General features: G+C 52.4%; 322 protein-coding genes, 2 tRNA genes, 2 other RNA genes and 1 pseudogene (1 of these 327 only partly in view). 228 read left to right on the plus strand and 99 right to left on the minus strand.

What is annotated here, in order from left to right:
* On the plus strand, positions 1-171 hold the 3' end of the coding sequence (folA, locus tag AVO41_RS07635) for a type 3 dihydrofolate reductase (RefSeq protein ID WP_201022866.1). Its footprint begins 399 nt before the window's first position; 171 of the gene's 570 nt are visible here — the last part of the coding sequence; its start codon lies beyond the left edge, outside the window; its stop codon occupies positions 169-171.
* A gap of 261 nt (positions 172-432) precedes the next feature.
* Positions 433-2,895: a methyl-accepting chemotaxis protein gene (locus AVO41_RS07640; protein WP_068585143.1), complete on the plus strand. Its 2,463-nt coding sequence runs from the start codon at positions 433-435 to the stop codon at positions 2,893-2,895.
* Positions 2,896-3,430: 535 nt separating this feature from the next.
* Here AVO41_RS07640 and AVO41_RS07645 read toward each other — a convergent pair.
* Together AVO41_RS07645 and AVO41_RS07650 are read right to left on the minus strand one after the other, a co-directional pair.
* Complete coding sequence (locus AVO41_RS07645; protein ID WP_068585145.1) at positions 3,431-4,237, minus strand: metal ABC transporter permease; 807 nt, start codon at positions 4,235-4,237, stop codon at positions 3,431-3,433.
* Positions 4,234-5,001, minus strand: coding sequence for an ATP-binding cassette domain-containing protein (locus AVO41_RS07650; protein WP_068585147.1), 768 nt, complete (start codon positions 4,999-5,001; stop codon positions 4,234-4,236). The genes AVO41_RS07645 and AVO41_RS07650 overlap by 4 nt, the downstream gene beginning before the upstream one ends.
* Positions 5,002-5,049: 48 nt before the next feature.
* Here AVO41_RS07650 and AVO41_RS07655 point away from each other — a divergent pair, with 48 nt between their 5' ends.
* The 14 genes from AVO41_RS07655 to argJ all read left to right on the plus strand — a co-directional run bounded on the left by AVO41_RS07655 (position 5,050) and on the right by argJ (position 21,971).
* Positions 5,050-5,991 (plus strand): metal ABC transporter solute-binding protein, Zn/Mn family, encoded by a 942-nt coding sequence (locus tag AVO41_RS07655; protein ID WP_082676645.1) that lies wholly within the window; start codon positions 5,050-5,052, stop codon positions 5,989-5,991.
* The gene (locus AVO41_RS07660; protein WP_068585152.1) at positions 5,988-6,737 is read left to right on the plus strand and encodes a hypothetical protein; all 750 of its coding nucleotides are present in this window, start codon (positions 5,988-5,990) and stop codon (positions 6,735-6,737) included. Before AVO41_RS07655 ends, AVO41_RS07660 begins: the two co-directional genes overlap by 4 nt.
* A 77-nt stretch (positions 6,738-6,814) precedes the next feature.
* Positions 6,815-8,284: a Fe-S cluster assembly protein SufB gene (gene sufB, locus AVO41_RS07665; protein WP_068585154.1), complete on the plus strand. Its 1,470-nt coding sequence runs from the start codon at positions 6,815-6,817 to the stop codon at positions 8,282-8,284.
* Positions 8,285-8,366: 82 nt separating this feature from the next.
* Positions 8,367-9,134, plus strand: a complete 768-nt coding sequence (sufC, locus tag AVO41_RS07670) for a Fe-S cluster assembly ATPase SufC (RefSeq protein ID WP_068585157.1) — start codon at positions 8,367-8,369, stop codon at positions 9,132-9,134.
* Between the two features lie 12 nt (positions 9,135-9,146).
* Positions 9,147-10,613: a SufD family Fe-S cluster assembly protein gene (locus AVO41_RS07675; protein ID WP_068585161.1), complete on the plus strand. Its 1,467-nt coding sequence runs from the start codon at positions 9,147-9,149 to the stop codon at positions 10,611-10,613.
* Entirely contained in the window at positions 10,610-11,836 is a 1,227-nt protein-coding gene (locus tag AVO41_RS07680) for an aminotransferase class V-fold PLP-dependent enzyme (RefSeq protein WP_068585164.1), read from the plus strand. Before AVO41_RS07675 ends, AVO41_RS07680 begins: the two co-directional genes overlap by 4 nt.
* A gap of 39 nt (positions 11,837-11,875) precedes the next feature.
* On the plus strand, positions 11,876-12,301 hold the full coding sequence (locus AVO41_RS07685; protein ID WP_068585167.1) for a hypothetical protein: 426 nt from the start codon (positions 11,876-11,878) through the stop codon (positions 12,299-12,301).
* A gap of 46 nt (positions 12,302-12,347) precedes the next feature.
* Entirely contained in the window at positions 12,348-13,769 is a 1,422-nt protein-coding gene (gene murC, locus AVO41_RS07690; protein ID WP_068585171.1) for a UDP-N-acetylmuramate--L-alanine ligase, read from the plus strand.
* Positions 13,766-14,728 carry a D-alanine--D-alanine ligase gene (locus AVO41_RS07695; protein ID WP_068585174.1) on the plus strand — a complete coding sequence of 321 codons (963 nt, stop codon included), beginning with the start codon at positions 13,766-13,768 and terminating at the stop codon, positions 14,726-14,728. Before murC ends, AVO41_RS07695 begins: the two co-directional genes overlap by 4 nt.
* The gene (locus AVO41_RS07700; protein WP_068585177.1) at positions 14,725-15,447 is read left to right on the plus strand and encodes a cell division protein FtsQ/DivIB; all 723 of its coding nucleotides are present in this window, start codon (positions 14,725-14,727) and stop codon (positions 15,445-15,447) included. Before AVO41_RS07695 ends, AVO41_RS07700 begins: the two co-directional genes overlap by 4 nt.
* Positions 15,448-15,527: 80 nt before the next feature.
* Positions 15,528-16,781 (plus strand): cell division protein FtsA, encoded by a 1,254-nt coding sequence (gene ftsA / locus AVO41_RS07705; RefSeq protein WP_068585180.1) that lies wholly within the window; start codon positions 15,528-15,530, stop codon positions 16,779-16,781.
* Positions 16,782-16,922: 141 nt separating this feature from the next.
* Positions 16,923-17,843 (plus strand): UDP-3-O-acyl-N-acetylglucosamine deacetylase, encoded by a 921-nt coding sequence (gene lpxC, locus AVO41_RS07710; RefSeq protein ID WP_068585183.1) that lies wholly within the window; start codon positions 16,923-16,925, stop codon positions 17,841-17,843.
* Positions 17,844-17,912: 69 nt separating this feature from the next.
* Entirely contained in the window at positions 17,913-20,651 is a 2,739-nt protein-coding gene (secA, locus tag AVO41_RS07715; protein WP_068585186.1) for a preprotein translocase subunit SecA, read from the plus strand.
* A gap of 66 nt (positions 20,652-20,717) precedes the next feature.
* Positions 20,718-21,971: a bifunctional glutamate N-acetyltransferase/amino-acid acetyltransferase ArgJ gene (gene argJ / locus AVO41_RS07720; RefSeq protein WP_068585188.1), complete on the plus strand. Its 1,254-nt coding sequence runs from the start codon at positions 20,718-20,720 to the stop codon at positions 21,969-21,971.
* Positions 21,972-22,469: 498 nt separating this feature from the next.
* Here the strand turns inward: argJ and hisC are convergent, their stop codons facing one another.
* The 3 genes from hisC to AVO41_RS07735 form a co-directional block, all read right to left on the minus strand.
* Positions 22,470-23,531, minus strand: coding sequence for a histidinol-phosphate transaminase (hisC, locus tag AVO41_RS07725; protein ID WP_068586030.1), 1,062 nt, complete (start codon positions 23,529-23,531; stop codon positions 22,470-22,472).
* A gap of 172 nt (positions 23,532-23,703) precedes the next feature.
* A complete protein-coding gene (locus AVO41_RS07730) occupies positions 23,704-26,310 on the minus strand; it encodes a methyl-accepting chemotaxis protein (protein ID WP_068585193.1) in 2,607 nt (868 codons plus the stop codon).
* 202 nt (positions 26,311-26,512) lie between these two features.
* Positions 26,513-28,777 carry a methyl-accepting chemotaxis protein gene (locus AVO41_RS07735; protein WP_068585195.1) on the minus strand — a complete coding sequence of 755 codons (2,265 nt, stop codon included), beginning with the start codon at positions 28,775-28,777 and terminating at the stop codon, positions 26,513-26,515.
* A gap of 201 nt (positions 28,778-28,978) precedes the next feature.
* Between AVO41_RS07735 and AVO41_RS07745 the strand changes: the two genes are divergently transcribed.
* Positions 28,979-29,926: a Nudix family hydrolase gene (locus tag AVO41_RS07745; protein ID WP_068585203.1), complete on the plus strand. Its 948-nt coding sequence runs from the start codon at positions 28,979-28,981 to the stop codon at positions 29,924-29,926.
* A 13-nt stretch (positions 29,927-29,939) separates the two neighbouring features.
* Here the strand turns inward: AVO41_RS07745 and coaE are convergent, their stop codons facing one another.
* On the minus strand, positions 29,940-30,587 hold the full coding sequence (coaE, locus tag AVO41_RS07750; RefSeq protein WP_068585206.1) for a dephospho-CoA kinase: 648 nt from the start codon (positions 30,585-30,587) through the stop codon (positions 29,940-29,942).
* Between the two features lie 153 nt (positions 30,588-30,740).
* Here coaE and AVO41_RS07755 point away from each other — a divergent pair, with 153 nt between their 5' ends.
* Together AVO41_RS07755 and grxD are read left to right on the plus strand one after the other, a co-directional pair.
* Positions 30,741-32,600 carry an N-acetylglutaminylglutamine amidotransferase gene (locus AVO41_RS07755; protein ID WP_068585208.1) on the plus strand — a complete coding sequence of 620 codons (1,860 nt, stop codon included), beginning with the start codon at positions 30,741-30,743 and terminating at the stop codon, positions 32,598-32,600.
* A gap of 152 nt (positions 32,601-32,752) precedes the next feature.
* Positions 32,753-33,100: a Grx4 family monothiol glutaredoxin gene (gene grxD, locus AVO41_RS07760; protein ID WP_153003511.1), complete on the plus strand. Its 348-nt coding sequence runs from the start codon at positions 32,753-32,755 to the stop codon at positions 33,098-33,100.
* A gap of 37 nt (positions 33,101-33,137) precedes the next feature.
* Here the strand turns inward: grxD and rnt are convergent, their stop codons facing one another.
* Positions 33,138-33,803, minus strand: coding sequence for a ribonuclease T (rnt, locus tag AVO41_RS07765; protein WP_153003529.1), 666 nt, complete (start codon positions 33,801-33,803; stop codon positions 33,138-33,140).
* An 11-nt stretch (positions 33,804-33,814) separates the two neighbouring features.
* Positions 33,815-35,095, minus strand: coding sequence for an amino-acid N-acetyltransferase (argA, locus tag AVO41_RS07770; protein ID WP_235584701.1), 1,281 nt, complete (start codon positions 35,093-35,095; stop codon positions 33,815-33,817).
* 139 nt (positions 35,096-35,234) lie between these two features.
* Between argA and ilvD the strand changes: the two genes are divergently transcribed.
* Together ilvD and AVO41_RS07780 are read left to right on the plus strand one after the other, a co-directional pair.
* Entirely contained in the window at positions 35,235-37,088 is a 1,854-nt protein-coding gene (ilvD, locus tag AVO41_RS07775; protein WP_068585220.1) for a dihydroxy-acid dehydratase, read from the plus strand.
* A gap of 21 nt (positions 37,089-37,109) precedes the next feature.
* Positions 37,110-37,508, plus strand: a complete 399-nt coding sequence (locus tag AVO41_RS07780; protein ID WP_068585223.1) for a TerB family tellurite resistance protein — start codon at positions 37,110-37,112, stop codon at positions 37,506-37,508.
* A 275-nt stretch (positions 37,509-37,783) separates the two neighbouring features.
* Here the strand turns inward: AVO41_RS07780 and soxA are convergent, their stop codons facing one another.
* The 5 genes from soxA to AVO41_RS07805 all read right to left on the minus strand — a co-directional run bounded on the left by soxA (position 37,784) and on the right by AVO41_RS07805 (position 41,585).
* A complete protein-coding gene (gene soxA / locus AVO41_RS07785; RefSeq protein ID WP_068585226.1) occupies positions 37,784-38,617 on the minus strand; it encodes a sulfur oxidation c-type cytochrome SoxA in 834 nt (277 codons plus the stop codon).
* Between the two features lie 86 nt (positions 38,618-38,703).
* Entirely contained in the window at positions 38,704-39,012 is a 309-nt protein-coding gene (gene soxZ, locus AVO41_RS07790; protein ID WP_068585229.1) for a thiosulfate oxidation carrier complex protein SoxZ, read from the minus strand.
* A 51-nt stretch (positions 39,013-39,063) separates the two neighbouring features.
* On the minus strand, positions 39,064-39,531 hold the full coding sequence (gene soxY, locus AVO41_RS07795; protein ID WP_068585232.1) for a thiosulfate oxidation carrier protein SoxY: 468 nt from the start codon (positions 39,529-39,531) through the stop codon (positions 39,064-39,066).
* A gap of 43 nt (positions 39,532-39,574) precedes the next feature.
* A complete protein-coding gene (gene soxX, locus AVO41_RS07800; protein WP_068585235.1) occupies positions 39,575-39,949 on the minus strand; it encodes a sulfur oxidation c-type cytochrome SoxX in 375 nt (124 codons plus the stop codon).
* A 199-nt stretch (positions 39,950-40,148) separates the two neighbouring features.
* Positions 40,149-41,585 carry a M48 family metalloprotease gene (locus AVO41_RS07805; protein ID WP_068585237.1) on the minus strand — a complete coding sequence of 479 codons (1,437 nt, stop codon included), beginning with the start codon at positions 41,583-41,585 and terminating at the stop codon, positions 40,149-40,151.
* Positions 41,586-41,690: 105 nt separating this feature from the next.
* Between AVO41_RS07805 and AVO41_RS07810 the strand changes: the two genes are divergently transcribed.
* The 8 genes from AVO41_RS07810 to rimI all read left to right on the plus strand — a co-directional run bounded on the left by AVO41_RS07810 (position 41,691) and on the right by rimI (position 49,339).
* Positions 41,691-41,915 carry a sulfurtransferase TusA family protein gene (locus AVO41_RS07810; RefSeq protein WP_068585240.1) on the plus strand — a complete coding sequence of 75 codons (225 nt, stop codon included), beginning with the start codon at positions 41,691-41,693 and terminating at the stop codon, positions 41,913-41,915.
* A 166-nt stretch (positions 41,916-42,081) separates the two neighbouring features.
* The gene (gene galU, locus AVO41_RS07815; protein ID WP_068585243.1) at positions 42,082-42,957 is read left to right on the plus strand and encodes a UTP--glucose-1-phosphate uridylyltransferase GalU; all 876 of its coding nucleotides are present in this window, start codon (positions 42,082-42,084) and stop codon (positions 42,955-42,957) included.
* A gap of 45 nt (positions 42,958-43,002) precedes the next feature.
* Positions 43,003-44,634, plus strand: coding sequence for a glucose-6-phosphate isomerase (gene pgi, locus AVO41_RS07820; RefSeq protein ID WP_068585249.1), 1,632 nt, complete (start codon positions 43,003-43,005; stop codon positions 44,632-44,634).
* Positions 44,631-45,944, plus strand: coding sequence for a UDP-glucose/GDP-mannose dehydrogenase family protein (locus AVO41_RS07825; RefSeq protein WP_068585251.1), 1,314 nt, complete (start codon positions 44,631-44,633; stop codon positions 45,942-45,944). The genes pgi and AVO41_RS07825 overlap by 4 nt, the downstream gene beginning before the upstream one ends.
* A gap of 26 nt (positions 45,945-45,970) precedes the next feature.
* Entirely contained in the window at positions 45,971-46,795 is an 825-nt protein-coding gene (gene pssA / locus AVO41_RS07830) for a CDP-diacylglycerol--serine O-phosphatidyltransferase (protein WP_068585255.1), read from the plus strand.
* Positions 46,788-48,341 (plus strand): 2-isopropylmalate synthase, encoded by a 1,554-nt coding sequence (locus AVO41_RS07835; protein ID WP_068585258.1) that lies wholly within the window; start codon positions 46,788-46,790, stop codon positions 48,339-48,341. The genes pssA and AVO41_RS07835 overlap by 8 nt, the downstream gene beginning before the upstream one ends.
* Positions 48,342-48,348: 7 nt before the next feature.
* Positions 48,349-48,873 carry a hypothetical protein gene (locus tag AVO41_RS07840; RefSeq protein WP_068585262.1) on the plus strand — a complete coding sequence of 175 codons (525 nt, stop codon included), beginning with the start codon at positions 48,349-48,351 and terminating at the stop codon, positions 48,871-48,873.
* Positions 48,866-49,339 carry a ribosomal protein S18-alanine N-acetyltransferase gene (gene rimI, locus AVO41_RS07845; RefSeq protein ID WP_068585266.1) on the plus strand — a complete coding sequence of 158 codons (474 nt, stop codon included), beginning with the start codon at positions 48,866-48,868 and terminating at the stop codon, positions 49,337-49,339. The genes AVO41_RS07840 and rimI overlap by 8 nt, the downstream gene beginning before the upstream one ends.
* Before the next feature lie 57 nt (positions 49,340-49,396).
* Here rimI and AVO41_RS07850 read toward each other — a convergent pair whose 3' ends face one another.
* On the minus strand, positions 49,397-50,227 hold the full coding sequence (locus AVO41_RS07850) for an inositol monophosphatase family protein (RefSeq protein ID WP_068585270.1): 831 nt from the start codon (positions 50,225-50,227) through the stop codon (positions 49,397-49,399).
* Positions 50,228-50,290: 63 nt separating this feature from the next.
* Here AVO41_RS07850 and AVO41_RS07855 point away from each other — a divergent pair, with 63 nt between their 5' ends.
* From AVO41_RS07855 to der, 11 genes are all read left to right on the plus strand, one after another.
* Complete coding sequence (locus tag AVO41_RS07855; RefSeq protein ID WP_068585274.1) at positions 50,291-51,112, plus strand: RNA methyltransferase; 822 nt, start codon at positions 50,291-50,293, stop codon at positions 51,110-51,112.
* Positions 51,105-51,911: a serine O-acetyltransferase gene (gene cysE, locus AVO41_RS07860; RefSeq protein ID WP_068585276.1), complete on the plus strand. Its 807-nt coding sequence runs from the start codon at positions 51,105-51,107 to the stop codon at positions 51,909-51,911. The genes AVO41_RS07855 and cysE overlap by 8 nt, the downstream gene beginning before the upstream one ends.
* Before the next feature lie 59 nt (positions 51,912-51,970).
* Positions 51,971-52,417 (plus strand): Rrf2 family transcriptional regulator, encoded by a 447-nt coding sequence (locus AVO41_RS07865; RefSeq protein ID WP_068585280.1) that lies wholly within the window; start codon positions 51,971-51,973, stop codon positions 52,415-52,417.
* 43 nt (positions 52,418-52,460) lie between these two features.
* A complete protein-coding gene (locus AVO41_RS07870; RefSeq protein WP_068585283.1) occupies positions 52,461-52,787 on the plus strand; it encodes an iron-sulfur cluster assembly accessory protein in 327 nt (108 codons plus the stop codon).
* Positions 52,788-52,991: 204 nt separating this feature from the next.
* Positions 52,992-53,426 carry a nucleoside-diphosphate kinase gene (gene ndk, locus AVO41_RS07875; protein WP_068586033.1) on the plus strand — a complete coding sequence of 145 codons (435 nt, stop codon included), beginning with the start codon at positions 52,992-52,994 and terminating at the stop codon, positions 53,424-53,426.
* A gap of 4 nt (positions 53,427-53,430) precedes the next feature.
* On the plus strand, positions 53,431-54,540 hold the full coding sequence (rlmN, locus tag AVO41_RS07880; RefSeq protein ID WP_068585285.1) for a 23S rRNA (adenine(2503)-C(2))-methyltransferase RlmN: 1,110 nt from the start codon (positions 53,431-53,433) through the stop codon (positions 54,538-54,540).
* A complete protein-coding gene (locus tag AVO41_RS07885; protein ID WP_068585289.1) occupies positions 54,533-54,967 on the plus strand; it encodes a helix-turn-helix transcriptional regulator in 435 nt (144 codons plus the stop codon). The genes rlmN and AVO41_RS07885 overlap by 8 nt, the downstream gene beginning before the upstream one ends.
* 82 nt (positions 54,968-55,049) lie before the next feature.
* Positions 55,050-56,357, plus strand: coding sequence for a histidine--tRNA ligase (gene hisS, locus AVO41_RS07890; RefSeq protein WP_068585292.1), 1,308 nt, complete (start codon positions 55,050-55,052; stop codon positions 56,355-56,357).
* Positions 56,344-56,988 carry a tetratricopeptide repeat protein gene (locus AVO41_RS07895; protein WP_068585293.1) on the plus strand — a complete coding sequence of 215 codons (645 nt, stop codon included), beginning with the start codon at positions 56,344-56,346 and terminating at the stop codon, positions 56,986-56,988. Before hisS ends, AVO41_RS07895 begins: the two co-directional genes overlap by 14 nt.
* Positions 56,989-58,263, plus strand: coding sequence for an outer membrane protein assembly factor BamB (gene bamB / locus AVO41_RS07900; RefSeq protein ID WP_235584702.1), 1,275 nt, complete (start codon positions 56,989-56,991; stop codon positions 58,261-58,263).
* Positions 58,260-59,726 (plus strand): ribosome biogenesis GTPase Der, encoded by a 1,467-nt coding sequence (gene der, locus AVO41_RS07905; protein WP_068585296.1) that lies wholly within the window; start codon positions 58,260-58,262, stop codon positions 59,724-59,726. Before bamB ends, der begins: the two co-directional genes overlap by 4 nt.
* A 40-nt stretch (positions 59,727-59,766) precedes the next feature.
* Here the strand turns inward: der and ppx are convergent, their stop codons facing one another.
* The 4 genes from ppx to AVO41_RS07925 all read right to left on the minus strand — a co-directional run bounded on the left by ppx (position 59,767) and on the right by AVO41_RS07925 (position 66,294).
* Positions 59,767-61,326, minus strand: coding sequence for an exopolyphosphatase (ppx, locus tag AVO41_RS07910; RefSeq protein WP_068585298.1), 1,560 nt, complete (start codon positions 61,324-61,326; stop codon positions 59,767-59,769).
* Entirely contained in the window at positions 61,323-63,443 is a 2,121-nt protein-coding gene (gene ppk1, locus AVO41_RS07915) for a polyphosphate kinase 1 (RefSeq protein ID WP_068585300.1), read from the minus strand. The genes ppx and ppk1 overlap by 4 nt, the downstream gene beginning before the upstream one ends.
* Positions 63,444-63,592: 149 nt before the next feature.
* On the minus strand, positions 63,593-63,868 hold the full coding sequence (gene yidD / locus AVO41_RS07920; protein WP_068585303.1) for a membrane protein insertion efficiency factor YidD: 276 nt from the start codon (positions 63,866-63,868) through the stop codon (positions 63,593-63,595).
* Complete coding sequence (locus AVO41_RS07925; RefSeq protein ID WP_068585306.1) at positions 63,865-66,294, minus strand: bifunctional diguanylate cyclase/phosphodiesterase; 2,430 nt, start codon at positions 66,292-66,294, stop codon at positions 63,865-63,867. Before AVO41_RS07925 ends, yidD begins: the two co-directional genes overlap by 4 nt.
* Before the next feature lie 244 nt (positions 66,295-66,538).
* Between AVO41_RS07925 and AVO41_RS07930 the strand changes: the two genes are divergently transcribed.
* The 4 genes from AVO41_RS07930 to AVO41_RS07945 all read left to right on the plus strand — a co-directional run bounded on the left by AVO41_RS07930 (position 66,539) and on the right by AVO41_RS07945 (position 71,409).
* Positions 66,539-67,873, plus strand: coding sequence for a dihydroorotase (locus AVO41_RS07930; protein WP_068585309.1), 1,335 nt, complete (start codon positions 66,539-66,541; stop codon positions 67,871-67,873).
* Positions 67,874-67,886: 13 nt separating this feature from the next.
* On the plus strand, positions 67,887-69,113 hold the full coding sequence (locus AVO41_RS07935; RefSeq protein ID WP_068585312.1) for an EAL and HDOD domain-containing protein: 1,227 nt from the start codon (positions 67,887-67,889) through the stop codon (positions 69,111-69,113).
* Between the two features lie 61 nt (positions 69,114-69,174).
* A complete protein-coding gene (locus AVO41_RS07940; RefSeq protein ID WP_068585315.1) occupies positions 69,175-70,545 on the plus strand; it encodes an NAD-dependent succinate-semialdehyde dehydrogenase in 1,371 nt (456 codons plus the stop codon).
* Positions 70,546-70,602: 57 nt separating this feature from the next.
* Positions 70,603-71,409, plus strand: a complete 807-nt coding sequence (locus AVO41_RS07945) for an EI24 domain-containing protein (RefSeq protein WP_068585319.1) — start codon at positions 70,603-70,605, stop codon at positions 71,407-71,409.
* Between the two features lie 12 nt (positions 71,410-71,421).
* Here AVO41_RS07945 and AVO41_RS07950 read toward each other — a convergent pair whose 3' ends face one another.
* Both AVO41_RS07950 and ppnN read right to left on the minus strand, forming a co-directional pair.
* Positions 71,422-72,711 (minus strand): DEAD/DEAH box helicase, encoded by a 1,290-nt coding sequence (locus AVO41_RS07950; RefSeq protein WP_068585321.1) that lies wholly within the window; start codon positions 72,709-72,711, stop codon positions 71,422-71,424.
* Positions 72,704-74,110, minus strand: a complete 1,407-nt coding sequence (ppnN, locus tag AVO41_RS07955; RefSeq protein WP_068585324.1) for a nucleotide 5'-monophosphate nucleosidase PpnN — start codon at positions 74,108-74,110, stop codon at positions 72,704-72,706. Before ppnN ends, AVO41_RS07950 begins: the two co-directional genes overlap by 8 nt.
* 74 nt (positions 74,111-74,184) lie before the next feature.
* Between ppnN and AVO41_RS07960 the strand changes: the two genes are divergently transcribed.
* Positions 74,185-75,288: an AI-2E family transporter gene (locus AVO41_RS07960; protein WP_068585327.1), complete on the plus strand. Its 1,104-nt coding sequence runs from the start codon at positions 74,185-74,187 to the stop codon at positions 75,286-75,288.
* A 132-nt stretch (positions 75,289-75,420) separates the two neighbouring features.
* The gene (locus AVO41_RS07965; protein WP_068585330.1) at positions 75,421-76,524 is read left to right on the plus strand and encodes an MBL fold metallo-hydrolase; all 1,104 of its coding nucleotides are present in this window, start codon (positions 75,421-75,423) and stop codon (positions 76,522-76,524) included.
* A gap of 82 nt (positions 76,525-76,606) precedes the next feature.
* On the opposite strand, the gene AVO41_RS07970 is transcribed toward AVO41_RS07965, so the two are convergent.
* A complete protein-coding gene (locus AVO41_RS07970; protein ID WP_082676651.1) occupies positions 76,607-78,265 on the minus strand; it encodes a 2-isopropylmalate synthase in 1,659 nt (552 codons plus the stop codon).
* Positions 78,266-78,460: 195 nt separating this feature from the next.
* Between AVO41_RS07970 and AVO41_RS07975 the strand changes: the two genes are divergently transcribed.
* The gene (locus tag AVO41_RS07975; RefSeq protein WP_068586042.1) at positions 78,461-78,931 is read left to right on the plus strand and encodes an Lrp/AsnC family transcriptional regulator; all 471 of its coding nucleotides are present in this window, start codon (positions 78,461-78,463) and stop codon (positions 78,929-78,931) included.
* Between the two features lie 22 nt (positions 78,932-78,953).
* Here AVO41_RS07975 and AVO41_RS07980 read toward each other — a convergent pair whose 3' ends face one another.
* Entirely contained in the window at positions 78,954-79,817 is an 864-nt protein-coding gene (locus AVO41_RS07980) for a PhnD/SsuA/transferrin family substrate-binding protein (protein ID WP_160326790.1), read from the minus strand.
* A 275-nt stretch (positions 79,818-80,092) separates the two neighbouring features.
* On the opposite strand from AVO41_RS07980, the gene AVO41_RS07985 reads away from it, so the two are divergent.
* The 3 genes from AVO41_RS07985 (at position 80,093) to AVO41_RS07995 (ending at position 84,247) form a co-directional block, all read left to right on the plus strand.
* Complete coding sequence (locus AVO41_RS07985; RefSeq protein ID WP_068585335.1) at positions 80,093-81,208, plus strand: porin; 1,116 nt, start codon at positions 80,093-80,095, stop codon at positions 81,206-81,208.
* Between the two features lie 203 nt (positions 81,209-81,411).
* Complete coding sequence (locus AVO41_RS07990) at positions 81,412-82,908, plus strand: sensor histidine kinase (protein ID WP_068585338.1); 1,497 nt, start codon at positions 81,412-81,414, stop codon at positions 82,906-82,908.
* Positions 82,880-84,247 (plus strand): sigma-54 dependent transcriptional regulator, encoded by a 1,368-nt coding sequence (locus tag AVO41_RS07995; protein ID WP_068585341.1) that lies wholly within the window; start codon positions 82,880-82,882, stop codon positions 84,245-84,247. The genes AVO41_RS07990 and AVO41_RS07995 overlap by 29 nt, the downstream gene beginning before the upstream one ends.
* Positions 84,248-84,375: 128 nt before the next feature.
* Here the strand turns inward: AVO41_RS07995 and AVO41_RS08000 are convergent, their stop codons facing one another.
* The 5 genes from AVO41_RS08000 to AVO41_RS08020 form a co-directional block, all read right to left on the minus strand.
* A complete protein-coding gene (locus tag AVO41_RS08000) occupies positions 84,376-85,311 on the minus strand; it encodes an MBL fold metallo-hydrolase (RefSeq protein WP_235584703.1) in 936 nt (311 codons plus the stop codon).
* A 134-nt stretch (positions 85,312-85,445) separates the two neighbouring features.
* Positions 85,446-86,360: a sulfurtransferase gene (locus AVO41_RS08005; RefSeq protein WP_068585342.1), complete on the minus strand. Its 915-nt coding sequence runs from the start codon at positions 86,358-86,360 to the stop codon at positions 85,446-85,448.
* A 219-nt stretch (positions 86,361-86,579) separates the two neighbouring features.
* The gene (folE2, locus tag AVO41_RS08010; RefSeq protein WP_068585345.1) at positions 86,580-87,530 is read right to left on the minus strand and encodes a GTP cyclohydrolase FolE2; all 951 of its coding nucleotides are present in this window, start codon (positions 87,528-87,530) and stop codon (positions 86,580-86,582) included.
* Positions 87,531-87,703: 173 nt separating this feature from the next.
* Positions 87,704-89,047 (minus strand): FAD-dependent oxidoreductase, encoded by a 1,344-nt coding sequence (locus AVO41_RS08015; protein WP_068585348.1) that lies wholly within the window; start codon positions 89,045-89,047, stop codon positions 87,704-87,706.
* Positions 89,048-89,120: 73 nt separating this feature from the next.
* Positions 89,121-89,480: a helix-turn-helix transcriptional regulator gene (locus AVO41_RS08020; protein ID WP_068585352.1), complete on the minus strand. Its 360-nt coding sequence runs from the start codon at positions 89,478-89,480 to the stop codon at positions 89,121-89,123.
* Between the two features lie 152 nt (positions 89,481-89,632).
* Between AVO41_RS08020 and AVO41_RS08025 the strand changes: the two genes are divergently transcribed.
* From AVO41_RS08025 to arsJ, 5 genes are read left to right on the plus strand one after another with little or no spacing between them, the layout of a single operon-like run.
* Positions 89,633-90,604 carry a permease gene (locus AVO41_RS08025; RefSeq protein WP_201022867.1) on the plus strand — a complete coding sequence of 324 codons (972 nt, stop codon included), beginning with the start codon at positions 89,633-89,635 and terminating at the stop codon, positions 90,602-90,604.
* Positions 90,605-90,614: 10 nt separating this feature from the next.
* On the plus strand, positions 90,615-90,920 hold the full coding sequence (locus tag AVO41_RS08030; protein ID WP_068585354.1) for a DUF2892 domain-containing protein: 306 nt from the start codon (positions 90,615-90,617) through the stop codon (positions 90,918-90,920).
* Positions 90,917-91,588 carry an MTH895/ArsE family thioredoxin-like protein gene (locus AVO41_RS10625; RefSeq protein ID WP_082676656.1) on the plus strand — a complete coding sequence of 224 codons (672 nt, stop codon included), beginning with the start codon at positions 90,917-90,919 and terminating at the stop codon, positions 91,586-91,588. The genes AVO41_RS08030 and AVO41_RS10625 overlap by 4 nt, the downstream gene beginning before the upstream one ends.
* A 1-nt stretch (position 91,589) precedes the next feature.
* Positions 91,590-92,600 (plus strand): ArsJ-associated glyceraldehyde-3-phosphate dehydrogenase, encoded by a 1,011-nt coding sequence (locus tag AVO41_RS08040; RefSeq protein ID WP_068585357.1) that lies wholly within the window; start codon positions 91,590-91,592, stop codon positions 92,598-92,600.
* 30 nt (positions 92,601-92,630) lie between these two features.
* Complete coding sequence (arsJ, locus tag AVO41_RS08045) at positions 92,631-93,830, plus strand: organoarsenical effux MFS transporter ArsJ (protein ID WP_068585360.1); 1,200 nt, start codon at positions 92,631-92,633, stop codon at positions 93,828-93,830.
* 18 nt (positions 93,831-93,848) lie between these two features.
* On the opposite strand, the gene AVO41_RS08050 is transcribed toward arsJ, so the two are convergent.
* Positions 93,849-94,886 (minus strand): GTP-binding protein, encoded by a 1,038-nt coding sequence (locus tag AVO41_RS08050; protein WP_068585363.1) that lies wholly within the window; start codon positions 94,884-94,886, stop codon positions 93,849-93,851.
* On the minus strand, positions 94,883-95,917 hold the full coding sequence (locus AVO41_RS08055) for a GGDEF domain-containing protein (RefSeq protein ID WP_068585364.1): 1,035 nt from the start codon (positions 95,915-95,917) through the stop codon (positions 94,883-94,885). The genes AVO41_RS08050 and AVO41_RS08055 overlap by 4 nt, the downstream gene beginning before the upstream one ends.
* Before the next feature lie 165 nt (positions 95,918-96,082).
* Here AVO41_RS08055 and AVO41_RS08060 point away from each other — a divergent pair, with 165 nt between their 5' ends.
* Positions 96,083-96,646: a hypothetical protein gene (locus AVO41_RS08060; RefSeq protein WP_068585367.1), complete on the plus strand. Its 564-nt coding sequence runs from the start codon at positions 96,083-96,085 to the stop codon at positions 96,644-96,646.
* 114 nt (positions 96,647-96,760) lie between these two features.
* On the opposite strand, the gene AVO41_RS08065 is transcribed toward AVO41_RS08060, so the two are convergent.
* A complete protein-coding gene (locus AVO41_RS08065) occupies positions 96,761-96,961 on the minus strand; it encodes a DUF2892 domain-containing protein (protein WP_068585370.1) in 201 nt (66 codons plus the stop codon).
* A gap of 149 nt (positions 96,962-97,110) precedes the next feature.
* On the opposite strand from AVO41_RS08065, the gene AVO41_RS08070 reads away from it, so the two are divergent.
* From AVO41_RS08070 to rpsI, 3 genes are all read left to right on the plus strand, one after another.
* Entirely contained in the window at positions 97,111-97,548 is a 438-nt protein-coding gene (locus tag AVO41_RS08070) for a winged helix-turn-helix domain-containing protein (RefSeq protein ID WP_068586056.1), read from the plus strand.
* A 184-nt stretch (positions 97,549-97,732) separates the two neighbouring features.
* The gene (gene rplM / locus AVO41_RS08075; protein WP_068585373.1) at positions 97,733-98,161 is read left to right on the plus strand and encodes a 50S ribosomal protein L13; all 429 of its coding nucleotides are present in this window, start codon (positions 97,733-97,735) and stop codon (positions 98,159-98,161) included.
* A 12-nt stretch (positions 98,162-98,173) separates the two neighbouring features.
* Positions 98,174-98,566, plus strand: coding sequence for a 30S ribosomal protein S9 (gene rpsI, locus AVO41_RS08080; protein WP_068585376.1), 393 nt, complete (start codon positions 98,174-98,176; stop codon positions 98,564-98,566).
* Positions 98,567-98,742: 176 nt separating this feature from the next.
* Here the strand turns inward: rpsI and AVO41_RS08085 are convergent, their stop codons facing one another.
* Positions 98,743-99,129, minus strand: a complete 387-nt coding sequence (locus AVO41_RS08085; RefSeq protein ID WP_235584704.1) for a zinc ribbon-containing protein — start codon at positions 99,127-99,129, stop codon at positions 98,743-98,745.
* 65 nt (positions 99,130-99,194) lie between these two features.
* Between AVO41_RS08085 and leuS the strand changes: the two genes are divergently transcribed.
* Both leuS and folM read left to right on the plus strand, forming a co-directional pair.
* Complete coding sequence (gene leuS, locus AVO41_RS08090) at positions 99,195-101,834, plus strand: leucine--tRNA ligase (protein ID WP_082676658.1); 2,640 nt, start codon at positions 99,195-99,197, stop codon at positions 101,832-101,834.
* Between the two features lie 2 nt (positions 101,835-101,836).
* On the plus strand, positions 101,837-102,568 hold the full coding sequence (gene folM / locus AVO41_RS08095; RefSeq protein ID WP_068585381.1) for a dihydromonapterin reductase: 732 nt from the start codon (positions 101,837-101,839) through the stop codon (positions 102,566-102,568).
* 52 nt (positions 102,569-102,620) lie between these two features.
* Here folM and hemH read toward each other — a convergent pair whose 3' ends face one another.
* Positions 102,621-103,793 carry a ferrochelatase gene (gene hemH, locus AVO41_RS08100; protein WP_068585384.1) on the minus strand — a complete coding sequence of 391 codons (1,173 nt, stop codon included), beginning with the start codon at positions 103,791-103,793 and terminating at the stop codon, positions 102,621-102,623.
* Between the two features lie 128 nt (positions 103,794-103,921).
* Here hemH and AVO41_RS08105 point away from each other — a divergent pair, with 128 nt between their 5' ends.
* On the plus strand, positions 103,922-104,908 hold the full coding sequence (locus tag AVO41_RS08105) for a DUF523 and DUF1722 domain-containing protein (protein WP_068585387.1): 987 nt from the start codon (positions 103,922-103,924) through the stop codon (positions 104,906-104,908).
* Between the two features lie 190 nt (positions 104,909-105,098).
* Entirely contained in the window at positions 105,099-105,308 is a 210-nt protein-coding gene (locus AVO41_RS08110; RefSeq protein ID WP_068585390.1) for a cold-shock protein, read from the plus strand.
* A 95-nt stretch (positions 105,309-105,403) separates the two neighbouring features.
* Here the strand turns inward: AVO41_RS08110 and AVO41_RS10865 are convergent, their stop codons facing one another.
* Together AVO41_RS10865 and AVO41_RS10870 are read right to left on the minus strand one after the other, a co-directional pair.
* Entirely contained in the window at positions 105,404-105,571 is a 168-nt protein-coding gene (locus AVO41_RS10865; protein ID WP_235584705.1) for a hypothetical protein, read from the minus strand.
* A gap of 41 nt (positions 105,572-105,612) precedes the next feature.
* Positions 105,613-105,906 carry a hypothetical protein gene (locus tag AVO41_RS10870; protein ID WP_235584706.1) on the minus strand — a complete coding sequence of 98 codons (294 nt, stop codon included), beginning with the start codon at positions 105,904-105,906 and terminating at the stop codon, positions 105,613-105,615.
* Between the two features lie 222 nt (positions 105,907-106,128).
* Here AVO41_RS10870 and AVO41_RS08120 point away from each other — a divergent pair, with 222 nt between their 5' ends.
* From AVO41_RS08120 to AVO41_RS08185, 15 genes are all read left to right on the plus strand, one after another.
* A complete protein-coding gene (locus tag AVO41_RS08120; protein WP_068585393.1) occupies positions 106,129-107,541 on the plus strand; it encodes a form I ribulose bisphosphate carboxylase large subunit in 1,413 nt (470 codons plus the stop codon).
* 45 nt (positions 107,542-107,586) lie between these two features.
* Positions 107,587-107,931, plus strand: a complete 345-nt coding sequence (locus tag AVO41_RS08125) for a ribulose bisphosphate carboxylase small subunit (protein ID WP_068585396.1) — start codon at positions 107,587-107,589, stop codon at positions 107,929-107,931.
* Between the two features lie 40 nt (positions 107,932-107,971).
* Entirely contained in the window at positions 107,972-110,098 is a 2,127-nt protein-coding gene (locus AVO41_RS08130) for a CsoS2 family carboxysome shell protein (protein ID WP_068585398.1), read from the plus strand.
* Between the two features lie 61 nt (positions 110,099-110,159).
* The gene (locus AVO41_RS08135; protein WP_068586062.1) at positions 110,160-111,674 is read left to right on the plus strand and encodes a carboxysome shell carbonic anhydrase; all 1,515 of its coding nucleotides are present in this window, start codon (positions 110,160-110,162) and stop codon (positions 111,672-111,674) included.
* 1 nt (position 111,675) lies between these two features.
* The gene (locus AVO41_RS08140) at positions 111,676-111,930 is read left to right on the plus strand and encodes a carboxysome peptide A (RefSeq protein ID WP_068585400.1); all 255 of its coding nucleotides are present in this window, start codon (positions 111,676-111,678) and stop codon (positions 111,928-111,930) included.
* Positions 111,927-112,187 (plus strand): carboxysome peptide B, encoded by a 261-nt coding sequence (locus tag AVO41_RS08145; protein ID WP_068585402.1) that lies wholly within the window; start codon positions 111,927-111,929, stop codon positions 112,185-112,187. The genes AVO41_RS08140 and AVO41_RS08145 overlap by 4 nt, the downstream gene beginning before the upstream one ends.
* A 41-nt stretch (positions 112,188-112,228) precedes the next feature.
* Positions 112,229-112,525, plus strand: coding sequence for a BMC domain-containing protein (locus AVO41_RS08150; RefSeq protein ID WP_068585404.1), 297 nt, complete (start codon positions 112,229-112,231; stop codon positions 112,523-112,525).
* Between the two features lie 47 nt (positions 112,526-112,572).
* Positions 112,573-112,866, plus strand: coding sequence for a BMC domain-containing protein (locus tag AVO41_RS08155; RefSeq protein WP_028485192.1), 294 nt, complete (start codon positions 112,573-112,575; stop codon positions 112,864-112,866).
* Positions 112,867-112,916: 50 nt separating this feature from the next.
* A complete protein-coding gene (locus tag AVO41_RS08160) occupies positions 112,917-113,204 on the plus strand; it encodes a BMC domain-containing protein (protein ID WP_068585407.1) in 288 nt (95 codons plus the stop codon).
* Positions 113,205-113,343: 139 nt separating this feature from the next.
* Positions 113,344-113,820, plus strand: coding sequence for a bacterioferritin (locus AVO41_RS08165; RefSeq protein ID WP_153003512.1), 477 nt, complete (start codon positions 113,344-113,346; stop codon positions 113,818-113,820).
* Entirely contained in the window at positions 113,817-114,086 is a 270-nt protein-coding gene (locus AVO41_RS08170) for a 4a-hydroxytetrahydrobiopterin dehydratase (RefSeq protein WP_068585413.1), read from the plus strand. The genes AVO41_RS08165 and AVO41_RS08170 overlap by 4 nt, the downstream gene beginning before the upstream one ends.
* 11 nt (positions 114,087-114,097) lie before the next feature.
* On the plus strand, positions 114,098-114,358 hold the full coding sequence (locus AVO41_RS10715) for a hypothetical protein (protein ID WP_153003513.1): 261 nt from the start codon (positions 114,098-114,100) through the stop codon (positions 114,356-114,358).
* 205 nt (positions 114,359-114,563) lie between these two features.
* Positions 114,564-115,580, plus strand: a complete 1,017-nt coding sequence (locus AVO41_RS08175) for a sodium-dependent bicarbonate transport family permease (RefSeq protein WP_068585416.1) — start codon at positions 114,564-114,566, stop codon at positions 115,578-115,580.
* Between the two features lie 9 nt (positions 115,581-115,589).
* A complete protein-coding gene (locus AVO41_RS08180) occupies positions 115,590-115,901 on the plus strand; it encodes a hypothetical protein (protein WP_068585419.1) in 312 nt (103 codons plus the stop codon).
* Between the two features lie 38 nt (positions 115,902-115,939).
* On the plus strand, positions 115,940-116,896 hold the full coding sequence (locus tag AVO41_RS08185; RefSeq protein WP_068585422.1) for a LysR family transcriptional regulator: 957 nt from the start codon (positions 115,940-115,942) through the stop codon (positions 116,894-116,896).
* A gap of 80 nt (positions 116,897-116,976) precedes the next feature.
* Here AVO41_RS08185 and AVO41_RS08190 read toward each other — a convergent pair whose 3' ends face one another.
* Positions 116,977-117,609, minus strand: a complete 633-nt coding sequence (locus AVO41_RS08190) for a BMC domain-containing protein (protein ID WP_068585426.1) — start codon at positions 117,607-117,609, stop codon at positions 116,977-116,979.
* A 17-nt stretch (positions 117,610-117,626) separates the two neighbouring features.
* Positions 117,627-118,229, minus strand: coding sequence for an RdgB/HAM1 family non-canonical purine NTP pyrophosphatase (gene rdgB, locus AVO41_RS08195; RefSeq protein WP_068585430.1), 603 nt, complete (start codon positions 118,227-118,229; stop codon positions 117,627-117,629).
* A gap of 629 nt (positions 118,230-118,858) precedes the next feature.
* Between rdgB and AVO41_RS08200 the strand changes: the two genes are divergently transcribed.
* Complete coding sequence (locus tag AVO41_RS08200; protein ID WP_068585433.1) at positions 118,859-119,728, plus strand: alpha/beta hydrolase; 870 nt, start codon at positions 118,859-118,861, stop codon at positions 119,726-119,728.
* Positions 119,729-119,750: 22 nt separating this feature from the next.
* Here AVO41_RS08200 and AVO41_RS08205 read toward each other — a convergent pair whose 3' ends face one another.
* The 7 genes from AVO41_RS08205 to AVO41_RS08235 all read right to left on the minus strand — a co-directional run bounded on the left by AVO41_RS08205 (position 119,751) and on the right by AVO41_RS08235 (position 123,931).
* The gene (locus AVO41_RS08205) at positions 119,751-120,554 is read right to left on the minus strand and encodes a DUF6279 family lipoprotein (RefSeq protein ID WP_235584724.1); all 804 of its coding nucleotides are present in this window, start codon (positions 120,552-120,554) and stop codon (positions 119,751-119,753) included.
* Between the two features lie 109 nt (positions 120,555-120,663).
* Positions 120,664-121,050, minus strand: coding sequence for a tetratricopeptide repeat protein (locus AVO41_RS08210; protein ID WP_068585439.1), 387 nt, complete (start codon positions 121,048-121,050; stop codon positions 120,664-120,666).
* A 105-nt stretch (positions 121,051-121,155) separates the two neighbouring features.
* Positions 121,156-121,530 (minus strand): DUF2237 family protein, encoded by a 375-nt coding sequence (locus AVO41_RS08215; RefSeq protein WP_068585444.1) that lies wholly within the window; start codon positions 121,528-121,530, stop codon positions 121,156-121,158.
* Between the two features lie 18 nt (positions 121,531-121,548).
* Positions 121,549-121,935, minus strand: a complete 387-nt coding sequence (locus AVO41_RS08220) for a thiol-disulfide oxidoreductase DCC family protein (protein ID WP_068585446.1) — start codon at positions 121,933-121,935, stop codon at positions 121,549-121,551.
* Positions 121,936-121,980: 45 nt separating this feature from the next.
* Positions 121,981-122,424, minus strand: a complete 444-nt coding sequence (locus AVO41_RS08225; protein ID WP_068585450.1) for a hypothetical protein — start codon at positions 122,422-122,424, stop codon at positions 121,981-121,983.
* Positions 122,421-123,218, minus strand: coding sequence for an FAD-binding domain-containing protein (locus AVO41_RS08230; protein WP_068585452.1), 798 nt, complete (start codon positions 123,216-123,218; stop codon positions 122,421-122,423). The genes AVO41_RS08225 and AVO41_RS08230 overlap by 4 nt, the downstream gene beginning before the upstream one ends.
* A gap of 215 nt (positions 123,219-123,433) precedes the next feature.
* Positions 123,434-123,931, minus strand: coding sequence for a ZIP family metal transporter (locus AVO41_RS08235; RefSeq protein WP_068585455.1), 498 nt, complete (start codon positions 123,929-123,931; stop codon positions 123,434-123,436).
* A gap of 244 nt (positions 123,932-124,175) precedes the next feature.
* Between AVO41_RS08235 and AVO41_RS08240 the strand changes: the two genes are divergently transcribed.
* The 6 genes from AVO41_RS08240 to recR all read left to right on the plus strand — a co-directional run bounded on the left by AVO41_RS08240 (position 124,176) and on the right by recR (position 130,305).
* Positions 124,176-126,452 (plus strand): EAL domain-containing protein, encoded by a 2,277-nt coding sequence (locus AVO41_RS08240; RefSeq protein WP_068585459.1) that lies wholly within the window; start codon positions 124,176-124,178, stop codon positions 126,450-126,452.
* Positions 126,453-126,712: 260 nt separating this feature from the next.
* Positions 126,713-126,788: transfer RNA gene (locus AVO41_RS08245), tRNA-Asn, on the plus strand.
* A gap of 70 nt (positions 126,789-126,858) precedes the next feature.
* Positions 126,859-126,954: signal recognition particle sRNA small type (ffs, locus tag AVO41_RS08250), an RNA gene on the plus strand.
* 152 nt (positions 126,955-127,106) lie between these two features.
* Positions 127,107-129,248, plus strand: coding sequence for a DNA polymerase III subunit gamma/tau (gene dnaX, locus AVO41_RS08255; protein WP_068585462.1), 2,142 nt, complete (start codon positions 127,107-127,109; stop codon positions 129,246-129,248).
* A gap of 41 nt (positions 129,249-129,289) precedes the next feature.
* On the plus strand, positions 129,290-129,619 hold the full coding sequence (locus AVO41_RS08260) for a YbaB/EbfC family nucleoid-associated protein (RefSeq protein ID WP_068585465.1): 330 nt from the start codon (positions 129,290-129,292) through the stop codon (positions 129,617-129,619).
* An 89-nt stretch (positions 129,620-129,708) separates the two neighbouring features.
* A complete protein-coding gene (gene recR / locus AVO41_RS08265; protein WP_068585469.1) occupies positions 129,709-130,305 on the plus strand; it encodes a recombination mediator RecR in 597 nt (198 codons plus the stop codon).
* A 10-nt stretch (positions 130,306-130,315) separates the two neighbouring features.
* On the opposite strand, the gene argF is transcribed toward recR, so the two are convergent.
* Positions 130,316-131,221 (minus strand): ornithine carbamoyltransferase, encoded by a 906-nt coding sequence (gene argF, locus AVO41_RS08270; RefSeq protein ID WP_068585473.1) that lies wholly within the window; start codon positions 131,219-131,221, stop codon positions 130,316-130,318.
* Positions 131,222-131,233: 12 nt separating this feature from the next.
* On the minus strand, positions 131,234-132,424 hold the full coding sequence (locus AVO41_RS08275; RefSeq protein ID WP_068585476.1) for an aspartate aminotransferase family protein: 1,191 nt from the start codon (positions 132,422-132,424) through the stop codon (positions 131,234-131,236).
* 235 nt (positions 132,425-132,659) lie between these two features.
* Here AVO41_RS08275 and AVO41_RS08280 point away from each other — a divergent pair, with 235 nt between their 5' ends.
* Positions 132,660-133,583 carry a branched-chain amino acid transaminase gene (locus AVO41_RS08280; protein WP_068585479.1) on the plus strand — a complete coding sequence of 308 codons (924 nt, stop codon included), beginning with the start codon at positions 132,660-132,662 and terminating at the stop codon, positions 133,581-133,583.
* A 27-nt stretch (positions 133,584-133,610) separates the two neighbouring features.
* The gene (locus tag AVO41_RS08285; RefSeq protein WP_068585482.1) at positions 133,611-133,802 is read left to right on the plus strand and encodes a zinc-finger domain-containing protein; all 192 of its coding nucleotides are present in this window, start codon (positions 133,611-133,613) and stop codon (positions 133,800-133,802) included.
* Between the two features lie 123 nt (positions 133,803-133,925).
* Here the strand turns inward: AVO41_RS08285 and glnA are convergent, their stop codons facing one another.
* On the minus strand, positions 133,926-135,332 hold the full coding sequence (glnA, locus tag AVO41_RS08290; protein ID WP_068585486.1) for a type I glutamate--ammonia ligase: 1,407 nt from the start codon (positions 135,330-135,332) through the stop codon (positions 133,926-133,928).
* A 361-nt stretch (positions 135,333-135,693) separates the two neighbouring features.
* Here glnA and AVO41_RS08295 point away from each other — a divergent pair, with 361 nt between their 5' ends.
* The 6 genes from AVO41_RS08295 to phoR are packed head-to-tail and all read left to right on the plus strand — an operon-like array spanning position 135,694 to position 143,332.
* Positions 135,694-137,961, plus strand: a complete 2,268-nt coding sequence (locus tag AVO41_RS08295) for an ABC transporter permease subunit (protein ID WP_068585489.1) — start codon at positions 135,694-135,696, stop codon at positions 137,959-137,961.
* A 12-nt stretch (positions 137,962-137,973) separates the two neighbouring features.
* Complete coding sequence (pstA, locus tag AVO41_RS08300) at positions 137,974-139,623, plus strand: phosphate ABC transporter permease PstA (RefSeq protein ID WP_068585492.1); 1,650 nt, start codon at positions 137,974-137,976, stop codon at positions 139,621-139,623.
* 43 nt (positions 139,624-139,666) lie between these two features.
* Positions 139,667-140,485, plus strand: coding sequence for a phosphate ABC transporter ATP-binding protein PstB (gene pstB / locus AVO41_RS08305; RefSeq protein ID WP_068585496.1), 819 nt, complete (start codon positions 139,667-139,669; stop codon positions 140,483-140,485).
* A gap of 41 nt (positions 140,486-140,526) precedes the next feature.
* Positions 140,527-141,273, plus strand: a complete 747-nt coding sequence (gene phoU, locus AVO41_RS08310) for a phosphate signaling complex protein PhoU (RefSeq protein WP_068585500.1) — start codon at positions 140,527-140,529, stop codon at positions 141,271-141,273.
* Positions 141,274-141,315: 42 nt separating this feature from the next.
* Complete coding sequence (gene phoB, locus AVO41_RS08315; protein ID WP_068585502.1) at positions 141,316-142,011, plus strand: phosphate regulon transcriptional regulator PhoB; 696 nt, start codon at positions 141,316-141,318, stop codon at positions 142,009-142,011.
* Positions 142,012-142,027: 16 nt separating this feature from the next.
* On the plus strand, positions 142,028-143,332 hold the full coding sequence (phoR, locus tag AVO41_RS08320; protein WP_068585504.1) for a phosphate regulon sensor histidine kinase PhoR: 1,305 nt from the start codon (positions 142,028-142,030) through the stop codon (positions 143,330-143,332).
* Positions 143,333-143,373: 41 nt separating this feature from the next.
* Here the strand turns inward: phoR and AVO41_RS08325 are convergent, their stop codons facing one another.
* The gene (locus AVO41_RS08325) at positions 143,374-144,945 is read right to left on the minus strand and encodes an inorganic phosphate transporter (RefSeq protein ID WP_068585507.1); all 1,572 of its coding nucleotides are present in this window, start codon (positions 144,943-144,945) and stop codon (positions 143,374-143,376) included.
* 262 nt (positions 144,946-145,207) lie between these two features.
* On the opposite strand from AVO41_RS08325, the gene AVO41_RS08330 reads away from it, so the two are divergent.
* Positions 145,208-146,176 (plus strand): PstS family phosphate ABC transporter substrate-binding protein, encoded by a 969-nt coding sequence (locus AVO41_RS08330; RefSeq protein WP_068585510.1) that lies wholly within the window; start codon positions 145,208-145,210, stop codon positions 146,174-146,176.
* 91 nt (positions 146,177-146,267) lie between these two features.
* Here AVO41_RS08330 and AVO41_RS08335 read toward each other — a convergent pair whose 3' ends face one another.
* Entirely contained in the window at positions 146,268-146,519 is a 252-nt protein-coding gene (locus AVO41_RS08335) for a 2Fe-2S iron-sulfur cluster-binding protein (protein WP_068585514.1), read from the minus strand.
* A 110-nt stretch (positions 146,520-146,629) separates the two neighbouring features.
* Here AVO41_RS08335 and AVO41_RS08340 point away from each other — a divergent pair, with 110 nt between their 5' ends.
* Positions 146,630-147,460, plus strand: coding sequence for an ion transporter (locus tag AVO41_RS08340; RefSeq protein ID WP_068585516.1), 831 nt, complete (start codon positions 146,630-146,632; stop codon positions 147,458-147,460).
* A gap of 30 nt (positions 147,461-147,490) precedes the next feature.
* Here AVO41_RS08340 and AVO41_RS08345 read toward each other — a convergent pair whose 3' ends face one another.
* Positions 147,491-148,036, minus strand: a complete 546-nt coding sequence (locus tag AVO41_RS08345) for a DsrE family protein (protein ID WP_235584708.1) — start codon at positions 148,034-148,036, stop codon at positions 147,491-147,493.
* Positions 148,037-148,089: 53 nt separating this feature from the next.
* Between AVO41_RS08345 and AVO41_RS08350 the strand changes: the two genes are divergently transcribed.
* On the plus strand, positions 148,090-148,389 hold the full coding sequence (locus AVO41_RS08350) for a BolA family transcriptional regulator (RefSeq protein WP_068585521.1): 300 nt from the start codon (positions 148,090-148,092) through the stop codon (positions 148,387-148,389).
* A gap of 52 nt (positions 148,390-148,441) precedes the next feature.
* On the opposite strand, the gene AVO41_RS08355 is transcribed toward AVO41_RS08350, so the two are convergent.
* Positions 148,442-149,167 carry an arylesterase gene (locus AVO41_RS08355; RefSeq protein WP_082676664.1) on the minus strand — a complete coding sequence of 242 codons (726 nt, stop codon included), beginning with the start codon at positions 149,165-149,167 and terminating at the stop codon, positions 148,442-148,444.
* On the opposite strand from AVO41_RS08355, the gene AVO41_RS08360 reads away from it, so the two are divergent.
* The 3 genes from AVO41_RS08360 to AVO41_RS08370 all read left to right on the plus strand — a co-directional run bounded on the left by AVO41_RS08360 (position 149,166) and on the right by AVO41_RS08370 (position 152,549).
* Positions 149,166-149,921, plus strand: a complete 756-nt coding sequence (locus tag AVO41_RS08360) for an ABC transporter ATP-binding protein (protein ID WP_082676666.1) — start codon at positions 149,166-149,168, stop codon at positions 149,919-149,921. The genes AVO41_RS08355 and AVO41_RS08360 overlap by 2 nt on opposite strands.
* The gene (locus AVO41_RS08365; RefSeq protein ID WP_068585523.1) at positions 149,905-152,385 is read left to right on the plus strand and encodes an ABC transporter permease; all 2,481 of its coding nucleotides are present in this window, start codon (positions 149,905-149,907) and stop codon (positions 152,383-152,385) included. The genes AVO41_RS08360 and AVO41_RS08365 overlap by 17 nt, the downstream gene beginning before the upstream one ends.
* A gap of 87 nt (positions 152,386-152,472) precedes the next feature.
* Positions 152,473-152,549 (plus strand) — tRNA-Pro (locus AVO41_RS08370).
* Between the two features lie 278 nt (positions 152,550-152,827).
* Here AVO41_RS08370 and AVO41_RS08375 read toward each other — a convergent pair.
* Positions 152,828-153,679: a transglycosylase SLT domain-containing protein gene (locus tag AVO41_RS08375; RefSeq protein ID WP_153003517.1), complete on the minus strand. Its 852-nt coding sequence runs from the start codon at positions 153,677-153,679 to the stop codon at positions 152,828-152,830.
* 219 nt (positions 153,680-153,898) lie between these two features.
* Between AVO41_RS08375 and prfB the strand changes: the two genes are divergently transcribed.
* Positions 153,899-154,994 (plus strand): peptide chain release factor 2 gene (gene prfB, locus AVO41_RS08380; RefSeq protein ID WP_153003518.1). Its coding sequence is split into 2 segments (ribosomal slippage): positions 153,899-153,970 and positions 153,972-154,994, totalling 1,095 coding nucleotides; the frame shifts between segments, so codons are not numbered across the junction.
* A gap of 82 nt (positions 154,995-155,076) precedes the next feature.
* Complete coding sequence (gene lysS / locus AVO41_RS08385; protein ID WP_068585529.1) at positions 155,077-156,591, plus strand: lysine--tRNA ligase; 1,515 nt, start codon at positions 155,077-155,079, stop codon at positions 156,589-156,591.
* An 86-nt stretch (positions 156,592-156,677) separates the two neighbouring features.
* Here lysS and AVO41_RS08390 read toward each other — a convergent pair whose 3' ends face one another.
* On the minus strand, positions 156,678-157,742 hold the full coding sequence (locus AVO41_RS08390; RefSeq protein WP_068585531.1) for a folate-binding protein YgfZ: 1,065 nt from the start codon (positions 157,740-157,742) through the stop codon (positions 156,678-156,680).
* Between the two features lie 123 nt (positions 157,743-157,865).
* Here AVO41_RS08390 and fliO point away from each other — a divergent pair, with 123 nt between their 5' ends.
* The 13 genes from fliO (at position 157,866) to AVO41_RS08455 (ending at position 170,439) form a co-directional block, all read left to right on the plus strand.
* Entirely contained in the window at positions 157,866-158,393 is a 528-nt protein-coding gene (gene fliO, locus AVO41_RS08395; protein WP_068586073.1) for a flagellar biosynthetic protein FliO, read from the plus strand.
* 80 nt (positions 158,394-158,473) lie between these two features.
* Complete coding sequence (gene fliP / locus AVO41_RS08400) at positions 158,474-159,193, plus strand: flagellar type III secretion system pore protein FliP (protein WP_304437704.1); 720 nt, start codon at positions 158,474-158,476, stop codon at positions 159,191-159,193.
* Positions 159,194-159,207: 14 nt separating this feature from the next.
* Positions 159,208-159,477 (plus strand): flagellar biosynthesis protein FliQ, encoded by a 270-nt coding sequence (gene fliQ, locus AVO41_RS08405; protein ID WP_068585533.1) that lies wholly within the window; start codon positions 159,208-159,210, stop codon positions 159,475-159,477.
* Between the two features lie 78 nt (positions 159,478-159,555).
* A complete protein-coding gene (fliR, locus tag AVO41_RS08410) occupies positions 159,556-160,335 on the plus strand; it encodes a flagellar biosynthetic protein FliR (RefSeq protein WP_068585536.1) in 780 nt (259 codons plus the stop codon).
* Between the two features lie 13 nt (positions 160,336-160,348).
* Positions 160,349-161,506, plus strand: a complete 1,158-nt coding sequence (flhB, locus tag AVO41_RS08415) for a flagellar biosynthesis protein FlhB (protein WP_068585539.1) — start codon at positions 160,349-160,351, stop codon at positions 161,504-161,506.
* Positions 161,507-161,518: 12 nt separating this feature from the next.
* Positions 161,519-163,618 (plus strand): flagellar biosynthesis protein FlhA, encoded by a 2,100-nt coding sequence (gene flhA / locus AVO41_RS08420; protein ID WP_068585541.1) that lies wholly within the window; start codon positions 161,519-161,521, stop codon positions 163,616-163,618.
* Positions 163,619-164,791 (plus strand): flagellar biosynthesis protein FlhF, encoded by a 1,173-nt coding sequence (gene flhF, locus AVO41_RS08425; RefSeq protein ID WP_068585544.1) that lies wholly within the window; start codon positions 163,619-163,621, stop codon positions 164,789-164,791.
* Positions 164,745-165,704, plus strand: coding sequence for a MinD/ParA family protein (locus AVO41_RS08430; RefSeq protein ID WP_082676670.1), 960 nt, complete (start codon positions 164,745-164,747; stop codon positions 165,702-165,704). Before flhF ends, AVO41_RS08430 begins: the two co-directional genes overlap by 47 nt.
* 38 nt (positions 165,705-165,742) lie before the next feature.
* A complete protein-coding gene (locus tag AVO41_RS08435) occupies positions 165,743-166,474 on the plus strand; it encodes an RNA polymerase sigma factor FliA (RefSeq protein WP_082676672.1) in 732 nt (243 codons plus the stop codon).
* Between the two features lie 63 nt (positions 166,475-166,537).
* Positions 166,538-166,945: a chemotaxis response regulator CheY gene (locus AVO41_RS08440; RefSeq protein WP_201022873.1), complete on the plus strand. Its 408-nt coding sequence runs from the start codon at positions 166,538-166,540 to the stop codon at positions 166,943-166,945.
* A gap of 92 nt (positions 166,946-167,037) precedes the next feature.
* Complete coding sequence (locus AVO41_RS08445) at positions 167,038-167,691, plus strand: protein phosphatase CheZ (RefSeq protein ID WP_235584710.1); 654 nt, start codon at positions 167,038-167,040, stop codon at positions 167,689-167,691.
* 201 nt (positions 167,692-167,892) lie between these two features.
* Positions 167,893-169,905 carry a chemotaxis protein CheA gene (locus AVO41_RS08450; protein ID WP_068585556.1) on the plus strand — a complete coding sequence of 671 codons (2,013 nt, stop codon included), beginning with the start codon at positions 167,893-167,895 and terminating at the stop codon, positions 169,903-169,905.
* A 12-nt stretch (positions 169,906-169,917) separates the two neighbouring features.
* A complete protein-coding gene (locus tag AVO41_RS08455) occupies positions 169,918-170,439 on the plus strand; it encodes a chemotaxis protein CheW (RefSeq protein ID WP_068585559.1) in 522 nt (173 codons plus the stop codon).
* 42 nt (positions 170,440-170,481) lie between these two features.
* Here the strand turns inward: AVO41_RS08455 and AVO41_RS08460 are convergent, their stop codons facing one another.
* Positions 170,482-171,348, minus strand: coding sequence for an Hsp33 family molecular chaperone HslO (locus AVO41_RS08460; protein WP_068585562.1), 867 nt, complete (start codon positions 171,346-171,348; stop codon positions 170,482-170,484).
* A 252-nt stretch (positions 171,349-171,600) separates the two neighbouring features.
* On the opposite strand from AVO41_RS08460, the gene AVO41_RS08465 reads away from it, so the two are divergent.
* From AVO41_RS08465 to AVO41_RS08485, 5 genes are read left to right on the plus strand one after another with little or no spacing between them, the layout of a single operon-like run.
* Complete coding sequence (locus AVO41_RS08465) at positions 171,601-172,176, plus strand: heteromeric transposase endonuclease subunit TnsA (protein WP_235584711.1); 576 nt, start codon at positions 171,601-171,603, stop codon at positions 172,174-172,176.
* Between the two features lie 8 nt (positions 172,177-172,184).
* Positions 172,185-174,062 (plus strand): Mu transposase C-terminal domain-containing protein, encoded by a 1,878-nt coding sequence (locus AVO41_RS08470; RefSeq protein ID WP_068585570.1) that lies wholly within the window; start codon positions 172,185-172,187, stop codon positions 174,060-174,062.
* Positions 174,059-174,961 (plus strand): TniB family NTP-binding protein, encoded by a 903-nt coding sequence (locus AVO41_RS08475; protein WP_068585572.1) that lies wholly within the window; start codon positions 174,059-174,061, stop codon positions 174,959-174,961. The genes AVO41_RS08470 and AVO41_RS08475 overlap by 4 nt, the downstream gene beginning before the upstream one ends.
* 2 nt (positions 174,962-174,963) lie before the next feature.
* The gene (locus AVO41_RS08480) at positions 174,964-176,025 is read left to right on the plus strand and encodes a TniQ family protein (protein ID WP_068585575.1); all 1,062 of its coding nucleotides are present in this window, start codon (positions 174,964-174,966) and stop codon (positions 176,023-176,025) included.
* Positions 176,026-176,081: 56 nt separating this feature from the next.
* Positions 176,082-177,371 carry a hypothetical protein gene (locus AVO41_RS08485; RefSeq protein ID WP_153003519.1) on the plus strand — a complete coding sequence of 430 codons (1,290 nt, stop codon included), beginning with the start codon at positions 176,082-176,084 and terminating at the stop codon, positions 177,369-177,371.
* A gap of 1 nt (position 177,372) precedes the next feature.
* Here AVO41_RS08485 and AVO41_RS08490 read toward each other — a convergent pair whose 3' ends face one another.
* From AVO41_RS08490 to AVO41_RS08555, 14 genes are all read right to left on the minus strand, one after another.
* The gene (locus tag AVO41_RS08490; protein WP_153003520.1) at positions 177,373-178,398 is read right to left on the minus strand and encodes a hypothetical protein; all 1,026 of its coding nucleotides are present in this window, start codon (positions 178,396-178,398) and stop codon (positions 177,373-177,375) included.
* A 17-nt stretch (positions 178,399-178,415) separates the two neighbouring features.
* Positions 178,416-179,024 (minus strand): hypothetical protein, encoded by a 609-nt coding sequence (locus tag AVO41_RS08495; RefSeq protein ID WP_068585584.1) that lies wholly within the window; start codon positions 179,022-179,024, stop codon positions 178,416-178,418.
* A 2-nt stretch (positions 179,025-179,026) separates the two neighbouring features.
* Positions 179,027-180,961 carry a hypothetical protein gene (locus AVO41_RS08500; protein ID WP_068585587.1) on the minus strand — a complete coding sequence of 645 codons (1,935 nt, stop codon included), beginning with the start codon at positions 180,959-180,961 and terminating at the stop codon, positions 179,027-179,029.
* A gap of 87 nt (positions 180,962-181,048) precedes the next feature.
* The gene (locus AVO41_RS08505; RefSeq protein WP_153003521.1) at positions 181,049-182,713 is read right to left on the minus strand and encodes a hypothetical protein; all 1,665 of its coding nucleotides are present in this window, start codon (positions 182,711-182,713) and stop codon (positions 181,049-181,051) included.
* Positions 182,714-182,771: 58 nt separating this feature from the next.
* Positions 182,772-183,785: a lipoyl synthase gene (lipA, locus tag AVO41_RS08510; protein WP_068585593.1), complete on the minus strand. Its 1,014-nt coding sequence runs from the start codon at positions 183,783-183,785 to the stop codon at positions 182,772-182,774.
* Between the two features lie 78 nt (positions 183,786-183,863).
* Positions 183,864-184,496 carry a lipoyl(octanoyl) transferase LipB gene (gene lipB, locus AVO41_RS08515; RefSeq protein WP_068585596.1) on the minus strand — a complete coding sequence of 211 codons (633 nt, stop codon included), beginning with the start codon at positions 184,494-184,496 and terminating at the stop codon, positions 183,864-183,866.
* Between the two features lie 3 nt (positions 184,497-184,499).
* On the minus strand, positions 184,500-184,775 hold the full coding sequence (locus AVO41_RS08520; RefSeq protein WP_068585600.1) for a YbeD family protein: 276 nt from the start codon (positions 184,773-184,775) through the stop codon (positions 184,500-184,502).
* Positions 184,776-184,781: 6 nt separating this feature from the next.
* Entirely contained in the window at positions 184,782-185,663 is an 882-nt protein-coding gene (locus tag AVO41_RS08525) for a D-amino acid aminotransferase (protein ID WP_068585603.1), read from the minus strand.
* Positions 185,663-186,868, minus strand: a complete 1,206-nt coding sequence (locus AVO41_RS08530; RefSeq protein ID WP_068585606.1) for a D-alanyl-D-alanine carboxypeptidase family protein — start codon at positions 186,866-186,868, stop codon at positions 185,663-185,665. Before AVO41_RS08530 ends, AVO41_RS08525 begins: the two co-directional genes overlap by 1 nt.
* Before the next feature lie 206 nt (positions 186,869-187,074).
* A complete protein-coding gene (gene rodA / locus AVO41_RS08535) occupies positions 187,075-188,211 on the minus strand; it encodes a rod shape-determining protein RodA (protein WP_068585609.1) in 1,137 nt (378 codons plus the stop codon).
* Positions 188,201-190,024, minus strand: a complete 1,824-nt coding sequence (gene mrdA / locus AVO41_RS08540) for a penicillin-binding protein 2 (RefSeq protein ID WP_068585612.1) — start codon at positions 190,022-190,024, stop codon at positions 188,201-188,203. Before mrdA ends, rodA begins: the two co-directional genes overlap by 11 nt.
* Before the next feature lie 3 nt (positions 190,025-190,027).
* Positions 190,028-190,531: a rod shape-determining protein MreD gene (gene mreD / locus AVO41_RS08545; protein WP_068585615.1), complete on the minus strand. Its 504-nt coding sequence runs from the start codon at positions 190,529-190,531 to the stop codon at positions 190,028-190,030.
* Positions 190,521-191,396 (minus strand): rod shape-determining protein MreC, encoded by an 876-nt coding sequence (gene mreC, locus AVO41_RS08550; protein WP_235584712.1) that lies wholly within the window; start codon positions 191,394-191,396, stop codon positions 190,521-190,523. Before mreC ends, mreD begins: the two co-directional genes overlap by 11 nt.
* A gap of 51 nt (positions 191,397-191,447) precedes the next feature.
* Entirely contained in the window at positions 191,448-192,494 is a 1,047-nt protein-coding gene (locus tag AVO41_RS08555) for a rod shape-determining protein (RefSeq protein ID WP_068585618.1), read from the minus strand.
* Between the two features lie 525 nt (positions 192,495-193,019).
* On the opposite strand from AVO41_RS08555, the gene gatC reads away from it, so the two are divergent.
* The 4 genes from gatC to htpX all read left to right on the plus strand — a co-directional run bounded on the left by gatC (position 193,020) and on the right by htpX (position 197,339).
* Positions 193,020-193,313, plus strand: a complete 294-nt coding sequence (gene gatC, locus AVO41_RS08560) for an Asp-tRNA(Asn)/Glu-tRNA(Gln) amidotransferase subunit GatC (RefSeq protein WP_068585622.1) — start codon at positions 193,020-193,022, stop codon at positions 193,311-193,313.
* 46 nt (positions 193,314-193,359) lie between these two features.
* Complete coding sequence (gene gatA / locus AVO41_RS08565; RefSeq protein ID WP_068585625.1) at positions 193,360-194,814, plus strand: Asp-tRNA(Asn)/Glu-tRNA(Gln) amidotransferase subunit GatA; 1,455 nt, start codon at positions 193,360-193,362, stop codon at positions 194,812-194,814.
* Between the two features lie 13 nt (positions 194,815-194,827).
* A complete protein-coding gene (gatB, locus tag AVO41_RS08570) occupies positions 194,828-196,264 on the plus strand; it encodes an Asp-tRNA(Asn)/Glu-tRNA(Gln) amidotransferase subunit GatB (RefSeq protein WP_068585628.1) in 1,437 nt (478 codons plus the stop codon).
* Positions 196,265-196,442: 178 nt separating this feature from the next.
* Positions 196,443-197,339: a protease HtpX gene (gene htpX, locus AVO41_RS08575; protein WP_068585630.1), complete on the plus strand. Its 897-nt coding sequence runs from the start codon at positions 196,443-196,445 to the stop codon at positions 197,337-197,339.
* Positions 197,340-197,420: 81 nt separating this feature from the next.
* Here htpX and AVO41_RS08580 read toward each other — a convergent pair whose 3' ends face one another.
* Positions 197,421-197,861 (minus strand): SufE family protein, encoded by a 441-nt coding sequence (locus AVO41_RS08580; RefSeq protein ID WP_068585633.1) that lies wholly within the window; start codon positions 197,859-197,861, stop codon positions 197,421-197,423.
* Between the two features lie 157 nt (positions 197,862-198,018).
* Here AVO41_RS08580 and AVO41_RS08585 point away from each other — a divergent pair, with 157 nt between their 5' ends.
* On the plus strand, positions 198,019-199,023 hold the full coding sequence (locus AVO41_RS08585) for an MBL fold metallo-hydrolase (RefSeq protein WP_068585635.1): 1,005 nt from the start codon (positions 198,019-198,021) through the stop codon (positions 199,021-199,023).
* Between the two features lie 118 nt (positions 199,024-199,141).
* Here AVO41_RS08585 and serB read toward each other — a convergent pair whose 3' ends face one another.
* On the minus strand, positions 199,142-199,981 hold the full coding sequence (gene serB, locus AVO41_RS08590; protein WP_068585638.1) for a phosphoserine phosphatase SerB: 840 nt from the start codon (positions 199,979-199,981) through the stop codon (positions 199,142-199,144).
* A 3-nt stretch (positions 199,982-199,984) separates the two neighbouring features.
* Positions 199,985-200,398 (minus strand): RDD family protein, encoded by a 414-nt coding sequence (locus AVO41_RS08595; RefSeq protein WP_068585640.1) that lies wholly within the window; start codon positions 200,396-200,398, stop codon positions 199,985-199,987.
* Positions 200,399-200,513: 115 nt separating this feature from the next.
* Here AVO41_RS08595 and AVO41_RS08600 point away from each other — a divergent pair, with 115 nt between their 5' ends.
* Entirely contained in the window at positions 200,514-201,179 is a 666-nt protein-coding gene (locus AVO41_RS08600) for an energy-coupling factor ABC transporter permease (RefSeq protein ID WP_068585643.1), read from the plus strand.
* A gap of 115 nt (positions 201,180-201,294) precedes the next feature.
* Here AVO41_RS08600 and AVO41_RS08605 read toward each other — a convergent pair whose 3' ends face one another.
* Positions 201,295-201,627 carry a hypothetical protein gene (locus AVO41_RS08605; RefSeq protein ID WP_068585645.1) on the minus strand — a complete coding sequence of 111 codons (333 nt, stop codon included), beginning with the start codon at positions 201,625-201,627 and terminating at the stop codon, positions 201,295-201,297.
* 342 nt (positions 201,628-201,969) lie between these two features.
* Between AVO41_RS08605 and guaB the strand changes: the two genes are divergently transcribed.
* The 7 genes from guaB (at position 201,970) to AVO41_RS08640 (ending at position 210,060) form a co-directional block, all read left to right on the plus strand.
* Entirely contained in the window at positions 201,970-203,430 is a 1,461-nt protein-coding gene (gene guaB, locus AVO41_RS08610; protein WP_068585648.1) for an IMP dehydrogenase, read from the plus strand.
* A gap of 130 nt (positions 203,431-203,560) precedes the next feature.
* A complete protein-coding gene (gene guaA, locus AVO41_RS08615; protein ID WP_068585651.1) occupies positions 203,561-205,141 on the plus strand; it encodes a glutamine-hydrolyzing GMP synthase in 1,581 nt (526 codons plus the stop codon).
* Between the two features lie 6 nt (positions 205,142-205,147).
* Entirely contained in the window at positions 205,148-205,630 is a 483-nt protein-coding gene (tadA, locus tag AVO41_RS08620) for a tRNA adenosine(34) deaminase TadA (protein ID WP_068585654.1), read from the plus strand.
* Between the two features lie 192 nt (positions 205,631-205,822).
* Positions 205,823-206,401 (plus strand): chemoreceptor glutamine deamidase CheD, encoded by a 579-nt coding sequence (gene cheD / locus AVO41_RS08625; protein ID WP_068585657.1) that lies wholly within the window; start codon positions 205,823-205,825, stop codon positions 206,399-206,401.
* A 20-nt stretch (positions 206,402-206,421) separates the two neighbouring features.
* Complete coding sequence (locus AVO41_RS08630) at positions 206,422-208,560, plus strand: chemotaxis protein CheA (RefSeq protein WP_068585660.1); 2,139 nt, start codon at positions 206,422-206,424, stop codon at positions 208,558-208,560.
* A gap of 12 nt (positions 208,561-208,572) precedes the next feature.
* Positions 208,573-209,142, plus strand: coding sequence for a hypothetical protein (locus AVO41_RS08635; RefSeq protein WP_068585662.1), 570 nt, complete (start codon positions 208,573-208,575; stop codon positions 209,140-209,142).
* A gap of 39 nt (positions 209,143-209,181) precedes the next feature.
* Positions 209,182-210,060, plus strand: coding sequence for a DNA ligase (locus tag AVO41_RS08640; protein WP_235584713.1), 879 nt, complete (start codon positions 209,182-209,184; stop codon positions 210,058-210,060).
* Positions 210,061-210,066: 6 nt separating this feature from the next.
* Here the strand turns inward: AVO41_RS08640 and AVO41_RS08645 are convergent, their stop codons facing one another.
* A complete protein-coding gene (locus tag AVO41_RS08645) occupies positions 210,067-210,714 on the minus strand; it encodes a protein-L-isoaspartate O-methyltransferase (protein ID WP_068585665.1) in 648 nt (215 codons plus the stop codon).
* A 257-nt stretch (positions 210,715-210,971) separates the two neighbouring features.
* Between AVO41_RS08645 and AVO41_RS08650 the strand changes: the two genes are divergently transcribed.
* Complete coding sequence (locus tag AVO41_RS08650) at positions 210,972-211,226, plus strand: ComEA family DNA-binding protein (RefSeq protein WP_201022868.1); 255 nt, start codon at positions 210,972-210,974, stop codon at positions 211,224-211,226.
* Positions 211,227-211,258: 32 nt separating this feature from the next.
* Here AVO41_RS08650 and AVO41_RS08655 read toward each other — a convergent pair whose 3' ends face one another.
* Entirely contained in the window at positions 211,259-211,882 is a 624-nt protein-coding gene (locus AVO41_RS08655) for a LexA family transcriptional regulator (RefSeq protein WP_068585668.1), read from the minus strand.
* Positions 211,883-211,974: 92 nt separating this feature from the next.
* Between AVO41_RS08655 and AVO41_RS08660 the strand changes: the two genes are divergently transcribed.
* Positions 211,975-213,324: a Y-family DNA polymerase gene (locus AVO41_RS08660; RefSeq protein ID WP_068585672.1), complete on the plus strand. Its 1,350-nt coding sequence runs from the start codon at positions 211,975-211,977 to the stop codon at positions 213,322-213,324.
* A gap of 22 nt (positions 213,325-213,346) precedes the next feature.
* Here the strand turns inward: AVO41_RS08660 and AVO41_RS10630 are convergent, their stop codons facing one another.
* From AVO41_RS10630 to AVO41_RS08685, 5 genes are all read right to left on the minus strand, one after another.
* Positions 213,347-213,805, minus strand: coding sequence for a GNAT family N-acetyltransferase (locus AVO41_RS10630; protein ID WP_082676679.1), 459 nt, complete (start codon positions 213,803-213,805; stop codon positions 213,347-213,349).
* A complete protein-coding gene (locus tag AVO41_RS08670) occupies positions 213,795-214,088 on the minus strand; it encodes an EscU/YscU/HrcU family type III secretion system export apparatus switch protein (RefSeq protein WP_068585678.1) in 294 nt (97 codons plus the stop codon). Before AVO41_RS08670 ends, AVO41_RS10630 begins: the two co-directional genes overlap by 11 nt.
* A 42-nt stretch (positions 214,089-214,130) precedes the next feature.
* Entirely contained in the window at positions 214,131-214,412 is a 282-nt protein-coding gene (locus AVO41_RS08675) for an STAS domain-containing protein (protein WP_068585680.1), read from the minus strand.
* A gap of 27 nt (positions 214,413-214,439) precedes the next feature.
* Positions 214,440-214,799: a response regulator gene (locus tag AVO41_RS08680; RefSeq protein WP_068585683.1), complete on the minus strand. Its 360-nt coding sequence runs from the start codon at positions 214,797-214,799 to the stop codon at positions 214,440-214,442.
* A 311-nt stretch (positions 214,800-215,110) separates the two neighbouring features.
* Entirely contained in the window at positions 215,111-216,154 is a 1,044-nt protein-coding gene (locus tag AVO41_RS08685) for a flagellar hook-length control protein FliK (RefSeq protein WP_068585686.1), read from the minus strand.
* Positions 216,155-216,282: 128 nt separating this feature from the next.
* Between AVO41_RS08685 and AVO41_RS08690 the strand changes: the two genes are divergently transcribed.
* The 3 genes from AVO41_RS08690 to AVO41_RS08700 all read left to right on the plus strand — a co-directional run bounded on the left by AVO41_RS08690 (position 216,283) and on the right by AVO41_RS08700 (position 219,646).
* On the plus strand, positions 216,283-217,110 hold the full coding sequence (locus AVO41_RS08690; RefSeq protein ID WP_068585689.1) for a protein-glutamate O-methyltransferase CheR: 828 nt from the start codon (positions 216,283-216,285) through the stop codon (positions 217,108-217,110).
* Positions 217,111-217,163: 53 nt separating this feature from the next.
* Entirely contained in the window at positions 217,164-218,288 is a 1,125-nt protein-coding gene (locus AVO41_RS08695; protein ID WP_068585692.1) for a chemotaxis response regulator protein-glutamate methylesterase, read from the plus strand.
* Positions 218,289-218,380: 92 nt separating this feature from the next.
* The gene (locus AVO41_RS08700; RefSeq protein ID WP_068585695.1) at positions 218,381-219,646 is read left to right on the plus strand and encodes a methyl-accepting chemotaxis protein; all 1,266 of its coding nucleotides are present in this window, start codon (positions 218,381-218,383) and stop codon (positions 219,644-219,646) included.
* A gap of 127 nt (positions 219,647-219,773) precedes the next feature.
* Here AVO41_RS08700 and ppa read toward each other — a convergent pair whose 3' ends face one another.
* Together ppa and AVO41_RS08710 are read right to left on the minus strand one after the other, a co-directional pair.
* The gene (gene ppa, locus AVO41_RS08705; protein WP_068585699.1) at positions 219,774-220,304 is read right to left on the minus strand and encodes an inorganic diphosphatase; all 531 of its coding nucleotides are present in this window, start codon (positions 220,302-220,304) and stop codon (positions 219,774-219,776) included.
* Between the two features lie 99 nt (positions 220,305-220,403).
* On the minus strand, positions 220,404-221,378 hold the full coding sequence (locus AVO41_RS08710; RefSeq protein ID WP_068585703.1) for a class 1 fructose-bisphosphatase: 975 nt from the start codon (positions 221,376-221,378) through the stop codon (positions 220,404-220,406).
* A 174-nt stretch (positions 221,379-221,552) separates the two neighbouring features.
* On the opposite strand from AVO41_RS08710, the gene thiI reads away from it, so the two are divergent.
* Positions 221,553-223,007 carry a tRNA uracil 4-sulfurtransferase ThiI gene (gene thiI / locus AVO41_RS08715; RefSeq protein WP_255357710.1) on the plus strand — a complete coding sequence of 485 codons (1,455 nt, stop codon included), beginning with the start codon at positions 221,553-221,555 and terminating at the stop codon, positions 223,005-223,007.
* 6 nt (positions 223,008-223,013) lie between these two features.
* On the opposite strand, the gene AVO41_RS08720 is transcribed toward thiI, so the two are convergent.
* Entirely contained in the window at positions 223,014-224,549 is a 1,536-nt protein-coding gene (locus AVO41_RS08720; protein WP_235584715.1) for a transporter substrate-binding domain-containing protein, read from the minus strand.
* A gap of 233 nt (positions 224,550-224,782) precedes the next feature.
* On the opposite strand from AVO41_RS08720, the gene AVO41_RS08725 reads away from it, so the two are divergent.
* The 3 genes from AVO41_RS08725 (at position 224,783) to rlmB (ending at position 229,658) form a co-directional block, all read left to right on the plus strand.
* Positions 224,783-226,183, plus strand: a complete 1,401-nt coding sequence (locus AVO41_RS08725) for a dihydrolipoyl dehydrogenase (protein WP_068585705.1) — start codon at positions 224,783-224,785, stop codon at positions 226,181-226,183.
* A gap of 218 nt (positions 226,184-226,401) precedes the next feature.
* Positions 226,402-228,789 (plus strand): ribonuclease R, encoded by a 2,388-nt coding sequence (rnr, locus tag AVO41_RS08730; protein WP_068585707.1) that lies wholly within the window; start codon positions 226,402-226,404, stop codon positions 228,787-228,789.
* Positions 228,790-228,890: 101 nt separating this feature from the next.
* Positions 228,891-229,658, plus strand: coding sequence for a 23S rRNA (guanosine(2251)-2'-O)-methyltransferase RlmB (gene rlmB, locus AVO41_RS08735; RefSeq protein WP_068585710.1), 768 nt, complete (start codon positions 228,891-228,893; stop codon positions 229,656-229,658).
* A gap of 38 nt (positions 229,659-229,696) precedes the next feature.
* On the opposite strand, the gene AVO41_RS08740 is transcribed toward rlmB, so the two are convergent.
* Positions 229,697-230,905 (minus strand): PfkB family carbohydrate kinase, encoded by a 1,209-nt coding sequence (locus AVO41_RS08740; protein WP_068585713.1) that lies wholly within the window; start codon positions 230,903-230,905, stop codon positions 229,697-229,699.
* Positions 230,906-231,448: 543 nt separating this feature from the next.
* Here AVO41_RS08740 and AVO41_RS08745 point away from each other — a divergent pair.
* The 8 genes from AVO41_RS08745 (at position 231,449) to AVO41_RS08780 (ending at position 239,665) form a co-directional block, all read left to right on the plus strand.
* Positions 231,449-232,171, plus strand: coding sequence for a helix-turn-helix domain-containing protein (locus AVO41_RS08745; protein ID WP_068585718.1), 723 nt, complete (start codon positions 231,449-231,451; stop codon positions 232,169-232,171).
* Positions 232,172-232,361: 190 nt separating this feature from the next.
* Positions 232,362-232,886, plus strand: a complete 525-nt coding sequence (gene pal / locus AVO41_RS08750; RefSeq protein ID WP_068585721.1) for a peptidoglycan-associated lipoprotein Pal — start codon at positions 232,362-232,364, stop codon at positions 232,884-232,886.
* Positions 232,887-233,039: 153 nt separating this feature from the next.
* Positions 233,040-235,658 carry an aminopeptidase N gene (pepN, locus tag AVO41_RS08755; protein ID WP_068585725.1) on the plus strand — a complete coding sequence of 873 codons (2,619 nt, stop codon included), beginning with the start codon at positions 233,040-233,042 and terminating at the stop codon, positions 235,656-235,658.
* Positions 235,621-237,051, plus strand: coding sequence for a penicillin-binding protein activator (locus AVO41_RS08760; protein WP_160326791.1), 1,431 nt, complete (start codon positions 235,621-235,623; stop codon positions 237,049-237,051). Before pepN ends, AVO41_RS08760 begins: the two co-directional genes overlap by 38 nt.
* Positions 237,052-237,098: 47 nt before the next feature.
* The gene (locus AVO41_RS10795) at positions 237,099-238,286 is read left to right on the plus strand and encodes a hypothetical protein (RefSeq protein WP_068585731.1); all 1,188 of its coding nucleotides are present in this window, start codon (positions 237,099-237,101) and stop codon (positions 238,284-238,286) included.
* Positions 238,287-238,304: 18 nt separating this feature from the next.
* Positions 238,305-238,658, plus strand: a complete 354-nt coding sequence (locus AVO41_RS08770) for a hypothetical protein (protein ID WP_068585734.1) — start codon at positions 238,305-238,307, stop codon at positions 238,656-238,658.
* A gap of 24 nt (positions 238,659-238,682) precedes the next feature.
* The gene (locus AVO41_RS08775) at positions 238,683-239,327 is read left to right on the plus strand and encodes an LPP20 family lipoprotein (protein WP_235584716.1); all 645 of its coding nucleotides are present in this window, start codon (positions 238,683-238,685) and stop codon (positions 239,325-239,327) included.
* A gap of 41 nt (positions 239,328-239,368) precedes the next feature.
* Positions 239,369-239,665: a DUF1328 family protein gene (locus AVO41_RS08780; protein ID WP_068585739.1), complete on the plus strand. Its 297-nt coding sequence runs from the start codon at positions 239,369-239,371 to the stop codon at positions 239,663-239,665.
* A gap of 117 nt (positions 239,666-239,782) precedes the next feature.
* Here the strand turns inward: AVO41_RS08780 and AVO41_RS08785 are convergent, their stop codons facing one another.
* From AVO41_RS08785 to flgA, 4 genes are all read right to left on the minus strand, one after another.
* Complete coding sequence (locus AVO41_RS08785) at positions 239,783-240,379, minus strand: PilZ domain-containing protein (protein WP_068585742.1); 597 nt, start codon at positions 240,377-240,379, stop codon at positions 239,783-239,785.
* A 120-nt stretch (positions 240,380-240,499) separates the two neighbouring features.
* Positions 240,500-241,000 carry a flagella synthesis protein FlgN gene (locus AVO41_RS08790; protein ID WP_068585745.1) on the minus strand — a complete coding sequence of 167 codons (501 nt, stop codon included), beginning with the start codon at positions 240,998-241,000 and terminating at the stop codon, positions 240,500-240,502.
* Between the two features lie 38 nt (positions 241,001-241,038).
* On the minus strand, positions 241,039-241,347 hold the full coding sequence (gene flgM, locus AVO41_RS08795) for a flagellar biosynthesis anti-sigma factor FlgM (protein WP_068585749.1): 309 nt from the start codon (positions 241,345-241,347) through the stop codon (positions 241,039-241,041).
* A gap of 130 nt (positions 241,348-241,477) precedes the next feature.
* Positions 241,478-242,236: a flagellar basal body P-ring formation chaperone FlgA gene (gene flgA / locus AVO41_RS08800; RefSeq protein WP_082676681.1), complete on the minus strand. Its 759-nt coding sequence runs from the start codon at positions 242,234-242,236 to the stop codon at positions 241,478-241,480.
* A gap of 129 nt (positions 242,237-242,365) precedes the next feature.
* Between flgA and AVO41_RS08805 the strand changes: the two genes are divergently transcribed.
* From AVO41_RS08805 to AVO41_RS10720, 56 genes are all read left to right on the plus strand, one after another.
* Positions 242,366-243,343, plus strand: a complete 978-nt coding sequence (locus AVO41_RS08805) for a chemotaxis protein (protein WP_068585752.1) — start codon at positions 242,366-242,368, stop codon at positions 243,341-243,343.
* Positions 243,343-244,602, plus strand: a complete 1,260-nt coding sequence (locus AVO41_RS08810; RefSeq protein WP_068585753.1) for a flagellar assembly protein T N-terminal domain-containing protein — start codon at positions 243,343-243,345, stop codon at positions 244,600-244,602. The genes AVO41_RS08805 and AVO41_RS08810 overlap by 1 nt, the downstream gene beginning before the upstream one ends.
* Positions 244,603-244,947: 345 nt before the next feature.
* Positions 244,948-245,352, plus strand: coding sequence for a flagellar basal body rod protein FlgB (gene flgB, locus AVO41_RS08815; protein ID WP_068585756.1), 405 nt, complete (start codon positions 244,948-244,950; stop codon positions 245,350-245,352).
* Between the two features lie 11 nt (positions 245,353-245,363).
* Positions 245,364-245,774, plus strand: coding sequence for a flagellar basal body rod protein FlgC (flgC, locus tag AVO41_RS08820; protein ID WP_068585759.1), 411 nt, complete (start codon positions 245,364-245,366; stop codon positions 245,772-245,774).
* A 10-nt stretch (positions 245,775-245,784) separates the two neighbouring features.
* Complete coding sequence (locus AVO41_RS08825; protein WP_068585762.1) at positions 245,785-246,471, plus strand: flagellar hook assembly protein FlgD; 687 nt, start codon at positions 245,785-245,787, stop codon at positions 246,469-246,471.
* 72 nt (positions 246,472-246,543) lie between these two features.
* Entirely contained in the window at positions 246,544-248,439 is a 1,896-nt protein-coding gene (locus AVO41_RS10875) for a flagellar hook protein FlgE (RefSeq protein WP_068585766.1), read from the plus strand.
* A 319-nt stretch (positions 248,440-248,758) separates the two neighbouring features.
* Complete coding sequence (locus AVO41_RS08835; RefSeq protein ID WP_068585769.1) at positions 248,759-249,499, plus strand: flagellar basal body rod protein FlgF; 741 nt, start codon at positions 248,759-248,761, stop codon at positions 249,497-249,499.
* Positions 249,500-249,525: 26 nt separating this feature from the next.
* Positions 249,526-250,317, plus strand: a complete 792-nt coding sequence (gene flgG, locus AVO41_RS08840) for a flagellar basal-body rod protein FlgG (RefSeq protein WP_068585774.1) — start codon at positions 249,526-249,528, stop codon at positions 250,315-250,317.
* 43 nt (positions 250,318-250,360) lie between these two features.
* Positions 250,361-251,086, plus strand: coding sequence for a flagellar basal body L-ring protein FlgH (locus AVO41_RS08845; RefSeq protein WP_068585777.1), 726 nt, complete (start codon positions 250,361-250,363; stop codon positions 251,084-251,086).
* A 308-nt stretch (positions 251,087-251,394) separates the two neighbouring features.
* Positions 251,395-252,489 carry a flagellar basal body P-ring protein FlgI gene (locus AVO41_RS08850; protein WP_068585780.1) on the plus strand — a complete coding sequence of 365 codons (1,095 nt, stop codon included), beginning with the start codon at positions 251,395-251,397 and terminating at the stop codon, positions 252,487-252,489.
* Between the two features lie 12 nt (positions 252,490-252,501).
* Positions 252,502-252,978, plus strand: coding sequence for a rod-binding protein (locus tag AVO41_RS08855; protein ID WP_068585783.1), 477 nt, complete (start codon positions 252,502-252,504; stop codon positions 252,976-252,978).
* Positions 252,979-253,052: 74 nt separating this feature from the next.
* The gene (flgK, locus tag AVO41_RS10880; RefSeq protein WP_068585786.1) at positions 253,053-255,059 is read left to right on the plus strand and encodes a flagellar hook-associated protein FlgK; all 2,007 of its coding nucleotides are present in this window, start codon (positions 253,053-253,055) and stop codon (positions 255,057-255,059) included.
* Positions 255,060-255,074: 15 nt separating this feature from the next.
* Positions 255,075-256,127, plus strand: a complete 1,053-nt coding sequence (gene flgL, locus AVO41_RS08865) for a flagellar hook-associated protein FlgL (RefSeq protein WP_068585789.1) — start codon at positions 255,075-255,077, stop codon at positions 256,125-256,127.
* An 85-nt stretch (positions 256,128-256,212) separates the two neighbouring features.
* Positions 256,213-257,499, plus strand: coding sequence for a murein transglycosylase domain-containing protein (locus tag AVO41_RS08870; protein WP_068585790.1), 1,287 nt, complete (start codon positions 256,213-256,215; stop codon positions 257,497-257,499).
* A 29-nt stretch (positions 257,500-257,528) separates the two neighbouring features.
* Complete coding sequence (locus AVO41_RS08875; protein WP_068585793.1) at positions 257,529-258,545, plus strand: NAD-dependent 4,6-dehydratase LegB; 1,017 nt, start codon at positions 257,529-257,531, stop codon at positions 258,543-258,545.
* Positions 258,538-259,701: a LegC family aminotransferase gene (locus AVO41_RS08880; RefSeq protein ID WP_068585796.1), complete on the plus strand. Its 1,164-nt coding sequence runs from the start codon at positions 258,538-258,540 to the stop codon at positions 259,699-259,701. Before AVO41_RS08875 ends, AVO41_RS08880 begins: the two co-directional genes overlap by 8 nt.
* Positions 259,694-260,347: an acetyltransferase gene (locus AVO41_RS08885; protein WP_068585799.1), complete on the plus strand. Its 654-nt coding sequence runs from the start codon at positions 259,694-259,696 to the stop codon at positions 260,345-260,347. The genes AVO41_RS08880 and AVO41_RS08885 overlap by 8 nt, the downstream gene beginning before the upstream one ends.
* Positions 260,340-261,359, plus strand: coding sequence for an N-acetylneuraminate synthase (gene neuB, locus AVO41_RS08890; protein ID WP_068585802.1), 1,020 nt, complete (start codon positions 260,340-260,342; stop codon positions 261,357-261,359). The genes AVO41_RS08885 and neuB overlap by 8 nt, the downstream gene beginning before the upstream one ends.
* Complete coding sequence (gene neuC, locus AVO41_RS08895) at positions 261,359-262,567, plus strand: UDP-N-acetylglucosamine 2-epimerase (RefSeq protein ID WP_068585804.1); 1,209 nt, start codon at positions 261,359-261,361, stop codon at positions 262,565-262,567. The genes neuB and neuC overlap by 1 nt, the downstream gene beginning before the upstream one ends.
* Before the next feature lie 40 nt (positions 262,568-262,607).
* Positions 262,608-263,930, plus strand: coding sequence for an N-acetyl sugar amidotransferase (locus AVO41_RS08900; protein ID WP_068585808.1), 1,323 nt, complete (start codon positions 262,608-262,610; stop codon positions 263,928-263,930).
* Positions 263,931-263,933: 3 nt separating this feature from the next.
* Positions 263,934-264,710, plus strand: coding sequence for an imidazole glycerol phosphate synthase subunit HisF (gene hisF, locus AVO41_RS08905; RefSeq protein WP_068585811.1), 777 nt, complete (start codon positions 263,934-263,936; stop codon positions 264,708-264,710).
* The gene (gene hisH / locus AVO41_RS08910; protein WP_068585814.1) at positions 264,707-265,339 is read left to right on the plus strand and encodes an imidazole glycerol phosphate synthase subunit HisH; all 633 of its coding nucleotides are present in this window, start codon (positions 264,707-264,709) and stop codon (positions 265,337-265,339) included. The genes hisF and hisH overlap by 4 nt, the downstream gene beginning before the upstream one ends.
* A gap of 8 nt (positions 265,340-265,347) precedes the next feature.
* Complete coding sequence (locus tag AVO41_RS08915; protein WP_068585815.1) at positions 265,348-266,412, plus strand: N-acetylneuraminate synthase family protein; 1,065 nt, start codon at positions 265,348-265,350, stop codon at positions 266,410-266,412.
* 56 nt (positions 266,413-266,468) lie between these two features.
* Positions 266,469-267,485 (plus strand): phosphotransferase family protein, encoded by a 1,017-nt coding sequence (locus AVO41_RS08920; protein ID WP_160326792.1) that lies wholly within the window; start codon positions 266,469-266,471, stop codon positions 267,483-267,485.
* A 10-nt stretch (positions 267,486-267,495) separates the two neighbouring features.
* Positions 267,496-268,620: a hypothetical protein gene (locus AVO41_RS08925; RefSeq protein ID WP_068585821.1), complete on the plus strand. Its 1,125-nt coding sequence runs from the start codon at positions 267,496-267,498 to the stop codon at positions 268,618-268,620.
* 23 nt (positions 268,621-268,643) lie between these two features.
* Positions 268,644-269,342, plus strand: coding sequence for a cytidylyltransferase domain-containing protein (locus AVO41_RS08930; protein ID WP_160326793.1), 699 nt, complete (start codon positions 268,644-268,646; stop codon positions 269,340-269,342).
* Positions 269,343-269,355: 13 nt separating this feature from the next.
* The gene (locus tag AVO41_RS08935; RefSeq protein WP_235584717.1) at positions 269,356-270,417 is read left to right on the plus strand and encodes a nucleotidyltransferase family protein; all 1,062 of its coding nucleotides are present in this window, start codon (positions 269,356-269,358) and stop codon (positions 270,415-270,417) included.
* A 25-nt stretch (positions 270,418-270,442) separates the two neighbouring features.
* Positions 270,443-272,914 carry a 6-hydroxymethylpterin diphosphokinase MptE-like protein gene (locus tag AVO41_RS08940; RefSeq protein WP_068585827.1) on the plus strand — a complete coding sequence of 824 codons (2,472 nt, stop codon included), beginning with the start codon at positions 270,443-270,445 and terminating at the stop codon, positions 272,912-272,914.
* Between the two features lie 184 nt (positions 272,915-273,098).
* A complete protein-coding gene (locus tag AVO41_RS08945; protein WP_068585830.1) occupies positions 273,099-273,929 on the plus strand; it encodes a flagellin in 831 nt (276 codons plus the stop codon).
* 314 nt (positions 273,930-274,243) lie between these two features.
* The gene (locus AVO41_RS08950) at positions 274,244-275,071 is read left to right on the plus strand and encodes a flagellin (RefSeq protein WP_068585834.1); all 828 of its coding nucleotides are present in this window, start codon (positions 274,244-274,246) and stop codon (positions 275,069-275,071) included.
* A gap of 45 nt (positions 275,072-275,116) precedes the next feature.
* Positions 275,117-275,941 carry a flagellin gene (locus AVO41_RS08955; RefSeq protein WP_068585839.1) on the plus strand — a complete coding sequence of 275 codons (825 nt, stop codon included), beginning with the start codon at positions 275,117-275,119 and terminating at the stop codon, positions 275,939-275,941.
* Positions 275,942-276,128: 187 nt separating this feature from the next.
* Positions 276,129-276,959, plus strand: coding sequence for a flagellin (locus AVO41_RS08960; RefSeq protein ID WP_068585842.1), 831 nt, complete (start codon positions 276,129-276,131; stop codon positions 276,957-276,959).
* Between the two features lie 327 nt (positions 276,960-277,286).
* On the plus strand, positions 277,287-278,111 hold the full coding sequence (locus AVO41_RS08965) for a flagellin (protein ID WP_068585844.1): 825 nt from the start codon (positions 277,287-277,289) through the stop codon (positions 278,109-278,111).
* Positions 278,112-278,150: 39 nt separating this feature from the next.
* Positions 278,151-278,978 (plus strand): flagellin, encoded by an 828-nt coding sequence (locus AVO41_RS08970; RefSeq protein ID WP_068585847.1) that lies wholly within the window; start codon positions 278,151-278,153, stop codon positions 278,976-278,978.
* 26 nt (positions 278,979-279,004) lie between these two features.
* A complete protein-coding gene (locus AVO41_RS10650) occupies positions 279,005-279,412 on the plus strand; it encodes a flagellar protein FlaG (protein ID WP_082676683.1) in 408 nt (135 codons plus the stop codon).
* Between the two features lie 28 nt (positions 279,413-279,440).
* Positions 279,441-279,911 (plus strand): flagellar protein FlaG, encoded by a 471-nt coding sequence (locus AVO41_RS08980; protein ID WP_068585852.1) that lies wholly within the window; start codon positions 279,441-279,443, stop codon positions 279,909-279,911.
* A gap of 174 nt (positions 279,912-280,085) precedes the next feature.
* Positions 280,086-282,107: a flagellar filament capping protein FliD gene (fliD, locus tag AVO41_RS08985; RefSeq protein WP_068585855.1), complete on the plus strand. Its 2,022-nt coding sequence runs from the start codon at positions 280,086-280,088 to the stop codon at positions 282,105-282,107.
* Between the two features lie 17 nt (positions 282,108-282,124).
* Positions 282,125-282,559: a flagellar export chaperone FliS gene (gene fliS, locus AVO41_RS08990; protein ID WP_068585858.1), complete on the plus strand. Its 435-nt coding sequence runs from the start codon at positions 282,125-282,127 to the stop codon at positions 282,557-282,559.
* Entirely contained in the window at positions 282,559-282,852 is a 294-nt protein-coding gene (locus AVO41_RS08995) for a hypothetical protein (RefSeq protein WP_068585860.1), read from the plus strand. The genes fliS and AVO41_RS08995 overlap by 1 nt, the downstream gene beginning before the upstream one ends.
* 118 nt (positions 282,853-282,970) lie before the next feature.
* Positions 282,971-284,083: a sigma-54-dependent Fis family transcriptional regulator gene (locus tag AVO41_RS09000; protein WP_068585862.1), complete on the plus strand. Its 1,113-nt coding sequence runs from the start codon at positions 282,971-282,973 to the stop codon at positions 284,081-284,083.
* 44 nt (positions 284,084-284,127) lie between these two features.
* Entirely contained in the window at positions 284,128-285,309 is a 1,182-nt protein-coding gene (locus AVO41_RS09005) for a PAS domain-containing sensor histidine kinase (protein ID WP_068585865.1), read from the plus strand.
* Complete coding sequence (locus AVO41_RS09010) at positions 285,306-286,685, plus strand: sigma-54 dependent transcriptional regulator (protein WP_068585868.1); 1,380 nt, start codon at positions 285,306-285,308, stop codon at positions 286,683-286,685. Before AVO41_RS09005 ends, AVO41_RS09010 begins: the two co-directional genes overlap by 4 nt.
* Positions 286,686-286,890: 205 nt before the next feature.
* Positions 286,891-287,232 carry a flagellar hook-basal body complex protein FliE gene (gene fliE / locus AVO41_RS09015; RefSeq protein ID WP_068585872.1) on the plus strand — a complete coding sequence of 114 codons (342 nt, stop codon included), beginning with the start codon at positions 286,891-286,893 and terminating at the stop codon, positions 287,230-287,232.
* A 120-nt stretch (positions 287,233-287,352) separates the two neighbouring features.
* Positions 287,353-289,041, plus strand: a complete 1,689-nt coding sequence (fliF, locus tag AVO41_RS09020) for a flagellar basal-body MS-ring/collar protein FliF (RefSeq protein WP_068585875.1) — start codon at positions 287,353-287,355, stop codon at positions 289,039-289,041.
* 3 nt (positions 289,042-289,044) lie between these two features.
* Positions 289,045-290,061, plus strand: a complete 1,017-nt coding sequence (gene fliG, locus AVO41_RS09025; protein ID WP_068585877.1) for a flagellar motor switch protein FliG — start codon at positions 289,045-289,047, stop codon at positions 290,059-290,061.
* 18 nt (positions 290,062-290,079) lie between these two features.
* The gene (locus tag AVO41_RS09030) at positions 290,080-290,901 is read left to right on the plus strand and encodes a FliH/SctL family protein (RefSeq protein ID WP_068585881.1); all 822 of its coding nucleotides are present in this window, start codon (positions 290,080-290,082) and stop codon (positions 290,899-290,901) included.
* Positions 290,898-292,238, plus strand: a complete 1,341-nt coding sequence (gene fliI, locus AVO41_RS09035) for a flagellar protein export ATPase FliI (RefSeq protein ID WP_068585882.1) — start codon at positions 290,898-290,900, stop codon at positions 292,236-292,238. Before AVO41_RS09030 ends, fliI begins: the two co-directional genes overlap by 4 nt.
* A 20-nt stretch (positions 292,239-292,258) precedes the next feature.
* Positions 292,259-292,702, plus strand: coding sequence for a flagellar export protein FliJ (gene fliJ, locus AVO41_RS09040; protein WP_068585885.1), 444 nt, complete (start codon positions 292,259-292,261; stop codon positions 292,700-292,702).
* Positions 292,703-292,868: 166 nt separating this feature from the next.
* Positions 292,869-294,731, plus strand: coding sequence for a flagellar hook-length control protein FliK (locus AVO41_RS09045; RefSeq protein ID WP_068585887.1), 1,863 nt, complete (start codon positions 292,869-292,871; stop codon positions 294,729-294,731).
* A gap of 18 nt (positions 294,732-294,749) precedes the next feature.
* The gene (locus tag AVO41_RS10925; protein ID WP_068585890.1) at positions 294,750-295,754 is read left to right on the plus strand and encodes a methyl-accepting chemotaxis protein; all 1,005 of its coding nucleotides are present in this window, start codon (positions 294,750-294,752) and stop codon (positions 295,752-295,754) included.
* A gap of 67 nt (positions 295,755-295,821) precedes the next feature.
* Positions 295,822-296,673 carry a flagellar motor stator protein MotA gene (gene motA, locus AVO41_RS09055; protein WP_068585893.1) on the plus strand — a complete coding sequence of 284 codons (852 nt, stop codon included), beginning with the start codon at positions 295,822-295,824 and terminating at the stop codon, positions 296,671-296,673.
* A gap of 32 nt (positions 296,674-296,705) precedes the next feature.
* Entirely contained in the window at positions 296,706-297,575 is an 870-nt protein-coding gene (gene motB / locus AVO41_RS09060; protein ID WP_068585896.1) for a flagellar motor protein MotB, read from the plus strand.
* Between the two features lie 31 nt (positions 297,576-297,606).
* Positions 297,607-298,170: a flagellar basal body-associated protein FliL gene (fliL, locus tag AVO41_RS09065; protein WP_068585898.1), complete on the plus strand. Its 564-nt coding sequence runs from the start codon at positions 297,607-297,609 to the stop codon at positions 298,168-298,170.
* A gap of 14 nt (positions 298,171-298,184) precedes the next feature.
* A complete protein-coding gene (gene fliM, locus AVO41_RS09070; RefSeq protein WP_068585901.1) occupies positions 298,185-299,204 on the plus strand; it encodes a flagellar motor switch protein FliM in 1,020 nt (339 codons plus the stop codon).
* The gene (gene fliN / locus AVO41_RS09075) at positions 299,197-299,658 is read left to right on the plus strand and encodes a flagellar motor switch protein FliN (protein WP_068585904.1); all 462 of its coding nucleotides are present in this window, start codon (positions 299,197-299,199) and stop codon (positions 299,656-299,658) included. Before fliM ends, fliN begins: the two co-directional genes overlap by 8 nt.
* A 22-nt stretch (positions 299,659-299,680) precedes the next feature.
* Positions 299,681-299,929: a hypothetical protein gene (locus tag AVO41_RS10720; protein WP_153003524.1), complete on the plus strand. Its 249-nt coding sequence runs from the start codon at positions 299,681-299,683 to the stop codon at positions 299,927-299,929.
* A 228-nt stretch (positions 299,930-300,157) separates the two neighbouring features.
* On the opposite strand, the gene AVO41_RS09080 is transcribed toward AVO41_RS10720, so the two are convergent.
* From AVO41_RS09080 to AVO41_RS09085, 3 genes are all read right to left on the minus strand, one after another.
* The gene (locus tag AVO41_RS09080; RefSeq protein WP_068585907.1) at positions 300,158-301,156 is read right to left on the minus strand and encodes a GGDEF domain-containing protein; all 999 of its coding nucleotides are present in this window, start codon (positions 301,154-301,156) and stop codon (positions 300,158-300,160) included.
* A 564-nt stretch (positions 301,157-301,720) separates the two neighbouring features.
* Positions 301,721-301,894 carry a helix-turn-helix transcriptional regulator gene (locus AVO41_RS10655; RefSeq protein ID WP_369793276.1) on the minus strand — a complete coding sequence of 58 codons (174 nt, stop codon included), beginning with the start codon at positions 301,892-301,894 and terminating at the stop codon, positions 301,721-301,723.
* A gap of 334 nt (positions 301,895-302,228) precedes the next feature.
* A complete protein-coding gene (locus AVO41_RS09085) occupies positions 302,229-303,275 on the minus strand; it encodes a hypothetical protein (protein WP_068585910.1) in 1,047 nt (348 codons plus the stop codon).
* Positions 303,276-303,782: 507 nt separating this feature from the next.
* Here AVO41_RS09085 and AVO41_RS09090 point away from each other — a divergent pair.
* The 6 genes from AVO41_RS09090 (at position 303,783) to AVO41_RS09115 (ending at position 314,100) form a co-directional block, all read left to right on the plus strand.
* The gene (locus AVO41_RS09090; RefSeq protein WP_235584720.1) at positions 303,783-304,790 is read left to right on the plus strand and encodes an AAA family ATPase; all 1,008 of its coding nucleotides are present in this window, start codon (positions 303,783-303,785) and stop codon (positions 304,788-304,790) included.
* A 344-nt stretch (positions 304,791-305,134) separates the two neighbouring features.
* Positions 305,135-305,527: a hypothetical protein gene (locus AVO41_RS09095; RefSeq protein WP_068585916.1), complete on the plus strand. Its 393-nt coding sequence runs from the start codon at positions 305,135-305,137 to the stop codon at positions 305,525-305,527.
* A gap of 1,111 nt (positions 305,528-306,638) precedes the next feature.
* Positions 306,639-307,604: a DNA-binding protein gene (locus AVO41_RS09100; RefSeq protein ID WP_068585919.1), complete on the plus strand. Its 966-nt coding sequence runs from the start codon at positions 306,639-306,641 to the stop codon at positions 307,602-307,604.
* Positions 307,605-307,749: 145 nt separating this feature from the next.
* A complete protein-coding gene (locus AVO41_RS09105) occupies positions 307,750-309,708 on the plus strand; it encodes a class I SAM-dependent DNA methyltransferase (protein ID WP_068585922.1) in 1,959 nt (652 codons plus the stop codon).
* Positions 309,708-310,970 carry a restriction endonuclease subunit S gene (locus AVO41_RS09110; RefSeq protein ID WP_068585925.1) on the plus strand — a complete coding sequence of 421 codons (1,263 nt, stop codon included), beginning with the start codon at positions 309,708-309,710 and terminating at the stop codon, positions 310,968-310,970. Before AVO41_RS09105 ends, AVO41_RS09110 begins: the two co-directional genes overlap by 1 nt.
* 19 nt (positions 310,971-310,989) lie before the next feature.
* A complete protein-coding gene (locus tag AVO41_RS09115) occupies positions 310,990-314,100 on the plus strand; it encodes a type I restriction endonuclease subunit R (protein ID WP_068585928.1) in 3,111 nt (1,036 codons plus the stop codon).
* Here AVO41_RS09115 and AVO41_RS09120 read toward each other — a convergent pair whose 3' ends face one another.
* The gene (locus AVO41_RS09120; protein WP_068585931.1) at positions 314,101-314,670 is read right to left on the minus strand and encodes a recombinase family protein; all 570 of its coding nucleotides are present in this window, start codon (positions 314,668-314,670) and stop codon (positions 314,101-314,103) included.
* A gap of 378 nt (positions 314,671-315,048) precedes the next feature.
* Between AVO41_RS09120 and AVO41_RS09125 the strand changes: the two genes are divergently transcribed.
* The 4 genes from AVO41_RS09125 to AVO41_RS09140 all read left to right on the plus strand — a co-directional run bounded on the left by AVO41_RS09125 (position 315,049) and on the right by AVO41_RS09140 (position 318,292).
* Positions 315,049-316,305, plus strand: a complete 1,257-nt coding sequence (locus tag AVO41_RS09125; RefSeq protein WP_068585934.1) for a DUF6161 domain-containing protein — start codon at positions 315,049-315,051, stop codon at positions 316,303-316,305.
* A gap of 98 nt (positions 316,306-316,403) precedes the next feature.
* Positions 316,404-317,051, plus strand: coding sequence for a TIR domain-containing protein (locus AVO41_RS09130; protein ID WP_201022869.1), 648 nt, complete (start codon positions 316,404-316,406; stop codon positions 317,049-317,051).
* A gap of 3 nt (positions 317,052-317,054) precedes the next feature.
* Entirely contained in the window at positions 317,055-317,501 is a 447-nt protein-coding gene (locus tag AVO41_RS09135) for a hypothetical protein (RefSeq protein ID WP_068585936.1), read from the plus strand.
* Positions 317,502-317,845: 344 nt separating this feature from the next.
* Positions 317,846-318,292, plus strand: coding sequence for a hypothetical protein (locus AVO41_RS09140; RefSeq protein WP_068585939.1), 447 nt, complete (start codon positions 317,846-317,848; stop codon positions 318,290-318,292).
* Positions 318,293-318,465: 173 nt separating this feature from the next.
* Here the strand turns inward: AVO41_RS09140 and AVO41_RS09145 are convergent.
* Both AVO41_RS09145 and AVO41_RS09155 read right to left on the minus strand, forming a co-directional pair.
* Positions 318,466-318,786, minus strand: a pseudogene (locus AVO41_RS09145) (endonuclease); the annotation flags it as partial.
* 710 nt (positions 318,787-319,496) lie between these two features.
* The gene (locus AVO41_RS09155) at positions 319,497-319,874 is read right to left on the minus strand and encodes a hypothetical protein (RefSeq protein ID WP_068585948.1); all 378 of its coding nucleotides are present in this window, start codon (positions 319,872-319,874) and stop codon (positions 319,497-319,499) included.
* Between the two features lie 170 nt (positions 319,875-320,044).
* Between AVO41_RS09155 and AVO41_RS09160 the strand changes: the two genes are divergently transcribed.
* Positions 320,045-320,395, plus strand: a complete 351-nt coding sequence (locus AVO41_RS09160; protein WP_068585951.1) for a hypothetical protein — start codon at positions 320,045-320,047, stop codon at positions 320,393-320,395.
* A gap of 376 nt (positions 320,396-320,771) precedes the next feature.
* On the opposite strand, the gene AVO41_RS09165 is transcribed toward AVO41_RS09160, so the two are convergent.
* The 3 genes from AVO41_RS09165 to smpB form a co-directional block, all read right to left on the minus strand.
* Positions 320,772-321,980, minus strand: a complete 1,209-nt coding sequence (locus AVO41_RS09165) for a site-specific integrase (protein WP_068585954.1) — start codon at positions 321,978-321,980, stop codon at positions 320,772-320,774.
* A gap of 301 nt (positions 321,981-322,281) precedes the next feature.
* Positions 322,282-322,639: a transfer-messenger RNA gene (gene ssrA / locus AVO41_RS09170) on the minus strand.
* A gap of 119 nt (positions 322,640-322,758) precedes the next feature.
* Positions 322,759-323,235: an SsrA-binding protein SmpB gene (gene smpB / locus AVO41_RS09175; RefSeq protein ID WP_068585957.1), complete on the minus strand. Its 477-nt coding sequence runs from the start codon at positions 323,233-323,235 to the stop codon at positions 322,759-322,761.
* Between the two features lie 33 nt (positions 323,236-323,268).
* Here smpB and AVO41_RS09180 point away from each other — a divergent pair, with 33 nt between their 5' ends.
* Positions 323,269-323,700 (plus strand): type II toxin-antitoxin system RatA family toxin, encoded by a 432-nt coding sequence (locus AVO41_RS09180; RefSeq protein WP_068585960.1) that lies wholly within the window; start codon positions 323,269-323,271, stop codon positions 323,698-323,700.
* Positions 323,693-324,004, plus strand: coding sequence for an RnfH family protein (locus tag AVO41_RS09185; protein ID WP_068585963.1), 312 nt, complete (start codon positions 323,693-323,695; stop codon positions 324,002-324,004). The genes AVO41_RS09180 and AVO41_RS09185 overlap by 8 nt, the downstream gene beginning before the upstream one ends.
* Before the next feature lie 12 nt (positions 324,005-324,016).
* On the opposite strand, the gene AVO41_RS09190 is transcribed toward AVO41_RS09185, so the two are convergent.
* Positions 324,017-324,289 (minus strand): outer membrane protein assembly factor BamE, encoded by a 273-nt coding sequence (locus AVO41_RS09190; RefSeq protein ID WP_235584721.1) that lies wholly within the window; start codon positions 324,287-324,289, stop codon positions 324,017-324,019.
* A 210-nt stretch (positions 324,290-324,499) separates the two neighbouring features.
* On the opposite strand from AVO41_RS09190, the gene fur reads away from it, so the two are divergent.
* Positions 324,500-324,910: a ferric iron uptake transcriptional regulator gene (gene fur, locus AVO41_RS09195; RefSeq protein ID WP_068585969.1), complete on the plus strand. Its 411-nt coding sequence runs from the start codon at positions 324,500-324,502 to the stop codon at positions 324,908-324,910.
* 161 nt (positions 324,911-325,071) lie between these two features.
* Here fur and AVO41_RS09200 read toward each other — a convergent pair whose 3' ends face one another.
* Both AVO41_RS09200 and ettA read right to left on the minus strand, forming a co-directional pair.
* Positions 325,072-325,989, minus strand: a complete 918-nt coding sequence (locus AVO41_RS09200; protein ID WP_068585972.1) for a GGDEF domain-containing protein — start codon at positions 325,987-325,989, stop codon at positions 325,072-325,074.
* 12 nt (positions 325,990-326,001) lie between these two features.
* Positions 326,002-327,675, minus strand: a complete 1,674-nt coding sequence (gene ettA / locus AVO41_RS09205) for an energy-dependent translational throttle protein EttA (protein ID WP_068585974.1) — start codon at positions 327,673-327,675, stop codon at positions 326,002-326,004.
* Between the two features lie 245 nt (positions 327,676-327,920).
* Between ettA and glyA the strand changes: the two genes are divergently transcribed.
* From glyA to thiL, 8 genes are read left to right on the plus strand one after another with little or no spacing between them, the layout of a single operon-like run.
* Positions 327,921-329,198, plus strand: coding sequence for a serine hydroxymethyltransferase (gene glyA / locus AVO41_RS09210; RefSeq protein WP_068585977.1), 1,278 nt, complete (start codon positions 327,921-327,923; stop codon positions 329,196-329,198).
* 35 nt (positions 329,199-329,233) lie between these two features.
* Positions 329,234-329,698 carry a transcriptional regulator NrdR gene (nrdR, locus tag AVO41_RS09215; RefSeq protein WP_068585980.1) on the plus strand — a complete coding sequence of 155 codons (465 nt, stop codon included), beginning with the start codon at positions 329,234-329,236 and terminating at the stop codon, positions 329,696-329,698.
* Between the two features lie 20 nt (positions 329,699-329,718).
* Positions 329,719-330,888, plus strand: a complete 1,170-nt coding sequence (gene ribD / locus AVO41_RS09220) for a bifunctional diaminohydroxyphosphoribosylaminopyrimidine deaminase/5-amino-6-(5-phosphoribosylamino)uracil reductase RibD (protein WP_068585983.1) — start codon at positions 329,719-329,721, stop codon at positions 330,886-330,888.
* 2 nt (positions 330,889-330,890) lie between these two features.
* Positions 330,891-331,556, plus strand: a complete 666-nt coding sequence (locus AVO41_RS09225) for a riboflavin synthase (RefSeq protein WP_068585986.1) — start codon at positions 330,891-330,893, stop codon at positions 331,554-331,556.
* 27 nt (positions 331,557-331,583) lie between these two features.
* Positions 331,584-332,711: a bifunctional 3,4-dihydroxy-2-butanone-4-phosphate synthase/GTP cyclohydrolase II gene (ribBA, locus tag AVO41_RS09230; RefSeq protein WP_068585989.1), complete on the plus strand. Its 1,128-nt coding sequence runs from the start codon at positions 331,584-331,586 to the stop codon at positions 332,709-332,711.
* The gene (gene ribE, locus AVO41_RS09235) at positions 332,708-333,178 is read left to right on the plus strand and encodes a 6,7-dimethyl-8-ribityllumazine synthase (protein ID WP_068585992.1); all 471 of its coding nucleotides are present in this window, start codon (positions 332,708-332,710) and stop codon (positions 333,176-333,178) included. The genes ribBA and ribE overlap by 4 nt, the downstream gene beginning before the upstream one ends.
* The gene (gene nusB, locus AVO41_RS09240; protein WP_068585995.1) at positions 333,175-333,675 is read left to right on the plus strand and encodes a transcription antitermination factor NusB; all 501 of its coding nucleotides are present in this window, start codon (positions 333,175-333,177) and stop codon (positions 333,673-333,675) included. The genes ribE and nusB overlap by 4 nt, the downstream gene beginning before the upstream one ends.
* Before the next feature lie 9 nt (positions 333,676-333,684).
* Positions 333,685-334,677, plus strand: a complete 993-nt coding sequence (thiL, locus tag AVO41_RS09245) for a thiamine-phosphate kinase (RefSeq protein WP_068585998.1) — start codon at positions 333,685-333,687, stop codon at positions 334,675-334,677.
* Here the strand turns inward: thiL and aroG are convergent, their stop codons facing one another.
* Positions 334,678-335,748, minus strand: coding sequence for a 3-deoxy-7-phosphoheptulonate synthase AroG (aroG, locus tag AVO41_RS09250; protein ID WP_068586002.1), 1,071 nt, complete (start codon positions 335,746-335,748; stop codon positions 334,678-334,680).
* A gap of 207 nt (positions 335,749-335,955) precedes the next feature.
* On the opposite strand from aroG, the gene AVO41_RS09255 reads away from it, so the two are divergent.
* A complete protein-coding gene (locus AVO41_RS09255) occupies positions 335,956-336,252 on the plus strand; it encodes a DUF3579 domain-containing protein (RefSeq protein ID WP_235584722.1) in 297 nt (98 codons plus the stop codon).
* Positions 336,253-336,557: the final 305 nt, after the last annotated feature.

Raw genomic sequence — 336,557 nt, forward strand, 5'->3', positions numbered from 1 at the left:
CCGGTGGCGCAGCGACTTTATGTCACCTGGGTGGACACGGAAATCGACGGTGACGCGGCCTTTCCTGAGTGGAACCCAGCCGACTGGGAAGAAACTTATCGGGCGCACCATGCCGCCGATGCGCGCCACGCCTTTGCGTTCGATTATGTGACCTACGAGCGCCGCCACTGAAGGCGTCTAGTCACTTTTACGAAATATTAACCGGCCTCACACCGGGATAAAAAACTTCAATCCGTTGACAAGACTATTTTCTATAGAATGCCCATCGTAGAAGCAAGCTTTACCAATGGCTAGACAGCCTTTCGGTACGGTTTTTGCTGCCACTGTCACAAAAATATCAATACCCATTTCAACGCTATGATGACTTCGAATAAGATGACGAAGCGCAAGGCGGTGAAAATGAGTGGCCAAATCGAGAGGAAGGATCGTCTCATGGGAATCAAAACCCGCATGTTCATCGGTGTCTTCGGGGCACTGTTTTTTCTGTTGACCTCAAATCTGATTGCGCAGTATGTGTTTGACCAAAGCAGTCAGACCATCAACCGCATTGTTAATGAGACCCAGGTGAAAGTGGCTCTGCTCAATGAGCTGAAAAACCTGACCGACGAGCGGGCCGTTCTTTCGCGGGATTTGGTGATTACCGAGGATGAGGCTTTCCTGGAACGGGCCGATGCACGCCTCAAGGAAACCGCCAAAGAAATCGGAGCGGTATTCGAGCAGTTGGAAGCCATGCCCTTGGACAAAAAAGAGCAGGCATACTTTGATGCCATTCGGGAAAACGTGGTGTCGGCCAACCGGGCGTTTGGCAGTTTTAAAATGATGGCGGACGAACAGTTTTATGAAGACGCCGTGGACATTTTGATTGGTGAATTCGGTCAGAAGTATCAGGCGTTTACCGACATCGTGCAAAACTTTCAGGCTTATGAGCAGGCTCAGAATGCCAAAGCGGCTCAGGAGCTGAGAGAACAGGAAAAATTTGCCGTGACCACCATGTGGTCGGTGCTGCTGGTGAGTGTGGTTTTGTTCTCCGTGGCCGGGTTCTTTGTGGCACGCAGCTTTATGAAGCCGATTGAAGCCATGCGTGAAACCATGCTCAAAATCCGCGAGACGGGTGAGCTTAATCATCGTGTCGCGGTGCTGTCCAAAGATGAATTGGGTGAAACTTCCAAGGCCATCAACGGTCTTCTGTCCACCATTCACGATGCCATCGATGACGTCAATGGCGTCATGAAAGACGTGTCAAACGGGGAGTTTGGCAACACCATCGAAAAAGAATACCAGGGTGATTTCTCCACGTTGAAGCAAGGGGTCAATGAATCGGTGGAGCAGGTGCACTCCATGATTCAGATCCTGACCGAAACCGCCTACAACCTGCGAAACGGCCAGTTCAAGATGGAAAACAACGACGCTGTGAATTTCAGTGGGGAATACGAGCGCGTGATGACCGATCTGTCGGTGGCAATGGAGCGGCTTGATAACAGTGTTCAGGACATTGCCAAAACCTTGAAAGCCCTGTCACGTGGGGACTTCTCACGCCGCGTGACTGCTGAGGCGCGAGGCGAGTTGGTTACCTTGAAGGAAGCCATCAATGAAACGCTGGAAGGGTTGGAGTCATTCGTAGAAGACGTGGCCACGGTACAGACGCAGATCAGTGAAGGCGATCTGACCCACCGGGTACAAGGCAACTACCACGGCAAAATGGCGGTGTTGAAAGACTCTCTGAATTCGTCAACTCTGAATATGTCTGACATGATCGGTAAAGTCGGGGCCGTGACGCGTACGGTGGCGGATGAGGCGCGTAGCATTGCCGATGGCAGTGAGTCCATCTCCGAGCGCATTCAGCAACAGACGCACGCGTTGGAAGAAACCGCCCAACAAATGGCGTCGATGACGGACACGGTGAAAAAGAACGCTGAAAGTGCCAATCACGCCAATGAGGTGACGCAAACCGCGCAAAACAAACTGGCCGAAGGTGGTCAAGTCATGCAAAAAGCACTGGCGTCCATGGATCGCATGAGCGAAGCCAGTCAGAAGATCAATGACATCATCACCTTGATTGACGGCATTGCGTTCCAGACGAACCTGCTGGCGCTGAATGCGGCGGTGGAAGCGGCACGCGCCGGTGAACACGGCCGTGGATTTGCGGTGGTCGCCGGGGAGGTCCGCAGTCTGGCCGGTAAATCTTCCGATGCGGCGGCCGACATCAAAAAACTGATTGAAAACTCCGTGGCGATCAGCGACGAGTCGGGGCGTTATGTGCGCGAAACCAGCGACGTGCTTCAGGAAATTCATGCATCAATGGACGAAATTTCCGAGCGGGTGTCAACCATTGCCACCGCCACCAATGAGCAGTCAGTGGGCATTGACTCGGTGAGTCAGTCGGTCTCGGAAATGGAAAATTCCACCCAGCAGAACGCCGGTCTGGTGGAAGAAGCGGCCGCGGGCAGTCAGGATCTGTTGCATCAGGCCTCCGACCTGTTGGAGCTGGTCAGCGAGTTTCAGATTGATCAGGCCACACAGACGCGTACGCTCAAAGCCAAATCCTCTCAGCAGGCGCAGGAATTCGACAAAATGGTCCAGGCCCACCTGGCGTGGAAAGCCAAAATCCGGGCATTCGTGGACGGCATGGACATTGGGGTGACGTATGAAGCCGCGACCGATCCGACCGCCTGTGTGCTGGGCAAATGGTATTACGGCGAAGGTCAGAAATACGCGGACATGCCCACCATGCAAAAGCTGGGCGAAGAACATGCTCAGATGCATGCGGCGATTAAAAAAGTCATGGATGCCAAGGCCATTGACGACACGGAAACCGTGGATGACGGTCTGGCCCAAGTTGATCGCCAGTCGGATGAAGTGGTGGCGCTCTTGTATCAGCTGATGGACGAGGTCTAAGGGTCGACCGCCCATTATGAAGCCGAAACGCCTGTTTTTTGACCAGGCCTGGTCAAAAACATTGTCCCCCTGAGCGCAGCCGAAGGGTCTTTAAAGACGGAGCTGGACGCCAAAGCACCCTCCGGCTGCGGTCGGGATGACAGGCGTTTCGTGTTTTCGCCAGGGTTTTTGACTGGCTTCAACTGAATGCTTCAGCAAGCCCCGACGTGTTCATTTTTTACTTGTGTAAAAAACGAACCAAAAAAGCACACCCGGCACACGCTTTCTGTGCATTCTAAGCCCTGCCACAGGGCCCTTGCGAACTCGCTTCGCTCAAACAGGCGCAAGGGACATTTCCTGTGGCAGGTCTAAGAAGCACGACGAAATCTTTGTGATGGGAACTTGCCCAGGCATTGCTTGTGGCACGATTGGTTATGAACCGTTTTGTTTGTTCTGGTTGAAAAACAACCAGGCCTGGTCAAAAAGGGGTTTCAGTTTGATCTGTTGGACGGGTTCTTATTAACCTGAAGAACAACAGATCAATATTCGAGCCGGATCAATGGGCGCGTTTGAGCAGGCTTGTCAGGAACAAAACTGTGGCCGCGGCCACAATGGCCGGGCCGGTGGGTAAATCCCATAAAAAAGAGGCCAGCAGGCCGCCCAGCACACTAATCACACCCAGGAGCATGGCGCCAGTCAGCATGGTTTCCGGCGAGCGGGCAAAACGCCGGGCACTGGCGGCCGGCATAATCAGTAATGAAGTGATGAGCAGAACCCCGACCACTTTGATGGCGAGGCCGATCAGAATGGCCAGTAATAGCAGATAGTGGCGTTGCAAAGCGCGCGTATCAATCCCTTCAATCTGGGCCAAATCGCTGTTGAGTGTCAGGTTCAGCATGTCAGACCAGTGACGCCAGACAAACCGCCCGATCCACAGCCCCAGAATTAGAATCCCGACCAGCTCGCCCGTTTGCAGACTGAGAATGTCGCCAAACAGGTAGGCCATGAGGTCGATTTGAGTCGGTTGCTGCAGACTGATCAAAATCAGCGCCAGCGCCAGTGAAGCGTGAGCGAAAATCCCCAGAAGTGTGTCACTGGGTAATCGGGTATGTCGGCTGAGCCAATCAATGCTCAGGGCGGCCAGAATCGACACGGCAATCACTGCCAGTGTCAGGTCCAGCTGCCACCACAACCCCAGGCTGACACCGAGCAGCGCGGAATGAGCCAGTGCGGCACCAAAGTAGGATTGTTTTTGCCAGACCACAAACACGCCCAGTGGTGCCGCGATCACAGCCAGCAAAAGACCGCCCGCGAAGGCATACAACAAAAAGTCAGGTAAGGTTAAAAGACTGTCCAGGCTCATGATGACGTTGATTCCTGTGTCGGATGCACGTGTTCGCAGGCCTCGGAATGATGGTGTTCGTAGAGAGCCAGTTGCTCAAACCCGTCACCGAACAGCGTTTTGAAGGCATCGGTGCCGGAGATGGTTTGTGGGTGGCCCTGACAGCAGATGTGCTGGTTCAGACAGAGCACGCGGTGAGTGTCCTTCATCACGATATGCAGGTCATGACTGACCATTAGAATGCCGCAATGATGGCGCAGGCGAACGGCATTGATGTATTCGTACAATTCGGTCTGACCCTGCAGATCAACGCCCTGAACGGGCTCGTCCAGCACCAATAAATCCGGCGACTTCAGTAAAGCTCTCGCCAGCAATACCCGTTGCATTTCTCCGCCGGAAATTTTCTGCACCGGCCGTTTCATCAAACCGCCCAGCGTCAGCTCCTCGGCGACCGCTTCCAGTTTTGTGATAAACTCTGACCGCTTTTCATGGCGCGGTCGAGCTAAGCTCAGAAAGCGCGTCACGCTTAAGGGCAGGCTGTCGTCGATTTGAATTTTCTGGGGCATGAAACCCACGCGCAGGCCAGGCTTGCGTTGAATCCGGCCTTGCGTTGGCTGCATCAAGCCCAGCAATAATTTAAGCAGCGTGGATTTGCCAGCGCCATTGGGGCCGATCAACGTCAGGATTTCATCCGGATACAAACTCAATGACACATTGGACAGTACGTCCTGATCGTCAAAGCGGTGGCTGATATTGTGAGCTTCGATAAGTGGCGTGGTATTCATTGATTGGATTTTAGTGGATATGAGTGCGCTTTGGTAGAGGAGAAAAGTATGAAACGCAGAAGCCTTTGGTGGATCGGCGTGTTAATGTGGTGGGTGAGTCAGCCACTCTGGGCCAAAACCGTGGTGGTGACGTTGCCCCCGCTGGGTGCGCTGATCGCTCCGTTTTTGGATGATAATGACCGGTTGGTGGTGCTCTTAAACCAAGGGGCTTCGCCCCATGGCTTTGAGTTTCGGCCCTCGCAGCGTATGGCTGTGTCTGAGGCCGATGTGCTGGTGTCGGTGGGCACCCCGGTGGATGTCTGGGCCAATGACGCGTTTGCGCAGGCACACGACCAGGGCGCTCAATGGGTGCGAATGACGGACTCAGCCTCGGTTTTTTATCCGAAGCGAGGCTTGCTGGAAACCTCGCCGCAGGCCGCACACGACCATCATGATCACCACCATCATGAAGGCGAGGACGATGGCCATATCTGGCTGTCTCCCACCAATGCATCGGCGTTTTTAAACGCCTTTGCCAAGCATTGGTCGGTCAACACGCCCCAAGCCACCGCGCAGAGACTTGAAACCAGCCTGGCCGCGTTGTCGAGCCAGGTCGACGCATTAGCGCGGCAGTTGTCTCCGGTCTCGGAGCGCCCCTACCTGGTGTTACACGACGCCTACCAGTATTTTGAAAAGCATTTTAACCTGAATTATCAGGGCGCGATTCAACTGTCTCCCATGATTCGTCCCGGGGTTCGGCATGTGCTCGAGTTGCGTGAAAAAATTGCATCGAACGGCATTCAGTGTGTATTCAAAGACCCGCAGTTTCCGCAACGTCAGGTGGCTTACGTGGTGAAGGATCTGTCGGTTCGCATCGGCACGCTCGACCCTTTAGGCCATACGCTTTGGCCGGATGCCGAAGCGATTCGCGCTGATGAGGCCACGTTGCCTTATGCCCGGTTTTTACAAGCGCTGGCCGATGGTTATACGCAGTGTCTGGCACCGACATGACCCCTATTTGGCTGAACGGGCTGCCCGGAGCAGGCAAAACGCGCTGGCGTCAGGCGGCAGTGGCTGACGGCCTAAAGTGGATTGAGCTGAGTCAGCCGGCTGTGCCGTCCACGCTGAGACCGGATGAACTTATTTTTTGCGTGGTGGATGCAAGGGCCGAGCCCCCAGCGCCTCATTCACTGGCGGATCAGTGGCTGAGGGCGGATCTGTCGGTGGCGCGAGGCGTGATTATGAGTTTTGCCGAGCAGGCAGACCTGATGCAGCAGCAACGCTGGCAGGCCTGGTTAAAAACCACAAGCGCTGACTCCTTGCCGCGTCATTGGTGGCTGTCTCAGACGCCTCCTTCATCCCGATGGCTTCTGCAGTGGTTGGAGGCGGCTGATAAGGCGGCCACCCCCGAGGACCATTCGCTCTGGCAGGCGCAGCGTGAGCGTTGGCAATCGACCTGGCGAGTCGAGGCGTGGTCGCTTTCCTCAATCAATGCTCAGCCCAATGCTCAATGGACGCTGGAAGGGCTTCTGGCTGGGCTGGATGCAGCGCGGCACAATCTGTGCATGTGCCTGCTGAGAGTGGAAGGGGAGATCAACACGGTTGAATACGATAACCGGGTGGCGATTGAAGGTGATTATCAGCGCGTTGTCCCTTATGCCGCCGATTCCGAGTCGCCGGAAAGCTGGTTGCGTGTGTCGGGCATGGATCTGGATCATGCCTGGCTGGCGGAGTTGATCCGCGGCTGTGTGGTTTGATAAGCAGGATTCATCATAGACAGTTTGGCAATTTCTGACTAAAATAGTCAGAAATTAATGACAACCAGAGACTTCGCATGACAGAAGCGACCCAATATCAGGAAATCAATGACCTGCTGAGTAAGAATCAGCACTACAAAGAAGGTTTCTATACTCAAACCGCGGTGGAAACGTTTGAAAAGGGCCTGAATGAAACGGTGATCCGTGCGATTTCGGCCAAGAAGAACGAACCCCAGTGGATGTTGGATTTTCGTCTGAAAGCGTTTGAGCATTGGAAGAAAATGCCCGAGCCGCACTGGGCCAAAGCCGAGTATGAGCCGCTGGATTACCAGGATTACAGCTACTACTCCGCACCTGAGTGCAATCAATGCGCGGTGGACGAGGACGAGCCAGTGGAAGAGGGCATTGACCCGGAAGTGGCCAAAGCGTTCGCAGCCCTGGGTGTGCCGCTGGATGGCAGCGGTGAGAGTGATGTGGCCGTCGATGCCATTTTTGACTCGGTGTCGGTGTCCACAACCAAGCGCGAAGAATTGTCCAAATTGGGCATTATTTTCTGCTCCTTTTCAGAAGCGGTGCAGGAATACCCGGAGTTGGTGCAGCAATATTTGGGCACCGTGGTGCCACATCACGACAATTATTTTGCGGCATTGAATTCGGCGGTGGCATCAGACGGCACCTTTGTCTACGTGCCCGAAGGGGTGCGCTGCCCGGTGGATCTTTCCACCTATTTCCGCATCAATGAAGCCAAAACCGGTCAGTTCGAGCGGACGATTTTGATTGCCGAGAAAGGCAGTTATGTGAGCTATCTGGAAGGCTGTTCGGCGCCGGTACGCGATACGTATCAGCTGCATGCGGCCGTGGTGGAAGTCATCGTGCACGAACGGGCCGAGGTGAAGTATTCCACCGTGCAGAACTGGTACCCCGGCGATGAAGACTGCGAGGGAGGCATTCTTAATTTTGTCACCAAGCGCGGTGTGTGCGAGGGCGATCATGCCAAACTGTCCTGGACCCAGGCCGAAACCGGCTCGGCCATCACCTGGAAATACCCCAGCTGCGTTCTGAAAGGGGATCACTCCATCGGTGAATTTTATTCAGTGGCCTTGACCAACCGCCGACAGCAGGCCGATACCGGCACCAAAATGATTCACCTGGGCAAAAACACCCGCAGCACGATTATTTCCAAAGGGTTGTCAGCGGGGCACTCCGACAACACCTATCGTGGGTTGGTGCGCATTCTGCCCGGTGCCGACAATGCGCGTAATTTTACACAGTGTGATTCCATGCTGATCGGCAACCAGTGCGGCGCGCACACCTTCCCGTACATCGAGGTGGAAAACCCATCGGCGCAAATGGAACATGAGGCGACGACCTCCCGCATCGGAGAAGATCAGCTGTTTTATTGTCAGCAACGCGGCATCAGTGAGCAGGACGCGATTTCCATGATCGTGAATGGTTTCTGTAAAGACGTGTTCAGCGAGTTGCCGCTTGAGTTCGCCCAGGAAGCCGAAGAACTTTTGGCCGTGAGTCTGGAAGGGTCTGTCGGCTAAACCGTATCCGGTCCGATTCAGAGGTAAACGTTTAGGCCAAACCCATTTTTAACCAGGCCTGGTTAATTCAGAGAGAGACGTTATGTTATTGAATGTTGAAAATCTTCACGCAGAGGTGGCCGAGGGCGGCCAGCCGATTCTTAAGGGCTTGAACCTGCAGGTAGAGCCGGGCGAAGTCCACGCGATCATGGGGCCGAACGGGGCCGGAAAAAGCACGCTTTCCAGTGTGCTGGCCGGGCGCGATGACTATGAAGTCACGGACGGGTCGGCTCAGTTTGACGGCGAGGACCTGTTGGAGATGGACCCGGAGGAACGGGCACGCAAAGGGGTGTTTCTGGCGTTTCAGTACCCGGTTGAAATCCCGGGGGTCAGTAACAAACTGTTTATGCAGACCGCGGTCAATGCGGTGCGCGAAGAGCGCGGGCAGGCCCCGCTGGATATGTTTGATTTTGATGAATACGCCCAGTCGAAGATGTCGACCTTGAATATGCGCCCGGATCTGCTGGAACGTTCCGTCAATGTCGGCTTCTCCGGCGGCGAGAAAAAACGCAATGATATGTACCAGATGGCGTTGTTGGAACCCAAGCTTTGCATTATGGATGAGACCGATTCCGGCCTCGACATCGATGCGTTGAAGGTGGTGGCCAAAGGGGTCAATGCGTTGCGTTCGCCTGAGCGCAGTTTTCTGGTGGTGACGCACTATCAGCGTCTGCTTGATTATATCAAACCGGATGTGGTGCATGTGCTGTATGACGGAAAGATTGTGAAGTCCGGCGGGTTTGAGCTGGTGGAAAAACTCGAAAACGAAGGCTACGATCAAATTATTCAGTCTCATGAAACCGGTCAATAATCAGGCATTGCTATGACAGAACGTAATCAGGTAACGACGCTTCCGAAAATGCCGCCCAATGCGCGTGCACTCCTGGAAGCACTGGAGCAAGAAAGCCAGGCGTTAAATCAGCGCGACCAGGCGGATCCGGCCCGCGAAAAATTGGTGGCGCGCCGTATCGCCGCTGCGGAGCAGCTGCGTCAAACCGGCTGGCCCACTCGAAAACACGAAAACTGGCATTACACCGGCTTGACTCCGCTGTTTGAATCCTCTTTTTCTTTGGCCGCGACCCCGAACAATGATCAGGACCCGGCAGACGTGGCCGGTTTGAGCGACGCCGCCCTGACCCCTTACCTGCCGCCGTTTGAAACCATTCGGCTGGTGTTTGTGGATGGGGTGTTTTCCGAATCGCTGTCCGGCGGTCTGGATGCGATTGATGACGACCTGTCGATTGAGATGGCCGACGCCGATGCCATTCAGTCCATGACACTGGCTGATTTACGACGCTATCAGGGCGTGCAGGACGGCACACGCAATGCCGCACGTCCGGTGGCACCGTCGGATGCGCCCAGTGTGGACGATGTGTTTGTGCACATTAATGAAATGTGTCTGGATCAGGGGCTGACCATCCGCCTGGCGCCGAATAAAGTGCTCGCCCGTCCGTTGCAGATTTTACAACTGGTGACCCAAAACGATGCCCTGGTCAATCTGCGCGTTCGGTTTGAGTTGGGCCATCACGCCCAGATGAGCTGGTTGAATCAGTGCGCGTGTCTGGATGATGCGGCACGCAGCTGGGTGAACCGTCTGCAACAGGTGTCTCTGGCAGATGGCGCGGTGGCGCGCCAGGTCGACTGGCAGGGATTGAATGACCAAAGCTTTCTTTCAAGCATGACGTATGTGGATCAGGCGCCGCATTCCCAATGGCAGAATCATGCTTTGGCACTGGGCGCGCGCTGGTCTCGGCAGCAGTCTTATGTCTGTCTCAACGGCGAAGGCGCGGATGCCGAGCAGAATACGCTGGCCTGGGTGCGCGGCCAGCAATTGACCGATGCGCGAACCGAGACCCAGCACGGTGCGGCTCATTGCACCAGCCGTCAATTGCATAAGTTCGTGGTTCAGGATCAGGGCCGCGGGGTGTTTAACGGTATGATCGGGGTCGCCAAGGCCGCGCAAAAAACCGACGGGCAGATGGACAATAAAAATCTGTTGCTGTCGCCCAAAGCCAAAATGGATACCAAGCCTCAGTTGGAAATTTACGCCGACGATGTGGCCTGTTCGCATGGCTGTGCCTCGGGAGAAATCGATGCCAACCAGATTTTCTATGCGCAAGCACGGGGGATTAAGCACGATGAGGCGGTTCGAATGATCACGCAGGCGTTCTTGCTGGAACCTTTGGAATCGATTGCGCACGACAGCTTGCGTCAATGGCTGCACGATGATCTGTCAAAGCGTCTGGTCGCTTTGCCCAGCCTGCAACATCAGCGGGATGAAAATGCATGAGTGAGTCCTTTGACATCCAACGCATTCGGTCCCAGTTTCCGATTCTGGCTCAGACCGAAAATGGTCACCCGCTGATTTACCTGGACAGTGGGGCCACCACGCAAAAGCCGCAAAGCGTGATTGATGCGGTGGCGCAATATTATCGCCACGACAACGCCAACGTTCACCGTGGGGTCTATGCGTTAAGCGAGCGGGCGACCGAGGCGTATGAGGGTGTGCGAGACCGAGTGGTCGACTTTGTTCATGCGTCGTCGCGCAAGGAGGTGGTGTTTGTGCGCGGCGCCACCGAGGCGATTAATCTGGTCGCCCAAAGTTACGGACGGGCGTTTTTGCAGGCCGGGGATGAAGTGCTGATCACCGAGCTGGAGCACCATTCCAATATTGTTCCCTGGCAGTTTCTGCGGGACCAGATCGGCATTAAGCTGGTGGTGGTACCAATCAATGAACGCGGTGAAGTGCCGCTGGCGGATTATGAAGCCGCTTTGTCAGAGCGAACGAAACTGGTGGCGATTTCACATATGTCCAATGCGCTGGGCACCATTAATGATGTGGCCGCCATGACGCGTCTGGCCAAACAGAAAGGCGCGCAGGTGCTGGTGGATGGTGCCCAGGCGATTGCTCATTTGCCTGTCGATGTGCAAGCGATTGGTTGCGATTTTTATGTGTTTTCCGGGCATAAAATGTATGGCCCCACCGGCGTAGGCGTGCTCTGGGCCAGAGAAGCGCTATTGGATCGCATGCCGCCCTATCAGGGCGGGGGGGACATGATCCACACTGTGACGTTTGAGAAGACCGAATACAATGAACTGCCCTATAAGTTTGAAGCCGGGACGCCAAATATCGCCGGTGTGGTCGGGTTGGGCGCCGCCATTGCGTTTGTCGAGTCTTTGGAGCGCGAAGCGATTGAGGCTTACGAACAGCGTCTGCTGAGCTATGCCACCCAACAGTTGCAAAGGTTACCAGGCCTGGTGATTATCGGGCAGGCCCAGCATAAAGCGGCCGTGATTTCGTTTGTGATAGAGGGGGCGCACCCGCATGATTTGGCAACCTTGATGGATCAGGATGGGGTCGCCGTGCGTGCCAGTCACCATTGCGCACAGCCGGTGATGCAGAAGTTTCAGGTGCCGGCCACTGTCCGTGCTTCCTTTGGGGTGTATAACTCGTTCGAGGACGTGGACCGATTGGTGGCCTCTGTGCAGGAAGCGGTGGATATGTTACTCTGAAGGCGTCTTTTTCATGCGTAACCGAAGGCGGACCCCAACGTGAGCAACTCTTCCAAATCGGCATTTTCCAGCCCAGATGACATCATCGAAACCCAGGCAGACCAGTCGGCGCCGGATCAGTTCAGTCCGGTCGACGCGACCCCGTCAGGCAAGCCTCCGCTGGAATGGATTCGCCTGGAATTGCACCCTTTGCCGGGCACGGACCATGAACAGAAAGTGGTCTTCTGGAACCCCGATACGCAGGAGCTGGTCGGCAATGGGGCTGACACCGTGGCCGATCTGGCCGCCCAGGCCAAAACGGATGGCCACATCCAGAGCCCCAGCCTGAATCATATGGAAATGACCGATCCTTTGAGCAAACCGTCGGAACTGGCGGCGGTGCTGGCCCAGCATTATTGGGTGATTCCTGAGCCGGTTGCCCAGCCGGGTGAGGCGGCCAGCGCTGAATCGGGTACCTTGCACTGACGGGTTTTGTTTCGCTACCGCTCCAAAACGCGGTATCATACGCCGCATGAAAGACCAAGTTCAACACATTCATTTTGTCGGAATCGGTGGTGTCGGTATGGCCGGCATTGCCGAGGTCTGTCTGAACCTCGGGTTTAGCATTACCGGTTCCGATCTGCGCCGCAATGCCACGGTCCAGCGACTGCAATCGCTGGGCGCCGAGATTCATATTGGCCACAGTGCCCGTCATGTCAAAGCCACCGATGTGGTGGTGGTCTCCACCGCGGTGTCGGACGACAACCCTGAAGTGGTGTTTGCGCGTGAAAGCCGTATCCCCGTGATTCCACGCGCTGCGATGCTGGCCGAGCTGATGCGCATGCGTTTTGGCATCGCCATTGCCGGTACCCATGGCAAAACCACCACCACCAGTCTGGCGGCGGCCATTCTCACGCATGGCGGTCTGGACCCAACCTTTGTGATTGGCGGCAAGCTCAATCAGGTGGACTCCAATGCGCGCCTGGGCAGCAGTCAGTATCTGGTCGCCGAAGCGGATGAGTCCGACGCCTCTTTTTTGCATCTGTCACCCATGATGTCGGTGGTCACCAACATCGATCAGGATCACATGGATACCTATCAAGGCGATTATAAGTTCCTTGAAAACAGCTTTATTGAATTTGTGCATCGCCTGCCTTTTTACGGTTTGGCGATCGTCTGTCTGGAAGACCCGAATGTGCGGGACATGCTGCCGAAACTGTCGCGCAAGGTGCGCACTTATGGGTTTGAATCGATCGCTGACATTCAGGCATTGAATCTGAAAGCCGACGGTCTGCGCATGCATTTCGAGGTCAAGGCGCTGGATTACCCACCGTTTGCCGTGACCTTGAAGCAGCCCGGCACCCATAATGTTCTCAATGCGCTGGCGGCCATCGGCATTGCGTTGGAGCTGAATGTGTCGATCGAAGCCATTCAGGCGGCCCTTGCTGAGTTCGGCGGGGTGGGGCGACGGTTTGAAGTGTATGATCAGCGTGGCATTGGCGGCCATCGTCTGACGCTGGTGGACGATTACGGTCATCATCCGACCGAACTGCAGGCCACGTTGCAGACCGCGCGCGATGCCTTTCCCAATCAGCGGTTGGTTCTGGTGTTTCAGCCCCATCGCTATACCCGGACCCGTGACCTGTTCGATGATTTTGTTCAGGCGTTGATCAAAGCCGATCTGGTGATCTTGCTGGATGTCTATGCCGCGGGTGAAACCCCGCTTCCGGCGTTTGACGCCAAATCATTGTTGCGCGCCATGCGCCTGCGGGGCCATACCGAAAACCTGCATGCACAGGACGAGACACAGCTGAATGAGTTGGCGCCCAGCGTTCTGGCCGATGAGGATGTGGTGTTGATGATGGGGGCGGGTGACATCGGGCAAATGGCTCGTCACTGGGCCGAAAGCGCCTGGAGTGAGGGCACCGGTCAGCAGGAGCGTTTGCCCGTATGAAGCCTGACATAACGTTTGAACGACCGTCTGTGCAGTCACTGGGGCGGGTTGCGGTCTTAATGGGAGGCGTCTCGGCCGAAAGAGCGGTGTCCCTTCGCAGTGGTCAAGCGGTGGCGGCCGCATTAAAGTCCATTGGGGTCAATGCCGAAGCCGTGGATGTGCAGACGGTGGAAGAGGTGTTGGCGGTCACACGCGATTTTGATCGTGCGTTTGTGGCCCTGCACGGTCGTTGGGGCGAAGACGGCGGTGTGCAGGCCATTCTGGATGCACAGGGGTTTCCCTACACCGGCAGTGGCATGGCCGCCAGTGCGCTGGCCATGGACAAAGTCCGTACCAAACGTGTCTGGCAGGGCATGGGTCTGCCAACCCCGGCGTTTCAATCTCTTGGCCCCTCTCAGTCGCTTTCGACCGTGACCTTGCCCCAAACCTTCCCGCTTATCATCAAGCCAAGTCATGAAGGCTCAAGCATTGGCATGCAAAAAGTGGACACCGCCGACACCCTGGACCAGGCCGTGGCCGATGCCCAGGCACTGGACTCGGAAATCCTGATTGAGCAGTGGGTGACCGGGCGGGAATTTACAGCCGCGGTGGTGGGCACCACAGTGCTGCCGTTGATTGAACTGAAAACCGATCATGCTTTTTATGATTATGACGCCAAATATGCCTCCAACACCACACAATACATTTGTCCGGTCGATTTATCACCAGGCCTGGTAAAAACCTTGAGTGAATTGGTGTATCAGGCGTTTGAGGCCGTGGGCGCCCGTCACTGGGGACGGGTTGATTTCATGCTGGATGAAAGGCTTAATCCCTGGTTGATCGAAGTCAACACCGCGCCGGGTATGACGGACCATTCTCTGGTGCCGATGGCTGCTAAAGAAGCGGGGCTGACGTTCCCCGATCTGGTGTGTCATTTGTTGGGCATGACTTTGCCGACCGCGTCAGAGGCGCCGGCATGACAAGGCGTTCGCTGCTGCTCTCGATTCTCAGTTTGTTGGGCACGGTCTTGCTGGTGATTTGGTTTTTTTCCGGCAAGACCTTATCCAAAGTGTCTTATCAGGCTGCGTTTGAACGTGTGAATCAGGAAACCGTGGCTGACCGAGTTGCCCCGTTTCTGGGTCAGCCGTTCTGGGAGGCCGATCTCGAATCGCTGCATGCACGTCTGCTGCAATTAGAGTGGGTGCACCGGGCCAGAGTGACTCGGCGCTGGCCCAACCAACTGCGCATTCGGCTGGAAGAGCAAACTCCGGTGGCGCGTTGGGGCGAGCAGGCGCTGCTGAATCAGTTCGGTGATATTTTCTACCCCACCGATATTCAACCGTTTGATGCGTATGTGCGTCTGGACGGCCCTGCCGTACGCGCCAAACTGGTATTGAAGCGCCTTGGGCAGTTACAATCGCGGTTGCAGGCACTTGACTGGCGAATTTCAGGGTTGACGATGCTGCCTGACGGGGTGTTTCAGGTGGACTTGGAGCAGAAACGGCGTCTGCTCTTGCCCGAAGACAATCAGGCGGCGGTTTTGGAACGCTTTATACGAAGTTATCCACGGATCCAGTCCGACCTTAGAAAGTTCGCACAGGTGTTTGATTTGCGCTATAGTAACGGTTTTGTAATCCGCAAAAACACAGAGCCTGACGCATCGAACCAGGCGCCCCCAATGAATGAAAACAACCCGTAAACCGGATCTTTTGCGCGGAAAAGGATTCAAACCGTGCCTGTGAGTGTTAACACAGGTACCTGATCAGGAAGAAGAGGCACATGGCGAGAAAGCAAGCAATGTCAGAAACCAATATTGTCATCGGTTTGGACATCGGTACCTCCAAAATTGCGGCCATCATCGGCAAAGTGAAATCGGATGGTGACATCGAAGTCGTGGGCATGGGCACGCACCCCTCGCGCGGTTTGAAAAAAGGGGTCGTGGTCAACATTGATGCCACGGTGGATTCGATTCAGCGCGCCATTGACGAGGCGGAGCGGATGTCTGGCGTGAAAGCGCATTCGGTGTCCGTCGGGATTGCCGGCAGTCACATCGGCAGCTTTAACTCCAATGGGATGGTCGCCATTCGTAACCAGGAAGTACAGACCGAGGATGTGAGCCGTGTGCTGGAAGCGGCCCAGACCATTGCCATCCCGGGCGATCAGGAAGTGCTGCACATTCTGGCACAGGAGTTTATGATCGACAATCAGGGCGGCATTCGTGAGCCGGTGGGCATGTCGGGGGTGCGTCTGGAAGCCCGCGTTCACATGGTGACCGGCTCGGTGAGTGCGGCACAAAACATCACCAAATGCGTTGAGCGCTGTTCGCTGAAGGTCGATAACCTGATTCTAGAGCAGCTGGCTTCGTCCGAAGCGGTGCTGTCGGAAGATGAAAAAGAACTGGGCGTCTGTCTGGTGGACATCGGTGGCGGCACCACAGACATTGCCGTGTTCCAGAATGGTGCCATTCGTCATACCGCTGTGATTCCGGTTGCGGGCGATCAGGTCACCAACGACATTGCCATGGCCTTGAGAACCCCGAAACAGGCGGCCGAGGACATTAAAAAGAACCACGCCTGTGCGTTGGCGCAACTCATTGCCAAGGACGAAGAAATTGAAGTCCCCAGTGTGGGCGACCGTCCGGCACGTTGTTTGTCCCGCCATACGCTGGTGGAAGTGATTGAGCCGCGTTATGAAGAATTGTTTCAACTGGTTCAGGCAGAATTGCGCCGCACTGATTTTGAAAACAAGATTGCCGCGGGCATTGTTCTGACCGGGGGCAGCAGCCTGATCGAAGGTGCGGTCGAACTGGCGGAAGAAGTCTTCCACATGCCCGTGCGGCTGGGCACGCCTCAGCACGTCAGCGGCCTCAAGGAAGAAGTGGCCAGTCCAGCGTTTGCAACCACGGTCGGTTTGCTGATGTATGCGCGTGAGCACCCCAGCCAGGTCAGTGAGGTGAGCGCCCCCAGTGAAGCCGGGGAAACGCGTGGGTCTGTTCTGGCACGCATGAAACAGTGGTTCAGTCAGAATTTTTAAAAAACGGCCCGTGTGGCATGGCGTCGGTTGGGCGCATGTTTATTCAGGGCTGTGCTAGAATACAGCTTTTTGACAGCCTTGGGTGTGCGCATCCGTGTTGCCACCGCGTCAGGCTCGCCCCAATTTATTGAAAGACATTCTGTGAAACAACGTACCCTAGCCAATACCATCAAAGCCAAAGGCGTCGGCCTGCACACGGGTCACCAGTCGGTGATGACGCTCTCTCCCGCCCCGGTGGATACCGGCATCGTATTTCGTCGTGTGGATGTCTCCCCGGCGGTCGTTTTTCCTGTTTCGCCGGATCTGGTGCGTGAAACCACCCTGTGCACCACCATTGTCAAGGACACCGATACCGGGCCGTTGAAAATTGCGACCATTGAACATTTGATGTCAGCGCTGGCTGGGGTCGGGATTGACAACCTCTATATTGACATCAGTGCTGACGAAGTGCCGATCATGGATGGCAGTGCGTCGCATTTTATTTTTCTGCTGCAATCAGCAGGCGTGCGCCTGCAATCCGCGCCCAAACGTTTTATTCGCATTAAGCGCAAGATTCACGTTGAAAACGACAAAGGCTCCTGGGCCGAGTTTCGCCCCTTTGAAGGGTTTCGCCTGACATTTTCCATTGATTTTGACCACCCGGCGTTTGAACAGACCGCCGAATCCATGACGCTGGATTTTTCATCCACTGCTTATTTCAAAGAAGTCAGTCGAGCCCGCACCTTTGGATTCATGAAAGACATGGAGTTGTTGCGGGCCAACAACCTCGGCCTGGGGGCTGGATTGCACAATGCAATCGGCCTGGACGATGATGGGGTGGTCAATCAGGAAGGCCTGCGTGACAAGGATGAATTTGTGCGGCACAAAATTCTGGATGCGGTGGGCGACCTTTACATGGCCGGTCACCCGATACTGGGCGAGTTTGTGGCGCATAAATCCGGCCATGCTCTGAACAATGACCTGTTGCGTCAACTGGTGCACGACCCGACGGCCTTTGAGGTGGTCACCTTTGATGACGATCAGCCGCCCATTCATTATGGCAGTAGCAAAATTTTGATGTGAACCGCTTTTTTGAACCCCCTACGAGTCCCCGTTAAGGGGAAACGCTCAAGATAACTGGATTGGATGTCTATGCCACTGAAACTGATTAAAAAGCTGTTTGGCAGCCGCAACGACCGTCTGCTGAAGAAATACGACAAGAAACTGGCTCAGATCAATCAATTCGAACCAACGCTGGAGGCCTTGTCGGACGAGGCGCTTCAGGCAAAAACCGAAACGTTCAAGCAAGCGTATCAATCCGGCACCTCCCTGGATCATCTGCTACCGGAAGCGTTTGCGGTGGTCCGCGAGGCATCTCGGCGTGTCACAGGTCTGCGCCACTATGATACGCAGCTGATCGGCGGTATGGTGTTGCACGATGGCAACATCGCCGAGATGCGTACCGGTGAAGGCAAGACCCTGGTGGCGACCCTGCCCGCTTACCTCAATGCGCTGTCAGGCAAGGGCGTGCATGTGATCACCGTCAACGATTATCTGGCCAGTCGTGATGCGGAATGGATGGGTCAGATTTATGGCTTTCTGGGGCTGACAACCGGCACCATTTTATCGGGTCAGTCTCCCGAGGAGAAAAAAGCGGCCTACAACGCCGACATTACCTACGGTACCAACAACGAATTTGGGTTCGACTACCTGCGTGACAACATGGCGATCTTCGCTGAAGAGCGTGTCATGCGCGGTCAGAATTTTGCCATTGTGGACGAAGTGGACTCGATCCTGATTGATGAGGCGCGTACGCCGCTGATTATTTCCGGTCCGGCTGAAGATCAGTCCGAGCTGTATCAGACCATTACGCCGTTGGTGGCCGATCTGGAACAAGGCGAAGAGGACCCGGAAACCAAGACGTCCTCGGGTGATTACACCATCGATGAAAAGAGCCGTCAGATTCATTTGACCGATGAAGGCCACAGCAAAATCGAAGCGAAGATGACCGAGGTTGGGTTGCTGCAAGAAGGCGATTCGCTTTATGACGCCGAGCACATCACTCTGATGAAATACGTCAACGCGGCCATGCGTGCGACCTTGATCTTTGAGAAAAACACCGATTACATCGTTGAAAACGGTCAGGTCGTGATCATTGATGAATTCACCGGCCGTAAAATGCATGGACGCCGCTGGGGCGATGGGCTGCACCAGGCGGTGGAAGCCAAAGAAGGCGTGGCCATTCAGGCGGAAAGCCAGACCTATGCGTCCATTACCTTCCAAAATTATTTCCGCCAATATGAAACCCTGTCGGGCATGACCGGCACGGCCGACACCGAAGCCGGTGAGTTTTTGTCGACTTACCAACTGGAAGTGGTGGTCGTGCCGACCAATAAAACACCGCAGCGCCTGGATTTACCTGATCTGGTGTTTCTGGACGTGGAAGGCAAAATGACCGCTCTGGTGCGCGATGTCAAGGAAATCAACGAAACCGGCCAGCCGATTCTCGTCGGGACCGCTTCGATTGAGATGTCGGAAGTCCTTTCAGCGCATTTTGACAAGGCGGGCATTGCACACAAAGTCCTCAATGCCAAGCAACACGAAAAAGAAGCGCACATCATTGCCCAGGCCGGGCGGCCGGGGGCGGTGACCATCGCCACCAATATGGCCGGGCGAGGCACCGACATTGTGCTGGGCGGGAATCTGGACATGGAGCTGGAACTGCTGGAAAACCCCGATGACGAGAAAGTGGCCCAGCTCAAGGCCGACTGGGAGAAACGCCACCAGAGTGTGCTGGAAAAAGGCGGTCTGATGGTGATTGGCTCGGAACGCCATGAATCACGCCGGATCGACAACCAGTTGCGCGGGCGTTCCGGGCGTCAGGGTGACCCGGGGGTGACTCGTTTCTACTTGTCGCTGGACGACGACCTGATGCGCCGTTTTGCTTCCGATAAAGTCAAGAGCATGATGCGCCGTCTGGGCATGAAGTCCGACGAAGCGATTGAGCATAACATGGTGACCCGCTCGATTGAACGGGCTCAAAAGCAGGTGGAGCGCATGCATCAGGACGAGCGTGCCAACCTGCTTAAGTTTGACAACATTGCCAACGAACAGCGTAAAGTGGTGTACACCCAGCGCAATGAATTAATGGAAGTCGAGGACGTCTCCGACATCATTGATTCGCTGCGAAGCACGGTCGTAGAAAACGTCATGGCCGGTTTTGTGCCGCCGGGCAGTCTGGATGAACAATGGGACATCCCGGGACTGACGCGTCAGCTGCATGAGGATTTCGGCGTGGATCTGCCCATCCAGACCTGGTTGGACGAAGACAAGTCGCTGTATGAGGAAACCCTGCGCCAGAAAATTGTGGAAGCCATCAAGACCGCCTACGATCAGAAAATGCAGGTGGTGGACCCGCAAACCCGCCATCATTTTGAAAAAGAAGTCCTGTTGCGTACGATTGACAAGCAATGGCGCGGTCATTTGAATGAAATGGATTATCTGCGCCGCTGGATTCACCTCAAAGGCTTTGCCCAGAAAGATCCGTTCCAGGAATATCGTGCCACCGCCGCGAGCATGTTTGAAGCGTTTTTGGATGAGGTGATGTTTGAAACCGTCCAGACTCTGTCGCTGGTGCAGATCCAGGGGCGCGATGACGTGGACGCTTACGAACAGCAGCAACTGGAAGAGCGCCCGGATCAGCTCGAAGCCACGCATCCGGCGGCCCAATCCATTGCCCAGGCCATGCAACCGCAGCAAGCGGCGCAACCCGGTGACGATGAGCCGAAACCCGCCACTTACCGCCGGGATATGCCCAAAGTCGGGCGCAATGATCCCTGTCCGTGCGGATCGGGTAAAAAGTACAAGCAGTGTTGTGGGCGGCTGCAATAAACGCGCTGACGGATCAGTACCAGGTTTGAGTGCTGATTGAACCTTTGCCGGGAGAAGGAGAGTCGCATGGCTGAACCCAAAGAGCAAACAGACACAGGTATCCTGACACGGCCGCACCCGATTGCCGGTGTGTATTTAGGCGCCACCGCCTCTGGGCTGAAAAAAACGGGGGCGCTGGATCTGGCAGTGATGCAGGTGTGTGAGCAGGCACGCACCGCCGCCGTGTTTACCCGCAATGCCTTCTCTGCCGCCCCGGTTGTGGTGGCCAAAAAGCATCTGAGCCAGCGCGCTCCCTTGTTTTTGCTGATCAACAGCGGCAATGCCAATGCCGGTAATGGGCAGCAAGGTTTGGCCGATGCCGAGCAAACCTGTCAGTGGCTGGGGCAGGAAATGGGCATGCCTGCGGATTCGGTGTTGCCATTTTCCACCGGCGTGATTGGTGAACCACTCAAGATGGATCGCATTCAGGCCGGTTTGCCGGATGCGCTGGCGGACTTGTCGATTGATGGCTGGGAACGTGCGGCTGAGGCGATACGCACCACCGATACCTATGCCAAAGTGGCGAGTCTGGCCGTGGACGTCGATGGCCACCGGGTTTTGCTCACCGGGATGGCCAAAGGCTCCGGCATGATTCATCCCAATATGGCGACCATGCTCGGATTTGTGGCCACGGATGCCAAAATTGACCAGGCCTGCCTGGATCTGGCCTTGAAGCACGCCGCGGACCGCTCTTTCAACCGCATCACCATCGATGGTGACACCTCCACCAATGATGCCTGCACCCTGACAGCGACCGCGCAGGCGGACATGCCCTGGGTCGATGACCCGGCCTCCGACGCCTATCGGGCGTTTGAAGATGGGTTGGTCCGACTGATGCAGCATTTGGCGCATGAAATTGTGCGTGACGGCGAAGGCGCGACCAAATTTGTCGCCGTTCAGGTGGAAAGGGGTGTGGACGCCGAGGAATGCCTGCAGGTGGCGCACGCGGTGGCTTTGTCGCCTTTGGTCAAAACCGCTCTGTTTGCCTGCGACCCCAACTGGGGTCGTATTCTGGCGGCAGTGGGTCGGGCAGGTGTGGGCGAGGCCGCGACCAGTCCCGACTTTGACATTGACGCGGTGGAAATCTATCTGGGCAATGTCTTGTTGGTGGCCAATGGAGGCCGGGCGCCGAGCTATACAGAAGCCGCCGGTCAGGCGGTGATGGATCAGACCGACATTACGATTCGCATTGTGTTGCATCGTGGGGCGGTGTCCGAAACCGTCTGGACGTCGGACTTTTCTTACGATTACGTCAAGATCAACGCGGAATATCGTACCTGAACGGGTGTATGCGTTTCAAAACTGACCAGGCCTGGTGGTTTGTTGCCTTGATCAGGTTTGCTGAGATGCAGACGCTTTAGGGTTATTGCGATCCTGGATGCGTTCATTTTTTACCTGTGTAAAAAACGAACCAAAAAAGCACACCCAGCACACGCTTTCTGTGCCTTCTAAGCTCTGTCACAGGGCCTTTGCGAACTCGCTTTGCTCGGACAGCGCAAGGGACATTTCCTGTGACATAGCTAAGAAGCACGACGAAATCTTTGTGATGAGGATTTCTCCAAGCCTCGGTTTTGATGCGATGGGCATAAACCGTTTGACAAGGCATTTAAGATCTCTAAGAATTCGGCGGCCGCAGAGGCAAGGCAAGAAAAAATAAACACACCCAAGATCGCACAACCATCCAGTGTCTAAAACCCATAAAACCTCATCAAAGCAACCATTCACCAGGCCTGGTGGTTTTGACTTTTGTCATATCTGACATCTCTGTTTTCTCAACGCTTATCCCAATATCTCGCTGAGCGCTTGGCAGAGCCGTTGATTCTCTTCCTCCGAGCCAATGCTGATGCGCAGATATTGATCGATGCGGGGCTTGTCAAAGTAACGCACGATAATGGCTCGATCGCGTAACGCCTGCGCCAACTCGTTGGCCTGATGTTCAGGGTGACGACAGAAGACAAAATTGGCGTAAGAGGGCAACACCTCAAAGCCCTGATTCTCAAGAAAATCGGTCAGTGTCTGTCGCGTGGCCATGACCTTGCGGCAGCTTTCGACAAAGTAGTCGTCTTCGTGCAGTGAGGCAATGCCTGCTGCCATGGCAAGCCGGTCCACCGGATAGGAATTAAAACTGTTTTTGACCCGCTCCAACGCCTCAATCAGGTGGGCCTGACCAAACGCCATGCCCAGGCGCAACCCCGCCAGCGCCCGTGATTTGGAAAACGTCTGGGTGACCAGCAGGTTGGGGTATCGGTCAATCAGTTTCGTGGCCGATGCGCCACCAAAGTCAATGTAGGCTTCGTCCACAATCACAACATAGGACGGGTTGAGTTCAAGCAGTTTTGTGATCTCAGCCAGACTGAGCAGACGTCCGGTCGGGGCATTGGGGTTGGGTAAAATGATTGGCCCGCTGTCGCCCTGATAATCGGCCGGATCAATCGCCAGTGCGTCGTTCAAGGGCACGGTGCTTGGGGTGATGCCATACAGACCGCAATAAACCGGGTAAAAGCTGTAAGAGATGTCGGGAAAGCGCAACGCCACACCAGGGTGTTTGAGTAATCCCTGAAAGGCATGGGCCAGGACTTCATCCGAGCCATTGCCCACAAATACCTGAGCGGCGTCCAGCTGATAGTAATCGGCCAGAGCTTGCTTTAACTGTGTGGCATTGGGGTCCGGGTACAGACGAAGGCCCTCATCGGTGGTGTCTTTGATCGCCTGCAACACGCCGGGCGCCGGAGGGTAGGGGCTTTCATTGGTGTTGAGCTTGACCAGATTGGCGACCTTGGGCTGTTCGCCGGGCGTGTAAGGCGAAAGTTGGCGGATTTCAGGGTTCCAGAAGTGCTGCATGACCATCCTTTAACTGATTCGGTAACCGGGACTCGGTGAATGCGTCCCGTTTGCACAGGGCACTTATTGTAACCAACCCAAGCGCAGAGGGCATCTTTTCAACGTACGAGGGCATCAAAAAACCGGCCAGAGGCCGGTTTGGATGGGATAGGGCACATTTCACCAGGCCTGGTTAAAACTCGGCCCATTCATCGTCGGAACCACTCTGCTCAGGCGCGGGCTTTGGCTTTTCGGCCTTGTCTTCACCTTTTGCCGACGCCGTGTCTTTGGCACTGGCCTGAGGCAGTGCGGCCGGCTTGGCCGGTTTTTCTGGCGTCTGTTTTTGCGGTGTTTTGGCCACTTTTGGTGCCGAGTGGCCCTGCGTCGACGCTTTGGGCTGGCCGGTGTTAAAGAACGACATGTCCTTGTCCAGGATTTCCGCCTGTTCGCTCATGCTCTCGGCGGCGGCCGAGGTTTCTTCCACCAGCGCGGCGTTCTGCTGCGTGACTTCATCGATCTGGCTGATCGCCTTGTGCACCTGTTCAATCCCGGTCATCTGCTCATTTGAGGCAGCGGAAATCTGCTCAATCATATTGGCCACATCGTCCACTGACTTATCGATGGTGTCCAGCATTTCACCCGACTCGGACGCCAGTTTGGTGCCTTCATCAATCCGGGCCACGCTTTCATTGATCAGCCCGGTGATTTCCTTGGCCGCATCGGCCGACTTCTGTGCCAGTGCTCGCACCTCGCCCGCGACCACGGCAAACCCACGGCCGTGTTCCCCGGCCCGGGCCGCTTCCACCGCCGCGTTGAGCGCCAGCAGATTGGTCTGGAAGGCAATCGAATCAATCAGGGTCACAATGTCGGAAATCTTGTGACTGGATTCCTGAATTGCCGACATGGCATCCACGGTTTTCTGCATTACGCGGGTGCCTTCTGTGGTTTTTTCCTGCACCTCATGCGCCACGCGGGTGGCGTCTTTGGCGTGGTTGGCATTGTTCTGCACCGCCGAATTCATCTGCTCCATGGTGGCCGAGGTTTCTTCCACGGAAGCGGCCTGTTCCTGTACCCGCTGGCTCAGGTCCTGAGAGCCCTGGGACACTTCGGACGAAGCGCCATTGACGATCTCGGTGGCATTGAGGGCTTTTTTGACCACATCCAGCAGGCGGTCGGTGGTTTTGTTGACCGAGTCTTTCAGGGTTTTCAGGTCGCCCTGATAATTGCCTTGGATTGACTGAGTCAGATCACCGTGGGACTGGGCGACCACCACGTCGGTGACTTCCTTGATGGCGGCTTCGATCGACTCCATGGAGTTGTTGACGCCGTCTTTGAGTTTGAGCAGGTCGCCTTTGGCCTGGGTATGAATGCGCTGATCGAACTGACCTTCTTCCATGGACTGCATCACACCAATGATGCCATCAATGGTTTGATCCAGGCCTTCCATGGTGGTGGTGGCAAAATTGACCAGTTCCAGATACTCGCCTTTGACGTCGGCATTGATGCGGGTGTCGAATTTGCCGTCGCTCATGGCATTGAGCAGTTTGCGCAATTCGCCCATGGTCTCGGCCACCGAATCGGCGGATTCGTTGATGCCGTCTTTCAGCGCTTTGAGGTCGCCGCTGAGTTGCGCGTTGACGCGCTGGTCAAACTGACCGGCGGCCATGGCACAGACCACATCATTGGCTTCCTTGATCGCGGTCTGCATGTCGGACAGCAGCTTGTTGACCGCTTTGCCCATGTCGCCGATTTCATCGGCGCGACGATCGTCGGCGCGGATGCTGAAATCACCGCTTTCGCTGAGCTTGGCCAGCTGGGTTTGAATCGAGGCAATGCCGCGAGCAATCAGACGCGGAATAAAGATCGCCGTCAGGATGGCAAAGAGCGCGATCGCAATGGCCACAGCGATCAACACTGAGATGATGCTTTCATTGAGTTCCTGAACTTCGGGTCCGATGCGATCCTGATCGGCTTTCACGGACTGTTTGACTTTGTCAGCCAGCTCAGCGATTTCTGGCCCAAGTTGGTCAAGTGTATTATTGATCAATTTATTGCGGTCATTAATGATACCGTTCATGACGCGTACGTTTTCGGAATAGCGTGCCTGCAAGCTCTGAATTTCGTTTAATTTTTCGAGACGGGTGGGATTTTGAATCTCTGTTTCGAGTTCCGCCATGTTGTCGCCGAGGGTGGTGAACTCATCCAGAGCCCGATCCATGAAAGCCTTTTGATTGTCTTCCATGAACTTGACCGTGTACAAGCGTCCAATCAGTAACGTACGCATGCCTTTGGATGCGGCAAGTGATGCCGGGATGTCACCGTCTTCGTAAGCGGTGGTTTGAATGTAGGTCAGCAATTCTTCCATTTTGGGGCCATCGACATTCAAGACATTGAACACAATGTCATTACGCTGGTTCATGAAGTCCTGAACTTGCGTAAACGCCTGATGGTATTCGTCGAGGGCATTGTCCATGCGATCCACCCATTCCGCGCGCTGAGGGTTCTGGATCTGTTTTTGCGCCTGGGTCAGGAGTTCATTGGTGCGGTTGAAATAGTCGGTGTATTCGTCCACTTCTTTTTGCACCGGGTTATTCAGATAGTCTTTGACGTTCATCCGCACCATCAGCATGTTGCTTTGCACCTCGCTGACCAGCAGTGAATCTTTGGCAATTTCGCGGTAATCGGAAAAGCCGCCAGCCGATTGATTAATTTGAGTGATACTGAACACTGCCATCCCGATGACCAGAATGGTCAGCAGGCTGAAGCTTGCGATGAGTTTGGCGCGGATTGTCTTGAACATAACAATAACCCCGTTTTTAGGTCAAGAATTGGTATCTTTGCTCATGCTATAGCAAACGGCCAAGCAGGACAAGTTAAGCAATTAAAAATTACTAATATGTTTGTCCAAGCAAAGAGCAAGCCAATGAAAGAGGGGGGGGCAGAAACAAAAAACCGGCCAGAGGCCGGTTTGGATGGGATAGGGCACATTTCACCAGGCCTGGTTAAAACTCGGCCCATTCATCGTCAGCGCTACTCTGCTCAGGCGCGGGCTTTGGCTTTTCGGCCTTGTCTCCATCTTTTGCCGACGCCGTGTCTTTGGCACTGGCCTGAGGCAGTGCGGCCGGCTTGGCCGGTTTCGCTGGTGTCTGTTTCTGGGGTGCTTTGGCCACTTTGGGTGCCGACTGGCTCTGCGCAGACGCTTTGGGCTGGCCGGTGTTAAAGAACGACATGTCCTTGTCCAGGATTTCCGCCTGTTCGCTCATGCTCTCGGCCGCGGCCGAGGTTTCTTCCACCAGCGCGGCGTTCTGCTGCGTGACTTCATCGATCTGGCTGATCGCCTTGTGCACCTGTTCAATCCCGGTCATCTGCTCATTTGAGGCAGCGGAAATCTGCTCAATCATATTGGCCACATCGTCCACCGACTTATCGATGGTGTCCAGCATTTCACCCGACTCGGATGCCAGCTTGGTGCCTTCATCAATCCGGGCCACGCTTTCATTGATCAGTCCGGTGATTTCCTTGGCGGCATCGGCCGACTTCTGTGCCAGTGCTCGCACCTCGCCCGCGACCACGGCAAAGCCACGGCCGTGTTCCCCGGCCCGGGCCGCTTCCACCGCCGCGTTGAGCGCCAGCAGATTGGTCTGGAAGGCGATCGAATCAATCAGGGTCACAATGTCGGAAATCTTGTGACTGGATTCCTGAATTGCCGACATGGCATCCACGGTTTTTTGCATCACACGCGTGCCTTCGGTGGTTTTTTCCTGCACCTCATGCGCCACGCGTGTGGCGTCTTTGGCGTGGTTGGCATTGTTTTGCACCGCCGAATTCATCTGCTCCATGGTGGCCGAGGTTTCTTCCACGGAAGCGGCCTGTTCCTGAACCCGCTGGCTCAGGTCCTGAGAGCCTTGAGAGACTTCCGCTGAGGCGCCTGAAACGACCTGAGTGGCATTGATGGCTTTCTGGATGACGTCGACCAGTTTTTCAGAGGTATGGTTGACCGACGTTTTCAGTGTGTTCAGGTCACCTTTGTACTGCCCCTGGATGCGGGAGGTCAGGTTACCATTGGATTGGTCCACGACCACGCTCGTGACTTCTTTAATGGCTTCGTTCAAGTCGTCCATCGAGGAATTGATCGCGCGTTTCAGAGAGGCCAGCTGCCCTTTGGCGTCGGCGGTCACCCGTTCGGAAAACTGACCGTCGTCAATTTTGTCCATGACGGCAATAATGTCTTCCACCACGTCATTGGTAATGGCCAGGGCGCCTTCCACCTTGTTGCGGAAATTGGCGGGAACCTGTTCGTCCATTTTGGCGTCGAGTTTCCCGTTGGCCAGCGCCGTCATAATGCGTTCCAGCTCCGACATCATGAAGCTGACGCTTTCGGCCGAGTTATTGATGCCGAGTTTGAGGCGGTTGAGGTCGCCTTGGTATTCGCGGGTGATGCGTTGATCAAAGTCGCTTTGCGCGATGGCGTCCACCACATGATTGGCGTCCTGAATGGCATCGGCGGTTTTTTCCAGCAGATGGTTGAAGGCTTGGGCGGCCTGGCCGACTTCGTCTTCGCGCGAGATCTGAACACGCTTGGAGAAATCGCCTTCTTGAACCACGGCTTTGGACACACCGACCAGTTCATTCAGGGGGCGAGTGATCGCCAACAGGGTCTGACGCGCCAGCCAGAGTACCGCCAGAAAAACCAGCAAGGCGACAACGATGGCCATGGTCAAGGTGTTGTCATAGGTGGTCATTTGAGCCTGCTGCATTTTTTCCGCTTCGCGCAGTTGCAGCGCTACGAGCTCACTGATGGTGTCGGAAATCGGATCAATCGCGGGGTAAAGCTGTTCGATGCTGAATTCAGTGATGGCGTTCATGTCGCGCTGTTGCACCAGAGTCAGCAGTTGTGCCACATTGTCATCGGCTGTCTTCATCAGGGCTTGTGCTTTTTCGGCCAGGGCCGCTTCTTTGGGGGTCAGTTTGGTTTGCATATAGCCATCCCAAAGCGCGTGAATCTGCTTGCTGGCGGATTCGATGTTCTGTTCAGCCTGTGCCCAGTCGATGTTGCCATTGCGCAGTTTGTGGTTGGTGTCGACGATGTTGACGGCATAGGCGTCAGCGATGTTTTTCAGGTCCTCCAGCGGCACGATCCGGTCGTTGTAGAGCGCATTGAACGTCTGGTTGTTGTTTTTCATGTTGATCAAGCCCGCTGCAATCGCGAGCACAGAAAATGCCAGCAAAATGACAGTCAGGGTTAGAATTCGTTGTTTGACGCTCATTGAAGCAGTCCTCTTTCAGGTCGATGTCGTGATGACCAGAGATTTGAATTGGTCATAAAGTTCATTTTAGTCTGAAAAAAATCAAATTGTTTCGTTTTGATGACAATTTTGTACAAAACAAGCAGGTTTTTTGCCAGGTGCCCGCATTTTGGCAGGTACACATGGTAAAAGGACAACCAGCAGATGTAAAAGGAGGAATTGATGGAAGAAACCTTGATTGCGGTGGGCGTGCTTCGACAAGGGAATCAGGTCTTGATTGCCCAGCGACAGACGGGCCAGCATCTGGCGCATTTCTGGGAGTTTCCCGGCGGGAAGGTCAAGTCGGGGGAAACCCCGGATACGGCGTTGACGCGCGAGTTTGAGGAGGAAGTCGGGGTCAGTCCCCTTGACTGGCAACCCTTGATAGAAATCCCCTGGCAGTACGAGCGCCGCCGGCTGCGATTGATCGTTCGAATGAGTGAACGGTTTGACGGCACGCCCTTCGGTCGGGAAGGGCAGGCGATCAAATGGTGTGCCTTGGACGAATTGATGCATTATGAGTTTCCTGCCGCAAACCAAGGCGTGCTGAATGCCTTGGCGCTGCCCGATCAGATGATGATTACCGGGGCGTTTGAGGATAGGGAAGATGGCCTGACGCGCCTGGCTGCGGCTCTGGAAGACGGGATTCGATTGGTGCAGTTGCGCAGCAAGAAACTGGATGAAGCCGGTTTTTTGGCCTGGGCGCGCGAAGCCCTGGCGCTGTGCCACGAGTATGAGGCTCAGGCGGTGCTCAATGGCCCGGCCGGGTGGTTGAGGGCGCTGCCCGAGGCAGACGGTTTGCAATTGTCGTCTCATGCACTGATGTCGCTGGTGCAGCGCCCGGCGGAAACCCAAGGCAAATGGCTGGGGGCGTCGGTGCACAGTCAGGCGGAGCTGGCCAAAGCAATGGAAGTGGGCGTGGACTATGTGTTGTTGTCTCCGGTCAAGCCAACCGCGTCTCACCCCGATATGTCTCCACTGGGCTGGGAGACGTTTGCCGAATGGGTTCGGGATTGCCCGGTGCCGGTGTTTGCCCTGGGCGGCGTGGGGGCGAACGATGTGGAGAAAGCAAAAGAGCATGGCGGTCAGGGTATTGCCGCCATTTCCGGGTTATGGCCGCAGCCGATGTAGTTTGATGCCCGTTTTAACCGTCTGTCAACGCCGGCTTGGCGGACTTGGGCAGATGAATGCCATTCTGGGCAAGAATGGTGCGGAGCTGGTGACGCACCTCTTGATGCGACTGGGTTGTGTCCACGACCCAGTCCGCCTGAGCCAGTCGCTGAGATCGACTGGCTTGCGCGGCCATGATGGCATCCACTTGTGCTTCCGTTATGGATGCGTGCTGGGCCTCGGCCCGAGCCAATGCGCGTGCTTTTTGCGTGGCAGGTGGCAAGTCGCAGACGATGACCTGGTCGATGAAATCAGGGCGACCGGTTTCTGTGAGCAGAGGAATCTCCACCACCACCGCCTGAGTGGTCGATTTTCTGTGACGGTCCACCCAGTCTGATAGGTGTTGGCGGATCAAGGGATGGGTGATGGCTTCAAGCGTCTGGCGGGCATCCGGGTCGACAAAAATACGCTGGCGCATTCGAGCCCGGTCGAGCTCACCGTCAGGCGTGCAGATGTCGTGACCAAACGCGGCGATGATTTTTGCCAGGCCTGGGGTGCCTGGGGCCACGACCTGACGTGCGGCCTGGTCCGCATCACAGCCGGGCACGCCCATCTCCTCGAAGTCCGCCCGCACGGTGCTTTTGCCACTGGCCAGCCCGCCGGTTAATCCAAATACGATCATGCAGACAGTTTACGCGCAAACGGGCCTTAATGCATCTTTGTGCGGTTCCACTGATGCTTTGTCATGGGGGCAGGCCGTGAGTTGGGTCACGGCAGCGTCTGTTTTTGGTTAAAATAGCGCCTCCATCCATTGAGAAAAAGACAGGACAGAATCATGTGCGGGATTTGCGGCGAAATATACTGGGACGGACAACGCGCCAGTGAGGCCAGCTTGACACCCATGTTGGAGAAGCTGGTTCGACGCGGCCCGGATGATGGTGGCATGTGGTTGCAGAACCAGGTAGGGCTGGGCCATCGCCGGTTGTCGATCATTGATTTGTCGGACGCCGGTCATCAACCGATGGTGGATGAAGAGCTCACGCTGGTCTTTAATGGCTGCATCTACAACTATGTGGCGTTGCGGGATCAGTTGAGCGAGCTGGGCCATGTGTTCCGATCGCATTCCGACACCGAAGTGATTCTTAAAGCGTATCGTCAGTGGGGGATGGAGTGTGTGACCCGGTTTGAGGGCATGTTTGCCTTTGCGATCTGGGATGATCATCAGCACCAGCTGATGCTGGCACGCGACCGGTTCGGGATCAAGCCGCTTTACTATGCGCCCATTGAGGGCGGGGTGCGCTTTGCCTCCAATACCCAGGCACTTTTGGCTGCCGGTGGCGTGGATGTGGCGCTTGATCCGGTGGGGTTGCATCATCAGTTTACTTTGCACGGGGTGGTGCCTGCGCCGCATACGGTTCTCAAAGGCGTGCGCAAGCTGGCCCCGGGGCACTGGATGACGGTGAACCCGGACGGGCAGATTTATCAGAAAAGCTGGTGGCATTTAAGGGCCGAGCGCCCGGGACCGAATCATGAAAACCCCAGGCTGAAAGCGTTGAGTGGGGTCGAGGATCATCAGGCCTGGATTGAGGCGGTGCATGACAGTCTCAAAGAAGCGGTGCACAAGCGCTTGACCGCGTCCGATGTGCCGGTTGGCGTGTTGTTGTCCGGCGGTCTGGACTCAAGTTTGATTGTGGCCCTGCTGGATGAAGCCGGTGTGGACGACATCCGCACTTTTTCCATCGGATTTGAAGATGTGCCGGAAGAAAAGGGCAGTGAGTTTGAGTATTCCGATCAGGTGGTCGAGCGCTTTCAGACGCGGCATAAGAAATTTCTGATCCCTAATGCGGAGGTTCTGCCTCGGCTGCAGGAAGCCGTGGATGCCATGGCCGAGCCGATGTTTGCCCAGGATGCGGTGGCGTTTTACCTGCTGTCGGAACAGGTCTCGAAAGAGGTGAAAGTGGTCATGTCCGGGCAGGGCGCCGATGAGGTCTTTGGCGGCTATTTCTGGTACCCGCAAATGGTTGAGGCGGCGAAAAAGCTGGCGCCCGATGCCGACCGGGTTGAGGCCTTTGCACCGTTTTATTTTGATCGCGACCACGCGGAATGGTGTGAGTTGATTCACCCGGATTACCATGTGCACGATGTGACCACCGACTGGGTGCAGGATCGTCTCAATGAAGAAGACGCCGATGCCTTTATCGATCAGGTTTTGCGCCTGGATGCTAGTCACTTGATTGTGGATGACCCGGTCAAACGCGTGGACAACATGACCATGGCGTGGGGTCTGGAAGCACGGGTGCCGTTTCTGGATCACTCGCTGGTTGAGGTGGCCATGGCGGCACCGCCGGAAACCAAATTGCAGGATTTTAAATATCTGCTCAAGGCGGTGGCCCGAGGGCGCGTGCCCGATGCGGTGATTGATCGCCCCAAAGGGTATTTTCCCATGCCAGCGCTGAAATACGTGCGCGGCCCTTTTTATGAAATGATGCGATCTGTGCTGACCAGTGAGGCGGCCAAAACACGCGGTCTGTTTCAGGCCGATTATATTGAGCGTCTGTTGGCCGAGCCGGAAGCCGAGACCAGTTTTACCCGTATTCAGGGGAGCAAGCTCTGGCACGCGGCCTTGCTGGAACTCTGGCTGCAGACCCATGTGGACCCGTATCGTGCCCGCAATGTCTGTAGCGATGCCGCCTGAACGCAGCGTTTTTTCTATTTTGGCTGGGATTTGATCTGTGCGTCTGATAAAATAACCAACCTAGCAACTCAGGAATTAAAACGAGGTTGCCGTCCTTTGCTCACCTAAACGCACAGCAACGGGGCAAACTCAGGCAGAAGGAAGGAATGCATATGTCAGATCAGGAACAGGAAATTCTTGCGCGCATTGATGAGCAAGTTAAAAACAACCCCGTCGTACTTTATATGAAAGGCACGCCGCAGATGCCGACGTGTGGTTTTTCCAGCCGCACGGCGGAAGCGCTGGTCAACACGGGTGAAAAGTTCGCATTTGTTAATATTCTGGCTGATCCGCTGATTATGGAGCATTTGCCCAAATATCAGGAATGGCCGACCTTTCCCCAGCTCTACATCGACGGTGAATTGCAGGGCGGATGCGACATCACACTGGAAATGGCTGAGTCAGGTGAGCTGAAAAAAATGATGGCCGAGGCCAACGCCAAGCAGCAGGAAACCGCCTGATTTTTCTCGTTTGAGTGGCAGCGGGCCGAATGGTTTTTTAACCAGGCCTGGTTGAATCGGGTGTTTTTTGCCCGGCTGGTTCGGCGGTTTGGCCCAGAGTGGGCATGTCGTTGACAATGCGGCAAAAAAGCTCTGCGGTCTTGTCGGTGTCGTAAGCGGCTGAATGCGCCTGGGCATCGTCCCAGTCGAGACCGGCCGCCTGGGTGGCTTTGGCCAGTACTGTCTGACCGTAAGCCAGGCCCGCGAGTGAGACGGTGTCAAAGGTGCTGAACTTGTGAAACGGTGACTTCACTTTCTGCCGTTCGGCGGCGGCGCGGATAAATCCCAAGTCGAAAAACGCATTATGCCCGACCAGTATGGCACGTGTGCAACCAGTCAGTTTGAGCTCTCGATAAATCGGATCAAAGCATTTTTTCAGAGCGTTCCGCTCGGAAAGCGCAAACCGAAACGGGTGCGTCGGGTCTTCCACCCCGATGAACTTCAAAGCGCTTTTGTCCAGCTGGGCGCCATCAAACGGCAGAACGTTGGATTGCACCGCAATACTCGGGTACACCTTGCCGGCGGCGTTCATGCCAATGGTGACGGCGGCAATTTCAATCAGTGCGTTTTTTTCGGCATCAAACCCAGCTGTTTCGACATCCACCACAACCGGCAGAAAACCACGAAAACGTTCTCGAATGTAATTTTTGTCATCCGGTTGGATCACATGGCACCTCAGGTCCGCGTTTGAATGGGTTTGACCAACACCTTGGAATTGCGTTGCGCATTGTACAGGTTTTTGCGTGGCGCGGGCAGGGCTTCCGGGTCGCTGGCATCAAAACCGTTTTCTTCGAACCAGTGATGCGTATGGGTGGTGAGTAGCCACAAATGCTGATATCCCTTTTTATGGGCTTGCTGTTCAATTTCATTAAGCAGTTCCTGCCCCAGGCCCTGGTCTTGATATCCCGGTTCAACGGCCAAGCAGGACAGTTCGGCATTGTGGGCATCAATGGAGTGAAGGGCGGCACAACCGATGAGGTGCTGGTCGATTTCCATCACCCAGAAGTCTGACAGATTTTGTTCGAGTTGTTCCGGGCTGCGGCTCACCAGAATGCCAGCGGCTTCCAGAGGTTGGATCAGACGCATCAAGCCGGGGATGTCTTCCGCCTGAGCGGGCCGCAACTGGTGATAGCGGTCGGTATAGATCAAGGTGCCGGCGCCATCCCGGCTGAATAATTCGGTCAGCAGCGCATCCGGCTGGTTGTCTGCGATCAGATGCACGCGCTTTAGACCTTTGCCATGGCGTTGAATCAGGGTTTGAAGCCGCTCCGAGATCGGCTGCGCTGTCAGTTCCGAACGTTTGATCGCTTTTGGCAGGTGTTTGAGTTCCTGGCTGGCTTGGAACAGCATGAGCTTGTCAGCTTCCAGCAATTCGCTGATGGCAAACGCCTGCTCCATGGTGTTCAGGTTAAACGCTTCCCCGCTCAACGAATAGGCCAGAGGCGTGATCAGCACCATTTGCCCGGCCTGAAGCGTTTGAGACAGGGCGGCACGGTTGATTTTTCTTACACTGCCCGTATGCTGAAAGTCAATGCCATCGATGATGCCTTTGGGCTTGGCAACCACCCAGTTGCCAGAGACCAATGCCCCGGGTAAGTGGTGTTCAGCACTGGCTTGGGTGATCGCTGATTCGACCCGAGCACGCACCCGCCCAACGGTGCTTTCCAGCAAGGGTAGGTGCTCTGGACCGGTGATGCGGGTGTTCTGGTGACACTGCCACGTTACTCCGGCATCACGATACGCCTGATTCAGCCAAGCCCCGGCCCCGAGCGTAATGACCAGCTTGAGTCCCAGGCTATTGAGCAATACACAGTCTCGGGCCAAAGATTGCAGTTTTGCCGGGTCGGCGATCATGTCAGACGGCCAGTAGAGCACCAGCGTCTTGTCACGGTGGTCTGCCAGGTAAGGCGAGGCCTGACGCAAAGATTCAGTGAAAGAGGGAATGGTTGGCTCCATGAGATCAACTTTTTTAAACGACCGCGGAGAGTTCATGCACAGACGCGGGCGGATATGCGAAAATATTCGTTAAGTTTTAAGTATAACAGTCTGATCAGGGAAACGGAAAACGTCAATCCCCTGTGAGAAGGAGGTAAGTATGCCGGATTATCGTTCCAAAACCAGTACTCATGGCCGCAACATGGCAGGCGCTCGAGCGCTTTGGCGCGCGACCGGCATGGGCACCGAAGATTTTGGTAAACCCATCATTGCGATTGCCAATTCGTTTACGCAGTTTGTCCCGGGGCATGTGCACCTCAAGGACATGGGGCAATTGGTCGCACGTGTCATCGAAGAAGCCGGCGGTGTGGCCAAAGAGTTCAACACCATTGCCGTGGATGACGGGATTGCCATGGGGCATGACGGCATGCTTTATTCACTGCCGTCACGCGATTTGATCGCGGACTCGGTTGAATACATGTGTAATGCGCACTGTGCCGACGCACTGGTCTGTATTTCGAACTGTGACAAGATCACCCCGGGCATGATGATGGCGACCATGCGTCTGAATATCCCCACCATCTTCGTCACCGGTGGGCCGATGGAGTCTGGCAAAACCGTGCTGGGAGGTGAAGGCATCAAGCTGGATCTGGTCGACGCCATGGTCAAGGCAGCGGATGATAGCTGCTCCGATGAAGACGTGACCACGATTGAAGAGTCGGCCTGTCCAACCTGTGGGTCCTGTTCGGGGATGTTTACCGCCAATTCCATGAACTGTCTGGCCGAAGCGCTGGGCATTGCGTTGCCGGGGAACGGCACCACGCTGGCCACGCATGCGGATCGTCGTCATCTGTTTGAAGAAGCGGGACGTCGTATTGTTGAAATTTCAAAAGCGTACTATCAAGACAACGATGAACGGGTACTTCCGCGCTCCATTGCCACCTATGAAGCGTTTCAGAACGCCATGGCGTTGGATGTGGCCATGGGCGGCTCAACCAACACCGTGCTGCATTTGTTGGCCATTGCGCGTGAAGCCGAAGTGAAATTCAATATGGCTGACATGGATCATATTTCCCGAAAAGTGCCTTGTCTGTCCAAAGTGGCGCCCAACTCGAAAGACTATTATATGGAGGATGTGCACCGTGCCGGTGGCATCATGCGTATCCTCGGTGAGTTGGACCGAGCTGGTTTGATTGATCCGGATGTGTACACCGTCCATGCGTCGACCATGGGGGCCGCGCTGGAACTGTGGGACATTACCCGCACGGAGGATGAATCGGTCAAGACATTCTACAAAGCGGCCCCGGGCAATGTCCGTACCACGCAAGCGTTTAGTCAGAGCAAGCGCTGGAAAACCTTGGACGTGGATGACAAAAACGGTTGTATTCGCAGCGTTGAGCACGCCTATACCAAGGAAGGCGGTCTGGCTGTTCTGTATGGCAACATTGCCATGGACGGCTGCATTGTCAAAACCGCCGGCGTGGATGAATCCATCTTTAAATTCAGTGGCCCGGCACGAATTTTTGAAAGCCAGGATGCGGCGGTGGAAGCCATTCTGGGCGATCAAATCAAATCCGGTGACGTAGTACTGATTCGTTACGAAGGACCAAAAGGCGGCCCGGGCATGCAGGAAATGCTTTATCCGACCAGTTACCTCAAATCCAAAGGGTTGGGCAAGCAGTGTGCCTTGCTCACGGACGGTCGCTTTTCCGGCGGAACGTCAGGATTGTCCATTGGTCATTGTTCGCCCGAGGCAGCGGAAGGGGGCAATATCGGCCTGGTAGAAGACGGTGACATGATTGAAATCGATATCCCCAACCGGACGATTGAAGTGAAGCTTAGTGATGAAGAGCTTGCGGAGCGTCGTCAAGCCATGCATGAGCGTGGGCGCGATGCATGGAAACCAGCCTTGCCCAGAAAGCGTAAGATTACGGCAGCCTTGCGCGCTTACGCGGCCATGACAACCAGTGCAGCCTATGGTGCAATAAGAGACGTGGATCAGGTCGAGCACTGACTTTAGAGACAAGGAATCAATATGTTTGCAGATCGATTAAACAATCAACAACGTCAGGCCGTTTTTGATCTGGCCGTGATCATGGCTTATGCCGATCGAGAATTGGCCAGTGAAGAAGAGCAGTATCTGCGCAGTTTCAGTGAAGCTTTCGGGATCGAATACAGCTTGGATAAAAGTCATCTCAATCTCGATGACCTTCTTCAGGTGTTTAAAAGTAAGCATGATCGGATTATTCTGCTTCAGGAATTGATCAAGCTGTCCTATAAAGATGGCCACTTTGGTCAGGAAGAGCAGGAAAATGTGTTTGCCATTGCTCAGAAACTGGGCTTGAACGACCCTGAGTTGTTTATGCGCATTGAAAAATGGGTGCGTGAAGGCTTTAACTGGGTCTATGAGGGTGAGGACATGCTGGAGGCCTGAAAAGGACGCAGAGACGACCCTTTGATTCATAAAACCCGCTTCGGCGGGTTTTTTGTGTCTGACTTCACACAGAGCAATGATCAAGCGATTGATCTAAATGCCCACATCAATTTTAGCCCTGTCTAATTACTCCGAAGGAAGCAGGCCTGGTAAAAAATTAGTTTGCACACACTGGACTGAGGTGCCACATGAATGTACGTGTGCCTCACTTTACGGGATGACAGACATAAAAAAACCCGCCGAAGCGGGTTTTTTTAGACAATCAACCGATTGGATTATTCACGATAACCAGGACCGTTGATTTCCAAACCGTTTGACATATAAGCCTGGAAGAATTCCAGATTGCGGTACTCTTCACTCTGAGCTTTCATAGGCTTGGCACGCATGTTTTTGTTACAGCCGCCATAACGACGGTGCAGGGTACCCAGTTCCTGCCACTTGGCACGGAATACTGGGAAGTGCGTGGTGTGTCCCAGGTTGGCTGACAGGGTGTTGGAACGCGCTTTACGACCGGCATTGTAAGTGTGACATTTCGCACACGACAGACCTAGCTGGCCGCGTTCCTGTACATAGAAAGCCTGACCTTTGTTAAAGGCTTCTTTCGCACCAGGAGAACTGGCATCAACATTGATTTTCTGGCCACGTGCTTCATAGGCAAAATAAGCTGACAATTTAGCGATGTCACCTTTTTTCCATTTGAAAGGCTTCAGACCATTGTCTGCGCGGCACTGGTTGATTTGACCTTCCAGGGTCTCAACCTGTTGGGTTGATTCGTTGAAGCGTGGGTATTTTGCACGAATCTGAGTGACATCAGAACCGAAGCACTTGTCATAGACGGCTTTGTCCTGCTCGTACAAGGCTTCACCAGCATCAACGGAATCCAAATAGGGAGGAAATTCCTCGGCAGCTCGCCACTGCATCATTTTGTCTTCGCTGTAAATGTAAGCACCATTAATATATTCTTCAGGTGCAATGTTCGGGTTCTTCGCTTTGAAGTACTCGACTAGTTGAATCCGGCTTTTTTCCGGATCGACTCCACCGGCCATTACGTTGGTGGCAGCGGTTGCGGTTGCGCCCAGTGTTAAGGCGACTAGCAATGTTTTCTTCATCCCATTCCTCCGTCCGAAAACGATGATAATATTTTATTTTTGATATCAGCACTCCGCAGAGCGGAGCGCTGTCAGCTTAATCGGGATTAAACTTTGATGGTGTGCTCACCAGTCTGACCGTTCAGGTCTTCCAACTTCAGAGTGACTTCGTCGCCCTTGTTGGCTTTAACCTTAACGCCCATGTATGGGTTGGCAGAGATCGCACCAGACCACTGAGAATCAATGGCTTTGGTTCCGTTTACCAGAACTTCAACCACGTTGATGTAGTCAGCAGGATATGGCTTACCGGTTTTTTTGTTCATGCGAGCACCGGATTCCATTTTGTGCTTGATCAGTGCTTTAACTTCTGCAACGCCGCCTTTTGCACGGCCACGCATACGAATTTTGATAGACATAGTCGTTCCTTTTTAATTCAGTATAAAAATCTATGAAGTGTGGGCTGGGGATTAACCGCCACAACCACCGATGGTGACTTTCACTTCTTGTTCTTTCTTATACAGTTTTCCGCCAGCTTTAACGACGGCAACAACGTTCATGGTTTCACCCATACGGATACGTGTGGAAACGTAACCAACGGCTGGACCAGAGAAGTCATAACGGCAAACCATAGGGCTTGGGTTTTTCGTTGCCATGATCGCGATGGACTCAACACCGTCCATTTTGGTCGCGTCGATTTTGATCGGGGTAACCGCACCGTTTTCAGCGATGGCTGGCGCAGACAGATCAATGTCGCCTGACTCAGACATGGATGTGGTGCCGAACATAGCGCTCAGACCGTCATCAACGGTTTTTGCTTTGAATGCTTTTTCATTCCATTCCGCCAGAACGGTGGATGGCGTCAACAAGCCGGCATTCGCTGCAACCGCAGCGGCACCAGTTGCAAGGGTACCTTTAAGGAAAGATCTACGTTTCATAAGGTTTTAACTCCCGGTTAAGGTTTACTAAGTGGATTAACGATTACAGTGTGTAGATGTAATCGGTAATTTTCTGAATCTCTTCGTCAGACAAGATTCCGTTTGCCCCAAAATGCGGCATCATGCTGTCTTCTACAACGGTCTCGGGCGTGCCCCAGATTTTGTTGTAAAGTTTTTGCTTGTCAGGATAACGCATTTTCATGGCGATCAAAGCTGGACCGATGTTACCGGGCATAGCCCCATCGTCGACCATGTGGCAAGCCAAGCAGTTGCCCTTGGAGCGAGCAAAAGCCAATTCCTTCCCTTCTTCAATGGCGCTGGCCCCTTTGTCGGCGGCGAACGCAACGGATGGCGCGGCAACACATGCTGATGAAACAGCGACCGCAGTCAGGAATTGCTTCATTTTCATTTTCAACATTCTATATCCTCCTAAAAAAGCCATGGGACTTTTCGATTATGCTCCCCTTACAGGGTCTTATTTTTGAGCGAGTGAAAGCTCTTAAGGGCATAGGTTACTGATCTGATCGGGTTTCGCAAGTTTTTTACCGGCAATCGTACATAGCAATATTTAATGCTGAATATATTTTTCTTTATGAACCAGGGTAGAGCGTTGTTTTTTAGCGATATTGTTCTAGGCGCGATTTTAGGCGTTCTAGTTTTGCATTTTTTTTGCGCATTTCCGCGGTCAAAAACGTTTCGGCCTGGCGGGCGAGATAGTGCGCCTTTTCGATGTTCCCCAGATGTTCTTCTTGGAGCGCCAAATAATAATGCGTGCCAAAGTCGTCGTTCTGTTGGCTGTAATAGCGAGCCAGTCGTTCATAAAACGCACCCTGGTGCTCAAATTCAACCAGGCGTTCTGTGAGTAAGTTGATCGCCGCCTGCTTGCTGTCAAACTCAGCCAGCGCATTGGCCTGAGTGAGCGCGATTGCGGCGTTGCCGGGATAGAGTTCACTCAGATATCGCAAGGTTTGCAGTGCTTGGGGTTGAGCAAGGCGGATCTGGATTTGGGCGGCCAGCAGTTTGAAATAGGGCGATTGGGGCGATGCTTTATCGGCCTGATCAAGGCATTTCAGTGAATAGGCCACCTGTGTGGCCGCTTGTTCTAACCAGGCCTGGTGATTTTTCTGGTAGCAACGTTGAGCTGGGGTGTATGTTTTTTGGGTGACCTGGCTTGCGGGTTGATTTTTGAGGTTGCGCAGTCGCAACTTCATCAGCGTTAAGGTGTCTTTTTTGAAAGCACGTTGTTGCGTTGTTTTTGGCATTTGTTGAGCACGGTCGTCGGCCCTGGCTAAGCGGTCGGCAGACACCGGGTGGGTGCGAAGAATTTCAGGCAGGGTGAATTCATCGTACTGAGATTCGCGAGCGAGTCGGCCAAAGAAATCTCCCATGGCATACGGGTTGTAGCCAGCTTCGCTCAGATAGCGAATGCCAAAGTGGTCGGCTTCGTTTTCATGCAGGCGAGAGTTTTTGAGTTGCTGTTGAATGTTGAGACCCGCGGACCCCATGATGGTGGCCATGCCCGCACTGGGGTTTTGAGAACCAACTAAAATGGCTGCGATGAGTGAGGCGATGGTGGCGGCGGTGTTGCTATTTTGATAGTCAAAACGACGGGAAAGATGATGTTGAGTGACATGGGCGATCTCGTGCGCAATGACCGAGGCCAATTCGTCCTCTGAACGAGCGGCCAGAATCAGGCCGGCATGCAGGCCGATGATGCCGTTTGGGCCAGCGAAGGCATTGATTTCCGGCCGGTCTATCACGTAAAACCGATAGCTGCGGTGGGACGCGGTCTTGCTGGTGATGCGAGCCCCAATCTGTCGAATGTAATCAAGCAGCGTGGGGTCCTGGATCATGGCAAACTGGGTATGCAGTGTGGTCGAAAAAGCGCGACCCAGCGCTTTTTCCTTTTCGGGGGTGTAGGTCACCAAATCAGGCGCACCAAGATCCGGCAAATCGCTATGAATCGCTGCTTGAGAAAAATGGCTTAAGCTGAGAAACAGCCATGCCACCACGAGTCGTGTGGTCAGTTTTGGGCTGAGTGAGAACTGGGGCATAGGTCATGCATCCTAATGCGTCTATGGTGGCGCTGCAATCAATCATCGGGTGGCTTCATGCTATTGTAAGATAGTTGGGGTAATGTGTGAGAGGATTCAGTTTTTATGGAACATGTGGATGTGTCAGGACTGCCTTGTCCCATGCCTTTGCTTAAGCTAAAGCAGGCCATGGCACGGTCGCCTGAAGAGGCGCAATTTGAACTTTGGTCAACGGACCCTGGGTCATGCCGGGATATTCCGGCGTTTTGTGCGCAACAGGGGATGACCTGTGAAGAACTGGTGACCGAGCAAGAAGAGCTATATGCGTTTCGGGTCTGCCGTCAAGGGTGAGCACGGTGTGAGGGGTGTGTCAAAGAGTGTTCAGTTTGCCCGGACTTCGTTATACTAGATTCTAAGTAGTATTGATGCTGGCAACGTGGCTGGTAGGAAATCGATCAAAGCTCGTTTGCGGTTGTGTTTCGACAACGGGGCCGACGCTTGTGAGAAAGGATGAAGTATGTCATTAAAAAAACTGACCAAAGCCGTTATTCCTGTCGCCGGTCTGGGGACACGGTTTTTGCCGGCCACCAAGGCCATTCCCAAAGAGATGTTGACGGTCGTTGATAAACCGTTGATTCAGTATATTGTGCACGAAGCTGCGGAAGCAGGCATTACCGATATTATTCTGGTAACGCATTCCAGTAAATCAGCGATAGAGAACCATTTTGATAAGCACTATGAGCTGGAGTCCGAACTCAACCTTCGCGGCAAAAGTGATCGTATGGCCAGCCTGGAAGACATCACGCCAGAGGGGGTGCGCATTGTCAGTGTGCGTCAGCCGGAGGCGCTGGGACTGGGACATGCGATTCTCTGTGCGGAACCGGTGATTGCCGACAATGAGCCGTTTGCGGTGCTGTTGCCCGATGTGTTGATGCACCACCCCAAGAAAGGCTGTTTGGCCCAGATGACCCAGCAGTATCAGAAGATGCACACCAGTGTGGTGGCGTTGGAAGCGGTGGCGGAAGATCAGGTCGAAAAATACGGTATTGCCGGTGTCAAAGGACCGGACATGCGTATTGTGGAGCTGGTGGAGAAACCAAAACCTCAGGAGGCGCCTTCGAACTTGTCGGTGGTCGGGCGTTATATCTTTACGCCCCGCCTGATGGAGTTGCTTAAGGACACCAAGCCCGGAGCAGGCGGAGAGATCCAGTTGACCGATGCCATGGATCGTTTGCTCGAAGAAGAGGTAATGTTTGGGTTTGAGTTCAAAAATGGCCAGACCTATGACTGTGGCGACAAACAGGGGTATCTTCAGGCCAACGTAGAATATGCGCTGCGTGATCCCAAGCTTGGCAAACAGTTCAAACAATACCTCAAAGGAATGAAGCTCTAAGCGGCAGGCGGACGAGACCTGAGTACAGAAAAAAGAGAGAGGATTATGGGGGTAGAGCAATCACCGGCCTGGCAGGCATTGCAGTTGCACTGTGATGCGGGCGTGGGCAGCCAGCATTTGGCCAGCTTGTTTCAGCAGCCTAACCGGGTGGATGAGTTTTCATTGGCCTTTGATCAGTTGTATGTGGATTTTTCCAAAAACCGAATCACCCGTGAGACCTTGGCACTGCTCATGACACTGGCGCGTCAGCAGGGGCTGCCGCAAGCCATTGAGCAATTGACCCGGGGGGAAAAGGTCAATGAAACCGAGGATCGTCCGGCCTTGCATACGGCCCTGCGTGCGCAGGGCAAAGACGTCCAGGGGTTTGCTGCCGACGTGCAGCCTCAGGTGGCTGAGGTGCTAGAGAAAATGGCAGGCCTGGTCAATAAAATTCGTTGCGGCCATTGGCGCGGATACACTGGCAAGCCGATTACCGATGTGGTCAATATCGGGGTCGGCGGTTCCGATCTGGGGCCACTGATGATCACTCACAGCCTGCAGACGATTGAATCGCCGGTCCGATTGCATTTTATTTCGTCCATTGACGGCACTCAGACGTCCAATCTGCTTCGCGACCTCAACCAGGAAACGACGCTGTTTATTCTGGCGTCCAAATCTTTTACCACGATTGATACGCTTTCCAATGCTGAAACCGCCAAAGATTGGCTGCAGGAATGCATCCCCGATGATGACGCGATTATGTCGCAACACTTTATCGGCGTGTCCGCCAATCAACAGAAGATGGCGGAATGGGGCATTCCCCCCGAAAATCAGTTGGCTTTCTGGGACTGGGTCGGTGGACGCTATTCGCTCTGGTCCGCCATTGGGTTGCCGATTGCGCTGAAAATCGGCATGCAAGGGTTCCGCGAATTATTGAGCGGCGCGCATGCCATGGATCAGCATTTCATGACCACGGAAATGGAACACAATATTCCGGTGGTTCTGGGGTTGATCGACATCTGGAACATTAATTTTCTGGATATTCACGACAAAGCCATTCTGCCCTATGACGCCCGGTTGCGCTATCTCCCGTCTTACCTGGAGCAGCTGGTGATGGAAAGCAACGGAAAATCGGTGACCAAGTCGGGTCAACGTGTGGCGTACAAAACCTGTCCGGTTCTGTGGGGCGAAGTGGGGCCCAATGCGCAGCACGCGTTTTACCAGCTTTTGCATCAGGGAACTCAGGCGGTGATGAGCGATTTTATTGCCCCAACCACGCGGGATGATTTTGACCCCAATCTGCATTCGGAGAAAAACGAAAGCCTGCGCTTGCAACATGAGCTGGCGCTGGCCAACTGTTTTGCGCAGTCGCGGGTCCTGATGTTGGGCGATGAGGCGATCCCTGAAAGTTTAAAAGCCGCTTTCGATTCGCCGTTCAAACACTATCCCGGCAACCAGCCCTCCAACACGATTTTGTTGGATACGCTTTCGGCACATACGCTGGGGATGTTGATTGCCATGTATGAGCACAAAACCTATGTCGAAGGGGTGATCTGGGAGATCAATTCCTTTGATCAGTGGGGCGTTGAGCTGGGCAAGCAGATTGCCAAGGAAACGCATCAGGCGATCAAGGATCCAAGTCGACTGGATGGATTTGATGAGTCCACAAAAACATTGATTCAGCGGGTGGTGTCATGAAAATATCGGTTTTTGGGTGTGAGTTGAGTGGTTTGGTGACGGCCGGCTCTCTGGCGCATACCGGCAACGAGGTTCTGGCCATGCCGGTGGGAAACTTATTGAAAACCAGTGATCTGGAGCAAGGTATTCTGCCGCGCGATGAACCGGGACTGAGTTCTCTGGTCAAAAACCAGGTGGCCGAAGGTCGGTTGCGTTTTTCCGATGATTGGCAGGCGGGCATTGCGCATGCCGGGATTTTTATGTTGAGCATGCCGTCCTGGCGGTCCGACAAGGCCGAGGAAGTGGTTGAAGCGATTGGCCAGACGGCCGATAAGGATGTGTTGGTGATCAATCAGAGTACCTTTCCCATTGGCACCGCAGATCGATTCGAAGCCTCGATCAAACTGGCATTTGCCCAGCGCGGGTTGGTGGCGAAAGTCTCGGTGGTGTCGATGCCCGAATTCATCAGTGAGGGCTCGGCCATCAGTGACTTTTCCAAGCCGGATCGGGTGGTGCTGGGCAGCCATGACCAGCAATCGACCGCCATTATTCGCGATTTGATGCGCCCCTTTAATCACGTGACGGATCAGGTCAAAGTGATGTCCACGCGCGCCGCGGAATACACCAAGTACGCGGTGAATGCTTTGCTGGCCACGCGCATCAGTCTGGTGAATGAACTGGCCAACAACGCTGAGCACTTTAATATTGATATGGAAGAGGTGCGTCAGGGATTGGGGTCGGACAACCGCATTGGCTTTAATTACCTCTTTCCCGGTTGCGGCTTTGGGGGGCCAAGTTTTGCCGCCGATGTTCAGGCACTGGTTGGGACACTGCAATCCAAAGGGTATGACGCGGACCTACTCAAAGCGGTGCTGCAAAACAATGAAACCCAGAAAGAGGTGCTGTTTCGTAAAGCCTGGCGCTTCTTTAAGAACGACCTCAAGGGACGTAAGTTTGCGGTTTGGGGGCTGTCGTTCAAACCCAACACCGCCACGGTGGACAATGCGCCCAGTGTGAAAACCATCGAAGCCCTGGTGGCGCAGGGTGCCCAAGTGGTGGCGTATGACCCCAAAGCGGCGGCGGCGTTTCGTCGATATTGGGGGGAGCGCCCCGGCGTGACGCTGGTGGATGACATGTATCAGGCCCTGGATGAAGCCGACGCGTTGATGGTCATGACCGAGTGGCGCCGTTTTTGGAGCCCGGATTACGAAGGCATGCTGGCTCGTATGCATCGGCCTGTGATTTTCGATGGGCGCAATATTTATGAGCAGTCGGTGTTAAAATCTTTCGGGTTCCGCTACTTCGCCGTGGGGCGGGGTGAGACCATTTAACACCAGGCCTGGTAAAAAAGGATCTTATGAAATCGTTTGAAAAAGGCATTTATCTGCTGCCAAATCTGATGACCATGATCGCGCTGTTCTCTGGCTTTTATGCCGTGATCGCGGGAATGAATGGCGAGTATGAACTGGGCGCGATCGCCATTTTTGTGGCGATGGTGTTCGACGGGCTGGATGGTCGCATCGCCCGTATGACTCAGACCTCGAGCGCGTTCGGGGCCGAGTTCGACAGCCTGGCGGACATGGTGTCCTTTGGTCTGGCGCCGGCGCTGCTGATGTATCAGTGGGCTCTGAGCGATTACGGTAAAATCGGCTGGGTGGTGGCGTTTGTGTTTACTGCGGCGGCGGCTTTGCGTTTGGCTCGGTTCAACACTCAGGTCGGCGTCGCGGACAAGCGTTATTTCCAGGGTTTGCCCAGCCCGGCCGCGGCGGCATTGCTGGCGGGCTTTATCTGGATGTTTGAGACCAATCCACTCAACCCGGAACTGGCCGGACCCGTTGCCATGGTGCTGACGGCGGTGGCAGGCTTGATGATGGTCAGCAACATCCGTTTCAGCTCGTTCAAGGAACTGAACCTGAAAGACAAGGTGCCGTTTGTCACCTTGTTACTGGCGGTGTTGATTTTTGTCGTGATCACGCTTAAGCCATCCATGATTTTGTTTTTGCTTTTTTTGCTCTATGCCATTTCCGGGCCGATCTGGACTCTGAAAGCGATTCAGCAGCGGCGATCAGAGCGACGACGGGCTTCCAAGACGAGCGAGCCCGATGCTTTGGATGCCGGGTCGCACGATGCGGCCGATACCACCTCAACTCAGGATCAAGAAGGGGCACAACGCCATGACTGATGCCACCGATCGTTTAATTATTTTTGATACCACCTTGCGAGACGGCGAGCAAAGCCCAGGCGCCAGCATGACGCGGGAAGAGAAAATTCGCATTGCCCGTCAGCTGGAAAAACTGCGGGTGGATGTGATCGAAGCCGGGTTTCCTGCAGCCAGTCAGGGCGACTTTGATGCGGTCCGAGCGGTTGCGGAAGCAGTGCGGGACAGTCGCATCTGTGGCTTGGCTCGCGCACTGGAGAATGACATCGTTCGCGCCGGCGAGGCGATTGCGCCAGCCGAAGCCGGGCGCATTCACACGTTTATTGCGACCTCACCCATTCACATGGAAAAAAAGCTGAAAATGACGCCGGATCAGGTGGTGGAAAAGGCGGTGTGGGCGGTCAAAAGAGCGCGTGACTTTACCGATGATGTGGAGTTTTCGCCGGAAGACGCGGGGCGTTCGGATCTGGACTTTCTGTGTCGAGTGATCGAAGCGGCGATTGACGCCGGCGCGCGGACCATTAACATCCCCGATACCGTGGGTTACAACATTCCCGAACAGTTCGGCGAGCGCATGCATCAACTGCTGACTCGGATTCCCAATTCGGACAAAGCGGTGTTTTCAGCGCATTGTCACAACGATTTGGGATTGGCCGTGGCCAACTCACTGGCCGCCGTTCAGGCCGGCGCTCGCCAGGTGGAATGCACCATCAATGGTCTGGGCGAGCGTGCGGGCAATACCGCGCTGGAAGAAGTGGTCATGGCCGTGCGCACTCGCCAGGATGTGTTCCCCGTGGACACGCGCATTCATACGCCGGAAATTCTGGCTGCGTCCCGACTGGTGGCGGGCATCACCGGGTTTACCGTTCAGCCCAACAAGGCGATCGTCGGGGCCAATGCCTTTGCGCATGAGTCCGGGATTCATCAGGATGGGGTGCTGAAACACCGTGAAACCTATGAAATAATGCGCGCCGAAGACGTCGGCTGGACCATGAATCGCATGGTGCTGGGCAAGCACTCGGGGCGTAATGCGTTCCGTGATCGTTGTCTTGCACTGGGCATTGCGTTTGAGACCGAAGCAGAATTGTCTGAAGCGTTTATGAGCTTTAAAGCCCTGGCTGATCGCAAGCATGAAATTTATGACGAAGACATTCAGGCGTTGGTCACGGATAACGACACGCGCCGGACCGAGAATGAGCAAGTCAAGCTGGTCTCACTCAAGGTTCAAACCGAAACCGGCGAGGCACCGACGGCGCAGATCACTTTGTGGGTCAATGGTGAGGAAAAGCACGCCAGTGCCGAAGGCGGCGGGGCCGTGGATGCGACGTTCAAGGCGATTGAGCGCATTGTGGATTCCGGCGCCAGTCTGGAATTGTATTCGGTTAATAATGTGACCAACGGCACCGATTCGCTGGGGGAAACCTCTGTACGGATGGAAAAAGGCGGGCGCATTGCTAACGGCCAGGGCGCGGACACGGACATTGTGACCGCCTCGGCCAAAGCTTACATTAACGCCTTGAACAAACTGATGGATGAGGGACTGAAAGCTCATCCGCAGGCACCGGTCTGAGGTGGCAATGGGATTGTCGGCATCGTTTCTGACTCAACTCGGGGTGCAGCCCTGGCAATTGAAGCCTTCGTTTCAAGCGGCGCCAGAGCAGGCACCGGTTGAGACAATGTCGTCTGACGTTCCGTCCCCCCAAGCTGATGCGTCTGAGGGACAAGGTGCCATGGCTTCGGCCCAACCGGCCTCCGGCTTGCAACGATTTGTCTGGGTTGAGCCCGGTCTGGCCAGTGCTGGCGCGCCGGCGCAGGCCTTACTGAGCAATTTGTTTCATGCCCTGGGCGTGAGCGCGCAAAACTGGCAGTGGGTGGACCCTTTGACCTTAGCGGATGAAACCGCGCGTTTTGACCGGCTTGAAGCCTTGATTGAGTTCGGCCCGGACCTGGCGTTGTGTACCGATCTGGCGCCCGAGTTTGTTCAGGAACTGGCTGAAGGCATGATGGTAGAAACGGTTGTCTCTACCCAGGCCATGATGCAAGATCCCTGGCAGAAAAAGGCGTTTTACCGTCAGTGGCTGGCGTTGGCCGCCCGTGACTGATCCGCTCACGCTTAAACCGATGGACGAAGCCGATCTGGACTGGGTGATGTCGGTGGAGCGTCGCGTCTATGTTCGTCCCTGGGGACGACGGGGATTTGAGCTGGCACTGGATGAAGGCTTGAATTATGTGATTGTGCGTGGCAGCGGAACGCATGAACAGCCCGTCGGCTATGTCATCTGTCGGCCAGTTGTGGATGAGGTGGAGTTGTTGAATTTCTGTATTGCGCCACCGTTCCAACGTCAGGGGCTTGGGCGTCGGGCGCTTAAAATCTTGCTTGAGCGATGGGTTGAGCAGGGTTGGCAGCGTGCGCTGCTGGAGGTGCGGGTGTCCAATCCGGCTCGAACCCTGTATCGATCCTTGGGGTTTGACGAAGACGGTGTGCGTCCCAATTATTACCCGGGTGATCGCCCAGGCAGTGAGCGGGAAGACGCTTGTCTGATGTCGTGCGACCTGAGCGTGCATTGAACCAAAATAAAACGGGGAAGCGGGTTTTCACCAGGCCTGGTGAAAACCGGCTCTTTGTCAATGTTTGGGATTGGCCTGGGCAGGGCGATTGCGACGGAATTCTTTCGGAATGGTGCGCCCGATCACGCTCGCCATTTCCTTGAGCATTTTGGGGTTGGCGGCAATGATGTTGCCGGAGGTCAGGTAGCCGTCGCCGCCGACAAAGTCAGTGACCATGCCGCCGGCCTCCTGCACGATCAGGGCACCGGCGGCAATGTCCCAGGGTTTCAGGTTCAGTTCCCAGTAGCCATCCACCCGGCCACTGGCGACGTAGGCCAGGTCCAGCGCGGCCGAGCCGGGGCGGCGAATGCCCGCTGTGTTGAGCATGAATTCCTTGAAGCTTTCCAGATACGCATCCACATAATCAAAGTTGTAGTAGGGAATGCCGGTCGCCATCAGGGCATTGGCCAGGGTTTTCTGTTCGCTGACCCGAATACGGTAGTTGTTGATGCGTGCGCCCTGGCCCTTGCTGGCGCTGAACAACTCGTCGCGCAAAGGGTCATAGACCACACCGTGCATCAGTCGACCTTTTTCGGTGACGGCTATGGACACCGCAAACTGCGGAAATTGGTGCAGAAAGTTGGTGGTGCCGTCGAGTGGGTCAATGATCCACTCAAAGTCCGAATCTTTGTGATGATGCCCGCTTTCTTCGGCCATGATGCTGTGGCCGGGGTAGTATTTTTGAATGGTGTCGATGATGATGCGCTCAGCCTGTTTGTCGACTTCGCTCACATAATCGTTGCGGCCCTTGTGTTCAATGTTCAGGCGGTCGATGTTCTGCAGCTGATTGGCGATGAATTCCCCAGCGTCTTTGGCGGCCTGGGAGGCGATATTGAGAATCGGGTGCATAACAATCCGTCCGGTTTTGTTAGAATGGTCATTCGAAATTTGGGCCCATTATAACGGAAAAGCATGAACGAATCGGAAACAAACCCGTCTGCCTTTGCACAAATCAAGGTGGTCTTGATCGAAACCTCGCATCCCGGCAACATCGGGGCGGCGGCCAGGGCCATGAAAAACATGGGGTTGTCGCGTTTGACACTGGTTAGCCCGCGCGAGTTTCCCAGTCAGGTGGCGTCTGCCAGAGCATCGGGGGCGGCCGACGTGCTGGATCAGGCCGAAGTGGTGGATACCCTGGAAACGGCTCTGGCCGGTTGTGCCACCGTGTTTGGTGCCAGCGCCCGGTTGCGCAAGGTGGCCTGGCCGCAGGTGGATGTGCGTCAAACCGCGACCATGGCCTGGCAACAGGCCACGGCGGGGGAGACTGTGGCACTGGTTTTCGGACGGGAAGATTCCGGCCTGACCAATGCGGAGATGGATTTGTGCCATTATCTGGCGCACATTCCCTCGAATCCGGATTACAGTTCTTTGAATCTGGCTCAGGCGGTGCAGGTGTTCAGCTATGAGTGTCGCATGGCGTCGGATTTGCGCGATGTGCCGCAAGGGCAGGGCTACCGCGATCGCCGAGCCAGCTCGGAGCAACTGGAAGGCTTTTACGAGCATTTATATCAGGCTTTGCAGGACATTGAATTTCTCGACCCGGCCAAAAATGCCCGATTTATGCGTCGGATGCGACGTTTGTTTAATCGGAGCGGCCTCGATATCAAAGAAATTGATATTTTGCGCGGCATTTTGCGTGCGGCCCAGAGGCAGGCCTGGTCAAAAGCAGACCTGGAGGCCCAGCTCCGATCGGCCGGGCTGATTCAACCCAATGCGGAGAAACCGGATGTTTGATCGAATTCGCGAAGATGTACGCTGTGTGTTTGACCGCGACCCCGCTGCCCGAAATACGTTGGAGGTGTTGACCACTTACCCCGGGTTGCATGCGATTTTGTTTTATCGGTTGACGCATTGGCTTTGGCACAAGCGGTTGAAATGGTTGTCTCGCTTTGTGTCCGGGTTGGCGCGCTGGCTGACGGGCATTGAAATTCATCCGGCGGCAAAGATCGGTCGTCGCTTTTTCATCGACCACGGCATGGGGGTGGTGATCGGCGAAACCGCCGAGATCGGCGACGATTGCACGCTCTACCACGGCGTCACCCTGGGCGGTACCAGCTGGCAGGAAGGCAAGCGTCACCCCACGCTGGGTGACCGGGTCGTGGTCGGTGCGGGCGCCAAAGTGTTGGGGCCGATTGAGATCGGAGACGATGCGCGAATCGGTTCCAACGCCGTGGTGGTCAAGCCAGTGCCGGCCTTGAGAACCGTGGTGGGCATCCCCGGACGAGTGGTGGAGCGTCCGACCGACGAGACGCATCGCAAGCGCAAAGCCATGGCCGAAAAGATTGGGTTCGATGCTTATGGCGTCGGGCGCAATGTGGAAGACCCGGTTGAAAAAGCCATTTACAGCTTGCTGGATCACATTCAGGGGCAAGACGAACAGTTGGAGCGTTTGAACCATGAGGTGCAACGACTGGGCGGTCAAGATTCGCATGTGGAACTGCCTGGTCTGGATGACGCGGTGCTGGAGCCGGATGATCCGGCGCAGCGCGCGCACATTCGCGAAGAAAAAACCACCGGCGACGACAAATCTTGAGTTATTTAGTGGGTTTTTGTATGATGGCGATTCATCAACCAAGATTTGAAGAGTGATGTATGAAATTGACATCCAAAGGCCGCTATGCGGTCACCGCCATGCTCGATATTGCACTGAACCAGTCTTCCGGGCCGATTACGCTGGCCATGATTTCTGAGCGTCAGTCGATTTCACTGTCGTACCTTGAACAGATTTTTTCGCGGCTGAAAAAAGCTGACCTGGTTCTGAGTGCCCGAGGTCCGGGTGGGGGGTACCGATTGAGTCGACCCGCTTCGGAGATCAAGGTGAATCAGGTGATTCAGGCGGTGAATGAAGATCTGGAGCCCCGTCGCTGCCGAGGCGAATCCAACTGTCAAAATGGCGATGAATGTCTGTCTCATGCCTTGTGGGCCGATCTGAGTGATATGATCAACCAGTTTTTGAGCGATGTCAGTCTTCAGGCCATCATCGACAAGCGTTGCGGACCCAAGTCGGTCCAGTTTGATGGCCACAGTGCATCGGCCTGATCGGTTACAATGGACTTACAATTTCAAGCGGAGGTAATTTCCTATGGCAGTCACTCTGACGCAAGCGGCCGCGGATCGTGTGGAAACCATGCTTGGCAAGCGCGGCCACGGCATTGGACTGAGAGTGGGCACCAAGGTCAGCGGGTGCGCCGGTTTTTCTTATGAGGTAGATTATGCCGATGAGATCACCGATGCGGACACCGTCTTTGAAAGCCATGGTGTGAAAGTGGTAGTGCCCAGTGAGGCATTGGACAAGCTGGACGGTCTGGAGCTTGACTATGTGAAAGAAAGTCTCCTGAATGAAGGGTTTGAGTTTCATAACCCCAACGTCAAAGACAGTTGCGGGTGCGGTGAATCCTTCAGTGTTTGACCTCGATCCATAGAACCACGCGAGTAAAAACCCCGGCTTGACCGGGGTTTTTTGTTTGCAGGCGTCGGTGAGGCTTTTTCTGACATTCTGTGCCCAGATTGTTAAAATATTGAAAATTCGAAAGCTTTGCGCCTTTTACCGGCCGATGTCGGCGATGAAAAAGGGCGCGGGGTGTTGCGCAAGCCAAACCAGTGTGAGGAAACGGTGCTAGAACAAACATTTGCAATTATTAAACCGGATGCGGTCAAACGGAATCTGATCGGTGAAATCATTCAGCGCATGGAAGAAAACAATCTGGCCGTGATTGCTGCCAAAATGCTGCAACTGACCGAGGCGCAAGCGCAGGGGTTTTATGCGGAGCACCAGGGCAAACCGTTTTTTGAAACCCTGGTCACCAACATGACCGCCGGACCGATTGTGGTGATGGTGCTGGAAGGGGATCATGCCATTGAGCAATACCGTCGGCTGATGGGTACCACCGATCCAGAGCAGGCCGAACCAGGAACCTTGCGCAAGCTGTATGCGGTGTCGATGCAACAAAATTCGGTGCATGGGTCCGATTCGCCCGAAAGTGCCGCGCGTGAGATCGGTTACTTTTTCTCCCAGCTGGAACTGCATGGAGCCAATTGTGCAAGCTAAACCGATGGCCGTAGATTCCGATAAAACCGACCTGCTGGGCATGGACTTGCCCGCGCTGAAACAGTTTTTTGCCGACATCGGTGAGAAACCGTTTCGGGCAGCTCAGGTGATGAAGTGGATTCATCAGCATGGGGTGAGTGAGTTTGCCGACATGACCAATCTGAGCAAGGCGCTGCGAGAAAAGTTATCGCAGGTCGCGCGCATCCGAACGCCCAAAATTGTCTCGGAACAGGTGTCTGGCGACGGAACGCGTAAATGGTTGCTGGAAGTGGATCATCACAATTCGGTCGAGGTGGTCTTTATCCCGGAAAAATCACGCGGCACTTTGTGCATCTCTTCTCAGGTGGGGTGCGCACTGGATTGCAGTTTCTGTGCCACCGCCCGGCAGGGGTTTAACCGTAATCTGGAGAATTGGGAGATCGTGGCGCAGATGTGGGTGGCAAACAAAGCCCTCGGTTGTCTGCCCAAAGAAGAGCGGGTGATTTCCAACGTGGTGTTTATGGGCATGGGGGAGCCATTGCTGAATGTCACCCACACCTTTCCCGCTGCTCGCATCTTGATGGATGACAATGCCTATGGCCTGTCCAAACGCCGGGTTACCATCAGTACCGCAGGCGTGGTGCCCGCCATTGATAAAATCAAAGCGGCGCTGGATGTGTCACTGGCCATTTCCCTGCATGCACCCAACAATGCCCTGCGCGATGAGTTGGTGCCGATCAACCAGAAATACCCACTGGAAGTGCTGATGCCGGCCCTGCACCGTTTTGTTGAAGGCGGACACAGCAAAAAGCATGTGACGGTTGAATACGTGATGCTGGATCATGTGAACGACCGGCCGGCGCATGCACAGCAACTGGTTGACCTGCTTGGGGATTTGCCCTGCAAGGTCAATCTGATTCCATTTAATCCATTTGATGGGGCGGCCTACAAGCGCTCTTCCAATAATGCGGTGCATAAATTTCAGCAACAATTAATGGCCGCTGGTGTAAACTGTACCGTCAGACGCACCCGGGGCGACGACATTGATGCCGCCTGCGGCCAGTTGGCCGGAAAAGTCAAAGACCGGACCAAGCGAACCTTAAACACTGTGAACCTGGAAAGACTCCATGGCTGAAACCGAATCCGATCCTGTGCCAACGCCTGCTTCGGCCGGTGCCGAATCCGAGCCGTCTCTGATTCAGGCACTGAGTCATGAGCTCAGACAGGCGCGTGAGCGCAAACAGATGAGCGTGGCTCATGCCGCCGAATCCTTGCGAATCAGTGCTGACCATTTGACGCTGTTTGAAAGCGGTGCCTTTGAGTTTGCCGAATTGGATCCGTTTCAGCGGGGGTATATTCGCAATTACGCCGAAATGCTGGAAGTGGATTTGACGCCCTATGAGACGTTCTTCCCCAAGGTGACAGAGGTGGGGGCCACTCTTCAGGCGGTTGATCTGGAAGAAGAGCATGCGCGACCTCTGATTTCAGTGGGGCTGCTCAAGGCGGTGATCACGTTAATGATTCTGGCACTGGCCGGCTTGCTGGTCTGGATGAATCTGTAAACTCCGAGTCCGATGACTTTGTTGATGCCATGCATGAGCAAAAGCTTCACATTTTTCAATTGACTAATCTCTGAAAGAAACTATGTCGAATTCAATTTCTGCGGTTCGAGGCATGAACGATGTCTACGGCGATGCGGCCTGGAGCATGGATTACCTGCTCAATACGGCCCGAGTGATTCTACGCCAGTATGGGTATGAAAGCATCAGCCTGCCAGCGGTGGAAAAAACCGCTTTGTTTGCGCGCAGTATCGGTGAAGTGACCGATATTGTGGAAAAAGAAATGTACACCTTTGAAGATCGCAATGGCGATTCGTTGAGTCTGAGACCGGAAGGCACCGCCGGGTGCGTCCGGGCGGTGATTCAAAATGGCCTGGTACACAATCAGATCCAGAAGTTGTTTTATACCGGTCCGATGTTTCGCCATGAGCGCCCGCAGAAAGGGCGCTATCGTCAGTTTCATCAACTGGGGGTTGAGGTGTTTGGGCTGGAAACGCCCGATGCCGATGCCGAACTGATTGCAATGACCGCCCGTCTCTGGGAAAAACTTGGGCTCAATGGCTTGACCCTTCAGCTTAACTCTCTGGGGTCACAAGCGGCGCGCGCCGCTTACCGAGATTTGCTGGTCGATTATTTTCAGTCGCATGCCGAGCAGTTGGATGAAGACAGTCAACGGCGACTGCACAGCAATCCGATGCGGATCCTGGACTCCAAAAATCCGGAGATGATGGATTTGATTGCCGGCGCCCCCAAGCTCAGCGATCATTTGGATGACGCGTCACGTGAGCATTTTGAGGCCTTACTCGCTTATCTGGATGACCTGGGCATCGACTATGAACTCAATCCCAATCTGGTCCGAGGTCTGGATTATTACAATCGCACCGTGTTCGAGTGGGTGACGCAGGATCTTGGTGCTCAGGGGACCGTCTGCGCCGGGGGGCGCTATGACGGTCTGGTGGAACAGATCGGAGGTCGTGCCACACCGGCAGTGGGCTTTGCCCTGGGGGTGGAACGACTGATGGTGTTGCTCCAGGAAAAAGCCTGCGTGCCCCCTAAAATCAATGCCGACCTTTACCTGATTCTGGCCGGTGACCTGGCAAAACGACCAGGCCTGGTGATGGCGGAGCGAATCCGTGAGGCGCTGCCTCAGCTCAAAGTGCAGATGCATTGTGGTGGGGGCAGCTTCAAAAGCCAGTTCAAAAAAGCCGATAAATCCGGCGCGAAAATGGCTTTGATCCTGGGTGAAGAAGAAATTGCACAGGAACAAGTGGCGATTAAGTTCCTGCGTGAGGCGCGTGAGCAGGAAACCATCAGCTGGGAGCGCTTGATCCCTTACCTGACCCAAATGACGACCGATTCAGAAAAAGCGAGGAAAACCTATGAGTCGCTATAATGACGATGATGAACAGCTTCAGGCGCTGAAAGCCTGGTGGCAAAAAAACGGAACCTGGCTACTCAGTGGGGTATTGGTGGTTGTGGTTGCCTGGTCGGGTTGGACTTATTGGCAGAACCATCAGCTTTCCAAAGCCATGCAGGGATCGGCCATGTTTGAACTGGTTCAGGCTCAGGCGCAACAGGATCAGATTGGTGAAATCTTGCGTGACGCCAAACAGTTTTTGGCAGAACAGCCTGAAAGTCCGTATGCGACGGGCATTGCTTTGATTCTGGGGAAACATTATTTTGATCAGGCCGCGTATGACGATGCCCTGGCCCAATACGACTGGGTGATTCGTCACAGTCCGGATGCGTCTTTGTCTCTGGTGGCATCGCTTCGCTCAGCCAAGGTTGCGTTGCAGCAGGGCAACCCGGCAAGTGCGCAGGCCTACCTGGATGCGGTTTCGCTCAAGGCCCTGGCGCCTGAGGAAAAAGCGAATTATCACTTTATGGCCGGAGAAGTGGCCATGGCACAACAGGCACCGGATCAGGCACGTACCCATTATGAATCTGTCCTCTCAGTGACAGGACTTCCCGATGGGTTGAAGAATCTGACCCGTTTGAAACTATCGGATCTGGCAGGCAATTAAATGATGGCGTTGGAAGTGTCGTTCTGGAAAAACAATTTCAAAGCGCTGGTCTTGGCAGGGGCGGCGGCTTTGCTGACTGGGTGCTCCACCCCCACTGAACTCAAGCCACCTGCTCCGTTAGACCCGTTATCGTCGCCTTACGCGCTGGAAAAACAGTGGCAATTGCAGCTGTCGGCGTTTATTCCTGCGCAGGCGGAAGGGCTTTATTTTGAATCATCGGAGCAAGCGGTTTATATCGGTGTTCCTGGCGGGTACCTGACCAAAGCAACCAAACAGCCACAGGGAAGTTGGTCGGATCAGGTGGTCTGGCAGAAAAAACTGGCCACCACCCTGACGGCAGGGCCGACACGCTTGGATCGCCAGTTGTTTGTGGGAACGGGAAAAGGCCAACTGATCAGCCTGTCTGAAGAATCGGGGCAGGTACGCTGGCAGGTCGCCCTGTCGAGCGAGGTTATCAGTCGTCCGGTGCTTGGTGACAGTCAGCTGTTTGTGCGCACGGTCGATGGCAAGCTGTATGCCTTGAACCCGCAAAATGGGCAGGTGAATTGGGTGATTGAACGCTCGTTGCCGAACTTGTCATTACGCGGGGTGGCGCCGGTTACGTTTGCAGAAGGCACACTTTACATTGGCTGGGAAAATGGCCAGATTGAAGCTCTGGATGCGCGTACCGGGCAAAGCCAATGGGCCACACGCTTTTTGGTGCCGTCCGGTCGGACCGATCTGGAACGACTGGTCGACATTCAGGCGGCTCTGTTATATCAGGATGGGCGCCTGTTTGCATTGGGTTACCAGGGCAAGGTTGCCGCCCTGAATCCAGCCACGGGGAATTTCTACTGGACGCGAGATGTTTCTGGGTACCGCGATATGAGCGTGGACGCCCAGGCGCTTTATCTGGTCAGTGATGAGAGTGAAGTTCTGGCGCTGGATAAAATGAACGGCACGGTCTTATGGCAGCAGGAGGCGTTGCAGGGGCGTTATTTGATCGATGTGCTGACTTATGATGCCAATCAGTTGCTGACAGCCGATCGTTTTGGCAAGGTACATTGGCTGGACCGTGTTGATGGCGCCTTGACCGGACGGGTGCAGATCAGCAATGATCTGGGTACCGGCAATGCCATTTCCCGTCTCTGGCTGGATGGAAACACCCTGTATACGCTGGATGGTGATGGTTATGTCAAGGCTTACCGGATCAAGCCGTCTGACTGGTATCAATTCAACCATCCGGGCGATCCACGCGGTTTGTTTTCAACCCGAGACGATGACGGAGCAAAATGAAAAAGCCAATCATCGCATTGGTGGGGCGCCCGAATGTGGGCAAATCCACACTGTTCAATCGCTTGACGCGTACTCGTGATGCGATTGTGGCCGATTTTCCGGGGCTGACCCGGGATCGCCAATACGGCCGAGGGCGCTATGGCGATCAGCCTTTTATTGTTGTTGACACGGGCGGGCTGAGTGGCGAGCAGGCCGGTGTGGACCCGTTAATGGCTTCCCAGGTCATCCAGGCGGTCAATGAAGCGGATGCGGTTCTGTTTCTGGTGGACGCACGTACGGGATTGATTCCGGCGGACGAAACCATTGCTCAGCAACTGCGCGCTTTCGGAAAGCCGGTCACACTGGTGGTCAACAAGGCCGAAGGTCATAACCCGGAGCTGGTGGGCAGTGAGTTTTATGAACTGGGCCTGGGCACACCGATTCCCATTTCTTCTGCCCACGGCGACCATGTGAATGGTTTGATTGAGCAGGTATTAAGCGAGTGCGAAACGACGGCCAATGTGCCAGTGGACGATACCGATACGGCTGATTCTGTGTTGTCACTCGAGGAACAGCCCGGCACCCGCGTGGCGATCATTGGACGTCCCAATGTGGGGAAATCCACTTTGATCAACCGTATGATCGGTGAAGAACGGGTTGTGGCCTACGACATGCCCGGCACGACGCGCGACAGTATCTTTGTGCCGTTTGAGCGCGATGGCAAGGCCTACACACTGATTGATACCGCCGGCATTCGCCGCCGCAAGAACATCAAAGAAAAAATTGAAAAATTCAGCATCGTCAAAGCGATCGAAGCCATGGAATCCAGTCATGTGGTGATCCTGGTCATGGATGGGTCCGAAGGGGTGACGGATCAGGATTTGACCCTGCTTGGTCTGGCGATTGAGTCGGGGCGGGGCCTGATTCTGGCCATCAATAAATGGGATCACCTGAGCCGGGACCAGAGAGACAAGGTCAAGCACGAGTTGAGTCATCGCTTTGCTTTTGTGGATTACGCTGAGCGCCATCTGATCTCGGCCCTGCACGGCACTGGGGTGGGGACGCTGTTTAAAACCGTGGACACCGTGTACCAGGCGGCCATCCAGTCGGTATCGACGGCGGATCTCAACCGTGTGCTGACCCAGGCCGTGGCCGACCATCAACCGCCTCTGGCAGGCGGACGGCGCATCAAATGTCGTTATGCCCACCTGGGTGGGGTTAACCCGCCAACCATTGTGATTCATGGTAATCAGGTCGATAAATTGCCCGCGGCTTATACCAAATACCTGATGAATGTGTTTCGCAAAGCGTTTCAGTGGGTGGGAACGCCGGTTCGGATTGAATACCGTGTGAGCAAGAATCCATACGAAAACCGAACTTCTGGTTTCGTGCACCGCCGTGGAAAGTCGCAGTCTCAAGCGGAGAACACGGAACTCAAGCGGCGCAAAAAACAACGCCGCCGAACGCAAAAGCCCCGGCGTTGACCGAGGTGCAGCTCGGGTTCGGCGGCCTCCGCCTGAGTCTTCACTCAAACGTCAAGTCAAATCCGGCGCCTTGCAGACGCTGCGCTTCAATTTCCAGATCCAGACGCGTCAACGGATGTTGGGCCAGCCAATCGGCTTCGAAGTGGATGGCCAGTCCGGTTTCGTTGTAGACCGATACCTGCATGTTCGGTCGATCGGTTTCCCGGCCCCGGTGCAGACGAACCGCCAGACGAAGCAAGACCGTCAGACGTTGTAATTTGGTGTCATGCGGTGCATCCAGTCGAGCATAAGGCTCGATCAGAAATTTTCCTCGATGGTTGAGCAGCAGGGCACCAAGCATCTGTTTTTCCTGCTGGGTAAACCCCGCCATGTCAAAGTTCTCAATCAAATAAGCACTGTGATAACGATAGCGTTTATAACTGAGCGCAATGCCGGCTTCGTGCAGCTGGGCGGCCCATTTCAAGAGTTTGTCATACTCATACTCCGAGTCATGCAACGCCCAGGCCTGTTCAACCTGTTCATACAGCTCAAGACTGGTGTGTGCCACGGCTTGCGCCTGCTGGCGGTCCACTTTTAACCAGGCCTGGGCAGCGGTGACACTGGTTTCACGCACGTCCGCATCGTAGAGGCGTCCCAGTGTGTCATAAATCAACCCTTCGCGCAGAGCATTGCTGGACACTTGCATTTGTTGGATGCCGACTTCTTCGAAGGTGGCGATCAGGATGGCCAGCCCCCCGGCCAATACGGGGATGCGTTCCTCTTTCAGGCCTTTGAGCTCGGCTTTGGCCACACTTCCGGCTTTCAAAATGCTGTCCCGAATCTGGTAGAGGCCTTTGAGGGTGATGCTGCCGGGTTGCGAGCCTTGCTCTGCGCCATCCCAGCCATTTTCGACCAGGATGCCGCCGAGGGCTTTGATGGTGCCTGACGCGCCATAGGCATTGTCCCATCCCATTTGAGTCAGTTTTCGGTAATGCGGGCGCAGGATCTGGCGGCATCGGCTGATGGCCTTATTCATGCGTTTTTCACTGATTTCCGGTTTGTGAAAAAAACGCTGGGTAATGCTGACGCATCCCATTTCGGTGCTGGTCAGATGCTTGTGTTCAAATGCTTTGCCGATGATGTATTCGGTACTGCCGCCGCCGATGTCCATCACCAGGCGTTGTTCGTCCGTCTGAGGCAGACCGTGGGCGACGCCCAGATAGATCAGACGCGCTTCTTCCTGGCCACCAATGATTTGGATGTCATGGCCCAATGCCTGTTTGGCACGAGTCAGAAACGCCTGGCTGTTGCGCGCATTGCGCAGGGTATTGGTGCCGACGGCTCGGATGTGATTGGCCGGAAGGTTTTTGATTAACTGGCCAAACCGTTCCAAACAGGCAATGCCGTTTTCGAACGCGGTTTCGGTCAGATAGCCTTTTTTATCGAGCCCGGAGCGCAAGCGGATCATTTCCTTGTGTTTGTCCACGATTTGCACCTGACCGTGCAGCTCTCTGGCAATCACCAGATGAAAGCTGTTGGACCCGAGGTCAATGGCGGCATACATGCCCTGAGCCCCTTCTTCGTCTTGAGAGAAGGGTAAGAGGTGATTCAGAAAGCTCATGACTGACCTTCGTCGGTTTCGGCGTATTTATTGATCAGCCATTCCTGAGCACTGAACCGGGGTTCGGATTCAGTTGGGGTGCGTTGGATATATTGCCCATCCGGTTGCAATACCCAGGCACCCACGGTGTCTTGCAGATAAATGGCCAGGCCTTCGGTGAACACTTGCTGAAAGTGCGCGGGGTCTTCAATCGGGAAGCAGGTTTCCACGCGCGAAAACAGGTTGCGACGCATCCAGTCGGCGCTGGAACAGTAGAGCTCCGGCTTGGCTCCGGCGTTTTCGAAATAATACACTCGGTGGTGTTCCAGGAAGCGCCCGATGATGCTGATCACACGGATGTTTTCCGACAGGCCTTCGATGCCCGGGCGCAGACTGCAGATGCCGCGTACAATCAGATCTATTTTCACCCCGGCCTGAGAGGCGTGATAAAGCGCATCAATGATGCCCTGTTCCTGCAACCCGTTCATCTTGGCAATGATCCGGGCCGGTCGGCCATTGCGCGCATTTTCTGCTTCGCGCTGAATGCGTTCGATCATCCCTTTTTGCAGCGTAAACGGCGATTGCAGCAACACGCCCAGGTTCTTGGTGTCCCCCAGACTGGTCAACTGCTGGAAGATTTTGGCCACATCCTGTCCCATTCGCGGGTTGGCGGTGAGCAAACCGAAATCAGTGTAGAAACGGGTGGTGATGTGGTGGTAGTTCCCAGTACCCAAATGCACGTATTGCCGCAACTGTTGTTTTTCACGGCGCACCACCAGAATCATCTTGGCGTGGGTTTTGTAACCCACCACGCCATAGACCACGTTGACGCCTGCGTCCTGAAGGCGATTGGCCTGAAGGATGTTGTTGTCTTCATCAAAACGTGCACGCAGCTCGACCACGGCGGTGACTTCCTTGCCGTTGTTGGCGGCCTTTTCCAGGGCATCGATGATGGCTGATTTTTCCCCGGTCCGATACAGGGTCATGCGGATAGCCAGAACATTGGGGTCGTTGGCGGCCTGCTGCAGAAATTCGATCACTGGGCTGAAGGAGTCGTAAGGGTGGTGCAGCAGAATGTCCTGGCGCTGAATCTGTTCAAACAGACTTTCGGGTTCCTGTTTTCGGTTGAATAACTTGAAGGAACTTTGCTTGGCTTTGGGCGCGGTAAGTTTGCGCGCTGAAAACGGCGGGAACAGCAGATCCGGGCGTTTGGCCAGATCCGGCACCGCGCTGAGGCGGTGCAGGTTCACCGGACCATTGACCTGATAAAGCTGGGATTCCTCCAGGTCAAACTGGTTCAGCAGATAGCGGTACATGTCTGGCGGACAGCGATCCGAGACTTCGAGGCGAATGGCCCCCCCATAATCCCGGCTGGACAATTCGCCTTGGATCGCGCGCATGATGTCATCGACTTCTTCCTCGTCAATAAAGAGGTTGGTGTTGCGCGTCAGGCGGAACTGGTGACATCCGGTTACCGTCATGCCCGGAAACAAATTGGAGACATTGGAGTGCAGCACCGAAGACAGAAACACAAAATCATTGTCGCCGTCGGTGGCTTCGGGGGGCAATTTGATCACGCGCGGCAGTGAGCGCGGCACTTGCACGATGGCCAGCCCATTGGTGCGCCCAAATGCGTCCTTGCCTTCGAGCGACACGATAAAATTCAAACTCTTATTAAGCAGACGGGGGAAGGGGTGCGACGGGTCAAGGCCCATGGGGCTCATCACCGGCTGGAGGGAGTCAATGAAATACTGACGGATCCATTCCTTTTGCTGGTCGGTCCAGCGATTGCGCCGCAGGAATCGAATGTTTTCTTTTTCCAGTTCCGGGATCAGCGTGTGGTTCAGGGTGTCGTATTGATCATCAACCAGCTCCCGGGCCACGTCATGCAGCATGTCCACGGCCTGTTCCGGGACCATGTTGTCGGGTTTGGTGCGCGCGCCGGGGTCATTCTGCAATTCATAGAGACTGGCCAGACGCACTTCAAAAAATTCATCCATGTTGCTGCTGGAAATGCACAGAAACTTCAGCCGCTCCAGAAGCGGGATCGCCGGGTTTTTGGCCTGAGCCAGAACGCGTCGGTTGAATTCAAGCAAACTGCGCTCTCGGTTGATGTAGGGATTGTGTTGGTCGTTCATGGATGGGGCACTCCCTGTGCGTCAGAGCCAATTTCGTGGCATTAGGCAATCGAATACAGCATTTTAGCGCCTTTTCATGGGCTTTTAAAGGCGCTTTCACAGGCAGACTCTAACAGGCGCAAATGACGTTGCCATGACAAAAAACGAGGTCAGGTTTCAGAGCCATCGTGCGGTTTGTTTTTAGGGGGAGGGCGCTTGCAGCCGCATTCGGGCACCGGGTCCACGCCGCCTGGGTTGGCCGGGTGACAGCGTAGGACGCGTTTGAGTGCCAGCCAGCTTCCGCAGAGTACGCCGTGCGTTTGAATGGCTTCAATGGCGTAATGCGAGCAGGTGGGGTAAAACCGACAGCGAGGGCCCAGCAGTGGGCTGATAAACCACTGATAAAAACGAATGGGCAGGATCAACAGCCATTTGAGTGGATTCATGAGGGGGTTGAAGGCTTGGTTTGCGGATCGGGCAAAAGCGGTTCGGCCACAGCATGAACCGGATCGTAGTGGTGCATCCAGGCTTCCAGGGTGTGAATCGGCAAGGGTTTGCAGTAGTGGTACCCCTGCACCATGTCGCAGCCGGCCTGATGCAGAAAGTCAAATTGAGCCTGGTTTTCAACGCCTTCGGCGATGACTTTCATGTTGAGACTTTGCGCCAGTTTGATGATGGCCAGTGAAATGGCCGCATCGTCTTCATCATTGGGTAAGCCGTCAACAAAGGATTTGTCCACTTTCAGAATATTCAGCGGAAACCGTTTGAGGTAGCTTAAAGAGGAATAGCCAGTCCCGAAATCGTCCACCGATATGGTTAAGCCGTGTGCCCTAATCTGATAAAGCATGTCGACATTGTCCTGAGCATTAGACATGATGGAGCGTTCGGTCAGCTCGATTTCAAGTTTTTCAAAGGGGACGTTTTCTTCAGACATCATGGCATGAACCTGTTCCAGGAACGTCGGGTCTTCCAGTTGGTGGCTGCTGACGTTGATGGCAATGTTCAGGTATTCAAATTCCGTGCCCTGCCAGGCTTTGAGCTGTTGTACAGCGGTGTTGAGCACCCAGTGTCCGATTTCCAGAATCAGGCTGCTTTGCTCGGCGATGGCAATGAAACGGTCGGGTGACACGGGGCCGATTTCCGGGTGCTCCCAGCGAAGCAGCGCTTCCACCGCCGTGACTTGCTGGGTTTTGGCGCTGATCTGTGGCTGATAGTAGAGCTCCAGTTCGTCGTCATCCAGCGCCCGGCGCAGGCCGCGTTCGATTTTTAGGCGCTCGGACAGGCGTGCTTCAATGGTGTTGTCATAAATGGCCAGCGTGTTTTTGCCTTTGGCTTTGGCTTCGTACATGGCGCTGTCCGCATGGCGCAGCAATTCGCTCAGGGTGCGACCGTGCTCGGGGTAGAACGCCATGCCCAGGCTGGCGGTGATATGCACCTCCTCCTGGTCGATCTTGAGAGGTTTGTATAGGGTCGCCAGCAGGCGTCTCGCGGTTTCGATGGCTTCTTCGGCGTCGATGTTGCTCAGCAATACCAGAAATTCATCCCCACCGAAACGGCAGAGGCGAGGCGGGGGGAAAGCACTGCGAATGGAATGATTCAGGCGGCTGCCGATGATTTTGAGCAGTTCGTCGCCGAACTCATGCCCCAGGGTGTCATTGATCTGCTTGAATCCATCCAGATCGATCAGAAAGACCACGCTCGGGTCCAGGGGAGACTGCGCCAGATAACTGTCCACGTTCTGACTGAAGAACTGTCGGTTTTCCAGCCCTGTCAGCGGGTCGTAAAGCGCCAGTTGTTCGATTTCGGCTTCCCGGCGTCGGTGTTGTGTGACGTCATTGATGAACAGAGCATATTCGAATGCCTGACCATGATGGAAGCGCGTGGCGGTGACATCGCAGCGAATGGTTTCAAAATCCTTGCGGATAAAGGCCATTTCATAGTGTTTTTCATTCTGGTCGGCCAAAAGCCGGAACACATTATGCGGGCGACGGTTTCCATCCATGAGCAGATTTTGAATGGGTTTGTTCAGAACGTCGCTTTCGGCATACCCGAACAGGGCTTCGGCGGCCGGGTTCCAGTGATGAATTAATCCATTTGGGTCGCACAGAATGATGGCTTCGTGCGCTTTTTTGACGTATTCCACAAAACGCTGCTGGTTCAAGGCGGATTGTTGCTGTTGGTAGCGGACGCGGTGAAGCTGTGTCCAACCGAACAGGTACAGCGCGGTTAACAGTCCTGTCAGTGCGATCAACCAGGGCAGCGTCTCAGTCGGCCAGTGCGCGGGCATTGAAATAGCAAGCTGTGCATGGCTCAATTCCAGAGAAGGGTCGGTCGTTGGTGCGTTCAGTGGCAGGCGTAAGTCATAGGTTCGCCACGCTGCATTGGGTTCGGTCGCTTCGATGACCGGTTGGCTGACGTCGCGATTGGGTCGGGTCAGTAAAAGCGTGGTGTCTTCTTCGATAGGAAGGTGTGACTGAATCTGACGTAGCCAGTCAGGCAGGTTCAATGACAGTGCGGCCGAAGAGTCTGATCTTGAAGCCGGCAGAGGCCAGATGAGCTCAAACGGTTTTTGTGTCAGGGCGGAACGGTCAAAGGTCAACTCAAACGCATGGCGTTCGGTGATTGACGTGATCAATGCCTCGCGCTGTTGGGGAGCGAGCGTCTGCATGGAGGACACTAGGTGATTGGTCCGTGCAAGATCGTCGCTCAGGATGTTAATTTGCTGTTGTATGTGGCTTTGCCAGGTGGCAGACAGACGCTGTTTTTCCTGGATGTCGGCCCACCCGATCAGTCCCAGAAGAACGATGCTCGCAACAAAAAGGCCATGGCGCCAGGCCTGACCAGAGGCAATGTGAGGTTTCAGCGCTTTCAATTTATATTCAATGTATAAAGGGTGTCGGTTGAGTGCTCATGGTTGAAGCGATTGAGTGGGTCAATCCTAATGTCTTCGCTATTTTGGCAGAAAGTGCACGATAAAACAAAGCGTATGTCCGACCCGGTAAGAGAACCGGCGAGGATTTTGCCTGCAGAGGGGCTTGTGTGCGTTTTGGGTTTTTTTGTTATTGCACGAATGGACAGGTTAGAATGCTTTTAGCAGAAAAAAGAGGACAAGCACGATGACAACCACAGTGATTACTCAGGCGACGGTGATTAATGAAGGACAACGTCACCAGCAGGATGTATTGATTCGAGACGGATTGATTGCCGAAATCGGTCCCGATCTGACCGGCAAGGCGGATGAAGTGATCGATGGCAGCGGCCAGTGGTTGCTGCCGGGCATGATCGACGACCAGGTGCATTTTCGCGATCCCGGTCTGACGCACAAAGGCTCCATTGCGACCGAATCCAAAGCGGCCGTCGCTGGCGGCACAACCACCTTTATGGACATGCCTAATGTCAATCCGACCACCACGACCCTGGAAGCGCTGGAAGCCAAACATGCCCATGCCTCGAAAGTGGCTTGGGCAAATTATTCGTTTTATCTTGGGGCGACCAATGACAACATTGAAGAGGTCAAAGCGCTGGATCCTAATGCGGCCTGCGGCGTCAAGATTTTTATGGGCGCCTCGACCGGCAACATGCTGGTGGATCGGGAAGCCGCACTGGAGCAGGTCTTTACCCACAGTCCCACGCTGATTACCACCCATTGTGAGGACACGCCCATGATCAAGGCTCAAGAAGCGCTTTATCGTGAGCGTTACGGCGAGGATGTGCCGATGTCCGCGCACCCGGATATTCGTTGTCGCGAAGCCTGTTACAAATCGTCGTCGTTTGCCGTGGATTTGGCCAAAAAGACCGGAGCTAATCTGCATGTGCTGCACTTGACCACGGCCGAGGAAATGGCCTTGTTTGAGCCGGGCCCCGTCGCCGGCAAACAGATTACCGCTGAAGCCTGTACCCATCACCTCTGGTTTTGCGATGAGGACTACAAGCAACTGGGCACCTTGATCAAATGCAATCCGGCGATCAAATCCCGCGCAGATCGCGACGCGATCCGTCAGGCGGTGAGGGATGGGCGCATCGACATCATTGCCACGGACCATGCCCCACATACCTGGGAAGAAAAGCAAAACACCTATTTCAAAGCACCGGCCGGACTGCCACAGGTGCAGAAATCACTGGTGTCGTTGTTGGAATTGGTGCATCAGGGGGTGTTTGATCTGGAAACGGTGGTTCAGAAAACCGCGCATAATGTGGCCATTCGCTACCAGATCGCCAACCGCGGTTACATCCGTGAAGGCTACGCCGCCGATCTGGTGCTGGTGAACCCGAACCAGCCGCACACAGATGATCCCGATTCTGTCCTTTATCACTGTGGTTGGTCGCCCTGGTCGGGTCAACGTTTCCAAAGTTCGGTGACCGCCACCTTTGTGAACGGGGTAAAAATGTTCGATCGGGGCCAGTTTGCCGCGTTTCAGCCCGGGCAACGTCTGACCTTTGAGCGTCGCTAACCAGGAGTCGGGCATGACTGAGATCTTTTTTGACCGTCAGGCCATTTTGGATGGGGCGTTAAAAACTCAGGCGGTGCGACTGGCGCTGCATTGGCCGGATGAGCCCTCTGAAGCGGATTGTGACGCGGCCATCCATCAGATCGAAACCATTGAAAAAAATACCGGGTTTGCGCGCATTGTGGGCGAGCAGCCGCTCTGGCTGGCTTTGCCGCATGCCTTGCTGGCAAAGGCACCGCTGCCCGAGATGCCTTCGCCCGAGCGGTTGATTCTGGAGCTGCCTTTGTCCATGGTAAAAGACGTGGCGGTGCTCAAGCGTTTGAAAACGCTTCGAGCTCAGGGCACACGCCTGGCGCTGTCCGATTACGATGGGTCTGAGGTGGCGGATAAGCTCTTACCCATTGTTCATTGGGCGCGCATCGACGCTGACACGCCCGCAGAGGCGCTGAAAAACCGGGTGGCGCGTATTCATCAGAATGACGCTGTGGCCGTGGCCTGTCCGGTTGACGGCTATACGCAGTTTGAAACCCTTACCGATCTAGGCGTGGAAGCGTTTCAGGGAAATTTCTGGCAGCATCTGCCCGCCGGGCCTGACTATGAACCCGGCGTGCATCATCAGGCGCTGGCCGCGCTGAAAGCAGAAATGCAGCGTCCTGGCACCAGCTTTGAGCCTTTGGGTGTGTTGCTTTCGCAAGTGCCATCGCTGGCATTTAAACTGGTACACAGCCTGAATGACCTGGCGCAAGCCCACCATCTCAAACTCGATGATCTGCATCAGGCGCTGCACTACACCGGTATGGGGCATCTGGAAACGCTGATCGATGAGGTGGAGCAATTGCCGGAGGATCAGACCCCGGCCGAACTGACCATTACGGCGCTGACCCGGGCTCGCTTTTGTGAGCAGGCGGCCTTTGTGATGCACATGCCCGACCAGAAAGATGAGTTTTTTCTGGGCGGGCTTTTCTCCATGCTGGAAGCGTTTTTTCGCCAGCCGGAATCCGGCCTGCTGGAGCAGATGGTGCTGTCGGATGCGATCACTCAGGCCATTCTTGAAGGTGAAGGCTTAATGGGGCAGGTGCTGGGCTGGTGCTTCAGCTTTGAACAAGGCCGGGTACCCGATGTCAGCGTGACGTTTTTTGAAAACGACATTGCGTCGTTAAACCGAATTTATTTGGCGGCCTGTGCCTGGGCGCATAAAATAGAACAGGATCCGGCTCAGGGCGTGATTTCTGTCGAAACCTGACAGCACGGCGGGCAAACCAGCTATTATTTTAACCAGGCCTGGTCAAAAAGAGGGGTGAATCATGGCAATGGAATCAATTAATCCAGCGAACGGTGAAGTCAATGCACGGTTTGACCTGTGGGACGATGCCACCGTCGAGCAGACATTGACCGATGCCGGTCTGCTCTGGCCCCAGTGGGCGAAAGAGGTCTCGATGGACGATCGCTGTCAGCTGTTAAAGCGGTTGGGGGATGTGTTGCTGGACGATCGGGAACCACTGGCCGAACTGATCACCCTGGAAATGGGCAAGCTCTACAAGGAAGCGCTGGCAGAAGTGGATAAATGCGCCAAGCTTTGTGATTTTTACGCGGAAAAAGCGCCTGAATTTCTGGCGGATGAGCCGCTTGAATCCGACGGTCAGCAAAGCTTCCTGACGTATAAGCCTCTGGGCGTGGTACTGGGCGTGATGCCGTGGAATTTTCCGTTGTGGCAGGTGTTCCGTTTTGCGGTGCCGACGCTGACGGCGGGCAATGTGGTGTTGGTCAAGCATGCTTCCAATGTCCCGCAATGTGCTTTGGCCATTGAAGAAGTGTTTCGAAAAGCCGGTTACCCGGAAGGTGTCTACCAGCACATGCTGATCAGTGCGTCTCAAGTCGAGCCGGTGATTCGGAACAAGGTGGTACGGGCCGTGTCACTGACCGGCAGCGAACCCGCCGGACGAAAGGTGGCGGCCATTGCCGGCAGCGAATTGAAAAAATGCGTGTTGGAGCTGGGTGGTTCGGATGCGTTCATCGTGCTGGACGATGTGGACATGGAGGCGGCGGTGGCCGGAGCGGTCAAAGGCCGTTTCCAGAACTGCGGTCAGAGTTGCATTGCCGCCAAACGTTTCATCGTGGACGCATATCGGCATGATGAGTTTGTGGCGGCCTTCAAACAGGCGGTGGAAAGTCAGTTACACGCGGGGGACCCCATGGCTTCCGATGCCACACTGGCGCCTATGGCACGCCAGGATTTGCTCGAAGAGCTGGACGCTCAGGTACAGAAGTCGGTACAAATGGGTGCGACGCTGGTGACCGGGGGGTATCAGCTGGATCGTCCCGGCAGCTATTATGCGCCCACGATTCTGACCGATGTGACCTCTTCCATGCCCGCCTACTCTGAGGAAATGTTCGGCCCGGTCGCCACAGTAATGAAAGCGTCTGAGCCGGCGCACGCCGTTGGCTTGGCCAATGCCACCGACTTTGGATTGGGGGGCAGTGTCTGGGGCAACGATGCTGACACCTGCGAAACCATTGCCCGCAATATGGAGTCGGGCGCGACCTATGTGAATAGCATCACGTTTTCCGATCCGCGCCTGCCGTTTGGTGGCATTCGCAACTCTGGTTACGGGCGTGAACTGTCGCGTGAGGGCATTCGTGAGTTCACCAACATCAAAACGATTTATATCAAGTGACTGTCTTGCGGTCACCTTTGACCGCAAGCGAATGAGACAAGGAACCGAACCGTGGGCATGACGTATCTGTGGAAAACCCTGGTGGACCTCAAAGAACCGGCGATTCTGACTCGTCTGTTTGTGCCATTTGGGGTGGGCCTGATCGCGGTGTCGGTTTTGGGCTACGCGGTGTTTGGTCTGGCGCTGAGCTCGGATTGGTTCTGGAGCAACCCCTGGGTCACGATGATGCAGGACTGGGAAAGTTCAGCCGAAGAGGCATTGGCATCGATTCCGTTGATTGGCGGGATTCTGATCTGGCTGGCCGGGTTTCTGGTGACGGTCATCGCCGGGGTGCTGGGAATCATTCTGGGCAGTTATCTGGTGCTGCTGTTTGCCATGATTGTGACCGCCTTCATGACCGATTCGCTGGTCAAGGCGGTGCATGACAAACATTACCCCTATACGGACTATGAAGGCCATGGTGATTTCTGGGGGCTGACCTGGAAAATCACCCGGTATGCGCTGGGGATGTTGCTGCTGTTGCTGGTGACCTTGCCCTTGCTGTTTATCCCGCTGATCAATGTGCTGTGGTTCTGGCTGATTGGTTTTTTGTTTTTCCGTTATGCGCTGGTGCTGGATGTGGGGCAGGTGATTTTGCCGAAATCCCTGTTTGATGCGGTCAAACCGGTAACGCATTGGCCGGGCACGATGCCTTTGGCCGTTTGGTATCTACTCAGTGTCCTGCCGGTTTTAAGCTTTTTTGCACCGGTATTGGCGGTGGTGACATTGGCACATTACTATTTTGATCGGCTGTCATTATTGCCAGCCGACCGCTCCGCGGATCGTGCTGACGAGACGGGTAACCGGGCCGACCCCTCGGTCTGAGGGCGGTGAGGCTCACTGTTTGTTCGAGCGCTTGGGCTTCTTTGTCGTCTTTTTCTTGCCTGATCGGGCGCTCTGTTTCTTCTTTTTGGTTTTTTTGGGTCGGCGATCAATGTCTTTGCGGCTAAAACGCGCCTCTAGGCCCTCGATGGTGGCCGTGGGCAGGGTTTGCTGCAGATGGTATTCGATACGCTGAAGGTTTGGGATGTCGTGGCGCTCGATCAGGCTGAAAGCCACCCCGGCTTGATGGCCGCGACCGGTGCGCCCGATCCGGTGGATGTACTGATCGCCACGAAACGGCATGTCGGCGTTGACCACATGCGTGATGTTGTCAACATCCAGACCGCGGGCCGCCACGTCCGTTGCGACTAATACCGGCGGTTGCCCCTGACGGAAGCGCTTGAGAATCTGCAGGCGCTTGGCCTGAATCATATCGCCGTGCAGGATCAGGCTGTCAATGCCTTGTGAGGTCAACCAGGCCTGCTCTTCCATGGCGCGGTCTTTTTTGTTGTAAAAAACCAATGCTCGCTGGCAGGTGGGGTCCTGCAAAATCGCAAGTAGGAGCTGACGTTTGTGTTCCCGGCTGTCGGCCAGATACAGCGTCTGTTGCACCTGTTGTGATTGTTGGTTGGGGGCATCCAGTTGCAGCACTTCGGGGGCATCCAGAACCTGTCGGGCAAAGTCCTTTAACCCTTTACCGCCTAAGGTGGCCGAAAAACAACCGGCCTGAAAATCACGGGGAATGGCTTCGAGCAGCGCCAGCACATCCGGTCCCTGTCCCATGTCCAGCATGCGATCGGCTTCGTCAATGATCACCAGTTCCAGATCCGATAGGTCAATGAAGGCATCGGCCATCAGTTTGAGCAGGCGACCGGGCGTGGCCACCAGAATGTCCAGCGGCTGCTTGAGCTGGGCCAGTTGCCGGTCAGCGGCCAGGCCACCTGTGATGACCATGGATGGGCATTCCATAAAATGCCCGAGTTGCTTGACCACTTTATGGGTTTGAAATGCCAGTTCGCGGGTGGGGGCAAGGATCAGCACCCTCGGATGTCGGGACGGACGAGGGACGTCAAGCAATCGCTGCAGCGCCGGTAACACAAACGCGGCGGTTTTGCCGGTCCCGGTGGCAGCCCCGGCGAGCAGGTCACGTTCTTCGAGCAGGAGGGGGATGGCCGCTGCCTGAATCGGCGTCGGTCGGTGAAAATGCTGTGCGTTCAAGGCGGAGAGCAGGCAGGGGTCCAGTCCGAGGTCCTCGAAGTGTTCGTTATCCTTCGGGTCAGCACTCTGTGTTGTCAGGTCAGTCATGATGGGTGTCCGTCGATGAGTCGGAGGGATCGGTCACAATATGATAGCAAGGCACGTAATTTTCTGCCCCCAGCTTCATGCGGCGCTGAGCTACAAACGAGCGCAAGAGTTTGTCCATGCGTTGCATGATCTCCGGGTCGCCCTGGATGCGAAAGGGACCATGGGCTTCAATCTGGGCCATGCCTTCGCGTTTGACGTTGCCAGCAACGATGGCGGAAAAGACCTTGCGCAGTTGTGCGGCCAGTTCATGCTCGGGTTGGTTCTTATCGATGCACAGCTTTTCGATGTTTTCATGCGTGGGTTCGAACGGTTTTTGCCGGTCATAAGGAATGTGCAGATTCCAGTTGTAGTAGTAGGCATCCGATGTGGCTTCCCGGTAAGCTTTGACATGCGCCACGCCTTTTTTCAGAAACAGTGCGGTTTCAACCGGTTCGTCGATGAGGACCGTTAAGCGTTCCCGCGCACGCGGACCGAGCGTGAATTCGATGAATTCCAGAACGGCATCAAAATAATCCCGGCTCGACTCGGGTGCAGTCAGCACCACTGGAAAGGGAATGTTGTTGTTCTGCGGATGCAACAGCACGCTGAGCAGATAGAGAATTTCTTCCATGGTGCCAGCCCCACCGGGGAAAATAATGATGCCGTGTCCCAAGCGCAGGAAGGCTTCCAGGCGTTTTTCAATGTCGGGCAAGATGGCCAGCTGATTGACAATGGCATTGGGCGCTTCGGCTGCAATAATGCCGGGTTCGGTCAGGCCGATAAAACGCCCATCCTGATAACGCTGTTTGCCGTGACCGACCACCGCGCCTTTCATCGGGCCTTTCATCGCTCCCGGCCCACAGCCAGTGCAGATGTCAAGCTGGCGCAGTCCCAAGTGGTAGCCCACTTGTTTGGTGTATTTGTATTCGGTGCGGCTGATACTGTGCCCGCCCCAGCAGATCACCACGTTTGGCTCGCGGTTGGGTTGCATCAGCTCGGCATTGCGTGCCAGATGAAACACAGCATTGGTGATGCCGAATGAATCGTTGAGGTCAAACTCATCGTTATCAACGATTTCGTTTTTGGCATAGATCAGGTCGCGGATCACCGCGGTCAGATGCTCCTGCAGACCGACGATCATGTCGTCTTCGAGAAAGGCGTTTTCGGGCGCATTTTCGATCTCAATTTGCAGGCCTCGGCCCTTGACCTGTACTCGGATCTGAAAGTCCGGGTGGGCTTCGATCAGGGCCAGCCCATTGTCATCGACCATGCCGGTATTCAGTACGGCCAGGGCACACTGGCGAAACAGGTCGTTGAGCCCTTCCTGTGTCTGGTCGCAAAGTTGTTTGGCTTCTTTGTAGGAGAGCACTTGCAGCGATCCGGCCGGACGGAAAGAGGTGCGATGCGAAGGAGATGTCATAATGGTCGGTCAATGCCTTGATGGTTGATTGAGATGTATAATGGGGCGTATTTTACACAATCAGAGTTAGCCTTATGCGATCGAATGCCCCTTATGAAGATGGTTTTTTAATGCTGCTGCTGCTGGTGGCCGTTGTCGGTTTATTCTGGCTGTTTGGTCCGTTTCTCGAAGCGCTGTTCTTTGCAGTGATTCTGGCCACGGCGACCTATGTTTATTATCACAAACTCTTGGGGCGTGTGAAGGGGCGCAAGGACGTGGCCGCCGGGTTGATGAGCGCGTTAGTGTTTGGTGTGGTCATTGCACCGGTGACGTATCTCCTGTTCGAAGTCGGGTTGCAGGTTGGTCAGATTTTCGGTCAGGCACAGACCTGGTTGGCTGAGCAAAATGCGGAAAGCTTTGCCCGAATGTCTAAAAACCTGATTGAAGCACTGCCATTTCCTGAAAGCACGCAAATGCAAGTGGCGCAACAGTTGGAACAAAATGCCGACAGCATCATTGCGTTTGCCAAGAATACCGCGGTGTTTCTGGTACAGGGGGTGTTTGGCAGTACCACCTCGTTTTTGACGTTTTTGCTGTTGGCGGTGTTTGCGCTGTATTTTTTCTATCGGGATGGCGACAAGATTGCGCATCACTTGAAAGTGCTCTCGCCCCTGGAAAATTATTATGATCACATGATCATGAACCGCTTTTCCAACTTATCGACCATTCTGTTGCTGTCGGTGCTGGGCATTGCGTTGATGCAGGGGGTGGTGTTCGCGATTTTGGCCTGGTCTTTAGGCTTGCCGGGACTGTTTATCGGGACGGCCATTGCCATCACCTCGTTTATCCCTATTGTGGGCGCAGCCCTGGTCTGGATTCCGCTGACGATCATCCTGGCGGCACAGGGAGCGTATGTCAGCGCCGGGCTGGTGGTGTTTGTGGGGGCGTTCGTCAACGGCTTTTTAATTGATAATCTGGCCCGTCCTTTGTTGATTCAAAAAATTGCCCGATCGATCGGCGGGGATGCGGATGACCTGGCGGTGGCCAATCATACCTTGATTACGGTGCTGTCTACCTTTGCCGGGCTAATCCATTTTGGGATGATCGGGTTGTTTTTCGGGCCAGTGATCGCGGCGATGGCGATCACGGTGTTTGACGTGTACGAGCACAAAAGTGGCGACTGGCTGGATCGAACCTGAACGCGGGCATTGATTCATTTGATGAATTGTATAAAAAAGTTTGAGTGATGCACAAAAACAACCTGCCTTAATCCGCGGTTGTTCCATGTTAGGATTGGTTTGTAAAAACTCGTATCAAACACGGAGGCATCGATGAAACAGACAATGCGAATGGGAGCGCTGGTGGCGGCCATGATGGCCAGTTCCATGCAAGTGTCCGCCGCTGAAGATCCTTATGTGCAGGGCTTTAAAGCCTACGCCAATGAGTTGAAATCGCACGGTAGCTCCCACCTTGCGCCAGCGACTCAGGGGTATGCTCAGGATGTCAAAACCACGCTCAAAAAGGCGGGGTACATCGGGCCGGAACTGCCGTTGCCTCAGGCGGTTCAGGTCACCGATGGCGTCTATACCATCGTCGGTTCCCAAATCTGGCACAACCCTTCCAATTTCGGTTTGAACAACAACATTTCATTCATTGTGTTTGACGATGGCGTGTTTGTATTCAATGCCGGTGCCAACACCGCGATTGCCTACAGTGTGCACCGACAGATTCAGCGCATCACGTCGAAGCCGGTCAAATGGGTGGCGGTGGAAAACAACCAGGGGCATGCGTACTTAGGGGCCAGCTACTGGGTGGATGTGGGTGTGAAAAATCTCTATTCCAGTGACATGGCCAATTTTCAGTTTGACCAGGCCTTTAATGCGATCAAAGCCGAGTGGGCGATGCGGGTTGGCACCGCGATCACCGAACCGTCGCGTAATGTCAGTGGTCAATTTACGACGTTTGAAAGCCGTTTGAGCATTGATGTGGGCGGGGGCGAAACGGTTGAGCTGATTGACTTCGGTCCCGGTCATACACCGGCTTCCACCAGCGCTTACGTGCCTTCGCGCAAGGTGTTGCTGACCGGGGATCTGGGCTTTAACGAGCGTATGCCGGTGATGTTCCCCTATACCAACAGTGCTGATTGGGTCACGTCCTTTAAGCGGATGCTGGATGAAATTCCGGGCGATGCGCATGTGATTCCGGGGCATGGTACGCCGACAGATATGGAAACCGTGACCACACAGACACTGGATTATTTTGTCTACCTGCGCAATCAGGTCAAAAAAGTGATTGATCAGGGAGGCAACGAGGACGATGCCGAGCAGATCGATCAGTCCATGTACGAAGATCGGCCTGTGTTTGATCAGGCGGCCAAAAACAACGCCCGTCGAATCTATCGTGAGATGACCGGTGGTGATTTCGACAGCTTTTAGTGTCGCGGCTTCTTACTAGGCCAAGCGTTCATAAGCGCCGTGCCGGGTTTCCGGCGCGGCGTTTTTTTTGCGGATGGGCGGGTTAATCGGTGCTGGCGTCGACCGCTTTTAATGTGGCGGCGATCATGGCACTGACCGTGTCTTCGGCAGTGGCAATGCCGATGCGGTTCTCCTGGTTGACCTGAACATAAACATAGGCGATGGCCTGCGCCCGTTTGCCGGCCAGCGGGGAATCCGTGCTGTGAAGCGCATGTTCGTGGTAGTCGATGATGTCGATCGCCTGGCCCGTGGTGGCTTGCCAGGCCTCACACAGAGCACTGAGCGTTCCCTCTCCCTGCCCTTTGAAATCACGGCCTTTCCAGCGCACTCGCAACGAGTCGCTGGTGGCTTCGCGTTCAATCTGGTAATCCAGGCGCTCATTGATGGGCTCGGACGGGACAAGTTGGTAATGGCGTTCAAACGCCTGATGCAGTTGCGCGTGTGAAACCACGCCGCCTCCGGACTCGGCCAGCTGTTGTGCCACGGGCGCAAAATCCTGCTGCACCCATTTGGGCAGATTGAGACCATAGTGCTGCGTTAACAGAAATGCGGCGCCGGCTTTTCCCGATTGGCTGTTGACGCGAATGATGGCTTCGTAGTCACGTCCCAGGTCCTGAGGGTCGATTGGCAGATACGCCACCTGCCAGGGTTCATCCAGCTGCTGGTGTAGCAGGCATTTGCGAATCGCATCCTGATGGCTGCCGGAGTAGGCCGTATACACCGCCTCACCCACCCAGGGATGGCGCAGATGGGTGGGGATTTTGGTGACGTCTTCGAGCACCGGGACCCAATCGTCCGGACGCGACAGATCCAGCTCGGGGTCAATGCCCTCGCTGTAGAGGTTCATGGCCAGGGTGACGATGTCCATATTGCCGGTGCGTTCACCATTGCCGAGCAAGGTGCCTTCGACCCGGTCGGCCCCGGCCAGTATCGCCAGTTCGGCCGCTGCCACGGCGCAGCCGCGATCATTGTGAGTGTGCACGGAAATAATCGCGCTCTCACGGTTGGGCAGATGACGGATAAAATATTCGATCTGATCGGCAAAACGGTTGGGCGAGGTGCTCTCCACCGTGGCCGGCAAATTGAGAATGCAGCGTTGCTCGGGCGTGGGTTGCCACACGGCCATCACGGCGGTGCAGACCTCAAGCGCATAATCGGTTTCGGTCTGTGAAAAGCTTTCGGGTGAATACTGGAACGTCCAGTCGGTATCGGGGTACAGTGCACCATAGTGCTTGACCCATTCCGCGCCCTGAACCGCCATGTCCAGAATTTCCTGTTGAGATTTTTCAAACACCCGTTCACGCTGCACCGTGGACGTGGTGTTGTACACATGCACCACGGCTCGTTTGACCCCTCGCAACGCTTCGAAGGTTTTTTGGATGAGGTGTTCGCGTGCCTGCACCAGCACTTGTACGTTCACATCATCAGGAATCAGGCCGTCATCAATCAGACGACGGGTGAATTCAAACTCGGGCTGACTGGCCGAGGGAAATCCGATTTCAATGGTTTTAAAGCCCATGTCGACCAGCACTTGCCATAACTGCAGTTTCTGGTCCACACTCATCGGGGTGGCCAAGGCCTGATTGCCATCGCGCAAATCAACACTGGCCCAGATCGGCGCTCGGGTTAAGCGCTGATTCGGCCACTGGCGATCGGGTAAATCGGGCGTGGCCGTGGGACGGTATTTGCTCGGGTTCATCATGGCTTACCTCAAAGGCTGTTCAGCTCGGTTTGAATTAGGCACAGTGTAGCGGTTTGTGGGCGCAATCCGATTGCAAAAACCACCAGGCCTGGTGGTTTTTGTGGTTGAATATTGCTTTTATTAGCTATTTATTAAAATAACCTGCTTAAAAATAAAGGAAGAGGTGTTGTGTCTGCAAAAAAAGAAGCTGATCCCATTCAGTTGGACCGCTATGACCGTGCTCTGTTGAGTGCGTTGCAAATCAATGCACGCCTGAGCAATCAGGAGCTGGCCGATCAGATTGGTTTGTCGCCGTCAGCGTGCCTGCGGCGTTTCAAGGCGCTGGAAACCTCCGGTCTGATTTTGGGGTATCGCACCTTGCTGGATGCCAAGCGGCTGGGGTTGGATTTAATGGCCCTGATTCACATTGCCATGGATCGGCACACACCGGAACGCTTCGATGGGTTTGAGCAGGCCGTCAAAGCCTTACCGCAGGTGGTGGAGTGTTTGCTGGTCACCGGCCAGAACGCCGATTATCAGCTGAAAGTGGTTGTCGCGGACCTGGAAGCCTATCAAACGCTGCTACTGGAACACATTACCCAGATTCCCGGGGTCAGCGGGGTGCACACCAGTTTTGTCCTGCGCAAGGTCGTGGAAAAAACGGCGTTGCCGATGGAGGGCGTTTAAAAGAAAGTGTTTAAGCGAAGTCTCAGCGTTCAAAGTGAGTCATAGTGCGCTCGACTTCACGGTAATGTTGCCCTTGATAGGGTCGGTAGCCTTGGGGGCTGAATAAAGACAGCGTTAATTCCTGTTCAAAGGTCGGGTTGAGCAGGGCAATTTGTAGCCTTTCCGTCAATGCATCCGGCAAATGGTGGTTGGCTGCTAACACAATGGGCGCAAGGGGTTTTGTGCTGTGAATGATTCTTAACGGATGCCCCTGTGAAATCATGCGCCGGGCGATGCCTTCTGTGGTCGCCGCCGCATCAAAATGGCGATAGACCACCGACATGACCGCACGATGATGGCGTTGTAGAAAACTATACAGAGATAAATCCGCTAATTGCATGCCAGCTTGGTTTAATGCTTCTCGAGCAGCAAAATGCCCAGCGTAGGAAAAGTAGGCTCCCAAGGCCAGACGTTTGTGCCGCAATTGTGACATCGTTTGAATGTCCGACTGTTCATGCACCACCACCACCCCGCGATAGGGCGGTTCGGTGACAATCGGCTTGAGTGGTCGCTGGGCCCGTTTTTGAATTTTTTGGGTTTTGACGTAAATGGTCGGTCCCATATAGACCAGATCGGCTTTGTTGCTGAGCACTTTTTGAATCTGGTCTTCATAGCTGGTCGCGATATAGAGCTTGACCGGGCGTTTAAGGACGTCGGAAAGATAGTCTTGCAGAGGGGCAAAATGCTGCTGCACACTGGAGGGCAGATCATACGGTTGGACCGCCAGTATCAGCGGATCAACTTGATTTGATTCGACCACCTTGTCCGGCTGGTCGGGACGCTCGCAGCCGCTGAGCACTATCCAGCCAAACAGACCGGCCAGTAGCATTCGCTTGATTGGGCGCACACCTTCTCTCCTGCCATAAAAGAGGATCATTTTAGTGCTTTCTGGCCAAGCGTGGATAAAATCCAGTACTAAAATGGTTAAAAACACTTATATCATAAAGTTCTGAAATGCATTGCAGATTGCAAGGCGTTCGCAGTCTGCAAGAGCAGGTTTTTTCTAAATACCTTTTAAAACAATATCTTAGGGTTTGGCACGTTTATTCCTCTCTGTGGTTGGTCTTGTGGTGCGCTCAGCGTGACCGCGAAACGAAAACAAAGAGGATAAGAGGAAACCTTATGAAACACACCTTTGCAAAACTGACCCCCGTAGCACTTGCTTGTGGCCTGGCAATGAACCCTGTGATGGCCGAAGACAAACTGTCTGTTCACGGTCAAATCAATGTGTCTGCCGATATGGTCGATATCACCCCTCTGGCAGGAAAGAATAATGTTTTGGGGCGTATGCAGGGCACAGAACTCAGCAGTAATGCCTCGCGTTTTGGGTTTTCCGGCTCGCTTGACACCACGCTTGAAAACACAAAGCTGATTTATAAGGCGGATGTTCAGTACACGGCTGTTGGCAATAACTCGGATGGCGCTGGTGAAGGCGATACTGGCGATGGTGCATTGTACATGCGTGATGCCTATGCAGGCCTAAAACACAAAGATCTGGGGCGAGTGCGAATGGGGCGTTTTACCGTGGGGTATAAGTCCAGCTATACCAAGATCGATCCCTGGACGGATCACATTCTACAAGCGCGTGACAAAGGCCAGCAGGGCGCATCCAACCTGAACTCCAACTACTTTAACTATGCCGTGGATTACACCTCGCCTAAGATGAATGGCTTTCAGGTGAATGCGCACTACTCGGTTTTGGCTGATGAAAACATGGACAGTCTGCATAATTCCGGCAAATTGAAGGATATGGCAGGTGGTAGCGCGCATGGTTTTGGTGTGAAGTATTTTAATGGCGGGCTTCGTCTCACAGCAGATACGCTTACCATAGACAGTGAAAATGACCTGGGTGTGACAGGCGGAGCGGGTGTCAATAATGGCAAGGCTAAAAACGGCACTGCAAACAAAGTGTCTGCACGTTATAAATTCAAGTCAACCGGTACCTCTATTGCGGGGATGTATGAAGATGTCACTGACCTCAATCTGGGGGAGAACATGTTTGCTGTGGTTACGCAGAAAGTCGGTAAATATGGTTTGTTGACTGCCAGTATTGGCACGAACAAGGCGAGTGATGACAATGCCTACAGTCAGGATGATGACTCTCTACATTATGCGCTAGGTGCCAAGTATAAGTTGACGGATAAGTCAGCATTGATTGCAGGCTGGAATCAATATGAACGAGGTGATGCTGAAGCCATGGCGTTCACCGTGGGGATTGACGCCAAATTTGGTTATTAATCCGAAAGTTTGACTCAAAGCGCCGTTGTTGTGAGCGGCGCTGACATGTATTCGTTCTCTATATCGTTGTAAACTTTGAAAGCCAGTCTTGCACTGGCTTTTTTTTTTTGACCGAATCCCTGTTGAGGTCTATTCTAAAGTTCGCTTGCTTTTGAGTGCGCTTTGGAATACGCCGACTGACTGACGGATAAGGGGAAGACAACATGGCAGTGGCCACTGAAAAAACCGGGTTCCCAAACTTTTTACGCCATGGAAGAGAGGGGGTTGAGCGCTTTCGTCCCAGAACGCTGGCCGGGCGGTTGAATCTGTATCTGGCTTCGGCGCTGGTGGGGATGATGCTGGCACTGAGCCTGGCCGGGTATGCGTTTATCTCCCACACGCTGGAACAGGCGATGGAGCAGAAAGCCAAAGCGCTTGCCTCGCAGGTTGCGACCGTGGCCAAGGATGCGGTGATGTTGCAGGAGTACAGTGTGATTGACCGAATTACCAGTGATCTGCTGGCACAGACCCCGGATTTGCGTCATATTCAGGTCGTCAACGCAAAGGGTGAAATCTTGAGTGAGGCGCAATCGTCACATCAGCCAGGGTATGACGCTTTTAAAACTCATTTGCAATACACCGCGCCAATGGCGTTTTTCGGGCAGTCTTTGGGTCAGGTCACCCTGGGGTTTTCCCGCCAATCGATTCGGACCACGTTTTTGCAGTTATTCGTGATCGGAATGATCCTGTTCGCCTTGTTGCTGATGCTGGTGTTTCTGATTGTGCGTCGGTTGCTGGATCGGCATCTGCTGGCACCTGTGCGGGAGCTGTCTGAACGACTGAATGACATGCCCGCGCTGTTTCAACAGCCCGTACCCGTTCGGCAGAATTTGCCTCAGGAGCTGCAGGTGCTTAACTACGCTATTTTTGATTTGCAGGTGGCATTGCAGAACCACATTGATTCGTTGCAGGAGGCGCACCAATTCAGGCAGAAAGCGACGCAGAATCTGTGTCAGAACCAGCGCATGGTTGCGATCGGGCAATTGGCGGCCGGTCTAGCGCATAATCTGAATACCCCGCTGGCCAACATCATCGGCTATGCCCAGATGGCGACTCAGCAAACCCAGGACGATGCGATGCAAAAGCGTTTGCAGACCATCGAAAAGCAGGCCAAACAATGCGCCGCTTCGGTCAAGGATTTGCTTTCGGCGGCGCGGGAACCCAGGGTGGTGGCGCAGGCTGTGAATCTGAATCAATTGATCGACGGCATTCTGGCGATGATTCGACCGGTGCTCAAACGCGATGCGCCGGTGGAGATTGTGTTTGACGCCGAGGCAACCGCCTGGGTCAAGGGCGATCCTTCCGCGCTGGAGCAGGTACTGTATAATCTGATCAGCAACAGTGCCGAGGCCGGTGCCAGCCGGGTGACACTCTCTCTGTCGCCAGCAAAAAATCACCAGGCCTGGTATTTGTGGGTCTGTGATAACGGCAAAGGCATCGAGGCCGAAAAGCGTGAGCAGGTGTTTGAACCCTTTTTCACCACCAAAGAAGCCGGCAGCTTTCGCAACGACAATGCCGGGACCGGTCTGGGGTTGTATCTGACCCGCACTTTACTGGAAAAAATGCAGGCCCGGATCACGCTGGGTGAGAGCGTGACCGAAGGCACCCAATTTCGGATTGAACTGAACGCTTATGAAAACACTGAATCTGCTGATCATTGAAGACGATGAGGATATGGCGGAGCTGCTGGGTGAACTGGCCAGAGCCGCCGGGTTTGATACCCGGGTGAGCTTGACTGCCCAAGACGGCTTCAAAGAGTGTCAGTGCTTTATGCCCGAGGTTTTGCTGACCGATCTGCGACTGCCGGATGGATCAGGTCTGACGCTTCTGGATCAGGTCAAAACCCTGAACGAAGACGTGCTGGTGGTCATGATTACCGGCTACGCGTCCATGGAAGACGCGATTGAAGGGTTTAAACTCGGGCTCTATGATCTCATCACCAAGCCCTTTGAAACCCGTCAGGTAGCCAATTTACTTGAACGGGTGCAGGAGCAATTGTCACAGAGATTTAAGCTTCAACAAATGGAAACCCGTCTGACCCAATTAGAAGCTGAATCTGTACCGGTGGAATCCCAGTCCAAAACCATGCAGGCGGTGTTGGCGGAAGTGGTACAGGCCGCGCCGTTGGACGTGCCGGTGTTGATCAACGGAGAAACCGGGGTAGGTAAGGGGGTGCTGGCCCGTCAGATTCATCAGATCAGTCACCGTGCACAGGGCCCGTTCTTTTCGCTCAACTGTGCGGCGGTGCCTGAAAACCTGATCGAATCGGAATTGTTTGGCTATGAAAAGGGGGCCTTTACCGGTGCAACCCAGCGTAAAGCCGGACTGCTTGAACTGGCCCATGGCGGCACCCTGTTATTGGATGAAATCAACTCGACTCAACCGGATGTTCAGGCCAAGCTGTTGCATTTTCTACAGGATCAGACGTTGGTACGGGTCGGCGGCCAAAGTGCGATTCAGGTGGATGTCCGCTTATTGTTCGCGAGCAACCAGTCGCTGAAGGCGCTGGTGGAAAAAGGTCAATTCCGTTCGGATCTGTATTATCGTATTCATGTGTTTCCGGTGGAATTGCCCGCCTTGCGCCACCGTGAGGCCGACATTGAAGCGCTGGCGCGTGCGTTTGTGCATCAGTATGCCCAAAAATTCGGCAAATCGGTGCGGGAGTTGTCACCTCGGGTGGTTGAAGCGCTCAAACGTTATCACTGGCCAGGTAATATCCGGGAGTTGGAAAACATCGTTCAGCGCGCGGTGGTGCTGGCCAAGGGCTCGGAAATTGAAATGCACCATCTGCCCAAGGAGCTGTTGAGCATTCAGGTGCCACAGTTGTTGACCGAATCCGGTGAACAGGCTTTGCCAGAAGACGCCACGCTGGCGGACATGGAGCGTTTCTGGATTGAGCATGTACTGGGCGTTTGCGAAGGTAATAAGCGTCTGGCAGCGGACAAACTGGGGATCGATGCGTCCACTTTGTATCGAAAGCTGCAAACCTATCAATCTTAGACGTCTGTCAAACCTGATTTTGACCAGGCCTGGTGATGATGTTTGCAGGTGGTTAACTTGGCATCAGGCAGAAACAAAAAAAGCCTTAGATAGGCTTTTTTTGGATTCAATCAGCGGATCGGATGGTTTTACATGCTTGATTCTAGCTTCAGGTAAGTTCGGTTCAAATTAGTCGAATGCCAGGAATCGTAATGTTTCAGGTGCTGGAATTCCGGCCAGTCCTTGTTGTCACTGACGGCGGCCCCCACACCCATAAAGGCATCGGCGGCGTCGTACATGGTTTGCGTCAGCTTTTTCAGGTAATTGCCCGTATCACGGTCCACTCGATCCCAGCCTTCGGCCACTTGCCCGTGCCCCGGTACAATATAGGACGCTGGCAGGTTGCGCATGGCTTGATAGGCTTCATGCCAGGCCATGGGGTCAGACCAGGGGTGAACGCCCAGCATTCTGTCCAGATAGACAATGTCGCCAGTGAACAGCACTTTTTGGTCCGGCAGCCACAAGACTGCATCGCCCGGGAAATGGGCATCCCCATAGAAATTCAGCCGCATTGCCACACCGCCAATGGTCAGGGTATTTTTGTTCCCTTGCAACACTTTGTCTGCGGTTTTCTGCTTGGCACCTTTGTTGGCTGGAACCGCTGAAAACATGCGGTTCGTGACATTGTCATACATGCGCTTTTGCGTTTTGACGGTGCCTTCGAAAGCGTAAATGGTCGCGCCCTGGCGAGCAAAGTAGTCATTACCCAGCCAGCGGTGGTCCTGTGAGCCAATGTTGATCACGGCGGTAATGGGCTGGTCCTTGATCGCTTTGGCCATGGCCTCGATTTTTCTGGCGGCAGCGTCTCCGCCGCCGGAATCCACCAACACCCAACCCTCAGAGGTATCGATAAAACCGATGTTGTTGTTCAGCCCCAGATTTTCGGGCGAACGGTCATCAATCGGCCCCACATAGGCGTAAACGCCGTCGGTGACTTTTTCAGCGGCAAACAGATCCTTGCCCTGGCCTGCCCAGGCTTGAACGCTCAAGCTCAGTGTGAAGAGGAGGAGTAAGACTGACTTCATATGTGTTCCTTGTTTATAGTGTATCCGCTTATGCGGATATAAGTATATACCGATCCGTTCTAGGAGATCAAGCAAAAACTGTGTCATAAACGTGCAAAAATGCCTGACCGTATGGTCAGGCATGATTGGTCAATTTAGAGGTTGAAATCACCGGAATAGGGGGTTTTGCCATCAATAACGGGGAGCGTTAGAGAATTGCCCCAATGGGACCAACCACCGTTGTAAAGGCGAACATCGTCATAGCCAAGGCTTTTAAGTTGCATGTAAGCGAGACTCATGCGAAACCCATCGTGACAATACACATACACCGTGTCGTTCTTGGGGATGTCGGCATACATCGCTGCCAGTTCATCGCTCGATTTCCAGTTCTGGCCGGTAATGCCATTCAGGCTGACCACATTGACGGCACCTGGAATGTGTCCGCCCATTATGGAGTGTTTGATGACCTCTCCGGTGTACATATCGGTCGGTCGTGCATCCAGTAAGGTCACGTTATCTTGACGCTGACTGACCACGTCGTTGTAGATGGCCGTCCACTCCACGGACAGCCTTGGGTCGGGGTCGTTGAGGACGATTTGACTGGGCGTCGTTTGAGTCGCGGTTTGGGTGGTTTCTTCAAACACGCTCCATTCACGAATACCGCCATCCAGCAATTTCACATTGTTCATGTCAAAGCCGTAATAATCCAACAGAAAATACACTCGGGAAGCCAGTGCGGTGGCCGAATCGTCATAAATGACGATGGTGTCGTCATATTCAATGCCCCACTGACGAAGGGTTTTCTGAAACTGTGCCTTGGGCGGAAGGCGCATCAATGGATTGGATTGGTTGTCACCCAGGTCCAAAAAGCGTTTGACCTGTATCGCACCGGGGATGTGACCGACCGTCAGATAGCGGTGTGGATGATACCGTACTTCCAGGACCTTAACGTCGTCCATGTTTTGGGCCAGCCAATCAGAATTGACCAGAAAATCCCGTCCCTGGGCGTGGGCCTGGAGACTGAATGCGATTAATACCAGCGTAAAAAACCCTTTGAAGCATGTTTTCATGGCGTATCCTTTTGATTGGCGTTTTTCGTTGCTGCAAAAAACGCGGTTTCCTTAATCCTCATGGAGGCTTAGGAAGATATGTGCCAAAGACATTGCCTTTCAAGTCACTGAAAAATCAGTGAAAAAAAATAAAGGATCGGAATGGTTGCAGGATGAGCTGTTGGAAATTGCAAAAGGCATTGCAATTTCCGGCAGTGAAACTGGGCGGTTTAGAACCGATCAGTATTCGAAACGATCCATGAAGTTGGGTTCGTCTGAGTAGCCGTTTTCGATGCCTTTGGTGACAATGGCAACGGCGTCATGCGGGTGCAGGCTTTCCAGATGATTGACCCGTACCCAGAAGTCCTCGTATTCGCTTTGACTGTCCAGGGTTTTTTGCAGACGGCGCGCGGCGTCTTCGCAGAACATCAGGTTGCTGGCGTTTAGCCGGGCAAATTCCTGTTCGTCGGCACGTTTCACCGTGGATTGGACCGGGGTTTTCAGGCTGTCTTCGATCTGGTTGATGACCTCGGACAGACTGAGGGTATGCTCGGCACTGACTTTGAGTTTGACCTGCGCGTATGAGCGTTGGCTGTGAGGGGTGGCATTGATGCCTTCCGGTGTGCCCAGCCAATTGTAGACCGAATCAAAATCGAGCTCACCTGCTTGAAACTGCTTTTCAAACGCTTCCTGAATCAACTGACGAGACAGCGCAGCCGAACAGGGGCAGGTGGAGGAGTAGGGCACGGTGAGGCTGACTTCGCACTCAAACTGGCCCTGGCGCATCTCGCCGCGAAGCGTGCAGGGGTAATGCTTCCAACCGGCGTTATCGGATTTGAGTGAGCGCCGACGCTCGTAATAGTCAAAGCGAAATTCCAGGAATGCATTCCGGCTCAAGCCTTCGTGTGATTCGATGAATCTTTCCAGCAAATGTTGCAGACGTTTGGGCGATAAAGGTTCCTGTGCCCCCTGCTCATCCAGGATCAGATACAGGCGGGACATGTGAATCCCTTTGCTCAAAGGGTCTTCCAGGCTGACGTAGGCCTGCACCTGAGAGGAGACGGTGAGGGTCTGATCCTGGGTCTGGCGGATCTGGATGGGCAATTCGATGCCACTCATTCCAACCCAGTTGAGTTTGCCTTGCGGGTTTTTGTGGGGTTGGCAGGCGATATCGGGCATGTGCTTGGTCATGCAATTTCCTTCGACTTTTTGAGTGCCTTTGGTTCTTTCAAAGGGACTGTGTGAGCTTGGGTGTCAAACGCGGTGCGTTCTTCTCACCGTAGAGTAAGGTCGCATTTTAGCACACCCGCATGGGGCGGGCGTGATTTCTGACTGAATTGAATGGTTATTGATTGTTGGTCTGATTAGGACAGGTCTTCGCCATCAAGCAGATCACGGATCAACTCGTCCCGCTTGAGTTCCATGCCCAGACGCTCACAGATGATCTGTGCGTCGCGGTAGGCATTGCCCAGGCAGGTGGTCGCGCCGGGCGACGGGGTCATATTGAAGATCACATTGTCGTTTTCCGGCACAATGCTGGCTTCGCCCAGTTTCAGTTTGCGTTCGGTTTTGTCAATGACCTGAGGGCGCACGCCACCATAGCCTTGGGCATAGGTCAGTTCATCGGTGGTCAGGCCGGGCAGAATTTTGCGGGCGTCTTTGACAAAGAGTTTTTTATTGAGCCAGGGGATTTCAAACAGCATGTTACGCAAAATGTAATTGCGGATGGTACCGTCTTTCATCAGGTCCCAGAATACTTTCAGCACACGACGGTCGAGCTTGAGGGTGCGCCAGAAATCCAGGTAGGTACCACCGGTGTAGCGCTCCAGTTTGGGCAGCGCCAAGGCCGTCGGCCCCAGGCGGGTTTTGCCGGGCTCGGTCAGGTCCGGGTCTCCGTGCAGGGCGGCAAAGGGCAGTTTGTCGTTCTGCATGGTGTAGACTTTGCCGTTGAGCATCTGTGGGGCAAAGTAGAAGCTGCCGGCCATGGGCAGGGTGGAAAGATTCAGGCCGTGCCCCATCTGGTGGGCCAGCAGCAAACTGTGCGCGCCGGCGGCAACGACCACGAATTTGGCCATGTAGGTGCCATGCGCGGTCTGGAGTTCGTAGTGGTCGTCAAATTTCAGGATGCGATCCACTTTGGAGCTCAACGAGACGCGCAGGTCCTTGCCGGTTTTGCGGGCCGAGTCGATGAACGATTTGCACAGCGTGCCGTAGTTGACCGCGGAATATTCATCGGTGCAGCCACTGGCCAGGATTTTTTCAGGGCGCATTTGGCCGTCTTTATAGGCCACATTGGGTTCGACTTCGGCGATTTTATCGGCGTCCCAGAGCTCCATGTAAGGAAACGCTTCGGCAAATTCCTGGTGGCGCTTTTCCAGCCGTTCGCATTCGTCTTCGCCCACGGCCAGAATCATTTTGGGGTACTTGTAGAGAAAATCATTGCGCCCGGTCTGTTCAGCGTAGCGTACCAGCATGTTAGCGGTGTGCTTGACTGACTTGGCTTTCTCCAGGGTGTAGTTGGTTTCGATGTCACCGCAGTGCAACGTCTGGCTGTTGCTGCGCGCATTGGAGTTCAGCGGCGCCAGCGAACCATACTTTTCCAGAATGGCGGTCGATTTGATGTTGGTGTATTTGGCCAGAGTGTAAGCGAGCGCGGTGCCGGTGACGCCGCCGCCCACGATGACCACATCAAAGACGCGATTTTCCATGAGAGTTTGCCCTGCAATTCAAAAAATATAAGCGATCTATTATACGATTTTTTTTGATAAAAGTCTTGTGCGCTTAAGCGGAAGCAGTTCGACCGCACTGACGGGGCGTTGATTCGTACGCGGCCAGTGCTTCTTGATCCGCTGCCAGTTCTGGCAGTTGCTGCAAACACTGCTGCAATGCCCCGGCCTGCAGCGGAACCAGCGCCTCAGGAACCAACGCATAATGCATCCAGGTGCCTTCGCGCCAGTGATGAACCAGTCCGGCCTGTTTCAGGTAATTCAGGTGACGGGAGATGGTGCTCTGCCCCTGGTCCAGAATGCTCATCAGGTCACACACGCACAGACTGTTGCGTTGCATCAGCAGATGCACAATGCGCAGTCGAAGCGGTTCGGAAAGGGCTTTGAACGTTTGGGCCAGAGCATCCAGTGACATAAACGAAACCAGTGATTAAAAATTCCATTTTACCGTAAACCGGGCATGAAAAAAGATGGTCAGGTCAAAAAAACTTTGTTAGTATCCGTATAAGCAGATATAAAGATGTAAGAAAGGCCTCGCTCGAAGCGAATGGCCACAGGGAGCCGTGAATGTTTTCAGTGTTTGATGCGTTGGGTCATTGGGTGGCCTTCACGCTTTTGGGATTGTCCCCCGATACACAGCTGGGGGCAGCGGTGCAATTTTTTGTGATGGATGTGACCAAAATTTTTGCGTTGCTGGTGATCGTGATTTATCTGATGGGGCTGTTGCGTGCGTTTGTGTCCACCGAACGAGTCCGTCAGGTGGTGGCGGGGCGGCCCAAATGGCAGGCACGGTCGCTGGCGATTACGCTGGGCTCGGTGACGCCGTTTTGTTCCTGTTCGTCCGTGCCGTTGTTTATCGGCTTTGTGGAAGCGCGGATTCCGGTGGGCATTACCTTTGCGTTTCTGATCGCCAGCCCCATGATCAATGAAGTGGCCGTGGTGCTGTTGATTGGCATTCTGGGCTGGGAAATCGCATTGTTGTATGTGCTGGCCGGGCTGGTGGTCGCTTACGTCGGCTCAATGGTGATCGAGTGGTTCAAGCCCGAACGCTGGGTTGAAGCCTATGTGTGGGACATCAAGCGACGTCAGCAGGCCGAAATGCAGGCACAAAGCGGTGGCTTCAAAGTGCGCCATGCCTTTGCCTGGCAGGAAGTGAGGGTGATCGTTCAACGCATCTGGCACTGGGTGTTGATCGGGATCGGTTTGGGGGCGGCCTTTCACGGGTTTGTGCCCGAGGCCTGGGTCAGCACCTATCTGGCGGATGCGGCCAACTGGTGGAGTGTGCCGGTGGCGGTGCTGTTGGGTGTGCCTTTGTATTCCAATGCCGTGGGCGTGATCCCGGTGATCGAAGCGATGCTGGCCAAAGGCGTGCCCATCGGCACCAGTCTCGCTTTGATGATGAGCATTGCGGCCTTGTCCTTGCCGGAACTGCTGATTCTGCGCAAAGTGATTCGCTGGCCGGCGCTGGCGTTGTTTGTGGGTGTGCTGAGCGTGGCATTTGTGCTCGTAGGCTATGGGTTTAACGTTTTGGCGATATAAGGAGGCGTCTATGGATCAGATTGGGGTGAAGGGCAACCGGCCCTTGCGGTTTTTTGCCATGGCCATGCTGGCACTGTTGCTGGTGTCGCATGGTATGGGGCAGGTGGATTTAACCCAACTCAGTTTTTTGTGGTTGATGATTGCGATGGCGCTCAATGCAATCCAAGCCACCTTTACCGGGTTTTGCCCGATGTTTAAAAACGCACGGGGCGAGTGCGCGGCCTGCGGTGTGGTGTGCGACAGCGAGGCGTGTGATTCGACCCGGATGACGCAGGAAAAAACAGACAATGACCGCTCAAAGGAGAAAGCATCATGAAAGGCAATTTAATGGTTCGTCTGATGACAGGGCTGATTCTGATTGGCATTGCCCTGGCACAGGTCACGGGACAGACGGATTTGCTCTCGGCAAACTGGTTGTGGCTCGCGATTTTGCCGGCGGTGATGGGCTTTCAGGCCACGTTCACCGGCTGGTGTCCGGCCGAACTGATTGGCAAACTGTCCAAAAGCGGTGAGTGCTGTCCCGGGGGCAGCTGCGGGACAGCTTCGGTGTCGCAAAAGACGACAAAATCGCAAGCAAAAAATGATGGAAGTACCGATGAAAATGCCACCACCTGTTGCGGTGATGGCGAAGAAGAACAGGATGAATGGTCTGGCTGTTGTTCTGAATCGGCCCCGTCCAGAGCCGACGCTGGTGGTCATGACAGTCAAAACTTACCAGGCCTGGTCATTCAGGTGCTCGGGACCGGGTGCAAGACCTGTCACAATACGGTCACACGGATTGAAGAAACGGCTGGCAAAATGGGCGTTCAGGTCACAGTGCAGAAAGTCGAAGACGTGGCCGAAATTGCCAGCTACGGCGTGACCGCGACACCGGGTGTGGTCATTGGTGAGACCCTGGTGCATTCCGGCGGCCTGCCCAGTGTGAGCCAGATCAAACAATGGCTGGCGGAAGCGACCGATCAGTCGGGGAAACAGGAGCGTTAACATGACAATCAAGGTGGCCATTAACGGGTTTGGACGTATGGGGCGGTTGGCCCTGCGTGAAGCGTTTGACCGGCCCGAATTCGAGTTTGTTCACATCAACGAAGTCGCGACCGACGCGGCGGGGTCGGCGCATCTGCTGCATTTTGACTCAGCGCACGGACGCTGGCACCACGAAACCGGTACCGATGGTCGTAATATCGTGATCAATGACACGTTGATCCCGTATACGACCAATCAGGCCATTGCCGACACCGACTGGTCGGGCGCGGATTTGGTGATCGAAGCCACCGGCGAATTCCGCACACGAGCCGCACTGCAGCCTTATCTGGATCAGGGCGTGGCGCAGGTTGTGGTCGCGGCCCCGGTCAAGGAAGGCGTCAAAAATGTGATCATGGGGGTGAACGACCACATCCTCACGCCGGGCGAAGACCCGATTCTGTCGGCGGCCTCCTGCACGACTAATTGCATTGCCCCGGTGATCAAGGTGCTGCATGAAAATCTCGGCATCCGGCATGGCAGCATCACCACCCTGCATGATCGCACCAATACCCAGAAGGTGGTCGATCACGGTCACAAGGATTGGCGTCGGGCCCGCGCCAGTTTTGAGTCGCTGATTCCGACCACCACCGGTTCGGCCAAAGCGATTGCCGACATCTTTCCGGAGCTGCGTGGGCGGCTAGACGGACTGGCGGTGCGGGTGCCGTTGATGAATGCCTCTCTGACCGATTTGGTGATGGAAGTTGAGCGTCCGACCACGGTGAGTGAGGTCAATGCCCTGTTCAAAGACGCCGCGGAAGGCCCTCTTGCTGGGATTCTGGGGTATGAAACGCGTCCACTGGTGTCCGTGGATTTTGAAGGCGAACGCCGCTCCAGCGTGATCGATGCCCTGTCCACCCGTGTGATCCATGACACCCAGGTCAAGGTCTATGCCTGGTACGACAATGAAATCGGTTATGTGCGTCAGATGATGGATCTGGCGCTGAAAGCCGCAAAAGGTCATACCGCGAACTGAACGTGGTGGGTGCCACCCAAAGGAACGCTGATGAATCCGTTGAAACAGTATGGTCTGGTCACATTCAATTACTGGTCGTTTACCATCACCGATGGTGCGATTCGGATGCTGGTGCTGCTGCATTTTCACCAGTTAGGGTATTCGCCGCTGGAAATCGCGATGCTGTTTCTGTTTTATGAATTTTTCGGCATCGTCACCAATCTGGTCGGTGGCTATCTGGGCGCCCGTCTGGGGCTGAATGTGACCATGAACATCGGACTCGGTCTTCAGGTGGTTGCGCTGATGATGCTGACCGTGCCCGCCGACATGCTGAGTGTGGCTTATGTGATGGCGGCACAGGCGTTGTCTGGCATCGCCAAGGACCTGAACAAAATGTCGGCTAAAAGCGCGATCAAGTCGCTGGCCGATGAAGCCTCCGGTCAGCTTTATCGCTGGGTGGCGCTGCTGACCGGTTCCAAAAACGCGCTCAAGGGCGTGGGGTTTTTTGTGGGGGCGGCGTTGTTGGCCTGGCTTGGGTTTGTCGGCGCTTTGTACGTGCTGGTGGCGATCATTGTGGTGCCGCTGATTCTGTCGCTGTTTCTGCTGGACGGAACCATGGGCCGGGCCAAAACCAAACCCAAATTTCAGGCGATGTTTGCCAAGTCGGCGGCGATCAACTGGCTGTCGGCGGCCCGGTTTTTTCTGTTCGGCGCGCGTGATGTCTGGTTTGTGGTGGCTCTGCCGGTGTTTCTGCAGGCCGTATTGGACTGGTCGCACACCCAGGTAGGCGCGTTTATGGCGCTCTGGGTGATCGGTTATGGTGTGGTGCAGGCCGCCGCGCCCAAACTGACCGGGATACGAAACCCGAATAAAACCATGCCGACACGGCATACGGCGATGAAACTGGCGCTACCATTGGCACTGGTGCCGATGGTCATGGCCTGGTGGCTGGATGCGTCCCCGCAGACGGTGCTGATGGCAGGCCTGGTGATTTTTGGCATTGTGTTTGCGCTCAACTCGGCGGTGCATTCGTATCTGATTGTGTCCTATGCCGACGCGGACGGTACCTCCAAGGATGTTGGCTTTTATTATATGGCCAATGCGGGTGGTCGTCTGGTCGGCACCCTGCTCTCGGGCTGGGTCTATCAGACGGCGGGCATGGAAGCAACCCTACTGGTGTCGGCGCTGTTTGTCGCGTTGGCCGCGTTGCTGGTGCTCAAGGCCGAGCCCCAGACGATGAGCCCGGCCTGAAATCGGGATGGACGTGGGTCAGGAAGCGGTTATGGCGGCCTGCAGAGATTGCTCCAGTTGGGTGGCAAAGGCCGCATCCACGTGGGTGAGTAACAGCTCCAGACGCGAGTCTTTGCGGTAGGCAATCAGTTCGCGCGACACCTCGCCATGCACCAGTTGAAACAACATCCGCGAGCTGGCACCCACGCCAAACACGCCTTTGGCTCGTTTGACGTGCGCCTTGGTGGCCAAATGTTCAAACAGGGAGCGCAGCGCCTGCCAATCGAACGCCACGTCCGGTTCAAACACCCAGCCAATTGCCACGGTGTCGCCCTGATGCTTGCCTTCACGCGCGACCAGGCCTGGCAGAGTCTGCACAGGGGGGAATTCGACCGCAGTGGGCGCGTGAAGGTGGGATTTGACCAGGCCTGGTGTCAGGGAGGGCGTCTCACTCTGAACGAAACTGAATGCGGGCGAGGTAAAATGCGCACGCCGGATGGCTTCAAGCGGCAGGCGTCCCTGTGTGGTTTCAATCACCACTTCCTTGGGCGGAAAGCAGGCCTGGCAAAGGTCTTGCAGCGCGTCGATCCGGGCCGGTTCTGCCAGATCGGTTTTATTCAATACCACCACATCGGCCATGTTCAACAGACTCTGATAAATGGTCATTCGCTCTATGTCGGCAATGTCGGTGTGGGCGCTGTCCAGCACCGTGACCACCGCCTGAATATCGATCCGGTCTTTGAAATCGGCAAAGCGAATCAGGTCCACCAGATTGTCGGGTTCGCCCAGGCCGGTGGGCTCCAGCAGGATGCGATCCGGTTGCTGCTCGTCAAGCAGACGTTTCAGGGTGGCTTCGACTTCCCCTTTGGCCGTACAGCAGATGCAGCCGCCGGGGATCTGCGCGACACGGGTTTGTCCCTGGCTTTGCAGAATGGCGCCATCAATGCCCACCGCACCGAATTCATTGACCACCACTAACCAGTGTTCCGCTTTCGGTTTTTGCGTGAGGAGATGCCGGATCAGGGTGGTTTTGCCTGACCCCAATGGGCCGCAGATCAGATTGAGGGCGGCGCTCACAGGTCGGTTTCTCCTTTGACCCGGTTACGACCGCTGTTTTTGGCCAGATACAAGCTCTGGTCGGCGCGATCAAACAAAGCGTCAAACGGCTCGCTTAACTGAAACATGGCCACGCCAATGGAGAGGGTGAGTTGAATGGGGCGGTGGTTTTTTCGCATTTGCAGGGAGCGGGCCGCCACTTGCTTGCGTATGGTTTCGGCCACACTCAGTGCGCCACTGTATTGCGTGTCGGGCAAAAGAATGACGAACTCTTCACCGCCGATGCGGGCCACATGGTCCTGCCCCTTGGTCTGATTGTGCAAAAGTTTTGCCAGATAGCGCAGGATCGCATCGCCGATCAGGTGACCGTATTCGTCGTTGATCTGTTTGAAGTGGTCAATGTCGAGAATCAGCATCGCAAAGCTGCGCTCAGTCTCAACGGCTTTGTCCATGACCTGTTGCACGGTCTCACGAAAGCCGCGTCGATTGGGCAGGTTGGTCAGCTCATCGGTTTTGGCAATGGTGGTGGCCTCGGCCAGCTTTTTGCGCAGCGCTTTCATTTCCTGACTGGACTGCTGGATGCGCTCGTGCAGTAGCTCGCTGTTTTGCTGGTAGTTTTGCAGTGTGGGTAAGATGTCTTCCTTGAGCTGGGCCAGCAACGTTTCCGGTGGCGTGTCCAGTGACAGGCCCTGTACTTTGTGGGTCAGGGTGTCGGCTTGCACTTTGGATTCCTGCATCCAGCTTTCAATGAAATGCACCAGGGTGTTGATGGCCTCGGTGAATTGTTTGGATTCCAGACTGTCGCTGATCATTTGCGCCCAGAGGTGGCGAAACAGCTGATGCGCCGTGTGCTCATCGTAGGTTTTGGTGGTCAGCGCGGTGTCGATTTCTTCGGCCATGGACGGGTCGAGGCGCCCCAGCCATTCATAAAACAGTGTGAAGTGAATGGGGTCGGCATGAAACCCAGCCGTTTCCAGCTCTTCCAGCACCTGTTGGGCCAGTTTTCTGGCTTCCTGATCGGGGATTTGGTAGCGGTTGATGGCTTCGTTCATGGGCACGTCTTTGTGTTTTTGTTCATTTTGTCGTTTGCGTGAAGCAATTGCAATGCCCTTTTGAGGTTTGTGGCTTTCATCGTTTTGTCATACAGGCGTCACAGAGCTGTTACATCGGGTTTTTAAAATAATCCCTGTTTTTAATGACCACTGAAGGATTAACCCATGAAAAAATTGATAATGGCTCTTTTAGCAACCGGTGTCTTGGCGGGCTGTGCCAGTGAGACCAAAATGGAAACCGCTTCGCCAGCGGCAGCGACTGCTCAAGCGGCCAATGATGATTTGTATGTGGCCTTTCATGATGGGCGCATGAACGTGTTTTACGACGCTGGCTTGTACAAGGAATTCATGGAGCGCGGTGAAACCGCCTATCGTCGCACGTTTATCGGTGAGGGGCCGAATGGTGAAACCGTGGTTTACGGCCTGACCGGCGATGACAAAAAGAAAACCACGCCGTCCATTGGTGAACAAATGATGGCTGGGAATTTGAAAGCGGCTGAAGATTTTTATGGTGAAGTCTATCGGGGTGAAGAGAACCGGATTTATGTTTTCTCTAACTGGGATGATTTCAAAGGCTACGTGGACCTGGGCATTGATAACCTGCGTTACACAGACATTGGCGCGGGTCCGAACGGTGAAACCGTGGTCTATGTGCTGAATGCGTCCAACAAAAAGAAAAAGCCGGTGAAAACCATCGCAAAATTTAAAGCGTTTCACGGAATTCAATAAAACATTGAAACGCTGTGTTTAGAGCTTAAGCCTGATAAAGGCTTTTGTTGAAACCGGTGGGGGCAGTCTGTCCTCACCGGTTTTTTTGTTGGGGGCTCTGGCGGCCCCGGCATGTCAGGTTTCGCTGGTGTTGGTTTTGGGGGTGGTCTGAATGCCAAGCAGGCTGTAAACCGGGCACCAGCGAATCAAGCCAGTGGCCAGCGGGATGATGCCGATGTACGCCCAAAGTCCCAGCACGTTGGTGGCAGCGGCCACAATCAACACTATGCCCAGTGTAATACGAAGCCAGCGATCCACTTGTCCGACGTTGTTCATGTTTGTGCCTCCTTTTTGGCGGGCAGGCACCTCAGCGTTCGTGTCACGCTCAGCGCACCTGTTTATACGTGAGTTGCATCTTTGTTTATAATGCAAGGCAAGCATAAAATCAATCGCTATTGGTTTTCGTTTTTTTGTACGAGGTTTGCGTGGCTGAATCCAAATCCAATTCGACTCAAAAGTTGCCCGGCGGGGCATTGGCGCCGCACTTGCGCGCCCGATTCTGGATCACGGGAACCGACGAGACGGACGCAGGCGGTTATGTCGGTGTCGGGCGTATCACGTTGTTGGAACAGATTGAACACACCGGGTCCATGAATCAGGCGGCCAAGGCAATGGGGATGTCTTACAAAAAGGCCTGGAAGCTGGTGGATGAAATGAATGCAATGTTTTCACAGCCGTTGGTACAGAAAGCACAGGGTGGGAAAGACGGGGGTGGTACACAGTTGACGCAGATGGGGCAGCAGATCATTCAGTCCTATCGTCGGCTGGAGCAGGCGTTGGCCGTCTTTATGGCCGAACAAAGCCGCCAGCTCCAGAAAGACATTCCCGATCTGGTCGACCCCATGCAAAAAGACGGCGGTTAAGTGCATTAAGTGCTTGACTTGTTTTTACAAATCACTAAAATTCACGCTTTAAATCCTTATCCCCCTTATTGCCCGTTAAACAGTAAGTGCGCGTGAACGTCGTTCAGATCGACGTCACCGATTGGATTGGATCGTCAGGATCGGGCGCCAACAAGGCCCGGTCTTGCCAAATAAGGACAAAGTTATGAAAACATTTGTTGCAAAACCCGAAGAAGTCAAACGTGACTGGTTTGTGGTGAATGCCGAAGGCAAAACCCTGGGGCGCATGGCAGCGGAAATCGCTTACCGTTTGCGTGGGAAGCACAAACCGGAATTTACGCCGCATGTTGATTGCGGCGATTACATTGTGGTCATCAATGCTGACAAAATTGCGGTCACTGGTCGCAAGCGTCAGGACAAGATGTATCACCACGTAACCGGTTATGTCGGGAACCTGAAGTCCAGTAACTTTGAAACGCTGATGCGTAACAAGCCGACTCGCCCGGTTGAACTGGCTGTGAAAGGCATGATGCCTCGTGGCCCGTTGGGACGTGCGATGATGAAAAAGCTGAAAGTCTATGCCGGTGAAGAGCACCCGCATACCGCTCAGCAGCCGAAAGAACTGGAATTGTAAGGGGAAAGTAACATGGCAGTAGAACAACACTACGGAACCGGTCGTCGTAAAAATTCCGTCGCACGTGTCTTTCTTCGTGCAGGCTCCGGTAGCATTACCGTGAACGGTCGCGATGTAAAAGATTATTTTGCACGTGAAACCGATTTGATGGTGATCAACCAGCCACTGGAAGCCACGGAAAGCGTTGAACAGTTTGATATCAACATCACTGTTCAGGGTGGTGGCACTACCGGTCAGGCCGGTGCGGTGCGTCACGGTATTTCGCGAGCGCTGGTGGCATTCAACGAAGAAAACCGTTCTGCATTGCGTGCCAAAGGTCTGTTGACCCGTGATGCGCGTGCGGTTGAACGTAAGAAAATCGGTTTGCGCAAAGCGCGTCGCCGTCCACAGTTCTCCAAGCGTTAAGTCGTTTTGGCAACCTGCCAGGGGAAACCCGACAGGTTGGCGAACTGTCAAACCCGCTCAGGCTTCGGCCTCAGCGGGTTTTTTTGTACCCGGTTTTTGGGTGATGAGGTTTTGGCGGGATGAAAAATGACCAGGCCTGGTCATTTTTTATGAAAGGGCATCTGTTTTTTGCGGTCTCAGTCGTCGTTGGCCGCTTTGTTAACGTCCTTCAGGGCCGCATTGAGGCGAAGGCGCAGAATCATGATTTCGGTGGGATCGGACAGACTGAGCGCTTTTTCTTCCAGGTAGGATTCGATCAGTGGCAGGTCCATCTCCAAAAAAGACTCCACACCCTGATTGAATTCTTCCAAGTACTCAGCCAGCTGGTCAATGTCGGCTTCCACATCTTCCTGAACCTGTTGCCATTGTTTCTGCGACAGTGCTTGTAGGTGAGAGCCTTCGCGTTCAAATTCCCAAACCGCTTTTTTCAATGCGTCCCAGCTTTTGAACTCGGCCTTCCAGATCGATTCTTTGGCCTGCTCCAGCAGGTGTCGGTAGGCGGTCAGCATCTTGTTATCGCTCATAATGCGCATCCTTTGTTATAATCTCGTCACTTTACAAACCATCATACCAAAAAAGATTTCTGACTATGACAATGCCAACTGATTCGGACACCTCGCACACTTATCAGCCCAAGCAAATCGAACAGGCGGTGCAGTCGCTCTGGGCGGAGCAGCGCGCGTTTGACGTGACCGAAGACCCGAGCCGGGAAAAGTTTTATTGCCTGTCGATGTTTCCCTACCCCAGTGGCAAATTGCACATGGGCCATGTGCGCAATTACACCCTGGGCGATGTGGTCGCGCGTTACCAGCGACTGCAGGGCAAAAACGTACTGCAGCCGATGGGGTGGGATGCGTTCGGTCTGCCGGCTGAAAATGCGGCCATGGATCACCAGGTGGCACCGGCAAAATGGACGTATCAGAACATCGACACCATGCGCGATCAGTTGAAATCGTTGGGTCTGGGTTATGACTGGTCGCGCGAAGTCGCCACCTGTCACCCGGAATACTACCGTTGGGAGCAGTGGTTGTTTACCCGTTTGATGGCCAAAGGGCTGGTGTATCGCAAATTGTCGACCGTCAACTGGGACCCGGTGGATCAGACGGTTCTGGCCAACGAGCAGGTGATTGATGGCAAAGGCTGGCGCTCGGGTGCGCCGATTGAACGCAAGGAAATCGCTCAGTGGTTTTTGCGCATCACAGATTATGCCGAAGAACTGCTCAAAGACCTGGATCAACTGGAAGGCTGGCCGGAACAGGTCAAAACCATGCAGAAGAACTGGATCGGTAAATCCACCGGTCTGCAGATTGAATTTCCCATTGAAAGCGGTCTGGACAAGTCGCAAGGCAACCTGAAAGTCTATACCACGCGCCCTGACACGCTGATGGGCGTGACCTATCTGGCGGTGGCGGCCGATCACCCCTGGGCACAAAAAGCAGCGATTCAGAATGAACCACTGGAGCGTTTCATTGAAGAATGTTCGCATGTCTCCACCGCCGAAGCCGATATGGAAAAAATGGAAAAGCGAGGCATGGACACGGGCATTCGCGTGCGCCATCCGATCACGGATGAGGTATTGCCCGTCTATGCCGCCAACTTTGTGTTGATGAGTTACGGCACCGGGGCGGTGATGTCGGTGCCCGCGCACGATCAGCGCGATTATGAATTCGCAAAAAAGTACGATCTGCCGATGAAAGCAGTGATCGCGCCCAAGGGTGAATCCCAGCCGGATATTTCGGAGCAGGCATTTACCGAAAAAGGGGTGCTGGTCAATTCGGGGGCGTTTGATGGATTGAAATCCAAGCAGGCGCTGCATGAAATGGGCAAGGTGCTGGGTGAGAAAGGACTGGGCGAAAAGCAGACCAATTACCGCTTGCGAGACTGGGGTATTTCCCGTCAGCGTTACTGGGGTTGTCCGATTCCGGTGATTTATTGTCCGGCTTGTGGTGCCCTGCCTGTGCCCGAAGCCGATTTGCCTGTTCGCTTGCCAGAAGAGGTGGTGCCCGATGGTTCCGGCTCTCCGCTGGCGAAAATGGATGCGTTCAAAAACTGTGCTTGCCCGCAGTGCGGCGGGGCGGCCAAGCGCGAGACGGATACGTTTGATACGTTCTTTGAATCGTCCTGGTATCACGCCCGTTACACCTCCAAAGACAATGATCAGGCGATGCTGGATGAACGGGCGGACCATTGGTTGCCGGTGGATCAGTACATCGGTGGGATTGAGCATGCGATTCTGCACCTATTGTATGCGCGCTTTTTCCATAAGCTGATGCGGGACGAAGGGTTGGTCTCATCCAGTGAACCTTTTAAAAACCTGCTCACTCAGGGCATGGTGCTGGCGGGTAGTTGGTACCGTCAGGATGACAGCGGGAAACAGATCTGGTTCTCGCCGTTGGACGTTGAGCCCGTCACCGATGACAAGGGGGCCATCGTCAAAGGTCGATTGAAATCGGACGGTTCTGAGGTTCAGTATGGCGGCGTGATTAAAATGTCCAAGTCCAAGAATAATGGCATGGACCCGCAGGTGCTGATGGAAAAGTACGGTGCCGACACCTTGCGCCTGTATATGATGTTTGCCGCGCCGCCGGAACAGACACTGGAGTGGTCCGATTCGTCGGTGGAAGGGGCGCATCGTTTTATCAGCCGTCTGTGGCGGTTGGTTCATTCGCATGCACAAACAGGCCTGGCGGCGCCTTGTACCAATCAGGACGGCTTGGACAAATCTCAGAAAGCATTGCGTTTGAAACTGCATACCACGATTCAGAAAGTGACGGATGACATGGGGCGACGTTTGCATTTTAATACCGCCATCGCCGCCATGATGGAACTGGTGAATGATCTGGCCCGTTTTGAGGACGATTCCGCTCAGGGACGTGCCCTGATGCAGGAAGCGTTGGAAGCACTGGTGATCATGCTGTCGCCGGTGATCCCGCATGCAGGTCAACAGCTTTGGGAAATCCTGGGGCATGGGCAGTCAGACGGTCTGTTGCTGGATGCGGCCTGGCCGCACGTGGATGACGACGCCCTGGTGAAAGATGAAATGGACATTATGGTTCAGGTCAATGGCAAACTGCGTGGCCAGATTGAAGTCGATAAGGACGCCGAACAGTCGGCGATCATCGCTGAGGCCAAGACCGAGGAGCGCGTGGCCAAGCACCTGGAGGGTAAAGAACTGGTCAAAGAGATTTATGTTCCGGGGCGCCTGGTCAACCTGGTGGTAAAAGGCTGAGCATGGCCAGGCTTGCCAATGCCATTCTGATTACCGGTGCGGCCCAGCGCATCGGACTTGATCTGGCCAAGCGTTTTTTGGCGCAGGGCGAAGCGGTTTTATTTACCTATCGAACGCACAAACCCGGTGTGGAACAGTTGCTGAACGCCGGGGCGATCGGTTATCAAGTGGATTTTACCGATGCTGAGGCGGTCACGGTCTTTACCCGATGGCTGGCATCTCAGGTTACCAGTCTGCGTGCGGTGATTCACAATGCTTCGCTCTGGAAAAAGGAATCAAGCCTCACGGGTGTGGCGGATCTGGAGGCGCTCTGGGCTGTGCATGTGCGAGCGCCTTACCAAATTAATCAGGCCTGCCTGCCTCTGCTGCGACAGTGTTCACAGCGCGCCGATGTGATTGCGATCAGTGACGCCAAAGCCAGCCGGGGGCACCCGGATTACACCGCTTACCTCGCCTCCAAGGCCGGACTGGAGTCCATGATCCGATCTTTGGCGCGCGACTGGGCACCGCAGATCAAATGCAATACGCTGGCGCCTGGCCTGGTGATCTTTAACCAGGGCGACAGCGAATCACTCAAGCAGACACGACTGGCGGAAAATGCGATTCCCGAGCCCATTGGGTTGGCGCAAATCTGGCAGAGTGTGAGTTATCTGATGCAAAGTCCGGCCGTCACCGGTACGCGATTGGAAGTGGGGCAGCTGCAGCGGGAGTGTTTTTCCTCACAGAGCGATTGAGGGGAGTAAGCCGGTCGAAGAGGTCGGGGCCTCGACCGGCGTTGAGACAAGATCAGCCCAGGTGCTTTTTGCCCTGAGGGTAGATGATTTCTTCTCCGAATTCATCCAGTAGGCTTTGTTCCACTTCTTGCGCACGGCGGGCCTGGGTTGCCCGTTCTGCTTTCGCCGCCTCGGCATCAAAACCATCCCGTTCTGGCCAGCCCTGAGTGTGTTGCAGCACCAGTTCGGCGAGCATGTCGGTGTGATCCTCGCGGAAATTCAGTGCGGGGATGTAACTGTATTGCTCACCCCCCGCTTCCTCGAAGTATTCACGGTTTTCCTGATCAATCTCTTCAATGGTTTCCAGGCAGTCGGCGGAAAAACCGGGGCAGATCACCTGTACATGCTTGATCCCTTTTTCCGGCAACCCTTTGAGGGTGGCATCGGTGTAGGGCTTGATCCATTCTTCCTTGCCAAACAGCGACTGGAAACTGACCAGATAATCGTCTTCGCTCAGCCCCAGTTCTTCGGCCACCAGTCGGGACGTCGCCCGGCATTCGCAGGCATAAGGGTCGCCGTTATTGTAGTAGCGCTGAGGGATGCCATGGTAGGACATGACCAGCAGGTCAGGCTGGCCGTGTTCGGCCTGATGTTCCCGAATGCTATTGGCCAACGCTTTGATGTAACCTGGATGCTTGTGATAGCTTTTAATAAAGCGAAATTCCGGTACCCAGCGCCATTGGCGCAGTTCGTCCGTGACCGCATCAAAGGTGGAGGCGGTGGTGGCACCGGCATACTGTGGGTACATGGGCAAGACCACCAGTTTCTGGACGTGACGTTCCTGCAGGGATTTCAAGGCATCGGGAATCGAAGGATTGCCGTAGCGCATGCCCAGCGCGAATTCGACGCGTCCCTGAAAGTGCTGGGACACGGATGTCTTGACCGCTTCAAGCTGTTTGTTGCCAATGTCGAGCAGCGGGGACCCATCACCATAATGGCCCCACACTTCCTGATAGGCCTCGGCGGATTTGGCCGGGCGGGTATTGAGAATGATGGCGTTGAGGATCAGTTTCCACAGCCAGCGCGCCGGCGGCGGCTCCACTACCCGCGGGTCTTCCAGAAACTCTTTGAGGTAAGGTTTTAATGCGGCCTTGGTGGGGGCGTCAGGGGTGCCCAGATTGGTGAGCAGAACCCCGACGGCGGGCTCGGTACCATGCTGGTAAGCGGTAAAGTTTTTGTAATGCATTGCAACTCTCTCTGTTGATCACTGTGGCCATGTGGATTTATGCTAAAAGCATTGTAACGGAATTCGATGTACAATTGTTATACAACCTGTGTCGTCATCTGACCAGGCCTGGTCAAAAAAGGAGTGTTATGTCGAGCCCATCCGAATTTCCACAGGTGCGTTTGGCCGTATCCGATTGTCTGCGCGGTACTGAATGCCGTTACAACGGCGGCCATGCTCAGGATGATTTTCTTAATCATGGCTTGGCCCCTTATGCCAAGTTTTATCCGTTCTGTCCGGAAGCGCCGGTATTGGGCACGCCTCGTGAGACCATTCGGATTGTTAATTTCGATGGGGAGATCAGGGTGCGCGGTACGCGCACGGACACGGACGTGACGCAAGGCATCGAAGACTACAACCGAAAAATGATCCCGAAACTGCTCAGCCAGGGGGTCGATGGGGCGGTGGTCAAGTCGCGTTCGCCCACCTGTGGCATGGAACGAATCAAATTTTATCGCCCGACTGGGGAATGGTTTGGTTCGCAAGACAAAATGGGGCAAGGTCTTTTTACGGCGCGGTTGCAAAGGGAGGCGCCCTGGCTGGCTGTTGAAGAAGAAGGCCGGCTCAAGGACGCCTGGCTCCGAGAAAATTTTGTGATGCACGTCTTTACCCAGGCCCGTTGGCGCGAGTTTGTCGAGGCCAAGCCCGATGTCAAAGCCTTGCAGACTTTTCATCGGCAACACAAGTTTCTGTTGCAATCCAAGTCCGAGGCCATTTTTCGGGAAATGGGGCCTGTGGTGGCACAAGCAACCCCACAAACGCTGGCGCACGCTCTGACGACCTACGAATCGCTGCTGCATGAGGCCTTGAGTCAGCATAGCAAACGGGGAGCCGTCATTAATGTGTTGGATCATATGTTTGGTTTTTTCAAGGCGTCATTGAATGCAGAAGAGAAAGCGCATTATCTGGAAACCCGAGAGGAATTTCGTCAAGGCATCGTGCCGATGATTGCGGTCATCAAGGTCTTGCAACAGTTTGTTCGTCATTACGGTTCTGACTATTTGTCGGAGCAGGTGTTCTTGCATCCCTATCCTGCGGAGTTGGCGCTACGTTCGAAAGTCGAGGCGTACCGTTGATGTTGAAGCATGGGTGGCGGGCGATTTGGGCGCTAACTGCTTGTCATATCGAAAAAAATACAAAGATAATCTTTACAGACGCGAAAAGTAAGTATAATGAATTCACCTGCTTTTGAATGGCGCAGAAGTCTTGTGGGCTTTTAGCCGGTCAGAGTCAGGGGTATTTATTATGTAGGTATAAGGAAAAAGCATGTCTGATTTAACTCAAGGTACCGTCAAGTGGTTTAACGATGAGAAAGGCTTCGGTTTCATCGAGCAGGAAGGCGGCAAAGACGTCTTCGTTCATTTCTCAGCGATTAACGGTACTGGCCGTAAAACCCTTTTGGAAGGGCAAACGGTCACTATGGAAGTGACACAAGGTCAAAAAGGCCCACAAGCAGAAAACGTGTCAGTTGTTTAAACACTGATTCGCGCAAGCGAAGCACCTAATGCATTAAGCCCGCTCTTGGTTTGCAAGAGCGGGTTTTTTTATGGGTGAAGCACGCCCGAGGCCGTTTATTCAACCTCGGACAGGCTGAAGAAGCCGCCCTGAATCGACTGGGATCTGTCCAGGGCGCTCAGCCCTTTGACATTGCGTATAATCAGCCAGACCAACCACCATAAAAACACCAGCCAGCCAATCATAATGGGCATCAGAAGCGTGCCGATCAATAAATAGACCAAGCCATACCAGAAGGTCGCGATTTGAAAGCGGTAGTGCGACGTCAGCCATGCAGGGGTATCGGCGTCACCTTTTTTACATAAGCCATAACCAGGCCGATCAGGGCTGTGATGCCGGTGAAAAAACCGGCGAAATAAAGCACATAAATGACTTTGGCCAGGGTGGTATCGGGCGCCGTTGCCGTTTCAGGTGGATGCATTGATTTCTCCATTTGGTGTGTGGAAAATTTAAATGTAGTGCGTATATCTACGATTCTAGCTTTTGTGTCGGCAAAAAGGGAATGAAAACAAAAATGCACGGAATTTGACGGTTGAATGAAATCTAAGAAATCTTGCATTTCATTTCTTTTTTTAGGTTAAAGTAGTGGGCCTACGGCAAATTATGACCGTCGAAATTTGACTCAATCCCCACGGGGCAGGGCTTTTTGATGTGTTGCAGTGAAACCATAGGTAATGCTCTATCTTTTTAATCAAGACTTTCAATTAGTCACGATGGGTGACATTCCCTATGATAGCGCTGTAATTCAACACGACCCTTTTAACCATAAAGGAGCAACATTATGGCAAATCAAACCTTTGATGCGGGTGTAAAAGACTATCAACTCACTTACTGGGTGCCAGATTACGTGCCTTTGGACACGGATCTGCTGGCCTGTTTTAAAGTCGTTCCACAGGAAGGTGTTCCTCGTGAAGAAGCTGCAGCAGCTGTTGCCGCGGAATCTTCTACCGGTACCTGGACCACGGTCTGGACTGACCTGTTGACTGACATGGAATATTACAAAGGCCGTGCGTATCGAATTGAAGACGTACCGGGTGATAAAGAAGCGTTCTACGCGTTCATCGCTTACCCGCTGGACCTGTTTGAAGAAGGGTCGGTTGTAAACGTTCTGACTTCATTGGTTGGTAACGTATTCGGCTTTAAGGCCGTTCGTTCTCTGCGTCTGGAAGACTTGCGTTTCCCAGTTGCCTTTATCAAGACATGCATGGGGCCACCAAGTGGTATCCAGGTTGAGCGTGATAAGCTGAACAAGTACGGCCGTCCAATGTTGGGTGCAACCATCAAGCCAAAACTGGGTCTGTCTGCGAAAAACTATGGCCGTGCGGTTTATGAGTGTTTGCGCGGTGGTTTGGACTTGACCAAAGATGATGAGAACGTGAACTCTCAGCCATTCATGCGCTGGCAGAACCGTTTTGAATTTGTCGCGGAAGCTGTGCATAAAGCGACCGATGAGACTGGTGAGCGTAAAGGTCACTATCTTAACGTAACAGCGGCGGATTCTGAGCAAATGATCGAGCGTGCTGAATTTGCGAAAGAGCTGGGCATGCCAATCATCATGCACGATTTCTTGACAGCTGGTTTCACTGCCAACACGTCACTGGCAAAGTGGTGTCGTAACAACGGCGTACTGCTGCACATTCACCGTGCCATGCACGCGGTAATTGACCGTAACCCACGTCACGGTATCCACTTCCGTGTACTGGCAAAATGTCTGCGTCTGTCAGGCGGTGATCACCTGCACACTGGTACCGTTGTAGGTAAGCTGGAAGGTGACCGTGCGTCAACGCTTGGTTTTGTTGACCAGTTGCGTGAAGCGTTTGTACCAGAAGATCGTTCACGTGGTGTTTTCTTCGATCAGGACTGGGGTTCAATGCCTGGTGTGTTCGCAGTTGCATCCGGTGGTATCCACGTATGGCACATGCCTGCGCTGGTAAACATTTTTGGTGACGATTCCGTTCTGCAGTTTGGTGGCGGTACTCAGGGTCACCCAGGTGGTAACGCGGCAGGTGCTGCGGCAAACCGTGTTGCGCTGGAAGCGTGTGTGAAAGCACGTAACGAAGGGCGTGACCTGGAGCGTGAAGGTGGTGACATTCTGCGTGATGCCGCACGTCACAGCAAGGAACTGGCAACAGCGCTGGAAACTTGGAAAGAAATCAAGTTTGAATTCGACACTGTTGACAAGTTGGATGCTTAATCCCTTGCTAAGCCTAAATTGATTGAATTTTAAAGGAGCAGAATTATGTCAGCGTTACACACCGATGATTATCGTACTCAGTACACTCTGGAAACTTTCTCGTTTTTGCCAGATCTGACAGCCGATGAAATCTTTGACCAGGTTGTTTACATCATCAACCAGGGATGGACACCATCCATTGAGCATGATAAGCCTGAGAACGCCGCGGCGCACTACTGGGGTATGTGGAAATTGCCTTTCTTTGGCATGCGCGACCCAATGGAAGTATTGGCTGAAATTGAAGCCTGTCGTCAAGCTTACCCAGACCACTTGATTCGTCTGGTTGGTTATGACAACTACACTCAGTCTCAAGGTCATAACTTTGTGGTATATCGCCCACGAGGCATGTAAGCGACCTTTCAGGCCAATTTAATGAATACAGGAGGCCAATATGAGTGAACAGGCAATTGTCTCCAGTGGTCGGGAAAAGGCGCTGGCACGTCGCAAAGCCTTGATTCAGGGGAAAGCTGGTGCGGCATCACGTCCGTCACAAGCGGCCCCGGCTCAAGCTTCAACCAGCGATGTGTCGCCTTCCAAAGTGCAAGCGACACGACCAAAAGCCAGCGTGGCACCGTCATCGGTTCAGCCAAATGGCAGTGGTCGTGAAGCCTCCAAGGCACGCCGTGATGCATTGATCAAGGGGAAATCCCGCGGTCAGGCGTCACAAAGCGGCCAAGAACTGGAAGTAGATAACATGCAAGCAACCTGGCACCCAAAAGCCAAAGCGAAGGCCATGGCCAAGCAAGCTGAACAAACGCTTCAGACGAAGCAGGTCGAGGCATCGGATGATGCCGGGACTGCCAAGCCGGATTTGGGCGCAATGCGTCCAAGTGCCAGCAAGGATTCTCGTCAGAAGCGGGTGGCGCAGAAGGCGGAAGCCTCTCAACAGCCACAAGGCCGTTTGATGTCGAAAGCGTATCGTCAGGCTCGCTCAAATGGCAAGAGCGCGGAGCAGGCATTCCGTAATAAAAGTGGTCATTCTGCTGCCAAGGCACGTATGGCCAACCCGGATGCCAGCAGTCGTGAGATTGCCAAGCAAGTGCGAGCTGAACGTTGCTCAAAAGGTAAGACAGCTTGTAAGGCCAGTCCCAGGCCTCGCTCAGAGCAGCCAATGAAAAGCAAGGAAGCTCCGAGTAAGGTTGGCGAATCCAAGACCGGTGGTGGGCAGACCATGACCGGCTCTCAGACTGGTCGGTCTGACTCGGTAACCGGCGTTGAGTCAGGTTACTGTCAGAAAGTCAGTGGCACGGAATACCTCGGAACCGAGGAGTTCGGTCAGTACTGTCAGACAGAATACAGCTCGGCACCTGCAAAAGTCAGTCGCTCACAGACCACGCGTGGTCAGAGCGTGAGCGGTAGCTCCATCGGTTTCGGCCAGGGAGTGACCGGTAATGAATCAGGCGTTTGTGCTGGGGTAACCGGTACCGATTATCTGCCTGCGGATCAGAGCGATCTGTTCTGCAACACAGGATCGGCGGCAAAACCTCAGGCCCCGCAGAAGGTGACACAGTCGACGACTGCCAAAGGCACGTCGTTGACTGGCGTAAATGTTTCAGCGGTAAAGCCACGAGACGAAGACCGAGCGCGTCCAACTGTAACCGGTGAGGAAACGGGTTACTGTGCCAATGTAACGGGCACGGGTTATCAGGACTCCGGCAGTGTGCGTGAAGTCTGTCAGATGGAACCGCCTGCCGCCGCCAACAAAGTCATGTATGGCCAGACCAGTAAAGGTCAGTCAGTCAGTGGTGATCGTGCCGGTGGCAGTTCAGACATGACGGGAGCGGAAGCAGGTCATTGTTCAGCTGTGACTGGAACGCCCTACATGGACGCTCTGGAAACACGCAAAACCTGCTCGACCGATGATCAAGCTCAGATGGCTCAGCGCCAACCTCAGCGTTCCGCGTTCGGCGGGCATGCTGTGAGTGGTGTGCAGCCAGGACCTGCCGGTGTAACAGGTGGCCAGAAAGGCGCTTGTCAGACCGTTTCAGGTACGGCATATCAGGGCCATGACCAAACGGTTGCACAGTGTGATGTCACAGCCGTTGCCGAGCCGGGTGATCCTGACTTTCCAACTGTGATGCAAGGCAATGCCGTTGCGGTTGGTCAGTCTGAATCGGCACCAAGCCAGATTACGGGTGCGTTTTCGAGTGCTCAGGGTAAAGTGACCGGTGATAATGAGAACACGACGTCGCGGACCATTCGTCCAAACCGATCGCCTTCTCAGTCACCCGCGGCGCGTAACGCGGTTGCTTCCTCCGTTACTGGCGAAGGCAGCGATCAGGGATCATCCATTACCGGAGATTCCTGGGGCCGAGGTCCTCGCGTATCGGGCACGGAAGGTCCATGGGCTAACAACCGTAACGCATCCATTCGGGGCGATCAGTCGCAGGCATTTAACCATGCTGCCGATTATCGCAAAACCATGGGGCCGGAAGTGGACAACAGTCCGATTACCGGATCCAGCGGTAATACTGAAACCGGTGCGACCGTCACCCTGTCTGGTGGGGCGAGAGCTTAACCAGTAAGGAACGTATGGGAGTTAAGTCAGTATGAATCCGGCCAGAGTCAGACAGAAATCAATGTTTTGGCGCAAGGTGGCAGCGCCGGTAAAAACCGGCGCAACACCGGGTCAGATGCAGAAATCGTCCGTAACCTCTGTGCATTCAGCACCGATGGGGCGGAGTGATCATGCTTTGGTAAATACTCGTCGTAATCAGCTATTAAGAGATTACGAGCTAAATACCAAGGCAGGTTTTGATGACCTGGAAGGGATTCTGAAGCGTGTGGCCAGCTGGCAGAATGAAGAGGATTTTGTGGTCAAAGCGCAGGCTTTGGTCCAGTCCGAATTTGGCTGGCAGTGGCCGGAATCGTTATTGACTGATGCTTGGAAAACAGGCCTCAACGTGAAAGCGTTGTATGCCTACGGGATCTTTAAACAATTTGAACGTCTTTCGCAGGATTTTTATCAGCTGAATCCATTGCAGGACGAGCAGGAAGCGGTGGCCAAGCAAGCGTTTATGGCGGCCGGTTTTCATGCCGTCGGGGTTGCACCGTGTGCAGATGGACGCCTGGCACATACCGTTAGTTATGTGTTGCGTCTGCCTCACAACATGGTTCGCCGCAAGGCGCATGCGGGTGTGATGTTTGATGTGAGTGAAAGTGTCCGTCACTGGGTATTTGTTGAGCACGATCGTTTCCGGGAGGGAATTCCCAATCCGGCGACCGAGTCAACACGTTACTTGAAGATTGCTGTTTATCACTACTCAGACAAAGACCCTAACCACCAAGGTTGTGCAGCGCATGGCAGTGATGAGAAGAAAGCGGCGGCCGCGGCGCTTCAAAGGCTAGAAGATTTTCAGCAAGCCATTGAAAACCGCTTCGGTTGTGGTTCTCGAGTGGAACCGATGTTGCTCGGGTTGAACACCGATAATGACAGCCTGAAAGTGCATTTGCCGAATCAGGAAGGTCAGTTGTGTTTGGCTCGCTACATCAAAACAGAGACATTGTTTGATCAAACCGCAGGCTGGCCAGCGGATCAAGCCAGAGCCTATTTAAAAGAAGCCATGCAACAACTTGCGGAGCAGGCTGGAAGTTCTGCTCCAAATGATTCCATGCAGGATTTGTTGGCTTGGTTGATAGAGCAGAATTTTTCTCAGATTGCGTACGTTCGACAGTATGAGAAAGGGTTGTATGCCGACATCGGCCATGCAGAACGCTTTATCGGGCTGGGTAATGGTTTCGAAGAGGTTCAGCTCAGAAATCTGAGTTATTACGGGTTTCTGGATACATTGGAAGAAGGCGCACCGGATGTTGACGTTGGGATCAAGATTTTTAAAGGTCTGAACGTTCATCGCGGGTTGCCTGCTCCTGTGATTATCCGTTGTGATTATGACGGACGCGTCCCGGGATCCCGTACACGGGCATTGGAAAAAGCTCGCCGGATTGAACAGGCGCTGCATCAACGATACAGCGAATTGTCCGAAAAAGGTGAGTTGACCAGTTTATGCACGTTACGGGATCATCAACGGGCGGTCCCTTGTGAAATGGTTTCCATGCGGCTCTCACCCACTTGGGCAGAGCAGTACGAGGTGTGACATGAAGATATTTAAAGTGATCAAAACTTTGGTCTCAACCAACCGGATTGCCACACTGGAACACAAACCACTGCTGGTGGTCACCGACAAGGAAGGGGGGACGCCTCAAGTCGCCGTTGACCCTGTCGGTTGCACACCAGGGGACTGGGTATTGTGTGTCGGTTCTTCTGCCGCTCGAGATGCCAGTGGGGTTAAAGGTTACCCCAGTGATCTGACGATTGTGGGCATTATCGATAAATGGGAGCCAGAAGCATGATGATTCATCAGGTTAAGCAGACCTTGGTGATGACCCGGCGACTGGAAGGGCTGGGGCAACTGTCCATCAAGGTGTTGCACAGCTTAAACGGCGAAACGGTTGTGGCGATGGACCCGATTGGGGTCAAGCCTGGAGACTGGATTTTTACCATCGCCAATTCGGCTGCCAGAACGGCAGCGGGCGATGACAAATTATTAACAGATTTAACGATTGCCGGCATTATTGACCGGACATCGTGCGATTTTTTAAGTGCCTAGACAGGTTTTTGTAAGAGTGTAAAGAGTAGTAGGAGGTATTTATGTCTGATAACTACGGTATTGCGTTGGGAATGATTGAAACACGTGGTCTGGTGCCTGCCATCGAAGCAGCGGATGCCATGACCAAAGCGTCTGAAGTACGTTTGGTGAGTCGTGATTTCGTCGGCGGCGGTTATGTTACTGTGATGGTTCGCGGTGAAACCGGTGCCGTTAACGCAGCGGTTCGTGCCGGTGCAGACGCATGTGAGCGTGTAGGTGACGGTCTGGTAGCCGCACACATCATCGCGCGTCCTCACAAAGAAGTTGAGCCAGTCTTGGCGACGATTGAAAACAAATAATTCATTATTTTGCCGTCGTTAAGACGGCTTTTACAGGAGAAATGACAATGAGTACTGAATATGGAATTGCCCTGGGCATGATTGAAACACGTGGTTTGGTTCCAGCGATCGAAGCCGCTGATGCGATGACCAAGGCCGCTGAAGTTCGCTTGGTAAGCCGTGACTTCGTTGGTGGTGGCTATGTAACAGTCATGGTTCGTGGTGAGACAGGGGCTGTCAACGCTGCGGTTCGTGCTGGTGCGGACGCTTGTGAACGTGTCGGTGACGGTCTGGTTGCTGCGCACATCATCGCACGCCCACATAAAGAAGTTGAGCCAGTACTGGCGACCATCGAAAAGTAATTGATTCATAGGTAATGAAGGGCGACAGCCATTAAATTAGGAGAAACACCATGAGCACGGAATATGGAATTGCTTTGGGCATGATTGAAACGCGTGGTCTGGTACCAGCGATTGAAGCGGCCGATGCCATGACTAAGGCGGCGGAAGTTCGCCTGGTCAGCCGCGATTTTGTTGGCGGTGGCTATGTCACCGTGATGGTTCGCGGCGAAACCGGTGCAGTGAACGCTGCAGTTCGCGCCGGCGCAGACGCTTGCGAACGCGTTGGTGATGGTTTAGTGGCGGCCCACATTATCGCGCGTCCACACAAAGAGGTGGAGCCGGTATTGACCACCAAGTGATCAATCTCAGTAATCAATCGGGTCGCTCTTTCAGAGCGGCTCAAGTGATGGAGACCCAATTATGAGAGCGTTCAGTCGAACCCCCGGTAGCGTTATGCCCGGGATCGGACAGCATCCGAGATATCGGCAGAATCAGTCAATGGATCCACGTATCCTAGGGTTTCTGGGTCGGGCCATGAGTCTGGAGTTCAGTGCAGGGCAGCATTATATGGCGCAGTCTTCACTTGCCAAGCAACGTCAGGAATCACAGTTCGCTGATGACTTCCTGGCCTTGGCGAATGAAGAGTTTCGTCATGCTTCCATGCTAACGGATCGTTTGGTTGCGCACGGCGCGCTTCCGTCCGGTTCGGTTCTCCAGCCTGCCATGCCGGCTGTGGATGTGGTGGAATCATTGCAAACTTGTGCTGAGCACGAGGCAGGCCTGATTGATCTGTATGCACAGGCACAGGCTTGGTGCGCCAATGTAGGGGCTCAGGATGATCTGGCTTTGTTTACTCAACTGTTACAGGAAGAGCAGGCTCAGCTTCAGCGCATTCAGCAATGGTTGGCGGCCTATCAGCCTCCCATGCAACAGCCCATGCAAGCCATGAACCAGAACCCCAGGAGCTTTGTATGACCCTTTCCGACAACAGCCCATGGAAAGTAAAGCAACGTCCCGCGAGTATGGAAGCCAAGTTTATTTTTGACTCCTATGAGCAGTTGCGCACTTTCCTGGATGATGTCGCGGAACAGGCCGAAGCCCTGTCGCATCATCCCAATGTCAGTTTTGGCCGGGATTATGCGTCTCTGGTGATCTATTCACAGGACGGCGAGTTGACTGACCTGGATTACCAATTGGCGGAGCGTATCGAAGCCGGTTTTCAAAAAGTCCAACAAGGATAAGGAGAACGAGGATGGCGCAGGCAAACAAAACAGATGCGACGAATCAGAAACCATCTCAGCCGCAAAAAACGCCGAATCAATCGACGGCTTCCAAGGCAGTAAAGGCGTCAAGCACGCCCAAGCCGACAACCAGAAAAGCACCTGCCAAAAGCAGTCGCTCAAGCGTGGGATCAGCTTCTAAAGAAGCTTCGAAGTCCACTACGGCCCAGCAGCCTGAATCGGCGGCAACGGCCACAGTGATGACCACACAACCACGTGTCTGGCCAGATTAAGATTTTTTATTTAAGTCTTAGCGATTGGCGCTGATTTAATCAGCGCCTTTTTTTTATCTGAAAGAAATGCTCGATTAATAAGAGCTTGAATGTTAGTGTTTCTTGTTATTGGTAATTTGCTATGAGTTCCAGTTGCAATATCAATTTTATTTCTTGACACGGGCGCTCTAAGATTAAACGCAGTCAATTGTAATGGAGAGACGTCATGGGCTTAGATAGTTTGTTAATACCGGCAGTCTTGTTCTTTCTGCTGGGGGTTATCGCTCAGCTAGTTAATTCGGATTTGAAGTTTCCAGAAGGCATGTCAAAGGGGATGTCCCTTTATCTGCTGATGGCCATTGGTCTTAAAGGCGGGGCGGAATTAGCTAACTCCGATCTGTTTGTGGCCATGAATGCAATTTTCTGGGCCATCGTGCTCGGTTTTGTGATTCCGATCATTGGTTATGCGTTGTTGCGATTCCGCAACAAAATTGACCCGATGAACGCGGCTGCGATCACCGCTCATTACGGCTCGGTCAGTGCCGGGACATTTTTGACGGCGATTGCCTTTCTTGAAGCGTCCGGTGTGACCCATGAAAGTTATCCAATCATTATGATGGTAATGATGGAATCTCCGGCGATTATCATTGGTCTGGTGTTGGCCGCTATGGCTCGTAAACGCTTGGCTGCTGACAAAATCGGTGCAGATGGTACCGCCGCGATGGGGCAGGCTGAAGCGCCCAAGACTGATTGGGGCCCCTTGCTCAAAGATGCCTTTACCAACGGCAGTGTACTTTTGTTGCTTGGGGCTTTGATCATCGGTGCCATTGTGCCGCCTGAGGCCATGAAAACCCTGTACCCATTTACCAAAGAAATTTTCATGGGTGTGTTGTGTCTGTTCCTGCTTGAAATGGGGATGGTTGCAGCCAAACGTCTGGACAGCTTCAAGAAAGTCGGCGGAACCCTCATTGCCTTTGGTATTATTATGCCTTTGATTGGCGGTTTCATCGGTGTGTTTGTCGGTCACAGCATGTTGGGCTTCAGTGTCGGTGGTACCTTATTGGTTGCGATACTCAGTGCCAGTGCGTCCTACATCGCTGTGCCACCAGTGATGCGTTTTGGCGTACCAGAGGCGAACCCGTCTTATTACTTGGCGTTGTCGCTTGGGATTACCTTTCCCTTCAACGTTGTGGTCGGGATTCCGCTCTTTTATCAAGTCAGTCAATGGTATGTCGGGGGTTAAGGGGGTAATATGACGATTCCAACCTGTTCTGAAAAAATGTTGCAAGTGATTGCGTCCACCGGCCTGGAAAGACGGATTAAACGAATCCTGAGCGAAACCGGGGTCAGTGGGTATACCCTGTTTGATGTCCGTGGGGATGGGGAAACCGGCTTTCACAGCTCTGAAATTGAAGGCGATGGCAATGTCATGTTTATGATTATCCTGCCGGAGTCAAAAATTGAGCCAGTCTTTGAAAAGCTTGAAGTGTTTGAAAAGCAGGGCCATCACCTGATGGTGTTTGCTTCGGATGTGTCAGTCATGACTCGCTCAAAATTTGCCTGAAGCCATTGCAGCAGGCTAAATGATTCAGGGAGGCCGTTATGGCTCAAGAAGTACCCGATTATGCCCAGCATCATCGTTTGATGAGGCATACATCGCTAAGGCAGCTACAGATTTTTGAGTCCGTCGCGCGCAACCTGAGTTTTACCAAGGCAGCAGAAGAGCTGCATTTAACTCAGCCGACGGTTTCCGCTCAGATAAAAGGCCTGTCAGAAGCGGTCGAAATGCCGCTTTATGAACAGATCGGGCGAAGCATTTATTTGACCGATGTGGGACGAGAGGTTGCTCTGAGTTGTCGTGCCATTCTCAATACGTTTGCCAATCTGGAAATGACGCTGGACGACTTTCGAGGCAAAACTCGGGGTCGCCTGCGGGTAGCAGTGGTCACCACGGCCAAATATTTTGCCCCCCTTGCTTTGGGTGAATTTTGTAAGGATTACCCGGAAATTGACATCGAGCTGTCGGTGGCAAACCGGGAAAACCTCTACAAGCGCATTGAAAATAACCTTGATGACCTCTACATCGTCGGACAGGTGCCGACCACTCATCTGGATCTGGAAATTTATCCGTTTGCCCCCAACCCTTTGGTGCCCATCGCGCATCGGGAGCATCCGTTGGTGGGGAAAAGCCGCATTTCCTTGAAACGTCTGGCCAAAGAACCCTTTATCATGCGTGAACCGGGGTCTGGGATCCGGTCGGCGATTGAAGGGCGTTTTTCACAGCAGAAGCTCAGCTTGAACGAACGTTTGGTGCTGGACAGTAATGAGGCGCTCAAGCACGCCGTAGCCGGCGGACTGGGGGTCTCAGTGGTGTCTCAGCATGCCCTCAATCTTGAAAGTGAGGATGGGCCGCTGGCGATACTGGATGTAGAAGGCTTTCCAATTGAGAAAGAATGGAACCTTGTCTACCCGCGGGGCAAGTCCATGTCGATCATCAGTGAAGCGTTTTTTGACTTTCTGCGTCAGAAAGGCACCAGTTATCTGAGATTGAAGCCTTAAACCTGAAGGATGAATAAAAAAAAACCGGCCTTAGCCGGTTTTTTTATTGGCATATTGATTGCGCCGAGACGGTAAAACGTTTATCGGGGGCGTACGCGTGCTTCGGCATTGATTTGATTGAGCGCGCGTTCGGCGGCCTGAACGGCTTCGTTGATGTCCCCGTCGCGACCGGCCATCAGCAGGCGACCATAAGCCCCCACGGCTCTGGCTTCCACCAGCGTCACATTGGCGGCTTTCTCAGCTTCATTCGCAGCGTGAACTATGTAGCCGGCCGGCTCGCATTCCATAATCAGCATGCTCTGGCCAGGCAGGATCATGGACCCTCTGCGATTATCGCGATTGATCAACGTTGCATGGTCCGGGGTCACGCCTCGGATCACTTCTTTCCACATGATTTGGCAGGCCTGGCGTGTGGTGTGTTCCGTCTGCAGATATTGCAAAACCTGATCACCGGACGTCAGCACGTCACTCTGATTGCGATGGTGAATCACCATGGACCCATAAGCGCGTTCCACAATCTGCTGGCCCAGATGCACATTGGAGGCTTTCAACGCAATGTCGGACAACCGATGCACGGCCATGCCAGGCGCGACTTCCATCCAAAGACAGGTGTCGCCTGGCACGGGCAGAAAGCCCAGCGAGGCCGTGCCCATATAGGCGGCCAGCTGCGGCTGCAGCGAATCCAGAAAAACGTAGGTGCGTAATTCGATCATAAAGTTACCAGGCCTGGTTAAAACAGACTCATTAATTGTTCAAACGCTTTGGCTCTCTGATCCAGTCGATGTTTTTCGTTCAAGGTCATCTCCGAGGGCGTTTTCAAGTGCTGTGGCAGCCAGAAAATCGGGTCATAACCGACGCCGTCCCGGGTGCGCGTTTGCATTAGGATTTCTCCATGCCAGCGACAGGTCACTACTTTGGGTTCTGAATCTTCCGGCGAGTGAATCCAGACCAGCGTTGTGGTCATGTAAGCATCTCGTTGACCAAATGGCAAGCCTGCCATCTGCTCCAATACGGCTTGACGATTCGTTTCATCATCGCTGGGCTGTCCATTGAATTGACTGGCGTAACGTGCCGAAAATAATCCCGGCGCACCGTTCAGTGCCGGTATGACCAGGCCTGAATCATCTGCCAGGGCGGGCAGGCCACTGACTTTGCTGGCCAGCCGGGCTTTTTTGAGTGCGTTTTCAACAAACGTCAATCCATCTTCTTCCACTGATTGCAGGGAAAACTGTGACTGGGGCAAAAGTGTCAGCCCCCAGCGATCCGCCAATGCGTGGAACGCGGCGTGTTTATGCGGATTGTGACCGGCCAAAACCCACGGTTGCCCTGACATACGAACTCACTTGGTCTAAAAATATAACGCTACTCTACTGGCTTTGCCTGCAAAGTGGAAATTGAATTTTATGTACTGACATATAGTGAATATTCTATGCATAAAATTGAGACATGTTGAGAGAAATAAAGTTTTACATTATGTATAAGATCTGTATCATCAATGGTGAAGCTTTGTTTCAACCGCTCAATTATAAGGAGGGCGTATGCGACCTCATGACTTGATCGTTAATGGCGTTTATTTCGGTGCTCAAGCGGTGTTGGTTCTGACTTCCATTGTGATGTTGGCGTTATCCATGCGAGCACTTTGACTATAAGTAAGGCTTTTGTACCGGTCATTGTTGTTGACGCTTTTTTCATCACAGGTGGTGAAATGAAGTGCTCACACTGACTTAGGGTTCTTTTACCCGAATCATGCACCGGTTTATCCACAGTCTCTGTGTAAAACCACGACTTGACCGAAACGCAGAGGTCATGGCTTGTGAGGTTATTGGCTGTCAGACGCTGAGTCTTTTGGTCGTGCCTTATGATTTTCCAGATCCATGGATGGCTTATGTTTTTTAACGGGTTTGGATTCAGGTCGTTGTTTCTGGCAATGGGATTAACCGGCAACTTGTTAACTGGAATCCAATGTTATTGAGCATCACCGGGGCCACACTACTGCTGATTGTGGTTTTTCTCTTGGCCGTCCATATTGGCTTCCGGGCGCCTCGTGTGCCCAATGTGCAGTCTCCCAAAGACTTTGGTATGACTTATGATGATAAGACGGTAGAGGGAGAGAATGGCTGTCGCCTTTCTGCCTGGTGGATACCCGCCAATGAGCCGTCCAAGGTGACAGTGATGCTCATGCATGGCTGGGGCGCGAATAAAAGTTTTATGCTGCCCTTAGCGAAGCTTTTGCATCAAAGAGGCATGCATAGTTTTTTGGTTGATGCGCACAACCACGGTGACAGTGATCGACGTGGTGTGTCCACCATGCCAAAATTCGCTGAAGACTTGACCTCGTCCGTGGCATGGTTGCGTGCAGAAAAGCCTGATGCCAGTGAGCAATTAATTCTGCTTGGGCATTCAGTGGGCGCGGCGGCCGCTTTATTGGCGGCGTCAAATGATGAACGGGTTAATGCTGTGATCAGTCTGGCCAGCTTTGCGCATCCCAAGTGGGTCATGCAGCGACAGCTAAGACGGATAGACTGGGTGCCAGGGCTTGTCTGGTTTGTAACTCGTTACGTGCAATGGGTCATTGGCCATCAACTGGATGACATCGCGCCTTTGAGCAGCCTAAAGCGTCTTCGATGCCCGGCCTTGCTCGTTCACGGCGATCGGGACCAAGTGGTTCCCATAACCGATCATAAACAATTATGTCAGGCCGCTGGGGGCGACCAGTTTATTCAGTGTGCGGCCTTAGCGGAGACTGACCATGCCAGTATTGAAAAAATTGAATACCATTTTGAAGAAATCGACTGGTTTATCCAAGCGATTAAACTTAAGCTTCCTCAATGAAGGCGAGTGATTTGTTTTGGCCTTATTCGGACGATTGCTTGGCAAGGGCAAGAAAATCCGATCGATATTCACCGAGTCTGCTAGAAAGGTGTGCCTGCTGTTCCGGCGTTAGTGACGCAACAATCAGAGCGAGGTGCTGAGCAAGCAGTGACCGGTTGCTCTCAAATTGCTGGTTGAGACGCTGGGTCCAAAATCGTTTTCGATCATCAAACAAAGCCACCAGCTGTTGATCCTGATCCGAGTTAAGTGTTTTGAGGGTGCTTGCCATCGCCTCAGTCCATTGCTGTTTTGCGCGAAGCAGTTCTGGCGACATCCAATCCGTAGACTGAGTAAAATCTTCAATCATTGCTTCTTGGTCTTGGGTGACGTCGCCCAACCATTCATCATACATTTCCGTCATCTTTTCAGCGCCCATGCTGCGAGCAGCCGCCTCACCAATATTGACGTACTCTTCGCCATAGTCGATGTTTCTTTGAGTGAGATTTTGAATGAAGTCGTCTTTCTGCTCATGACTAAGGGTTGTCAATAACGGTGCCAAATGTTCCCCAATGCCCAAATAAATTGCATCGATCAGTGCATCCAGTTCGTTTAAAAGGGATTCAATTTGCTCGGGAGAGGTCGGGTCGTGTATTTGGTGGTTCAGCTTTTTGACAAGCGACGCGTAGAGAGGGAGTTGTTGCGTACGGTGCCATGTTATCAGCCGCTCGATTCGATGATCCAGCTGATCTTGCTGATGCGTCTCGATGCTGACATAGTCGTCAATGTACCAGGGCAGAAGCCAGTCGAGTTGATTGTACATAAACCGAGTTGAACAACTGGTGATCATCACGCTCAATCCTAAAAGGACGATCAGTTTAACGAAACGTTTTGTTGGTTGGATTCGAAGCATAAGCACCTTAGGTTGAATGATCACCCGACCCCATTGAGCGGCCGTTTTAATGACCGATTGTTTGATCCAGCCGTTTTAAGTGTCGACACCCGTCCGAGCATCGATTGCTGCAGGCCATACGATACCAGTTTCGGGCCGTTTCCGTATTGGCTTGGACACCCAGGCCCTGCTCATACATTTCGCCCAAATGTGACATAGCGACCGCGTAGTTTTGTTGGGCCGCTTTTTGATACCACTTTAAAGCTTTGGAAAAATCGGTGGGCATGCCGAGCCCTTGGCGATACATTTTGGCAAGACCGAATTGCGCGATGGCGTCACCCTGTAAGGATCGGTGTTTAAAGATCTTAAAGGCTTGTGCATAGTCTTTGTCAGCAAATGCATCGACACCCGCTTGCAGTGACGAGGCGCGGGTTTGCAGTGGCAGCGCCAACATCACTAAACTCCATACTATCAGCATTTTTATACGCACAGGTCCTCCTGGACTCAGATTAAGGTGATCGGCGTGATGGCTGCTTAGTGAGGCACACGCTTATTTAAGCTATTGCACATAGTGTCGCTGCAATATCTCCAGTTCTATGAATTTTAACGCTTTCTCATGAGTCGATTCGGGATACACGGGTGGGGCAACCCCAGCTTCATAGGCCTCACGCCAGCGCAAAGCACACAGACACCATCGATCGCCGGGTTTGAGGCCTGGAAAATCAAATTCGGCTCTGGGTGTGCTCAAATCATTGCCACGGGATTGGGTAAAAGCCAGAAAATCCTGCGTCATTTGCGCACAAACGACATGCGAGCCTTGATCCAGAGAATTGGTTTTGCAAAACCCGTCTCGAAAAAAACCGGTGACGGGTTCGGCACAACAAAGTGCCAAAGGTTGGCCCAGCAGGTTAATTGGTGGTTTATCCGGATTCATTATGACGCCTTAAAACATTTAGGTGTGGTGACAATTGTTTGCTTTAACAGCCATTTGGCAATGGCTCAAACGGTGAAAACGCCACCGGGCAAAAAGTCGGTATATGCGTTTCGTCAAAGCATAAATGCCTGGCAGACGGATAATTTTTGCGAATAATCGCCATCGCGCCAATTCCTGCCAGATCAATAAAAAAGCATCCACCCCGGTCAGCATTTGACCTGCTTCGTCTTTGGCATGCAGATGTTTTAGCCCCTCAACCCGGTCCAGGCCTTCGTCATCAAGTCGACGTAAAGACAAGGTGGTGATGTCGACCCAGTCAAAAACGCCACCGGGTGCGACGGCCTGGTAGTGGCGTATCTCTTTTGAACACATGCCACACTTTCCATCGTAGAACACTTTGATCATGGTCTGTGATTCCTTGTTTTAAGGGTTGGCCTATGCATGGTCCGGTTACTTGACACGCCGGTATGTACGAGGGTTCTGGCGACCGGTCAGCATTTTCTCAACCCGTTTCCAGTAGTAAAAAAACCGTTTGACTGGTGGTTTTATCTGCAAGTCCACCAGAGGCGCGTTCGGTCGAACCTGCAGTTTCGGGTGCCTGCGCTGAGTGGCTTGAATAAGATGACTCAATGTCGGGTCCTGCGCCTGCCAGGTCACAATGGTGGATATGTCAGACTGGGTACTCAGTTCATCTATGGCTTGTACGGTACTGGCCTGAAAAATCTCACATTCCAGGCTACACAGCGTTTCATACACAAATGCCAGGCGCTTAAATGACCAGGCCTGGGTGTCAAAGTAGGTGTCATCCCAGATGTACACCAAACGGTCGCCTTCTTCGATCTCATCAGGCGGAGCGAGATGCTCGTCGTGAAGCCAGTAAAGGGTTTGATTCACGGTTTTGTTCCTCGCGCTTGATAAGGGAACAATTTAGCCTGTAATTGATCATAAGTGGCCTCAAAGCAGGCGTTGGATGCGTGTTCGCAGTCAAGTGCGTCGCCCGCAAAGGTACGTGCGTTTTCCAGATTGAAGATGTAGGGTTTGTTGCTGAAGGTCGAAGCGACCCATTGCCAGGAATAGTTATTCGAGGCAATGTCACCATCCAGCAGATGCTGCAAAAACCACCTGGCTCCGGCTTGCCAAGCCACTCGTCGCCAATGCACGACGTAGGCGGCCAAATAGAGGCGGCCTCGATTGTGCAGGTATCCTTGTTTGAGAAGTGATCGAATCAGTTGGTCAATCAAGCGAATGCCGGTTTGGCCCTGGGCAATGTCGTCGGGCAAGGTCGGATCATAATCGTGGGCTTGCCAGCCTGTCTTGTAGGGTTCAGCGTCCTGCCAGATGTGTTCGGGTTGCGCGGCATGGACTTGATGGAAATAACTGCGCCAGGTTAACTGCTGGATCAGCCGCGTGGCTTGGTCTGCATCGGTGGCTTGGTTTAGGTATGCCAACAAATCCTGCTCTGTCAAGATTCCATGACGAAAATAGGGAGAAAGTTGAGTTACGGCTCCGGTGAGCGCATTGCGCGTTTTGGCATAGCGAGTTGCGTCAATCTCAGCCAGCCGACTGCGCATGGGTTTGCATCCACCTTTGATGGCGCTGACGGCTTCATGTTTTTGGTGTGACCGTCGTTGGCGCAAATAAGCGATTAATGCCTCTCTGGTCTCAAAATCTGTTTTTAGCTTAATCATGGCGCAGGCACCCAAATTGAATCTAAAGGTTATTTTACAATATTTATGCATTCATTGTACAAGTGCAGGCGTGAAAACGACTTTTGTCCGATGTGGACCTAGACGGCATTGGCCAGAAGGTCTGGTGAAAATGATTGGATATTGCCAATAGCTTTTGATTGGAGCCAATGGGAAAAGAACAAAGCCCTGTTGCCAATTCTAATCCGAACGAAAATTTAGTGATGAATGGCCAGCTGAAAAATTAACATGCTCATGAACGCAAGCAGAACAATCACACCAATGTTAGAGGGTTTGAGCTTGTCATGTGCGACTGGTAACAACTCAGCGAACACCATCCAAATCATCGCCCCCGCAGCCAAACCAAGTCTAAAGGGTAGGATGGGCTCAAATGCTGTCACAAACAAAAAAGCCGGAACCGCCATAATAGGCTGAGGAAGGCTGCTAAAAATACTCCAACCAGCGGCTTTGAGAACGGACATTCCCCTTGTAACCAGAATCAATGCTATGGCAAGTCCCTTTGAAATATTGTGAACGGCGATCGCAGCGGTGATGAATGTTCCCAGATCTTCGCCCCGCCATAAGAGACGCCAACACCGATTCTTTCCGCCATTGAGTGAATGATCATGACCCCCACTGATTTCACTGACATCCGGGGCCTTCCTTTGTTCAATCCAGCGATTAGAAAAATACACCAGAATCAGTCCGCTTAGCATGCCAAACAATGTCAGCCATTCTTGTTTCGCCAGGCCCTCCTATTAAAAACCTATGCCCAGAAATAACCATTATTTTGGGTTCTACCTGGTGATCACAATTTGAGGGCCCTCAGACGTAACTGGATGCATCGGTAAAGCCAAGGAGGTTTGGGCTGTAAATTAATTGTCATAATGATAATTGAATGAAAAAGTTACGCTTTTGGAATATTAATTCATACAGCACGTTTTCAATTTCAGGGGCAAAATGGCACATTTGAAGCAAAATTTATGGCGCTTATTTGTCTTAATCGCTTCTGTTAGCTTGGTTTTATTATTGGTTTCAATGCACCAGCTGAACAAGACGGTTTGGGATAAAGCCGAAATGAAGATGTTAGCCTACGCAAAAATAATTTCTTCGGCAGGCCATGAAATCTTTATTGGAAATGAAGCCCTCTTGGATATTCTGGGATCCAGATTAATCGAAAACCAATATTATAAGAATATAGATTACGCCCGTTCGATATTGAGAAGGACCTTAGAGAATCAACCCTATGTTTTAGCTTTTGGGTTACTTAACCCTGAAGGCGAGTACATTGCGGTGAGCTCAAATTTAGAAAATCAGCCACTTCCAAACCTTGCAAGACAGCCGCAAACTGCAAAAAACTTCGAGTTAACGCTTAATTCAGATCGAATGATAATTGGCGATGCGTACATTTTTAAGCCTTTACAGCAATGGATTGTGCCTATTCGAAAAGCGTTAAGGAATAAAGAAGGTGAAGTCATTGCCGTGATGGCAGCTGCTTTGAGGCTTGATGATCAAGCACTGCTGAACAAAGTCGCCATCAGCCAAGACCAGCTTAATGCCATTATCATTAATGAGCGTTCTGGTCGTCGTTTAATGATGAGCGGGATCAGCTTAAGTGAAGGAACTCATTTTTATGGGTATACCTATTTAACCGCTGAAAAGAAGCGCTTTTTTGATACTCAGGTGCAAGAAAAATACAATCAAAGCTTAGCGCAAAAACTTCAATCGGAGGATCCATTTGTTGTCACTGGCATTTCTGAAAAGATGGGGGAAGAAATCATTGTTGGTGCACAATATGATAAAGATTTTGATCTTATCTATGCCATGTACGAACCCCTTAAAACCTATCAGAACGAAATTACCTATGGAGCCCTGAAAAATTTTTTAATTTATCTGGTCTTGATGATGGCCCTTTGGGTGATATTTCGAACAATAGAAAAACAAGAAACAAATATCCGCAAAAAACTCACCTTTCAAGCTATGCAAGATTCAGTTGCTGACTTGCCGAACAGAAATTATGTTGACTCAGTACTAAAAAAGGAATTCGAAGATAACGCTCGTCAAATCAGTGTCATTTATATCGATTTGGATAATTTTAAAAACATCAATGACACGTTTGGCCACGCGATGGGAGATCGCTTCATCGCGTCAATCGCTCAGGTGCTCAAAAACAATACTGGAAAGCTTGATCATGTCGTGAGGTTTGGAGCAGATGAGTTTTTGGTTTTTACGAATCAACAAGATGCTTTGCGATTGGCGCATTTTCTTCAAAACTGCGTTAGTCATCCCATAGACATTGATGGGAATGTCTTTGCGGTCACGGCTAGCATTGGATTGGCAGAATATCCACAGCAGGCTAGCAGCTTGAATGAATTAATAGGTTGTGCTGACATCGCAATGCAAGCAGCCAAAAAAACCAAAGACGCTGTTATTAAATTTCACCCGTCAATGCAAGATGAGGTCCTCAATAATGCCTTGATCGAGTTAAATATGCGAAAAGGGTTAGAAAAGGATGAATTTTTTATTCAATTCCAGCCTCAATTTAAACAAAATGGTAGTCTCTGTGGATTTGAGGCCCTTGCTCGATGGAAAAATGATGAACTGGGACTTGTTCCACCTGATAGGTTTATCAGGATTGCCGAAGAGTCTGGATTTATGCCTACTCTTGGAGAGCACTTGCTCCACAAAACTTTGCAAGGTATTTCAAAAATTCAAGCTCATTTTCAAAGCTCACTTATGTTTTCGATTAACCTCTCCGTTCGCCAATTAATGGTTGATGGTTTTAATCAACGATTAATGAGAGAGGTCATTGCAAGGGGAATTAATCCGGCACAGCTGATGTTAGAAGTAACCGAATCTATTTTTATCCAAGACAAATCGTTTGTTCATCGGACTCTATCAGAATTAAAAGAAGCCAGTTTTAAGCTTTCTGTTGATGATTTTGGAACCGGTTACTCTTCCTTAAGTATGCTGAGTGAATTTCCAATCGATGAGTTGAAAATTGATCGAAGCTTCGTAGTTAATTTGAAAAAACAGCAAAACAAAGAGTTGGTTAGCTCTATTATCATGCTTGGAAAACACCTTGGCTTGCATGTCATTTCAGAAGGGGTAGAGCAACGAAGTGAAATCGATGTGCTTAATACATTGGGCTGTGACTGTTATCAGGGATACTATTATTCAAAGCCATTGTCGCTTTCTGAGATCCTTGCTTCTAACTTTGCAACCAAGAACGATTAGCGTCGAATTGAACAATTCTAGTTCAAAGTCTATGGGATCTGTCCGTAAATCTGAGTAGATCCCGTGGGCACGGTTTGGGCACAGAGGAGATTTGAGAAATTTCTGAAACTGAGCCCAGCGTTCAAGCTACCTTCAGTAAACCCAATGAGGTAAAAAATTAAACAGAGCAGGAAAAGTTGCTGGTAGGGGGTTGTCAGGGGGAAAATTATCTCTATAATACACACCCATCAAGCGAGTCATCGCCTGATTAGGAACACTTTTCCCCAGTAGTTCAGTTGGTAGAACACCGGACTGTTAATCCGTATGTCGCTGGTTCGAGTCCAGCCTGGGGAGCCAGATTTTAAAAAGAAGCCGCTCGAGCGGCTTTTTTTCTTTGTGCTCCGAGTGTTTTTCAATATGGTGACCCTGTTCGTCCCTCGCGACGGTAGGTTGGAAACCCCGCCAGGCCCGGAAGGGAGCAACGGTACCAACTGATTCGTGCGCCGAGACCAGGCGGGCGGGGTTGCCTCCATCTACTCTTTCACGTTTTTTGATCGATGGCTTTTCTAATGCTGTGGTGCCTGCCGCGCGGATTGGATCCAAGCGTGAAAAAGACACCGAATACCCAATTTTCACGTTAAAATAAGCCTACTTTTATGATCTTATGAGGCTGGTGTGAACGCGACCGCTTTGGCCAGAAAATGGCGTCCCAAACAGTTTTCCGAATTGGTCGGTCAGGCGCATGTGATGCAGGCGCTGAGCAATGCACTGGATCAGCAGCGTTTGCACCATGCCTACCTGTTTACCGGCACGCGCGGCGTGGGCAAGACCACTATTGCGCGCATTTTTGCCAAAGCGCTTAACTGTGAGCAGGGCATCGGCTCTCAACCCTGTGGGCAATGTTCGGTCTGCCAATCGGTGGACCAGGGGCGTTTTGTCGATCTGATCGAGGTGGATGCCGCTTCCAAAACCAAAGTCGAAGACACGCGTGAACTGCTTGATAATGTGCAATATGCGCCGGTTCAAGGGCGCTACAAAGTGTATCTCGTGGATGAGGTGCACATGCTTTCCAAAAGCAGTTTCAATGCCTTGTTGAAAACATTGGAAGAACCGCCCGAACACGTTAAGTTTCTGCTCGCCACCACCGATCCCCATAAATTGCCGGCGACGGTTTTGTCACGATGTCTGCAGTTTAATCTGATGCGTCTGACGCCCACACAGATTACCCAGCATCTGGCGCAGATTCTGGCGCAGGAAACGGTGCCGTTCGAAGAGGCTGCGTTGCAGATGCTTGCCAAAAGCGCGGACGGGTCTGCACGGGACAGTTTGAGTTTGCTCGATCAGGCGATTGCCTATGGAGCTGGCGAGGTGAAGGCCGATGCGGTGAAAGCCATGTTGGGCCTGGTGGATCAGCAGTTTACGCAGCGATTGTTGCAGGCGTTGGCCGATGAGTCCGTGGAGGCGATCAAAACCCTGATGCAGGAACTGGCGCAGATGGGAATTGATTACGAAGCCTTGATGGGGCAGCTGATCGAGGCCTTGCACCAATTGAGCCTGTGGCAGATTTTGAACAGTGCCCACGAAGCTTCGGTGCTGGATGAGGCCTTCATGGCAACGCTGGCGCAGACGCTTGCGATTGAGCAGGTACAGGCGTGGTATCAGATTGCGTTGATGGGTCAGCAGGACATGCAGCTGGCACCGGATGTGCGCATTGGGTTTGAAATGGCATTGCTGCGCATGCTGGCCTTTGAGCCAGGTCTGTCCGTCAGTGCTTCACAGTCAATCCAGGCAGCCCAGGCAACGGAAAGGGTGCCAGCAAAAAAGCCTTCCGCCCCTGAGCGGGGCGAGTCATCCCCAGCCACAACGACCCAACCGACCAATGAGGCAGTCGAGCCAGCCGCGGTTAGCACGACGTCGACCTCCCAATCGTCTGGGGCGGTAACGGATGCGGGCGCTAAGGCCGCGGCGAGCCTGGGCCAGGATAAAAACGCCTTGCTGGCTTTGATGGAATCGGGCGATGACATGGCTTCGGCGTCCCCGGAGCAGACGTCTGACGCGCCTGCTTCGGGTTCAATGCAAGAGCCCGTTGAAGCGCCCGTGAAGGCAGTTCAGCCAGCGGCCCCCTCTCAGCAACCATCGCCCAATGAGTGGGATCAACTGGCCGATCAATTTGCCGCAATGGATGAGAGCGGCATTGACGCAAGGGATTCGGAGCCCAGGCAGGACCTGGGCGTGCAAGGTTTCGCCCGGACATCGTCTTCTCAGTCTTCGCTCGAAGGTGCGGTTCAAGCCGAGCCGCATCTGCCCGAGGCAGGCAATCACGCTTCGGCCAGTCCGCTATCCGAACCAGTGGTGCAACAGGTTGCGCCATCCCCGGTTGAAGAAGCGCCCTTACCTGCCGCAACCGATGCCGGCGCATCGTCGACTCAGACTCCCTGGTCGGTGACGGAGTGGGAGGCGCTGATGCAACAACTGGATCTGACCGGGCTTTCAGCAGAGCTGGCACGTCATTGCGTGTGCCTGGGGCAGGATGGTCGGGAACTGCGATTGAGTCTGGATCCGGCCCAGCCTCAGGCGCGCTCGGAAATGGCCTGGATGCAACTGGAAGAGCAGGTTAAAGCCATGCTGGGCGTTAAATTGACCTTTGAGTCGTATGGCGGTGTGCATGAGACGCCAGCCAGCGCCAAAAAGCAGCGCCGGGCCGACCGGGAAGCGGCGGCCAAGGCCAGTATTGAACAAGACCCAATGGTGTCGCTGTTGAAAGAGCGCCTGCAGATGACCGTGCTTGATCATACGGTGCGCCCCAAAGAGTCCTGAGCAGATATAAAATCGAATCATTATTAAACCAAGGAGCAATCATGTTTGGTGGAAAAGGTGGCATTGGGAATCTGATGAAACAGGCCCAGGAAATGCAGAAAAACGTGCAGGAAGCACAGGAAGAAATTGCCAAAATGGAAGTGCCGGGCGAAGCCGGTGGCGGTCTGGTCAAGGTGACCATGACTGGAAAGCATGAATTGGTCAAAGTCGAGATCGACGACAGCTTGATGGATGACAAGGAAATGCTGGAAGACTTGTTCGCTGCAGCCGTCAACTCGGCCGCACGTGCGGTGGAAGATATGACCAAAGAGCGTATGGGCGGTCTGACGCAGGGCATGGACTTGCCCGGCGGCATGAAGATGCCATTTTAATCAGGCCTGGTAATAACAAGCGGTGTTGACGTCTGCTCATTCCATGGTGGGCCAGACAATGATTGAATCTCATCGAACAAGGAACGTCTGTGCAAAGTCCGGTGATTGAGGAATTGATGGCGGCATTGAAACAACTGCCGACCATCGGTCCCAAGTCAGCCCAGCGGTTGGCTTATTATCTGTTGCAACAGCCATCGCACACGGGTGAACGTCTGGCTCAAGCGATTGAGCAGGCGTTAACCAAGGTGGGGCGCTGTGAACGTTGTCGCACACTGACCGAATGGCCGGTGTGTGAAATCTGCCAGGACACGCGGCGTGATCCCAGTCAGTTGTGTGTGGTGGAGTCTCCCACCGACATCGTAGTGATCGAGCAGTCAGGGATTTTCCATGGTTACTATTTTGTTCTGATGGGGCACTTGTCGCCGATTGACGGCATCGGGCCGGAAGACATTGGTCTGCCACAGTTGCAAGCGCGTCTGCAGGCGGGCGAGATTCAGGAAGTGATTCTGGCGACCAATCCAACGGTGGAAGGCGAGGCCACAGCGCATTACATTCAACAGCTTTCCGATCGTTTGAACGTGTCCGTGACTCGGCTGGCTCAAGGCATCCCTTTTGGAGGGGAGCTGGAGTACATCGACAGTGGCACCTTGGGTCAGGCCTTTCTGGGTCGAAAGGCCCTCGATTAGAATTGGCCGCTCAGCTTGGGTTGGCCATCAGCAATTCAAGCAACGCTTTCTGGGCATGCAGGCGATTTTCCGCTTCGTCCCAAACGACACTGTCGGCGGCATCAATGACCTCTGCAGTGACTTCTTCGCCGCGATGGGCCGGCAGGCAGTGCATAAACAACGCCTCTGAGTCCGCCTGCGCCATCAGCGCGGCATTAACTTGATAGTTGGCAAACGCCAATTCGCGTTTTTTCTGCTCTTCTTCCTGGCCCATGCTGGCCCAGACATCGGTCACCACCAGATCGACGCCCTCGGCGGCAGCCATGGGGTCGCGAATGATCTCCACGCGTTCGGCGTGGGGCGCAAGAATGGCCGGGTCCGGGTCGTAGCCTTCGGGACAGGCAATGCGCAGTTTGAAACCATATTGCGCCGTGGCATTGATGTAGGAATGACACATATTGTTACCATCGCCCACCCAAAGCACGGTTTTGCCCGCGATGTCGCCCCGGTGTTCATAATACGTTTGCATGTCGGCCAGCAACTGGCAGGGATGAAAGTCATCCGTCAAAGCGTTGATGACCGGCACGGAGGCGTGTTTTGCCATGGTTTCGACGATGTCGTGCCCGAAGGTTCGGATCATAATGCCATCGACCATGCTGGCGATGACGCGTGCGGAATCTTCAATCGGTTCGCCGCGCCCCAGTTGGGTGTCTTTGGGGGATAGGAATAGTGCGTGTCCGCCCAGTTGCGCCATGCCGCTTTCAAATGAAATGCGGGTACGCGTGGATGATTTCTCAAAAATCATGGCCAGCGTTTTGTTCTTAAGGGGTTCAAAAACCTCGCCGCGACGCTGCAGAGCTTTGAGTTCAATCCCCCGCTGAATCAATTGTTTCAGTGTCGCGGGTGAAAGGTCGTTTAAGGTTAGAAAGTGTTGCATAACCGGCTCCTGTTAAGGGTTGGCCTTGCGTTTGAGAAAATCTCGGATTAATCGACAGACGGTATCAATCAGGGTTTGTGACTGTTCTGTGCTCATCACGAACGGGGGCAGAAGGCGAACGGTGTTGCCCTGGGTAACATTGATCAGCAGGGCGTTGTCCAGGGCCTGTTTGACCAGTTCGCCACAGGGCCGGTCGAGTTCGATGCCGATCATGTAACCGCGTCCGCGCACCTCTGTCACGCCGTCAAGGTCCTGGAGCTGGGTTTGAAAAGCCTCCAGCAGGCGTTGCCCGTGCTCGGCGACCTTTTTGGGATAATTGTGAAAACGCAGGGTTTTCATCACCGACAAACCCGCCGCACAGGCCAGAGGGTTGCCGCCAAAGGTCGTGCCGTGATTGCCCGGTGCAAGGATGTCGGCGGCTTTTTCACCTGCCAGACAGGCGCCGATGGGCACGCCGTTGGCCAGTGCTTTGGCCAGCGTCATCACATCCGGGGTAATGGCATCGGCTTGATGTGCAAACCAATGGCCGGTCCGGCCCATGCCGGTCTGGATTTCATCGACCATCAGCAACCAGTCATGTTGGTCACACAGATCGCGCAATTGTTTGAGATAGCCAGCTTGAGGGACGCGCACACCGCCTTCGCCCTGAATGGGTTCCACCAAAATGGCGACGATATCCGGGTCAGAAGACAGGGCGGCCACTGCATCCACGTCGTCGTAGGGGACGCGTTCAAACCCAGCAAGCATAGGGCCGAAGCCTTCCTGGGCCTTGGGGTTGCCCGTGGCGCTCAAGGCTGCCATGGTGCGGCCATGAAAGGCGTTTTCCATCACAATGATTTTGGGTGATTCAATGCCGCGGTCATGGCCGTATTTGCGGGCTAGCTTGATTGCGGTTTCATTGGCTTCGGCCCCCGAGTTGCAGAAAAACGCTTTCTGCATCGTGGCCTGAGTGAGCAGTTGTTGCGCCAGCTCGGTCTGTTGATCGATTTCATACAGATTCGAGGTGTGGATCAGCTTGTGACTCTGCTGGCAGATCGCCTCGCCGACTTCCGGGTGGGCGTGGCCAAGGTTGCACACAGCGATGCCGCTGAGTGCATCCAGATAAGCGATGCCCTGTTGATCATACAGTGTGGCGCCCTTGCCGGATGCAAAATGCACCGGCAGGCGGGCGTAAGTGTTCATCAGTGGTTGGTTGGTTGACATAGTTTTTACATCGAATGAAAACAAAAAAGCAATCGCAAGCCGACCTTGCGATTGCTTTTTCCGTAGACGATCGTTTTAAAAATAAAAAAATGATTTTACCCAACCCGGGCAAAAAATCAAGCATGAGGGTTAACCCCGATGGGGATCGGGCAACCGGAATGAAAAACCCTGACTGAAAACGCTTTTTTGAGCTAAAATATTGCGATTTATCGACGCAGTAACAAGGACAATGGTAATGCAGACGATGAGTGATCGCGACGGCCTGATTTGGCTGGATGGAGAAATGGTCAACTGGCGGGATGCGAAGGTGCATGTGCTCACCCATACCTTGCATTATGGCATGGGCGTGTTTGAAGGGGTGCGTGCCTATCACACCGAGCAGGGACCGGCGATTTTCCGTCTGGATGCGCACACACGGCGCCTGTTCAACTCCGCCAAGATCATGAACATGGCCATGCCTTATTCAGAAGACGAGCTGAATGAGGCGCAAAAAGCCGCGGTACGCGACAACGGTCTTAAGTCAGCCTACATTCGTCCGATGGTGTTTTACGGCTCGGAAGGCATGGGGCTGCGCGCCGACAATCTGCGTGTCCATGTCATGGTGGCTGCCTGGGAATGGGGCGCCTACATGGGCGAAGAAAATCTGCAGAAAGGCATCAAGATCGCCACCTCGTCGTTTACCCGTCACCATGTCAACGTCACCATGACCAAGGCCAAATCCAACGGTGCCTACATGAATTCCATGCTGGCGTTGCAGGAAGCCAACCGCCATGGCTGCGATGAGGCCTTGTTGCTGGATACCGAAGGGTATGTTTCAGAAGGGTCTGGTGAGAATTTCTTTATGGTCAAAGACGGGGTGCTTTATACTCCAGAACTGACTTCTGCGCTGGATGGCATTACCCGTAAGACGATCATGACGCTTGCGAAAGAACAGGGCATCGAGGTCCGTGAAAAGCGCATCACTCGTGATGAGGTTTATATCTGTGATGAGGCGTTCTTTACCGGGACAGCGGCCGAAGTGACGCCGATTCGTGAACTCGACGGTCGTCAGATCGGTGCCGGTCGTCGCGGCCCCATCACCGAAACCCTACAGTCGCTTTATTTTGATGTGGTAGAAGGGCGCTCCCGGGCCCATCAGGATTGGCTGGCGTTTGTTTGATGATGGTAATTGTGGAAAAGGTGTTTTATGACTAAGCAGACCAAAATTGAAGTGACTTACGATGACTTGCCCCTGTCCTGTCCCATGCGCGGTCAGACCAACTGGAATTCACACCCCAAGGTGATGTTGCCGATCGAGGCGACGGGTGAAGCCAAATGTCCTTATTGCGGGGCAGAGTATGTGTTGAAGGATTTTGATCCGAAACGCGCCAAGCACTGACGGCTTGAGGCGAGGCGTTCGACCAGGCCTGGTCAAACGTACCGTACGGTTTGCCCTGCACAGAACGAGCAGGCACAAAAAAACCCGCGAAAGCGGGTTTTTTTGTGGTCGAATGCGACGCGCTTACGAAGAGTAATACATGTCGAACTCGATTGGGTGCGTGGTCGCACGCATGCGGGTGACTTCTTCCATTTTCAGATCAATGTAAGAGTCAATCGCGTCGTCAGTGAACACGCCACCGGCCTTCAAGAATTCACGGTCCTCATCCAGCGCGGCCAGCGCTTCTTCCAAAGACGCACACACGGTGTTGTAGGTCGCTTCTTCTTCCGGTGGCAGATCATACAGATCTTTTTCAGCCGGATCGCCCGGGTCAATTTGGTTCATGATGCCGTCCAAGCCGGCCATCAGTGACGCAGAGAAGGCCAGGTAAGGGTTGGCCACTGCATCGGGGAAGCGCAACTCGACCCGACGAGATTTTTCAGACGGTGCGTAAGGGATACGGATCGATGCCGAACGGTTTTTACCGGAGTATGCGATCAGAATCGGCGCTTCAAAACCTGGGACCAGACGCTTGTAGGAGTTGGTGGCCGGGTTGGTGAAGGCGTTCAGAGCGCGGGCGTGTTTCATCAGGCCGCCAATGTACCAAAGCGCTTCCTGTGACAGACCGGAATAAACATCACCGGCGAAAATGTTTTTGCCGTTTTTGGACAGCGACTGGTTGATGTGCATCCCGGAACCGTTGTCGCCAAAAATTGGCTTCGGCATAAAGGTCGCTGTTTTGCCTAGGGCGTGACAGGTGTTGTGCACCGCATACTTGAGGATCTGTACTTCATCTGACTTAGCGGTCAGGGTGTTACCGGCAACCGCCAGCTCACACTGGCCACCGGCAGCGACTTCGTGGTGATGAGCTTCTAGTTTCAGGCCCATGGATTCGGCCATGGCGCAGATGTCGGCACGCACTTCGTGCAACTGGTCAACAGGCGGGACCGGGAAGTAACCGCCTTTGACTTTCGGGCGGTGACCGATGTTGCCGTCTTCGTAGACTTTTTCAGAATCCCATGCCGCTTCACGTGCACCGATTTTGACGAAACTGCCGGACATATCTGAGCCCCAGCGTACGTCGTCAAAAATAAAGAATTCGGGTTCAGGACCAAAGAACGCGGTGTCGGCGATGCCGGTGGACGCCAGGTAGGCTTCGGCTTTTTTGGCGATGCCGCGCGGGTCTTTTTCATAGGGTTCCATGGTTGACGGCTCGACGATCATGCAACGGATGATGATGGTCGGGTCGTTGGTGAACGGGTCCATGTAGTAACCGTCTGTCTGCGGCATCAGTAGCATGTCGGAATCATGGATGCCTTTCCAGCCTGCAATGGAGGACCCGTCAAAGGTTTCACCGTCGGTGAAGAAATCTTCGTCCAGCGCCGAAGCCGGCACGGTGACGTGCTGCTCTTTACCGTGGGTATCGGTGAAACGGAGATCTGCCCATTTAACGTCGTTGTCTTTAATGAGGTCAAAAATTTCCTGTGACATAGTGAAAGTGTCCTTTTTGCTAGATTTTGCTTGGTGTGCGCCGCTGTGGCGTCACATTCTGCAGGCCGAAAGCCAATTGAAACAACCCCGAAAGGTTGGACGATTCTGCGTCAGATGATAGCGGGAAGTGTGCCAAATTGCCAATCAAATTTTAGGGGTTCTCTAAGTGTTTGACCGTGTTGTAAAAATTACCAGGCCTGGTGAAAAAGACATCAATAGCTGTTGCATCGCTTTGAATTCTTGTGGTGCAAAACTGATTATTGTGGTGCTTTTGGTGTTTGGTTACGATGAGGGGATTTCATCTGTTTGTCACATTATGTCATTAAGATAAGCGACGTTTTTACTGAATTGGGGTTCCGGCATGGATAAGTCAGTGCAAAGAAAATTGGATGAAGCCCTGGATGGGCCGAAGTTTCAGCGTCGTATCAAGCGACGAAATCTGGTTGATCTGAGTTGGGCCTCCGGTTTTACCGTCGGCGGTATCGCTGTGATCGCCTCGGTGTTGCTGATTATGTTCTTTCTGGTGTATGTGGTCGCGCCTTTGTTTGCGCCCGCCGACATCGAGCAGGGCAAGACCTTTGACTTGCAGCAGAGTGGTCAGGAGCAGACGCTTTATTATGGCGTGGATGAGTACGCCGATTCGGCATTGCGCATTTCCGACAGCGGGCGGGTGTACGGCATTGATTTGAGCACGGGCGAGAAGCTGCGTGATGAGCGCCTGCCCATCGGTGATGCCCGCATTACCAGTTTTACCCGAATCAGTCAGGGCGATCAGCTGATGGGCATCGGTCTGGACAATGGTTCGGTTTTATTGGTGCAGTATGAGTACTCGGTTACCTACCCTGATGATGTCAAAACCATTACCCCCAAGCTGACGTATCCCTTTGGTCAAACCCCGTTGACCCTTTCCGAGCAGCCGATTACCCATCTATCCGCACGAAAAAGCGGCTCGCAGATTACGTTCGCCTATCAGGTGGATGGTGCCTCGCAGATTTATGTCAAACAGTATGACATGATCGAATCAATGCTTACGGAAGAGGTGACGCTGGATTTGTATCAACAGGGGCAATTTGCCGCCCCGGCTCCGTTTAAGTGGCTCAAGATGGGCATCAGTATGCGCAACCTGTATGCGCTCAAACAAGACGGCACCATTTTCTATTTTGACATCCGCGACCCGCAACAGATCAAGCTGGTGGAAACGGTGAACGCGCTGGCACCGGATCAGACGCTGACCGCGGTGCAGTTTCTGATTGGCGAATATTCCCTTTTGCTCGGCAACGATCAGGGGCAGGTGGCGCAATGGTTCCCGGTGCGCGATCAGGACAACAATTATTTCCTGAAGAAAATTCGTACCTTTGAGGTGTCGGATCAGCCGATTCAGGACATCAACGTCGAGCTTAACCGCAAAAACTTTGCGGTGCTGGATGCGTCCAATCAGGTGAGCATGTTCAATTCCACCGCACATAATAATTTTGCCAGTTTCACCCTGGATCAGACGGTGTCGCAAGTACATATCAGCCCGCGTGGGGATCGTTTGCTGATCGAAACCCCGGCACACCAGCTGGTCACGTTTGATGTGGACAATGAACACCCGGAGGTCTCAATGAGCAGTCTTTGGGGCGAGGTCTGGTATGAAGGGTATGATGAACCGGAATATGTGTGGCAATCCTCATCGGCGTCCAATGACTTTGAACCGAAGTTTTCTTTGATGCCTCTGACATTTGGCACCATCAAGGCCGCTCTGTATTCCATGTTGTTTGCGGTGCCGCTGGCGGTGCTGGGCGCGATTTACACGGCCTTTTTCATGGATGCCAAAACCCGCCAGGTGATCAAGCCGACCATTGAGCTGATTGAGGCGCTGCCGACGGTAATTCTGGGCTTTCTTGCCGGTTTGTGGCTGGCGCCTTACATGGAAGCGCATCTGGCCGGGTTCTTCTCCATTATTTTCCTGGTGCCGATCGGCATTCTGCTCTTTGGTTATCTCTGGTCGCGGTTGCCCGAACCGGTGCGTTTGCTGGTACCGACGTCCAAGCGCGCGGTGTTGATGCTGCCGGTGGTGGTCATCATCGGGTTTGTGGCCTTGAGTCTGAGCGGTCCGCTGGAGCATCTGCTGTTTGATGGTGATATGCGTCATTGGCTGACGGATTCGGCCGGCATTGATTTTGACCAGCGCAACGCCATGGTCATCGGTTTTGCCATGGGCTTTGCTCTGATTCCCACCATTTTCTCGGTGGCAGAGGATGCCATCTACAATGTGCCAAGTTATCTGGTCAATGGCTCTCTGGCGCTAGGCGCCAGTGGCTGGCAGACCATGGTGGGGGTGGTGCTGCCGACGGCCAGCCCCGGGATTTTCTCGGCCATTATGCTTGGGTTCGGACGCGGGATTGGTGAAACCATGATCGTGCTGATGGCCTCGGGTAATACGCCATTGATGGATGCCAACCTGTTTGAGGGCATGCGAACGCTCTCGGCCAACCTGGCGGTGGAAATGCCGGAAGCGGCGCTGGACAGTACGCATTACCGAGTGCTGTTCCTGTCCGGGCTGGTGCTGTTCATCTTTACCTTTATTTTTAACACCCTGGCGGAAGTGGTGCGTGAACGGATGCGCCGTAAATACGGATCGCTGTAAGGAGGCGGAGACATGAGAGATTGGTTCAAACAAGGCGAACATTGGGTCTGGTTCAGTGCCGCCACCGTCAGCATCAGTTTTGTCCTGGTGATCGGTCTGGTGCTGCTGATCGCCGTTCGAGGTCTGGTGCACTTCTGGCCCCATTCGGTCTATGAGATCGAGCTGAAAAACGATCAGGGCAAACTCGAAACCCTGGTGGGGGAAATTCACGACACCCAGACCAAACCGATTGTGGACCCGCAAGATCCCGATATGGCCGTGCGTAAGGTGCCGCAATGGCTGGTGAAAGTGGGCAACCGGGATGTTTATGGTACGGATTTTCGCTGGATCAATACCGATAACATCGTGGGCCAGGAGGATCGTCTGGCGCGCGACATTACCGTTCTGGAGCGTTACGAATGGGGCAATGTCTACGGTCAGCTGACCAAACTGACCCGGGATGGTGAGATTCTGGCCGAGGGCGATAACGTCAAAAATGTGCTTGAAGATCTGGTCAGTACAGGACAAACCCTGCATGACAAAATCAATACCATCGAGCGCGTGGACATTGGTGGTATTAATTATCGTATTGAGCAGTTGCGACTGGAAGAAAAACGTCTGCGAGCGGAAAACGCCTTCGACGACGAGGCTCGACAGGCGATTGAAGCCGAGCGGGCGGAGCTGAATAAACAGTTTCGGGACTATCAGGAAAAGCTGGCGATTCTGCGTGATCAGGCCAATGGACTGGGCGATGTGCATCTGAATCTGGCCGGCGGTCATGCCATTCAGGTGCCGATTAAACACATTGTGCGCATGTGGCAGCCCAATAATATGAGCAATGCGGACAAGGTCGGTTTCTTTTTCAGCTCCATTGGCCATTTCCTGACCGGTGAGCCGCGTGAGGCCAACACCGAAGGTGGGGTGTTCCCTGCGATTGTGGGCACCGTCACCATGGTGATGCTGATGGCAATCTTTGTCACGCCGATGGGGGTCATTGCCGCGGTTTACATGAGCGAATACGCCCGCGAAGGCACCTTGTTACGGCTGGTGCGCATTTCCATTAACAACCTCGCGGGTGTGCCCTCGATTGTGTTCGGGATCTTCGGGCTTGGGTTCTTTGTCTATATCATCGGGGGGTCGATTGATGATCTCTTTTACAGCTACGCCCAGCCCAGTCCGACCTTTGGGACGCCGGGCTTGTTGTGGGCCTCGCTGACCATGGCGCTGTTGACGCTTCCGGTGGTGATTGTGTCCACGCAGGAAGGCCTGTCAAGGATTCCCAGTTCTTTGCGTGAGGGCGGCCTGGCGCTGGGCGCGACCAAGTCGGAAACCATTATGAAGATCGTTTTGCCCATGTCGATGCCGGCGATTATGACCGGGCTGATCCTCGCCGTGGCACGCGCCGCGGGTGAGGTGGCGCCGCTGATGCTGGTCGGGGTGGTCAAGCTGGCCCCAGAACTGCCGGTGGATCTGAATGCCCCGTTTGTGCATCTGGATCGCAAGTTTATGCACCTGGGCTTTCATATTTATGATGTGGGCTTTCAGAGCCCGAATGTGGAAGCGTCCCAGCCGCTGGTGTACGCCACATCGCTGTTGCTGATTCTGATCATCGTCAGTCTGAACCTGGGGGCGATCACCATTCGCAACAAGCTTCGGGAAAAATACAAAGCGCTGGACAACTGAGTCAAGTGGCCACAGGAATTCAAATATTACGAGGAAAGGCATTATGAGTGAGCAAAACGTCGGGTTGGCCATGGACCGGGACCATCGTGGCATGCACCTCGGTCAGGAAAAAATCGCGATCGAAGTCAAGGATTGGAATTTGTTCTACGGCAGCAATCAGGCCCTGAACGGCATCAATATGTCGTTGCCGGAAAACCGGGTAACGGCGTTTATCGGTCCGTCCGGGTGTGGTAAATCCACACTGTTGCGTTGTTTCAATCGAATGAACGACCTGATTCCCATTGTCCGGGTCGAAGGGGAGATGACCCTGCACGGTGAAGACATGTACGCCAAGGAAATGGACGTGGCCGCGTTGCGTCGCCGTGTGGGCATGGTGTTTCAAAAACCCAACCCCTTCCCCAAGTCCATTTATGAAAACGTCTGTTACGGCCTGCGTCTGCAGGGCATCAATGACAAGCAGGTGCTGGATGAGACCGTTGAATGGTCCCTGCAAAGCGCCGGATTGTGGGAAGAGGTCAAAGATCGGCTGGATGCGAATGCACTGGGCTTGTCCGGTGGTCAGCAGCAGCGTCTTTGCATCGCTCGTGCCATCGCGATCAAACCCGAGGTTCTGCTGCTGGATGAGCCCACGTCTGCGCTGGATCCGATCTCAACCCTGGCCATTGAAGAATTGATTTTTGAATTGAAAAAAGACTTCACGATTCTGATCGTGACGCATAATATGCAACAGGCGGCCCGTGTGTCGGACTACACCGCTTTCATGTATATGGGCGATCTGATCGAGTACACCGACACCGATACGCTGTTTACCAATCCAAGTGTCAAGCGTACCGAAGATTATATTTCCGGGCGTTACGGATAACCTCCGGTTCTGCATGCCGTCCGATCAGTAAGGAGAGAAACATGGAAAAAGAAAATTTTGGTCGCCACATTTCGGAATTGATGAACCAGAACCTGGAAGATCTGTTTAACCATATTCTGGAAATGGGCGGATTAGTGGAGCGTCAGTTCGAAGCTGCACTGGTTGCCCTGGGCAGTTCGGATACCGCCAAAGCCTCGGAAGTGGTGGCGTTTGATAAAATCGTCAATCAGGCAGAAATGGAAATTGATAAGCTGTGTTCGCGTGTGTTGGCTCGCCAACAACCGACGGCTTCCGACCTCCGACTGATTCTGGCGGCCATTCGCATTGCCATTGATTTGGAGCGCATGGGTGATGAAATCGTTAAAATCGCCAAGATGGTGGTGATGTTCGGCCATTCGGACAAAGACATTGCCTGTTCCGAATTGCCGGGTTATGGCGAACTGATGGATATTTCCACCCGCTCCAACCAGATGTTGAAGACCGCGCTGGATGATTTTGCACGCGTTTCCACCGAAGGGGCGGGCGAGCTGATTCAGGAAGAGGAGCGCATTGATGTGATTTTTGCCGAGGCCATGGCCGACCTGAAAGGGCAGCTACGCAGCCGTCCGGATGAGGTAGAATGTCTGATGGAAATGATCATTGCGTTGCGTGCGGCCGAGCGTGTGTCCGATCATGCGCGCAATGTGATAGAGAGCATTGTTTATCTGGTCAAGGGCAAAGACTTGCGTAATATGGACCAGGCGCGGCTGACTGCTTTTTTGAGCTCACTGGATGAAGAACAGGCCTGACGTCTGCCGGGCTTTTTACATCTGTCACAATAGGAAGCACGCATGACCCAACAACGCATTCTGGTGGTTGAGGACGAAGCCGCCATTCGCGATATGCTGAATTTCACTCTGACGGCCGCGGGCTATGACGTTGTTCAGGCCCCCAATGCGGAACAGGCCTGGCCGCTTTTGATGGACAAAGCCCCAGATTGTATTCTGCTGGACTGGATGCTGCCCGGTGTGAGTGGTGTGTCATTGGCACAACGCATTCGCAATCACGACCAGGTGGCGCATTTGCCCATTATTCTGCTCACCGCTCGCGGTGAAGAGAACGATCAGGTGGAAGGGTTTGAGGCCGGGGCGGACGATTACGTGATCAAGCCGTTTTCACCGCGTGCATTGGTAGCGCGGGTCAAGGCTCTGTTGCGCCGCCAGTCCAGTGATTCGGCGGTCTCCGAGCAGGTGGTTGTGGGGGATTTGAAGCTGGATCTGTCCAGTTATCGTTTCACGGTCAAAGGCGAAGAAGTGCGTCTGGGACCGACCGAATTCAAGCTGATGCATTTTTTCATGACGCATCGTGACCGCGTCTATACCCGCGCCCAGTTGCTGGATCAGGTCTGGGGTGAAAACGTGGTGGTTGAGGAGCGAACGGTGGATGTGCATATCCGCCGTTTGCGTAAATTGCTGGAGCCGGTGGGCGGTGCCGAGGCCATTCAGACAGTGCGTGGGGCCGGTTATCGGTTTTCCGTGGCCAGTTAAGTTCTGAGGTATCTGATTGTCAAAAGGGATTGCGCGGGAACTCACTTGGATTATCACCAGCCTCTGGATCGCGATTTTTATCGCCTGGGTGTCAGATCAGTGGTTCTGGGTTCTGGGCGCTTACCTGCTTTTGTATCTGGGCCGCCATCTTTACAGCGTTTCGCAATTTGAAAAATGGATCAAAGGCCATTCACGGGTTTCCTATCCGCCCAGCAGTGGTTTCTGGGGCGAAGTTAGTCACCTGGTGTCACGCAAGCAGCGTTCACTGGAAAAACACGCCAACCTGCAACTCTACAAATCCGAGCAGTTTCTGGCGGCTTCCATGGCCATGCCCGATGCGCTGGTCTCACTGAACGAAACGCATCAGATTGAATGGTTCAACCGCTCCGCACGCAAACTGTTCGTTCTCAAGCAGAGTGACATCGGGCGGCGCATCGAAAACCTCTATCGACACCCGGATTTTGTTACCTACCTCAAACGCGGGCATTACGATCAGTCGCTGGTCATCGAGGGGGTGAATCAACGTCCACGGGTGTTCAGTTTTAAGATTCTTCCCTATCACCGTGTCCACAAATTGCTCATCGTCAAAGACATCCACGAGCTTTACAATCTGGCGCAGATTCGTCGGGATTTTGTGGCCAATGCGTCGCATGAATTACGCACCCCACTGACCGTGCTCAGTGGTTATCTCGAGGTGATGCAGGATTCGGTTGAGCCGGATTCGCCCTGGGTCAAGCCGCTTAAGAGCATGGCGCATCAGTCGGATCGCATGCAGGCGATCATTAATGATCTGTTGACCCTGTCGGCAATGGAATCTGAAACCCTGACTGGCGACGAAGGCCCGGTCGCCATCGGGACGCTTTTGACGCAGATGCAGGAAAGCATGGATCAGATGACAACCGAGCACAGTGTGAGCTTTGAGATCGATCCGGCCCTTCAGATCGTCGGGTACGAGGACCCGCTCAAAAGTGTGCTCACCAATCTGGTGTCTAACGCCATTCGTTATACCCCGTCAGGCGGGTCGATTACGGTACGCTGGTATGAAGACGCCAAGGGCGCGCATTACGAGGTGGAAGACACGGGCATCGGGATTGCTCAGGCGCACATCGGGCGTCTGACCGAGCGATTTTATCGGGTGGATACCGCCCGTTCCCGTGAAACCGGGGGCACCGGGCTGGGGCTGGCGATTGTGAAACACATTCTGGAGCGCCATCAGGCCAAGCTGGTGATCAAAAGTCAGGTGCAGAAAGGGTCAATCTTTCGCTGTGACTTTTCACCGTCCAGGATCGTTCGCAAGCCGATCAGCGAGTCAGAAAAGTAATCCGAAATTGACCAGGCCTGGTCAATTTCGAACATCGCCCATCAGGGCAGCATAATTCCGCGAATGGTGAAGTAGATCAGGGCGGCCAGAATGCCGGAGGCGGGGACCGTGATCACCCAGGTGGCGACGATTTTCAGGAAGGCGGAACGCTTGACCAGTTCTTTTTGATAGACCTTGTTCAAGGATTTGCGTTCTTTTTTGGTCAGGACGGTGCTCTCTTTGTGTTCCTTCAGTTCGGCCAGCATCCACTTTTTGTCTCCAAAGCTGGCTTTGTCAAAACGCTCGATAAAGGCTTCGACTTCGGCCTGCTCATAGCCTGAGTGCGCATCGCGAATTTCCTGCAACGTTTTGGCATAAGAGCGTTTGAGATACTCGCGCAAAAAGCCGACCCCAAAGATGCCGCCCACGGCAATGTGCGTCGAGCTGACCGGCAACCCCAGCTTGGAGGCGACGATCACAGTGATGGCGGCGGCCATGGCGATGGAAAAGGCACGCATCTGATCCAGTTCGGTGATTTCCGAGCCCACGGTTTTGATCAGCTTGGGACCATAGAGCAGCAATCCCAAACTGATCCCCAGCGCCCCAATCAACAATACCCAGAATGGAATTTGGGCCTGCCCGGAAACCGCTGAGGTATTCAGTGCATCCGAGATGGCCGCCAGCGGCCCGACGGCGTTGGCCACGTCATTGGCACCGTGGGCAAAGCTCAGCAGGGCGGCGGCAAAGATAAGAGGGATCGTGAAAAGGGTATTGATGCTGGCTTTGTCATTGGCCAGACCGTCGGCTTGGCGCTGAATCATCGGTTTAACGATCAGGTAGACCCCGGTGGCAATCGCCAGGCCGATCAGCAAAGCGGTGGTAAAGTCCACCGCGATGATTTTTTTCAGTCCTTTGAGGACCAGGTAGCTGGAAAAGGCCCAGGCCATCAGTGCCACCAGAATTGGGATAAGGCGTTTGCCTGCGGCCTTCATATCATCCTGGTAGGTGATGCCACGCTTGATCCAGTAGAGAAAGCCTGCGGCAATCAAACCGCCAATGACCGGCGAAATCACCCAGCTGGCGGCAATGGCCCCCATCTGATCCCAGTTGGCAATGTGCCAGCCGCCCGCGGCAATCCCGGCACCGAGGACACCGCCGACGATGGAGTGCGTGGTGGACACTGGCGCCCCCATGGCGGTCGCCAGATTCAGCCAAAGGGCCCCGGACAGCAGGGCGGCCATCATTAACCAGATAAAGGTTTGGCTGTCGGCGATCATCTGCGGGTCAATGATGCCCTTTTTTACGGTGTTGATCACATCGCCCCCGGCGATGATGGCACCGGCCGATTCAAAAATCGCGGCCAGGATGATGGCGCCGGTCATGGTCAGAGCCTTGGAACCCACCGCGGGGCCGACATTGTTGGCGACATCGTTGGCGCCAATGTTCATGGCCATGTAACCGCCAATCATGGCGGCGATGACCAGCTCGATGTGGACATGTCCGCTGCCCACCTGCATATTGGTGGAAAACAACATGATCAGGATAATAAACAGCAGCCCCGTGCCTAAGCGAAACATCTCCCGACGACCTTTTTTGGTCGCGCCTTCAATGTCATTGACGTTTTTGAATTCCATGCAATTTTGGTCCCATTTACATCTCTGCCAACAGTGAGCGGAATTGTATAAAAAAACCCGTGCTGATTGGGGCAATTTATGACAATTATGTTGCAAAGTGTCGGATGTCTGCTTGTTTTTCGTTGATTTGTGTCATCTATTTGTAAAATTTGTTTCATCTGACTGTTACGCCGTTTCCGCATAATGCACCTTGTCTGTTTTGTTGTACAGGCTTTCATTCATCACAGGATGAGTCGAAACCTTTAATTTCAGGAGTAAGGTAATGAAGCGCAAACTTTTGATCGCAATGGGCTTGGCCGCCTCAATGGCCTCAACAACGGCGATGGCTGTGGAAGTCGATGCCAACATCCCCGAGTACAAAAAAGTCTCCGGCATTTCCGGTAACTTCTCATCCGTCGGCTCTGACACCCTGGCCAATCTGATGACGCTGTGGGCCGAAGAGTTCAAGCGTATGTATCCCAATGTGAACATCCAGATTCAGGCGGCCGGCTCGTCCACGGCGCCACCAGCGTTGACCGAATCCACGTCGAACGTGGGGCCAATGAGCCGTAAGATGAAAGCCAAAGAAGAAGCCATGTTTGAAAAAGAGCACGGTTACAAGCCAACGCCCATCGGTGTGGCCATCGATGCCTTGGCGGTTTATGTGCACAAAGACAACCCAATCAAAGGTCTGAGCATCCCTCAGGTGGACGCGATCTATTCCAGCACGCGCAAGTGCGGCATGAAAGACGACATCAAAACCTGGGGTGATGCCGGCATGAGCGGTGACATGGCCGACAAGAGCATTCAGTTGTATGGTCGCAACTCAGTGTCCGGTACCTATGGTTACTTCAAGAAGATCGCTCTGTGTAAAGGCGACTACAAGTCATCTGTGAACGAGCAGCCTGGTTCCGCTTCCGTGGTTCAGTCCACCGCGACTTCTTTGAACGGCATCGGTTATTCCGGCATTGGCTATAAGACCGCTGGTGTGCGTGCCTTGCCTCTGGCCAAGAAAGAAGGCGGGAAATTTGTTGAACCCACGCCGAACAATGCGCTGAACGGCACCTACCCGCTGGCGCGTGTGCTCTATGTATACGTCAACAAAAAGCCAAACGAAAAGCTGGATCCGCTGACACGTGAGTTCATGAACCTGGTGCTGTCACAGCAAGGTCAGAAAACGGTTGTGAAGGATGGGTACATTCCTCTGCCAGCCAACATGGTTGAAAAATACCGTGCTAAGCTGAACAACTAAAACGTTCTATCCTCCCGGATAGGTTTAAAGCCCTCCTTGAGAGGGCTTTTTTTTTGCCTGGGTTTTGACCAGGCCTGGTCAAAACGGATGATCAGACCAGTTCGATTTCCACATCGCCCAGTGGGATCACGCTGCAGGTTAGAACATGGCCGTTTTCCGGTTCATACACCGTGTCCTGAATCGCTTCCACATTGCCTGAGACCAGTTTGACTTCGCAGGCACCGCAATTGCCGCCCCGGCAGCTGTATGGCATATCAAACCCAGCTTCGTCCAGCGCATCCAGTAATGAAAAATGTCCTTCAAACTCGGCCTCACCTTGTCCGACCACGTGAATCTTGCTCATGAAATCCGTCCTTTTGTTGGGTCATCAAAAACTTTTATAAAACGATTGTGCGCGGCCCATTTTACCGTAAAATAGTGCGCCATTGCATGCATTCAAAGAGGGTTCCGAACATGACCTGGCAAGGGTTTCAAGCACACTTTCAGCGTATTCGCGACAACAAGGCGTTCGAGCTGTTTGTGATCACCGTGATCATTCTGTCTTCCCTGATGATCGGGGTGCGGACTTATCCGCTGCCGGATGCGGCCATGAGCTTTTTATGGGTGATGGATTATGCGGTGACGCTGTTCTTTCTGATTGAGATCATCATCCGCATGGCCGCGGAAGACCGATTGCGCGATTTCTTTAAAAAGGGCTGGAATATTTTCGATTTCACCATCGTGGTGGTGAGCCTGATCCCATTGGATGACGCCGAGTACGCGCTGATTGCGCGCATGTTGCGCTTGTTCCGGGTGATGCGTCTGATTTCCTTCATTCCTGAGTTGCGGGTGCTGGTCACAGCCTTGATTAATGCGTTGCCGCGCATGGGCTATGTGGCTTTGCTGATGTTCATCATCTTTTATCTGTATGCGGTGGTGGGCACGCTGTTGTTTGCCAAGATCAACCCGGTGTTGTGGGGCGATCTGGGGACGGCATTGTTGACGCTGTTTCGGGTGGCGACGTTTGAGGACTGGACCGATGTGATGTATGAGACCATGGAGGTCTATGCCTTAAGCTGGATTTATTACCTGACGTTTATCTTTTTCTCGGCGTTTGTGTTTTTGAACATGATGATTGGGATTGTGGTGGAAGTGCTGGATGAGGAGCACAAAAAGATGCTGGCGGCGGAAAAAGCACTGGAAGAATCAGAGCATCAGAGCCAGCAGGACGACATGCAGGCTCAGATCGAGGCACTGAACCGCAAAATGGATTTGTTGTTGGCGCAGAAAGGTGCGGGCCAGTGACCCGAGCCTGATCTGTGCATCAGGAAACGGTTACCAGACCAGAAGCTTGAAGCCTTCTTCCTGCAACTCCATCAGGGCTGCCGCGCCGACTTCGGCGTATTCGGCAAAGGGGCGCATGTCGCCATGGCTTAGATGGAGCGTGTTCATGGTGTTGCCACAGGCAATCCAGCGCACGTCATAATCTCTGGCAAAGCTGCCGATGCGCTCATAGGCCAAGTCTTCCACCGGTTTTTGCGGGTCTTTGGTCAGGGCGTGAATGCCGGGGCCGATGGCCACCACGGCGATGTCCACGTTGTCACCGTACTTCTGAATCATGGCCTTGATCGAGTTGAGAATGCTGGTGTGGTAGGCGGGGTCGTCCTGATTCCACATATAGACCGCATGGTGTTCGGCCGGGTCACCCGGAAAACGATCAGACGGCGGGTCCTGCAGCTCGGGAACGGGCTTGAGGCGAGCGTTGTTGTCCTCGTTGGTCGGGTCAGCCGCGTGCGCCTGAAAACTGGCCAAGGTCAGCGCCAGACTGAAGCCGCTGATGAGAATCTTTGACAGAAATGAAGATGGTTGGTTTGATAGCATAAAGCCTCCCTGAAACGATGGCACCATGATAATCGACGATGAGTAATCTGACTATGAGTTTAACCCAACAAATTGAAAATACCGTGCAAAACACCTTCGATCCCGAGGTCTTGACGCTGGAGAATGAATCCGATCAGCACGCGGGCCCCGCCCCGGAATCTCACTTTAAGCTGACGCTGGTGTCGGCTGAGTTCAACGGGCAAAGTCGCGTTAAACGCCATCAGGCGGTGTACAAAGCACTGGCGTCACTGATGCCGCAATTTCATGCCCTGGCTTTGCACACCTATACACCTGAAGAATGGACGCAACGGGGCCAGGCGCCGGATTCGCCGCCTTGTCAGGGTGGTCATTGAGATCGATTTGGCTATTTTGACCAGGCCTGGTCAAAAACGGGTCGCATGGCGTTCAGTCCGTCTGCAAAAGCGCCTCAATGTCTGGCCAGAGGTAATTCAGAATCACCGGTTGGGCGTCGGCATTGGGATGCAGGCGGTCGTCCTGCATCAGTTCCGGTTTGAGCGCCACAGGCTTTAGAAAGAACGGCACCAGCGCAGCCCCGGTGCGTTCGCTGACCTCCACAAACGTCTGTTGCAGCAGGCGATCGTAAGCCGGGCCGTAATTGCTGGGCACGCGTATCCCCAGTAGCAGCACCTGAGCCCCTTGTTGCTGGCTCTGTTCCACCATCTTCATCAGATTGCTCCGGGTCGCGCGCAGATTTTGTCCGCGCAAAGCGTCGTTGGCCCCCAGCTCCAAAATCACCCAATCAGGCTGGTGTCGGGCCAACAGTGGCGGCAGGCGGTTTTTTCCGCCGGAGGTGGTCTCACCGCTCAGACTTGCATTGACGACTTGGATGTTGCTCTGCGCCTGCGTCAGTTTTTGACGCAGCAGCGCCACCCAGCCCTGTTGCGTGTCCAATCCATAGGCGGCGCTCAAACTGTCGCCAAAGACCAGAAGAGTGCCGTGGTCACTGAGTTTGGGTTTTGGTTGGGCTTGCGTTACACTTGAGTAACTTAAACCGATTCCCAACAAAAGCAGAACCAGCCATGCTAGCGAGCCCAGCCGCCGACCCCAGACAGGAGTTTGTGCGGCGCGGGCCTGGCCCTGGCAACTGATTTGGCATTGAGAGACACCCATGACTGATCCTTCTGATTCATCCAATACTGACCGAGACCCCGTCCTGAAGCTGGATCAGGTCGGCTTTTGTGTGCCCCAGCAGTCGCAGACCCCGTCTGACGATGGGCGCGCGGCCGAGCCGGGATTGCTTCGTATATTAAAGGGCTGTGACTTACGTGTCCAGCGTGGTGAGAGCGTCTCCATCATTGGACGTTCCGGGTCGGGCAAGTCCACCTTGTTGTCCTTGATGGCGGGGCTGGCGTTGCCCACTGAGGGCAATGTGCATTTGTTGGGTCAGTGCCTGAACCGTCTGCAGGAAGATCAGCGGGCAGCGGTGCGGGCCCAGGCGGTCGGGTTTGTGTTTCAGAACTTTCAGTTGATGCCCAGCATGAGCGCGCTGGAAAACGTGCTCATGCCGTTGGAGCTTTTTCAGATGCCGCAGGCGCGCGAACGAGCTTTGGCGGCGCTCGATCAGGTCGGGCTGTCAGAGCGGGTGCATCACCGGCCAGCGCAATTGTCGGGCGGTGAGCAGCAACGGGTGGCGCTGGCACGGGCCTTTGTCACCGAACCTGATGTGTTGTTTGCCGACGAGCCGACCGGCAATCTGGACGAGGTGACCGCCGGCCATGTTCAGGAGCTGCTGTTTGATCTGAATGCTCGCACCCATACCACGCTGGTGCTGGTGACGCACGATAAAGCCTTTGCTCGCCATTGCCAAAAAGCGTATCAACTCACCGAAGGACGATTGGAGCCGGTGCATGCAACGAATGACTGATGCCGCAACCAGCGTTCGCTGGCTGTGGCGGGGGCTGAAAAAAGGCGACTGGCTTTGGTTGATGCTGGCGGTGGTAATCGCCAGTGCGACCGTCACCTTTGTGGAGCGTCTGGGCGACACCGCGAAGGAAAGCATGGTGCGCAAAGCCGCGATGAATCTGGGTGCGGACACGGTGCTTGAGAGTTCGCGCCCGATTGGCGATCGCTGGCGGGCACTGGCCGAGCAGTTGGACCTGTCTGTGGCCGAGTCACAAACGCTGGTAACCATGGCCTCCGTGGACGACGCCAAAGGGGGCAGCGCGTTTCAGTTGGTGCGTCTCAAAGGCGTCAGCCCCAATCTGCCGCTGCGGGGCAGTGGCGACCTGCCTCGCATTCCAGCGCAGTCCAATCAGGTGTGGGCCGAGCAGGCGCTGGTGCCGCTGATGGGGTTGAATACGCAACCGCCCAGTTCGATTGTGCTCGGCAACCGCAGCTTTGAACTGGCCGCGACCTATGCGTCCAATCAATCGGGTCTGGGAATGACTGCCTTTGCCTACGAAATGCGCGTGGCACTGGACCAACTCGATCAAACCGGCCTGAAAGGGCCTGGCAGTCGGGTCAGTTACCATCTGTCGGTGGCCGGCGACGCGGCATCGGTGGAAGCCTTTACTCGGGCTGTGCGCGAGGCCGATACGCCGAGTTTGGAGGTGCGTTCGGCTCAGTCACCGTCGGAGGACCTGGGGCAGGCGTTGGACACGGCCTGGCAGTTTCTGGATCTGGCCGGTTTGTCTGCGGTGTTGGTGGCCGGCCTGTCGATTCTGATTGCCAGCCGGTTTTACCTGGGGCGCTGGCAAAATATGATTGCCTTGATGCGTGCCTTGGGCGCGACCCGTGCACGGATTACCCGTCTGTTTGCGGTGCAGCTGATGGCGCTGGCGCTGGGGGCGGCGTTGATCGGCGTCTTGTTGGGGCAGCTGTTGTTTGTTGCGGTGACGCCATTGCTGGCGCATTATTTTGACCCGTTGGTGCTGTCGGATTGGCGCGGCGTCAGTCTATATGGATTGCTGATGGGGGTGTTGGTGTTGTGGAGCTTTGCTTGGCAGGCGTTTCGTCGTGCGGTGGCCACACCACCGGTGGCGCTTCTCAAAACCATCTCAGATGCGGTTCCCATGCAACACTGGCTGGCGAGCCTGGGACTGATTCTGCTGGTGATGGCCCTGATCAGTGCCGGAAGCTGGTGGGTTCTCAGTGCGGTGGCCGTGATGGCTGGGTTGCTATATCTGGCCGCTCAGGTTCTGATCTGGGCGCTCAATCACTGGCAGCGTCACGCCAGTGGCTGGTTGAAACTGTCGATTGCGGCGTTGACGCGTTCACCGGGCCTGGTCAGAATTCAACTGATGTCGATCGGGCTGGTGCTGTTTGTGTTGATGCTGATGACGTTTGTGCGGGCCGATCTGATGACCAACTGGCAGTTGTCGCTGCCGGCGGACACCCCTGATACGTTTGTGATCAATGTTCAACCCGATCAAAAAGAAACGGTGATTCGGTTATTGAGCGAACGGGGCATCGATACGGATCTGGTTCCGATGGCGCGCGGCCGTCTGGTGGCGGTCGAAGGCGCCCCGATTCGGGCCGAAGATCAGAGCTCTTCACGCGGCAAACGACTGCTTCAGCGTGAAGCCAATATCGCAGTGATGCCTTCACCGCCAGAGTACAACCGGATTGTGGCTCAGCGCTCTCAGGCTGAGCAGGCAGCCTCCGAGCTGCCGTTTGTGTCCGTCGAGCAGGGCATCGCCGAACTGTATGGCCTGAAACTCGGCCAGACGCTGACTTTTGATTTCAGTGGCCAGCGTCAGACTTATGTGATCAACAGTCTCCGGGAGGTGACCTGGCAGAGTTTTCGGTTGAATTTCTTTTTTGTGGTGCAGCCGCAACCCTCAGGGTCGTTGCCGATTTCTTATTTGGGGAATTTTGCTCTGTCACAAACGGATACCACGCCGCAGGCATTGATGCAGGTGATGGGGCGTGAGGCCCCTGGCGTGCTGGTGATCGATGCCGGCCGCATTATGGAACAGATTCAGACCATTATGCGTCAGGCCAGCTGGGCAGTTTCCGGGCTCTATGGGTTTACTCTGGCCGCCAGTCTGATTGTGCTGTTGACGGCAACCATGGCCAGCCAGCAGAGTCGGATTCAAAGCTGGCTGTTGTTGCGCACCATTGGCGCTTCGCAAGTCACCGTGTTGAAAGTCGGGTTGATGGAGTTTGCGCTGCTGGGTGCTCTGGCCGGGTTGCTTGCGGCCACCTTCGCTCAGATCACTGGCTTGTTGATCAGTCAGTTTGTGCTGGAGATGACGCCACAGTTGAGCCCGATGCTCTGGGCGCTGAGTGTGCTGCTGGGCAGCACGATTCTGGTGATCATGGGGTGGTTAACCCAGCGCCATTACCTGAAACTGACCCCTTCTGCGATGGCGCAGAGGTGGGGGTGAGCCGGTTGGGTGAAAAATATCTCGACTCGGTGCAGGCAGAGCGCTTGAAACCACGGGCAATGTCGCTATAATAGCGACTTCAATAATCGGGGCATGGCTCAGTCTGGTAGAGCACCGTCATGGGGTGGCGGGGGTCGTAGGTTCAAATCCTACTGTCCCGACCAATTATTGACTTCCTTTCTTCCTTCTTTTCTTTCTTTCCTCTTTGGTTGCAAGCAATCTCGGCTTATGCATGCCTGTCTGTGTCGTCACTTAGCCGTCTGCTACACAGGATGAACCAGCAGGCCTAGGCGCACACGTTCCAGATCGATCAGTTTCAGCCGGTGTGGCGGCGACAGGCAGGAAATATGCCCTAAATGATGACGTTCAGGCAGGCAGATTCGAGGTGGTTTGATACACCGGGCATCCTGGAATGAGATGCCTCGGTGCGAATTGAAAGAGGTTAACAGTAAGGCCAGTTGCGGCAGCTGCTGGGTGGGGGCAGATCAGCGGAGCTCGTTTTTTCAGTTTTGGCGGGTGCGGTGCGCTTTTTGCCAAAAAGATCAGCCACACTGTGCGATGCCACATCGCGGTTGTCCGCCAGTTGATCCGGTGCGGGGCGTTTGGGTTCCGCCTGCACAGGAGCTTTTTTTGCCACCTTGGTCGGCTTCAGAGTCGAGTTTGGCCGATCACCCGCGTCCACATAGATCGTACAGGTATCAAGTTGACTGTTGTAGGCATAAGCTTGATTCTGCACTTTTTTGGCCACGCGTTTCAGCCAGGGTTTTTTGTGATAAGTACCGCGGTTATATCCACCCTGACCTTCGTGGTAGGCCAGATACAGGTTGTAAGCGTCTGTTTTGGCGATGCCTGAGCGCTCATAGGTCTGGTGGTTGTACCAGCCAATGAAATCCATGGCATCGTAAATGTTGTTACGTCGGGCGCCCATGTTGCCGGTGTTTCTGCGGTATTCGCCCCAGGTGCCATCGAGCGCCTGCGAATAGCCGTAGGCGGATGAGATGTGGCCGACCGGGACGCCACCGACGTATTTCATGCGAGGGCGGGCATCGGATTGGAACCGGGATTCCTGGTGAACAATGGCGAGTAGAATGTTGGCGGGCGTCCCCCATTTTTGCTCGGACAGTAACGCTGCTTTCTGATAATGCGGGTTTTCATCTGTGATTTTGCAGATGTTGCCGCTGACGTGGCTGACGGATTTACCGCCTTTGTATGACGAGCTGGTGGAACAGCCTGTCCCCAAAACCATCAGGCCACACAGGCCCAATAATCCAATCAAACGATATGAATAGGACATAACGTTAACCCCTTGTGTGTATGTATTGGCTTTTCTTTCCGGTCTTTGGGGCAATCTGTTTTATTTTTATTATGTTTTAAGCACGTCTTCGGCGCCTGTAAGGATCGTAACGACGTCGTGCCAGAATACTTGAGCACAAAATGTGCCTTTGTGCAAAAAATAGGTCAGGGTGCTATAATCGCGCCCTTGAATTGAAACCGTTCGAAAATGGGACATGGCATGGAATTGAATCCGATTTATCAACAGATCAAAGACTTCCGGGAGCGAGGGGATTCGCTGAGGGGGTATCTTTGACTTTGATCAGAAACAAGAGCGTTTAGAAGAGGTCGCGCGCGAGCTGGAAGACCCCGACGTCTGGAGCCAGCCGGAGAAAGCGCAGGCACTGGGCAAGGAAAAAGCTCAGTTGGAATCGGTGGTGGACGTCCTGACCGATTTGGATGAGTCGCTGCAGTCAGTGGAAGAGCTGCTGGAGATGGTCGAAGCCGAAGACGACGAGGAAATGGCCGATGAGGTGCGTGAGGAAATGACGTGCCTGGAAGCTTTGTTGGAAAAGTTGGAATTCCAGCGGATGTTTTCGGGAGAAATGGACGCCAACAACGCCTACCTCGATATTCAATCCGGTTCCGGTGGCACCGAAGCGCAGGACTGGGCCAACATGCTGTTGCGCATGTATTTGCGCTGGGCGGAAAGCCATGGTTTCAAGGCCGATCTTCTGGAAGCCTCCGATGGCGATGTGGCGGGCATCAAAAGTGCCACCATCCATATTCAGGGCGATCACGCTTTTGGGTGGCTGCGCACTGAGACCGGCGTGCACCGCCTGGTGCGTAAATCGCCGTTTGATTCCGGTAATCGCCGACACACCTCTTTCGCTTCGGTGTTTGTGTCGCCGGAAATCGATGACAGTTTTGAAATCGAAATCAATCCGGCTGATTTGCGCATTGATGTCTACCGCGCCAGTGGGGCCGGTGGGCAGCACGTAAACCGGACCGAATCGGCGGTGCGGATCACTCACTTGCCCACCAACACGGTGACGCAATGTCAGATGGGGCGTTCACAGCACCAGAACAAGGCCGAGGCCATGAAGCAGCTGCGGGCCAAGTTATACGAGCAGGAGTTGCTCAGTCGCAACGCCGAGAAACAGGCGATGGAAGATAACAAGTCCGACATCGGTTGGGGCAGTCAGATTCGTTCTTACGTGCTCGATTCCGGTCGTATCAAGGATTTGCGCACCAATGTGGAAACCGGCAATACCCAGGCGGTGCTGGACGGCGATCTGGATCAGTTTATCGTGCCCAATCTGCAAGCCGGGGTATAAAATCAACCAGGCCTGGTAAAAAAGACCGGGCTTGAGGTTGTTCACACACTTATTTAACGCTTAATCAATCAGGAAACAAGGTATGGCAAAAAACAAGCAGGCTGACACCCCCGAAGTGGATGAAAATCAGATCATTGCGGAAAGACGAGCCAAATTGCAAGCGTTGCGCGACAACGGGCAGGCCTATCCCAACACGTTTCGTCGTACCGATGTCTCCGTTGATTTGCATGAGCAATACGATGCCTTGAGCAAGGAAGAGCTGGCCGATGCCGAACCGGTGACGGTGAAAGTGGCCGGACGCATGGTGCTGCGTCGGATTATGGGCAAAGCCAGCTTTGCCACGCTGCAGGATACACAGGGCCGGATTCAGATTTATGTGACCCGTGATGCCTTGCCCGAAGGGTTTTACAACACCCAGTTCAAAAAATGGGATCTGGGCGATATCGTCGGGGCCGAAGGCACGCTTTTTAAAACCAATACGGGCGAATTGTCGGTGCACGTGACCCACATTGAGCTGATAACCAAGGCCATCCGTCCGCTGCCGGATAAGTTCCACGGTTTGCAGGATCAGGAAGTGAAATACCGCCAGCGTTACATCGACCTGATTGTGAATGAAGACAGTCGCGACACCTTTATGCTGCGCTCCAAAGTCGTGCAGCATGTGCGTGAATTTCTGATCCGTGAAGGTTTTATGGAAGTCGAGACGCCCATGATGCACGTGATTCCGGGCGGGGCCACGGCAAAACCCTTTGCGACGCACCATAATGCGTTGGACATGCCGCTTTATTTGCGTATCGCGCCCGAGCTTTATTTGAAGCGCCTGCTGGTCGGCGGGTTTGAGCGGGTGTTTGAAATCAACCGCAGCTTCCGGAACGAAGGTCTGTCGACGCGCCATAACCCGGAATTCACGATGGTCGAGTTTTATGCGGCTTACACGGATTACACCGAGTTGATGGATGCGACCGAACAGTTGCTGAAAGAACTGGCGGATTTGACGCAGGGAACGTCTCAGGTGCATTATCAGGGCGAAACCTACGACTTTGGCAAACCGTTTGCCCGCATGACTCTGAAAGACGCCATCCTGAAATACAACCCGGATCTGTCGGCGGCTGATCTGGATGACGTGGCCTCGGCACGTGCCATCGCGGAACGCTTGAAAATCCAGGTGGACGCCGAAGCCGGACTGGGCAAAATCCAGACCGAAATCTTTGAAGAAACGGCGGAGCACCAGCTTAAAGATCCGACGTTCATCACCGAATACCCGGCGGAAGTGTCGCCCTTGGCGCGTCGTAATGATGACAACCCGTTTATCACCGATCGTTTCGAGTTGTTCATCGGTGGTCGGGAACTGGCCAATGGCTTTAATGAGTTGAACGACGCCGAAGATCAGGCCGAGCGTTTCCGTGAACAGGCCAATGCCAAGGATGCCGGCGACGAAGAAGCCATGCACTATGACGAAGATTACATCGTCGCACTCGAGCACGGCATGCCGCCCGCGGCCGGGGAAGGCATCGGTATTGACCGATTGGTGATGCTGTTCGCCGACAAGCCGAGCATCCGCGACGTGCTGCTGTTTCCGCACATGCGTCAGGTTTAGTCGGGCTCCATTGCGCTGATTAAAAACGCCGCCATGACTGTGTCAGGTCATGGCGGCGTTTTTGTGTCTGACGAAGGTTGGCCGGATCAGTCTTCGGATAGGATGTCGTAAGGCAGCGGTTCGATGGTGGCCGCCTGACCGGCTTCGGTGGTCAGTGGGGCCTGAGCCGTTTCCAGCGGCTTGAGGGTGGTAATGGCCAGACACACTTTGCCGTCTTCAATGTCTTCGGCGGCATTGATCAGGGTGAATTTATAGGGCTTTTCTTTCTGGTCGAGCAGCTTGAAGGTGTCGCCCGGGGCCAGTTCGGCCTGATTGTCTTTGAGGTGCAGGCGCACCATGCGCTTGGTAACCTTGCCGCGAAAATGCAAACGGGCGATCACTTCCTGACCGGGGAAACAGCCTTTTCGGAAATTGATGGCGTCGAGTTTGTCCAGATTTAGAAATTGGGCAATAAACTGGCCAGCGGTGGCTTGGGTCAGGCGGGGCAGCCCGCTGACCACGTCCAATAGCTGCCAGTCGGCGTCATTGGTGGCTTCGCCATTGCCGGTCAATCCCTGCCAGATGGTTTCAGCCTGTTGCGGCGGTGCGACAAACAGATAGCGGTGATAGGGGCCGGGTACTTTGATTCCATAGCTGTCATCCAGCCCTTCCAGCGGCTGGACCTCATAGGTTTCCTTGATTTTGGTGTCGAGCAGTCGTTGAATGTTCAGGTCGGCGAATTCGCCCGCATAGCCGATTTGAACCAACTGGTCGCTGACGTTTTCGATTTCAACCTGAGCACGCAGTTTATACAGGTTTAGGCGCTGTACCACGGTGTCCGTGACGTCGGGGTCACAGTGAAGATACCAGGCCTGGTCAATTTTGAACACGGTAAACAGTCCCAGCAACTGCCCTTTGGGATCGCAATACCCGCTCAGTTGTGCCTGGGTGTCGGTGACGTTTGAGAGGTCATTGGTCAGTTGCCCCTGCAGAAAATTAAACGCTTCGTCGCCCTGGATCCGGATCAGTCCTTTGTGGGCGAGGCTGGCGCGCACCGGGCCGTGTTTGACCATGATGCGCTCCAGATCGGGTTGCCCCCAGCTGGTGACAACTCCTTGCTCGTTGAGTGTTGCGCCCTGGGATTCAAGAAATGCGTGCCATTGTGAATGCATGTGGGTTCCTTAATTTCTGACTGTTTAACTCTGGAATTTGTGCATTATACCTGACGCAGGCGGGTTGTCTGAAGGCGAATAATTACTGACAGGGCAGTGAATTATCCATTACAATTCAAGGTCATGAAATCTCTATTCCCTTTGATTGTTTTGATTGGTGTGGCCGCACTGATGTTTGCCGGAAAAAGCTGGTCGCAGGAGGCGGTGCCTGCGGCCGATGCGTCTCTGACCCAACCGGCCGAGCCGAAAGCAGTACTGCCCGAGACCGGCATGACCGCGGGGCTGGAGCCGTCCAGTTACGTGTCGCAGATCATTTTGTCGCTGATTTTTATTTTGCTGATCATTTTTGCCAGTGCCTGGTTGCTGAAGCGCTTTGGGCGAGTGCAGGGCGTCGCCGGTGAGGCGATGAAGGTATTGAGTGTGATGAGTGTGGGGCAGAAAGAACGCATTGTGTTGATGCAGGTGGGTGAGCAGCAGTTGCTGGTGGGCGTGACCACCGCCAAGATCACCCTGCTGAAAGAATTGGACACACCGATTGAGGTGAACACACGCGGGACATTGACGTCGAATGCGTTTGCCAATCGCTTGCAGGAAGCGCTTTCTCGTACCGCCGCGTCGAATGAGTCCCCTCACAAGGGGCGTGAGCGATGAAGCGCCGAGCCATGACATTACCCGCCTGGTCACGTCAGCTTTTCTGGTTCGGGCTGCTGGCTTTGGTGCCGATCAGCCTGATGGTCTGGTCGGTGCAGGCCTGGGCCGAGCCGGGGATTCCGGCTTTTACCGTGCAGACCGACGCCGATGGCAATCAGGATTACACCTTGACCATGCAGATCCTGTTGTTAATGACGGGGCTGACGCTGTTGCCGGCGGTGTTGATTGCGATGACGGCGTTTTTGCGGATCATTGTGGTGCTGGCGCTGCTCAGGCAGGCATTGGGGACGATGCAGACCCCGTCCAGTCAGGTGTTGATCGGTCTGGCGTTATTTCTGACGTTGTTTATCATGTCGCCGGTGCTGGAGCGCATATACGACACAGCCGTGTCGCCGTATCTGCAAGAAGAAATTCAATTCAAAGAAGCGGTGGAAATTGCGTCCAAGCCCATGCATCAGTTTATGTTGCAGCAGACGCGTCAGGATGATTTGGGCATGTTTGCCGAGATGGCGGAAGTTCAACTGACCGAACCGTCCGAGGTGCCGTTCAAAATTCTGATTCCCGCTTACATGACCAGTGAGTTAAAAACGGCGTTTCAGATCGGGTTTTTGATATTTATTCCGTTTCTGATCATCGATCTGGTGGTGGCCACGCTGCTCATGTCGATGGGGATGATGATGCTCTCGCCCATGATTATTTCCCTGCCGTTTAAGATCATGCTGTTTGTGCTGATCGATGGTTGGGCGTTGATTATGGGCACCCTGGCCAACAGTTTTGTGGTCTCGGGCGGTGGGATTTAGATGGAGGTCTGGCTATGACACCCGAAACGGTTCTATCCGTGGGGCAGCGAATGCTCGAAGTGATTTTCATGCTGGCTGGTCCCCTGTTGATTCCAGCCCTGCTGGTTGGTTTGCTGGTGGGGATGTTTCAGGCCGCGACTCAAATCAACGAAATGACTCTGAGCTTTATTCCCAAAGTGGCCATCGTTGGGGTGGTGATGGTGTTGCTCGGGCCTTGGATGCTGACCACACTGGTGTCTTTTTCGCGCGAGTTGTTTATGAACATTCCCAACTTCATCGGGTGAGTGTATGCAGGCGGCCTTGCATGTTACCAGGCCTGGTCAAAATTCCATGGCCGCGTTCGTCAAAGAGAGCCGGTCGTTATGACGTTCAGTTATAGCGAGTTTTTGCAGCTGCTTGGTTTGTATTTCTGGCCGTTTGTACGCATCTCCGGCATGTTGCTGATGGTCCCGGTGTTGTCGGGGTCTTATGTGCCCATGCGGGTGCGTCTGATGCTGGCGGTGTTCATCACTTTGGCGGTGGCGCCGACCATGGATTTGCCTCCGCCGGTGAGTCCGTTTACCCTGCATGGGATCATGTTGATTGTGCAGCAGCTGGGCATCGGGATCGCGATTGGACTGGTGTTTGCCGTGGTCTTTCAGGCGTTTGTTATTGCCGGGCATCTGGCCTCCATGGCCATGGGTCTGGCGATGGCGCAGATGGTGGACCCTGCCACCGGCGTCAATACGCCGATCATCGGGCGCTATTTCACTATTATGGCAACCTTGCTGTTTTTGCTTTTGAACGGGCATGTGTTCATTTTCAAGGCGGTGGTTAACAGCTTTGAAACCCTGCCTATCGGGGTGTCGTTTTTCAATCAGGACAGTTTGAAGCTTTTGTATGAATTCGGATCACAGATGTTCATCTATGGGGTGGCGGTGGCGTTGCCGTTGGTGACGGCCTTGCTTCTGGTAAACATCTCATTCGGGGTCATTTCCCGAGCTGCGCCGGCCATGAACATTTTCGCGGTGGGCTTTCCGGTGACGCTACTCGCCGGTTTGGCCATGTTGATCTTCATTACGCCGCTGCTCTTACCCAATTTGCAGCACCTGATCCATGCCAGTGATGAAGTGTTGTCACAATTGCGTTTGACTCAACCCTGACAGGATATAGCCGATGGCTGAGAACCAGGACGGAACCGAAAAAACCGAAGAACCCACTGAGAAAAAACTCAGGGAAGCGCGGGAAAAAGGGGATGTGGCCCGTTCACGGGAGCTGACCACTTTTGCCATGACGTTTGGTGCAGCGGTTTATCTGTATCTGTTTGGCGGCGGGATGCTGGCCAAGTTTGAAGATGTGTTCAAGCAGGGCCTGAGTTTTGACCGTGCGCATGCCTACGATACCGGCATGCTGGCCAATCATATTATCGGCATGGTGATCGACTCGATCTGGATGATCACGCCGTTTTTGCTGTTGATGGTGCTGATCGCCATCATTTCTTCCTCGTTGCTGGGCGGCTGGAATTTCAGTACCCAGGCCATGGCTCCCAAACTGAGCAAGATGAACCCGCTCAGCGGCCTCAAGCGCATGATGTCCATGAATGCGCTGATGGAATTTCTCAAAGCCTTTGCCAAGTTTACCCTGGTGAGCATCATTGCCGGGTTTTTGCTCTGGTATTCCTATCAGGAAGTCTTGTCCATGGGCGTGGAGCCGCCGAAGCAGGGGCTGGCGCATGCCGGGCAGTTGATCACGGAGGCCTTTATTATTGTGTCGTTGGCCCTGTTGGTGGTGGCGGCGGTGGACGTACCGTTTCAAATGCACCAGCACATCACCAAGCTCAAAATGACCAAACAGGAAGTCAAAGACGAGCAGAAACAGCAGGAAGGGAGCCCGGAAGTGAAAGCGCGTATCCGTCAGGTGCAGCGTGAAACGGCACAAAAGCGTATGATGCAACAGGTGCCGGAAGCGGATGTGGTGATCACCAACCCCACGCATTTTGCGGTGGCCCTTAAGTACGAGGCCGAAACCATGAATGAGCCGGTGGTGCTTGCAATCGGGTCGGATTTTATGGCAGCGCAGATTCGCACCCTGGCGCAGGAAAATGACATTCCCATTGTGGAAGCTCCGCCCCTGGCGCGTGCTTTGTACTATAATGCCGAAGTGGATCGACCCATCCCCTACGACTTGTTCAAGGCGGTGGCGACGATTCTTGCGTATGTCTTTCAACTTAAAGAAGGCAAACCAACTCAATCGGTGGATTTTGATAATCTGCCGATCCCTGAGGCCATGCAAACCGACAAGCCGACGTCGGCCGATGCCGAGCGGATGACGTAAAAAAGACACTGAATGGATTTTCAACAGCTTCTCAATCAAGTCAAAGAATGGTTCAAGCGCGGCGTCGGGGTGCCGGTCGCGATTTTGGCCCTGTTGGCCATGGTGGTGGTACCTCTGCCGCCGTTTTTGCTGGATGTCTTTTTTACGTTTAACATCGCGCTGTCGCTCGTGGTGCTCATGGTGGCGCTGTACGCCACCCGTCCCCTTGATTTTGCCGTGTTCCCCACGATTATTCTGGTTGCAACCCTGTTCCGTCTGGCGCTCAATATTGCTTCGACGCGAGTGATTCTGCTTGAAGGCCATACCGGCGCCAATGCCGCCGGGAACGTGATCGAAGCATTCGGGGCCTTCGTGATCGGGGGCAACTTTGCGGTGGGCCTGGTGATTTTTGCCATTCTGGTGGTGATTAATTTCGTGGTGATCACCAAAGGTGCCGGGCGTGTGGCCGAAGTGAGCGCGCGTTTTACCCTGGATTCGATGCCGGGTAAGCAGATGGCGATTGATGCTGATTTGAATGCGGGGCTGATCACTCAGGAAGAAGCGCAGTTGCGTCGACAGGATGTGACCTCGGAGGCGGATTTTTACGGCTCGATGGATGGTGCCAGTAAGTTCGTGCGCGGGGATGCCGTCGCCGGGATTGTGATTTTGTTCATTAACCTGATCGGTGGGTTCTCCATCGGTATGGGGCAGCACGGCATGCCGTTCAACGAGGCGATTGAGGTCTATACGTTGCTGACTCTGGGCGACGGGTTGGTGGCCCAGATTCCGTCCTTACTCTTGTCGACGGCCACCGCTATTATTGTGACACGTGTTTCCACCGACAAAGACAAACAGGACATGAGCCAACAGGTACAGGCACAGATGTTTGCCAACCCCAAGGCTCTGGGTACCACAGCCGGGATTGTGGCGGTGTTTGGGGTGATCCCCGGCATGCCCAATGTCGCGTTTTTGACATTTGCCGCCATCGCCGGCGGCGGGGCCTATCTGATTCATCGGCAATCCAAAAAGGCGCCACCGCCGGAAGAACTGTTGGGCGAGTCGGATGAGGAAGCGCCGGATCAGCCACCGGAGCTGAGCTGGGATGATGTGCAGTCGGTGGATATCCTCGGGCTGGAAGTGGGGTATCGGCTGATCCCGATGGTGGACCAGTCCCAGAACGGACAGTTATTGGAACGGGTCAAAGGTGTGCGCCGCAAAGTGTCTCAGGAACTGGGCTTTTTGGTGCCGCCGGTACACATCCGGGACAATTTGGATTTAAAACCCAATGAATATAGAATTATGCTGATGGGTGTGGCCTCGGGTGAAGGCGAAGTGTTCCCGGATCGGGAGATGGCGATCAACCCCGGGCAGGTTTATGGCGAAATCAAAGGCACCGCAACCAAGGACCCAACCTTCGGACTGGATGCGGTCTGGATTGATCCGGCCGACCGTGAGCAGGCACAGGCACTGGGCTACACGGTGGTGGACGCCAGCACCGTGGTGGCCACACACATCAGTCAGGTGATTCAGGACTATGCGCCGGAGCTTCTGGGACACGATGAAACCCAGAAACTTCTCGACAAGCTCAAAGAAGTGTCACCCAAACTGGTTGAGGAACTGATTCCGGACCGTTTTTCACTGGCGGGTCTGGTACGGGTCCTGCAAAATCTTTTGGCGGAGAAGGTGTCCATCCGTGATCTGCGAACCATTTTGGAAGCTTTGACGGAAAAGGTTTCCGCCACCCAGGACCCGTCCGAGCTGACCATGCATGTGCGCTCGGCTCTGGGGCGCTCAATTGTTCAAAACATTGTCGGTTCGGCGGACGAATTGAAGGTGATTACATTGGAGCCTAGTTTGGAACAGTTGTTGCTACAAGCTGCACAAGGCGCCCCCGAAGGTCAGCTGGCCATTGAGCCGGGGCTGGCAGAGCGTTTGCACAATACCTTGAAAGAGGAGTCGCAAAAGCTCGAAATGGACGGCCAGACGGCGGTTCTGCTCGTGGCGCCCCAGATCCGGGCTCAGTTGGCACGTTTGTTTCGCTACAGCCTGTCAAATTTACAGGTGCTGGCGTATTCCGAGGTGCCAGAAAACCGACGCATCAGCGTGGTGGCCAATGTGGGGCAGGGAGATTAAATGAAACTCAAACGCTATTTAGCCCCGACCATGCGTCAGGCAATGGCGTTGGTGCGCGATGAGTTGGGCGACGATGCGGTGATTATGTCGAGCCGCAAAACCGATTCCGGGGTGGAAGTCGTGGCCGCCATCGACCCGGAAGCGCAGGCGTATAAGGCTCAGCCTAAGGAGGAACCCGCGGCTCGTAGCAGTTATTATTCGCCGGAGTATGAGGTGCAGGCCAGTGCTATGCCGCCTTCGGGAGGTCCTGAAATCCAGAAAATGGCCGATGAATTGCAAGCGGTCAAACAGATGCTGGAGAACCAGCTTTCGGGTCTGGCGTGGAACCAGACCGAAACCCGGGAGCCGGAGAAAGTGGCGCTGATCAAGCGTCTGGTCAAGCTGGGGCTGGGCTGGCAACTGGCTCAACGCCTGGCGGATGAAGCGCCTGCCAATTTTGACCAGGCCTGGTCTGACGTGCTGGCGCGCATCGAACAGGAGATTCCGGTCGATTCGCGCGACGTGATCGAAAGTGGCGGCATCGTCGCTTTGGTCGGGCCGACCGGGGTGGGCAAAACCACTACCATTGCGAAAATGGCCAGCCGGTTTGTGATGCGAAACAGCGCCAGCCAAATGGCACTGGTGACCACAGACTGTTACAAAATCGGCGCGCAGGCGCAATTGAAAACCTTCGCCGATTTGTTGGGCGTGCCGGTGCATGTGGCCAATTCGCAGGGCGAGCTATACAGCCTGCTCAGCTCATTGGCCAGCAAAAAACTGGTCCTGATTGATACCGCTGGCATCAGTCAGAAAGACATTATGTTGTCGCAGCAGTTTACCAAGGAACAACCTGGGTTGAATTCCATCCGCAATTACTTGGTGATGTCAGCGGCCACTCAGTTAAATGTGATGCAGGATGTGGTGCGTTCTTTCAGCCAGGTCGGTCTGCACGGATGCATTCTGACCAAAGTGGATGAAGCCCTGCAATTGGGGCATATATTAACCGTATTGATTGAGCATCAGCTGTCGGTGTCCTATTTATCGGGCGGTCAGCGGGTGCCGGAAGATTTGGAGCCGGTCAAAGTGAGAGATCTGGTGGACAAAGCCATTGTACTGGGGCAGCAGAATACCCAGATGGACCCGGACGATGCATTGCGTCTGGGGCTGGGCCGGGAGATATCCGATGCACAATGATCAGGCGGCCGGGTTACGCGCCATGCGCTCAGCCCGACAAAGCGAACCAACTGGGCAAACAGCCCCAGCAGCACAGCCAAAGGGGAAAAGGGTGAAACAAGACAAGCCAGTCAGAGTGCTTGCAGTCGCCAGCGGTAAGGGTGGCGTCGGCAAAACCAATGTTTCGGTCAACCTCGGGGTGGCGCTCACCAAAATGGGCAACCGGGTTCTGTTGATGGACGCCGATATGGGCCTGGCCAATGTGGATGTCATGCTGGGCCTGCAGACCCAATACAATCTATCACATGTGCTGGACGGTCAGAAAAGCCTGAAAGAGGTGATGGTGGATGCGCCGGGTGGGTTGAAAGTGATTCCCGCTGCGTCGGGTGTCAAACGGATGGCGCAATTGACCCCTGCTGAAAATGCTGGAATAATTAATGCCTTTGATGAAATTGACGGTCTTCTGGATGTGCTGGTCATTGATACGGCCGCCGGGATCGCGGACAGTGTGGTCAGTTTCTGTCGTGCCTCCCAAGAGGTGGTCGTGGTGGTAACTGATGAGCCCGCGTCCATGACCGATGCGTATGCATTGATCAAAGTGTTAAGCCGCGATTACGAACTGACCCGCTTTCAGCTTTTGGCCAATATGGCCAAGTCTGAAAAACATGGCAAAATGCTTTATGATAAGTTCTCACAGGTATGTGAACAGTTTCTGGATGTGCGCATCCAGTATTTGGGGACCATCCCGTTTGATACCGATTTGCGAGAATCGATTCAAAAGCAGACGCCGGTTACTCTGGCCAAACCCATGAGTGAATCGGCCAAAGCTTTCCGGAATTTGGCGCAAAAGATCAATGGTTGGCCAGTTCCGCAAGGCGTGACGGGCTATCTGCAGTTTTTTGTTGAGCGTTTGTTTCAGGCCAAATCGGACTGAACGTCCCGAGGCAGCGCGTAAATGGGGATGAAGGGTTTATGACAGGCACCCAGGTTTATGCCAAGGTTCAACAACAGTCCGCCGGGCAGGGCACGGGCATTGAAATTGAACCGTTTCTGCCCCTGGTCAAGCGCATTGCGTATCACCTGAAAGGTCGTTTGCCCGACAGTGTCATGGTCGAAGACCTGATTCAGTCTGGCATCATCGGTCTGATGGAGGCGGCTCAGAAGTTTGACGCCAATCAAGGGGCGACCTTTGAGACGTATGCCGGTATCCGGATTCGGGGCGCCATGCTCGATGAAATTCGCAAGGGGGACTGGACGCCCCGTTCCGTGCATCGAAAATCGCGGGAAGTGGCCGAGGCGATCAATCAGGTTGAGTCGCGTTTGGGGCGCGAAGCGCGGGATGAGGAAGTGGCGGAACACTTGGGTGTGTCACTCGGCGATTACTACCGTATGCTGCAGGACACCAACTCGTCACAACTCTTGTCGATTGATGAGCCGGATCATGACGAGTTGTCGGAAGAGCGGATGGTCAGCCAGAACAAAACCCCGATCGCCGAACTGGCTGAAGCTGGTTTTCATCAGGCGCTGGTGGCGCAGATTGAACATCTGCCGGAAAAAGAAAAGCTGGTCATGGCGCTTTATTATGACGAAGAATTGAACCTGAAAGAAATCGGACAGGTGTTGGAAGTCAGTGAATCTCGCGTGAGCCAGATTCACAGTCAGGCGATCAAACGACTGAAATCCAGGTTGAGAGATTGGATATAAACGGCAATGACAGCTGGCACGCGGTGTCAGGAAATGAATAAGATTTGAGGAACCACCATGCAAATAGATCGTAATATGAACATCCTGGTCGTGGACGATTTTTCGACCATGCGCCGAATTGTCAAAAACTTGCTGAAAGAACTTGGGTTCAGTAAATTTGATGAGGCGGATGATGGTGCGACCGCATGGCCCATGATTCAAAGCGGCAAGTATGACTTCATCGTCAGCGATTGGAATATGCCGGAAATGACGGGAATCGATTTGTTGCGTCATGTTCGAGCCGACGAGAAATTGAAGTCAACGCCTTTCCTGCTGATCACGGCGGAAGCCAAGCGTGCCCAGATTCTGGAGGCGGCCGAAGCCGGTGTGGATGGTTACATTGTCAAACCCTTTACGGCGGCCACGCTGAATGGCAAAATTGAAAAAATATTTGAACGGGTGGCCGAGCGCAAAAAGGCCGCAGGTGGCTAAATGACGACGCGCTGTTCGCAACCATATTAAAGAAAAAATAAAAGGAAGGCCTGTCCACGTGGATGGGCCTTTTTTGGTTTCAGGGAGAGGACATGAAAAACATTAAACCCAAACAAGTCAAATCACTGCTCAAGGCGCTGGAAAAAGAAAATTATGACAAGGCGTCAGAAATGTTGGATCAGATTGTGGCCAAGCGCAATGAATCCTTGATTGAAGGCGTGGAAGAGATCGCACAGAATTTGCACGATACGCTTGAAGGTTTTGGCCAGGATGCTCAGCTGTTGCGAGACACCAAGCACGGTTTGCCCGACGCCACCGAACGCCTGGAGTATGTGATGCAGACGACCGAGGAGGCCAGTAACAAAACACTGAGCGCGGCGGAAAACATGATTGGCCTGTTGGAATCGATTGAATCGCAGACATCGGATGAAAAAATTGCCGGGTATGTCAGACAGGCGCACGCGGAAATGACCGAGATCATGACCGCTCAATCGTTTCAGGATTTAACGGGACAGGTGTTGAATCGGGTGATTATGCTGGTGACCAGTCTGGAAGCCTCACTGAAAGATCTGATTCAGCGCTCCGGTCTCTCTTTGGATGCGATTCCGGCGGCTCACCAATCGGAAGCCGAACGCAAAGCTGAAGAAGAAAAAGGCATGGGCCCCAATGTGACCCGTGAAAGCCAAAAAGGCACGGTCGGTTCCCAAGCCGATGTGGATGCGATGTTGGATGACCTGGGAATTTGATCAGCGCGCAATCATGGCATGTGGTTTGCTTTGCAAGGGGTAAGCATTTGAAGTGTGCCAGAAATTTGGCGGAGGATGTCCGTCAGCGTTTGCGTTAAGTGGGTGCAGACGAACGTTGGATTGTTACCCATGTTCTGATGGACAAACCGTTTGCGACGCGCAAGGGGTGAGCTGGCCGCGTAATCAAAGAGGGTTGTCACCGTGGATGAAGAAATACTACAGGACTTTCTGGTTGAAGCCACAGAGCTGATCGAAGGACTGGATGAGCAGTTAACGGAGTTGGAGTCATCGCCGACTGATTCTGACTTGCTGAACGCCGTTTTTCGCGGGTTTCACACCATCAAAGGGGGCGCAGGGTTCCTGGGCATTACGCCTTTGGTTGAGCTGTGTCATCGTGCCGAAAACGTGTTCGATAAGATCCGCAACGGTGACCTGGAATACGACCATCACGCTTCCGATGTGATCATGCGAGCGTTCGATGAGATCAGTGACTTCATCGATCAGTTGAACGACGGTGTGCGTGAGTTTGATGATGAATCAAACAAGGATCTGATTGATGAGCTAGACCGTCTGCGCAGTGGCGGCGGAGACGACGACACGGCTCAGGCTGAGGCGGCCAAAGACGAAGGGGGGCAAGCCAGCGGTTCCGAAGCGTCGGCGCCCAAGCTTGAGCTGCCCGAAGGGGTCGACCCGGAAGGCGAAATCACCGATGATGAATTCGAAGCGTTGCTGCAACAGCGCGACCAATTGACGCAGTCTGAAGATGGCGGCAGCGGCGCGAAAAAGCTCGAACTGCCAGAAGGCGTGGACCCGGAGGGTGAAATCACCGACGACGAGTTCGAGGCGCTGCTGGCGCAACGCGACCAGTTGGAAGGTCAGGACAGCGGCGTTCCCGTCAGCGACAAGATCAGCGCCTACAGTGCGCCCAAAGAGGCTGCCCAGCCTGACAAGGCTGCGAAGCCCGAACCGAAAAAACCAGCAAAAGAAGCCAAAAAGCCGGAACCCAAAAAAGCGGATGCGGGCAAGGATAAAGCCCATAAGCCGGCTGCAGAATCCACCGTGCGAGTGGACACACGACGTCTCGATGAGATCATGAACCTGGTGGGCGAGCTGGTGCTGGTACGCAACCGCTTGCTGACACTGCGTGGCAGTGATGACGACACCGCCGAAGAGCTTTCCAGTGCCGTGGGCAATCTGGATCATGTCACCACGGATTTACAGGCGTCGGTGATGAAAACCCGGATGCAGCCGGTGAAAAAAGTGTTCGGTCGATTCCCGCGCGTGGTGCGCGACCTGTCTCGCAAGCTGGGCAAAGAAATCAACCTGGAAATGAAGGGCGAAGACACGGATCTGGACAAAAACCTGGTCGAAGCCTTGGCCGATCCGTTGGTGCATTTGGTGCGAAACTCGGTGGATCATGGGGTGGAAATGCCCGATGAGCGTGAGGCGGAAGGCAAGCCCCGCGAAGGCACCGTTATTTTGGCCGCGGAGCAGGAAGGGGATCACATTCTTCTGTCCATTACCGATGATGGCAAAGGCATGGACCCGGACAAACTGCGGGCCAAAGCCGTGGAAAAAGGGGTGATGGATGAGGTGTCGGCCAACCAGCTGGACGATAAATCCGCGTTTGAGCTGATCATGGCGGCTGGGTTCTCCACCGCGGATCAGGTCAGTGATATTTCCGGTCGCGGGGTGGGGATGGATGTGGTCAAAAACATGATCACCAAACTCAATGGCAGCATTGACATTCATTCCGCGCCGGGCGAAGGGACTCGAATCAGTATTCGTGTGCCTCTGACGCTGGCGATTCTGCCCACCTTGATGGTGGCATTTGAAGAAGACAGCTATGCCATCCCTCTGACCAGTGTGCAGGAAATCTTTGATTATGATGGGGATCAGATCAATAAAATCGACGGACAGATGATGGTGCGTCTGCGCGAAAAAAGCGTGCCCCTGCTGTTTTTGAAGGACTGGCTGAACCCCAGTTGCAGCAAAGACGATTTTTCCGGCGATAAGGTTGTGATCGTGTCGATCGGGAACCAGTATGCCGGACTGGTAGTGGATCAGGTCAATGGCCAGGAAGAGGTGGTCATCAAACCACTGGGTGTGATGATGAAACATCTGGAAGGCTATGCCGGGGCGACGATTACCGGCAACGGCAATATTGCGCTGATCCTGGATTTACCGGGTGTTCTCAAACGCTTTCAATTTTAGAGGAGATTCCGCATGAGTGTGGCCACAAAAGCGGCTTCCGCCGATGATCATGCCAGCAATCTGGCGCTGGACGGCATGTTGGACGAAGAAGGGCAGTTTTCAGGCCCCAGTGTTCGTTGTGTGCTGTTTGAGCTGGATCAGGAAGTGTATGGCATCAATGTCAAAAAAATTCGTGAAGTGTTGCGGGTGGGGCAAATTCGCCAGGTGCAGGGTGCCGACCCAACCGTTTTGGGGGTGATCAATGTGCGCGGCGTCATCGTCTCGGTAATTGATACCCGTATGACCTACGGGTTGGGCAGTAAAGAGCCAGATGAGTTATCTCGCATCATCATTGTTGAATTGGATGAAGATAATATCGTGGGCATGCTGGTCGACAGTGTGATGGAGGTCAAAGACATCCCGGAAAAACAGTTTGAGCCTATGTCCTCCACCAAAGAAAACGCCTCACGCTATCTTCAGGGCATTGCCCATTATCAGGGCGATGTCATTATCCTGATCGATGTGGACAGCATGTTTGCTGGGGCTATTGAATAACCGTTTTTACCAGGCCTGGTAAAAACGGAGTTGTTTTGGTTCTTAGTGTTTGAGCGTGCTTTCATCCGTCGGATGAAACAGCGCTTCGATGTCGGCCAGATCAAATCGTTCGTGGAAATTGCACACTTCGTTGTGCACCACAATTTCCCCTTCCTGTTCAATGACGCGTCGGGCTTCTTCCTCGCCCAAGGACCGGATCATTTCTTTGACTTTTTCGCGGTCACGCGGGCATTCGTACGCCACCGTTGAAGGCTCGTAGAGTCGGACGGTTTCTTCGTGGAAAAGCCGATGCAACAGAGTCTCCGCAGGCAGGGTTAAGAGTTCTTCGCTGCCCACTGTGTCGGATAAGGCAGCAATGCGTTCCCAGCCATCGGCATCCTGTTCATCCGTGGTCGGCATTTTTTGAATCAGCAAGCCTGCGATGGCGTGCTCATTGGCGGCGAGCCAGAGTTTGGAGGGCAGTTGATCAGACTGGCTCAGGTAGTGCGTGAAGCACTCAGCCACCGTGTCGCCCTGGCGCAATACGTAAGATTGAAAGAGTTTATTGGTGACGGTGTTTTCCAGTGTGATCATGATCTGGCCATCGCCCAGCAAATCATGGATGCCTGCAAGCTCGGGTTCAATCGCGCCTCGCGTTTTGGCCACACCGCGTAATTGAAGCTGGTCGGTGACTTCCACCATCAACAAACTTACCGGCCCTTTTCCCTGTACTTGCAAAGTGAGGCGTCCCGGGTGCTTCATTCCCTTGGCCAGCAAAATGGCCATGGCAGTCAACTCGCCCAAAAGGGTTTGCAACGCAGGGGTATAGTGGCGGTCTTCGATCATGGCCTGCCAGGCTTGTGCGACCTGAAGGTGTTGACCTCGAATGTTGAGTTCGGAAAATAAAAAATTACGGGCTTGGTCTTCCATGGCGCCTCCTCAATAAACGGTGACCCTGTTTAAGCGCTGTTGTGACTTACATCGCTAGTTTGTACTGTCACCAACGATTTTACACCGTTTTTACATTGTTGTTTTGTATTGGGTTTAATATGAATTCTGTTATAGTCGATTCGTACACCAGTGACTTGTACCGGATTCAGCGCCATGTCAGCCAGAAGCATTCCAAAAAACTATCGCAACGTAACGGGAATTTATGCGTCCGCCAAGTCCGAGGATGCGGCTATGTTTGAATCGACCTTGGAGCGCGATTTTATCACAACACTAGAGTTCGACAGTAAGGTAACCAGCTTTGATGTCCAGCCTGTGCAAATTGAATGGTTCGACAAAAACGGCAAGCGGCGCTCTTACACTCCGGACATTCTTGTGAAAAGAAAAACTCGCTCCGGTGAGGAAACGGTCTTGGTTGAAGTGAAGTACCGCTCGGACCTGGAGAAGGATTGGGCGGACCTGAAGCCCAAACTGATGGCCGGTCTTCGCTATGCCAAACAGCGGGGCTGGAAGTTCAAAATCATGACCGAAGTCGAAATCCGCACGATTTTGTTGAAAAACGCCAAATTCCTGATGCCTTTCATCCGTCGTGGTGCGGATCGTGAAGGCGATATGACGTTGATCGACAACAAGCTTAAAGAGTTGAGGCAGTCGACGCCCAAGGCGTTACTCGAACAGCTCGCATACAGCGACTGGGACAAGGCGGCGTTGCTGCCCACGCTTTGGTACTTGATCGGGACGAAACAAATCCGGTGCGACCTTTATGGGGCGCAACTCAATATGAATACACCGATTTATTGGAAACCATAGAGGTAGGTATGGTGGCTGAATCCGGAATGCTGAAATTGGAACCGGGCGAATCCGTTTCTTATCACGGGGAAGAGTATTTCATTCGCCAGGTGACCGACCTGACCCACGTCATGCTGATCCATCCGAAGACGAGCACACTTAAAGAAGTGCGAATCTCCGAAATCAGCGGCATCAATTTTGACGAGGCCAAACCCACCGAGGATTTGGAGCTGATTCCGGAAGCCAAGTGGGATAAGGCCTTAAAGCGCTTCGGTATTATCAAGCCCCTGCTGGTTAAGGGAAGAACCCGCGCCATGGTCGAAAGCCGGGCCATTGAGCACGGATATTCCGCCAATACGCTTTACAACTGGATCAGGAGCTACGAGGAGACCGGCAAGGTAACGGATTTGTTGCCGGGAAAAAGGGCCGATAAGGGGGAAGCGAAACTAAGCCCGGAGCTGCAAGACCTGATCAAAAGCGTCATTAAGACCGAATATAAAACGAAGCAGAAGAAATCGGTCACCAAGGTACACCGAGAACTGAAGATCCAGTGCCGAGACAAGGGACTGAAGCCGCCGCACTACAACACTCTGAGAAACTGGATCAACAAGGAATCTCCCAAAGAATTGCAAAGGGTCAGGGAAGGCGACAAAAAAGCGGCGGAAAAGTACAGCCATATTCAGGGCAAATTTCCCGGAGCCGACTGGCCTTTTTCCTACGTCCAGGTGGACCATACGTGGCTGGACGTCCAACTGTGCGACGACCATTGGCGTCGTCCCGTCGGTCGTCCCTGGATAACGGTCGTGTTCGACGTCTTCTCCAGAATGGTGCTCGGCTTCCGAGTCGGATTCGATGCGCCTTCCGGTTTGGTGACCGGTCTTGCGATTGCTCATTCGGCGCTGCCTAAAGAGGATTGGCTGGCCAAATACAATGTCAACGGAGAGTGGCCGTGCTGGGGAATAAATTATGGTTCGCTTCACATGGATAACGCCAAGGAGTTCCGTGGCAAATTGATTCAACGTGCATGCGACCAGTACGGCATTAACGTCGAGTGGAGACCGGTTGCGCGGCCTCATTACGGCGCGCACATCGAGCGTTACCTCGGCACCTTGGCCGAAGAGTTGAAAGGGGTGTCCGGCGCAACGTTTTCCAATGTTGCCGAAAAAGGAAACTACGACAGCGAAGGCAACGCCGTGCTTACGTTGTCCGACCTCGAAGAGTGGCTGACCCTGTATATTGTCGGCGTTTACCATAACACCAACCATTCGGCTTTGGGTATGCCGCCTTTGGCAAAGTTCCGGCAAGGGCTTTTAGGTGACAATGAGAATCCGGGAATCGGTCTGCCAGCTCAAATCCAAGGCCCCCGTCGTTTCCGTTTGGACTTTCTTCCGTTCATTGAAAGAACGGTTCAAAGAAGCGGGATCGTTGTCGACGAGGTGGTGTATTTTGCAGACGTCTTGCGACGCTGGATCAATGCGCCCGATCCTGAAAAGCCGAGCGTCAAACGCAAGTTTATCGTCCGACGGGACCCTCGGGACATCAGCACGATTTGGTTTTTCGACCCCGACGACAACGAATACTACCCGGTTCCCTACCGAAACACCGCCTATCCGCCGGTGAGCGTGTGGGAGTGGCGGGCCGCGCAAGCGAGGCTGAAACAGGAGCAAAAAGGCCGACAGGACGAAGACCTGATCTTCGCCACGATTAAGCGCATGCGCGAGATTGAGGAAGAAGCGGCGAGAAAAACCAAGTCGGCTCGCAGGGCCCAGGAACGCAAGAAGCACGTATCCATGCTGCCGCTCCAGCCGGAACCCCAAACCGATACGAATGCGGATGAGGAGTCAAGTGAGGAAGTGGTTCCGAAGAAGACGATCACGCCATTCGAAGATCTGGACGAAATGCTATGAGCTTGGAGCATCTGACCCCTAAAACGAGAGAGCTGCTCAAACTCGATGATGAAGAGCGTATCCGGGTTATCCGTGCCTCACGTTGGGTCGGCTATCCTCGGGCTAAAAAGCTGCTGGCAAAGCTTAATGAGCTGTTGGACTATCCGAGGACCGACCGCATGCCCAACTTGCTCATTATCGGCGACACGAACAACGGCAAGACGATGCTGGTCAAACGGTTCTGCAATATGCATCCCGCGTCCGACAATCCAGAGGGCTACAGCGTGTCCCTTCCGGTGTTGTACGTCGAGTGTCCTCCCAAGCCCGACGAGGGGCGGCTATATGACGAGATTTTGGGCAAGCTCTACCAAAAGTTCAAGGAGCGGGACAATGCCGGTAAAAAGCAGTCCCAGGTGCTGAAAGTCTGTGAAACAATCGGCGTCAAAATGATCATACTGGACGAGGTGCAACATATTCTTGCGGGCAGCCACAACCAGCAGCGCCTGTTTTTGAACGTGCTCAAGACCTTGGGTAACAAGCTGAAGGTTCCGATCGTGGCCGTCGGTATTAGGGAGGCGTTCAACGCCATCCAAACGGACGCGCAGCTGGCGAACCGGTTCGAGCTCGCACCGCTGCCGCGATGGCGGCTCGGGGACGAGGATTACGAACGGCTTTTGGCGAGTTTCGAGGCCTTGCTGCCGTTGAACCAACCGTCCTACCTCTATGAGAACCAGCTGGCCAATAAGCTTTTTTCAATGACCGACGGTTACATTGGTGAACTGGCCCGCGTGCTTTCCAAGGCGGCCGAAGAGGCGATCCGTTCCGGAGAGGAAAGAATTACGCTGAAAATTCTCAAACAATTGGATTGGGTCGCGCCTTCCGAAAGGAAACGGCAAATGGACCGGATTTTGGGGATTTGACCATGTTATCGGGTAAGCTTTGGCCGGTTCACCCACATCCTTACCCGAACGAATTGATGTCCTCTTGGTTGGTCAGAATCGCGCACGCCAATGGCGAAAAGGTGCAGACGTTTTGCCATCAAGAGTTCGGTGTCAAACACCAGGTTTGGAACCGGGATATCGACCGGCTCGGACCTGACTGGCTTCTCAGTCAACTTGCAGAGAAAACGGCGACAGCCATAAAGGTTGTCCGGCAGACGACATTAAAGCGTTATGAAGGTGTTCTGTTTCAACATGCAAGGAACTCTGGAGTCGAACCCTGGATCACCCCGCTAAAGGTTTACCACCGTAAGCATAATGGTTTTGGTATGCAATTTTGTCCTCAATGCTTGAAAGAAGACGAAGAGCCTTATTTCAGGACGCATTGGCGGGTCGCGCTTTACACATTTTGCCCAAAGCACCAAATTATGATGCATGATCGGTGTCAGGAATGTGGAGAACCGGTGGCGTTTCATCGAATTGAACTAGGAAAGGGGAACGAAGAGGTGGGTTTGGAGAAGAAGCTCGCCACCTGCTTTAATTGCGGTTTCTACTTGGCGGCATCGAAAAGAGAAAAAGCTGACCATTTAACCTGGAATGTTTTTGAGAATTGGCAAGACACTCTGTTGGGTTTAGAAGGTGTTAGTTTGACCGAGTATGATATAGAGCGACTGGTCGTATTACATCAATTTTCAAAACTTTTGACATCAAAAGCGACATCGGAAAAGTTATTGAAATTCATTGAAGAGACGATGTCTTTGAGTTTAAACCGGCCAAATTTAGAGTTAAAGTCTTTTGATAAAAATGACCTTTCTATACGTCATCAAACAATTGGATGCGGATGGTGGCTATTAATGGATTGGCCTAATAACTTATATTGGACTTGGCTGAACGGTGCCGTTCGTTACAATCAACTGTTGAAGGATTTATGGTTCATACCTAGCTGGTATTCAGCTGAAGTAACCTTTTTTAACGTTAATTACAGGAAAAGGCTTGATTTACTAGAGAAAGGCAACAAAACTCATTCTATTCATCTACCGGAATGAAAAAATAACAGTTATAATTCCTTAAATTTCATTTTGTATTATTTTTAAGGCTGTTCATGTCCACTTCCTTAGCTAATCAAGAAAATTTGTTTGATAAATGGGTTGATCAACTTAAGGTTGAAGCTCCTCACTCATCAAATCAGCCAAGTATAAACCTACCTTACCAAAGATGGTTTAGGTTTAAAGAAGCATATTCTCCACAATTGGTTTCCGACATTGTCTCGTCACTTGAGACTAGGCCTGTGACAGTTTTGGATCCGTTTGGAGGGTGTGGAACTACCGCAGTAACATGTCAATTTTTAGGCATTACGCCAACAGCCATTGAAGTTAACCCCTTTTTAGCGGATTTAACCCAATCGAAACTTTCTCAATATGACTTGAATGATTTAAAAAGTGCGAAATTAGACCTTCTTCAAGCAGTGGACCGTATACACATAACTCAAAAAGATATTGATAAATATCCCCCTACATTTTGTGAGCCAGGAATAAAAGATAGGTGGTTGTTTAGTGAAGCATTATTTCATCGAATTTTACAGTATAAGGCTGTTATTAATTCATTTGAAGATCAAGACGTTAAGCGTTTATTTAAGGTTGTTTTAGGTAGTTGTCTGATTCCGGTTAGCAACGTGTTGATCGATGGAAAAGGAAGGAAATATAGAAAAAACTGGCTAGAAAATCAATCTAAAGTAGATGATTTTGAAGAGCTGTTTCTGCAAAAATTAGACGAAGTAATATGTGATATAAGAGAGTATGGTGCGAAGACTAGAGACTTTAATTTATTAAAAGGTGATTGTCGTGAACAAATAAAAAATGTTCAAAGTTTTGATTTGTCGATATTTTCTCCACCTTATCCCAATACTTTCGATTATACCGATGTTTATAATGTTGAACTTTGGATTTTGGATTATATAAAGTCTAATGAGCAGTGTCTTTCATTAAGATCAGAAACGTTGCGATCTCATGTTCAAGTTAAAAGAGATTATGGGAATATTTATGCAAAATCCTTTTTGTTGGAGCAGGTAGAAAAACAACTAAAGGAAATTGAGCAGAATCTTTGGCATAAAGATATACCAAGTATGGTTGGAGCTTATTTTAGTGATTTGGGTGGATTGTTAATGGAAATGCGAACCAAGATAGCAGTTGATGGAAATATCATTATGGTTGTTGGTGATAGTGCATATAAGTCAATCAGAGTACCTGTTGCCGATATACTTGAAGAAATTGCTATAAGTATTGGATACAAAACACATAAAAAAGAAGTTCTTAGAAAGCTAAGGACGAGTTACCAACAGGGGAGGCGACAAGATTTAGATGAAACTATGCTTTGGGTTGTTCCTTCATCCTAAATTATGAACTTGTCGTTAATATTGGTTCAATAAAGAACCGCAGCGGTTCATCAAAATCTGGCCGTATTTCATCATATTTTGGATCATATTCTATTTCTTTATTTTGGTAGAAGAATAAGTCTTCGTCTTTTCGACGAGCATCAAAGACAATTAAATATCCCCTAGTTTCATTTTGTGGCTCGTGAGAGCTTATTTTATCAAGATAGTCGTTGAGTTGTTTTGCACCTTCTTTGGCTCTGGCATCACGATATTTAATCTTTTTTCCTGAGTTACTTATAGAGTCTCCAAGCCACTTGACTTCTAGTATTGCTGTTCTATTAGTATTTTTAAAGGTAACCTTGATATCAACTGGATGTGAGTCGTCAACATTCTGTTCAGGGTGAACAACTGCTCTCCTTGTGAAAACATTTTTAAGAAACTGAGTAAGAGAATCGCGCATATAATGTTCAGGTCTTGATTTGAACTCCTTTCTGTCTTTGGGGTTGTGCCATGCATCGTTTAAAAGCATACAAGTACTTTTTCTCGCTGATTCATCTTTGTAGGCTTTTAGTTGGCACCTTAAAAATTCAAAATCAAGATTTGTAAAACAGGATTTTTTATTATCTGGTTGAGTTAATTGTATTGTCACATTGTTGTGAGTGATAAATTCTTTTTTATCAGAAGTTAGTTTATAAAAATTTCCTTCTAATTGAAGCTTCTCAATTTGTTCAATATCTAAAATAGATGACCAAATTTGCTCTTCTTCATCTACGAAAAGACAGATGTCATTATTCCTATTTTCTTTTGAATAAAAATATAGAAGCTCATCCATACAATCTATCTTATTAAGTTGCGTATTTTTGATCGATTCATTAGTAACTGTACCTATTAAAACTTGGCCATTAATAGATTCAAAAGATACATAGTTAAAAAAATGCTTTATATTTCTGACTAAATTAATCATTTCTATTGTTGGTATGCCATTAATCGAAGCAATAGAAAAAAACATATTTTTTATGTGGTTTATTGTTGAGTTTAAATTGTTCATATTAAAATAAAATCAATCTAGCCGCTATGTGTTTTTTTCTCTGTATTATTATATGTAACCCATGTCAATGTAGACAAAATTGGGTCACGTATATCGAGGCCGACTTGTTCGGTAATATTTATTAGATTTTTATACATGTGCTCTGTAGCAACTTCACCAAGAACTTCTTTTATAGAGCTTCTTAAATCTGGGTTATTTAACTCATCGTTGCTATAAATTCCGTTCAAAACTGTTGATAAGTCCGAAAGCAAGCAGATGTCACAACTATTACTAATACTATTTTTCCTGTTTTCAAAAACCGATAATTTGGAAAAAAATTGGACAGTTTTTTTTCCAGATGAAGTTAAAGAAACGTTAGTAATTTCTTCTGGTGAAAAAACTATATATTCCATTTCTTGTGCCATTTCAATGGCTTTTATTATTTCCTTGGAAGTAATGCGACTTTCAGATAAGTAAAACTTATATCCCCAAGCTGAATATGAGAGCCCTTTGTTGATTCCAATAAAAGCAGATAAGTAAAGAATAACAAGTAATTCATCAACGCTTATATCATTAATGAAGTTGTCTTCTAGTCTTTTAAGGGTAAATAAAAGGTCAAACAGAGCGTAGTCTTGGTAATCAGTCAAGTTTAGGCTCCTAAGTGTTTTGCAATTTCATCGTAAGCATCATTGAATAGTCCTTCAGAGTCTTGTTGAACCTGTGATAAATCTGCCCAACCAGTCATTCTCTCAACATGCATTTTTTGATGACCACAGTTCTTCGCTAGTTGAGTAAGTATTTTTGAACTATTCAAGTTTGCAGTCAAAAATAAGCTATTCTTTAAAGCAAACTGAGAGAACATTTCTCCAACCATCGCCTCATAAGCAATATCTAGCGATCCTTCTGGGGTGTCTAGTAGCATTGTTACATTTTCATCCTCTTTGGTTGCAAACTGAATTAAACTCATTTTAAGTGCTATGTCGATGAAGAACCGTTGGCTTTCTGAAAGTTCATGTTTAGCAGCCCTAGCTGAGCCTCCTATAAATAAAGATAGAGGAGGTTTTTTGTGGTTAGGTTTTTTGTTGGGTGACATGTCCATGTTGATTTCAACCTCAACACCTATGAATTTTTGGGCTAATTTTTTAAATAAAGGAACAAATTTATTTTCAATGGTCAGATATTGGTCTGCAAGCAGCTTGAAGCCTTCAGCATAACTTTTATCAATTTTTGCTTTTTCTTCTATGTATTTCCTTTTGGTTTTCTCTAGAGCATCAATATGAGAATTTTTTTTAATTGTATTTTCATGCTCTTCAATGGAAAAACCTTCTGGAACAAGTTGATGCAATTCTGATTGTAGTTGTTCTTTTGATGTTATTTGTGCTGTAATTCTGTTGTTTAAATTTGAGCACTTTTCTTCAATTTTTACTATTTCGGCTTGAGCCTCTTGAATTTCTAAATCTGCTTTAGTGAGTTCACTTGTTAAACCCTCGTTAAGCTCATTCTTTTCAATGTAAGTGTTACATACTGGACAGCACTCGCTATCAGTTAATTTTCTTATATTTTTAATAGATTCTTCGCTTGTTGAGCCGCATGAAAAACAACTTTGGTCGATTATGGATTGTTCGACTTTTTTATAAAATTTTGTTTGCAATGTTCTAGAAGAGAAGTTTTTAAATAAATTTCTGAATTTTATTTCTTTATCAAATTTATTTTGTACTTCTTGTGCTAGTAAAGACTCTTCATCCCTTTTTTGCCTTTCCAAAAGCTCAATTTCGTCCTGAATTGAGTCAATTTCTTCTTGTAATTCTTGAGCTTTTTCCATGTCAAGGATGCCGATATCGATATCTTTTAGGGATTCACTGATTGCTTTTTTTGCTTGAGAAATGGCCCATTGCGTGTTCCTGATATGAGAAGCTATTCGTTCTGACTCGAATTTGTCAGCGTTCGTTTTGTCTGCAATAGACGGATCTAACCCGATACAACTAAATAGAGCATATTCCAAAGCATGAGAGTCCCAAAATAATAAATGGTGGTTTTCGTCAAAAGACATTACATCTTGAATAAGAAAGGCAAAACGATGAAAGGATTTAAGATTTGTGTGGAGTGCAATGTACTTTTCAAAAATATCTGTTTTAACGTCTGTGCTATCAGTAGCGTTGTCTTGGTACAAATCTTTATTACCATTGCTTATATCGATTATGTTTAAGCTTAATATCTCTCCTGCTTCGGAAATTTTTCTCTTGATAGAATATTGATAGACTTCTATTGTGAACTTTAAGGAAATCGACGATTCTCCATTAAAGTCTGAACGGCCTGAAAAATAATTTCTAGCAATTTTTCTTCCTTCTTTTTCCCTTTTATCAGGAGCTGTTAGATCTGTACTTTGTCCTCTCAAAAATCCGCAGAAACCGTAAATAATTGAAGTTAAAAAGGTCGATTTTCCCAAACCATTAGCGCCTGTTAGGCAATATACATCTTTTGAAATGTCCAGGCTGATTTTGCCATCCACTTTTTTATAAATAGAAAAACCATCAAGCTCTACGTATGTAAGCTTGGGGAGCCTTATTTTGTTTAAATCTTCCATTAGTCACTCGAATATTTGTCTAGTTATTTTTCGCTTAATTAAAAAATTCGATATTAGCATAGTTATAAAATGATAGGGGAATTTTACTTAAGTTAGCTCTAGTGTTTTTGATTCAAGGCAATTTACTAGTTTCGTTACAGAATTCCAAGTATGCAAAACTCGTTTCAATGCAATGTTTGTTCCATCTACTGCTTTACCATTAGCCCCTACCCAAACCCCTTTTAGTCTTGAGAGATTACGAAGAATTAAGCTAAGAGTTTCTTCGTTTATTGGTTCTTTATGCTTTAGTAAGCCGACGGCGCACTCTCCTTTGTGTCGCTGCTCAATATCGACCCAGCAGTAGTGTTTGTTGTTGCGCTCAATGTCGATGACGATGACCGTTCTCTTGGTATGGCTTGAAGACTCAAGGTAGGCCCATTGTCTTTTGCCTTCTGGGCCGGATAATGGCATATGGTCAACCGTTCGTATGCCGATTTTCATTCCTTCTTCGGACAGTAGGTTTACAGCTTCGGTCAGCATTTCAAGATCGGCTCCGACGCCTTTCTTTCTTTTGATTTTGGCCTGTTGGTTTGTGGAGTCTTGGCTGTAGTCGCCTTGCCCAGTTCCAAACCCGGTCGGGCTGGGTGTTTTGGGTTGGTTGGGAACGGATTTGTATTCGTTGTATTCTTTGCTGTCCGGCTTAATGATTTCCTTGTCTTCCAGGAAGTCGAATTGCGATGACTGATTCAGGATATTGGTGATCGGGAAGTTTTTGTTCGTTTCGGCCTCGCTGTTAAGCGCTCCCTTGTTTCCGTTTTTCTTGTCGTTTTTTCCCCTTTGGTAGGGCTTTTTTTCTCCCGGAGGAATGTCTTTTTCCGGATCTGCCTGTGAGGCGTTGTTGTCACGGTTGGCTTGAAGTTCCGAGAACGGGAAAGGGTGTGAGCATTTTTGAAGCTGTAGCACCAGGTATCTGGGGTGGTCTTTCGTTCCCGTTTGGATGCCTTTTGCGATCCAGCGAGTGTTGCCGATAAAAGGCATTCCGCAGTTGAACAGGCCCGATTCTTCCGTGTCCATGTAGCGTAACAGACTATTGTGAATCTCCTGCACGCCTTCTCGGGCCGTTTCGTCGAAAAGGATACGACCGATCGTCCAGGCATCTTTTGTTTCAAACTTTTGTCTGAGGTGAACGATCGCACGATCGTTTTCTTCGTCGTAGCCGCATTTTTTTGGGTTGACGATTTGATCGACGGCAAAGCTATATTCGCCCCAAAAAGCGCTGTGGGAAAGGTCTGTCGAATTGCAGTAATATAATCGAGCGATTTCGGAAGCCGGGATGATAATGCCGTAAGGATCGTCGTTGTATTCGATGGCGAGGCATTTGGAGTTGGCCGCTTCTCGCGGAATTTTTAGACTATGGGGTTTAATTGCATACCTGCCGTCATCAATCTTCTCCCAGGCGGCGATGGTCCGGGTCGTTTCCGGTGAGATATGGATGCCGGGGAGTGTGAATTTTTTTATTTTGGAGGGAGTTCCGGTCGTCAATCTGCCGTCAACCCAATAGGTTCCTATTTTTAGAATAGGGAGCTGCCCGGTACCGACTTCAATTGTTTTATCTATGAGCTGGTCGCCCTGTTTTGAGCGAATGAACAACTCTATCGTGGGTTCCGAAGATACGTTGGGGTTTCTTTTGACCCTTCCGTGCCAGACGATTGACCAGCCTCCCTTGGGGAACTCTTTAATCGGAGGGATGTCTGCTTGGTATCCGTATCTCAAACCCACTCCCGGTACAAATTACCTTTGTTCAATCCAAAATAGCGATGTTCAGTCCAAATTAGTGTTGTAACTCACAGCTGTGCGCCGCACGTGCCTGTCGATCAGCATGGTAGGACGATCGCACCATCGGCCCTGAGGCAACGTGGGTAAAGCCCATTTCATAGCCTTTTTCTTCAATGGTGGCGAACTCCTCCGGCGTCCAATAGCGAGCCACCGGCAGGTGATAATCCGAAGGCTGCAGGTACTGGCCCACCGTCAACATCTCTACATTGTGCGCGCGCAAATCCTGCATGACCTCAAGCAGTTCTTCCATGGTTTCCCCCAAACCGACCATTAGGCCGGATTTGGTCATGCAATCGGGGGCGCGGCGCTTAAATTCCTCAAGCAGGGTCAGCGAAGCTTGATAGTTGGCCCCAGGGCGAGCTTCTTCATAGAGTCTGGGGACGGTTTCCAGATTATGGTTCATCACATCTGGCGGGCAGTTCTGCAGAGTTTCCAATGCAACGGTCAGGCGACCGCGGAAATCCGGTACCAGGGTTTCAATGGTGATGTCCGGGCTGCTATGGCGAATGGCGTCAATACAGGATTGGAAATGTTTGGCACCGCCGTCGCGTAAATCATCCCGGTCCACGGAGGTGATCACCACATGCGACAGCCCCATGGCTTGAATGGTGTCGGCGAGGTGTTGCGGTTCCTCTTGATCGAGCGCCTGGGGGCGTCCATGGGCGACGTCGCAAAAAGGGCATTTGCGCGTGCAGATCTGGCCCATGATCATAAACGTGGCCGTGCCATGGCCGAAGCATTCGCCCAGATTCGGGCACGATGCCTCTTCGCAGACGGTGTTGAGCTTTTGTTCTCTCAGGATCGCTTTGAGTTCTTTGACTTTGCCAATGTGTCGGGCCGGTGGCAGCTTGGCTTTGATCCAACGGGGTTTTTTGAGCTTGGGTTGACTGGGGTCGGGCTTATGACGCAACGATTTGGTTTTGTATTCCCCCTTGCTCATCGCCTGGTTGCGTGCTTTAAGTCCGGCGACCGCGTCGAGAGAAATTTCCTGATAGTTGGGAGCACTCATAAAGGCCTGTTTGTTTTGTTCATAAAAGATGGATTATAGGCGATGGTTCTCGCTTTGGAAACCATTGTCCGGTCTGAATCAGAGCGATCTAAACGCCTGAACGAATGCCTGGGCCAGTTGTCGGCTTGCCTCCTCCAGTGAGGGCAAAGGGGTGTTGTGCAGGCAGTCTCGAACCTGTGTGACGCTGGTCTGATGCAATCCGCAGGGGGTGATGGCATGAAATGGAGTCAGATCCATGTCATAGTTCAGGGCCCAGCCGTGATAGGTTCGGCCACGGCGGACCTTCAGGCCTAATGAGGCAATTTTGGCGTTGTGAACGTAGACGCCGGGTGCGTTTGGGCGCGTATGAGCGTCGATTCCGTGTTGCGCTAGAAACTCAATCAGGATGGATTCCATTACGCTGACCAGCGCCCGGACACCGAGTTGATGGCGCTTCAAGTCCAGTAGCAGATAGCCAATGATCTGGCCCGGTCCATGGTAGGTGATTTGGCCTCCCCGGTCGGTGTCGACAATGGGGATGCCGCTGTCGTAGGCGGCGGGTAAAACAAAGCGGGCATCGCCATTAAGTCCCTGGGTATAAACCGGCGGGTGCGAAACCAGCCAGAGCTCATCCGGTGTCTCTGCCGTGCGCTCATCGGTGAAACGCCGCATGGCTTGCCAGGTCTCGAGGTAGGGCTGCTCGCCTTGGTAACGAATTTGGAGGGTCGACATGGCTTAGAGCATCATCAGGATTTCGGGGTGATCCTTGAGCTCGGCGTAAATATTGTGCAGCTGTTCCATACTGGTGGCATGAAAGGTGACGTTGACCGAGACAAACCGGCCCTTGCTGGAATGTTTGAGTTCCACATTGTCCTGCGGGGTATCCGGTGCGTATTTACGAGTAATGGTCAGCACGGTGGTTTCCAATGTCTCTGACTGGCGTCCCATCGCTTTGAGGCGGTAATCGCAGGGGAAATCGATCAGGTTTTCGGTATGTAAATCTCGTGTCATATGCGTTCAATCCGTCAACGAAGTGGGCCAGGCCTGTTTGATTTGTTCAAAGCGGGTGTTGAGCTTTTGCCAGATCGGCCCCGGTTGGCCGTTGCCGACTGGCTGATGGTTGAGTTGCGTGACGGGCAAAGCGTTTTTGGTGGAACTGGTCAGCCAGATTTCATCGGCGTCATCAAGATCCCGGCGTGTCAGGAGCTGTTCGCAAACGCGCAAGTCACAGGCCTGAGCCAGTTCGATGACCACCTGGCGGGTCACCCCTGCAAGCAAGTGATCAGACAAAGGAGGCGTGCTGACCTGGTCACCGGCCACCACAAAAACATTGCTTGCGGTGCCTTCGGTGATCAAACCGTCTTCCCGATACAGAATGGCGTCATCCGCCCCTTGATCTTGGGCCTGCAGTTTCAAAAGAATGTTCGGCAAAAGGGTAATGGCTTTGATATTGCAGTGCTGCCAGCGATCATCCGGCAAGGTCACCACTGAGAGCCCACCCGCCAACCACTCTGAGTTCACTGACTTGAGTTCACTGGCGTAGGCATACAAAGTGGGGGACAAATCCGGATCCGGGAGGTGGTCACGCCGCATTTGGGTGCCGCGTGTGACCTGCAGGTAGACCACCTGGTTGGGCCAGGGGTGGTAGCTGATTAATTTGGTCAGCATGGCCTGCCATTGCTCTGCATCCATCGGATTTAAAATCCGACTTTGATCCAGGCTTTGGCTCAATCGGTTCAGGTGCGCCTCAAGCTTGAAAGGGGTGCCGTTAAACACCGGGATGACTTCGTAGACCCCGTCCCCGAACAGAAAGCCACGATCCTGGGGGGAGACGCGGCACTTTTCCAGTGGCAGAAAGTCGCCATTCAAGTATGCAAACTGCCCGCTGGATTTTGCCATCACTCGCCGCCGTTCAACCAGGAAAACAGGCTGGCAAACAACTGTTGGATCTGGTCAAACAGTTTCTTGAAAAAAGAGCCTTCTTCCACATCGGCCAGTGCGACCAGCGGTCGATCAACGATGGCCTCACCGTTGAACTGAACGGTCAGACGCCCCAGTTCCTGGCCAGCTGTTACCGGTGCGGTTACCTGCTGGTCAATGCGGGTTTCCACCTGCAGATTCTGGTACTGACCGCGGGGAACCGTAACAAAGACGGGTTTTTCAATCCCCAGCCCAATGGTGTCCAGCTTGCCTTCCCAGACGCGTGCATCGTCCAGGCGCTGGCCACCTTCATACATGGCATGGGTTTCAAAGAATCGGAAACCGTAGTTAAGCAGTTTTTGGCTTTCGCGCACCCGGGCTTTGGCACTTTCGGTGCCCAGAATCACGGAGATCAAGCGCATCTGATCGCGCTCGGCCGAAGTCACGAGGCAATAGCCCGCGGCTTCGGTGTAGCCGGTTTTGAGTCCGTCGACACTTGGGTCTTGCCACAACAGTTTGTTGCGGTTGTACTGGGTAATGCCATTAAAGGTGAATTTCTTCTGGGAATACCAACTGTATTGTTCCGGAAATTCGGTAATCAGGGCTTTGGTTAGGCGGGCCATGTCGCGCGCACTGGAATAATGTTGGGGATGGGGCAGGCCGGTCGCATTCATAAAATGCGTGTCGTTCATGCCCAAAGATTTGGCGTATTTGTTCATCAGCTCGGCAAACACCTCTTCGCTGCCTGCGATGTGCTCCGCCAGGGCGACGCTGGCATCATTACCGGATTGGATCACCATGCCTTTAATCAGGTTTTGAACACTGACCTGCTTGCCCACCTCGATGAACATTTTTGATCCGGGCATTTTCCATGCCTTGGACGAAATCGTGACCATGTCGTCAAGCGCAATGTTGCCTTTGTTCAGCTCGTTGAAGACGATATAGCCGGTCATGATTTTGGTCAGGCTGGCCGGTTCGAATTGTTTGTTTGGGTTTTTGCTGGCAATAATGTGGTCGCTGTGATAATCGATCAATACATAGGCATCCCCTTGGGTGTTTGGTGGCGAAGGCACCACATGAGGGGTGGGTTTAGGCTGTGGGGATTCGGCCTGGACGGGCAGAATCAAACCGGATAATAATAGCGTCGCAAATGTGACGAACACAGACAGTTTGGGGAATGCCATGGGGTTCTTTTTTCCTGTTCTTAAGGGGTTGGCAGTATGGGCATCTCTGGAAGCCGTCATTGAATGGCGCCGACGGCCAGCTTCTATGATACCGCGCTATTTTAGCGAAATTCGATGGGAATACAAAGCCTCGACGCCATCTTCTCCATGGTTCTGTCAGGAACCACCAGGCCTGGTGATTTTTGCAGGGATGGAGGTCTGTTGGATTATTCGCTGGCTGAGAGCAGGCGTTTATGGGTGTGAAAGGACATTAAAATACCGAAACTGATCATCAGGGTGACCATCGAGCTGCCACCATAGCTCATCAATGGTAGAGGTAGCCCCACAACCGGCAGCAAACCGCTGACCATGCCGATGTTAACAAACACATAAATGAACAGCGTCATCACCACGCTGGCAGCGGTTAGGCGTGCAAAATTGTCCTGCATTTGCGTGGCCATGTACAAGCCGCGCGCAATCACCAGGAAATACAGTGTGAGTAACACCAAAACGCCCATCAAGCCAAACTCTTCGGCCATAACGGAGAAGATAAAGTCGGTGGTGCTTTCCGGTAGAAAATCCAGGTGGGCTTGAGAACTGCCCATAAAGCCTTTGCCTTCTAATCCCCCGGAGCCGATGGCGATTTTGGATTGGATAATGTGATAGCCGCTTCCCAGTGGATCGCTTTCTGGGTTGAGGAACGTTAAAACGCGCTGTTTCTGGTAATCATACATATAAAAGTGCCATACAATGGGCAGGCTGCCGACCACCGCGACCATGGCTGAGAGAATCCATCGCCACGAAAGGCCGGCAAAAAACACCACGAACAAACCACTGGCGGCAATGAGTACCGCGGTGCCCAGATCAGGCTGCATAATAATCAGGCCCGAGGTCAGTCCGATCAGTCCCAGTCCCAAAAGCAGGTATTTTGAAGCAGGGGGCAGGGTGTTCTGCGCAAACAGCCAGGCCAGCATCAGGGGCAGGGCCACTTTCATGATTTCCGAGGGCTGAAATCGTACAAACCCCAGGTCCAGCCAACGCTGCGCTCCCTTACCCAGGTCCCCAAACAAAAATACGGCAATCAGCATGCCGATGCCGGCCCCGAATATCCATGGGGTGTGTATGCGGATTTGATTGGGCGGGATTTGCGCAAACGCCACCATAATCCCGAAAGCCAAGCCAAGTCGGATGATGTGGCGCCATAAAAGCTCCTCGTCTCCGCCGGAAGCACTGTAAACCACGGCGCTGCCTAAGGCAGCCAAAGCCAGCAGCAGCAAAACCAACCATAAATCCAGGTGAAACATTTCCAGCCCGCCCCGGTTTTGGCGATAAACGGTTTCTTTTTCCGGTAGATCAATTTTCATTGCGTAACTCATTCATGTAATAGTCGGCAATTTTGACGGCCATGTCCGCGGCTTTGATTTGCGCGTTTTCGATCACGACCGTGACCGCAATTTCCGGGTTTTTGACAGGGGCAAACCCGACAAAGAGGGAGTGATCCAGCAGCCGATCACTGAGTTCCTCTTCATTGTATTCTTCGTCCTGACCCAGGCTGAACACCTGTGAGGTACCGGTTTTCCCAGCCATGGGGAAGTCAATGTCGCGGGCATATCGCCAGGCGGTGCCGCGTGGAATTCTCAGCACGTCAACCATGGAGTCGATCACTTGGTCCCAGTTTTCGATGCGCTGAATCGGGATTTGCTGCTTGTCGGGTGAGGGGGCAGCCAGATTTAAATGAGGCCGCACAATTTCGCCATAATTGGCAAGGGTGGAAATGGCTTTCGCCAGTTGGATCGGGGTGGTCAGAAAGTAGCCCTGGCCGATGATGGCAATGATGGTCTCCCCTGTGTACCAGTTTTCTCCTTTGGCTTCTTGTTTCCAGGCCTTTGAAGGTAGGATGCCGACTGATTCCTGTGGCAGGTCGATATCGGTTTTGTGGCCAAACCCAAACGGGTAAAGTTGGTCATGGATCATGTCGATGCCCATGTCCAGGCTCAGTTCATAAAAATAGGTGTCGCAGGATTGCACCACCGCATCATGCATGTCGACCAGGCCATGTCCTTCACGCTTCCAGTCCCGGTAGCGGTGGCCTTTGAACTCCATGTAACCGGGATCAAAGATTTTTTTTGTGGGGGAGATAATGTTCTGTTCAATCGCGCCCAGGGCCACAAACGGTTTTACCGTGGAGCCGGGCGGGTATTGCCCATTGACAACGCGATTGATCAGAGGACGATCGTAGTCTGACAGCAGCGCCTGGTAGCGGGATTGCGAGATGCCATCAACAAAGTGATTGGGGTCGTAGCCGGGTAAGCTCACATAGGCCAGAATTTCACCATTGTTGGGGTTTGTCACAACGACGGAGGCCTTCTGGTCGGCCAGTAAGGATTCAATGTAGAGTTGCAGCCGAATGTCCAGTGCCAGTTGGATGTCCTGACCTGCTTTAGGCGGGGTGGTTTCGAGTTTGCGAATGACGCGTCCATTGGCATTGGTTTCTATTTGTTGTACCCCTGGGTAGCCATGTAGAGTCGATTCGTATTGCTTTTCGACACCGAGTTTGCCTATGGCATCGGTCCCGGCATAGCGAGCCGGGTCAACCGTGGCAAGTTCCCGGCGGTTGATGCGCCCCACGTACCCCAGCGCATGGACTGCGGCTTTGCCATGAGGGTAGTAGCGTTGCAGCTTTGAAACCAGCGAAATGCCGGGGAAACGGAAATTGTTCACCGCGAAACGCGACGCTTCTTCCTCACTGAGCGTATAAGAGAAAAAAATCGGGCGGTGGATGCTCGCTTTCTGAAAACGTTCGGCAAACTGATCGAAACGATGGGCCGGCAGATTAGGCAAAAGCGTGCCCAGCTCTGACAGCGTCGTCTCAATGTCGTTGATTTTGGTTTTATCGAATTTTAATGCGAAAACCGGGCGGTTACCGGCCAGCAGAACATGATTGCGATCGTAGATGCGCCCACGGACGGGTGAGATGGCTTCGACTGAAATCCGGTTGCCCTCTGCCAGTGCATGGTATTGATTGTAGTTAAACCATTGCAAGTACGCCATTCTGGCAAGCAGGATCAGAAAGAAGAGCAGCGCCAGTGCAAAGGCAGCCAACACTCGGTTACGAAACAGGCGGCGTTGTTGCTTCCGTTCGGTTTCTGTTTGGTAGGCGCCTGATGAGTGCAGCATGGTTCAGTGAAACAGCAGTTTTTGGGTAAAGCGGGCCAGTGTCATGGTAATCACTGGCCACAACAAGCCCGCGAAGACCGGTTCCAGAACATAAAACGTCCACCCAGCGCCGGAGAGCGCTGGTTGAAGCAGAAGCCAGCTCAGGGCTTGAAAAATGGCATAGTAAATCACGATCATCATGCTTTGCTGCCAGACCGGGAAGGCCTTGAAGCTTTGACGGATGCGCAGCATCATGAAGGTGATCAGAACAAAGAGCAGAGCATGGGCACCGAGAGGGCTGGCAAGGATGGCGTCAAACAGCAACCCCAGAATAAACGCGGAAAAAAGGTGGGTGTGCTCAAAAATTTGTGTGGTCCAAAAGATCAAAATCAGTAAGGTTAAAGACGGCGCGTTATGGATGTCGGCACTGATCATGAGCATGGTGTCCAGTACCAGGCCGATTAGAAAGCTGGCAAGCCAGAGCCATTTCACATCGCTGAGTTTGAGCGAAAACACCTTAGTCGTCATCGTGCGGGTCCCTCATTGACACGGGCCGGGTCAGAATCAGTACTTTTTGCGATCGGTTGAGTTCTGCCACGGGCTCGGCCTGAATGCTCAGGTACGGTCGGCCTTGCGTCTGACTGACCTGTGTGACCCGAGCGATGGGGTAGCCTTCCGGGTACACATGCCCCAGCCCCGACGTTTCCAGGAGGTCTCCGACCCGAATGGCTGCGCCATCTGGAATGAACATTAGTTTGAGCCGGTCATGCCCCATGCCGCTGAGCATGCCGCGTTGCCCGTTACGTTGGACTCGAACCGGCACCTGAATTTCGGGATCGGTAATCAAGCGCACTCGACTGCTGACGGGGGTGGTGCTTGTGATTTGCCCGACCACCCCTTTGGCATCAATCACCGTTTGATTCAATTCCACCTGATCCAGCTGCCCTTTGTTTAGAGTGTAAAAGTGGGTATATGGCGTTTGGCTGTAGAAACTGACCGAGGCGATTTGGACCTGGGTGTCATCCATTTGGCTGGCCGTGCCCAGCAGGCGGTTGAGACGTTCGACATCCAGTTTGAGTTTACTGAATTGTTGTTGCTGTGCTTTGAGCAGCAGAATTTCGGTTTTCAGGCGTTGGTTCTCAAGCTGGACTTCATTGAGTGTTTGGTAGTCTTGTTGAAACCAGTCATACCACTCGCCAGGCAGCGCGGCAGCACGCTCAATCGGGTCGAGCGTGGTCAACAGCAGGGAGCGGAAATGCGTTAATGCCTGGCTGTAGTGGTCAGCCACCATCAGCGCGATCGACAGAATAAACAGGGCCAGAAATTGAGTGGCTTCCTTTTGGGGGGAGGTCGTGGTCAGATTGATTGCAAACCTCCTTTTGGCTGAAAGCACGCCATGACCATGCCCTTTTCCCTTTGTTGAGTTGTTTTATGCGCTCAGGTATCAATCCAGAGAGAAGACATCAATGCCTTTTTCGTCCATCAGTTCCAGCGCGCGGCCCCCGCCTCGTGCAACACAGGTGAGCGGGTCGTCTGCGATGATCACCGGGACCCCGGTTTCTTCGGAGAGCAATGTGTTCAAGTTGCGAAGCAAGGCGCCACCACCGGTTAGTACAATGCCGTGTTCGGCAATGTCCGCGCCCAACTCGGGAGGCGTGTGTTCCAGAGCGGTTCGAACGGCACTGACGATTGCCGACAGAGGCTCCTGCAACGCTTCCAGAATTTCATTGCTGTTGAGGGTAAAGCGTCGCGGTACGGATTCGGCAATGTTAGCACCATGAATCTCGAGGGTATCCGGTTCGATTTCGTGGTAGGCGGTGCCAATCTCTTTTTTGATTTTTTCAGCGGTGGCTTCGCCAATGATCATGCCGTAGTTGCGACGAACGTATTTGATGATGGCATCGTCAAAACGGTCGCCGCCGACTTTGACCGAATCGGACCAGACAATGCCGTTTAGTGACAGTGTTGCCACTTCGGTGGTGCCCCCGCCGATGTCAACGACCATGGAACCGGTGGCTTCGCTCACTGGCATGCCTGCGCCAATGGCTGCGGCCATGGGCTCTTCAATCAAATAAACTTCGCGGGCACCGGCACCGGCGGCGGATTCACGAATGGCGCGTCGCTCAACCTGGGTAGAGCCGCAAGGCACACAGACCAGAACCCGAGGGCTGGGTTGGAAAAAGCGCGCTTCATGCACCTTGCGAATGAAGGATTGCAGCATTTTTTCAGTGACTTCAAAGTCGGCAATCACGCCGTCTTTCATCGGGCGGATGGTCTGAATCTTCTGGTTTTCCTTGCCCAGCATCTGCTTGGCGCCTTCCCCGACGGCGACAATGGAGCGGGAGTTTGATCCCTGTCGGTTGTTCATAATGGCGACGACCGATGGTTCATTGAGCACCATGCCTTTGCCCCGGACATAAATCAAAGTGTTGGCGGTGCCAAGGTCGATGGAGAGGTCGTTGGAAAAAAGTCCGATAATTTTGCGAAGCATTGAAGCGAATCCTTAAAAATAAAACGGTCACAGGGAATCGATGATCGTTGAGCCCTGCTGAATGCCTTGGGTTGACTTGGCTAAACACCGATCAGCGCATGCCCGGCATAAAATGATTTTTCTTTGCTAATGAAAGAAAAAGACTTCATGTGCTTGTCCGGTGCGCGGCCTTTATAAAGCGTCAGCACGGATCGTTGGTTTGCGCACCGAGCATAGGGTTTACGTGTGTGGTTTTGCCACCATTTCTGCGCCTTGAATAATGCCTGGCAGTACAGTCAATTCCCAGTCTGATATTCTGCGCTATTTTATAACAAACACCAAATAAAAAGTCATCCTTTTCTCGTAAAAAGCACGAATCAAAATCCTGTCCATCGCATTGGGTCAATTCAAGGGGGAAAATCCCCTTTAACCCTTCCTGAAATGCCTCAAATGTGGTAATTTAATCGGATTTTTTAATCAATCGATTTTGGGTTGAGGTCAACCGGACACGGTGCGATCAGGACCCTCTGTAAACCGGAGAATCAGATGGCCATAGAAAAAAAGGACGTGACCGCCATTGCGCGATTGGCTGCTTTGTCTGTTGAAGAAGAAGAGATCGGGCAGGTCGCCGGTAAACTGAATCATATTCTGGATGTGTTGCAGACCATGCAATCGGTCGAGACCGACGGCGTTGAGCCGATGTCCCACCCACTGGACCAGGTGCAGCGCCTGCGGGAGGACACGGTCACCGAAACCAATCAGCGTGATCGCTATCAACGCATTGCCCCGGCCGCCGAAAAAGGACTTTATCTGGTGCCTCAGGTGATTGAGCAGGTTTAACCCCGATCGGGGGCGGACCCATTAAAACTGAAATTCAGAGAGAATCATGCATAACCTATCATTAAAGACGCTCAGTGAGCGCTTGCAGCGCCGTGAGTTGACGAGTGTTGAACTGACGCAGCATTTTCTGGATCGGATTGCCCGTTTCGACGGCGAACTCAATTCGTATGTCACCGTGACGCCGGAGCTGGCTTTGGACATGGCCAAAGAAGCGGATGAGCGGTTGGACCGGGGAGAAGGCCACCGTTTAACCGGGATTCCCGTTGCCCACAAAGACATTTTTTGCACACGCGATGTCAAAACCAGCTGCGGTTCCAAAATGCTGGATCAGTTTTTGTCACCGTATGATGCGACCGTGGTGGAGAAGCTGAACGCATTGGGCATGCCTATCCTGGGCAAAACCAACATGGATGAATTTGCCATGGGCTCTTCGACGGAAAGCAGTTATTACGGCCAGACCTTGAACCCATGGGATAAAAAGGCCGTGCCCGGCGGCTCGTCCGGTGGCTCTGCCGCAGCCGTGGCCGCCGGACTGGCACCCGTGGCCACCGGGTCTGATACCGGTGGCTCCATTCGCCAGCCAGCGGCATTCTGTGGCATCAGTGGTATCAAGCCAACTTACGGTGCGGTTTCTCGTTATGGCATGATCGCCTACGCCTCCAGCTTTGACCAGGGCGGCCCCATGACGCGCTCGGCCGAGGATGCGGCCTGGATGCTGGAGGCCATGGCAGGCTTGGATGAGCGCGATTCCACCAGTGTGTCTCTGGCGCGGACCGATTATGCCCGGGATTTAGCACAGCCAGTGAAAGAGCTCAAAATTGGGGTGCCGGAGGAGTATTTCTCCGAAGGACTGGATAACGAAGTGGCGGAAACGGTTCAGGCCGCCATTCAGGTTCTGGCTGACCAGGGAGCCGAAGTGGTCCCGGTTCACCTGCCCAACAAGGATTTGGCCGTCTCCAGCTATTACGTGTTGGCGCCGGCGGAGGCGTCTTCCAATCTGTCGCGGTTTGATGGGGTGCGTTACGGGCATCGCTGTGAAGCACCCAAGGATCTGAATGATCTGTATACGCGTTCACGCTCGGAAGGGTTTGGCGAAGAGGTCAAGCGCCGGATCATGGTCGGGACCTATGTGCTGTCGGAAGGGTATTACGATGCCTATTATCGCAAAGCTCAGAAACTGCGCCGTCTGGTACGGGACGATTTTGTCAAAGCCTTTGAACAGTGTGATCTGATTGTGGGCCCGGTGGCGCCTTCGGTGGCATTTGATATCGGTGAAAAAACCGATGATCCGGTGAGTATGTATCTGGCGGATTTGTACACCATTCCGGTCAATCTGGCCGGTTTGCCTGCCATGTCCGTGCCAGCCGGTTTTGCGCAGGGTCGGCCGGTGGGGCTTCATATCATCGGCCCCTATTTCGAAGAACACAAAATTCTGCAACTGGCCCACCAGTATCAGCAGGTGACAGACTGGCACCACTCGGTGGCCACCGACTATCGTTAAGGGAGACGTTGCAATGCAAGATTGGGAAGTGGTCATTGGTCTGGAGATACACGCTCAGCTCACCACGCAAACCAAAATTTTTTCCGGCTCGTCCATCGCCTACGGTGCCGAGCCCAATACGCAAGCCAATTTGCTGGATTTAGGGATGCCGGGCCAACTGCCGGTGCTCAACAAAGCGGTGATCCCCAAAGCGATTCGTTTCGGGTTGGCGATTGGCGCCAACATCGGGCGGCGCTCGGTGTTTGACCGTAAAAACTATTTTTATCCAGACTTGCCCAAAGGCTATCAAACCTCTCAGTTTTCTTACCCGATTGTGGAAGACGGCGGCAGTTTGGAAATCGAAGTGGAAGGCGAGACCCGGCGCATCGGTATTACCCGGGCCCACCTGGAAGAAGATGCGGGCAAGTCGATTCATGATGCGTTTCCCGGCATGACCGGGGTCGATTTGAACCGGGCGGGGACGCCGTTGTTGGAAATCGTCTCCGAACCGGATATGCGTTCGGCACAAGAAGCCGTGGCTTATGCACGCAAGATGCACGAACTGGTGCAATTTTTGGACATTTGTGATGGCAACATGCAGGAAGGCTCGTTCCGTGTGGATTCCAACGTATCCATCCATAAGCCGGGCACGCCATTTGGCACGCGCGCCGAGCTGAAAAACATCAACTCGTTTCGGTTTATTGAGCAGGCGATTGAATTTGAGGTGGCCCGTCAGATCGAGATTCTCGAGTCAGGTGGTGAGGTCGTGCAGGAAACACGGCTTTATGACCCGGAGCGCAATGAAACGCGCTCCATGCGGGAAAAAGAAGAAGCCAACGATTACCGCTACTTTCCGTGCCCGGATCTGTTGCCGGTTGTGATTGAGCAGGCGGACATTGAGCGCGAAGCCGAAGCCATGCCCGAGTTGCCGGATGCCAAGCGAGCGCGTTATCAGCAGAACTGGGGCTTGTCCGAGGACGATGCCCAGGTGTTGACCGCCTCGCGTGCGATGTCGGACTACTTTGAAACCTTGGTGGATCTGACCGGTGAAGCCAAAAAAGCCGCCAACTGGCTCATGGGCGATTTGTCCAAGGCTCTGAATCAGGCAGGCTTGCGCATCGACCAATCACCGGTGACGGCTAAAATGTTGGCCGGGCTGATGGCGCGCGTGGATGATGGCACCATCTCCGGCAAAATGGCCAAACAGGTCTTCAGTGCCATGTGGGACGGTGAAGGCCATGCCGATGAGGTCATTGAGGCCAAGGGGCTGAAGCAGATCACCGACGAAGGTGCGATCACCGAAATGGTGGACCAGGTGCTGGCCGATCACCCGGATCAGGTAGCGGCCTATCAAGGCGGACAGGAAAAAATGCTGGGCTTCTTTGTGGGACAGGTGATGAAAGCCTCCAAGGGTCAGGCGAACCCGGCGCAGGTCAACGCTGTGCTGAAAGCACGTTTGGCGCAATCCTGATGGCAAGGTTTTCCCAACTTTTTACCAGGCCTGGTGAAAAGTCGGGATTTGCCTTCATTAAAACTTGAATCCCGATAAAAAATCTTTATATTAAACTCAGTTGAGGCAGTGAAATGGGAGAGAGTTCCATTAGGCTGTCTGCTGACTTGAATCAACGTTACCCTGGAGGTTTCAACGCATGAAACGCATTGGCTTGTTTCTTTTAACCAACATTGCCGTCCTGGCCGTGGCCATGATTACTCTCAACCTGTTGGGGGTCGGCAGCTACATGCAGGGCACCAGTCTGGATCTGGGCAATCTCTTTGCTTTTGCTCTGGTATTTGGTTTTGCCGGGTCGTTTGTGTCCCTGGCCATGTCCAAATGGATGGCCAAAATGGCGACCGGTGCCAAGGTCATTGAGGAGCCTCGCACTCAGGATGAGCGCTGGTTGCTGGAAACCGTGCACCGTCAGGCGCAAAAAGCCGGGATCAAAACCCCGGAAGTGGCGATTTATGATGCGCCGGAACCGAATGCGTTTGCCACAGGTATGACCAAGAACAAGTCAATGGTGGCGGTGTCCACTGGCTTGATGCGCGCCATGACGCAAAACGAAGTCGAAGCGGTTCTGGGGCATGAGGTGGCGCACGTGGCCAACGGCGACATGGTGACCATGGCCTTGTTGCAGGGCGTGCTTAACACCTTCGTCATTTTCTTTGCCAAAATCGCGGCGTTTATCGTGGATCGCATGATTCTCAAAAACGAAGAAGGGGGGCACAGTCTGGCTTTCATCGTGGTCGACATTGTGGCCCAGATTCTGTTGGGCATTCTGGCCAGCATCATCGCCATGTGGTTCTCGCGCTATCGCGAGTTTCATGCCGACAAAGGCGGGGCCTATCTGGCAGGCAAGGAAAACATGATCGCGGCGTTGCAGCGCCTGCAGAGCATGCAGCCAGGTCAGTTGCCGGATCAGATGGCCGCGTTTGGTATCTCGGCGGCGCCGTCAAGCTTTGGCGATCTGTTCCGCTCCCACCCGCCGCTGGAAGATCGCATCGCCGCCCTGCAGAATACGCCGCAGGAAAAGCTCAAAGTGGCGTAAGCCGCAAGAGGGTTTTTTAAGCGAATAAAAAAGGGCCGAATGGCCCTTTTTTTGTGTCGGTCATTGATTGAGCCGAAACGATTAAGGGGTCGTGCGGCGGGCTTCGGCCTCGGCTTTGATGCGCTTGATCATGTGATAAAGCCCGGTCGATCGATTGGGTGAGAGTTGCTGCAGCAGTCCGATCTCTCCCAGGAAGTCCAGCGGCGCGTTGACGATTTCTTCGGGCGTGCGGCCGTTATAGACCTTAAGCAAGAGGGCGATGAGACCGGAAACGATCGCGGCGTCGCTTTTGGCCTGCATGTAAAGACGCCCGTCTTTTTCCTCGATGGCTAGCCAGACTTGCGACTGGCAGCCATGAATGCGGTTGGCCTCGGTTTGAGTGTCTTCCGGCATCTTGGGCAGTGTTTTGCCCATGTCTATCAGGTACTTGTAGCGGTCCTTCCAGTTGTCAAAGTGAGTGAAACGTTTGACCAGGTCGGCCTGTACGGCTTCGATGGATTGTTCCGGTGGGGTAAGGTCCATGGTCGCTCCCTTATTTTCAGAACACTCATTTTACCAAAGAGTCCGAGCCAAGGCAGCGCTTCCCAGATTTTTGTGCAGTCTTTGACTGTACAAGCGCGCGCGTTTGGCTATACTGTTGAACGTTTTATGACAGTCACATTTTTTACAGGAGAATGCTATGCCTTCGCAAAGTCGTCGTCAGTTTTTACGCAACGCGCTGGGTTTGTCGGCCGGTCTGATCGGTGCTTCGGCGTTGAACCCGCTTTACGCCGAAGAATTGGCGGAGTTTAAAGGCCCCGCCGTCCCCGATGTGGAGGCTGTTCAGGCTTCCAAGCGGGTGTATTATGTGCCCGCGATGGGGCCGCACCCCACGCCGGACAATTATGCATTCTTTTCCAACCCCAACTTTATTGTGACTGAAAAAGGCGTGGTGGTGGTCGACACCGGCAGTTCGGTGCAAATCGGGGAAATGATTTTGCGCCAGATCAAAAAAGTCACCGACAAGCCGGTGATCAAGGTGATCAATACGCATGAGCACGGCGACCACTGGTTGGGCAACCATGCTTTCGTTCAAGCCTATCCGGATGTGGAAATTTACGCTCACCCCAATTGCCGCAAGCGCCTAAAAAGCGGTCAGGATGAATTCTGGTTTAACTTCATGCAAACCAACAGTGATAATAAAATCACGGGCACGGTGATGACTCTGCCAGATCAGGAACTGACAGGCGGTGAAGTCTGGGAGTTGGGGGATACCACCTTGAAAATTCACTATTTCGGTAAAGTGCATACCGCGTCTGATCTGACGGTGGAAGTGGTGGAAGACAAAACCATGGTCATGGGCGACACCGTGATGCGTCGGATTGCGAACATGGCGGATGGCTCCTTCCAGGGGACCATTGATGCTCTGAAGCAGGTCAAAGCCATGAATCTGGAAACGTTTGTGCCCATGCACGGCGCGCACGATGACATTGGTCTGATTGAAGACGGTTTGAACTTTATGGAGCTGCTTTACATGCGAGTGGGTGAGTTGTACGACGAAGGCTTGTCTGATTATGAAATGAAGCCGATCATCATGGATGAGCCGTTTATGAAGGATGTGGCCAGCCAGTGGCCGGGCTATGAAGACACCTTGGGCACCTTTATCAGTGTGGCCATGCAAGAGTATGAAATGAGCCTGTTCTGATTCAGCGCGACTGTCTTGCCATTAAACCCCCGTTTTCACCAGGCCTGGTGAAAACGGGGTTTTTTTATGTCGGGATTTAGCTGGGCGTTGCGTTCAGGTCTCTGAGTTCAGGGCGGCCTCAGGCGAGAAAGTCCAGCACTTTATCCAGTCCGCCGTAATTGAGGCTGACGTCGGCCTGTGCCTGCACGGCCGGTTTGGCATGGTAGGCAATGCTGAGCCCGGCGGCGTGCATCATTTTGAGGTCATTGGCGCCATCACCGATGGCGATGGTCTGCCGGCAGTCGATTTGGTATTGTGCACAGAGCGATGTCAGAAACGTCGCTTTGGCCTCAGCGCCGACAATGGCCCCTTTGACCCGGCCGGTCAGGCGGTCATCCATCACTTCCAGCACATTGGCCTGGGTATGATCCAGTTTTAGCCGGTCTTTGAGGCGATCGGTGAAATAAGTGAAACCGCCGGACACCAGAGCGAACGCAATGTTCCGGGCCTTGAGGCCGTCAATCCAGGCTTCGGCACCGGGGTTGAGAAACAGCCGTTCCTGCATGACTCGGTCGAGTGCTTGCGTTTCCAGTCCTTCCAGCAGGGCAACACGCTCCGTCAGCGACTCTTCGAATTTGAGTTCGCCGCGCATGGCCGCCTCAGTGATGGCTGCCACCTGCGGCTTGATCCCCAGCATGTCGGCAATTTCATCCACGCACTCAATGCCGATCAGGGTGGAGTCCATATCGCTGATCAGAAGCCTGACGGCCTGAGCATCAAAGCTCTCCGGGAGCAGGTTAAGATCCAGTTGCCATGCTTGTGACAGGCTGTGACAGGCATCAGTGAGCGCGTCCTTTGGCATTGTGCTGGTGAGGCGAAAATGGTTGGCCTGGGCCACTGGCGCGGTGCCAAAGGTGTCAGTCAGGCGTGACAGCTGAGCATCGGTAAGAGTCGGGGTATGAATGACGATGGTAGACATGAATCAGTTCTCGGGGTTGATGGCGCTAAGCGGTAAAATACGGGTGCCGCTGAGATGGTCCTGGAGGGTGCGTTTCATGGGCGTGAACAGACCGATCCAGCCGATCCAGAACAACAGTATCCCGGCCAGAAAACGCAGGTTGGCCTGATAGCGTGGCATCAGGTAGTGATCATTGCGAACCAGTGCCAGACGCCAGACGCGCAACCCGGGCGTCTGGCCGTTCTGCGTCCAGAAATAGGTCAGGTAAAGATAGGTCAGGCCAATGAGATAGGCTTGAAAACCGACCAGTGCATAAGGGTTGCGCTGAAAGTCCTCGCCTTGCCAGATCACGAATGGGAGCGCGCCCGCCACCCAGATGGCACAAAGCAGCAACAGGTCATAGGCAAACGCAAACAGGATCTTTATCGCCAGTGGCATAATGCTAAACTATGGGTTGGTTTAAAACGCAATATTATACTGGTTTCAGGCTGGGGTGTGTCAGCGGTTCGTATCCTTGGCCCCGGAGTCTGCCAACACAACAGGGAGAAGCAGCATGAATTTGCAGGATGCAGGGTTTAGTCATGCCTGGATGCTGGGCGGTGCGTTGCTTTATTTGGCGGCACTGGCCTGGAGTGTGCGCACGGCGCCCTGGTACAAAATTGAAGATCGGGAATCCCAGCACGTTTTTCTGGCCACTTCGGTGCTGTTATTTTTCTTGTGGTCGGCCGCCGCATCCATCGGCAGCGGCCTGACGTTTCATTTTCTGATGAGCGCTTTGGTCACCATGATGTTTGGACCGCAGTTTGCGATCATGGCCGCTTCCCTGGCGTTACTGGGCGTGACTCTGACGGGTGGGGCCGGTCTGCTGATGTTTGGGGTCAACGCTGTCCTGATGGGTGTAATACCGGTATTGCTGGTTTGGTGGATTGCGCGGCTGGCTTATCTGTACCTTGCACACAACTTTTTTGTGTTTGTGTTGCTCAATGGGTTTTTTGCAGCCGGACTCAGTGCGTTTGTCACTCTGATGTTGTCGGCGTCTGCCATGTGGTTGAGCGGGGCGCAAACACCGGAAAAGCTTGAGCAATCGTTTTTGCCGTTTATTCCGTTGATGGTGATTCCGGAGGGATTTGTCAACGCCATGATCCTGGTGGCGCTGGTCATGATGAAGCCGCAATGGGTCAGCTGTTTCACGGATGAGCAGTACTTGAACGGGAAATAAAAGGAAAAAGTGCGCCGGGTGATTTTTAGCGCATTCTAATCTCTATGCAGACTAGGTTGTTTGGGCACAAAAAAACCGGCCGAAGCCGGTTTTTCAGTTCGTACGCCAGTGGTGTTTATTTCAACCAAGCTGGCTCAGTTGACGCATGAGCCTGAGTTTGACGTACTTCCGCACGGGCTGACTTCAGGGCTTCTTTGGCGTACTTCATTGCCGCTGCGTCGTCACCTTTTTTCTTGGCTTCTTCGGCTTTGGCCATATAGTGATCAACGTATGGCTTTTTCATTTTTTTCTGTTTCCACACATTGCCGTTTTCTTTGGCAATGGCGTGCTGTGCAGCCGCTTCTGCCATCACACCGTTATAGGTGGACAGATCGTTGGACTGCATGTTGGCACACGCACCCAGTGTCAGGGAAGCGGCAACGGCTGCGGCTGTGAATAATTTCTTCATTGAATCCTCCAAGATTTGAATAAGCTTATTTGTTTTCTCTTGCGAGACTTATTCTAAACATTACGAATTACGATTGAAAGTAAAAGCCGCCATCTGCGCGGTTTTTTACATTTATCGTATGGGTGTATAACTTATTAAGTTTACCCGGAGGCTGTCAATCTTTATAATGAACGCAATTTTCCAGACCAACGTCTTTATGGGAGCGGTCTTAAGCTTTTTTCATGCGGTAAGTCATTGAAAAAAGGTTTAAAAGTCGTGTGATGCTGTCAGGCCGGGGCCTGACAGGCACAAGCTTAAAAAATACTGATTGACCCATAAAAATCATATAAGGTAGAAATCCCTATGCGCATTCTGCAAGAAGCTCTGACATTTGACGATGTATTGTTGGTGCCGGCCAAATCGTCGGTCCTGCCCAATGACGTCTCGGTGAAAACCCGCTTGTCCCGCAACATCGAGCTCAATATTCCGTTTGTTTCCTCGGCCATGGACACGGTGACAGAAGCCCGTCTGGCGATCTCTATGGCACAGGAAGGTGGCATCGGGATTGTGCACAAAAATATGTCGATCGAAGAACAGGCGCATGTGGTCACCAAAGTTAAAAAATACGAACATGGTGTGATTTTGGAACCGGTTACAGTACAGGTGACCGACACAGTGGAGCAGGTTCTGGCGAAAACCAAAGCCAATCGCGTCTCCTCGGCGCCGGTGATGGATGGTGATGATCTGGTCGGCATTGTAACCAGCCGGGATTTACGCTATCTGGTCGATGAAACTCAGCCGGTCTCACAGATCATGACGCCCAAAGATCAATTGATCACGGTCAAGGAAAAAACCAACCGTGAAGAGGTGCTGGAGCTCTTGCACGAACACCGTTTGGAGCGTTTGCTGGTAGTGGATGATCATTTCCGTCTCAAAGGCATGATTACGGTCAAAGACATGGAAAAATCATCCGAGCACCCGTTTGCTGCCAAGGATTCCAATGGGCGTTTGCGCGTGGGCGCGGCCGTGGGGACCGGGGCGGAGACCGAAGCGCGTGTTGACGCACTGGTTAAAGCGGGGGTGGATGTGCTGGTGGTGGACACCGCGCATGGCCATTCCAAAGGCGTGATTGACCGGGTGAAATGGGTCAAGGACAACTATCCTCAGGTGGACGTGGTCGGTGGCAACATTGCCACGGCCGAAGCGGCCAAGGATCTGGTCGTAGCCGGTGCAGACGCAGTGAAAGTCGGTATCGGCCCGGGGTCAATCTGCACCACGCGAGTGGTGTCGGGTGTGGGTGTGCCTCAGTTGACGGCGGTATCGAATGTGGCCGAAGCATTGCAGGGCACCGATGTGCCTTTGATCGCCGATGGCGGCATTCGTTTTTCCGGGGATGTGGCCAAAGCGCTGGTCGCAGGGGCCTCCTGTGTGATGCTGGGCAGTATGTTTGCGGGCACCGAAGAATCGCCAGGTGAGGTCGAGTACTATCAGGGCCGTGCCTACAAGTCATACCGTGGCATGGGCTCGCTGGGCGCCATGTCTCAAAAACAAGGGTCGTCTGACCGCTATTTCCAGTCTTCCAATGCGGAAGATAAGCTGGTGCCGGAAGGGATTGAAGGTCGCGTCGCGTACAAAGGGCCTCTGGCGCCGATTCTGCACCAGTTGGTGGGCGGTATTCGAGCCAGTATGGGCTATACCGGCTGTCAGGACATTCGCGAGTTCAATACCAAGCCGCAATTTGTCCGCGTTAGTGGGGCGGGCATGACCGAGAGTCATGTTCACAACGTTACCATCACCAAGGAAGCGCCCAACTACCGCGTCTGATCATTGACGTGCCTGGTGTTTTGACCAGGCCTGGTCAAAAATGACCCGGAGCGGGCGAACGGACTGACGTTCGCCCGTTTCATTTTGACGCTTACCGATTCATCCGTTTGATCACAAAGAGATTTATGCAATGACCCAGCCCAATATCCACGAACATCGAATTTTAATTCTGGATTTCGGTTCCCAGTACACTCAGTTGATTGCCCGCCGTATCCGTGAAATCGGGGTCTACTGCGAGGTGGAACCCTGGGATACGGAGCTGGCCACCATCGAGCAGTTCGGGGCTCGCGGGGTCATTTTATCCGGCGGTCCGGAAACCGTGACTGGAGACGATGCGCCGATTGCCGCGCCCCAGATTTTTGACCTGGGTGTGCCGGTGCTGGGCATTTGTTATGGCATGCAGACCATGGCGGAACAGCTGGGTGGCAAAGTCATTCATTCCAGTGAGCATGAATACGGCTATGCACAGGTGCGTGCTCGGGGTCATACCCAGTTGCTGGACAAGATCGAAGACCATGTGACGCCTGAGGGGCATGGCATGCTGGATGTCTGGATGTCGCACGGCGACCGGGTGGATCGCATGCCTGAGGGCTTCAAGCTGATGGCTTCGACTGATAATTGCCCCATTGCCGGGATGGCGGATGAGCAAAAGCATTTTTACGGGATTCAGTTTCACCCGGAGGTGACGCACACACTACAGGGATCGCGTATTCTGGAGCGGTTTGTGGTCGACATATGCGGGTGTGAAAAACTTTGGACCACCGGTAACATCATTGATGACAGTGTGGCGCGTATTCGCGAAACCGTGGGCAAGGATAAAGTATTGCTGGGCTTGTCCGGTGGAGTCGACTCTTCGGTGGTGGCGGCCCTGTTGCACAAAGCGATCGGGGATCAATTGACCTGTGTGTTTGTGGATCACGGTCTGCTGCGCTATCAGGAAGGCGATCAGGTGATGTCGATGTTTGCCGACCACATGGGGATCAAAGTGATTCGTGTGGATGCGGTGGACGCGTTCATGGACAAGCTTGCAGGGGTAGAAGACCCAGAAGAAAAGCGCAAAATCATCGGCCACAGCTTCATTGAGCTGTTTGATGCCGAGGCTGCCAAATTAACCGAGGTGAACTGGTTGGCGCAAGGCACGATTTACCCGGATGTGATCGAGTCGGCGGGTGCCAAGACCGGTAAGGCCAAAGTGATCAAGTCGCATCATAACGTTGGTGGTCTGCCCGACGACATGAAGCTGACCTTGCTTGAGCCGTTGCGCGAACTGTTTAAAGACGAGGTTCGCAAGCTGGGCGTCGCACTGGGGCTACCTTCGGACATGGTGTATCGTCACCCCTTCCCGGGACCGGGTCTGGGGGTACGGATTCTGGGCGAAGTCAAAAAAGAATACGCGGACATTTTGCGTTTGGCGGATCACATTTTTATCAGCGAGCTGCGCGAGGCTGGGCTGTACGATAAGACCTCTCAGGCGTTTGCCGTGTTTTTGCCGGTCAAGTCCGTCGGTGTGGTTGGGGATGCGCGGCGTTATGACTATGTGGTCGCTTTGCGTGCCGTGGAAACCGTGGACTTTATGACCGCACGCTGGGCGCATTTGCCTTATGACTTCCTGGAAAAAGTTTCCAACCGGATCATCAATGAGATTCCGCGGATCACACGCGTGACTTATGACATCTCGAGTAAGCCGCCCGCCACCATTGAGTGGGAGTGATGGGCTTTGAGTGACGTCCGGCCCGATTGGGCCAGTGAGCACGACTGGCACTGGATGCAGCGTGCACTGAGCTTGGCTGAGCGTGCCGAACAGGAGGGTGAAGTGCCTGTTGGGGCGGTATTGGTTAATGCCGAACAGGTCGAAGTCGCCTGTGGCTGGAATCAGGTCATTCAAAAACATGACCCCAGTGCCCACGCCGAAATCGTGGCGTTGCGCCAGGCTGGCAAGGCGTTGCAAAACTATCGCTTGCCCGGTCTGACGCTCTACGTCACACTCGAACCTTGCCCAATGTGTGCCACGGCGCTGGTGCATGCGCGCATCAATCGCTTGGTGATCGCCACCACCGATCCCCGAACCGGAGCAGCCGGCAGCGCCATGGATCTGGTCAATCACTCTGCACTGAATCATCGTATTCCGACTGACATCGGTCTTTGTCAGACCCAGGCGAGCAACCAGCTTAAATCGTTCTTCCGCGCCAGACGCGCTTAACGCTTCCTTTTTCTCATGATGGGACGCTCTGAAAATCGTCCCATGTGCCTGCCAAAATGCGTACAATGTCTGGAGAGTCTTTGATATGAGGCGACTCGATGGGTCGAAAAAATCTGACCTGTTCGCCTTGATATGCATACAAAAGACACGGCATTATTTTTCCAATTGCACTCAAAATAAAAACGACAATCTATGCAAAAAAGTGTTGATCCGGCAGAAGGTTTGAATACCATCAAAATTCTGCCCGGTGAGTTTTATGTCACGCGCGACGATGAACGCATTGAAACGGTACTGGGATCTTGTATTTCCGCCTGTGCTCGCGATCCGGTAACGGGCGTGGGAGGGATGAACCATTTTATGCTCCCGGTGGATAAAAACAGCACTGGAGCCTCCGAACTGTCCGGAGCCAATCGTTATGGCAACTATGCCATGGAAAACCTGGTCAACGCTCTGTTACGCTCCGGTGCCCGTCGGGAACGACTGGAATTTAAGCTGTTCGGCGGTGGGCGAATCATGAATTCGGGCTCCAGTAACATCGGTTGGTACAATATTGGCTTTGCGTTTGATTACATCTACACCGAAGGGTTTAAAATCATCTCGCAGGACATTGGCGACATTTATCCGCGTAAGGTGCTTTATTACCCCAATTCGGGACGGGTGCGGGTGCGCCGTTTGAATGCGATGCACAATCAATCACTGGTGGCGGAAGAAAGCCGCTACATCAACAACATCGGATCGAAACCCGTTGAGGGCGATGTCGAACTATTTTGAGCGAGCTGAGGTAGCACATTATGGACATGATGGAAACGTTTCGCCAAACCTATCTGGAAGAGAGCTTCGAGGGTCTGGACATTATGGAAACCGGGTTGCTGGACCTGCAACCGGGGCCACCGGACACTGAAAAGGTCAACGAAATTTTCCGTGCGGCTCACTCAATCAAGGGGGGGAGCGGCACCTTCGGGTTCAATGACATCATTGATTTCACCCATGTGCTGGAAACCCTGCTTGATGAAATGCGCGACGGTCGCCGCAATGTGACTCAGGAAGCCACCGATGTGATGTTGCACGCAGTAGATATTCTGCGAGACATGATGACGGCCCTGCAAAATCACGAAGAGATCGATCACGACAAAGCCGGAGAAGTGCAGGCCCAGATGGAAAAACTCCTCAATGGCGGTGAGTCTGCACAACCTGCTGCCTCCGACGAGGGTGGGAGTTCGGACAATGCTCAGCCGGAGCAGCCCGCTCAAGGCGATTGGGAAATCGAAGTCATTCCGGAAACGACCCTGTTGCAAACCGGCAATGAGCCTATTCGCATCTTCCGTGAGCTGGAAACACTGGGCGAACTCAGCGTGGAAGCCGATGACACTAGGTTGCCGGAGCTGGAGGCCTTTAACCCGGAAGAAGTGTATTTAAGCTGGCATCTGACGCTTTCAGGCGAAGGCATTAAAGAAGACGATGTGCGCGAGGTGTTTGAATGGATTGATGGCGACGGTGCTGAAATCAAGATTACGCCGCCACAGGCGCAAACAACAGAGCAGGCCCCGGCAGAATCTGCCGCATCAGTGGCCCAACCTGCCGCTGCACCGACGGCCGAAGAAAAGCCTAAGAGCGAAGCACCGGCGGCTGCGAAACCGGCAGCCAAGCCTGCCGCCAAAAAAGCGGGGGATAAGCCCACTCCTGCCAAGAAGCAGGAAGGCTCGATTCGAGTGGATCTGAGCAAAATCGATCAGTTGGTGAACCTGGTCGGGGAACTGGTGATTACCCAATCCATGCTCAGCCAGTTTGGTGAACAGGCAGAGCAGGTTGATCAGGATGTTCAGGAAAGTGAACAGGCCAGCACCAACCGTGAAGAGTGGGTGGATAAATTAAAAGAGGGGCTGACGCATCTGGAACGCCATACGCGGGATCTGCAGGAAAGTGTAATGAATATCCGCATGTTGCCGGTCAGTTTTGCGTTTAACCGTATGCCTCGTATTGTGCACGACGTCAGTCAGAAACTGGGCAAAAAGATTGACCTGGTGATGGAAGGTGAGAACACCGAGCTGGATAAAACCATGCTGGAGGCGCTTACTGATCCGCTGGTGCACATCGTTCGAAATTCCATCGACCACGGGGTGGAATCACCGGAAAAACGTCTGGAAAAAGGCAAGCCCGAAACCGGTATGGTGAAAATGGCAGCGTTTCACCAGGGTGGCAATATTTTGATTCAGATTACCGATGATGGCGCCGGGATCGACGCTGACAGAGTACGTCAGAAAGCGATTGAGAAGGGGGTCATTTCCGAAGAAGACAAGTTGAGCGACCAGGAAGCTGTGGACTTGATCTTTAACGCTGGTTTCTCTACCGCGGAAGCGGTGTCAGACGTGTCCGGCCGTGGGGTCGGTATGGATGTGGTGCGTCGAAACATTCGTGGCCTCGGTGGCACCGTGGAAGTGCAGACTGAGCTGGGCAAAGGGTCGGTGTTCACCATCCGCTTACCGCTGACCCTGGCGATTCTGGATGGTCAGTTGGCCAAAGTCGGTTCCCAGAATTATGTGTTCCCCTTGATTTCGATTGTTGAATCGATTCAGGTGGACAAGTCGCTGGTCAAAGGCATCGGCGGGCAGACGGAACTCTACAAACTGCGGGATCAATACATTCCGGTGATCCGATTGCATAAGCTGTTAGGGGTGGCCGATGCGCGCACTGACTTGGAAGAAGGGTTGTTGGTTGTGGTGGAAGACGGCGGTCGCCGGGCCGGTGTGTTTGTGGATGACTTGTTGGGGCAGCAACAGGTGGTGATTAAGAGCCTCGACCAAAACTTCATGAAAATTCAAAGCATCGCCGGGGCAACGATTCTGGGCGATGGGACGGTTTCATTGATTCTGGATATTTCGGAGACATTGTCCTATCATAAGGGCGCTGGCAGCCACAGCAGTGCTGCATAACCCGAGGATATTATGTCATTTGCTTTAGGCGCGAAAGAAGTTCAGGAAACCATTCTCATGCTCAATCTGTCGGTGGCACAGATTGAATTGTCAATCAATGAAGGCGATCACTCCGTCAACACATTAATTGATTCGTTCACGTATATGTCGCAGCATTTGGAAGCGATTGAGCAATCGAGTCAGAAAATCGCTCATTTGTCTGACCAGGTAGATGGGATGGCTGAGCACAACGCTTCTTTGCTGTCTCAGACCTCCGAGTTGTCAGAAAAAATGCATCAGGCAATTATTGCCTTTCAGTTTTACGACAAGTTGTCTCAGCGACTCAATCACGTGTCGGTTGGTTTATCAGGCCTGGCAGAAATTGTTTCGCATGAAATGCACGCCAAGGATCAGGCGCAGTGGGAATCTTTCAGACAGGCGGTGCGCAAAGGCACCAGTATGCAGGAAGAGGAAGAGCTGTTTGAATTGATTTTTGATAAAAAATGCCCGGTTGATGAAGCCATTGAAACCATGAAAGGACGCATGCGGGAACGCCTTAAACATCCGGTCGAGCCCGAGGAGGACCCGATTGAGTTGTTCTGATGCGCCCCTTGTCCTTTGATGTTAAGGGGCAAACATCGCATGAAATGGGGCGTTTGCCTACTCTGGCTCGCCTCGGTCGCCATGGCCGACCCACCTCCTAATCTCTTCCTGCTAGAAACCTACCCGCCAGAACGTTTGAAAGCCTTATCGCCAGACAAGCCCGTTGCTGACTTCGCCTTAACCGGCTGGTGGTTGAGTGAAAAATATGACGGCATGCGCGCCTATTGGGATGGTGAAAAGCTGTTGTCTCGCCAGGGAAATGTGATTCATGCGCCAGACTGGTTTACCGAACAATGGCCTTCTTTTGCGTTGGATGGTGAATTGTGGCTTGAAAGGCAGGCTTTTGCCGAAACCATGTCCATTGTGCGTCAGACTGAACCGGATGAACGTTGGCGGCAAGTGACCTTTCAGGTGTTTGACGTGCCAAATGCCCCCGGTGGTCTGACCCAGCGATTGGCGAGGCTGACACGTTTCCTGACGCAAGCACCTTCCATCTCTTCTCTTTCGGTGGTGAAACAAATCCAGCTGAAGGATTCAGCGCATTTTAAGCAACTGTTTTCCCGGCTACAGGAAAAAGGGGCTGAAGGCGCGGTGGTGCGCGCGCCGAACCAGTCTTATTTGTCCGGTCGTTCTGATCAGGCCTTAAAAGTAAAACTCCATCAGGAGGCCGAATGTCAGGTGCAAGGCTATCAGCCGGGAAGAGGGCGTCTTGAAGGGATGGTTGGATCATTGCGGTGTGAACCGCATTCAGACAGTGGATTTGACAGTCGGTTTTCAGTGGGCAGTGGCTTAACCGATGCGCAACGGAAAACGCCTCCGAAAGTGGGGGCTTGGATCACCTTCAAGTATTATGGTCGAACGCGCCATGGGAAGCCGAGGTTCCCGGTGTTTATGCGTGTTCGCCCGGATTTTCCATGAGGCGGCTTAAAACTGGAACGTGTCTTCCGGTTCGGCGTTGATCAAGTAAGGCAGCACCGTTTCAAACAGTGGTTCACTGCTCCATTCGTTGTCGCTGACACGGGTAATGATTTGTGTGGTCATGGCTGGTGCGTGACCGGTGGTGACGGCCAGGCGTCCTCCCAGTGCCAACTGCTGTTTGTAAGCATCGATCATTTTGGGCAGGGCGCCGGTAATAAAAATCACATCGTAGGTCTGTCCGTCATCCCAGCCATTGTGCGCATCGCCCTGTTCAAACTGTATGTTGTCGTAATCGCTTAGACGTGATTGGGCGGTGGCCTGTAAAGATGGGTAAATCTCGACAGTGGTGACCGTGTCGGTGCTTGCCGCCAGAAGGGCGGTGGTGAAGCCAGAGCCCGTCCCGATTTCCAGCGCTTTGTCATCGGCGCATGGGGTCAGGCCTTGCAGGATGCGTGCTTCGACGCGGGGAGGCAGCATGGTTTGACCTTCGCCGATGGGAAGCTCAAAGTCGCTATAGGCCAGTGCTTTTTGATCGTCGGCGACAAAATGGTGACGCGGAATCTCGCTGAAGAGTTCTAGAATGTGCGGGTCAAGCACGTCCCAGGGACGGATTTGCTGTTCCACCATGTTAAATCGGGCCTGGTCAAAGTTCATGCTGGGTCCTCAAAATGTTTGTCTTCTACTGTGCAGCTCCTGAAATGTCATGAACGGTGTCGGAATGAGTCATGACTTTCCAAAAACAGAGACGCATTATACTCAATCCGGGCGCAAATGGACATCCCTGTCCCTGCCCGCTTTTTTCTCTTTTTCTCTGAATCCAAGATAATTTTGAATGTGCATTTCCACTGTGTTACTGTCAGTTTTACGTAGCCAATTGGCTGCGGGTATCCAAAGACAGGAGTACAGAGCGTATGTGGAAATCAATGATCACTTTTTTGTTTGCCAGCCTGGTATCCTTTTCAGTCTGGGCCGGTTCGGTGAATGTGAATGAGGCCTCCGCTTCGGAATTGGCGCAGCTCAATGGCATCGGTAAGGTCAAGGCGGAGCGGATTGTGGCCTACCGTGAAGCCAATGGTGAGTTTGATGAAGCCCAGGATCTGCTCTCGGTCAAAGGCATCGGCACCAAAACGCTGGCGAAAAACCGAGACCGGATCGAGGTCGAATAACCTTGCCCGCCTGTTGTTCTGACAGGCTTGTGTCATCGCTTGAACTGTTTAATGGTGGCGGTGACCACGCCCCACAAGGTGATCTCGTGGTTGTCTTTGACCGGGATGGGCGGATAGTTGCTGTTTTCGGGCACTAACCACAAACCTTCTTGCTCTATTTTCAGACGCTTGACGGTGACGTCTTCGTGAATCGACGCAATCACAATGTCGCCATCCTGCGGCGACAGCCCACGGTCGACGACCAGTAAATCCCCGCGTTCAATGCCGGCGTCCTGCATGGAATCCCCTTCAACCGTCACCAGAAAGGTGGTTTGCGGCTCCCGTATCAGTTTCTGGTTCAGGTCAAGCCGGTTTTCGATGTAATCATCCGCCGGACTGGGAAAGCCAGCCGTGACTTTATGACTGTAGAGGGGAAGGGAGACGCTGGTGGCAAAGTCAGGGTGAGCGATCTGATGTCCAGCTCGGTTTAACGTCGTTGAAAAGTCGGCGTTGTCTGGCTGTTGGGTCGGTTGCGCCTGTTGCGTCAACCAATGCTTGATGATGGCCACTTTGGAGGCAGGGACACGCATCACGCGGGTTGGTTCGCCATAGGGGCCACTGCCTTTTTTGCGACCGGCGCCGGGTCGGGCGCCGCCATGATTGGATGAGTTGGTCATTATCTGAGAACCTCTTGAAATCTGTTACGTTTTTACGGTCAGTCTGGTAGAATTTATTAACGATTGTAACAGAATTCAAATAAAGAGGCGTCATGGCCAGAATTGCGTTGGTGGATGGCAATAGTTTTTACGCTTCCTGCGAAGAGGCGTTTCAGCCCTGGTTGAAAAAACGGCCGGTGGTGGTGCTCTCGAACAACGATGGCTGCATTGTGGCAGCCAATGCGCGGGCCAAACAGCTGGATGCCTGGTTGGCACAGCAAAGCATCCAGTTGGGCCAGGGTGGTTTTAAAGCGGCGAGACCGACCAGCTTGATGTATCAGCCGTATTTCAAGGTGGCGCCCTACCTGAAAGAAATGGGCGCGGCCGTGTTCAGTTCCAACTACGAATTGTATGCTGATATGAGCGCGCGCATGCACAGTCTGCTCGGCCAGTGCGCTCCGAGACAGGAAATTTATTCCATTGATGAGTGTTTTTTGGATTTGGCAGGGCTTGAAGTGGCGGACTGGACCGAGTATGGCCGGGGCATCCAATCCAGAATTGCTCAGGGCTTGGGGTTGCCGGTGGCGGTGGGCATTGCCGCGACCCATACACTGGCGAAGCTGGCCAATCATCTGGCCAAGCGTACCCCTGCCTATGCTGGGGTATTGGATCTGGCTGCGCTGAGTGAGTCAGCCAAAGCGGCGATTTTTGCCACGGTGCCGGTGTCAAGTGTCTGGGGGATCGGGCAGCGGTTGACGCGGCGGCTGCATGCGATGGGGGTGGAGACGGTGCGTGACTTTATTCGTTGTGACCCGCGCCAGATTCGTCGTCGTTTTTCGGTGCGGGAAGAAAAAATTTTGCGGGAGTTGCGAGGGGAGTCCTGCTTGAGTGCGCTGGACCCGGACGGGCCCAACCAGCAGATACGGGTATCACGTTCGTTTGGGCAGCCGGTGACGCAGTGGGCGGCGTTGGCCGAGGCGATGAGCGCGTTTGCGCAACGGGCGGGCGAAAAACTGCGTCGCCAGAATGCGACCTGTCAGGCGGTTAATGTGATGTTGCGGACCAATCCGCATGCGCCGGATTTTTATCAGGCACAGGCTACGCAACCGCTGGTGCAGCCGACGCAGGACACCCGTTGGCTGATCAAACAGGGCAAAGCACTTCTAGCGGGCTTGTGGCAGCCGGAACGGGCTTATCGCAAGGTACAGGTCACCTTGTCTCACATTCAGCAAGTCGGGCCGTGTCAGGTTGACTGTTGGGCATCCGACGTGGGCCCGGTCGCATCGGAAAATGCCTCGGTATTGATGGCGACCATGGATGAGTTGAATAAAAAAATGGGGCGCGGTGCGGTGCAGTTTGCCGCCGCAGGCATGCGGGAGTCACCACGTTCGTGGCAGATGCGTCGCTCACACTGCTCGCCCCGTTATACCACGCGTTGGGACGAACTCATGAAAGTGCACTGACGTCGCATGATTTGTCGGGCGACTAGGGGGTGGGCAGGTTGTACACATACAGATGCCAGGGTTTGGCATGATCAACCGCCTGTTGCCAGCGTTTCTGCAACGGTGCCGGCAGCTTACTTTCATCGGCAGGGTGAAACCCGACGCTCTGATAGAGGCCTTGGTAGGGTGTGGGCACAAATGCCACCAGCTGGGTCAAAGAGGATTCAAAGCGTGATGTCTCTTGCATCACTTGGCACAGCAAGGCCTGTCCCAGCCCCTGGCGACGATGAGGGGGTGAGACGAACAGGCTGCGAAGCCAGAGAGAGTGTTCCATCCATTGTCCCCAAATGGCACCGGTATAGCCCGCGCTAGAGTGGTGAGTGCACCATAATGGCGCCTGACGCGGGGCGGTGGTTTGTCGATGGTGCTTGAGGAAATGATTGACTGCGCGGAAACGGGGACTGGCAGGGTCAATGCGATGAACCTGACGATCAGTTATCATCGTTTCGGTCGGGTCTGGGCATGGGTTTGCCGGAAATCTGATAGGCAAAAATCAGAACCTGTACCACCGCCTCGTAAAGCACTTCCGGGATTTCATCGTCCAGTTCGACCTGGGCCAGCAGCTCCACCAGGTAGGGGTCTTCTTGAATGGGAACATTGTGTTCCCGAGCCACAGCCAGGATCTGCTCGGCCAGATGGCCGCGGCCTTTTGCGGTGACTCTGGGGGCGCCTTCACCCTCATAATGCAGGGAGACGGCAAGCGGTTGTTGGGCGTCAGAAGGCATAAAATCACCAGGCCTGGTGAAAAAGTAGGATGGGAAGTCGGGTTAGGCTGTTAGCTTCAGCTTCTCAGTCAGTCCCACCCGATCGGCAGCCTGAGTGATGGCATCGCCAGCATTGATCCATTCAATTTGTTTGCCGGCTGCCTGTAGCTGCTTGACCAGAACCAGTAACGACTGGAGGCCTGCCGTGTCAACCGACTCCACTTCCCCCGCGTCCAGCTTGAAAAGATCAGCGTCTGAATCGAGGGCCAGCTTAAGGCCACCAAAATGGGCTTCAATCTGGTGAATGGTCAGGCTCTCTGGCAGCGTCAGTGTGGTATCGGACATGGCAGTCTCCTAGGCAGAAACGCGTTTTTACAGAACGCGATTAATCACGGACAGCAGTTTTTCCGGGCTGAAAGGTTTGACAATCCAGCCAGTGGCACCGGCTTCTTTGCCTTTGGTTTTCATGTCACCGGATGATTCGGTGGTCAGACACAGAATGGGCGTGAATTTGTAATTGGGCAAGCCTCTGAGGGCCTGGATCAACTCGATGCCGTTCATATTCGGCATGTTAATGTCTGTCACCACCAGGTCAAAGCCTTCTTTTTGAGCAATGTCGAGGGCGACTTTACCATCCTCGGCTTCGGTCACATCGTGTCCGGCAGATTTCAGGGACATGCTAACCATCTGTCGCATGGACTTGGAATCATCAACGGCAAGAATTTTTGACATGATTTCTCTCTCAGTTTGAAACGTTTAACGCCATTATACATGAGGCCACCCGGAAAACACGACCCCTTTTTAGGGTTATTGGGATGACATTTTTGTCTCAGCCGGAACAGACGTTCCGCATTGGTTTAGGTAAAATGCGAATGCCTGTCGCACCCAAGCCTCGGAATGTTCCATTCCAGGCAGAACCTGCATGCAAAACCTGTGCCGAATCGACTTTTGGTGCCTTGCCAATCCATTTTCATCATTCAATTCTGCCAAGCCAGCGCAGGAACGGCGTAAGTCGAAGTGCAAATGAGCGTTACCACAAAGAATCAGATGTGAATGTCGATCAGAGCGACTTTCTTGGCAGTTTGGTCTGGAGAAGGTTCCTGGTGAGCGATAAACAGGTGGTTGAGTGGCAGACCCGCCTGTTGGAATTGGTTTCTGAGTTCAGGGAGCTGGGTCTCCAAGCTCTGCTTAAGAGCCGACGTGTCTGACCAGAGTCCGGCATTCAGTTGTTCGCGCTGATAAACGACTTTGGCTTTTAGACGTCCATTGGGAAGGGTCAGGTCGACCATCACCTCCCAGGAAGGGCTTGCAGCGCTCCCCTGACGCCGGATGTCGATTTCAATGGGATTGAGTCGTGATTCCGGGTGGAGGGGCAGCTCGATGTTGATGGTGTGTGGGTTCTGTGCGGCCTGGAGTTGTTGCAGGGTCAAGCGGTTCAGGGTTTGGTTGAGCGTCTTGCTGAGTTTTTCGGTTTCAGCGTTTTCATCCTTGAATCCCAGCAGCAATTGACTCAGCTGTAGAAGCTTGGCTTTGAAATCCGTGGCGACGGGAGGGCGGCCCTGTGCCAGCCGGTTTTCCAGAAAAAGGCCAGTGCCCTGAAGTTGCTGTTTGAGTTGTTGTGAGGTCAGCTGTGTGGAAGGGCGGAACAGTTGTTCAAACAGCTGTGTCAGCCCGGTCTGCACTACACTGGGTAAGGCGGGCGATTGCGCCAGTTGTACCAGTTGCTGCAAGCCTTGGTTCACCGGCATTTGATTCGGCAAAAGTTGCCGGTAAGCGGTCTGAGCCGCCATCTGTTGCGGCGGCTCTTTGGTGACCTGTGCCTGCAGCACCACAGTGGGGTGCGTCTGGGTGACCTTGACCTGAAGGGCGGTGCCGGCCTGAAGGGGCAGGTTGGTCTGGGCCACCATGGACTTGCCTGCCAGCGAGAAATGCACTTTCTGGCCTTCTACCCGGTCGATCTGAGCGGTGTAAAGTTTTCCGACAAGCAACTTGGTATTGGCCAGCTCCTGCAGGGCCTTACTGGCCTGCACCGTCAGTTGTGCGGAACCGGCGGATGCATTGGGCAGTGAGCTGGGTAATTGGGCCATGGAACCTCACTGTTTAAGCGAAAATCTTATAGGGTTGAGATCATATTAAACTGCAAGTTCAAGGGAGAGCAACTATAATTGAAGGCATGATTCGAGGGCAGGTCCTCCACAGGCAGACGAGGTAATCAGTGAGCCAGAGAGAATTTGAGTTTACCGATAAAGATTTTCAGCGAGTGAAACAGCTGGTCTATGACTTTGCTGGCATTGATTTGAATGAATCCAAACGCAACCTGGTCTACAACCGTTTGGCCAAACGTATCCGTTTTCTCGAACAGCAGTCGTTCAAGCAGTATTTGGATTTTGTCGAAGCGCAGGGTGAGGTGGAATTTGTTCAGCTGATCAATGCGATTACGACTAATTTGACGTTTTTCTTTCGCGAGAATCATCACTTTGAATACCTGGCGCAGGAAGTCATCCCTCAGTTGTTGCAAACCAATCAGGCGTCCAAAAAAATCCGAATCTGGTCGGCGGGCTGTTCCACTGGAGAGGAACCCTATTCCCTTGCGATTACGCTCAAGGAGGCGGTGCCCGCCGGCTGGGACGCACGCGTGCTGGCGACCGATCTGGATACCAGTGTGGTCGAAACCGCTGAGCGAGGTGTCTACAAGATGGATCGGTTGAAAGGCGTCTCTCAGGAGCGTATCAAACGCTGGTTTCTCAAAGGGAGCGGTCGCCACGAGGGGATGGTCAAGGTTAAGCCGGAATTGCAGAAAATCATTGATTTCGGGCAGATCAACCTGATGAACGAGTGGCCCATTCGTGATCAGATTGACGTTATCTTCTGTCGCAATGTGGTGATTTATTTTGATAAGCCCACACAAAGTCGCCTGTTTGAGCGCTATGCGGATCTGTTGCCATCGCATGGTCATCTGTTCGTTGGGCACTCCGAATCCTTATACAAAGTCTCCGACCGCTTCAAATTGTTGGGGCAGACCATTTATCAGAAAATTCGTTAAAAAAGTTCAGAGTCCTATACGGGCGAACGCACACGCTTGAGGAGTCGTCGTTTATGTCAAAAATTAAAGTGCTGGTGGTGGATGATTCCGCATTGGTGCGCCAGATGCTTCAGGAAATGCTCAATGCCGACCCAGGGATTGAGGTCGTGGGGACGGCGTCCGATCCCTATGATGCGCGAGACAAGGTCAAACAGTTGCACCCGGATGTGCTGACACTGGATGTGGAAATGCCGCGCATGGACGGCGTCACGTTTTTGAAGAATCTGATGCGTCTGCACCCCATGCCGGTGGTGATGGTGTCGACCCTGACGGAAAAAGGCGCCGACATCACGTTTGAAGCGCTGGAGCTTGGCGCCGTTGACTTTGTGAGCAAGCCCAAAATTGACCTGGCGCATACCTTCGAGGATTACGCCGAGGAAATTCGCCGCAAGGTTAAGACGGCGTCACGTGTCAGCAAATATCAGCTTGAACGCCACTATGCGCGCTATGCCGCCAATAAAACCGAAAAGCCCAAAGTGCTGCCGCAACCGCGTTTGCAGGCGCCACAGAAATACGACACCGACGCCATCGTTAAGCGTACCCACAGTCGGCATTTTTCCACCACTGAAAAAATCATTGCGCTGGGCGCCTCCACAGGAGGCACCGAGGCAATCAAGGAATTGCTGATGCGCCTGCCGGCCAATACTCCGGCGATTGTGATCACCCAGCACATTCCAGCGGCGTTCAGTCAACCGTTTGCCGATCGCATGGACACGATTTCTGAAATGCGGGTGATGCAGGCCACAGACGGGCAGGCGATCCTGCCTGGGCACGTCTATATTGCGCCGGGCGGCCAGCACTTATTAGTCGAGCGCAGTGGGGCGCGCTATTTGTGTCGTCTGAACGATGGGCCGCCGGTCAATCGCCACAAACCATCGGTGGATGTGATGTTTCGAACCGTTGTGCAGAATGTGGGAAAAAATGCGGTAGGTGTGCTCTTGACGGGGATGGGGGCTGATGGCGCGCAAGGCCTGAAAGAATTGCAGGAAATCGGTGTGGCCACCATCGCTCAGGACGAAAAGACCTCCGTGGTTTGGGGGATGCCAGGCGAAGCGGTTCATTTGGGCGCGGCAGACCATGTCTTGCCTTTGGAGAAAATCCCGGAAAAGATTCTGGAACTGGTTAAAAAAGCCGGATAACGCCGATACATAAGACAAAACTCAGTCAGGTGGCACGGAGCGTGCTTCTTGACGGGTAAGTCGAACGCTTCTGAATTAAGGACGGTTTTTCCATGTTCAAAATCCTAAAACAATACTGGCTTCCATGGCTGCTGACGTTTGCGGCGGTGGTTCTGAATCTTGTGCATATTCCCTATATCGGCCTGATTTCGGTGTTGGCGGTATCGTTTGTGTGGACGCTGACCATCGCTCATGAAGCCCGTGTGGCGGCCACCATTTCGCGTGGAAAATCGCTCAAAGATGCGGCGCAGACCAAGCCAGTTCCGGCGCGGGAAGTGGCGGCACAAGCCAAGCAATCTTCGAATTTTGACGCTGGGGTGATTGATGATTCGCTGCAGGTCATCATGAACGACATCGATTCTGTGGTCGATGAAGAAGTGGAGGTGGTTCGAGGCGAACTTTTGCAGGTGAAGGACCTGGTAGCCGAAGCGATTGACACCTTGAACAACAGCTTTTCCGGTTTGCATGAACAAACCACCAAAGAATACAAGATGGTGGTCGGGATTTTGGACAATCTGGGTGGTACCGGTGAGGGCATGAGCATCCAGAAATTCTCGGAAGAAATCAAAGATGTTTTGACGTATCTGATCGGTTTGCTCAAAAAATCCAGTCAGCGAAGCAGCGATACCGTGGAAAAAATCGATGACATGGTGGATCAGATCGAATCGATCTTTATTCTGCTTGAGGACGTCAAAGGCATTGCCGACCAAACCAACCTTTTGGCGTTGAATGCTGCGATTGAAGCGGCTCGGGCTGGTGAAGCCGGACGCGGATTTGCGGTGGTGGCCGATGAAGTGCGCAAACTGTCGCTTAATTCCAACCAGCTCAATGCTCAAATCCGTGACAAGGCTGAGAAAGCGAAGCAAACGGTCGATCATGTGCGTCGTCTGGTAAGCGACACCGCAGAAAAGGATATGGAAGAGGCGCATACGTCACAGGACAAGGTCACCGACCTGACTCAGGATCTCGAGTCCATGAATGAAGGCATCTCTGGCAAGCTGGGGGATGTGTCGGGGGTCATCTCCGAGATCGAGGTCAGTGTGTCCAACGCCATGCGCTCGCTTCAGTTTGAAGACATTGTGCGTCAGCTGGTGGAGCAGATTCTAAACCACCTGGAAAACTTGAGTGGCTTTTCACACCAGATTAATCAGTTTATCGAAGAGAACAAAAACAACCCGGTTCAATCGGTGGAAGAGCACAAAGCACGCCTGGAAGAATTTCGCCAGACCATTCATCAGGAGCGTGAAGAGATCGAATCCAAACGCATGCGTCGCGTGTCGTCGCAATCGATGGATGAAGGCGAAATTGATTTGTTTTAAATCGATGTTGACCAGGCCTGGTCAAAAACAGGTCCGGTTCACATGAGCAAGATATAAAAAAAAGCGCCGTCAGGCGCTTTTTTGTTTTGGGCGTCTGTCACGCCCATTGGTAGAGATGTGGAATCCGTTATTTCTGATTCTGATACTGCTTCACCCCATTTTCAATTTCCTGGCGTGCAGCATCCACGTCACCCCAGCCTTCGACCTTGACCCATTTGCCTGGCTCAATGTCTTTGTAATGGCTGAAGAACAGTTCCACCTGTTCTTTCAAAAGCGGAATGTCCTCAACCTTTTGAACGTCCTGGTAGATGGGCGTCAGTTTGTCGATGGGTACTGCGATCACTTTGGCGTCTTCGCCACCGTCGTCGGTCATGTGAAAAATGCCAATGGGGCGACAGCGAATCACCGATCCGATCATCAATGGGTGGGGCGTGACCACCAGTACATCGACCGGATCACCGTCGTCGGACAGGGAGTCGTTGATGTAGCCGTAGTTGGCGGGGTATTGCATGGTTGCGCCTTGAAGACGATCCACCCAAACCAGGTCGGTGTCCTTATCGACTTCGTATTTGATCGGTGGGGCAAAGGCAGGGATTTCAATGATAACGTTGACGTCATTTGGAACGTCTTTGCCTGCAGGGACTGCGGAATAACCCATGGTTTGTTTCCTTGTTTTGTTTGTGTAATCGGCAATAAAAAACCCGCGCGGTCAGCGCACTGAGCCGGGCGGGCGAGAAACGTACGAAAAACCGTGCGTTTAGGATTTGTGGTAGGCGACCACTTTGGCAACTTCGTTTTTCGAGCCCAGCACAACCGGCACGCGGTCGTGAATGTCTTTGGGTTCGACATCCATAATGTCCTGGCGACCGGTTGACGAGGCACCACCCGCCTGTTCAACGATCATGGACATGGGGTTGCCTTCGTACATCAGACGCAGTTTACCGGCCTTGGACGGATCACGGTTGTCGTAGGGATACATGAAAATACCGCCACGAACCAGGATACGATGCACTTCGGCCACCATGGAGGCAACCCAACGCATGTTGTAGCGTTTGCCCAGAGGCCCTTCTTCGCCTTTGAGGCAGTCGTCAATGTACTGCTTCATTTCCGCTTCCCAGAAACGCTGGTTGGACATGTTGATGGCAAACTCGGCGGTGTCTTCGGGAATCTGGATGTTGGATTTGGTCAGAACAAATTCACCCACATTGGTGTCAAGGGTAAAGAAGTTGACGCCATTGCCGGTGGTCATGACCAGCAGGGTGGATGGGCCGTACAGAACGTAACCGGCGGCTACCTGGTGGCGGCCATTTTGCATGAACGTTGACTGGTCATCGCCTTTACGGCCGTCGGCAGGCGCTTCCAGAATGGAGAAGATGGTGCCCACAGACAGGTTGACGTCGATGTTGGACGAGCCGTCCAGCGGATCGAACGTGACCAGGTATTTGCCGTCGTCGGCCCCGGCGATGGTGTAGTCTTCTTCTTCGGAACCGACACCGCGCACGTAAGGGTTGTTGATCAGAATGTCCTTGAGCATGTCATTGGAGATGACGTCCAGTTTCTTTTGGGTTTCCCCTTGAACGTTCTGGTCTTCGGTGGCACCCAAAATCCCGGCAATTTCACCCTGTTTCAGCTGATAAGAAATGTCCTTACAGGCACGGATGACGTGGTCAATCACCAGTTCCAATTCGGCGGGCACTTTATCGCGCGCTAATACCTGATCCAATCGGTTCATAAGATTTTCTCTCTCTGGTTAAGTACGAAAAAATTGCGCTAAGGATACCAGTCGCCCTGTAAAAATTCAATTTTTGTTGGTCGGTTCGCAGTGGTTGTTGTCGCCGATTTATGCGTCTCCGGATCGATTGTGCGACAATACTGGGTTTTTGAGTGTGGCTGACAGGAGACGCGTGTGAAATACATTGTTCGGTTTTTTCCAGAGATTATGGTGAAGGGGCCCAGCGTGAAAAAACGCATGGTCAATCAGCTTTATCAGAATCTGCTGGCGTTGTTTGATCGTCATGGCCTGGCGGTGACGATCCGGCGTTTTCCGGACAAATTCGAGGTATTTTGCGACGAGGTGACTCAGTCCGGCGTGGAGCAGGTGCTGGCGGCCACACCCGGTGTGGATCAGTTCCTGCGAGTGGTGCAGTACACTCTGACGACCGATGAGCCGGAAGCTCTGATGCAGCAGGTTGCCGACAAGCTTGCCCCGCATGTTCTGGATCGGATTGAGGGCAAAACGTTTGCGGTGCGGGTCAAACGAACCGGGCATCATCGCTTCACCTCTTTCGAGCTGGAGCGTTTTCTGGGCGCGTTTCTGATTCGCGAAGGCGCACCTGCAGGCGTGCAGCTCAAGCAGCCGCAGGAAACCGTTGCCATGGAAATTCATGACCAATGTTTGAATGTGATTACCCGGCGCATCCCGGGCCTGGGTGGTTTTCCCATTGGCACACAGGGCGAGGTGCTCAGTTTGATGTCCGGCGGGTTTGATTCCACGGTGGCCAGTTTTCTGAGTATGAAACGGGGATTAAAAACCCATTTTGTCTTTTTTAATCTGGGCGGCCCTGCCCATGAAATCGGTGTCAAGCAGGTTGCGCTTTATCTGTGGGAGACCTTTGGCGCCTCCCATCGGGTTGAGTTTGTATCCGTACCGTTTGAGGGCGTGGTTGAGGGACTGTTTCAGTCGGTGCATCCAAGTTATCTGGGCATGATGCTCAAACGGTTGATGCTTCAGGCGGCGGAGCGTATTGCCGATGAGCTGGGCGTGGAGGTATTGCTCAGTGGCGAGGCCATCGGTCAGGTTTCCAGTCAGACGCTCAAGAATCTGAACGTACTGGATCAGTCGGTCGAGGGGTTGATATTGCGCCCGTTGGCCACCATGGATAAGGCAGAGATCATTCAATGGGCGGATCGAATCGGCACGCGCCGTTTCGCCGAATCCATTCCCGAATATTGTGGCGTGATCTCGCAAAACCCAGTGATCAATGCTTCCCGCAAGCGCATTGAAAAGGAAGCGGCGGCGTTTGATGGTGCACTGTTGGAATCGGCGGTGAGGCGTCGTCGTCGGATTCACATTGACCAGGTGGTGGATGACGTCAATGCACAGACCCCGGTTGAGGTGGTGCACACCATACCGGAAAAGGCGCTGGTGATCGACATTCGCGCGCCTCAGAAAGTGGCGCAGGCGCCTCTGGCCGAGGCGGATGTTGCGTTGCCTTTTTATGAGTTACAACACCGGTTTGATGACTTGCCCGAAGCAGAGACCTATTTGTTGTATTGTGATAAAGGGGTCATGAGTCAACTGCATGCCCAGTTGCTGAAGGACGCCGGCCATTCAGCGGTCAAGGTCTATCGGCCAGTCTGACTCTCCTTAGTCTAGCGGTTTTTCGGATGCTTCCGTTGACGCCTGCTGTTTTTTGAGCGCTCGTTTTTCTGCTTCCAGGTTTTCTGAGTGAGTGAGAAATAATCGCATTTTCAGAATCTGGGTGACGTAGTTGACGGTTTCATGGCCGATCAGGTTTCTGGCCACGGTTTCGACGTGGTAAAACCAGCGATGCGGGGACAATCCCATCGCTTTGGCTCGACGTTGCAACTCCAGCACGCGCCTGGGCCCGGCGTTGTAGGCAGCAAGGGTAAAGTGCATCCGGTCTTTGTCGCTGTATTGACGGCTGGAAAAATAGCGATCCCGCAAAAAGGCCAGATAACGCACGCCGGCATGAACGTTGGTTTCCAGGTCATACACGTCGGGCAGCCGCACGTTGCGATCACGGGCGGTGCTGGGTTTGATCTGCATGATGCCCACGGCGCCGGCATGGCTGCGTTTGCTCTGGTCAAAACGCGACTCCTGATACGCCAGTGCCGCCAGCAAGCGCCAGTCAAAGCCATAAAACTCACCGTAATATTGAAAATAACTTTTCAGGCAGTTCACTTTTTTGAGCAGATCATGGGTCAGCGGCTGGCGCAGCCAGTAGGCATTTTCAAAGTATTTTCGGTAAACGCTGTTGCGCAGAAAGCGTCCGGGTTTGGCATGGCGCTGCACAAATCGATTGAGCGATGCTTTGAGCTTGGGTTTGTTTTTTTGGATGGCCCAGGCAATGTCGGCATTGTGATACAGGATCATGTCACGGTCTACCCGAATGTCGGGCAGGACCTGCTGCCAGATGTTGGCGATGTGGCTGTCGGTGACCGTGTAATCGTATAAGCCTTCATTGACCATTTCCAGCAGATCTTCCGCTTCGAGCAATGGGTGAGCCCGTTTGATTTCCATCGGTGTCAGCCCCATGCTGCCCAGGGTCTGATTGAACTGCTCCAGGTGAATAATGTAACTGCTGTTGCTGACCACGATCACTTGCTTGCCAGAGAAGTCTTGGAGGGTTTCGATGGGCGGGGCGTCTTTGTGGGTCACCAGAATTTCCTGGATGTCGGTGATGTAGGGGGCGGCAAAGTCGACCAGATGGCGCCGCTCCGGGGTGATGGTCAGGCCGGAGGCGGCGATGTCGCCCAGCCCTTTTTGCAAACTGGGCAGGATTTCGCCAAAGGGAAGTGGGATAAAGCTCAAATGGGTCTGATAGCGCTGACGGCGTGGGCCCCGGTTTAAAAACGCTTCATACGCCTTGAGCAGGTCGTATTCCAGTCCGCGAAAGCCGCGTTCGGTCAAAAAGAAATTGGTTCGGGTGTGACTGACCAGCACCCGGATGATGCGTCGCTCTCGCAAAGCGGGCAGGTCCCCGCTGAAGGGCGTGAGGATCCGATTGGAGACAGACAGATCCGTCGCCTGCCCCGTCTTGCCGGGCCAGGCCGTCGTTGACATCCCCCAAAGGGCAAACATTACCAGGCCTGGTAATAAACAGCATGTAAACAGGGTGCGCTGCCACGGCAGGCGCCCCTGATGATGAAATGGCTGCATTCAGGTCTCATCAAGTATAAGGAAACTCTCATTCTAAGGGGATCGCTCTGTGATTCAAGTCGGATGATGAGCTAAGAGGCGCTGACTGTCATCTGTCTGTCATGCAAACCCGGCACAATCGTCGCATTGCTTGAAATCAGCTTGATGCGGTTGGGTGAAATCATGATAATGAAATCATTCAATTGAACGCGAGCGCTCCGCTGCGTGTGCGTCGCGATAAAGGATGAAATCAAATGAGAAAAGTGAAATACATTATTTTGGGGGCCGGTTCGTCCGGCTTGACGGCGATGGGCCAGATTCGGCGTGAGACAGAAAATTTTGTCATGATCAACGGCGGTTACTTCGGTACCACTTGCGCGCGGGTCGGATGCATGCCTTCCAAAGCGCTGATTCATTGTGCCGAGCATTATCATTCGCGCAAGCACTTTTATGAGTTCGGGATTCAGGGCGCCGACCAGCTTAGCCTGGATGATGAGGCGGTCATGCGCCGGGTGCGTGCGTTTCGTGACCGTTTCACCAAAGGGGTTCAGTCCGGCTCAACCGACACGCTTAAGCCGGATCAGTTGATCAAGGGGTATGCGCGTTTTGTGGCCCCGGATACGGTCGAGGTCGATGGGGAACGGATTCAGGGTGAACGCATTATTATTGCCACCGGTTCCCGCCCTGTGGTGCCTGAACCCTGGAAAGCCCTGGGTGATAAATTGCTGACCAGTGATGAAATTTTTGAACTGGACCGCTTGCCCAAGCGTGTGGCCGTCATCGGGCTGGGAATCATCGGCTTGGAACTGGGGCAGGCCCTGTCAAGGCTTGGCGTGGATGTGTATGGGTTTGAGATGACCAACACCATGGCGGGCCTGTCATCGCCGTCCGCGTCAAAGGAACTGGTGAAAAATATTTCCAAGGAATTCCCTGTGTACCTGGGCGAACCGGCCGAGCTCGAAAGCACTGATAAAGGCGTCAAGGTCACGGTGTCGTCCGGTTCGTTTGAGGTGGACGCGGTTCTGGCTTCTCTGGGGCGCCGCCCGAATATCGACCAGATCGGCATCGAAAACCTGGGCGTTGAACTGGATAACCAGGGATTGCCGCCATTTGATTTACAGACCATGCAGGTGGCGGACTTGCCGGTGTTCATCGCCGGTGATGTCAATGCGTATCGCCCGATCCTGCATGAAGCCGGGCATGAGGGTAAGATTGCGGTGACCAATGCCCGTCATTACCCGCAGGTCGAGGCTTATAAACGTTTGACCCCGCTTGGCATTGCGTTTACCGACCCTCAGGTCGGCTTCTTTGGCCAATCCTACAGTGAGCTCGACCTGGACCAGACTGAGGTGGTGGACTTTTATCTGGAGCGTAATAATGGTCGTGCCATCGTGATGGGCGAAGACAAGGGCGTGATTTCTCTGTATGCCGACAAGCAGAGCAAACGTCTGATTGGCGGTGAGCTGGTGATGCCGCACGCCGAGCACTTCACGCATCTTTTGACCTGGGCGGTCGAGCAGCAAATGGATGTGTTGAGCCTGGTCAAAATGCCTTATTATCACCCGGTGTTGGAAGAGGCGATTGAATCCGCACTAAATGAGTTGGCGAAAGTCCTTTATTCGCCCGAAGAGGTGGCGGCACTACCGTCCGCTTAAAAAAGGTCAACCAGGCATGCGAAGCGGTTCGCTAGGAGCTCGCTGGCAGGGGCTTGGTTGGACAATTTTGACACCCTTGTCGACTTACTGTATTGTATTCCCACTTAATTTAGGTCTGGATTGCATGAAACAGCGCATGCTGCCCATCGGCTCAGACCTTTCCTGTCAAGAACATCAATTTTGATTTCCCAATTTTCAACCAAGAGCGTTTATTTCGAGTGACTGAAGCGACGACACACCAGCAAGACGATTCCAAAGCCAAACCGCAAGACCCGAATCTGGCGCAGGAAGCGCAAAAATACGACAATCCGATTCCCAGTCGTGATTACATTATCGAGCGATTGGAAGCGGTTAAGAAACCATTGCGCTTAAAACAAATTGCCGCTGAAATTGAGATTGACGAGGCGGATGAAGAACGAATGGAAGCGTTGTCGCGCCGACTCAAAGCAATGGTTCGCGACGGTCAGCTGTTGCGCAATCGACGGGGCGCCTTTGGTCTGCTTGAAAAAATGGATTTGGTGAAGGGGCGCGTCATTGGCCATCCAAATGGTTTTGGTTTCGTACACCCGGAAGACGGTGGTTCGGACCTGTTTTTGGGTGAGCGTGAAATGCACAAGGTGTTTCATGGCGATTCTGTGATTGCTTCCGTGGTCGGAACCGATCGCAAAGGGCGCCGTGAAGGCATGGTGGTGGAAGTCATTGAGCACACCAACCAAACCCTTTTGGGACGACTGCATTTTGAAGAGTCGCTTGCCTGGGTGCAGCCCAACAATAACAAAATTGCTCAGGATGTCTTTGTGCCCAATGACGGTCTGATGGATGCCAAAGAAGGCCAGATCGTTAAAGTGGAGCTGATTCATCAGCCCACCAAACGTGCCAGTGCGATTGGCAAAATTGTGGAAGTGGTCGGTGATTATATGGCGCCGGGGATGGAAATTGACGCAGCGATTCATGCGCATAACATTCCTGATCAATTTCCGCAGGCGGTGCTGGATCAGTTGGCTGAGATTCCCGATGAGGTGCAGTCAACCGACTTTGAAGGGCGTAAGGATTTGCGCAACCTGCCGCTGGTCACCATCGATGGCGCCGATTCGCGCGACCTGGATGACGCCGTGTTCGCCAAGCGTCGCAAAAACGGCTGGCGATTGGTGGTGGCGATTGCAGACGTGTCACACTACGTCAAGCCGGGCACGCCTTTGGATCAGGAAGCTTATGAGCGCGGCAACTCGGTCTATTTTCCGCAGAAAGTGGTGCCGATGCTGCCAGAAAAACTGTCCAATGGTTTGTGTTCACTGAACCCGGCGGTGGATCGCTTGTGCATGGTGTGCGATATGGCGATTTCCGAGGAAGGCAAACTGGAGCGTACCCAGTTTTATGATGCGGTCATGAACTCCAAGGCGCGCCTGACGTATGACGATGTGCATCAGATCATCACGGATCCCAAGGCTGAGGCTCGTGAGACCTTTGCTGGCGTGATCCCGCAGGTGGAAGACCTGCATACCCTGTTTGGCCTCATGCGCGAGGCGCGTGAGGCCCGTGGGGCGCTGGATTTCGATACCACCGAAACCAAAATGGTGTTTGATGATCAGCGTAAAATCAAAGAGATTGTCCCGGTGCAGCGCACCGATGCACACAAGCTGATTGAAGAATGCATGCTGATGGCGAATGTGGCGACGGCACGTTACCTTAAATGGCATAAAATGCCGATTCTATTCCGCGTGCATGAGCCGCCTTCGGAAGAACGCCTGGATAACCTTCGTACCTTCCTGGCTGACTTTGGCTTGACACTGGAAGGTGGGGACGACCCCACGGCGGAAGACTATGCCAAAGTGGCCGAAGCCGTTGAAGGGAAACCGCATGAACATCTGGTGAACACCGTGATGCTGCGCAGTATGAATCAGGCCGTTTACCAACCGGATAACAAAGGCCATTTCGGACTGAACTATGAGCATTACGCGCATTTTACTTCACCGATTCGTCGTTATCCGGATCTGCTGATTCATCGCGCGATCCGCTTTGTTCAGACCAAACAGCCCGTGTCTGAATTTGACTATAATCATGATGACATGGTTCGCATGGGTGAGCAGTGCTCCATGACTGAACGCCGGGCGGATGACGCCACGCGTGAAGCAGAAACCTTCCTCAAGTGTGAGTTTTTGTCGCACCGACTGGGCGAAGAATACGAAGGCGTGGTGGCCTCAGCCACCAATTTCGGTTTGTTTGTCGAGTTGCTGCCGTTGTACGTGGAAGGATTGGTTCATATTACCGAGCTGGGTGAGGACTATTTCCATTATGATGCGTCGCGTCATTGTCTTAAGGGCGAGCGCACCGGCAAAGTTTACCGCATCGGTGACCGGGTCAAGGTGCAGGTTGCTCAGGTCAACCTGGACGATCGCAAAGTCGATTTACGCTTTTTGGCGTCTCTTGAAGATGCCTCCGAGGACGCCCGTGTGGTGTCGAAGTCAGAAGAAGAGGCCACAGAGTCAGACGCCGCTCAAACAGAGCAACAGGGTGACAAACCGGCCAAGCCACGCAAGCGACGGGGCGGTCGCGGTCGCCGCGGTGGACGAGGCGGGCGTAAAAAACGTCCTTCACCGAAATCTTGATTTAAGTTCTGGCCCGCTGCCGTTTTGACCAGGCCTGGTTAAAACGGACCCGCCCCGGGTCGTTCCTTTTTGCAAACATCAACAGATCTGGATGCCTGCCCATGAGTACGCAACTGCTCTATGGATTGCACGCGGTTGAAACACTGCTCAAGCAATCTCCCCAATCGATTATACGTTTGAGCGTCCAACCTCAACCGAATGCCCGTTTAAAAAAATTATCGGCGCAGGCGAACGCCCTGGGGGTGCGCTGTGAGGAGCATGGCTTTAAACAACAGGTGGCGCGCTTGCCCAAAGACGCGGTTCATCAGGGCGTTGTGGCCGAAGTGGTTGCGAAAACACCCCTCAGTCCCAAGCAGTGGTTGGCCCAGTTGGAGGGGTTGATCGAACAAGGAAAGGCGCCTTTGGTTGTGTTTCTGGATGAAGTTCAGGATCCGCATAATCTGGGAGCGATTCTGCGTACGGCCGATGCGTGCGGCGTGATGTCGGTTGTGATTCCCAAGCACCAGTCCGTCGGCCTGAATGCCACTGTGCGAAAGGTGGCAAGCGGTGCGGCTGAGAGCGTGGATTTGGTGGTGGTGCCGAATTTGGCCCGCGCCATCGGTGACGCGCAAAAGCGGGGTCTTTGGGTCACCGGTCTGGCCGGAGAAACCTCACAGACCCTTTATGATCAGAGCCTGACCGGGCCGACGGGGCTGGTGATGGGCGCCGAGGGCAAAGGGTTGCGCAAAGGGGTGCGTGAGCAGTGTGATTTTCTCGCGGCCATTCCCATGGCGGGTGTGGTGGACAGTTTGAATGTGTCCGTCGCCACAGGCGTGGCACTGTACGAGGCCATTCGACAGCGCTGTATGAGTTCTTCCAGCACAACCTGAGAGAGGCAGGGGGTGCCTTTGCTGTCTTTGTGCGACGCTCAGTCTGCTAAATAAATATCGCCATTGTCTTCGACACGAATCGCAACGGGTTGAAGAGCATCATTCAGGCAGGGGCCTTCGACACATTCCCCATTCTCGATCTTGAAAAAGGCATCGTGCACGGAGCATTTCATGGTTTTTTCAAACGGATTGACGTCCACCTTGTAGGCTTCGTTCAGCGGCACGTTCTGATGAGGGCAGTTGTTCTCATACGCTTTGACCTGACTGCCATCCGAAATCAGCAGCACAGAGTGCCCGAGCTTCGGGGCAGGCACAACCGTGACTTTTGCCTGGCTGATGCTGCGCTGGTTGGCCAGAGGTTTGGGTTTTTCAATCGGTGCCAGTAGATTATCCAGTCCTTGTTTCTGACACTTGTGGGAGGCCAGATCGCTTGCTGCTTTGACCGATTCTGCCAAAGCATGTCCCTGTAGTAACGCATCAATCAGTCCGGCGTTGAAGGTGTCGCCCGCGCCAAGTGTGTCGATCACCTGGTCAATTTCTTTGGCTGGCTGATGGTGAACCGTCTGTTGCCCGGCACTTTTAAACCAGGCACCTTTTGTGCCCCAGGTACAAATCAGATGTTGCGCGGTCAGCGAGGGGGCCAGTGCGCTCAGTAATGCCTCTCCGTCTTGGTAGCCTTTGGCGCGTGCATAGTGATGCGAGAAAATGATGACATTGGCCAGTTCAAACACCGTCTCAATGCCTTCGCGCGGCTTTTCCACTTCCAGAGAAATGGGCTGCTGGTCAAGGAAGGTGCGGGCGATATTCAGCATACCAGGCAAGTGAGACAGGTTGCGCCCTTCAAAATGCAACCAATCCCAGTTTTCGATTTCGATCTTGGCAAAAAAGTCAAAGCTCACTTCTGGCAAGTCGCGAAAATGGGTAATGGTGCGGCTGCCGGTTTCGCGGTTTCGAATGACGTAGGACGTCGGTGTTGCGCCCTGTAAAAACCGCTGGATGTGATCCGTGTTGATGCTTCGTGCTTCCAACCCCTGTTTGAGCTGTTTGGCTTCATGGTCTCCGCCGGTGGCAGTCACGAGCGTGGACGCATGCCCGAGTTGATTGAGCACATAAAGACTGTTTGCCACATTGCCGCCGACGGAAAACGTTCGCCCTTGGGCGCGCATTTCCTCGTCTTCACGGGGGTAGTGGTCTGTGTCCAGAATGGTGTCGAGTACACAGTTGCCAATGCCGAGAATGTTTGCCATGTCAATCAATCCTTTCTGAAAGTGCCCTTGGGTTTGATAAGCGTGCCAATCAAGGCAAAGTATTTTAGCACAGCCCTTGTTGTACCGGCTGGTCAGGGCGTAACCCCGCGGCGTGAATAAGTTAAAAAAATACTTGACAGGCAAAGATTGAAGATTAGATTTTTCTTCTCACTTGTTTTATTGGAGTATTAAGTAACATATTGAAAAATATATATTATTTCGTTTATTTTTCGTTTGAATGCCAGTGAGAGCGGTCAAATCAGTCATCCACAGAAGTTGTGGATAACTGTGTGAATGAACCGATTTTAAAGAGGCTAAATCCTTTAATATCGTTCGCCTTTAATAGATTGCCTAAATATTAATCACATCTTATTTTTGTTGGCAGAAAGTTGAGTCAAAACTCGGAGTTGCCGAAAAAAACGACCGAGATAGTTAAAAAAAATTTATTCAAGCATTAGTTTTTCATGGGCAAAGCGATGGCCGGGGAAGCAAGAGGGTCTTCGCTTTTTGGTATCATAAGAGAACTGTTTTTGGAGACGTTTTATGACTCGTCAGATGCCGAATCACTCTGCAAGCTGTGCTCATTGCGCCCTTCAAGGCGTTTGTTTTGCTTCCAGTCTTTATGAATCGGACTTAAGCCAGTTGGAACCTGTGGTGGCGCATCTGCCTTCTTTCATGAAAGGTGACACCGTCTTCACACAGGGTGAAAACTTTCACCATCTGTATGCGGTCAGGGCTGGCATGGTCAAAGTTTATGCTCGGAATGACCGTTGCCAGGAAGTGATCCAGGGATTTTATTTGCCGGGCGATATCATCGGTCTCGAGGCTGTTGCCGGTGGTGAACATGTCTTCAACGCGGTGGCACTGGATACAACCACCGTGTGTGCGTTGCCCTATGCACAACTCGATGATTTGCAAAAACGTGTGCCGGGTTTGATGAACCAGATGATCCGCCTGATGAGTCAGGAAATTCTTTCCGGGCGGGTGCATGCCGGCATGCTGACCCAGAAAACGGCCGAACAGCGTGTGGCGCAGTTTTTTTTGAGCATGTCCAGTAAGTACAAAGCTCGAGGGTATGAGCATTTGCAGTTCCGATTGAATATTCTGCATCGTGATTTGGCGAATTATCTGAATCTGACGCCTGAAACCGTGTCGCGCATTTTGGGTAAATTTCATCGCCAGGGATGGATGAGCTGGAAAAAACGAGAGGTCCACATCGCGGATATGAATCAGTTGTGTGCGTTTGTGGAAGCCCAAGCAGGATGAACCGGGCTCCGCTGACGAGGCCGTAAAAGCCCAAACTCACTGTCTTGACAATTGAAGAGACGAAAACTTTAATTCCCCGAATTTTTACTATAAAATTGTCGTATCCTTTATCAGAAGCGCCGTGCAGAGAGGTCCGGTTGCTGATGGTATGTAGATCCATCCTTTTATATAGAATAAGCGAGGACATGCAATGACAGTTTCGGCACTGAAAAAATTATTTATGGTTGCCTTTATGGGCGCTTTTTTAACCGCTTGTAGCAGCACCCCAAAAACCGACGAAGCCGGTGATGCGGGCGCGACACAGACCGGTCAGGCTACCTCTGAGTCGGTTGATTCGGAAACCGCTGCACAAGAAGCAAAAGCAGCTCAGGCGGAAGCAGAAGCGACGCTGGAAGGGTTGCGTGTTCATTTTGATTTCGACAAGTCTGAAATCAAAAACGAGTATTTTGGTGTGATCAAGCGTCAGGCTGATTATCTGGATGCTAACAAAGACGCCACGGTGACGGTTAAAGGCTATTGTGACGAGCGTGGTTCACGCGAGTACAACCTGGCGCTGGGTGAACGTCGTGCCAATGCGGTGAAGAATGCATTGATGGCCGAAGGTGTGAGTGCAACACGCATTAACATCATCAGCTATGGTGAAGAAAACCCAATTGATCCACGTTCGACCGAGGAAGCTTGGGCCAAAAACCGTCGTGCTGAATTTGCTTATTAAGCATTGACTCATTCTTGAGCGATCATCAAAGCCTTTTGCCTGGCGGGCAAAAGGCTTTTTTGTTTTCAGGTTGACCATGATCATCGTACGGTACCGGTTGAAGAGCTCTGAGGGGCTCTGTGCCGGGATAGAATTATTAGATTTGAGGATTGCATGACCCAGCCCACAGAACATTTCTTGACGGATTATCGCCCCCTTTCATTTTCAGTTTCGACGGTGGATTTAACGTTTGAGCTGGCCCCGAATGCCACACGCGTGACCAATGTCATGCGATTTGATGAAGTGACGCTGGGTGAACCCATCCGCCTGCATGGAAACGGGATCACGTTAAAAGCGTTGTCTGTGAATGGTTCCCCCGCCAATGATGTGTCCTATCATGAAGATGATGAGGGAATTCTGTTCACGCCAGAAAAGACAGCTTTTGAAATGACGGTGGTCACGGAAATTTCGCCTCAGACGAATACGGAACTGGAAGGGCTGTATCGCAGTGGCGGTAACTATTGCACGCAGTGTGAGGCCGAGGGGTTTCGCCGAATCACATTCTTTCCCGATCGCCCTGATCTGCTCACGGTTTATACCACGCGGATCATCGCGCCTAAATCAGACAACCGCTATTTGCTCGCAAATGGGAATCTGGTCGAACAAGGCGAACTGGAAGATGGGCAGCATTATGCGGTCTGGCATGACCCTTACCCCAAACCGAGTTACTTGTTCGCGTTGGTGGCCGGCAATCTTGAGCGGGTTCGCGACACCTTTATCACCCAAAGCGGGCGTACGATTACGCTGGACCTGTTTGTGGAGCCACAAAACCTGAACCAGTGCGATCATGCGATGCAATCTCTGAAAGAAGCCATGGCATGGGATGAACGTCGTTTTGGACTTGAGTATGATCTGGATACCTACATGATCGTGGCGGTCGATGACTTCAACATGGGGGCGATGGAGAACAAGGGGTTGAATGTCTTTAACTCTAAATTCGTTCTGGCGCGACCCGAAACCGCGACGGATACCGATTATGAAGGCATTGAATCGGTGATCGCGCATGAGTATTTCCACAACTGGACTGGCAACCGGGTGACTTGCCGGGACTGGTTTCAGCTGACCCTGAAAGAGGGCTTAACCGTTTTCAGAGACCAGCTTTTCACGGCGGACATGCTTTCGCCCGCGATCAAACGTATTGAGGATGTCAAGCGCTTGCGCAGTCACCAGTTTGTGGAAGATGCCGGGCCGATGGCACACCCGATCCAGCCGCAGTCTTACATTGAAATGAACAACTTCTATACGCTGACCGTGTATGAAAAGGGAGCCGAAGTGGTAAGGCTTTATCATACGCTGTTGGGTGAGGCCGGTTTTCAAAAAGGCATGCGCCTTTATTTTGAGCGATTTGACGGTCAGGCGGTCACTGTCGAGGATTTTCGTCAAGCCATGGCCGATGCCAATGGAATGGATTTGTCTGCCATGCACGAATGGTATGTGCAGCCAGGCACCCCGCGCGTTCAGATGAGCAGTCACTATGATCAAGCCTCGCAGCAGTTGCGTTTGAGTTGGACCCAGCGCAATGATAAAAGTGATTCAGAGCGTCCACTGCCGATCCCGGTTGGGTTAAAGCTCTGGTATGAGAACGGTGAACCGGCGCCAATGAAGCCGACCGGCGACGCCTTGCTGGAGACGGAAAAGGGTCCGGTGTTTCTTCTTAAAGACACGCAGCAGACGTTGACCTTTGAAGGACTGTCAGCTCGTCCGGTTGTCTCTGCTTTGCGGGACTTTTCCGCGCCGGTCATTCTGGAAACCGACCACTCCGATCAGGAACGCAGCCAGTTGGCCCGATTCGATGACGATGCCTTCGTGCGCTGGGAGTCGGTTCAGGCGCTGGCATTAAAAACAATTATCAAGGCGGTCAGGGCCGTTGAAGCCGGAGACTCGGTGTCCTTGGCCCCTGCCTTTGAACAAGCCATCTTGGATGTTCTGGATCAGGCTGATTTGGATCTGGGCCTGAAGGCGTTGGCGTTAACCCTGCCGGATCTGGATTATGTGTGCGAGCAGTTTGACCCCATTCCGGTTGATGCGGTCTGGCAAGCGTATCGAGGGGTGGAGTTGTGCCTGGCGCAAACGTTTGAAACCGCATGGCGAGAACTTTATGAACGTTTGCACGATCGCGGTCCTTATGCATACGACGCCCGTGCGCTTGCTCAGCGTAAGCTTAAACAAGTGTGTCTGCACTACCTGTCCTGCTTGCCGGAAGGGCCAAAATTGGCGAAACGATTATTTGAGCAATCCATTCACATGACCGATACGCTGGCTGCGTTGCAGGCTGTGAACCACGATTCGCTTAGAACAGAGCCGATGCAAGTGTTTTATCAACGTTGGCGCCATGAGCCATTGGTGCTGGACAAATGGTTTGCTTTGCAGGCAAAAAGCCGCCAGGGTGATGTGATTGAGCAGATACGTGCTCTGCTGGCTCATCCGGATTTCCATTACCAAACGCCCAATCGGGTTCGAAGTGTTCTGGGGGTTTTTGCCCGGCAGAATTTTTATGGGTTCCACCAGAAAGACGGACAGGGGTATCAGCTATTGGGGGAACAGATTCACAAACTGGACAGCATCAACCCTCAAGTTGCTGCACGTTTGTGCGCGCCTTTGACCCAGTGGCGTCGCCTTGATTCGCCTCGCCAAGGTTTGATGCGTGAGGTTCTGGAAGCGTTGCTTTCTGAGTCAACCCTGTCTGCGGATGTTTATGAAATCGTCTCCAAGTCGCTTAAGAACGAGCGCTAAGCGCACTGGAAAACGACTTCACTGGTGCCATGTCTCTGCCTTGGTCATGAGCCTGTGTCTGGGGGCCGCGTTTTTACCGGTGGGCGCCCAGTCGGTTGAATCTCAATCGCCTGCCAGCCTGCAAGAGCTGGACGCGGAAATTGCTCTGCTTAAAGCACAACTGGCTCTGGAAGAAAAGGATGTTGGACCGATGCGGGCCGCTCTGGATGCATTCAGACAGGTCGCTCGGAGCACTCAGTTGCCAGTAACATTGACCCAGCGCTATCGCCGTCTGCGCCAACAGTTTGAGCAATTAAGCCGTGACCCGTCTCAATCCGCTCGCGTGCCCTCAGCCTCTTTTGTATATGATCCGGCGCGAATGCTTCTGTTGTTGCCAGTGAGTGGTGAGCTGGGGCCAGCTGGGCAGGCGATTTATGACGGCATCCTTTCGGCGCGCTCCCGTTATGGCATAAATGGAACACTGGAACTGGTTGATACGGCTGTGTTCGAGCGACCGGAGCAATTGGCAGACTGGCTATCGCTTCGACAACCCACGCTGATCATCGGTCCGTTGCAGTCTTCGCTGGTGGCGCAGGCTCTGGATTGGAATCGTCAGGTGCCCATGCTGGCTTTGAATGAGCCGGAACCCGGCGCGCGCTCTGTGCCCGGCCACGTTCAGACATTAAGTTTGGGGTTAAACAAGCTTCAATCGCTCCGGTTTCTGACGCAGCATTTCGGGGTGAGTCAGCCTTTGATCTGGTGGCAGAACACCCCCGATAACCGCACGCTGAAAGACCAATTTGACCAGGCCTGGTTAAGTTGGCAGCAATCGCCAGCCCAGGACACTCACGCCATTCGTCTGCATCAGCAATGGTTCGAGCCCGGTCGCCGTCATCGTCTGGCCCAGGCGCTGAATGTCCGCCAATCGCAGGGAAGGGCAGGCTGGTTGTCTCGCACCCTTGAGCGTGAACTGTCTTTCGAACCCCGTGCGCGCCAGGACCTTGATACGCTGGTGACCGTTGGCGAGCTCTCACAGGCCATTCAGGTCTCCCCATTGCTGGCTTACTATGGCCGACCGGATGTGCAGCATTTTTGGCTGCCTGCGCCATTGCCGACTGTGTCAGAATTTCGACAAACCCTCCCCGACTGGCAGGCCACCTCGGCCATTCTGCCAGCATTTTTTGCACGTTCTGTGCGTTCAAACCGCCATGATGGGCTGTCTTCCGCGCAAGTTGGCACCTTTTATGCTTTGGGTGAAACCGTGATAACGGTTCTTGAAAAGGGCTTTGCGCAAAACCAGCTTCAGATTGAAACACCGCTGGGAACAGTGGAGCGAAACCAAAACGGTCAATTCGCATTTCAATCCAAGGCGTTTTGGTTGGACAAAGGCGTTTTTGACGCGTTTCGGCCCTAAATTTTTTAAGAACCGCCTGATTCAAAGATGAACCCAAGGACAGGCGTGTGGCGCAAGAAGACAATAGCATAGATCCCAATGATCTGGACAGCATTGACGCCCTGCTCGATGAAGCGGAGCTCGAAGCGGTGACCGCCGAGGAGAACGCGAATTCGGACGACGCGTCAGACGACGAGGCATCAAACGAACTGGACGACTTGCCTGCGGAGCCAGAACCCGAGCCTGAGCCAACGCCGGAACCTGAGCCGGAACCGGAACCAGAACCAGAACCAGAACCAGAACCAGAACCAGCTTCAGAGCCGGAACCAACGCCAGAACCTGAACCGGAATCCATGTCCGAACCTCAGACGGCAACCTCGAACAATGTCATGGATGACATTCCTGACCCGGATGCCTCCGACGACGCTGCAGAGCAACTGCTGAACCGGCGGGCGGCTCGACAGAAACAACAACAACCGAACTCAACATTGACGGTGACCCAGATGGAAGAACTCAAAAAACTGATCATTATTTTCGGCTCCATCATCCTTGTACTGGTGCTGGTGGGGATTGGTATCGCCACCTGGGGAGCGCTGTCAGCCGGACAGGGGCTGGGTGAAGAAAATCAAAATAAAATCGAAGACATTCATACGGCTGCAGGCGAAAACCTGATTGCCGCTAACACCAATAAAGAAAGTATTAAGAGCCTGGAGAAAAAGATTGACGCCGTCAGTTTTCAGGTGGAACAACTGACCCGCGATGTATTGGACGGTCAGCCAGCCCTGGCAAGCAATGATTTGAGTGACGCAGCGAGTGACAAGACCGGTGAACCGTCAAAATCCGATTCATCGGAGCAGGCAGCTCAGCAGTCAGCGCCACCCGGTCAGTCGGTTGCATTAAATGCGTCACAGCTCAATCAGTTGAGCGAACAGTTGGCACCCAAATTGACCCAATCGGTGGACCGGGTGAACTCCCAGGTCGTGGTCAGCCAGCGGCGCATTGCCGAAGTGAACCGTCGAGTCAAGTCTTTGCAGGCGCAATACAAGCAGCTATTGCAATCGGTGAAAACGGTGGAAAAAAATCAGGTTCAACGAAAAATCGAATCAATTCAGGCCAAAGAATCTGGCAAAGACGCCGATAAAAAAGACGGTAAAGCGGAAAAACCCAAAGGGGATGGATTGCATTCACCCAATCTCCCGCCGGACCGTTATGAATACCATGCGCCGGCCAGTCCTTATTTTGATGGCATGAACTAACAGGCCTTGGGAGGCTGTATGCAAGCATTCAAATCCATTTCAATTACCAGTGTGTTGGCGCTGGCGTTGCAGGGGTGTTCGTTGACGCCGCCTGAACCAAACGTGTTATTGCCCGCCGCTGCCGTGGTTGGGGCCTACAAATTGTATGAACACAATCAGAAAACAACCTATTACCAGCCCGACTACTATCAAACCAGTCAACTGGCCAAGTCGGCGGATGCCAGCGTTGAGTATCGGGTTGAGGAACTGCGTTGTCAGAAATACCCCAGTGCGTGTGATACAAGTCGTGCTGAGCAAGTCTTTCAGGAATCCGGGCAGCGCCTGGCTTCCGACAAAGACGTGAATGATCTGTTTGAAACACTGAGTTTTTAGAGAGACACTGACAGGAGAAACGTCATGACTATGAAACACCCCTTTCTGATGGCCACAACATTGGCGTGTGGACTTGCATTGGCTGGTTGTAGCCAGAAGCCGGTTCAACCCGCCCCAACACAACCTTCTGCCCAGACGGTTCAGCAGCAAGTGAATGCTGCGGTGGAAGCGCGCATGAAGGCGTTTGAGGCCGAGCAAAAAGCCAAAGCCGAATCGGTGCAGACACTTTATCAGGTTCCCAAAAGTGCAGTGGAGCCGGAACTGATCAAAGTGACCGGTGTGGGGTACGGTGCGGAAAGTACCTATGAAGGATTTACGGATGGGCAACGTCGTCTGATGGCGATTCGTTCCGCCAAACTGGATGCGTATCGTTCACTGGCTGAGCAGCTCAATGGGATCAAAATCGACTCCAATACAACCATTGCAACGCTGACCGCTCGTAATGACAGCTTTCGTGCACGTGTGAATTCCATGGTGCGAGGCGCTCGAGTGGTGAGTGTCACCCCAATGGCGGATCAAAACTATGAAACGGTGTTGGAAGTGTATATTGACCGAAGCTTCTTTGAAAAAGCATTTGTTTATAGCCACAACGAAGAAAAGCTGACCATGACCACTGAAGAGTTGTGTCATCAGATTAACTGCCATTCGTTAAGCAGTAAAAAACGCTGAGCGTTTCCAGGGCTTTAAATTGAGAGGCCTAAGGGGAGACTATGAAAAAGAAAACACTGGTGGTCGCCATTGTCGCAGCTATGTTCGGTTTTCAGAGCATTGCTCAGGCGGCAAGCATCAGCACGCGGGTGCGCATTTTGGAAAGCAAAGTGCAAAAGCATGCGCAGCTGATGGAACGACACCAAAAACAAAATCAGCAGTATCAGCAGCAGATGCAGCGCGGCTTAAGTGAAATGCGCGCGCTTAAACAGGAAATACAGGCAAAACTGGAGAAGTCGGAGGACCCCAGGCAGCGCTTACAACGGGGCAACGCGCCTTTGCGTTATACCTATCCTTAATGGGGGCGATCTGCTTTGCTTTATATTCCACCAAACCAAACAAAAAAGCGCTCAATTGAGCGCTTTTTTTGCACACTGGGACGATTCGCATAGGTGGTCAGGCTACGTTTCCTTGGGTTAGCCTTGATGACCATGAACACCGGTTGAACTATCCTTGTGGGCGTACTCAATTTCTTTGCTCTGAATAAAGTAAACCAGTTTGCGTCGGTCTTCCTCGGTCAGATTCAGATACTCCAGCGCAATGGTTTTGCTGCTGGGGTCATTGGTATCCGGGATGATCTTGACAATTTTGGCGCGCACCAGGATCGGGGACTCATCGGCCAAAGGCTGCAACAGCAGATCGACAAAATCAGTCTGTTCCACGTCTTCCTGCACTTTGAACGCCATGCCGCCGGCGCTTAAATTCACCAGACGCTGAGGAATGGCAGCGACCAGTTGTTTCTGGTCAATGGTTTGCAGCATGAAATTGATTTTGTTATTGAGAGCGCTCAATGCTGTGGCGACCAGACCGCTCTTTTGCCCGATTTCACCGATGACGTCCTGGATCTGCTGTTCCAGTTCTCCGAAATCTTCCAAAAAGTATTTTTCAATGTAGTTGGCATCGGGCTGATGCGGGATCGGGTTTTTTTCAGCGGCCTCGGCCGTGATGATGCGGTAGCTGCAGGGCAGCATCACATCGATGCGATAAAATGATCGGCTGTTACGTGAACTCATGCGCGTCTCTCTGATTATCCGAATGGTTTCATTATGACCGAATCACTAGCAATCACCAAGCCAAATCTTTGACACTCAGTGTGCATGGGAAGGTGAAAAATGACCAGGCCTGGTAAAAAATCAGGCTTTGCCCAAAGAGTTGTTGCCTTGCGAATAAGCCGATTTTTTCCCTTTGGGATCGTATGTCTGTGAGGATCCGGGTTGGCCGACCAGGGCCGAGATCAGTCCACTGTTGAGATTGTTCAGGGCCTGGATGGTCATGCCATTGCTAAGGTTCAATTGATGACAAGCTTCAGCCAGCTGATTCGCTTTAGTTAACTTATTTTGTAGAACCTCTGGCAGAGATTGAAAGGAATCTGATTGAATCAGTGAGTCAAGACTTTGATCCTGGTCTGGGCTGAGGAGCTGGCAAAGGGCGTGATGCGCCGGTTCGAGTTCGTCAAGTACCTGCGCTTTTTGTTGAGCAATGGACGTCAATGCGTCCGGATCATTGGATTTTAACAGGTCCGCTTCCTGCTGAAGCAGTTGTTGAAAGGCCTCCAGTTGCGCGTGCAGGGTTGTGAGCGAGCCGGTCAAAGTCTGCTTTTCCTGGGCGCTGAACTGTTTGGCCTTGTCTGGCATGGGGTGTCACCTGTTTAAAGGAAAACGATGCCCTGTTTTTAACGTGGGCTCAACATGTACTCGGTTTCCATGAGCTTGCTGGCAACCTGGTCGGCATCCACCTGGTAACGGCCTTCCTGAATGGCTGCTTTCAATTGCGCAATACGCTCACTGTTGTCCACTTCGGACGCCTGAACTTTGGTTTCCAGTTCTTTGACCTGAGTGGAAACGCCAGTCAGCGTGACTTTGTCTGACGCTGATGTTGAAGCGTTGGACGTTGTGCCGCCCGCGTTCTGTCGCTGTGCGTTCGACTGGTTGTCCAATCGATTGTTGTTTAATACATTCTGGTTGAGACTTTTGATGTCCATGACCGACTCCTAATGTTTCTGCTATTTTAAGCCTTTGGATCGAACTCTACAATTTTTATCGGCCGTTATCGGTAAACTTTACCTGATTTTTCGACTTTTTTAAGGCCTGCAAATGAGGACGATTTAGGGCTTAAGGCACTTTAACTGTGTTGGGAGCAATTACTATGCCTTTTATCACGGTATCCGAGGATAAGTTGCGTACCGGGACCTGTTGATTGAGCGTGGCGCTTTTCAATGCCATCCCGGCTGACTCCACCCGGATGTTGCCGATTTCGGTCACAATGTTGACAGGCTGGTCTTCAAACACCAGATAGGGCGGCTGGAGCTGGCGGGCAGTCAAGGTCGAGTTGGGACCGATGGCGCGCTTGGCACGCATGCCCACCACCGTCTCCAGGTCAATGATGGTGTCGCGTCGAACCCGGTTGTAAGGGATGTAATCAATTTTGACGTCCTGCTCACGGATCACGGCTTGTTTTAGAATGGCCCGGGTGGTTTTGACCACGGGTAACTTTCCGGTGATTTGTGCGGTGACATAAAATTGCCACTGTGGCGACTCGCACCGGACTTCGTAGGTTTTACGGCCCGCTTTTTTTTCTGGGCGTCGGTCGCGAATGGTGATCTCACTCTGGCATCGATCCAGTTTTAAACGGCTGGAGACTTCGCTGATGTCAATTTTGGCCTGATGCAAATGTCCATCCAGTTTGGTTTCGATGTCGGAACGGATGGCCTGATAAATGCGGGAAAAGTCCTGAACGGCTTGCGAATTGTCTGAGTTGGCAAAGGCTTTGCTAGAGGGCAGGGCAGTAACGATTCCCAGACAGATCCAACCTGTCAGTATCAGGAAAAGAGACCATCGACGGGTCGTGAGTCGGGAACCAAGACGCAACATGCGTGTCCTTTTGAATGGGCAAGCGGAGACACAAGCGTTTTTGTCTCCTCGGATTTGCGTTATATTATCGAACTATCAGAATGATTCCAACTCCGTCAAGGCGGACCGGGACTGAAAAAGGTGGCTTCCATGTCAAGTTTTTTGAAAGGCGTTGATCAACGAACCTCATTGGCGGGTATGAACCGCATGGAACTGTTGTTGTTCAAGATTCACGGCAATCAACTGTTCGGCATTAATGTGTTTAAGGTCAGAGAGGTGATTCGCACGCCTGAGATTTCGCCTGTGCCCAAGTCCGACCATCGTGTGGTGGGCGTGTCCGACATCCGTGGCCAGACCATGCCGATGATTGATTTGGCCAAGTCTTTGGATTTGCCGCCGGTCCCGGAAGACAAATACAGCGATTCTTTAACCATCGTGACCGAGTTCAACTCCTCGGTACAGGGATTTCTGGTTGAAGACGTGGATCGCATTGTGCATTTGCGCTGGGAAGACATTCTTCCGCCGCCGGACTCCCTCCAGAATGTGAATTATCTGACCGGCATTACCCGCGCTCAGGACCAGATTGTGGAAATCGTGGACGTGGAAAAAGTCCTGGCCGAGGTGTCGGGGCATCAGGAAGAAATGTCAGAAGAGTTTCTGCATCAGAATCAGGGCAAAACTGAAGGCGAAAATTTCTTTGTGCTGGCAGCGGATGATTCGGTGGTGGCGCGTAACCAGGTGAAAACGACCCTCGAAAAACTGGGCATCAGCAGTAAAATCGTCACCAACGGGCGTCTGGCGCTGGATTTTTTGAAGAAATGGGCCGACGACGCCGACAAAGACATCGCGCCGCCAGTCTCGGAGCGGATCTTAATGGTGATTTCCGACATCGAAATGCCGGAAATGGACGGTTATACCCTCACCACCAATATTCGCAAAGACCCACGTTTGGCTGATTTGTATGTCATCCTGAGCTCGTCGCTCAGTGGCGGCTTTAACGAGTCTCTGACAGAGAAGGTCGGCGCCAACAAATTCATGTCCAAATGGCACCCGGAAGAGCTTGCCCAAACCATTATTGACCGCATTGAAGTCGTGAAAGCACATCGACAGGAAGAGGCCGCCTCCTGATGAAACGATGGGGTCGTCTGGCGCAGGCCGTGTGTCTGGCACTGGGACTGATTGCCTCCATAGGGGCTCAGGCAAAATGCGTGGTGGTCACAGGCGTGGCCACACTCGATGGCAAACCGGAAGCCTTTGCCCGTCAAATGGCGATTCGTGATGCGCTGAAACAAGCCACCATGATGTCGAATGTCAAAATTTCTTCCAATCAACGGGTAGAAAATTACCAACTCAAATACGACCGCACGCGTTTCAGCTCTCAGTCTAAGGTCAAGGACTATTTGATTGTGGAAGAGGGCGTGGAACCGCCACGCTTTGACGATCTGTTCGACCAGGACGGCAACGAAATCCGCGACCCCAAAGAGCTGGAAAAGTTAAAACTGTATCAGGTCAAAATGGAAGTCTGTCTGACCGAAGACCCTCAGGCCTGCAGCAAAACCCCTGGCAATCATCTTCAGGCCAAACTGGCGGTCGCACCGGTGGTGACCACCGACGAATACGAAGCCCGCGACATCCGACGCCTTTTGCCCGGCTATCAGCAGGAGATTGTGCGGCGTTTGCGCGAAGCCGGTTATCAGAACCTGGAGCAGCTGGACATGGCCGCTCCCATTGATACACGGGGGGTGGTGCGTCCCAATCTTGACCGTGAGCGCATTGAAGCCATTCGGGAACGCACCGGCGCTCAATATGTGATGCTCACCGTCATACGTTCCTTGTCACGAGGCAATAACGACCCTGGTATCTGGAACGACATCAAGCGTGAATACAACCTGGAAGTCAAACCCAACACCCGTTTTATTGAAGTGGAAACCTACCTGGTAGATCTGGTGGCGCGCAAGCAGGTATGGCAAAAGCGTCATGGTTTCAACATTGAAGGCGATGTCACGGTTGGGCGTGACAAGCCGTTTGGTACCAGCGCGTTTTTCAATACCGACACAGGGATGGTGTTTCACCGTCTTTTGCATGAACAGGTTCAGGATGTGTACCATGAAGTCAAGTGCAAGCCTTTGACTTCACGCATTATTGACATTCGGGATGACCAGTATGTGTTGTTCCTATCTTCGGAATCCGGAGCTCAGCCCGGCGATCAGCTTTCGGTTTATCGCCTGGTCGGCCGGCCCATCCGCTATCAGGGCATTGAACTGGGTACCGATACCCAGCCAGCCGGTTTCATCGAAATCCAGCGCATTCAGTCCCGCTTTGCCATCGCCAAGCTGGTGAGCGAAGAAGAGCGCATTCAAATCGGTGACCTGGTCAAGAGTTGGTAATCTTGACGGTTTTTTGACACAGGCCGGGATGCGTTTTTGACCAGGCCTGCTCTCCTCCCTCTCTCTTTGACATCGGATTTGTTTCTTTCTACTGTGCGCACCCTGCTTCGGGCAAAAGTTGCCTGTTTTGGCGGCGGCGCTGCATTTTTTGCCGCTTTTTTTTAAAAAAATGCTAAAGAAATTGATCAACCGGCCGATAGCGGTCGCTTTTGCAAAGCTTTAGTTTTTCTTTCGTCTTTTTGGCACCGTCGTTGCTTAGTGTCTTTACAAAATAATAATAAATCGTTGCAGCAGGTTTGAAAAAAGCCTCAGCTGTCATTCACCAGAAAAACAAAGGACACGATCATGGACTCAATCTTTGGTGTTCACGAACAGGCGCTCAATGTCCGCACGGCCCGACAGAAGCTGTTGGCAAACAACCTGGCCAACCAGGATACGCCCAACTTCAAGGCGCGTGACATCGATTGGCGGGCGCAAATGAAGCAGGCGTCAGACGAGCTGAGCATGAAGCCCAGTGGCAAGCCGGATATGCAGCGGACCCACAGTAGTCATATTGCCGGGTTTGCGGAGATGACCACCGACAGTTTTGTTAAATACCGTCAACCGACGCAACCGGCGCTGGATGGCAACACGGTGGAAGCCCACATCGAAAAAGCGCAGTTTATGGAAAACTCCATGCAGTATCAGGCCACACTGGAGTTTATCAACAGCAAGATCAAAGGCATCAAAGGTGCCTTGGGCAGCCAATAAGGAGGTAGTCCATGTCAATGTTTCCAACGCTTGATATTTCCGCCAGTGGGATGCATGCCCAGACGGTGCGTTTGAACACCGTGGCCTCCAACATGGCCAATGTCGACAGCATCAGCTCCAATGCCGAAGAAACCTATCGCGGCAAGCAGCCGGTGTTTGAGACGATTCTGGATGATCAGACCGGCGAACCCAAAGGGGGCGTACGGGTGAAAGACATCGTCGAAAACGAAGCGCCGCTGAAAATGGAATACAACCCCAATCATCCGATGGCGAACGACGAGGGCTATATTTTTCGCCCTAACGTCAATGTGGTGGAAGAAATGGCCAACATGATGAGCGCCCAGCGCAGTTATGAAACCAATATCGAGGTGCTCAACACCTCAAAACAGCTGATTCTTCGTACGATTCAGCTTGGGAAATAGGAGGTGACACATGGCACAACTTCCCATTAGCAGTGAGCAGAACACGGATTATGTCAAAGCGATGCAACAGGCAACCAATGCCAATCGCAATGCGCCGGACAAAGAACTGGGACAAGCCGATTTCCTGCGCTTGCTGACCACGCAGCTGCAGAATCAGGATCCGAATAAACCCATGGATCCAACCAACTTTGTCACGGACCTGACCCAGATGAGTCAGCTCGAAGCGACCAATAAAATGAACAGCTCTATGCAGGCGATGACCGCCGGGTTCCAAAGCATGCAGGTGATGCAATCGGCCGCCTTGATTGGCAAGAATGTTCAGGCCGAAGGCGACCAGATGTCGCATGAAGAAGGGCAGGTTTCTCAGATTCGTATGGAGCTGGATCAACCGCTTGAGGACGTTACCATCGTGATCACCGACAAAAACGGCCCGGTGCGTGAACTGTTCCAGGATGACTTGAATGCGGGTGAAAAAATAGTGGACTGGGATGGTAAAGACAGCTCAGGCAATCCGATGCCCAGCGGCGAATACACTTTGACTGTGTATGGTTCGGACGAAGAAGGCGAATTGCAATCCATTGACACCATCGTGCCTTCTCAAGTGCGTTCCATATCATTAAGTGATGAGGGCACGATGAAAGCCACGCTGGCCACAGGTGAGCGGGTTGACCTGAACAAAATTCGTGAAATCAGTTAATTAATCCAAACAAACATAAAAAGACAAACGTTTAATGCTCAGATATGAGCGGCTAAACACAAGGAGACAATCATGGGCTCAGCATACGATTTAACAGCCGTTAGTGGGATCAACGCCGCATCCAAAGGCTTGGGGGTGATTTCCAACAACCTCGCCAACGCCCAAACCGTGGGGTTTAAAAGCTCACGAGCGGAATTTTCCGATATGTTCTATGGTGCGCAGAACTCACCCGGTAACGGTGTGCGTGTGGAAAGCATTACCCAGGATTTTACCAACGGGACCATTAATGACACCGGCCGCGATCTGGATATGGGCATCGACGGCGAAGGGTTCTTTGTGCTGGAAGATAAAACCGGTCGTTTTGATAATGTCTTTACCCGAAATGGTTCTTTTAAACTGGACAAAGAGGGCTATTTGACCTCTCAGAACGGTAATAAGGTCCAGGGGTATCTGTTGAACGAAGAGCTTTCAACCGAGACCAATCCGGTGTTTTACACCACACTGGATTCGATTGATATGGATGAGTTGAACAAGCGCCCTCGACCCACCGATGAAATGACGTTTGACATCAATCTGGACGGTCAGGAAAACCCTAACTTTGACCCTGACGGGGACGATGTGCAGCAGGTGATCAATGATGTGACTCGTGACTCGGGGGATGCCCTATACAACTTTCTGGTGACGCCTGCCTCTCAGGGTGGTTTTTCCGGTGTGGCGCTGACCAATGCGGAAGCGCGCTCGACGGTCAATGCCCAGTTATCCGGGTTTGATCTTGGATCGGTGATCAATGGTACGGGATCGATTGGTTCCGCCATTCAGGCAGCGAGCCAGGCCATTGATGCACTGGGTAATGGTTTGACCAACGGCGCGGGGTCTGCCAGTCTGGGGTCTGCCATTGCCGGCTCCACCGCCGGACGCTGGGGGGCCAAGATACTGAACTCCGGTTACAGCTCCATGATTAACAACGTCAATAATATGTTGAAATTGACCAACCCGGAGCAAAATGGTGAATACGGTGGCTTCCCAGATTTTACTACCAACAAAATCATCCATGATACGTTGGGCGGGGAGCATCGTGTTACGACGAATTTCTACAAGCGAGATGTGGTCGAGGCCAGCTCAGCGTCCAATGACTTGAACGAAAAATACACGTCATGGATGGTCCAGTACACCATTGAAGATTTTAACCAAGAAACCGGAGAGTGGGAGACCAGTGGTCACCGCGTTGACGATGCCGGTAACCCCACAGACGATGCCGGGCAAATCTTTGAAATGCGCTTTGATACCAACGGGGACTTGATCGACATGCGTCAGCCCACCACGGCGGCACCCGATTTGGATAACCCTGTCTACAGTAAAACCATTTTGAATGATACAACGGTGATTGGTCCGGGTGAAGCATTGCAAAGCGCCACCAACGTGACCCCAGGCTGGGTTAGCATTGGTCGATCCAGTCCGATTGAGTTTGTGATCGACGCGCCATTGACTGGGGCTCAGGACCCACTTGGTTCAGAAAACGTTCAGCAGCGTATTGCGTTGGATGCCGATTTTACGGAGATGACTCAGTTCGCTGGGGATTATAATCTGAGGGGGGTGACTCAGAATGGTTACAACGTCGGTGACCTCGTTGGGGTGACCACCAGTTTGGACGGTGTGATTGAGGCACGTTATTCCAATGGGCGCTCGGTGCCGATTGCACAGTTGGCTCTGGCAAACTTCAATGATAAAAACGCCATGGAAAAACTGGGCGGTCAGACCTATGCCGAAACCTTCAGCTCTGGTGCTGTTCAGTTAGGCACGCCGCAGAATAATGGCTTTGGTACGGTCAATGCCGGGACCTTGGAGTATTCCAACGTTGATACCGCCGGGGAACTGGTCAATATGATCCAGACACAGCGCACCTATCAGGCCAGTGCTCAGGTGATTCAGACGTCACAGACATTGACACAGACTATCCTGCAGCTCTAAGTAAGAAACTCTGGACGGTCAATGAATGAAGCCGGTTTGTTTTCAAACCGGCTTTTTTTGTTTGCACGCCCGCTAATGATGTTATCGGCCATTTTTTTTAGGCTTTAGCATAAATTTTTTCTACTTTTGGCACGGGAGGTGCTAAGTAACTGTTGAGCGAGTGATTGAAGCAACAAAGTTTTGACACTGGCTCAGCAATGAACGCTAAAACACAAGGGAACTTGACACACGCAATATATAAATATACGTGTCATTATCAGACTGGCAGGTTTCATTTCTTGTCAGTCTCTTTTTCGAATTTTTAGACCGGAGATCAGGTATGGATCGGATGTTATATGTGTCGATGAGTGGGGCCAAAGAAGCCATGCTTTCTCAGGCCAATAACTCCAATAATCTGGCCAATGCGAACACGGATGGGTTTAAAAAAGATTTTAACCAGTTCCGTGCACAGCATATGGATGGCCCGGGTTGGCACACCCGTACCTATTCTCTGGACGAGCGTCCGGCCACCGATTTTACACCGGGGCCGGTCAAAGTCACTGGGCGAGATCTGGATCTCATGACCAAGGAAAACGGGTTTATGGCGATCCAGGCCCCCGATGGCACCGAAGCATTGACGCGATCGGCGTCGATGCAGGTGACACCGGCAGGCGATCTGGTGGATGTCAAAGGCAATCCGATTCTAAATGAAGGCGGAGCGCCGATTAACATCCCACCCCATAAATCATTGCACATCGGTGATGATGGGGCCATTTCGTTTATTCCAGCGGACGCCCCCAATAATTTGCCGGTTCTGTTGGATCAGGTTCGTCTGGTGCAACCGGATGTCCAGCAATTGCGAAAAGGCGAAGATGGTTTCGTTCGTTATCAGGGTGAAGAGGGGCTGGATCAGGCACCGATTCGAGTGGTCAGCGGCGCACTGGAGGGCAGCAATGTCAACACGGTGGAAGCCCTGACCAATATGATCGAACTCTCACGTAAATATGAGATGCAGGTCAAGATGATGAGCACTGCCAAAACGCACAGTGAACGCTCAGACAGCATTGTGAAGCTGTCCTAATCGTGTATTAAGACCAGGAGACTGACATGAACAGAGCCCTTTACGTTGCAAAGACTGGTTTGGAAGCCCAGGATTTTCGTCTGGCGACCATTTCCAACAACCTGTCCAACGCCAACACGTATGGTTACAAAACCGGGCGGGCGGAATTTGATGATCTGATGTACCAGAATGTCCGTCAGCCAGGCGCTTCGGCGACGGAGAACGAAGACAACACCTTGCCATCCGGTCTGCAGGTCGGGACCGGTGTGAAAGCCGTGGGCGTGCAGAAGCTGCATACGCAGGGCAACGCCATGGTGACGGATAACCAGTTGGATGTGATGATTGAAGGGCGTGGCTTTTTCCAGGTATTGGACCAGGATGGCAACCTTCGCTATACCCGCGACGGCTCATTTGAAATGAACCAGAACGGCGATCTGGTCACCTCTTCCGGTTACCTGGTGGAACCGAACATCAACATCCCGCTTAACTCGACCGAAATCTTCATTGCTTCGGACGGCACGGTGTCTTACAAAGAACCAGGCAACCCTCAGCCGGTCAACGCCGGGCAGCTCGAGCTGGCAACGTTTGTCAATCAGTCCGGGTTGGAAGCACTGGGGCAGAATTTCTATGCCGAAACCTTGGCCAGTGGGCCACCGAATGTCAAACCGCCGGAAACGGAAGAAGCGGGCAGTCTGCTGCAGGGAGCGCTGGAATCCTCCAACGTCAATACCGTGGATGAGCTGATCGGCATGATCGAGGCGCAACGAACCTATGAAATGAATTCCAAGGCCATCAGTGCGGCCGATGGCATGATGCAGTACCTCAACAATAACGTATAAAAATAAAAAAATACTTTCCGACTGAACACAGGGAGAAAGAACGATGACCAGAAAACACTTGATTCAGAAAATGGCTTTAGTCGCCGCAACCGGTTGGTTCATGGCTGGATGTTCTTCCACACCGGAACGATTGGAAAAATTCAGTTATGAGCCGAGCTTTCCGGTGAACACCGCGCAGCAGGAAGGGCCTCAGAATGGATCTTTGTATCAAACTGCTAACAGCATGTCACTGTTCAACGATGCGCGAGCCCACCGGATTGGTGACATCATTACCATTAACCTTGATGAAAGTTTTGACGCGCAGAAAAAAGATCAAGCGCAGTATGACAAAACTAATCAACAGGACTTTGGTATCACAACGCCGGTGAATATTTTCGGTCAGGCACTGACCTCGCCGATCACGGCGCCTTTTGCTGCGGGCAACCCAACGGGCATTGGCATCGGGTACGGTTCTAATGGCAGCTTCAGTGGTAATGCAAACGTCAAACAAAACTCTGACTTGACCGGCTCCATTGCGGTGACCGTTGTAGAAGTGTCACCCAATGGCAACCTGGTGGTACGGGGTGAAAAATGGATCACAGTGCACGATGGCAGTGAAGTCATTCGCTTCGCAGGCATCATTCGTCCGCAGGACATTAGCCCTGAGAACACGGTGGCTTCCAACAAGGTGGCGGATGCGCGCGTGATTTATAAAGATGTGGGCATGTCGGGTGATACCAACCGTCCAGGCGTCGTCACCAAAGGACTCAACAAATACTGGCCTTTCTAAAAGAAGGCGCAACATAGAATTTACGGTTTTACCGGCCTGTTTTTCACTCTCTCCTTTTTGCAGGTCGGTTTTTTCTTTCCAAGGTGCTCTGTCTTAGGGCCCTTATTTCACCAGGCCTGGTGAAAACATAGTTTTTTTCTGGTCTTTGGGGGCAATTTTTGCCCCATTTTTTTGCCACCCATTCTTATCGTCCATTCGGATAAGAACTTTACCTTTTTTGCAAAAAAAATAGCCTGACTGGCATAAGCTGTGCTTTGGTATTTTGGCATAACAATAATATTGACGGCGTTTTCATAAAGGGGAACTCCATGCTTACCAGAAAAACACTTTTTATTACCCTGCTGCTCTGGCTGCCTTTGAGTGCCGCGGCCGAACGCATCAAGGACGTCGCCAGTGTGGCGGGGGTGCGTGATAACCAGCTGATCGGTTATGGGCTGGTGGTCGGCCTGAATGGGACCGGTGACAAAACCAGTTACACCACCCAGAGTTTGAAAAGCATGCTCAACAAATTCGGCATCAATCTGCCGCCTGGCACTAATCCGGAATCCAAAAACATTGCCGCCGTGGCGGTTAATGCCAATCTGCCGGCGTTTGCCAAGCCAGGTCAAAAAATTGACGTCACTGTTTCCTCGCTTGGCAACGCCAAAAGTCTGCGAGGCGGGACGCTTTTGATGACGCCCCTGAAAGGGCTGGACGGCAAAGCCTATGCGGTCGCACAGGGTAACCTGATCGTTGGTGGGTTGGATGCCTCCGGCGCGGACGGTTCCAAAATTACCATCAATGTGCCCAGTGTCGGGCGCGTGCCCGGTGGTGCGACGGTCGAGCGAACGGTCAGCAGTGGCTTTGATCTGGGCAATACCATCACGCTGAATTTGAATCGAGCCGACTTTACGACGGCCACCAATGTGGTAAAGGCTGTGAATGAAGCTTTGGGCGAAGGCACGGCCTTCGCTCTGGATGGGGAGTCGATTGAAGTGCGGGCACCGCGGGTGCCGGATCAGCGCGTTTCGTTTTTGTCAGTGCTGGAAAACATCGAGGTGCAACCGGGGCAGGAAGCGGCCAAGGTCATCATCAATTCGCGCACCGGCACCGTGGTCATCGGTTCTAATGTTCAGGTATCGGCCGCAGCGGTGAGCCATGGTAATCTGGTAGTCAAGGTGGATGAAAACACGGATGTGAACCAACCCAACGCCTTTGGTGGCGGCCAGACCGCTCAAAACCCCAACAGCAATGTGGCGGTGCAGGAAGGCGAGGGCCGCATGTTCAAATTTCCACAGGGCGTGACGCTTGACGACATCGTGCAGGCGGTGAATAAAGTGGGCGCCGCCCCCGGTGATCTGGTGGCGATCCTGGAAGCGTTAAAGCAATCCGGCGCGCTGAAAGCCGAACTGATGGTCATTTAACTGGAGCGAGTCATGAGTGTATTCGAATCGCAAAAAATGGACATGGCCCCGCAGGCGCACAAACAGATTTATGGCAACAGTGGCGGTTTTCAGGAACTGAGAAACCAGGCGAGGGACGACCAGCAGGCAGCTTTGCGCCCGGTAGCCGAACAGTTCGAGTCCATGTTTCTGGCGCAGATTCTAAAGCAGTCGCGTCAAGTCAGTTTTGATGATAAATTTATGGATGGGGAAAACGCCGATTTTTACAAAGACTGGTATGACCAGCAATTGGCGCAGGACCTGGGTTCTAAAGGATCGCTCGGGCTGGCCGATAAAATAGTCGAAGAGCTCTCGCCAAAACTGGCATCCCTGTCACCGGAAGCGCTGAATGAGCATAAGGCCGCTAAAGAGGCCTACATTGCTCAACAGACCCAGGTGAGCGAGCCGGCGAAAAAGAACTCGGTAGCGACCACCGAACAACAACTGCAGATGCGGGCCCTAGCTCAGTGATTAAGATGAGACAGGGTAAAACAAACGGTCGCGCTGAATTGGCTGAGACCATTTGACCAGAAAAGGACACGATTATGGCTGACATGTTAACCATCGGCTCCAACGCTTCCAATGCGTTCAAGCGCGCGATCGAGGTCACGAGCCACAACGTCAGTAACATGGGCACGGAAGGCTACAACCGTCAGCGTGCCGAATTTTCCAGTAACACCCCTGCGATGACTGGCGGCGGCTTTTTGGGCGCTGGTGTGAGGGTGTCGACCATTGAGCGCGTCTATGCTTCCTACATCCAGGACCAACTGGTGAACACCAACACCATGAAAGAGCGCTATACCGAGCAGTTGAATTTGTCCCAGCAAATCGAAGGGATCGTGGCCGGTAACGATGAAGGCGTTCAAAAATCCATGCAGACGTTGTTTGACAACTTTCAGAACCTGTCGAACAACACCACCAACCCGACCAGTCGCCGTCAAGTGATTGAATCGGTGGGTAACATGGAGTCCATGCTTTCGAATTTGAGTAATGTGCTCAAAGAAAGTGAAAAACAAGTCAACAATCAGATTGAAGACCTGTCGACAGAAATCAACAACCGCTTGCTTAAAATCAACGAGTTGAATAAACAGATTTCCGGCGCGGTCAAGGTCGGTGTGCAGGCGCCAAATGACTTGCTGGATCAACGTGACCAGGCCATCAAAGAACTCAGTGGTTACATGGATATCAAAACGTTTCGTCAACAGGACGGTCGCATTGATATCCACACCGGTGACGGACGTTACCCCTTGATCAGTGACAATACCCTGACCACAGTGAGCACCAAAAAAAGCGATTTCACCGATGACAATCGCACCGAGGTGTTTTTAAGACTGGGTAACCGGGATGTGAACATCAGTGACTCGGTCATGGGCGGACAACTGGGCGGTGTGCTGGATTTTCGTCGCAACATGCTGGATGGTGCCATGAATGACTTGGGCATGACCTTGAATGGTCTGGTGGCTTCGTCAAACTGGCAGCATTACCAGGGCTATGATCTCAACGGTAACGTTGGTCGGGAAATTTTTTCCGAATTGGAAGCCAACGTCATGGCCGATCGTGACAATGTGCGCGACGGTTCTGCCATCCGCGTCAGTTTTAACCCGCTCGACTCCACGGTCGCGGCCAAGCCGCCCTATGACCCGGTCGAGCCTGGCACCTACGCCGAAAAAAACGGGCAGTTGCAGACCGCGTTCGATGCCATTGGTCAGTTCAAGGCACAGAATTATGAAATTCGTGTGGTCGAGGGTCAGTATGAATTTTTTGCTCAGCCTTCGGGCGAACAAATCACGCCCACCGTCGATCCGGGCAATCCTGATATTTTTCAGATCGATGGGTTGCAGTTTGATTTGAGCGGGCACACCAAAATCGACGGTGATCGTTTTCTGGTAAAACCTCACCGTGACATCTTGGATCAGTTGGAGCAAAAAATTACCAATTCCGAAGATTTGGCCACACGAGGCCAGTCGGCGATTCCTTCGTTCCCGGATCTCAAAGATCGGCTTGGGGTGACCACCAATGATCTGGATAACACTGATCCGGCCAATACCATCAATGGGGTGACCTTGCGCGATCGATTTGACCAGTTGTTTGGCAATACGCCTACCAGCCGTTTTGATGCGGTGGACACCAGCGGTGATGGCATCATTACGCGTGCTGAATACGAGGACGCTGTGACGGGGATTGATCAGCTTGCGGTTCCCAAGCCAGCCGGCGAAGGGGACAATACCAATATCGCTAACATGGCCAGCTTCCAGTCCAAGAAATTATTGTTCAGTGATGAATCGGGCGAGGCCACTGAATCCTTGCTTGGTGGTTATTCTGCCATGTCTGCCAACGTGGGCATGTATGTTCGAGGCACTGAAATTCAGATGACGGCGCAAGAAAATACATACGACCAGATTGAGAAACGACGGGAATCCATGTCGGGGGTGAATTTGGACGAAGAGGCGGCCAATCTGATGAAATACCAGCAAGCTTATCAGGCTTCGGCGCAAATTATTCAAACGTCGCAGACCTTGTTCCAGTCGTTGCTTGGCGCCGTTCGGCTTTAATGGAGGTTAGTTCCAATGCGAGTTTCAACCGATTTATTTAATTCCCAAGGCTACAATTCCATTGCCGACCATCAAGAAGCGATCATGAAGCTTCAGCAGCAGTTGAGTTCGGGCAAACGCATCACCAAACCCAGTGATGATCCGGTGGCCACGACGCAGGTGCATTCGCTGAAAACGTCCATGGAGACCATCAAACAGTTCGAGCGCAACGGTGAATTTGCCAAATCTCAGCTGACCTTGGAAGAAACGCAGATCAAAACCACGGTTGAGTTGACCCAGCGTGCCCGCGACCTGGCGATCCAGATGTCGAACGGGACTTATAATGCCGCCGACAAACGATCCACGGCCGCTGAAATCACCCAGATTATTGAGCACATGCGCAACCTCATGAATTCGACCAACTCAGAAGACGAGCTCTTGTTTGCGGGTAACCAAGTGAATGCAGAGAGCGCCTTCGTCGAAGACCCGAACACGGCAGGCTATTACTCTTACATCGGTAGCCCTCGCAGTAACGGTCAGGTGGATTCAGCCGGTAACCCGGTATACAACGAAGAGGCCAATTTCGGTTCGCGCTTCGTGCAGATTTCGTTTGATGATGACAACACGCTTAACCCGAATGACCGTGGAGATGCCAGTCGTGTGCGTGTCACCGATAATGGCGGACGGGTATTCAACGTGGGCGCGGGCAGTTTGGCCGTTGACACGGATGGCGATGGTGTGAACGATGCGCAGGTAGACAACAACATCCTGAATGTGATGGTCAAGTTTCGTGACAACCTGCTCAATCACAACAATAATTTCGATGCCGAAATCGATGACATGACCGATGGTATCAAGCAAATGACTGAGCACATGGCGTCGATCGGTGGTCGTCAAAACCGGATTGAAGCACAATACGAAGCCGGTCAGATTTTTTCCATGTCTTTGGAAGAGCGTCGCATGAACCTGGAAGACATGGACATCGTCAAAGGGATTACCGACCTGACCACACGTCAAAATGCTTTGCAAATGGCACAACAGATTTTTTCCCGCACGCAAAATATGTCGTTATTCCAGTATTTGAATTAAATCACTCGCAGCACACCGGTGAGTGGTTGGCCTGGATTCTGCTTTGGAACCCTCCAAGGTTGGTTTTTTGACAGGAATCGCGTGCATGACCAGATTGGCATATCACAGTTTGTTGGCGTTTGGCCTGCTTATGCTGTTTGTGGGCGGGGCGGCTTCATCACTTCCCAAGGCGATGAGCACCCTGTTTGCGTCATCGGGGCATGAAGACAGTCTTTACCCCGATCGAGCCGTTGTGCATGCCCAGCTGTCCATTGACGCACCGCGAACCCCCATTGCGCCAAGAGCCGTTGTAGACGACCCCAACACATCGGCCAGTATGCCGACGACTAAAGCGGAGCGTTTGAGTGATCGTACCAGCCCGCCTGAAACAGCAAACTCGGCCGACCTCAATTCTGTAAGCACCACGTCCGCTGTGAATAAGCAGAGGCCGTCAACCCAAACGACCGACCCTCATGTTTCTAAGTCAACACAAGAGCCACGTTCAACGCCTTCGAACATGGCCTCACCTGTGTTGATTGAATACCAGGATGAGCTGGTTCTGGAATTCCCTAAATCGCTGGCGACCAACCAGCATCTGAAGCGGGCGCTCAGTCGTCTGTTTCTTTCGCCGCGTCGCCTGACCGATCGCGCGCTTTTGCGCAATGAGCGTTTGGACCTGACACAACGTCCTTATTATTTTCGTCGAATTCTCGATCACCGCGGCCAGGCCATTCGCTATCCGGCACAGGCTTATGCCTATGCCGAACAGCTGCTCAAACAGAATGCCAAGACCGTCACCGACGCCGAAGGACAGTTTTTACTTTTGAGCATCCCGTTGACGGATTATGGTCTCAGTGAGCAGGCCAAAAGTTACCAGGCCTGGGTCGAGGAGTACGCACGGCAGTTCAAGGTGCCTGCTTCGCTGGTGTATGCGGTGATGGAAACCGAAAGCAGCTTTAACCCTTTGGCCGTCAGCCGTTCCAATGCCATTGGGCTGATGCAGATCAAGCCGGGGGCGGCGGGCCGCGACGTGTATCAGTACATCGATGCCAGAACGGGCCAGCCCACGCTCAAGGAATTGTTTGATTCCAAAAATAACATCCGCATGGGAACGGCTTACCTGGGGCTGCTCAAACACGATTACCTCGGGGGCATAGAGGACGAAAAAATCAAACAAATGGTAACGATTTCTTCTTATAATGGCGGCATGCGGACGGTATTGGGCTTGTTCGGAGACACGCCGAAACAGGCCATTGAACAACTGAATCGACTGAGCCCGCAACGGGTGTATCGAACCTTGCGTTATCAGCACCAGTCGGATGAAACCCGCCGCTATCTGGACAAGGTTCTGCAGGCCGAAGTGCGTTATCGGGACCTACTGCAGACGGCTTAAATTCAATCAAGACAGGAGTCCGTGACCCCATGACATCAGGTGCGCTGACAGCCCAACACTGGCAAGGCCGCAATGTATTGGTGACCGGTGCGGACGGCTTTATCGGCTCCCACCTGGTGGAAGCCCTGGTTGACGCAGGGGCCAATGTCCGGGCGCTGGTGCTGTACAACTCCTTTAACAGCTGGGGGTGGCTGGATCACAGTGATGCCGCGGCGCATATTGACGTGGTCAGCGGAGATGTCCGTGACCCGTTTTTGTGTCAAAACATCTGCCAAAACATCGACACCGTGTTTCATCTGGCGGCCCTGATTGCGATTCCATATTCCTATATCGCGCCCAACTCTTACGTGGAAACCAACGTTAATGGGACGCTGAATATGGTTCAGGCGGCAAAAGATCAAGGCGTACGCCGTTTTATGCATACGTCGACGTCCGAGACGTATGGCACAGCGCAACGGGTGCCGATTGATGAAGCGCATCCCATGCAGCCTCAGTCGCCCTACAGTGCCAGCAAAATCGGGGCGGACGCCATGGCGATGTCGTATTACCATGCGTTTGGTTTTCCGGTCACCATTGCTCGGCCATTCAATACCTATGGGCCGCGTCAATCCGCACGGGCCGTGATTCCCACAATCATCAGCCAAATTGCCAGCGGCATGACACACATTCAACTGGGCGACACCTCTCCGACCCGTGATTTCAATTACGTCAGTGATACCTGCCAAGGGATGATGGCGCTGATGGGCACCGACCGGACCATCGGCGAGAGCGTCAACATCAGCAGTAACTTTGAGGTGTCCATTCAGGACACGTTGAACACGATTAAGCGTCTGATGAAATCGAACGTTGAATTTGTGCAAGACCCGCAACGACTGAGGCCCAAGGACTCGGAAGTGTTTCGGCTGTGGGGTGATAACCAAAAGCTGATTGAGCTGACCGGGTATCAACCGCAAACGTCCCTGGAAGCCGGGCTTCAGCAAACCATCGACTGGTTCACGCAGCCCGACAATCTCGCACGCTACAAAGCGGAGCAGTACAATGTCTGATCGAGTGGATTGGGACCGACTGCAGGCATTGATCCGTGCGCATTATCGCCAGCCCGAAGGGCTGATTCCTCTCCACGCCCCTTGCTTTGATCAACTGGAAAAAGCCAGGGTAAGCGCCACCATCGACTCCACCTTTGTGTCGTCGGTGGGCCCGGATGTCACCGAATTTGAACGTCAGGTTGCCGAGTATACCGGTGTCGAGCATGCGGTGGCCGTGGTCAATGGCACCATGGGGTTGTATCTGGCGTTAAAAGTGGTTGGGATTGAACCGGGGGATCTGGTCGTGACCCAATCGCTTACTTTTGTGGCCACGCCCAATGCCATCACCATGCATCAGTCTGAACCGGTGTTTGTGGACGTCGAGCGCGACACGCTTGGCATGTGCCCCCAGAGTCTGGAACAGTTTTTGACAACTCAGACCCATCTTGAGGACGGCTGCTGTGTGCACACCGAAAGCGGTCGCAGGGTGCGTGCCTGTGTGCCCATGCATACGCTGGGTTTCCCCGTCAGGGTGGATGCACTCAAAACCCTCTGTGAACGCCATCATCTGGCATTGGTCGAGGACGCGGCCGAAAGTCTTGGCAGTTTTTATCAGGGCCAGCATACGGGCACGCTGGGAGACGTGGGCGTTATCAGCTTCAATGGCAATAAAATCCTGACCACCGGGGGTGGTGGCATGCTGCTGACTCATGATGCCGATCTAGCTGCGCGAGCGCGCCATTTGAGCACGACGGCCAAAGTTCCTCATGCCTGGCGTTTTGATCATGACGAGCACGCATACAATTTGCGCATGCCGAATTTGAATGCAGCCCTGGGTGTGGCGCAAATGCAGAAGCTGCCCATGTTTCTGGAAGTCAAGCGCGCCTGGGCGCATGACTTGCAGGCAGAGAACGTGCTTCCCATGTTGACGGCACCCCAAGATACCAATCCCAATTTCTGGCTCAATGCCTTGTTGTGTGAGAACGCCGACGAGCGCGATGCGTTTCTGGCCTGGAGTCAGTCTGAGAATCTGCAGACCCGTCCTTTGTGGACGCCCATGCATCATTTGCCGATGTATCAACATTGTGAACACACCGAGCTGCCCCGGACAGAATGGCTGGCAGATCGAGTGGTTACGGTGCCAAGTGGTGTGCCCTGCGAGGTGTTGAGTGAGTGACACCGAATTACTGCTGATCGGCGGCGGCGGCCATGCCCGGTCGGTCATGGACGTGATTGAGCAACACCCTCAGTTTTCTGTCGCTGGCGTGGTGGATGCGGACAATAGCTTCAAGACAGTCGGCGCCTACCCCGTATTGGGAGAGGATGCGGATCTACCAGGCCTGGTAAAAAAATGGCCTGACTGTCTGGTCACGCTGGGGCAGGTGGGGACCGGCGCCATGCGAGAGCGGCTGTATGAAAATGCGTGTGGACTGGGGGGGCGTTTTCCGGTCCTGAAGTCACCCTTGGCCTATGTCTCCCCTCTGGCCGCTCTGGGCAAGGGAACCGTGGTCATGCATCATGCGTTGGTGAATGCGGGGGCCCGGGTCGGGCGCAATGTCATTATCAACACCAAAGCGCTGGTAGAGCATGATGCCGTCATTGGCGATCACACCCATGTGGCCACCGGCGCCATTGTCAATGGCGAGGTGCGCATTGGTCAGCGGTGCCTGATCGGTAGCGGTGCTGTGATCAAGCAGGGCGTTCGCATTAACGATGACGTCACCATTGGCGCCGGTGCCCGCATTGTCAAAGACATTCTCACCCCCGGTTGTTATCTGGATCTTGGGCAACCGTTGAACCCGCGAGCGCCTCACCATGTCTGAATGGACGCATGTGCCCTCTACATTCATCATTGCCGAAGCCGGGGTCAATCACAACGGATCACTCGATCAGGCCGTGCAGTTGATCGATGCCGCGGTGGCTGCCGGGGCCGATGCGGTCAAGTTTCAGACCTATCAGACCGAAGCGCTGGTGACGCAAACGGCCGAACAGGCAACCTATCAGGCCGATAACACAGGCGTCAGAGAAAGCCAGTTTGACATGCTCAAGCGGCTGGAACTTTCCAAGGCGGATCACGAGATTCTCTGGGCCCACTGTCAGCGCCAGGGAATCGAATTCATGTCCACCGCGTTTGATGCGCTCAGCATCGACTTTCTACACCAACTGGGCGTTCGGCGCTGGAAAATTCCTTCTGGTGAGCTGCTTTCGACGCCTTATTTGCGTCAAATCGCCGCCTTGAATCAACCGACGATTCTATCAACGGGAATGGGCGCACTGGACGAAGTGGATGGGGCCATAAAGACGCTGCTTGAAGCCGGCCTGGTCAAAAATCAGTTAACCGTTCTGCATGCCACCTCAGCCTATCCAACGCCATTTGATGAAGTAAACTTGCGGGCCATGCACACGCTCAGGCAGCGTTATGGCGTCAGCGTGGGTCTGTCAGATCATTCCCAGGGAATTGAGGTGCCGATTGCCGCGGTCGCACTGGGCGCGAGCGTGATTGAAAAGCATTTTACGCTGGACAAAACCATGCCTGGCCCCGACCACAAAGCCAGTCTGGAACCGGGCGAGCTGAAACAAATGGTACAAAGCATCCGCCATATTGAGCGGGCGCTGGGATCGGGACAAAAAGCGCCGACGACTCAGGAAATGGCGACGCGCGATGTGGCGCGTAAGCGCATTGTTGCCCGAAGTCCCATTGCTTGCGGAGAGCGATTCAGTGAGGCTAATCTGACCTTGAAGCGGGCGAGCCAGGGCTGTTTTGCCGACCAGTGGGACCACCTCATCGGTCAGAAAGCAAAGCGGGCTTATCAACGCAATGAGGCCATTGATTGATGATCGACCAGAACTCTGATGCAACCCTGACGATTGCGGTGGTGACGGCCACACGAGCCGAATTCGGCTTGATGCGACGTTTGATCGAAACCTTGCAGGCTCACCCGCGATTCGATTGTAAATTGTGGGTAACGGGGGCGCACTTGGCACCGGAACAGGGGCTGACGGTGCACGAGATTGAACAAACCGGTTTGCGCATTGATGCGCGAGTGCCGATTGTCAAACCGGGGCAGGGCGACCGGGATTTGGACACCTCGCAGATTGCGGCCAACGCTCTGCAGGCGTTTGGTACCCTTTTTTGTCAGCATCGGCCACAACTGGTGGTGGTGTTGGGGGATCGTTACGAAATGTTGGCTGTTGCCTGTGCGGCCTTGTTTTCGCAGGTCCCGATTGCCCACTTGCATGGGGGCGAAGTCACTGAAGGGGCCATGGATGAGGCCATTCGGCACGCCCTGACCAAACTGGCCAGTCTGCACTTTGTCGCCGCAGAGCCCTACCGCCGCCGGGTCATCCAGATGGGGGAGCCGCCAGAGCGTGTATGGAATGTGGGCGCGCCGGGGCTGGATGTGATCCGGCATACCGATTATCTGTCGAAAACGGCACTGAGTGAAGCGCTCAACTGGTCCTGGCAAGATCCTTTACTGGTGGTGACCTATCATCCCGTGACCTGGTCCGAGAATGAGCGCAAAGCCGCTGTGCAGCCTTTGCTGGACGCTCTGTCTCTTTTGCCGCAAGCCAGTATTTTGTGGACGTCCGCCAATCTGGACGCTGGCGGCAAGCAATTGAACCAGCAGATTGATCAGTGGGCCGAAACCACGCATCTCAACGTCAAGCGTGTCACATCTTTGGGGTCACAGCGCTATTTGAGTGCCTTGCGCTTGGCGGATGCCGTGGTCGGTAACTCGTCAAGTGGTATCATAGAGGCGCCCGCACTGGGTGTGCCAACTGTGAACATCGGGGCGCGCCAGGACGGGCGCTTACGGGCGCAGAGCATTGTTGACTGTGCCGCCCTTCCGGAGGCCATTTCTGAGGCATTAAACACAGCGTTGTCGCCCGATTTCCAGAAGCAGGCCCGTGAAGCGGAGTCTGTGTACGGATCCGGGCAGACGGCTGAGAGCGTTCGAGATGTGTTGCTTGAGGTTTTGACCCAATCGTCGGCCGAACTGGCGCACAAACGCTTTTATGATTTACCCGATTGGCCGTTATAACTTATATACACGAGCGCAGACATACAACAAAAGGATACGCATGAGTTTTTTGATTCCCAAACCGACCCCCGTTGATTTGACAAAATTCGAAGTCCCGGAAGATCAGTTGGAAACCAAATACGGCCTGCCCCGTGACGTCAAATTCTGTAAAAAATGCACCATCTCCAATCAACGTCCCAACTCGGCAGTTGAATACAAACACACCAAAGACACCAAAAAAGCCACCATTAACTTTGATGACGAAGGCGTCTGTGATGCCTGTCGCGTGGCCGAAGAAAAAGAACATAGCATCGACTGGGGAATGCGCGAAGAGGAATTGCAGGCCTTGTGTGACAAACACCGTTCCAAAGACGGTTCCTATGACTGTCTTCTGCCCGGCTCCGGCGGCAAGGACAGCTTTTATGCCTCGCACATCCTCAAAGAAAAATACGGCATGCATCCGTTCACCGTCACCTGGGCCCCGCATATTTACACCGAATGGGGCTGGCGTAATTTTCAGAAATGGATTCATGCCGGGTTTGATAATCAGTTGATGACGCCCAACGGGCGGGTTCATCGTTTGTTGACGCGTCTGTCGGTGGAAAAGCTGTTTCACCCGTTCCAGGCGTTTATGATCGGGCAAAAGGCCCTGGCGCCGAAAATGGCGGCGATGATGAACATTCCACTGGTGTTTTTCGGCGAAAACGAAGCCGAATACGGCAATCCCAAAGGCGATACGGACAAAGCCCAGCGCGACTGGCAGTATTTCACCATGACCGACGAAGCTGAGATCAACATCGGCGGCGTGTCGATCAAGTCACTCAAAGACGATTTCGGGCTGGAAAAAGCTGACCTCGACCCTTACATGCCCGCTGATCCGCAAAAACTGCAAGACACCGGGGTGGAAGTGCACTATCTGGGCTACTATCTGAAATGGCACCCGCAAAGCTGTTATTACTATGCGCACGAACACGGTGGCTTCGAAGCTTCACCCGAGCGCACGCCCGGTACTTATTCCAAATACAATTCCATTGACGACAAGATCGACGATTTCCATTATTACACCACGGGCGTGAAATTCGGGATTGGCCGCGCTACCTACGATGCGGCACAGGAAATCCGCTCCGGCGACATCGAGCGCGAAGAAGGCGTCGCGCTGGTCAAACGCTTTGACATGGAGTTCCCCGAGCGTTTTGCCGAAGAGATTTTTCAATACCTGAGCATCCCGGAAAAAGAATTCCCGATTGCCTCAAAGATGTTCGAACAGCCGATCATGGATCGTGAATACTTTGACACCCTCACCGACACCTTCCGCAGCCCGCATCTCTGGAAAAAAGAAAACGGTGTCTGGAAGCAGCGTCATACGGTTTGGCAGGAAAGTTAACGTATGATTCGTCTAATCCCTCGTCTTGATATTAAATCCAAGCATCTGATTAAGGGTGTGAAGCTGGAAGGCTTGCGTAAGATCGGCAATCCGAATGAATATGCGCGTCGGTATTACGAGCAGGGCGCCGATGAGTTATTGTATATGGACGCGGTGGCCTCGCTGTACGGACGCAACAGCCTGACGGAGATTGTCAAAGAAACGGTGAAATCGGTGTTTATTCCGATCACTGTTGGCGGCGGGATCCGTTCGGTGGACGATGCGCGGGAGATTCTACGTTCCGGGGCCGATAAAGTGGCGATCAATACCGCGGCGGTGCAACGCCCGGAGTTAATTCGTGAGATGGCACAGGCTTTTGGTTCGCAATGCGTGGTTTTATCGGTGGAAGCGATTCAGCAGGCCGACGGTCAATGGCTGGCGTTTACCGACAACGGCCGGGAACACACGGGGCTGAATGTGGTCGAATGGGTCAAAAAAGCGGTCGATCTCGGTGCGGGCGAAGTGTTGTTGACCTCAGTGGACCGTGAGGGCGGGCGCAAAGGCTACGACCTGGCCTTGATCGAGGCGGTCTCAAAGGCCGTGTCGGTACCGTTGATAGCCTCCGGCGGCATGGGTGAAGCGATCCATGGCGTGGAAGCGGTGGAAGCCGGTGCCAATGCCGTGGCGATGGCGGACATTCTGCATTACCAGCGCGATAGTGTTTCCGGCATTCGTCAAGTGTGCCAGCAAAACGGTCTGACGGTGCGTCCGCCTTCGGCGATTCGGGAGGCAGGCGCATGAGTCAGGTCACGATCATTGATTATGGCGCGGGCAATCTGTTGAATGTGCAGCGCGCGTTTGAACACTGCGGGGCCGAGGTGGCGATTGCCACCACGCCCGAACAGATTGCCGCCGCAGACCGTCTGGTGTTTCCGGGGGTGGGCGCTTTTCCCGAGGCGATGCAGCAATTGCAGGCACAAAACCTGGTGGCGGCCATTCAAGACTCAGCGAAAGATAAACCGTTTTTGGGGATTTGCCTGGGCATGCAAATGATGCTGACGCAGGGCGAGGAATTTGAAACCACGCCCGGTCTGCAATTATTACCAGGCCTGGTAAAAAAGCTACCTGAGACGGCGTGTGATGGCAGCCCTATGACCATCCCACATATGGGATGGGCGCGCATTCAGCCGGGGCCAGCCGGTTGGGCCGACAGCCTGCTTCAGGCGGTGTCGCAAGACAATGCGTTTTATTTTGTGCATTCTTATTTTGCCGATCTGGCCGAAGCCTCGGATCAATTGGCGAGTTTTGATTTCGGTGGTCATGCCATTACCGCCGCCGTTCAACGTGACAATCTGATGGGCTGTCAGTTTCACCCTGAAAAATCGGGCGAGCTGGGCCTGCAGATCATTGACACGTTTTTAACCCTCTAGGGCAGACTATGAACCATTGGCATCGCATTCAACAAAACGGGCGACCGCTTTTTCTGCCGGACATCGGTACCTATTTCAATCAGGATATGCAGCAGGCACAAAAGCTGGTGGACGCGCTGGCCGAGGCTGGTGTGACCACCATTAAAGGTGAGATCCTGAACCATGCCGACATTTGTCTGGACGCGCAGTTGTCCGGCAATGAAAAATACTGGGGCCATCGCAGTGGCGAACGCATTGAAGAAAATTACCGTGCCCTGATTGAGCGTAAAGTGGTGCCGCTGTCGGCCTATGAGAGCCTGTTTCGTTATGCTCAGTCGAAAGGCTTGGGCGTGGTGGTTTCGGTCTATGATTTTGACGGGGCCGAGTTTGCCCGGACGCTGAGGTGTGAGGCCATTAAGATTGCTTCGTCCAACATCACCCACCAGCCATTGATCGAATACGTGGCACGTCAGGATCTGCCCATAATCCTTGATACGGGGCATGCCACCCTGGAGGAAGCGGCGCGAGCGGTCAACTGGATTCAGGACGCGTCACCGCGTGGCGAGCAGGCGGAGCTGTTGATCGAGCATAGCCCAAAAGGCCCGCCGGCGCCGGTGGCGGAACAGAATTTGCGCTTCATGCAGACACTGGGGCAGGCCGTTGGTTTGCCTTATGGGTTGTCGGATCATCACGGCGGCGATGAAATGCTGTTGGCGGCCACAGCACTGGGTGCGACGGTGTTGGAAAAGGGTGTCTGTCCGGACGACATGGGTGATGAGCAGGACGGTGGCCATGCCATGCCGATCAGTGACGTAGCGGAGGTGTTACAGCGTATTCATGCCATTGCCGATGGATTGGGCAGCGGGATCAGAACCCTGCCCAGACAACGTGACAAATACATCTCGCGGATGGGGCTGGTGGCCAGGACCGATCTTCAGCCCGGCGATGAATTAAATCTGGAAACCGTCCGGTTTGCCTTTCCGGCGTTGGGTGTCGGCACGGAATACTGGTCCGAGGTGGTGGGGGGTTCGGTTAAACAGTCGATTTCAGCTGGCGAGGTACTGGACTGGCCAGCGATCGATTTTGGCGGCTAGGAATGGTCTGGTTGCCTGATTCGCCCGCTTTTGCAGGCATAAGACCCCCTGAGCTTGTGTGGGCAACCCTCAACCCTTCGGTCTTGATCAAGGCACACCCGGCCTGGCGGCAATTCCAAAACACCTTTCCTCAAGTGAGCGGGTCGGATCTTGTCATTGAGCGTCTTCAAACAGCTCACAATGCGCCTTATGGGTTTTATCGTCTTCGGAGAGGTACCCATGACTGGTTTGTCAAGTTGGTGCCGACGCACGGTGCGCGACGCCAGGCGCAAGCTCAAGGCGTGGCTGATTTCCTGTCAGAGCAGGGGATTGCCGTGCCCAAACTGCTGGATGGGTTTCCGTGCGATTTGACCGATCAGGTCTCGGCTTTGGGGTATGACTATTATCCCGGGCGTTTCAGTGATTACAGCCAGTCAGATTTGCGCCGCATTGGACACACCATCGGACAAGTGCACCGGGCACTGACATGTTTTCCTGAATCGGAGGTCGTCAAACAGGCAGCCATTCACCGCAAAACCATGCTGTGTGAACGCTGGCAGCGTCTGTTGCAGTGCCCGGATCAAATGCAGTCTTTGCCTGAAGCCGGTCAGGCGATTTTGCGAACGCATTCCCCCGAATGGTTATGGCATCTGATGGAAAACGGGCAAATGGTGCATGGCGATCTGAATGTGGGCAATCTCTGGTTTGCCGATTCAGGCGAATTGATGGTGCTGGACTGGGAGGACAGTCTGACTGCCTGGTTTGACCCTCTGAAAGATCTGGCGTTTGTGATCGAGCGGTTTGTCTTGACGGTGCATGATGCCTCTGAGCTGGCGCATCGCTCCCATGATCTGCTTGATGCCTACTTCGAGATCAACCCTGTGACGATTCAATCCGATTCACGATTTGTGGATCTGTTGCAGGCTCTGGCGACCCGTTCTTTGTTGATTCTGGCCGAGAGTCAAGCCAGTGGAAACGCAAAGCCGGCCGAATCCGAGTGGCAAAAATTCTGTTTTTTATATAAGCTAACTCAACAGTACGAAGAACCACTCAAACAAATCGCCGCGCCCTTTGTCGCGCGCCAGGACGGATAACCCGTTTTTCATGAATCTGATTGTGACGGCCAGAGACCCCGCGACGGCGGTGTCATTCGACAAATTATTGCCTGTGTTGGCAAAGCACCCTCAATTTCAACTGCGCGTTCTCTGTCAGCATCCGGCGTATGATATCCTCGCCATAACCCAGTCTTCGGCATCGTTCGATTTGATTGAAGTTAACAATGATGAGTTCCGTGTGACGCTGGAAGACGACTTTATTCGCGAGCAGTTTTCCGATTTTCAACCGGATGCGGTGTTGACCGGTATATCCGGCCCGGACACGGGCATTGACGAAGCGGTTCTGCATTACGCACGTCAACGAAGCATTCAAAGTTACGCGCTGCAGAGTTTCTGGGGGGACATCAACCAGAAAGCGCGTGCCATTCCGGATACAGCATTTGTGTTGGATGAAGAGGCCGCTCGTGTCACCGAACAGCGTTATCCGCAAATTCGCAGTGTGCCCATCGGCTCGATCAAACACATGGATTATTGCCACTACGCACCCTTGCCCGAACGTCAGCAAAAACGACCAGGCCTGGTGAAAACAGAAGAGGTGTTGGTGGGGTTTTACGGTCAGCCCATTCCGGATATTCCTGGGTATCTGGAAACGATTCAGGGCTTGGCACGACAGTTGCGTCACTGGGATCGGGCCTTTAAAGTCATGGTGCGTCCGCATCCGAAAGAGTCGAGCGTACTGCGGGTCCAGACGTTGGCAATGTTGCGTGCGGAACTGGGCACGGAACGGGTGGTGACGGACCCATTCGATGACATCAAAGACAGTTTGGTGGTCTGCGATCTGGTTACCAGCGCTTTTTCCACCTGTGGATTTGATAACCTGTATTTGAATGAAATTGCGCCGCAAGCGTTCAGCACGAGCGTGTATCTCTGGTTTCAGCCCGAGTTGATTCAATGGTGGCGCGCCTACAGTCAATTAGAGCGTATGCCTTTGATTGAAGAGGGGCTCCTGCTGGCCGTTGAAAAAGAAGAGCAGATGCTAAAAGTGTTTGAAGAAGGGCTCAAGCCTTCCACTCAGGCCGAATTGCGACGTCGGGCGACCCGAAAATTGCCACGCCCTCAGGATGCGATTGATTGCATCATTGACACTTGTTTGCGTGATTATCACAGGACTTAGCATACTTTATTATGTCAAAACACATGCTTGCATTAATCCCGGCACGCGGCGGCTCAAAGGGGCTGGCGGGGAAAAACCTTTACCCGGTGCTGGACAAACCTTTGTTGCAGTACACGCTGGATCAGGCACAAAAAAGCGAGGCCATCCATGAGTTGATGATGTCGAGCGAAGACCCGGAAATCAATGGGTTTGCCAGTGCGTTTGGGTTGAACGTTGAGTATGTGCGCCCGGCCAACCTGGCTGAGGACCATACTACGACGGCCGAAGCCGTGCTGCACGCGCTGGACTGGCTGGAGGATAGAGGTCGTCTGCCGGATGCGATCATGTTGTTGCAGCCGACTTCGCCATTGAGAACGGCCCGGGAAATGGACGCGGCGGCCGCGCGCTTCTGGCAAAGTGATAAGGCCTCACTGGTCAGTGTACAGAAGATGAAAGAACACCCTTTTAAGTGTGTATGTCAAAAAGATGGCGATTGGCGATACCTGGCTCAGCCGGAGACGTTTGTGTCACGACGTCAGGATTACAGCGAAGATTATTATGTGATTAACGGCGCCATCTACATTGTGACGCCGCAATGGCTCAGAGAACATGGCGAATTCATTGCCGAAGGTGAGTCAGAGCTGTTTGAAATGGACCCGATCTCCGGCGTGGACATCGATGACCTGGCCGATGTCTTTCAGGTGGAAGCATTGCTGAAAATGCGTCAACATCAACTGGGCTGAAAAGGCAAAGCGTATGGATTTATTTGATTGGCAATCGATTTCGGTGCCGCACGAGGCGAACATTCGAGATGCTTTGACCGTGCTGGATCAGCAGGCCATGCAGATTGTCCTGATGGTGTCCCCTGACAATCGATTGCTGGGTACCGTGACGGACGGCGACATTCGGCGGGGCCTGTTGCGTGGGGAAGCACTGGATAGTCCGGTTGAGCGAGTGGCCAACCAGACCCCGACGGTCGGTTACGACGATGAAACGGAGATCGTCTGGCAACAGCACATCAAACGCAAATCCCTTCGCCATTTGCCGATTCTGAACCGCCAGAAGCAATTGGTCGGTCTGTATTACCACAAAACGCGCCAAACGCCCCGTCGAAAAAATCCGGTCGTGTTGATGCTGGGAGGGCTGGGAATGAGGCTGCGCCCATTGACCGAGACGGTACCCAAGCCGATGCTACCAGTGGGCAACCAGCCAATTTTGGAGACGATCGTCAAGCACATCGCCGAACAGGGGTTTACCGAATTTTACTTTTGCATTAATTACTTAGGTGAAAAAATCCGCGCGTACTTTGGTGATGGGTCGGATTGGGGGGTGCACATCACCTATGTGGAAGAACCCAAGCCCTTGGGCACGGCGGGGGCGTTAAGTCTGTTGCCGGAGGCGGCCATTCAATCCAATCAGCCCATGATTGTGATGAATGGTGATTTGTTGACCAAGATTGATTTTCGCTCATTGCTCGACTTTCATCAAAGCCACGGCAACGGCATCACCACCTGCGTTCGAGAGTATTCTCATCAGGTGCCATACGGTGTGATTGAGCTGGAGGATTCGACGATTTCCCAGCTGGTGGAAAAGCCAACCTACCGTTATTTCGTTAATGCAGGGATTTATTGCCTGTCGCCTCAGATGGTTGCATCGGTGCCGGTCGGTCAGTTTTATGACATGCCGGAACTGATCGAAACCGAAATGGCCGGAGGCACTAAAATGGGGGGCTTTCCCCTGGCGGAATATTGGATGGACATTGGCCATATCCCGGATTATGAGCAGGCCCAGGCCGATTATGAAGTGTATTTCAAATAAACGTTTTAAGGATTAGGCAGCGACTATGAGCAACTCTTTTGAACTTGGACCCATGCGAACGAGCCCGTTTGGTGAACGTTACTTCCAGTCCGTCAATGCGCTGGCCTTTGAAAAAGAGCCCTCAACCGAACTGTTTAAACGGCATTTACCCCAATTACGTTCGCGTAATGAGTATCTTTTTATTATTGTGGGAACGGATTCCTTTTTGTTGCCTGCCTATTTGGCGGAGGTGCATGAACCGGATTCGCACAACCGTTATATCTTTATTGAACTCGATTCGGTGCTGGCCGAGTTACCGGAGGCGTTCAAAGACGATGAGCGTTTTGATTTTCTCAGCGACCCCGCGGAATTGACCGCGTTGCTGAATGAAAAGAAAAACGAAAGCTATCTGATCCGTCAGCGTATGGACCTCGTCAAATCGCTATCCGTGACCGATGCCTCCGTCAATTCAGTTTACATGCAGCTTTGGGATCAGGCGCATGAGGCCTTTCATGGTTTCATGACCTGGCACGTCATCGGCCAGAACTCGCGTCAGTTTGAAGACGCTCGCCTGATGAATGCCGCTGATAATCTGGTACCCATTGAAGCCTGTCGGGGTGACTTGAAAGGGGCGACCGCTGTGATTCTGGGGGGCGGGCCCACGCTGGATGACGCCATCGACTGGATCAAAGCCCAGCAGGACAAGTTGGTGCTGTTTTCGGCCGCTCGGATCGCGCGGCGCCTGGTGAATGAAGGCATTGTGCCCGACTTTTTTGTGTCGGTGGATCCGCATGACGTCAGTTTTGATAACTCAAAAGGCATCTACACCTATGTGGATTCGTCGATTCTGCTACATAGTTATCATGTCAATCCGAAGCTGCTGGGACAATGGTCAGGGCTTGCCGCCTATACCGGCCAGCGTTTCGGCTGGCAGAGCAAAGATCAGGTGATCAACATCGACTCGCCGGGTCCCAACGTCATCAATACCACGGTGCACCTGGCGCAAGCGCTGGGCTGCCAGCAGATTATTTTCAGTGGGGTGGATTTCTGTTTCGCCGATGGTCGCACACACGAATCCAGCAGTGACGAAGCCAAGTATTCGGCCAACATCCTGAATCAGGATAAAACCGTGGTGGAAAACAATGCCGGTCAGATCACGCCGACCACCAGCCGCTATCTGAAAGGTCAGCAAGCCATGCAGACGCAGGTGGCGCATTATAAAAAACAGAACCCGGAATTGTCTTTTATCAGTACAGGGCGCCTGTCGGCCAAAATGGAGAACGTGGCCTACCAGCCGGTGGATGACATTCGCTTGAATGACGTCGATAAATCGCTCCACCTGATTCATTTCCGTGAAAAACTGGCCATGCCCTGTGACAAAAAGGTCAAACACATCGCTGCAATCGTTAAGCAGTTGGAGAAACAAAAGAAGCGGTTTTATGACCTTAAGAAACTGGCCAAAGAAGGTTTGGACCTCTTGCCGAAAATGTTTGTCAATGGCGAGGAAAAACCGAATGTGTCCAAAAAAGTGATCAAGGCCAAGAACAAAATTGAGCGTCTGGTCGGCGACGATGGTGACTTCATTTTTAACTACAATGCCGCATTTTTCTCGGATACGTTCAAGCCTGTCTCAGACGATGCGATGTCTCAGGATGAAATCGTGCAGCAATTAAAAGCCTTTTTCCAAGGCGTCTTTGATTTGTCCGATCATTATCGTAATCAATTGATCAAAAGTCTTGAACGTGCCAAATTGCGCACCGAAGAACTCAAGCATACCCAACCACTTTCGGCTTTGTATGATAAATGGCAAAGCATGCATGAATTCGGACGTTTTCGGACCTGGCAGCAATGCCTGGATCGTGCGCCTTCCGAACAAGAACGTCAGATTCTGGAACAGGCGCATGAAGCCTTTGAAACCGAAGTGGGTAAACAAGACACGCAGCAAGTGGAACAACTGAAGTCGCAAACCCACAACATTGCGCGTCTGGTTTCCAAGGCCATTCTGGCTGCGGACCAAAAAGATGTGGCCGCGATCGAAGAAATCGAAACGCATGCACAGGAACTGGAAAACGAGGCCAACCGCCATTCATTGCAGAAGCTGGCTCAGGGGATGGTGGCAGAAGTCAAAGAGGAATATGATTCGGCGATTGAAGCCTACAGTTATGTGGACGTTCCTCAGCTGAAGGAAACGGCGCTCAAGCGTGCCTTTGCCATCACCATGGAACAAAAGCAATTCCAGAATTCGCTGATGATTCTGGAGGCTTTGTGTCAATTCTCGCTGGATTATATGGTGCCTTATTCTGACCTGTTGCACTTGCATCAGCAGGATCAAAGTTCGGTGGAAGTGCTTCAGATGTATTTGCAACAAAAGCCGGAAAATTTGGGGGCACGATTCAAGCTGATTGATCGGTTGATCGGGTTGGAGAAAGCACAGCAAGCGCGTGAACACATTGACTGGATTCTCGAAAGAGATCCAGACAATCAAGCCGCAAAAAACTTGCTGGCCAAGCTGTCCTAAGCCATGCCTTTTAGCTTGAAACCCCGCCCCGGCGGGGTTTTTTGTGCCCGGAAGAAAAAAACTAAAGAATCCCGGTTGCGGTCGTTAACGTTATTGAAGGCGCAAAAGATGCCTCACATACAAAAACGATAAAAAGACGTGCTGCCACACACAGCACACACAAGCAACACAAGGGAGAAATATCATGGCAATGGTAATCAATACCAATATGGCCGCGATCAATGCGGTCCGCATCCTCGATTCCACCAAATCCGAGCAATCCACGGCAATGGAACGTCTGACCTCCGGTCTTCGCATCAACAAAGCGGCGGATGATGCCGCGGGCTTGGCGGTGACCACCGGGATGACCACCCAGATTCGCGGCACCGATGTCGCCATTCGTAACGCCAACGACGGCATCTCACTGGTTCAGACCCTGGATGGGGCCAGCGAAGAGATCGTGAGCATGATGCAACGGATGCGTGAGCTGTCGGTTCAGGCGTTGAACGGCACCTACAGTGACATGAACCGTCAGCAGATGAACGAGGAGTTCACGCAACTACAGACTGAGATCCAACGTGTGTCGGACACCACCAAATTCAATGAGACGCCATTGATGAATGGCTCGGTTGCCAGTGTTAATTTGCACATTGGTTGGGAAGCGGGTTCCACCAACAAACTGTACATTTCAACCTACAACTTCAGTCAGGGTAATCTGAGTGCAGGGTTGGGGAATGCGACCATCAGTACGGTGGCCACGGCTAGCGCAGCGATCTCTGCAATCACCAAGGATCTGTCCACCATCAACGTCAACCGTGCGAAATGGGGTGCGATCCAGAACCGTCTGGAATCCACTGTGTCGAACCTGGCGAACGTGAATGAAAACATGAACGCGGCACGTTCACGGATTCTGGATGCGGACTTTGCGGCGGAAAGTGCGGCGCTGGCACGTACCCAGGTGTTGCAGCAGGCCGGTATGAGCATGCTCAGTCAGGCCAACCAGCAGTCACAGAATGTGATGCAGTTGCTGCAGTAGAAGAGCCATCGCCTTTTTCACCAGGCCTGGTGAAAAAGGCATTCAATCGACGAAAGACTTAGATTTATAACAACGAGGAAGAAGAAAAGGGCAGGCTTTTTTACCAACGTTCTGAGGTGTTTTTTGCCTGAGAATGCTGGCCAAAGAGGCTTTTGAAAGTTCCCTTGTGTTTAGCCGCTTTTTAGCGGCTTTTTTTGTTTTGCAACGGCAAAAAAGTCAAAAAAAAAGCTCAATAAAAATCAGGGGCGCCGATAACTTCATTGAGTGATAAGAATAACAAGACAAACATCACACACAAGAAAAGGAGAGACATCATGGCAATGGTGATTAACACAAACATGGCGGCCCTTAACGCCAACCGGATTCTGGATAAAACCAGCGTTGAGCAGTCTACGGCAATGGAGCGTCTGACGTCCGGTCAGCGTATCAACTCTGCCGCCGATGATGCGGCGGGTCTGGCGGTCGCCACCGGCATGACTTCACAGATTCGTGGGACCGAACAAGCGATTCGAAATGCTAATGACGGCATGGCGATGATTCAGACTGTGGATGGCGCGACCGAAGAGGTGGTCGGAATGATGCAGCGCATGCGTGAGCTGGCGGTGCAATCCATGAACGGCACCTATAACGCTGAAAACCGCACACAGATGGACGAAGAATTCACTCAGTTGCAGAACGAGATCGACCGGATCGCGAAGACCACCAAATTTAACGAAACGTCTTTGATGAACGGTTCCAATGCTGCGATCAGCTTGCACGTTGGCTGGGAAACCGGTGCCGACAACAAGATCACCGTTTCGTTGGAAGGGTTCAGTCTGGGATCGTTGAACACATCAACCGCTGTGGCCATTGATGATGCCGGTTCGGCGTCCAATGCGATTACACAGATCGATGCCGATCTCTCCAATATCAATACGTTTCGAGCCAAGTGGGGTGCGTTGCAGAACCGTCTGGAATCGACCGTTTCCAACTTGGCAAACGTGAACGAAAACATGAATTCGGCCCGTTCTCAGATTCAGGATGCCGACTTCGCCCGTGAAAGTGCCAACCTGGCGCGGACGCAGGTATTGCAGCAGGCTGGTATGAGCATGCTCAGCCAGGCTAACCAGCAATCGCAGAACGTGCTTTCATTGTTGAGATAACGTTGATTGATTAAGAACACACACTAGCAAAAAGGGAGAGACATCATGGCAATGGTGATTAACACAAACATGGCGGCGATGAATGCCAATCGAATTCTGGATAAAACCAGTGTGGAACAGTCCACAGCAATGGAACGTCTGACGTCCGGTCAACGCATCAACTCCGCCGCCGATGACGCGGCGGGTCTGGCGGTCGCCACCGGCATGACTTCACAGATTCGTGGGACGGATCAATCCATCCGAAACGCCAATGACGGCATGGCTCTGATTCAGACCCAGGACGGCGCCATGGAAGAGGTCGTCAACATGATGCAGCGCATGCGTGAGTTGGCGGTTCAATCCATGAACGGTACTTACAACGACGAAAACCGTCAACAAATGGAAGAAGAGTACGGTCAGCTGGCAGCTGAAATCGATCGCGTAGGCGACACCACCAAGTTCAATGAAATTGAACTCATGGACGGTACCAACACCGTGATCAGTTTGCATGTGGGCTGGGAAAACGGTTCGGTCAATAAAATTAATATTTCCACCGTCGATGTGACCTCGGTTGCGGGGGATCTGGATGGTCTGACCATTAGTACCGTGGCCAATGCTTCAACGGTGGTGGGGTCAATTGATGGGGCCATCAGCTCGATCAACTTGGAACGTGCCAAATGGGGTGCGTTGCAGAACCGTCTGGAATCGACCGTTTCCAACCTGGCAAACGTGAACGAAAACATGAATTCGGCCCGTTCTCAGATTCAGGATGCCGACTTCGCCCGTGAAAGTGCCAACCTGGCGCGGACGCAGGTGTTGCAGCAGGCTGGTATGAGCATGCTCAGCCAGGCTAACCAGCAATCGCAGAACGTGTTGTCGCTGTTGCGATAAAGCGCACGCATTATCTGCTCAAACCCCGCCCCGGCGGGGTTTTTTGTGCCCGGAAGAAAAAAAGCTAAAGAATCCCGGTTGCGGTCGTTAACGTTATTGAAGGCGCAAAAGATGCCTCACATACAAAAACGATAAAAAGACGTGCTGCCACACACAGCACACACAAGCAACACAAGGGAGAAATATCATGGCAATGGTAATCAATACCAATATGGCCGCGATCAATGCGGTCCGCATCCTCGATTCCACCAAATCCGAGCAATCCACGGCAATGGAACGTCTGACCTCCGGTCTTCGCATCAACAAAGCGGCGGATGATGCCGCGGGCTTGGCGGTGACCACCGGGATGACCACCCAGATTCGCGGCACCGATGTCGCCATTCGTAACGCCAACGACGGCATCTCACTGGTTCAGACCCTGGATGGGGCCAGCGAAGAGATCGTCAGCATGATGCAGCGGATGCGTGAGCTCTCGGTTCAGGCGTTGAACGGCACCTACAGTGACATGAACCGTCAGCAGATGAATGAAGAATTTCAGCAGTTGCAGCGCGAAATTCAGCGTGTGTCGGACACCACCAAATTTAATGAGACACCGTTGATGAACGGCTCCATTGCCAGTGTTGGCCTGCACATTGGTTGGGAAGCGGGTTCCACCAACAAACTGTACATTTCAACCTACAACTTCAGTCAGGGTAACCTGAGCGCCGGGTTGAGCAATGCCAGCATTGGCAATATCAGTGCAGCGAGTGCGGCGATCTCTGCGATCACAAATGACCTGTCCACCATCAACGTCAACCGTGCGAAATGGGGTGCGATCCAGAACCGTTTGGAATCCACTGTGTCGAACCTGGCGAACGTGAACGAAAACATGAACGCGGCACGTTCACGGATTCTGGATGCGGACTTTGCGGCGGAAAGTGCGGCGCTGGCACGTACCCAGGTGTTGCAGCAGGCCGGTATGAGCATGCTCAGTCAGGCCAACCAGCAGTCACAGAATGTGATGCAGTTGCTGCAGTAGAAGAGCCATCGCCTTTTTCACCAGGCCTGGTGAAAAAGGCATTCAATCGACGAAAGACTTAGATTTATAACAACGAGGAAGAAGAAAAGGGCAGGCTTTTTTACCAACGTTCTGAGGTGTTTTTTGCCTGAGAATGCTGGCCAAAGAGGCTTTTGAAAGTTCCCTTGTGTTTAGCCGCTTTTTAGCGGCTTTTTTTTGTATGCAACATTCGGAAACGAAAAAATAAAAAAATTCCTAAAGTGTCGGGCAAAGAGCCGTTAACGATACTAGAGAGATAAGATTTGGGAAAACCCAAACAAACACACAAAGCCAAAAAGGAGAGACATCATGGCAATGGTGATTAACACAAACATGGCGGCGATGAATGCCAACCGAATTCTGGATAAAACCGGCGTCGAGCAGTCTACGGCAATGGAGCGTCTGACGTCCGGTCAGCGTATCAACTCTGCCGCCGATGACGCGGCGGGTCTGGCGGTCGCCACGGGCATGACCTCACAAATCCGTGGTACGGACCAATCCATCCGAAACGCCAATGACGGCATGGCCCTGATTCAGACCCAGGACGGCGCGATCGACGAAGTGGTCAACATGATGCAGCGTATGCGTGAGCTGGCGGTACAGTCCCTGAACGGTACCTATAACGCTGAAAACCGCACGCAAATGCAGGAAGAATATGGTCAGTTGGCAGCTGAAATTAACCGAGTAGGCAACACCACCAAATTTAACGAAGTGGCCTTGATGGACGGAACCACTACCACGGTCAGTCTGCACGTTGGCTGGGAAAACGGTTCAGTGAACAAGATCAACATTTCGACGGTGGACGTCACGTCTGTGGGTGGGGCCTTGTCCAATGCCAGTATTGCTAAAGTCTCCAAAGCGTCGGTTGCTGTGGGTTCAATTGACGGCGCGATCAGCTCGATCAACTTGGAGCGCGCCAAATGGGGTGCCTTGCAGAACCGTCTGGAATCAACCGTTTCCAACTTGGCGAACGTGAACGAAAACATGAACGGTGCGCGTTCTCAGATCCAGGACGCCGACTTTGCCCGCGAAAGTGCCAACCTGGCGCGAACTCAGGTGTTGCAGCAGGCCGGTATGAGTATGCTCAGTCAGGCTAACCAGCAATCACAGAATGTTCTCTCGCTTTTGAGATAACGAGCGTTTCATAAAGAATCTTGAAAAAGGAGAGACATCATGGCAATGGTGATTAACACAAACATGGCGGCGATGAACGCCAACCGAATTCTGGATAAAACCAGTGTGGAACAGTCCACGGCAATGGAACGTCTGACGTCCGGCCAGCGTATCAACTCCGCCGCTGATGATGCGGCGGGTCTGGCGGTCGCCACCGGCATGAGTTCACAGATTCGTGGGACGGATCAATCCATCCGAAATGCCAATGACGGCATGGCGATGATTCAGACTGTGGATGGGGCGACCGAAGAGGTGGTCGGGATGATGCAGCGCATGCGTGAGCTGGCGGTGCAGGCGATGAACGGTACTTACAATGCTGAAAACCGCACTCAGATGGATGAAGAATTCACCCAGCTGCAGAACGAAATCGACCGGATTGCGAAGACCACCAAGTTTAACGAAACGTCTTTGATGAACGGTTCCAATGCTGCAATTAGCTTGCACGTGGGCTGGGAAAATGGCACGGATAACAAGATCACGGTGTCGTTGGAAGGTTTCAGTGCTGGCAGTCTGCAAACCAGTACCGGTACAGACATCACCACAGCAGGCAATGCCTCTCAAGCGGTGAGTAATATTGAAAAAGATCTGTCCAACATCAACACCTTCCGTGCGAAATGGGGTGCGTTGCAGAACCGTCTGGAATCGACCGTTTCCAACCTGGCAAACGTGAACGAAAACATGAGTTCAGCCCGTTCACAGATTGAAGACGCCGACTTTGCGCGTGAAAGTGCCAATCTGGCGCGGACTCAGGTATTGCAGCAGGCCGGTATGAGCATGCTCAGTCAGGCCAACCAGCAGTCGCAGAACGTGTTGTCGTTGTTACGTTAAACGTGATTACGATTAGGAGGTGAGATATGGAAATTCAACCCATGTCGCCTTCTGTGCCACAAGCGGCGGAAACCAGCGCAAAGGGACCTAGTTCTCAAGCGACGGTTTCCACGACCGTGATACAGAACCGACCAGCTGAATCTGCTGTCCAGACGAAAGAGGTTTCTATAGAGGACTTAACCGCAACCGCAGACACATTGAATAATGCGATGCAGTTGGCGGGGCAGTCTCTGGCTTTTTCGGTGGATGAGGAGACTCAGTCACAAGTGGTCAAGGTGATCGATACGAATACGGATGAAGTCATTCGGCAGTTTCCATCTGATCAGGCACTGCAACAGATGGAGCATATCAATAATTATTTGAACAGCCTGCAGCAGTCAGGCCAAACGACACAGGAAAATTTGACAGGCGCCTTATTCAGTGAAATCATATAGATATTGCTGAAGGCGGGAGGTTAGGGTGATGAGTGAGAACATCAACATTCAGCCCGGACAGTACAACCAGACATCATTGCGGAATCAATCTGCCGAACGAAGCGTGCCAGCTCAAGATGAGTTGGTGCGTTCTTCAGGCGTGACTGGCTCAGAAACCGTGCGAGCGATGATTAAAGAGCCTGTATTGACCGATCCCGTCGTGGCGTCCGAGTCAAAGCCGTCGATTGACACTGACCCCAAAATGTTTGAACAGACCATGGAAGGTTTGAATCAAACATTGCAACAGACAAAAAGTGCATTACAGTTTGCCATGCACAAAGAATATGGCAAAATGGTGATTAAAGTGAAGGATGAGTCGTCGGGTGAAGTGATCCGACAAATTCCTTCCGACCAGTTTTTGGCAATGGCTGAAAACATCACTCAATTTCTGGAGAGGTCCCGGTCCCTGCCGGGAGAGGCCTCTCCGCTCACAGGCCTGTTTGCGAATGAGCAGGCCTGACCAGTTCCCTTGTGTGTTTAGCGGTCATTGTGGCCGCTTTTTTTCTTATTCCCTTTCTTTAAGTTTTTACAAACGTGGCCGATAACGTTATTAAAATATAGATTATGGCATTGCTTGTGCTTTTCAGGTTTGATTGGATCACCAGCACACGCCGTTTGAGACCAGGAGAACATCATGGCGAATGAAATCGGTACCACACTGCTGAATGGCTTGACCAACAGTTCGTTTAATTTGGGCGAAATGTCCAAAACCTTGGCGGAGGCAGAAGTCGCCGGCAAGCGCTCATTTATTGAGCAAAAACAAGAAAAGACGAACACTGAACTGGATGCCATCAAATACCTGAAGACGAACCTGACTGCTTTTCAGTCTTATGTGACCGATCTGGCCAGTCCGGACCTGTTTACACAAAAAAGTGCGACCAGTTCCAATGAGAGCATCGTTACCGTAACAGCATCTGAAGGTGCATCGCCAGCTTCTTACAATATTGAATCCAAACAGCTGGCTCAAGTTCATACCGAAGTGTCTGATCAGTTGTATGCAAGCTCTGCGTCCACCATTACAGATGGAACGCTAACCATTGATGTGGCAGGTCAAAGTCACAGCATTACAGTATCTTCGGCTGAAGGGAACAACACACTTGAAGGCCTGCGCAACTATATCAATAGCGGTGATTATGGGGTGAATGCTTCCATTGTTAATAATGGTGGCAACTATCAGATGATGTTTACTTCTAAAACCCAGGGGGCTGCAGGGCAAGTTACCCTTGGTGGCACAACGGACGTTGCTTCCAGTACGACGACGACGTCCATGGGACAAGATGCCCAGATGGTGCTGAATGGTTTAACACTGTCAAGTAGTACCAATACGTTTGATGAAGCGATTGAAGGGGTAACGTTTCAGTTGCAGACGGCGTCGCCGGGAACGCAAAATACGGTCAGTGTTTCTCAGGATACCTCGAACATCAAGGACACCATTAATCAGTTTGTGGACGTCTATAACCAGCTTCATACAATCACCGATGAGCTGGGTTCCTATGATAAAAGCGATTTGACGCAGGAAGAACTGGAGTCCGAAGAGTATCAATACTATGGTGATTTGGCTGGCAGTAGCTTGTTGCGTTCGGTCGAGTCTCAGTTGCGAAGCTCGCTGAGCGGCGCCATTGATGAGCTTGAAACCAACTTCAGCTCTTTGTCGATGATTGGTGTGAGCTTTGATCGTGAAGGCAAGCTGGAAGTGGATGCGGCCGAACTGGATAACGCCATCAATAACAATCTGGATAAAGTGGCAAGCTTATTTGCGAAAGGTGGCAGTAGTGATGATAACTTGGTTAATGTTTTGTCAGGATCGGATAAAACCGTCACCGGCAATTATGACCTCAACATCACTCAGACGGCTACGCGTGCGGCAATCGACGGCGGTGCGGCCAATTTGGTTGATGATGGAACAGGAACCATGGTGGTGGATTTGGGCGCGGACGCAACGTTCGATATCAGTGTCGATGGTTCCACCGCAAGTACAGTGACCATTGGTGCAGGGCAGTATACATTGGATGAACTGGCCAGCACCATGACCACAGCCATTAACAATCTGGATGCGGTAAAAAATTCCGGTGCCAGTGTTTCCGTCACCAACGACGGATCGAAGCTCAGTATTGCCTCTGAAAAATTTGGGGGGAATTCCGCCATTGATTTGAGTGCCGTCACCAATTTTGCCGATTCTGGGTTAACGGCCGCTTCGGCAACCGGCCAGAATGTGGACGGCACTTTAACCGATAAAGACGGTGTATCGATTAACATTGGTGCCTATGTTGACCCGGAAGACGGGCGCAAGATTGAAATCAGTGACTTTGCCTCCAAGGATGGTGAGTTTGTCAGTATGCGCGGTTTGTCGTTTGAGGTTTTGGGCGGCGCCACGGGTGATCGTGGCACCATTACCTTTGCCCAAGGGTTTGCCAGCCGTCTCAATGAGACAGTCAATACGTTGTTTGATACCGACAACGGGTTGATTTCTAAACGCATGGAATCGCTTAACAATAAACTGGATGACTATCAGGAACAGTCAACAGAACTGGACGATCGTTATCAAATGTTGCTACAAAAATATCAGATGCAGTTTTCTTCTCTGCAGTCGATTCTGTCGAGTACAGAACAGACTCGCAGTTTCCTGACTCAACGATTTGGTGGTGACAGCAATTAATACACACGGGGTGGCGCATGACCATGATGATGAATAATAACTTTGCTCAACAATATGCCAATAACTATGTGGAAACGGCGATTTCAGAAGCCACGCCGCATAAGCTGGTTGATATGCTGTATGAAGGGGCGGTCAAGAATTTGACGCTGGTAAAAGTTTTTATTGAACAAAAAAATTATGCAAAAAAGGCTGAGCATGTGAATAAGGCATTGTCGATCATCAGCAATTTGCGGGACGGCTTGGAGCTGGAAAAGGGCGGTGAAGTCGCACAAAATCTGTTTGGTTTATACGACTTTGCGTACCGTCGGTTGTTTGAAGCCTCTGCCAAAAACGACCTGTCCATGGTGGATGAGGTGCTGGATGTGATTAAGCCCATTCGCGAAGCATGGAATGACATGCCCGATAATTTCAAGCGGGCATCACGTGATCAGCTGCAAAAGCTGGGGGCATAATGTCGGCGGATTTACGCACCACCAGAATGCGTTTGCTGTCGCATTCTAAAAACATGGTCAATGCAGCCCAGTCACATGACTGGGAGGCATTTGAGATGCTCAATTCCGCATGGCCAGAAATGCTTGAACACGCCAATGAGCAGTTTGGTTCGGATTTGATCGATCTTCAGTCCGAGTTACTTGAAGATAATCAGCAGATTCAAGCTTCCATTGAGCAAGCCCAAACAGACTTGACCAAAGAGCTTCAAAGCAACACACAACGATTTCACCGTCTCCAAGCCTATCTCAAGTAATATTTTCCTCTATTTACGCCGGTTTCAACACGGTTTTTGAAAAAACTCTGCCAAATTTTTGACATCACGTAAAAAAACGAATATAACGTCTGCAGTTACGGTCAAAAACGGCGGCACTATGGACGATACCCCTCTCGCATCTCTGGTCGGTGACGGTCAGGCCATGCAACAGGTCAAAACCTTGATTCAACAAGTCGCACACACGGATGCGACCGTGTTGATTCTGGGTGAATCCGGCACGGGCAAAGAAGTGGTGGCCCAGGCGTTGCACGCCGTTTCCAATCGCAAAGAACGACCTTTTGTCCCCATTAACTGTGGCGCGATTCCAGGAGAACTGCTGGAATCTGAACTCTTCGGGCACGAAAAAGGCGCATTTACTGGGGCCATCACGGCGAGAAAAGGGCGTTTTGAACTGGCGGAGAAGGGCTCGATTTTTCTGGATGAAATCGGTGATATGCCTTTGCCCATGCAAGTGAAATTGTTGCGCGTGCTTCAGGAGCGGATGTATGAGCGTGTCGGGGGCAATAAAAGCTTTGAGTGCGATGTACGGGTGATTGCGGCCACGCATCGCCAGTTGGAAGATAATATTGAAGAAGGCACGTTTCGCGAAGATCTTTTTTATCGACTCAACGTTTTCCCCATTGAAATGCCTGCTCTGCGAGAGCGGCCGGAAGACATTCCTGCCTTACTTGACTTTATGTTTGCCAAAATGCGGGACCAGCAACGCCCGATCCCTGACATGACAGAAGAGGCGTTGATTGCGCTGCAACACTATCATTGGCCGGGCAACGTTCGGGAGCTCGGTAACCTGGCAGAGCGGCTGTCGATTCTATTCCCGGATACGTCCGTCGGATATGATGATTTGCCGGAAAAATATCAGGTCGACATCTCTGAATCGACCGGATTGAAGACGCCTGTCCCGAATGTTTCGGAGCCCGGATCTCAGCCGGAAACAGAGGTTGAGAAAGCGACAGAGCTTCCCGAGGAACCTCAAGCAAGCCAAGTGGAAACACCCAAAAATGCGGTGTCAGACATTAATATGACCGTCGAGACGATGGAACCGGATTTGTCGTCGGGTCTTAATTTGAAGTCGTACCTCGTGGACATGGAGGTGCAACTCATTCAGAAAGCGCTGGCGGAAACCGAGGGCAATGTCAGTCAGGCCGCCAAACTATTGCAAACCAATCGCACCACATTGGTCGAAAAAATCCGTAAGTTCAATTTAAACTGAGGGTTGGTGACATCAAGGTGTTGGACAGGGGATAAGGAGACCGAATGATCAATGAGGTCGAACAGAAGCGACTGGAGGAGTTGGAAGAGGCGTTTGAACTGTTTAATCAAACCTCGACTCAGCTGACCCGAGCATATGAGTCCCTGCAGCATGAAGTCATTGAGCTGAAGCAAAAGCTGGCCCAAAGCAACAAAGAAAAACACCGTGTGGGTGAACGACTGGATCAGCTGCTGGCTTTGTTGCCGGCCGCAGTTCTGGTGTTGGACGAGCAGGATCGTATCACCGATATGAACCCGGCAGCGGCTAAAATCCTCGGAAAAGACGCGATGGGGCGCCAGTGGTCGGTGGTGGTGCGCAATGCGTTTTTGACGCACAATGCAGCCAGTGAATTGATTACCCATGACCAGACCATCTATCAGCTGTCAGAAACATCACTGAACTTGTCTCAGACAGATCACAGCCTGAAGGGCAAAATTCTGCTGATCCAGGACGTGACCGATGCGCGAACCCTGCGGGACCACATCAGTCGCCATCAACGACTGAGCTCCATGGGTGAAATGGCTGCTTCCTTGGCGCACCAGATTCGCACGCCCCTGGCCTCGGCACTGCTGTATGTGTCGCAAATGTCGTCCAAAGCATTAAGCGAAGAAAAGCGGGACAAATTTACCAGTAAGACATTAAGCAGTCTGCGCCATCTGGAAGCGCTGGTTGAGGACATGCTGCAATACGCACGCGGCGGCAAAGCCAAAGACCAGCCAGTGGACGTGTCGCAGTTGTTGACGCAATTGGCGGCTTCTGTGGAGCCGAAAGTGTTTCAAACTCGCAGTGTGATCGCTTATGATGAGGTCAAGCCCGGATTGGTGGTCATGGGAGATCAGGACGCATTACTGACGGCCCTGCAGAATTTGGTCAGTAATTCGATTGATGTGGTGGGGGAGCACGCTGACATTCAGGTGCGCGTCACAACGTCTGAGCCGTTCCCCCAAGAAGATTCCAGTGTGAGCATCAGTGTCAAAGATCAAGGGCCAGGGTTGACCGAAACATTGCACGAAAAGATTTTTGAACCGTTTTTTACCAGCCGGGCCAAAGGAACAGGCCTGGGCTTGGCGGTGGTCCGTGCCGTCGCACAGGCACACGACGGGGATGTCTGGGTGCATTCGATTCCGGGCCAAGGCGCGGAATTCGGGTTGCGCCTGCCGCTGGCGGTGGAAAAGGAGCAGGCATGAGTATCGCTAAAATATTAGTGGTGGAAGACGACAAAGAGCTGCAGGAAGCACTGGTTGACACACTGGAGCTGAATGAGTTCGAAGTCGAGGCCGTGAGCTCGGCCGAAGATGCCCTGGTGGCGCTGGACGATGAAATTGCCATGGTGTTCAGTGACATTCGTATGGATGGCATGGACGGCTACGACCTGATGAAGCGGATCCGGGCGATCAAACCTTATTTGCCGGTGGTGCTGATGACGGCGTATGGCACGGTCGAACAGGCTGTGGACGCGATGAAAGCCGGTGCAGTGGATTACATTTTAAAACCTTTTGAGGCCGATGAGTTGGTGGACAAGGCCAAAGCCTATTTTTACCGCGATGCCTCCAGTGATGAAGACTTTGTGGTGGCCGACCCCGCCACGGTTAAGCTGAAGGCCATGGCCAAAAAGGTTGCCGAAAGCGAAGCCACCGTCATGATTACAGGCGAGAGCGGGACGGGCAAAGAAGTGCTGGCCCGCTACATTCATAATCAGTCGCCGCGTCGTCAGAAGCCGTTTGTCGCCATCAACTGCGCCGCCATTCCCGAAAACATGCTCGAAGCGACCCTGTTCGGTTATGAAAAAGGGGCGTTTACCGGGGCCATGAAAGCCATGCCCGGCAAGTTTGAACAGGCCCATGGCGGCACACTGTTTTTGGATGAAATCGGGGAAATGCGTGCCGATCTCCAGGCCAAGCTGTTGCGTGTGCTTCAGGAAAAAGAAGTCGAGCGTCTGGGCAGCACCAAAACCCAAAAATTGGACGTTCGGGTGCTGAGCGCCTCCAACATCGATATGAAAAAAGCCATTGAGAACGGCGATTTTCGGGAAGATTTGTTTTATCGTTTGAATGTGTTCCCGATGCGCCTGCCGCCCTTGCGTGAACGCCCGCGTGACATCGCAGCGATCACGGATCGTTTGTTGCAGCGTCATTGCGGTCGGCAGCGAGTTGAGCCCATGATCGCTGCGCCCGCAATGAAAGCACTGATCGAGTGCCCCTGGCCCGGAAATATCCGAGAGTTGGACAACGTGATTCAACGAGCGCTGGTGATGATGTCGGGCGATACCATCCATTCCGAAGATCTGATGTTCGACACGTCCGTCAGCGCTGAAGAAGAAAAGAGGGCACCACACGCCGCCGAGACGGACCATGACCCTATAGCGAGCACAACTGCCACACGGGACAATGAGCCCGATCGGGAAATTACCGATCTGAAAGAACGCGAAGCGCATATTATTTTAAAAACTCTGAAAGCCAACGACGGCCACCGTCAAAAAACCGCCGAGGCTTTAAATATCAGCCCGCGTACGTTACGCTATAAACTGGCCAAATTTAAAGAACAGGGCTTGGATGTGGTCTGATGTCGTCGGCATGCCTTTTTAACCAGGCCTGGTTAAAAAGGCTCTTGAGCGATCAGTGATGGCACTGAATTTGCTAGTAAAACGCAATCAAAAAGGGCGCTGCCAGGCCCCTGAAACGTTGGCTCAGGCTGGCTGAAACCAACAAACACAGGCCCTGTGTTTAGGGGCCTGACACGCTAACCGGGTTAAAAAAGGTAACGGATTAATGACAAATTCCGTCGACACGCAAAGCTTGATGTTGCAGATGCGCTCGCTCGCAGCCGAAGCCGCTTCACAGAACAAACCGACCCAGGTCGCGGCTGAGCCGACCAAGGGGATTGAAGCGGCGGAAAGTTTTTCCGATTTGATGAACCAGTCCATCAATGCGGTGGCGCGTGAAAGCAACAAATCCGGTGACATGAAAAAGGCGTTTGAACGCGGTGAGGACATTGAACTGACCGAAGTCATGTTGCAAGCTCAAAAAGCCAGTTTGTCATTTGAGGCCATGAAAGAAGTGCGCAATAAGCTGGTGGAAGCATACAAAGACATCAAGAACATGCCGATTTAATTGGCCATTTGGACTGAGCGGCCTCAAACCGGCAAGCTCATTGAATAACATGCCTGTTTTCGGCACATAATCGAGTCATCGGTTGGTGCTGATTGACTTGACTGAGAGACGAACAACTACATGGCAGAACAACCCACACTGGACCAAAGCGTTTCACCTGAAAAGAACACCAGTGCGTCCGCGTTGTTTCGAAATCTGACGTCTCTGCCGGTCGCCAAGCAGGTCAGTCTGGTCATTGCACTGGCTGCGACACTGGCGCTGGGGATCGGCATTGTCATGTGGTCACAGACCACAAATTACGCCCTTCTGTTTGCCAACATGGAACCCCAGGATCTGTCGGAAGTGATGCAGAACCTGGATGCTCAGCAAATTCCCTATGAAATCAATGAAGCCACAGGCGCCTTGATGGTGCCGGAAGACCGGGTGCACAAACTGCGTCTGAACCTGGCGGCCGAAGGCTACCCCAAACAAGCCCCGAGCGGCTACCAGATTCTCGACATCGACCAGGGCTTTGGCATTTCTCAATTTCGGGAAACCAAACGCTACCAGCGAGCGATTGAAGGGGAGTTGGCCAAGTCGGTTTCCAGCATCAATTCGGTTGAATCCGCCCGGGTTCTGATTGGTATGCCGCAAAAAACGGTGTTTGTGCGCAAGCAAAAGGAACCCACGGCGTCGGTGACGGTCAAGCTTCATTCCGGGCGCTCATTGAGTGATGAGCAGGTCAGCGCCATCGTGTACTTGGTCTCTTCCAGCGTGCCGAATATGAAACCGGACGGGGTGACGGTGGTCGATCAAAACGGCAACCTGCTTACCCAGGACGACAACTCGGGCATGATGAACGTCAGCCTGAAACAGCTTGAATACACACGTCAGGTCGAAAACACGCTGTCTGATCGGATTGTTCGGCTTCTGGCACCTGTGGCAGGTGGCCTGCATAAGGTTCGGGCACAAGTGACGGCCGAGTTGGACTTTACCCAGCAGGAACAAACCCGTGAGAATTATGAACCCGATCCGGATGCGGTGCGATCCGAGCAGGCCATTCGTGAAATCAACCGAGAGAATGGCCCGGCTGGTATTCCGGGTGCCTTAACCAACCAGCCACCTCGTGCGGGGATAGCGCCTGAGGAAGGCTATGATCCGGGGCAGGACCCCAACCTGAAAAATTCCAAGGAAAAAACCACCAAAAACTATGAGATTGACCGCACCGTCAGTCACATCAAAAATTCGGTGGGAAGCATTCGTCGTCTATCTGTGGCGGTGGTGATCGATGATAAGGTCACGGTCGCCGACAACGGCGACATCACGCGCACGCCCTACACGCAGGAAGAAATCGATCGCTATCGCTCGCTGGTGAGTGATGCCACAGGTCTTGATCCGGCGCGGGGCGACACGCTCAGCATTGTGAATGCGTCGTTTGTTGAAGAGAAAACCGACGATTATGAACCGCCACCGATCTGGGAAGAATCCTGGTTCTGGACGCTGGTCAAACAAGTTCTGGCCGGGCTGGCTGTGTTGATCATTATCTTTGGTGTCATCCGCCCGATGATCCGAGACCTGAGCAAGCATGAAGAGATCAAGCTGGAATACCCGGAAGATGTGGATGAAGAAGAGGAAGAACTGGAAAACGCCGAGGAAATCTCCAAAGCGCTTGAGCAGATGAACGAAGACGTCGAGCAGCAGGCGGAAGAGGACGATGAAACCTCAGAGCAGGACAAGGAAACGCTTGAGAAAGTCAAAGCGCTGGTGTCCGCCGATCCGAAGCTGGCGTCCCACATCATCAAACAATGGATGGCAAAAGACAAGAAGTAGCATATGGCCAAGAGTGAAATCGAAGAAATTCAGGGCGAAATGACCGGTTTGGAGAAAACCTCCATTCTGTTGCTGGCGCTGGGCAAAGAAACCGCTTCCAAGGTGTTGTCGCATTTGAATCCGCGTGAAGTGCAACAGATCGGGACCGCCATGACCGGGGTCTCGGAAGTGACACGCAACCAGATGCACGCGGTGCTGGATGGGTTTCTGAGTGAGCTGGGCGACGACGCGCTGGGCATTAATCCGACCGAGTATGCGCAATCCCTGATGGTGGATGCGTTGGGTGAAGGCGGCGGCGGCCTGATGGACGCGGCCATGCTTGGTGATCAGGTCAAAGGCTTGGAAGCGCTTAAATGGATGCACCCAGCGACCATTTCCAATATGCTGCGCAATGAGCACCCGCAGGTCGTGGCAATCGTCCTGTCGTATTTTGAACCCGATCTGGCGGCGGAAATTCTTGCCGGCATTCCGGAGCGCTTTCAGTCGGAAGTCATTTACCGGATTGCGACCTTGACCACCATTCAGCCGCGCGCCCTGTTCGATTTGAACGATGTGCTGGAACATGCCTCCAGTGATGGCGAAGGTGGCAAACTGGCCACCATCGGAGGGGAGAAGCGCGCGGCCGAAATCCTCAACATGGTTGGCGGCGGTGTTGATACCCGAGTGTTGGAAGACATTTCGGTTGAGCACGACGACATCGCCAAAGCGATTCAGGACAAAATGTTTGTCTTTGAGGACATCAGTGGTATTGAGCCGCGAGGCATTCAGACCATACTGGGTGAAGTGCCCAATGATGTGCTTAAAGTGGCCCTCAAAGGCGCGGACGATGACATGAAAGAGCTGTTCCTGTCTAATATGTCCAAACGTCAGGCCGAGATGCTGAAAGAGGAACTGGAAATGTCCGGTCCGGTCAAACTCAGCGACGTCGAAGACGCCCAGCGTACGATTGTTCAGACGGTGCGCCGTCTGGCCGACGAAGAGAAGGTTATGATGCCTGGCGGGGCCGAAGAATTTGTCTAAAGGAGGTCGCCCTTGGTTATGAACAAGCAAGGGGTGGACGTCACTCCGGAAAGCCCCAAGGATGAAAACCTGCCTGTTGCAACCGTATTGCCTGCGGAAGAAGTACCTGAACCTGACATCAAAGCCTGGCAGTTTACTGACTTTGAGCAGGAGGCGCAGCAACAGGCCAAAGAGCACAAAGTCGAAGTCACCCAGCAGTTGCGTCGGGAAATCGAGCCGCGGATCCGAAAGGAAACGCAGCTTCTGAAAAAAGAGGCGTATGATTCGGCCAAAAAAGAAGGCTACGACGCCGGGTTCGAACAAGGCCAGCAGGAAGGGCGTCAACAGGCGTTCGATCAGGCCAAACAGGAAGCCGATGCCGCTCTGGCACCCAAAGTTGAGTCGCTTTCGACTTTGCTGGAAACCATGGCCGCTCCGTATCAGTCGCTTTCGAATCAGGTCTTTGAAACCCTGGCTGATTTGTCCATTGAGCTTGCCTCGCGTCTCGTGGCGCTGGAAGTGGATCAACACCAGGCCTGGTTAAAACAGGCCATCGAAGAGGCGGTGGCTCAGCTCCCGGAAGACGATGCCCGCATTGAAGTTCATCTCAACCCCCAAGATTATGACACCGTGGCCGAGCAGGTTGACCTGAGCACTCGCAATTGGACCCTCAAATCGGTGGAGCGGATTGAGCCGGGCACTTGTGAAGTCAAGCAAAACAATTCCATTGTGGTCAATGATTGGCGTACGCGCCTTGAGCAACTGCTCGGTGATACCCAGGCGCTGGCAGCGCAACTGGCTGGCCACAAAAATTCTGAATCCGTCCAAGACGCCGCCTCCGAGGATCGGGGCGCATCATGAATGCCGATCACCTCAATCAAGCCCTCCTGAACAAAACAACCCAGCTGCGTGAACGTTTGCCTGACAAAAAGCCCTTGGCGATCCAGGGTAAGCTGGTGCGTATGGTCGGCATGACGCTGGAAGTAGTCGGCACTTATGCCCCGGTTGGCGCCCGCTGTCGTATACTGCCCAAAAATCAGGAACCGGTCGAAGCAGAAGTCATCGGGTTTTACAACGATAAGCTTTATCTGATGCCCATTGGCAAAGTACATGGCATTGAGCCCAATGCCACGGTGATGCCTCTGTCTGGCGGGGTGAAAGTGGGCGTGTCCAATGCCCTCTTAGGACGAGTGATCGATGGTGCAGGCAATGCTCTGGATGGCAAAGGGCCCGTGCACTATGATGAATATGTCTCGCTCAACGGTGAAAAAATCAACCCGTTGCACCGTGCGCCGATTGACACCCCTTTGGATGTGGGCATTAAGGCCATCAATGGATTGTTGACTTTGGGGCGCGGTCAGCGGGTTGGACTCTTGGCAGGCACAGGCGTGGGTAAAAGTGTGTTGCTGGGGATGATGACCCGCTTTACCGAAGCGGAAATCGTGGTGGTCGGTCTGGTCGGCGAACGAGGCCGGGAAGTGAACGATTTCGTGCGCAACAATCTGGGGGAAGAAGGGCTTGCTCGCTCGGTGGTGGTGGCCACCCCGGCAGATGACCCGCCATTGATGCGCTTGCATGGCGCCATGCTTGCCACATCCATTGCAGAGTATTTCCGTGATCAGGGCAAGAATGTTCTCTTGTTGATGGATTCTCTGACTCGTTTCGCTCAGGCCCAGCGAGAGATTGCGCTGGCCGTGGGCGAGCCGCCTGCAAGCAAAGGCTATCCGCCGTCGGTCTTTGCCAAGTTGCCGCAATTGGTGGAACGGGCGGGCAACGGCACTCGTGAGGCCGGGTCGATTACCGCCATCTATACCGTTTTGGCTGAGGGGGATGACCAAAATGATCCGGTGGTCGATTCGGCACGTGGCGTTTTGGATGGTCACATTCTGTTGTCCCGTCAAATTGCCGATGCGGGGCGCTACCCGGCGATTGATGTGGAATCTTCCATCAGTCGGGTCATGATTGATGTGGTGTCGGAAAAACAAACGCGTCTGGCGCGTCGCTTCAAACAGGTGTATGCCACCTACCAACAAAATCAGGACCTGATTAATGTGGGGGCGTATCGAAAAGGTTCCGATGCCAGCATTGATGAGGCGATCAATCGTTATCCGCGTTTGACTGAATTTTTGTCCCAGCCGATGAATCAGCCCTTTGATTTGGACAGCAGTCTTAAGGCACTGGAAAAAGCCGTCCGATGAGGACGGCAATGGACGCGTAAATGGCAAATGATCGCATTGAACGCATTCGCATGCTGGTTGAACTGGCAGAAAAAGAGCTTGAAACCGCCCAAAGCTATCTGGCCGCACAGGAACAGACCTATCATCAGCATAAAGAACAACTGGATTCCCTGACTGACTATCAGAAAGGCTATCTGGAAGCCTTGAGTCGCCCCTCGGACACCAACACCACACAAATTCATACCAATCAAGCGTTTTTGACCAAAGTCAACGAAGCCATTGTGACGCAGCGTCACCAAGTGGCGGCACTGGAAGATTCGCGCGAAGAAGCCCGTCAACACTGGATTCAAAAGCGAGCGCATCATCAAGCACTGAATCGACTGTTGGAAAAACTCGAAAAGAACGAAACCCGCCGCCTAGATAAACAGGAACAGAAAATGCTGGATGAATTGGCGTCGCAGGCGGGCAGTCGACGCCTCTTTTAGATCCTCCGCATTACTCATACCCCAGAAAAATCAATGAGTTTAAATGCTGCCCGGCCAAAGTTGGCTTGTATGTTGCTAAATCATTTCCACACAAGGGTTCTGCGTCGATTGGATTCACCCTCCAAACGGGCAGAAAAGCTAGAAAATCGCGTATGGAACTGACACGATGATGGAAAAAACAACGCTTAACAATCTGCTGGTCAGTGCTCAAGGAGCGGATAAAACCGATTCGCGGCAATCTTTGCCGAAAGGCGCATCCGGTTTTGCGGCTCTGATGAACCGTCTGGCAGAGACGTCTGATTTGGAGATGTCGGACATCAAAAAAGGGCAATGGTTGCAGGCGCTCAAAGGCGAAGCGTCTTTATCCGACATCGGGCTGGACAAAGAGGCCTTGTCTCAACTTGATTTAAACATGGATGAGTTGCTCAGTGATGACATGGCTCAAAATCTTCAAGCCGTGTTACAGCAGATCGAGCATAAAATGCCGGGTGTGTCGTTCAAAGAGGCGCTTTCCGAACTGGATTTGGATGCAGAAACGCGTGATTGGTTGACGTCGTTGAATGACACCTTAGCCCAGTTGAATCTACCAGGCCTGATGCCAGCCTCTCAGGAGGAGGTCGGGAGAACGCCCTCGTTAGAGAGCGAGACGCCAGAAGCCGCCATCGAAAAAGTGCTTGAAAAGCTTCAAGCGTTGTTGGAGAACACCTCTCAGCATGGCAAGGCGGATCCCAGTGCCAAAGATCACCCAATAGAAAATGATTCGAATGGGCAGCTCCGTTCACTAACGCAATCGCTTGAAAAGGCGATGGAAGCCATTGAACAAGTATTACAAAAGATTGAGGGGCAAAGCGCTGCGTCACCAAATAAAGGTGAAGGCGTTCAAGTTGATACAGAAAAGGCCAAACCTGGGATCGTGGCGTTGCAAAAACTGGCGGACAAACTGGAACAGCTGGCGCAGGTGGTGAAGTCGGCGCAATCCGGAGAAGCCAGTCAGGCCACAACAAGCAATGCATCGTCGGAAAAACCTTTGCAGGTTTTGGCAGAACGCCTGGCTGCCTTGACGGGCACGACGGACGGACGGAACTCAGCCGCTCAGTCGGCAGAGGCGCGAGGAACAAATGCCGAGCGTGACCGAGCCTCTAGCATTAATGGCGTTAACCCGAGTCAATTAAACTCAGACACCAAATTGAATGAAGAAGCGGCCAAACGTCGACAGGAAACGGAGGCCAAACCGACCTTTAAAGTCGATGGCCGTGACATGAAGGTGGAAACCACACGTTGGGCGGAAGCCAAAACCGAACTGAAGCAAGAGTTGCGCGCAGAGATGCAGCAAGCCGGTTCATCTGGTAGCGGTCAGAGCGGTGGCCAGTCAGGCCAAAATCATCAGTCCATGGCCCAGCAGCTGGCACAGCAGCAATGGCAGCAAAACCAGCAGCAGCGTCAGCTTGCTCAATGGCAACAGCAGGCCACCAAAATGGCGAATGAGGGGGCCGTGACGGAAGAGCAGAAAGCCGAACGCGTTGAAAAACTGTTGGGCAGCTTGGGTATGGACAGCAAAAACGGTCTGCCCGCTCAACTGCAGACTCTGTCACAGCCCAGCCGAAGCCCCAACTGGAGCCAGGCACTGGGTCATCGTGTTTTGTACATGGCCAACCATAAGCTGCAGGAAGCAAAAATTACGCTGAACCCCGAAAAACTGGGGTCCATTCAAGTGAAATTGAATGTGGACAAAGATCAAATGGTCCATGTGTCCATGGTCACACAACAGGGGACAACCCGGGAAGCCATTGAACAGGCGATGCCGAAGTTGAAAGAAATGCTTGAAAACGCTGGCATGAAATTTGGTTCGATGGATGTGGCGGATGAACGTCAGCCAGCCTCGGAAGGCAAAGCCGATCAGGAATCACCTGACCAGCATGGTTTGGCGCATTCATCCGGTGCAATGAGTGATGGCGTCGACGAGGATAATCCGGCCTCGGCGCAATCAATATTAGCCGCTTCCAATAATTTAGTAGACTATTACGCTTAACTTAGTAAAGGATCCTGCATGAGAATCGCAACGCAACTTTTGCCACTATTTGGATTGCTTGGTCTGGCAGCCCCAAGCTACGCGTCTTCGATTGCCGGTCTGCCGACCACGGGGGTCGTCCTGATTGCCCTGGGCGTTGGCGGCGTGGTCGCAGGTGCATTGGTTTATTTGCTGTGGTGCAATAAGTCAGGGGCCTGTGAGCAAAGTCAGTTGAATGCGGCTTTGAAAGAAAAATTGGACGCAGGCGATTATTCGCCCACGTTTCGAGCGGAAGGCACCGATCCCAAAGTCATTAAAACCTTGAACCGTTTGTTCGAACAGATGGACTCGGCCTTAAGCGAAAAAGCCTCTGAAGTGGAATCAGCCAATCAGCAGGCGTTGTCGCTACAGGAAGAGGTGGCTCAGTTGAATGATCGACTGACTGAACAGAGCAGCTTTTCAAATGAAGATGCCGCTTTGCCTGAGCCGTCTTACGGGTTTGATAACACCGAGCTGGTTTCGCTTTCTGAGCAGCTCTCTGGTGTGGTTGACCGCATGAGCCAGGGCACCGACGAAGGCATGTCCTCGGTCGAGAGTGTGATTTCAGAAGTGTCGGGCTTGACCGACGAGGTCACGCATGCCTCCAGTGTGATCAAAAAACTGGAAGAGGACAGCAGCAACATCGGCACCGTTCTGGTTTTGATTCGAGACATTGCCGAACAGACTAACTTGCTGGCTTTGAATGCGGCCATTGAAGCGGCGCGTGCCGGTGAGCATGGTCGTGGTTTTGCGGTGGTGGCGGATGAAGTTCGTGTACTGGCTGGCAAAACGCAACAGGCAACGACTGAAATTCAAACCATTATTGAAGAACTTCAGGGGCGTGCGCAGAACGCCGTGGAAGTGATGGAAAACGGACAGGAGCGCGTGGAGACGACTCAGAGCCAGGCGGGCAAAGTGAATGAGTTTTTGCATGATATTGAAGCCAATCTGGCAGAGTTGAAGTCCGCGCAAAAAGCGCTGTCTCAAGCGGTTGAACAGGCCTGAGCCCGCTCTGAAACAGGGATGGGTGCAAACCAAAACGTGTGGTAAAAAATAACAATAAGGTTCAATTATGAAAGCAATTATCGGCACAGTGGTGGTGTTCGGGTCCCTGTTAGGGGGCTATCTGCCACATGGCAGCATTGGCATTTTGATCCAGCCACTGGAAGTCTTGATCATTTGTGGCGGGGCGCTGGGTGCTTTCATTATTGCGAACCCAGGCTGGGTGGTGAAAAAAAGTTTTTCCAGCGCCTTTGGGCTGGTTAAGTCGCCCGGGTATGACAAAGACATGTACATGGAAATGATTGGCCTGATGTTTCGTCTGTTCAACAAAGCGCGTCGTGAAGGCCTAATGGCGATCGAGCAGGACGTTGAAGAGCCTGAAAACAGCGAGCTGTTTAACATGTTCCCCAAAATTGCCGCCGACCATCACATTGTTGACTTTATCTGTGATTACCTGCGTTTGATGATCAGTGGGGCCAGCAATCCATACCAGCTTGAAGATCTAATGATTGCCGAACTGGACGTGCATCACCACGAAGCCATGGCGCCCAGTGAAGCGATTGGTAAAGTGGCCGAAGCGCTACCGGGGTTTGGTATCGTGGCTGCGGTGCTGGGGATTATTGTGACCATGAGTTACCTGGACGCGGGGCCGCTGGAAATTGCCCATCACATGTCCGTGGCTTTGGTGGGCACCTTTTTGGGGATTCTGGTGGCTTACGGGGTTGTTGGGCCGATTTCGGCTGATCTTGGTAACCGAGCTCACGCGGAAAGTGCGTTTTATGGCGCGATTAAAGCCTGTTTGATGGCCAATCTAAATGGTTACCCGCCTCAAGTGGCGATGGAGTTCGGGCGCAAGTCGATCCCTGGTAAAGAACGTCCGAGCTTCCAGGAAGTGGACGAATACCTGCAAACGCAGAAATAATCGGTTGATCGAATAGGCCTAAGGATGCGCGCATGAGCGATGAACAATCCATCATCATAAAACGGGTTCAGAAATGCCCGCACGTCGCCCATGGTGGTGCGTGGAAAGTCGCGTTTGCCGATTTTATGACCGCGGCGATGGCGTTCTTCCTGATGCTGTGGATTCTGGGGGGCTCCAACCAAGAAGAAATGAAACGCATGGCGGAATTCTTCCGGGACCCCACGGTGATTGAGGCCTCCCCCAATGTGCTGGTCAAGTCGGAAGAGTCAGGCCGTTCCTCTGATTCCATGATTGACATGGGTGGGTTCAAAGACTCGCCCAAAGGCGATGGCGATAAAATTGAAGAAGAACGCAAGGAAATGGAACAGCTCAAGCAACAGATTGAGCAAAAAATTACAAACACACCGACGTTGCAGGACCTGAAAGAACAACTCAAACTTGATATCACGCCCAACGGTTTACAGGTACAGGTACTGGATGACCGCAAACGCCCGATGTTTGGAACCGGTGTGGATTTGCCCAAAGCCTATGCACAAAGATTGTTGCAGGAAGTGGGAAGCATTTTAGCGCAGACGGATAACCGTATCAGCATTGCCGGTCACACAGATTCCTCCGGTTATCAGGCTAATGCTGAGTACACCAACTGGGAATTGTCGGCCGATCGAGCGAATGCGGCCCGACGGATGCTGTTGCGTGGCGGCGTCGATTCTGACAGTATTGCACAAGTTGTGGGACTGGCCGATACCATCCCGTTTGATAAGGAAAACCCTTATAATCCCCGTAACCGGCGCATCAGTATCATCGTCCTCAATCAGCAGGCGGAAGAACGTCTCAAGAGTTTGAGTGATGCGCCGGGGATGGAAGATCTGTCAAAGCAGATGGTGAATCCTACAAATCAATAGATGAAAAAATTAAAAACAGAAGGGGCTTTGCATGGCTGAAGAAAATCAGGAAGAACAAAAATCCGCTGGCAAAGGGTTGATGATCGCGCTGATCGTGGTCATTTTGCTGTTGGTCATTGGCATCGGTGTGATGACGTTCCTGTTGCTCAGTGGTGGGGACAGTAAAGACAATGGCAATGGCCAGCAGGCTAACGCCCAGGAGCAGACCATTGATGATGGTGTGCCACGTGAATTTTCGCCAAAATTCAAGCAGTATGAACCACCTGAGCCAGGTGCACCGCCGCAGTATTTCGCCATGGAGCCGTTTGTGGTGAACTTTAAGGGTGAAGGTCAGGCAAAATACTTGGCCGTTACATTGAAGTTCATGTCTCATTACCCACAGCTGGTTCAGGACATGGAAAACTACCGACCTATCTTGCGTAATGACATCACTGCGTTATTGCGCAAGCAAACCTATAGTGAAATGAATTTGGACAATGGTCCGGATATTCTGCGAGAGCGTATTCTGACGAAAGCACGTGGCGTACTCGAGAAGCACGGAATCTATCCGGACATACTTGAAGATGTGTTCTTTGAACGCTTTGTCATGCAATAAGGACGACCAGACGCATGGATGATATTCTCAGCCAGGACGAAGTCGATGCCCTGCTCAAAGGCATGGGTGGCGGCGACGTTGAGACCGAAGACGACGATTCAGGCGAATCCACGGTTGCCAAAGTCTATGACTTTACCAACCAGGAGCGGATCGTACGTGGTCGCCTGCCTGCTCTGGATATCATCAATGAGCGCTTTGCCCGTGGGTTTCAACGTCATTTCAATGAAATGATCATGTCCAGTGTGGAGGTGACGGCGGGGGAAGTCAAAATCATCAAGATGATTGACTACCTGCGCAACCTCTTCGTCCCGACCAGCTTGAATATCTACCGCATCAATCCGCTGAATGGGGTAGCGCTGTTTACGCTGGATTCCAAACTGATCTTTACGGCAGTGGACATGTATTTCGGTGGCACGGGGCTGTTGCCGTTCAAGATTGAAGGGCGGGAGTATACCCCGGTGGAAATGTCGATGGTACGAAGCATTCTCGACATGTCTTCCGAAAATTTGCGCAAGGCCTGGGCGCCGGTCATGGACATTGAAATTGACTACATGCATTCGGAAATGAACCCGAAGTTTGCCAGCATCGTCGATGCCACAGATATGATTGTGGTCAGTCCGATCAATGTCCGATTTGAAGGCGTTGAAGGCCGGGTCGACATTGTGATGCCGTATTCGATGCTGGAGCCGGTTCGCGACAAGCTGGAAGAGGGTATGTCCAACCTTCAGGGTGAGTCCGACAATCGTTGGTCTCGAACCCTGCGCGAAGAAGCGAAAAACATCGAAGTGGAGCTCACGGTCAATCTGGCCGAGCTGCAAATGCAGGTGGATGATTTGATGCGCATGGAAAAAGGCGACATCATCCCATTTGAAATGCCTGAGCAGGTCACGGTCAAAGCCGAAGGCATCGGAATTGCTAAAGGCAAGCTGGGCGAAAGTCAGGATAAAAAAGCCGTCAAGCTCAAAGAGATTCTGAGACATCCGGCTTATCAAGAGAAAATGGTCGATAACACAAAGGATTGGTACGATGAGTGAAGAAGATGACATGAGCGCGTGGGGCGATGCCCTGAACGAACAAAAAGAAGCCGAAGGCAATGAAAGCGAAGATCAGGGCGCCGAGGATGATCCTTGGGCGGCGGCCCTGAACGAGCAGGCTGAAGCCACCGACGAAGAAGTCAGCCAGGCCTCTCTGGATGAACTGCAGGAAGGGCGCGGCGGCGGAACGGATAAGGTGGACTTGGATGTCCTGATGGACATTCCGGTCACGCTTCAGCTCGAAATCGGTCGTGCGACCGTCTCGATTCGAAATCTATTGTCTTACACTCAGGGCAGTGTGATTGAAATGGATCGTTTGGCGGGCGAGCCTCTGGATTTGCTGGTCAATGGAACCTTGATTGCTCACGGTGAGGTGGTGGTCATCAATGACAAGTTCGGGGTTCGCTTAACTGATGTGGTCAGCCCACAGGAGCGTATTAAAAAGCTCAAATGATCCCATGCTTTTGGAGCTTTGATTGGCGTTGTCGGCCTCGGCGGCCTCGTCACGTCAGCTTCAGGCGTTTATGTTATCTTCCGCTCACCTTCACGGCGCCTTCTCGATGGCGTCGTTTTTATTTCAAGCGCTATTTTTCCCTCCCTTTTACGGATTAACACTTAAATTTATTGAGCAGAATGCCCCCTCATACGTTCCTGCTATTGTTGCGCTTGTGGTCGGTGTTGTGGCCAGTGTGGTGGGAACGAAAATGCTCAATAAAGCGGCGTGACCAGCCGGGTGGCTGCGTTGAACAGAAAGATCAGATGTGCGTTGGATGGAACTGCTGAGCCATCCTGAAAGCATCACTCATTGTGTTGACAGAGTAACTCAGCATAAAAACTGGTGGAGCTGGGGGACTAAGTAGAACCCCCCATCCGGAGAAAAGTGGGTGTCCTGTTTCTGTTTTTTTCTTTGTAAACTTATCACATAGTTTGATGTGCAGTTTTAAAAAAAATAATTATTCATAGATTGCCGCGATGGCGTTTTTTCCTTGTTTCTTGGCTGAATACATCGCCTTATCAACTCGAGTAATCATGGAGTCAATGGTATCGTTTTTTTGAAACAGGGTTGCGCCAATACTTGAGGACAGTGAGCCGAAATCGTACATCTGCTTGCGCTCAAGCTGCTGTTTTAGCGTTTGTGCAAGCACCATTAGAGCCTGCTTGCAGCTGTTAGGCATAATCAGTAAAAACTCATCCCCACCCCAGCGGCCAACGATATCGGTTTTGCGCACAGATTGTTTTAGGACTTTTGCGAGCTCCATAAGCGCCTGACCTCCAATATAGTGGCCGTAGGAGTCGTTAATCTTTTTGAAATTATCAATATCCATTAAAATCAGACCAAAGCTATTCTCATAACGCCTGGCAAGTTCGATTTCCTTTTCCAGCTCTTCATCGAGTTTGTGGCGATTATAGAGTTTGGTTAGCTTATCGTATTTGGAAATTCTTTCCATTTCACTAAGCGCAAGCCTGAGCTCTTCGGTTCTTTTTTCAACTTCCTGCTCAAGCTGTTCATTGGTAAAAAGCAGTTGTTCCTCAATGCGTTTGAGCTCGGTTATATCTCGAGAAATTCCGAAAATGCGCTCTTCGCCGGTATCAGGATCAATAACCGGTAAAATTTTGGTTAACCAATATCTCGGCAAGCCGGACGAGTCAATGACGTGTGACTCTTCATAGGTTATCGGAGTATTTTCTGACAGACATTCATTATAACGTGCTGAAATAGCATTATAGGCATCCGCTGGCAAGTGCTGTTTTAAAGAGCTGTTTGAGGCTTGCTCAGGCGTGAGGTTAAAAAGACGTATTAACGAAGGATTGGTGCGTTCAGTAATAAAATCACCATCTGGAGCTTTTCGCACCACAAACAAGTTATCGTCCGAATGATTCCATAGGGCCCTGAAAAGCTCGAGCTTGCCCTGATTAATAATCGCTTGCGTTTTCTTTTTCGCGCTGGTCATGCTAGCTGAGGAATCGCATAAATCATTTCCTCATTTTGTAACCATTTAGGGTGTTTAGCAACTTTTTATTTATTTTGCTTTACAAAATTAAGATATAAAAAAAGCCAAGTTGTTTATGCTCAACAACTTAGCTTTAATATTTGGTGGAGCTGGGGGGAATCGACTTACCCTTCAAATCCAACGTTTTTACGGGCTTTTGGGTTACTTAAAAGTACCCTGTGGTCCCTCTATGGTCCCAATTATTTTCGCCTTTTAAACTAAAGTTCCGAGTTCATCTTACTCGATTTTTCTCAGGCGGACCATATCCTTCCCACAATAAATTATTTAGCTAACATGGAGCTGAATTAAAAAATTCTAATTATATGGAAGCTGCAAAAATTGAAAGTGCTGCTAGGAAGAAAGTTGAGTAGATTCCTTGGAGAATCATTGAGGTGGATCTCGATAAGGCGACAGGCAATGAAAATGCTAAAAGGTTTGCTTATATTAAAAGCCGCCATAGCTAGTAGATTGGAGCGGTAAATATTGACTCCACTTATGGCGGCGATGAGTAATGAAAAGATAGACTCAGCTTAGTGAATCTAGCCAGTCCTCAATTTCGGACTGTTTCCATCCAACCCTCCTAGCGGAAAGCCTTACTTGGCTAGGGAATTCGCCATTACTAATTCTTCGGTATATAGTTGCCTTTGATAATCCTGTTATTTCAACCAGTTGACTAATTTTAAGTAATTTGATCATCATTTCTCCTTGAGTGAGTATTGTTAGGTCACTTAGTTCACAATGTTCAGGATTGTATTTCTGCGAGTGACTTCATTTTTTAACCTTGCCAATTCAACTTGGCCTACTTGGTATTACACAAAAAACCGACCCCCGTTTTTGAAACAACCATGCCTTTTTTCGCATGGTTAATTATTTTTTGGACTTTTTTCCAAAAAAATACAGATTCCAGTGATTTGGAGTGCATCGTCAGATACTTGTTTGCCTGAAGTTGTCATTTCAAACAGAGCTCACTCTCTCTCCTGACCAAGTTGCAACTGACTAGAGAGGAGTAAATGCCTAAAACCAGCGCCCTTTATTAAATGAGCAGGAAATTGTCAGTCACAAGGTTGTTGTTTGGGTGAGTGGTCCTGATGAACCAGGTGTTCGCTTTGGTTTTGAGCTTTGTCACCTTGCCAATACGAGCATTGTTGCTACGAAAGCGCTCATTAGCCCGTTCTTTCTTTTGATGAACTGTCAGAGCTTCTCTAAGAGCTGGGAACTTAAAAGACACTGTGAAGTAGAGAGTGTTCGTTTTAGTGCTTTTGCGTTGAGCTTCTTTGCAATAGATTCGTGGATGCGTTCCTAGGCTCCATAAAAGGGTCTGCACAATTTGCATGGTTGCTTGATCTGAAAAATGTAAATAACTCACCCCTAAAGTCCCTCGCTCAATATCACGAGGTTCAACCGAGCCGCTTGCGTCTACTAAACCAGCCAATAATGCCAGTCGCTCTTGAAAGGTGCTCTCAAAGAGATAAGTTTGAATGACTGGGCTGTCAAAGCGTTTATTCTCCAAAAAGTTAATTAATTCATCTTGGCCAGGGAGGTGAGATGGATCGATACGGATGCCTTTTTTAAAACGTTCCGCTTTGATGGCGTAGCTTAAAATCAGCTTATCCAGGACAGTCTCGTTTAAATGTTTTAACCAAATACACCCATTTTCATACGTAGCGTTATTCATAAAAACACCAAGAGCGTAGGGCGTGAGCTTATTTTCAAGAGAGCTCTCAGGTCCAAAATCCACTTTCGGGGCCATCAATGCGATTCGGTTCTTGTAATAGGATTTTTCCTGCAGTTTCGCAATTTCGGCAACGGTGAGAATTTTTTCCCCTTGCCAGCGTGACGAATGGCAGCGAAGCAAATGGCTTTCACCCAAAATGACAGACCGCTCAGTTAAGGCAGGGAATGAGTGGCGGCTTTTCGATTGAATCAGGTCCAGCTTATAAAGAACCTCTGGCCCTTGAAGTTTCTTGCTGATTAAGTGGTTTGGATTTTCATCTGGCGAGGCCAATCCCTCTCCAAGTTGTAATTCTGCTGGATCTTTCGCCTTTCCATCCAGCGTTAAGATTTTGAAATTTGAAGTCATCGCTTTCTCCTGTTTTTTCTATAAGCACCCCCTTTTTCAGTTGATCTGGCGTTCTCGCCAGAGGGTTAAAAATTCAATTTCGATGATTTAATTCTATCCACAGCGCAAAATTTTTTTGAAACAAAGGCACCTTTTTTTACGTAATTAAATTTTTTTTGAAATTGGTGTAGGAGGGCAAGAAGGCGGCCCCCTTAAAGGGCCCGCCTTCTTGCCCCCTTACCCCCAAATCACAAAACGATGATATCCCGACCTCAAAAAGCTTGTGAAAACAAACCACCCTAATTTTGACGGTTTAATTAATTTTCAACGCTACGGTGATTGATTCAAACCACCAGAAACGGCATGAGCACTGAGTTTGACCTAGATCCTTTTCCTTGGCCAAGGAGAAAAAAACTGTCGATTTCTTAAAAATTGGCAAAAAACTATTAATCACGCAAAAAAAGCGCTGTTTGTTTTATTTTTCGATTCAAAACTCGAGCACAATTTCAAATGTGTGGCGACGTTGCCATGATCCATTTAAAAAAAGAGGAGAAAAAAATGGGAAAAGTTAAAGAACTTTGGATAAGACTATTTCGGAAATTTGCTCCAGAAGAGCTTATTTTTGACATTCCACAAGAACGTGAAATGCTAGTTTCAGGCACAGTGCCGAGTGATGGGGTTGGCGCCTTATTGGGTGTCAGTTATGCAGGAAAAACCACTGTAAGTCTGAATTTAGCTCATTGTGTATCAAGTGGTGCTAATACGTTTCTTGGCAAGTCGATTAATTATCATGGCGACTGTCTTTATATTTCTGGAGAAGGTTTATCAAAGGCAATTAAGGATTTCAACATCTACAAAGCCATGACACCATCCAAGCATCAGATTTTCTTTTATAAACCTGAGAACAAAACCTTGCATGATCCACAAACTGTGGATGAGATCATTAACCAGTTTAAAGGGATTCGTTTTGAACTCATCGTAATCGACACGATGCAATCTTGCTCGCTTGGTGCAAATGAAAACAGCAACGATGACTCTACAGCATTCGCTGAAAATGCTGACAGGCTCAGGGAAGAATTGGGTGGGACAGTTCTAATAACTCACCACATAGGTAAGAACGACGCCAAAAAAAATGAAATAATCCCTCGAGGTGGAACGGGGCTTACCGATCGAGCTGACTTTACGTTGGGGTTGTTAAAAGACAAAGACGATGAAAACAAGCGATTGCTGGTTTCACCTAAAAGTCGCAATCAGCCGGTTGATGAAGAAACGGAGTTTTGGCTAACGAACCACGAAGTCTATTTGGAAATCCAACACCCTTTGAAAAAAATCAAACGTACAATTGATTCGAGCATAACAATTCCTCGTTCTTTTGAAGAATATGAGCATTTCAAAAATGTAGGGCGCTTTGATTTTTCGAAAGATACTCCGTGTCATCACCCGAACAAGCTAAAAGCGACAGCCGAAGGGCAGGATCAGGAAAAAGAATTAAGCCCGAATCGCTCTGTGCACCTTGTTGACAATAGTGCGGCTTAAGCTAGTCTAGAATGTGCGAACTCATTTCAAAAGGAGGTGAGATCTAGAACTAAAGAACCTAGTCATGGGTTATTAAAGAGAAACGCTTATGAATTGGCCCGGCGCAGGAAATGGTGTCGGAATTTTAATTGCTTACACATTTTTTAAGTCAATCATCAAACTCTTACAGTTCGACTGAACTATATGGGCATATATCACAGCGGGGAATGCCCCGCTATACCTTCCTAATTTCAGCCTGCCTATCAATCTCCTGAAAATTTGTTCGTCACTCTCACCAAGGTTATTGACAAATTTGAAAAGTGTACTAAATTCAAGTTGCACATAACAAAAAAGGAGAAATGTGTATGGGAAATAGTAACTACAGCTTTGCAAAAGACTTTCAAGTAGAAAAGATGGATACCCCCCTGCCAAGGGGCGAGTGGAGTATATCCATTTCGTTCATGGTGAGGGTGTTTGCGGACATGGGTGAGGAGAGAAAACTGCTGATGCAATTCATGTTGCATTACGTGCAATATCCGAACAAAAAAATTAAGCCGGAACAGAGAATTATCTATCAGGCCGAAGGAGTCAACCCGGAAGAATGCATTAAAGCGTTCAAAGAGTATGAGCATTCTGTCTTGAGCCTGGAAGACAGGTCCAATTCAATTCTGCATTTAGAAAGTGCTTTGTGTGAACCTAGAAGCGTGGAGTATTCAGCTGGTGAGCTACCAGAAGACCTCAAACTCCGCTTGCAATGAGCAACATAAGCAATCCAGCTCGATCATGAGTCGGGATTAACCTTTGTGAGGCTGGTAAGGGTTCGTTGTTATCTTGATCAGCCCTCAACGAGTAAGCCGAAATCGCAACAACAATAAAAGCCACTGTATGTGGCTTTTCCCGTCCCAGAAAAACCAGCGAAGGAATCTTCCATTCCAATGAACCAGGCCCCATCAAACATCCCCAAAAGGCTTTGTAATTCAGTTGACGATGGAATACAAGGAGCCCCGTTTTTTTAGGCCTGTGGATCGCCCTGAGACGATAGTTCTGATTTTTGAAATAATTCTACATTAATTATCTATATGTAGAATTTTTGCAAAAATTCTACCACTTAAAGAATGCACACGACTTTTCCCTTATATATGTAGAATTTTTTGAAAAAAATCGCCCTCTTCGGGCGTGTTTGGCGAATTCCTTAGTATATGTAGAATTTTTTTCCAAATTTCATCTGTAACAGGATTCAACCAAAGCACTGGCGAAACCCCTTAGTATATGTAGAAAGTTTTGAAAAAACTGAAGAAAAGGGCGTTTCAGGTGTAGCCAAATAAAAAATTTTTGCTATGCTTAAGCAGCGAATTAAGAAAACCGTAACAGAATTCGAGCACCTTGATTCGCATTTTGGGGCAGGCCTTTCCTCCCTTTTGGCCTGCTCACTTTTTTCCAGTTTCTTCCGATGTGCAAAAACGTGCATATATGCACACTTATGCACGCATCTTCTTCAGATTTCCAGATTTTCCGCAAATTCAGACACAGGGTGTGCATAAATGCACAGATATGCACGTTTATGCACACTTTGCCTGAATGGCCATGTTTTCCCTGACTTCAAAGCGCAACGTTTTGTCCGATCGGCTGTGTTGGATGGGGTCAAAGGCCCAGTCATATAACCCAAGACGGCCCCTAGGACCCTGAATATCGCCTCTAAAGCGCCTATGAGGAGCTTTTTCCTGCCTCTTTGGCATTTATTTTCAACAAAATCGCCTTTTTCTGCTCTCAGGGTGTAGCCAAATAAAAATTTTTTGCTAGCTTTGGTACGTACCAGACGGTACGTACCGTTTCTGGTATCAGTAGATAACATCAACCAAGGAGGTGCCTATGGAGAAAGCCAAGCGAGGAGCAAAGGTTACACAGGAGGACTTTGATCAGGCCATTGAAAGCTTGCAAGCGAAAGGAAAGAAAATTACCAAAGCCAACGTCAGAGAGGAAATTGGCCGGGGCAGCAACACGTCGATCATGAGGTTTTTAGCAGCATATCGGGCTGAAAGTTCGAACGTAGTCGACATCGATGTGACCCAAACCGCTGATGGCATCAGAAACAAGGTGGTGGAGATGATGAACAGCGAGTTGAACCGCATTAAGAAAAGCCATCTTGACCGGTATTCAGCTTTGGCTGAAGTGGAAGCTGAACTACGTGAGGAGTACGAAGACTTAACCTCCCAGTTCGATAAGCTTGAAAACCTCAAAACACAACTGCAAACGCAATTGGACAAAGCGGAGTCGATCAGAGACAGCAAAGCGGATGAATTGCATGATACGAAAGAGCGTCTAAAGCAGGTGGAGCGGGAATTAACCACGTCTCAACACAATGAAATCATCGCCAAAGACGAAGCCCAAAAACACATCGATCAGGTCGCAACCATCCAAAGTGCGCATCACCAGGAGATGAATGCCATCCAGGATAAGCTTGAAGCGCAGCAGCGTCAGCATCAGGATGACCTGAATCAACTCAAAGATCAGCTTCATGATAGCGAAGTGGAGAAAGCCAGGGCTCAAACCAAGCTGGCTGATCTAGAGAAGCAAGCCGATGACCTCAAAAGCCAGCTTGAAAAAACCGAGAATGTGCTTGATTTAAGAGTCGATCATGAAGTGCTGGAGGCAAAAGAGCAAATCATTACTGGCCAGGAAAAACGCATCAATGAGCTAAGTCAGCAAGTTGAGAGGTTAACGGCTCAGATGGATTCACTTCGGGCCGAACACAAAAAAGAGCTGGCACAGGCAAGGGCTAACCGAAAGTTATCAAGCGCTCATCAACCCTCGGCACAGGAAAGCGTCAGTTCATAGTTCTCTAATCCGGTCTAAACGGCGACAGGCCCTGTCGCCTTAAAACCAATAATTATCCGAAAATGCCATGGTTTAATCTAAAAATAATTAGAATTTTTGAGTACACTGTGTGGCAAAAGATAAGACAAAGATTATAAGGGACTCCATGCAAAATTTTTCAGCATTGGCCTCGATGGTCTGGTCAACCGCTGACCTGCTAAGAGGCGAATACAAACAATCCAGTTACGGCAAAGTCATCTTGCCGTTTACGCTTTTAAGACGCCTTGAGTGCGTGTTGGAAGCAACCAAGGACGATGTCCTGTCGGAATACGAAGCCAAGAAAGACCTGGGCGTGCCATTGAATGTGTTTTTGACCTCCAAATCCGGCCACCAGTTTTACAACGTCTCCAAGTATAACTTGAAGGCTCTGCTCGCTGATTCCGACAACCTGCTGCAAAATCTCGAGCATTACATCTCCTCGTTCAGTGAAAACGTGAGCGACATCTTTGAGAAGTACAAATTCAATGAGCAGTTGGAGTTTTTGGACGAGGCAAACTTACTTTATGAAGTGGTCAAGAAATTCTCCAACGTTGACCTTTCTGTGGAAGCTGTCTCCAATCACACCATGGGGGCTGTGTTTGAGGAGCTGATTCGGCGTTTTGCTGAAGTCTCAAATGAAACCGCTGGGGAGCACTTCACACCCAGAGATGCGGTGCGCCTGGCCACCTCACTGTTGTTGTGTCCGGATGATGATGTCCTGGCAGGGGAAGGGGTGGTTCGCAGCCTTTATGACCCAACGGCTGGGACAGGTGGATTTTTGACGTCCGGGACCGAGTATGTCGCTGAAATCAACCCGACTGCCAAGCTTGTAACCTTTGGTCAGGAACTTAATGGCGAGTCTTACGCCATCTGTAAAGCTGACATGATGATCAAAGGCGAAAACGTTGATCACATCAAACACGGCAATACCCTCTCGGATGACCAGCTGAGTGATTACCACTTCTCCTACAGCCTTTCGAATCCACCCTTCGGTGTCGAGTGGAAAAAGGTCGAGAAGATCGTCAAGCAGGAGCACACTCAAAAAGGCTTTGCAGGGCGCTTTGGGCCTGGATTGCCTCGGGTCTCTGACGGCTCACTGTTATTTTTGTTGCACCTGATTTCAAAAATGGAATCCGTTGACAACGGTGGTGGTCGTATTGGCATCATTCTCAATGGTTCACCGTTGTTCACCGGTGGGGCTGGATCAGGTGAGTCGGAGATACGCCGCTACATTCTTGAAAATGACCTGCTTGAAACCATTGTGGCCCTGCCCACGGACATGTTCTTCAACACCGGCATTGCCACCTACATCTGGATTCTCTCCAATAAAAAACGAGAGGAATACCAAGGCCAGGTCCAGTTAATCAATGCTACGGACATGTATGTGCCGATGCGAAAATCCTTGGGCTCCAAGCGTCGGGAAATCAGTGAAGCGCAAATTGAAGATATCACCCGCATTTACGGTGAATTTGAGGAGTCCAAAGTCTCGAAGATTTTCGATAATGAAGACTTCGGCTTCAGACGCATCACGGTTGAAAGACCTTTGCAGCTCGCCTTCTATCCGCATGAGGAAGAGCGAATCGAGAGCCTCAAGGCTGATAAAGGGTTTGTGAAGTGGAAGGATGAACTCAAAGGTGAGGTGCTGTCGGCTTTGGACAAAATGCCGGATGATGAATACCTGGATCGAGAGGCATTCCGGGCTGACTTTAGTGTCAAGCTGACCGCAGCGCAGTTCAAAGTGATTCAAAAGCATATTGCAGAGCACAATGACCAAGCGGTTCTATGTCGGGACAAAAAGGGCAATCTGGAGGCCAACCCAGATCTGCGTGATTATGAAAATGTCCCGCTCAAAGAAGACATCTACGAATACTTTGAGAGAGAAGTTCTGCCTCACGTTCCAGATGCCTGGATTGACGAAAAGAAAACCGATGAAAGAGACGGTGAAGTGGGCATTGTTGGTTACGAGATTCCCTTTAATCGTCACTTCTATGAGTACAAGCCGCCACGTCCGTTGGAAGAGATTGATGCGGACCTAGATGCCGTTACGGCTGACATCCTGGAGATTTTGCAGGAGGTTAAGGCTTGATGAGTAAATACAAACCTTATCCAGCTTATAAAGATTCGGGGATTGAGTGGCTTGGGGAGATTCCGGAGCATTGGGAGATAAAAAAACTTCGGTACTTTTTCCGGTTTTCTAAAGGATTGACCATAACCCGAGCAAATTTGGTCGAAGAAGGTATTCCGTGCGTTAGTTACGGTGAAGTGCATTCAAAATTCGGTTTTCAAGTAGACCCATGTAAAGACGATTTAAAATGTGTTCCAAAGGATTATTTGACGTCCTCTCCAAGCGCCTTGTTAAATAAAAACGATTTTATATTTGCTGATACATCAGAAGACTTAGAGGGAGCTGGGAATTTCACACAATTAATTTCTTATGAGCCAACTTTTGCTGGCTACCACACGATTATTGCCAGAATTGAGGATGATTACCATAGCAGATATGTAGCCTACCTGTTCGATTCACAAGAATTCAGGAGCCAGATTCAACTCGCTGTAAAAGGTGTAAAGGTTTTTAGTATTACGCAGGTGTTACTAAGAAACTCTTTAGGTTGGTTGCCAACGTTGAAAGAGCAAAAAGAAATAGCCAACTTCCTCGACCAAGAAACCACCAAAATCGACACCCTAATCGAAAAACAACAAAAGCTAATCGAGTTGTTGAAAGAAAAAATAGTTGCACTAGCAATGAGAGAGCAAATCAATGGTGAAGGAATAGAAGAGCGTTTAAGGCATTTGGTAGAAGTTATAAGTCGCCCCGTCACTATTGAAGAGGGCATAGAGTATGAGTCATTAGGGCTTTACAACAGAGGCCGGGGCCTGTTTCATAAACCCAAAAAACCGGGCAGCGACATGGGAGATTCAGAATTTTTTTATGTTGAGGAAGGTGACTTAATTATTAGTGGCCAGTTCGCATGGGAAGGTGCTGTCACAATGGCTACCGAAAAAGAGAGTGGCTGTGTAGTTTCTCATCGTTATCCAGTAGTAAGAGGGAAAAAAATTGATACGGAATACCTTCTTGCACTTTTATTTACCGAATATGGCGGGTTTTTATTGAATGAGTCCTCTAGAGGGTCAGCGGGAAGGAATAGACCTTTAAATTTGAAACTTTTACTTAACGAAAAAATAAGAATTCCTTCACTGCAAGTACAGAGTGAACTCAAGCGGCTGGTCAAAATCTTATCAACTGCTGAATTAAAAGCTCAGCAAGCTATAGACTTACTTAAAGAGCGAAAAACCGCCCTGATCTCGGCTGCTGTAACCGGTAAGATTGATGTAAGAGACTGTGCTTAGCTAAAGAACTGAGGAATTCATGAAACATACAGAGAACGTTTTTGAAACTGAGATTGTAGATAGCCTGCTAAGCACGCACGATTGGGTTGAGGGCAACTCTCAAGGCTATGACAGGGCGTTAGCTTTGTACCCCGATGACATGCTCGCTTACATCAAAACAACCCAGCCTGAGCAGTATAAGAAGTTCCAAAAGCGTTATCCAAAAGACACAGACCAGGCACTGGTCCGTTTTGTTGCTAAGCAGATGGATCAATACGGTTCCCTGTACTGTCTGCGCAACGAACTAAAAAACGTCAACATTCGTTTCAAACTCTGTCAGTTCAAGCCGGATCTGGAAACTGCACAGCTCATGGAGCCCTACAGACAAAACATCCTGAGAGTGGTTCGTCAGGTCTATTACTCTGAAAACAACAAGAACTCGATCGACCTTGTTCTGTTCCTGAACGGGGTGCCCGTTGCCACCCTTGAGCTCAAAACGGATTTCACCCAAAACGTTTGGGATGCCGTCGAGCAGTATCGCCAAGCCCGTCAGCCGAGAGATCCCGCAACCAACAAAGAAGAACCGCTGTTGGCGTTTAAAAAAAGGGCAATGGTCCATTTCGCTGTCAGTACCGATGAAGTTTACATGTGTACCCACCTGAAAGGCCATAAATCGCACTTCCTGCCTTTTAACAAAGGAAATGAGGGCGGGGCAGGCAATCCGCCTAATCCGAATGGCTATGCCACTTCTTATCTCTGGGAAGACATCTTTCAAAAGGACACACTGCTTCGCATTATCGGTAAGTTCATTCATCTGGAGAAAAAGGATAAAGAAGACGCTCAGGGTAGGAAGCACAAGAGTGAAACACTGATCTTTCCGAGGTATCACCAGGTCGATGCGGTCAGAAAAATCATCGAAGACGTGTATCAAAGTGGTCCGGGCAAGAATTACCTGGTCCAGCACTCAGCCGGTTCCGGGAAATCCAACTCCATTGCCTGGTCGGCCCACCAGCTCTCATCGCTCCATGACAAAGACAACAACCGAATTTTCGACAGCATCATAGTCGTCACTGACCGCAACGTACTCGACTCCCAGCTTCAGGAAACCATATCTCAGTTCGAACGCACCAAAGGGGTGGTGCAGACCATCAATCGAACTGAATCCGGTGGCAGCAAATCCGCCAAGCTTTCCGAAGCACTTCAGGAAGGGGCCTCAATCATTGTGGTCACCATTCAAACCTTCCCATATGTGCTCGAAGACATTCAAAAATCAATGTCTCTGAGAGAGAAATCCTTTGCCATCATCGCAGATGAGGCTCACTCATCGCAGACAGGTTCCACGGCCAAACAACTCAAAAAGGTATTGACCTCCGAGCAGATTGAAGAAGGCGAAGAGCTAACCGTGGACGACATTCTGGCCTACGCAGTGCAAGAGGAAGACACCTCAAACATCAGTCATTTTGCGTTTACAGCCACCCCAAAAGACAAAACCATCCAGATGTTTGGAACGCTTCCTGATCCAGAGTCACCACCCTCATCAGAAAACATCCCAGCGCCTTTTCATACCTACACCATGCGCCAGGCGATCGAAGAGGGCTTTATTCTGGATGTGCTCAAGCACTACACCACCTATGACGTCCTGCACAAACTCTCATCGCATGACCATTCTGAGGTAGAAGAGCGAAGGGCAAAAGCTCAGATCACCAAATGGGTCAAACTCCATCCTTACAACATAGCGCAGAAAGTGCATATCATCATTGAACATTTCAAAGAGAACGTCATGCACCTGCTCGATGGCCAGGCCAAAGCCATGGTGGTCACCAGCTCCAGGAAACAAGCGGTGCGCTACAAACAGGCCTTCGATAAATATGTCATGAATGCAGGTTATGAAGGCATTCAGGCGATGGTGGCATTTTCAGGCTCACTCGTTGATGAAGATCAAAATGGCCAGACAAGAGAATTCACAGAAGGCAACATGAACCCCGGTCTCAAGGGGCGTGAGATGCGTAAGGCATTTGATACCGATGAGTACCAGGTCATGATTGTGGCCAATAAGTTCCAGACCGGTTTTGACCAGCCGAAACTTTGCGCAATGTACGTCGATAAGAAGCTGAGTGGTGTGGATGCCGTGCAGACTCTGGCTCGTTTGAACCGCATCTACCCTGGCAAGGAAGATGTGTTCATCATCGACTTCATGAACAAGCCGGAAGAAATCAAAGAGGCCTTCAGCCCCTTTTATGAGACGACGATGCTTTCGGACGTCACCGACCCCAACATCATCTTTGAGATGCAGTACCAGCTTGAAGAGGAAGGGATCTTTACAATCAAAGAGGTCGACGATTTCGCTGATGCTTATTTTGATCCCAATGGTAAACAGGAAAAAATGTCAGCGGCTGTGAAGCCCGCTACAGACCGTTTTAAGACCCGTTATAAAGCGGCGGTGACTGAGATCAAAACCATCCTAGACAGACAAATTGAAGCCATTAACGATGGTGATGAGACGGCGATTCACAATACCGGCGTTGAGCTGAAAACCGCAAAAGAATACAAAAACGCACTGGACCGGTTCAAAAAGCGACTCACTCAGTTTGTGCGAATGTATGAGTTCCTTTCACAAATCCAATCCTATGAAGACACGGAGCTCGAGAAGCTCTCAGCCTTTTGCCGAGGGCTGGCACCAAACCTTGCCACACTTCGAGAAGACGACCAGATTGACTTGACGGATGTTGAGTTGACTCACTACAGCATCAAGAACAGAAAGACGCATAAAATCGATCTGAAAAGTGAAAAGCTCGACCCTTCCCAGGCTGGTACGGCTGGGGCAACCGAACCGAAAACCGATACCATTGAAAACATCGTCAAACAGCTCAATGACGCCTTTGCCGGGGAGTTAACCGATGATGACATGGTCAACTATGCTCGAACCATAGCCGACAAGGTGTTAGAGGATACGACCACGAAAACACAGCTGAAGAATAATCCTCGTGATCAAGCACAGTTATCCGACTTTCCACAGGTGCTCCTTAAGTCGGTGGCGGAGTCCATGGACAGGCATAATGAGATGGCCTCTCAGATCTTGTCCAATGACCGAACCAAGGCGTTATTTACCGAAATTGTACTGGACATGATTTACCAGCGAGGCAACCTGTGATCATTGGACCGGGCCAGATTCTGGTTCATTGAGGTACTTGTTGAGCGTGACCCGAGAGACTCCGTAATCCTTGGCCACTTCGGTTTTGGTGATGTGAGGGTCTTTGAGCAATGCTCTGATTTTGCGAACGTCAGAGCGACTCAGTGAGCGACGTCGGCCACCTTTGCGGCCTCTGGCCCTGGCGGCTTTAAGACCGGCTTTAGTGCGCTCAGAGATCAGATTGCGTTCGAATTCGGCCAAAGAGGCAAAGATGTGAAACACCAGCTTGCCTGTTGGCGAGGTGGTATCAATCGATTCTTTGAGGCTTTTGAATCCAATGCCTCGTTTTTCGAGGTCAGATACGATCTCAACCAGATCTTTTAAATTGCGGCCTAACCGATCTAACCGAAAGACGACAAACGAATCGCCTTTCCTGAGACTTTTAAGGGCATTGTTGAGTTCAGGACGGTCTCGGTGCTTACCACTCCATGTTTCGGAGTAGATGACTTCGCATCCGGCATCTTGTAATGCATCAACCTGCAAATCATAGCTTTGATCTTCTGTACTGACTCTCGCATACCCTATATCCATTTACACCCCGCCGTTTTGTTTACGTAGAAAAGTTAACGGCTATATTTACACAATTTGCTCAGAAATCAATAGATCGGCGGCCAGGCAGCAAGACGTAAAGAAAACGGTCGTTTAATTCAGGAGCATATGAAACGGTTTTCCTTAATTATCAGATCAAGGATAAAATGGCTATTTTGGTTATACAAATTAATAGACTGTTTATAGAATTAAATTTCAAATAACCCCATATGTTTATTGTGGGGTGAGCTTATATTTAATTATTGGTTTAAATATTACATCTATAACGAATGATAAATTGTATTAAACTTTCTAAAACATAAATAATTTTTATTAAATTAAAAATCTAATACAAATTATTAAAAAGGTTTTAAGATTATTATGACGTTAGAAGAAATGGAAAAGTTTTCCAGTTCATTGAAAAGAAATGACGTGAAATATCCGTCAAATTTGACTGACTATTTTGGGGAAAGAATTGAATTTACAACACTTGGAGAGCTTGTTTCCTTTCTGAGTTCTGAATATAAGTTTTGGTTTGAAAAATTATCAAATATTCCTAACCAGAATAGTGGGCTCTTAAGCCAAATTAAAAATACAAGTCTGAATCACATCAAGAAATTCATTCAAGGCGCTGAAAATGCTGTATCAAATGAGCAAAAAACAAACTTAATTTCACAACTTCAAAGGCTATATAAATCCGAACTTATTTCTTTAGGGCAAAAATGGATTCAAAGAAATGACACATCTGTCGATATAATATTAGAAATTAATGAAAAATATAACAATAATATTTTAGATACTTTTTTATCTATTTTAAAAAACCCTGATCAGAACCATCCTATAAATAATTCAAATCAGTTGATTGCTTTCTTTGAATATTACAAGTTCAAAGGGTATGAATCAAATGGATTATTTGATTTCGCCAAAAGTTCAGAAGAGTCCATTAACCAGATTCGTTCTGAATTGAGGGAATCTTCAAATCAGCTTTTTGAAAGTATACGTATAAAACATCAAGACATAGATCAGTATTTTCAAGATCAAATTGAGCAATTTGAAAAAGAGAAAGAATCTCAGGCAACACAGCATGAGAAACAAGCATCAGGCCAGTCTTCAAAATTTGATGGGAAGATGGAGGAGTGGCAACAAAGAGCTAAAGAGTTTGAGGAGGAATATAAGGAAAAATTAAGATTTAAAGGTCCTGCTCAATATTGGCAACAGGCAGCTAATACCCATATTTTTTGGTCTATGACATGGGGCACGTTTTTATTAATGATTATTGTCTTTGGGCTCATGGAAATATCAGTTTTCTTTAAAATCTGGCTGCAAGGAAAAGAACTTCCTGTTCAACTAGATACTTTGCAAGGCGCTGCATTGCTTTTAGCATTCGCTTCTGCTTATGCATTTATTATTTCAGTTCTTGCAAAACTCACTTTGAGCTCTGTACATCTATACCGTGATGCAAGAGAAAGAGAGCAGCTTACGCATTTGTACTTGTCACTTGCTAATAAAACAGATTTTGACAACGAAACACGGAAAATTGTCCTCCAGTCTTTATTTAGCCGATCAGATTCAGGCTTATTGGGAAAAGACGGAGGTGTGCCAGTAATGCCTGTTATTGATATTTTTAAGAAAAACTAACATTTTTTAATGTTGACAACAAGAAAATCCATAATAATTGTTTGGATCAAATTGTTGAGTGGGATAAATCTTGTAGTTAACCGAATTTCTATATCTTTATGATAAAGTTACCTTCATCACAAACAGATCATGATGACTCAGAAGAACTCAAATTATCGCACTTAGTCAGTGCTGGTATTGGATCCGTTTTTTTTCGTAATCCTGTAGGTTTGGTGGCTGGGTTGGTTATCGGATCCCTTTTAGATGAATTTTTTGGAGATGATATGCCAAAAGTGCCCGTTTTTTACAGCTTTCATTATGCTAAGGACGTAATGCGAACAAGTCTTATCAGAAACATTGGGGCATTAGACGGTAATCCTCCAACTTCTACTGCTGATTGGGAAAAAATCAAGCAGTCAGAAACTGGCATTAAACGTTGGATCGACAACAATATGAAATACAAAAGGTGTTTAGTTGTTCTTATTGGAGAAGACACGCACCAAAGAAAATGGATTAACTACGAAATAGAAAAAGCTTGGAAAGACAAAAAAGCCATAATAGGCATACATATTCACAATATAAGATGTCCACGCACAGGATTTTCAAAAAAAGGCAAGAATCCTTTCGATAATTTTTATTTTGATAATGGTACCTTGCTTTCCTCATATATAAAGGTTTATGACCCTGATCCTAGAGATGCATATAATCAAATACGACTTAATATAAGTCGGTGGATCCATGAAGCTATCCAAGATAAAAGGGCTTAAAAAATGCCGCAAAGTGAAGCAGAAATCTTTCCTGAAACCCAGTCTATACAAACCCACCTAGGAATTATTCAGAGTGTAATTCAAAGGATGGCAACAAACAGCACAAATTCAAAAGCGTGGTGTGTCAGTCTAGTCGCAGCTATTCTAGTAATAGTAGCCGATAAAGGGAATCCAGACTATGCTTGGATTGCTTTAATGCCCACAATAATTTTTGCTTTTTTGGATGCCTACTACCTTGCTTTAGAAAAAGGATTTCGTGAATCCTATAACAATTTTATTTCTAAGGTTCATCAAAAAAATCTTACAGAAGATGATTTATTTTCAGTAAGGCCTGCCGGAAGCATGTCCAGGCACCAAATGGAAGCATTAAAATCCTTCTCCATTTGGGGGTTTTATTTCTCTATGGCTTTTTTAATATTCATTACGAAGGAAATTGCATTAGCCACTTAATTATGGCTAGTTTGATCAATAATTTTCACTTTGCCGCTTTAGGTTTAGAGCTAAGTTCATTAGAAAAGGATTTCTTCATACTCGAATTCAGGTGCCAAGACTTGATAAATATTGATTTGTGCCACTGCCTCAAAAAAGGCTAGCTCACAAACAAATAATATAGCCAACAGCTACAGATTCTAGAGTCAAAACAGTTTACTGTTACGGTCAACCAAAATCGGACACGTTTTCCGTTAAGTTATCCTCAGCGATACCGCCGCTGAGTTCATGCGTGGAGGATTTAGGTGTGTTAAGATCAATCGTCATAGCTGAGATATTACAAAGTTAAATGGCGTGGTGTAAAAGTGGGCGACGAGTACGAAACAGAAAAAGAGCGTGATGAGAAAAATGTCAGAAAATTCGGGAAAGCGGTCGCTAACGAATTCATATTAAGTCAATATCCGGGTCAACCATTTTCCCTGGTAAATGAAATAATCGACATTGGAATTCGTATTCCACCCTACATCGAAGAATTAAGAAATCAATACCCAACCCCCCGTGAATTTGTAGAGAAAGTCATTTGCATAGAAGAAATTAGTATTACTGAAGAGTATAGGGGTATGGGTGCATTTAGAAGTGTCTTGAGAGAGCTAGCAAGCAAAGATTTCGATTATATTGTTGTAGGGCACGTCACTCAGGAATACATGATTTCAATCCTTGAAAAAAATGGCTGGACCCGGTTTGAAGAGTTTTTCAACCCTCTTCCAACTTTTTATATGAGTTCAAAGGAGCTTTTAAAAAAATTGCCTTAGTTATCAGCGTCTTCAGAAAACTTTTAAAGGCTCCAATACTCTCCCTGAGCGGCTTTTTGCTCATAAAGTTTCAAAGACATACAGATTATTGATTGCTGTAACCAAAATAAAAATAGCTACGGTAAGACCGGTTATCCACCAGCGCTGTGAAAAAAAGACAACCGCCTTTTAGATTATTTGATCCATACGTCAAACACACCGGTCTTTTGCACCCGCTGAATGCGGTTAATCAGCTGCAATTCTTCTTCAGAAACCGGATCTCTCTTTTCCCATTTTTCGAACAGGACTAGCTGTCGCTTGGAGTAAGTGACGCCGTACGTTAGATTCATGTACTTGGCAATGCGGGCAATATCGCCTCTGATGGATTGGTCAGGGATAATAACCCGGCTGGCAAAGACCACTTTCTTGCCATTTCCTCGGAAAGTACGTTTGTCTTCGCCTGAAATCGTCTCTGAGAATGGCTTGTTGCCACGAAAAGCGTTGATTTGACCAACTGCGGGTCCTAAGGTTAATTAAGTCGTTGTGAGCGGCTCTATAGCTCTCATCGTGATCTTGGCAATAGTCCCTGGGGGAAACGCCGGTGATTTGCTTGGCTTTGTAATAGCAGCTTCGATATTCGCCGTTGACCTTGTACATCCAGGACGCAGGAATGACATGCTCCGCTTCTGTTCGCTTGGCTCGTTTGGAATACTTCTTCTCGAAAGCGTTTTCTAGGCCGCAACCCACAAGATCTACCGTCTTCTTTTCCCAGGAGCAGTTAACATAGAACGTGTCGCCTTTATTCCCATAGACGTCCTTGTACATCTTCTTCTTGGCTTGATAGTAAGATCCGCTAACGTCAGCTTGTGAGCATCCGGTCAGACCAAAGAAAAAAAATAAAAAGATAATATTTTTTCGGCATGAGCTTTCCATCGTTCATAACTGGGCTTAATGATACTGTATTTAGCTTGAAAGCTAACAGTTCAGGGATTTGGAGTGGCTCCGATTCGATCATGGATCAGCGTATGACTGTTTGTTCAGACCCGTTGTGAAGGGTGTAGACTAAATAGAAAGTTTATGGATAATGATCTCAGGTGCGAAACGGTTGGTTTATTTCGGATTCTTAGAGAAAAAACTGCAATAGCATATCGCCCATTGCAGCTTTGGTTTTGCTTCTGTCTAGTGTATTTGACTCAAAACAAGAAGCGGTAGGTATAACAAACTTTTATTTGTCAGCTTTTTCTTTTGCAGGGGGTTCAACACTCGACTCGTTATTGTTTTCATCCTCTGCAACTCCCTCGGGTTTTTTGTCGAGAGTAAACAAGGCATCAGCAGCCTCTTCTACAATGCGATCAAGTTCAGCCATTGCTGCTATCAGATGCTGAGTTTCTTCTTCAGAAGGGCCTTCAACCATTACAGAAAAGCCGGTGCATTGATAGCGAATGATTAAATAATTTTTGATCGATTGCGAGAGTGTAGAACAAGCCTTCCATAATTGAATCTTTTTTTCACGCTTTTCTTCAATGTTTTCAGCATTGTCATCAGTATCACGTAAGCTGGAATTTAACCAATATAAATCTTTTTTTATTGTATTACTTATCATTTTTGTTCCTTCTTTTGTGTCGACCCTATGCGACGTTATGATGTGTCAAAGCACCATTGCCCTGCCACAAGTAAATAATATGGATTTATTGGTTTTATATTTAGATTAACTATATCTTTTTTTTGATGTTTAATTATTTTTTAATATTTTTATTTAAAGGTTAATTTTTAATGGATTTTGACAACTTGGAGTACGAAGAAGTAGAGTGGGTTAAGCTAGAAATGTTTGAATTTCAAATGATGTTAACTTTCTATTTAGATGGGGTTTTTTTCGATGGTCAGGCTGATAAACACTCCCTTAGAATGGCCATTGAAGCATTAGAGCGAAACTTTGATGTCATTGAGGATGATATGTTTTTTGAGCGTACTCTTAATATGATTCCTGGTGAGGATGAATATATGCATCTTGTTAAAGATGAAGAGGCCGCAGAATATGCTCAAAAGTTATACTCTTTGCTTAAATCTGGCTTAAGAATTAAGCGCTCGGGCATTACAGAAGTTCTCAAAGGAGGGAAAAGCTGACAGTCTAGCCAGCGTTCGTGATGAGATGAGGCTTGCAGCAATGGATGGTAGTTTGTGTCATATTGTGTCACCAATCGAGTCTTTTTGTCCCAAAATCGAGCATGTGAGGGTGCGAACCAGTATGATCTAAGCTGTTGATAATAAACGAATATTCGTCTTGTAGGGGTAGGGTGGCTCAACTTGATCTCCCCACTCATAATGATGGGGTCGTTGTGGGTGGAACGGTTCATTCCTTCTTTCCGTGCATTAAGGCTTGTTAATATTAATAAATTCGAATGGATTCTATTACTAGTTACACCTGATAATGGATTGTTTCAGTAGAAAGGAAGTCGTGCACTATCTGTTCCAACACGGCTTCCCCAGTGAGAAGTCTTGATCAAGCTGCTTGGCCCATGTTGTTTAGAAGGCTGTCGATGTAATCACTCCAGTATTGCATCATTTGACGTCGTTCTTCTATGCGATGCGCTTTGTTGTAAATTCCTCGTATTCCAGGGAGTCGATGGTGAAGTTGCAATTCAGTTAATTCGGATGGAAAGCCTTTCTCTGTTAAAAAAGTAGTGGCGGTGTGGCGGAGTCCATGGATTGTAATGTCATTTTGGTTCCATCCAAGCCTAAGTTTTGTTTTGTTAAGACTTCTTTCCGATATATGACCACACTTTGAACGCTTGCTTTCGAAAATAAATTCTTGTGGCTTTGTAAGCTCTATATGTTGGTCAATAATCTCAAAGGCTTGATCCGAAAGAGGAATTTTATAGTCGCAATGCCCGCTTTTCATTTCCTCTTTCGGTATTTGGAGCTCTCTCTTCTCTCGATCGAAGTGTTTAAGCTTTAATGAAATTAAGTTCCCCGTCCTTAAAAATAAGTGTAGCGCTAAATTAAGAGCAGCGGCAACAGATATCCCTGCCTTGACAGAGTTAACGTCTTGTACGAACTGTTTGAATTGTTTTTCCCCCTGACTAGTTGATAAATCTAAGTACGCATGGTTTTTGGGCTCTGACTTATTTTCAACTAGAGTCATAAGTTCTGGCGGTGGAACATTAATCACCCCTAACTGATAAGAGTGTTTAAAAACGCCTCTTATAATATGTGAAAGTTTTGCAGCAGTAGCATAGCTGCCAGCAATTGCTACTTTGTTCAGAATGTCCGTTAACTCACGAGTTTTGATTTTTTCAACCTGTTTTTTGCCTAGCGGTTGTTCCAAGTAATTTTTATAGCGAGTTACCGTGGTTCGGTAATGAGAATCACTCCAGTAAGATTTGTTGATTTGAAAAAACTGCTTTGCTATTTCACCAAACGTTTGATTTTCGTCAGTCGTTTTGGTCTCCTTTGGATCGTGCCCATCATTAACCAATTGGCGGAAATTTGAAGCTTTATCTCTTGCTTGTTTAAGTGTTAAATCACCAAAAAGCCCCATCTTAATATTGGTCTTTTTTCCTGTAGCTGGCTTCTTGTATCGGAAATAGAAACATTTATTCTTTGCAAGAATCCTTACGAAGAGTCCGCCACCATCATGATATTCATTTGATCCGTTAGGGTTGTATTCAGCACTTTCAAGCTGTTTAACAGTTAGTTGATGTAAAGCCATTGAAGTTCTCCTTTAAATTGCTTTAAGGGAACTTTAGCCATTTCATAAAAGCCAAAAAAAATTAAACACGCCATTTTTTGCGTGTTTAATTAATTTTTGCCTTGGCTAGCGAAAAAGGACCACGAAATTAGCGTCATTGTGAGCTGTGGTCCTTTTGTGGTCCAACCAAGTGAGTAGTAATGAAATAAGCTGCGATTTACTGAGACTTTACGAGAAAACGCCCAAAGGATGACCTAGAGCGGAATATGAGGCCTTAAGCCTTTAAAAAACATAAGGTTATGGAAGGTTTTTGTCGAAATGTTGGTGGAGCTGGGGGGAGTCGAACCCCCGTCCGGGAAGCCGCCACTCGAGAATCTACATGCTTATCCGACCTATTGTTTTAACGGCACGCTACCCAGTCGGCCGGGATCACGTACCGCGAGTTTGTCAAAGTTTAACTGGCCGCATCCAAACACATACGACCAGCGATTCCGTGTAAGTCGACACAGAACCAGGCGCCACGAACAACGGGGCTGGTCTGTGCTAGCGGGATTAAGCCGCTAGAGCGTAGTTATCGTCGTTTGCAACTATAACAAATTGAAATGAAGATTTACGTGCGTCATCTCAGGCACGGCATGCATCCCAAACTTTGTACTCCCCGTCGAAGCCAGAACAGCCCCAGAATGGAGAACAGGTTATGGAATAGTAACCAGGCCTGGTAAAAAGTGACTTCCTACCGGTTCCTGATTCAAATCATTCTAACGTAATAATAGGGTGGGTGTCAGCCTTTTCAAGGCCGTCAGGCGTGATATTTGAGAATTCGCTGTTTGTCGCGATTCCAGTCCCGCTCTTTTTGCACGGCGCGCTTGTCATGTTGTTTTTTGCCTTTGGCTAGGCCGATGGTGACTTTGACATGACCTTTCGACCAATGCAGATCCAACGGTACGACCGTGTAACCTTTCTGGTCTTTAAGGCCAATAAAGCGATCAATCTGACGGCGATGCAGCAACAGCTTTCGCAAGCGCAGCGGGTCATGAGGCATGTGGGAGGAGGCGCTGATCAGCGGGGTGATGGTGGCGCCAAACAACCAGGCCTCATTGTTTTTGAGCAGCACATAGCTTTCTTTGATATTGGCCTTTCCCTGGCGCAGGCTTTTGACTTCCCAGCCTTCCAGCGCGAGCCCAGCCTCAAAGGTTTCTTCTATGAAATAGTCGAAGCGCGCCTTTTTATTGAGCGCGATCGTGTTCGGATTGTGTTGCTTTTTTTTCTTTGCCATAATAGCGCAATTATAGCGGATAGCGGCATTCATATGAAACAAATCACGCGCTCGGCGCTGTTGCCATACTCGGCGCAATCGGTGTTTGATCTGGTTAATCAGGTCGAGTCCTATCCTGAGTTTTTGCCTTGGTGTTGTGGCAGTGAGGTGCTCGAATCCACCGATCACACCATGGTGGCTCGCATCGATATCAAAAAGGCCGGTATTCAGCAGAGTTTTACCACGCGTAATCGTCTTAACCCGCCGCACCAAATCCAGTTGTCGCTGGTGGATGGGCCGTTTGATACGCTTGAAGGCGAGTGGCACTTTGACTCAATCGGGGATCAGGCGTGCCGCATTTCACTGGATATGCGGTTTTCCATTCGTAATAAATTGTTAAATATGGCTGTGGGGCCCGTGTTTGAGCAGATCGCCGCGACGCTGGTTCAGTCTTTTTGTGTCAGAGCGAAAGCATTGTATGGATGAGCGCACGCAAAAACGAATTCCGATTGAGGTGGCTTACGCTTTGCCGGAGGAACAATACCTGCTCACGGAAGAGGTTGCACCGGGCACGACCGTCGAAGAGGCCCTGAAGCAGTCAGAGCTGTTGAAACGGTTTCCGGATCTGGATATTTCTCAGGTGGGGATTTTTTCTCAGCCGGTGAAGCCGGATCATGTTTTGTCGCCGCAAGATCGGATCGAGGTCTATCGACCGCTTAAAGCGGATCCCAGAGAACGCCGTCGCAAGAAAGTGGCGCAGGAACGCCAGCAATCGACTGAAAAATCGTGAACGGTTTGATGTTTAATCAAACAACCCGAGGCCGTCGTTGAATCCTCGGTCAATGTCGACTTGTTTCTCTTTAACCTGCCATTGTGTCAGGTAGCCTTGCTGGTCAAACGCGACCCAGAGATGATTGACCGCATCGGGCTGGAAGGACGGGTCGGTGGTATAAAAAACGTAAGACCAGTGATTCGGATTGAACGGGTCCTGCCCGAACGGCGGGCCCAAGAGTTCCACTACCTGCTGAGCCGTCAGCCCTTCCTGAAGGGAATTCAGGGATTCGGTGTCAATCACGGTTCCCTGTGTGATCGGTGCCTTGTAAGGGGTGAAAAAAGAGCAGGCGGACAGGGTGGAGAATAGGGCAAAAAGCGTTATAATAGCGCTAAATCTTCGAATCAGTGTCATAAAACGTTAGGCGTCTCGGATTAAGCTGTTAGAAAATGCGAATCGATTTAGCCGTCAATTATACACGTAATCAATTTTAAAAAGGGATCATTCAAGTTCATGGGCAGCGCAAATTTAAAAAAGGTGGGTCTCAAGGTCACTTTGCCTCGATTGAAGGTACTGGAGATTCTGGAGAAAGAAGGTGAAGACCATCACTTGACGGCCGAGGACGTTTATAAGATTTTGATCGAGCAGGGCGAAGAAGTTGGATTGGCCACGGTGTATCGCGTTTTGACTCAATTCGAGCAGGCAGGTATCGTCCGTCGCCTGAACTTCGAAAACAACATCTCCGTGTTTGAACTGGATACCGGTGACAATCACGATCACCTGGTCTGCGTCAAAACTGGCAAGGTACGTGAGTTTGTCGATCCGGTGATCGAAGAGCGCATTCAGGAAATTTCCAAGGAAAAAGGGTTTGATCTGGCCAGCCACAGTCTGGTGATTTACGGCACCTATCATGGTGACGATTAATTCCCTCAATCGCAGGTCTGAATAGAAGAAAAGCGGGCAATGCCCGCTTTTTTTGTGTCTGACACTCTGTCTTTTGTTATCAATGATGGCGAAAAGGGGCGTTTTAACCAGGCCTGGTCAAAGTGTCATCGCCACGCAAGTAAACGAGCAGACGCCCCGGATTATTGGATTTTGATGACCTCGCGCGTGCCGTCAAGGCCTTTGATTGCTTTGTTGACCCGTTTGAACAGCATTTGACTGTCATCGCTTTCCTCTCGAAGCTCGGTGACGCCGGCATGACTGGTCAGGCAGGTGGTGTCGCTGTCGGTCAGGGCGATGGTTTGCGCCGAGATGGTTTCCTGAGCCAGTTTGGTGATCCGAAAAGCATCCACCGCCTTGATGTCAGGCAAAACGATCATGAACTGGTCACAGCTCAGTCGGCCGATATAGCCCAGATCAGCAATGACGTGTGAAATCGCATGGGCCGCGGTGAGAATGGCTTTGTCGCCAATTTCGTGACCATAGGCATCGGTGATGCGTTTGAAGCAATCCAGATTGATTTTTGCCAGTGACAGAGGACGCTGATTCAATCGCGCCTTGCTCAGTTCTTCGTCCACAATCTCAAGGAAAAAATCCCGGTTGTACAGATCGGTCAAAGGATCACGCGAGGAGAGTTGTTCAATCTGCTCTTCCATGTGTTTGCGCTGAGTGATGTTGATGGCCAGCCAGATGGCGGCTGGCTGTTGGTAGGCATCACTGTTGAGCGGATAAACCCGCGCTTCATACCATTGGCCTTCGGTGGTGCTCACCGGTTCAATGCCCGCCACCTCCGTGTCGGCCAGTTGGTATTCAATTTCTTGAAGCTGACCGCTGGCAATGGCCTTTTTTACCACCTTGGTGAAACGCTCGGCCATCTTTTCCGGCAGGACATCAAAATAGTTTTTGCCGATCAGGGGGTGCCCATCGGCATATAGGCTGCGCTCCTGGCCGCCAATGACATCCAGGTAGGTGCCGTCTTCGCCCATCACAAAGATCGGATCGGGCATGGCATTGGCAATCGCTTCAATGTGCGATTGCATGCGGGATTCCATTGCGGCCATGGTCAAGACTCCTTATTGGTTTTTCATCACGGGTTTGTACTTGATGCGGTGTGGTTGCGCGGCATCCGGCCCTTTGCGGCGTTTAAGGTCTTCTTCATAGTCCGAGAAGTTGCCTTCAAACCATTCGACGTGCGAATCCCCTTCAAAAGCCAGCATGTGCGTGGCGATGCGGTCGAGGAACCAGCGGTCGTGGGAGATGACCACCGCACAACCGGCAAAGTCGAGCAGGGCTTCTTCCAGTGCGCGCAGGGTTTCCACATCCAGGTCGTTGGTGGGCTCATCCAGCAGCAGGAGGTTACCGCCACTGCGCAGCGTTTTCGCCAAATGGACCCGGTTGCGCTCACCGCCCGACAGCTCGCCGATGCGTTTTTGCTGATCGGTGCCTTTGAAGTTGAAACGACCGACGTAGGCACGCGCATTGACTTCGATGTTGCCGACCATAAAGATATCGTCGCCTTCGGAAATTTCTTCGTACACGGTTTTGTTGTCGTCAAGCGCGTCGCGCGACTGGTCCACATAGGACAGCTGCACCGTCTCGCCGAAGTCGATGGTGCCGGAATCCGGCTGTTCCTGGCCGGTTAGCATTTTAAACAGGGTGGATTTACCCGCGCCATTGGGCCCGATGATGCCGACAATGCCGCCAGGTGGCAGTCGGAACGATAGGTCTTCGATCAGCAGGTTGTTGTCAAAGCTTTTGTTTAGGTGTTCGACTTCAATGACTTTGTCACCCAGACGCTCGGCCACCGGAATAAAGATTTCCTTGGTTTCGTTGCGTTTTTGGGTTTCCTGGCTGCTCAGTTCTTCAAAGCGTGACAGACGTGCCTTGGATTTGGCATGACGGCCTTTGGCATTGGAGCGCACCCATTCCAGTTCGTGCTGGATGGTTTTCATGCGGGCCGCTTCTTGCTTGGATTCCATTTCCAGACGTTTTTCTTTTTGTTCCAGCCAGGAAGAATAGTTGCCTTCAAACGGGATGCCTTCACCGCGGTCCAGTTCCAGAATCCATTCGGCGGCGTTGTCCAGGAAGTAACGGTCGTGGGTGATGGCCACAACGGTGCCGCTGAATTCGAGCAGGAAGCGCTCCAGCCAGGCGATGGACTCGGCGTCCAGGTGGTTGGTGGGCTCATCCAGCAGCAACATGTCGGGTTTTTCCAACAACAGCTTGCACAGGGCGACTCGGCGCTTTTCCCCGCCGGATAGTTTGGTGACGTCGGCGTCCCAGGCAGGCAGGCGCAACGCGTCGGCGGCGATGTTTAGGGTGCGTTCCAGGTTGTGGCCGTCTTTGGCCTGGATCAGGTCTTCGACCGCTTCCTGTTTTTTGGCCAGGGCCTCAAAATCGGCATCGGGCTCGGCGTAGGCGGCGTAGATGCCGTCCAGTTCGGCCAGTGCGTCTTTGACATCCTGTACCGCCTCTTCGACGTTGCCCAGCACATCCTTGTCCGGATTGAGCTGAGGTTCCTGTGGCAGGTAGCCAATTTTGATGCCGGGCTGAGGGCGGGCTTCGCCTACGATGTCGGTGTCGATCCCGGCCATGATGCGAAGCAGGGTGGACTTACCAGCCCCATTCAGACCAAGGACCCCGATTTTGGCACCGGGGAAAAAGGACAGAGAAATGTCTTTAAGAATGTGCTTGTTGGGCGGTACGACCTTGCCCACTTTGTTCATGGTGTAAACAAACTGTGCCATCAAAACCTCTTTATATTGAATGTCGTGCACCCGGACCTTTCTGGGTCGGTGCGCTAAATAAGCGTAACTGTACCGAAAAAAGCGTTGTTTATAAAGTTTTTGTGTGGCGGCCGTCTGCGAGGATTTAAAGTGCAAAATGGGCTAAGAGTTGATAAAATTTATTGTTTAGTCTTATTACCTTTACCAGGCCTGGTGAAAAACCGGTCCGGTATCCAGTCAACCCGCTTTTTCAGGAGAAAACGTGCATGTTTGAACCAACCATGACCATTGCCGGCTATGACGATGAACTGGCCCAGGCCATGCAGGCCGAAGCCGTTCGGCAGGAAGATCACATCGAACTGATCGCATCGGAGAACTATACCAGTCCCCGGGTCATGGAAGCGCAAGGTTCGGTACTGACCAATAAGTACGCGGAGGGGTATCCCTATAAGCGCTACTATGGCGGTTGTGAGCATGTGGATGTGGTGGAACAGTTGGCCATTGATCGGGCGAAAGAACTGTTCGGCGCGGATTATGCCAACGTGCAGCCACACTCTGGTTCTCAGGCCAATGCGCCGGTTTACATGGCGTTGATGGAACCGGGCGACACGGTGTTGGGCATGAGCTTGGCGCATGGTGGGCATTTGACCCATGGGGCGCATGTGAACTTTTCCGGCAAAATCTACAAAGCAGTTCAGTACGGGCTCAACCCGCAGACCGGCGAAATCGATTACGATCAGGTGGCAGAACTGGCGCGCGAACACAAGCCCAAAATGATCGTGGCCGGTTTCTCGGCTTACTCGCAAGTGGTGGACTGGGCCAAATTCCGTGAAATTGCCGATGAAGTGGGTGCCTACCTGCTGGTGGACATGGCACACGTGGCCGGGCTGGTCGCCGCCGGAGTGTACCCCAGCCCGATCCCTTATGCGGACGTGGTGACCACCACCACGCACAAAACCTTGCGCGGCCCGCGCAGCGGGTTGATTCTGGCCAAGTCGAATCCAGAGCTGGAAAAAAAGATCAATTCAGCGATTTTCCCAGGCGCACAAGGCGGGCCATTGATGCACGTGATCGCGGCGAAGGCCGTGGCGTTCAAGGAAGCCATGGAGCCGGAATTCAAAACCTACGCGGAAAACGTCATCAAAAACGCCAAGGCGATGGCCAAAGTGTTCATGGAACGTGGCTATGATGTGGTTTCCAAAGGCACCGAAAACCACTTGTTCCTGGTCAGCCTGATTGAACAGGGGTTGACCGGCAAGCTGGTGGACGCAGCGCTGGGGGCGGCCCACATTACCATCAACAAAAACTCTGTGCCCAATGATCCCAAGTCGCCGTTTGTGACCAGCGGCATTCGGGTTGGGACTGCGGCCTCCACCACGCGTGGCTTTACCGAAGCCGATTCGGCGGATCTGGCGCACTGGATGTGTGATGTGATCGCTGCCTGTGACCAGGAAAATGAAACCTGGGACGATGCGGTGATCGCGCAGGTGCGCGAAAAAGTCACGGCTTTGTGTGCGCAGCGCCCTGTATACGGCAAAGGCTGATCAGGCACTTTAACGTCTGGCCTCTGGAGACTTGAATGCATTGCCCTTTTTGCAACGCCCCGGAAACCAAAGTGATCGATTCGCGCCTGGCGACGGAGGGCGCTCAGGTCAGGCGTCGCCGTGCCTGCCTGTCCTGTGAGGAGCGTTTTACCACCTATGAGGTGGCGGAAATGAGCTTGCCGCGAGTCGTTAAGTCGGACGGCAACCGGGAGCGGTTTGACGAGTCTAAAATTCGTCACGGCCTGATCAAGGCGCTTGAAAAACGTCCGGTGGCCAGTGATGCGATTGATCAGGTGGTCAACCGGATTGAAAAAGCTCTGACGGCGGAAGGTGTGCGTGAAGTACCGTCTTCTCAGATTGGAGAGATGTTAATGGATGCCTTGCGTGAGTTGGATCAGGTGGCTTATGTGCGCTTTGCCTCGGTCTATCGCTCTTTTCAGGATGTGAATGCATTCCGTGAGGAAGTGGAAAAGCTGGTCAGTGCCACGCGATCTCAATAAAGATGCGAGGCCATAAGTCCATGACGGCCTTTAGTGAACTGGACCACCGCATGATGCGCCAGGCGTTGAGTCTGGCAAAAAAAGGGCGTTACACTGCCTTGCCTAACCCGGCAGTGGGCTGTGTGATCGCCCATCATGATCGAGTGGTGGCTCAAGGCTGGCATGCCAAAGCAGGCGCGTTGCACGCAGAAGCCATGGCGCTGGCCGAAGCGACGGAGTCGGTGGCCGGGGCGACGGTTTATGTGACGCTTGAGCCCTGCTCGCATTTTGGGCGAACGCCGCCTTGTGCGGATGCGCTGGTGGCAGCCAAAGTGGGGCGGGTGGTCGTGGCCATGACGGATCCCAATCCGCAAGTCGCCGGAAACGGATTGCAGCGGCTGCAGGAGGCAGGCATTGAGGTGGCGGTTGGCTTGTTGGCATCCGAAGCGGAAGCGCTCAATCGCGAATTTTTGTACGCCATGCGCCAGCAACGGCCGTTTGTGCGCACCAAGATTGCGATGAGTCTGGATGCGAAAACTGCGATGGCCTCGGGTGAAAGCAAATGGATTACCGGGGAAGATGCACGCCATCAGGTGCATCGCCTTCGAGCGCAACACCAGGCCTTGCTTACCGGTGTGGAGACTGTGCTGGCCGATGACCCGTCTTTGAACGTTCGTCTGCCGGAAGCAGACTGTGATGCGCTGGGATGGCACGCGGCCGATTTTGGGCCGGAAGCCATCAACCCTGTGCGTATTGTGCTGGACTCTTCCTTGCGCTTTCCTGAGCTGGCGCGAATGCTGAGTGTTCCCGGGGAGACCTGGGTCGTTACCACGGAGCAAGCCTATGAGGCATCCTTTGAGAAGGTGAGGTGCCTGTTACAGGCCGGTGCCCGGGTGTTCGCCTTGCCCTCTGATGCCAAGAAGCAAGTGTCACTGTCGGCTTTGTGGGGGTTTTTGCATCGAGAGCACTCCATCCGCTCTGTGCTGGTTGAGGCGGGGGCACGACTAAACGGTGCCTTATTGCAGCAGGGGGGGATGAATGAGGCACATCTGTTTATCGCCCCGGTGATGCTGGGCTCTGATGCGCGTGACATGGCATTCTTACCAGGCCTGGTCAATATGGATGATCGATTGGCCTTTGAATGGATGTCGATGCAGCCGTGTGGCGCGGATATGTACGGCATTGCGGTACCAAAATCGAGTCAGGAGTAGACATGTTCACAGGAATCATCGCCGCCAAAGGCTATATTGACAAAATTGAATCGCGTCAGGGCGATGCGCGTCTGACCATTCAGACCGGCAAGCTCCCCATGGATGATGTCGAACTGGGTGACAGCATTGCCTGCAACGGCGTTTGTCTGACGGCGATTGAGCTGGGGAAGGATTTTTATGTGGCCGATGTGTCGGCCGAAAGTCTGTCGGTCACCACCTTGGGGCAGCTCAAGGTCGGTTCGCCAGTGAACCTGGAAAAAGCACTCCGGGTCGATGATCGTCTGGGAGGCCATTTGGTCAGCGGGCATGTGGATGGCATCGGCGAGGTGATTGCCATCCGCCAGGATGCTCGTTCCTGGCGCTATCAGGTGCAGGCACCGGCTCATCTGGCGAAGTACATCGCGGCGAAGGGGTCCATCTGCATAGACGGCATCAGCCTGACGGTCAATCAGATCGAGGGGGCGGTGTTTGATGTCAACATTGTGCCTCATACCCGGAGTGAAACCACGATTGAGGCCTTTCAGGTCGGGACGCAGGTCAACCTTGAGGTTGATCTGTTGGCGCGTTATATTGAACGCCTGCTGACGGCTGGGCAGGCGGATGGCTCGTCGCAGTCGGGTTCAACCAATGTGACGGCAGAGCTGCTGGCAAAATCCGGCTTTATGTAATCTCAAACGGCTTCAAACAGGACAAGCATGGAACTTAATAGTATCAAAGAGCTGATCGACGATTATCAGCAGGGCAAGATGGTCATTCTGATGGATGATGAAGACCGTGAGAATGAGGGTGACCTGATGATGCCTGCCAGCGCCGTGACACCGGAAGCGATTAATTTCATGGCCCGCTATGGGCGTGGCTTGATTTGTTTGACCCTCACGCGCGAGCGCTGCCAGCAACTGCACCTGCCTTTGATGACGCGACAGAATCAGGATTCTCTGGGAACCAATTTCACTGTGTCGATCGAGGCTGCGACCGGTGTGACCACGGGGATTTCGGCCGCTGACCGGGCCAAAACGGTTCAGGCCGCGATCCAGCCCAATGCGGCGCCCACCGACATAGTGACGCCGGGGCATGTGTTTCCGCTTATGGCGCGTTCCGGTGGTGTGTTGGAGCGTGCCGGGCACACCGAAGCTGGCTGTGACCTGGCGCGTCTGGCGGGGATGGAACCGGCGTCGGTGATCGTGGAAATCATGAATGAAGACGGCACCATGGCACGCCGTGATGATTTGGAAGCCTTTGCTCAGGAGCATGGCATTAAGCTGGGCACTGTGGCTGAGCTGATTGAATACCGTCTGAAAAATGAACAGACCGTGGAACGCGTGTCTGAGTGCGACTTTCCCACCCGTTATGGCGACTTTCGTTTGATCGGCTATGAAGACGTGGTGGACCATCGGGCGCATCTGGCGCTGGTGTACGGTCATCCGGAACCGGAGGTGCCGACTCTGATCCGTGTCCACATGATGGACACTTTGTGTGACCTGTTCAATGCCCAGCGGGAAGAGTGCGGCTGGTCATTGCAGCGGGCCATGCAACAGATCGTTGGTGCCGGGTCGGGAGTGATTGTGGTGTTGCGCAAACACGAAGAAGGCAGTGAGTTACTGGATAAAATTCAGCAGTACCAGATGCGTGATCGAGGCATTCAATCCCCGGAAGCGGCCACAGAGGACGACGCCAAGACGTATGGCTTGGGGGCACAGATTTTGTGTGACTTGGGATTGAAAAAATTGAACGTGATCGGTTCCCCATGGCGCATGAACGCCTTGAGTGGGTTCGGTCTGGAAATTGTCGAATACGTGGAAAAACAAGAGCAGGCAGAAAAATGAAAACAATTGAAGGAAATTTGACCGCACAGGGTTTGAAGATCGGTTTAGTCGTGGGGCGTTTTAACAGCTTTGTGGTCGAAAGTCTGGTTAAGGGCGCGGTGGATACCATTGTGCGCCACGGTGGGGAAGAAAAAAACATTGAACAGGTCTGGGTGCCGGGTGCGTTTGAAATTCCGGTGGTGGCACAGAAGATGGCGCAATCCGGGCAGTATGACGCCGTCGTGGCGTTGGGTGCAGTCATCCGTGGTGGCACACCGCACTTTGATTATGTGGCCGGCGAATGCGTTAAAGGCATTGGCCAGGTGGCGCTTCAGACCGGTGTGCCGGTGTCGTTTGGCGTTCTGACGGTTGATACCATTGAGCAGGCCATTGAGCGCGCGGGCACCAAAGCTGGCAACAAAGGGGAAGAGTGCACCCTGGCGGCGATTGAAACGGTGAATGTTTTAAAGCAGTTGGGTAACGCATGAATCCGAACCAGTTCAAACCCGGCCAGGGAGAAGAGGTTGAGGTCAACGAAGCTCCCGTCAGCCAGCGCAGTCAGACCCGTCGCGCACTGGTTCAGGCGCTGTATCAATGGTTAATTAACCAGACCGACACCCAGGCACTGATTAATCAGTTTGTAGTGGACGGGCGTCTGGAAAACTGTGACATAAAAATGTTTCGGGAAATGCTGACAGGCGTTGCGACGTCGGCAGAACAGTTGGACCAGCTTTATGCGCCATATCTGGATCGGGCGGCCAGTCGCATCGATCCGGTTGAACGGACCATTTTGCGCCTGGGTGCCTATGAAATGCAGACTCAGGCTCAGACGCCATATCAGGTGGTGATCAACGAAGCGGTTGAGCTGGCCAAGCGCTTTGGTGCCGAAGACAGTCACAAGTACATCAATGGCGTGTTGGATAAGGTGGCCGAGGACATGCGTCAGTTGGAAAAAAAGCTGTACGCCGACAAAAAACAACCCTAAGCTCGCGTCATGCCTGCCGAATTTGATCTGATCGAGCGCTATTTTCTACCGCTTAGCCGCATTTCGCCGCAACCTCTGGTCGGGATTGGGGATGACGGCGCCGTTCTGGCGAGTCAACCCGGTCATGATTGGGTGGTGGTCACGGATACCGTGATTGAGGGCGTTCACTTTCCCTTTGATACCCGCCCTGAAGCCATTGCCTGGAAAGCCCTGGCCGTGAATCTTAGTGACTTGGCGGCGATGGGGGCAACCCCGGCGGCCTTTTCATTGGCCTTGAGCCTGCCCGACCACAAAAATAACCAGGCCTGGTTAAGTCGTTTTTCTTTGGGGCTCAAACGTCTGGCCGAACGGTTTCAACTTCCCTTGATTGGGGGAGACACCACACGGCATGATACCCTGGTTGTAACCGTGACCGCGCACGGCCAAGTGCCCTCGGGCAAGGCCGTGCGTCGCAGCGGCGCCAAGGCCGGGGATTTGCTTGCTGTCACGGGCGTGATCGGTGACGGCGGCCTCGGGTTGGCGTCCAAGCAAGGTCGCCTTCAAGGGGAACGAAAGCGCCGGGCCGAGTTAAAATTGAACCGTCCCTGGCCGCGTGTTGAGTTTGGTCGAAAGGCAAGGAATCTCGCATCGGCGGCAATCGATGTCTCCGATGGGTTTTTGGCTGACTTGATGCACATGCTTAAGGCTTCGCGCCTGGGGGCAGAAATCGACTGGCATGCCATGCCCTTTTCAAAGGCGATGCAGGCGTCCCTGGACGGTTTGGAGAGCAGTGATGCATCCCGTTTGTGGCCTTTGACCACGGGGGATGACTATGAGTTGATTGTTGCTTTCGCACCGGAACAGCGCTTGGAAATTGAGCGTCTCAGTATTGAAACACGAACCCCGCTGACGGTGATCGGACGCTTGGAGCAAGGTGAGCAGCTTCGATTAAATCAAAACGGCCAGGCATGGCAAGTATATGAGCCTGCGGACGACACAGTGGGCTATCGCCACTTCGTCTGATCAGGCTTTTTTGTGCTTGCGTCGAGCGCGAACCCCTTCGGCCAGGCTGTTCAATGCTTGCAGAGAGTCATCCCAGCCAATGCAGGCGTCGGTGATGCTCTGTCCATAGGTCATGGTGTCGCCGGGTTGATAATCCTGACGGCCTTCGACCAGATGGCTTTCCACCATCGCGCCCATAATGTAGGGGCTGCCATCTTTGAGTTGCTGGCTGATGTCTTCGGCCACCACTAACTGGCGTTTGTGCTGCTTGCTGCTGTTTGCATGACTGCAGTCGACCATCAGGCGATTCTGTACGCCTGCTTCACTCAGCTGGTCCGCCGCTTCCTGAACGTATTTGGCTTCATAGTTTGGACCGTCATTGCCGCCACGTAAAATCACATGGCAATCTGGGTTGCCAGCGGTTGAGAAGATTGCCGAATGCCCCATCTTGGTCAGCGACAGGAAAATGTGCGGGTTGTTGGCGGCACGAATCGCATCAACGGCGATTTTGAAACCGCCATCGGTGCCGTTTTTGAAGCCGATTGGGCAAGACAGGCCTGAGGCGAGTTCACGGTGCCCCTGACTTTCTGTGGTGCGCGCGCCGATTGCGCCCCAGGCAATCAGGTCTGCAACATACTGGGGAGAGATCAGGTCCAGAAACTCGGTCGCGCATGGCATGCCCATGTCATTGATGTCCACCAGTAGCGAGCGCGCCGCTTCAAGGCCCTGATTGATTTCAAATGAGCTGTCCAGAAGCGGGTCGTTGATCAGGCCTTTCCAGCCAACGGTTGTGCGCGGCTTCTCAAAATACACACGCATGACGATTAAAAGATCATCACTCAAGGCGTCTGCCTGCGCTTTCAGCTTTTGAGCATAGTCACGAGCGGCCTGAGTATCATGAATCGAACAGGGTCCGATCACAACCAATAAGCGATCGTCTTCACCTCGCAGAATGGCTTGAATGGCTTTGCGTGCCTCGAACACGGTTTTCGCAGCGGTCTCGGTAATGGGAAACTGCTCATGCAACTCCTGCGGCGGTCGCACTTCCGTGATGGCGTTGATTCTCAGATCGTCAGTTGGGTATTGGCTCATGGGACTCTAAATTCAATGCTAAAAACAACAAGGCGCGTATTATGCCATGTTTGTAAATATTTGTCTTGGCAGGCAGCGATAACGCCTTAAAAGAAAAATGGCCCTATCCGGATTAAGGGCGATTTACGTCTAGAGAAGCGAAATGACCCTATGTTATAATTCGAAGCTATGAATTCAATAGCTGTAAAGGATGAAAAACGAACCGACGTGCCACATTGTAAATACATTATTGAAGGGTTTACCGAAGAAGGAAAAAAGTTTCGTCCCAGTGATTGGATTGACCGGATTGCTTCTATGTATGCGTCGTACGGTGCCTCGCACCGGCTGGTTTTTTCGGACCTGCTTCATCCGGAGCTGTACAAAGGCAAAAAGTGCCTGATCATTGATACCGAGCTGGAGGTGAAAAACCCTGCCATGTTTGAGTATGTGATGCACTTTGCCAAATCCAACAATCTTAAAATGCAGCGCGTGTGCGAAAATCTGGAGCAGGAAATCGGCTGCTGAATCGCGCAACTGATTTTTCTGCAGCGTCGCTGCGCTCGATTGTGTCTTTGCTCGTCAGCTTTCCGGCTGATGTTTAAAAATTATCAAAAACCCCTTGCGTTTTAAATGAGAGTCGCTAGAATACGCCCCCTGTTCAGCGTTGCTGACGCGGCGTTTCCGGAAGGGAGCGGCTTTTTGATTGAAGCGATGATCTGAGTTGGATTGAGTCTTTTAAAGAGACATCAGGCTGACACAGAAACATCAAAAAAACTTCAAAAAAGAGCTTGACCGCGATGAGTGATCGCACTAGAATACGCAGCTTCTTG

The sequence above is a fragment of the Thiomicrospira sp. WB1 genome (assembly GCF_001507535.1).
In the GTDB taxonomy this organism is placed as follows: domain Bacteria; phylum Pseudomonadota; class Gammaproteobacteria; order Thiomicrospirales; family Thiomicrospiraceae; genus Hydrogenovibrio.

Bases quoted from the DNA above. Each gene is read 5' to 3' on its own strand.
- ppk1 (WP_068585300.1), bottom strand. From the start codon at position 63,443: ATGAACGACCAACACAATCCCTACATCAACCGAGAGCGCAGTTTGCTT.
- AVO41_RS07675 (WP_068585161.1), top strand. From the start codon at position 9,147: ATGACAGAACGTAATCAGGTAACGACGCTTCCGAAAATGCCGCCCAAT.
- AVO41_RS08335 (WP_068585514.1), bottom strand. From the start codon at position 146,519: ATGAGCAAGATTCACGTGGTCGGACAAGGTGAGGCCGAGTTTGAAGGA.
- fliM (WP_068585901.1), top strand. From the start codon at position 298,185: ATGGATGATATTCTCAGCCAGGACGAAGTCGATGCCCTGCTCAAAGGC.
- phoB (WP_068585502.1), top strand. From the start codon at position 141,316: ATGACCCAACAACGCATTCTGGTGGTTGAGGACGAAGCCGCCATTCGC.
- motA (WP_068585893.1), top strand. From the start codon at position 295,822: ATGAAAGCAATTATCGGCACAGTGGTGGTGTTCGGGTCCCTGTTAGGG.
- AVO41_RS07810 (WP_068585240.1), top strand. From the start codon at position 41,691: ATGGAACATGTGGATGTGTCAGGACTGCCTTGTCCCATGCCTTTGCTT.
- AVO41_RS08960 (WP_068585842.1), top strand. From the start codon at position 276,129: ATGGCAATGGTAATCAATACCAATATGGCCGCGATCAATGCGGTCCGC.
- flgL (WP_068585789.1), top strand. From the start codon at position 255,075: ATGCGAGTTTCAACCGATTTATTTAATTCCCAAGGCTACAATTCCATT.
- AVO41_RS07735 (WP_068585195.1), bottom strand. From the start codon at position 28,777: ATGAGCGTCAAACAACGAATTCTAACCCTGACTGTCATTTTGCTGGCA.
- AVO41_RS08285 (WP_068585482.1), top strand. From the start codon at position 133,611: ATGACTAAGCAGACCAAAATTGAAGTGACTTACGATGACTTGCCCCTG.
- AVO41_RS09200 (WP_068585972.1), bottom strand. From the start codon at position 325,989: ATGGCCGCAATGGAATCCCGCATGCAATCGCACATTGAAGCGATTGCC.
- AVO41_RS09100 (WP_068585919.1), top strand. From the start codon at position 306,639: ATGGAGAAAGCCAAGCGAGGAGCAAAGGTTACACAGGAGGACTTTGAT.
- AVO41_RS08390 (WP_068585531.1), bottom strand. From the start codon at position 157,742: ATGCATTCACAATGGCACGCATTTCTTGAATCCCAGGGCGCAACACTC.
- AVO41_RS08940 (WP_068585827.1), top strand. From the start codon at position 270,443: ATGAGCAACTCTTTTGAACTTGGACCCATGCGAACGAGCCCGTTTGGT.
- nusB (WP_068585995.1), top strand. From the start codon at position 333,175: ATGAATCCGAACCAGTTCAAACCCGGCCAGGGAGAAGAGGTTGAGGTC.
- AVO41_RS08185 (WP_068585422.1), top strand. From the start codon at position 115,940: ATGGCTCAAGAAGTACCCGATTATGCCCAGCATCATCGTTTGATGAGG.
- leuS (WP_082676658.1), top strand. From the start codon at position 99,195: ATGACAATGCCAACTGATTCGGACACCTCGCACACTTATCAGCCCAAG.
- AVO41_RS08330 (WP_068585510.1), top strand. From the start codon at position 145,208: ATGAAGCGCAAACTTTTGATCGCAATGGGCTTGGCCGCCTCAATGGCC.
- AVO41_RS10925 (WP_068585890.1), top strand. From the start codon at position 294,750: ATGAGAATCGCAACGCAACTTTTGCCACTATTTGGATTGCTTGGTCTG.
- folE2 (WP_068585345.1), bottom strand. From the start codon at position 87,530: ATGACCAAGCACATGCCCGATATCGCCTGCCAACCCCACAAAAACCCG.
- AVO41_RS08215 (WP_068585444.1), bottom strand. From the start codon at position 121,530: ATGAATCCGGATAAACCACCAATTAACCTGCTGGGCCAACCTTTGGCA.
- AVO41_RS08040 (WP_068585357.1), top strand. From the start codon at position 91,590: ATGACAATCAAGGTGGCCATTAACGGGTTTGGACGTATGGGGCGGTTG.
- murC (WP_068585171.1), top strand. From the start codon at position 12,348: ATGAAAGACCAAGTTCAACACATTCATTTTGTCGGAATCGGTGGTGTC.
- AVO41_RS08745 (WP_068585718.1), top strand. From the start codon at position 231,449: ATGACTCGTCAGATGCCGAATCACTCTGCAAGCTGTGCTCATTGCGCC.
- AVO41_RS09010 (WP_068585868.1), top strand. From the start codon at position 285,306: ATGAGTATCGCTAAAATATTAGTGGTGGAAGACGACAAAGAGCTGCAG.
- AVO41_RS07695 (WP_068585174.1), top strand. From the start codon at position 13,766: ATGAAGCCTGACATAACGTTTGAACGACCGTCTGTGCAGTCACTGGGG.
- AVO41_RS07950 (WP_068585321.1), bottom strand. From the start codon at position 72,711: ATGACTGACCTGACAACACAGAGTGCTGACCCGAAGGATAACGAACAC.
- AVO41_RS08260 (WP_068585465.1), top strand. From the start codon at position 129,290: ATGTTTGGTGGAAAAGGTGGCATTGGGAATCTGATGAAACAGGCCCAG.
- AVO41_RS08630 (WP_068585660.1), top strand. From the start codon at position 206,422: ATGGACATGATGGAAACGTTTCGCCAAACCTATCTGGAAGAGAGCTTC.
- AVO41_RS07745 (WP_068585203.1), top strand. From the start codon at position 28,979: ATGGAAGAAACCTTGATTGCGGTGGGCGTGCTTCGACAAGGGAATCAG.
- AVO41_RS08585 (WP_068585635.1), top strand. From the start codon at position 198,019: ATGCCTTCGCAAAGTCGTCGTCAGTTTTTACGCAACGCGCTGGGTTTG.
- AVO41_RS09160 (WP_068585951.1), top strand. From the start codon at position 320,045: ATGGATTTTGACAACTTGGAGTACGAAGAAGTAGAGTGGGTTAAGCTA.
- rodA (WP_068585609.1), bottom strand. From the start codon at position 188,211: ATGAAAATTGATCTACCGGAAAAAGAAACCGTTTATCGCCAAAACCGG.
- AVO41_RS10630 (WP_082676679.1), bottom strand. From the start codon at position 213,805: ATGATAACTGATCGTCAGGTTCATCGCATTGACCCTGCCAGTCCCCGT.
- AVO41_RS07985 (WP_068585335.1), top strand. From the start codon at position 80,093: ATGAAACACACCTTTGCAAAACTGACCCCCGTAGCACTTGCTTGTGGC.
- AVO41_RS07870 (WP_068585283.1), top strand. From the start codon at position 52,461: ATGGCAGTCACTCTGACGCAAGCGGCCGCGGATCGTGTGGAAACCATG.
- AVO41_RS07930 (WP_068585309.1), top strand. From the start codon at position 66,539: ATGACAACCACAGTGATTACTCAGGCGACGGTGATTAATGAAGGACAA.
- AVO41_RS08500 (WP_068585587.1), bottom strand. From the start codon at position 180,961: ATGGAAGATTTAAACAAAATAAGGCTCCCCAAGCTTACATACGTAGAG.
- AVO41_RS08725 (WP_068585705.1), top strand. From the start codon at position 224,783: ATGAGAAAAGTGAAATACATTATTTTGGGGGCCGGTTCGTCCGGCTTG.
- AVO41_RS10655 (WP_369793276.1), bottom strand. From the start codon at position 301,894: ATGATGATCAAATTACTTAAAATTAGTCAACTGGTTGAAATAACAGGA.
- AVO41_RS08580 (WP_068585633.1), bottom strand. From the start codon at position 197,861: ATGGACCTTACCCCACCGGAACAATCCATCGAAGCCGTACAGGCCGAC.
- AVO41_RS08655 (WP_068585668.1), bottom strand. From the start codon at position 211,882: ATGACCAACTCATCCAATCATGGCGGCGCCCGACCCGGCGCCGGTCGC.
- der (WP_068585296.1), top strand. From the start codon at position 58,260: ATGAAAAAGCCAATCATCGCATTGGTGGGGCGCCCGAATGTGGGCAAA.
- AVO41_RS08680 (WP_068585683.1), bottom strand. From the start codon at position 214,799: ATGTCAAAAATTCTTGCCGTTGATGATTCCAAGTCCATGCGACAGATG.
- flgG (WP_068585774.1), top strand. From the start codon at position 249,526: ATGAACAGAGCCCTTTACGTTGCAAAGACTGGTTTGGAAGCCCAGGAT.
- grxD (WP_153003511.1), top strand. From the start codon at position 32,753: ATGTCAGATCAGGAACAGGAAATTCTTGCGCGCATTGATGAGCAAGTT.
- AVO41_RS07655 (WP_082676645.1), top strand. From the start codon at position 5,050: ATGAAACGCAGAAGCCTTTGGTGGATCGGCGTGTTAATGTGGTGGGTG.
- AVO41_RS08230 (WP_068585452.1), bottom strand. From the start codon at position 123,218: ATGATTAAGCTAAAAACAGATTTTGAGACCAGAGAGGCATTAATCGCT.
- AVO41_RS08295 (WP_068585489.1), top strand. From the start codon at position 135,694: ATGGATAAGTCAGTGCAAAGAAAATTGGATGAAGCCCTGGATGGGCCG.
- AVO41_RS08995 (WP_068585860.1), top strand. From the start codon at position 282,559: ATGTCGGCGGATTTACGCACCACCAGAATGCGTTTGCTGTCGCATTCT.
- AVO41_RS09045 (WP_068585887.1), top strand. From the start codon at position 292,869: ATGATGGAAAAAACAACGCTTAACAATCTGCTGGTCAGTGCTCAAGGA.
- AVO41_RS08530 (WP_068585606.1), bottom strand. From the start codon at position 186,868: ATGGCATTCCCCAAACTGTCTGTGTTCGTCACATTTGCGACGCTATTA.
- AVO41_RS08175 (WP_068585416.1), top strand. From the start codon at position 114,564: ATGGGCTTAGATAGTTTGTTAATACCGGCAGTCTTGTTCTTTCTGCTG.
- AVO41_RS08835 (WP_068585769.1), top strand. From the start codon at position 248,759: ATGGATCGGATGTTATATGTGTCGATGAGTGGGGCCAAAGAAGCCATG.
- secA (WP_068585186.1), top strand. From the start codon at position 17,913: ATGCCACTGAAACTGATTAAAAAGCTGTTTGGCAGCCGCAACGACCGT.
- AVO41_RS08325 (WP_068585507.1), bottom strand. From the start codon at position 144,945: ATGGAATTCAAAAACGTCAATGACATTGAAGGCGCGACCAAAAAAGGT.
- AVO41_RS09155 (WP_068585948.1), bottom strand. From the start codon at position 319,874: ATGATAAGTAATACAATAAAAAAAGATTTATATTGGTTAAATTCCAGC.
- soxZ (WP_068585229.1), bottom strand. From the start codon at position 39,012: ATGTCTATCAAAATTCGTATGCGTGGCCGTGCAAAAGGCGGCGTTGCA.
- fliJ (WP_068585885.1), top strand. From the start codon at position 292,259: ATGGCAAATGATCGCATTGAACGCATTCGCATGCTGGTTGAACTGGCA.
- AVO41_RS07945 (WP_068585319.1), top strand. From the start codon at position 70,603: ATGACGTATCTGTGGAAAACCCTGGTGGACCTCAAAGAACCGGCGATT.
- AVO41_RS08160 (WP_068585407.1), top strand. From the start codon at position 112,917: ATGAGCACGGAATATGGAATTGCTTTGGGCATGATTGAAACGCGTGGT.
- ftsA (WP_068585180.1), top strand. From the start codon at position 15,528: ATGGCGAGAAAGCAAGCAATGTCAGAAACCAATATTGTCATCGGTTTG.
- AVO41_RS08520 (WP_068585600.1), bottom strand. From the start codon at position 184,775: ATGACACGAGATTTACATACCGAAAACCTGATCGATTTCCCCTGCGAT.
- AVO41_RS08150 (WP_068585404.1), top strand. From the start codon at position 112,229: ATGTCTGATAACTACGGTATTGCGTTGGGAATGATTGAAACACGTGGT.
- AVO41_RS08060 (WP_068585367.1), top strand. From the start codon at position 96,083: ATGAAAAAATTGATAATGGCTCTTTTAGCAACCGGTGTCTTGGCGGGC.
- AVO41_RS08555 (WP_068585618.1), bottom strand. From the start codon at position 192,494: ATGCTTCGCAAAATTATCGGACTTTTTTCCAACGACCTCTCCATCGAC.
- AVO41_RS08605 (WP_068585645.1), bottom strand. From the start codon at position 201,627: ATGAAGAAATTATTCACAGCCGCAGCCGTTGCCGCTTCCCTGACACTG.
- ppnN (WP_068585324.1), bottom strand. From the start codon at position 74,110: ATGACATCTCCTTCGCATCGCACCTCTTTCCGTCCGGCCGGATCGCTG.
- AVO41_RS08490 (WP_153003520.1), bottom strand. From the start codon at position 178,398: ATGAACAATTTAAACTCAACAATAAACCACATAAAAAATATGTTTTTT.
- gatB (WP_068585628.1), top strand. From the start codon at position 194,828: ATGCAAGATTGGGAAGTGGTCATTGGTCTGGAGATACACGCTCAGCTC.
- AVO41_RS07640 (WP_068585143.1), top strand. From the start codon at position 433: ATGGGAATCAAAACCCGCATGTTCATCGGTGTCTTCGGGGCACTGTTT.
- AVO41_RS08805 (WP_068585752.1), top strand. From the start codon at position 242,366: ATGTCAAGTTTTTTGAAAGGCGTTGATCAACGAACCTCATTGGCGGGT.
- AVO41_RS08525 (WP_068585603.1), bottom strand. From the start codon at position 185,663: ATGGCAAAATCCAGCGGGCAGTTTGCATACTTGAATGGCGACTTTCTG.
- AVO41_RS08685 (WP_068585686.1), bottom strand. From the start codon at position 216,154: ATGGCCCAATTACCCAGCTCACTGCCCAATGCATCCGCCGGTTCCGCA.
- AVO41_RS08810 (WP_068585753.1), top strand. From the start codon at position 243,343: ATGAAACGATGGGGTCGTCTGGCGCAGGCCGTGTGTCTGGCACTGGGA.
- AVO41_RS08030 (WP_068585354.1), top strand. From the start codon at position 90,615: ATGGATCAGATTGGGGTGAAGGGCAACCGGCCCTTGCGGTTTTTTGCC.
- ppa (WP_068585699.1), bottom strand. From the start codon at position 220,304: ATGGGTTATTCCGCAGTCCCTGCAGGCAAAGACGTTCCAAATGACGTC.
- AVO41_RS08340 (WP_068585516.1), top strand. From the start codon at position 146,630: ATGACCTGGCAAGGGTTTCAAGCACACTTTCAGCGTATTCGCGACAAC.
- motB (WP_068585896.1), top strand. From the start codon at position 296,706: ATGAGCGATGAACAATCCATCATCATAAAACGGGTTCAGAAATGCCCG.
- AVO41_RS08205 (WP_235584724.1), bottom strand. From the start codon at position 120,554: ATGATCACCAGTTGTTCAACTCGGTTTATGTACAATCAACTCGACTGG.
- AVO41_RS07835 (WP_068585258.1), top strand. From the start codon at position 46,788: ATGACTGATGCCACCGATCGTTTAATTATTTTTGATACCACCTTGCGA.
- galU (WP_068585243.1), top strand. From the start codon at position 42,082: ATGTCATTAAAAAAACTGACCAAAGCCGTTATTCCTGTCGCCGGTCTG.
- soxA (WP_068585226.1), bottom strand. From the start codon at position 38,617: ATGAAGAAAACATTGCTAGTCGCCTTAACACTGGGCGCAACCGCAACC.
- gatC (WP_068585622.1), top strand. From the start codon at position 193,020: ATGGCCATAGAAAAAAAGGACGTGACCGCCATTGCGCGATTGGCTGCT.
- AVO41_RS08980 (WP_068585852.1), top strand. From the start codon at position 279,441: ATGAGTGAGAACATCAACATTCAGCCCGGACAGTACAACCAGACATCA.
- AVO41_RS09130 (WP_201022869.1), top strand. From the start codon at position 316,404: ATGATAAAGTTACCTTCATCACAAACAGATCATGATGACTCAGAAGAA.
- AVO41_RS08670 (WP_068585678.1), bottom strand. From the start codon at position 214,088: ATGCCTTCTGACGCCCAACAACCGCTTGCCGTCTCCCTGCATTATGAG.
- AVO41_RS08955 (WP_068585839.1), top strand. From the start codon at position 275,117: ATGGCAATGGTGATTAACACAAACATGGCGGCGATGAATGCCAATCGA.
- rlmB (WP_068585710.1), top strand. From the start codon at position 228,891: ATGAGTACGCAACTGCTCTATGGATTGCACGCGGTTGAAACACTGCTC.
- AVO41_RS08240 (WP_068585459.1), top strand. From the start codon at position 124,176: ATGGCACATTTGAAGCAAAATTTATGGCGCTTATTTGTCTTAATCGCT.
- bamB (WP_235584702.1), top strand. From the start codon at position 56,989: ATGATGGCGTTGGAAGTGTCGTTCTGGAAAAACAATTTCAAAGCGCTG.
- serB (WP_068585638.1), bottom strand. From the start codon at position 199,981: ATGTCTACCATCGTCATTCATACCCCGACTCTTACCGATGCTCAGCTG.
- AVO41_RS08950 (WP_068585834.1), top strand. From the start codon at position 274,244: ATGGCAATGGTGATTAACACAAACATGGCGGCCCTTAACGCCAACCGG.
- fliF (WP_068585875.1), top strand. From the start codon at position 287,353: ATGGCAGAACAACCCACACTGGACCAAAGCGTTTCACCTGAAAAGAAC.
- AVO41_RS09135 (WP_068585936.1), top strand. From the start codon at position 317,055: ATGCCGCAAAGTGAAGCAGAAATCTTTCCTGAAACCCAGTCTATACAA.
- pepN (WP_068585725.1), top strand. From the start codon at position 233,040: ATGACCCAGCCCACAGAACATTTCTTGACGGATTATCGCCCCCTTTCA.
- AVO41_RS08235 (WP_068585455.1), bottom strand. From the start codon at position 123,931: ATGCTAAGCGGACTGATTCTGGTGTATTTTTCTAATCGCTGGATTGAA.
- AVO41_RS08470 (WP_068585570.1), top strand. From the start codon at position 172,185: ATGGTGGCTGAATCCGGAATGCTGAAATTGGAACCGGGCGAATCCGTT.
- soxX (WP_068585235.1), bottom strand. From the start codon at position 39,949: ATGTTGAAAATGAAAATGAAGCAATTCCTGACTGCGGTCGCTGTTTCA.
- flgC (WP_068585759.1), top strand. From the start codon at position 245,364: ATGTCAATGTTTCCAACGCTTGATATTTCCGCCAGTGGGATGCATGCC.
- hemH (WP_068585384.1), bottom strand. From the start codon at position 103,793: ATGCATTACAAAAACTTTACCGCTTACCAGCATGGTACCGAGCCCGCC.
- AVO41_RS07850 (WP_068585270.1), bottom strand. From the start codon at position 50,227: ATGCACCCGATTCTCAATATCGCCTCCCAGGCCGCCAAAGACGCTGGG.
- AVO41_RS09185 (WP_068585963.1), top strand. From the start codon at position 323,693: ATGGATGAGCGCACGCAAAAACGAATTCCGATTGAGGTGGCTTACGCT.
- AVO41_RS08220 (WP_068585446.1), bottom strand. From the start codon at position 121,935: ATGATCAAAGTGTTCTACGATGGAAAGTGTGGCATGTGTTCAAAAGAG.
- AVO41_RS08350 (WP_068585521.1), top strand. From the start codon at position 148,090: ATGAGTTTAACCCAACAAATTGAAAATACCGTGCAAAACACCTTCGAT.
- lipB (WP_068585596.1), bottom strand. From the start codon at position 184,496: ATGTCGACCCTCCAAATTCGTTACCAAGGCGAGCAGCCCTACCTCGAG.
- fur (WP_068585969.1), top strand. From the start codon at position 324,500: ATGGGCAGCGCAAATTTAAAAAAGGTGGGTCTCAAGGTCACTTTGCCT.
- AVO41_RS08120 (WP_068585393.1), top strand. From the start codon at position 106,129: ATGGCAAATCAAACCTTTGATGCGGGTGTAAAAGACTATCAACTCACT.
- flhB (WP_068585539.1), top strand. From the start codon at position 160,349: ATGGCTGAGAACCAGGACGGAACCGAAAAAACCGAAGAACCCACTGAG.
- AVO41_RS07755 (WP_068585208.1), top strand. From the start codon at position 30,741: ATGTGCGGGATTTGCGGCGAAATATACTGGGACGGACAACGCGCCAGT.
- fliG (WP_068585877.1), top strand. From the start codon at position 289,045: ATGGCCAAGAGTGAAATCGAAGAAATTCAGGGCGAAATGACCGGTTTG.
- AVO41_RS07700 (WP_068585177.1), top strand. From the start codon at position 14,725: ATGACAAGGCGTTCGCTGCTGCTCTCGATTCTCAGTTTGTTGGGCACG.
- AVO41_RS09030 (WP_068585881.1), top strand. From the start codon at position 290,080: ATGAACAAGCAAGGGGTGGACGTCACTCCGGAAAGCCCCAAGGATGAA.
- AVO41_RS09095 (WP_068585916.1), top strand. From the start codon at position 305,135: ATGGGAAATAGTAACTACAGCTTTGCAAAAGACTTTCAAGTAGAAAAG.
- AVO41_RS08140 (WP_068585400.1), top strand. From the start codon at position 111,676: ATGAAGATATTTAAAGTGATCAAAACTTTGGTCTCAACCAACCGGATT.
- rplM (WP_068585373.1), top strand. From the start codon at position 97,733: ATGAAAACATTTGTTGCAAAACCCGAAGAAGTCAAACGTGACTGGTTT.
- AVO41_RS08460 (WP_068585562.1), bottom strand. From the start codon at position 171,348: ATGGAAGACCAAGCCCGTAATTTTTTATTTTCCGAACTCAACATTCGA.
- AVO41_RS08595 (WP_068585640.1), bottom strand. From the start codon at position 200,398: ATGCCACTGGCGATAAAGATCCTGTTTGCGTTTGCCTATGACCTGTTG.
- AVO41_RS07965 (WP_068585330.1), top strand. From the start codon at position 75,421: ATGAAACAGACAATGCGAATGGGAGCGCTGGTGGCGGCCATGATGGCC.
- pgi (WP_068585249.1), top strand. From the start codon at position 43,003: ATGGGGGTAGAGCAATCACCGGCCTGGCAGGCATTGCAGTTGCACTGT.
- phoU (WP_068585500.1), top strand. From the start codon at position 140,527: ATGGAAAAAGAAAATTTTGGTCGCCACATTTCGGAATTGATGAACCAG.
- AVO41_RS08445 (WP_235584710.1), top strand. From the start codon at position 167,038: ATGAAAAACATTAAACCCAAACAAGTCAAATCACTGCTCAAGGCGCTG.
- AVO41_RS09225 (WP_068585986.1), top strand. From the start codon at position 330,891: ATGTTCACAGGAATCATCGCCGCCAAAGGCTATATTGACAAAATTGAA.
- AVO41_RS07995 (WP_068585341.1), top strand. From the start codon at position 82,880: ATGAAAACACTGAATCTGCTGATCATTGAAGACGATGAGGATATGGCG.
- AVO41_RS07680 (WP_068585164.1), top strand. From the start codon at position 10,610: ATGAGTGAGTCCTTTGACATCCAACGCATTCGGTCCCAGTTTCCGATT.
- rpsI (WP_068585376.1), top strand. From the start codon at position 98,174: ATGGCAGTAGAACAACACTACGGAACCGGTCGTCGTAAAAATTCCGTC.
- guaA (WP_068585651.1), top strand. From the start codon at position 203,561: ATGACCCAGCCCAATATCCACGAACATCGAATTTTAATTCTGGATTTC.
- fliL (WP_068585898.1), top strand. From the start codon at position 297,607: ATGGCTGAAGAAAATCAGGAAGAACAAAAATCCGCTGGCAAAGGGTTG.
- AVO41_RS08935 (WP_235584717.1), top strand. From the start codon at position 269,356: ATGGATTTATTTGATTGGCAATCGATTTCGGTGCCGCACGAGGCGAAC.
- AVO41_RS08740 (WP_068585713.1), bottom strand. From the start codon at position 230,905: ATGGCAAACATTCTCGGCATTGGCAACTGTGTACTCGACACCATTCTG.
- AVO41_RS08475 (WP_068585572.1), top strand. From the start codon at position 174,059: ATGAGCTTGGAGCATCTGACCCCTAAAACGAGAGAGCTGCTCAAACTC.
- flgA (WP_082676681.1), bottom strand. From the start codon at position 242,236: ATGTTGCGTCTTGGTTCCCGACTCACGACCCGTCGATGGTCTCTTTTC.
- AVO41_RS08165 (WP_153003512.1), top strand. From the start codon at position 113,344: ATGGATCCACGTATCCTAGGGTTTCTGGGTCGGGCCATGAGTCTGGAG.
- AVO41_RS09180 (WP_068585960.1), top strand. From the start codon at position 323,269: ATGAAACAAATCACGCGCTCGGCGCTGTTGCCATACTCGGCGCAATCG.
- AVO41_RS08915 (WP_068585815.1), top strand. From the start codon at position 265,348: ATGAACCATTGGCATCGCATTCAACAAAACGGGCGACCGCTTTTTCTG.
- AVO41_RS08480 (WP_068585575.1), top strand. From the start codon at position 174,964: ATGTTATCGGGTAAGCTTTGGCCGGTTCACCCACATCCTTACCCGAAC.
- htpX (WP_068585630.1), top strand. From the start codon at position 196,443: ATGAAACGCATTGGCTTGTTTCTTTTAACCAACATTGCCGTCCTGGCC.
- AVO41_RS09000 (WP_068585862.1), top strand. From the start codon at position 282,971: ATGGACGATACCCCTCTCGCATCTCTGGTCGGTGACGGTCAGGCCATG.
- AVO41_RS08275 (WP_068585476.1), bottom strand. From the start codon at position 132,424: ATGTCAACCAACCAACCACTGATGAACACTTACGCCCGCCTGCCGGTG.
- folM (WP_068585381.1), top strand. From the start codon at position 101,837: ATGGCCAGGCTTGCCAATGCCATTCTGATTACCGGTGCGGCCCAGCGC.
- AVO41_RS07990 (WP_068585338.1), top strand. From the start codon at position 81,412: ATGGCAGTGGCCACTGAAAAAACCGGGTTCCCAAACTTTTTACGCCAT.
- AVO41_RS09005 (WP_068585865.1), top strand. From the start codon at position 284,128: ATGATCAATGAGGTCGAACAGAAGCGACTGGAGGAGTTGGAAGAGGCG.
- AVO41_RS08700 (WP_068585695.1), top strand. From the start codon at position 218,381: ATGTTCAAAATCCTAAAACAATACTGGCTTCCATGGCTGCTGACGTTT.
- AVO41_RS09110 (WP_068585925.1), top strand. From the start codon at position 309,708: ATGAGTAAATACAAACCTTATCCAGCTTATAAAGATTCGGGGATTGAG.
- rlmN (WP_068585285.1), top strand. From the start codon at position 53,431: ATGGCCGTAGATTCCGATAAAACCGACCTGCTGGGCATGGACTTGCCC.
- flgB (WP_068585756.1), top strand. From the start codon at position 244,948: ATGGACTCAATCTTTGGTGTTCACGAACAGGCGCTCAATGTCCGCACG.
- thiL (WP_068585998.1), top strand. From the start codon at position 333,685: ATGCCTGCCGAATTTGATCTGATCGAGCGCTATTTTCTACCGCTTAGC.
- AVO41_RS08770 (WP_068585734.1), top strand. From the start codon at position 238,305: ATGCAAGCATTCAAATCCATTTCAATTACCAGTGTGTTGGCGCTGGCG.
- pssA (WP_068585255.1), top strand. From the start codon at position 45,971: ATGAAATCGTTTGAAAAAGGCATTTATCTGCTGCCAAATCTGATGACC.
- AVO41_RS07940 (WP_068585315.1), top strand. From the start codon at position 69,175: ATGGCAATGGAATCAATTAATCCAGCGAACGGTGAAGTCAATGCACGG.
- pstA (WP_068585492.1), top strand. From the start codon at position 137,974: ATGAGAGATTGGTTCAAACAAGGCGAACATTGGGTCTGGTTCAGTGCC.
- nrdR (WP_068585980.1), top strand. From the start codon at position 329,234: ATGCATTGCCCTTTTTGCAACGCCCCGGAAACCAAAGTGATCGATTCG.
- AVO41_RS08280 (WP_068585479.1), top strand. From the start codon at position 132,660: ATGCAGACGATGAGTGATCGCGACGGCCTGATTTGGCTGGATGGAGAA.
- hisS (WP_068585292.1), top strand. From the start codon at position 55,050: ATGTCGAATTCAATTTCTGCGGTTCGAGGCATGAACGATGTCTACGGC.
- AVO41_RS08880 (WP_068585796.1), top strand. From the start codon at position 258,538: ATGTCTGATCGAGTGGATTGGGACCGACTGCAGGCATTGATCCGTGCG.
- AVO41_RS08355 (WP_082676664.1), bottom strand. From the start codon at position 149,167: ATGGGTGTCTCTCAATGCCAAATCAGTTGCCAGGGCCAGGCCCGCGCC.
- AVO41_RS08375 (WP_153003517.1), bottom strand. From the start codon at position 153,679: ATGTCCTATTCATATCGTTTGATTGGATTATTGGGCCTGTGTGGCCTG.
- AVO41_RS08775 (WP_235584716.1), top strand. From the start codon at position 238,683: ATGACTATGAAACACCCCTTTCTGATGGCCACAACATTGGCGTGTGGA.
- AVO41_RS07895 (WP_068585293.1), top strand. From the start codon at position 56,344: ATGAGTCGCTATAATGACGATGATGAACAGCTTCAGGCGCTGAAAGCC.
- AVO41_RS08455 (WP_068585559.1), top strand. From the start codon at position 169,918: ATGAGTGTGGCCACAAAAGCGGCTTCCGCCGATGATCATGCCAGCAAT.
- fliQ (WP_068585533.1), top strand. From the start codon at position 159,208: ATGACACCCGAAACGGTTCTATCCGTGGGGCAGCGAATGCTCGAAGTG.
- AVO41_RS07780 (WP_068585223.1), top strand. From the start codon at position 37,110: ATGTTTGCAGATCGATTAAACAATCAACAACGTCAGGCCGTTTTTGAT.
- fliI (WP_068585882.1), top strand. From the start codon at position 290,898: ATGAATGCCGATCACCTCAATCAAGCCCTCCTGAACAAAACAACCCAG.
- AVO41_RS08345 (WP_235584708.1), bottom strand. From the start codon at position 148,036: ATGCTATCAAACCAACCATCTTCATTTCTGTCAAAGATTCTCATCAGC.
- argJ (WP_068585188.1), top strand. From the start codon at position 20,718: ATGGCTGAACCCAAAGAGCAAACAGACACAGGTATCCTGACACGGCCG.
- AVO41_RS08180 (WP_068585419.1), top strand. From the start codon at position 115,590: ATGACGATTCCAACCTGTTCTGAAAAAATGTTGCAAGTGATTGCGTCC.
- argF (WP_068585473.1), bottom strand. From the start codon at position 131,221: ATGCAACACTTTCTAACCTTAAACGACCTTTCACCCGCGACACTGAAA.
- AVO41_RS08190 (WP_068585426.1), bottom strand. From the start codon at position 117,609: ATGATCGAATTACGCACCTACGTTTTTCTGGATTCGCTGCAGCCGCAG.
- cheD (WP_068585657.1), top strand. From the start codon at position 205,823: ATGCAAAAAAGTGTTGATCCGGCAGAAGGTTTGAATACCATCAAAATT.
- AVO41_RS08825 (WP_068585762.1), top strand. From the start codon at position 245,785: ATGGCACAACTTCCCATTAGCAGTGAGCAGAACACGGATTATGTCAAA.
- AVO41_RS07970 (WP_082676651.1), bottom strand. From the start codon at position 78,265: ATGATGAACCCGAGCAAATACCGTCCCACGGCCACGCCCGATTTACCC.
- AVO41_RS08145 (WP_068585402.1), top strand. From the start codon at position 111,927: ATGATGATTCATCAGGTTAAGCAGACCTTGGTGATGACCCGGCGACTG.
- AVO41_RS07935 (WP_068585312.1), top strand. From the start codon at position 67,887: ATGACTGAGATCTTTTTTGACCGTCAGGCCATTTTGGATGGGGCGTTA.
- AVO41_RS08000 (WP_235584703.1), bottom strand. From the start codon at position 85,311: ATGAAGTCAGTCTTACTCCTCCTCTTCACACTGAGCTTGAGCGTTCAA.
- ilvD (WP_068585220.1), top strand. From the start codon at position 35,235: ATGCCGGATTATCGTTCCAAAACCAGTACTCATGGCCGCAACATGGCA.
- AVO41_RS07805 (WP_068585237.1), bottom strand. From the start codon at position 41,585: ATGCCCCAGTTCTCACTCAGCCCAAAACTGACCACACGACTCGTGGTG.
- flgM (WP_068585749.1), bottom strand. From the start codon at position 241,347: ATGGACATCAAAAGTCTCAACCAGAATGTATTAAACAACAATCGATTG.
- AVO41_RS08135 (WP_068586062.1), top strand. From the start codon at position 110,160: ATGTTTTGGCGCAAGGTGGCAGCGCCGGTAAAAACCGGCGCAACACCG.
- neuC (WP_068585804.1), top strand. From the start codon at position 261,359: ATGATCGACCAGAACTCTGATGCAACCCTGACGATTGCGGTGGTGACG.
- glnA (WP_068585486.1), bottom strand. From the start codon at position 135,332: ATGTCACAGGAAATTTTTGACCTCATTAAAGACAACGACGTTAAATGG.
- AVO41_RS08875 (WP_068585793.1), top strand. From the start codon at position 257,529: ATGACATCAGGTGCGCTGACAGCCCAACACTGGCAAGGCCGCAATGTA.
- guaB (WP_068585648.1), top strand. From the start codon at position 201,970: ATGCGCATTCTGCAAGAAGCTCTGACATTTGACGATGTATTGTTGGTG.
- AVO41_RS08065 (WP_068585370.1), bottom strand. From the start codon at position 96,961: ATGAACAACGTCGGACAAGTGGATCGCTGGCTTCGTATTACACTGGGC.
- gatA (WP_068585625.1), top strand. From the start codon at position 193,360: ATGCATAACCTATCATTAAAGACGCTCAGTGAGCGCTTGCAGCGCCGT.
- AVO41_RS08850 (WP_068585780.1), top strand. From the start codon at position 251,395: ATGCTTACCAGAAAAACACTTTTTATTACCCTGCTGCTCTGGCTGCCT.
- arsJ (WP_068585360.1), top strand. From the start codon at position 92,631: ATGAATCCGTTGAAACAGTATGGTCTGGTCACATTCAATTACTGGTCG.
- AVO41_RS08790 (WP_068585745.1), bottom strand. From the start codon at position 241,000: ATGCCAGACAAGGCCAAACAGTTCAGCGCCCAGGAAAAGCAGACTTTG.
- yidD (WP_068585303.1), bottom strand. From the start codon at position 63,868: ATGAATCCACTCAAATGGCTGTTGATCCTGCCCATTCGTTTTTATCAG.
- AVO41_RS07865 (WP_068585280.1), top strand. From the start codon at position 51,971: ATGAAATTGACATCCAAAGGCCGCTATGCGGTCACCGCCATGCTCGAT.
- fliP (WP_304437704.1), top strand. From the start codon at position 158,474: ATGGTCTGGTCGGTGCAGGCCTGGGCCGAGCCGGGGATTCCGGCTTTT.
- AVO41_RS08055 (WP_068585364.1), bottom strand. From the start codon at position 95,917: ATGAACGAAGCCATCAACCGCTACCAAATCCCCGATCAGGAAGCCAGA.
- mrdA (WP_068585612.1), bottom strand. From the start codon at position 190,024: ATGCTGCACTCATCAGGCGCCTACCAAACAGAAACCGAACGGAAGCAA.
- AVO41_RS07650 (WP_068585147.1), bottom strand. From the start codon at position 5,001: ATGAATACCACGCCACTTATCGAAGCTCACAATATCAGCCACCGCTTT.
- AVO41_RS08365 (WP_068585523.1), top strand. From the start codon at position 149,905: ATGCAACGAATGACTGATGCCGCAACCAGCGTTCGCTGGCTGTGGCGG.
- aroG (WP_068586002.1), bottom strand. From the start codon at position 335,748: ATGAGCCAATACCCAACTGACGATCTGAGAATCAACGCCATCACGGAA.
- flhA (WP_068585541.1), top strand. From the start codon at position 161,519: ATGGATTTTCAACAGCTTCTCAATCAAGTCAAAGAATGGTTCAAGCGC.
- AVO41_RS09120 (WP_068585931.1), bottom strand. From the start codon at position 314,670: ATGGATATAGGGTATGCGAGAGTCAGTACAGAAGATCAAAGCTATGAT.
- smpB (WP_068585957.1), bottom strand. From the start codon at position 323,235: ATGGCAAAGAAAAAAAAGCAACACAATCCGAACACGATCGCGCTCAAT.
- pstB (WP_068585496.1), top strand. From the start codon at position 139,667: ATGAGTGAGCAAAACGTCGGGTTGGCCATGGACCGGGACCATCGTGGC.
- AVO41_RS08710 (WP_068585703.1), bottom strand. From the start codon at position 221,378: ATGAACCGATTGGATCAGGTATTAGCGCGCGATAAAGTGCCCGCCGAA.
- hisH (WP_068585814.1), top strand. From the start codon at position 264,707: ATGAGTCAGGTCACGATCATTGATTATGGCGCGGGCAATCTGTTGAAT.
- AVO41_RS09125 (WP_068585934.1), top strand. From the start codon at position 315,049: ATGACGTTAGAAGAAATGGAAAAGTTTTCCAGTTCATTGAAAAGAAAT.
- rdgB (WP_068585430.1), bottom strand. From the start codon at position 118,229: ATGTCAGGGCAACCGTGGGTTTTGGCCGGTCACAATCCGCATAAACAC.
- fliD (WP_068585855.1), top strand. From the start codon at position 280,086: ATGGCGAATGAAATCGGTACCACACTGCTGAATGGCTTGACCAACAGT.
- AVO41_RS09080 (WP_068585907.1), bottom strand. From the start codon at position 301,156: ATGACCAGCGCGAAAAAGAAAACGCAAGCGATTATTAATCAGGGCAAG.
- AVO41_RS10715 (WP_153003513.1), top strand. From the start codon at position 114,098: ATGGCGCAGGCAAACAAAACAGATGCGACGAATCAGAAACCATCTCAG.
- AVO41_RS08155 (WP_028485192.1), top strand. From the start codon at position 112,573: ATGAGTACTGAATATGGAATTGCCCTGGGCATGATTGAAACACGTGGT.
- ettA (WP_068585974.1), bottom strand. From the start codon at position 327,675: ATGGCACAGTTTGTTTACACCATGAACAAAGTGGGCAAGGTCGTACCG.
- AVO41_RS08015 (WP_068585348.1), bottom strand. From the start codon at position 89,047: ATGGAAAATCGCGTCTTTGATGTGGTCATCGTGGGCGGCGGCGTCACC.
- fliS (WP_068585858.1), top strand. From the start codon at position 282,125: ATGACCATGATGATGAATAATAACTTTGCTCAACAATATGCCAATAAC.
- AVO41_RS09115 (WP_068585928.1), top strand. From the start codon at position 310,990: ATGAAACATACAGAGAACGTTTTTGAAACTGAGATTGTAGATAGCCTG.
- AVO41_RS08640 (WP_235584713.1), top strand. From the start codon at position 209,182: ATGAAATGGGGCGTTTGCCTACTCTGGCTCGCCTCGGTCGCCATGGCC.
- mreD (WP_068585615.1), bottom strand. From the start codon at position 190,531: ATGACGACTAAGGTGTTTTCGCTCAAACTCAGCGATGTGAAATGGCTC.
- hisC (WP_068586030.1), bottom strand. From the start codon at position 23,531: ATGCAGCACTTCTGGAACCCTGAAATCCGCCAACTTTCGCCTTACACG.
- AVO41_RS10875 (WP_068585766.1), top strand. From the start codon at position 246,544: ATGGGCTCAGCATACGATTTAACAGCCGTTAGTGGGATCAACGCCGCA.
- AVO41_RS08130 (WP_068585398.1), top strand. From the start codon at position 107,972: ATGAGTGAACAGGCAATTGTCTCCAGTGGTCGGGAAAAGGCGCTGGCA.
- AVO41_RS09085 (WP_068585910.1), bottom strand. From the start codon at position 303,275: ATGACTTCAAATTTCAAAATCTTAACGCTGGATGGAAAGGCGAAAGAT.
- lipA (WP_068585593.1), bottom strand. From the start codon at position 183,785: ATGAGTGCTCCCAACTATCAGGAAATTTCTCTCGACGCGGTCGCCGGA.
- AVO41_RS10625 (WP_082676656.1), top strand. From the start codon at position 90,917: ATGAAAGGCAATTTAATGGTTCGTCTGATGACAGGGCTGATTCTGATT.
- AVO41_RS08695 (WP_068585692.1), top strand. From the start codon at position 217,164: ATGTCAAAAATTAAAGTGCTGGTGGTGGATGATTCCGCATTGGTGCGC.
- AVO41_RS08965 (WP_068585844.1), top strand. From the start codon at position 277,287: ATGGCAATGGTGATTAACACAAACATGGCGGCGATGAATGCCAACCGA.
- AVO41_RS07825 (WP_068585251.1), top strand. From the start codon at position 44,631: ATGAAAATATCGGTTTTTGGGTGTGAGTTGAGTGGTTTGGTGACGGCC.
- AVO41_RS08105 (WP_068585387.1), top strand. From the start codon at position 103,922: ATGTCGAGCCCATCCGAATTTCCACAGGTGCGTTTGGCCGTATCCGAT.
- AVO41_RS08645 (WP_068585665.1), bottom strand. From the start codon at position 210,714: ATGAACTTTGACCAGGCCCGATTTAACATGGTGGAACAGCAAATCCGT.
- AVO41_RS08360 (WP_082676666.1), top strand. From the start codon at position 149,166: ATGACTGATCCTTCTGATTCATCCAATACTGACCGAGACCCCGTCCTG.
- AVO41_RS09105 (WP_068585922.1), top strand. From the start codon at position 307,750: ATGCAAAATTTTTCAGCATTGGCCTCGATGGTCTGGTCAACCGCTGAC.
- AVO41_RS10870 (WP_235584706.1), bottom strand. From the start codon at position 105,906: ATGCAAGATTTCTTAGATTTCATTCAACCGTCAAATTCCGTGCATTTT.
- ribE (WP_068585992.1), top strand. From the start codon at position 332,708: ATGAAAACAATTGAAGGAAATTTGACCGCACAGGGTTTGAAGATCGGT.
- AVO41_RS09090 (WP_235584720.1), top strand. From the start codon at position 303,783: ATGATCCATTTAAAAAAAGAGGAGAAAAAAATGGGAAAAGTTAAAGAA.
- sufC (WP_068585157.1), top strand. From the start codon at position 8,367: ATGTTATTGAATGTTGAAAATCTTCACGCAGAGGTGGCCGAGGGCGGC.
- AVO41_RS07730 (WP_068585193.1), bottom strand. From the start codon at position 26,310: ATGTTCAAGACAATCCGCGCCAAACTCATCGCAAGCTTCAGCCTGCTG.
- AVO41_RS08855 (WP_068585783.1), top strand. From the start codon at position 252,502: ATGAGTGTATTCGAATCGCAAAAAATGGACATGGCCCCGCAGGCGCAC.
- AVO41_RS07660 (WP_068585152.1), top strand. From the start codon at position 5,988: ATGACCCCTATTTGGCTGAACGGGCTGCCCGGAGCAGGCAAAACGCGC.
- AVO41_RS08485 (WP_153003519.1), top strand. From the start codon at position 176,082: ATGTCCACTTCCTTAGCTAATCAAGAAAATTTGTTTGATAAATGGGTT.
- coaE (WP_068585206.1), bottom strand. From the start codon at position 30,587: ATGATCGTATTTGGATTAACCGGCGGGCTGGCCAGTGGCAAAAGCACC.
- AVO41_RS08925 (WP_068585821.1), top strand. From the start codon at position 267,496: ATGAATCTGATTGTGACGGCCAGAGACCCCGCGACGGCGGTGTCATTC.
- AVO41_RS08430 (WP_082676670.1), top strand. From the start codon at position 164,745: ATGCATTGCGTCTGGGGCTGGGCCGGGAGATATCCGATGCACAATGAT.
- sufB (WP_068585154.1), top strand. From the start codon at position 6,815: ATGACAGAAGCGACCCAATATCAGGAAATCAATGACCTGCTGAGTAAG.
- fliN (WP_068585904.1), top strand. From the start codon at position 299,197: ATGAGTGAAGAAGATGACATGAGCGCGTGGGGCGATGCCCTGAACGAA.
- flgK (WP_068585786.1), top strand. From the start codon at position 253,053: ATGGCTGACATGTTAACCATCGGCTCCAACGCTTCCAATGCGTTCAAG.
- AVO41_RS08780 (WP_068585739.1), top strand. From the start codon at position 239,369: ATGAAAAAGAAAACACTGGTGGTCGCCATTGTCGCAGCTATGTTCGGT.
- AVO41_RS07645 (WP_068585145.1), bottom strand. From the start codon at position 4,237: ATGAGCCTGGACAGTCTTTTAACCTTACCTGACTTTTTGTTGTATGCC.
- AVO41_RS07960 (WP_068585327.1), top strand. From the start codon at position 74,185: ATGCGATCGAATGCCCCTTATGAAGATGGTTTTTTAATGCTGCTGCTG.
- AVO41_RS08785 (WP_068585742.1), bottom strand. From the start codon at position 240,379: ATGAGTTCACGTAACAGCCGATCATTTTATCGCATCGATGTGATGCTG.
- AVO41_RS08125 (WP_068585396.1), top strand. From the start codon at position 107,587: ATGTCAGCGTTACACACCGATGATTATCGTACTCAGTACACTCTGGAA.
- AVO41_RS10650 (WP_082676683.1), top strand. From the start codon at position 279,005: ATGGAAATTCAACCCATGTCGCCTTCTGTGCCACAAGCGGCGGAAACC.
- ribD (WP_068585983.1), top strand. From the start codon at position 329,719: ATGACGGCCTTTAGTGAACTGGACCACCGCATGATGCGCCAGGCGTTG.
- AVO41_RS08945 (WP_068585830.1), top strand. From the start codon at position 273,099: ATGGCAATGGTAATCAATACCAATATGGCCGCGATCAATGCGGTCCGC.
- AVO41_RS07840 (WP_068585262.1), top strand. From the start codon at position 48,349: ATGGGATTGTCGGCATCGTTTCTGACTCAACTCGGGGTGCAGCCCTGG.
- neuB (WP_068585802.1), top strand. From the start codon at position 260,340: ATGTCTGAATGGACGCATGTGCCCTCTACATTCATCATTGCCGAAGCC.
- AVO41_RS08635 (WP_068585662.1), top strand. From the start codon at position 208,573: ATGTCATTTGCTTTAGGCGCGAAAGAAGTTCAGGAAACCATTCTCATG.
- AVO41_RS08170 (WP_068585413.1), top strand. From the start codon at position 113,817: ATGACCCTTTCCGACAACAGCCCATGGAAAGTAAAGCAACGTCCCGCG.
- AVO41_RS08465 (WP_235584711.1), top strand. From the start codon at position 171,601: ATGTTTGAATCGACCTTGGAGCGCGATTTTATCACAACACTAGAGTTC.
- fliO (WP_068586073.1), top strand. From the start codon at position 157,866: ATGAAATCTCTATTCCCTTTGATTGTTTTGATTGGTGTGGCCGCACTG.
- AVO41_RS08085 (WP_235584704.1), bottom strand. From the start codon at position 99,129: ATGAGCGATAACAAGATGCTGACCGCCTACCGACACCTGCTGGAGCAG.
- soxY (WP_068585232.1), bottom strand. From the start codon at position 39,531: ATGAAACGTAGATCTTTCCTTAAAGGTACCCTTGCAACTGGTGCCGCT.
- AVO41_RS08020 (WP_068585352.1), bottom strand. From the start codon at position 89,480: ATGTCACTGGATGCTCTGGCCCAAACGTTCAAAGCCCTTTCCGAACCG.
- AVO41_RS08675 (WP_068585680.1), bottom strand. From the start codon at position 214,412: ATGTCCGATACCACACTGACGCTGCCAGAGAGCCTGACCATTCACCAG.
- ribBA (WP_068585989.1), top strand. From the start codon at position 331,584: ATGGAACTTAATAGTATCAAAGAGCTGATCGACGATTATCAGCAGGGC.
- AVO41_RS08760 (WP_160326791.1), top strand. From the start codon at position 235,621: ATGAAATCGTCTCCAAGTCGCTTAAGAACGAGCGCTAAGCGCACTGGA.
- AVO41_RS08845 (WP_068585777.1), top strand. From the start codon at position 250,361: ATGACCAGAAAACACTTGATTCAGAAAATGGCTTTAGTCGCCGCAACC.
- pal (WP_068585721.1), top strand. From the start codon at position 232,362: ATGACAGTTTCGGCACTGAAAAAATTATTTATGGTTGCCTTTATGGGC.
- glyA (WP_068585977.1), top strand. From the start codon at position 327,921: ATGTTTGAACCAACCATGACCATTGCCGGCTATGACGATGAACTGGCC.
- cysE (WP_068585276.1), top strand. From the start codon at position 51,105: ATGTTTGATCGAATTCGCGAAGATGTACGCTGTGTGTTTGACCGCGAC.
- hisF (WP_068585811.1), top strand. From the start codon at position 263,934: ATGATTCGTCTAATCCCTCGTCTTGATATTAAATCCAAGCATCTGATT.
- AVO41_RS08600 (WP_068585643.1), top strand. From the start codon at position 200,514: ATGAATTTGCAGGATGCAGGGTTTAGTCATGCCTGGATGCTGGGCGGT.
- fliR (WP_068585536.1), top strand. From the start codon at position 159,556: ATGACGTTCAGTTATAGCGAGTTTTTGCAGCTGCTTGGTTTGTATTTC.
- AVO41_RS09165 (WP_068585954.1), bottom strand. From the start codon at position 321,980: ATGGCTTTACATCAACTAACTGTTAAACAGCTTGAAAGTGCTGAATAC.
- AVO41_RS08210 (WP_068585439.1), bottom strand. From the start codon at position 121,050: ATGTTGGCGCTGCCACTGCAAACCCGCGCCTCGTCACTGCAAGCGGGT.
- argA (WP_235584701.1), bottom strand. From the start codon at position 35,095: ATGGAGCCAACCATTCCCTCTTTCACTGAATCTTTGCGTCAGGCCTCG.
- AVO41_RS08720 (WP_235584715.1), bottom strand. From the start codon at position 224,549: ATGCAGCCATTTCATCATCAGGGGCGCCTGCCGTGGCAGCGCACCCTG.
- lysS (WP_068585529.1), top strand. From the start codon at position 155,077: ATGGCAAAAAACAAGCAGGCTGACACCCCCGAAGTGGATGAAAATCAG.
- AVO41_RS08970 (WP_068585847.1), top strand. From the start codon at position 278,151: ATGGCAATGGTGATTAACACAAACATGGCGGCGATGAACGCCAACCGA.
- AVO41_RS08435 (WP_082676672.1), top strand. From the start codon at position 165,743: ATGACAGGCACCCAGGTTTATGCCAAGGTTCAACAACAGTCCGCCGGG.
- ppx (WP_068585298.1), bottom strand. From the start codon at position 61,326: ATGAGCTTTCTGAATCACCTCTTACCCTTCTCTCAAGACGAAGAAGGG.
- AVO41_RS08110 (WP_068585390.1), top strand. From the start codon at position 105,099: ATGTCTGATTTAACTCAAGGTACCGTCAAGTGGTTTAACGATGAGAAA.
- AVO41_RS08650 (WP_201022868.1), top strand. From the start codon at position 210,972: ATGTGGAAATCAATGATCACTTTTTTGTTTGCCAGCCTGGTATCCTTT.
- AVO41_RS08025 (WP_201022867.1), top strand. From the start codon at position 89,633: ATGTTTTCAGTGTTTGATGCGTTGGGTCATTGGGTGGCCTTCACGCTT.
- AVO41_RS08870 (WP_068585790.1), top strand. From the start codon at position 256,213: ATGACCAGATTGGCATATCACAGTTTGTTGGCGTTTGGCCTGCTTATG.
- AVO41_RS08930 (WP_160326793.1), top strand. From the start codon at position 268,644: ATGCTTGCATTAATCCCGGCACGCGGCGGCTCAAAGGGGCTGGCGGGG.
- AVO41_RS08660 (WP_068585672.1), top strand. From the start codon at position 211,975: ATGGCCAGAATTGCGTTGGTGGATGGCAATAGTTTTTACGCTTCCTGC.
- flhF (WP_068585544.1), top strand. From the start codon at position 163,619: ATGAAACTCAAACGCTATTTAGCCCCGACCATGCGTCAGGCAATGGCG.
- fliE (WP_068585872.1), top strand. From the start codon at position 286,891: ATGACAAATTCCGTCGACACGCAAAGCTTGATGTTGCAGATGCGCTCG.
- AVO41_RS08005 (WP_068585342.1), bottom strand. From the start codon at position 86,360: ATGAAAACATGCTTCAAAGGGTTTTTTACGCTGGTATTAATCGCATTC.
- AVO41_RS07855 (WP_068585274.1), top strand. From the start codon at position 50,291: ATGAACGAATCGGAAACAAACCCGTCTGCCTTTGCACAAATCAAGGTG.
- AVO41_RS08900 (WP_068585808.1), top strand. From the start codon at position 262,608: ATGAGTTTTTTGATTCCCAAACCGACCCCCGTTGATTTGACAAAATTC.
- AVO41_RS08200 (WP_068585433.1), top strand. From the start codon at position 118,859: ATGTTATTGAGCATCACCGGGGCCACACTACTGCTGATTGTGGTTTTT.
- AVO41_RS07885 (WP_068585289.1), top strand. From the start codon at position 54,533: ATGGCTGAAACCGAATCCGATCCTGTGCCAACGCCTGCTTCGGCCGGT.